Genomic DNA, 461,373 nt, shown 5'->3' on the forward strand with positions numbered 1-461,373 from the left:
TTATGCAACAACTGACCTAATTCAAGATTCACTTGGGCGTGGTATTGCACCTTCAACAACCTATGGTTTGCTGAAATTAGATATTGATGTTAATCCTTTAGCAACACCTCAACAATTACAACTACAGGGATTAGTAAACAGTTATGAAAAAGGTATGGCTGCAGCACACGGTGTTGATGCTGAAACCATTAGTTTCTCAGGTTTATTTACCACTCAATCGGTAAAAGATGTGTACGAAACGACCAAGCTACTTATGGCGGCTCGAGCACCGTATATGCCTTCGTTCGTTCAAACTCCTACTCCTATGCCTAATGGTGCTGGTGGTGTGGTGACAGTTGCACAGGCAGCAGGATTAACACCTGCAGACGGCGCAGCTTATGTTGTATCTAGTTTAGCGGATGTGTATACCGCGAGCATTAAGTTGCCAATGTACGGAAGCTGTTCATCAAGTGCTTGTTTAAGCCCACAAGGTGCGCCGTTAATTAATGGCCGTTGGTTTGCCCAAGGCGATAGCCCTGTATCGGTCTTACTAGCGGTTCAAGCTGGCAAGATGAGTCAGGCTAACTTTGCCCAGCAAGCTATTGGTTTTGGTATCGACCCAAGTGCTGCACTTGCTAATCCTGCTTTGCTAGCTGGCTACCCTTGGATGTTAGATGACGGTACCGTTGCCGACCCAACTAAACATTTAACTAAGTTCAATCCTATTCCGAAAATCATGAGTTATGAAACGGTACCAGTATTGATTGCAATGCCAAATGCAGCGAAAGTTGCAGCATTTCAAGCATCTCAAGGTTTGACCTTTATGCCGCCAACGAACGGCTGGCCAACTAACATAGCATTGCATGGTTTAGGTGGTGGTAAAGAGATGGCCTTAGCCTACGCAGGTTCTTACGCCGCAATGGGTATTGCTACAATTGCGATTGATATGCCGTTGCATGGTGCACGTTCATTCGATGCCAATGGTGACGGCAAGTATGAAGTGTCGGCAACTGACCCATCTTACGGTGCAGTAGTTGGTAAGCCTGATGCTTTTGAAAATGGTAGCCCATTAGTATTTGTTAATATTGGTAGTACATTAACCGTACGTGATAACTTCCGCCAAGCGACGATGGATCACTTAGCGCTGCGTTTACTGCTTACTGGTATGTACTCGCAAATTGCCCAAGCGGGTGGTCAGCAAGTGTTTGATATTAGTAAAATAAGTGCGCAAGGTTTAAGCCTTGGTGGCATTGTAGGAACAACATTCTCAACTTACGCAAGCACAGGCTTAGTTGACCCAGCATCGGGTACACAATTACCTAATGCATATGGCATAACAGCATCTTCACTTGTTGCTCCAGCAGGCGGTTTAGCAGGGGCTTTTGCAGGCTCAGCGGCTTTTGGTCCAGTATTGTTTAATAGCATTACCCAATCAGACACCTTTATGGCGTTGGTTAATGCTGCTAATAAAGTTCCTGGTTATGAAGTGGGCTCACCAGAATACGCCGCATTAGTTCAAGCGGTTTATGCTGAGTTTCTTCCGACTTTTGCATTTGCTGTTCAAACGGCTGTAGACAGTGCGGATCCAATTAACCATGGTGCTAAATTAGCTGCAACAGGGTTACCGGTTCATTTAATTGAAGTGGTTGGCGATGGTGCTGGTAATTTATCGGACCAAACTTTACCTAATGCGGTTGCTGGTTTCCCGCTTTCAGGTACAGAGCCATTAATTGCCTCTCTTGGTTTAGGTTGTGCTGATTCAACCGCTGCGGGGTCTGCTGCGGTTCGCTTCTCTAAAGGACATCACAGTTCGATAGTGAGCCCCCGTGAGACAGCGGCAACTGATGGCATGGCAGCTCAAGCTACTGCTGAAATGCAATCACAAGTAGCCATGTTTGCTCGTACTGCAGCATTAGGTTCTGCAACTGTATTAATTTCTAATTCTGATGTGATTCAGTCTTGTAATTAATCATGACAATTTAGTCTTTTGATTGTTTAAAAACCCAGCAGAAGCTGGGTTTTTTATTGTTTGTTTCTCAGTAGATGTTGGTAAACTAGGTTAATATTTTTTTTCGGAGTAAATTTTGAATTTTTTAATTGAGTACGGCATGTTTTTGGCTAAAGCGGTCACCATAGTGATTGCCATCGTGACTGTCGTCGTTGTTGTTATCGCCAGCGGAATGAAAAATAAAACCGATAAAGGCGAGCTAATACTGACAGATTTAAGCGATGAGTTATTGCAATTAAAACATGATTTGAAACACGAGTTATTGTCTAAGAAACAACTTAAAGCTTACGAGAAAAAGGTTAAAGCAGAAGATAAAGCAGCCGACAAAAACGAGCAACCAATTAAAAAGGTTTATGTTCTAGACTTTAAAGGCAGTATTGATGCCGGCGAAGTTGCGTCATTGCGTGAGGAAATTACTGCTATCTTGATCATTGCCGAAGAGGGTGATCAAGTATTAGTCAATGTAGAAAGTGGTGGTGGGATGGTTCATGGCTACGGCTTAGCATCAAGTCAATTAGACCGTTTACGCCAAGCCAATATCCCATTTACTGTTTGTATTGACAAGGTCGCCGCCAGCGGTGGTTATATGATGGCATGTGTAGCCAACAAAATAGTTGCTGCCCCATTTGCTATTGTGGGTTCTATTGGTGTGGTAGCGCAATTACCTAACTTTAGCCGTTTGCTTAAAAAACATGAAATTGATTATGAGCAACATACCGCAGGCAACTTCAAACGGACGTTAACAGTGTTTGGCGAGAATACCGATGAAGGACGAGAAAAGTTCCAACAAGAACTAGAAGAAACCCATGTGCTATTCAAACAGTTTGTTGGTCATTATCGTCCAGCGTTAGACTTAGATAAAGTGGCCACTGGCGAGCACTGGTATGGTAAACAGGCGATAGAGTTAGGCTTGGTTGACGAAATTGCTACCAGCGATGATATCGTGTTGCAGCTAGCCAAAGATCATCAAGTATACAAGCTTAAGTACCAAATGAAGAAAAAACTGGCTGATAAAATTGCCCACGGTGCATCGTTATCTGTTAACAGTGTAGTTAATAAGCTGACTGAGCTTAATCGGCCCATTTAGTTATCTACTAGAGAGCAAGGCTTAATGCTTAAACAAGGTGGTTATAACGCAAATTTAATGGTGGGTGACCAATGTTATCCCGCTTTTGAACTGCGTAATCTTTTACTGTTTATCCAACAAGAATTAGGTGATGAATTGGTGCAAACCGTTTGTCAGCAAATTGGGGTGGGAATGGTGGAGTTAGCTGCTAGTCAATTTGTTTATGTGTGGCAAGTCGATTTTGCGCTTGAAGCCTTGCGTCTCAATAGCACCCATAACATGGGGGCAAGGTTAGGCGCCAGTTATCAGGTTAACAGTTTAGATTTACTGTTACCTTATTTAAACCAGTTTGACTCTTTAGGCGACTGTTTACAGTTTGTGGTTAAAAACCCGCAATTGGTCGGCAGTTTTACTGATAGTTTAGTGCGGGTCGAGGATGGCAAAATTTGGGTTCGTTGGCTTAATACGGGTAAATCGAATAGAGAAAAATATTCGTTTCAGTTTCAGCACAGTATTTGTTCCCTTGTTGGTTTGGCTAGGCAGCTGGTGGGGCAAAGTATTATGATAAATGATATTCACTTAGCTGAAACCTGTGATCAAAGTGTTATTGATAACGGCTGTTTTTTATCTGAATTTACCGGTGCAAACATTTGCTATCAACAAAGTTATTTTGAGTGGAGCATCGAACTTAAGTGGTTAGCTTTACCTATCACCTACCTCTTTGACACTAAAGATAATCACCTACAAACGCCACAAGTACCGTCATTAATTGAAACCGTTTTACAGCAACTTCGTCAATCAATGCCTGCAATGTTAACCTTACAGGGTATGGCAGAAAAAATGCATATGAGTGATAGAAGTTTACGGCGTAAATTGGCATCAGCTGGCAGCAGTTATCAAAAACTGGTCGATCAAGTTCGATGTCAGATGGCCATTAAAATGATTCTATCTGATAAAATGCATGTCGAAGATATTGCCGAGTTAATGGGCTACAGTGATGTAAGCCATTTTCGGCAAAGCTTTAAACATTGGTTAGGCTACCCCCCAGGCTATTTTTTACGTTTAAATAAAGCTTAGTAAGCTTACTGACAATTGCCTAAACTCGGTGGCAATGAATCTATCCAGCGTTTAATTAACTCAGCCCCTTCGGTATGAATAACCTCTCTGCCAATAGGGGGCATACGGTCTTTAGCTGACGATAGGATTTGCCTATTGTGCACAATAGAGCGTTCACCATTTCCCGGCACAATATCATATGCAAGGCCATTAGGGCCGCCATCCCAGCCTGGAGGTTGTTTACATATGCCATATTGAGAAGATGTATGATCAATTTCAACACCGAGTCTGAGCCCTGAAATACTGGCAAATCCTTGCGAGTTATGACAATGGGCACAGTTGATATCTAAATAGCCTTTTGCCCGCGCGGTGAGATCTTTTGAATCGTCTCCTAATTCGAATGACTGTGGTGCATCATCTAATGAGGTTAACTCGTTAAGCCAACCCTTATTGCTCCAGTACTGTAATTGATTAATGCTTTGACCGTTAGCGAGTATTATTTGGCGGTTTAACACATGGGTTTTTAAGCCGATAGGCATGATTTTACTTGTTTGAACATCAATCATTTGATGGCAAATTTTACACTCTGCTTTACTGGGAATATGGTATTTAAATTGTAGCGTTTCACCTTGATTATTCATGGTGTGTGATACATCCGCCCCGGTAATGATTAATTTAGCTTGTTGATTTTGCCATTGGTATGTGAGTGCCGTCCAGCCAGCCTCACGATGAATTAATAGCCGCGTTTCTATTAATACTTCGTTTTCACGGCCTGTAAGGCTAGTGTCATAGGGAAGGGCAAAGGTTTTCACTAATACCGAACCAACGGGAGGCGTCATACGTGCATTGGCTTGGTAATTAAATGACAGCCCCTGTGGAATAAACAAAAAACGGTATTTACTGGCATAGTTAGAAAAAAGCTCAGTAGATAACTGGTATAAAAAACCAGGTGTTCTCGGTGAAGCTGTCGGGATGCTGGGGTCGATAAACAGACTATAGTCGGCTAAATCCTCACAATCTTTACTCATTAATGCTTGCCAGTTCACTACAGAGGTTTGGCTTTTACATTCATCATCTTTGTTGGGCTGATTGTTCTGGTCAACTCCAACCGGACACTTTTCTAAAAGAAATTTCAAAATCTATCGGTGACTGATCAGCATTTGCCGAGTGCAGTCGCTCTAGATTGTAATATTTCATATATTTAGCTACATCATCACACATATGGTGACGAGTTGGCTGTGGTATTTTTAATAGCCAATCATGCTTTAAACTACCAAAGAAACGCTCCACAACTGCATTGTCCCAACACGCACCGACATCACCCATACTCGCTCGACAGTTCAATTGTTTTAATAAACGTCGATACCCTTTACTCGTATACTGCGAACCTCTATCGCTATGAAATACTAAGCCTTTAGGTGGTTTTCGCAAGTTGTAAGCCTTCAAAAATGCTTTCTCCATTAAGCTTCTCGTCATACGCTTAGAGATATGCCAGCCGACGATTCTGCGAGAATACAAATCCATTACAACGGCAAGATATAGCCAACCTTCACCTGTTTTAAGATAGCTCACATCACCTGCCCATACTTGGTTTGGCCCAACAGGATTAAAATTCATATTAAGCAAATTATCAGCCACGCTATCACTGTGTTTACGCTTTGTGGTGACTTTATAAGCCAGACGTTGCGTTACCACCAGTTTCAATCGCGCCATTAACTTAATAGTGCGATAACGTGTAATGCTAACCCCTTCTTTGCGTAATGCTTTAGCTAACTCTCTGCTACCTAGGCTGTTTCTACTGGCCTTGAATAATGCTTTAGCTCGACGAAATAATTCTAGAGTGTCAGCAGTGATAAGCTCACCAGGCCTTTTAAGCCAAACGTAATACGCTGACGAACTGACTTGCATCACTTTACACGCCATCGAAATAGGAAATTTCGACTCAAGATTATTGATAAATGAATACCTTACTTCATTTCTTTCGCAAAGAAGGCGCTGGCCTTTTTTAGTATTTCGCGCTCCATCAATAAGCGTTTATTCTCTTTACGCAATAACATGAGCTCAGTGCGTTCATCTACAGATAATGCATCGCCTTGAGTTAGCTTTTTTTGTTTAGCCACCCAGTTATAAAGAATTTTATCTGTAATACCTAAAGACGCTGCTGCTTGGACTATCGTGTAATTTTGTTCAAGAACCAAAGCGACAGCTTCTTGTTTAAAATCATCTGGATATTGTTTATTTATTCGTTTAGTCATATTCACCTCAATAATGGCATTATTATATTCCTTTATTGAAGTGTCCGGCTAATTCAACCACAACAGATTTACCACCGGCGTAATCGTTACTGGTGGGATTTCTGTTTCACTATTTCCGTCACTGCAGCCGTATAAACAGGCCTGAGCAAGTATCAAAGTTGAGATAAGTCTGCCATTTTTTACTGACAAATTGGCTAAGTTGCGAAGATATTTTTGGGGCATCTTATGATCCTCCACATAATAAAGCCGGGTTTCCCCGGCCTTATTTTAGTGACAACGCGTTTATCTTATGAACAGCTAGCAGCGGGTAAGCGTTTAATCCACTCGCTGATTAACGCGACCCCTTCTGCATGGGATAAACTTCGACCAATCTCAGGCATACGGTCACCCGGGTTGTTGTTTTCCATCCGGAAGTGAAGAATAGATTCAGCAGGCTTACCTGGAACCACATCAAAGCCTAAGTTACCACCACCATAAGCAACAGGTGACTTACAGGTACCATGCGAGAAACCTGCATCGTCAGCATATGCACGCCAGTATTCAAGCTTTAAGCCTGTGTTTGATGCGTTGCCTTCAGGACGATGGCAATGGGCACAGTTAATGTCTAAATAGCCTTTAGCGGTTTGCATTAATTGGGTATCGGTCATGCTGGTAATATTAGTCTCATCACCATCTTGGTATTGAGGAACACTATCAACCTCAGTTAAATCAGGTACACCTTGTAAAATCCCTGCGGCTTGCCATTTTGTTAACTGATTCATAGTACCCTCAGCGTAAGCGTAATCACGATTTAAATGACGCGCTTTAGGGCCAATTGGTACGAACACTGCGTTGCTATCATCATCTGCTTTAAACTGATGACATTGTTTGCACTGGTTCATGCTAGGGACAACATAGTCAAAGTTTAAATCTTCTCCTTTATGAGTGATTTGTTTACCTTGAATAGCACCTGCTTTAGCAATAACCGCATCAGACTTGTCTGATTTCCACACATAGGGCAATGCGCTCCAGCCTGTTGCACGATGAATTAATAATCGTGTTTCGACTAAATCTTCATTGGCAAAACCACGATTATTGGTGTTATCAGGTAATGCGAAGGTTTTACTGATGACAGTGCCGACAGGGAAGTTAAATGACTCATTTGCTGTGTAATCAGCTTTTTTGCCCTCAGGCACATATACAAAGCGATACTTAGTCGCATGGTCAGTAAATAACGGGGTATTTAAATCATAGGGTAAGCCACCAGAATTAGGCTCGCTTGTTGGGTTTTTCATATCGGCGAATAAATTATAGTCCGATAGGTTGGGACAGTTTGCTTTAAGAAGCGCATCCCAATTAACATTGCTACCTTGTGCTTCACAAAGCGTTAAATCGCCATCGCCAACTAAACCGCCTTCACCTTCACCAATCGTACCGCCGCCACCAACTAAGGTGCCGCCATCGCATCCGGCAGTATCATCATCGACACCACAGCCGAAGATTTCATCGCCAAAGGTGACGGTATGAACCGGTAAGCTGACTTGTGAGCAAGCGAGTAAATCAGTTTGTGGCGCTTGGAAAAGCGTGTCAGGAATATTCATATCGGTATTAGAATTAGCAAATAAGCGACCGACACTCACATCACCGTTGTTTTGAACACAGACATTGTCGCTTCCGTCAGTGGCAAAGGGTAATTCTTTGAGACCCAAGTAAGCCGCAGTACCATTATTTGACAGCATTTCACCTAAGCCATCGTACAAAATCCCCGGTAATCTTCCATGGGTGAGTACATAGGCTTTGATAATATCATCAATCAGATACCCCTTAGGTTTTGAGCCATAGTCAGTGATGATGTTATCGTGAATATGAATATTACGCGGAGTAGGGCGCCAGCCATCGCTGATCGCTTGGCCAGGTTGACCATAATTACCAACAAAGCTACTGATATCAGGCTCAGCAATAAAGAAACTGGATACCGTTAATCCTACTGTATCGTGGTTGGTTATTTGGTTGTTAAAAATTTCAACATTGTCGGTCGACAGAATAATCACCCCAGTTCCAGGGGGGACAATATGCACACCAGCAGGGTTTGATGAGGCGTTAGCAAAATTTAAGGTATTGTTATCATAAACTTTGTTATTAAAGATACGCACACTAGAGCCATAACGATGGTTATTAATGGGTAAATCAAATACTAGAATACCGCCAGTATTACCCATTGCCTCATTGTCATAAACATCGGCGTATTTTGAGTTTTCAATTTCAATACCCGCGACGTTTTCTTTGGCAATGTTACGCCGAACCACAATGTATTCAGACTGACCGACATAAATACCCGCATCGGCGCTGCCTCGTACATAGGTATCTTCAATCAGAATGTTTTCACATTCAACCGGATATAAACCATAAGCGCCATTATCTTGGTCCAGCTCGCCTTCCCAAATAGTGGCTAATCGACGCAAAATAATGCCATTGGTGTTTTTAAGTTTTATGCCGTTATTTTTGGCTTCGTTTACAGACAAGTCTTGAATGATAATATTAACCGCGTTTTGAACGAATATACCATCTCCTGAATTAGCATCAGAAAAGTCCAAAACGGTTTCATTCATGCCGTAACCCATGATGGTGACATTTTTAGCGAAGGTACCATCACCATCAACATCACCATCAAATAATAATGTAGATTGAATTTTAAAATGACCTTTGGGCAGAACAATGACCGCATTCGATTGCGCGTTAATTAATGCTTCTTGAATACTCATGGTGAGATTTTCGCCAGCTTCAACCATAATTGCACCTTCAGGGAAGGTAGGGCTGGTTTCTGTTGGGGGTTGAACGACTGGTGGGGTGATGTTTACTGTTTTATCGTCATCAGAACCACAACCGGTAAGCCCGATACTTACAGCTGTAGCCACTATTGTTGGCATAAGCCAAGGCAATTTCTTGTTGAACATAGCATCTCCTGCTTTTTATTATGGATATTGGTTTGATTGAGCAAACCACTACGGTTTTTCCGTATGCTGTTCAACATGCCTTGTTTGGAGATCGTTAATCAATGTGAAATCTGGCCACAATTTTGTAACATATTTTTTTTTGTCTTAAAAACAAAAACGGCAGCCTAGGCTACCGTTTGAAACGCATGTATAACGTTATGATAAAAATATTATTATTTAAGCCTTGTAACTTAAATGCTGATGGAAACGTAAAATGACATCAATGTGTTCTTTATCGATATCAAATTCATTAGTGAAGTTGCGAACTGCGTCTTCCACTTGATTCATGAAACGACCAAAGCCTTCATCATTCGAGTCATTTTTACCGGCAACAATCACGAATCGAATCGCTTCAACTAATTTTTGATCATCCCAGTGCAATATCGGTGCAGGGGCGTCTGCATTAGGGTCAAAGCCGACCATTTGAAATTCTGCGGTGCTATTTAAACGCTCAAACTTACTATTACGTACTAGCGGCACTTTACCGTTTGCGACCATGGCCACACGAAATAGTTGGCTATTATTAGTTGCTGCAATAAATTTATCAGCGACATTTTGATAGCTAGGACCAAAATTAGTCATGTTCTCTGCAAGAAGTTGTTTCTTAATTCGGCGACCGATAGGTAAGCTAACGGTGACGTAATTCAGTGTGCTGACATCTTCTGGTAGATCACATTCACGGCGTTTATAGCGGTTATCTACTGCACGTAGTTTGTAACCGTAGGTTTCTTTAATGCCTTTATTTTTAGCAAAGAAATCATATGAAATATGCTGGTGGTCACGTACTTTAATTTTAATATCTTTAACTGGTAGCAAAGGTTTAATTTCAGCTAGAAACTTTTGCACGTTGGCATGGAAGGTTGCAGAGTTACTACGCAGTTCAGTGCCTGTTGCTAAAAATACAATTTTAAGTTTTTTGGCTCTATGACCGGCAATACTGTGCAAACGGTTTGCTTCATGGTGAGCAGGGTTATAGAAAAAGCGCAGCTGCTCTTCGGTTGACAGGCAATATGATTCGCTATGAAAACGCACCATTGGCAGTTTGTCTGTGGCAATCACATGAACATTAAACAACTCATGCTTTTCGGCTACCTGATAAACCAGTTTACTGAATTCGTGGTAGCAAGTGTCTACATCGGCATATTCAGCTAAGAAAGCATCAGTTAATGGAAAGCCTACCGAAATGTACTGGTTTTTGCGTGTTGCGGTAGGTAGGTATACTTTTTTTTGACGACTGACGGACATAATTTTTCCTTTTAGTCTTGTTAGGTCTTATTGTAAATATTGTTTGAATAATAATATTGATTTAATGTTTTAAACAAATCCTTGTAATTACATTCTAAAGATTAAATCTTAAAATAATATGACTTTTTGTTATTTTATGTTGAATATATTTAACTAGGATCACATTTTTAGCGCATCAATGATCCAAGGTTTCATCCATTGCGTAATAACAGGCTGAGCTTCTACATTAGGATGTATTCCGTCGCGTTGCATTAGTGCTGGGTTAGGGGCAATTTGTTGCATGAAAAATGGAATGAGCGCGATATCATGTTCTTTAGCGAGTTGGCTAAAAATATCGTTGAACATTTTGCTATAACGTGGTCCGTAATTGGGTGGCACCATCACTTCTGTTAGCAAAACTTTTGCGCCTGCTTGTTGTGACAGCTCAATGATTTTTGTAAGATTTGATTTCAGTTGTGCTGGTGGAAATCCACGTAATCCATCGTTACCACCCAGTTCAATGACAACCAGGTCAAATTGCATAGATTCCAGTAAACTCGGGAGCCGCCTTGCTCCTCCAGCGGAAGTTTCACCACTGACTGAACCATTAATGACAGTGTGTTCTGGGAGCTCACTACTTAACAATTGTACCCAACCTTGACCTTCTTCCATGCCATAACCTGCACTTAAGCTATCACCTAGTATCAAAATCGTGGCAGCATAGCTGGTAGAAGAAAGTGAAACAATAATAATTAGCGTCGTAAGACTGCGCTTAATAGCTAATTTTAAGAAGGATCCTATGTTGACAAATTTTGCTAAAGATTCTAGTGCCATTACAGTAACTAACCTCATAAAAACGGTGGTAACTCAAGAAGGTGAACTGACTATCCTCAAGGGCATCAACATGGATGTCAAGCAAGGAGACAGCGTTGCAATATTAGGACCCTCTGGCTCGGGAAAGTCAACATTACTTGGTTTGTTGGCCGCATTAGATACGCCAACATCTGGAGAAATATTACTCGATGGCGCGGCATTATCAGGTTTAAATGAAGAGCAAAAGGCTGCCCTAAGAAAGCGCAAAGTCAGTTTTGTTTTTCAGTCGTTTATGTTGGTCGATACTTTGACTGCGCTTGAAAACGTAATGTTACCCGCTGAGCTTGCAGGGGTAAAAGATGCCAGGCAAAAAGCACAAAACATGCTTGAGCGTGTAGGATTATCCCATAGATTAACCCATTTACCGAAACAGTTGTCTGGTGGTGAGCAGCAGCGCGTTGCCATTGCAAGGGCCTTTATCTGCGAACCTAAAGTCCTGTTTGCCGATGAACCAACCGGAAACTTAGACAGCGTTAACGGTGATAAAATTGCCGATATGTTGTTTGAACTCAATCAAGAAAGTGATACAACTTTAGTATTGGTTACCCATGACTTGCAGCTTGCAAAACGCTGTAAACGTCAATTTGTGATGGATAATGGCCTGTTGACCGAGCCTAATGCGACTGTCGCTAATACCAATGCACCTGACGCCAATGCATCTCAAACCAATACACCTCAATTTGAAGTAAACGGGGAGGCGCACTAATGGAATGGCAGTTAGCATGGCGTTTATTCAAACGTGAACTAGCGCAGGGGCAGTTGCTGCTTATCGTACTGGCTATCACCTTAGCCGTGTTATCCGTCAGTGGCCTTGCCCGAGTAAGTGAACGCTTACAAGTTGCTATCAATGGTGAAGCGGCGACGTTTATTGCAGCCGATAGAAGTATTGATTCACCGGTTGAGGTTGATCAAAAGGTATTGCTTATAGCTGATGAGTTAAAGCTGAATCATGTGACTAATATGCAGTTTAACTCCATGGTCTATGCGGGTGACAAGTTTCAGTTAGTCACTATAAAAGCGGTCGGAGAGGGTTATCCTTTAAAAGGGAAAGTGGAGTTATCTACCGGTGAAACTTCACTGTTACCGGCTAAAGGCCAGGCCTGGTTTGAAAACCGTTTAGGCGGACTGTTAGGTTATCCAAAGTCATTAGAATTAGGTAATAGTGATCTGCTGTTATCTGCCGAAATAAGTCGTTTACCCGATGGTGGCTTTAACCCATTTGCCTCTGCTCCTGTATTGTTAATGCGCCTTGATGATGTAGACGCTACCGGCATTATTCAACCCGGTAGCCGTGTGAGCTACATATACCAATTCACCGGTGATGCAGATGCATTAGTTGCCTTTGAAGAGCAAGCAAAGCCACTATTGAACAACAGCCAGCGCTGGATAGATGTACAATCCGGTGACTCACCAATTGCCTCCGCAGTTAAACGTGCGGAGCGTTTTTTACTGTTAGCCAGTTTACTCGGTATTGCTTTAGCGTGTGCCGCAATTGGTATTGCTGCGCAGCGTTATTGTCAGCGCCATTATGATGTCGTCGCCATGCTAAAAACCTTCGGCGCATCGGCAAAGCAAATTAGATTGTTATTTGGCTTTCACCTTATGTTGGTGACCTTGCTGGGTATAGCGTTAGGTTTATTCGGTGGAGTATTACTTGATTTAGCCATTACCCAGTTTTTACCTCCCGAGATAGCAGCGTATTCACCGCCTTATCTGCGGCCATTGCTGCTGGGAATGTCAACAGGATTGATCAGTGCCTTTATGTTCTCGGCTTATCCGTTAATGCGATTATTGGCAATTCCACCTTTACGAGTATTGCAACGTCAACTTGAAGGGCTGCAATTTGGCATGTGGTTGCATTTGTTACTCAGCTTAGGTGCTATGGCACTTTTAGGCTACTTATACTCTCGTAGTCTCGCCCTAACCATGACGGTGGTGCTCACGGTACTATTACTCGGTGCGCTACTTAGCATACTGGGTTTTGTGATGATCCGCATGGGCCATAGTGTGGGCATGAAAACCACTAATCCACTGCAATTAGCATTGGCTGGTCTTCGTCGCCGAGCTAGACAAAATGCAGTGCAACTGGTTGGTTTTAGTAGTGCCTTGGTATTATTGCTGACTATTTTAGCACTAAGACAAGATTTGCTTAATGAATGGCAAAAGCAGCTTCCAGAAGATGCGCCTAATTACTTTTTAGTCAATATTGCGCCGGAAGACAGCCAACCATTACAGCAGTTTTTAGATGATAATCGGATTCAGGCAACCGATATCTATCCTGTGATTCGTGGACGTTTAACCCACATTAATGAAGAAGAGTTGATTTCGGGTGAGCAAGAACGTGCCGGTATTACTGGGCGAGTGGGTATTTCTCGAGAATTGAATTTGACCTATCGTGACACCTTGCCGCCTAATAATCCAATAGTCGAAGGGGTGTTTAACCAGGCTGATGACGAAGTGTCTGTTGAATCCGGCGTGGCTGAGCGGTTAGGGCTCGCGTTGAATGACACCATGACATTTAATATTGATAACCAGTCGTTTACCGTAAAAGCGACCAGTATACGCAAGGTGCAATGGGAAACTTTACAGCCTAATTTCTTTATGATTTTTAGGCCTAAAGCCTTAGCGCCTTTTTCGTATACTTCAATGGCCAGCTTTCACTTAAACGACCAGGACTTAAAGGCTCAAGGCAGCGAATTAACCGCCAATGCTGTGGTGCTCCAGTTGATCCAGCAGTTTCCGACTATTTCAGTGATTGATGTTGGCGCTATGGTTGAACAATTGCGACAAATTATTGATCAAGTGTCGTTATCGCTAACCTTAGTATTGGTATTAGTCTTACTTGCCAGTGCGTTAGTGTTAATAGCACAAACCGAAGCGGGAATGGCAACAAGGCAGCGCGAACTAGCAGTATTAAGAACCTTTGGCGCATCGGGTTGGTTACTGCGCGCAGCAACGGGACTTGAGTTTGCTTTACTCGGTGCAATAGCGGGGTTCTTAGCTGTTATCGTTGCTGAGTTTGCCCTTTATATGCTTAAAACCCAGGTGTTTGAACTTGTGGTTTATATGCATTGGGAGTGGTGGGTTATTGCGCCAATATCGGGTGCGTTAGTGGTAGCATTATTGGGTGTCTGGCGTTGTCGTCAATTACTCAATCAATCATGCAGTGAACTATTGAAAGCGGGTTAGACATAAATAGGGAGAGGCTAACTTCTCCCTTTTTCATTAGGTAACGTATCTGTACTTTTTGATTAATTCACATTGCTGTTACTGATGTTAATCACTGACGTTAATGATGGGGTGAGTTATTGAATTAGCCATTTTGTTTACGGTGCATTAAGTGAGTTATAAATAGGGTATAAGCATGGATAAGTATCAAATTTCAGTGAATACCTTTGATAAGTTAGCGCAGCAATATCAAGATAAATACATGAATTTTGAATCTTATGCGGATACTTACGATACTTTATGTTCATTACTGAAATCGTTACCTCAATGCAGTACTAAAACGAGGGTGTTAGATGTGGCTTGTGGTCCAGGTAATATCACTCGTTTTTTACTGGATAAACTGCCTAATATAGATATATTAGCAACTGATTTAGCCCCCAATATGGTGATGCTGGCACAACAAAATAATCCGACGGCACGTTTTGCAGTAATGGACAGTCGCCAGCTTTCTAGGGTAAACACTTTGTTTAAAGTGCCGGGGCATGAATCGCGCCAGTTTGATGCCATTGTTTGTGGCTTTGGTTTACCTTATTTAGACAAAAATGATGTCACTAAACTGATTAAAGATATGGCTGGATTATTAAAGGCTGGAGGTTTGGTTTATATCAGTACGATGGAAGATGATGTCAATAAATCAGGTTTTCAAACGTCTAGTAGCGGCGATCAAGTTTACATTCATTATTACCAAGGTTCATTTCTTGTCGAGCTGTTAGAACAATATGGTTTTGATATTATTGAATTGCAGCGCAAACAGTTTCAACCTGAAGGCAGAGATCCCACTGTCGATTTGTTCATTTTTGCCAGATATTCACCGCAAAATTAATTTAAGTCTATTTAATGGATTTCAATGCCATTCATTTTTTGCAATCTGACGACACACAGTGAATAATCGGCGCTTTAGTGTTTATAGTATTTTTATTTGAAGGTTTTTTAATACGATGAAATTTAGTCCGTTGGTCGATGAACTGATCCAATCACTGCGCATCTTACCTGGTGTTGGCCCTAAATCGGCACAACGTATGGCATTTCAATTATTAGAACGTGAAAGAAAGGCCGGGATTAAACTGGCTGAGTCGTTACAAAAAGCTATGTCTGAAGTTGGTCATTGTCAGCGTTGCCGCACGTTTACCGAGCAAGCACTTTGCCCTATTTGCGCCAGTCATAAGCGGGGGAATGCGGAAATAATATGCGTAGTCGAAACTGCAGCAGATGTGCTAGCCATTGAAGCAGGCGGCCACTTTAACGGTCGATATTTTGTATTGTTAGGCCATTTATCACCTTTAGATGGTGTCGGCCCAGAAGAGCTAGGCTTAGCCTTACTTGAACAGCAATTATCCTCAGATGATGTACAAGAGCTTATTTTAGCCACCAACCCAACCGTCGAGGGCGATGCTACCGCACATTTTATCGCTGATATGGCCCGTCGTCATAATGTGATCATTAGTCGTATTGCCCACGGTGTACCGGTAGGTGGTGAATTAGAGTATGTAGATAGCACCACATTAGCCTTATCTTTTAATGGTCGTATTAAGTTATAAGCCTAATAAAAACGCCCTCATAATCCTGCTAACGCATTTGCCATCATTGACAGTCAGTTGATGATGGCTTAAAAAAACAGCAAAAAAATCATTGCCCCTTGAAAAGTGATCACCAAGCCCCATCTCTTGTATAACGAAACATTAAAGAGTGGTGACTTTTGCTGGGTGATATCAATCTTATCTGCCAAATGTCATCGTTTATGTAAAAAGTAATATCAAGGGAATTATTCATGTCACAACAAGAAACACATGGCTTTCAAACCGAAGTTAAACAATTACTGCATTTGATGATCCACTCTCTGTATTCAAACAAAGAGATTTTCTTACGTGAATTAGTTTCAAATGCGGCCGATGCAGCGGATAAATTACGCTATTTAGCGCTAAGCAATGATGATTTATATGAAGGTGACGGCGATCTTCGAGTTCGCGTCAGTACCGATAAAGAAAAAGGCACTGTCACTATTTCTGATAATGGTATCGGTATGACACGTGATGGTGTTATCGAACATTTAGGTACAATTGCTAAGTCAGGTACGAAAGAGTTTTTCAGCCATTTATCAGGTGAAGCGTCTAAAGATTCACAATTGATTGGTCAATTTGGTGTTGGTTTTTACTCTGCATTTATCGTCGCGAAAAAAGTGACCGTGCGGACTCGCGCTGCGGGCAAGCCAGCCAGTGAAGGCGTGTTGTGGGAATCGGCTGGTGAAGGCGATTTTACCGTAGATAACATCACTAAAAATACCCGTGGTACTGAAATCACCTTACATTTACGTGACGAAGAAAAAGAATTTGCTGACGATTATCGTCTGCGTTCAATCATCACCAAGTATTCTGATCATATCTCTGTACCTGTGCAAATGTTTGAAGCAGGTCAACCTGAATCAGACGGCCCAGACGGTGAGAAAATTCCCGCAACTGAAGGTGCTTGGAAACTGATGAACAAAGCGACTGCGCTTTGGACCCGTAATAAAGCGGATATTTCAGATGAAGAATACCAAGAGTTCTACAAGCATATTTCACACGATTACAGCGACGCACTAAAGTGGGCTCACAACCGTGTTGAAGGTAAGCAAGAGTACACTAGCTTATTATATATCCCGGCAAAAGCGCCGTTTGATATGTTTAACCGTGATCAAAAACATGGCTTAAAGTTATTTGTACAACGTGTATTCGTTATGGATGACGCTGAGCAGTTCATGCCGACCTACTTGCGCTTTGTAAAAGGGTTAATTGATTCAAATGACCTACCACTTAACGTGTCTCGTGAAATTTTACAAGACAACAAAGTGACCCAAACATTGCGTCAGGCACTAACGAAACGTGCTTTAGGCATGCTTGAAAAAATTGCTAAAGATGATGCTGAACAATATCAATCTTTCTGGGCTGAATTTGGTCAAGTATTAAAAGAAGGTCCAGCAGAAGATTATGCTAACCGTGAGCGTATTGCCGGTTTGCTACGCTTTGCGTCTACCAATGACAATAGTGCTGCAACCACTGTGTCATTAGAAGACTATATTGGCCGCATGAAAGAAGGCCAAGAAAAGATTTATTACATAGTGGCAGACAGCCATGACGCTGCGGTAAATAGCCCTCATCTTGAACTATTGCGCAAAAAAGGCATTGAAGTGTTACTGATGTCTGAGCGTATTGATGAATGGTTAATTAACCACTTAACTGAATTTAAAGGCAAGCAACTGCATTCAGTAACCAAAGGTGATTTAGAGCTAGGTTCATTAGAAGATGAAGCTGACAAAGAAGCACAAGAAAAAGTTGCCGAAGAAGCTAAAGGCCTAGTTGAGCGCATCAAAGCGGCGTTAGCCGGTAAAGTGTCTGATGTTAAAGTGACGTCACGCTTAACCGATACCCCAGCTTGTGTGGTCACCGGTGAAGGCGAAATGTCGACCCAAATGATTAAATTGATGCAAGCGGCAGGTCAACCTGTTCCTGATTCAAAGCCAACATTTGAGATTAACCCAAGCCATCCTTTAGTTGAGCGTTTGAGTAATGAACAAGACGAGCAATTGTTTGCAGATTGGTCTAACTTGTTACTACAACAAGCCCAGCTTTCAGAAAAGGGCAGCTTAGCCGACCCTTCAGCGTTCATTAAATTAATGAACCAAATGTTAATGTCGAGCTTTAAGTAATACTAAGCGGATAAAAAAGCGGACTTAGTGTCCGCTTTTGTATTTTAAGGGGACCTATGGAACACATCATTTCGTTAACCAAAGAAAATATCCAGCAAGTTGTTGATGCTTCAATGGAAAAAGTCGTGGTATTGACTTTTTTTGCTCAACAAAAGCCAGAAAGCATCCAAATGCTGCAAACTCTTGAGCAACTTGCCACTGTGCAAGCTGGTCGTTTTATATTGGCCAGTGTTGATTGCGAAGTGGAGATGGAAATCGCCCAGTATTTCCAAATTGAAAGCTTACCCACTACGTTAATTCTAGATAAAGGTCGCCCGATTGATGGTTTTGCAGGCGTTCAAGATGCTGCCAGTGTCGCAAGCTTGTTGGATAAGCATTTACCAGCACTTTGGTTGCAAGCTTTTGATGGCGTAAAAGCGCAGCTTGCGCAAGCTGAGCCCTTAACACAGGAGGCATTAACCTTACTGGTGGCGCAATTAAAAGAGATCGCGGTACAAGCTGATAACATGGCTGAAGTGCGTTTAGTCTTAGCTGATGTTTATTTACAGTTAGGTGCACTTGCAGATGCCAAGCCTTTAATTGAAGGGATAGGGCTTGCGGATCAAGACAGTTATTACCAAAACTTAAAAGCTAAGCTGGCGTTAGCAGAAGATGCTGCGGACACACCAGAAATTCGCCAGCTTCAACAACAGCTTGAAGAAACGCCGGGTGATATCATCTTATCTATCGACTTAGCTAAGGCACTGAATAAAGCCCAGCGTAATGAAGAAGCGTTAGCTTGCCTTTTTAGCTTTTTACAAAAAGATCTTAATGCTGGTGATGGAAAAGTTAAACAAATGTTTCTAGAGATCATGACCGCCATGGGGCAGGGGAATGCGTTAGCCAATCAATATCGCCGTAAGTTGTACACCTTGCTGTATTAAACACGGACGTCGTTACATTAGGTCAATCTTATTAGATATAGGTCTAATGCAGTGCTATTGCTACTATGAAAAGAGCGGTAGATATGCGAAAATCGCCGCCCTAAAAAGAATATAATCTTAAAAGAGGACTTTAGAGATGCGCATTATTTTATTAGGTGCCCCAGGCGCCGGTAAAGGTACTCAAGCTCAGTTTATTATGGAGCAATATGGTATCCCACAAATCTCTACGGGTGATATGTTACGCGCTGCGGTTAAAGCGGGAACGCCACTTGGTTTAGAAGCTAAGAAGGTGATGGATGCAGGCCAGTTAGTTTCAGATGACTTAATCATAGGGCTAGTTAAAGAACGTATCGCGCAAGATGATTGTGTTAAAGGCTTCTTACTTGATGGTTTCCCTCGCACAATTCCACAAGCTGATGCAATGACTGCCAATGGTATCGTTATTGATCACGTGATCGAAATTGACGTACCAGACGAAGAAATTGTTAAGCGCATGAGCGGTCGTCGCGTTCATTCAGGTTCAGGTCGTGTTTACCATGTTGTATTCAATCCACCTAAAGTGGAAGGTAAAGACGATGTTACTGGTGAAGAGCTCGCTATTCGTCCAGACGACGAAGAGTCTACAGTACGTAAACGTTTAGGTATTTACCATGAGCAAACTAAGCCATTGGTAGATTATTACGGTAAAGTGGCTGCTGAAGGCCGTACCGTATACAACAAGTTTGATGGCACTCAGAGTGTTACTGCCGTAAGTCAGCAATTAGCTGCAGTACTGAAGTAATAGCTTAATCAAATTGATCACAATGCCTTAGTTGGTATTGTTTAAAAGCCTGCATTGCAGGCTTTTTTATTTTTATTACAGCCTATCGCTATGATAGTTGCTGAACATTTAATTCAGAAATCACAAAAATCGTTGTTTTCGACGTCCTATGAGATAAGTATTAACACTATCTGCGGATTAGTTATTGGCCGGATTAACGAACAGTGGAGTGAGTTTAGTAGATTTAATATGTCCTGCCTTTATATCAGACTGTTAGAAACCCTAGTAGAAATCTCGATAGCGGTAAAACAAACCTCTGTTAATGCAGGAACTAAGTGTAATGGCTTTATGCCAGGTTTAAATGATGATGATATTCATAGCGATATGATTATTGACCTAGTTAAAGAACAGGTGTCGTTTAGCGGCAATGAAGCACTAAAAGTCATTTAATCTCATGAAGTTAATGTGATATCATGCGCCGCCTTTTGTCAAAGGCGGTTTTTATTTAATCATGGCTTACAGCAATAATAAGCTAAACTGATATTTATATTTGGTTGCACGGATGCAAACTCATGAGAATCGATTATGAAGTTTCCTGGTCAACGTAAGTCGAAACATTACTTTCCTGTCAGTAACCGCGATCCACTTCTGGCGCAGTTTACCCATCAACCTCAAGCATTTTCTACTTATATTTGTGGAGTTGATCAAACGTTAGTCGATATTGAAGCGAAAGTTGCCGATGATTTGCTTGAACGTTACGGCTTGCCTAAAGGTAACTCAACACTAATCGATGATGATGGCGCCCATGCGCTTTATAATGAACTTAAATCTAATGACATGATCAGCGACGAGTTTGCTGGTGGCACCATAGGCAACACGGTACATAACTATTCCATTTTAGCCGATGATCGCTCAGTGTTGTTTGGCGTGATGAGCCAGAATATTATGGTCGGTAGCTATGCTTATCGCTACCTTTGCAATACCTCTTCAAAAGTTGACTTAAATTATCTTCAACCTGTAGATGGCCCAATTGGTCGTTGCTTTACATTAATTTCAGAAGACGGTGAGCGCACTTTTGCTATCAGCAAAGGCTCGATGGATAAACTGACCCCACATTATATTAACCAACAGGTGATTCAAGAAAGCTCAGCATTAGTGATTACTGCCTATTTGATGCGTGCTAGCGAAGGTGACGGTATGACATCTGCTGCGATGAAAGCGATTGAATATGCAAAAGCTGCTGAAGTGCCTGTAGTATTAACACTAGGCACCCGTTTTTTAATTCAAGAAGACCCTGTTTGGTGGCAAAAGTTTATTAAAGAACATGTCACTATTTTGGCCATGAATGAAGATGAAGGTGAAGCGCTTACAGGGTTCAAAGACCCATTGTTAGCCAGTGAGGCTGCACTTGAGTGGTGTGATATGGTGTTGACCACGGCAGGCCCAATTGGTTTATATACAGCAGGATATGCCGAAGACAGTGCCAAGCGTGAAACGAGTCATACTTTATTACCTGGTGCTATTCCTGAGTTCAATCGTTATGAATTTTCTCGCCCTATGCTAAAAGCTGACTGTGAAGAACCCATTAAAGTCTATGCCCACATTGCGCCTTATATGGGTGGACCTGATTATATACGTAACACCAATGGTGCAGGAGATGGCGCTTTATCAGCCTTATTGCACGACTTGTCAGCCAATACCTTCCATAAAACCAATGTCCCTGGGTCAAGTAAACATAAACGCGATGGTTTATGTTATTCATCGTTTTCGCAAGTGTGTAAGTATGCTAACCGCGTTGCCTATGAAGTGTTAGCTCAACACAGTCCACGTCTATCGCGCGGTTTACCAGAGCGAGAAGACAGCCTAGAAGAGTCTTATTGGGAACGCTAATCAGTGGTTTAGTGAGCTAAACAAATAACAGTCTAAAAATAAACGATAATGTTTTGTCATTATCGTTTTTTTTTCATCAAATTTTAATAGAATAGGCCTAGGTTAATAATTGAAGGAGCTTAAAGTGAAAGGACAAATTTTACGTGAAATGCATGTACTCAAGGCCATTGAGCCAGATTTTGAAGTACAAAGACGTGTCGCCTTTATAAAATCGAAGCTCAAAGAGGCCCATTGTCATTCATTAGTGTTGGGGATCAGCGGTGGAGTGGACTCATCTTTAACCGGTCGTTTATGTCAGTTAGCGGTCGATAGCTTAAATCAGGAGTTAGCCGATAAACGTTATCAATTTATTGCCGTGCGCTTACCTTATCAAGTCCAAAAAGATGAAGATGAAGCACAATTAGCCTGCCAATTTATTCAACCGTCTAAACAAGTGACCGTTAACATTGCTGAAGGTGTTATTGGCGTGCATCAAGCCACCTTAGCTGGTTTGAGCAATGCGGGAGTATCTTTACCTGAAGAAGGTAAAGTCGACTTTGTTAAGGGTAATGTAAAAGCCAGAATGCGCATGATAGCGCAATATGAAATAGCCGGTATGGTAGGCGGTTTAGTGGTTGGCACCGATCATAGCGCAGAAAATATTACCGGCTTTTATACTAAATTTGGTGATGGCGCCTGCGATTTAGCGCCATTGTTTGGTTTAAATAAACGCCAGGTTCGTCAACTTGCTGCCTTTTTGGGTGCGCCAGATATTCTGGTAAAAAAAGCGCCTACAGCTGACTTAGAAGAAGACAAACCACAATTAGAAGATGAAGTGGCGCTAGGTATGAGCTACGATCAAATTGATGATTTTCTGGAAGGCAAACCGGTCGATGCAAGCGTTGAAACCAAGCTGATTAGCATTTATCAGCGGACCCAGCATAAGCGTAAAGCGATACCCACTATTTACGATTAATATCGCTATGATTACGGATTAAGCCGACAATATATGTGACACAAGTTAAGCTAATTCTAACCTGTGTCATTTGGTTTTATGTCATTCGACTTAATTTAGGGTGGCTAATAAGCTGATTCTCTATGTTAATATATTAAAAGCATTACTTTTAAGGAATTAACTTGTTAGCTAAGGTCCAATCTAGATTATCGCTTCAGGTCGGTCTGATTATTGCCATCACAGTTGCGTTTATCACTGTAACTGGTTGCAATCAAGTTGCTGTTAGCAAAAGTCCGGATAACGCTCTGAGACTGGTAAAAGAAACCCTTGTTGATGGCGTTTTGTCAGCAGATGCGAGTATAGCTGTGACACTAGGCAGAAGCCGCACATTATCGGTATGGGAAATTGCGACCAATAAATTATTACATCAATGGACTGATGATGACTTTGATGAGTCTAACTATCTGCTGGCTATGTCAGGTAATAACCAATATCTGGCTACTGCCGGTAAACACAAAATATCTATTTTCAACCTTGAAACCGGCAAACTAGATATACGCTGGCCTGCTCAAGGCTTTAACCCCGACGCAAGTGTTTCAAGCCTTTTTTTAAGCCAAACCGGCAGTACTATTTTGGTGGGCATGAATGATGGTTCTATTACTGTTATTCAACGAAGCAGCATGACGATGTCATTGTTCAAGCAACACAGTGGCGCAGTTAATCATATTGAACTATCTAATTTTGAACAGCAGGTATTATCAACAGGACTAGATGGTGACGTGCATATTTGGTCCACTTATAGTGGCGCGTTGATTAGTAGTTTTTCACGTCCGCAGCGGATCACCAGTGCTAGCTACGATGAAACTAATCGACGCTTGTTTATTGCCGATGCACTAGATAACAATGTCATTCTTGACTCTCAAACCGCTTTGCCTATTAGCCAACTAGATTACCTTGAGCGTTATCGCTATTTTAGACAGGCTCTATTTATCAATAATGCTAATAATTTAATTACCGCAACCTCAAAACAAACGGTTATCTACTGGGATGCAAACTCTGGAAAGGAGCTTTGTCACTGGGATATCAACGCCTACAGTGCAGGCACAACGGTATTTTCCATGAGGATTAAACCTAATGGAAAACTATTAACCTTAAGTTCTGATGGTGGTCTTGAAACCTGGAGTTTGTAAATGTGCCCAAATTTAGCTGGCAATAGGTATCAGATTCATTTATCTGTCCTGGTGTAGCTTGGGTCTCAATAGATCAATCAAGGCATTAGGAAACTGTCGATAATCTAAATATGGTGTGAGAAAAACCTGTTGGTGGTATCGAATCGTTTGCTGTTGATTCAATGAAAGAGTGCTAACAAGTAATGTACTTTCAATGGTAAAACGTGAAAAGGTATTTTTACCGCAAATGATATGGATGATTGAGCTATCAGGTTTTATGTCGATAGTTTTCTCAGTAGACTGATCCACAATCGCAATGGCCATTGGTAAATGAGCAATACTATTTTGTTGAAATAGTGTGTTTTGTATCGTTCTCCAACAAGATAATTCTTTACTCACAAGTTTGCAGATAATAATGATAATTTTTCGCCAATGATTACCATTAGCTTCGATTAGTCTTTTTGCTGCATTTGGGTCACTTTCGCTCCAATCTGTTGCAATGATAGGTGGTGTGGGCAAGTAAAAAATCACTTTAGGTAAAAGGGAACCAAAGTAGTGACTAATAATATTGTTTGAAAGTGTCTCATTGCTAGCGGTTTTCATGTTCTTTAGCTTTTAGCATACTTGCTATTATAATAACCTATTCTGTCAGGCTATTTTAGGCCTTTATTTGCATCGTTGTAATCATTTTTTAGTATAAGGGAAATCATGCGCGCTATTGTTATCGGATCCACTAAGCATATGTTATTTGCCCTATTCTATAGCACTATAGGCACGTCTATTGCGTTGATTATTATTGCTGTATGGTTATTGAATGCTAGGCCAGAACTGTCACTTTGGCATACCACACATCTTAAAAATGAATATCATCAACAATCAGGTTTAGATAATTTTAAGCAGTATTTAGCACTAGAAGATAAACTATTTGCTGAAGTCGAGCAGAAAATATACCAACAATACCAACCGGAGGTCGCCTCTCCGATAAATCGTTATGAAAAGGGCAGCTCATCGGATCCTGCTTTGTGGCATGAAGACTGGAATCGATCTTTTGAGTGGCCAAATGATGATGCAGAATTTGGTTTGTTATTGATCCACGGCATGTCTGACTCACCTTACTCGATGTCGCATATTGCTGAGCATTATCGACATCAAGCCCATATAGTCGGATTAAGATTACCAGGTCACGGCACCACGCCTTCAGGGCTAACAGATATTACCTGGCCTGATTTAGCAGGTGCTGTGGCGTTAGCTACCGCTCATTTATCTGATAAATTAAAAGGTAAACCCTTATATGTTGTAGGTTTTTCTACTGGTGCAGCACTCGCGCTAAACAACCAATTAGAAGCGATAAGTCTGAATAAGCCGACTCATTATGACAAGATGATTTTTATGTCACCAGCTATTGGCTTGGCTCCCATTGCCCAGGCGGCATATTGGCAGGCTAAACTAGGTGCATTACTTGGGCAGGAAAAACTGTTTTGGAATAGTATTGAAGTTGAGTACGATCCATTTAAATATATGTCATTTGCCGTTAATGCAGGTGATATTGTTTACCAGCTAACTCTGCGTAATAAACAATTATTAGACAGTTTATCCGCAGAGCAAAAACAGAAAATCGCGCCCATACAAACCTTTCAGTCAGTCATAGATGATACGGTTTCATCTGTGAATGTCGTCGATGAGCTTTACCGATATTTGCCTAAAAACGGTCATGAATTAGTGATGTTTGACTATAATCGCAGTACCGGGTTTAGGCTGTTAATGAATCTTGATCCAATCACGTTTTTTGAACCATTTTGGACAAAGAATGATATGGATTATCGCTTAACGCTAATTGAAAGTCAGGCACAACAATCTAGGGCCGTACAAGCTAGAGAGCTTGGTATATTGAATCAGCAAGCCCCACAAGAACTATTGCTCGAATGGCCTAAAGGTGTGTTCTCGCTTTCGCACATTGCGTTGCCATTTCCGATAGAAGACCCACTTTATGGCCCTTTGATAATAGAAAATACTGAAACGGTACAAATAGGCTTAGCGGTATTTCAAGCTGAAAAAGGATTGTTTTCTATGTCTGCCGCCAATATGTTGCGCCAAAAATGGAACCCATTCTACCCCTATATGATGGATAGAATGGACAAATTTATGATTCCACCTCAGGATTGATAATAGTGACAATAGTGCGATTACGACCTTGAGCTTTAGCTTGATACAGATTATCGTCGGCTATCTTTATCCATTTATCTAGCCTAGCATCAAAGTTCGCATCAGCCGTGATAGCCCCGATACTGACGGTGATATCAAATGCTTCAGTTCTGTCTGGCGTATTAATGGGAATTTGAGACAGTTTGACTTTAAATTCATTTAAGTGATGTTCAATGCTAAGCGCGTTCGACATAGGTAAAATTAAAATAAACTCCTCTCCACCATAACGGGCAATAATATCAATATCACGTTTAAAATGTTGAGACAGTTGTGCTGACACTTGACGTAAGCATTCATCCCCAGCTAAATGGCCGTAACTATCATTAACAGCTTTGAAAAAATCTAAATCAAGAATAGCCACAGTAATGGCTTGTTCACTTCGAAGACAAAACTCTCTCACTTCCTGGAACTTATGTTCAGCAAATCGGCGATTAAACAGTTGAGTTAATGGGTCTTTGTCGACTAATTCTTTGAGTTTTTTATTGGCTTTCTCTAATTCTTTAGTGCGGTTAACAACCGTTTCTTCCAGTTCTAATTGCTGAGTTATCAGCTGTTGCTTACTAATCAATAACCTTTGATAAAGGCTATACACTTCCTTAGGGGAACTTTCATCTAGTACTTGGTTATTTAAATCATGTTGGCTAAGGTGACCAAATTGGTTGGCTACCATTTCGAGGGGAATAGTTAGCAGTTGGCTAATTCTATTTGAAATAAAAAAGCTGATGAAAAGAGCACCTAGTAGCATAAAAAAACTGGCTTGCATTTGTTTTTCAGCGAGCTGCAATAATGGTGAAAAGGGCTCAATAATATAAATTTTCCAACCATTTTTTAGTTGCTTCTGAGCATAAATATATTCTGGAATTCTAGATTCTGTTTTGGTGATATTCATCAGGGGTAATTTGGTTAAATACAGTCCATTGTGGATACTGTATTTAAAAGGCGACAGAACGTTTAAATTTAGTTTTTCTGAGGCATAAATAATATTATTGGTTTCATCGGTCAAAATAATCGATTGGTTTTTCTGTTGATTGAAATCATAGTCGATTGCTGAAAAGTATTTTAGATCTAACGAACCTTCAATTATGCCCAATGGCTGTAATGTATTTTGCTTGTCATAATAGGGCGCACTAATCGCTACTATCGCGTCGTTACCAAAGCCCCTACCCAAAAATACTGAAGAAATAAACACCCTTTGATTATAAAATGACTCTATAAAATAATCTCGATCTTTGACAGTGACATTGTTATTCTTGGCATCATTTAATCGTATAGCAGGTGATGCGGCAATTATTTTTGCTTGATTATCGGTAATTAACATACTGATAAATCCAGGATAATTTTTATGTAAGTCACTCAGAAGAGGCTGTAACTCTTGTGGTGAGCCGTTGGTTATACTGAAGTAGCGTGCTGCATTCTCTATCACTTTTTGATGATTATCGATATATTGCTCGCCCGCATTGTTTAAATAAAAAACCGATTCTTGCTGATTTTTCACGATTAAGTTTTGCTGCTTATCCAATGAAATATAGTTGAAATAAAGCGTTGAAAATAATAAAGATAAGGTAATCATAAGAGTGACGAAATAAGTCATCTGCTTACTAAGACTTCTACGCTGTTTATCTTTAATCTTGGTTTCAAACATCCATAATTTAGGCACCATCAATACTAATATAGAGGCTATACTGGTATAAATTAAACTATTTATCGCCTGCTTTATGGTCACAAAGGGTAAGTGCTCAGTGGGCATATCAAAAAATAACTTGGCCATTAAATAGAAAATGGGCATGCCAATAACAAGCCAAAATATGATGTTGCCATATAGCGCATAGATATCTATTCTACGACAAAAACCTAAAAATAATGCCTCTAACCCAAAAATGAAGAAAACATGATAGCTGTCCCAGGTAAGCATTAAACTGGTTGAGGCTAATAATGACGCCACTAACGCATACCAGGGGCCACATAAAATGGCGACTATCACGGTCAGTGTGTTACCGAGTACAAATTGGACGTTTGCGAAGAAAGGGATAGGATAAAAGTTAATAATAAGTGCAATAACACCCATTACTATTGAAAACATCAGATTCTGTGGATTTAACGGCAATTTCTTCAATGAAATATCCTTTCTCATTATTATCAAAAAATTTTACCCCCCTTATACGATAATCACAAGCAATTGACTGTTAATTACAGCTTAAATCTAAGATAAGTAACGTTATTTAGATAGTTTACTTATATATTCTTAAATTATTTTCGCTTATTGTAGATAAATTTGAAGTGTTTAAATGACTATTGGCGTGTTGCTAACTATTTTTTATCGACAATTAGTGACGCTCTCTTATCCGAGGTTGCTGATAACATGTTATTTCTCGTTCGACCTTGGTCTAGTTTTTCAATAGTTATAGTGTTCACTAGGTTTGTTGTAAAATAAGTATCCTATTGTTTATAAATGGATAAATTCGGTTTTTAGGTTATTTTTCACTGTAGGTTAGACTAAGGTCTTGATTGTCGAACCCCTGTGAGTTGCTAAATTAACAATGACTTTACAATTCGACTTTAAAAAAACAATACAGGGGAAGTCGCAATGGCTTTTGAAAATAACGAAAAGGCAGCAGGGTATTGGCGTGAAAATTTACGTTTAGTACTTGTACTGCTAGCAATTTGGGCTGCAGTTTCATTTGGCTGCGGTATTTTATTAGTAGACGTGCTTAATGAGTTTTCCTTCATGGGATTCAAATTAGGCTTTTGGTTTGCGCAGCAGGGTGCAATGTATGTATTCGTGGCGCTGATTTTTGTTTATGTGGCAAAAGCAAATGCCCTAGACAAGAAATATGATGTTCACGAAGATTAAGGAGCACTGAAAAATGGATGTTCAAACATTAACATATATTATTGTTGGCGCGACATTTGCGCTATACATTGGCATCGCGATTTGGGCGAGAGCTGGTTCCACTCAAGAGTTTTATGTAGCCGGTGGTGGTGTGCATCCGGTAATGAACGGTATGGCTACCGCAGCAGATTGGATGTCAGCGGCATCATTTATCTCGCTAGCAGGTATTGTGTCATTTACAGGTTATGATGGTTCAGTATATTTAATGGGCTGGACTGGGGGTTATGTTTTATTAGCCTTGTGTATGGCGCCTTATTTACGCAAGTTTGGTAAATTTACGGTTCCTGATTTTATCGGTGATCGCTATTACTCACAAACTGCCCGTACTGTTGCGGTAATTTGTGCCATTTTCATCTGTTTTACTTATATAGCAGGTCAAATGCGCGGTGTCGGTGTGGTTTTCTCTCGCTTCCTAGAAGTCGAAGTTGAAACTGGCGTATACATTGGCATGGCAGTGGTGTTTTTCTATGCTGTTTTAGGTGGAATGAAAGGGATTACCTACACTCAGGTTGCACAATATTGTGTGTTGATATTTGCCTTTATGGTTCCAGCAATCTTTATCTCTGTGATGATGACAGGTCATATTCTGCCGCAAATCGGTTTTGGTGCTGAGCTAGTTGATGCTGCAGGTAATGGTACAGGAGTCTTCTTACTCGATAAGCTTGATGGTCTTTCTGCTGAATTGGGATTCTCCCAGTATACAGAAGGCTCTAAAGAAATGATTGATGTGTTCTTTATTACTGGTGCACTGATGTTTGGTACTGCAGGTTTGCCCCATGTTATTGTTCGTTTCTTTACTGTACCTAGAGTAAAAGATGCACGTTTATCAGCGGGTTGGGCGCTAGTGTTTATTGCTATTATGTACACTACAGTACCTGCTTTAGCTGCTTTCTCTCGTGTAAATATGATTGAGACAATTAATGGACCTGATTCTACAGGTGTCGCTTATGAAGCCGCGCCACAGTGGATTAAAAACTGGGAAAAAACTGGCTTAATTACTTGGGATGATAAAAACAGTGATGGCAAAATATCTTATGCTAATGGTGATTCGAATGAGATGACCATTGACCGTGATATTATCGTGCTAGCGACGCCTGAAATTGCCAGTCTACCTGCGTGGGTTATTGCCTTAGTTGCTGCTGGTGGTTTAGCTGCTGCACTATCAACGTCAGCGGGTTTACTGTTAGTTATCTCAACATCGGTGTCGCATGATTTACTTAAGAAAAATCTTATGCCGGATATCTCTGACAAGAAAGAGTTAATGTATGCGCGTATTGCAGCTGCATTGGGTGTTGTAATGGCTGGTTACTTTGGTATAAATCCGCCCGGATTTGTGGCCGCGGTGGTTGCAATAGCCTTCGGTTTAGCCGCTGCATCACTTTTCCCTGCAATTATCATGGGGATCTTCTCTAAAAAGGTAAATAGAGAGGGTGCAATTGCCGGTATGGTATTAGGCTTGCTATCTACAGCTGCTTATATTGTGTACTTTAAGTTTATTAACCCTGCTGCTAATACAAGTGATAATTGGTTCTTCGGTATTTCGCCTGAAGGGTTTGGTATGGTTGGCATGTTTATTAACTTCGGTGTCGCTTTTGCTGTCAGTAAAGTCACCAAGCCTGTACCTCAAGATGTTGTTGATATGGTTGAATCGATTCGTTTCCCACAAGGAGCAGGCGAAGCGCAAAACCACTAATTATTAATTCATTAATTAGTCCCCATTTAAAGGAGCGCCTCGGCGCTCTTTTTTATTGACCAAATATAGTGCAAGCTTGGGCTTAAGTCTTATAGCCAGTATTCAGTTGGCACAGGTATATTAAATAAAACCGCCAATGAGAAAATAATATGAATGCCAGTGAATTACAGCCAATTGAGCAGTTTTTACAATCCCATGCACCTTTTGATTTATTGTCTAAAGCGTTAGTTCAGCGTTGTGCTCGGGAAATTAATATTGGCTATTACGCAAAGGCATCGGCATTTGTTGAGTTTGATCCTAATAATCCTAAATTATATTTAGTCCGAAGTGGCGCATTTGAAGTCAGAGATCCACAGGGTGTATTAGTAGATAGAGTCGCAGAAGGAGAATGTTTTGGGTTTTCGACATTATTGTCAGGCGAAAAAGTGGTTAACAAGGTCGCTATTTTAGAAGATGGTTTGGTTTATCATATCCCCCAACTTTTATTCACCGAATTAAAAACCCATAATCGTCAGTTTGATACTTTTTTTACCCGCGCGTTTGCGCAGCGACTACGTAATGAACATAAGTTTAAAGCCAAAGATCTCACCACGACCAGTCGTATTACTAATATGATGTCTAAAAATCCAATTTGTATTGCAACCAATGCCAGTGTGCAAAATGCTGCAAAATTAATGCGCGATAATAGGGTTTCATCAGTGTTGGTGTTAAATGATCACGGCTTAGTCGGTATTGTTACTGATCGCGATTTACGAAATAGAGTATTAGCAGAAGGTTTTGATGGCAATATTTGTGTAGACCAAGTAATGACTGTTCAGCCCAAAACTGTGGCTTCTAATGCACTAGTATTTGAAGCTATGTTATTGATGAGTCAATATAATATCCATCATTTACCTGTAATAGACAATAATCAAGCCAAAGGTATGGTGACCAGTACTGATATTTTACGTGCCCAGAGTTCACAACCATTATTATTAATTGGTGAAATAGATCGCCAAGATTCAATTGATAAGTTGATCTTTGTCAGTAAGCAAATCCCAGTATTATTGCAAAACCTTATAAGTGCAGATGCACGGGCTGAAGAGATCGGTAGGGTGTTAACTTCGGTCACAGATGCATTAACCCGGCGCTTAATTGTACTAAATCAGCAATTATTGGGTAAAGCTCCGATGGCTTTTTGTTGGTTAGCTTTTGGCTCGCAAGGTAGGCAAGATCAAGTGGCTTGTTCAGATCAAGATAATGGTTTGTTATTAGCACATGAACCGGATGAGTTCGCAGCAGCTTACTTCGATAAATTAACCCATGCGGTTTGTAAGGGACTTGATCAATGCGGTTATATCTATTGTCCTGGCGATATTATGGCGCAAAATCCTAAGTGGCGGTTATCACTGCTCGAATGGCAGAATAAATTCAAAAAGTGGGTACTCACACCTGATCCTAAAGCCCTAATGCACGCCAGTATTTTCTTTGATATGCGCGCAGTGTATGGACCGCAAACCTTGTTTGATGAATTACAGAACTCAGTGATGTCGCATACCCAAAATAATGACATTTTTTTAGCCGGTATGGCGGGTAACTCATTACAGCAATCACCGCCTTTAGGTTTTTTCAGAAAATTTGTACTTGAACGAGATGGCAGTGAAGTCAAAGGCATGGATTTGAAGCACAAGGGCAGTGCGTTAATCAATGATATTGCCAGAGTCTATGCCCTAAGTGCTGGCATTAAAGAGGTCAATACCGCTAAACGTATTCGCGCGTTAATGGACGCCAATATCATTAATCGCAAAGATGCCCTTAATTTAGCGGACGCCCATGAGTTTATAGCGCATATGCGCTTAGCTAATCAGGGATATCAGGCGACTAATAATTTGGTTGTGAGTAATTTTTTAAAGCCACAGGATTTGTCATCTTTATTGCGCCATCAATTACGAGATGCCTTTAAAGTAGTTCATGATGCTCAATCTGGTTTGAAACTTAAGTTTACCCGGAGTTTTTAGTGGTCAATCATTTATGGCTTAAAGGTCGGTTTTGGTTAGATTCACTGGTTAATCAGCAGGGCGAAAAGTCGATATTAGCGGATTATCAGCGGGCATTAACAAACCAATTTAATCACACTATCTTTGATGCTAAATTGATGGCGATTGATTTGGAAATGACCGGCCTTAATGCCGAGAAGGATCAGATCATTAGTATTGGTATAGTGCCTATCATTCAAGGACAAATCCCCCTGTCTAAAGCTCAGCATTTGATGATTTCAATTGACGGTAGTGTAGGCCAAAGTGCAACTGTTCACGGTATTGTTGATCATCAATTAGATGATGCTTTACCCATTGATTTAGCAATGAATTGGTTACTAAAAGAAACCCAAGGATATATTTTGGTGGCACACCATGCGCCAATGGATATGGCATTTATTCAAAAAAACTTACACAGTGTATTTGGACAAAAAGCACTCTTGCCTTTTATTGACACCTTAGCAATTGAAAAAACACGATACCTGCGTCAGCATGACCACTTAGTTAAAGGGTGTGTTCGATTAGGGCAAAGTCGAGAACATTATCACTTGCCTGTATATGGCGGACATAATGCATTAATTGATGCCATTGCCTGTGCTGAGTTATTTTTAGCGCAAGTATCTGCATTAGGCGGAGCTAAAAACATCAAATGCTATGAGTTAATTGGGTTAACTAAATAGCTCTAATTAACAGCTTTAATTCAAACATAAAATAAGCCAGTCAATTGACTGGCTTATTTTATGAGTACGATAGAGTATCGATTTACATAACAGGTCTATCGACCTTCTTGCTCAGCTTTTTTGAAAAAGTAATCCACCGCAGGTTTAATTAATTCTAGTGCAGTTTGCTCACAATCTGGCACTTTGGCATCACTAGTATTAATAGGAGTAACGCGGTCAGTCCATTTGAACAGCAATGCTGCTGATGTCAATCCTGCACCAAAAGCACATGACAAAATAGTTTGTCCTGGCTTAATTAAGCCTTTATCTAAAGCATCACAAATCGCAATTGGGATGGTCGCAGCTGATGTATTGCCATAGTTTTCTATATTGACGATGGCTTTTTCTTTAGGAATTTTCATCCGACTGACCAAAGTATCAATGATACGTTCGTTAGCTTGATGAGGAATAACCCAATCGACATCATCTTTATCAACATTACATTTTTCCAGTACTTTAGTACTTAAAGAGCCCATACCTTGAATAGCACGCTTAAATATTTCTTGGCCATTAAATTGGATATAGAAATCTAAAGAACTGCTATCTAAGCGATCCATTTGGCTGCCAAAGTTCGATTTTAAAATCTCACGTCCATCGGGATCGTTATTTAGTTCGTAACCTAATACTCCGCCTTCTTCTTCGCGGGCTTCTAACACTACAGCACCAGCACCATCACCAAATAGCACAGCAGTTTCACGGCGAGACCAGTCTAAATAAAAAGATAAACGTTCAGCACCGATAATTAACACTTTCTTATTTTGGCCGCTTTTAATTAACGAGCTTGCTAATCCCACACCGTATAAAAAACCACTGCATGCCGCATTAATATCAAATGCGCCACATGTCGCACCGACATTTGCCTGCACGGTAGAGGCAATATTAGGTATTAAACTATCAGGGCTTGCGGTAGCCAAAATAATCAAATCCAACTCACTGCCATCAATCCCAGCAGCGGCTAAAGCATGTTTTGCTGCAACGCTAGCCAGTACAGAAGTATTAACATGGCTAATATTGCGTTTGCTAATTCCTGTACGAGATTTAATCCACTCATCGGACGTTTCCATAAAAGTGGCAAGGTCATCGTTGGTTAGCGATGCAGGAGGGACAGCTTTTCCCCATCCGGTGATATGTGCATACTGCATAAAACTTCTCTCAATGTATAAATAAAACAGGCGATTAAGGTAATATTTGACCCACTCAGTCTTGAATTAGTCTAGTCTAAATGCTTAACAACTAACTTTCTAATAGCTTCAGCAGCGTGAAGAATATGTTCACGCAGTAAGTGTGTCGCTTTTTCAATATCTTTTCTTTGGCACAACTCAAGTAATTCACGGTGCTCTCGCTCCGCAGTGGGGATCCCACCTGTTAACAATAGTTGTAAACGAATATAGCGATCACAATTAGTATTTAAGCCATGAACAACTTCGAGTGTATGGCTGCGGTTGGCGGCTTTATATAGGCAAGTATGAAATTGCGTATTAAGCTCGCTCCAACTGGCCACAGAATCCTGGCGCTTAAATGCGTTTTCTAGTGCATTTAATACTCTGTCCGCTTCTTCAAAATCAGCGTCTTGTAAATTAGGAATTGCCTTGGCAAGCAAGTCAGACTCAATCATTGCTCTGAGTTCAAATAACTCAGTGACCTGTTCAACAGATAAAACCGTTGCCGTGGCGCCTTTATGCGGCTCAAACTTAACTAACCCTTCAGCTTCTAATTGTACTAAAGCTTCTCGTACAGGAATGCGACTGACGTTCAATTGTTCAGCAATAGCAGTTTGACGTAAGGGTTCGCCACCTTTTATACCACCAGAAAGGATCTGTTCTCTGAGTACTTCAACTACAAGTTGAGTACGCGTCTTGTGAATGATAGGGGGTATATTACTCATTAGCTCTTTTGTTTTTCGCGAAATAACCGAGCAAGGTTACCGCTTCATGACGCCTTAATAAAGTGAAACATGGTCATTCGCTATAATTATCCTTTATTGGGCTGGCTCAAATGCCAAGACGGTGTGATAATTAGTGCAGAAAATTAATGAGGATTAATAAGTGAATAAAGCAGTTTTTCTTGACCGAGATGGTGTGATCAACAAAGATCATGGCTATGTATATCAAACGGATGACTTTGAATATATTGAAGGTGTATTTGATGCCTGCCTCGCCTTGAAGAAAATGGGCTATAAACTTGTTGTTGTGACTAATCAGTCTGGTATTGCCCGGGGTATGTACAGTGAAGATGACTTTCATTTCTTAACTGAATGGATGGATTGGAACTTTGCTGATAAAGGTATCGAACTAGATGGTATTTATTATTGCCCACATCATCCAGAAAAAGGCTTAGGTGAATACAAGCAAGATTGCGATTGCCGTAAACCAAAACCAGGTATGATGTTAGAGGCGGCTAAATTTTTAAAACTTGATTTAGCCAATTCAATTATGGTCGGTGACAAGGCTGATGATATCCGTGCTGCTAAAGCTGCGGGTATAGGTCACAGTATTTTAGTCAGAAGTGGTAAAAAGGTAGACGAAGCCGGAATTGATATAGCATCTATTGTAGTTGATAGCATTGCAGATGTGCCCGCTTTTGTAGAAACACTTAATTAGTCCAGCCTAAAAAGGCCTTTTAGGCCTTTTTTGATGGTTAAGTATACGCTTAGTTTAAAAAGTGTTCGGTTGGTTAGTTTTTTTGAAAGTTTTTGCAAAAAGGGGTTGCGGTAAAATCTACTATCCCTATAATGCGCACCACTGACACGGAACACGGCGTCTAACGCAAGTTACCAGGTCCGCTCTTTAACAATTTATCAAGTAATCTGTGTGGACATTCACAGGTATTGAGTTATTCGAAATTGTCTTCTGTTCTCCGGAATGTTGGCAATCAAAAAATTTAACTCGATGATGAGAATGTTCATAGTAATATGAAACTACAGCAATGTAGTAAATAACTCGTTAGCTCTTATGAGCGAAGCGAATTATGACAGTAGAATTCATTGAGCCGTTCGACGTAGTCGAACAAAAAAACTTTAATTGAAGAGTTTGATCATGGCTCAGATTGAACGCTGGCGGCAGGCCTAACACATGCAAGTCGAGCGGCAGCGGGAAGATAGCTTGCTATCTTTGCCGGCGAGCGGCGGACGGGTGAGTAATGCCTAGGGATCTGCCCAGTCGAGGGGGATAACAGTTGGAAACGACTGCTAATACCGCATACGCCCTACGGGGGAAAGGAGGGGACCTTCGGGCCTTTCGCGATTGGATGAACCTAGGTGGGATTAGCTAGTTGGTGAGGTAATGGCTCACCAAGGCGACGATCCCTAGCTGTTCTGAGAGGATGATCAGCCACACTGGGACTGAGACACGGCCCAGACTCCTACGGGAGGCAGCAGTGGGGAATATTGCACAATGGGCGAAAGCCTGATGCAGCCATGCCGCGTGTGTGAAGAAGGCCTTCGGGTTGTAAAGCACTTTCAGTAGGGAGGAAAGGCAGTAGTTTAATAAACTATTGCTGTGACGTTACCTACAGAAGAAGGACCGGCTAACTCCGTGCCAGCAGCCGCGGTAATACGGAGGGTCCGAGCGTTAATCGGAATTACTGGGCGTAAAGCGTGCGCAGGCGGTTTTTTAAGCCAGATGTGAAAGCCCTGGGCTCAACCTAGGAATTGCATTTGGAACTGGGGAACTAGAGTCTTGTAGAGGGAGGTAGAATTTCAGGTGTAGCGGTGAAATGCGTAGATATCTGAAGGAATACCGGTGGCGAAGGCGGCCTCCTGGACAAAGACTGACGCTCATGCACGAAAGCGTGGGGAGCAAACAGGATTAGATACCCTGGTAGTCCACGCCGTAAACGATGTCTACTCGGAGTTTGGTGACTTAGTCACTGGGCTCCCAAGCTAACGCATTAAGTAGACCGCCTGGGGAGTACGGCCGCAAGGTTAAAACTCAAATGAATTGACGGGGGCCCGCACAAGCGGTGGAGCATGTGGTTTAATTCGATGCAACGCGAAGAACCTTACCTACTCTTGACATCCAGAGAATTCGCTAGAGATAGCTTAGTGCCTTCGGGAACTCTGAGACAGGTGCTGCATGGCTGTCGTCAGCTCGTGTTGTGAAATGTTGGGTTAAGTCCCGCAACGAGCGCAACCCCTATCCTTATTTGCCAGCGAGTTATGTCGGGAACTTTAGGGAGACTGCCGGTGATAAACCGGAGGAAGGTGGGGACGACGTCAAGTCATCATGGCCCTTACGAGTAGGGCTACACACGTGCTACAATGGCGTATACAGAGGGTTGCAAAGCCGCGAGGTGGAGCTAATCTCACAAAGTACGTCGTAGTCCGGATTGGAGTCTGCAACTCGACTCCATGAAGTCGGAATCGCTAGTAATCGTGAATCAGAATGTCACGGTGAATACGTTCCCGGGCCTTGTACACACCGCCCGTCACACCATGGGAGTGGGCTGCAAAAGAAGTGGGTAGTTTAACCTTCGGGAGAACGCTCACCACTTTGTGGTTCATGACTGGGGTGAAGTCGTAACAAGGTAGCCCTAGGGGAACCTGGGGCTGGATCACCTCCTTACCTATACGACTAACTCAATACCTAAAAGTGCAGAGATGCATGTGAGTGTTCACACAGATTACTTGATAGAAAGAAAGAGAAATTACGTTGGGTCTGTAGCTCAGCTGGTTAGAGCGCACCCCTGATAAGGGTGAGGTCGGTGGTTCAAGTCCACTCTGACCCACCAAAATCTTTCCTTTCCTGCGTTGGAAAGTGACTCGTTTAGTGAGCTAAACGTCGCCACTTACCGCCTTGAATAGAAACGATTTGGTATAATGCCTTCGTTGAAGGTGAACGTAAATTCTCACTGTATGTAAAGGGGTTATAGCTCAGCTGGGAGAGCGCCTGCCTTGCACGCAGGAGGTCTGCGGTTCGATCCCGCATAGCTCCACCATTCTCTTTAATGAGAAACATACATATTGGTCCGAGATGCCAAAGATAAACGAAATTTTATCTTTGGCTTTTTTAAGCCCGCTCTTTAACAATTTGGAAAGCTGATAGTACTAACTAAAGGCGCATGGATGATGATTCGTTGTCGTTTGTGTGATTAGGTTAGTGCGAAAATAATATTGATGCGAAAGCATCAGTATCTTGAGTTCTCAAAACACTGTTTAAGTGTCTTGAATATTCTAAAAACTAAGGCGAGTCACACTTCCTGGTCGGGAGTGAGACAAGTAAAAACCAGCTAGTTGCGATACAGTCTGATTAGTTCATTCTCTTGTTTACAAGGGCAGTGAAACTCATTTGGGTTGTATGGTTAAGTGACTAAGCGTATACGGTGGATGCCTTGGCAGTCAGAGGCGATGAAGGACGTAATAACTTGCGAAAAGCGTTGGCGAGCTAGTAATAAGCATTTGAGCTAACGATATCCGAATGGGGAAACCCGGCCACATAAGTGGTCATCATACAGTGAATACATAGCTGTATGAGGCGAACCTGGGGAACTGAAACATCTAAGTACCCAGAGGAAAAGAAATCAACCGAGATTCCCCTAGTAGCGGCGAGCGAACGGGGATTAGCCCTTAAGTCTATGGGGTGTTAGTGGAATGAGTTGGAAAGCTCAGCGGCACAGGGTGATAGCCCCGTACATGAAAACTAACCATAGATGAAAACGAGTAAGGCGGGACACGTGACATCCTGTTTGAATATGGGGGGACCATCCTCCAAGGCTAAATACTCCTGACTGACCGATAGTGAACCAGTACCGTGAGGGAAAGGCGAAAAGAACCCCTGTGAGGGGAGTGAAATAGAACCTGAAACCGTATACGTACAAGCAGTGGGAGCGGTTCTTGAGACCGTGACTGCGTACCTTTTGTATAATGGGTCAGCGACTTACGTTTTGTAGCGAGGTTAAGCGAATAGCGGAGCCGTAGGGAAACCGAGTGTTAACTGCGCGTTTAGTTGCAAGGCGTAGACCCGAAACCGAGTGATCTAGCCATGGGCAGGTTGAAGGTTGAGTAACATCAACTGGAGGACCGAACCGACTTATGTTGAAAAATGAGCGGATGACTTGTGGCTGGGGGTGAAAGGCCAATCAAACTCGGAGATATCTGGTTCTCCTCGAAAGCTATTTAGGTAGCGCCTCGAGCGAATACCATTGGGGGTAGAGCACTGTTAAGGCTAGGGGGTCATCCCGACTTACCAACCCTTTGCAAACTCCGAATACCAATGAGTACTACTCGGGAGACAGACAGCGGGTGCTAACGTCCGTTGTCAAAAGGGAAACAACCCAGACCGTCAGCTAAGGTCCCAAAGTGTATGTTAAGTGGGAAACGATGTGGGAAGGCTTAGACAGCTAGGATGTTGGCTTAGAAGCAGCCATCATTTAAAGAAAGCGTAATAGCTCACTAGTCGAGTCGGCCTGCGCGGAAGATTTAACGGGGCTAAACATACCACCGAAGCTACGGGTTTGCAGTTTACTGCAAGCGGTAGAGGAGCGTTCTGTAAGCGGTTGAAGGTGAAGGGGTAACCCACACTGGACGTATCAGAAGTGCGAATGCTGACATGAGTAACGATAAAGGGAGTGAAAAACTCCCTCGCCGAAAGACCAAGGGTTCCTGTCCAACGTTAATCGGGGCAGGGTGAGTCGACCCCTAAGGTGAGGCCGAAAGGCGTAATCGATGGAAAACAGATTAATATTTCTGTACCTCTGCTAACTGCGATGGAGAGACGGAGAAGGCTAGGCTAGCGCGGCGTTGGTAGTCCGCGTTTAAGGTAGTAGGCGGTGTTCTTAGGCAAATCCGGGAACACGTACTTAAATGTACACGTTGAGAGCTGATGACGAGTCACTAAGGTGATGAAGTAGTTGATGCCATGCTTCCAGGAAAATCTTCTAAGCTTCAGGTTAGTAGGGATCGTACCCCAAACCGACACAGGTGGTCGGGTAGAGAATACCAAGGCGCTTGAGAGAACTCGGCTGAAGGAACTAGGCAAAATGGTACCGTAACTTCGGGAGAAGGTACGCTGCTGTTGGTGATGGGACTTGCTCCCTAAGCTGACGGCAGTCGCAGATACCAGGTGGCTGCAACTGTTTATCAAAAACACAGCACTGTGCAAAATCGCAAGATGACGTATACGGTGTGACGCCTGCCCGGTGCCGGAAGGTTAATTGATTGGGTTATCGCAAGAGAAGCTCATGATCGAAGCCCCGGTAAACGGCGGCCGTAACTATAACGGTCCTAAGGTAGCGAAATTCCTTGTCGGGTAAGTTCCGACCTGCACGAATGGCGTAATGATGGCCACGCTGTCTCCAGCCGAGACTCAGTGAAGTTGAAATTGCGGTGAAGATGCCGTATACCCGCGGCTAGACGGAAAGACCCCGTGAACCTTTACTATAGCTTGGCACTGAACATTGAACCTACATGTGTAGGATAGGTGGGAGACTTTGAAGCTTCGTCGCTAGATGGAGTGGAGTCAATCTTGAAATACCACCCTTGTAGTTTTGATGTTCTAACTCTGGCCCCTTATCGGGGTTGAGGACAGTGCCTGGTGGGTAGTTTGACTGGGGCGGTCTCCTCCCAAAGAGTAACGGAGGAGCACGAAGGTTGGCTAAGTACGGTCGGACATCGTACGGTTAGTGCAATGGCATAAGCCAGCTTAACTGCGAGACATACACGTCGAGCAGGTACGAAAGTAGGTCATAGTGATCCGGTGGTTCTGAATGGAAGGGCCATCGCTCAACGGATAAAAGGTACTCCGGGGATAACAGGCTGATACCGCCCAAGAGTTCATATCGACGGCGGTGTTTGGCACCTCGATGTCGGCTCATCACATCCTGGGGCTGAAGTCGGTCCCAAGGGTATGGCTGTTCGCCATTTAAAGTGGTACGCGAGCTGGGTTCAGAACGTCGTGAGACAGTTCGGTCCCTATCTGCCGTGGGCGTTGGATGATTGAGGGGAGCTGCTCCTAGTACGAGAGGACCGGAGTGGACGAACCGCTGGTGTTCGGGTTGTCATGCCAATGGCATTGCCCGGTAGCTACGTTCGGAATCGATAACCGCTGAAAGCATCTAAGCGGGAAGCGAGCCCCAAGATGAGTCATCCCTAGAGCTTTAAGCTCTCTAAAGGGCCGTAGGAGACTACTACGTTGATAGGCAAGGTGTGTAAGCGTTGTGAGGCGTTGAGCTAACTTGTACTAATGACCCGTGAGGCTTAACCATACAACCCAGATGGGTTTTACTGATACGACTTAGTATTAGAATGGGACGCTTAAATAGTGTGACGAGACTCAAACTCAGATAAAGTAATCAGCTTTCCGAATTATTATTTAATGCTAGTTAAATGGCGTTAGATAAACAAAATTTGTCTGGAAACCATAGAGCTGTGGCACCACCTGATCCCATTCCGAACTCAGAAGTGAAACACAGTATCGCCGATGGTAGTGTGGGGTCTCCCCATGTGAGAGTAGGTCATTTCCAGGCGCCAAATAAAACAGCAAGGCCACTCTAATTGAGTGGCCTTTTTGTTTTGTGTCGAAAAATTATTCTTGAGCATGAGTCAAACATAGTGTGGCCGATATGCCCATGTGAGAGTAGGTCACTTCCAGGCGCCTAATTTACTCGCAAGAGTAGTGATAAGCCCGTTGCTAATGCAACGGGCTTTTTACGTCTAAGATTTAAGCATGAAAGTCGTGTGGCCGATATGCCCATGTGAGAGTAGGTCATTTCCAGGCGCCTAATTTACTCGAAAGAGTAGTAATAAGCCCGTTGCTAACGTAACGGGCTTTTTTACGTCTAAGATTTAAGCATGAAAGTCGTGTGGCCGATATGCCCATGTGAGAGCAGGTCATTTCCAGGCGCCAAATTTACTCGCAAGAGTAGTGATAAGCCCGTTACTAACGTAACGGGCTTTTTTACGTTTGAGATTTGAGCATGTCATTTGAGCATAGTATTAGTGTGGCCGATATGCCCATGTGAGAGCAGGTCATTTCCAGGCGCCAAATAAAACAGCAAGGCCACTCAAATTGAGTGGCCTTGCTGTTTTGTGTCGAACAATTATTCTTAAGCATAAGTCATACAATTTACATTAAACATAGTGTGGCCGATATGCCCATGTGAGAGTAGATCATTTCCAGGCGCTAAAAAGTAAGGCTACCTTAATCGGGTAGCCTTACTTTTTTATCTGGTTGAAATGTTTTTTGAACTAATGTGGCTTAATGAAGTTATAAGTCAATATGTAGCTTAAGGCGCTAAAGGGTATTCTGCTGAGCTTCAATTTCACTGGCACGAGTGAATCCGCTGTGCGTGTTAAGTTGTTTATAGTAGCGATCGAGGTTTGGGTATTTAGCCAGTTCACCTCTTGCAGCTACCACTTCTATAACAAATGACATCATGATATCGGCGCCAGTAAGTTTATCGGCTACTAAATAGCGCTTACCTTCTAAAGATGCATTTAAGTAACCGATTACTTTTGCGACTTCTATATCGGCGTAACCCGCTATGAAATTGGTTTGGCAGCCATCTTTTTCAACAAACAATCGAAGTAACAGAGGTAACATTGCAGAGCTTTCAGCGAAATGCAGCCACTGTATATAACTAACGTAATCAGTGCTATTTGATTCAGGTGCTAAGTGACTTGCATATTGATTAATTAAATACTCGGTTATGGCGCCTGATTCAGCAATGACTAGGCCATTGTGCTCAATGACTGGTGATTTACCTAATGGGTGAATTGCAGTTAATTCAGGTGGTGCTAGAAAGGTGACTTTGTCTCTTTGATAAGCTTTAACTTGGTAGGCTTGCCCTAGTTCTTCTAACAACCATAAAATACGTTTCGAACGAGACTGATTGAGATGGTGTAGTGTGATCATAATAATCCCTTTACTGTCAGTTTGCCTTTAAAAGCGGGCAAGATAGAAGTTAATAAATCTATTAACCAGATTTAACTAAGCTGAATCAAGATTAACTTGGTTTGAACCTAGGGTTAATTAGATAGATTGCCGTGGTTAGTATATTTTATTAGCCATAATAATAACCCTAGCCATGTTTCAGTTTGGCTAGGGTTATTGATTGGGTCTTTACGCCTTAAATAGTTTGGCCATTATGCCGCTATTTATGATCAATTAAACCCAAAGGTGGCTTAAATATTTATGCTTTAAGTAAGATTAGCATGGCTTGAGCAACCGCTTCTGATGAAGCCGGGTTTTGGCCAGTAACTAAGTTGCCATCAACTTCAATATGGCTAGCCCAATCTGCACCTTTAGTGTAAATACCACCATTTTCTCTCAATATATCTTCAACTAAGTAGGGGACGATAGCCGTTAGTTGCACAGCATCTTCTTCGCTGTTAGTAAAACCTGTAACTTTTTTACCGTTAACTAAAAAGCTGCCATCGGCATTTTTTGCATGGCGTAATGCGCCTGATGCATGACACACGAGACCCAATGGTTTACCTTGCTGGTAAGTCTGTTCAATTAAGGCAATCGAGTGTTTGTCTTCAGTTAAGTCCCAAAGTGGACCATGGCCGCCAGGGTAAAAGACAGCATCAAAGTCAGCTAAATTTATACTGTCAAGGCGTACTGTATTTGCGAGCTGTTTTTGAGCATCAGTATCGCTTTTGAAGCGTGCAGTTGTTGCTGTTTGGAAGTCTGCACCATCACTACTTGGATCTAAAGGTGGCTGACCACCTAAAGGGGAAGCTAACACTATCACTGCGTCATTATCAGCAAAATGATAATACGGTGAGGTAAATTCCTCTAGCCAAAAGCCTGTTTTGTTACCTGTGTCACCTAGTTTATCGTGTGAGGTTAATACCATTAAAATTTTCATCTGCATTCCTAATTAATAGACTAGTCGTCTATTTTTTGGTTGTAAATATCCGCTCTAAAACGGTGAGGATGTACCTTAAATCGTATAGCATGTCGGTTTACATAAATCTTTTTGAATCAATTAATCATCGCTGACTATGGCTTTAAAAGTGATATAGTTATGTCCATTGCCTGCTTTAACCCTTTGTCATCTTTACTTAGTTTTGCCATTAAGCTTGCGCCGATCCACAAATTATAAAGCAGTTCAGCTGTCTCATCCGCACTGAGTTTTTTAATCGATTTATCTTCAATACCCGAGGTGATACAACCACTAATCGCCCCTTGTACCACTTGGGTGCCTTTTAATAATGCGACACGCATCGGCTCAGATAAATCAGCTACTTCGGCACTCAGTTTAACCACTAAGCACTTTTGCGATGAACAGCTATCTGCCTGTGACGTCATCCAACCTTGCCAATATGCCATTAAGCGTTTTAATCCAGATTGAGCTTGGTTTCCAAACAGGATGTGTAGACGTTGCTGATAATCATCAAAGTAATCTTCGATAAGCGCTTCACCAAATTGCTCTTTAGATTTGAAATAATGGTAAAATGAGCCTTTAGGGACTTCGGCATGTTTAAGGAGTTCAGACAATCCAACACTGACAAAGCCGCGTGCTGCGATCAATTGATAGCCGATATCTAAAATATGTTGGCGTGTATCTTGGGTGCTTGTTTTCATCCAGTGAGGATACACTCAAATAGACCAGTCGTCTAGTGGGTGTCTTATGACTTTCAATTCGTTCTTATTTCAAATCTGGCTATCCTTTTTTGTTATCAACTAATATTGGGCTGATGAGCATCTGAATTTATAGTATTTTCTTAATATTAATTTTTGCCTGTAAAAAATCTTCTAGGATTAATTTATTAATATCATCGCACGATCTATGCTTAAAAGGCATTCCGAATAATATTACAACTCAGTTTTTGATGGGTTAACTGCTAATGTCAAAGCACTGTCAAAAGGTGTTTAGTTGTCGGCTTTGCTCAGATTAACGACTTGGATCCCTCTCAACTGGGATTATATGACTTGCATTTGCGCTATAAAATTGTCAAAGCGAGTGACTTAAATGTCTAGATGGTCTTTATCTTGGCTAGTTTGAGGATGGCAATTGGGCTAATGCAAAAAATAAGCTGGTCATTTCTCTTGCAAATATAACTTCGATGTTGCGTGACACAACTTACCCCACTCTATATATGAGGTGGGTTATAAAATCGAGTCAGATTAATCGCTCTTTTCAGCGTTTTTTATCATATTTAAGATGTTTACTCGCTCATAGAGTGACTTTTGTTTAGAATGTTTGTCCTCATCATCCTTTGGCCATTTGCTAATTGGAACTGAATCACACTGAGGTGGACTGTTTTTCTGCCTAGGAGCTTTAATGCAACTGTTTGTAAAAGATTTAACCGTAATCGACTTCTCTTATCTTTGTCCTATACGCGGTATGATCGGCGAAAGCTGGATTGTTGATGTGCTGCTTGACGGCGGGCTAGACGAGCAAAATATGGTGCTTGATTTTTCTAAAGTCAAAAAAACCATTAAGAATACTATTGATGATGTTGCCGACCATCGTTTGCTGATCCCAACGGCATGTAGCCAAGTAAGATGGCAACAGCAGGGTGACAGAGTGTGGATGGATTTTGCTAGTCAAAAAGGCAATATTCATTTAGCTTGCCCATCACAAGCATTCGCGTTAATACCTACAGAAGTCATCGACTTTGAAAGTGTGAACGACTTTTTACAAAAAGCCCTTCGCGAAGCCTTACCTGACAATGTCCAAGATATTAGCATTACATTACGTAATGAAGTACTGACGACGCCTTATTATCATTACAGCCATGGCTTGCGTAAACATGATGGTAATTGTCAGCGCATTGCTCATGGTCATCGCAGCCCAGTAACCGTATTTGAAAATGGCATAGCAGCGCCCAAATGGGACGAGTATTGGGCCGAGCGTTGGCATGATGCTTATTTAGGCACAGAAGAGGATATAGTTCCTGTCGCGGATCTGCAATTATCTAAACAAGCTAATGTCAGTGATGATACCCATTATGGTTTTCACTATGTTGCTCCGCAGGGAGATTTCCAGCTAGCCATGCCTAAAAATTGCTGCGATATTATTCCCCATGACACTACAGTAGAGTTACTGGCTGATTATATGGCAGTCACTTTGGCGGCAAAAGTGCCTGAAAGCCATTTTAAAGTGATTGCCTATGAAGGCATTGGCAAAGGGGCTATTGCGGTAAGAGGATAGGGCTGAACAATAGTCTGAGTAATAGTCTGAACAAAATAGATAGAAACGAAAAAGTCATTGTCGTTTATTGAATTGCTATTAGTTATTGTGAGTTTTAGGGGAACAAGGAATTGAGTTATTTGAAATTGTCAGTGGTAGCTTACAGTGCTTTATTATCGAGTGTGCTTATATCTCCAGCTAGCGCTGAAATTACCTTCCAAGGTCAATTTGAACAGGGCGCATTAGTGCGCGGTACTGTGCCAGTGGGCAGCAGCATTAAACTTAATGGTGGCGCCGTAAAAGTCACCCCTAAAGGGCAATTTGCTATTGGATTTGACCGCGATGCTAAAACCGAGCAAATGTTGGAGGTAACCTACCCAACTGGGTTAACTGAGCTTAAGCCTATTAAGGTTACCAGTCGCGAATATAAAATTGATCGTGTGACTGGGATCAGTACCACAATTATGAAGCCTGATCCTGTTGCACAAAAACGAGCCGCTGAAGACAGTAAGCAAACCTATGCCGCGCGTGAGACATTTATTGAACAATACGCTTTTATGCAGGATTTTATTTGGCCAGTTACGGGGCGGATTTCTGGCGTATATGGCAGTCAGCGTGTGTATAACGATGTACCAGGTAACCCGCACTTTGGTGTCGATGTCGCTAGACCAACGGGTACGGTCGTCGTGTCTCCAGCTGACGGTGTGATTACCTTAGCGGTACCAGACATGTTTTACTCGGGTGGGACATTAATTATTGACCACGGTTATGGTGTTAGTTCGACATTTTTACATTTAAGTAAGTTATATCCAAAGGTTGGTGATAAAGTGACTCAAGGCCAAAAGCTGGCTGAAATAGGCGCAACAGGCCGTGTAACTGGGCCACATTTAGACTGGCGTTTGAACTGGTTTCAAATGCGTTTAGATCCTGTGTCTATCGTGCCATCTATGTCGAGTGTGTTAGCGGCGGAAAAAACCGCTAAAAAATAGCGGTTTGATTGCGTAGACTTCAAGAATTAGATTGATATAAAGGAGAACATAGATGTTCTCCTTTTTTATTCAATGTTAAACAATAATATTTGAAAGGATTCAATATATGATCAATAAAATTGGTAACACTGAGATTCTGCTAAAACACAAAGCCACATGTCATTGTGGGTCTGTCGAATTAGTACTGACATTACCCAATGGAATAGAAAAGCCAAGGCGTTGTGATTGTTCTATGTGCCGAAGGCGAGGGACGATAGTGGCTTCAGTTCAGCTTGATGGTATTGAGATAGTCAGCGGCCAAGAGGCACTTAAACTCTATCAATTTAATACCAATACAGCCAAACACTTCTTCTGCTCAAATTGTGGCATTTATACTCACCATCAACGACGTTCAAACCCATCTGAGTATGGTTATAACGTGGGATGTTTAGAGGGGGTTAATCCCTTTGAACTTGAGAATATTGTGACTCTTGATGGTATCAATCATCCTGCGGATAACAATACATAATTATTTATCAATGACCGTAAATCTTTATTACGCTTGCTCACTTTCGATAATGGTTTGAATATCGTGCGGATGCACTTTGACACAAATGCCATTCGCCTTGAACGCGATGGTCGGATTGGCTAAACGCTCGTTATCACCTTTAGGTGAGCTAAGTTTAACCTTCACGTCTGTTTTACCAGCAATGACAGCTGCAAGTTGCGGTACATGAGCTATTAACTGGGATACTAAATCATCACAGGTTTGCGCATTTGAAGGAAACACTAATTCTACATGCTCCCAACCTTCCATTGGATAAATTTTATCTGATGGAAAGGGGAGTTCAACGCATTCAATTGATGTCGTCCCCATCATCATAGGTTCAGATAATTTAATGATTAAAATTGGCCGACCATTAATTATATTATTTGAAATGACTTGACCTAGCTGAGCAAATTCATCAGCAAGTGCTTGGGCTGTTTGGCTATTATTGACGCGTAAAGCAGCGTGATCACAAGTTAACGACAGCGAGGTTAATCCAAGCTGTGTGATAAAAGCTTGGATTTGTAAGCTAAAGTCTGGCCAAGTGTGTTGCAAAACGCTGTAATTCATAAAAAGTCCAAATTTTTAGGCTGCTTAAATGGCCTGTTGATTATGGCCAAATCTCAATAGGCGTGCCTTCATCAATCATGCGCCACAATTCATCCATTTCTTTATTGGTGACGGCAATGCAACCGTTAGTCCAATTGTATCTTTGCGCTTCTTCCGGTGACATGGATGAACGAGGGTTTTGACCATGGATCATAATCATACCGCCAGGGCTGATGCCTAACGCCTGCGCACGCAGTTTGTCTTCATCATTGGGATATGAAATGTGAATAGATTTGTAAAACGCGCTGTCAGGTTTTTTATAATCAAGTACGTAACGTCCTTGCGGGGTACGTTGATCGCCTTCTTTTAATTTATGTCCCTGCGGAGCATCTCCCATCGCAATAACATAGGTTTTTAATACTTTACCGTCGCGCATCACTGACATACGAGATTCGGACTTATTGACCACCACTAAATCGATTTTAGCATGTGGCTGAGCTGAAGAAGCACTGGCAAATAAAGGGCAAGCAATACTGAGGGCGAAAAACCAATAACGCAAGTGCATGATATCTCCGTATAATGAATATTATTATTTTTACAATGCGGGTAAATTAGCCACTTTTACTCGGCTAATCAGTTAATTGAAATGATTTTAACGTTATCCGTTTGTAAATGGTATGGTTATGTTAGATATCTTTTTCAGGATTTGAGCTAAACGAGTATGAACGAAGCAAACTTAGACGACTCGCCGCTAAAACAGCGTTTACGGACCATCATTTTTGGTACAGATACCCCTGAGGGTAAAGCATTTGATATTGTGCTTTTGATATCGATTGTCGCCAGTATATTGCTGATAAGCTTAGACACAATTGGTAGTTTTCATGCGGATTATGGTGATTTTTTTCTGATCGGTGAATGGATATTTACCATTATATTTACCCTTGAATATGCACTCAGGCTTTATTGCTCGCAAAACCGCTTACTTTACGCTCGCAGTTTTTTTGGCATAGTGGATCTATTGTCCATTCTGCCAAGTTACCTCGCATTGATCTTCCCTGGGGCAAATTTTGCTCTTGCTATTAGGGTATTGAGATTATTTAGGGTATTCAGAGTACTGAAGTTATTACGCTTTCTTGCAGACGGTAATTTATTATTAAAAGCTATGCTGCAGTCAAGTCGAAAAGTGTTTATATTTTTCTTTTCAGTGAGCTTAATAATATTGGTATTAAGCGTCGTTATGTATGTGGTCGAAGGCCCTAATAATGGTTTCAGCTCAATTCCTAAATCTATGTATTGGACCATTGTGACTATCACCACTGTGGGGTACGGTGATATCACCCCACAAACGCCACTGGGTCAAGCTATAGCAGCATTAACGATGTTGATAGGTTATTCAATCATAGCCATTCCAACCGGTATTTTAACCGCTGAGATTTCTCAAGAAATGGTCAAGGTACGTGATCTGCGTAAATGCAGTAATTGTGGCAAGGCAGGCCATGATAATGACGCCCAATTTTGTAACCATTGCGGCAGCGAATTAGAGTCGTTGGCTTCTTTAACTCAGCCATAGTCTGTGGTCCTTTTTTATAAGCTAAATAATGCCCCATAAACCCAATAAAGTCGTATAAGTTAATCGCGATCATTTAAAAGGATAAGCATGACCACAGCCAAGTTTGTCGAAGGGCCGATTTTACGCCATATATTAGTGATGAGTTCTACTGCCGCAGTGGGGATCTCGGCATTATTTGTCGTCGATTTATTAGACATCTTCTTTTTAAGTTTACTGGGTGAGCAAGAGCTTGCTGCTGCTGTGGGCTATGCTGGGACTATTTCATTTTTTACCACTTCGATAGGGATTGGATTATCTATTGCACTGGGTGCTTTGGTTTCAAGATCCATCGGAGCCAAAAACAGCGATCAAGCAAAACGCTTATTTTTAAACTGTGCCGTGGTGACATTCATTATCAGTGTTCTGGTGGCATTGATCGTGATGAGCTTTATTCCCGAGTTACTTGCCCTTGTTGGTGCCAAAGGTTACACCGCTGAACTTGCACAAAGTTATTTATATATATTAGTGCCATCGTTACCGGTAATTTGTCTTGCAATGGCACTGGGCGGCGCACTTCGAGCGGTAGGCGATGCCAAGTTATCGATGATGTCGACATTAGCGGGTGGCGGTGTTAATGCGGTACTTGATCCGATTTTTATTTTTGTATTCGCTATGGGGATTGAAGGCGCCGCTATTGCATCAGTATTTTCGCGCTTTGCAGTGTTATTTATAGCAGGGCATGGGGTTTTGATTAAACATCAGCTGGTAGGCAAGTTTAACTTTGATGAGTTCAAACAGGATTTACCGATTATTTTTGCGATTGCAGGACCTGCAATGCTAACCAATATAGCCACACCGATAGGCAATGCGGTAGTCACCCGCGCTATTGCTGATTTTGGTGACAGTTATGTCGCTGGTTGGGCTATTTTAGGCCGGTTGATCCCGGTTAGTTTTGGGATGATTTTTGCGTTATCTGGCGCAGTAGGACCGATTGTAGGACAAAATTTTGGTGCTAATGAATTTGATCGAGTTAAGCAAAGTTTGAATAAAGCGATTCAGTTCTGTGTGATTTATGTTGTCAGCGTATCGCTCATTTTATTCTTACTTCGTCATCACATTGTGAGTGGTTTTGATATGAAAGGCGATGCTGCAGAGCTGATATTGTTCTTTTGTCAGTATATTGCGGTATTTTTCATTTTTTCGGGAATATTGTTTGTCGCCAATGCCTCTTTCAATAATTTGGGCAAAGCTAAATATTCAACCTTTTTCAATGTGGGCAAAGCCACCATAGGTACAATTCCATTTGTTTACTTTGGTGCGCAGTGGGGCGAGGTTTACGGCGTATTAATTGGCCAGATTATCGGTTCAATTATTTTTGGTCTTGCGGGTGTGATAGTGGCCTACCGATTAGTCGATAAATTATCACATACAGATGCTGCTGAATTGTCTGCGCAGGTCTTTACTAAGTCAGACGATTTACCTTTAAACACTACGACTGTTTCTTCACCATTGTCATCAGCATCTGCCCAAATGGCTCAGTTAGATGACGAACCCTTGTGTAAGCAGTTAGGTGAAGCAGGTGGTAAACCTAAACCTACTTCAGCCTCAACAAGTGCTCATAAGCTTGATGTAAAGTAATTCAATACCCTGCGGTTAATCCACATGTTGGGTATTGAATTAAATGATTATCAGTGCTTTCAGTCGTAATAAGTCACTGTAAGTAAATTATATTAGGATAAGTACTGTGATAAATCCGTGCCAGGCTCAATAGGCACTTCTTGCTGTTCACCCTGGAATAAATAGCCTGGCTTGTTACCCACTAATGTCAGCTTACTATCAGCGAGCTTAAGTGCAGTACCTTCTTGAATAGCAATAATGGGGGTGAGCGGATCCACTTGAGTAAACTCATACAAACGCTGGGCACGAGTTTCACCATTATGGCCCGGTGCTTGATAATTACTGTAATGTGGATTTATTTGAAATGGCACTAGGCCGATAGCGGTAAATGAAGGCGGCTCAATAATTGGCATATCGTTGGTGGTACGAATTGACAAGCCAGCAATGTTAGAGCCAGCGCTCCAGCCCACATAAGGCTTACCTTCACTGACCTGCTGTTTAATCAGGTGAACTAAATCATAACGATATAATTCATTGAGTAATTGGAAAGTATTACCGCCACCAATAAAAATACCATCGGCATCATTTATGGCTTGTTTTGGATCGCCGTATTCATCAATGCTACTAATATTGATGGGTAAATCAGCTAAGCCTTGGCGGACTTTTTCCAAATATTCACTGTAGCTCATACCAATACCAGCGTAAGGAATAAACAGCCATTTTTGTCCTGCTACACACAATGGTTTTATAAGCTCAACAGCATGCTGTAAATACGGGGTGTCACCCACTCTAGAAGCGCTCAATAATAAAGCATTAACTGACATAAAATATCCTTTTTTTCTTCAATAACCACAGTCGATTGTAGCCATATTAACAAAGTTAATCGCAGCAAGATAATAGAGATAACTTTCCGGTTTTTGTGTAGCGATATTTAAGTTTCAATTAAGTATCTGTACCTAAAATCTGCGCGTAATAATGTATCTTGGTTGATTAAATCATATTTAATCTTCAATACCTTGAAAATCATTTTACCGGACATATTATGTCTGTAGAATGTATTGATATCGGCAATCTTGCCAACACAGGAGCTAAAATGAAGCGTATCTTTTTGTTAATTGCGACCAACATGGCAATTTTGCTAGTGGCCTCAATTGTAATGTCTATTCTAGGAGTTAACACTTCTACGATGAGTGGATTATTAGTGTTTGCTGCCATTTTTGGTTTTGGTGGCGCCTTTATCAGTTTAGCCATTTCAAAATGGATGGCAAAGAAAACCATGGGTTGTGAAGTGATCACCAATCCACGTGATAATACTGAGCGCTGGTTAGTTGAAACCGTTGCTCGTCAAGCTGAGCAAGCAGGTATAAAAATGCCTGAAGTGGCAATTTACCAATCACCTGAAATGAATGCTTTTGCCACAGGTCCAAGTAAAAATAATTCATTAGTCGCGGTAAGCTCTGGTTTACTTTATGGCATGACACAGGATGAAATTGAAGGCGTACTTGCTCATGAAGTTAGTCACGTTGCTAACGGTGATATGGTAACCCTGACCTTAATCCAAGGTGTAGTAAATACCTTTGTTATTTTCGCGGCGCGTGTTGTTGCTGGCATTATTAATAATGTTGTCTCTAGCAATAGCGAAGAGGGTGAAGGCTTAGGTATGTTTGCCTATATGGCTGTGGTGTTTGTATTAGATATGTTGTTTGGTATCTTAGCTTCAATCATAGTCGCTTACTTCTCTCGTATACGTGAGTTTAGAGCGGATGAAGGTGCTGCACGTTTAGCGGGTAAGAATAAGATGATAGCTGCGCTTGAACGTTTAAAAATGGGTCCAGAAGCGGGTGCAATGCCAGCTCAAATGTCAGCGTTAGGTATTAGCGGTAAGCGTTCTATGGCTGAGTTTATGATGAGCCATCCGCCACTAGAAAAACGCATTGCGGCTTTAAAGAACAGCTAATATTGCCGGTAAAATAAACACCACTAAACTGGAGCCTTGTGCTCCAGTTTTTGTTTTATAGCTTGTATTATGGATGTATTGATATAACGCACGTTTCAAGTTCAGCCTCAATGCTAAAGTCTTGTTATAGCATGATAGTTGCTTAAGTACAGTAGTTCGACTAAATTGGATTTAAGCCAAAAAATCATCTACATAAAGTCTCAATCATGAATAATCATCTTTATTCAATACCATTGTGGCTAACGTGGATAAAAAGAGGTTGATATGAAAAATATTTTCTTATGTTCTCTATTCGCTGTTTGTTTTGCAGTGCTCACTTTTTCAATTGGCGCGTCTGCCGCAGAGGAAAACTTAGCTGATTTTCATGCCGGCATGAATGGATGTGAAAGCTGTCATGCTGATGAAGAGCCTTCTGCTGACGGTGGATATGAATTTGAACAATGTCAAAGTTGCCATGGTTCATTAGCTGAAATGGATGATAACCATAAACCGCATGATGGTATGCTAATGTGTGCAGATTGCCATGCTGTACATGAGGTTAATGTCGGCGAACAACCAGCTTGTGAAGCGTGCCACGATGATGGCCGTGTCGCTAAATAGAGTGTAGCGACGTCCAATAAAGTGTTGATGGCTCATTTACATCAACACTTTTAACAGCCATCAAATCAAATCATCCTCAGTGTTATCCACTTCAAATAACAAGCAAAAAAACCGGAATACCTCTAAAGAGGTATTTAAATCGCTTTGTTTTCAATTAGATGCGCAAACTTGGTGCGTATTGTTGCACTTTTGTTGCGCAAATTCGCATTGGTTTTCTCACTAAATTAATAAAACACCTTTAATTTCAATTCAATATAAATCTGGCACGCTAGTTGCGATGTGAAATGTAATTATTGTAGCGAGAAGATAGGTGTTGGAATGACGGATATTCAATCAAGTTGTGCATATTGTGGTGTCGGCTGTGGATTAACCATAAGACAACATCCAACAAAAACACTTGGTGAAACCGGCTTAGCGTTGACGTTACAAGGCGACAGAGCTCATCCCGCTAACTTTGGCCACTTGTGTGCTAAAGGTGAGCGTTTATTAGCAAGCCTAACTCAGCCCAATACGCTGCGCTACCCTAAATTGCGCTCAGGTAAACCACTTGAGTGGGATGTTGCAACGCAATTAATTGCAGATACCTTTCAGCAAACCATTGATCAATTTGGCCCTGATTCAGTGGCCTTGTATTTATCTGGTCAGTTGCTTACCGAAGACTACTATGTTGCCAACAAGTTTGCTAAAGGCTTCTTGAAAACCGCAAATATCGATACTAACTCACGCCTGTGTATGTCGTCAGCTGTGAGTGCAATGCAGCGAGCATTTGGTGAAGATGTGGTGCCTGGGTGTTATCAAGATTTTGAGCATGCACAAGTTATTGTATTAATTGGCGCGAATACTGCCTGGACCCATCCTGTTTTATTCCAACGTATTTTAGCGGCCAAAAAAGTCAATGGCTATAAATTGGTAGTTATCGACCCGTTATCAACCGCAACGGCTAAGCAAGCTGATTTACATTTAGCGATAAACCCAGGGGCAGATTTAGAGTTATTTGTTGGCTTGCTGGGCTTTATTGCAGATAACAGCACACTGAATCAAAGCTATATTAATGCTCACACAGAAGGTGTTGTTGAAGCCATTACCCACGCACAACAGTTCAGTGCAAATCTGCAAACACTTGCCGACTCTGTTGGGGTGACGTATTCGGACTTAGTACAGTTTTACCAACTTTTTAGTCAGCATGAGCAAGTGGTTACGGCCACCTGCCAAGGTGTTAATCAGTCAGTGAATGGCACTGATATCACTAATGCGATTATTAATTGTCATCTTGCGCTAGGTCAAATAGGCCAGGTTGGAGCAGGATTCTTTTCGCTGACCGGACAGCCTAATGCAATGGGTGGCCGAGAAGTAGGCGGTTTGGCTACTCAATTAGCCTGTCATATGGGATTTGCTGATAATGAGCGGGCGTTACTGGCAGACTTTTGGCAATGCGGAACAGTGGCTAAACAAAAAGGCTTAGCGGCTGTTGATATGTTTGATGCGTTAGCCGATGGTAAGATAAAAGCCATATGGATTATGGGCACTAATCCTGTGGTATCGCTACCTAATAGCGCCAAAATTGCCAAAGCACTAGCCGATTGTCCGTTTGTGGTGGTGTCTGAAGTGAGTCCTGATTCTGACACCGCTAAGCTAGCGGATATATTGTTACCCGCGCAAGGATGGTCCGAAAAGTGTGGCACAGTAACCAATAGTGAACGCACTATTACACGCCAGCGTGGTTTTATTACCGCCAAAGGTCAGGCAAAACCTGATTGGTGGGCGGTGAGCCAAGTGGCGATTAAAATGGGCTTTAACGGCTTTGATTTCGAACATAATGCCAGTGTATTTAGCGAATTTGCATTACTCAGTGCCAAAGTGAAACAAGCTTTTCCAGATAAACACTTTAATCTTGGCGGACTCGCTGGATTAACGAAAACTCAATATGATGATTTAGTGCCAACACAGTGGCCAGTTGCAACCATTGAGCAAATAGGCCAACAACATCAACGTGTTTTTTCCAATGGCCAGTTTGCAACTGTCAGCGGTAAAGCACAGTTTATGACGCCTGCGAACGTATCAGCTCACTTAGCCAAAGGTCAATCAGTAACTGGTGTTGCAAATAGTCGCCCAAACTTACCCGCTTTGTTGCTCAATAGTGGCCGCAGTCGAGATCAGTGGCACACCATGACCCGTACAGGCCATATTGCTAGCCTACGCGCCAGCGTGCCAGAACCTGTGATCCATTTACATCCCAAACAACTGGGTTTATTTAATCTAGTGGAAGGTGGGTTAGCCCGTATTCAAGCTGAACAAAAAACAAAATCAACCTCCCAATATTTTACAATGGCTCGTGTGGTCGCAGATAAAGACATGCCAGTCGATGTTGCGTCTATGTCTATGCACTGGTCAAAGCAGTTTTCACTGACCCAAGGGATTAATCAAGTCATTGATAGCCGAGTTGATCCCATTTCACTTCAGCCAGGATTTAAATGCCAAGCTGTCACTTTATCGCCGGTTATATTAGCTCTGCAAGGGGTGGTATTTGGAGATCATGATAAAGCGGCTATCGGTCTTTGCTGGCAAGTGGCTCAAACGTTAACCAATGGTATTTGTCATCATATTGGGTTTGAAAACCAACAAGATGGTTTTGCATATCAAGCCACACCCTATTCATTAAAGTGGACCTTAACGCGAGTTAGTCAATCTGGGCATCAGTTGTTGCACATTCAATGCAATGTGCATAAGGGGCAATTGATTGCGTTGAAAATATTATCGCGCAGCCCCGTTAATGTGGCATTAGAACCTATAGGCGCATTTATTGGTAAAACCTTAAATAGCCAGCTATTAGGCCAACTTCATCAACAGATTAAAGCAGGTAATAGTCCATTAATTTGTGCCTGTACTGGGGTAAGCGCTGCCAGTATTGGTGATCAAATCAATCAACAATTTAGCCAACAAGTGTTTAAACAAGGTGTAAAAAATATCAGCTTTGAACAGGCTTTAGATGCGACGCAATCCACATTAGGCTGTGGCCGACAATGTGGCAGTTGCCATAGTGAAGTTAAACAGTGCGCCGCAGCGCATTGGGCTGAGGCGCTTACCTATACTGATTCTAGTGATGAGTCAGATACCGAGCATCAACAAACCAATCCAGCAAAAGAGGATGTTGCCTAATGAATAATGTCGAAGCCATGATTAAAAATACCCATCAGACACTTAGTGCAGAACAAACTCTCAAAGGTGGAGACGTGGCTATTGTTGGCGCAGGATGTGGTCAATTAGACTTGATGACCATTAAAGCCGCACGCATTGTGGCACAAGCAGAGGCATTAGTGTTCGACAGTTTGGTCAGTAGCGATATTTTGACCTTAGTGAATGCCCAGTGCCAACGTCATTTTGTCGGTAAACGTTGCGGCCAGCCGAGTACTCAGCAGGATGATATTAATGCGTTATTGCTTAAATTAGCTCAGCAAGGGTTAAAAGTAGTCCGTTTAAAAGGTGGCGACCCACATATATTTGGCCGCGGCGCTGAGGAAGCACTTTATCTCGCTAATCATGGAGTGCGCTCGCAGTTTTTTGCCGGGGTTACCGCTGCTTTGGGCAGTGCTGCCAGCACAGGTATTCCACTGACATTTCGAGGTGTCGCCCGCAGTGTCACTTTAATTACTGGCACTAAAATGACTGATGCTGATAATGCCAATGCGCCAACACAATGGCAGGCGTTACTTGTGGCGCAATCTACCCTAGTGTTTTATATGGGAAAAGAGCAGGCAGCTAGTATTTCACATGGGTTAATAAACGCCATGTGCGCGGCAAATCTGCCTGTTGCTTTTGTCACTAATGGCGGTCGCCCCAATCAATTAGTCACTTATTCAACCGTGGGTAATATGGGACACGATGCATTAAGCATTAAAGATTCAGGGCCAACGCTAATTATTATCGGTGAAGTGGTCAGTGTCGGGTTGCAGTTGTCGCAGTTACTTGCAGACATTGGCGATAACACCCAGCATTCATTCCCCCAAAGCGAATCATTTGAGGTGTTATATGCCTAAAATTGGACAGCTTGAACTCACCTCTGTTGAAGACTTTGACTTTCGATTATTGATCAAAGCGCTTGGCAAGGGCGAAAAAGGCTCACGCAGTTTAACGTTTGCCGAAGCTAGTTTGTTAATTCAAGGTTTTGCCAAAGGCAAAGTGACTAAAGCCCAAATGGCCAGTGCAATGATGCTAATGCGGGTGCGAGGCGAAACCGTGGCAGAGGTAGCAGGTGTTGTTGCTGGGCTTAAACACACTATTAATCCTGCTTGGGGGGAATTAAACGTTGATATTGATTGGCCAGTTTATGCCGGAAAACGTGAGCAGTTACCTTGGCTACTGCTGGTGGCAAAGTTGTTAGCCCGCAAAGGTATGCGGATTATGTTACACGGTGATAGTCAGGCCTTGCCCCATCGTCGTCATGTTGAGTCTTGTATTCAAGCATTAGATATTGCGCTGTGTCAAACGGCAGAAAAAGCACAACAAGCATTGGATGATAGCGGCATAGTATATGTCCCTGCAGGTGATTTAGCCCCTGTGTTAGATGATTGCCGTTTGTTGCATCAAGAACTTGGCTTAAGAAGCATTATTCAAACCGCATCTCGCTGCATGAACCCTAGTAATGCGCCATTGAGCCTACGCAGTTTTTTTCATCCTGGGCTTGATGAATTGCATCAAAAAGTGGCAGAGAAATTATTTACTGAAGATGTCTACCAACAAGGTGTTGTCGGTATTTTTAAAGGCTTACAAGGCGAGACGGAAATAAATCCCCGTGTCACAACTGATGTTCAAGTCGTGAAATACTCTGGTGAGAATGTCCAGTTTAGTGCATTTGAGCTACCAACATTGTTGGAGGGCTTTTCTGGTGCAAAAGTGGGCCAGGCAGAACTGGCTATTGAAATACTTGCGCAGCTTTGGCGCACAGAATGGCACAATCAAGCAAATAATACTCTGTCCGTTGAGTTAACTGAACTCACCGCCACTATGCCTTGCTCCATGATTAAGCAGGCATTAAGCAGTGTTGAAGCGACATTATGTTTTGTGCTGAGTTTACTGGACGTTTTACAGTCTAACAGTATTGTTATACCTGAAAAATTGGCCTTAGCTCAGCAATGGTGGGCAGGTCGATTGGATTCCAATACCTTCCCTGAGCCGAATTCCCTTACCTTGTTTGAATCATTGAATACGTCATCAACATGCGCGAAGGATAAATTATGCACAGTATAATTTTATGTGATTCAACATTTTCACAATTAGACGATGCTGCAAAGCGTTTAGCTGACTATCAAGCCATTTTATTATTAATGGGTAAAGTCAGGGTTATGAACTCTATCAGTGAGGTTGAGGCCATGTCTCACTCTTACCCTGTTGATGTGATGTTAGTGCTAACCGATAAACTCGGCCTGCACACAGAGGGGTTTATTCAGCGAAATCTGCTGACTCAATCAACAGCGATTATCGTTAATGCTAATCAATGGCAACAGCAACAGTTAGCGGCTCTATTAACCTGTGGTCGTCTTACTTTTGTCCCCGATGTGTTGGTTGCCAGTCGCCTAGTCAGCTTAGTCAATCTGGCTAGAATACGTTTTGATGCCGCTAATAAGAGTATTGCAGAATTTAAAAAACTCGATGATGAAGTGAAAGGGCTAAAGCTACTGAGCCAAGCCAAACTTATTGTGATGCAACAAGGGTTTGATGAAGCAAAAGCACACAAGATTATTCAGCAACAAGCAATGCAAAAGGGCGTCAGCGTGGCTCAAATGTCAGCACAAATTATTGCGGTGATGACATCCGATCAGGCTGCAAAAAATGCAGGAATATCGGTTATGCCAGAAAACAGTGCGCCTCATTATGGTGCGGGTGCGCTTAATATGAAGGTGACAATAACAAACGTTAGCAATGTGTAGTAGATAAGTTATTGTTTTAATAGTTAAAATCGATATTGTAAATAACGTTGTTTTTGGCATGTAGTATGCAGTACCAGTAAAGATTTATATTAAAAATCGGGTTTTATTAAGGCAAAGGCGCCAACTTCTTAACTGAAGTTGGTGCCTTTTTTTTTAATAAACCAAGGCATGAAGGAGCCACATATGGCAGTCACAAAATCTAAGTTAGTTGTCGTGGGTAATGGCATGGTTGGCCATCATTTTATTGAACAATTGTGCAGCCTGGGGCTGAACAAACAATTTGACGTGCATGTCTTTGGTGAAGAGCCTCGCCCGGCATATGACCGGGTGCAATTATCCAAGTATTTTGAAACCGGCACAGCCGACTCTCTTATGCTAACCAGTGCGCAAGATTATGCTGATTGGGGGATTAATTTACACCTTAATACCCAAATTACCGCTATTGATATTGCCACTAAAACACTCACCAGCGCGAAAGGTGTTCAATATCAATATGACCGTTTAGTGCTGTCGACTGGCTCGTTTCCATTCGTGCCACCGATTAAAGGTAACGACCGTGAACACTGTCTGGTGTATCGCACCATTGAAGATCTACAAGATATTCAAGCTGCGGCAAATAATAGTAAAGTTGGCGTAGTTGTCGGTGGCGGTTTATTGGGGCTTGAAGCGGCTAATGCCATGATGCAGTTAGGAGTAAAAACCCATGTGGTTGAGTTTGCACCACAATTGATGCCGGTTCAGCTTAACGACAAAGCCGGCGATTTGTTATGCAGCAAAATTGAGCAACTCGGGGTGAGTGTTCATACCTCTAAAGCGACTACGGCAATTATTGATGGTGAAACCGCGTTGCATCGGATGACATTCAGTGATGAGTCATATTTAGAAGCGGATATGATCGTGTTTTCTGCCGGTATTCGTCCACAGGATGCATTGGCTAGAGTGTCCAACATTAACATTGGTGAGCGTGGCGGCATTGAAATTGACGATTACTGCTTAACCTCGGCGCCTGATGTTTATGCTATTGGTGAGTGCGCTTTATGGCAACAAAAAATATTTGGCTTAGTCGCGCCGGGGTATCAAATGGCCCGTGTTGCGGCATCTCATATCGCCGCATCGGTATCTATTTTAGAACCTAAAAATAAAGCTGCTAGCTTTACCGGCGCCGATATGAGCACCAAACTAAAATTGCTGGGTGTAGATGTTGCCGCAATTGGCGCTAGTCGTGGTTTTGATAATGCACAGTTTGTCGAGCTATCTGATAATCAAGCGGGTATTTACAAAAAACTCTGGTTAGATGAAACCGGCAAATTTTTAAAGGGCGCCGTGCTGGTGGGCGATAATAGCGACTACAGCCGTTTATTAGAGGCTTATTTATCGCAGGATGAAATTATCGGCTCAGCGGTTGAGTTGTTATTAGCGGGCGCAGAATCTGAAGCAGATTTAAAAGACACTTCAATAGTGTGTTCATGCCATCAGGTGACCAAAGGCGATATTGTCGATGCAGTGAAAGCCGGCAATCATAAAATGGCTGAAATCAAATCATGTACTCGCGCCGCATCGGGTTGTGGTGGCTGTGCACCTATGGTGCAAAAAATTATTGACCAAACATTACAAGCGCAAGGGCTAGATTTTAATGCCGGAATTTGTGCTCATTTTGATCATGACCGTCAAGCCTTGTATCACCTTTGTCAGGTAGAAGGCATTAATGATTTTGAGACATTAATGACCTTGCATGGCAAACCTTCACCCCAAGGTCACACCTATGGATGTGATATTTGTAAGCCGGCAGCAGCATCCATTTTTGCCAGTTTACAAAATCAATATGTACTAAACCAAGACAATAGCCATGTGCAATTACAAGACACTAATGATGCTTTTCTTGGCAACCTGCAAAAAAATGGCACTTACTCTATTGTGCCGCGCATTGCCGGAGGAGAAATTACCCCTGCCAAACTTATCGCTATGGGGCAAATCGCTCAAGATTATGACTTATATACCAAGATAACCGGCGGCCAACGTATCGATATGTTCGGTGCGCAGTTGTCACAATTACCCGAAATTTGGCAAAAACTGATTGATGCAGGTTTTGAAACCGGTCATGCGTACGGCAAATCTTTGCGCACGGTTAAATCTTGCGTTGGCAACACATGGTGTCGTTACGGCGTGCAAGACGCGATTGGCTTAGCGATTGATTTAGAAAATCGCTACAAAGGCTTACGCAGTCCTCATAAATTAAAATTTGCGGTATCAGGTTGTACCCGTGAATGTGCTGAAGCACAAAGTAAAGACATTGGTGTAATAGCAACTGACAAGGGTTGGAATTTATATGTTGCCGGTAATGGCGGTATGCGCCCGCGACATGGTGATTTATTTGCAACCGATTTAAGCACTGCAGAGCTATACCAATATATCGATCGAGTGTTGATGTTCTACGTTAAAACCGCCGATAAATTACAACGTACTTCAACGTGGATGGACTCGTTAGAAGGTGGTTTAGGCTACTTAAAGTCGGTGGTTATTGATGATGCACTCGGTCTTAATACTGAGCTTGAAAAACAAATGGACAGCATTGTCGCCTCTTACCAATGTGAGTGGAAAACCAGTCTTGAACAGCCATCATTCCTGAGCCGCTTCAATGAGTTTGTTAACCCGGCAGATGCCCCTAAAGCGGACACTTCAGCCTATCAACGCATACGTGAACAGCGTTTTCCAGCCATTAAAGATGCAGGGGCAGGCACTATCGCTATTCGCGACATTACTGACGAACAAATAAACAATACTGTTGAGGAGGTTGTAGCATGAGTTGGATAAATATTTGTGATGAAACCAGTCTGCCCCAAGGTTCTGGGGTCGCTGCATGGGTAGCCGGTAATGCGGTTGCCATTTTTAACCTAGGTAAAGATGGCTTATTCGCATTAGACAATATTGACCCTGCATCAGGCGTGAGTCTGCTGGCTAGAGGATTGATTTGCGAAATGGAAGGTGAACTCTGCGTGGCCTCGCCGCTTTATAAGCAGCATTACAACCTGGTGACAGGGGTTTGCTTTGAAGATGCAAATTTGGTGGCCAGTCCATTTGAAGTCAAAACCGAGCAGGGCAAAGTATTTGTTCTCGCCAAAGTATCAGGAGTTTAATATGAGCGCAGAAAAATTTAACCTATTTTCATTTACGGGCAAAATGAAAGTATTGCACTTGAGCTGGATGGCCTTCTTTATCACCTTTGTAGTGTGGTTTAACGCCGCGCCTTTAGTGAGCGTGATAGCGGATAGTTTGGGCTTAACGAAAGATCAAATCAAAACCCTATTAATTTTGAATGTGGCGTTAACTATTCCGGCGCGGATTATTATCGGCATGGTGACTGATAAATATGGTCCAAAGTTAACCTATTCAGCGTTATTAGCCATTTGTTCTATTCCGTGTTTTATGTTCGCGGTAGCAGATACTTTTGAGCAGCTAGCCTTAGCGCGCTTTTTAATCGGCTTTATCGGTGCAGGCTTTGTGATTGGTATTAGGGTAGTAAGTGAGTGGTTTCCCGCTAAAGAGCTGGGCACCGCTGAAGGCATATATGGCGGCTGGGGTAATTTTGGTTCAGCCGCGGCGGCCTTTACATTACCAGCTGTTGCGTTAGCTTTTGGTGGTGAAAATGGCTGGCGTTATGCTATCGCCTTTACCGGGTTAATGAGTTTGGCATTCTCTTTTGTGTATTATTTTAATATCACCGATACACCTAAAGGGTCAACGTATTTTAAACCCAAAAAAGGCGGCGGCTTAGAAGTCACCAGCAAAGGGGATTTTGTGTTATTGATTATCATGAAAATCCCTATGTATGCCACGCTTGCTTTACTGGGGTGGAAGTTATCTCCAGCAGGCGTCAGCATGTTTACCCAAGACATCACTAACCTCATTTATGGCGCATTAGTTGTAATATTTATTATTGACTATTACCAGACCTATCAAGTCAATAAGCATATTTTTAGCAGCGAAGTGCCAGAATTTGAACGTTATGAGTTCAAGCAAGTGGCGGTGCTGAATGTGTTGTACTTCACCACATTTGGCTCAGAGCTTGCGGTAGTGTCTATGTTGCCATTATTTTTTGCTGAAACCTTTGGTTTAGGTATGGCGCAAGCGGGTATGGTAGCGTCAAGTTATGCCTTTATGAACTTAATGTCTCGCCCAGGTGGCGGTTGGTTAAGTGATAAGTTTGGCCGTAAAGTCACCTTACTGATTTTAACTGCAGGACTAGCGATTGGATATTTCTCGGTGGCGCAAATTGATTCAAGCTGGAATTTGCCTGTGGCGGTAGTGGTGGTGATGGTTTGCTCGTTCTTTGTTCAGGGTGGTGAAGGTGCAGTGTTTGCCGCAGTGCCATTAATTAAGCGGCGTTTAACCGGACAAATTGCCGGGATGACAGGGGCTTATGGTAATGTCGGTGCAGTGTTTTTCTTAACCGTTTACTCTATGGTATCGACACAAATATTCTTTTATGTGATAGGCGTGAGTGCCATATTTGGCTTTATCACCTTACTATTTATGAGTGAGCCTAAGGGGCATATTGCCGAGGTGAATGAGCAAGGTGAAGTCACTTTAATCAGTGTTAGCTAATTGCCAAAAGTGTAGCGTGATTAACTCGCCGTAAGTCTATTTAAGATTAACGGCGAGTTTTGTGTTGAGATTTTATAATGCTTGGCTTTAAATAAGGTGCAGGGTAAGACGATATGATCAAACAAAGCGCTGAACAAACAAAGCAGCAGGCGTTAGTGTCGCCATTAGAAGTATTGGCAACATTAGAAACATCAGCAACATCAGCAACATCAGCAACAGCAAGCAATCAAGTGGCAGATAACACTGTGTTGATGTGTTCCGATACCGAGCAACTTCATATCCATGTAGGTCAAGCGTCAGACAAAGGGATTAAAGCGGCTAATGAAGATGCAATTGGCATTCGTATTCCCTCGGGATTAATGCTGACCACTAAAGGTATTGTCACGGTTATTAGTGATGGCGTAAGCACCGCAGAAGGCGGCGCACAGGCATCAGCCATCAGTGTCAGTAATTTTATTAGCGATTATTATTCCACACCTGACACCTGGAGTGTGCAAACCTCAAGTAATAAAGTGCTAACAGCATTAAACCGTTGGTTATATGGGTTAGGGCAAGATTATCGAGATGCTCGCCGAGGTTTTGTTTGCACTTTTTCTGCACTGGTTTTTAAATCGTGTACCGCCCATATGCTGCATGTCGGAGATTCTCGAGTGTATCGATTGCGAGCCGGTGAGCTAGTTAAACTTAGTCGCGATCACAGCACCAGCGTCAGTGATACACAGCATTATTTGACTCGAGCACTAGGGATGGACGTTAAGTTAGAGGTCGACTATAAAGCCATTTCGTTACAGGTTGGGGATGTGTTTTTACTGACCACAGACGGCATTCATGATGTACTCACTGACTATGAAATTAGCCAATACCTAAATAAACATATTAGCCTGCACCCGCAATTATTAGATGAACAATGTGAGCAGTTTTGTCTCCAGTTAATGGCAAAAGCACTCAGTGCTGGAAGCAAAGATAATGTCAGTGCGCAGCTGTTGTACATCGACCGTTTGCCCAATCAAGAAATCGATGACGTTTATCAACGGCTGGCCAGCAAACCTTTTCCACCGCCAATGGATATAGGGATGAAACTTGATGGATATCAAGTGACCCATATTATCCATCAGTCGCAACGCAGCCAGGTTTATCGGGTAATAAATAGCGAGGGTAAAGCTTTTTGCATGAAAACCCCTTCGGTTAATTACCTTGATGATGCCGCCTATATTGAGCGATTCATGTTAGAAAGCTGGGTGGGTAATCGCATCAATAATAACTATGTGGTTAAAATAGCCGAACAAAATAGACCCAAATCCGCACTGTACTATTTAACCGAATTTTTAGATGGTGTGAGTTTGTCACAGTGGTTAGTACAGCATAGAAAAGCCTCAGTAGAAGAGGTACTGCGGCTGGTTAAGCAGATGGAACTCGGCATCAGAGCTTTTCATCGACGTGAGACATTACACCAAGATTTAAAGCCAGATAATATCTTTATTACCCGCCAGAGTGGGGTAAAAATAATTGATTTTGGCTCATGCTTTATTAAAGGTATTGCTGAAATTAGCACGCCATTAGTGCGCGATAATATCTTGGGTACTGCAGATTACACAGCACCAGAAGTGATATTGGGTTATCAATCAGATGGCCGAGCAGACTTGTTTTCGTTAGCGGTAATCACCTTTGAAATGCTTGCCGGTGAATTGCCGTTTAAAGGTCAGCTATGCAAATGTCACAAGCGAAATGATTTTTTAAAACTAACTTATGTCAGTGTACATAAATTGAATCCTATGGTGCCAGAATGGATGGATTCGGTCCTCAAAAAAGCCATGAGTATTGAACCCAGCTTTAGACAAGCCGATACCTGTGAATTTATCCATCAACTACATACCCCTCAAATACATAAAATTACCAAAGCTAGGGTACCTTTTATCGAAAAAGATCCACTTAAGTTCTGGCAAATAGTATCAATTATGCTGTTTCTGTCATTACTTGCGTCTTTGTTTAGCAAATTTTTATAGTAATAAAGAGGGGTGAACCTATTTAAGTTAATGATAGCTCTAGCTGTTATTTGTTATTTTTTTAATCTTATTAATAGTTTACGATTTAGTTTGTTGGTTTTTTGATAGCGTTAGATGTTTAAATATAAACAAAAGTGACAACTCTACTCTTTTGGCTAATATTTAATGTAATACTAATTTGTTACTTTAGTGCTTTAGCGTTTCATCTAGACTGATGAAGCAGCACTGTATGTTAATCAGTTTACAAGGAGAGTTAAATAATGTTTAAAGTAGCCAACTGGATGCTGGTGTCTCGCTCGCATTTATTAATGGATTTATTGACAGTACGATGGCCACAAGAGTTTTTAGTTAAATTAACCTGTGCGCAGCCAGGTAACATGGCCGACTTTCTTGCGGTGCAGAAATGCAGTTTAGTTGTTTTTGATCTGTCGACAATAGATTTACAACAAACGTATCAATTACAGCGAGTGATTGAACGGGAGTTAGCTGAAACGAAAACCGTGTTTATCAATTTTCCTAAGCAAGTTGATGCAAGATTTTTAATAAACCCTAAGACCACATTAGGCGTTTTTTATACTGATGCAATGTTAACCACTCTAGGCAAAGGGCTTGAAAGTATTTTAAAAGGCCAAAGTGTTATTCCTGCTGATTTACGTGTTGATTCCGACAATCTAGACAATGAAAATGATATTGATAACCTCACCATTAGAGAGCGTGAAGTATTACAGGCATTATTATCTGGCAATACTAACCTTGATATCGCCAATAAACTATTTGTTAGTGAATCGACTATTAAGACTCATTTGTACCGCGCATTTAGAAAAATTGGGGTATCAAGCCGCGGTCAAGCAATTGCATGGGCTCAAACTCATGTTCATGAGGTGATGGTTTAGGGACCACTTGACTAATGACGGACTTAATTAGCTTAGAAGATATCGCACACAATACGATACCTTCTAGGGCTAAGCTTAAGCACTTTTTTTAATCAGTTCGCGCTAATATTTAAGCGCTAAGTTATTTTGTCTATTGAGATAACCAAAGTTTGACTAAATTTTTATCTTTAATCTTTAGCATCACTGTATCATTTACAGCAGCTTGAATTATTAAGTCACCTTGCATTAATTCATCGCGTCTAAACCAATGCAGTTTAATCGACTCATTAATAGGGTAGTGTTGCAGTTGTTGCTCAAATTGACCATTTACTTGTAAATTATCAGCGGCTATCAATAAGTCGCCAGCACTTAAACCTGCCTGATGAGCTGGACTATCCTGGGTGACGGCAAGTATTTTTAAGCCTAAGCTTTCTGCCTTAACGCGGGCACCAAATCCAATTTTGAAGCCCTTGGCTTTACTGCCGCCAGTATCACTGCTGCCTTCACTGCTTCGCAGGCTCATTTCAACGCCCACTTTAGCGAGTAAATCAGCTAACGGCAGATCATCTGTGTTATAGATAAAGCTGAAAAGGTCATCACAATTACGCTTTAATAATGATTCAACAATGCGTTGATGGCTTTTGTTATCGGTGCCTTTTTCGGTTAAACCGTACTCTTGCCATAAAATGCGCATCACATCGTCCAGGCTTATACTGCCCTGGGTTTCAAGTCTTAAGGTTAAGTCTAACAGTAACGCAAATAGCGCCCCTTTAGTGTAATAACTGACAATAGCATTGGCGGCATTTTCATCTTGTTTATAAAACTTTGTCCACGCATTAAAGCTTGATGAAGCTAAACTTTGTTTAAAGCGGCCTTGACCACGATAAACCCGAGTCATGGTTTCACTTAATAAGGTTAAATAGCTTTCTTGATCTATACAGCCACTGCGATAAGTGATTAAGTCATCAAAGTAAGAGGTAATACCTTCATAAGCCCATAATTGCTCAGTGTAGCTTTCTTGGGATAAATCAAACGGGGTAAACTTTGCCGGCTTGATGCGTTTTACATTCCAGCTATGGAAGTATTCATGACTGCAAAGGGATAAATAGGTGCGATAGCCTGTTTCGACTTCACCTTGTCCACTTTTAGGTAAATCATTGCGTGAACACATTAAGGCAGTAGAGGCTTTATGCTCCAAACCACCAAAGCCGTTATCTAATACTGTGGTCATAAACACATAGCGTTCAAACGGAGCAGGGGTGTCAAAAAAGTGAATTTGGTACTCGCAAATTGCTTTTAAGTCTTGCTTTAAGCGGGCCATATTCGCGCGATGCTTTCCACTTAACACGATATCGTGTGGTACGCCTGCAGCGACAAAAGTATCAATGGTTAAGTCGCCCATTTCAACCGGATGATCAATTAAGTCCTGGTAATTTTCAGCGGTAAACTCGCCAAAACCAAATTGTTCACCCGCTGCGCGTGTCATGCTGGTGGCCACTTTCCATTGGATTAAGTCATTTAATGCTGGTGGCGCTATCGTAACCTGTTGAGGGTGATGCTCTAATCCATTGGCAGCGAGAAAAACTGAGCTACCATTAAAAAAGCCATGATTAGTATCAAGGTGAGCTGTGCGCACCGATAAGTCCCAGGCATAAATTTGATAACGCAAGGTAATCGTGGTTGATTGATTATCCACTTGCCATGTTTGTTTATCGAGTTGCGTAAAGGCAATCGGCGCATCATTTTCATCAAAAAATTGAATGTCGATGATGTTCTTAGCAAAGTCACGGATCATATAACTGCCCGGTAACCAGGCAGGTAAGCTGAATATTTGATGCGGCTGAGCATTATTCAATGTGGCGGTTACGGCAAATAAATGGGCTTTGGGATCGATGGCATGAATGTGATGATGCATAAAAGGTCCAGTCGCTAGAAACGATAATAAACCCATGCTGCCAAAATTGCCGGGTTTACGCAAACGACTACAATGAAAAAGCATCATTAGCGGTTATATTTATTGAAAAATACTATAAACTTAAGCCTATCCACATTTTGTCATTCAACATGGCTATCGCAAAAAGGACAATCAAATGGCTGAAGAAACCATTTTTAGCAAAATTATTCGTCGTGAAATTCCTGCTGATATTCTTTATCAAGACGATTTGGTTACTGCATTTCGTGATATTTCACCGCAAGCACCGACGCATATTTTGATTATTCCTAACCATCTAATTGCGACTGCAAATGATGTTAAAGCATCGGACGAATTAGCCCTAGGTCGGATGATGACTGTCGCGGCCAAGCTTGCCGATGAAGCAGGCATTGCCGAAGATGGTTATCGGTTGATCATGAACTGCAATAAACATGGTGGCCAGGAAGTGTACCATATTCATCTGCATTTATTAGGTGGTAAGCCGCTTGGACCTATGTTGAGCCGCGGCTAATGAAAATTAATTCTGATTTTTTCCCGTTAACGGAAGTGGCAACCCGATTTGTTAATCAATTAGCCCAGTGTCGTCGATTAGGCTTGTCGGTTAAAGAAGCCAGCGAACACCATGTACTTATTGAACTACCTTACAGTCAAGATATTATCGGTTATCCAGATACCGGTGTTATTCATGGCGGCGTGATCACCACATTGATTGATACAACCTGCGGCACTGCGGTAGTGTGTGCAATTTTAAAAAAATATCAAACCTTAGAAATATCACCCACATTAGATCTACGTGTCGATTATATGAAACCGGCTGAGCCGCACAAAGCTGTGTATGCGTTTGCTGAATGTTATCGATTATCCTCTAGCGTAGCCTTTACCCGTGCAATCGCTTATCAGGACAGCATTGATGAGCCTATCGCCCATGCCGTTGGCACCTTTATGCGTATCAGTCCTGAAATGGTCGGCGAAGAGTTTCGCCAGGCATTAATGGGCAATTTACCGGAGGCCAAACATGACTGACTCTAAAACCTTAGCAACTCAAGGCGATACACCAGACACTTCAGCCTCACTGGATGTGAGAGATGTGGTAAAACGTGCGATTGAACTGAATGACTACAGTTATTTACTGGCTAAAGTACCGTATTCACAATTTATTGGTATGTCGGTAGAACGTTTTGGCGACGAAATGGTGTTTAAATTACCTGCTAAGGATGACAATATAGGCAACCCTATATTGCCCGCTATACACGGTGGTGTAATAGCAGGTTTTATGGAAATGTCGGCAATTGTGCAATTAATGGTGTTTATGCAAGCCAAGAAGGTGCCTAAAATTGTCGATTTCTCCATTGACTATTTACGCGCAGGTTTACACCAGGATACCTTTGCAGAATGTAAAATTACTCGCCAGGGACGTAGAGTGGCTAATGTGAGTATTAATTGCTGGCAAACCAATAGAAAGCAGTTAATTGCCACTGCTAGAGCACATTTTTTGATTGAATAAATGAAGAGGCTTTGCAATGAATATCAAAAAGTTAACGGGTTACTTCGTATTATCTGCAAGTTTATTGTTGTCAGCCTGTGCAAATCATACAGCGGGTATTTCAGTTAATTCCCAAGGCGAAGTACGAGTCGATAACAGTACTTTTGGCCGACAAGTGTCAGTGACTAATGTGAATGAGCGCCAGAGCGCAGATTTAATTCAAGCAGCGGCACAAATCAATAGTTTAGTGGCAACAGATTTACGCCTACAGTATAAATTCACCTGGTTTGATGCCACTGGTTTTACCATTGAAGATGAAGCCACTAGCTGGAAATCACTTAAGCTACACGGCAAACAACAAATGCAAGTTAATGCGGTTGCCCCTAATGCCACAGCCACTCGGTTTGAGGTGTATATTCGCCAGGCATTTTCAAATTAACCGATAACTTAGCTAAACCGCAGTTTAGCCTTTAAGATGAGTAAAAATCCACGTTTATCAAGCCAGCATTTGCTGGCTTTATTTTTAGTCAGAAAAAAGTATTAGTTTTGCCTGCTAGCGAGCTAAATTTAAGATATAATCCCCTCCGCCAAGGGGTGTTTTGCTGGTTAAATTTTATATTTAATTGGAAAACTGAGATATCAAATGATGAACCCTTAGAACCTGATCCGGCTAATACCGGCGTAGGAATGGGCCACTTCGATCTCATGGATGTGCACTTCTTTATCGCTACTTGCCGGATCTCAAACTTAATATTTGAGGTCCTATGCTTCCTGTAAAAAATATCTTCCCAGTAAAATCATCACTCGCATTAGCTGTTTTTACGGCACTTTATGCAACCAATGGTCTTGCAGCAACTGAATCTATTGAGCGTATCGCACCTGAATCTGAAAAGATGGAAGTGATTGTCGTAAATGCAGATTTCAGCAATATCAGTCTTGATAAAATGCCTTCAAGTGTCACGGTTATCGATGCCCAGCAATTAGAAGATGAAGGCGCGCAGCATTTTGAAGATGTATTAAACTCTATTGCTAACTTTAACTGGTCGGGTGGTAGCTCACGCCCAAAATACTTCCAAATACGCGGAATTGGCGAACAAGAGCAATATCAAGGCGCGCCCAACTCATCGGTTGGTTTTATTGTTGATGATATCGATTTGTCAGGTCTTGGCATGGTGTCAAGCATGTACGATATGCAACAGGTTGAAGTATTACGTGGTCCACAAGGCACACAATACGGCGCCAATGCATTAGCGGGTTTGATCTATCTTAAAAGTAATGACCCAACAGACACGTTTGAAAATGGCGCTAAAGTCAGTTTAGGTGATGATAATCTGCAAACTTTTTCAGGTTTTAGCTCTGGTCCTATCACGGATTCAGGAAAGCTACTTTATCGAGTGTCGCTTGAAAAGCATGATCAGAATGGTTATAGAAACAACAGCTATTTAGGCCGTGATGATACTAATCAACGTGATGAATTGACCACCCGAGCAAAATTACGTTGGTATGCCACCGATGATGTACAGGCAGACTTAACCTTGTTACACGCCAACTATAACAACGGTTATGATGCATGGACATTGGATAATAATGGTTTTGATACCCTAACGGATCAACCCGGTATTGATAATCAAAAAACCACTGGCGCAGGGCTAAAACTGTCGTTCACAGGGGCTAAATATTTTGAACTAACCTCATTAACCTCATTTGCACAAACTGATCATCAACATGGATACGACGGTGACTGGGCTAATCCTGCTTATTGGAGCAGTAAAACCTGTAATGAATATGATGATAACTGGAATGTCACAGGCTCAGCACCTTGTGTTTACGATTATACCTGGAACAAAAAGGGCGACCGTAACACTGTATCGCAGGAATTTCGCTTCACATCAAACCAGGCAAGCCGTATTTTTAATGACTCAACGGACTGGTTAGTTGGTTTGTACGCTATGAACCTTCAAGAAGACAATGACTTATATTCTGAATATAACACCTGGCCTGATGAAGTGTTGCAATCAAGCTATGATGCGACTAATTTCGCTGTATTTGCGCAACTTGATAGTCATTTAGGCGATGATTACATACTGTCTAGCGGATTACGCCTTGAGCGTCGTGAGAGTGAATACTCTGATACTAATAATGACAACTTCAAACCTTCTGAAGACATGTGGGGCGGCCATATAGCCTTGTCTAAAGCGCTTAATGTTGCACATAACGCTTATGCGAAAGTGGCTCGCGGCTACAAGGCGGGTGGTTTTAACATGACTCTACCTGCAGAGTTGGCTGATAAAAAACAATTCGATACTGAAATTTTATATAACTACGAATTAGGCGTTAAGTCTGTGTGGTTAGCGGGAGCAATTGATACTAACTTTGCGCTTTTCTTTATGGACAGAGAAGATCAACAAGTTGCAGCGTCATTACAAGATCCTGAAAATCCACAACGCTTTGTGTTATTCACTGAAAATGCAGGCAGCTCAAGTAACTACGGCGCCGAACTTGACTTGAATTGGTACGCGACTGAAAATCTGCAAATGTACGGTAGTTTTGGCTGGTTAGAAACAGAATATGGCGATTATAGCTACCAAGATAAAAATGGGACTATTGTTGATTTATCTGGACGCGAATTAGCTCACTCACCCAACTTTACTTACAGCGCTGGTGTGACTTATCTTGCTGACTCCGGTTGGTTTGCCAATATTAATACTAGTGGTAAAAGTGACTTCTATTATTCAGACAGCAATGACTCTCAATCTGACGCTTATAACATAGTCAATACTCGCCTAGGTTATGAAACACCAACCTGGTCGGCCTATTTGTGGGGTCGTAATGTGTTTGATGAAAACTATGGCGTGCGTGGATTCTACTTTGGTAACGAGCCCGATACAGATTGGGCTGATAAGCAATACATTCGTTACGGTGACCCACGTCAAATTGGCGTAACTTTCGACTATAAATTTATGTGATTTTTCGTGAAGCTCATTTGCATCATATGTTGATATTGGACGTTGTTAAATGAGCTCAACCATTGCGGCGGTTTGGTATTTCCAGGCGCCGCAAATACTATTTGAGGTGCAATAATGAAATTAACTGCAGAAATTAGCATGTATCCATTTAATGAAAATTACCTAGACCCTATTAAGTGGTTTATAGGCCGTGTTGACAGCTACAGCAATATTGAGCGAGTAACCAATGCTATGGCAACACAGATATGTGGAGAGTATGGTGATGTTATGTCGATGCTGGCGATTGAAATGCAAGCGGCACATGTTAAGTGGGGCAAGGCGGTATTTGTATGTAAGTTTATTGGTGGTGAACTTAATTTAGCCCACAGTGAGTAATGTTTATGTTTGAATTTAGCCAAACAATAAGCCAGGCCTTCAATGAAATGGGTGTCATGACCGCCTGGGAGGCCGTTGCAGTCATTTTAGCCGTGGTGTACCTGGCATTAGCCATGCGCACCAATATTTGGTGCTGGGCAGCGGCGTTTATCAGCACGGCAATTTATACGGTACTTTTCTGGAAAGTGTCTTTGTTAATGGAGTCAGTGCTTAATATTTATTATATGGCGATGGCTGTATACGGTTATTGGATGTGGATGCAACAGCCGAGTAATAGTCCAGAGCATGCTATTAATGACAGTGGTTCAGCCATTGTCAGTTGGTCGCTTAATACGCATTTCATGTTGATCACTGTGACATCAATAATATCAATTATTGTGGGTTATCTTATGGCAACCTACACCCAGGCATCATTTCCTTATTTAGATTCTGCCACTACCTGCTTTGCAGTAATGACGACTTTTTTAGTGGCCAAAAAGGTGCTTGAAAATTGGTTTTATTGGATTATTATCAATACGCTATCAATTTACTTGTACTTTAGTAAAGGCTTAATGCTGACAACCGCACTGTTTGTACTTTATGTCTTTATGGCTGTGGTGGGATACTTTATGTGGCGCAAAACATGGCTCGCAGAAACAGATTCAAATTCAGAGCCACTATCTCAAAATGGTTGAATTAGAAATATTGGTTGCTCAATCAGCGTTAAACTTACTTCCTAATGACGTGGTCAGCTTGCTGCTCAAGCTTGTACCTGCTAATCAACTGGAAAAACTGGCTAAGTATTGCATCAGCGTTGAACACTTGTCAGGGGGATTGAGTAACCAAAATTATCTGCTTAAATGCCAAATTGAACAGATGCAAAAATCACAAGTGTTAAGAGTGAATCAAGTTGATGCAGTATGGTGCTCTCGTCAAGATGAAGTCGCTAGCTGGCAACAAGCACAGCAGATAGCAATAGCACCTAAATTACACTTTTACAGTGATAATTATGAAATTTATCTCAGTGACTTTATTGTTGAAACTACACCTTGGAATAAGGCATATCACGAGTATGGTGTTAATACTCCTCGCCAGGGTGAGATACTCATAGGTAAATCAAACTCACAACCTGTAGTGCAACTTCTTGCTGTATTAAAAACGCTGTCAACCTTGCCTTTACCTAAAAAAAAGGTGAGTTTACTGCAACAATGGCACGAGTATCGGCAGCAGCTTATAGCCTCTTATCAGCAGGAAACCGCCGAATGGCAACACTATTTCAACCAACTCGACGACCAAAGCGACATGGTTAAGCAGTGGTTTAATGCATTAGAGGAATGTTTAATTGCACCGACTTTTTGCCACAGAGATTTAACCCCCTTTAACCTGCTATTGAACACTCACGGCTATCAAAATAAAGACTTAGCAAGATTAATGTGTATTGATTTTGAATATGCAGCCACCAGTCATCCTCTTTTTGATTTTGCGTCAATTTTGGCAACCCATAGTTTGTCAAAGCAACAAACTGATACTTTGTTACAAGCCTACTTTCAATGGCAAGCAGAAACAGCATCTCCTTCACTAAATAATAATGCCCCCAAATGCGTAGCATATGCGATAAATTGTTATTGGCTATTTTGTGCTATGTGGGCTTTATTGATGGCAAGAGATACCCGCCAAAACTCCTTCCCCTTGTATCATAGATACTTTTCATTAATTGATTTCAGCTATCCTTAAACCAAAATTTAGATAGTAACTAAATCAATATTCGTGGTGTGCATTGCCCAGCCGAGCTGAATTTGGTTTTAAATATCTCTGTGTTGAAATATTTTTGGCTTATACAGGGTCTTATTTAGCCATACCCATTTACATAATATTTCTGACATAGTTAAAGTAATAACAATGTTGTTTAATAAAGGAAGTTGGATGCAAACGTTATTTGTTTTATACCAAAAGATACTTCAAAAACTGTCTCATTTTGATGGTCTGGCCCCACTAGCATTAAGAATTTATCTTGCACCAGTGTTGATGCAAGCTGGATACAATAAATTGGCCCATTTCAAAGATACCGCGGCCTGGTTTGGTAATCCTGATTGGGGCCTTGGTCTGCCTATGCCTGAAGTGATGACCGCTTTGGCGGCTGGAACTGAACTTTTTGGTGGTTTTTTGTTACTCATAGGATTGGCAACAAGACTTATTTCATTACCTTTAATAGTGACAATGGCTGTGGCAGCTTTTGCGGTTCATTGGCAAAATGGCTGGTTAGCTATTGCTGACACTAACTCATGGCTTGCTAATAACAGTGTGTTAGAAGCGGGTGAAAAACTCGCCGCGGCTAAAGCTATTTTACAGCAACATGGTAATTATGAATGGCTAACCAGTTCAGGTAACTTTGTTATTTTGAATAACGGCATTGAGTTTGCTATTACCTATTTACTCATGCTTTTGGTGTTACTGTTTATGGGAGGAGGGCGTTACGTGAGCCTCGACTATTATATTCAGCGCTTTCTGGCTAAAACTGCATAAGCAGTATTCATGGCATTAGTATTAATGACACTAGGCTAATTTTATCCCGATTAAACCCAATGCAAATATCCCACCAAACAGGTGGGATATTTGTTATTATCAGCCTAAGTAAAGCCATCGCTAGGATAAAAACATTGAAAGCATCAGAACTATTATTAACTCGACAGTCTAGCCCAAGATTGACCACTCCAGCGCCAACGACAGAGCAGCTGGACTTCATTCTTAATGCAGCCGCTCGTGTACCTGATCATGGTGGGTTAACGCCATGGGAGTTTATTATTGCCCAAGATGATGGTCTGACTCGCCTTGCTGAGATTTTTGTCAGTGCCGCAAAAAAATCGCAAGCCGATGAAGCTTTTATCGAAAAAGCTGAAAAAATGCCATTTAGAGCGCCATTGGTTATCACTGTGGTGGCAAAAACACAAACTCATTCTAAAGTACCAATTATAGAACAACACATAGCAGCAGGGTGTGCAACAATGGCGATGCAACAGGCTGTCTTTTCTCTAGGTTTAGGGGCTGTGTGGCGTTCGGGAGACTTTGCTTTTGACAGAAACGTACATCAAGATTTAGGCTTGAATGACAATGATCAGATAGTAGGCTTTTTATATATAGGTACGCCAACGGTAACGGCACCAATAAAGTCACTCAAAGAGGGGCGCCAGTTTGCGCGTTCTTTGTAGTGGATACATTCTAGTGCCTGTTATCAAATAGGCACTAGGTATATAACAGTTTTATCTGTGTTGAATGTATGCGTTAAATACTAGCCTATGAGCACATACATTTCGGCGATAAAATTAAATGATATTGTTAAGCCGTTATAACTTCTCAAGCATCAAACTTAATTTAAAAACTTAATGTAAAAACATAACCAAAAACAAGTGAAGCTTTAAAATTTAAGCTTTAGAACTTAAGCTATAAAGATAAGGGCTATAAATAACAGTTATTCAAGAGACTCTAGCGGTAATGAGTTTTGAAACACATAATAACCTAATGGTCCCATCACTAAGCTAATTCCACTCCAAAACCAGCGTTTATTATTGCTTATATGCGCATGCGAGGTAATCGCACGGTAACAAAATAAAACATGTAATAGCATCAGTGTAACAAGCAGTATTGCTAGCGTAATATCCATATTGTCCATGTCATTTTCCTTTGCGTTATGCAATGACTTTTATTAAGCATAATTGTTAATTGTGAACTTGCTGCAAAATAGTTAAAAATCCATCTTAATACTTAGCTTTATTGTGCGGAGTAAGTTAATTTACCTGAAGTTTGCTCTAAATAAAAGAGGCTTAAGTTATTAAAATATAAATTATTTTTTATTATTACTTCGAATTAATACTTAATAACTATTTTATTGTGGTTTTAGTGGAATTGATTTCTTTTTATCTAGCCAAAGTGGGTATTTAATCATCACTTTTTTAAAAAGACCACAGCTAACGAGCGCTGATAACCATTGCTGTACTTTAGTATATTCACAAGACTCAAACCATTTATGATCAACCGCTGCAAACTGTCTAATAAAGGGAAAAATAGCGTAGTCAGCAAATGTTGGACTGTTAGCAAATAAAAATGTTTGTAGATTAAGTTTGTGTTCAAGCTCTTGTACAAATTTTTCAGCTTTATGTCGATAAGCCGATTGACTCATTTGTGGGTGTCTATCAGCATATTTATATTTATCTAACCAGGGTTTGAAGTGGTTATCATTTTTATAAACCAGTGCTTGTTGTTCTTCAGAGCGAATACTTTGAATAACTAATTGATATTGAGTTTCATCTAAATATGGACACGTATCTAGAGTATAATGCGTAATCGCAAATTGGAAAATGTCTAAACTTTCTGCAATGGTGTGCTGTTGATAAGCTAAAACAGGCACAGTTGCTTTTGCTGAAATAGCTAACATTTCAGCAGGCTTATTTTTAAGCTCAATTTCACGCACATCGGGATTAAGTGTACTGAGGTGTAGCCCTATTCTTGCACGCATAGCGTAAGGACAACGACGAAAAGTATACAAATAATTTATCATGCTAACCTGAGTAGGAATCATTAAATAGAGCAATATTCTACCGTAAAAGCTCCAGACTGAGGGGCAAATGACGCAGAAAATACGATTGATGGATTAATAACTGTTTTTTTAGTGTGATTTAGTTATAATTCCGGCCGTTTTTTGGCCTCGACACACAACTTTTTAATCACAATGCACTGGAAATGAAGTTCCAGCTAGCGGAGATCTTATGTCTACTACACCTACACCAGCAGCTACATCAGAATTTGTGGTGTGCGCTCTTTATAAGTTTGTTGCTTTACCTCACTTTGAAACCATCAGACAGCCATTGCTTAATGTCATGGAGCAACATGACGTAAGAGGAACATTGTTGTTAGCCAGTGAAGGCATTAACGGAACGGTAGCCAGCAATAAAGAGGGCATCAATGCTTTACTCACCTGGCTAGACTCACAGCCTGGCTTAGATAATATTGTCACTAAGGTCTCTTTCGATAATGAAATGCCTTTCTATCGCACCAAAGTTAAACTGAAGAAAGAAATTGTTACTATGGGAGTCGAAGGCATCGACCCACGTAAAGTTGTCGGAACCTATGTTAAGCCTAAAGATTGGAATGCACTTATTTCTGATCCTGATGTATTACTCGTTGATACTCGTAACGACTATGAAGTGCAAATTGGTACTTTTGAACATGCGGTTAATCCAGTAACAGAAACATTCCGTGAATTTCCAGCATACGTGAAGCAAAATCTTGATCCTGCTAAGCACAAGAAAGTGGCTATGTTCTGTACCGGTGGCATCCGCTGTGAAAAATCAACCGCCTATTTGAAAGAACAGGGCTTTGAAGAGGTTTATCATCTGGAAGGGGGCATTCTTAAGTATCTTGAAGAAGTTCAGCCAGAAGACAGCTTATGGAAAGGTGAATGTTTTGTTTTTGATAATCGTGTTGCTGTGAATCATGCGTTAGAGAAAGGTCAATATGACCAGTGCAACGCTTGTCGCATGCCTATTACTGAACAAGAAAAACTGTCTGCTGCGTATGAGCAAGGTGTTAGCTGTCCTCATTGTATTGACAAGGTGACAGACGAGCAACGTCAACGTTTTATTGAACGTGAACGCCAGGTACAGCTCGCTACGCAGCGTGGTGAGGTCCATATCGGCAGTGACGTAAATCAAGTCATTGAAAAGCGCAGACAAGACAAAGAAGCATTAAAGAAAGCACAAGAGAAACAAAAGCAAAAGTAGTGATTATCCAAAATCATAAAACAAAAAAGCCTCAGTAAATGAGGCTTTTTTGTTTTAATTAGATAGAAGCCGTTTTGGCGGTTATTCAGACAATAATACAGCCTGTTACCATTTTTTCTTCCGCTGGAATAACATATCTAAATCGTCTTCGTCATCACTCTTCTTCGGTTGCGGAACCGCAGGACCTGAGTTTTTCTGCGCACCCATAATTTCATCTAACAGCTGTTTTGCTTCATCTAATTTTCGGGTTATAAAGGGGTCGTTAGGTGTTTGGGCTTTAATGAGGTGCAATGTAGAAAGGGCTTTAGTCACCATTTGCTTACTCGAACCATATTGCTTCATGTAGCATGCCGCGCGTGCACGGGAAATCATAGACTCCACGTTAATACGTTGCTGTAAGCTGTCAATTCGCATTTCTTCTGCGTTGAACACAGATGGATCAACTTTTCCCTTATTATGCTCGGCACGTAATATAGCTTTAAGCTTTTTTAAGGTTTTTACTAGGTCTAATACTTGTCGATCATTATCAGGTAAGCGAAAGTTCTCAACCGGAGGTACTTGAGGGGTCGAACCAGAAATACTGCTGATTTGGCTGTTTATGTCGCTTAAACGACGCTGATAATCACTCAGTAATTGGCCTGACGCATGCGATATAGATTGTTCGAGTGCATCTTGTATCCGTTTATAAAGGACTAAGATGATATGGCTAGAACAAGATGCCGCTCCTGAGTTAGCTAAAACAGCTTCAGTTTCATCAATAATAGCGCGATGACGAGAGACTTCTAATCTTCGCTCTGCTTCAGCTCGCTCTTTTTGTTGTTGAATAATACTGAAGCCAATAATGAGTAGCAGTAGAGCGCCAATCAGCATTAATATTAGAATTAAAGACATAGGTTTTCCATGTTGTCATAGTTATTGCGTGTACAGCATCTAAAAACAGTTAGAGGCAACACGAGTCTATTTGTTGTTTTAATACTAGATGAATAGCAAAACCAAAATTAATATATATCTTAGCGTAAGTTATGCCTACTGTCGTTGAAAACCCAGTCATTTTGATGATAAAAGTTGTTGTTAGTTGTTGAATGATCATCAAAAGCACTATTTGTGTAGCTTGTTACACGTGTTAGTTTGCCGACTAACGCCTATTTCAGGGGGATTTTGCTGAGTTACAGTAGGCTATTTTCACTTGTCTTATATGCTAATTTGCATTACATTTGCTACTATCTATAACATTTAGTTATAGAAGGGTTGAGGTTAGTGGCGTCCTGTTGCGTCATTACTGCTAATGTTCCAATTAAATAGTAAGGAATGGTGCCATGAAGCTGCAACAATTAAGATATATTGCCGAAGTGGTCAAACACAATTTAAATGTATCAGCTACTGCTGAAAATTTATATACCTCACAACCGGGGATCAGCAAACAAGTTCGTATGCTAGAGGATGAGCTTGGGATCCAAATCTTTGGACGAAGTGGTAAACATTTAACGCATGTTACACCCGCTGGTTTGCAGGTTATCGAAATAGCGAATGATATTCTAGGCAAAGTAGAAAGCATTAAAAAAGTGTCAGAAGAATATACTAAGCCAAATCAAGGCGAGCTAAATATTGCCACAACTGATACCCAAGCCCGTTATGCTCTACCGCAAATAATTAAAGAATTTATTAAGCGTTACCCTAAAGTTAATTTACATATGCATCAAGGCACACCTAGCCAAATTAGTGAGCAAGCGGCTCGAGGTGAAGCTGATTTTGCTATTGCAACAGAGGCGATGCACCTTTATACCGATTTAATTATGCTACCTTGTTATCACTGGAATCGTTCAATAGTGGTCACCCGCGATCACCCTCTAGCCAGTATCACTAAACCTAGTATTGAAGATTTAGCCAAATATCCTTTAGTGACCTATGTATTTGGTTTTGATAAAGCCTCTGAAATTGAAAAGTCTTTTAATCGTGCTAATTTACACCCTAGAGTGGTGTTTAGTGCAACCAGTGCTGACGTATTAAAAACCTATGTCCGTCTTGGTTTAGGAGTAGGGGTTATTGCATCTATGGCAATTGATGCCAATATCGATAAAGATTTAATCGCGATAGATGCCAGTCATTTATTTGCTCACAGCACCACTAAAATTGGCTTTAGACGTGGCAGTTTCTTACGTGGTTACATGTACGACTTCATGTTGCATTTTGCTCCCCATTTAACCCGTACTGTGGTTGAAAATGCGGTGGCTTTGCGTGATCAACAACTTATTGATGAAATGTTTGCTGATATGACTTTGCCTGTGCGCTAAAGTGTCGATTAGCTAAGTTGATAATAAAAGAGTTTTTGAAAACAGCCCGTTAAAACATTGCTAGAATAAAAAATCACGCCGCAGCGTGATTTTTTTATGCAAACATAGTGGGCTAGGATTAATCCGGTGCGTAACCATTAGGGCCGATTAGCGCACCGTCCAGGTAAGCTTGATTTTGTTTCATTTCAAGTCTGCCCAAACTAAACCATTTAACCACAAGAGGGTAAATAGCGTGTTCCTGCTCATGCACTCGCTCTGCTAATATCTCAGCATCATCTTCAGCATAAATCGGTACTTTAGCTTGTAAAACAACCGGTCCTGCATCAAGTTCTGGAATAACAAAGTGCACACTAGTGCCATGCGCTTTGTCTTTGGCATCGATAGCGCGTTGATGAGTATTAAGGCCAGTATACTTAGGTAATAATGACGGATGAATATTGATCATCTTACCTAAATAACGACCGACAAAGTCATCGGATAAAATACGCATAAAACCGGCAAGTACAATCAAGTCAGGTTGATATTTTTCAATGCAAGCAGCAAGACGAATATCATACTCTTCACGTGCTTCACCTTTGCGAGCAATGACACAACTGGTATCAATTTCACTATGGTGAGCGCGTATCAAGCCATATGCGTCAGGTTTGTTACTGATAACACCCACTACTTCAGCGTTTAGGTTGTCATCACAACCGTCTAAAATAGCTTGTAAATTACTACCGTTACCTGAAATCAACACCACAACGCGACAGCTAGCAGGCATTATACAATCTCCACTTGCTCTTCATCGGCATTACGATTGGCAATTTCACCAATTAGCCAAGCGTTTTCACCTTCAGCAGTTAACAATGCTAATGCAGCGTCAACTTTATCAGTTGGCAGCGCAATGACCATACCCACACCACAGTTGAAGGTTAAGTACATTTCACGCTTAGCGATATTTCCATTAGTCATTAACCAGTCGAACACAACAGGCCATTGCCAAGAATCACCCTTAACAACCGCTTTGCAATCTGCTGGTAATACGCGTGGGATATTTTCCCAGAATCCACCACCAGTGATATGCGCCATCGCGTGAACTTCAGTTTGCTCAAGCAATTTAAGTAATGATTTTACATAAATCTTGGTTGGTTCAAGTAAATGATCAATTAACGGCTTACCGGCTAAGTCTTGCTTAGGGTCTGCTTTGCTTACTTCTAAGACTTTACGAATTAACGAATAACCATTTGAGTGAGGGCCGCTAGAACCTAAAGCGATAAGTGAATCACCGGCTTTAACTTTTGTGCCGTCAATAATGTCAGCTTTTTCAACAACGCCAACACAGAAACCGGCTAAGTCGTAATCTTCACCTTCGTACATACCTGGCATTTCAGCAGTTTCACCGCCAATTAACGCACAACCAGATTGAACACAGCCTTCAGCAATACCATTAACAACAGAGGTTGCAGTTTCAACGTCTAGTTTGCCAGTCGCATAGTAATCTAAAAAGAATAACGGCTCGGCACCCGATACAATTAAATCATTCACACACATGGCAACAAGATCGATTCCGACAGTGTCATGTTTCTTATGATCAATTGCCAGTCTCAGTTTAGTACCAACACCATCGGTGCCAGACACTAATACAGGGTGTTTATATTTAGTCGGTAATTCACATAATGCGCCAAAACCACCTAAGTTGCCCATAACTTCAGGGCGACGGGTGCGTTTAACCGCAGTTTTAATGTTACTAACTAATGCGTTACCTGCATCTATATCAACGCCGGCATCTTTGTAACTTAATGGTGTAGGAGTGCTCACGGAGGATCCTCTCGGGTACATCGTTTAAGGAATTTTATGCGGCCACATTCTACCAGCTTGTGCCGTTACTCGAAAGCCATCATTTAGCTTTATCCGCCAGATAAAACACCAAATTGTGTTATTTTTATTGGCTTAGCTCACGATTTACTGCATTTATAAAACTTTATGTTTTATAGAAGGGATAAATACACTAAAATTCGTTAAATTTGGCTGTAATTAGACAAAGCTGGGAGATCGAAGATGAAAGTTGTTGAAGTAAAACACCCTCTTATTCGCCACAAAGTAGGATTGATGCGTGAAGCAGATATCAGTACTAAGCGTTTTCGCGAATTGGCGACCGAAGTCGGCAGTTTGTTAACCTATGAAGCTACCGCAGACTTTGAAACTGAAAAAGTCACTATTAATGGTTGGAACGGCCCTGTTGAAGTCGATCAAATCAAAGGTAAAAAAGTTACTGTAGTGCCTATTTTACGCGCGGGCTTAGGTATGATGGATGGTGTACTTGAGCATATACCGAGTGCACGTATTTCTGTTGTCGGTATTTATCGTGATGAAAAAACGTTAGAACCGGTACCGTATTTTGAAAAAATAGTCAGTAATGTTGACGAGCGCATCGCGTTAGTCGTTGACCCTATGTTAGCGACTGGCGGCTCTATGATAGCCACTATTGACCTATTAAAGGCTCGCGGCTGTACGTCAATTAAAGCATTAGTGCTTGTTGCTGCACCTGAAGGCATTAAAGCACTTGGTTTAGCTCATCCTGATATTGAACTTTACACAGCAGCAATTGATGATTGTCTAAATGAGCAAGGGTATATTCTGCCTGGTTTAGGTGATGCTGGTGATAAGATATTCGGGACTAAATAATAAATAAGCTGATTTTATAAATCGGTTAGAAAAAAATGGGAACCACAAGGTTCCCATTTTTTATCCGTCATATTGCTTAATCTACCCAGTCAACGCTTAAAGCAGTATGTCTAAAAACTAAATGCTACTCACTACTCACTACTCACTACAACACCATGGCCGCTATCCAGCCAAAAATAATCAACGGAATATTATAATGAATAAAAGTCGGGATCACGCTGTCACGAATATGGTCGTGTTGTCCATCGGCATTCAAACCCGCTGTAGGGCCTAAAGTTGAATCCGAAGCAGGTGAGCCAGCATCACCTAATGCGGCAGCTGTGCCCACAAGGGCAATTGTCGCGGCCACAGAAAATCCAAAACTAAGCGCCAGTGGCACATAAATGGTTGCAATAATGGGTATCGTTGAAAAAGAAGACCCAATCCCCATGGTAATAAGTAAACCGACTAAAAGCATGAGTATTGCCGCCAGTGCTTTATTGTCACCAATAAAATCCCCTAGTGACGTCACTAAAGAGCTCACTTCGCCGGTTGACTTTACAACAGCAGCAAAACCAGCAGCAGCAATCATAATAAAACCAATGTTGGCCATCATATGCACCCCCTGGTTAAATAAGTCCTGGCCAACACTTTGTTTAATAATTCCCGAAAAGCGGAAAATGACAAATCCGGTTAAGGCACCAAATATCATCGAGTCTGTTTGAAGTTGCACTATTAGGGTGGCGACTATGGCGATTAAAGAAATGACAATACTTTTAGTGTTAATTGTCTGCTCTGCCTGTTCAGTAACCGTTTGCTGTGCGATAAATAGGTATTCACGCGGCTTGCGGTAACTAATAAACATCGCAAATAATAGCCCACATACCATGCCTAATGCGGGTAATAACATTGCCTGTGGTACTTGAGCATGAACCGCGTTTAAGCCATTACTGTTTAAATTTGCCAGTAGAATGTCATTTAAGAAAATACCGCCAAAACCGATAGGTAAAATCATATAGGTAGTCACTAAGCCAAATGTCAGTAAACAGGCAATAAGGCGGCGATCAATTTTTAATGCAGTTAATACATGTAATAGTGGTGGTATTAAAATAGGAATAAAGGCGATATGAATGGGCAAAATATTTTGCGAAGAAATAGCCATTGCCAGAATCGTCACCAACAGCATCCATCGCACAACCTGGGTATTACTACTATTAGGCTCTTTACCCAATTTTTTAATAATACTGTTAGAAATTAATGTAGTTAAACCAGAATGTGACAATGCCGCAGCAAACGCACCCAATAGGGCATAACTTAAGGCGATTTGAGCACCGCCACCTAAACCATCGTTAAAAGCGGAAATTGTTTGTTGTATATCAAGCCCACCGACAAGGCCGGCAACTAAAGCGCTTATTGTTAGCGCAATAACCACATTTACTCGAAAAAAACTCAATGCAAGCATCAAGCAAACAGATATCACCACAGCATTCATATTTTTTAATTCTATTTATTATAAGTATTAAGGCGTTTATTTATGCCGTTATTTACTTTGCTTGTCCAGTAAAGCCTTTATTTTATTAGTGTATAACGAGCATGCTATGCCTACCTTGTTCATCAATGTTAAATAATGAGGCCAAAATGTAATCTGTTGTAAGCCATTTTTAGTTATTTGTTTTTAAAACCTTAAAAATAGTAAGGCTGTGATGAGGGGTTTTTCAGCAGGTAAAACAAAATTCATTCGAAACCTCTTATCGGGGGCGCAAATAAAAGGTATGGTATAGCACATTGTGGAAGGGTGAACATTGCACCTTCTTTTAGAATTTTAACAAGCCATTAATGGAGATATAAAATGAGCGTATTAGTAGGCCGTCCAGCCCCAGACTTTACCGCAGCAGCAGTATTAGGTTCAGGCGAAATTGTTGACAACTTTAACCTTGCTTCGGCAACTAAAGGTAAGCCAACGGTTATCTTTTTCTATCCTTTAGATTTCACTTTCGTGTGTCCATCAGAGCTAATTGCTTTTGATCACCGCATGGAAGAGTTCACTAAGCGTGGTGTTGAAGTTATTGGTGTGTCTATTGACTCACAGTTCACTCACAACGCATGGCGTAACACTCCAGTAGACAAAGGTGGTATCGGCCAAGTTAAATACACTTTAGTTGCTGACGTTAAGCATGAAATTTGTAAAGCATACGATGTTGAACATCCAGAAGCAGGTGTTGCTTTCCGTGGTTCATTCCTTGTAGACAAAGAAGGTCAAGTACGTCACCAGGTGGTTAACGATTTACCATTAGGCCGTAACGTTGACGAAATGCTACGTATGATCGATGCACTTCAATTCCACGAAGAGCACGGTGAAGTATGTCCAGCAGGTTGGTCTAAAGGTGATAAAGGCATGACAGCGAGCACTGATGGTGTTGCTTCATACTTAAAAGATCACTCTGACAAGCTATAATCTTCGCTTGTTGAATATCAAAAAAGCTGCCCAGGCAGCTTTTTTTGTTTCTGTAACTTAAATAAAGTTAAGCTAAACCGCACATCTGCTATGTTCAGTCGTCGGTATCACTATTGTCAGCCTCGTCATCCGAGTCATCTAAAGTCGCTAACGGCCAACCGCCAAGGGTTTTCCAGCGATTAACGATATAACAAAAAAGTTCAGCGGTACGTTCAGTATCATACAGTGCTGAATGAGCTTCTTTATTATCAAAATCAATGCCAGCCATTTTACACGCTTTGGCTAATACCGTGTGGCCAATAGCTAATCCGGCAAGGGACGCTGTGTCAAAACTGGCAAAGGGATGAAACGGTGAGCGCTTTAAACTATTTCGCTCGATACATTGATTAATAAAACCAAGATCAAATGCGGCATTATGTGCCACAACAATACTGCGATGACAGCCAACCGCTTTTTGAGCTTTTTTAACTTCTTTAAATATTTCTAAAAAGGCAGCCTTTTCATCAACAGCTCCCCTAAGCGGGTTGGTAGGATCTATTCCATTGAAGGCTAATGCTGCGGGTTCAAGGTTTGCACCTTCAAATGGCTCAATGTGGTAATGAAGGGTTTTATCTAAGCTTATATAGCCGTCATCATCCATTTTTAGCATGGTAACTGCGATTTCAAGCAATGCATCTGTATTAGCATTAAATCCTGCTGTTTCAACATCAATCACCACAGGAAAATAACCGCGAAATCGATATTTAAATTTATTGCTGTTGCAGATGTCACTCATGTAATTTTATTACCCCATTAAACCTGAATATTATTGTCACCATTAAAGACCAGCCTGCGCTTATTGTGACAGATAGGCCGTGCATTATACCCAAACTGTCTTAATATGCTCGTTTCAGTGCTAATTTAAACTTAAGAAAAGGATTTAGCCGCCGATATATTAACAGGTAATAAAATCGACAGGTGACACCATGTGGCAAAAAATCATATTAGTATCCAGTTTGTGTATCAGTGCTACTGCAAGTGCTGATTTACGTCACTATGTTGCCTCCCTTGAAAACTCTGCCTGGCGTGTAGGTGAAAATACCCCTATTGAATGTCGACTAGAGCATGATATTCCAGATTACGGCAAAGCTATTTTTTCCAGTAAATCTGGAAAAGATCTTAACTTACTCTTTACGCTTGATATGTGGGCTAAGCCCGACGCGGTTACCAATGCTAAATTAATCAGCCGAGCACCGACCTGGCGCCCAGGTGATGCATCAAAAGAAATTATCGCATTAAAGTATCAAAAACAATTTAACGGTGAAGTCCCTAAAAAAGCTGCCTGGGCTATGCTAAATGAATTAAGCCAGGGCCGTCAGCCTACGTTTTATTATGCCGATTGGTATGATGCATCAAGTAAAGTTGCAGTGGGGATTTCAGCGGTGAACTTTGCCAGCAAGTATCGTGAGTTTCGCTCATGCTTAGCTAATTTATTACCATACAGTTTTGATGACATTGCATTCACGGTTTTAAATTATCAAGAGGGTGGAACCGAGTTAACTCGTTTTTCAAATTATCAGCTTAAAAAAGTACAAGAATACTTATCATACGATCCTAATATCGAGTTAGTGGTGGTTGATGCCTATACCGACAGCTACGGCGGCCGCTCAATTAACCAAAAAGTGTCAGAAAAACGTGCTGATTCAGTTAAAAGTTTATTAATTGCCAGTGGTATCTCACAAGACCGTATCACCACAGAAGGGCATGGTGAAAAACGTCACGTGGCTGGTAATGACTTAGCGTCAGAGCGACAAACAAACCGCAGAGTCGTGATTAGAATAACTAAACCTATATAGTGCTGTTAATTATTACTTTGAAAATACACAGACCTTAATTTGTTTCAAAGTAACCTTAGCCATTAATCTGTAGCATTAGCCTGAATCATGTTCAGGCTTTTTTGTTTGTGTTTGAAGGTAAATTTTAGACAAAAAAAACCCACTCAAACCGAGTGGGCTAAATAATTTGCAATCAACAAATTTAAGGAAGGAAGTCAAGCATAAGAACTGGGAATAAGTTAATGTTTCACAAACACTAACTTGAAGTTCATTGTTTTCTCATCAAATCGATGTGTCCTGAAAACAAGTTCATAATAGATTTATTACTCTAAATGCACAAGATAGATTTATTCTTCTTTCGCATTAGATTTTGTAATGGCAGGATGTACTGATTTTGAATTTAAAATGGCCTCTGAGTACCATAACAGTAGGTTTTGTTGAGATGATTCACATTTGAGTGAATAAATATTCGGATAAGTTGAATTGTTTTTTAAACGTAAATGTTAATAGCTTTAGTAAAGTGAGTGTTTACCTGAAAAAATAAGCTTTTATTGGGTTGTTTTTTTGTAATCTACAATCGTTTTTTATACTTTTGACCGGCAAAGCATAGCGATGTAGCGCTTTTTGAAATTAATATTTAACTAAGCTGCAATCTGTATCATCAAATGCACTTATTTTATCTAATTAAGATTCAATTTTTGGGTTGTTTGAAGGCCAGAAAACATTAAAAAATCTTCATCTAAGTTGGTTAAACCCCAGATAATGCAATTTAACACTGTTATGCTCGAAATAAAGTCTGTTTTCAGCGGGTGAGATGATTCACAACTGCCTTGCTACTCGGTATAGTATGCAAAATTTTGTAAGTAAAGAACGAGTCTTAAAATGACGTTTAATTGGCCTGTAACAGTGTACTATGAAGACACCGATGCTGGTGGCGTTGTTTATCATTCAAATTACTTAAACTTCTTTGAAAGAGCACGCACCGAATGGCTTAAATCAATGGGCGTTAGTCAAACTAAATTATTGGCTGATGACATTGCTTTTGTTGTTAAACGTGCAGAATTAGATTTTCGCCGCGCGGCAAAGTTTGAACAGGATTTTATAGTTGAATCCTCTATATCGTCATTAAAAAAAGCGTCGTTGGTGTTCCAACAGCGTTTAATTGATGAGCTAGGTGAATGCTATTGTGAGGCAACGGTGATAGTCGCTTGTGTGTCCTTATCAAAAATGCGTCCCATAGCCATCCCAGAATTTATCGTTCAGGAGTTTAAGAGTGCACGCTGATATGTCTTTTATTGGTTTGTTTTTACAAGCCAGTGTGTTGGTAAAGCTAGTTATGTTTACTTTGTTAGGTTTATCTATTGCATCTTGGGCGGTGATCATTCAACGCCGATCAATGCTGAATTCAGCACGGGTAAAATCCGCGCGTTTTGAAGATACCTTTTGGTCCGGTGTCGACTTAAACCGCTTATACAAAGAACTAACCGCCAGAGGCGAAAGCATTGCTGGCCTAGAAGCAATGTTTGTTGCAGGCTTTAAAGAATATTCAAGAGTGATCAAAGTTAACAGTAAGTCACCAGATGCTGTAATGGAAGGCACATCTAGAGCCATGCGCGTGAGTTTGTCACGTGAAATGGAAAAACTGGAAAACAATTTACCTATGCTAGCCACCATAGGTTCAACCAGTCCTTATATTGGATTGTTTGGTACCGTATGGGGAATTATGAACTCGTTTATCGCGTTAGGTACAGTAGAGAATGCCACATTGGCCATGGTTGCACCAGGTATTGCTGAAGCACTGATTGCAACCGCTATGGGTTTATTTGCCGCTATTCCTGCAGTTGTTGCCTACAACCGTTTTGCTACACAAGCTGAAAAGCTAGAGATGGCCTACGCAAACTTTATGGAAGAGTTTTCTAACATTTTACAGCGCCAAGCCTATAGTGAAAAGGAAGCGGTGTAATGTACCAACGTAAGCGTAAACGTCCTATTGCTGAAATTAACGTTGTACCGTATATCGACGTTATGTTGGTGCTATTGATCATTTTTATGGTCACGGCGCCAATTGTTTCTCAGGGTGTTAAAGTTGAATTGCCACAGGGCAAAGCTGAATCATTACCACCAGACAGTAAACCGCCTATCGTAGCCTCTATTGATGCAGCGGGTGAATACTTTTTAAATGTGGGTTCTGGTTCTAATAGTGACCCTTTAGACCTGGATGAAATTGCAATTCAGGTTGGCGCCATGATCCAGCTTGAACCCTTACGGCCTGTGGTTGTAAAGGCAGACAGAAGTATTGCCTATGAAAATGTTATTCAACTCATGGTGAGCTTGCAACAAGCGGGCGTGCCTGCGGTAGGGTTAATGACTGATTCACCGAAGGAGAAATAGGTGGCTAATCAATCTACTATTAAAATACCGGTAGCGATTTCTGCCGGTATCCACATTGGTGCGATTGTTATTTTAGTGATAGGCGTAAGTTTCGATGATAAGCCTAAAACAATGCCATCTGCACCTAGTGCACCTGCTATTCAAGCTGTTATGGTTGATCAACAAAAAATCACTCAGCATGTAGAAAAGTTAAAGCAACAAAAGCAAGACACTGAAAACAAAGAAAAGGCACGTCAAGCAGAGTTAGAGCGTAAAGCCAACGAAGCACGCCAACAACGTGAGCAAGAACAGCAAAAGATCAAGAATTTAGAAATCGAACGCAAACAGAAAGAAGTTGAAACACAAATAGCCAATGATGCCGCTAAAGCTGCTCAAATAAAAGTGCAGCAAGAAAAAGAGCGTGCGAATAAGGCCGAAGCCGTTCGTAAGCAAAAAGAGCAAGAACAGAAAGCTTCGGAACAAGCCGCACAAAAAGCGGCAGAAAAACGTAAGCAAGAAGAAGCCGCAGCGAAACAAGCCGCAGATGAACGTAAGCGTAAAGCTGAAGAAGATGAACGCAAACGTAAATTAGAGGAAGATCGCCAACGCAAAGCGAAAGCCGATGCCGATGCAAAAGCACGTCAAGAGCAAGAAATGACAGACGCACTCGCGGCAGAACAAGCAACGTTATCGCAAACGCGAAATAAGCAAGTTATGTCAGAAGTGGATCGATTTAAAGCGATGATCATTGCCACTATTCAGCGTAACCTTGTGGTTGACGAGTCGATGCGCGGAAAAAGTTGTCGCGTGTTTATCCGATTAGCACAAGATGGTTTTGTGACGTCAAGTCAGACATTAGATGGCGATCAGGTTGTGTGTCGTGCAGCAAAAGCAGCAATTAATAAAGCAGGTCGTTTACCCGTATCTACAGAAGCGGGTGTATACGATAAATTAAAAGAAATTAACTTAACGGTTTCACCGGAATTTAATTAGTATATTAATGTATTACCTATACAAAATAATGCATTAAAAATGCGAAGGGTATGAAGGAGTCTCATGAATAATTTGGTTAAATGGTTCGCATTGGCATGTGTTGTAATGATAACGCCAGCACGTGCAGCCTTGGATATTGTGATCACCGAAGGTGTTGATCAATCGCGTCCAATCGCTATCGTGCCTTTTGTATGGCAAGGTGAAGGTGCAGCGCCTGCATCTATTTCAGATGTAGTGATGTCTGACTTATCTAGAAGTGGTACTTTTTCACCACTTGATAAACGTGCATTACCACAGTCTAATATTAATACAGTAGCTCAGTTCAACGCTGCTAACTGGGGCAATGTGTCCGCAGATGCACTTGTTGTTGGTTCGGTTAAGCCCTACGGTACAGGTCAATTTTTAGTCACTTTTGAACTTATCGACCTGGTAAAAGCACAGCTTCAAGCTGGTAAAGGCCCAGTTAATACTAGCGAACTGTTATTAGAAAGCCGCGAAACAGTGATTAACGCCAACCAATTTAGACAATACGCCCATCGCATCAGTGATGTTGTATATGAAAAATTAACTGGAATAAGAGGCGCATTCTTAACTCGAATCGCTTATGTTGTCGTTAAGCAAGGTCAAAAAGCGCCGTATCATTTAATGATCGCCGACTATGATGGTTACAACGAGCAAATGTTATTACGCTCGCCAGAACCATTAATGTCACCAAGCTGGTCTCCAGATGGTCGTCGCTTAGCGTATGTGAGTTTTGAAAATCGCAAAGCTGAAATATTTGTTCAAGACATATACACTCAAACTCGTACGCTAGTGAGTAGTTTTGACGGTATAAATGGCGCGCCTTCTTTTTCACCAGACGGTAAAAAGTTAGCCGTGACCTTATCAAAAGATGGTCAGCCAGAAATTTACACAGTGGATATAGCCACTAAAGCAACCAAACGGGTTACAGATCACTACGCCATTGACACAGAGCCTTCATGGTTCCCCGATGGTAAGTCGCTTCTTTTCACGTCTGAGCGTGGTGGTAGACCGCAGCTTTACAAAGTGAATTTGGATACAAACAAAGTCAGTCGAATGACTTTTGAAGGCGAATGGAATTTAGGTGGTTCAATTACACCTGATGGTCGCAGCATGATTTTTGTGAATCGTACTAATGGACGTTTCAATATTGCCAGAATGGACTTAGCAACTCGCTTTATGCAGGTGTTATCATCTACTCGATTAGATGAATCTCCAAGTGTTGCACCTAATGGCACTATGGTGATTTATGGTACGACTCACGAAGGTAAACAAGTACTGGCTGCGGTTTCTACCGATGGCCGATTTAAGGCAAGATTGCCTGCTGGACAAGGTGAGGTGAAATCACCAGCCTGGTCCCCATTTCTTTAATATTAAGTATCGATAAGGATTTAACATGGATCTGAATAAGTTGTTCAAAGCTATGATGGTTGCAGTTCCGCTAATGGCACTGGGTGCTTGTAGCTCAACTTCAGACTCTGACACAGATGCTAGCGGTTCTACTTCTGGTTCATCTAGCGAGTATGGCAATGGTGGTCTTGAAACAGGTGGTGCTGGTGCAGTCTTAAGCCCAGCAGAACAACAACGTTTAAATGAGCAAGAATTACGTCGTCAAAACGTTATTTACTTCGACTTTGATCGCAGTGAATTACAAACTGACAATGCTGAAATTCTTATGGCGCACGGCAATTACTTAGTTGAACATCCAAATGTTCGCGTATTAATTGAAGGCCATGCTGACGAACGTGGTACACCAGAATACAACATCGCACTAGGCGAACGTCGCGCTAAAGCGATTGCTAAATACTTACAAGGCATGGGTGTACAACCTAGCCAAATGAGTATCGTAAGCTACGGTGAAGAAAAGCCTTTAGACTTTTCTCGCACTGACACCGGTTTTGCTCAAAACCGTCGCGGTGTGTTAGTTTACTAAGCGTTATTGAAAAAAGGTCAACCACCTTGGTTGACCCGTTAGGAGATTTACATGAAACATGCCGTATTAGTTGCGGCAATGTTCTTTGGTGCAGGGGCAGCAGTAGCTGCTCCCGCCCCTGTAGAGGATGTTGCTAATGGTTCAAGCGATGATCGTTTAGCACGTGTAGAACGCATCATAAAAGCAAAGCAACAGGGTGAATTTGACATGCAACGTCGACTAGACGCTTTGCAAAGAGAAGTGTTGGATTTACGTGGCATTACTGAGCAACAGAATTACCAGATCAATCAAATGTTGCAACGTCAACGCCAGCTTTACGAAGACATAGCAAACTTATCGACCAAAGCCGCACCAGTAGCAAATGCACCCGCTGCAACAGATGCAGTTAGCGTTGCCGCCTCAAGTTCGACATTAGGCGAAACAGGTAGCTATGAAGCTGCGGTTAACCTAGTGCTTAAAGATCGTAAGTATGATGATGCAATTCCTGCCTTTCGAAGTTTTATAAAACAATATCCACAATCAAGCTATGCTGCTAACGCAAATTACTGGTTAGGTCAGCTATTGTTTAATAAAGGTGAGCATGCAGATGCTAAAGGCGCCTTTAGTGCGGTTGTGAGTCAATTTGCTGATTCAAACAAACGTGGCGATAGTTTAGTTAAGTTAGGTATGATAGCTGAAAAAGAGAGTGACCTTGCCGGAGCAAAAGCACTCTATAATAAAGTATTAAAAGAATACCCTAACAGCGCTTCAGCACGCCTTGCACAGCAGCAGTTATCAGCACTTAATGGCTAATAAAGTCAAAAAGCAGCCTCTTAGTCTGTTTTTCATGCAAACAACCACAAATTAGAAATTTGCGCTTGCATGACAAAATGAAAACGGTATTATAGGCGCCCTCAGAACGGCATAGCCTTTTGGGGGATGTTTTAGAGTTATTTAGAACATTCTGGGTCGTTAGCTCAGTCGGTCTTGAAATATAGGCAGTTGGCTTTTGTTCCAGTTAACCATAACAGGTTAGCAAAACAAGATGGGTCGTTAGCTCAGTCGGTAGAGCAGTTGGCTTTTAACCAATTGGTCGAAGGTTCGAATCCTTCACGACCCACCACTTTATTTGAGAGTGGCTAAATAATTCACTTACCAGATGGGTCGTTAGCTCAGTCGTTTTGAAACATAGACAGTTGGCTTTTGTTCCAGTTAACCATAACAGGTTAGCAAAACAAGATGGGTCGTTAGCTCAGTCGGTAGAGCAGTTGGCTTTTAACCAATTGGTCGAAGGTTCAAATCCTTCACGACCCACCACTTTTTAAATAGTGGTTAAAGAATTTAAAGTAAAACCAAGATGGGTCGTTAGCTCAGTCACTCTTTCTCTAAGCGAAGAGCTACATCAAAAGCTGCAGTTAGCTTTTAACCAATTGGTCGAAGGTTTTAATCTTCACGTTATACCACTTTATTTGAGAGTGGCTAAATAATTCAGTTACCATATGGGTCGTTAGCTCAGTCGGTAGAGCAGTTGGCTTTTAACCAATTGGTCGAAGGTTCGAATCCTTCACGACCCACCACTTTATTTGAGAGTGGTTAAATAATTCACTTACCAGATGGGTCGTTAGCTCAGTCAGTCTTGAAACATAGACAGTTGGCTTTTGTTCCAGTTAACCATAACAGGTTAGCAAAACCAAGATGGGTCGTTAGCTCAGTCGGTAGAGCAGTTGGCTTTTAACCAATTGGTCGAAGGTTCGAATCCTTCACGACCCACCACTTTTTAAATAGTGGTTAAAGAATTTAAAGCAATACTAGATGGGTCGTTAGCTCAGTCGGTAGAGCAGTTGGCTTTTAACCAATTGGTCGAAGGTTCGAATCCTTCACGACCCACCACTTTTTAAATAGTGGTTAAAGAATTTAAAGTAGAATCAAGTTTAAAGTAATACCAGATGGGTCGTTAGCTCAGTCGGTCTTGAAACATAGACAGTTGGCTTTTGTTCCAGTTAACCAATAAGGTTGGCAAAACCAAGATGGGTCGTTAGCTCAGTCGGTAGAGCAGTTGGCTTTTAACCAATTGGTCGAAGGTTCGAATCCTTCACGACCCACCACTTCTTCAACTCTCCGTATTAAATTCCAGTTAACTACTTAAAGATCAGCAAAACTAAGATGGGTCGTTAGCTCAGTCACTCTTTATTTATATCAAAAGCTGCAGTTGGCTTTTAACCAATTGGTCGAAGGTTCGAATCCTTCACGACCCACCACTTTTCCTTCCCGATGTTGTAACTCCTAGTTGTAATCTCCAGTTAACCATATCGCTTAGTAAAACTAAGATGGGTCGTTAGCTCAGTCACTCTTTATTTATATCAAAAGCTGCAGTTGGCTTTTAACCCATTGGTCGAAGGTTCGAATCCTTCACGACCCACCACTTCTTCAACTCTTCGTACTAAATTCCAGTTAACTACTTAAAGATCAGCAAAACCAAGATGGTTCGTTAGCTCAGTCATTTCTTCTCTAAGTTAAGAGCTAGATCAAAAGCTGCAGTTGGCTTTTAACCCATTGGTCGAAGGTTCGAATCCTTCACGACCCACCACTTTTACTTCCCGATGTTGTAACCCCTAGTTGTAATCTCCAGTTAACCATATCGCTTAGTAAAACCAAGATGGGTCGTTAGATCAGTCACTTCTTCTCTAAGCTAAGAGCTAGATCAAAAGCTGCAGTTAGCTTTTAACCAATAGGTTAAAGCTTCGAATCCTTCACGACCCACCACTTTTCCTTCCTGATGTTGTAACTCCTAGTTGTAATCTCCAGTTAACCATATCGCTTAGCAAAACCAGGATGGGTCGTTACCTCAGTCACTGTTGCTCTTATGAAAGAATGAGATCAAAAGCTACAGTTGGCTTTTAACCCATTGGTCGAAGGTTCAAATTCTTCACAACCCAACACTTCTTTACTTCTTCCAATACGGCTTATCTATTTGTTTAAACAAAACGCTTTGCGCTATGCTATGCAATGCTTCTACAAGCAAATATAAACAGCTAGCAGCGTAGATCATTGAGTAGACTCACAAAGGGAGCTTAATTATAAATAAGCCATTTCAGGCTTGCTAACCCACTTTAAATCTATATGCAGAATCCGCACCTTTGTAATAGGTATTTAAAACACAAACCGTATCAATTAGCTCGGCACTTTAAAGCCTACAGATTAAGTCTTGAGGTGAGCAGGGTGATCTAAGAAGCAAAGATTAGAATTTGAAAACTTGGGCAATGTACTGCTGTATATCTTGATTAAATAACCTGAACTCGGGATAAGAGATAGAAGTAAAACAGTTAATTATTAAAATTCAGCCAATAAAAAAGCCCATATTAATGGGCTTTTTTAAAACAGCTATTAGCTAGTGAAATCGGTTTCTAGTTACCAGAAATACCGTTTCCGCCACCACCGCCGCCGCCACCGTTGCTTCCGCTAGAGCTTCCGCCAGATTGACCTGGGTTTAATCCAACTGAAGTGCCAGATGTTTGACCGCCAGTGGCAGTTGCTGTTTGAGTTGCTTGAGCAACAACGCTTGAAGAAACACCATTTGCAGCAGCAACTACAGCAATTACGTCTGATGATGCGCCAGCTTGTTGAGCAGCGGCAATAATTTGAGCTTGAGCAGCTTCATCGCCTGCAGCAGCTACAAGCGCAGCAGCTAAAATAGCTTCAGCTTCAGCAGCTGTTGAATTTGCTATCATGTCTGCAGTGTACTGGCCAACAGTACCTGCTGTAACAGCAGCTTCTAAGCCTGCATTATATTCTTCTAGGCTGACAGCTGAAACACCGGCAGACAATAGAAGAGAAAGTACAACTGCAGCAGTTTGTAACTTGCGCATCATTGTGTTCCTTACAATAGTTAAAAATCATTAAGTTTAAGTTCTGTTTCAATTGTATCAGCACTTACTCGTAAAAGTGTATTAAAATTACGTACAGAGTACAAGCCGTTTCCTTGCAGGCCATCAATGTTCAATTGCACACAATGCTGGCTTATTGCTAAGGTTTCTATCTGTGGTGCTATCATTTTAATGCCAATACCGTGACAAATCTGGGTAATGGTTTGAATAAAAAACTGTGTATCTGCTTGTTCTATATCACGTATATAGCTGCCATCAATTTTAATGTAGTCAACATTTAAATTTTTAATATATTGAAACGAGCTTAAGCTTGAGCCAAAACGCTCAATGGCGATTTCAATATTTAATGCTTTCGACTGACTAATAAATTGCTTAGTCGACTCCAGTGACAACATAGCCCCAGACTCATTAAATTCACACAACAGCGGCGGCAGTTTCGACTGCAATTGTTTATATGTGTCAAATAGCCATTCAGTAAAGCGAGTATTATGCAGTGCATGGTTACTAATGTTGATCGCCACACGAGTATTTTTAACATGATGCAGCTTGTAAAAAATAAAACAAATCACCGTTTGCTCTAATTCTTGCAGTAACCCTAAACGTTCGGCCATAGCAAATACATCAATGGTCGACAGCGTTTCATTGTTGTGCTTAAACCGCACAAAACACTCAACATAAAGCAGCTGGTTAGTTGTATCCACTACCGGTTGCAGCATTAAATCAAACAGCTTATCTAAAGGGATACACTTAATCGCAAAATCCTGCGGCTTAGTGTGAACAATCTCAGCGTTAAAATACTCAGTAAACTGCTTAAGTATTGCCACCCACTCTTCACGTGAATGGGTTGCTGTAGGTGTTGATGTGGTTAATCCCGTTACAGGGGAATCCAAATAACTGTTATGGGTTAACTGGCTATCTAAACGCTTCGCCGCATCAGAAAAGGTTTCACTATACTCAACACTGGTTAATGCATGTTTTGCAAAGCCCTGGGTAAAGCGGTTGGTATTGGCTACCGAAAACGCATCGCCCATTTTACCATCTAAAATAGACACCAGGTCATGGGTGGTTTGCGACAAAATAGCAAACTCAGACCCCGATACCCTATAAAGGCTTACATCGTTATAAACCGATACTTGGTCCGCTAAAATAGTTGCCCCTTCAGTAATATACGCATCACCGTGGGCATAACCTTCGGTATCGTTAATCAATTGCAGTGAGGTTAACGACACCATGCCAAAATACAAACGGTTACCGTTTTTTTCAGCCTCATGCTTTAACGAGTCAAACGCCTTCATTAAAGCGCGTCTATTAGGTAAGCCAGTATGGCTATCGATATACACTTCTTTTGATAACTTTTCCGCGTTCAGTGTTTGCTCTGAAAAAGAGCGCTGAATATTGGTCACCATTTTGTTAATGGCATTCACAACCGTATTTAACTCAGTAGTGAACGGCTTGATAGGGTTTAAATCAAAGCGCTTTTCAATGACCGCTTCAGCCTGTAACTCAATGCGTTTTAACGGCGCAAGTACCGACTTAATGATCAAATAGGCAAACAATAACGCGATAAAAAATTGTATTAGGGTGGTGGTTAACGCATTAACGCTATGGTCCCATAATGTTTTATAAGATGTGCCCGCATGGGACTGCACTTCAAGCGTACCGGCAATGTTCCAGCCGTTGCTCACTTCACTTACCATTAACGGTGGCGTAAGCGGCAATATCGCCATAAACCAGCCAGGTACATTAAAGTTACCTTGCTTATTAAGTCGCTCAAATTTAACGTCACCGTTAATATCCGTAAACGAAATACGTTGATAATAACCAGAGTCAAAAATGGCATTAGTCATGGTTGCCGCAATAACCATGCCTTCTTCATCCATATAAGGCGATATAGACAAACCTAAACTAATAGCCGCCCCCTGAGCATGGGATGCTAATTGCTCATTTAAATAACTGCGCATATTAGACACATTATTAAACAGCGACGCACCAAAGCTAAATAAAGACAAACACGCAATTAATAAATACAACTGCGCCCGTAAAGAGATTCCCTTTCTAAACATAATATTTGACCCTGTTAAAGTTATTCACCGTTTTCTATACGCTGCATTAAAACTGACCAATCAGTAGTGCCTTTACTGTCGGGTTTAGCTGAACTTAACCCATGTGCTTTAGCTAACCATAAACCTTGTCCATTAAAGGAATATATGGGTTTTAAATCTGGACGACGATTTGCCGATAACACCTTACGATTAAGATTATCTAACACTAACGGCAACGATGACGGTGTTTCAAAGTAAATTAGCACCATATGAGGTTCATTAAAGGTTAACGACCGCACATACATCAAACGCAGCTTATTCTCATCCATGCCCATACCAAGCAAAGTCATATACTTGAAAATGGCATAATCTTCACAGTCGCCAGCGCCAGTCCCTAAGGACTCTGTTGGCGTTGCCCAGTAATCTAAAGTATTCCAATGTTTCAAGTCAGACTTAAAATCAATATGCCTATTGGCAAACTCATTGGCCAATAGCAACCTATCGTAATCATCCTGGTCGCTACCTTCATCAATCACTTCACGCCAGTCATAAAAGTCGCTAAGTTTTTTATCACCGTAGCCTTGTTTTATGCCAGCAAAAAAGTCGTCGGTAAATAAACTGTCGCTTAAGGTGGCAAAACACACAGCCGAAAACACCACAGGTATGGCTAACCAATGGCGGTATTTATTCATATTAACAAGCACACTCTTAATACACGTCATTCCTGCTGTTTATCATTGAATCAATAGGGCGATAATCACCGCAAAATTACCCAATAATCTGTCTATTGAGATAAAGTGACACAAACCTGATGCACATCATAATCTAGTTAAGTTACAAACAACAATAAAATGACAACGGCACAGGCAAACAAAGTCTTTTATTTGAATGCGTTGCGCTTAACCTCGTCATTCAAAAGTGTTAGCCATTATGCAAGTTCAAAATCTGTTTAAGCTAGCTTAAGTCATTTAAATTTAGTCGCTGCATACCTGTAATGAGCCCAGTAGCATTAGCCAAGCACCTGAACCCAGCAGCCAAAAACAAAACATTGGCCAACATAGTATTGTCATAATACTCAAATAAGCTATATCCAACAGGCTAGCTAACATAATCGTTACCGTCGTTAGCGCAACGCAACATCGAAGTAAAAATGCAACTCAGAAACCAAAACGTAACTCAGAAACGAAAGCGCACTAGGGGTAAAGTGATAGTGAAGGTGAAAGGGAAAGTAATAAGGACGTTACAGTACAAGGTGTGGTTACTGACATGACAAAACGACAAACGACAAAACCAGCAAGCGCGGCTAGTTTCTGATTTTAAATAGAAAAAAATAACGTGAAAAATCAGACGAATAAAAAAACGTCAAAAAATAACAAAATGCGTCAAAAAACTGTCATTAACTTAGCATTTACTCTATAATCTCCGCGAAATAGAGTGCTGACATAGAAATTAGTAGTAGAAAAGGAAATTTTAAAACAAGGCATGACGCCACTGATTAGCTATTTTTGAATCAAAATCACCTGATTTTGTTCGTTAGTTTATCTCTGTAATCTCATCCTGTTTTAACTCCTACAATACCCAAACTATCCATTCAGGTGCAACAACTGTTGTTTCGTCACCTGTAAGCCAAAGTGAATTCTGGTCGGGTAAAATTGTGTCTACTATTTCTTAATAACATTATTGGCTCAAGCTTAGTCGTTCAAGCTTATTAGTATTAGTATTAGTTTATTAGCTTAAGTTGTTTAGTATTAGCGCTTAACACATAAAATATCAGCTGTAACAATCGGTTTGAATCGGTTAGCTTTTTTTAAGTCAGTTTTTAAATCAGTTACCAATGAGTTTTGTTTAGATCATCAGGAAGATCATCAACATGAAAATAGCCATCGCTGGTACAGGATATGTCGGTTTATCTAACGCTATGTTATTAGCGCAGCACAACGAAGTGGTTGCGGTAGACATAGTAGCAGAAAAAATAAGCCAACTTAATGATAAAGTCTCGCCTATTACCGACACTGAAATTGAAGATTTTTTAACAAACAAAAAACTCAACTTCACCGCCACCTTAAACAAGCAGGCAGCCTATACGGGCGCCGACTTTGTTATTATTGCCACACCAACAGACTACGACCCAACAACAAACTACTTTAATACCGCGTCAGTTGAATCTGTTATCAAAGATGTTATCAGCATTAACACTAATGCAGTAATGGTCATTAAATCAACCGTGCCAGTAGGCTATACCGAACGTATTAAACAAGAGTTTGCCTGTAACAATATTATATTTTCGCCAGAATTTCTGCGTGAAGGCAAAGCCCTGCACGACAACCTTTACCCGTCACGCATTATTGTTGGCGAGCAAAGCGAACGTGCTAACACCTTTGCCAACTTATTAGTGCAAGGCGCCATTAAGCAAGATATTGAAGTGCTATTTACCCACTCAACCGAAGCCGAAGCCGTTAAGCTGTTTTCAAATACCTATTTAGCTTTACGGGTAGCCTACTTTAACGAGCTAGACACCTATGCCGAGGCACATGGGTTAGACAGCAAACAAATTATCGACGGTGTGTGTTTAGACCCCCGCATAGGTAATCACTACAACAACCCATCATTTGGCTATGGTGGCTACTGCCTACCCAAAGACACTAAACAGCTGCGCGCCAACTACGCCGACGTGCCTAATAATCTAATTGGTGCCATTGTTGACTCTAATACCACTCGCAAAGACTTTATTGCCGACTCAATCATCAGGCGCAACCCTAAAACAGTCGGTATTTACCGCCTTATTATGAAGTCAGGCTCAGACAATTTTAGGTCGTCAAGCATTCAAGGCATTATGAAGCGCATCAAAGCTAAAGGCATTGAAGTGATCATATATGAACCTGTACTAGAGCAAGCCGAGTTTTTTCACTCAAAGGTTTATAACGATTTAGCCAAGTTTAAAGCGGCAGCTGATGTGATTATTTCAAATCGAGCCGCTGAAGAGTTAAGTGATGTTGCAGATAAAGTGTATACCCGTGATTTATTTGGTAATGACTAGCTGTAAACTGCCAGAAATTAAAGGACTAAAAGATTAATATGAAATACCTAGTAACCGGTGCTGCTGGCTTTATTGGTAACTTTGTCGCAGAACGTTTGTGTGAACAAGGTCATGACGTAGTAGGGCTTGATAACTTAAATGATTATTACGATCCCAATTTAAAGCTGGCCAGATTAAAACGCATCGAACATTTAAGTACCTTCAGATTCATTAAAATGGATATATCTGATCGCATCGCAATAGCTAGGCTATTTGAAGATGAAAAGTTCGATCGAGTCATTCATTTAGCTGCGCAAGCGGGTGTACGTTACTCCATTGAAAACCCAATGGCTTATATTGATTCAAATATGGTTGGCATGGCGACTATTCTTGAAGGTTGCCGACACAATAAAGTACAGCATTTGGTTTATGCATCATCAAGCTCAGTGTATGGCGCCAATAAAAAAATACCCTTTGCCGAGTCTGACAGAGTCGATCATCCAGTATCGCTTTATGCCGCAACTAAAAAATCTAACGAGTTAATGGCGCATACCTACAGCCACTTATATTCATTACCGACAACAGGTTTACGCTTTTTTACCGTTTATGGGCCCTGGGGCCGACCAGATATGGCGCCATTCTTATTTACTGACGCCATCGCCAACGATAGACCGATTAAAGTATTCAACAATGGCAAAATGCAGCGCGACTTTACTTATATCGACGACATTGTTGAAGGCATTATTCGCATTCAAGATGTTATTCCAATGCCTACTGATAAAGCTACTCTAGACGAATCATCTGAAGCCTCAGCTTTTTATAAACTTTATAATATTGGTAATAATCAACCGGTAGAATTAGAGCAGTTTATAACCTGCATTGAAAATGCTTTAGGTAAAAAAGCAAATAAGCAATACTTACCCATGCAAGATGGTGACGTTGTCAGAACATTTGCTGATGTAAGCGGTTTAGAAAACACAATTGATTTTAAACCTAATACACAGTTGCAAGATGGTATTAATGAATTTGTTGAATGGTATTTATTATTTTTAGGTGACGAAAGATGAAAGTTGGTTTAGTTGGACGAGCGGATCATGATAATTTTGGTGATTCCTTAATGTTTGCATTTTATGTAAAAGAATTTAAAAAAATGGGACATGAAGTATTTATAGTAGGCGCGACCTCAATTTTTATGCAAAGGCTATTGGAGCAAAATTTGGAGTGCCAATTAATATACCTTGGTTCACTAAATTGCTTAGATAAAGTTTTTTTTATAGGTGGCGGGTACTTTGGTCAACCAGATCTGAAGGTTAGTCAATGGAGCAAAAGATTTATCGACGATTCATTTTTTTATAAAATATCAACTGAATTATTTTTAAATAAAACTCCTTATGTTATTTATGGAGCAGAAGTTGGTCCGTTAGATAATCGTAAAGTTAAAGAGAATGTAAAAATAATCCTTGAAAGAGCTGAAAGTATTATCGTCAGAAATAATAGTTCTGCAAGTTTTATTGAAAACGAGTTTGATTTGAAGTGCGCTGTATATCGTGATGTTGTATTAGGTGAAACTTCACGATATGTTGAAAATGTTGAAAATGTTGAAAATGTTGAAAATGTTGAAAATGTTGAAAATGTTGAAAATGTTGAAAATGTTGAAAATGTTGAAAATGTTGAAAATGTTGAAAATGGGGGCGTATTAACGATACATGCAACTGGAAAAGTCTTAAAAAACAATTTACTATCTGCAATAATTAGAAAGAAAATATTAGCCTTTGTTAAATCAAATGAAATAATTAAAGTTAATATACTTTTTGACCAATCTAGTTTTCCTGAGTTAATACCAAATGCAAACTCTTTTAGTGAAAAGATAAATGAATTTTGTAGTTCAGAGGTCATTTTATATAATGGCTTGAGCACAGTTTTAGATACACTTAAAACTAGTACTCACGTAATCACTACAAAATTACATGTTGGAGTAGTTGCTTTAAGCTTCGAAAAATATGTATTTTGTATTTCAAGTATGCCAAAAAACATAAGATTTTATAAGGAAGTTTTTAATGGTGCAGGTACAATTAGATTGTTTAACATATTTAGTCCTTTTTACAAAATAAAATTTAGTTCATTTGTTAAAGGTACTCATAATAATGAAAATTACTTATCATCAAAGCAATATATAGATAAACTTAATGTTTTGGTAGGTGGTAATTGAATCTATTCTTTATAGCAGTAAGTGCTTATTTGTTTTATAGGATATATAAAAAAAATGGAACGCTTAGTGTTGCAACAATGCATTCATTTTATTGCTTAGGCTGCATGGTTGTTATTTACACAGTTTTTTTACTAGATCTTAACAAAAACGATCTTGGTTTTACCGCTATGCCAATGCCTTATTTTGGTGACGTTATAAAAGAAGTGTTATTTATTTATATGTTACTAATAATTTCAGCTTACTATGTTAGTTTTCCTGTAATAAAAAAACCTCTACTAAATCATAATGACTTTTCTTTAAAGTTAAATATAATGAGTAAAGTAATTGGGAGCGTAGAATTTTTTTATATAAGTTTATTAGTATCAATCTTGTTTGGGTTGAGTAACTTAATTCATTTCCTGTCAATTAATGAATCTTTTTTCTACAGTAATACTTATTATCTTCTTCTTAAGGAAAGTGATTTATTAGGTTTAACATCTTCTGTAGGTAAAATTTATCATATTTTTTTTAGATATATCGGTTTATGCTTTGCTCTAATGTTTTTTATATCTTTTTTTATGAAAAAATATATATTAGCAATTGTTTTTTTTATATCTTCAATATATCCATTTATATTTTTATTATCTGGTGATTCAAGGTGGGCTCCTATGTACCTAGCCTGGGGCTTTATATTTATTAAGTTAGCGAAAAACCCATTTCTATTCATTTTAAATGCAATTTGCTTTTTTATGGTTTTAGTTAAAGTTTTGATTGGTCGTGAACTTGATTATCATGGTTTTAATCATATTTTTGATTTTTATGATTATTTTTTTGTAAAAGATATACCAATCTATATATTTGGTATATTTGTTAATATATTTGAAGGTGCTATGAATTTAGCGAACACTTTATTACATGAACCTAGATTTGATATTAAATATAAACTCTTGTCTTATTCGCCATTTTTTTCATTCATGGATGGTTTCTCTTTAATTCGAGATGATCTGAAATACAAATGGGCACCGAATGTACCAATGTCGTCATTGAGTGAGTCAATAAGCTTTGGTTATCAATATGTAATTTTTTTATTGCTGCCTTATTTTTACATAATGAAAAACATTGATTTAAGACTTAAACATGAAATAAATATAGTTAATGTTTTAGTGTTAGTGGTTTTTACCTATGTAGCATTTGGTTTACATACATATTCCATTAGAACATTTTGGAAAATCATAGTGTTTTTTTTCTTGTATTACTTAATTGATAATATACGTGCTAGGAAGAATATTTATGATTAAAAAGTTTTTTAGTACCAGTATTATTTCAGGTTTGGGATTAGGGCTGCAAGTTGTATTTATGTTGTATGCCGCTGATCGAATTACTATTAGTGAGTTTACAAGTTTAGCTTCTATATTGGGTTACTCTGTATTGTTATCCCAATTAATACTCGTAGGTTACCCACAGATATTAACCAGAATAACTGCAATCAAGAGCGACGATGCAGCAGAACTTGAATCATCACTAAATGCAATATTGTGTTTGTTGTTTTTTGTTTTCTTGTTGATTTCATTGAGTGGATTTATTAGTTTATTCTCGATATTGTGTATCTATCTTTTTATATTAAAGTTCTACTTAAAAAGAGTTTCTATGGGCTTAAACTGCTCTGAAAAAATAATTTTCTATGATGATCTGTTATGGATTCTACCTCCTTTATTGTATCTTTTTTATGATAACAACTACTTTTATCTACAAGTGTTTTTATTGTCTGGATTAGTGATATCGACATTACTTATGTTTGTCGTGAATATTTCTAGAGGTTATAGGATTAAGGTTGGATTTTCTAAAAATGTTTTTTATAAATATTTTTCACCAGCTTTTTTTGTAATATTTTTTCTGTTAGGTCGTCTAGTTATGAACAGACTAGATGTATTATTTGTTCAGGATAATTTTAATGAGCAAGTTTTTTCAGCGTATACTTTGGCCCATCGTGTTAGTTATTTGATTACTTTTCCGACTTTAATATTTGGCGTTATTTTTTCAGCTAAGGTATCGATTCTTTATAGAGCTAATAATAAAATTGAGTTATATGATTTTATTAAGAAATCAACATTGTTAATATTTTTTGTAAGCTTTGTTATTAGTGCTTTTAGTATTCTTTTACTTAATAGTTTTCTTACTGTTTATTCTTCAGGTCTGTATTTACAATACGAAAATTTATTTCAGGTTTTACTATTTTCACAGTTTTTAATATCTCTTTCTGGAATAAATCAAATGGTCTTAATGATGACTGGTAATGAGAAGTATATATCGTTAGTTTCTTTTTTTGCGTGTTTCTTATCATTATTTTATTTAACGATTTCAGAAAAAAATATATATATCGTTGCATGTTTATTAGTTTTCTATTCTACAATTATAACAGTTGCAACTTGGTATAAGACATTTAGGATTTTAAAGGAAAAATAATGTATTGTTTTGTAATTGGTCCATTTCCTCCACCAGTGCATGGTATGGCAAAAAACTTGAAAATATTCGCTGCAGATCTGAGTAAAGCAGCTAAAGTTAAGGTTGTAGATATAAGTCCAGGCACAATTGTTCGTGGTAGTAGATATCATTTAGTGAAGCTAAAAAAAGTTTTTTTTGGTTTATGTTATTTATTAAAAAACTGTGTTTTTTGTCAGGTTAAATCTATTTATTTACCTCCGGATGCAGGTTTTGGGGCGTTTTATACTTTGCTATTTGTTGTTTTAGCTAAAGTGTTTTCTATTCCGATATTTATGCATCATAGAAGCTTTTTGTATATTAATAGAAAAACAATATCTATGAGTTTGATCACGAAAATTCAGCCTGTAAATTCAACACATATCTTTTTGTGTTCACTAATGAAATTGAAATTTGAAAAGTTATATGGAAACATGTCCGGGATTATCGTATCTAATGCGCAATATGTTCAACCAATATCACAACCTAAAAAGTTCCAAAAAAAAATTGTCTTAGGTCACTTAAGTAACTTAGGTTATGAAAAGGGATTAAAGGAAGTGTTTGAATTATGCCATTCATTAAATCGCGTGGATGTCGACTTCCAACTTGAATTGGCTGGTCCTGCAGAAAATGATGAGGTACAAAAGTATATTAGCCGCCAACTGCAGATTTTAGGTAGTAAAGTTAATTACTATGGTTCCGTCAATCAGCAGGAAAAGAATAAGTTTTATTCAAAAATAGATGTTTTCCTTTTCCCTACAGAATACCGAAATGAAGCCCAACCTAATGTTTTATTTGAGGCGATGGCTTATGGTTGCCCTGCATTGACAATTAATACAGGCTGTATAAGTACCGATATAGATTGTAATTCTGGTTTTGTATTTATCGATCAAAATGATTTTAATTTACAAACACCAAACATAGTAAGTCAATTAGTTCAAAAGCCAGAACAATTGGAAAAATTGAAGCATTCAACATTAGATGCAATTACGAAAGCTTCATCTTCTGCAAAAAATAATTACGAACAGTTGATTAACAGAGTATCAAGGGGCTACTGATGAAGCTATTTCTTAAGAGCCTTAATTACTCACCAGAACTAACGGGTATAGGTAAGTACAATGGTGAGATGTGCCCTGAGCTCGTTAAGCGTGGTTTGGATATTACCGCAATAGTTGCACCACCTTATTACCCAGAATGGCAAGTTCATAAGGGTTTTGAAGCTTTTAGCTATAAAAAACAAAATATACAGGGCGTTAGTGTTTTACGTTGCCCTTTATACGTCCCTAAAAATGTAACCACCTTAAAACGAATTATTCATTTGGCATCGTTTGCAGTTACGTCAGCACTTGCTTTAACAAGCCGAATTTTTAATAAACCAGATGTGATAATGCTGGTGCAACCAACACTTTTTTGTGCGCCCTTTACATTGTTATATGCAAAGTTAACTGGTGCTAAAGCGGTAATGCATATTCAAGATTATGAAATTGATGCATTATTTGGACTGGGTATGATGGGTGATGGTGTGGCTGCAAAGTCTGTTAAGGCTGTAGAGCGTTGGTTAATGCGTCGCTTTGATGCGATTTCGACCATCTCGTACTCGATGATTGAAAATGCTAAAGCGAAAGGCGTCGATGCTGCAAATATCATTCATTTCCCTAATTGGTCTGACACTGAATTTGTTACCCCTGATACAGATGGCTCAAGTTTAAAAGCCGAATGGGGCTTTAGCGCTGACGATAAAGTTATTTTGTATGCAGGCAATATTGGTAACAAGCAAGGGCTTGAAATTGTACTTGAGGCAGCAAAGCATTTTTCATTGCAGCCACATATTAAGTTTGTGTTGGTTGGTGCTGGCGCGTATGTCGATACACTTAAAGCTAATGCATCCAAACTGCAATTAAGTAATGTATTTTTTAAACCACTGCAAGCCTGGGCAAAAGTGCCACAAATGTTGGCGCTTGCTGATGTTCATTTGGTTGTGCAAAGAAAGGGCGCGGCTGATGCCGTGTTGCCGTCAAAGTTAACCAATATTTTATCTGCAGGCGGGCATGCCATTGTTACCGCTGAAGCTCATACAGAACTTGGACAAATCGCGGCGAAATACCCAAATATTTATGATTGTGTTGAGCCCGAAAATACCGATGCTTTTATTACCGGTTTAAATACTCTGTTAAGTAGAGACTTAACCCAACCCAATAGCGTTGCACGTGGTTTTGCTGTGCAATTTTTAAATAAAAACCAAATTATTGATCAATTTGTGTCTGATTTAACGGCACTTGTTAGATCTAAACCTTAAGCAAGATACAAATATTAATTTTATTATTCGTTTTACAAAGGACATGTTATGACAAGTAAAGTCGCATTAATTACCGGTGTAACCGGCCAGGACGGCTCATATTTAGCCGAGTTTTTATTAGAAAAAGGCTATGAGGTACACGGTATTAAACGTCGTGCATCAAGTTTTAACACTGAACGCATTGATCATATTTATCAAGACCGCCATGAAACTAGCCCTAAGTTCTTTTTACACTATGGCGACTTAACTGATACCTCAAACCTGACCCGTATTTTAAAAGAAGTACAGCCAGATGAAGTGTATAACCTGGGTGCACAAAGCCATGTAGCCGTGTCGTTTGAAGCGCCAGAATACACAGCCGATGTTGACGCTATTGGGACTTTACGTTTGCTTGAGGCTATTCGCTTTTTAGGGCTAGAGAAAAAGACTAAGTTTTACCAGGCGTCTACCTCTGAGCTATACGGTGAAGTACAGGAAATACCACAAAAAGAAACCACGCCGTTTCACCCGCGCTCACCTTATGCTGTTGCCAAAATGTATGCTTACTGGATTGTAGTTAACTACCGTGAATCATATGGCATGTATGCCTGTAATGGCATTTTGTTTAATCATGAGTCACCGCGCCGTGGTGAAACCTTTGTTACCCGTAAAATTACCCGTGCATTAGCCAATATTTCACAGGGTTTAGAGAAGTGTTTGTACCTGGGTAATATGGATGCGCTACGTGACTGGGGTCATGCTAAAGATTACGTCCGTATGCAGTGGATGATGTTACAACAAGATGTGGCTGATGACTTTGTTATTGCTACCGGCAAGCAAATATCTGTACGTGACTTTGTGCGCTTGTCAGCGAAAGAGTTAGGTATTGAGCTTGAGTTTACTGGCTCTGGTCTTGATGAAGTGGCCACAGTGGCATCGATTACCGGTGACAATGCGCACGCGCTAAAAATCGGTGATGTGGTAGTGCGCGTTGACCCTCGTTACTTTAGACCTGCTGAAGTTGAAACCTTATTAGGTGACCCATCAAAAGCCAAAGCTATTTTAGGCTGGGTGCCTGAAATTACCGTTGAGCAAATGTGCGCTGAAATGGTACTAAATGATTTAGGTAAGGCTAAGCAGCACGCTATTTTAAAAGCGCACGGTTATAACAATAGTGTGTCGGTAGAATAAGTATGACGACTAAAACCGTTTTTGTTGCAGGCCATCGCGGCATGGTGGGCTCTGCTATTGTACGTCAGTTAAGTGCTGATAATAGCGTTAAGTTAATCACTCGTAGCCGTGATGAGCTAAATTTGCTTGATCAACAAGCCGTGTTTAATTTTTTTACTGAACACAAGATTGATCAAGTGTATTTAGCCGCCGCAAAAGTGGGCGGCATTGTGGCTAATAACACTTACCCGGCTGAGTTTATTTATCAAAACTTAACCATACAAAACAATATCATTCATGGGGCGCATTTGGCGGGCGTGCAAGATTTATTGTTTTTAGGGTCATCTTGTATTTACCCCAAGCTTGCCGCGCAACCTATGGCCGAAACGGCTTTGCTGACAGACACATTAGAGCCAACTAACGAGCCTTATGCCATTGCTAAAATTGCTGGTATTAAGATGTGTGAATCTTATAACCGTCAATATGGCCGTAATTATCGCTCGGTGATGCCAACTAATTTATACGGTGAAAATGATAATTTTCACCCTGAAAATTCGCACGTTATTCCTGCGTTAATTCGCCGTTTTCACGAAGCTAAGTTAGCGCAAGCTGAAAACGTCGTCGCCTGGGGCTCTGGCAAACCTATGCGTGAGTTTTTACATGTGGATGATATGGCTGCGGCCTCTATTTATGTGATGAATCTCGAGCAACCTACCTATGACGCTAACACTCAACCTATGCTAAGCCACATTAATGTTGGCACAGGTATTGACTGTACTATTCGTGAGTTGGTTGAAACGGTTGCGCAGGTAGTAGGGTATAGCGGCAATATTGAGTTTGATGCGACTAAACCGGACGGCGCACCGCGTAAGTTGATGGATGTGTCGCGCCTAGCATCACTTGGTTGGACCGCCAGTATTGAGTTAGAGCAAGGCTTACAAACAACCTATGCCTGGTTTTTAGCTAATCAACACAGCTTTAGAAAGTAGGCCTGACTATGTTGCTTGATCAAGACACGTTTTCAACGGTTATCAAAAGCGCACCTTTGGTGTCTATTGATTTAGTGGTGATAAATGGTGCAGGGCAAGCATTATTGGGGCAACGTTTAAATCGCCCTGCTAAAGGTAGTTGGTTTGTACCCGGTGGCAGAGTATTAAAGGATGAGTCTTTAAGTGCAGCCTTTAAGCGGTTAACACTGGATGAGTTAGGGTGTGAGTTTGATATTTCGCAAGCATCACTTATAGGGCCTTTTGATCATTTTTATAACGACAATGTGTTTGGTAAAGAGTTTACAACACACTACGTTGCCCTAGGTTATGTGCTGCAACTTGATAGTGAATTAACGTTATTACCTTTAAATATTCAACATGGACAATATCAATGGTTTGATATTTCAACGCTATTGATTGATACCGCTGTGCACCTTCATACCCAATGGTATTTTGAGTCACAGCAGGTTGAGAATTTAATAAAGGCTTTAGTAAAGGATTAAGCATGATTTTACCTGTAATTATGGCGGGCGGTTCTGGGTCACGTTTGTGGCCTTTATCGCGTCAACAATTCCCTAAGCAGTTTCTTACCTTATTTGGTCATGATTCTATGCTGCAAAATACGGCAAACCGTTTGCAGGGTGTTGAGCATGCACCTGCAATGGTGATTTGTAATGAAGCCCATCGTTTTGCAGTAGCTGAACAGTTTAGAGTGAATAATATTGCTAATAGCGGGATTATTTTAGAGCCAGTTGGGCGTAATACCGCGCCCGCCATTGCGCTAGCCGCATTAACTGCCCTTAGCCGTGGTGATGACCCATTATTATTGGTGTTGGCAGCAGATCATGTGATAAAAGATGAAGCGGCGTTTTGTCGCTCAGTGGCACAGGCGACAGATTTAGCCTTGCAAAATAAGTTAGTCACCTTTGGCATAGTGCCAACGGCACCAGAAACAGGCTATGGCTACATAAAGCGCGGTCAGGCGCTAGCCGTCTCTAGCGCTGATGCTGATTCACAAAGTGCTGATATTGGCTTTGAGGTTGCTGAATTTGTTGAAAAGCCACAATTAGCTACGGCTAAGCAGTATGTTGAGTCGGGTCAGTATTATTGGAATAGTGGCATGTTTTTGTTTAAAGCCAGTCGCTATATTGAAGAATTAGCCCGTTTTAGCCCTGATATTTTAGCGGCATGCGAAAACGCCCTTAAACAAACCCATTATGACGCTGATTTTATTCGTATTGATCAGACTATTTTTGAAACCTGTCCAGATGATTCTATCGATTATGCTGTGATGGAAAAAACCGATCAGGCCGTGGTAGTGCCTATGGATTGTGGTTGGAGTGATGTGGGCAGTTGGTCTGCGTTATGGGAAGTGTCTGACAAAGATGAATACGGTAACGCCTGCCGTGGTGATGTGATTAACATTAATACCCGTAATAGTCTGGTGCATGCAACAGACAAACTGGTGACCACCATTGGTTTAGATGATGTGGTAATTGTTGAAACCAAAGACGCCATTTTGGTGGCAAAGCAATCTGAAGTGCAGCAAGTTAAACAGATAGTTGAGCAATTAAAAGACGAAAACCGCAGTGAATGGCAACATCATCGTGAAGTGTATCGCCCATGGGGTAAATACGACTCGATTGATAACGGCGGTCGTTTTCAGGTTAAGCGTATTACGGTTAAGCCTGGGGCAAAATTATCAGTGCAAATGCATCATCATCGCGCCGAGCATTGGATTGTGGTTTCAGGTACCGCCAAAGTGACTAACGGTGACAAAGAGATTTTATTGACTGAAAATCAATCGACCTACATTCCTGTTGGTGTGATCCATGCGCTAGAAAATCCAGGCAAACTGCCGCTAGAGCTTATTGAGGTTCAGTCTGGGTCATATTTAGGCGAAGACGATATTGTTAGGTTTGAAGACAGATACGGGCGTATTGATATTAAGGAGCCTGGCTCATGTTAATCAGCCATAACGTTGTTGCTAACAGCGGCATAGCATTTGGTACCAGTGGTGCCAGAGGCTTAGTAGAAGACTTTAGTGCTGATGTTTGTGCGGCGTTTACTGTGTCGTTTCTTGAGACTATGCGATTTTCATTTAGTTTTAATACGGTTGCAATAGCAATTGATAATCGCCCTAGTAGTGTTTTTATGGCTAAGGCCTGTGCTACGGCAGCGCAACAACTGGGTATACAGGTCATTTATTATGGCGTAGTGCCAACCCCTGCTTTGGCTGTTAAAGCCATGGCGTTAGCTATTCCAGCCATTATGGTGACGGGGAGTCATATCCCTTTTGACCGTAATGGACTTAAGTTTTATCGCCCAGACGGTGAAATTAGCAAAGCCGATGAATCATCAATAGTAAACGGTCAGTTTGCTTATGAGCCATTACAAACGTTAGTTGAACTTATTGAGGACGACTCAGCGGCTTACGCTTATGTTGCCCGTTACAGGAGTTTATTCGACACAAAGTGGCTTACCGGTAAGCGCATTGGTATTTATCAGCATTCGAGTGCGGGTCGTGATTTATATCCTGGTTTATTTGAACAATTAGGTGCTGAGGTTGTATTAATTGGCCGTAGCGATACCTTTGTTCCTATCGATACTGAAGCTGTCAGTGAAGCTGATTGTCAAAAAGCGATTGAGTGGACTGCGCAGTACCAGCTAGATGCGTTGTTTTCAACCGATGGCGATGGTGATCGGCCAATGCTTGCAGATGAACACGGTCAATGGTTACGTGGCGACATATTAGGCTTGTTATGTGCCCAGGCTTTAGCGATTAAGGCTTTGGTAATACCGGTAAGCTGTAATACCGCTGTTGAGTTGTCGCAATCATTTGATTTTGTGATGCGCACTAAAATTGGCTCACCCTATGTGATTGCTGGTTTTTCATCTCTGAATCAAGTTTATGATACCTATGCCGGTTTTGAGGCAAATGGGGGGTTTTTATTAGGCTCTGACGTTAGCTTTAATCAGCAACACTTAGCCGCATTGCCAACTCGTGATGCCATATTGCCAGTACTTATGGCGCTGTTTAGTGCCAGAAATAGCACAGTTTCATCTTTAATTTTAAATTTACCTAAACGTTTTACTCACAGCGATAGGTTAACCGACTTTGCTGTAGCCAAAAGCCAGCAGATTATTAAATTTGGAACGAGTTTTCCTAAGAAGTTGTTGAACCAACTTGGGCTGCTTGGCAATGATAGCGTTAAATTAAACGCGATAGATGGACTTAGATTTACCTTAGAAAATGGCAATGTTGTGCATTTAAGACCTTCAGGTAATGCACCTGAATTTCGTTGTTATGTTGAAAGTCATAGTGCAAAACAGGCTAAACAGTGTGTAGACGCAGTATTGTCACGTCTATCCGTTATTAATATAGATAATTTATTGGGTGAATTAAATGGATAGACCATCCCAGTTACAGTTCTCTCGCACTAATTCTAGTTTTATACTTAGAATGATTGATATGACCATTATTGTGTGTTCACTACTGTTGATTATGCAGGGTTATAAGGTGGCATTTAATAAAGATTATTTATTGGTGCTGGCAGGGGTATTACTGTTATTTAGTTATATTAGTGAATCATTTAGCTTATATCGCTCGTGGCGTTTAGGTAAGTTTTCTAATATGTGCCGAGTGTTGGTTGCGGTTATTGTTATTTGTTTTTTACTCACATTTACCACATTATTTTTATTTAAATATACCGAGCTATATTCGCGGGTGGTAATGACGGGCTGGTTTATATTATCGGTAGTATCATTAGTTGCCTGGCGCATGGTAGTGCGTGAAGTAAAGCGTGTGCGCCGCATACGGGGCTACAGTGTTCAAAAAGTCGCGATTATTGGCTTAACCGACACGGGCATGAACCTGTATGAAGAGATTTGGAAACATGATGAGCTTGGCTTTGATTGCGTCGGCTTTTTTGATGACAGAGACCCTAGCCGGATTGAAAAGCACGAGCCTAAGTTGATTGAGGGCAATATTAATCTTGCCATTGAATTAGCTAAAAGTGGCGACATTCAAAAATTATATATTTGCTTACCTTTATTAGCTGAGCAGCGCATTGCTGACATTATTGAGCAATTGGGTAATACCACGGTAGATGTGCTGATTACCCCTGACTTTTTAATGAAAAACCTGATGCATGCGCGTATTGGTAGTGTGGGTGATGTTGATACCATAAGTGTGTTTGAGTCACCGGTAAATGGCATGAAGCGTTTTTATAAGCGCAGTTTTGATGTGGCATTCAGCTTTTTCGCCATTATTGCCATATCGCCTGTGTTATTAGCTGTGTCTATTGCTGTGTATATCACCTCACCAGGGCCGGTGTTATTTAAGCAAGACAGATACGGCCTTGATGGTCGTAAAATTAAAGTGTGGAAGTTTAGGTCGATGACGGTAACTGAAAATGCTGGCATTGTTACCCAGGCCAGTAAAGGGGACGCGCGGGTAACTAAAGTGGGCGCGTTTATTCGCCGCACCTCATTAGATGAGTTACCGCAGTTTTTTAATGTGTTATTGGGTGATATGTCGGTGGTTGGCCCAAGGCCCCATGCGGTATCGCACAATGAACAATATCGTAAGTTGGTAAGCTATTATATGCTGCGCCATAAGGTGCTACCGGGCATTACCGGCTGGGCGCAAGTGAACGGTTGGCGCGGTGAAACCGACACATTAGATAAGATGGAAATGCGCATTGAATATGACCTAGCCTACATTCGTAACTGGACCCTGTGGTGGGATGTAAGAATTGTGTTTATGACCTTATTTAAAGGCTTTGTTGGCAAGAACGTGTATTAAAAGATTTAACCTTGTAAGTGAAGTTTGCTCAACCCTGAGATTAACCTTTGGCTTATTGATAACGGGCGTATAGACCTGATAATAACCTTAAGCCAATGTCATCAGTGACTCGATGACTGTTTATAAATAGATAGAGTGTTAGCAAAGGTGCAGTGAAGTTAACAGCTAACTTTTTAACACTGACTTATTAGCATTGGCTCAATTGATAGTTTGGTCATAGCTAATCAACAAGTTGTTAACAAAGTCGTTAGGTAAGTTGTTAACTAAATTGTCAAGTAGTAAGAAGGTATGATTTTTTGGGTTATGAGGCATTAAGTCCTTATAATTCAATTGGCATGCCGCTAAAAATTGATTAAAAGATTGATAGTTTAAAATGAAACCGATAGGCTGTCGTGAAAATTTCACTTCACCTGTTTTACATGCTTTTTATAAGGATATACAAGATGAACGGCCCATTTAAATACAGTTATTGTTGTGCAGCGTTGCTCAGCGTGTTTGCTTTGTCGCCAGCTTTTGCTGCAGATGAACAGCCTGGCGTGATTCAAACGTCTTCTGGCATTGATTTAATTCCGTATCTTAATACTGGTTTTAAATATGATGACAACATTGCCAGCACTAAAACCTTTAAAACAGACAGCTGGATTTTAGGTATTACCCCTGGTTTGCAAGGTCAATTATTGGATGGCAATAATGAATACACCTTCCAAACCAATATTGATTACGGTAACTTTTTAGACAGTTCTGACGATAACTTCTTAGATTTTAATCTAGGTGGTGCAGCAGATGTTGAACTAAACCAGTCAAATAAGTTTAACGTTAATGCAAACTATGATGCTGGCCATGAAGAACGTGGTAGCGGATTATTTGAAGGTAATGGTGATTTACAAAATGAACCTGCTACTTTTGACAGTTACAATGTAGGTGGTTTTTACGAGTACGGCGCACAAACAACCCCTGCGCGCGTGCAAGTGAATGCCAATTACTACGACAAAGAATTTACTAACTTTGAAGCCATTACTGTCTACCGTAATTATTCTGACACTGAGTATGGTGCCAGCTTTTATTACGACAGTGGCGCATCGGTTAGCTGGGTTTTTGATGCTAGCGTAGTGAACACTGATTACCAGATTGCTGACTTAAGTGGCGACCGTGACAGTACTAGTACCTTCTACCGTGTGGGTGTGGACTGGGAAGCAACCGCTGCTACCGCAGGTTCTATCCGTATTGGTAACCAGGAAAAAGACTTTGATAATTCAAGCCGTGATGACTTTAGTGGTTTATCGTGGGACGCCAGTGTGACATGGTCGCCATTAACGTATTCTGCATTGACATTCAATACCGGTAACAGCGCTAAAGACCCTAATGGTGCGGGTAACTATATTGAGTCAACCACCTATGGCGTAAGCTGGGACCACGGTTGGAATGACTTTGTATCAACTAACGTAAGCTATAACCAAACCGATGATGACTATAACGGCGTTGACCGTCAAGATGAGCTAAAAGTGTTCTCACTTTCAGCATCTTACGTGACCACTCGTTGGTTAACACTTGTAGCGGGTGTTGATGTGACCGATAGCTGGTCTAGCGATGAAAACTTTGGGTTTGATCGTAACGTTTATTATATCAATGCTCAGATGACATTATAGGTTTTAAGATGAAGTGGTTTTTTATTCCGTGTTTGTTTGCCTTGCTTGTACTGCTAAGCCCGATAACGTCTGCGGAAGCAATTGATGACAGTTATCGCTTAGGTGCAGGTGACACCATTGTGATTAAAGTGTTTGGTGAAGATGACCTGACACTTGAAACGCAAATCACCAATAGTGGCAAGGTAAATTACCCTTTTTTAGGTACTCTTTCGATTAAAGGCTTGTCGATAAAGCAAGTTGAAGAATTGGTATATAAAGGTTTAAAAGGGGATTATTTGGTTGAGCCTAATGTGTTTGTTGGCATTGTGCTATATCGACCATTTTATATTCACGGTGAAGTTAAAAAACCTGGTGGCTATCCCTACCAGCCAGGCATGACAGTCAATCAGGCTGTCGCCCTGGCAGGGGGGCTTACCGAACGTGCCTCGCAGGAGAAAATTTTTATCTCACGCGAAGGGACAAAGTCAGAATCAGTGAACGGTACTATTAATAGTCAAATTAGCGCTGGCGATACTATTACTATTGAACAGAGATTTTTTTAATGACGTCGCAAGCCCATTTGTTAATAAACGAGCCGAACACTGCTGAGCAAACCAGCGAGCAGGTGATTGATTTACGCAAGCTGATTAAGCCGGTATTGCAGTCAAAGTGGCGTATTTTATCGTTCGCGATGTTAATTACCGCATTAACCACCTTTGTGGTGTTTAGCTTACAACCTATTTTTAGCTCGACCGCCACCTTACTGATTGAGTCAGAGCAGGCGCGGGCGATTAAAATTGAGCAAGTTTATGGTATGAATTCTGGCCAACAGGAATACTATTTAACTCAGTTTGAAATTATTAAGTCGCGCTCTATTGCTGAGCGAGTATTTAACCAATTAGATTTAATTAATCACCCTAGTTTTGAAGCTAAGCCTTCAGCCTTGTCACAGGTAAAGTCGCAGGTGATATCCTGGTTAGATTTTTTACCGATGGACCTCAGCGAGGCTGAAGTTGATGATACGGCTAAAAAGCAAAAGTTAGTTGATGATTTTATGGCAGACATTAGCGTGTCGCCTGTGCGTAAAACCCAGTTAGTGAACATTAGCTATAACAGCCCTGATGCTAAATTAGCCGCGGCTGTGGCCAATGCCATAGGCGATGCTTACATTGTTAGCCAGTTAGAGGCTAAGTCAGGTATGACCCAAAAAGCCAACGTATGGCTGGGTGGGCGTTTAGAAGACTTACGCATTAAGTTAGATGTGTCTGAGCAAAAGCTTGAATTTTTTAAAACCCAAAACGGCCTGGTTGACGTTGAAGGCGTAACCGCGTTAGACGCTAAAGAGCTTGAGCGTTTAAGCGACGAAATTACCGTTGCCAGATCAACCAAAGCACAAGCAGAAAGCTTTTTAGCGGTAGTAAGACAATATGGTAAGTCAGACATTGGTCGCCTAGAAAGCTTGCCTGAAGTGACCTCGCACATGTCGGTGCAAAACGTTAAAAAAGACGTGATTTTAGTTGAGCGTAAAGTGTCTGAGCTATCACAGGTTTACGGCCCTAAGCACCCTAAAATGATTGGTGCCAATGCCGAGCTAGCCACAGTGCAGCAAAACCTACGCACTCAAATTGGCCGATTAGTGCAGGGCATTGAAGATGAAGCACAATCAGCTACCCAAAAACTAAAAGCCCTAGAAGCGCAATTTAGTCAGTCTAAAGGCTCGTTCCAAAACTTAAGTTCAGTGGACACTGACTACCGTAGACTGGTACGTGAAGTTGCCACTAACCGTCAGCTATTTGAAAGCTTTTTGTCACGCCAAAAAGAAACCGAAGTGACCGGTGACTTTGACTCGCCAGTGGCACGCTTTACCGATTACGCTGTGATGGCGTTAAAGCCGATAAAACCGAAGAAAAAACTTATTGTAATATTAGCCTTTGTGGCCAGTTTAGGCCTAGGTATTGTATTGGTATTAGTGTTTGATTCGATGAATGACACCATTAAGTCTACCGCTGAGGTTGAGCAAATACTGGGGCAGCGTGCATTAGGTTATTTACCTAAAGCCGGCAAAAAAGAGACCTTTGATCAAATTAACTTTGCCTTTTTTGACCCCGAAAAACGTCTGCATGCTGAAAGTGTGCGATCGATTCGTACTTCAATGTCATTGCTGGCCATTGGTGAGCCCTTGTCGGTGATTGAGGTGACGTCTTCGTTTCCTAACGAAGGTAAAACCACAGTGTCGATGAATATCGCATTTGCCTATTCAGCCATGGAAAAAGTGCTTATTATTGACGCCGATATGCGTAAACCGAATATGGGTATGCGTTTTGGTTTGCCTACGTTTCAGCATGGTTTGGCCAATTACCTTACCGGTACTGATGCACTAAGCCATTGTATTGTTGAAAACATCAAACCCAATGTTGATTTAATGCCAGCTGGGGCAATACCGTTAAACCCGCTAGAGCTGTTATCTTCGCCTAAGTTTGCTGAGTTGTTGGCCGAGTTAAAAGGCCAGTACAGCAAAATTATTATTGATACGCCTCCGGTGCATGCGGTAAGTGATGCTTTAGTGATGTCGTCACATGGTGATGCCGTGGTGGTCGTTGTTAAGGCAAATCATACTCGCACAGAAGCGATTAAACTGACACTAGCTAAGTTAACCCAGGCCCGCGCTAAGGTGTTTGGGGTGGTATTAAACCAATTTAATACTGATGAAGCGCGCCAGTATTATGGTCAATATGGTTACTATGAAGCCTATGGTCATGATGCTAACGCTAAAACTAATGGAAAGTCTGCATAGTGTTTGATTTACATTGCCATATTTTACCTGGCATAGATGATGGGGCTAATTCGATTGACGAGGCCCTGGCATTACTTGAATTAGCCGAACAGCAAGGTATTACCCATATGGTGGCCACGCCACATATTCATTTGGGGGTGTTTGATAATAATATCAGCACAATTACTGCAGCATTTGAGTTATTGCAGCAAGAGTATGCACTAAGCGGCGGTAAGCTAAACATTCGTGCCGCAGCTGAAGTGCGTATTTGCCCTGAGATTATGTTTTTTATTGAACGGCAACAATTGCCTTTTATTGGCAAGTTTGCCGATAAAGATGTGCTATTACTTGAGTTGCCTAGCAGCCACATTACCCCTGGCACAGATAAGTTAATCGGCTGGCTGTTGTCTAAAAATGTTTTACCTATGATTGCTCACCCTGAGCGAAACCGCGAGCTACAAGCCCACCCTGAACGGATTGAGTTATTTGCCAGGTTAGGCTGTTTATTTCAATTAACCGGGGCTTCGTTACTGGGCGATATGAGCGACGCGGCTAAAACCCTGGCTGAGAAATGGATTATAGAAAAGCGCTACACCATAGTGGCGTCTGATTGTCATAGTGTGAACAGGCGTCCGCCAAAGCTTGCCCAGGCATGGCAAAGAGTGTGTGAGTTAACAGATAAACAGTACGCTGATGATGTTACCCGCAATACGCCTGCGTTAATTTCTGCTTGTTTATTTAATGATTAATATTGTATGTCGATAAAGCGTTATTCCCGCCAGTTTTTTTTACTATTGCTTTTGCTAGGCTTAGTCAGTTTATTGCCTTTGGTGTTTAACCAGGGCGTATCGAGTGCTTACCATTTTAAATCTAATTTTTACCTTACTGCCTGGCAAGGTAAAACGGCTATTGATGAAACCCAATACCGTGATGCCTTAGCGGCCGCAACCAAAGCTTATGATTTAAATGATACTAGCCCGCATTATGCTATTACTTTGGCTAAAGTAATGGAGTGGGGCATTTATTCAGGTTTTGACGCGTTTACAAACGACGAGTTTAACCACTTATTTAACCAGGCCATTAAGCTGCGCCATAACTGGCCTGCGGCATATAGCGATTACGCGTTTAATTTGGCATTTTACCAGGCTAGACCCGATTTAGCCTTTAAGCAGCTGCGCCTTGGGCTAGATTATGGCGCTTTTGCCCCTGAGGTTGTGCAACAGTTACTAATGGTTGGTTTTGCCAATTGGGACAGTATCACTATAGAAGATAAGTATTTAGTGTTTGAAACCCTAAAAACTGCCGCCGGAATGGGTTATGACACCCGTCGTCATCTTGCTAGTGTTATGGGGTTGTTCCAGAAACAGTCTGTAGTGTGCAGCTATTTTAACCACCTGACAGAACCGCTAGCAGAAAACACTGCTAACTGGATAGAAAATACCTTGTGTAAAAAACGTTAGTGTGACGAGCAGCGAATCATCTGTCCCGTCACCTGTCGTCATCTCGGTAATGCTTCTGGGCCGGGATCTATGACGTCACCCGGGTATGTTTCTACTACGTCATCCGGGTAAGTTTCTACTACGTCATCCCGGTAATGCTTCTGGGCCGGGATCTAAATCCTTTAGCCGCAGTTCAGGCGCTTAAAGCCAAAAATGGATCCCCGATAAAAGCATTCGAGGATGACGGCAAAATAAGCATAGCAAACTGGCTTTTTTATTATAGCCTTGTGCATGTTACTGGTGTGGGATCTATGACGTCACTCGGGTATGTTTCTACTACGTCATCCCGGTATGTTTCTACTACGTCATCCGGGTAAGTTTCTACTACGTCATCCCGGTAATGCTTCTGGGCCGGGATCTAAATCCTTTAGCCGCAGTTCAGGCGCTTAAAGCCAAGAATGGATCCCCGATAAAAGCATTCGAGGATGACGGCAAAATAAGCATAGCAAACTGGCTTTTTTATTATAGCCTTGTGCATGTTACTGGTGTGGGATCTACTACGTCATCCGGGTATGTTTCTACTACGTCATCCGGGTAAGTTTCTACTACGTCATCCCGGTAATGCTTCTGGGCCGGGATCTAAATCCTTTAGCCGCAGTTCAGGCGCTTAAAGCCAGGAATGGATCCCCGATAAAAGCATTCGAGGATGACGGCAAAATAAGCATAGCAAACTGGCTTTTTTATTCGTTCAGCAAGAGGTTATTTAACGTTTTATGAAACCATCTTTATATGGCAGTTCTTTTTTTATTATTGCCCTGTGCATTTTACTGGTGTGGGTGCCTATTCCACTTGCCAGTAATCGTATTTGGGCCTGGTCTATTATTGAGTTTTACATTATTAGTTTGTCGTGTTTGCATTTGGTATTTTGTGTTGTGCGCAGCCAACCTTTATTTACCCAGAATTGGCAGAAGTATGCTTTGTTGCCGATAGGCTTATTATTGCTGTTTACTTTTTTACAATGGACTGGATTGGTGACGGGTATTGATACCGTTGATGGGTTTCAAACTTTTCAGCAGTTAATTAAAACCTTATGTTTTGGCTTATTTGTCTACCTTTTAGCAGTGCATTGCCAGTCAGCCAGGCTACTGCGTTGGGTGTGTGTTGCTATTATTGTGTCTGGCTGTATTCAAGCGTTTTACGGCAGTGTATTGAATTTACTGGATTTACCAAAGTCGCCAATATTTGGTATTAGTGATGGTGACAGGGCAAGGGGATCATTTGTCTATCAAAACCATTTTGCTAACTTTTTAGCCTTGTCGATTACCATTGCCTTTGGTTGGTTAATATCTGAGTTAAAAACAACCCGTTCAGGCCAATTTGATTTTAGAACCTTTATGTTAGGGGTATTTGAAACCCTGATAAGCAGTAAGATTATTTTACGGCTGGCGATTGTGATTATGATTATTGGCTTGATTTTAAGCCGCTCGCGTATGGGTAACGCTGGATTTTTTACCGCGTTAATTACAGTAGCCTTACTGGCCCTGGTTATTTATCGTAATCCGCCAAAAATGTTAAAGCCGCTGGTGATCAGCATTTTTATTTTAGATTTGATTATTGTTGGGTCTATATTTGGGGTCGAAAAGGTTAAGCAGCGTATTGAAGATACCTCATTTGCGGCAGAAACCCGTGATGATGTGGTGCGAGACAGTATTCCTATTATTGAACAAAATTGGTTAACCGGTAACGGCGCTGGCAGTTTTTACACTGTTTTTCCGCAGTATCAAACCGTGCCTTATTCCGGTTTTTATGACCATGCCCATAATGACTATATTCAATTTGCAGTAGAATATGGGGTTGTCATTACAGCGTCACTTGGGTTGTGGATAATTTATTGTTTGTGGTTAGCTTGCCGAACCATGTATTTACGTAATAATAAACTGTACAAGGGCATTGCATTTGGTTGTGCGATGGCAATTGTGCATATGTTGATTCATTGTACGGTTGATTTTAATTTGCAGTCTCCGGCAAACACTTTGCTGTTTTTAACTATATTAACCCTGTGTTGGTTGGTGCGTTATTTACCCACTGAACAGGGTTCCAGGCTGCAAAAAGCGCCATAAGCGCCAGATATACCATACTCGTTTTAGGCCTGGGTTAAGTTGCCTGGGTCAAATTATGTAAGCTGTTATAAATTATCAATTTTGTTTCATTTAGCGTTACGCTATATAAGGATATCTATGAAAGTTGTTATTCCCGTTGCAGGGCTAGGTACACGGATGCTGCCAGCGACTAAGGCTATTCCAAAAGAAATGCTGCCATTGGTGGATAAACCACTTATTCAGTATATTGTTGATGAATGTGTCAGCGCTGGGGTGAAAGAAATTGTATTGGTCACCCATGCCAGTAAAAACGCGATTGAAAACCATTTTGATAAATCCTACGAGCTTGAATCAACCCTGGAAAAACGGGTTAAGCGTCAGCTGTTGCATGAAGTGCAGTCAATTTGCCCTAAAAATGTGACTATTATGCATGTACGTCAAGGTGAAGCGAAAGGGCTAGGGCATGCCATTTTGTGTGCTAAGCCGTGTATTGGTGATAACCCGTTTGCGGTAGTGTTACCGGATGTTATTTTAGATTCTTATTCAGCTGACCAACGTACCGAAAACCTAGCGTCTATGCTAATTCGTTACCGCGAAACACTCGCCAGCCAAATTATGGTTGCGCCAGTGCCTGAAAATCAGGTTGATAAATACGGTATTGCCGATTGCGGTGGCCAGAGTATTAATCCTGGTGATTCCGCTAAGATTTTTAAAATGGTTGAAAAGCCTGAACTTGGCACTGCACCGTCAAATTTAGCTGTTGTTGGCCGTTATGTGTTGTCTGAAAAAATTTGGGATTTATTGGCCAAAACACCACCCGGTGCAGGCGATGAAATTCAACTTACCGATGCCATTGATATGCTAATTGCCACTGAAAGGGTTGAAGCATTCAATATGACAGGCAAGTCACATGACTGTGGCGATAAACTGGGCTACATGAAAGCGTTTGTTGAGTACGGTATACGCGACCCTAAACTGGGCGGCGAATTTAAAAAAGAGCTTGCTGGTTTATTAGAAGAATACCGCTAACACTGCTGATATTTAAGTCAAGACCCTAGGCTAATGCATCTGCAAAGGATGCATTGGCTTTTTTGTAGGTTTACATTAAATGCGTTCATTTCTAGGCTTGTTTTGTTTCCTTCCTTTTTTCCTTTCTTGTTAGTCGAATTACTCGCGTCATTAAGACTTGTGCTTAAGTAAAAGTAACTTGTTTTCATCAGTGCAACTGATTTACCCACAAATGGTACGGCCACATATCACTGGCAGTGAGTTTTCAATGCTCTACTTTTGTCTTATAGACCTATTGCTAATGTTTCGTTTTTGTTAATTGAGACATATTGCATAGGATTAAAACAATAATTTGGAGAGCATGGATGAAACATTTAACACTCGCTACATTGATTTCTGGGGCAATGTTAGCAATGACAGGTACGGCGCAAGCTAATACCGATATGACTTTTGGTGGCTATATTAAAGCCGATGTTATGTTTAGTGATTATGGTAATGGTGCACCTGAGTCGGGTAACTTGTCGCGCCAATTTTATGTGCCAGGTACTATTTATGGTAAAGAAGGCAGTGGCGAACAGGTTGTAGACTTTCAAGCCCGTGAAACTCGCTTTAATTTTAAAACTGTTACCGATATGGAAGGCGGTCATTCGTTAACTGGGTTTATTGAATTAGATTTTATGACCCATACCGACGGTAACGAGCGCGTATCAAACAGCTATTCACCGCGTATACGCCATGCATTTGTTACCTATGATAACTGGACTATTGGTCAAACCTGGACCACATTTCAAAACCCTGGTGCATTACCCGATAATTTAGATTTTGTGGGTGCAGCTGATGGTACGCCGTTTGTGCGTCAATCATTGATTAAATACACCAACGGTAGTTTTCAGTTTGCATTAGAAAACCCTGAAACCACTTTAACCCCAAATGGTGGTGGCGGTCGCATTACTAGCGGTAGTGGCGTGATTCCTGATGTGGTTGCACGTTACAACTTTACCTCAGAAGGTGGCTCTGCGTACTCACTAGCGGGTATTGTGCGTCAATTAAACATTGAAGAGACACAGGGCGGCACTCAGCTTGATGCCAGCGAAATGGGTTATGGTGTGAGCTTTGCGGGTGTTATTCCGGTGGGTAAAGATGATTTTAAATTCACTGCAACCTATGGTGAAGGTTTAGGCCGTTACATGGCATTAAACTATGCTAACGCGGGTGTATTGGATGCCAATGGCGACATTGAGACCATTACCTCTTATGGTGGTTTTGCAGCCTATCGTCACTGGTGGAATGATCAATGGCGCACTAGCGTGACATTGTCAGGATTTTCTGCAGACAATAACGCTACGTTAACGGGTGGCGGCGTAAACAAAGAAGCTTACTCAAGCTACATTAACTTACTGTATTCACCGTCTAAGCCTGTGACCTTTGGTGTTGAGTTTATGCGAGCATTGAACGAGAGAGAAAACGGCACAGATGGCGATTTAAATCGCATTATGTTCTCGGCTAAATACGTACTTTAAGTGATTTTAGCTCGAGTTAATCACTTAGATTACCGATAAAAAAAGGGCCATAACATTGTTATGGCCCTTTTTCTTATTTTGTAAAAAGCTTTATAAACAAAAGCTTAGTCTAGTAGACCATGTTGGCGAACATATTGATCATATTCGGTATAGCCACCGATTGGGGCTTCATCAACAAATACCTGTGGTACTGTTTCTACTGTTTTACCAACACTTTTTGATAAGTCAGCTTTAGAAATACCTTCAGCGTGAATATCTACATATTTAAATTTAAAATCTTCACGATGTGCGGCTAATTTTTCAGATAACTCAACAGCACGAACACAATACGGACAGCCTGGACGGCCAAAAATAACAACAAACATAGTAACTCCTACTTGGCTAGATGGTGTGTTTATAGTACAACTTTTTTGCAAATGATAACGTGATTAAATGAATTTAGCTTAACCCAAATAAATACCCCGAATAAAGCTAACTGAAATCTGTTTTATGTTTACCTTGATAGTCAAAAAATAGATCAATTAATTTCCAGTGATGTTTTTGTTTTTTTAGTAATAATAAGTCGGGTTTTCTAAAGCGGCTCTGGTCACTCAGTACCTGTTCTGCTTTGTCATATCGCGGATGTAACATACCAGGCGTTCGGGTGTGGCTAAGCACAAATACCGCGTAAAAGGCTTTTCTTTGTGCTGGGGTATCAAACTTAAAGCTTTGCTTAAAGTCATTGCCTTCAATATCTATGTAGCGCACCAGCAAACCCTGTTCATTTTGGGTGATGAGCATTTCCTGGCATTTGAATAAGTGGTGATGTTGCGACTGTAATACTTGTTTTAAGCGCTTATCAGGGTCGATGAGTGTTGAGTTACAGGTTTGGCAAATGCGCGCGGCGATATCGTTTTCTGCGCCGCAGTCTGGGCAGACTTTAGAGCGGAAGCGAAAGTCGCATTGTTGTTCGGTATTGGCTGTTTTAGCTTTTACCGCCGCGGTATTAGCAGCAACAAGTCCCTGACATCGGCGGCCAAAATGTTCGATGATGTCACCGTCATTATCGACTAATCCCCAAAATGTATTGGCAAATTGGCACACAGGGCAGTGCACTTGTACCGGCACTGACTTGCTGTTGGGTTTGGCCTGGCCAACTTCAGGATAATATAAGTCAAAACCATTGGCGGCGTAGTCAATCACCAAACAATCGGTTTTACCCGGCGCTAAACGCAGCCCACGCCCCACCATTTGTTGAAATAAGCTTACCGATGCCGTAGGCCTTAAAATAGCAATTAAGTCGACATGGGGCGCGTCAAAGCCCGTGGTGAGTACGGCCACATTGACAATGTATTTAATCTGCTGCGCTTTAAAGGCATCGATAATGGTGTCGCGTTCATTATGGGGCGTGGCGGCGGTGATTAATGCCGCTTTGGTTGGCGTGGCGGCATTGTCGATAAGCTTGTTTAATAAGCCAATAATTTCCTGTGCGTGACGTACGGTTGCGGCAAAAATAATTACCCCTTTACGAACATTTGCCAGTTGGACTATTTGTTTGACTATCGCTGTTGTGGCACGGCCTTGATGATTCAGTAAAGATTCGACTTCCTGCTGATTAAACTCGCCGCTTTCTGTCGGTTCAAGTTGACTAAAATCGTACTGGGCACTGAGGCCATCAAATAACTTAGGCGCAGTTAAAAAGCCTTGCTTGATAAGCGGGCGCATGGGTAATTCAAAAATACATTTATCGAACACTGCAGTGTCAGTATTGCCAATTTTACCGTGGTAATGGTGATGATATATCCAGCCAATGCCCAGACGATAAGGAGTTGCAGTGAGTCCTAAGATTTTAATGGCTGGATTTTGCTTTTTTAGGTGCTGTAGAATTTGCTGATATTGGCTGGTTTTTTCATTACTGACGCGATGGCATTCATCAATAATCACCAGCGAAAAAGGCTGGTTGAATCTATCTAATGCCCGCGCTGCTGACTGTACGCTGGCGACGACGGTTTTGCCGTTAGCTTTTTTCTGGTTTAATCCGGCAGAGTAAATATTGGCAGCCTGGGTGAGTAAGCCGACTTTTTCAGCATTTTGCGCAACTAACTCTTTTACATGGGTGAGCACTAATACATTGCCGTTGGCAATGCGTGCCAGTTCAGCAATTACAATGCTTTTACCTGCACCCGTTGGCAAAGCCAATACGGCAGATTGTTGGCTGCTGCGAAAGTGCTTGATGGCGGCGTTAACCGAATCCTGTTGGTAATCGCGCAGTTGCAAAGTAGGTGTGTCAGTAGAAGCTTTCAAATATTCGATTCAACATACATTGGGTTAGCTATGGTTGGATAATATCATGGTTATAGGGCTAGGTTAGCTTTAACTGCTTCAACAAAAGTTCGAGAAACCGGCACTTCAAGGTGATTGGTTAACAACAATGACATTTTTCTATTTTCTTTATTGACCGACACCACGGCCTGATTGGCTACCCACCAGGATCTATGTGTTTGCAGCCCAGGAAACCCTTCTAGCTGCATTAAGGCATCTTTTAAGCGCATTAACAGCATATGTTGGCCTTTATCTGTGTGTACTTTTAAATAGTGATCATCCATTTCTAAACACAGCAATTGTCCACGCTTTTCTAATGGTAATAAGCCCATAAACTGTTCAATTTGAATGGTATCTATATCACGACTTTGTTGATGCTGTTCAATGACCTTTTGCGATTGCTCAATGACGTGTTTTGATTGTTCAAGTTGCTGTTTTTGATGATTAACATGATTTTGTAACATGCTGACAAAGGTAATAATGCTGCCAATAACCAGGGTGTTAGGCAGCGCGAGTAGAAAATTATCAGCTAATTGTAATGTGTGGTCAAAAAACAGCCAGCCAATAAAAGGCACAATTAGGCTCATTATTAGGCTGGCTAATAGTGATGATATTGCTACCCGTTGCCAGAGCGTAGTGATGCTTTTTGCTAAGTATTTATGGCCTAAATTGATCAGTGGCATATAAATTAAATAGCCACAAATACAGGTAAACACCCAGTAACTCATCGACAATAATAGGGTGAATTGATCCATGCCGAAGGGGCGCATAAAGCCAATAAATAATCCAATAAACACCACAATAAGCAGTTGGCGCAGTAATTTGTTTTTAGTGGGTTCAGATTTTAGTTGTTGATTATTTAGGGGTATTTCACGATTCGTCAAAGGTACACATTCCTTTTTAGTTACATTTTACGAAGTTTTTGGGTCACTTTACGAAAAGCGACTTTAATTTTTTATCGCTCCATTCTATCGTCTTTTCAACACGAAGCAATGGCGAGATTGGCTCGGCTTATGTCGATGCGAACTGCCAATTAAGATAACCCCTTTATCACAGACGATAGGAACATAAAAATGACTAGATTAACGACTAAACTGACTGGCACATTGACACATAATGCCGCGACTCAATTCACTCAGACTAACAGTAGCAATATGAGTAAATCATCGTTATTAGCCGTTTCATTGCTGTTTGCATCAATGTGGGTTAATTCATCCACTTTTGCCGCGGATATTAAGCTTGAGATTACAGGGGTCAATGCCCAGCAAAGTAAGATTTATGTGCAGCTGTTTAATGGTGAAGATAATTACTTAAATGGCAATGCGCTAACAGCGACTTACATTCAGGCTAAAGCGGGGCTTAATTTTGTGTCTTTTACCGATGTTCCCGCAGGTGAGTATGCGGTGCGCTTTTTTCAGGACGAGAATAATAACGGCACGTTAGACACCAATTTATTTGGTTTGCCGTCTGAAGGGTATGGTTTTTCTAACAATGCTAAACCTAATTATGGTCCGGTTGCTTATAAGGACGCTGCTTTCACGGTCACTGAAGACGCATCAACCCAGATTAACCACACACAAATTATTTATTAAGCCACTCATTTGGGAGATGGCAATTCTAGAGATGGCAATTTTAAAGGTGACTATTTTGGAGATGAGCATGCAACGCAGACAGTTTTTAAAAGGCATGGGAATAATAGGCGCATCAAGCATGCTGCCCGGTGCAGTGAATGCGTTGGCATCTTCTGCTCCTACTGTGGTTAATATTAAGCAGCAATTTAATCAGGCGCTGGCACAGCACCCTGAGTTAATTGGTTTTGCCAATGTTGACGCTAACTTTGAGCCACAACCGCTGACGATTGAAGGGCGTATTCCTGCCGATTTACAAGGTGTTTTTTATCGTAACGGCCCTGGCAAATATGAACGTGGCGATATTCGTTATCTACATGCTTTTGAAGGCGATGGTATGTTGCAGCGTTTTGAGATTAGCGACCAAAAAATAGTCCACCGTGGCCAATTTATTAACACGCCTAAGTTTGCTAAAGAGCAACAGGCGCAGCAGTTTGTTTATTCAGGCCCTGATACTAAAATTGCCCATGCTTTGCCTGTGACCAGCGCTGATACGGTTAATACCGCTAATACTAATATTATTGCGGTGGGAGATGATCTTTGGGCGCTGTGGGAGGCGGGATCTCCTACCCAAATTGACCGGGATACCATGCAGTTTACTCAACAGGTTAATTTAGGCGCAGGGTCTAAATATGACAACAGTTTACAAGGACTGCCTTTTTCAGCGCACCCTAAAGTTGACCCTAATGGGGATATTTGGAATTTTGGTTTGCATCCATCAGGTCAGGTGGTGATTTATCAATTAGCGGCTAATGGCAAAGTTAAAAATGTGGGTCTAATTGATAGCCAATACCGTGGCGGTATGTTGCATGACTTTTTGATTACAGACAAAAGTGTGTTGATCATTTTACCGTCATTGTTTGTTGATAAGGCGATTGAAGGCAATTTTGCCCGTACTCAATATAATAGCGATATTCCAATGAGTGTATTGGTGATAAATAAGCAGTCTCTTAAGGTGACTAAACGCTTTGAATTACCCGCAGGTTTTGCGTTTCATTATGGTAATGCGTGGGAAGAAGCCAATGGCACCATTCATTTTGACGCCAGTTTGTATCCTAATGTTGATGTGCTGCATAAGTTGGCGAATGTGATGCAAGGTAAGATGTCGCAGGCAAGTGTCAAGGCGCAAACAGCCTTGTTTAGTTTATATATTGATGGCACTTATGACATGCAAACTGTAGGTGATAGCAGTGAGTTTCCGCGGGTATGCGACCATCTAGTGGGGCTTAAAAATCAGTATTTGTATCACTTATCAGCTAAATCTAGCAGCTTATGGAGCGATACCTTATCGTCTTTGCATATTGATACCGGTGCTACGCAGCATTATCATTTTGGTGATGATTATTTAGTAGAAGAGCATGTTAGTGTTTGCCCTAAAGGCGTTGAGGGCAGCGGCTACTTAATGGGTACTGCATTGCACGTGCCGACAAAACGCACTTGCTTGAATATTTTTGCGGCTAATGACTTAGCAGCAGGGCCATTAGCCAGAGCCTGGTTACCTTACCATTTACCGCTTGGGTTTCACGGTAATTTTATGGCGAGTTAGTGGCCATTTAAACAGTATTGGCAGTAAGATTAACACTTAGGTGCTTAACTGTTCCTCTTCGCTAAAAGCAGAGCAAAAAAAGCCCCTCGTTAAGAGGGGCGAAAAAGAGAAACTGGTTAGAATTCTCTTGGGTGGATGGAAATCAAGTAATGGAAATAAGCATTTGGGTATTAAATGAGTAAAAGAGTTGAGCAGTAGGGTTAACTGATCAACTCATGTTATTTTTACTCGGTTTTGTTCAAACGAGATTCTATCAAGGTGTCAATCACTGCTGGATCTGCCAGTGTTGAAGCGTCACCTAGGTTAGTCACTTCGTTAGCGGCAATCTTACGTAAGAAACGACGCATGATTTTGCCTGAGCGGGTTTTAGGTAAACCGGTTGCCCACTGAATTAAATCAGGTGTGGCTAAGGCGCCGATTTCTTTACGAACCCACTGACGTAACTCTTGACGCAACTCTTCTGTAGGTTCAACGTCGCGGGTTAAAGTAACGTAGGCATAAATACCTTGTCCTTTAATATCATGCGGATAACCTACAACAGCTGCCTCTGCGACCAGTTCATGTGCCACAAGTGCACTTTCAACTTCTGCGGTACCTAGGCGGTGACCAGATACGTTAATCACGTCATCCACTCGGCCAGTTATCCAGTAGTAACCGTCTTCATCACGGCGGGCACCGTCTCCGGTAAAGTACATACCGCGGAAGGTTTTAAAGTACGTTAATGCAAAACGGTCGTGGTCGCCAAAAATGGTGCGCATTTGTCCCGGCCATGAGTCAAGAATAACTAAGTTACCTTCAGCTGCACCTTCAACAATTTCACCCATGTTATCAACCAATGCTGGTTGAACACCAAAGAATGGTCGCGTTGCAGAACCTGGTTTAGTATCCGTTGCGCCTGGTAATGGGCTGATCAAAATACCACCGGTTTCGGTTTGCCACCAGGTGTCGACAATTGGACATTGCTCATTACCAATGACTTCGTGGTACCAGCGCCATGCTTCAGGGTTAATGGGTTCGCCGACCGAGCCCATAATGCGCAGTGAATCACCTTTGTAATCACTGAACTGTTCTTTACCTTCAGCCATTAATGCGCGGATTAATGTTGGCGCGGTATAAAGAATGTTCACTTTATGACGGTCAATCATTTCACCTATGCGTGAAGGTGTTGGCGCATTTGGGACCCCTTCATGAATTAACACGGTTGCACCGTTGGCTAATGGGCCATAAACCATGTAAGAGTGTCCGGTGATCCAACCTACGTCGGCGGTACACCAGTAAACTTCACCTGGTTTATAATCAAATACGTATTCGTGGGTCATTGATGCGTAAACCATGTAACCGCCTGTGGTGTGCAACACACCTTTAGGGTTACCGGTTGAGCCTGAGGTATACAGCAGAAATAATGGGTCTTCTGCACCCATTTCTTCATATGGGCAATGCTCAGATGCCACTTCCATTAATGAGTGCCACCACACATCGCGGCCTTCTACCCAATCAATGTTGCCGCCAGTACGTTTAAGTACAATGACTTTTTCGACGCAATCAACATCAGGATTAGCTATTGCTTCATCAACGCTGCGCTTAAGCGGAATTTTACGTCCACCGCGAACACCTTCATCAGAGGTAATAACGACTTTAGATTTGCCGTCAATCACACGTGATGCGATTGAGTCTGGTGAGAAGCCGCCAAAAACAACAGAATGAATTGCACCAATACGAGCACAGGCAAGCATAGCTACCGCAGCTTCTGGCACCATAGGCATATAAATAGTGACGACATCGCCTTTAACGACGCCTTGGCCTTTAAGGGCGTTAGCAAACTTACAGACATCGGCATGCAGTTCTGCGTAGGTGATTTTACGCTGTTCGTTAGCGTCATCGCCTTCCCAAATAATGGCAACAGTGTCGCCATTTTTTTCAAGGTGGCGGTCCAAACAGTTGGCTGAAGCATTTAGTGTGCCGTCATAAAACCAATTGATTGATAAGTTATGGTCATCAAACGAGGTTTGTTTTATCTTAGTGTAAGGCTTGATCCAGTCAATGCGTTTACCGTGTTCTCTCCAAAAACCTTCTGGATTAACAATAGATTCCTGGTACATTTTTTTGTATTGATCGTTATTGACCAGTGCATTTTCAGCGATAGCGCTAGGCACTTTGTAAAGAGACTGCGAGCTCATAGGGGCTTCCCTTTCTATAAATGGCGTGGTTAAAGTATCATCTGCAACAGGCTTGCAACACTATTAGACCTTGGTCTAGTTTGAGAAAGCCCTTATTATTTAACCTGTTGCACGTGCTAAACTGAGGTTCAATTGTACATATATGCCGCGAATTTAATAGGGCGGCATAATATTGATTGTTTAATCGACAAATATTGCAGGCTTTGAAAAAATAACCAGATAATAATAAGAATGATATCGAATGACTCATTCAATAATTCAAGGTAATGAATCGCGTTATGAATTTAACCCTTTTTGTGGCAATTATTGCCGTATGTTATGTGTCGCTATTATTCACTTTAGCGTGGGGCGCAGAGCGTTGGTATGGCAAAATTAGCCAAAAAGTTCAGTTATGGATTTATGGCTTAAGTCTGGGGGTATATTGTTCGTCGTGGAGTTTTTTGGGCACGGTAGGGCAGTCGGCTAATGACCTTTGGTCGTTCTTGCCTATTTTTGTTGGCCCGATCATCATTTTTACTTTTGGCTTTGGTTTATTGCGCAAAATGGTGGTGGTGTCTAAAGCGCAAAATATCACCTCAGTAGCTGACTTTATTGCCGCCCGCTATGGTAAGTCACAGCTATTAGCTGCGTTAGTCACATTGATTGCCTTATTTGGCATCATGCCTTATATCGCGCTGCAGCTTAAGGCTATGGTGTTTTCGCTTAACTTATTTCAACCTGAAAATTCGCCGCTTAATCCCCAGGGCGTACCATTACTGATCACCTTTATTCTGGCGGTGTTTGCCATTCTTTTTGGTACCCGAAAACTGGATGCTACTGAACATAACCCCGGCATGATGGTGGCCATTGCGTTTGAATCTCTGGTCAAGTTAACGGCTTTTATGCTGGTGGGCGTTGTGATTAGCTTTGGCTATTTTGATGGTTTTGGTGATATTTGGCGCCAAGCTAGTGAACGCGATTTGATTGAGTTTGGTGAGTTACGAGTTGGGGCGTTATTGCCGGAATTGATTGTTGGTATGGCGGCATTTTTGTGTATGCCAAGGCAATTTCATGTGATGGTGGTGGAGTGCGGTGGCGAGTCGGTGCTTAAGAAAGCCCGTTGGATTTTTCCGGTTTATTTAGCCTTATTTGGTATTTTTGTCGCGCCGTTAGCATTGGCGGGGAAAATTCTACTGGGTGACAGTGTTGCTGCTGACACTTATGTGATTAATCTGCCGTTGGCATTAGAGCAGCCCATTATTGCTGTTATTGCATTACTAGGCACTTTATCAGCCGCCACAGGAATGGTGATTGTAGCTGTGGTGACCATTAGCATTATGATTAGCAATGAGTGGTTAGTGCCGATTATGTTGCGTACCGGCCAGATAAGAAAAAAGAACTTTAGCCAGTTTTCACAGTTGTTACTGAATGCCAGACGTTTAGCCATAGTGCTCATTTTAGGGTTTGGTTATATCAGCTATTTAACCCTGGCTGATAGTGACTCGCTGTCGCATTTAGGCATGCTGTCTTTTGGCGCTTTTGCACAACTTGCCCCGGCATTAATTGGTGGCTTGTACTGGAAATACGGTAACCGTAGTGGGGTATTTTTAGGTTTGGGTGTGGGCTTTAGTTTATGGTGTTACATTTTGTTTTTTAGCACCAATGATGTTAGTGCGTTATCGCACTTTGGTGCTAATCAAGGTGTTTTAGAGTCGATTAAACCTAATGTTAGCGATACCCTCATTGCACTTTTAGCCAATATTATTTGTTATGTATTGGGCTCGTTATGGTTTAGAACTGGGGTTGCGGAGCGTATTCAAGCCAGTAATTTTGTTAAACCGTGGCATTTAAAACAAAATGACAATAAGCGCCAAGGCCCTATTGCACAACAAGACTTATTAATTCTTGCGAGTCGTTTTGTTAGCCCCACACGGGCATATGAAAGTTTTAGTCGATTTTCCCCCGATGCCGTTAAAAGTGATAGCTGGCATAAAGCCGCACCCGATGAGCTTATTGCCCACACAGAACACATGTTAGCGGGCATATTGGGGGCATCTAGTGCTAAGTTAGTGATGGACTCTGTCATGCAAGGGCGGGATCTTGCCTTGGATGAAGTATTCAGCTTAGTGGATGAGGCATCATCTAAAATTATGCTTAGCCAGGATATGCTACGTGGTGCGATTGAGCATGCCTATGAGGGCATGAGTGTGGTGGATAAAGACCTTAACTTAATGGCATGGAATTATAAGTATTCTGAGCTTTATCAGTATCCTGACGGTTTTTTAAAACAAGGCATGCCAATCAGTGAAGTGGTGCGATTTAATGCCGCCAGAGGTTTTTGTGGTACGGGTGATATTGAACAGCAAGTGAATGTGCGGGTACAGCATATGCGTAACGGTACACAGCATATTTCTGAGCGCGAAAGAAAGGACGGTAAAGTCATCAAAATTCAAGGTAACCCTATGCCTGACGGTGGTTTTGTGATGACGTTTACCGATATTACCCAATATCGTTTACAGGAAAAAGCCTTAAAAGAAGCCAATGAAACCCTTGAGGAGCGGGTTAAATCTCGTACCTATGAGTTGGCTATGCTTAATAGCGAATTACTGGAAGCTAAAGCCCTGGAAGAGCTGGCTAACGCGTCTAAAACGCGATTTTTAGCCGCCGTGGGGCATGATCTTATGCAGCCTTTGAATGCTGCCAGATTATTTACAGCGTCATTAGCGCAATACCCTAATTTAGATTTAGAGGCACAAACTACGCTTACCCATGTAAACAGCTCATTGAAAACTGCCGGCGAGTTATTGACTGATTTATTAGATATTTCCAAGCTGGATTCTGGCAATGTAGAGGTTAATCGCCGTGACTTTGCTATTGGAGAATTGCTTAATGCCCTGGCGATAGAGTTTGATGCGATGGCGCAAGACAGTCAGATTAATTTTAATATGGTGCGTTCAACATTAACGGTTAACTCAGACCCTGCGCTGTTAAGACGTATTTTGCAAAACTTTTTGACTAATGCCTATCGCTACGCCCGTGGCGGTAGAGTGTTAATGGGTTGTCGCCGACAAGGTCAGTATATCGAGATTCAAGTATTTGATACTGGCTGCGGCATTGCTAAAGACGATATACAAGAAATTTTCCGCGAGTTTAAACGCCTTAACCATCCAAGTAGTCGCAACATTAGCGGATTAGGCTTGGGATTGGCGATTGCGGATAGGATCAGTAAAGTGCTGGGGCATGAAATTAATGTCGCCTCTACACTGGGTGAAGGTTCTATGTTTTCTATCAAAGTACCGCTAGGACAAACCGTGCACCAGGTTGAAACCAAACCAACCGCAAGTTTATTACAACCTCTGGCTGGGGTGAAAGTATTGTGTATTGATAATGAAGAAGCCATTTTAGCGGGATTAGAATCATTATTAACCCGATGGCAGTGTGAAGTGGTGTGCGCCAAAGATTTAGCCGATGCACGGATTAAGTTAGGCCTAAAAGGCATAGCGCCAGATATTGTGTTAGCGGATTATCACCTTGATGATGATCAAAATGGTGTGGATGCGATGGATGGTATTCGTGCCCGATATGGGGAACATTTACCGGGTATTTTGATTACAGCCAACACCAACAAACAGTTAGTAGAGGATGTTGAGAGGCGCGGCTATCATTATATGGCGAAAATGATTAAACCTGCGGCGTTAAGGGCACTTATTTCAAGTTTAGTTAAGCAATGATTTAGTTACGGAATGCTTTTTTAAGGAAAACTATGTTAACTGTGTATGGCGACATTAAATCTGGCAATTGTTACAAAGTTAAATTAGTGCTGGCAATATTAGCCATTGGGCATCGCTGGCATGAGATGGATATTTTACAAGGTGATACCCAGGATGATTGGTATCTTGCAAAACACCCATCTGGCAAAATTCCATTAATTGAAACCGATGATGGCAAACTATTATCAGAATCGAATGCCATTATAGGGTATTTAGCTGAGGGTTCAGGATTGATCCCTGACGATCCATTTGCCAAAGCGCAAATGTACCAATGGATGTTTTTCGAGCAATACAGCCATGAACCTTATATTGCAGTAGCCCGTTTTATTCAGTTTTATTTAGGTATGCCAGACGACCGACTTGATGAATATAAAGCGATGCATAAAAAAGGCTATAAAGCGCTAGATTTAATGGAGCACACTCTGAAAAATTCATCATTTTTAGTGGGCGAGCAATTTACCTTAGCCGATATCGCCCTGTTTGCTTATACCCATGTCGCCCATCAAGGCGGATTTGATTTAAGCCATTACCCTGCTATTAAGCAATGGCTTGCGAATGTTGAGCAACAAATTGGATTTGTGGGAATGATGGATTAGTTTGAACTATCCAATAATTTCATCATCTGGCCAGCTCGTCAGCTCACCATCACGTCAGCTCACCATCTCGCCAGCTCGTCAGCTCATTAGCTCATTAGCTCATTAGCTCGTCAGCTCATTAGCTCGCCACCTCAACAGCTCACCATCACGTCATCCCCGAGATCTTTAATCGGGGATCTCGCTTTATAAGCCGTTTAAATAATAGGGCATTCACTATAGAACTTAGCTATCAGAACTACTGCGACACGCAGCAAGTTTGCCCCTGAAAGTAGGCTATGCCATTCATATCATAGATGGTCACCGCCGCGCTCACACCTGATACTCGTTTAACTTCGATTAGCCCTTAATAGTTTCATCACTTCATCACTTCATCATTTGGTCATCTCACCATCTCACCATCACGTCATCCCCGGGATCTTTAATCGGGGATCTCGCTTTTGTAAGCCGTTTAAATAATAGTGCATTCACTATAGAACTCAGCTGCTAGTAAAGCTTCGACAAGCAGCACTTAACCGAAAAAGTGTCTCATCTGCAGCATACTTACTTCTGTGGAGCTATCGTGCTTTTAGAAATAACATGCAAAAACATATAAAGACTCTCTGGTTGCGAATTCTTGTGAAACAAAGAGTGCTACCTGACGATTTTAAAATCGTTGAAATTATAAGGACACTTGTAAAATCAATTGCTGGTAATCTAGCTTAAAAACATTGCCAGAATTCAATACCAATACGTTGCATTACGCATTGATGCTGTCTACTCTTCGTACTTTAAAAATAATAATAGAAAAAGGTATCTCTATGCAGATTAAAATACCGTCAAAAATCTTCCAATCAATGATGTATAGCGTGCTGCTTATAACTATGGCCGGCTGTTCTCAGCAGTATGCTTCAGTCGAAAAAGCCGCTGTTGTTCAGCCGGCGCAAGAAAAGTTTAAAGTCATATTTGGTGGTACTGATGTTGGTGGCATGACAGTTAATCGTGATGGTCAAAACATCGACATTGATTTTTCATTCAGTAATAACGGTCGCGGTGCCAGTTCACAAGAGGTGTTACAGCTGTCTGATAAAGGTTTACCCATTGATTGGCAAATTAGTGGTAAAACGGTTTTCGGCAATGAAGTGAATGAGCAGTTTAGCCTTAAAGGTAATAGGGTGAACTGGCAGAGTTCATCTGAAAGTGGCAGTGCTGAGTTTAACCCTGATGCGTTATTCATTGCGCAAAACGCTAGTCCTTATGCGCTTTACATCTACGCCAAAGCCTTGCTTGGGCAACCGACATTGTCATTATCGGCATTGCCTGCTGGCGAGCTGACGATTAGTCAGGTTAGTAAAGTTGTGCTTACCGATGCGAATAACGCTAAGGTGAATGCGACGATTTATGCCGTTAAAGGAATTAATCTTGACCCAAGTTATATTGCCCTTGATGACAATCAGCTAATGCTTGGATATTTGTCGCCACGTGTGGTGATTATTCGTGAGGGATTAGAAGCACAAAGTAAGGTGTTAAGTGATTTAGCGGCTAACTTGAATGCTAGCCGATTTGAAATAATTGCCCAGAAAGCGATTCATCAATATGACAAGCCGATACGGATTAACAACGTTAGAATATTTGACCCTGTAAGCCTGCAGCTGACTGCGGCTAAATCTGTTTTGCTTGAAAACGATAAAATTAAGGCTATTGAAGCCATGGTTGATTCGGCAAAAGAGGGCGAAGTACTCATTGAGGGTAACGGTGGTACATTAATTCCTGGTTTGTATGAAATGCACGGCCACATGAGTGATAACGATGCCTTACTGAATGTATTGGCAGGCGTCACCTCTGTTAGAGATATGGGTAATGAAATTGACATTCTCGACCCATTAATCGACAAAATTGAAACTAATCAAATTATTGGCCCACGCATTACCAAAAGTGGTTTTATTGAGGGTAAAAGCGAGTTTTCCGCGGCGACCGGTGAGATAGCATCTACTGAGCAAGAAGCGGTTGACCTTGTGAATATGTACGGTGAAAAAGGCGGTTATTTTCAAATAAAAGTATACAGCTCGATTAATGGTGAGTGGGTACCTGCTATGGCTAAAGCCGCTAAAAAGCATGGTATGCGCATAACTGGGCATATTCCTGCTTTCTCAAACGCTGATGAAATGATTGCTGCAGGGTATGACGAAATTACCCATATCAACCAGGCAATGCTGAGTTGGGTGCTTGATAAAGATGAAGATACGCGCACGCTTTATCGCATTACTGGCATGAAACGTTTTGTCGATTTAGACCTCAATAGCGACAAAGTACAACATACCTTAAATACTATGGTGGCAAAAAATATTGCGGTTGATCCCACCATCGTTATTCATGAATTAGGTTTAACGGCTAGAAACGGTGAAACCCGTATTGGCGTTAAAGATTATATCGACCATATGCCGATTGGCGAGCAAAGAAGCGCGAAAGTGGCCTTATTAAATGTAGCCGATGAACAAGAGGATAAAGATTATCGCCTAGCGTTTGATAAAGTGATTGAAACACTGGCATTGATGCACAAAAAAGGCATTTTACTGGTTCCGGGTACCGACTTAGGTGGCGCTTTTGAACTGCATCGTGAGTTAGAGTTATTCAAAAAAATAGGTATGACTAATGCTGAAGTATTGCGCCGGGCTTCTTATGATATGGCGAATTATTTAGGCTATGGCGAGCAGCTTGGCAGTATTGAAGTGGGTAAGTATGCTGACTTTTTCTTAGTGCCTGGTGATCCTATTGCAGATCTTCGTGCCATTAAGACGGTGGCTATGGTGTCAAAAGGCGGGGTTATTTATTTTCCGAGTGAAGTTTACCCTGAATTTGGCATAAAGCCTTTTACCGCAATTCCGACCGTTGTTGAATAACTAACTTGAGTGTGTTTGCTAAATAATGTGAACACCCTTTAACGATAAAAAGCCTGTCGGCTCACATAGAGTTTTTAATGATCATTCAACCACATGTTTATTTTATACCGTTAAATAATCAGCTTAGTCGAATTCAGTTTGAACAGGGATTGGCATTAAGCTGGTTAACTGAGGATGAAATAAACAAGGTGCATCGTTATAAAGCTGAGCAGGCTCAACATAATGCATTACAGGTTCGGTTAGCATTGCGGGCGGTTTTATCCATGCACAGTGATGTGCTTCCACATCAATGGTTATTTGAATATGGTGATAAAGGTAAGCCAAGTTTATCTGCTGAGCTATTTGAGCAAACGGGGTTACATTTTAACTTAAGCCACAGTGGTGACTGGTTAATGATTGGAGTGTTGCTCTGTGCTGAAGCTAGCTCTGGTATTAGCTCTGGTGATAGTGAACGTCGCCATTATGGTGTGTTCAAGGCGATATTATTTGGTCTTGATATTGAACGTGTGCGTGCCAGTACCCATATTCAGCCTATTTTGAATCATTACTTTACTGACAATGAAGTGGCTGATTTAGTCGCCTTACCTGATGCGCTACAACGGCAACGTTTTTTTGATTTATGGACCTTAAAAGAAGCCTTTATTAAAGCGACGGGTAAGGGATTAGCACAATCATTAAGCTCATTTTCGTTTTCATTTAATGATAACAAGGTGTTTCAAGCAGACTGTTTTTCTGTATCTAAAAATGCGCCTGCTGTTGCGTTTGAATCTGCTGTTGTCAAGGCCGCTGAGCGCGCGCCATCACCGATATTATGCCGCCATGATGACGTGCATTTTACTGCTCCGGTTACCGATAACTCACAATGGACTTGCCGCTTTGGGCGCTTGACTGACAGCTATCGATTCAGTTTTTGTATCGGGACGGATGCTGTATTGAGTGGCAGTAATGAAAATGGTAGTGATGATTTAGCGGGTGGTGTAAAAATCACTGAGCCAATAATGGTATTAACATCATTGGCTCAGTTGTTGTCTTAATTATTGTGAACAACGATTGTGATCAAATACTGTTGTGATCAACTGTTGTCAACAGCTTAGTACTTAGCCGCTTGGTCTGGTTTTGGTAAACTAGAGAGAATAAATTCGCGTAAATCTTGATTAGATTGCTTTAAATCCTCATAACGTAAATACATCATATGGCCACTTCGATATCCTTTAAACGACAGTCTGTTTTTCATCAAGCCGCTGCGGTCTAACTGCCACATGGTGTACTTGGCATCAAAATAATTGGTTGCGCCATCATAATAACCTGATTGGATCATGACATTTAGGTAGGGGTTTTGTGCCATCGCTAAACGCAAGTCCTCACCAGAATGATCATTACTTCTATCCCACGGATGAACCGGGCCAAACATGTTGTATTTTATATCCGTTTTGTAATTTAATTCAGTGCGAAGATAATCATTAATTGCTGGGGTAAAGCTGTGCAACCATGAAGTAAGCTCTGCGTTGTAATCTGGGCGTGCGCCGACTGTTTTTTCATCAATACCTAAGTAGCGCGAGTCTAATCGTCCAACCGTTTGTTGACGTTCACGCAGTAAGGTTTTCCAAAAGTAGTCGGTGTCGATATCTAGATTACTTTGCAATACTTCAGTCACACTTAAGCCTGAATAATGCGCCACTTGCTTAGCAATACGTTGTTTTTCTTCATCATCAATAAAGCTTCCCTTGGCTAATGCTGGCAAGTACTGGTTAATGGTAAAGTTTTCAACCTCGGCAAGTAGCGGGGTTAAATCCTGCTGCTGTAGATCTTCTGCTAATACCTTATGATACCAGGCGGTTGCGGCAAAATAGGGCAGGCGATTAGCGGTTTTTACCGGCCCATTACGTTCTATACCTATGTCGGTAGGTGACACTAGGATGACGCCATTAGGATACATCCATTGGTTTTTTTGTAACTCTAGTGCTAATCCCGATACTCTTGTGGTGCCATAGCTTTCACCGATTAAATACTTAGGTGAGCGCCAACGCTCGTTTCGTGACACAAAGGTAGTGATCCATTCTGCTAAATAACTCACATCAGCATTGACACCGAAAAACATTTTCTGTTGCTCATCTTTAGAAGGCATTTTGCCTTCTGCATCGGGCAGGACACGTGAGTAACCGGTATTAACCGGGTTAACGAATACAATATCGGCCACATCTAAAATAGAGTAATCATTACTTTTTACCCCATATGGCTGTAATGGGTAGCCTTCATTATCAACATTGAGTACGCGCGGCCCTGTGTAGGCAACATGCATCCACACCGATGCTGAACCTGGACCGCCGTTAAAAGAGATAACCAGAGGGCGGCTACTATTATCTTTAATATCAGTGCGTTGGTAATAAGTATAAAATAGAGTGGCGGTAGGGTTACCTTGTTCGTCCCAAACGGGTTGCGTGCCGGTAGTCGCGCTATAGGCTATTTTTTTATCTAATATAGTCGTTTTGTGCTCAGTGATAACTGTCTGATCGATTGGTATTTGACGTTTTACCCTGTCAGCTGTGTTACTGCTGTTATTAGTACTGCTATTACTCGTACTATTGTCGGCTGCATAACTGGCTGAGGTGGATAAACTTAATTGCATGCAAAATAGTACAGTACAGGATGTGACCAGAAGTTTGCGCATGGTAAAGTCTCATTTTTTGTTAGGATTTAACTGCAGATTAACATGTAACTCGACAAACAGAGTTCAGTCAGCATTACCAATTTGTAACACTTTGTATAACAAAAAGCCGCCATCAATATAAATTGATGGCGGCTTTTTATTCGCTGCTGTGCTTATTTAGCTGATGTCGTTATTTAGCTAAAGGCACTATTTCAAATTGTTCGTCAAATTGAACCAAGGTTGATGCAATTTTGCCAAAGGCAGTTTGATCACCGGTTAACTTGGCTTGCTTAGTTTCAAGTAATGACTTTAAGTTTGTTTGCCCAAGTAAAATTTTAGTCACATCATGCTGGTTGATGGTTAATGTGGCGCTAGCCGTTTTCAGTGTGTCTACTTTCACGTTACTTAAGTTGCCGTTACTTAATTCAACATACAACTTATTGTCTGATTGCACGTCAGGGTTAACCACATTTAGGCTAACAAATCCGACTTCAGCCGCTTTTATGCTGTCGACTTTTACCGCTAAAAAGTCAAATAAGGTCGACATATCCATTTCACTTAATACATCCGCAGATGCCGATTTTGGTGCGCCGGGTTTAATACCCACCCGCAGCTCTTGGGCGCCTGTTAAGTATATATTTCTCCACCCAGCGCCCTCGGCTTGATAGCCTAATTGCTCATAAGTGTCTGCTAACATGTCTCTAGCCACTTTGTGGGTAGGCTCTGCAACCACGACCTTATTTAATACTGTGGCGACAAAACGATACTCACCCTGGCTGAAATCTTCTTTAGCATTGGCTATGATGTTATCAACTCCGCCCATATAGCGCACAAATTGAGTGGCTTCTGATTGTGTGGGTAATGGATTTAGGTTGGCTGGATTCATGTCAAAGTAGCCTAAATACATGTTGTATACCGCTTTGGCATTATGGCTGTAGGTGCCGTGATATCCGTTGGTATACCAAACATCTTTTACGTTTTGCGGTATGGTGTCCATAATCGCATCACCAATATCCTGTATCACTACGCCCTGGTTGGCTAAACGTAAAGATTGGTTGTGCACCAAGCCATAGTTGTCACGTTGCATACGTAGGTAATCATTCACTTCAGTGTTACCCCAAACCGGTGCTGAGTGAGAAGCAAAAGCCACTTGCACATCTTCACCAAATGCATTGATCATTTCATTAATGTCTTTTGACCATTTTAATGCGTCCCTGACTTTAGCGCCTCGAAGCGTGTACACATTATGCATGCCGTCATAGGTTAGCTCTGCGGTCCATAGGGCTTTCATTGATGGAATATAGGTGACCATCTCACTTGCACCTTCTGTACCTGATGCGTCCATAAACACCATTTCAATACCGTCGATTGTTAAGGTTTCCCATTTACCTTTTTGATTTAGCTCATAATCAGGTTTAACGTAGGTGACTTCACCTTTTGACAAGCCTTTGGCTAATGCAGCATCAACAATACCGTGAGCGTGCTTACCTAATGTTGCACCATATTGATAAGCGGCGCGACGACTCATTGCATTACCCGCCAAGACGTTTTCATCGACAATTTCAGTGGTGATGTTGTGCGATCCATATACCTTCACATCTGGAAACATCTGTTGTACGCCTCTTGCCCCGCCAAAATGGTCGGCATGGCTGTGCGAGTAAAGCATGGCAACAACGGGTAGATCATTGCCTTCAGGTAGGTTGGCTAAGGCAAATTTTAACGACTGGCTGGCAGCTTCTTTTGTCAGCAACACATCATATAAAATCCAGCCGGTTTTACCGCGAATAAGGGTTAAATTAGATAAGTCAGTCCCTCTCACTTGATAAATACCATCAGTGACCTTGTACAAACCATCTGACACCATATTAAGCTGAGCTTGACGGTATAAAGATGGGTTAACTGAGTCTGGGTATTGTTCACTTATAAAGCTAAATTCCGCCCGCAGAATGGCTTCTGTTTCTTTATCGAGTTTAGTGATGAGTTGATGATTAAAGCGCTTAAACGCGGTTTTATCTTCAAATTTCAATGTGCTTGCAACCGCTTTATTTGCGTCAATTGTCGCCTGGGTTGCTGGCTTACCTTGATAATCAACACTGATATGGTCGTGCTCATGTTGAGCTGCAAACGCATTAAGTGCGAAGGTGTTGATGATAACAAAAGCGATAGTCGTTTTTTTCATTTTCATTCTCACTGTATTGTAATGTTAAAATAAGCTGTTGTTTAAACTTGATGTACTTATAGTAACCAGCTAAATGCAAAAGATAACTATAGCTAACAATTGGTAATACATTTATTGTATAAATGTAATCGGGGTGAGAGAACGATAGGGTTTAAGGTGGAATGAGTGAAAGTCAAGCAAACGCGGGTATCTGAAAATATTGATATATTTAGTCAGTTAGATCTCAATTTAATTAGAGTTTTTTGCACTGTGTGTGAATTGAATTCTATAACCCTTGCCGCCGAGAAGCTTGACTTAACCCAGTCATCGGTAAGTAATGCCTTAATACGGCTTAAAAAAACCTTAGGATGTGAATTGTTTATTCGAGTCGGCAGGGGTATTTCACCTACATCAACCGGCTATTTTTTGTATGAAAGCCTGTCGCCTTTAATGACGCAGTTAGCGCAAACCCTTCAGTCGGTTCAAGATTTTGACCCTAAGTTATCTACTCGGGTATTTCAGGTTTATGCTAACGAGGTGTTAATCGATTTGCTGCAACCTGTCATTTATCAGGCTTTGCTAGACACTAATATTGAGATTATTTTTCGTGAAGCGCCATTAAGTGAAGATCAATTATATGAAGACTTATCACATAATAAAGTCGATTTAGCGTTAGATATTGCTTTGCCGTATTACCGCAATGTGAAGCATAAGCTAATCGCACAAGAGAGCTTGGCTTGTATTGTTAGACAAGATCACCCTGAGTTTTTAGACAGTATATCGTTTGAGCAATTTTTTAATGCTAAACATGTATTGTATAAAATGCGCCGTGAAAACCAGACAGTAATAGAGTTTTCTTCAATTGAGAAAATGCCTATGCGTAATGTCTATTCTGAGCAGTCTTCACTGTTGAGTATGATGTCGATGGTCAGTAAATCTGATGCGATTGGTATTTCTTCGCAAACTTATGCGAAAAGTTACGCTAAGTTATTTAATTTACGAATATTACCGCTGCCGTTTGACACTAAGCCAATCAATATATATAGCATTTGGCCGACTCGTTACCATAAAGATAAAGCCAGTCAGTGGTTAAGGGAGTTAATCAGCGTGAGTATGGCGGAATCATTTGGTTAATGGCTTATATCGCCACTAACCAATTATTGCCATTAACCGATTTTTCAATGCTTAAGACATTTGTGAATCTTTCAGGCAGTGCTTGTAGCGGTTTTCTACTGCGTTATTGTCTGTATTAAACGGCTACAAACTGCTGCAAAATTCATCTTGAAAGGTTAATAGCGCCTAGCTTACTGTCTTGCTAAACGATTTGATTCCGGTGGATTTTCAAAATCACTGCGATACGGGTTAATGTCTAGACCGCCTCGTCGTGTATAGCGTGCATAAACAGTTAATTTTGAACAGCCGCAATAGCGTTTTAAATCAACAAAAATCCGCTCGATACATTGCTCATGGAACTCATTATGCTGACGGAAAGATATCAAATAGCGTAACAGCTTTTCACGGTCTATTTTTGGCCCTTGATAACGGATCATCACGCTACCCCAATCTGGCTGAGACGTAATTAAGCAATTAGACTTCAGCAGGTTAGAGTTTAGGGTTTCAGCAACGTTTTTTTCTTCAGAGCCACTGCCCAACAACAAGTCAGAGTTAAAGTCATAATTGTCGACTTCAATGTCCAGATCATCAATACAGGTACCTGGCAGTTCAACGATTCGTTCTAGATTAAAGTGTTTAGGCTCAATCACTTTAACAACCACATCACCCTGGGCGCAGTTTGCTAAGTCTTTTTGTAATATTTGCTCAACGGTGGAAACACTGTCGAATTTTGTCTGATTAAAGCTGTTTAAGTACAACTTAAATGACTTTGATTCGATTAAATTAACACTGTTTATATCAAGGCTGACTTCAGCGATGGCAACCATTGGCTTACCTTTGCTGTTTAGCCAAGATAATTCATAAGCTGTCCAGATATCTGTGCCATGAAAGGGTAAATCATTGCTTAAATCAATAGCATTTCGGTTCAGTTTACGCGGGACCCCTTGCAGCAGTGATACATCGTACTCAGCTTGATACTCGGTTGTTTGGCCTAAAGTTAGGCCTTTGAGTGCTTCTGCATCACTATAAGGATCGTGATTGTGTGTCATCTAATCGGTTTCCATGTCAAAATATCGCTTTATTATAAACTACGAGAAGCACTAGTGTCTTGTTCAACCGCACTTGAAAATTTTATAAATAAGTATCTGCTCGCATATCAAGATGCACTGTCGGAATTACCGCGATATTACCCTATGGGTGAAGACTCTGCTTGTATTCAAGGTCAGTTCGAGCAAAACAGTGATCATGCAGTATATTTTAAACCTTTTAAACGTAAAACATCAGCAGACTTTAGTAATGTTGAGCATGCGTTAGAACTATCACTGCATGATGATATTAATCAATATTATGGTCAATTCTATAGCGCACCATTAATGTTTACCTCTTCCTGGGGCGAAGGGGAGTTACTGCAGACGTGGAATCAACAAGATTTTGAATATCTGCAGCAAAACATGATTGGCCATTTAATGATGAAAAAAAAGCTTAAACAAGAGCCAACCTGGTTTATTGGGGTGTTAGGCGATGGCGATCAAATGCTAACGGTTGATAATGAATCCGGTGGTGTTTGGATTGAAATACCTGGTGATAGGCCTAAACAAAGGTTAGCTGATTCATTGAGTGCTTTTATTGATCAACTTTCGCCAAGAATTACTCCGCCAATTAAACCCGATACCACGGAAGATACCGAGTGGCAGCATCCGGGTATTTGGCAACGTATTAAATTGATGTGGCAATATCTGTTACGTAAAAAATAAACAATTTATTGATGATCCCATGACAGGTTTGAGATGATGCGGCAGTTTTCACAGCGGAAGTGAAACATATCTAATAACGGCTCATCTAGTTTCCAATCAGCACTGTTACACTTAGGGCAAGTTCGGTTTTGCTCTGCGAGTAAGCTTTCACCACCGACTCGATACAAATAGTAGTAGGTTGGAATTTGGGTCAGGTATTCTATTCTGCCGCATAAATCACGGCCTCGCCTGAACAGGTCGCTAGTGACTGTGCTTATTTCTTCAAGTGCAGCAAATTCTGCTTTGGTTGCGGCAGCCATTTGTAACTCATCACATGCTTGCCATTCGCTTTGCCATTTTATGATGCGCTTATGATCACCATTAAAGGTAGCGGGGATCTGATAAAGCGGAATTGGCAGTAAGTTATCTCCGCTTCTTAATGGTGAACACATATGTACATAACTGGTGTAAAGCAGCTGCCAACTAGCCGGTTCAGTGTTACTGACCTCTGAATTAATGTCCTGACCAATAAACTTTTCCCTTGGTGCAAGCAATTTAGCTTCAGTTAATCCATTTATCGCTGATTTGACCCAGGGGCTGTTATGGCGTTTTGCTAAGCTGGTTTTTTCTGGCAGCATCAAACGCGCTTTAAATTCACCATCGTTAAACGCCACTGCAAATTCTCTGCCCAGTATTTGGCCGTTGGCACGTAGTGCTTCTAAATAATGATTAATGGCTTTTTCTGCACTGGAGATAGTGGTATCTGCAAAAGGTTCAAAGCGTAATTCAATAACAAACATTATGGTGCCTTTTGTGCTAAAGGTTGTTCAGCCTTTTGTTCCGCTTGCTGGTCGAGTTGTTGCTCAAGTTGTGTGATACGCGACATTAGTTGATTAATTTGTTGCTGCATCTTGTGTTGCTGTTCTGCCACTTCGGTCAAGCTGATGTTGTTTTGCAGTTTATTTTCTGATTCTTCCGTCGGCACAAAATCAGCAATACCTTGCCATTCAGATTTAGGTATTGCTTTAAATTGCTGAAGCCCTTGAACAATTAATGGCATAGGTACTTTGCCCACTCGGCCTTTAATTAAGGCAACGCTGGGAGTATGTCCATTGATGGCGATGGCTTTAGCAGCCGCGATAACGTGTTCAATTGGACTCATAAGTGGTGAAAATCCTTGTTTTTTAGTAGTGAGAAATACTACTTTATTATTATTACACTATTAATTTATATAAAATCAATAGCATACGTTTTGGCATGAAAATAGCATTAAGGAATGTTAATTGAACTGTAAGTGTTAACTTATTCAATAGCTATTTATTCTAACAAAAAGGAAATAACATGAAATCAAAATTAATGGGCGCAGCGCTAATTACCGCAATATCTTTAGGCTTAAGTGGCTGTGTATTAAATGTGGGTGATCATGAGTCTGGAAAAAGTCACGACTATTGGGAAGTACAACAAGAAAAAAACCGCGATAGTCTAACAAAACTGTCGTTAGGAATGACCTTAGATCAAGTGCAAGTGATTATGGGCACCTCAGACTTTAGTGAGGCATTTGTGAACCAGGCAGATAAAGAACAGGTTAAAGTATTATTTTATCGTACCCAGTGGGCGAAAGGCGATGGTAAAACAACCAAAGATGAATGCACACCTATTGTATTTAAAAATAGCGAGTTAGTAGGCTGGGGCGATACAGCCTACAAACAAATTTAAGTTTCATCTAGCCTAACCGCTAATGTCTAGCTAGTACGAGTCGATCTTAGCATAACGTCCAATTGGTCTATCACCTCTGACCATTGGGCGTCTTGATTTAGTGCTTCTTTGAAGAAGGTTTTTTGGGCCAAATTCCAAAATGGTGCATCAATCAATAATGTGTGGTCATCTATTTGATGACTAGCAATAAATGCCGCCACTTCATTTTCCCCATAAGCTAAGCCTAGTTGCATAAATAAATGATTCAAATCTGTTTTAGTGGTATCCATTTTAGCTCCTCTGGTTTTAACCAGTATTACTGCCGTAGCCGCTAATTGCAAACCCACTGTGGTTATAATTTATTATCCAGCTTTAATTGGTGATTGTTTCAAACTTGTTAACTTGCTAAGTTAATGTTGAACGTAAAATAGTCAAGGAACAATAATGGATAACAAAACCTTGGAACAATTTAAAGCAGTGTATCTAACGGCTGAAGACTTGCGTGTAGCAGCCTCTATTATTTATAACGCGTATCACGATGACCCATTCTTTTTAAAGGTATTTGGCAACCAAGATAATAGTATGTATGAACAAAAGTTACGTGCAGCTATTCGTGAAGAATTAAATGAGCTTTGGCAGCAAGAACAACCTTTAATTGGCTGGTTTGATGGTGAGCGACTCATTGGGGTGGCTTGTGTTATTACCCAGCAAATTCCGATTGGTCAATCACGCTACTGGCATTGGCGTTTGAAAATGGTGTTAGGCACTGGTTGGAAGTCTACTCAGGGATTAATGGAAAAAGAAACCTGTTTATTAACACACTTACCCTCTGATAAATGCGGAATATTGCAGTTTATTGCATTAGCACCTACTCAGCAGCGCAAAGGTAACGGTGCCAAGTTAATTCAAGCAGTATTGAGTTGGTGTGATGAACAACCCCAACTTGATGGCATTGGCGTATTTGTTAACAATCCAGTTCATAATAAGGTGTTTAGTCACCAGGGATTTAAAAGCATAGCCAGTGTAACGATTGGTGAGGTTGAAGGTGAAATCTTATTTTATGCAAAATGAATGGTAAGCGATGATGAGTAAACAATATAAAACGTTTAAAGAGTTTTACCCATTCTATTTATCTCAGCACCAAGACTTAGTATGTAGGCGACTGCATTACCTTGGCAGCACCATTATTATTGTTTGGCTAATCAATACTTTTATTAACCAGCAATGGTGGCAATTAGTTTGGTTGCCGGTGATTGGTTATGGTTTTGCTTGGATTGGACACTTTATGTTTGAGAAGAATCGTCCAGCTACTTTCACTTACCCTCTATATAGCTTACTTGGAGATTGGGTAATGTACGGGCAAATGTTAAAAAGAGTGTTATCAAAGTTGATTGCTAAGCTTTAAGTGCCCAGTATTTTGTAAGCCTTATCCTACAGTTGTGTAGGTGTTATTAGGTTTTGCTGTAGTACAAAATCAATCATTAATATTTATTTAAATATATATCAATACCTTACGATTTACCTTTGTTTTTTGTTGGGGATATCTTTTTAGTTGTGTTGGTGCGATGTGTTTTAATGCAGGCCGTTCGATATACAATAGTTACATCAAGTGAATGAGGTCACTAGGTTTGCTCAGGAAGAGCAATAATATGACCTCACCATTTTGAATTTCAGGGATGAAACAAGGACACGCTCAAGGATTATGGGCATGAGCTCGGTAAATGGATAGCCGAAACAAGGATGAGTGGAAGCGTAAGCTAACACAAGGAATCAAGGATAGGATTGCAGGATGCACAGGGACGATTCAACGGATTTGAATTTTCAGCCATGGATGACTGAACAATGGATTGAACTCAACTTACATTAGTAAAGGAATGTTGAGATAAAAGGAACAGGGAGCCGCTAGGATAGCGAATCGCAAGGATGGAGCAGGGAGCACAAATTTAGCAGGATGGCTAACGACAGTGTTAAATGGGCACAACCTTTTTAGGTTGTGCCTTTTTATTGGCTGTAAGTCATTTCCCTAAGCTATTGTTGATGGCTTAACTCTACAGTCTTTGTGAGATATATCTCACAAAGACTGTAAGCCTAATAGGTTATTAATAATAACAGACCACTTACATTTATAACCTTTTCAATTGATATTAAAGGTTTTTTTGTTTTATGTGTTTTGTAGTCTTGTTTGTTTTTTTGTTGCGGATATGTTTAAGCCTATTATGGTTTAAGGGTTTCCACTATTATTACTGCAGCTAAGGAAAGCGCGACATTGGAAATGTGATTAGGCAGGATGCTTATACAATGGATGTGTTGTTATGGAAGACAACGAAGCTGTAATAAAGGATAAAAAACTCGTTTTATGGATAAGGCGAGATAAGTGTCTAGGATTGACACTTAACATAGTAAAACCCATCAGGATGATGTGGATAAATAAAATGAATTTCAAGGATGATTCAAGGACACGCTCAGGATGGAGCAGGCTCGGTCAAAGGATAATCGAGTAAGAAGGACAGTACGTAAGTACAAGGATTTTCAAGGATAGAACACGGATAGGTGCAGGAGCAGCATATACGCATGGATGGTGCAGGGAGCAACCAAAATAGCGGGATAGCTTAACAAGAGATCAGAAGGCCGTGACTTTATGTCGCGGCCTTTCTTTCTGTGCAGATTAAAGCCTGCTACTAATGTAATCGGCATAGCCCACTAAAGCTGTCTAGGTGTTGACCTGTGCTTTTAAGTGATTTGATACTTTAAAGCTCGGCTGATTAAAGCCTGCAATTTCTATCTTTTCACCTGTTTGGGGATTACGCCCATTTTTAGGTAGATAAAACCGTAATTCAAATGTCCCAAACTGCGGAATATACACCTTTTCCCCTTCACAGAGTGCCTGGTGAATTGTTGCGAGAATATGTTCCAATTGAGTTTTGCACTGTGTTTGTGGAATATCGAGTTGCTGTGACATTTTACAAATTAACTGTTTTTTATTCATAGAGAAAGCGTATTTAATTGAGTGATTGGCATCGTTAGAGCTTTATAGCAATTATATAGCTTGAGTCCCAATTAACTCTTGTTTATTTAACTTATGCGGTTAATTTTAAAACGTTTTTTAACAAATTATTATCTTGCCTGTTATAATTGTTAACTAACAGCCTATTGAATAATAGACTGCATTATACTGCTTTAGGGCAGTGAGCTTGATTGCTGTTTTGCAGTATATTGAAGCAAATAAGGCTGCACACTGAAGCATACAAGATTTAAATTTAATTAACCTTGTTGGTTTGTCTGTGTGTGTGTTAACATTCGCGCGCTTTATTTTGAGTCGTCGTTGGTCGAGAACGGTGACGTCCTTTATTTTAATTATTAAGTGAGTATTAACATGTCTTACACTATTAACGCCGAAATCCGCACTGAAGTCGGGAAAGGTTCGAGCCGCCGCCTACGTCACGCTGATATGGTACCTGCTGTAATTTATGGTCCTGGTAAAGAGCCTATTTCAATTAAGTTCTTACACAAAGACATCATCAACATTCAAGAAAACAAAGATTTCTATGATGGTTTAACTATCGCCGTTGACGGTAAAGAAATCAAAGTTGTTCCAAAAGCAATGCAACGTCATGCTTTTAGACACCTTATCGAACATGTTGACTTCATATTTGCTTAATCGCATCTATGTGAAAAAAGCGCCTTAAGGCGCTTTTTTTGTGCTTGAAATTTACTTTTTACTCAGCAAGGCAAACTAGTCTTATACCAATATCACTCAAGGGACCAATATCACTTCAAGGCATATTGATGTAGAAATAGTTTACTAATCAAAATCGTAGTTATAATAAATATCTAATGATTGGCTAATCGTCCCAGATACTGTTTCAAGGTAAAGCTGTGATAATAGGTAATATCTTACTGTCATTTCATAGCCTGGGTTAAATACGCCAATACCATATTTAATCATTAAATCTTCACCAATGAATCCACTGATAGCCATTCTGCCATCATCATTTGCATCTAATTGTACATTAGAAAAACCAAACTTTTCTATAACGCCTCTGGCTGTTGATCCAATGTTGTTGATAGCACCACCATCCACTTGTGAGCCTAGGCTTAACGCTGCCCCCATCATTAATGAGTTACTTTGTTGATCATTAGTACTGCTAAATCCTTTGCCCGTTAAGATGTAAGAAAGAACCTCTGCTTGCTCTTTTGCTGGATTGGAGAAGACTGTAACCGTTGGACGCATAGGCGTGCCAGTTACTCGCACTCCTGCGGTTAAGTCCTCTTCTTTGATTTCTTTAATCGCTTCAATATTTAAGTTGGGAACCTCAATTGGCCCAACAAACTGCACTTCACCGGCATTAATTTTAAGGGTTTGGCCCATAAATTTGTAGTTACCATTGGTGACTCTAATATCACCAAATAATAATGGTGGCTTAAATGCCTGTTGCTGAAGTCTGAGACTACCGGCTAATTTTCCGGTTAATCCCATACCATCAATGGATAATTCATTACCAACATTGATATTGATGTCGGCCAAAATGGCATAGGGGCTAGTTTTCACCTCTAATTCAGATATTGAGTCATTAAATATCACATCATTTGATACGGCGACTCCGCCCTCGGAAAGCTGCATTATTTTAATTTGACCAGAAGGAATATCTAATGCGCCTTTAACTGAAACTTGCTGCATATCAAATTGAATATTAAGGTTTGGCGATACATTTAAAATAGCGATGGGCGGCTGAATAACCGCAAGATTATCCCCTTTAAAGCTTATGTCTCCGGACACTTGTCCATTAGGCCAATAGAGCGAACCATTAACTAAGGCTTGTCCATCACCAATATGAAGTTGACCATCCAATGTTGCCTGTTGACCATTAAGTTGCAAGCCAAGGTATATTTTTTCCAGCAAGGTTGGGTTAGATGAAAGCGCAAAAGCGCCTTCTGCTAGTTTTATGTTGCCTGTCAATTCAGGGGTGTCTAAACTGCCAGCTAATGCAATTCGGCTAGATAAGTCACCTTGAAGTGTTTGAATTCTTGGGAAAAACTCTCCAAAGGGTTCAAGGTTGAGTGAATTTATGTGAATAAATCCATCTAAACTTTTATCTGGGGTCACATTGACATTGATTTCAGCTTGTAAGCTGGCGATGCCCTCTGAATCAGCACTGATTGTGGTACGTAATTGCTTCTCATCTAAATTAGCTGTGAGCAATAGCTGTTGATAATCAATGCTGACGATGTTGTTAGTATTACGAATTAACTTAATATTACCCGGTAAAAGGGTGAAATTGATCGATGCTGTCGGCTTATGTTTAGGTTGCCAATTAATTTGACTGGTTAATGCAGCATTACCGTTCCAATCAATATTTTTTGACATTATTGGAGCAAAAAGTTGACCTGGATTACCACTGAAGTTTATCTCAGCCTGGCCTGTAGGCCCGAGGGTGACATTGTTGGTGAGGCAAAATTTATTACTGGGATGGCTGATACAAAAAGCCCCTATGTTGCCTCTATTTTTTAGTTGATCCCATGCTAATGAAAGAGGCGCATCTAATTGCCAGCTCCCCAGTATATTGTCAATATTCAACTGGTTAAGTTGGGCGCTAATCGTTTCTTTTTTAAGATCAGTTTGGCTGATTAATTCACTTTTAATGCTGGTATCACCGCTGGTGTTCATTGAACTTGTTTGTTGGCTTTCATCGCCCTTGCTGTCGAGTTGTAAACTAGTGAGTTTATAACCCTTATAATAAATATTCTGACTGCTTAGTGATAACGAATACTGATGCTTGTCAAATGGCAGATAATGCGCTTTTAAGCTCAGATTATCTAATTTTGCTCCCAGATAGCTTGTGCTTTGCATTTCGGCGCTGAGATCGACATTAGGATGACTATTTTCACCAGTGACATTCACTTTGGCATGCAAATTACCTCTAGCACCCGCTAGCCATTGGCTTAGATCGGGGACGTTCAGCTCTAGGTTGATATCCCACATTTCATCAACTCGACCATTAACAAATAAGTCAGCACCTAAAGCTGTAGCATGCAGGTTGTTAGCATTAACGGTAAAGTCTTGATCAACGATAACTTGTCCTTCGAGCGTCAAAGGGTAGCCATTCATGCGTCCTTGTAAGCTAGCGTCATCGATACCTATGTTCCATTTATTATTAGCAATGTTGCCATGGGTGGTGAACTGACCGCTAATTTTACTGCGCATTGGCAAATGTTGATTTAACCATTGGATATGCTGTAGCCGAAGATCTTGCATGTTGACATTAACTTGCCACGAGATGTTGTCCGCTAAGTTTATATCGCCAGCAATATTAAATTTACCTGCCTCGGAAACAATATCAAGGTTATTGAATGTTAGGGTTTGTTGCTGGTAAGCGAATGTGGAATCTAAGCTCAGTTCTGGTTGGTAAGGGCTGTTAAAGCTCCCTGATAATTGTCCTTTAATGGTGTCGATTGACCCTTTAGCATTCAGGGTTTTGATATCAGCAGTGTATAACTCATTTTCTAACGGCCAGATGAGTTTGCTGTTGGTTAATTCCACATTAAATGGCACTGAAGGGCGAGTTAAATCAATCACACCTTGTAAATTGATTTGAGTATTGCCAGCGACTTTTAACTCAATGCCTAAGTTACTTAGGTCATCTGTCATTTCAAGGTTTAGCGTTTGATCATGTAAATGCGGTATTTCAGTAATATTACTTATTTGAGCTTTGACTTTGATATCCATCGGATAATGGTCAACTAAATGAATATCACCGATTAAATCAATATTGCCATAGGTATGATTGACAAGCAGCTGGCTGATACTGACGTTGTAGCCAATATAATTACCCGAAAGATTAATGAGCTCGAATACGTCTTTTCTATCACCTAGCTGTAGCATGCTATCAACTGAGGTTAATTGTTTTACAAATAATCGAAACGGAAGATAAACCGCAGGTAATTGGGCTAACGGCCATTGTTTGTTGGCATCAGTTGCTACTTGAACATCATTTATTCCGTCACTTTGCGGAATAATCACTTCTAGCCCAACGCTGCTTAGGTGCTCGACCTTTAAGCCTGTTTCATTCCAAATTGCCTGAGCCTTGAGTCGCGCCGCATTATAATGCATGTCGTTTACAGTGATATTCACGTTGGTTAATTCAGCATGATTGAGGCTAATGTCAAATGGCAGTTGCAATAATGCATGTTCATCTAATGAAGCATCATCAGCACTGGCATTTTCATTTACTGTAGCGGCATTGCTAAACTGGTCAGTTTGAATATTGACCTTAACAGTAGATGCTTTTAGGTTATTGACGCAAAGCTGCTTGTTGATAAAACAGCGTGGTAACCAGTCCAGAGTCAGGCCTTCAATTTCAACACTCATTCCGTCCATCGACCAAGATGCATAGTGTAACTTTAGATCACTATTAATGGCGCCTGATTGATAATCTAAGGTTAAATTAGGCACTAACTGGCTGGCGACAAGAATGCCAATTTTACTGCCAAAGGAGGTGCCAAGCACTAATGCAGTAACAACAAGTAGAACAAGTGGAATATAAATTAATAATCGGGTGTAGAACTTAAAAGTTCGCCATAGCTGTTTAAGTAGACCTATGGCTACAGAATCTTTTGGCTTTATGTTTTCAGCTCTGTTTTGTTCTACACCATTTTGAGATGTGGCACTGTCTGAAACGGCATTCTCGCCTTGTTGCTCAGGCATTAGTGGGTTGGCTGTGCTATTGGCAGCGTTCGATGTGTTGTTATCAGACGTATTCATTATAACTCAGTCCCCATGGTTAAATGGAAACGGAACGAGCGATCAACGGTTTCAGTTTCTTTTAAGCCAAAACCAAGATCGAACTTAATTGGGCCGATAGGGGAAATCCAATGAACACCACCACCGACCGAGACCACTGATTCAAACTGGTCTGTGTCAAATGCATTACCGCCATCAATAAATGTCGCTAGACGCCACGTTGGGGTTAAATAATACTGATACTCAAGACTGCCGACGAGTAGGTAACGACCACCCACAACCTGCCGTGAGATACCACCTTCGGTATTAGTATAATCAATATATGGGCCTAACTCTTGATATCGATAGCCACGTATCGATTGATCACCACCGGCAAAATACCTCAGTGAAGGCGATATGAAGGGAATATCTTCTTTATCTGCGATATTAGCGCCTATGTCTAACCGGGCGACAAATCGATGTTTGTCATAAAAGGTATCTATCCATTTCAGTTTTGCCTGCAAACGCGCTAATTGAATGGCCGAGCCTAAATTTGGATCGGCATACTCAACACTGTAGGTTTGGCGAAAACCAGATTTAGGGTCGAGGGTGTTATCGCCACGGACAGTATTTGACATAGTTAAACCAAATAAATAAAAATTTGGCATATAGTCTGTATCTAACTGATTATAAAACTCCTTAATGGCTTCAAAAGAGTAACCCAATAACCAGTTGTCTTCGGTGCGACGTTGTCTAATAAAGCCTATTTGATATTTTTCGGACTCTAATTGGCCAGTATTGACGAACTTTCTATCATCGGCACTGTATTCCTGGGTGACGCCATATTTGTCGCGTAATAACCCAACTCTGATTTTTAGCTGGTCATCTAATGGATGTGTAAGAGGAATTGTATAGGTCGTTAACAGTTTAGGTCTGTCAGGTGCCCATTCAGCAGTGGTTTCTTGCTTATGACCAAAGCGGTTAACCTGCGGTGTCCGCAAGGTGAGCCGAATACGAGGCTCAACCCCGTTATCACTACTATTACCAATATCTACACCCGCGCCTATTTCTAGCGAATGACTTGCACGTGGGGTAAGTTCAACAAGCACGGGGACATTACCGTCTTTTATTTGGTCAATTTGTGGCAACACTTTAATATTGCTGAAGTAACCTGTATCAATTAGATTTCGGTTTAAGGTACCTAAGTCAGACGTGGCGTAAGGGGTATCAAGTTTAAACGGCACCAGTGCTTGTACTATGTTGTCGTTAAGAGTATGGCCTTCAAATGTTACGTCCCCTAAATGGTAACGTTGTCCAGATTGGAAATGAAGATTGATTTGGGCGGTATTATTATCTCGATTGATGACAATTTCAGAACGGGTAATTTTACCATCGAAATAACCGCGGGCTAACGCTAAAGTGACCAGTTGCGATTTTATGTCTTCGTACACACCGTGATGTAGCTTATCTCCAGGTTTAATGGTTAGCCCATCAAGCCAACGCATAAAAGTACGATCCTCTAACATTTCATCATCAAAGCCGATATCAATCCACTGAAGGATTACTGGTTCTCCTGGCTCAACCTTAATGTTGAGTTGCCAGGGGCCGGTTTCAGTTTCAACCACACTGACTTCAATTTTAGCACGATAAAAGCCCATGGATTCTAAGGCCTCGGTGGTATTGTCTTCTACACCGAATAAATATGCCCGACGTTGTATTTCATTTTGAGGGGCTTGCCCCAAGTGGGAGATAATATTTTTCTTCAGTGGGCTTTTAACGCCCGAAATTGAAACTGTTAACCAATCATCTGCCGCCATGATGCTGTTGCTGCAAAATACAGCAAATGTAATGATGAGAAAAAGGCTAAATTTTAGATATTTAATTAACAATATTAAGGTACTTACCGATTTAGGCGCATATTATGTATATTGTCGCTAGAAAGCGTTAAAGTCGCAAGGCAAACTATGGGTAGAATTAATCCTAAAGGAAAGAAATATAATGAAAAATAAACTTTTTAACCGTTTAAGTGTGGGGATGAGCTTAATGCCATTATTAATTGGCTTAAGTTTTAATCTACAGGCAGATGATAATAAACCCTTTGCAATAGCGATTCATGGCGGTGCAGGGACCATTAATGAAGCCGATTTAAGCGAAGTACAACAGCAAGCCTATCGTGATAAATTACAACAGGCTATTGATGCAGGTCATCAAATTTTGACTCAAGGTGGCGACAGTCTGGATGCTGTTCAAGCAGCAATTAACGTATTAGAGGACAGCCCGTTATTTAACGCTGGTGTTGGAGCGGTATATACCTTTGATGGCAAACATGAGTTAGACGCGTCTGTAATGGATGGGCGAAATATGGCAGCGGGCGCAGTTGCTGGCGTTAGCCACATTAAAAACCCAATTAACTTAGCGCGGGCAGTGATGGAAAAATCTCCCCATGTGATGTTATATGGCCAAGGTGCAGAAGAGTTTGCCATATCACAGGGAATGGACTTTGTGCCAAATCAACATTTTGATACCCCGCATAGATATAATCAATTACTTGATGCAAAGAAGAAAATAATGGAATCAGAATTGCTGGACAATGATTATCAAGCGTCGGTTAATAAATTAGACGACAACTATAAGTTTGGTACCGTTGGTGCAGTTGCCTTAGATAAACAGGGTAATTTAGCCGCAGGAACATCAACGGGTGGTATGACGGCAAAAAGGTTTGGTCGCATAGGTGATGCCCCAGTCATTGGCGCGGGTAATTATGCTGAAAATGGCACTTGTGCTATTTCTGCGACAGGACATGGTGAATTTTTTATTCGTTATAATGTGGCTGCCGATATTTGTGCGCGGGTTAAATATCAGCAAAAATCAATTATACAAGCAGCGGATGAAGTGATTAACCAAAGACTAGTAGAAGCCGGCGGGACTGGTGGTGTGATAGCCATTGATGCTAAAGGTAATATCGCAACACCGTTTAACACCTCGGGTATGTACCGTGCAACTAAAGTGGGTAATGAGCCTGCTAATATTATGATTTGGAGAGATAAATAAGCATAGGTTCTGAGAGGTTTTCATGTGTGAATGAGTTTTTACTTTGAAAACCAATCAATCGATTATGTCGATTAAAATGATTAGATTTATTTTAATGCTCTTTAATAATTTTTGACTAAACTTAAGTATGAAGTTGAGCCTTGTGTGCCAAGTTTATCTATTGTCAGCTTAGGTTGGGATCTAACAGGCAGTCAAACATCATTATGGGGATATTAAATGGATTCAATTAAAATTATCGATTATATGGACAAGCGTCCTGTGTTGCTTAAAGCAGATATGTCAATTGCGGTTGCTGTTGAAAAGTTAATTACCAGTAACAAACCCGGCGCACCAGTAGTGGGTGAATCTGGCGAGTTAGTGGGTTTTTTATCTCAACAAGACTGCCTTGCCGTCATGTTAAAAAGCAGTTATCACTGCGATTTAACTAGTATGGTAACAGATTGCATGAAAACCGATGTACTGAGTGTCGGCCCACAGGACAGTATGTTGCATTTAGCTGAACAAATGACAGGCGCTAAACCCAAAATTTATCCTGTGGTAGAAGATGGCAAAGTGATAGGTGCGATAACTCGTCAAGATGTACTAAAAGCGATGAACATCTACATGCAACAATGTTATTTAGCGCCAGCCTAGGGTTAAATTACTTTTAAAGTCATATATGCTTAAAAAGGCACCAAACTAACGCGCGAAAACATACCAATGTGTCAGCTTCCTTGCTAGGATCGATATTTTCGATTTCGATGCTAGCTAAGGAAACAAATTTGAACGCGGATCTTAAGCCACTCTCCAAAGCATTTTTACAGCGTTGTGTGCAAACTGACGCGGCCTACATTCGTCGTCGTTTGTTTCGGCTCAATAAACAAACATCGTCAGATCCTACAAATGCTGCTGCCAGAGAAAAAGCGATTGCAGAATTAGAAGCTAGAGCTATTGCATCGGTTGAAAAAGTACAGCTGCGTCTGCAAAATCGGCCTAAAATAAACTATCCTGACGACTTACCCATTTCGCAAAAACGTGACGAAATTGCCAGTGCAATAGCGACTAATCAAGTGGTGATTGTTGCAGGTGAAACTGGCTCGGGTAAAACCACCCAGTTGCCTAAAATTTGCCTTGATCTTGGTTTAGGTTGTCGTGGCATTATTGGCCACACCCAACCACGTCGTTTGGCTGCCCGCAGCGTTGCCAGCCGTATAGCGGATGAATTGAATAGTCCACTTGGTGATGTTGTTGGTTTTAAGGTGCGTTTTGCTGATGCCATCAGCGAGAACAGTTATGTGAAGTTAATGACCGACGGTATTTTATTGGCAGAATTAACCTCAGATAAATACCTAAATCAATATGACGCGATTATTATTGATGAAGCGCATGAGCGCAGTTTGAATATCGATTTTATTTTAGGTTACTTGAAGCAAGTCCTTAAAAAACGTCCTGAACTAAAAGTCATTATTACTTCAGCGACCATTGATGTTGAACGTTTTTCTCAGCATTTTGATAATGCTCCCGTTATCCAAGTATCAGGCCGTACTTATCCTGTTGACACCCGTTATCGTCCATTAGTGCAAGACAATGATCCCGATAGGGATGTGACTGATGGCATTTTTGCCGCAGTAGATGAGCTGATTGCTGAAGGCCCAGGCGATATTCTGATATTTATGAATGGTGAGCGGGAAATTCGCGACACCACAGATATGCTGCGTAAACAAAATTATCGTGATACCGAAATTTTGCCGTTATACGCGCGTCTTTCTTATGGTGAGCAGTCTAAAATATTTAAAAGCCACATAGGCCGCCGCATTGTATTAGCGACTAACGTGGCAGAAACCTCATTAACTGTGCCCGGTATTCGTTATGTTATCGACCCCGGTACGGCGCGAATGAGTCGTTATAGTTATCGCACCAAAGTGCAGCGCTTACCGATTGAGCCTATTTCTCAAGCCAGTGCCAATCAACGTCAAGGACGTTGTGGTCGTGTTGGCCCTGGTATTTGTATTCGTCTGTATGACGAAACTGATTTTATTCAACGTCCTGAATTTACCGATCCAGAAATTCTGCGCACTAATTTAGCCTCGGTTATTTTACAAATGCTGGCCATAGGTTTAGGTGATATAGCTGGGTTCCCGTTTATTCAGCCACCAGAGCAAAAGCATATTCGCGATGGTTTTTTATTGCTAGAAGAGCTGCAAGCGGTTAAAAAGCAAAAAGGCGATTTAGTGTTAACCCCGCTTGGGCGAAACTTAGCTAAAATTCCGCTAGATCCACGATTAGCCCGCATGGTGTTTGAAGCTAATCAACAGGGCTGCTTACATGAGACATTAGTAATAACCGCAGGATTATCGATTCAAGATCCCCGTGAGCGTCCCATTGATAAAAAACAAGCCGCTAACGAGTACCATAATCGCTTTGCCGATAAAGACTCTGATTTTAGTAGCTGGATTAAATTATGGGATCACATCAAGGATCAGAAACGCGAACTATCCGCTAGCCAATTTAGAAAACAGTGCCGTGATGAATACTTAGCCTATTTGCGGGTACGTGAGTGGCAAGACTTATACACTCAACTCAAACAAGCGGTTCATGAATTAAAATGGCGCTTAAATGATACTCCGGCTAGCTATGATAATTTGCATAAAGCTTTGCTGGCAGGGCTGTTAAGTCATATTGGTTTTAAAGATGTTAATAATGAATATCTAGGTGCCCGCAACCGTAAGTTTTTCGTGTTTCCGGGCTCTCCTCTGGCTAAAAAAGGTCCTAAGTGGATTATGGCGGCTGAATTAACGGAAACATCACGTTTGTTTGCCCGTTGCTGTGCCAAAATACAACCCGAATGGTTAGAGCCACTTGCAGGTCATTTGATAAAAATCAACCATGTAGAGCCGCATTTTGAAGCCAAAGCTGGCAGCGTCGTCGCACTAGAGAATCAAGTGCTTTATGGCTTAACTATCGTCAATCGACGTCGTGTGCAGTATGGTCCTATCGATGCTATTGAAGCCCGTGAGATATTTATTCGCAGCGCGCTAGCAGAAGGGCAGTTGCAAACCAAAGAAGCCTTCTTTATCAATAATCAAAAACTGCTAGATGACATCGAAAGCCTGGAACATAAATCTCGGCGCCGGGATATATTAGTGGATGAAGATGTGCTGGTGGACTTTTATGAGCCACGAATACCTGAAGGTATTTATAATGCGCCGCTATTTTTCAAGTGGTGGAAGCAAGCACGCATTGCACAGCCACAATTATTAGACTTTAACGCTGATTTATTAATGCAGCGAAGTGTTGAGCACATTTCAGCGTTAGATTTTCCTGAGGTTTGGCATAAAGGCAATTTAGCCCTGAAAGTCAGTTATCATTTTGAACCTGCGAATGCCGATGATGGTGTATCAGTTCACATACCTGTGGCGTTATTAAATCAAATAGATGAGCAAGATTTTGATTGGTTAGTGGCAGGGCTTCGTGAAGAAAAAGTGATTGGCTTAATTAGGTCTTTGCCTAAAACATTACGGCGTAATTTTGTGCCCGCACCTGATTATGCTAGGGCATGTGTGCAAGCCATGACGCCCTTTGAGCTGCCTTTAATCGACAGCTTATGCAAGCAATTACTGCGCATGAGCGGTACACGCATTACGGTTGATGATTTTGATTTTAACCAATTAACAGCCCATTTATTAATTAACTTTAAAATTGAAGATGATAAAGGCGAATTAATTGCTCAAGGCCGGCAAATCGAGCCGTTAAAAGAGCAACTACAGGGTGTGGTGTCTAAAGCTATTCGCCAGGTGGCTGATAAAGGCATTGAACAAGACAGTTTAACTAGCTGGTCATTTGGCCATTTGCCGGAGCAATATCAGCAGCGCAAAGGGAATTATGAGGTTAAAGCATTTCCTGCGTTAATTGATAATAAAACTGACGTGTCGATTAAACTTTTTGATGATGAGTTAGAGGCGGCCAAGCAGCATAGATTAGGCATTAGGCGGTTATTGTTGATCAATATTCCTTCACCGGTAAAGCATTTGCAAAAATCGCTGCCTAATAAAGCTAAGCTGGCAATGTACTTTAATCCATTTGGCCAGGTACAATTTCTGATAGACGATATTATTCAGGCATCTGTGCAGCAATTACTGGAAGAAAAAAATCTAGATGTGCGTAACGAACAACAATTTGAACAGGCTAAAGATTGGGTCAGGCAAGAATTAAACAGCACCGCTGAAAAAATTGCCTTAAAAGTCGAAAAAGTACTGACAATTTATCAAAAAATTAAGAAACGCCTAAAGGGTAAAATCAGTTTAGATATTGCCTTTGCAATGAGTGATATTCAAACACAGCTTGATAAATTGGTATACAGGGGTTTTGTGCAAGAATGTGGTTGGGATAAGTTGACCGATGTAGCACGTTACTTATCCGCTATTGAAACTCGATTAGATAAGTTACCTGTTGACCCTAGCAGAGACCGAATACACATGCACAGCATCAGTAAGGTAGAAGGGCTGCTGGCAGCGCAATTAGCGAAAGTCCCGCGACTGCAAGCAGTACCTGAAGCGTTACATGAAGCACGCTGGATGATTGAAGAATACCGGGTGTCGTGTTTTGCTCAAGTACTTGGCACAGCGTATCCAATTTCTGAAAAACGAATTTTAAATCACATCAGCCAGGTTTAAGGCGTGTTTTAATTCAATAGAATCTACACAGATAAAAACCTCAATTTATTGTATAAGTTGAGGTTTTTTTATGGGGATAACTGTAAACGATTGAAACTAATATTTACCGTAGTAAACGTTCTGACATCAAGCTTTGACCATAATGTTCAATAACTTCACCAACAGAATGTTGATCGAGTTGGCGCAAGGTTGAAATTTCATTAATCAGCAGATCTTGGACATCAACAGGAATACTCATATGTTCCATAAACATATGCATACCCAGATTATCACTTTGTCTAAAGAGAGCCACTAACTGGCTTGCTTCATATTCAACAAGTGCATTCATGTTTATTCCCTACAAACAGGTTGGGGTAATTAAAATATAGTTTAAAACAACGCGGTTTGTTATAACCATTAATTGTAACAGTTTCTAAATATCAGGTTTTAGGATATAAAAAGTGATTTTTGAGGTGAAAGTTTTTCATTATTTTGGCTGTTATATGGATTGTGCCACTATAAAAACATTCTATTCTGAAAGTTTTTGGTAAGTTTGTGGGTGTTAGACTAGTAATCATTAGCCCTAGGTTGATATACTCGCCAGCAGAAGAACGTGATTGGTACTCTTCTCTGTTACTAGGTAAATGTTACTGACAAGATAGCCTAAAAATAAACATGCCTAGACCCTAAACGACCTAAGAAATGATTGGAGTTATTATGGAAGTTCATGAATACGAAAACGCTTACTATCAAGTAAAAGACGACGTGTTAGAGTCTCTGCCTTCTGATGAAGAGTAGAGTTTGAACGAGGAATAATGGCCTATAGATTTAGGTTTACACTCCAAGCGACAATGCAAAAAACATTAAAATAGCAGCCTAGGCTGCTATTTTTTTGTTGTATTTTTTGGAGAGTAATCTAAAGGTTAACTGACCTTATCTGGCAAGTTTTTTGTAGGTAGTGATTAGTATGTTGTCGTTCATAATGATTGAACACGGATTAAGCGTACTTCGAACAACAATAATAAACTCAGGTTATTAGCCACTAATACGGCCTTTTTCTGGTAATACTTCTACAATAATCCACTTTTTACCTTTCTTCTTTAAATGCAGTGTTCTGTCGTCTACCCAAGGTCTACCGCCTTTAAGTCCTTCCATTTTGACAATAATAGTCACTTCATCAGTAAACTTACGAAAAAAATCGATATCGATTTCATCAATGCTCATATTGACTTCGGTCATTGATAATCCCATCACATGACGCTGTACTGATGAGGCAATGTGGTAGTGTTCTAATACTTCACGTAACTCAGGTGTTACGTAGGGTAACGCTTTACTTATGTCCCTTTCGTTATAGATAGCTTCTAAAAAACTTAATGTGACACTTTCTGGTGTTTGTGGGGCTTCGCCTTTTTCAATGACTTTTTCACAGCCTAATAAGGCTATCAAGCTAAAAATAAATACAAATCTAAACATAAAAATATGCTGTTCCTATAAAGACACTCATTAAGGGATGACCCCGTTAGAGTATTAAAATGCCGTTAAAGCCTACAGTTTGTGCAAAACCTAGCCAAATGAATGGGTAATAGTATCTATAATTAAATTATCACTGGCAAGGTAAGTCTATAAATTGCTATGGTGAATTGGTGTAAACAATGTATTCGCCTTTAATTGCAGTATTTATAACTGCGAGTAAATTTTTACATCTTAAAGGTTATCCACAGAATCTGTGGACAAGTATGTGAATGGATTAATGATGGCTGATTAAGTCATTGTTTTTTATTAGCTATATTTCGTGGTTAAAAAGTGCCTTTTACGTATTATTGAAAGATATTAAAAAGCACTGCTTATTAGCAGTGCTTTTTTGTTAGCTTGAATAATAGCTTTGAAGCAATAATATTGGTTGTTGGCTAAGATTTAGCCTTTGCTTCATTTTGTGCGGATTGAATAGCCGTCAATGCGATAGTGTAAACAATATCATCGACTAATGCGCCGCGAGATAAGTCATTTACAGGTTTACGCATGCCTTGCAACATTGGTCCAATACTGACTAGATCGGCACTACGCTGAACCGCTTTGTAGGTTGTGTTACCCGTATTCAAATCTGGGAAAATAAATACTGTGGCTTTACCCGCGACTGGACTATTAGGTGCTTTAGACATGGCGACATTAGGCATAACCGCGGCATCATATTGTAATGGACCGTCAATGATGAGGTCGGGACGTTTTTCTTTGGCAATACGAGTTGCTTCACGTACTTTATCCACATCTGATCCCGTACCTGAAGTACCTGTTGAATAACTTATCATAGCGACACGAGGTTCAATACCAAATGCAGCAGCAGATTCTGCAGATTGAATTGCAATGTCTGCCAACTGTTCAGGGTTGGGATCTGGATTAATGGCACAGTCGCCGTATACGAGCACCTGGTCTGGCATCAACATAAAGAATATCGAAGAGACTAAGCTTGAGCCTGGCGCTGTTTTGATCAGCTGCAATGGAGGGCGAATCGTATTCGCTGTGGTATTGATTGCACCAGATACAATGCCGTCAACTTCATTTTCAGCCAACATCATAGTACCGAGTACCATGTTATCTTCTAGCTGCTCTCTGGCTACGACTTCCGTTAAGCCTTTATGGCGACGAAGGTTTAGCATAGGTTCGACGTATTTCTCACGTGCGGTTTCAGGGTCGATAATTTCAACTCCTTCACCTAGCACCACATCTTGAACCGAAGCAATACGAAGAATCTCTTCTCTATTGCCTAACAATACACAACGGGCAATACCACGTTCAGCGCAAATAGCCGCAGCTTTAATGGTGCGTGGCTCTTCGCCTTCAGGTAGCACAATTTTCTTGCGCGCAGCACGAGCTAATTCGGTTAGTTTGTAACGGAAAGCGGGCGGTGATAAGCGATGTTCGCGAGTTGAATCCTGAGTGACACTTTCGATCCAGCTTTGATCGATATGGCTGGCGACATATTCTTGTACTTTCTCAACTCGAACCGCATCGTCTACAGGTACTTCATGATCAAAACGTTGAATGTTGAGTGAGGTTTGCCAGGTGTTACTGTCAATTAAGAATACCGGTAAACCTGTTTCGAATGCCTGTTCGCATAATTTCATAATTTCAGGTTCAGGCTCATAGCCACCGGTCAGCAGTAATGCACCAATTTTGACACCATTCATTGCCGCTAAACAGGCCGAGACGATAACATCAGATCGATCACCAGAGGTGACCAATAATGAGTTAGTCTTAATATGGGTTACCATATTAGGAATTGAACGAGCACAAAAAGTGACACGACGCATGCGTCGAATATGCATTTCACCCGCATTGATTATTCTGGCATTTAAATGTTTTGCTAAATCTGATGCACGAGGCGAAATCAAATCTAAATTAAATGGTACGCTGCCAAGAATGCGCAGTGGGCTTTTTCCTGGTAGCTGAAACATGCCTGCGGTATCACCGACTTTAACGTTGTTATGATCAAATACTTCAGACAAGTCTGGACGAGCACGACCTTCATTATCGGTAGGAGCGCCAATTTTGTTAATAATAGAACCAATTACGCGTTTATTTTTAGCCCCACCCCATGAGTTATAAGCAATTTCTAAGCGGTTCATTAAGCCATTAGGGGTGTCATTACCTGGTGTTGCAATGAAAATAACATCAGCATCAAGTGCTTTGGCTATTTCATAGTTAATATCATCGGCAAATGGGTGGCTGCGGGTAGGCACTAACCCTTCTACTACAATAATTTCAGTATTGGCGGCACACTCTGATGCCCGTGCAATAATTTGCTCCATTAGCACATCTGTTTGTTCAGAGCGGATTAACGCTTCAGCGTGCTCCATACCAAATGGCTCTAACGGATTAACGGTGGGCGATTTGCTTAAAATGGTGGTAGAGCGCTCAGGGCCTTTATCGCCAGAGCGTATTTGTGCAATTGGCTTGAAAAATTGTACTTTTACGCCCTTACGTTCAAGCGCGCGCACCATACCTAAACTGAGTGATGTTAAGCCCACGCCGATACCGATCGGAACGAGCATAATATTTCGAGACATATAAACCTCAATAAAATTTTAATGACTAAAGCCAAACCTCTAAAGCTGAGTTTGCTTAGTTTTTGTTAGGTGTGCTTATTTTAACCGAGTCTATTTAGCTGAGATTAATTTAACCGCATCTTCAGCAATAACCCACTCTTCATTAGTTGGAATAACCATAGCCACAGGGCTATTATCAGCGGTAATAATACCGTCGTGGCCGAAACGAGCAGCTTTGTTTTTAGTATCATCGACTTTGAAGTTAAATATAGCTAATAAATCTAATACCTTTGCACGAATTAAGTCAGAGTTTTCACCAATACCACCAGTGAAAATTATCGCATCTAATCGTCCTAGTGGCACTGTATATGATGCAATATACTTGGCTAAACGATAGCAGAAAATCTCTAGTGCTAATGTCGCGCCTTTGTGGCCATCTTGATAGCCTTCTTCAATGCCACGACAATCATTAGTCAGTTCTGAAATCCCCAGTAGTCCACTTTGCTTATTTAACAGGTTGTTGACTTCAGTTAGGGTGTATCCGAGTTGATTGACTAAATGAAAAATAATCGATGGGTCTAAGTCGCCACAACGTGTGCCCATCACTAGACCTTCAAGTGGGGTTAACCCCATTGAAGTATCAACACTTTTACCGCCTTTAATCGCAGTAACCGATGCGCCATTGCCCAAGTGTGCGACGATAACATTGGTATCGGCAATGTCTTTGTTTAATACTTTTGCCGCTTCACGGCTGACATAAAAATGACTGGTACCGTGCATGCCATAGCGACGAATGCCATGCTCGCGATACAATTTATATGGAAGAGCATAAATATAGGCTTTTTCAGGCATTGACTGGTGAAATGCGGTATCAAATACTGCTACTTGAGGCAGTGTTGGAAATGATGCCATTGCTGCACGAATACCAATTAAGTGAGCCGGGTTATGAAGCGGAGCAAGTGATGCGCAGTTTTCAATACCCTGAATGACATCAGGAGTGATAATCACTGAGCGGGTGAATTTCTCGCCACCATGAACAATACGATGACCAATGGCTTTGATCTGTGCGGCTAATTCTGGATGGCCCGCTAGAATAGTTTTAACAATATATTCAACGGCTTCACGATGTGCGGTAAATGCGCCTAACTTTGCTTCGTTTTTGCCGCCTTGAGCTTTCCATTTAATGCGCGAGTCCTCAAGGCCAAAGCATTCTGCTAAACCTGAAATGTGCTCTTCACCCGATTGGGCGCCAATAACGGCAAATTTTAGCGATGAACTGCCGCAGTTTAAAACTAATACTAAATCATCTGACTCTAGGTTATCTGACATAATTAGACCTTACTAAGCTTAATCAAAAATTTTAAAGAGTGCGCCGCATAATCGATGTTAGGCAGTGCATTGGTATCGTGTGTTAGCCAACATCATTTTGGCTGTTTATTTGGGACAAACTTACTCAATATGCTATTGTTTAAGTATGTTCCACCATGTTAGGTAATTCTCTTTGGTACTCAATGTTGTCACGCTAATTCGCGACGGTAAAAAATACATGTCCACTTGGCCCATGGTGCGCCAGTTAGGCTTTTATTTTCCTGAATATCGTGTCGTTAAAGCGACTCAAACTGCCTTTTGGGCAATGCCAGTTATTGCCTTATTTGTTGCATCTAGCCAAATTTATGTTTTAGGTTGGGGTCATTTCCCCCAAACTTTGGCGATGACCCTGTTTATTATTAGTTTACCTATTCAAGGCTTGCTCTGGCTTGGTTGGCGTTCACGTCATCCATTGCCATTAAGTTTGTTTGATTGGAGCAATCAGCTTAGTCAAAAACTCAACCAAATGGGCGTTAATTGCCAACCACTAGGTGCCAAAGCGTGTTACTTAGATTTTGCTAGCTTACTTAATATTGCCTTTAACCGATTGGATAAGCATTATTGGGATGAGCTATAAGTTACATGTGCTAACATTACCTAACTGTAAGCATCGGATTAAAAAATAGCTTCAATACCACGGTCAGTGAATACTTGTTTAATGGATAACATGGTTTGTTCACTTGGCGGTGATAAATTAGCAAGAGGCGATGCTTCGCCATAGGCTTGCCATTTATGCTCACCTAGCTGGTGAAACGGCAATAATTCTACTTTTTCCACATTGGTCATGGGCTTGATAAATTCAGCAAGCTTAATTGCCGATTCAATATCATCGGTAAAACCATTGACCACCACATAGCGTATCCAGGTTTTTTGCCCTCGAGTTGCCAGGTACTGAGCAAATTGCAATGTGCGTTGATTGCTGACTTTTGTGAGCAAAATATGAGTTGGGTCGTCCATTTGTTTAATATCGAGTAACACTAAATCAGTACTATCAAGTAACTCATCGATAACAGGATCGTATTTTCGGACAAAGCCATTGGTATCAAGACAAGTATGAATAGCTTGGTCTTTACAGGCTTTGAAAAGCTCAGCGACAAATTCGGCCTGTAAAATGGCTTCACCACCACTTGCAGTAACTCCGCCGCCACTGGCTTCTAAAAAGGGGCGATAGGTGATAATTTGCGACATCAACTCACCAACAGTGACTTCTTTACCGGCCTCTAAGTCCCAGGTATCACGGTTATGGCAGTATTGGCAGCGCATTAAGCAGCCTTGCATAAAAGCAATGTAGCGAATACCAGGACCATCAACGGTACCAAATGATTCGATGGAGTGGATGCGTCCCTTTGCCATATAACACCCTTTATAAATGAGAGTAATAAACCAATATTCAATAAAAAAGCTGCATCGAATATTCGATACAGCTAATTTTAGCAGAGTTTATAAACCTTTAGTGAAGGTTCTGGTGATAACGTCTTGCTGCTGCTCTGTGGTAAGAGCATTAAAACGCACAGCGTAGCCAGACACTCGAATGGTGAGTTGTGGATACTTGTCTGGATTAATAATCGCATCTTCAAGCATTTCACGGTTCATCACGTTAACGTTCAAATGTTGACCACCTTGTTGATGATCATTGTGCATGAAGTAACCATCCATCAATGCAGCAAGGTTATTGCGACGCGTACTATCTTCTTTACCTAGCGCATTGGGCACAATAGAGAAGGTATAAGAAATACCGTCTTGTGCGTGCTCAAAGGGTAGCTTGCCCACAGAGGTTAATGATGCAATAGCGCCATTTTCATCACGACCATGCATTGGGTTGGCACCTGGCGCAAAAGGCGCACCAGAGCGGCGGCCATCTGGCGTGTTACCGGTTTTCTTACCATAAACCACGTTAGAGGTAATGGTTAAGATTGATTGAGTAGGTATCGCATTGCGATACATTTTTTTATCGCGAATTTTCGCCATAAAACGCTCAACTAAGTCACAGGCGATATCATCTACACGTGAGTCATTATTACCAAACTTCGGATAATCACCTTCAATATCAAAATCAACGGCAATACCACTCTCATCACGAATAGGTTTTACTTTGGCATATTTAATCGCTGAAAGTGAGTCAGCTGCAATCGATAAACCGGCAATACCACAGGCCATAGTACGACGAACATCACGGTCGTGTAATGCCATTAACGCAGCTTCATAAGAATACTTATCGTGCATAAAGTGAATACTATTAAGTGCTGTGACATATTGGGTCGCTAACCAATCCATTTGCGAATCTAAACGCGTCATCACATCATCAAAATCTAGCACTGTGTCAGTAATTGCTGCGGTTTTTGGGGCAATTTGTTTTTTAAGCTTTTCGTCAACGCCACCATTAATAGCGTAAAGCATGGTTTTGGCTAAGTTAGCGCGAGCACCGAAAAACTGCATATGTTTGCCGACAATCATAGGGCTAACACAACAGGCAATCGCATAATCGTCCGATTGGAAGTCTGGGCGCATTAGGTCGTCATTTTCATACTGAATTGAGCTGGTATCGATAGTGACTTTTGCGCAATAACTTTTAAAGCCCTGTGGCAATTTTGTTGACCACAATACGGTGATATTTGGCTCAGGGCTTGGGCCCATATTGTATAGGGTATGTAAGAAACGGAAACTTGATTTAGTCACTAAAGTACGACCGTCTACACCCATACCTGCAATAGATTCTGTTGCCCAAATAGGGTCGCCAGAGAATAGTTCATCGTATTCAGGGGTGCGTAAAAAACGAACCATACGCAGTTTCATCACAAAATGGTCAACCATTTCCTGAGCCTGTTGTTCAGTAATGATGCCATTTTTAATATCACGTTCAATAAAGATATCTAGAAATGATGAGGTACGCCCTAAAGACATTGCCGCGCCATTTTGGCTTTTAACTGCCGCTAAATAACCAAAATAGGTCCACTGAATAGCTTCTTTCGCTGACGTGGCGGGTACTGAAATATCACAGCCATATTTAGCGGCCATCACTTTCATTTGCGTTAATGCACGGTATTGTTCAGATATTTCTTCGCGAAGCTGGATAACGTTATTGAGATCGTCACCCGCTTCCATTTGAGCCTGTAAAGAGGTGAACTGGGCAAGCTTGTCTTGCATTAAATAGTCGATACCGTATAAGGCAATACGACGGTAATCACCAATAATTCGACCACGGCCATAAGCATCAGGTAAGCCAGTTAATATCCCCGATTTACGACAAGCCATAATTTCAGGGGTGTAAACATCAAATACACCCTGATTGTGGGTTTTACGTAGCTCAGAATAAATGTAGTTAATATCACTGTCTAATTCGCGGTCGTAAGCTTTACACGAGCCTTCAACCATACGAATGCCACCATTAGGTAACATGGCACGTTTAAGTGGGGCATCTGTCTGTAAGCCAACTATGGTTTCAAGTTCTTGATTGATATAACCGGCATCGTGAGAGGTGATAGTCGACACCATTTTGGTGTCAAAATCTATCGGGGCATGGGTGGTGTTTTCTTGCTTGATGCCTTCCATCACTTTATCCCATAAAGATAAAGTTGCGTCAGTGGCATCGGCTAGAAAGGATTCGTCACCTTCATAAGGAGTATAATTATGCTGAATAAAATCTCGAACGTTGACCTGTGTTTTCCAGTCACCTGCGACAAAGTTATTCCACGCATTTGCAAAAACAGTTGTGTTATCAGTCATGTCATTTTTACCTTTAAACTTAATGAATCGGTATGTCAGTCTGTTTGGCATTACTGCGGCTTTAACATCAGTCACACTATCTTAGCTAACAGGCTGTAAAATTCTTTTCAGGTTATTTGGGCTATTTACTACAAGATAACCTGATTTATCTTGTCTTCTCTGTAACGTCAAATCCATGAAACGATATTGAACTGGATTATTATTTATCTACATAGACGTTAAAAGGATATTTGTAAGCTTAGTTTTACATGGTTTCTTGGTAAGACCAATTTACCAATATATAATACCACAGCATATTTACATTGGCATTAATTGACCTGGAATTCATAAGGTATTTGATCAAAACTGTTAGCTAGCTAACAGTTTTGGCACTATAATTCGCGACATTAGGCGGAATTAATTAATATCTCGCTATTGAATGTGCAATCATTCCTGTCATAAAGTTCATTTTAGCAGTTTTGTTGCGCACTAATTGTTATCAAAAAGCAACCTGTAATTGGTCTTACCAAAGCACCTTAATGGTTTTTGGTTTTAAATTGTAGGTGAAAAAGAATAAGCGAATGTGGCTTATAGATGGTAGTCCGTGTGCTCTAGCGAGTAATGTTTGCATCGAGAGTGATTAATGAAATCTGAAAATACCCAAACCACTTTAGTGGGCAATCAACATGCCATCATTAAAGCCGAAACATCCTTGTCTATTGCTGATGATTATGGAATGAAAAAAGTCCAAAAATCTTCTTGGCAATCATTCACTCTGGCGATATTTTCAGGGATGTTTATTGCAATCGCTTTTGTGTTCTATATCTCGGTTACGACTGGTAGTGAAGCCGGTTGGGGCATAACGCGCTTTATTGGTGGTATCGCGTTTAGTTTAGGCTTAATGCTGGTTATTGCCGCAGGTGGTGAGTTATTTACCAGTACGGTATTAACCAGTGTTACCTGGATTAATAAACGGATCACTATGAAGCAACAATTACATTGCTGGGCACGGGTTTATTTAGGCAACATGGTTGGCGCATTATTGATGGTGTTGCTTATTATGTTAGGCCGCTTATTTGAGTTAGCGGATAACCAGTGGGGCTTATCGGCACTCAATATTGCCCAGCACAAATTACATCATACTTGGCTGCAAGCATTTGTATTAGGTATTTTGTGTAATGTGTTGGTGTGTTTAGGCATTTGGATGACATTTGCCACTAAAGACTTATTAACGAAATGTTTTCTAGTGATATTGCCTGTTGCCATGTTTGTTGCCACAGGTTTTGAACACTGTATTGCTAACTTATTTATGTTGCCTTTTGGTATCGCAGTACAAAATTTTGCCCCAGACAGTTTTTTTATGGCGTTAGAAATTAGCCGAGATCAATTTAGCGACGTTAACTTAAGCAACGCTATTTTTAATAACTTAATTCCGGTGACATTAGGCAATATTGTTGGCGGGGCGGTCGCGATAGGTTTAGGTTACTGGTTAGTTGAAAACGGCAGTTTTTCAACTATTACCTCAACAAATAGCATAATTAAACCTGCGGTAAAAACAGAAGTAGATTAGTTATTTAGTTATCACACCAATACTTAACGTGTAAAACAGTGGGCTAGCGAATACCATTGAGGTTCCGCTAGCCCTCTTCTTTAGTTATGTGACTATCTGTTTTTTTAGCTACATTTTTATCTTCAATTTTCTTTGCAAAATAGAACCAAGCAATTTTTATACTCATTCCATTTTTTTCCTGAATCCTGCTTAAACATCGCTATCATCTTTGGGAATATTGATGACTGAGAGCTTGTTCAAAGATCAAAACCCTGAGTTTGGTAGCTTTAGAAATTCTATTTCATCTTTTGTTGATTGACGCCCTAGAATTGCGTTGCGATGCGGATAACGACCAAATCTATCAATAATCTCTTTATGTTTATATTCAAAATCTAGGTTACTTTGAATACCCACAGAGCTGAATAGCCTGACCGCTTCTGTGTGTATTAACTTCGACTCACTGTGCATAAAGGGTATATAAAGAAAAATACGCTGAATTTGCGATAACTCGCTATCCAAACCTTTTGATATGGTAAATTGAGCAAGTGCTAATGCCATTGAATCGCATGCAAATGACTCTGGTTTGTCACGATAAATATTTCGTGAAAATTGATCTATTACGATAACCTCAGCAAGACTACCTAAAGCTGTTTCACGCCAATGAAACAACTCACCGGCTTTAGCTTGATTGTGGACCGCGCCAAAACGAGTTTGAATCATTAAGTCGAAGGCAACATCTTTTTGCCACCATTGCTTAGGCTCAAGCTCTGTAAACCAAAAGTCTATAATTTTTTGATACATTTTAGTACTCCTTGTTTAATGTTTTATTGTAGCCGTGTTGCGGCATAGTGGATTAGGGGACTTTATGTTTAAGCGAACGATGATTTGATGGCGACAAATGAATTCGATGCATTCTTTTAAATAGCTTATTTGACTACAGAAGTCATCAAAAAAGTTATGCTTCGTTTGGATTGCATCGTTCTCATTGCCTGCAATTTTGCACGAAACTAAGCTAGGCGACTTAGACTCAGAGCTAGTCAAAGATTATTCAGTGAAACGATTAAACCAGCTTTGTATAATGAAGATTGCTCAACCATTTGGATATGTTGTGTGAGATTTTTTTTACGTCCCTATTTGCCACAGGAGCTTGAGCCAAACTAATATTTACGCTAGTTTTCAAAATTTCTCCTTAAAACACAACGTCTTTAACAGTGAATGATTTTTCCGGCTGCTTGCAATAGTGTTCGCCCTTTATGGGGATAGACTCATGAGGTGAAAGCCTCTGTATTCTGCCATTTAATCTGCTGGATATTTTCACTTAGCCTGAACTCGGGCTACTCACTCAGAATTTTATTTACATCCTCAGGGATAGGCATTGATTTCAATGGATTGACATTAGTTCCGCCTGTGTTTCCTGTCGGAACCCAAATTTTTGAAAACAATACCGACGCTATTATTCTGCTTATCTGACCAAATACTTCTCTGAAATTGTGTTTCTTGAAACCAATTTTAAGCATCCACCAATGGGATTTTGTATGAGGTAGAATATAACTTTGACCTAGAATATGCGCTCGTTCTAAGTGATAGAATGCTACATCAAATTTATTTAATGTATAAAAACGAATAGCTTGATCCATTTCTAAACCATAAGCATCTTTAAGTTTTTTTCGCACAGATCTACTCACTTAATTCTTATTAAAATTAGTGTTACTAATTTAGCAATTAAAATGAATGTATGTCAGTTAAATTAAGCTAATAAAAAACCCGACATTAGCCGGGTTTTTGATGATGAAGACGGATTATAACGAGTGTGTCGTTATAACAATCGCACCATTATTGTACGTTTTCGCTATCGCCAAACTCACCAGCAAATAACACTGATGATAAATAACGCTCAGCTGCTGATGGTAGAATAACAACAATTGTTTTGTCTGCAAATTCTGGCAGTGCAGCAATACGATTAGCTGCTACAACAGCTGCACCAGAAGATATGCCTACTAAAATACCTTCTTCTTTCATCAAGCGTAATGACATTTCAATAGCATCTTCATTGCTAACAGCTTCAACGCGGTCAACTAATGAAAGGTCTAGGTTTCCTGGGATGAAACCCGCGCCAATACCTTGGATTTTATGTGGTCCAGGTTGGATAGGTTGACCCGCTTTAGCTTGAGCGATAACGGGTGAGTCCACTGGCTCTACAGCAACAGAAATAACTTCTTTACCCTGTGCTTTTAAGAAACGGCTAGTACCTGTAATCGTGCCACCAGTACCTACACCGGCAACAAACACATCTACCTGGCCATCAGTATCATTCCAAATTTCAGGACCTGTGGTTTTCTCATGAATTTCAGGATTAGCAGGGTTGCTGAATTGACCTAAAACTAAATATTTAGACGGATCTGATAAACGAATTTCTTCTGCTTTATCAATTGCGCCTTTCATGCCTTTAGCGCCTTCTGTTAATACCACTTTAGCACCGAGTGCTTTTAACAGTTTACGACGCTCTAGGCTCATTGTGTTTGGCATAGTTAGGGTTAACTTATAACCACGAGCTGCGGCAACATAAGCAAGTGCAATACCTGTATTACCTGATGTTGGTTCTACTAGCTCTACATCTTTAGTTAGGGTGCCTTTCTTTTCCGCATCCCAAATCATGTTAGCGCCAATACGACACTTAACACTAAAGCTTGGGTTACGAGCTTCAATTTTGGCTAATACGTTACCGTTACTGACGCGGTTTAAGCGAACGAGTGGAGTATTACCTAAAGTATATGAATTATCTTCGAAAATTTTGCTCATGAATGTTTACTCCTATTTTTGCATTGTCTAATCATAAACTTCACTGGAGAATTTAGAAGTGAATATTTGTTATTCTTTATTCCTTTTGGTTATAAAAGGGTTCACTGTTATGCTTAATGTATGGTTTTGGCGGTCGTTTTGTATACAAAGAGATATCCTCTAGCCCCTGTATGGTCTGACCATCGAGTTATTTTGGACATATTAGTGAGACTATTTTTCTAGTTAGGACTAAAATGGCGCCAAGCGGCTAAATATATGAATTCTTTTTCACAGATACAATTTTTGTGGTGACTGTATAGCCTTATTTGGGATTTTAATGGTTTTTGTTATTCCAAATAATAGGCATTTAGCTCAATTAAATTAATAATGGTAATCATCATGATAAAAGTAGTTATTTCAGGTAGTGGTCTTTTTGTTCCTCCTTATGCGGTTTCTAATGATGAGCTAGTTGCTAGCTACAACAGCTATGTTGATTTGCATAATCAACAACACTCTCAGCAAATAGAAAGCAATGAACTTGAGCCCTTGGCATATTCATCTAGTGAATTTATCGAGAAAGCATCAGGGATAAAAAATCGATACGTAATGGTGAAAGAGGGGATCTTAAACCCTGAGATAATGATGCCATTAATTGCTGATCAAGCGTCTGATGAGCTGTCGCTGCAGGCTAGCATGGGTATTGCAGCTGCAAAGCAAGCGCTGACCCAGGCAAAAGTGAATGCTGAGGATATCGATTTAGTCATTGTGGCCTGTGCCTATACGCAGCGGGCGTATCCTGCAATTGCAATTGAAATTCAACAAGCTATTGGCACTAAAGGTTTTGCCTATGACATGCTAGTAGCTTGCTCGTCAGCGACCTTTGCTATAGTAAATGCGGTTAATGCTATTAAAGGCGGTACTGCAAATCGCGTATTAGTCATAAACCCTGAACTGACTTCGCCGCAAAGTAATTTCAGAGACCGAGACAGTCATTTTATTTTTGGTGATGTGGCAACTGCGGTTGTGGTCGAAAGGCAAGATTTAGCTCAAACAGAACATGCTTTCAATATTTTATCGACAAGTTGTATGACAGATTACTCTAACAATATTCGCAGCAATTTTGGTTTTGTGAATCGTTGTGATCCTGACAATGCGAGCACTGCCGATAAGTTATTTCATCAACAAGGACGTAAAGTATTTAAAGAGCTTTTGCCAATGATTTATCAGCATTTAGATAAGCAATTTGCAGATGAGCAAATCAAACCTGAAGAATTTAAACGTTTATGGTTACATCAAGCTAATATCAACATGAATATGTTTGTAGTTAAAAAATTATTAGGTGATGACGTTGACGAAACAACGGCACCAATAGTACTTGATGAGTTTGCTAATACCGCTTCTGCTGGTTCGGTTATTGCTTTTAACAAGTTTAATAGCGATTTTAAAACCGGCGATCTCGGTCTACTATGTTCATTTGGTGCTGGCTATTCTATTGGCAGTATCGTACTCGAAAAATGTTAGTTATTTAGGTAAAATTTTGAAGTTATTAATTGTTGAAGACAGCCGCACACTTTCCAAAGTACTAAAGCATCTAATCATACAAGAGATAGAGTGCGAGGTAGATATAGCCCCTGATCTTGCATCAGCTATTCATTTACTTGAGCACAATAAATATTTTTTAGTGGTGGCAGATTTAAATTTACCCGATGCGCCTAATGGGGAGATTGTTAGTTTAGTACTGAACTCTTACCATACAACCTGTATTGTATTGACCGCTAGTCTTGACTCTCAGCAGCGTAAAGAACTACTCAAATTAGGCATAGCGGATTATGTGCTTAAAGAGAATCGATATAGCTATGAATATGTAGTTAAGCTGATTTCTCGCCTGAAGCGTAACCAGCAAGTAAAAGTGTTGGTTGCCGATGACTCAGTAGTTAGTCGTAAGTTCGTGCGGGTATTATTAGAACAACATTTATTTCAGGTACTTGAAGCCCATGATGGGGCTCAAGCATTGACGGTATTGAAAGAACAGCCGGATATACAATTATTAATCACCGATTATAATATGCCTAATGTCGATGGTTTTGAGTTGATCTTACGAGTAAGAGAGAAATTCAGCCGTGAAAACCTCGCCATTATTGGGTTATCTAATGATAATGATGAAAGTTTATCAGCACGCTTTATCAAAAACGGTGCAAATGACTTTTTACAAAAACCCTTTGTTCATGAAGAGTTTCACTGCCGCGTACGAAACACCCTAGATTCATTAGATATGATCCGCAGTCTTTGGGAAACCGCTAATCGTGATTATCTAACCCAGTCTTTTACTCGACGATATTTCTTCAAAAAACATCAATATGAGCAGCAAGAAAACAATGTGTTTTCTGTGGCGCTTATTGATATCGACTTTTTCAAAAAAGTGAATGACAGCCATGGTCACGATGTTGGTGATCAGGTTTTGATTGAGTTTGCTAAACGTTTAGAAACGGCATTTGGGCAACTTTTTACCGTAGCAAGATTTGGCGGTGAAGAGTTTGTGGTGGCATTCAAAGGGTTAGACGGTGATAAAACTCATACCTTGATGGATAAATTTAGGCAACAATGCGCCAATAAAGTGATTGATACCTCTATAGGCCCAATCACGATGACATTTAGTTGTGGTGTGGCAACGCTTCGTAGTGAAACCATTGATAGTGTTCTGCACCGTGCAGATGAATATTTATATTTAGCAAAAGACGCAGGCAGAAACCAGGTAGTGTCAACTCGCTAAAAAGTAGGTATTAATCATTTTTAAGCAGGTTATACATTATCGCTTGTATTTGCTCTTTCGTTATTGACCCTAAGAAGAGACCTGTTTTTCCTGTTACGACCATAATCGATCTTGGAAACAAGCAGAAATAAATCATCGTAAGCGGTTAATAGACCCACATACCAACAAAAATTAGACTTTGACAAAGTACTTTCTAAATAACAAGACGCTATGAATTAATCGCAAAAACATAGCCTGTTACCTATTAAAAAATTTTTAAATGAATTGTTTATTACTTTGTAGGTATGTCACAGCGATTGTAAATAAATACCCGATTATTGGCCTATAGTAACCAAGCATAGCTGACTTTCATAAAATAGGTTCTGTCATTTTGGGTTAACGAATCAATCTCGTCATCGGCTTTAAATGCATCTGAGTAACCGATATAGAACACACTTTGTGGGTTGAGTTTGTAGCCATAGAGCAACTCGTTACCTAGGTCTTTATATTTGGTATTAGGTTGTTGATAAATATACAGGCTTGGGTCTCTTTCTATATTTGTATACACACTAGACAGGCGGATAAAGCTATTAAGAGTAATTTGCCAGTTTACTCGGATGTCGGTTAGGTTTGCGGTAAACAGTCTACCGCCATTAACATCAAGCGTTTGATATCTGTGGGATAAATCTAACACAATCGAGTCGGTCATTTTCCATTCAATTTCGGGGTTGAACATGGTTAATGTGCCTAAGCGATCGTTGGCAAAGTCGATGCTATCACCGTAATTGATGTCCAACTCTAGCTTGATTGATTGCAGCGGTACAAAGTTGGTATAAAACCAGCCTATAGTTTCATCAAACATTTGGGTGTTGTTGTCAATGTCGATATTGGATGGATTATGGCGTCTGCCTACACGTTCACGTTGGGTGATGCCTGAAGCAATATAGCTTTGATAGCCACCTTCAAGTTCAACAAACATTTCAGCTTCTTGTTCGAGCAACTCCCCTTTTTGGGTATGTGTAATATCCCAATCGCCACCTAATTGAATCTTATTAAAAAAGTTCTCAGATGGGTACCAGCGATAGCCACCACCGGCAACAAACTTGGCCGCATCGACTTTTTCAATAAAGCCTAAATCGGCTCTAAAGTCATCACCCACAGATTCATACTGTGTTGAGGCGTACCATTCGCGACGATTATGCTGGTAGGTTAGTTTGAACATATTGTCGCTAAATTGGTCCTGTTTATTCGTTCGCAGGACTCGTTCGTTATAGTCACAGTTACTTAAATCGCATTCTATTGGAGCAATAGTACAATCATCCCCTTTACAGAATTGATTAAAAAACTTATCAGGATATTCTGTTTGTGAAAATGCATACTGGGCGGTAAAGGTGTCTTGCTCTGTCGGCTGATATTTCATATCAGTACTATAAACATAGTTTTGATAATTATCAGATTGCTTGAGAGTCATGACCCCGCCAATAGATAATTGTTTGCTGGGGTCGTAACGATATCGCGCTGCTACGTTATAGCTTTCTTGATCAAGGGTGGCGATATCTGAGCTTAAATTACCAGGAACTAAAAATTGAGTCTGGATATCATTTGCAGCTAATACACCAATAGTATGATCATCGGTTTTACTGGTCAGTTTTACCCCGTAGTCAGGAGAACTGATATTACGGGTATGAAGCAATTCCATTTGGCTGTCAAAGTAGTCTTTGTTATCTAAAAAGAAAGCACGTTTTTCGGGGAAAAACAGTGCAAATGTATTGTTCACATCTAATTGACCCACATCTGATTCTACCTGGGAGAAGTCGGGGTTAATTGTTGCATTTAATAGTGTTGTTGGCGTTATGCCCCAACGTAAATCCAGTCCTGCTTCAACGTCTGACTCCGCTTCCCAGGGCGTACTAGGGGTTAAGTTGCGCTGGTTATTTTGGTTGGCAACAAGTGACGGCGTTATTTGAATATCTTTACCCTGTTTAGCACCTTCTAACCCTTGTAAAACCCCCAGCTGACATAATTTACATGACACATTGCGGTCTATTTTATGCGTTGAAAAACGCTGATTTTCATGTCGAGGGTAAAAGCGGATAAACTCTACGCCCCAGTTTTGAACTGCATTTGAATCATCAAAGTTGAATAATCTGAGCGGAAGTTGAACTTCTACTTGATAGCCAGTCTCAGTGATTTTACCTTTGCTGTACCAAATACCATCCCAAGCATCACTTTCTTGTCCTGTGAGCTCGTTTTCAATTGAATCACTTTGAACACCATAGGCATTGATAAAAAATTGATAGGCCAACCGGGCATTATTGAATGTATCTAGTTTAATACCCACCATGTCATCACCCCAAGACTTGTCTCGGTCACGCAAATTGGCTCGAATGGCTTGTGGATTAGGATCGTGAGCGGTAAATGCCACATATAAACTGGTTTGCGAAGCAAATATTCTGGCGGTTGTAACCACTGGTGCAGCAACGTTTTCCGCTGGTGATGTTTCAAACTTCAATTCAACTTCTTCAGCTTGCAGCCATTGAGGCTCATCGAAATCACCATCAATAATAATGTCATCGCTCAGTGTAGGCAGCGTGGCATGAAATTGATCACTACTGCCGGCAAAGGTGCTAAAGCTGATTAGGCCACTGAGTATTAATAGAGTTTTTGAGTAGTTATTCACTGGTTATCTTGAATATTGTTAGTTGTTTTATCCATTGTCGCAAACAAACGCAATAATTCCGACCTTTAATGCTATAAAAAGATTGTCAAAATGTTACAAAATTTGTGCTGGTGAAATTGTACGATGTGAATGTGGAATATCATTACAAAAAAGCGCCAAGAGTCAATCTTAGCGCTTTAGTTGGGGGCGATTTGAGTTCACTACTGTTTAGTCTGCGACTGTTTAATGAAATCGCTGCATAAAGGGTTCACTGTTTGTAAGCAAGTATGGTTAATCTGCTGCAACTGACGGGTTTTTATAGGCGTCACGGTAGCGTTCAACCCACATTGACGTTGCCCCGCAGATAGCCACTGGCATAACAATAAAATTCACAATTGGGATCATTGAAAATAGTGTTACCGATGCCCCGAAGCTAAAACTGGTTCCCTTAGTATTTCGCAAAGCAAACTTCATATCATCAAAGGGTACTTTATGGTTATCAAATGGGTAATCACAATATTGTATTGCCATCATCCATGCGGTAAACAAAAACCACAAAATAGGCGCAGCGGTTTGGCCTATAACAGGTACCCAGAATAAGATTAAAAAAATCAGTGCCCGGGGTAAATAGTATTTCAGCTTAATCCATTCGCGGCCCATTATCCGCGGTAAGTCTTTAATTAAATCTACCGCGCCACCGGTATTAAGATTTTTACCGGTTAAATGCTGTTCAACTTTTTCAGCTAGCAAACCATTGAAAGGTGCTGCTAGCCAGTTCATCACTGAGCTGAAGATAAACGACATCACCACTAGCATTGTTAATACGGCTAACGGCCACAGGAAGAAATTTAACCATGTAAGATAGTCCGGTATTTCACCGTTCATCCAGGTAAATAAATCGCCTAATTTTCCCACTGCAAAATACATTACCGCAGAAAATAACAGCAAATTTATCATTAAGGGGATAAACACGAATGTACGTAATCCGGGTTGCTTGATAAGTGCAAAGCCTTCCAAAAAGTAGTTAACGCCACTTTTACGGTTTGAAGGAGATGTTACTGCCATTGATGGCTCCTCGACGGGGTGATAAGTATTTCTTAAGGGGAGTGTGACAATCGATATGACAGAAAACAAGCGATAAACTGTATCTAAAAGCAAAAAATCGTTACAAAATGCGCCTCAATTGCTACAGTGAGCGGCTTAGAAGCAACGTTAACCAAACTATACCGGCATTAATGCGATTAAAACAAATAAAACTTGCTGGATTTAAGTCGTTTGTAGACCCAACAAAAATCCCCTTTGATCATCCCTTGACCGCCATTATAGGTCCAAACGGCTGCGGAAAATCTAACGTAATTGATGCTGTGCGTTGGGTGCTGGGCGAAAGTAGCGCTAAAAACCTGCGCGGCGACTCGATGACAGACGTCATTTTCAATGGTTCCACCTCCAGAAAGCCTATTTCTGTAGCGGGTGTTGAACTGATATTTGAAAATATTCAAGGTCGACTAGCAGGGCAATATGCTAGCTATCAAGAAATTTCTGTTAAGCGGCAGGTTAACCGTGACAGTGAATCATTCTACTTTTTAAATGGCCAAAAGTGTCGTCGCAAAGATATCACCGATTTATTTATGGGCACCGGCCTGGGACCGCGCAGCTATGCCATTATTGAACAAGGCACCATTTCGCGCTTAATAGAGTCTAAGCCGCAAGAGTTACGAGTATTTATTGAAGAAGCTGCGGGGATTTCTCGCTATAAAGAACGCCGCCGTGAAACGGAAAACCGCATTCGCCATACCCGTGAAAATCTTGAACGGTTAAACGATATTCGTCAAGAATTGGGTAATCAAATTGAACGTTTAGCCCAACAAGCTCAAGAAGCAAAACAATATCGAGCGTTAAAGTCACAAGAACGTCAGTTGCACACCAATTTATTAGCCGGACGCTACCAAGATTTGTCGGAGCAGTCGGCAGAAATGCACAGCCAGTTAAATGAGCTTGACCGCCAACAAAGTGAATTTGCCGCGAGTCAGCAATCATCTGAAAATTTAGTGCTGCAGTTACAGCTACAAATTAACGGCTTAACAGATGTCGAACAAAAACTGGTTGAGCAATATTATCAAGCCGGCAATCAAGTCGCTAAGTTTGAGCAGCAATTAAAACATCAACAACAACAAGATTCGCAGCGCGAACAAGAACTGTTACTTATTCAGCAGCGTCTTGATGAGGCCGTTCTTAAGCAACAACAATATGAGTTAGAGCTTGCTGCAGGATTAAATCAACAGTCAGCGTTAATGCCTGCGCTTGAAGAAGCTAAAATTCAATTCGAGATGTTAGATGAACAAGTCCATCAGGTTGATGAATCTAGCGATGATCTATGGCATCAGTTTAATGATGCTGCAAATGCGTTAAACCAGGTTAAAACTGAGCTTGCCGTGTATCAATCGCGAAATGAGCACCAGCAACAATTGCTTAATAAGCATGAGCAAACAATTCCTTTATTACAGCAAAAATTACAACAGTTAACCCATGCAGATATCGAGCAAGATATTCTAGAACAGCAAGCTAAATTAAGCCGTTTAAATGAGCAAACAATCGCGGAGCAAGCGGCTAAACAACAACTTGATCTACATTTAGTTGAAGCTGAACAACATCTATTACAGGCACAGAATGGTTATCATCTCATAAAAGATTCACTCGCCAGCACCAAGGCGCGGCTGCAATTAATTAATGAGTGGCTAGATAACCAAGTTGGCGATACCGATTTTCAGCAGTTATGGCAAGTAATCAATGTTACCCCAGGTTATGAGAAAGCTGTTGACGTATTGCTACAATCTGTTAGCAAGGCTGCAGTGCTAACGACAAAAAATGCGCTTACTCATTCTGATTCTATCTCAGATTCTATTAGTAATGGCTTTATGCTTTTAAGTGATACTTTTTCACATATGGCTTTGACCAGCCCAGTTAATCTTGCACCTTGGTTGGAGCAGGTTGTGTTTGCTGAGACGCTTGTAGAAGCAAAAGCAAAAATTGCCAGTTTATCAGCCTCATCGGTTGTGGTATCAAAAGAAGGTTATTTAGTTGGTCACGGTTTTATACTAGCGCAGTCTAGTCATCAATCAGTGTTTAGCTTAGTCACCGAGCAACAAAGCTTAATTGAAAGCGTGGCAGAGCTTGAAGCTCAAAGTACCAGTGCATTGCTGTTACAAACGACTCAAGTTACTCAGTTAGCTCAAGTGAATGTCCTATTAGGGCAATCTCAGCAAATGTTACAACAGCTGTTGGTGGCACAAACCCAAGCGCAGTCTAAGTATGAAGGATTAGTTGATCAGCAGCATAATCGTCAAATTACCCAGCAGCAATTGGTTCAAGAATTACACTTGGCCAAGGAACATCAGCAACAACAATTGATTGAAGCTGAAGCTTTATCAATGCAAGTTGAAACTTTAGAGACACAAACTCATCAGTGCCAATTGAGGCTAGAGCAAGCACAGCAAAAGTTTGAGCATACCAGCGTGCAGTTACGCGACTTGAAAACCCAGCGTGCGGAGCTTGAAAGAAACAAGGCCAATATCAACCAGACCTTGCAACAAATTAATACCCAGGTGGCCGTCAGCCGTCAGCAGTTAGCTCAGCAGTTTGAAAAAATAGCCGAGCTATCAGAGCGTTATGTAAATATTGAGCAGCATAGTCAGGTAAAGCAAGCGTCACTTGAACAGGTTGAGCGGGATAATATTAAGCTACAGCTAGAGCAACAGCTTGATATTCAGCACCACAATCAGATTAAGCTTAATGCTAACCGTCAACAACAAGCTGATTTGCAACAAAGCCTAGATGCATCACTAATGATGCAAAAACAACAGCTTGTCACGCTACAAAGCTTGACTCAAAAAATAAGCGCGTTAAAGTTACGTCGTGAGGGTATAAAAGGCCAAGCGGATGTGCAATTGCAGGTTTTGCAGGAAGAGCATATTAACCTTCAAAACGCGTTAGCCAATATTGATGATGATTTTGATATAAAGGCATGTTCAAAAGCATTAGAAACAGTCCGTGACGAGATTAATGGCTTGGGTGCCATCAATCTCGCGGCTATTGAAGAATATGATACCCAAAGTGAACGTAAACAATATTTGGATAGTCAGGATAGCGATTTAAATCAAGGTCTAATGACATTGGAAGACGCTATTCGTAAAATTGATAAAGAAACGCGAATACGATTTAAAGCTACTTTTGACTCGGTAAACAATGGCTTAATGCAATTGTTCCCTAAGGTTTTTGGTGGTGGGAAAGCATACCTTGCACTGACCGATGATGACTTACTCGAAACCGGTGTGACCATCATGGCGCAGCCTCCGGGTAAAAAGAATAGTACCATCCACTTACTTAGTGGTGGAGAAAAAGCGTTAACCGCTTTATCATTAGTATTTGCCATATTTAGATTAAACCCAGCACCATTTTGTATGCTGGATGAAGTAGATGCACCTCTGGACGACGCTAACGTAGAACGATTTTGTCGTTTGCTACAAGAGATGTCGCAAAGTGTGCAATTTGTATATATCAGCCACAATAAAATAACCATGGAAATGGCTGACCAACTCATTGGTGTCACTATGCATGAACCGGGTGTTTCACGTATAGTCGCGGTAGATATAGAAGCCGCTGTAGCGCTTGCTGACGCAATATAAATAGGAATTAAGTATACAATGGAAGATTTACAGCTAGTGTTGTTAGTTTTAGGTGCAATCGCAATTATTGCGGTTCTTGTGCACGGTTTTTGGTCAATTAGAAAACAGCAACCCAAGTCGATGAAAGAAAGCCCTATGGCAAACTTTTATAAAGAGCAAGCCGATCGACGCGATTCAAATGGTTTTGACAATGATGGTATTGGCACTATTAGGGTGCGTAAATCAACAGAAGTTGAACCTCCAGTGCTTAAATCTGCCCTTAATAAAAGCAGTACGATATTTAAAGCGGCGCAAGACAAAGATGTTAAACCTGTTGAGATGGGTTTGTATAAAGCGGCTGAGAAAGCACAACAACAAACATTAACCAGCCTGCAGTCATCAACTGATAAAAAGCAAGCGCCATTAAACGCGGCTAATAGAGATGTTGAAAGCACAGATATTGAAAGCACAGATATTGAAAGTAGAGATGTTAAGAATAGAAACCTTGAAGAAATAAAGCTGCCGACTTATGCAGAATCTAAAAAACAGTTGTTACAAGCTAAACCCGATAAACAACAAGTGTCATTTTCTGAAACGCAAATTACACAAGATAGTCAACCATTGCCGTCAGCGGTTGCAAAAGCGGCTGTTGATGTTGCTGACTCGAAACCAGAACAGCCACTAGGCGATCCAACAGATGTATTAGTATTGCATGTTGTGTCTAAAGCCGGTGAATTATTGCAAGGTGCTGAATTATTGCCTGCGCTGTTGTCGTTAAATTTTAAGTTTGGTGACATGGAAATTTTTCACCGTCATATTGATAATACTGGAACAGGCAAGGTACTGTTTTCGCTAGCTAATATGGTAAAGCCAGGGGTGTTTAATCCTGATGATATGGAACAATTTGTCACCGAAGGTGTGGTGTTATTTATGACATTACCTTGTTATGGCGACCCTAAAATGAACTTTACCATTATGCTTAACTCCGCCATGCAATTGGCCGAAGACTTAGACGCTGAATTGTTAGATGGTAAGCGTCAGCCCTGGAATGATGCCGCCAAAGAAGATTATAAGCGCCGGATCGCAACCGCTTAGTATCGAATTATTATTTGTTGTTTATTAGTATTATAAGGCCGCTAATGCGGCCTTATTTATTGTATTACGGATTAATATTATGCAAGAAATTCAAACTGAAATCGCTCAATTATCTCAAGCCTTAAATCAACATAATATCAATTACTATGTAGATGATGCACCTACTATTCCTGATGCTGAATACGACCGCTTAATGCAGCGTTTAATTCAACTTGAGCGAGACTTCCCACAGTTTAAATCTTCTGAATCACCGAGCCAGCGAGTGGGTGGTTTAGCGTTAGCAAAGTTTGATCAGATCACCCATTTAAAACCTATGCTAAGTTTAGATAATGCATTTGAACAGGCTGATTTTGAAGCATTTAACAAGCGTATTACTGATAAAGTCGGGCAGCTGGAGTATGTGTGTGAGCCTAAATTAGATGGTTTAGCGGTATCGATTACTTATCGTCATGGCGTACTTGAACGTGCAGCAACCCGCGGTGATGGCGCTGTTGGTGAAGATATTACTGAAAACGTGCGCACTATTAAGTCAATCCCATTAAAACTGCGGGGTGAAGGTTACCCTGAATTAGTTGAGGTGCGCGGTGAAGTGTTTATGCCCAAAGCCGCCTTTGACGCTTTAAACCAACGTCAAATGGCGAAAGATGAAAAAGCTTTTGTTAATCCCCGCAATGCCGCCGCCGGCAGTTTACGCCAGCTTGATAGTAAAATTACTGCTTCACGGGCGCTGGGGTTTTATGCTTACGCTTTGGGTGTGGTTGAGGGTGAATCACTGCCTATGGCACAAAGCCATTTTGGTCAGTTAATGCAACTTAAAGTTTGGGGCTTGCCAGTTAGCGCTGAAGTTAAAGTGTGTAATGATTTAGATAAAGTTTATGCCTATTACCAGGATATTTTAACCCGTAGAAGCGCACTTGCCTTTGAAATTGATGGGGTGGTGATTAAAGTTAATTCGATTCCGCAACAGCTTGATTTAGGTTTTGTGGCTAAAGCGCCACGTTGGGCTATAGCCTATAAATTTCCTGCTCAAGAAGAAATGACAGTATTAGAGGCGGTTGATTTTCAAGTTGGCCGCACGGGTGCTATTACCCCAGTTGCTCGATTACAGCCAGTTTTTGTTGGTGGCGTGACAGTATCAAATGCCACATTACATAATGCCGATGAAATAGCCCGTCTTGGGGTGAAAATTGGCGATACCGTGATTATTCGACGTGCGGGAGATGTGATCCCTAAAGTCGTCGCTGTGGTGTTAGAACAGCGTGCCGACAGTGCCACGGATATTGTTTTTCCGCTATGTTGCCCTATTTGTCAAAGCGATGTTGAACGTATTGAGGGTGAGGCTGTTACTCGTTGTACTGGTGGATTATTTTGTGAAGCACAGCGCAAAGAAGCGATTAAGCATTTCGCCTCACGTAAAGCATTAAATATTGATGGTATGGGCGATAAAATTGTCGAGCAACTGATTGACAAAGAACTGGTAAAAAGTCCCGCGGACTTATTCGGTTTATCTGCGTCAGCGATAACTATGCTTGATCGCATGGCAATGAAATCAGCCACAAAATTAGTCGCAGCAATTAAAGATGCTAAATCAACGACCTTAGCGCGCTTTTTATATAGCTTGGGTATCCGTGAAGTTGGCGAGGCGACTGCAGCAAATCTAGCGGCACATTTTAAAACTATTGAGGCAATTCGTATTGCTTCAATTGAACAGCTATTAGACGTTGATGATGTTGGCCAAATTGTTGCTCAACATATCAGCCATTTCTTCGCCCAGGAGCATAATTTAGAGGTGGTTAGTAAATTGCTCGAAAGCGGTATTAGCTGGCCACCCATCGAGCAAGCAGATGAAAGTGGATTAAGTTTAAAAGGTCAAACCTGGGTAATAACAGGTACCTTAACCCAATTGAATCGCAATGACGCTAAAGCACAACTACAGGCGTTAGGTGCCAAAGTTGCAGGTAGTGTGTCAAAAAATACCGATTGTCTAGTGGCGGGAGAGGCAGCAGGCTCTAAACTCGCTAAAGCACAAGAGTTAGGTGTAAAAGTGATTGATGAAGATAGTTTAATCGCTATTCTACAGGCTTAATATGGGTAGTATGGCGAACGACTCTACTCATATATTTGTTAAAAAGGTCATTGCGTAGTATGGATTTTAGCAACATTACCTGGCTTGATGATAAAGGTCATATAAAGCCACCTTACTTTTTGTATATTATATTGGTATTTTTAGCCCGTGGTTGGTGTGTTTTTATTGCCTCTTTGACGCAGTTTAATGATCAGTCTGGGCTAGTAAGATTATTTTACCCGCACAAACAAGATTTTATTTTGGCATTATTTGCTGGGCTAGGCGCGGTATTTTTGTATGGGCTGATTATTGCTGAGCGTAAAAGGCAATGGCACTGGTTCATACCCTGGTTTAAGCGAGGGAAAACCATACTGTGGTTGTTATTGATGCTTGATGCAGGCATGTTGATACAACGTTTAATACATGCTGATTTTTTATTTAGTTTGACCTATGCGCTGGATGCTTTATTTCTATTTTGGACCAGTATTTACCTGTTAAAATCGAAACGTTTACATCATTATTTTAATGACTGGCATGTCATTGATGAACAAGATGATAAAAAAGCAACTTAAATTCAACATTTATTCTATAGTATAAGTATTCGAACGATATTTTGTTCCATGGCTTCGACCATAATAATAATTCAGTATGGAAGACATATTCATTGGCTAAACAAGAATCTATCCAAATACCACTGTCTGAGCTTATATTAGGGCTGACGATAAAGCTGCCTTTGCCGTGGACAAAAAACCCTTTTTTTATTAATAAAATTAAGCTTGAGCAACAATCTCAAATCGAAATTATTAAAGGACTGGATATTGATTTCGTATTCGTGTTGGCCGGCCATGATTTACTGCCCGCTGTTAGCGAAGTTGAGGAAGTTGAAGAAGAAACTGAAGAGGAGGTTGTTGAAACTGATTATAAAGCGTTAGCCAAAAAGTCGATGCGTATCGGGCAGAAACGATTTATTAAAGCGATTAATGATAGCCATAATATGTTCGGTCAAGTCATAAGTGATCCTGAAGGCATGTACCGTGAATCAGCCACCTTAGTTGAAGATTTATTAGAACACTTACTCGAAAGTGAAACTGTGTATTTATCCCTGGTTGATCACGGTAAAAAAGAGACCAGTCTGACTTCACACGGTGTTTCAATTGCCGTACTTTCAATGGCTATTGCGCACTTAAATAATATGGATAAATCAAAGCTAAGGGATATTGCTTTAGGCAGTGTGTTGCACGATATAGGTAAGCTTAAAGTACCTGAGGCTATTCGGCGTAAGCATGGAGAATTAACTGCCCACGAAGTTAATTTCATGAAGATGCACCCCAATTTAGGCTATGACCTGGTTAATCGCTGTGGGCTGTTTCCTGAAGCGGTAGTCGATATTATTTTACATCACCACGAATTTATAGATGGGTCAGGTTATCCTGATCATCTCACTGAAAAAAATATTGCCGAAACTACACAAATTGTGTCTCTGGCCAATGATTATCAAAAGCTGATGCATCAGTACCATTCGCCTCAATTAGCGTTAGGCATATTGTTTAAGCAACGGGCTGGTCAGCATTCAGCAAATTTAGTGTCACTATTGGTCAAAGTGTTGGGTATTTATCCACCTGGTACATTAGTTAAATTGTCAGATGATCAAGTCGCTAAGGTGATGATAACCACCCGTGAAGTTAAAAAGCCCCATGTTTGGTCGTGTAATATCAGTGGTGGTAATCCCAGTCTGCGTTTTTTAATTGACGGTGAAGTGGAAATTGTTGAAGTGGTCAAAAAAGACAGTTTGAGTGATGGCGCGATAAAGACCTTGCAAGCAGATAATCTTATCAACTTCTATTTTAATCATTTTTCCTACTAAGGTATTTTATGGCATCTGTTACCATCATTGGTTGTGGTTGGTTCGGCTTTCCGTTGGCTCAATCACTTATATCACAAGGGCACCATGTTAAATCTAATAAGCGCAAACAAGCAGATTTAATTGCCTTATCACAAGCTGGCATCACGGCATATCAATTAGATCTTAGTACTGAAATCGATTTGGCTTCCGCTACCGAGTTACTTGATAGTGACATGCTTGTGGTTAATATACCGCCGGGTCTTAGACGTGGTGAAACAGACTATATGGCAAACCTTAATTCGCTAAAATCAGTAATAGGGGATAAACAATACCAACGAGTCATTTTTATCAGTACTTCAGGTGTTTACCCTAGTGAAGATAAGATTATGACGGAACAAGACGCCATATCACATAGTCCAGTCAGTGACATTTTGTTACAAGCTGAATCACTTTTTTCTTGTATGGACAATGCTTGTATCGTCAGATTTTCAGGGCTTGTCGGGCCGAAACGACATCCTGGACGTTTTTTGGCTGGCAAAGAAAATGTTAGTGGCGGTAATGTGGCGGTTAATCTGGTTCATCTCGATGATTGTGTGGCGGCAATAAGCCTTATTCTTAATTCATCTTCAATCGGCGCTGTTTATAATCTGTGCGCGCCAGACCATCCAACAAAACAAATTTTTTATAGCCAGGCTGCTATCCATGCTGGAATGAGTGCACCGACTTTTGATCAACAAATTTCGCCAAGTAAAGTTATTGATGGCAATCTTATATGCCAACAGCTGGGCTTTACCTATCAGCAACCACATCTGTTAAAAATGCTTGATGCTTGCTAAGCTGCCATAGGGTATAATTTTCGTTTGATCTTATGAATTAGATAATCAAGGTGAAATCCCCATGGTAGATTTTCCATTATTACCCGGCGATGAATTCGTTGAACTTTATAAAGTGCTAAAAGTACAAGGTTTAGTGAACGGTGGTGGTGAGGCAAAACATGTTATCACTGAAGGTCAAGTTACCGTTAATGGTGATGTTGACACCCGCAAACGTAAAAAGTGTGTCGTTGATGATGTTATTTCATTCAACGGTCAAATGATTAAAATAGTGCCAACAGTTTAAGGAATATTCCATGCAATTCCCTGATGATGATAACGGACAAATGTTGGCTGCGATGGCTGAGTCTGGTATTGATTTAACCCTTGAATTAGAAGTCGATTTTTTCCTTGTGTTTGATGACAAGCGCGATGCTGAATCAGCACTTGAAGTGTTAAGCAAACAAGATGAAGAAGGTGAGTTAGAACTCAACTTTGATGAAGATAGCAGTAAATGGGAAGTCATTGTGTGTACCAATATGGTGCCAGATTATGATGCATTAGTTGCTAAAGAAATCCAATTAAATGATTTCGCTAAAGAGTTTGATGGTGTTTCAGATGGCTGGGGTGTGATGCAGCATCAAGATGGTGACGGTGATTTTGCCGATGAAGACCATGTTCATGATGAGCACTGTCATCACTAAAGCTAAAGTAATTCTCGTTACTATAAGTGTTGGCCAGTCTAGATATGACTAACGACTAGAAGCCACCTTAAATAGGTGGTTTTTTATGCCAAATAAAATGACAAGGTTAAATTAATCAATATTAGCGCAATAAGCCTGTAAACGATATGAACAACATTCTATTAAGGTGGTGTTTGTTTAATCGTAAATAAGCCTCTTTATTAAGGTTATAGTATTTTCTAGCTTTGATACTTTGTAATTCTGTTTTAAAGCAGGTTTAATACCTCTCTTTGCCTGTCCTGGTTGCGATACATGTTTGAACTCACTTTACACATTGGCCTGATTTTATTTGCCGTTGCACTGCTTGCTGGTTTTATTGATTCTATCGCCGGAGGTGGAGGCTTAATTACTATTCCTGCATTGATGTGGGCTGGTTTACCGCCAGCTGCGGCATTGGGTACCAATAAGCTACAAGCTTGTGGTGGCAGCTTTTTTGCGAGTTTATATTTTATTCGCAAAGGCATGGTTAACCTTAAAGCCATTAAACTCTCATTAATATGTGCTTTTTTAGGTGCCGCTGTAGGTACCATTTTAGTTCAAATGATTGATGTTGAGGTGTTACAGCTTGTATTGCCATTCTTAATTTTAGCCATTGGCTGTTATTTTCTATTTTCTAAAAAAATTGCAGAAGATGATCGTCACCAAGTGCTCACCCCGACCGTATTTGCCTTTACCGCTGCACTGAGTGTCGGTTTTTATGATGGTTTTTTTGGCCCAGGTACCGGAAGTTTTTTTGCACTCGCTTTTGTGTCATTAATGGGCTTTGGTTTAGCTAAAGCCACTGCGCATGCGAAAGTACTGAATTTTTCAACCAATATAGCGTCGTTAATATTCTTTGTAATTGGTGGCCATGTCGTTGTGGTGCTTGGGCTTATTATGTTAGTTGGCCAGGCTATAGGCGCCACCTTCGGTTCACGGCTAGTGATGACCAAAGGCGTGAAAATCATCAAACCCTTGGTGGTGGTCATGTCTTTTGCTATGAGTATAAAACTCTTGTGGTCACAATATATGTAATGTCGAACATCCGCACCCAGTATTTATTTCAGTGGGTCGTATTGAAAACGAATTAGAGTAAAGGTCATTATGCGCATTATTCATACTTCAGATTGGCATTTAGGTCAGCATTTTTTTGGAAAAAACCGCGCCGCAGAACATCAAGCTTTTATGGCTTGGTTACTGCTGCAAATTGAGCAACATCAGGTTGATGCCTTAATTATTGCCGGCGATATTTTTGATACCGGTACGCCGCCAAGTTATGCCAGAACCCTTTACAATCAATTTATTGTACAAATGCAGCAATCTGGTTGCCAGTTGATTATTTTAGGTGGCAACCATGATTCAGTTTCCATGCTGGGCGAGTCTAAAGAACTACTTGCTTGCCTAAATACCCTAGTGATCCCTGGCGCATTATCCTCACCTGAAGAGCATGTTTTTGTGATTAACAACCGTCAAGGTCTGCCGGGTGCCATTATGTGTGGTCTTCCTTTTTTGCGTCCCAGAGAGTTAATTCAAAGCCAGGTAGATGAAAGTGCGAAAGACAAGCAATTAAAGCTTGGCAATGCCATAGCCCAATATTATCAAGCAAGCTTTGAACAAGCACAGAGCCTACAAGCGCAGCATGAAGAGCTGACAAATGAAGATTTACCGATTATTGCCACTGGGCATCTAACGACTGTTGGCGCGAGCACGTCTGAATCGGTGCGCGAGATTTATATTGGCAGCTTAGATGCTTTTAATGCCAACTTATTTCCACCTGCGGACTACATCGCTTTAGGGCATATTCATCGGCCTCAAAAAGTCGCTAAAACTGAGCATATTCGTTATTCAGGCTCGCCATTAGCATTAAGTTTTGATGAGTTATCAAAAGATAACCAGTCTAATAAAAGTGTGTTTTTAGTGCAGTGGCAGGCAGAAGGCCCTATGCAGGTTGAGGCACTTAATATTCCTATGTTCCAACCTATGCAGTTTATTCGTGGCAACCTTGCTCAAATTCAGCAACAAATAGCATTATTTGCTGACAGTAATGACGATAACGTGTCTAGCGCTTTTGATGTTTCTGGCTCATTCAAACAAACTTGGCTAAGTATCGAGGTCACTGAACAAGATTATTTATCTGACTTACAGTCAAGAATTGTCGAAATGACTCAACATAAAGCTGTCGAAGTACTGCAACTTAAACGTGCTCGTGCTAACCGTAAAGCGGCAATGCAAATTAATCAAAATGAAACCCTGTCAGAATTATCAGTAAAAGAGGTTTTTCAACGCCGACTAATGCAGGAACAGTTTGATGATGAAGCATTTAAACAAAGGATAATGACCAAGTTTGACCAATTACAGCAAGAAGTTGAATTGGCGCAACAAGCGGAGAATAAATAATGAAAATACTGTCTCTGCGATTTAAAAATATCAACTCACTTAAAGATGAGTGGAAAATTGATTTTACCGCCAGCCCATTTGCTGAAAACGGTCTGTTTGCCATTATCGGCCCAACGGGATCGGGTAAAACGACTATTTTAGATGCGATTTGTTTAGCGCTTTACCACAGAACACCGCGCTTAGCTGTGATATCAAAGTCAACTAACGAGCTAATGACCCGTGGCACCAGTGAGTGTTTAGCTGAGGTTGAATTTGAAGTAAAAGGGGTCGGTTATCGGGCATTTTGGAGCCAGCGTCGTGCCAGAGATAATGCCGATGGTAACCTACAGGATGCGCAAGTTGAGTTAGCACAAATGGCAGACGGTAAAATTATAGCCAGCCAAATAAAATTAAAATCTGATGCCATGGAAAAAATAACCGGTTTAGATTTCGCGCGTTTCACTAAGTCCATGATGTTATCTCAGGGCGAGTTTGCGGCATTTCTGAATGCCGATGCTAATGTCAGAGCAGAGTTACTTGAAGAATTAACGGGCACGGAAATTTATGGTTTGATATCTGAGCGAGTGCACCAGGAATTTAGCCAATCTAAGCAGCAATTACAGTTACTCGAAAGCCAAATTAACCATGTTCAGGTATTAAGTACCGATCAAGTGTTAGAAAATAAAGCGTTGCAGCAAACGTTAACCCGCGAATTGGAAACATTACATCAACAGATCGAACATAAAAATATGTTCTTGCAGTGGCACAAGCAACTGACTCAATCCACTCAACACCATTTAGCTTGCCAAAAAGCGTTTGAACAGGCAAAAGTAGCTATTAATGAGCAACAAAGTGCATTGCAAAGGTTAGCGGATAGTGAGCCAGCGCAGCAGCTTAAACCGATATTTGAACAGCAAGCTTATTTAGCCAAAAAGCTGGTTGATTTAACCACGCAAATCGAACGCATTGGTCAGCAGTTACAACAATCAAGCATTAAGGTAGGCCAAAATGAACAGGCTTATATTGCTCAGCAACTCACAGTCGATGCGGCGAAAACCTTACATAAACAATTATTACTATTAATTGATCAGCAAATTATACCCTTAGATCATGATATTAAAGTGTTAAAGCAGCATGTTGAGCGTGAGCAGCAAACTCTTGCCAAACAACAGCAAGACCACCAGACTGTTAGTAAACGCCTTATCGATAGCCAAAACGCCATCGCGAATATCAACCAAAACCAGCATCATTTAACTGATTTGGTGAGCCAGTTTCCCTTGGGGCAGGTTATTGGCCAACATATTGCTTCTTGGAAAACTCAGTATCAGCAATGGTTGTCTCTGGCTAAAAACCAACGGGAGTATCGCGCCGAGATTGATGTTCATACGCGCACATCGGCAATGCAGCAACAGCTAATTGATAGGGTACAAAAAAGTATTTCTGCCAATAGCGAGCAAGTAGTGCTTTTGAGTAGCGAACAGCAAAACCTAAAAGCCAATATAAGCCAATTGTTAGCGGGTAAAACCGAAGGCGACTTACAAAATGAGCATCAACAGATACTAGAACAGCAAGGTTTTCGAGAGAAATTGACACAACTTGCACAGGATTACACTCTCGGGCGTCAAGTTTTAGCTGATGGGCAACAGGCTATTCATCTGCGCCAACAGGAAATGGTTGATAAAGATAAGACGCTTACCCAAACAAGGGGGCTGTGGAGCGATAAAAATCTGCAATTAAAAGATGTACAGCAACTACTCAAGCAAGAACAGCGCATTGCTGATTTAACCAGTGAGCGAGCAAAATTGATTGAGGGTGAGCCATGTGCATTATGTGGTTCAATTGAACATCCTTTAGTGACTGAATACCAAGAACTGGATTTATCGCACACCGAGCGCCGAGAAGCCGTGTTACTCGATGAACTGGAACAATTGAAAAAACAAGGCGAGCAGCAAAAGCAAGCGCTAGCCGAGTTGACTTATATTCAACAAAACCAACAAATCGCTATCCAAGAGTGGCAAGGAAAACTGCTGCAATACCAGCAGCAAGCAATAGATTGCTGTCAGGCTTTGGGCGTGAGCTTTGATTTGATTGATGTGCAAAGTCAGCAAGCCATTGCTGATTATAATGCCCAAATAGATGGATATAAAAAGCAGTTGTCAGATGTATTGTTGCAGCTTAAAGCCCTTAATGAATCAGCCAGCCAATTGGGTGAGCACATGATTCAATTGGAACAGCGACAAAACGCTGAAAATAGCCAGTTGCAGTTGGCACAACTTGAGCTGAAAACGGCACAGCAGCATATCGATAAGCACACCCATCAAATTAACGTAATTGAGTCGAGTTTAAGTGAGATTAAACAGCAGTTAACCCAACACATCAACGAGTGTGATCTAACATTACCCGATTGGGCTGAGGCCGCTTCATGGTTAGACTCACTTGAGGCCGATATTCAACAATGGCTAGATGCTCGTCAAACGCTGGATAATAATCGTCAGCAATTGGCATTGCTGGGGCAGGAATCACAGCAATATCAGCATCAAGCAATGCAAATCGCCGAACAAATTGAGCTGGCTCAAGTGGTATTAGTTCAAACCCAAGAGGATTTACAGTTAAAGCAGCAGCAAAGAGCTGATTTATTTGCCGATAAGCAAGTCGATGAGGTCAAGCATCAAAGTGAACATGATCTGATGCTGCAAGAAAGCGGTTTGCAGGACAAATTCACTCAACTGCAAGATAGTAAAACTCACATTCAAGCCCTAGCCACCCAAAAACAGGGATTAACTCGTCAGCTTGAGTCAGAGCATCAAGACCATCAACAGGTTGCAGAACGTTGGCACCTGGCATTAATAGCCAGTCCATTTGAAAATGCAGCTGCATATCACCAAGCATTGCTGGCGCCAGAGGAACATCAAAGATTAACAGTATTGAAACGCCAGCTTGATAATCAATTACAAGAGTCGCAGGTGTTATTCACTCAAGCTGCTAAAAATAATAATGATTTAATACAGCAAGGCGTGTTGCATGCTTTTGATGTATTGCAAATAGAAGAGGTCACGCTAGAGCAGCAAACGCTGCTTGAACGCCAGCATCTTCAGCAACAAACATTATGGCAGTGCCAGCATGCCTTAAAACAAGATCTTGAGTTAAAAGATCAACAACAAACTTTACTTGAACAGTTGACGCTGGCAAAGCAAGACTATGATGACATTGCCTATTTACATTCATTAATTGGCTCACAAAAAGGCGATAAATTCCGCCGTTTTGCACAAGGTTTAACGCTAGACCATTTGGTCGCCTTGGCTAATAAACAGTTAGATAGATTGCATGGCCGCTATCAACTTGAGCGCAAAGATAGCGAAGCACTAGAACTGCAGGTACTGGATACATGGCAAGGTGATGCAATCAGAGATACGCGAACCTTGTCAGGGGGCGAAAGTTTTTTAGTCAGTTTAGCATTAGCACTGGCCTTGTCCGATTTGGTCAGCCATAAAACCAGCATTGATTCATTATTTCTTGATGAAGGCTTTGGCACGTTAGACAGTCAAACATTAGATACAGCGTTAGATGCGTTAGATAATCTTAATGCATCAGGCAAAATGATCGGTGTGATCAGCCATATAGAAGCCATGAAAGAGCGCATAGCTGTACAAATTAAAGTCAACAAAATGAATGGACTTGGTGTAAGCAAACTACAAAGCCAGTTTGCAATAGCTTGAAACAATTCAGGGCTTGATCTGGCTCAAGCTACTGTAGAGAGTGGAATCTAGCGCAAAAAATATATGAAAACTCATCAATATATATTTGTAATATGACAAATATTTGATATAACAGTGCACACGAAAATTTATTCTTGCTTGAAAATGCATCACTTGATGCAAGCAAGTTACAAATGTTTAAAGCATTAGTCTCGGCTTAACATATTGATAACGCGCGATTAAAGTTTACGATAAAAGTAAAAATATTAATAACGACAAATAATAACTAAAAACTTTTAGGTGGATTAAAGATTGCTAACGAGTAAAATTATGGGCTTCGAAAAGCCATCTGCAAGTTTATCAAACTTGCCAAACTTGCATAAGAAAGTGTTATTGGCGAGTGTTTTTATGGTTGGTGCGGCTTTATTATGGCCAACACAGCAAGAATTTTCATCACAACGAATTCCTGTCACATTAGACCTAGATGCACTTATTCCCCATATTAACCAGCCTATTAAAGCCGGTCAGGTTTTTGAAGAACCGACTCCAATACTTGAACATGTGATCACTAATGGTGACACGTTGAGTAAATTGTTTGAAATGGCCGGTATCGACCAAAAAACCATGTATAAAGTACTAGAGGCTGATTTAGACGTACTAGCTTTAGATACGTTAATGCCAGGTAACCGTATTCAATTTTGGGATGATAACCAAGGTAATTTGGCGAAGATGGAGTTGTACTTTAACCCAGCCCACCAAGTGGTATTCACCCGTTATGATGACGGTACCTATGAAGTCAAAGACATTAATCTTGAAGGGATTTGGCAAAATAGAATTGTCGGTGGCGAAATTAACGGCTCGTTTTATGTGTCAGCAAAAGCCGCTGGTTTAAGTGCTGCTGAAATTGCCAAGGTTGAGAGTTTATTAACAAGTAAATTAAATTTTTCGCGTGAGTTACGTGCAGGAGATAGATTTTCAGTATTAATGAATGATCAATTTATTGCGGGTGAAACCACTGGTAATAGTAATTTAGAAGGGATACAAATTCACACCGGTCGCCGTGATATTACCGCATTTCAACATTTAGACGGCAATTATTACGATGAAAAAGGCCAAAGTTTAGCGCCAGCTTTTCAGCGTGTTCCCCTGAGTAAAAACTATCGCATGACTTCGCGCTTTAATCCAAACCGTAAACACCCTATTACCGGTCGAGTACGTCCACATAACGGGACAGATTATGCGACTCCTGTTGGTACGCCAGTGCTTGCTCCTGGTGAAGGTGTTGTAAGCTTAGTGACTAACCATGCGTTTGCAGGTAAATATATCGTTATCGAACATGATAATAAAGTGCGTACTCGATATTTACATTTATCGGCTTTTAAGGTCAAAAAAGGTCAACGTGTTAAGCGAGGTCAAGTTATTGCTTTGTCGGGTAATACAGGCGCGTCTACGGGACCACATTTACACTATGAATTTCATGTCAAAGGTCGCCCAATTGACTCGATGAAAGCTAATATTGCCGAAGCGAAAGTATTACCTAAGAAAGATTTATCTGAGTTCCAGTCAATCGTTCGCAGTCGAAAGATGATGATGGAATTGGGTTAACTCAGTTAATATCAATGCCCGCTTTACACAACTTAACACTGCAGCCTAATGGCTGCAGTTTTGTTTTGGGCTGTCATTAGTTGCATTCTCGAACTCAACAAAGTCATCGATATCGAGTTAATAACCTAACGGCTAGCGGTTGTTTAAGTTGGCGCTAGCCTTTAAAATGTCAGCAAATTATAGTTTTATTGCAGTTCACAAGTTAGCTGCGGCCAATGGAAAATTCACATGATCCGCTCTTCAAACGTAAAGCGAACCTTCAAGCCGTTAGCTTTTACTTTTTTTAGCTATTTAGTTAGTACCAATGTCGCTGCGCAAACGCCAGCAGAACAACAAAATGTGCAAAATCAATTTACTCCCATGCAGGTTAATGTACCAGTGGGAGACAAGTATGATTGGTTACAGTTAAGCAGTAATGAGTTGCTGAAAGGTAAAATTAGAAACCTTTATGGCGATAAGCTTGAATTTAAAAGCGACCAATTGAATACTCTTACGGTGGACTGGGAAGATGTTATCGTGTTGCAAAGCCGTGGCGAGGTGAGTATAGGTTTTACTGATTTGTCGACCAGAACCGGGCGTCTACTTATCCAACATGGACGAGGTTATCTTGATGGTGTGCAATTTGATGTCAATGACATAATGACTATTATTTCAGGTAAGCAACAGGAAGCTAATTACTGGTCTAGCAATGCGTCATTGGGGGCAAATTTGCGTTCAGGCAATAATGAACAAATCGATTATTCAGCCAAAGCAAGAATGAGTCGAAGAACAACTGAGTCCCGTTTTAGAACTGATTACCTGGGTAATTACAGTAAATCTGGCGGAGAAAACACCACTAACAATCACCGTGTAAACAGTTTTTTTGATTGGTTTTTTTCGAATCAATTCTTCTTAAGGCCAGTATTTGGTGAGTATTATACCGATACTTTTATGAATATTTCATCGCGTTTGACCTTAGGTTCTGGTGTCGGTTATAGCATCATAGATAACTCTAGAACAGAGTGGAATGTCAGTGGCGGTCCTGCATACAATATTACACGCTTCAATGAGGTTGAACTGGGTGAAGATGATTCCGATAAAAGTGGCACAATAGTGTTAGGCAGTACTTTTACCACTGAACTAACTGACTCAGTTGATTTTAACGCTGACTATAGAATGCAGTTTGGTAACCAAAACTCTGGTGGGTATACTCATCATGCTGTGGCGGGAGTATCAGTAGAGTTGACGGATTTGTTTGATCTTGATCTCTCGTTAGTTTGGGATAGAATAAGCATTCCTCGAGCCGAAACCGATGGCACTATCCCTGAAAAAAATGACTTTCAGTTAATTATCGGTTTTGGTGTGGATATTTAAGTGTTGTAGGATCAAAATGTTAGTAATTGCCAATGAGCCGTTAAGCATAGGGTAATTGTCCCACTTCTTCGGCAACCAGCCATACCCGCATATCAAATTCCAGTTGGTGATAATCTGCCAACATAAAAGTACATAACTGATAAAAGGCTTTGTTATGTTCTTTTTCACGTAAATGGGCTAATTCATGCACCACTACCATTTGCAGTAATTCAAAAGGAGTGTGTTTTAAGCGAGATGAAATACGAATTTCATTTTTTGCTTTAACTTTATGTCCTTGGCGACGATTAACATAGGAATGTAATCCAAGTGCATGATGACTTAGGTTAATTTTTTCGTCAAAAATGACTTTCGATAGCGGGTCTGATTGGCGCATATGAGTATTTTTCAACGCAATTGCCATGTCATATAGTGCTTTATCTGTACGAATATCATGCTTTTTAGGGTAGCGGCTTAAAAAATGTTCGCCAAGTTTATTATTATCAACTAATTCAGCTATTTGGCTGATAATTTGAGGATTATAACCAGACAGATAGCGCATCGCACTGCGCTCACTTTGTTGCTTTTTAACGTCATCGCTGGTGATGAGTGTGCTTATGTCTATTTTGGGCTTTAATGCTTGGCTAGTAGACTTTAATTGCATTTTAGGTGGAGCAGTTAGTTTTTTTGATTTAGAGTTTGTCATAAGTGTTTTTAAGCGCTGCTTTTAGCGTTATCTCCATTGAGTGTGATGACAGATAACGCTAAAAGCTCAGCCCTGAAAATGTCAACTCGGAATTAAACTTTACCGAATATCAATCGGTTATGATGCACATAAGCGACATCGAATGCATTTAGCTGAACGCGTTTTAAATCTAAAGAATCAAAGTCAACTTGCGGTGGATTACGCTTTAGCTGCTCTTTAATAGTTAATGGTGAAATCATCACCACTGGCAGTTCGGTAATTTGAATCGCCGCTTCTAATTTAAAGCTTGTTGCGCTGCCAGCAAACTTACCTTTTTGTTCACGTTCAATAATCGCGATTTGGTCAATCTTGTAGTCTTCCATTAGCTTATGAAAAGCAAAATGAAACTCACGCAGAGACTCTGTCGATGCCGAATCTGACACCGCAAATGATACTTTACGACAACTCGGCACATTGAAGGTTTCACCTTCATAGCTAAGTAAACTGATGATGGCCTCGCCACCTTTTAACTCTACACCACAAACTTTCATGTTTATCCTTTCCGCATTTCAATGAGTGACCGCATGATACTTTAACCGGCGTGTCACTTAATAATTAGTCTTCACTGTCACTGATTTTTTGTTCAATAATCACAATGGGTTTCGCTTTACGGCGCATTGGCGCATCGCCAACGTCTATGCCGGTAATAAATGTTTTGTCGCGCTTAGGCACAGCTTTAGCTTTTTGCTTAGCTTTAGCCTTAGCTGCGACTTTGGTTTCAGGTTTGTCTTTGGCGGCTTTAGTTCCCGCTTGCTGACTTAAGCCTGAAAACTTTGCTGGTAAACCGTCAACCGAGGTAAATTCAAAGTTTTTGCGTAAAAATGACTGCACTTGTAAAAAGCTTTGCCAGTCTTTTGGCCCCACTAATGAAACTGCAATACCTTTAGCGCCAGCACGACCAGTACGGCCAATACGATGGACATATTCTTCAGCAAATTTTGGCATATCAAAGTTAACAACTAATGACACGTTAACTAAATCTAGCCCTCTAGAGGCCACATCAGTAGTGATAAGAATTTGCTGCTGGCCACGACTAAATTGATCCATAATTTGGTTACGGGCATTTTGTTTTAGCTCACCGCTTAATGCTGCGGTAGAAAAACCCTGTTCAGCTAACAGCGTGGCTAAACGGTCTGTGTCTGAGCGAGTTGCGGTAAATACAATGGTTTGCTTGTGTTCTGGCTGCTTCAATAAGTGGCTTAACAGTGCTTGTTTGTGATCTAAATGATCTGCAAACAGCATTTTTTGTTCAATATCTTTGTGTTCAGCATAACTGGTGCCAATGGCCACATGGCTTGGATTCTTCAATAATGTGGCGGCAATATCGTTAATGCTTTGATGATCTAAGGTGGCAGAAAACATCAAGGTTTGACGACGTTTATGATCAGCTGCTTCATTAATGGCTTTCAGTTGTGGTGCAAAACCTAGGTCCAACATGCGGTCAGCTTCATCAAGAACAAGTAATTCAAGGCCATTTAAAAATAAGTGACGTTGCTCAAGATGATCAACAATTCGACCCGGAGTTGCCACAATAAAGTGTGGGTCACGGGACAAGCCTTTGGCTTGGTCGTTAAAGTTTTCACCGCCCAAAATACTGATAGCTTTGTATTGGGTATTGGCAACCAGTAATCTGAGTTGACCATATACTTGCTGAGCAAGCTCTCGAGTCGGCAATAAAATCAGCACGCGAGGATCTTTTTTCGACAGCGCTCTGCTGGAAATAATCCGCTGCATCGCAGGCAGTAAAAACGCTAAGGTTTTCCCTGAGCCAGTTTTCGATGATGCCATCAAATCTTTACCCGCTAGGGCAATAGGTAAGGCTTGTTCTTGGATCTCGGTTGGGTCAGTAATACCCATATGCTTCAAACTATCTAACAAGCGTTTATCAAGCGAAAAATCAGAAAACTGCAAAGGTGGATCCCCTAAAAAATAATAGCCCAATATTATAGCTGGATAAGCTTGCTATAGCCAATAATGACTTGCTTGTTTATGCTAATAAAGCACTTGGCTAATAAAGCCTGATTATTAACGTTTAAAAGTGACCCTATGGAGTATATAAATGGCACCAGTTCAAGCCTCACCACAGAAAAAACCGATTATCGGATTGGCATTGGGCAGCGGTGCAGCTAAAGGTTGGGCGCATATTGGTGTGCTTGAAGGCTTAGCTGAATTAGGCATTTATCCGGATAAAATTGCTGGCTGCTCTGCTGGCGCACTGGTTGGAGCGGCATATGCCAATGACAGTCTAGCAGAACTTAAAAGTTGGGTGTGCGGCTTTTCAAGTTGGGATGTTATTGGATTAATGGACATTAGTTGGCGTAAAGGTGGGCTGATTAGCGGTGAAAAAGTATTTGACGTTATGTCTACTCATATTGGCGCTGTTGATATTGAAAACTTGAAACGTCCCTTTGCAGCAGTTGCAACGGATTTGTATTCTGGCCAGGAAATTTGGTTTAAAGAAGGCTTACTGCGCAATGCCGTCAGAGCATCTTGTTCGATGCCAGGCTTTTTGCCGCCAGTACAACAAAATGGCCGTTGGTTAGTTGATGGTGCTGTGGTTAACCCTGTGCCAGTCTCATTATGCCGCTCACTTGGTGTCGATATTGTCATCGCTGTTGATTTGAACGGTTATTTACGCAAGCAAATGCAAGTTTTACCTCAGCAAGTCAGTAGCTCTGAGCCTGTGTCAGATAAACAGCTTGATTCAGATGAAGAGCAGCCTGACTTAGGCTTTATGGATTTATTGGGTAAGGGCAAAGACTATATCACTAGTTTGAGTGACAAACTGTCGCTTGGCACTAAGTCACACCCTGGAATGCTAGCGGTAATGTCACAGTCAATGGATATTTTAGAGCAGCGTCACAAGCGCTCTCGGTTAATGGGCGACCCACCGGATATTTGCATTATCCCCAATGTTTCCGATATTGGTACCATGGAGTTTCATCGTGCAGATGAAGCGATTGCAGCAGGCAAAAAAGCAGTTGAAGATATCGCGCATTTAATTCAAGCATCGCTTAAAAACTAATCTGAAAATGTTGCCCCTAAGCTAGCTTGATTCCTTTGAACAAGCGCTAATAAGTGGATTGTTGGAGTTCACAACATAAATTTTATTTGCTTCCCCTTAGCGTGAAAAATGATGATCTAGATCAACACGGTCAGTGACAATTTAACGCTTAATACACTACATATAGTGTTTTGTATTTTTCGTATACCGATATATAGATTTGGTAGCGTTAAGGGAGAGGCTGGTTATGTTGGTTGTTATTAAGCGCGATGGATGTCGCACTGCATTTGATTCAAGTCGAATAAAAGATGCCGTTATTGCCGCAATGGAGTCTGCCGGACAATCAGATCATGACTATGCCTGTGCTTTGGCATTGTCTGTTAAACAAGATTTTCAGCAACAAGCAGAAGTGGATATTCATCAACTACAAGATGTAGTTGAAAACAGGTTAATGTCAGGTCCTTTTAAGTCGGTTGCTCGTCATTACATTGAATACCGACATGATCGCGATGTGAGCCGCGAGAGCAAAAGTAAGTTAAATCGTCAAATTCGCGGTTTAGTAGAACAAAGCGATAGTAGCCTATTAAATGAAAATGCCAATAAAGACGCGAAGGTTATACCCACGCAACGCGATTTATTAGCGGGTATTGTGGCAAAACATTATGCTAAAACTCATTTGCTACCCAAAGACGTGGTGGCCGCTCACGAGCGGGGAGAACTGCATTATCACGATTTAGATTACGCGCCTTTTTTTCCGATGTTTAATTGTATGTTGATTGATTTGGCTGGCATGTTAACCCACGGATTTAAAATGGGTAACGCGGAAATTGAAACCCCAAAATCTATTTCGACTGCAACTGCAGTAACGGCACAAATTATTGCCCAGGTGGCGAGTCATATTTATGGTGGCACCACGATTAATCGTATTGATGAAGTGTTGGCAATCTTTGTTCAAAAAAGCTATCAAAAGCATCTTGCGACGGGGATTAAGTGGCAAATTGCCGACGCTGAAGCCTTTGCAAAAGCGCAAACAGAAAAAGAATGCCACGATGCATTTCAATCACTTGAATATGAAGTGAATACCTTGCATACCGCCAATGGGCAAACGCCCTTTGTCACCTTTGGCTTTGGTTTGGGTGTTAGCTGGGAGTCCCGTTTAATTCAAAAGTCAATATTAACTGTGCGCAAGTCGGGATTAGGTAAAAACCGTAAAACTGCGGTGTTCCCAAAACTGGTTTTTGCAATTAAAGATGGCGTTAACCATAAGGCAGCAGATATAAACTATGATATCAAACGCCAAGCGTTGGAGTGTGCTAGCCTGCGGATGTATCCCGACATTTTGAATTACGAACAAGTCGTTAAAGTCACCGGTTCTTTTAAAACACCTATGGGGTGTCGATCATTCTTGGGCACATTCGAGCAAGATGGTCAGTTGATGCATGAAGGCCGCAACAATCTCGGGGTGGTGAGCTTAAACCTGCCACGTATCGCCATAGAAGCCCAAGGCGATGAAGCCAAGTTCTATGCTTTATTAGATAAACGCCTCGTGGTAGCAAAAAAAGCTTTAGACACTCGTATAGCAAGATTAGTGGGAGTTAAAGCCCGCGTTGCGCCAATACTTTATATGGAAGGGGCGTGCGGTGTACGCCTTAAAGCAGATGATGACATTAGTGAAATATTTAAACATGGTCGCGCATCAATTTCATTAGGTTACATCGGCTTACATGAATCCATTAATGCTTTATATGGTAATGCGCAACATGTATTTGATGATAGGGTTTTACGTCAAAAAGCGCTTGAAATAGTGGCTTATCTTAAGAAAAACACAGAGCAATGGAAACAAGAATCTGGCTATGGCTTTAGTTTATATAGCACCCCAAGTGAAAATCTGTGCTGTCGTTTTTGCAGTTTAGACGCAAAAGAGTTCGGAGTATTACCTGGGGTAACAGACAAAGGTTATTACACCAATAGTTTTCATTTAGATGTTGAAAAGCAAGTGAACCCATACGATAAAATAGACTTTGAACAGCCGTATCCTGAGATAAGTAATGGCGGTTTTATTTGTTACGGTGAATATCCGAACATGCAAAATAACATTGAAGCTTTAGAAGACGTATGGGACTACAGCTACAGCAGAGTACCTTATTACGGCACTAATACTCCCATTGATGAGTGCTATGACTGCGGATTTATCGGTGAGTTTAATTGCACTAGTAAAGGCTTTGTATGCCCTAAATGTGGTAACCACGAGCCCAGTCGAGTGTCGGTTACCCGCCGAGTATGCGGTTATTTAGGCAGCCCAGATGCTAGACCGTTTAATCATGGCAAACAGCAGGAAGTAAAACGACGGGTGAAACACATTTAATGTTTTATAGCGCATATTACAGTGTTGATGTGATTAACGGCGAGGGCACTCGCTGTACCTTGTTTGTCAGTGGCTGTGAGCATGCCTGTAAAGGCTGCTATAACCAACTAACCTGGCGAACAGATGCCGGACATGTATTTACCCAAGCCCTAGAAAACGTCATTATTGCTGATTTGAATGACACCCGCATTCGTCGTAAAGGCTTATCCTTAAGCGGTGGCGACCCTTTGCATCCTGGTAATATTACTGCTGTGCTTAAGTTGGTGAGGCGAGTGAAAACTGAGTGTGTTGGCAAAGATATTTGGTTGTGGACTGGCTATAAGCTAGCAAATTTAACCCTTGAGCAACAAGCTGTTACCGCATTGGTAGATGTATTGATTGATGGTAAGTTTGAACAGTCTTTGGCAGATCCAGCTCTAAAATGGCGCGGCAGTTCAAATCAGGTTATATATCGATTAAATAGCGCCACTTAAATAAAAGCATTTAATAAAGGTACTATTTAGCACTGTTTACTGTGGTTTTTACGCTATTTCCTCCGGTGCTTTTGGCTTGATACATAGCTTGATCAGCATGTTGTATTAGTTGTTGCTCATTATCACCATTTTCAGGGTAACGTGCTAAGCCAATGCTAGGGGATAACTGTAAAACCAACTCATCAAACTGATAAGGTTTATCGAGTTCGGAGCGAATATTTTCTGCAATAACAAGCACTTTATCAAATGACTCAATATCATTTAATATCACCAAAAACTCATCGCCACCAAAACGCCCAACGGTGTCAGATTTTCGCACACAATTGTGTAAACGCTGAGCAATACTCTTTAACATTTTGTCGCCGACAAGGTGTCCATAGTTATCATTTACATGTTTAAAACCATCAATATCAATGAACAATAAGGATAAATGTGTTCCACCTCGGCGTGCTAATCCTAGCGAAGCCTGTAAGCGTTCAAATAATAATGCTCTATTGGGTAATTGTGTTAAAGGATCATGTCCAGCAATATAATGAAGCTGTTGTTCCATTTGTTTACGTTCGGTAATGTCATGGGCAATTGCGATTCTAAATTGATGCTCTTCTGACCAGCGTGCAGACCAAAGAATATCAATAACTTTGCCGTCTTTACGCACCCAACGATTTTCAAAACGACGTTGATTCTCACCACTGATAAGTGTTTCAACAACTTGAAGCGTTTTGGCTTCATCTTCAGGGTAAACAAAGTCAATAATTGGCTTATTGATAACTTCATTTGGCGAATATCCAAATATATCTTCAAACGCAGCGCTTACAAATACAAAACAGCCACTTTTATTCACAATACAAACAGCATCGAGCATTAAATCCATCACATCTTTAAGTGCAGCTAGGTCAATGGTCTTCATAATATCTATCTCAATAATGTCGTTCTGTTTTTTGTAGATTTTGAGTTGCTGGGGTCAAAATTTTAAATGCAAACTGTTTACTAGAACCCTTGTAAGTATGCACTGACTTTCTACTGCGTCATTACATATTCATGTATAGCTAGCCGTTATTCGAAACATCTTGCATAAACTAAAGCAAAATGGATATTTAAATGCCAATCAGCCTTAATGAGAAAGTGTATGATATAGTGAATAGAGTTAGCTATGTTATTGATTTTAATGAATTTTATATTATAAACATAAGAAGTAAAGCTATATTATTAAAGTATAGTGTACGAATTGGTGTTTCTTATCATGTTGTATGTAAAATGTCGATTATATAATAATTTGAGCTAAAAATCTGTTGTCGACTCGCCGATATTGCTATTTGATTAATAATAATTTACGACACGCTTATGAAGTATTTATCAGGTTTATTTTTGTCACTTTCATTGCTGATTTTAGGGGGCGGTCTTTCATTTTATGGCATTACCTATGGCAATGAAATTATGGGAGAGGTTGCAGAGATGCCTCCGCATTTTGGCGTTGGAGTTAATCTTGTTTTTTTAGGATTAATATGCGGCGCGATCCGAGCTTTGCTAACTTGGCTACAAAAGCGCAAGAGTACATAAAAAATCATTATTTGATAAGTTATAGTTAATGATCGGAAATAGCCTGTTTAAGACAGGCTATTCCTATTACTAACGTTGTTGGTTTTTATATGAACATATACGATAAAATAATCAGTACAGTTACAAGTTCGTTAATATTATCGACCATGGCATTTTCAATTAATGCAGAACAAAGTGTGCTAAATATAAGTGAAAAAAGTTTCACCAATATCAGAAAAATGACTCCAGTACGTCACTTTTATGTTGATAATTTACTCGGCAATATAGATGACACATTAGCGGCAGCAAATGCGCCCTAAGGGGCTATTTAACCCGTTGGTTCTATAGTGCAATTGGTACCTACTGAAGCTATGGTAAAGCGAGAAGCCGGTACCTTTTCTGCTACAGGTGATTGGGAGTTTTTTAATTAGTCGTTGAGGATCAAGGGTCTACTATTGCAAAGCTGGGCTTGTCGATGTAAACAATCGTTTCGGGGATAATTGCTTTATTTGTCACTTACCCGCACGCGATAAATGGGACTTTATTTGTGAGTCTAATCATGGCTGCGAACCTATTTCAATCGACCATAGTATGACAGGAGCATTGCAGTGTTCCGATCGCCCGTTGGGCGAAAGCGAACCTGAGCAGGGTGATACTGTTGCGCTGCTAAAATTAAACGCTATGGTCACAATGGGTATTGTTATTAAATGGGTAAAGACCTTTTTTAACTTTAACATTATGATATCTTTATTTAAATATACTTAGTCGTTAATACCGAAAGTCTCTTTCGTGAGGGGGAGATGACATTAATACCGTTAGTAATACTTCATCCTTCTATTAATCTCAGCTTCATTTTAAGCTTATTTCATTTGTACCTACTTTCTCAACACGATTGGTACAAATCATATTCATGTCATTGGGTTAGTTATTTTTAGTTCATTTTTGGTATATATTAGTGCTTAATGATATATTAGGTGGGTAAAAGTCTTGCTTGTTTCACTAAATATCTCGCGATCTTCAATGTTATTCACTCTTAATCTTCTGTTTTAGTTAATAAAATAAATTACTACCATAACTTTCTCATCATCCGTTTTTTTGTGTGTTAATTGCTTTTATTGAGTCAATTATATTTTAGCTATTGTTTGGGTTTTTACCTCAGCAATCCATAGTGCATCCACATATGGAGCCTTATATCAGTCTAAAAACACTATTTTGAATAAATATTGTGCAATTTAAAGTTTGTGTTATTTTAAAATTAGACACAACAAATAATTAACAATACTGTGATAAGGGTGTGGACATGGAAAATAAAGTTATTTTAAAACCCGCTGTGAATATTGGTGTGTTATCGCTAATATTTTTAGGCTGTTCAGTACAGGGAGCTGTTATTGATTGCAATGCCCTTACTCAATGGCAAGCGGGATCTACTTATACCGCAGGGCAGAAAGTCAAAACCCAGCAACAGGTATTTGAAGCTAAATGGTGGAATCAGACCGATCCGATACAGCATTCTGGATCCTGGCAAGAGTGGAAGAAACTGGGCGACTGTCAAAGTGGAGATAACAATCTTGCCCCAACAGTGAGTTGGATTTCGCCAGTAAACAATACTTCTTTGACTGAAAATGACAGCGTTGTCATATCTTTTTTGGCACAAGATAGTGATGGCAGTATCGATCATAGCGATGTATTTCTTGACGGTATTTTACTGACCACCTTGGCTGCGACCGCAAATCAAGTGACATGGTCTGCTGTCAAAGGGCTGCATTATTTTTCAGTTACGACTTATGACGATAAACAAAAGGCTACAAGTTCGAGCCTATTGAATTTGACAGTACAGCAAAAAGATACTCCACCGGATAATCAAGCACCTAATGCAAACTTAACTATTATCGACTCAACTTTAGAAGTTCATATTGGCGATCAAGTTCAATTTGCATTAACGGCCACTGATGTTGATGGTTCTGTTGCTGGGCTTGAGTTATTTGCCAATGACAGCTCAGTATTTTCTTCGGTAACTGCTAGTGAGAGTTTTACTTGGCAAGCCACTGAGTTAGGGCAGGTAACATTTACCCTACAAGCTACAGATGATGATAATGCGATTGGCACTAGTGCTGCCGTTATTGTCAATATTGTTGCAGTGGATGACGTTGGTAACGATAGAGACGCTTGTAAACCGAGCGGCTTATATCAAACCCCTGAAACTAATACCCCTTATTGTACCGTTTATGATGTGAATGGCCGTGAAAAAATGGGCGCGGATCATCCACGTCGAGTTATTGGCTATTTTACCAGTTGGCGTAATGGTGCCAATAACCAACCTAGTTATTTAGTTAACGATATTCCGTGGGATAAGATTACTCATATTAATTACGCATTCGCTCATATTGATGCCAATAATAAAGTGTCAATTGGCGATCCTAATAGTGTAAATAATCCTGCCACCAATATGGAATGGCCCGATGCTGTTGGCGCAGAGCTAGACACAAGTTTGAATTATAAAGGCCACTTTAATTTATTAACCAAATATAAAAAGCAATATCCACATGTTAAAACCCTGATATCTGTTGGTGGCTGGGCGGAAACCGGTGGCTTTTTTGATGAAACGGGTCGGGTTGCCAATGGTGGTTTTTACACCCTGACCACAAATGCTGACGGTAGTGTTAATCATGCAGCGATAAAAACCTTTAGTGACAGTGCGGTTAGCTTTATCAAACAGTACGGTTTTGATGGTATTGATATCGATTATGAATATCCGTCTTCAATGTCTGACTCAGGTCATCCTGATGATTTCGACTTTTCCAATCCTCGCCGTGCAGCCTTAAACAAATCTTATCTGGTGTTAATGAAATCATTGCGTGAAGCATTGGATAAAGCGGGGCAGAGTGATGGGCAACATTATCTATTAACCATAGCGTCACCTTCTTCAGGTTATTTATTACGTGGCATGGAAACCTTCCAAGCAACCCAATATTTAGATTACGTCAACATTATGTCCTATGACTTACACGGAGCGTGGAATTCTCATGTTGGACCTAATGCGGCGCTATTTGATAGTGGCGAAGACTCTGAGCTTGCTGCGTGGGGAGTTTATGGCACGGCTGAGTTTGAAGGTATTGGCTACCTAAATACCGATTGGGCAGTACGATATTTCCGTGGTGCCTTGTCGGCAGGACGGATAAATATTGGTATTCCTTATTATACCCGCGGCTTTAAAGATGTAACTGGCGGCACTAATGGTTTATGGGGCCAAGCGGCCTTGGCAGATCAAGCTACTTGTCCAAAAGGCACGGGTAAAGGGGATAAAAACTCCTGTGGCAATGGTGCTGTAGGTATCGATAACTTATGGCATGACATTGAAAATGATAATGAAATTGCCGCTGGTAGTAATCCACTATGGCATACAAAAAATCTGGCACAAGGCAAGTATGGTAGCTACATCAGTGCCTACGGTTTAAATCCAGAAACGGATCCTGAGGATAAATTAGTCGGCAGCTATCAACGTTACTATGATGCTGTTGCTGCCACGCCTTGGCTGTGGAATGACCAAAAGAAAGTTTTCCTGTCAATTGAAGATGAAGAGTCTATGGCTCGTAAAGTGGATTATGTCATCAATAATGGATTAGGCGGGGTAATGTTTTGGGAACTGGCAGGTGACTTTGACTATGACCAAGTCAAGCAAGAGTATTATATGGGTTCAACCATGACGACTATTGCTTATGATAAATTCCGTCAAAGCGGCATAGCTTACGACATTCACAAAGGAAACGCTGCTTTTGTGGTACCAGAGAAAATGGTTGATATTGATTTTGTTGCCAAAGACTTTCCTGTTGGCGATGACAATTATCCTATCAGTGCAAGCTTTTCTTTTACCAATCAATCACAACTGGATTTATCAGGCGCAAAAATTGCTTTTGATGTTCCAGTATCAACATCAGCAATTTTTAAATCTAACTGGAATTCGCAGAAGAAATTAAAAATGGCCATTGAGATGAATGCATCAAATGCCGCAGGTAATAACATTGGCGGGTTCGAAAATGAGTTTCACCGTTTTTCAATCACGCTTCTTAATGAGTTTGGTGGTGTTGTTGAATCATTTAAACCAGGTGAAACCGTTATCGCACAAGTGATGTATTACATGCCAATTACAGGGCCAGCAAACTTTACCATAGAAAAAGGTGATAAAAGCTACGCTTTTAAAGCAGAGTACCCAGGTTTACCTGAAGCTAAAAAAGATGAGGGCGGTGGCACTGGTCAAAGCTGTGACGGCGTTAATGTGACGGATATTCCTGTTTATCCTAATTTCCCTCAAAAGGACTGGCAAGGAAATCCAGATCATGCAAATGCTGGTGACATGATGCTCAGTAACCAAGTGGTTTGGAAAGCCAAGTGGTGGACTCGCGCTGAACCTAGTAGTGCTGATTGGCAGCAAGTGTGTAGTTTGTAACTGTATTCCCCCCAAACTTTCTGGGGGAATAATTTACTCACATTACATTTAGTTATTAAGGACGATACATTATGAATAATACATCTGTGCAAACTCTATTTACTTCCTCGTTAATTGCCAGTGGGGTGTTTTTATCGATAACCAGTATGTTATTACCTGCGACAAGCCATGCCCATGGCTTTATGGAAAGCCCAAAAGCACGTCAGTCAATTTGTCAGGCTCAAGGCGGTTATTGGTGGCCAGCTGATGGCTCGAATATTCCTAATTTTGCCTGTCGAGCTGCTTTTATAGCATCTGGATATGTGCAGTTTGTTCAAGAGCATGAAATTTCAGTCAACGTAGCAGACTATCATAATCAACAAGCTGTTGAGTCAGCGATACCGGACGGTAGCTTGTGTTCTGCGGGAGTATTTGAGAAACGAGGATTAAACCTTGCTTCACCTGATTGGCAAAAAACCAAGGTTACTCCCAATGGGCAAGGGAATATTCAAATTCGTTTTAATGCCAAAACACCCCATAACCCAAGCTTTTGGAAGTTATATTTGTCTAAGCCTGGATTTAATGCCAGTACTGATGTGCTGCGCTGGCAAGATCTTGAGCTTATACAAGAATATGACAACATCGATTTTATTAAAACTCCAGATGGCAGTCGCTATTATGATATGGAAGTCAATATTCCTGCCGACCGCCAGGGTGATGCCTTGTTATACAGCCGTTGGCAACGTGATGATGTCGTTGGCGAAGGTTTTTATAACTGTAGTGACATTAATATCGTCCGTGATGATATTGTGCCAGATCAATGGCAGCCTCTTGATTACTTTGTCAAACAAGGACAAGTTGCAAATGCCGGAGATCAAGTGTGGTTAAGGTTGTTTAATGCCTCAGGTCAGGAGCTGATTAATCAACACTTTGAGGTGACAGCTAACAATGTTAAACATTGGCAAGCTGATTTCGGCGCATTACTCAATACCTTGTATGACCAATTAGTAAAAATTGGTATTAAAACCGCCACGGGCGATATTAGCTTTGATGCTGATAACCTGCTTTCCAATAAAGTCTGGACTCTAGATAACGACTATAGCTTTGCGTTATCTGTTATGCCGAGCCCTGAGAATACCGCGCCAATTGTTCATGAATTACCATCGCTGAACATGGATGAGAACACCAGCACCGATGTCCATGTGCATGCCTTTGATGATCAAAACAATCCACTTACATACCAATGGCAAGTGACAACCCCCTTAAGTTTTACAGGCAGTGGTGCTGATATTAGTTTACTCGCTGGAGAGGTTGAACGTGATCAATTAGTAACAGTTTCAGTAGCTGTTTCAGATGGAAAACTCACTACCAGTCAATCCTTTAACGTCAACATTATTAATCATCCTGGTCTACCGAATATACCGTTATGGCTTGAAACTCAAGCATATAGCGCCGGTGACAAGGTCACTTATCAAGGTAAGGTTTATCAAGCTAAGTGGTGGAATAAAAATCAAATACCCGCAACAAGCGATGCCTGGAAACTGGCAATGCCTGATAACGGTCAAACACCGAGTTGGAATAATCAAACGGCTTATCAAGGAGGAACACAAGTTATGCATAGTGGTAGTAAATATAGTGCTAAGTGGTGGACACAGGGCGATGAGCCTGGTGTTGCCAGTGTATGGCAAAAGAGTGAGTAACAAATCTGAACAATCAAAATAACCCTAATAAGAATGAGAAGAGAATTATTATGAAAAATACATTATTAACCGTTTTTGCCCTAAGTGCGGCAGCGGCCTCTTGGCAAGCTGCAGCCGCAGCATCAAAACCTAGCATAGACTGGCAACCGCAAGATTATTCATTTGTACAAGTTAACCTAGATGGTCAGGGTTCTTATAAAGATTTAGTGACGGTAAAAAATCAAGTCGGCATCAATATAAAATGGAATGCATGGAGCGGTACCGGGGGCAATAGCTACAAAGTTTACTTTGATGACATGCTAGTCAATGAAGGCAATTTAGCCGCGGGCACCAAAAGTGGTGTGATTAATTTTGCTTACCATAAATCAGGACGTCATAATTTAACGGTTGCTCTGTGTGACAATGACGGTTGTAGTGTGAGTGACGGTAAAGCGATTGTTATTGCCGATACCGACGGCGGCCATTTACCACCTTTAGCTATGGATGTTAATCCTAACAATAAAGACTATCAACATCAGCAAGATACCGTAGTGGGCGCTTATTTTGTTGAGTGGGGGATTTATGGTCGAGACTTTGATGTATCGAATATTCCCGCAAAAAACTTAACCCATATACTCTATGGTTTTATTCCTATTTGTGGCGCTAATGAATCATTAAAAGAGATTGAAAACGGCAATAGCTGGCGTGCTTTACAAAAAGCCTGTGAAGGCAGCGCAGATTATGAGGTGGTTATTCATGACCCTTGGGCAGCCATTCAAAAAACGTTACCAGGCATAAGCAACACAGATCCTATTCGTGGTACCTACGCCCAATTAATGGCGTTAAAGCAACGTTATCCTGATCTGAAAATTTTGCCTTCTGTTGGTGGTTGGACTTTGTCTGATCCATTTCATTCTTTTACCAATAAAGCTAATCGTGACACTTTTGTTGCCTCAATGAAGACATTTCTGCAAACGTGGAAATTTTATGATGGCGTCGATATCGATTGGGAATATCCAGGTGGAAGTGGACCAAATCCTAACTTAGGCGACCCAATTAATGATGGCCCAGCTTATGTCGCATTAATGCAAGAGTTAAGAGCCATGCTTGATGGTTTAGAGGCAGATACTGGACGTGAATATCAACTGACATCAGCCATTGGGGTTGGATTTGATAAAATTGAGGATGTGGATTATGGCCAAGCTGCACAATACATGGATTATATCTTTGCCATGAGTTATGACTTTTATGGTGGCTGGAACAATGTCACCGGACATCAAACCGGTATTTACTGTGGTGAACATTTAACCGCTGGAGAATGTGATGGTACTGGGTTAGATGATGAAGGTAAACCGCGTAAAGGCCCTGCTTATACTACTGATAACGGTATACAAAAGCTGCTTGCTCAAGGGGTTTCTGCATCTAAAATTGTAGTCGGTGCAGCTATGTATGGTAGAGGTTGGGAGGGTGTGATGCCTGCTAACGCCATAGGTAATAATCCAATGACCGCAATGGGCACAGGCAAACTGACCGGCACGATTGCCAATGGTGTTTGGGAGCCGGGTATTCAAGACTATAAAGGCATGAAAAATGCCATGATTGGTGCATCGGGTAACGGTGTTAATGGTTTTGAAACCTTTTATGACGAACAAGCACAGGCAGCGTATGTTTGGAATAAAAGCAGTGGTACTTTGGCTACCTATGATAGCCCTCGTTCTGTTAATGCCAAAGGTCAATATGTTCGTAGTTTAGGTTTGGCAGGACTATTTGCCTGGGAAATCGATGCTGATAACGGTGATATCCTCAATGCTATGCATGAAGGTTTAGCGGGTGGTACGCCTGTTAATAGTAAGCCTGTGATTCAGCTAATGGCTAGCTATAGCGTTCAAACCGGTAATTCACTTACTGTAGCTGCAACCGCAACTGACGCAGATAATGATCCATTAACCTATAGCTGGGCAGTTGATGCTGCATTTACCGCAACAGGTGTCAATACTAATACTCTAGTGCTCAATGCCCCTAATGTAAGTCAAAACACAGATTATATTGCCACTCTAAGTGTATCTGATGGTACGACTACTGTGACTAAGTCAACCACAGTCACAGTCATTGCAAATGCTGCTGTTAATCAACCTCCTGTGATAGCGGATATTGCCAATCTGAGTATCGATGAAAATAAAACAGCGACAGTCAGTGTAAATGCAACGGATGCCGATAACGACACGTTAACCTATAACTGGACTGTTCCAGCAGGATTAGCCTTACAAGGCAGTGGTGCGAATATTAGCTTGCTGGCGGGCGAGGTTAGCCAGAACACCGTTTATACTGTTAGCGTTAGCGTGTCTGATGGCACAAGTAATGTCACTAAAAGCTTTACAGTAGCTGTTAACAATATCGATGCTGGCGGTGACACCACATGGCTTGCCACAAAAGTATATAACACAGGTGATAAGGTTAAATATCAAGGTGTTGAATATAAAGCCAAATGGTGGACTCAGGGCGATAGACCTGACGCAGGTGGAGCTTGGGAGGTCGTAATTACAGATGGTAGCCCGATAGGTAGCTGGAATACGGGTTCGACTTACAATGGTGGTGATAAAGTTATCCATAACAATGCGCAATACCAGGCAAAATGGTGGACAAAAGGCGATGAGCCCGGCGTGAATAATGTTTGGCAAAAGCTATAGTCTTTGAAATGGGTGAATAGCATTTGCTTATAAACGGCAAGGAAAAGTCCTCATGCTGTTAAACACTATTTAGCCCATATCAAACGACTTTCTAGTTTTTATAAAAGGCTTCTGAAAACATTCAGAAGCCTTTTTTATCACAGTGGAAAAGCATACTAAATTATAAATTGGCCAACACTGTCGGATTGAAACTCTTGTGCGGCTCAAAGGAAGCAAATACCTAATAGTCGGCCAATAGCCCTGTGCGTTATATTGCTTACTTGTAACACATCCCCACAGTTTTCTGGCATCACAAAACGATATTTACCCTAATCATTAATAAAACAGCGGTTTCATTTGAATCACTATTCAAACTCAGTTAGTGTTCGTGACATTATTAAATCACCACAAATGAGCCATTCCACAGGCTCGTTATGTGAACATACTAAAAGACAAAACATGGTTGCCATTTCTCGAAAAATTCAGTTGTTAATTTTTTTCTTCATATTAACAGGGTGTACTTCGCTACAGCCAGATGCTGGTGGAAAGATAATAAACTTCACTGAATCCGGTCAAGCCTCATACTATTCTGACAGACATCAAAACAAGAAAACGGCAAGCGGTGATTTATATATTCACAGTCAAAATACAGCAGCACATAAAAGTTTACCTTTTGGCTCAAATGTCAAAGTGACCAATATCAACAATGGCAAAAGTATTATCGTGAAAATCAATGATCGTGGTCCTTTTGTTAAGGGCCGTATCATTGACCTTTCTAAGTCAGCCTTCAACAGCATCGCTAATATATCTAATGGTTTGATTAACGTTAAAATTGAAGTAGTTGATTAGTATTTGTTTGTTTTTATAGCTCGTTGTTAAGGTATTTAGTATCTTGAGGATTCACCATAACCATAACAACTGCCGCAAACAGATAAGGCAACAAAAATTGTAACTTGAATGGGTGCTAAATTTCTCTGGTTAATGTTCATTCGAACTCCTTGTGTATCATAGTTACTTACTTTATCGAGAGCGCTACTCACCTTTACTATCAAAGATATCGATGCACTTGCGGATCTATTTGGTTAACAATTTGATAGTCAATAAAAATATTAAAAGGTGTATGGGAAGCACATTATTAATGATGAGGAGCGCTGAAAGAGGTCTAGCTAGAATCGTAGCTGCACTTGAGTTTTAACAAGTTTGACCAGATGTTATGTTGATTTTAGCGAGTGAATTATCGAACTCGCGTTGGATTAACCTCAGCTTGCTTGCAAGTACCAAATTAATTTAAAACTCGGATTCTATTTTTAAGCTTGAATAGCAATTAATGCTATCGTATTAAAAGTAGATAGACGTGATATTAATTGATTATAAAAATAGGTGGCTCTGGTACTATTAGCCAGAGCCAGCAGGAGAGTTAGGCCTTAAATTGATTAGTCAATTTCTTCAAATTCCTTGATGTCGACTCTAAATCTTCAGAGTTTTTATTCATTTCACTTAGCTGTATAAGATTTTCTTGACCCGATGTGACAATACGGTTGATGTTATGGGTTAAGTCTTCCGCTACCGTACTTTGTTGTTCTACTGCTGTTGCAATATGAGTTGCCATATCGGTAATTTTTTCTGTAGAAATTAAAATTCTATTGATGGCTGTTCCCGAACTTTGAGCATTGACCACTGAAGCCTCACTTTTGCTTTGACTTTCAAGCATCACCTTTACTGCTGACTTAGCGCCGGATTGTAACTTAGTAATACCTGTTTGAATTTCAGCAGTACTTTGTTGGGTTCGGCTAGCAAGGGCGCGGACTTCATCCGCCACGACAGCAAAACCGCGACCTTGCTCTCCCGCTCGAGCTGCTTCAATAGCTGCATTTAACGCCAATAAGTTCGTTTGCTCTGCAATACTGCGGATCACATCTAATATGGACACTATCGCCGTGACATCTTTATCTAGCGAATTTACCACAGTGGCAGCTTCTGTTAATTGACTAGATAAATCATTAATAGAATCAATAGAGTCATTTATAATGTTGGATACTTCTTTGGTATCCATATTAGCTTGCAACGCCGATTCTGCTGAAAGCTTCACGCTTGTAGCGATTTCTTTTGCTGAGGCTGACATTTGGGTGATTGCAGCCGCGACCTGATCGGTTTCTAATTGCTGGTCGTGTACATGCCCACGACTGAGTTCAGCTCCGGTGTGTACATTTCTTGCTGCACGAAATACATCATCAACAGAAACCTGTATAGATTGTACAAGCACTTGAATTTTTTCTACAAAGAGATTAAATGAACTTGATACCTTGCCAATTTCATCTTCGCGACTTACATGAAGCCTACGGGTCAAATTGCCTTCGCCACTGGCTATGTTTTCTAAGGCATTAGCAACATGGGTGAGTGGGCGAGTAATCAGTCGACTAAATAGAAAAAAGAGTGCTGTAACTAAAAAAACATCCAGTAACAACCCTTTTAAAATAGCCCTAAAAGCGAGTTCTGCTAGCTCTTCTTTGATGCTAGTATCATCAATGTATAATCTTACTGTACCGATATCTGAGGCTGTATCATTTTCTACATATTGTAGTGGTATTGTACGAAAGTTAGTACTTTTCTCACCTTTGGATTGGGCAATTTGGTCACCGTTGTCATTATGAAAACTTAAAAAAGCAACGTCATCAGATTGTTGTTCTGAATCAAGTAATCGAGCCATTTGAGACTCTTCATAATTCCAAACTGCGCTAGGTAGGCTTAACTGTAATCTTGAAGCAACTAAATCAAGTTGAACATTTTGTTTCTGTTGTAGTTTTGCACTTTGTGCCAGATAGTCATACACCCCAAATATTACAACTAAAAAGGTTACAGTGACTAGCGCTGCCATGATTAACTTAAAAGAAATTGATTTCATTAGCGTCATAAAAAGTACTCATTTTAACTTGAGTGTATAAAGCAACGTAATCCATTTTATTGCGATACTTAAATGTTACTTATGCCGATAAAGCAGTCCGAAATCTGTTGGAACATGTCGGCACTTGTTATTGACTATTTAATTATTACTTTAAATGCTCTGTCATCAGAGCATCTATATCAATTTTAGCTAAGCCTTGGTTGTAAATTTCTTGCCATTTTTTTCCATCAGCATCATTTCGAAATGCAACATAAAGCTCTTTGTTCATTAATAACTTAGCGTTCATCTGTACCTTATCTGTATTCTTTACCAGCTTACTGCTGTTAGCGAGCATATAATTGAATACGTTCGCGTCAATCACAGCTGCGTCGATACGACCTCCTGCAACTTTTTGAACATTAATCTCATCAGATGTGACAACCTGAGGTTTAATTACATTACTGGCGATGAGTGCATCAAGTTCTTCTGTGTTGACATAATCCTGGACTACGCCCAATTTATATTTAGCGAGATCGCTTACCTCAGCCCAGCTTATAGGCGATGCTACGTTTTCAACCAAACCTAGCGGACCTTGTCCCATGGGTGCTGAAAAAGTAAACTCATTTGATTCATATAAGTATTCTGGAAAATATCCTGCATATTTAGACCCCGGCTCTGAAGCCAGCTTTACTGCTCGGCTCCATGGGAAGAAATCGACAACAAGTTCATGACCCATAGCTTTAAATGCCGCTTGAGCTACCACAACACTAGCTCCTCTATTTTCTAAACTTTTGCCTGAATAGGGTGCCCAATCTAATGAAGTAAGGTTTACGGTTTCGGCGTGAGTTGTAACGCTGCTGACAGCGAATAGTAATCCCAAAATGGCATAGTTAAATTTCATAATATCTCCTAGAAATGAAAAATTGAACCCGAGTAAACAACATGTTGGAGCTGTTATTGATATCAAGGGTAATCTCTTACCTGTTTGTCTGAGGCTTACATTGTTATTATTAAACAATTAGTTAAGTTTATTTTATCTTTAGTAATCCTATTTTTATTATGTGTGTAATAACATTGCCCGGTATTGCAACGCTTAGGTTAACCTAATAATCTGCCTAAAAAGAGTTAGCATCAATTACACATATGCGCTTAGATACAAACAATTGCTGAATAAGTATAGACTTAAATTTTACAACAAGAGTAAATAAAGCTATTTATATCTATTATTTTGCTCGTCTATTAACGATCAAAGTGATCGTAATTAGGTGAATAGTGTGATGTTAATTGATTGTTAGAGTTGCTTTATTGATGTTAGATAGCGTTTGTTTTTTGAGCTTATAGCAGGGAATGTGGCTTGTTGTGCTAAACTTAATGAGCTTAAAAGGTTTAATGGTTCAATATTTGATAGATTGAGCCATTCTGATACAGCTAAAAACTGCTTTGTGAAGTATAATTATCTGTTTTGTGCACAGGCTACAAAGCACTCAAGAGGGAAAATTTACAGTTGGCTGTTTTCACTCTGTTCAACACTTTTGCCAACAATAAATTATCCCATTTATTGGGGCGTTAACTTTCTAGGAATGACATTTTAATGCAGGATAAAATTAACATCATACAAGACTACCTAAACGAAGCTAGGATCCGCTGTACATATAATGCCGCGGCCAAAGCAATAGGTATCAAACCAGCGGAATTAAAAAAACTACTCGGTGATCGCACACCTGCAAGCTCTTGGTTTGTAAACACAGGTGCAGGCGAACCAGTAGGGTACGCTGATAGTGAAAAACATCCTGAACTTTACCGTACAAAGCGCATCATTACATCTGCAGAAGTGCTAACCCGAAATCTTGAGCTTTAAAAGCAAACCAGTTTTTTGAATACTGTTTACTTTATGGCTGGTCCGCAGCAATGCGGCCCATTTTTATTTTAATCAGTTATGGATATTTTGATTATAATACGTTGGTTTTTACTGAGGTGATCATATCCAGAAGCAGACAGAAATTGATAATGAATTGATTTTTAGTATTCGAAGTACTGCTATACTTTACCTATACAAAGGGAACGTAAACATAAGTAATATTCACTGCTAGTTAGTTGCATCGCTTCTTAGAGAATACTGCTTTAATCACAACTTTATGATTGTTCCGCCATATCAGCTACCATAACAAATGTCTCGATTTTTATTGTTTTAGCAGTGTTATTAGCGTTAGTTATTTTTTGCTAAAGCGCCTCGATTGATTTCATAAGAGTCTCACTCTATTGAGGCGCTAATTGCGTAAAATCACTTAAAATATTTATATTCTTAAGCTTATATCAAAAAATATCATTCAGGTCTTCTACAGCATCTATCACCATACCAGTGCCTATGCTAATCAAAAGTAAATCGGTACCTATACGGACAATCTTCTGCCCTTCAGGAGTGCGACCTAGCTGATTAGTAAGTCCAATAGGCACATCATAGTAAATAACATCTTTAGGCAGATGTTGGCCTTTGTGCCATTTTTTAGCTTGTCCCGGAGGTTGGCAACCATTGTTTTTCTTGCTTAGCCCAGGTGGACAATGCTTATCACTTCGAATTGTATTGTAGTAATTCTTAATAACTATCTGGCGGTCATTACTAAAATAGCTCAGCGAGCTCTGTTCATTATCATTGTTATGCTTTGTTTGATGTTTCTCTGATTTTTGTTTGCCGTTATTACCTTTTGAATCTTTGTCTTTAGCAACACTATGACCTATCGAGAACACTATTAAAGTGCTAAAAATGATAAGTGGTAGAATTTTCTTGTTCATAGAATGGGCTCCTTGACAATGAAATAACCGCTTTCAAGCTATAATGCTTTACCGTTAAAACCCAAATATTATTAATAAGGGTAGTGTGTTTACCAAAGTAGTCGTATTAATCATTGCTGTCGAGACAAAAATTTTATAAACACTTGGAGTCATAATGAATAAAAAAATTCTTGGTATCGTAATCATTGCAGTAGGTGCAGCGTTATTTATTTGGGGGTACAACATTTATGATTCAGCAAGTGCTCAAGTAACTCGCGCCATAAATGGTGACACACCGATTGAAGCTTGGTTAGGCATGGTGGGAGGGGCTATTACGGTTTTGATTGGTCTTAGCAAGGTAAAGTAAAAGTCGTAACATTAGATTGCTACTAAACGAAGGCGTTAATCTTTTGATTATCGCCTTCGTTTAGTTAATTTCAATTTACTCAGCTACTAGCTTTAATACTGCCCCTTTTGTAGCTTCGCTAGCCACTCAGCAGTACTTCGTATTATATATTGCGCTATTTATCTTGGTATGGGGTGCCATAAAAGCTGTCTAGTAAGACTTGTTTAAGTTCACTGATTAACGGGAAACGTGGATTCGCGCCAGTACACTGATCATCAAATGCATGTTCAGCTAACTCATCCAATTTAGCTAAAAAGTCAGCTTCGTTGACTCCGGCAGCTTGTATAGATACCGGTATGCCGATAACTGATTTAAGTTGATCAATTTTAGCAATTAACAGATCAACTTTTTGCTTATCCGTTTTTGCTTTCGTGACACCATCTAGTTTTAAGTGTTCTGCAATGGCTGCATAACGACATAATGCTTTAGGACGGTCGTATTGGCTGAATGAGGCCTGTTTAGTCGGCATGTCAGTAGCGTTGAAACGAATAACGTTACTGATTAATAAAGCATTGGCTAAGCCATGTGCTAAGTGGAATTCTGCCCCGAGTTTATGCGCCATTGAGTGGCAGATACCTAAAAATGCATTGGCAAAGGCAATACCCGCAATGGTTGCACCATTATGCACTTTTTCCCTTGCAACCGGTGCGTTTGCACCTAGCTCATAGGCTGCTGGAAGATGTTCGCATAGTAAGTCTAATGCTTGTAGGGCCTGGCCATCACTGAACTCGTTGGCCATCACACTGACGTATGCTTCAAGTGCATGAGTAATCGCGTCAATTCCGCCATACGCTGTTAGTGATTTTGGCATGTTCATCACAAGATTAGGGTCAACAATGGCCATATTGGGCGTGAGTTGATAATCTGCAATAGGGTATTTCATGCCTGTCACTTCGTCAGTCACTACTGCAAATGGTGTCACTTCTGATCCTGTACCTGAGGTCGTAGGGATAGCGACCATTTGTGCTTTTACGCCAAGTTTTGGGAATTTATAAATACGTTTACGAATATCCATAAAGCGCAGAGCTAAATCGGCGAAATCGACATCAGGATGTTCATACAATACCCAAATGATTTTCGCAGCATCCATAGGTGAACCGCCGCCTAAGGCAATGATGACATCAGGTTGAAAGCTTTGCGCTACTTTAGCGCCTTGTTTTACTATCGCCAGTGTCGGATCGGCTTCTACTTCATAGAATACTTCAGTTTCTAGTCCTTGGGCTTTTAGAATCTTAATAGTTTCATCGCAGTAACCGTTATTGAATAAGTATTTATCTGTGATGATAAGCGCGCGTTTCTTGGTTTCTAACTCTTCAAGTGCAATCGGTAAGCAACCACGGCGGAAATAAATAGATGAAGGAAGTTTATGCCACAACATATTTTCAGCCCTTTTTGCGACTATTTTCTTATTAATTAAATGACTTGGCCCGACGTTTTCTGAGATAGAGTTACCGCCCCAAGAACCACACCCCAAAGTGAGCGAAGGCGCCAGTTTAAAGTTATATAAGTCACCAATGCCACCTTGGGAAGCAGGGGTGTTGATCAAAATGCGTGCTGTTTTCATTCTAAAACCAAAGGTTTTCACGCGATCGCTTTGACTGTCTTGGTCTGTATATAAACCTGATGTATGACCAATACCGCCTAGAGTGACAAGTGCCTCAGCTTTATCCATAGCATCATTAAAATCTACAGCACGGTACATACCTAATAGAGGCGATAGTTTTTCATGGGCAAAAGCTTCTGTATCATTTATTTCAGTGACTTCGCCAATCAATACCTTAGTCCAGTTTGGAACTTTAAAACCTGCCATGGCGGCAATTTTTTCTGCACTTTGGCCTACTATATCGGCATTTAAATTGCCATTTTTAAGTATGACGTCTTGCATCAATTTAGTTTCAGCCACTGACAGGATGTAACCACCATGAGAGGCAAAGCGTTCTTTGACTTGATCATAGATGCTATCAACTACAACAACAGCTTGCTCTGATGCACATACCACACCATAGTCGAAGGTTTTAGACATTAATATAGAACTCACAGCACGTTTTATGTCTGCGGTTTCATCAATCACAATCGGTGTATTACCTGCTCCTACACCAATAGCAGGCTTGCCAGATGAATAGGCTGCTTTTACCATGCCAGGGCCACCAGTGGCTAAAATGAGATTAACTTTCTCATGGGTCATTAGCTGATTAGATAATGCAACTGAAGGCTCATCAATCCAGCCAATAATATCTTTAGGCGCACCAGCGGCAATGGCCGCATTTAATACAATTCTAGCCGCTGTTGTGGTGGATTTTTTTGCTCGTGGATGGGGTGAGAAAATAATACCATTGCGAGTTTTAAGATTAATAAGCGCTTTAAATATTGCGGTAGAGGTTGGGTTAGTGGTTGGCACAATGCCACAGATTATACCAACGGGTTCGGCAATCGTAATGGTGCCGAAGGTAATATCTTCTGCAATGATACCGCAGGTTTTATCGTCTTTATATTTATTATAAATGTATTCAGAGGCAAAATGGTTTTTAATCACTTTATCTTCAAGTAAGCCCATTTGAGTTTCAGTTGCTGCCATTTTAGCTAACAAAATACGTGAATCTGATGCGGCAAGTGCAGCGGCTCTAAATATTTTATCGACTTGTTGTTGGCTAAAATTAGCATATTCTTTTTGCGCTTTAGCAACCTTGTCGACTAATTGGTTAAGTTGCTCTGTGTTGGTGACGGTCATAATCACTTCCTTTAAAAAATAGTTAAATAAATCAGTTTTAGTTAACCATTCTCTATGTAATATCTACCTGGCTGATGTTATAAAATTACCTTTTTATCAGTACTTTTATCGTGATCAAGTCCACACATAAGTAGCAATTGTAATTTTATTACGATTTTTAGTGGTGAAATGAAGTTTAAATACGACTTATTATGAGCTGAGTTAGATGAAGCTTCCCTTAAATCAGCAGAGTTTCCGCAAAAAAGCAGGTTAAAAGTTTAATGTATTAGCCTGCCTCAATTTTCTCAGTTAGCCAAGGTGACTAAAGTTGATTTTTTGTGGCTAAATAGTGAGCCTGTAAATATTTCTTATATTTAGCCATTCTACGTTTAGTTTTAATTTGATCTAATATTAAACTCCACAGTGGCGAATCGTTCATTTTTGGCTTATTGCCTCGACTCATTCGACGTAACTGACGCTTAATAATCGCCATTGTAGCAAGTGCTGCGAAGGTTTTATTTTCCCAACTGATTTGTTTAGTGGAAACAGACATATTTGGATTGGTTTGCCACTTATTGATAATGTTAGGCTTATAGGCAAGGGTAGTTGCTAGACCGCATAAACTAAAGCCTGCATCAATGACTTTTTGGGCAATGGGTAGCCTTTGAATACCACCGGTTAACATTAATGGAATAGGTGATCGTTTAACCAGTGACTCTGTAAAACTTAAGAAATAGGCCTCGCGTGCTAATGTTCTATCATCTGCGCTTCGCCCCTGCATTGCAGGAGCTTCATAACTTCCGCCCGATAACTCTACTAGGTTTACGTTATACTCTGCTAACCAGTTAATGACTTGTTCAGCATCATCAATATCAAAACCACCCCGCTGAAAATCTGCTGAATTAAGCTTTACCGCCACATCAAAATCAGTACCACAGCATTGCCTTACTTGTTTTATTACTTCAATTAATAACTTGGCGCGATTGAGTAAACTTCCACCCCATTCATCACTGCGTTGGTTGGTTAATGGCGATAAAAACTGCGCTAATAAATAACCATGAGCGGCGTGGATTTCTACTCCATTAAAGCCAGCTTGTTTAGCTTTATAAGCACTTTGGCCAAACCGTTTAATTACATCTTGTATTTCATTTTCAATCATTGCCTGTGGTATTGAAAATAAATTGGAATGCTTACCCAAATTGAGGGTGATAGCTGATGGTGCAATATTTTTACCTCCCATGGCCTTAAATACTTGTCTACCAGGGTGATTTAATTGCATCCACACTTTAGTATTATTAGCTTTGGCTATATTTGCCCATTTAACAAATGGCGCTAAGGGTGTGTCATGTTCAAGTGCGACACCACCGGGGCCTGTCATTGCCATTCTGTCTATCATTACATTACCCGTAATGATTAACCCAACGCCGCCTTGGGCCCATTGTTGGTATAGGCGAAACAGTTTTTCATCGGGTAGTTGTTGATTACTGGCTAAGTTCTCTTCCATAGCGGCTTTGACAAAACGGTTTTTAAGTGTTGTTTGAGGTGTGATTTGAACCGCGCTAAAGAGATCTTGCAACATGATTAAACTCGCCGTTATGTGATTATTAAAATCAGCATAGCGGTAAAGTAGGCTTTTAAGCCACTACCACTTGATATTTTATGTTGAAATTATTCACAAACCTGTGATTGATGTTCGCAAATTAACAAGGTTTGGGTATATAATTCCCTCCTTAAATTATGATGTGGTTTTATATTGAATAGTGTCTATTCAATCCTCATTGTAATTGTCTGAATAGTTTAAAGGTAAAGTAATGAATTTAAAGCAAGAACTGCAAACTCTTAATGGTAAATTAGATACGTTTCGTCGTAAATTAGCGGCGGCTGAACAGCGCGGTGACGCGGCTATTATTTTGCAGTTCAAAAAAGAAATCACCGCAATGACTAAACGTATTGCTAACGTTAAAGGCCAACAAACTCGCCAGCTTAATAAAGAAGGCAGTGAAGTGAAGGGTTTAACCTTTAAACGAGAGCTAACCAAAGCCGAGCAAGCGGACATGGGTCAATTGAAAAAGTCTGTTAAAGGGTTAGTGGTTGTTCACCCTATGACTGCATTAGGTCGTGAAATGGGCATTAAGACAGTGACGGGCTTTGCCCCAAGCGAGTTCTAATACAGTTTCAATTTTTTGTGTAGTTGATTGCAGCTTTACTTGGTGCCGTCAACGACCATTCTTAGGCAAGTAAGTCTCTGGAAATACGGTCTCATATTAGGTCTCAGGGAATGAGTGTTGTTGTAAGGTCTATTTCATGTCGATAAAATATATCGCTACGTCTAAATTACCTACCCCTTGGGGTATATTTGCCATGCACGGTTTTGAAGATACTGAAACTGGCAAAGAGCATGTTGCATTAACTTTCGGTGAATTAAATGCTGACTCAGCGATTTTAGGGCGTATTCATTCAGAATGTTTAACCGGCGATGCGTTATTTAGTTTACGCTGTGATTGTGGTTTTCAATTGCAAACCGCGATGCAAAATATTGCTGAATTAGGGCAAGGATTTATTTTATATCTGCGTCAAGAAGGACGCGGTATTGGGTTATTAAATAAAATTCGAGCCTATGAGCTACAAGATGGCGGTGCTAACACAGTAGAAGCTAATGAGCGTTTAGGCTTTGCAGCTGATATGCGTCAATACGATATGATTAAGCCGATGCTTGAGCAAATCAATGTATCTAAAGTCAGGTTAATGACCAATAATCCACGCAAAGTAAAAGCTATGGAAAATGAAGGCATTGAAGTGGTTGAAAGAGTGCCATTACAAGTAGGCAAAAATCGTTACAATGAAGGCTACTTAAAGACTAAATCCACCGAGCTTGGGCACATGATGTCTGAATATCACTTCAATGATAAGCAAGACTAATCAAGCTTTAGTGAAGCAGCCATATTTGGCAAAATATTGCAAAATCATTGCGACTGTTATGGCTTTGCAATACTCAATTCTGTCTATCGCACAGGATATACCCGAAACACCTATATCCTCTCCTGATGCCTCACACTATGCTTTTGCAAACTATCTTGGCAGTGGTGTTTATCGCACTTCAGGTCAAAGTGCTGCCGTGGCCAATATACCTATTTCAGTTGTTATCGACCAAGCGGAAGATCATTTAGTTAAGTTACGCTTACCTATATCCTTGGGTTTTTTCGACTATTCATTTAATGATTTACCTGGCGGGCAATTACCTAAAAGCGTCGGTACAATAACCTTTACACCTGGAGTTGAGTACCATTGGTTTGTTGATGAACAATTGACAATCGAAAGCTATTTAGATATGGGTTATGGCTATAACTTTTCAAATGAAAGTAATGTTGGGATCATGTCATTTGGTATATCATCAGTGTATCAAATTGATATGCCTATCTATTCACCTACCTGGATAAACCGACTGTATTATGCAGGCTATCGCAGCAGTTTAAATGATAGCGCTGAAAGTTATTCTGTTTTACAAAGCGGTCTAGATTTCGGACTGGGCACGAACTGGCTTTGGAATGATATTGAGGTGGAGCCTAGATTGTTCTTTGCTGGTCGCTGGTTTTTCGACAAATTGACCTTCGTTAACCCTGTAGGTGCTGATGTAGTCACCAATCACACCTATGAAGTAGGTGCTACTTGGAAGTTCTCTAAACCGATAGGTCATGATGTTTTTGGCTGGGATGGCCTAAAAATAGACCGGTTGGGTGTGAGTTATCAGGTTGGAGGTGGGCTACAAGTGTGGCGACTCATTTTCGAATTCCCGTTGTAACCCTTTCTATAAAGATTTTATTATCCCAAGTTGAGCTTACTTACCCCAAATATTTGCATTTATAGGTTTATCATCATGAGTGTTATCAGGCGAAGTAACAGGCTTTACCTTTGTGGTGATTTTTTGATGAGTTGATTTTTGGGTCGATGATCTTGAAGGAGCCTCTTGTTCTTTTTTTATCGGCAATGGCAGCTTATTACACCTTAAATATAGGTATTCTACTTTATCACGCGCCCATGGAGTTTTACGTAAGAACGTTAAACTGGATTTAACACTCGGATTGTCTTTAAAACAGCGAATGTTGATCCGAAGGGCTAAATCTTCCCAGCCATACTTTTCGACTAAATAAGTAATGATTGTTTCTAATTTAATGCCGTGAAGCGGATTATTTTGCTGAGTCATAATAAAAGTAAGGCCGATAATAAAATGATAGAGCAAGATTATACGCTAAAATAGTATCCTACAGGGAGTCTCAATATTACTTTAACTGCTTTTGTCGATCTGTTGTTGATAAATGATAAAAATCGTCAATTAGGATACGCAGCAGTTTTGATTTAGCCACATTATTATTTTTAGACAGTTCGTCTAATTGGGTAATGCTTCTCTCTGTGAGTGTAAAAGTCGCATGACGATAAATTTTGACACTTTTTTTATCTAGGCCACTTAAAAATGCTTTAGTCGATTGTTGCATCTGTGGATTTTCACCCACAACAGTCTGTTTGCCCAACGCATAGTTATTGGCATCTTCGATAAAGTCGTCAACCGAAACAGACTTTTTGTTTTGCTTCGGTTTTTTACGCTTAAGGTCAGTTAAACTCATAACTATTTTCTGGTGGTATAGCAAATAATTCATCAGCAATTGCACGGATTTCAATTGCGGCTTTACCATCAGGCTCTATTTCCATAACCGATGAGCCGCTTTCTTCACTATCGTCATAAATATTACGGCTAAAAGTAACTGAGTTTAAGGCGCGAAGGTTAAATGACTCGACAACTTCTTTGGCTTCTAAAATACGTTTAAATTGCGTAGGTAAAGAAGGGCACTGGGTCATTACAATTGCTGCTACCATCTTAGGATTGACCATTTTACAGGTGCTTAACATATCTTCCATATGTGGAAGAGTTTTTAAGTCACGACGTTTTGGTCTTAAAGGGATGACCACATAAGTTGCAACGGACATGGCTGCGCGCATAGCAAGGTTATCTTGACCACCACAATCAACAATGACGTAGTCAAAGCGCTCATCTAGACTCAGTAAATCATTACGAATTTTACCGTAGAGTTGAATACAGTTAATGGGTGCAAGGCTAGGATCTGTATTACGAGCTTGGATCCAATCGGATGTGGTGCGTTGCGGGTCACAATCTACCATCAACACATTAGCAGCGAATTTTTGAGTAATATAAACGGCAAGGTTCTGTGCTAAACAGCTTTTGCCACTGCCTCCTTTTTCACCGCCTACGAGCAGTATCATACCCTTCTCCCATTGTGGTTTTTTATCAATATAAGTTTCATCTATTTAACTTAATAATTTGAGTATAGAACATGTTTTTCACTCTGGGTAAATATGTATAATACTTTGACCTAATTGAACACGACTGGAAGGTCGTTGTTAAAGTAATTGCAACGCAATGTGATAGCTGTGCGGTGAACTTTGATTACAGCGACATACTTGCCCCTTGATGGTATTTTGTTTATCGGTTCCGGGATTGAATGTAAGTGCGATTAATTGTCCTAATTCAAAAGCCTGACGGTAATCAAATAATACGCCTTTGCGAGCCAGGTCAATACAAACACCATCGTCTTCATTACTTTCACCAGCTTTATTGATCCAATGTAACTTGATCCGCTCAGCTTCCATATCTACGCGCAATGAAGTACGTTTTTCATCAAAACCTGTCGGCTCTTGGTCCATTTTTATTTCCCCTTAAGTGGATTCGATACTTTAGTTTTAGCATATTGGTTTTTTTAAGCAATACCAAACGGTTATTAAAAACAAAAACGCCAAACAAAATGCTTGGCGTTTTAGTGTTAAGTGACTTAACGTTAATTGTCGTAGTCTTGATTTCTGGGATAAGGCATTTTTAATTGTCCCCAGCGGATCACAATCACCGTAGCTGCTAATAATATGGTTGAAAATGATATAGCTAAAATTCGCCAGTCATCCATGCCTTTCATGTCTAAAATAAGATATCGTGCTAAGGCAACAATGGCAATATACAGTGGCATGCGAATAGGTAACTTACCTGACTCTATGTAATTGACCACCATGGCTAATACTTCAAGATAGATAAATAATAATAACAGATCGGCAAGTTCTACGGTTTTAATGGCGAACATATGCATTATCTCTTCGCCAATAGCAAAAGTAGTGGCCAAAGCAATAATGAAAAGGACTACATATTCAATCGACTTTAAAGATTGTATGCTGGCATGTTTTATTCTATGCATGTTTAGCTCTGTTATTTTGTAGTGAAACCTTAATGGTATTATTCAGTAAAGTAAGTCGCTTGCCCAGAGATCTTAATCACAGACATAAAAAAACCGCTAATTAAATTAGCGGTTTCAATATTTTAGCGACCATTTTGACGAGTATGAGTAATCGTTTCTATTATTACTCGCAGTCAATGACTAACGCTTTAACGCTTCATTAAGTAAAGGGCGCATAATTTTAACTAATTGAGTGGTTACTTTTGGAGTACCAGCAACAATGTTACCTGAAATCAGGTAATTATGCCCGCCAGTGAAATCTGTAACCGTACCGCCAGCTTCACGACAAATTAGGTCGCCTGCTGCGATATCCCAAGGCTTTAAACCAATTTCGAAAAATCCGTCTAAACGGCCTGCAGCAACATAAGCTAAATCTAAAGCTGCTGAACCTGTACGACGTAAGTCAGCACATTGCGGAAATACATCCGCTAAAATTTTCATATAGGTTTCTGTATGCTGGCGTGCTTTGAATGGGAAACCTGTACCTATTATGGTACTGTCCAATTCACCGACACTGGTAACACGCATGCGGAAATCGTTAACTTTTGCGCCTTTACCGCGAACAGCTGAAAACAGCTCTTCACGAACCGGATCATAAATAACCGCGACTTCTGTCACGCCTTTATATTGAAGGGCAATTGAAACAGCAAAATGAGGAATACCACGAACGAAATTGTTGGTGCCATCCAAAGGATCTACTATCCAGACATAATCTTTACTTTCGCCACGGTTTTCACCGTCTTCTTCACCAATGATCGTGTGATCAGGGTAAGATTTACGAATTTGATATGTAATAGTTGCTTCTGCTTCCTTGTCTACACTCGTAACAAAGTCATTAATTCCTTTGGTACTTACCTCAACACGGTCGAGTTCAGTATAGGCGCGCATAATTGTTTGGCCAGCAGCGCGGGCAGCGCGTGTGGCAATAGTCATCATCGGATGCATAGCAATCCCCTGGATTTTAAAGAACGAATAAAACAGCGGCCGCATTATACCTTATTCAATAGTTATATCAAATGCAGATTTTCATATAACGTTATAAACAGGGCTTGTGGTAACATATGTCCAATATTTTTTGAATTAAAGTGGTGTCATGTTAAGTAATATTCGTGTTGTGCTTGTGGGCACGTCTCACCCTGGAAACATTGGTTCGACTGCCCGTGCAATGAAAACCATGGGCTTATCTAATTTATATCTTGCTGAACCAAGAGTAGAGCCGGATGGACAATCTATCGCACTGGCGGCAGGTGCATCAGATATTTTAAAAAATCTCACAACAGTTGACTCATTAGATGAGGCTATTGCTGGTTGTAGTTTAGTTATTGCGACAAGTGCACGTAGCCGTACATTAGATTGGCCGATGCTCGACCCACGCCAAGCTGGCGAAAAATTATCGCTTGAAAGTATTAAAGGTCCGGTTGCTATTGTATTTGGCCGCGAAAATCATGGTTTAAGTAATGAAGAACTGCAAAAGTGTACTTACCATGTTGCTATTCCGGCAAACCCAGAATATAGCTCACTTAATTTAGCCCAAGCTGTGCAAATTATTTGTTATGAAACTCGTGTGGCGCATTTAGCCTTGGGTGAGCAGCCCGCACCAGAGGAAGAATATCCTCTGGCTGAAGATTTAGAACGTTTCTTTGTACATCTAGAGTCTACCTTGTCGGAGACTGGCTTTGTTATTAAGAATCATCCCGGTAATGTGATGACGAAACTCCGCCGTTTATATAGCCGTGCTCGAATTGAAGCACAAGAAATGAATATTTTACGGGGTATTTTAACCTCGATAGATAAAAAGATAGATAAAAAATAGTGGTGATAAGGGAGTTCACATGGGCGTGAGATCAAGATTAAAAGAAGATATTGAATCTATTTATCACCGTGATCCTGCAGCAAACAGTACGATTGAAATTTTACTCAATTACCCTGGTATGCATGCAATTTGGTTGCATAGGATTAGTCATAAGTTTTGGCGAAAAAATTGGCGATTAACAGCGCGTTGCTTGTCGACGTTTTCCCGCTGGTTAACTGGGGTTGAAATTCACCCAGGAGCGACCTTAGGAAGACGTTTTTTTATCGATCATGGCATGGGGGTTGTGATTGGTGAAACGGCTGAAATTGGTGACGATTGTACCTTATATCATTCAGTTACTCTCGGTGGAACAACCTGGCAGGCGGGGAAACGTCACCCTACATTAGGTAACAATGTGGTCATTGGTGCAGGGGCTAAAATATTAGGTCCAATTACTATGCACGATGGTGCACGAGTCGGGTCTAACTCAGTTGTGGTTAAAGATGTTGAGGCCGATAATACTGTTGTGGGTATTCCGGGACGAGTTGTCTCTTCACCAAGTACGCAGTCAAAAGAGAAAGCTGAACGTCGTACTGAGATGGCTAAAAAATATGGCTTTGATGCATATGCCGTGTCGCCGGACAATCCTGATCCTGTCGCCAATGCGATTGGCCAGATGCTTGACCATATGCATCTAATGGATTCTAAAGTACAGGAACTTTGTCAAGCCGTTCAAACTATGGGTGGAGAAGTGTGCACTGAAAAGTTACCTCAATTGAATGTAGGTGACTTTGACGAAGCTGAAAAAGCGGCAGCTAAAAACCGAAAACGTGAACTGACTGAGTTTGATCCAAGTATATAACTTGTACTGGTTGGCTCATTAGCCAGTCAATATAAAGCTTAAAAAGTGTTAAATGCCTATCTTGGTCAAAAAATAATGCCCATAGGGGAATAAATCCCCTATGGGCATTGAATTTTAAGCTATAAAAAGGTTAAATACCTCGGCTAAAATGAAGCTGTTTTTGTGTTCTCTTACTTTAATACCTGAGTAAATTAGTAGGATTAATACTTGACTAATTTACTCGGGTATGATGAAATTACTGCATACTTTTTGGGAGCAGTAGCAAGTTATGAAACTTACATCAAAAGGTCGCTACGCAGTCACAGCTATGCTGGATGTTGCGATTCATTCTGGTACAGGGCCTGTACCTTTAGCAGATATATCTGAAAGACAGGGCATTTCGTTGTCTTATCTTGAACAACTCTTTGCTAAATTAAGAAAGCACGGTCTGGTGTCCAGTGTACGCGGACCCGGTGGCGGATACCGTTTAGGCTTAGAGGCTGATGCCATTTCCGTGGGCATGGTTGTCCATGCAGTTGATGAATCTGTTGATGCCACTCGCTGCCAAGGACAAGGGAATTGCCAAAGTGGCACCCGCTGTCTTACCCACTCTTTATGGGGTGATTTAAGCAAACAAATTTCAGAGTTTTTAAATGGTATTTCACTTGCTGGTCTGATGAACAAAAGAGATGTGCAGTTTATCTCTATTAAGCAAGATAAAATCCAGAAGGAACACCGTGTTTTATAACTGGTAGTTATTAAACACAGTGTTGATTTAAATATAATTATTATTTGTACGTTGTATGTAGACTCAACTGAGACTACTAAGTACGGAGTGTGTTATGAAACTTCCTATCTATCTAGATTATGCCGCAACAACCCCTGTCGATAAGCGTGTCGCAGAGAAAATGGTTCAACATATGACTATGGACGGAGTGTTTGGTAATCCAGCATCTCGATCTCATCGTTATGGTTGGCAAGCTGAAGAGGCGATTGATATTGCCCGTAATCAAGTTGCTGATCTGATTAATGCTGACCATCGTGAAATCGTATTCACATCGGGTGCAACAGAATCATCTAACCTTGCGATTAAAGGTATTGCTCACTTCTATCATAAGAAGGGTAAGCATATTATTACCAGTAAAACTGAGCATAAAGCCACGTTAGACACGTGTCGCCAGTTAGAACGTGAAGGCTATGAAGTCACTTATTTAGAGCCTGAAGCCAATGGGATTATTCCTTTGACTCGTCTTGAGGCTGCAATGCGCGATGACACTATTCTTGTCAGCATTATGCACATTAATAATGAGATCGGCGTGATACAAGATATCAACGCAATCGGTGAACTTTGTCGTGCTAAAGGTATTTTCTTCCACATGGATGCTGCACAAAGTGCAGGTAAAATACCGCTTGATGTACAGCAAACAAAAGTGGATTTGATTTCAATATCAGGCCATAAAATGTATGGGCCTAAAGGTATCGGTGCGTTGTACGTTCGCCGTAAACCTCGTATCCGTTTAGAGTCTCAAATGCACGGTGGCGGCCATGAACGTGGTATGCGTAGTGGCACATTAGCAACTCACCAAATTGTAGGATTAGGTGAAGCGTCTGTTATTGCAAAGCAAGACATGCAAGAAGATACAGCGCGCATTCGTCGTCTACGTGACAAGCTTTGGGCTGGCATTAATCACATTGAAGAAACCTATATCAATGGCGATGCTGAGCAAGGCTTCTGTGGTATTTTTAACGTGAGCTTTAACTTTGTTGAAGGTGAATCGTTAATGATGGCACTAAAAGATTTAGCGGTTTCTTCCGGTTCAGCTTGTACATCCGCAAGTTTAGAGCCTAGCTATGTGCTTCGTGCACTGGGCTTAAATGATGAAATGGCGCACAGTTCAATTCGTTTCTCTATTGGTCGTTTTACTACCGATGAAGAAATTGATCATGCAATTAATGTAATCACTGAATCTATCGATAAGTTACGTGAAATGTCTCCACTTTGGGAGATGTTTAAAGATGGTATCGATTTGAACCAAGTTCAATGGGCACATCACTAATTGGTTATCTCACCAATTAGTACCAACTGATAAATGACAGAGATTTTGGAGCAGTATCATGGCTTATAGCGAAAAAGTAATCGACCATTATGAAAATCCACGTAACGTGGGTTCATTTGACAAGAACGACCCTTCAGTAGTAACCGGTATGGTTGGCGCACCAGCTTGTGGTGACGTGATGAAGCTGCAACTTAAAATTAATGCCGATGGCATTATTGAAGATGCTAAATTCAAAACCTACGGTTGTGGCAGCGCTATCGCTTCTAGCTCGCTGGTGACAGAGTGGGTTAAAGGTAAAACGGTTGACCAGGCTGGTAGCATCAAAAATGCTGATATTGCGGCTGAATTAGCGTTACCACCAGTGAAAATTCATTGCTCTATTTTAGCAGAAGATGCTATTAAAGCGGCAATTGAAGAGTACAAGTCGAAGCAGTCTAAGTAATACCTGGAGTTAAAGATGGCAATTTCAATGACCCCAGCTGCGGCTGACAGAGTAAGATCATTTCTTGTTAATCGCGGCAATGGCCTTGGCTTACGCCTTGGGTTGAGAACATCTGGTTGTTCAGGAATGGCTTATGTGCTTGAGTTTGTAGATGAGCTTAATGACGATGATGAGTTATACACTATTGACGGTGTTAATATTATCATCGACGCCAAAAGCTTTATCTATTTGCAAGGCATCGAGTTAGACTTTATTAAAGAGGGCCTCAATGAGGGGTTCCAATTTAATAATCCTAACGCCAAAGGTGAGTGTGGTTGCGGTGAAAGCTTTACCGTGTAAATGATCACTTCACTGTGTTTTAAACATGCAAGTATGAATGTTATTAAATGAATTACTTCGAATTGTTTGACCTCGCTCCATCCTTCGATATTGACACCGCTTCACTTGCAGAGCGCTACCGCGATCTGCAACGGGCGGTGCACCCCGATAAGTTTGCCAATGATACTGAACAACAAAAACTATTGTCTGTTCAGCGTACTGCGCAAGTCAATGATGGTTATCAAACCCTAAAGAGTCCACTCAGACGAGCAGAGCACATATTAAGCTTGCGCGGCATTGAGCTTAGTCATGAAACGACGACCATTAAAGATACGGGTTTTTTAATGCAGCAAATGGAATGGCGAGAAATGTTGGAAGACATTACCGACTCAGCCGATCCACAAGGTATAATTGATGCCTTATACGATTCTTTTGCCTCTTACGAAAAGTCATTGTTTACTTTATTGAGCCAGCAGCTCATAAGCGCTGATGAAAATGATAATAAGCAAGCGGCAGATCAAATTCGTAAGTTAAAATTCATGGCAAAATTACACGATGAGCTTGCACGTATCGAAGATGCGTTACTTGATTAATCTAAAGCAATATTTTTCCTTAGATTACAAGCAGTCACTTATCGACTTCGCCCCGTTTTTTTTTGATAAGCCCTGTGGCTTATCTACAACAAAGTTGGAACACTATGGCACTGTTGCAAATAGCAGAACCTGGACAAAGCGCCGCGCCGCATCAACATCGCTTAGCTGTCGGTATTGATCTAGGTACCACTAATTCACTGGTCGCGGCAGTCAGAAGCGGCCAAGCAAGCACATTACTCGATGAGCAAGGTCAGCATTCTTTGCCATCTGTGGTTCATTACGGTAAAGATACTATTTTAGTGGGGCATGAGGCTCAAGCACAGTCAGCGATTGACCCACAAAATACTATTGTGTCGGTTAAGCGCTTTATGGGCCGCAGCCTACAAGATATTCAAAATCGTGATGCTCTACATGCTTATCAGTTTGAAGCAAGTGAGAATGGGTTACCTGTGTTTGTTACTCAGCAAGCCAAGGTTAATCCAATTCAAGTATCCGCAGAAATTTTAAAACCCTTGATAGAACGAGCTGAAAAAACCTTAGGTGGCGAATTACAGGGCGTAGTGGTTACGGTTCCGGCGTATTTTGACGATGCACAACGTCAAGGGACCAAAGATGCCGCAGAGCTGTTAGGGGTAAAGGTACTGCGTTTACTTAATGAACCTACAGCAGCCGCTATCGCTTACGGTTTAGACTCTAAACAAGAAGGTGTGATTGCCATATATGATTTAGGTGGCGGCACATTCGATATTTCTATTCTGCGCTTAAATCGTGGTGTATTTGAAGTACTCGCTACCGGTGGTGACTCTGCATTAGGAGGTGATGATTTTGATCACCTTTTATTTGAACACTTTAAGCAAGCCTGGCAATTAACCACATTGACAGCACAAGAGTCTCGTCGACTATTGATTGAAGCTCGCCGAGTCAAAGAAGCGCTAACAGATAATCAAAACGTGACCGCGAATTTGTCGTACGATGATAAACAACTTGATTTAATTGTTACTAAAGCTGAATTTGACTCTTTAATTGCTTCATTAGTTAAAAAAACTATTGGTAGTTGTCGCCGCACATTACGTGATGCGGGTGTGACTACCGATGAAGTGATTGAAACCGTTATGGTTGGCGGTTCTACACGTGTCCCTTTGGTTCGTGAGCAGGTTGAAGCCTTCTTCAATAAACTACCATTAACCACAATCGATCCTGATCGGGTTGTCGCTATTGGCGCCGCAATTCAAGCTGACATTTTAGTCGGTAACAAGCCTGAGTCAGACTTATTATTGTTAGATGTTATTCCGTTATCCCTAGGTATTGAAACCATGGGCGGCCTGGTAGAAAAAGTGGTTACCCGAAATACCACAATTCCTGTTGCGCGAGCTCAAGAGTTCACTACCTTTAAAGATGGTCAGACTGCAATGGCATTTCATGTTGTGCAGGGTGAACGCGAGTTAGTCGATGATTGCCGCTCTCTAGCGCGTTTTACCTTGCAAGGTATACCCGCTTTAGCCGCCGGTGCTGCGCATATTCGAGTGACATTTCAAGTCGATGCAGATGGCTTGCTGAATGTCACCGCAATGGAAAAGTCGAGCGGAGTACAAACTAGCATTCAGGTTAAGCCATCATTTGGTTTATCTGATACAGAAATTGCTACAATGCTTAAAGATTCTATGAAGCATGCAAAAGAGGATATTACTCGCCGTATGCTTGCAGAACAAAAAGTTGAAGCTGCTAGAGTTATTGAATCGTTAAATGCTGCATTACAAAAAGACGGTGATTTACTCGAAGCCAATGTGCGTTTACAGCTACAAACTGCTATTGAGTTACTAGCTGCTACCGCAGAAAAAGATGATGTTGATGCGATTGAAAAAGCCATCAACGATTTAGATGCCCAAACCCAAGATTTTGCGGCAAGACGTATGGATAACTCGATAAAAGCGGCGTTTAAGGGCCGTTCTGTCGACAATATATAGGTGAGAACATGCCACAATTAGTTTTTTTACCCCATAGTGAGTTATGTCCTGATGGTGCAGTGCTTGAAGCTGAAGTCGGTGAGACCATTTTAAACGTAGCTTTACGCAATGGTATTCATATTGAGCATGCTTGCGAAAAGTCATGTGCATGTACTACATGTCATGTGGTTGTGCGTGAAGGCTTTAATCAGCTTGAAGCAAGTGATGAGCTTGAGGATGACATGTTAGACAAAGCTTGGGGATTAGAGCCTGAGAGCCGTTTATCTTGCCAGGCTAAAGTGGTTGCATGTGACATGGTGATTGATATCCCTAAATACACCGTTAATATGGTGAGTGAAGGCTAAGCCAGTCATTGACTATTTTAGCCATATTTAAAAGGCAATAACCTAGAGGGTTATTGCCTTTTTTGTGTTTGATTAATACCGCTAGTTTTTACCACTAGATATTCACGCCTTGTTATCGCCGCTGTATGGTTAAAAATGCGTCCGTAAAGAAGCAATTTTCACCTAAAACACCACTTATGCTATGCATACAATATTAAATTACGTATAATCCGCGCGAATTTTATAAACTTGCTCACATTAAGGAAGCTAGTTATGGCGATCGAACGCACATTTTCTATAATCAAACCAGATGCAGTTGCTAACAACCACATCGGTGCTATTTATAATCGTTTTGAATCAGCAGGTCTTAAGATCGTTGCTTCTAAAATGGTTCATTTATCTAAAGAACAAGCAGAAGGTTTCTACGCTGAACATAGCGCACGTCCTTTCTTTGGTGCTTTAGTTTCTTTCATGACTTCTGGCCCAGTAATGGTTCAAGTGTTAGAAGGCGAAAACGCTGTTCTAGCTAACCGTGAAATCATGGGTGCTACTAACCCGGCTGAAGCTGCTCGTGGCACGCTACGTGGCGACTATGCTGCTAGCATTGATGAAAACGCAGTTCATGGTTCTGATGCACTTGAATCAGCAGCTCGTGAAATTGCTTACTTCTTTAGCGCTGATCAAGTGTGCCCACGCACTCGTTAATCTTTGCTAAGAAATGAGAAGGCGCCTAGGCGCCTTTTTTTTTTGCCCTAAATTTGAGATTCAACCTATTAACGCTATCCATTGTACTGTGACCGAAGTCATTACATTTAGTATTTTATAGCAGTAAAAATATCGTATTTTACTAGCTTATTAATTGTATCTTTAGCTTATTGTTTGCATGTAGATTCCCTAAGGGTACAGAATTGTCACGATATAAGCTGTTATATGAGCAGTGGAATTGTTAACGAATTTAGCAAACTAATAATGTTAATTTATTTGAGTGTATTTTATATACAATATTTTCAATAGATAAACTTTTAATTACAACTATATTAAAGTGAGTTTTATCACAGCGTTGGCAATAAAAAAGTAATTATCTATCAGTTTATGTATTTATTTCATTAATTCAGTCTATTTAATAATCACTTGAATTGTGTAGTTATTGATGCATTTGTTTTTATATTGTTTCCCTGTTAATTTTTGTGAATTAATGTGTTTTAAATTTGTTTTTTATTTTGGTAAATTTTGTTTAATATAAATTAAAATAAATAATTGATATATTTAATTTACTTTAAAATCAGAAGCTTACTTTTATCTTTGTTCGTGTGAATAAATTGTCACCCCTATTGTGTTTGATATGTTGCCGTTGTTGACTAATCGTTTTTTATTTATTAATAATGCTTCCCTGTAATTAGCGCTTGGCTAATTGCATTATAAAAAATATAACAACTTGATGTTTTTAAAACTAAGTTGCAGGGAGTTTTATTATGAGTTCAGTTTCATTAACTGCGAAAGCTATTCGTAGTAGTTTATTAGCAGTTGCAGCAACAAGTGTTGCATCTGTCAGTGTATTTTCAGCTTCTGCTATTGCAGCAGAAGAACAGGCTCAAAAAGTTGAGCGTATTGCTGTTACCGGTTCACGTATTAAACGTACCGACATGGAAACAGCAAGCCCAGTCAGTGTTATCGATGCGTCTGCTATTCTTTCATCTGGCGCGACTTCAATTGATGATGTTTTGCAAAAAATGACATCGTCAGGCGGCGCAATGACTAACGCTGCAGTTAATAATGGTTCTGGTGGTAATGCATCAATGAACCTACGTGGTTTAGGTTCAAACCGTACTCTAATATTGGTAAACGGTCGTCGTATGATCGCATCAGGTACTGGTGCAGCTTCAACGGTTGATTTAAACACGATTCCAGTTTCAATGATCCAACGTGTCGAAGTATTAAAAGATGGCGCTTCAGCTGTTTACGGTACAGATGCTATTGCGGGTGTTGTGAACGTTATTCTAAAACGTGATTTTGACGGTTTAGAATTAAATACACAAACCGGTATTTCTGGCCAAGGTGATGCTGATGAAACAAGCATCGACTTTACTTTAGGTAACACGTTTGATAAAGGTAACGTAGTTATCAATGCTCAGTACACTAAACGCGGTGAAGCTAGCCAAGCTGATCGTGGTTTCTCTGAGTGTCCAATCGCTGAGAAAGGTGCTGCAGGTGCTAAAACAACTTACTGTGCAGGTAGCTCTTATTCTGAAGGTGGTCACGTTTGGGGTGATAACGGTGCAGATTTAAGCGGTCTTGGTGGTGAATACCACGAGTTTACAGATGCTGACCGTTTTAATTATTCAAAAGACAGCTTCCTTTCAACGCCAATGGAGCGTTTAAACTTAAGCTTCGCGGGTACATATGACCTGACTGATTCAACAATGTTCTTCTCTGAAGCCATGTATAGCAAGCGTTGGTCTGACCAACAAATGGCGCCTCAACCAATTTGGAACAAAGGCCCTTGGGTTTATCAGCCAAAAGCTGCTGGCGGTTGGATGACTGATGATCTACTTCCATGGGTTGCTAATGGTGAAGGTGTCAGTTATGGTCGTCGTATGGTTGAGTCTGGTACACGCCAGTCTAGCCAAACAGTTGATACAATTCGTATTGTACTTGGTCTTGAAGGCGAGTTTGACAATGGCTGGACATGGGATGCATCTTACAACAAAGGTAAGAATGACTCTGTTGATACCTTAGCCAACCTACATAACTTAGGCTCTATCAATGATGCTGTATTAGAAGGTACATTTGATCCTTTCTTACAAGAATCTTGGCAAGCCGATAATATCGCTCCGTACATTTACACTGAGTTGAACAGTGGTGGTAGTGAGTTAGACATTATTGCTGCTACTTTATCGGGTGGTATTGTTGATTTACCAGCGGGTGAATTAGGTTTTGCAGCAGGTTATGAGAACCGTAAAGAGTCAGCACATTATACACCTGACTCATTAACGGCTCAGGGCTTAGCTAACGACCCACGTGTTGAAGGTACAGCTGGTGAGTTCAGTGTTGATGAGTTGTATGCTGAATTAGCGATTCCATTGTTAGCCGACTTACCAATGGCACAGCAAGTTGATATGAGCGCAGCAGTGCGTTACTTCAACTACAGCACATTTGGCGAAGATACAACTTGGAAGTTAGGTCTAACATGGCGTTTATATGACGATCTAATGGTTCGTGGTGGTCGCTCGACAGCGTTCCGTGCACCAACAGTAAGTGAGTTATTTGGTGGTAAGTCGCCATCGTTTAACCAAGTTGTTCACCCAGCAACTACTCAAACGCAAGCTGAAGTAACTGTAGGTGGTAACCAACTACTGACTCCAGAAGAAGCTGATATTACTACTATTGGCTTAGTTTACTCTCCAAGCTATGTTGAAGGTTTATCGTTCACTGTAGATTATTTCGATATCGGTATTACCAACACGATTACTGCTGTTGATTCTAACTATGTGGCTAACCAGTGTTTAGGTGCTGATGGCTCGTTAATCAATACCGGTACTGCATTGTGTCAGTCTTCTAATATTTCGTTGGATAACACTGGCCGTATTAAGTTTGACAATGGTTTACAAAACATTGGCGCAACCAATACTTCAGGTTATGACATTAACGTAGCTTATGTGTTTGATGCGTTAGATTTAAGCTGGAAAGCGGGTTTAGACTCTTCAATTCTTTCTTCATATGAAGAGTTTGATCCAGATGGTAAAGCTGTTGACTACCGTGGTTATATCACTGGCGGTGTCGGTGCTTACGCTAAGTTTAAGTCAAACTTTAACATCACAGCAACTGGTGATGATTGGAGCGCAACTTATGAAGCGCGTTATATCGATGGTATGGACTCCTTTGCATGTAAAGCTGACACCACTAAGTGTTATGCACCTACTGTAAGCAGCATTGTTTACCACGATTTATCAGGTTCTTATGACGTGACAAACACTGTTCGCATGTCAGCTGGTGTGAATAACATTTTTGATGAAGAGCCTCCATATTTCACTGGTAACAACGATTCAAATACCGACCCGTTCACTTATGATGTGTTAGGTCGTTACTTCTTCGTTCGTGCTAACGTGAAGTTCTAATATCGAGTATTTGTTAACGCTAATCCTATGACTAGCTGAAACGAAATAAAAAAGCCCTAGACAATGTTCTAGGGCTTTTTTTGTGTTTTTAGTTGTTAAAATTGATGTTTTTTTCTTAGCAGACAACAGACAACAGACAACAGACAACAGACTACAGGTTACTGACTTCAACTTCGTATGAGCTAAATTTACGGATATTTATCACCCCGGTATCAAATATCAAATATTGCCCTTTAATACCCTGTAATATACCTGTTACTTCTGCCACTTTATCAAAGTTATGTGATTTTACTTTTAGTGGAAATTGCTCAATAGGGTATTGAATTGCTTGAATGTTAGCGTCTAATCGCTCAATAATTATATTGCTATGTTCAGCGGCTATTTGTTGTAATTTATCAGCGATTAAAGGTATTAACTCAGCCGCTTGAGACACTAAATCAATATCATCATTATGACCCTTAAGCATGGCCTGCCAATGGGTTTTATCATTGATGAATTTTGCTAATTCTATCTCAATTAACCCTGACATTTTACGGGTCGACACTTTAAAAATAGGCAATCCCTGGGTGGCGCCTTGGTCAATCCAGCGTGTCGGTATTTGGTTGTGACGAGTAATGCCGACTTTTATTCCTGAGGTATTTGATAAATAGACATAATGAGGAACAAAACAATGGCTTTGCGCCCATTCTGGCTCACGGCAAGTACCTTGGTCAAAATGGCATGTTTCGGGCTTCATGATGCACATGTCGCAACTAGCCAGTTTTTGCATACAAACATAACAGTGGCCCTGGGAATAACTTTTTTTAGTTTTCTTGCCACAATTACAACAAAAAATATTACCAGTATGCGTTAACGTCAGTGATTTACCGATTAGGGGATTTAATGCAATAAGTGAGTTACCCACAGGTAATTGATATTGCACTTCATCCACTGAGTTAAGTGAAGTGTTGAGTTTTGATAATGTGCCTAACATGCGTGTTCCATTTATGAGCTTTTGCAACAGAGTTTAACAGATGTGATGGCTAAACCATGCCGTAATTTAGTTCAATTGCACTTTTACATTCGTCTTTAGGGCTGCTTAATCGAAATATAGTCGTGCTTTGTTAAGCACATTGCCTTGCTAGGTAGACTTTATTTTTACCCGAAAACTTTGCTTGATATAGGGCTTTATCTGCTTCTATCATTAAGTCTTGCAGTGAGGTGGTTGATGAATGTAATTCAGCAAGACCTAAACTAATGGTAAAGTTTATTGTGATGCCATCAAAGATGAAGTCTTTTTCGGCAATGCTGTTTCTAAGGCGTTCTGAAATAGCCCAAGCATCCTGCTCGCTCGTTTTTGGTAACACGATTAAAAACTCTTCCCCCCCGATACGGCCTACAAGATCTTGCTTTTTAATACAAGTTTGCGCTCTTTGTGCGAGTGCTTTAATCGCTAAGTCACCAATGTGATGGCCGTATTTATCATTGATTTCCTTAAAATTGTCTATGTCAAAAATGATCAATGAGGCAGATTGTTGTAATTTTATAGCACGTTTGATTAACTGCTCACCTTTTATAAACGTAAATCCTCGATTGGCAATTTTCGTTAAAAAGTCTGTTTGTGAGCGTTTTTTGTAAGTGTTTAGTGCAAAAAGTAGAAACAAGCCCAATGTGATAGTTAATAAAGCCACAATGGTTAATGTAAGCTCATTAATTCTTTCTTTATCTTGAATTGCGGTGAGCTTTAGTTCATTGATAGCCAGTTTGTTGGCGAGGAGAATATTTTCAAACTCAGCGACTTTGGCATGGTGATTTAAAGCCGAGTTGATGACTTCTGGATTTAACATGTTGAGGTTATTTTTACGTTCATCATCAATTAATTGAAACAGTAAATTGACTGAAGTTAAGTAATCTTGTTTTGCAAATGCAATAATTGCATCCGCTTTAAGTGTCATCTGTTGTTTGTCTGTTCTGAAATCTTGATCTTGTTTAAATAGCGTCGCCATCTCATCAGCTTCTGCAGTCTGCCCATTACGCATGTAAGCGATTGCAAGAAATAAATAACCACTAGTGACAAAATATTGCTCTTGGGTGGTGTGACGCAACTGAATGGCATTATTTAGGTTTGCTATCGCTTTTGGATAATCATTCATACCCAATGCGACGCGTCCAGCATTTAAGTGTGCGAAAAAAGTAAAATCTTTGAATGCTAGGTTTGATTTAGCGAGCTCAAATTGTGCCTCAACATTGGTTTTTGCTTCAGGCCAATGACCTAGCTTAATACTTTGGCTCAACATGTTGTGCAACATATTAAACATGTCTTGTTTATCATCAATTGTCGCCCAGGTTTGATAGGCTTTTTCAAAATTGTCATAGCTACGCTGATGCAAGCCGACATTTCGATAAAGGCTGCCTGTTGCATTATAAATTAACGCTTTTCGATTGGTGTTGAGATTTTCACTTTTATCGACAATATTCATTGCTTCATCTAGTAAAGCAATGCCTATATGTATGGTATTTGCTCCTTCATAACAAAATGCATTTTGGGTCAATGTTTTGGTTAATAGCTCGGTATTATTTTGCTGTCTTGCATATTCAAGCGCTTTATAACGATCGACACAGTAAATAGCAGGGTCATTTGTTTGCAGATAGAGGGCAAAAGAGCGTTCAAGATGGCTGTCAATTAAGGTATCAGATATGGCCAATGTGTTAACCAAATTGATACTGTTATCATAACTGCTAATTGCTAAATCAAGCTGGCGGTTTTTCTCATACAGTTGACCGTATAAAAAATACAACTTTGCTTTATCTTCACTAGCTAAAATGCTCGTTTCGATATTGAATTGATCTAAGTGTTTCAGCGTTTCTTCTACAGAATGAGATCCTGCATAGTTTTCAAAATATTCAACCGACTCGTTTGCAAGTCCATTTGAGCTATAAATATTAACTAGAAAGCAAATCAACAGCACACAAGCTTTTGAAGAGGTCATATTCATCGGTGTCACAGTACTAATTATCCCTTTAGTCTTATAAATGAAGATTATCATAATCTAGCATTATGTATACACCTTATTAACTAATAGACCATATATAATCAGATACTTAACTTCGATATTAAGTGAGATGTCCAAGTGTAATGATGACAAACTGTTGTAAAAGCCTTGTCGAAAAATCAACAATTCCTAGCTTATAGAAACTGAGGCATGACAGTATTTCTATGCTAGTGGAAGTCTATAATTTCGATGGCATAATTTGAATGCACTATATAATAGTGCATTTAAATCTTTGCTTCAGGTTGGCTGGATACTTATTGCTAGTTGGTTTTAGTGACTTTATCTAAAACAACATCATCGCCTAATTTATAAAATTGCTCGACGATTTGTTCTTCTTGAATCAGTTCGGTTAAGCCTAAGCTCATATTTGCTCTAAATAAGGCCACGCCAGTATGACTTGCGGTTTCATATTGGCTGCTAAAGTGCTCAATATTGACCCCAAGCGCATTGAGACTATTTGAAATATGTAACACCAGTCCTGGGCGATCGTAAGCGACAAGTTGATAACTTACATGTTTGATAGGTGGTGCCGTTTGACTTGCTTGTGAATAAGTTAATGATAGGCCATCAATACATTCTAGTGCATCGACAAATGCATCCCATTTATCGACGGGCATTTCTAATTGTAATATTGCAGCAAAAATTCCGTCCAGGTGGCGCATCTCTGAATCTAACCAATTACCATCTTGACGGCTTACTGCATTAGCGATCTGTTCAACTAAGCCTTTTCTATCAGGAGCTTGAAGGGTAACCAAATAACGCATCATAAAAATCCTCTCCTACATGAAACTAAAATTCTGACTGTAACACTACTGTCATCTTTACGTCATATAATGCCAACCACTTTAAGTTGGGTTAATAATGAAAGACATTTATTGTCATCAGCATTTATTGTTAACACAGTAAATTACACAATCAAAGCGCTATTTTAGTGAATGATTAAATATAGAGGTTCTTAATGGAAAGTCAGGTAAGTCAACCTGGTTCTGCGGCTAAAAATCTACTTGTAGATCGCTATGCAACACGCAGAGCATTTAAGGATAAAGCAGCACAAGTTGCCGTCACTGTCGGTGGCACCATGGTGTTTGTTGCGTTATTACTGATATTTTTCTATCTGCTATACGTGATTAAACCTATTTTCGACGGTGCTGATATTCAGCCTAGCACCAAGGTGAGCATGTTGCACACTGATGTGCCTACCTTAATGGTTGGTAGTGATGAACAGAATGAAGTGTTATTTCGCGTGGCAAACGATGGCCAAGTGGATTTTTATTCTTCGGTAACAAACCAACTTATCACCTCGCATATTGTTAAGCTTCCAATCGGAACTACCGTGACTAGTAGTGCGAAATCAAGTCCGAATGAGCAACGCTTTGCATTGGGATTAAGTAATGGTCAGGTGCTGGTACTGGGAATCGATTTCGAGGTCACTTATCCTGACAATCAACGCTTGATTACCCCTAAAGTTCGTTATTTGAACGAAGAGCCATTAACGATTAATGCTAATGGTTCAGTTCATCATTTAGCATTTGATTTTTCAGACAACCGCATGAGCTTTGTGTTTCAAGACCAACAGGGTGTGTGGAATATCAATCGCCTTGATGGTGAAGAAAATATGATGACCGAAGAGGTTGAGTGGGTTTCATATCATTCTATTATTGAAGAAGCGCCGTCTAAATCATTAATGCCACTAATGACCCCTGATCATCGCCAACTTATTCTACCATCAGCCAATAAGCTGTATGTTTATGATATCAGTGATGCAGAAGCCGTTGAGTTGATGCAAGTGATTGATGTGACAAAAGGCGATGCTCATATTAAACAGGTGAATTTACTTGCCGGTGCTAGTTCAATATTGGTCAGTTATGACACAGGTATTGTTAGTCAGTTTTTTCAAGTGAATAGTGATAACGGCCGTTTATATCAGTACATTCGTGAGTTTGACGAGTTAGCTCCAATTGGCACAATGGCGACAGAGTTTTATCGTAAAAGCTTTGCAGTATTAAGCCCTGAAGGAGAGTTAACCCTATTATATGCTACCAGCCAACGTAATTTGTTTGATGAGAAATTTGACCTAGCTGACCCTGGGTTGATGTCATTTAGTCCACGTTCAAATGCGCTTATCATTGAAGCTGACAAACAGTTACATTTACTAGCCGTTGAAAATAGTCATCCTGAAGTTTCGTGGAGCGCTATGTGGCAAAAAGTGTGGTATGAAGGGTATCCTGAACCACAGTATGTATGGCAGTCAACCTCTGGTTCAGATGATTTTGAAGCAAAACTCAGCTTGATGCCGTTAGCGTTTGGTACTATGAAAGCCGCATTTTATGCCATGCTATTTGCTGTGCCATTGGCCATTGCTGGTGCTATCTACACGGCATACTTTATGACACCTAAAGTGCGCAATGTGGTTAAACCTACCATTGAAATTATGGAAGCACTGCCGACAGTTATTTTGGGATTTTTAGCCGGTTTATGGTTAGCTCCGCTGATTGAAGATCATTTACCCGGCATTTTAGCCTTGTTGATACTATTACCTACCTCTATTTTAACCAGCGCATTTTGTTGGAGTAAGTTGCCACAAAAATGGAAGCAACGTTTGCCTGAAACTTATCAGGAAATAATGTTAATTCCGGTGATTATTTTTGTTGGCTGGTTTTCATTTGCTATTAGCCCAACAATCGAAATCATGTTTTTTGATGGCAACACGCGTCAGTTTATTACTAATGATTTAGGTATTACCTTTGACCAACGCAACGCGTTAGTAGTCGGTATTGCCATGGGGTTTGCGGTTATTCCAACCATTTTCTCTATTGCTGAAGATGCTATTTTCTCAGTACCGCGCCATTTATCTAATGGTAGCCTAGCGTTAGGTGCGACAAACTGGCAAACCCTCACGCGAGTTGTATTACTGACTGCAAGTCCAGGTATTTTCTCTGCGATTATGATGGGGTTAGGTCGTGCTGTTGGTGAGACCATGATTGTACTTATGGCAACAGGTAATACCGCCATAATGGAGTGGAGTGTGTTTGAAGGTATGAGAACACTTGCGGCAAATATTGCAGTAGAAATGCCAGAATCTGCTATTGGTTCATCTCATTATCGCGTGTTGTTCTTAGCTGCATTCGTGCTGTTTATATTCACCTTCGTATTCAACACCATTGCAGAGGTAGTTCGTCAACGTTTACGTGACCGCTACAGTTCGCTTTAAGGAATAATGATGACTTTTATATACACAATTACCGCGGTCGTCTTGAGAGGTTTATATAATGGGTAAGTGGTTTAAATCAGGCTCACCATGGATTTGGATGACAGGTGGCGCAGTAAGTATCAGTTTGATTGCCGTGATAGGCTTATTACTATTGATTGCTTGGCGTGGCTTAAGTTACTTTTGGCCTGCTGAAGTTTATCAGTGGGAATTACAGAATCAAAAAGGCATTAAAAGTACCCTTATTGGCGAAATTTATGACCGGGAAGAAGTACCCACTGAACGCTTAATATCAGCTGGGCACCAATTTAACCAACATCCTGGAGAGTTTGTGACGCGCTACTTGGTGAAAACCGGTAACCGTGAATTTGTTGGTTTAGATTTTAGATGGATATTAGCGACAGACATAGTGAGTCGTAGCACGCCATCAGATGTCGCAAAATTTGAGCGTACCAAAAATGGTAACTTTTACGGTTATCCCATTGCAGTTATCGAAGATGGTAAGCGCTTAGCGCTTGAAGGTGGCGCGCTTGAAACGTCATTGATTGATCATATCAACCGTGCGGTTGATATTGGTGACGAAGCGTTAACGTTACAGAAAAGTGATATAGGTACAATTAACTATGAAATTGAACGTCTACGCTTAAAAGAGCGTAAGTACGAGTTAGAAGGTAAGTTAACCGCAGCAACCAAAGCAGAAATTGAAGCTGGCATTTATCAACTTAACCAAGATTACTTAGTGCTTGAAAAGTCACTTTTTGCATTACGTGACAAAGCGGCACGGGACTCGGTAATTATTCGCGATATGCGCGGCGAAGAGGTGACCTTAAAGCTAGACAGTATTCTTGATGTTAACTATGTTAATCACATGAGTTTTATCAGTAAAATTGGCCACTGGTTTATTGGTATGGGGCGGTTTGTTAGTGACGACCCTCGCGAAGCAAATACCGAGGGCGGGGTGTTTCCAGCCATATTTGGTACCGTGTTTATGGTCATGCTAATGGCAGTTATCGTGACCCCATTTGGTGTAGTTGCAGCGATATACTTACACGAATACGCTAAAAAAGGCCCGATTACTAAGATGATACGCATAGCGGTGATTAACTTAGCTGGCGTGCCATCTATTGTTTACGGTGTGTTCGGTTTAGGCTTCTTTGTGTACATGCTAGGTGGTTCACTTGACCAATTGTTCTACCCTGAGGCGTTACCCGCGCCAACATTTGGTTCGCCAGGGGTAATTTGGTCTGCACTCACTTTAGCTATCTTAACCTTACCCGTAGTGATTGTATCGACTGAAGAAGGTTTAAGCCGTATTCCAAGTGCTGTGCGTCAAGGCAGTTTAGCGTTAGGGGCGACGAAAGCCGAAACTCTATGGCGGATTGTTATTCCAATGGCGAGTCCAGCTATTATGACCGGGTTAATTTTAGCCGTTGCGCGCGCCGCCGGTGAGGTTGCTCCTTTAATGTTAGTGGGTGTGGTGAAACTTGCCCCAACACTGCCAATAGATATGAACTTTCCATTTGTGCATTTAGAGCGAAAGTTTATGCACTTAGGCTTCCATATTTATGACGTAGGCTTCCAAAGCCCTAACGTTGAGGCAGCGCGTCCTTTGGTTTACGCTACCTCGTTTTTATTAGTCTCGGTAATTGTCGCGTTAAATTTAACCGCCATTAGCGTGCGTAACCATTTACGTGAAAAATTCCGTTCGCTAGAACACTAATAGCGATATCCAGAGGGAAAATTAAAATGATTTCGATTGATCGTACAAACATGCAAACTGAAACTGTAGATTTAGCTAACTTACCTGCAGAGGATACCGCTTTAGAAATCCGTAACCTAGATTTACGTTACGCAGAAAAGCAGGCGCTATTTAATGTGTCGATGAAAATACCTAAAAAGCAGGTCACTGCCTTTATTGGCCCAAGTGGCTGCGGTAAATCAACCTTATTGCGTTGTATTAATCGCATGAATGACTTGGTGGACATCTGTAAAATAGAAGGTGAAATTTTACTTCACGGTCAGAATATTTATGATAAAAAAGTTGATGTGGCAGCGCTAAGACGTAATGTCGGTATGGTGTTCCAGCGTCCGAACCCGTTTCCTAAGTCAATTTATGAAAACGTAGTTTACGGTTTACGTTTGCAAGGGTTAAATAATCGTCGTGAACTTGATGAAGCGGCAGAGCGTTCATTACGTGGCGCAGCCATTTGGGATGAAGTAAAAGATCGTTTGCATGATAATGCCTTTGGTTTATCAGGTGGTCAGCAGCAACGTCTAGTTATTGCCCGTGCCATTGCCATTGAGCCAGAAGTGTTGTTACTCGATGAGCCAACATCGGCACTTGACCCTATTTCAACCTTAACGATTGAAGAATTGATCACTGAGCTGAAGCAAAAATATACCGTAGTCATTGTGACACACAATATGCAACAGGCTGCCCGAGTATCTGATAACACAGCGTTTATGTATATGGGCGAGTTAGTTGAGTATGCTGATACTAACACCATATTTACTACGCCCAAAAAACGTAAAACAGAAGATTATATCACCGGCCGTTACGGTTAATTGTTACTCAATAATGATACTGTCAAGCCAAATGCTCGGTATGGTAGGCTTAGGGTACAATTGAAAAGATTGGCGTAAAGTTCAAAAATTAGCTTAGGGTTGAATAAAATGGAAAAAGTAAATTTAAACAAGCATATCTCAGGTCAATTTAACGCAGAACTTGATGATATTCGTAATCGCGTGCTGGCAATGGGTGGCTTGGTAGAGCGCCAGCTAGAACAGGCATTAGATGCATTAGCTGGCCTAGATGCTGAATTGGCTAAAACGGTTATCGAAGGCGATCATAAAGTTAACGGTATGGAAGTGGCGATTGACGAGGAATGTACTCGTATCATTGCCAAGCGTCAGCCTGCAGCTAGCGATTTGCGTTTAATACTTGCTATTTCTAAAACCATTACTGATTTAGAACGCATTGGCGATGCCTGTGTACGTATTGCTAAAGCGGCAGTAGACAAACGGGCTAAAAGCCAAGAGCCATTATTGGTTAGCATTGAAAGTATGGGGCGTCATGCAACGCGTACGTTACACGCTACATTGGATGCATTAGCACGTATGGATGCCGAGCAAGCCTTAGAGTTGCATAAAGAAGATGCTAAATTAGACAAAGAATATGAAGGTATTATTCGTCAATTAATGACATACATGATGGAAGACCCGCGTTCAATACCGGGTGTACTTGATGTGTTATGGGCCGCGCGTGCTGTAGAGCGAGTTGGCGACCGTTGTAAAAATATCTGTGAGTACATTATTTACTACGTTAAGGGTAAAGATGTTCGTCACACCTCATATGAAGATATGGAAAAAGACTTAAAACTGTAAACCATTTTGTTTGATGGCCTGCATATGTAAATAAACCCTACCTATAATAAAACGCCTTAAGTCATCGCTTAAGGCGTTTTTATTTGCTTTAATAGCCAGAATATTGGCAACGAAAATTAATTATTCACACTATGAAAAACACATTAGCACGCGGACTGACCAACTTATTACCTATGGTGTTATCTATATGGTTATTCTGGTCATTATTTATCTCACTGGATGGGCTTGGCAAGTTATTACTCAGCCTGCTAGGTATTGAAGATTTGTTTGTCGGTGCGGGATTTATCTTAGTGGCGATCATTGTGTTTATTGCCGGTCTGTTATTTTCGGTCAGCCCAATAGTGCTACTTTATGGCTGGTTAGAGCGCCAATTAATGAGGTTCCCTTTATTCAAGTCAGTTTATGGCAGTATTAGGGACTTAGCGGGTTTAATGAACCGTGATAGTAATCATAAGGCGCAACAAACTGTGTTAATCAAACAAGCTAATGGTAGCTATATCGTCGGCTCTATTATGAGCGATAAACCGCCTCAACCTTTAGCTGATGCTTTGCCCGAAGGCGATTGGGTGCCGGTATTGTTTCAATTAAGTTATCAAATGGCTGGGGTAACCACACTGGTTAGGCGTGAAGATTTAATTGAAGTGGATTGGTCATTTGAAGATGCTATGCGGTTTAATTTGACAGCAGGTATTACAGCGACTAAAGCTAATGATGTCGCAAAACAACAAGAGAGCTCCCAATGAAGGATGAGCTGGTTAGATTATTTATTTCATTTCAAGCGTATAGAGGTTGTCAAAAAAAGCTAAAGTCGCTTTTATGCCTGTTTATTCTGGGTTTTACTCCCCAAGTATTTAGTGACGATAGTGCTACTCATTTTGTGGGTGTTGCTGATTCATCAATTCAAAATATTGGTAGAGTAGTATTAGGTGAGATTTGTTTTATCCAGAAGTTACATTGTAATATTGAAATGTTACCCGCTCCGCGTGCTGAACGGAATATGCGTGAGGGGTTAGTCAGCGGTGAAATTATGCGAGTTTGGCGTTATGGTGAAGATAACCCCGATTTTATTAGGGTACCAACGTCATATTATGAAATAAAAACTGCTTTTTTTACCCGTAAAGATACTCAGTATAAAATCGCATCTGTTGCCGATATTATTAATTTAAATGTAGGGGTATTAACCGGGGTAAAGCATACACAAAACTTAGGGCTTGATCCTAAAAAGGTATTCTACTCGACTACAACTGAAAAAATGATGGATTTATTGGACAAGAAAAGAGTTGATGTGGTCATTGCCAGTTATATGGATGGCATGGCTACTATCAATAAAATGCACGCAAAGAATTTAATCGTGCAATCAGCAACTATAAAAACGCAACCTGTTTATGTATATATTCATCCGAACAAAAAAGAGCTTGTGCCTATTATCGATAACGGCATTAAGGACTTAGTTAAGTCGGGTAAGTTACACGCGATAATTGCCGATGCTGAGAAAAACGTATTAGATTAATATTAAATACGCCGTGATTAAGTTAAAAAGGCGACTAGGCCTTTTTAACATTCAGCCAGATTTAAAAATTAGTTCCTGCCTGCCATTACGCCGCCGTCAATATCCCATATGGCACCGGTTACCCAAGTTGATTGATCCCCAAGTAAGAAGCAAACCGTGTTGGCAATATCTGTCGCAGTGCCAATTCTACCGATAGGATGAAATGCATCGAAAGAAGCCAGCACGCTGTCCATGTCTTTTTCGTCGATAAATGCGCCATATATTGGGGTGTTAACCACAGCAGGCGCTACCGCATTAACCCGGATGTTATAGTCGGCTAATTCCATTGCCATATGCTGAGTAAGTGAATGAAGCCCAGCTTTAGCCATCGAATATGCAGATGATGGCGTCGCCTTAATCGCCTGATGTGCCCACATAGAACCAATATTGACCACAGAGCCTCCACCATGATGACGCATATTATTGGCAACCGCCTGGGAGATAAAAAAGGTCGCACGATTTAAATCAGCATAAATATCAAAATCTTCCACTTTGTGGTCTAAAAATGGGGTAGGGTTAAAATAACCTGCAGCATTAACAAGATATTTAATGTGGCGAGTCGATTGATTAATCGTGCTAATTAGCCGTTCTACATCTGTAGCTGAGTAAAGGTCCGCTTCAATTGATTCAACCTTCGCCGCGCCCGCTAACATCTGTTTTGCTTGGGCTAACTTATCGGTATCACGGCCAATAATAATAACATCAACACCTTGTTGGTGAAGTTGCTTTGCTGTCTCCAGCCCCATGCCGCTTGAACCGCCTATAATCATTGCCACTTGTGTTGGTATCATCATTTTCTCAACTTGTTTGTAAGGTGTGGACACATATTACAAAAGCCGTTAGCCTATTGAAAAGTAGGCACAATCAAGTGTAGTAGGTACATATTGGTACGTTTTAATGAAAACTAACGAAAAAAAATATTTAAAGAAGTCAGCTCCCGAGCGAAGTGCCCGAATGGTAGAGACTATTTATGGCTGTAAATGGTCATTAACCGTGTATCAATTATTGTCTGATGGTATTAATCGGCCTGGGGCAATGGTGCGGTCGGTGGATGGATTAACCACTAAAGTGCTGAACACTTGCCTGCAGAAAAACACCAAATTTGGTATTTTAAAAAGAGTCACCTTTAACGAAGTGCCACCTAGGGTGGAATATAACGTCACCGAATTTGGTGAGAAATTTATTCGCATACTCGACGAGCTTGAAAAACTGCAAGTCGAAATATCCAATGATTTTGATACAACAATTGAGATTGATGATAACGATAACGAAATAGCTAACGACTAATCACTTTGCATAACAAATAGACATTTAAAATAGGACTAAACACGGACGTTAATGTATTTAACAGGATGCAAATCACAGAAAATAAAGACATTGTCGATAGGGCGGTGAAGTGTAACTGATAAATGATTGAGGGATGTTGTACATAAATGGATTTTTATAGGGATATATTCAATGAAACATAATGCACTTTGGTTAGCGATGTTGTTAACAGTAGGATCCACCTTGGTCAGTACTAGTAGTGACTTAGCAGCCAAACAAGCTAAACAGCCATTAGGCACCTGGGAAAATAAAGATGAAGACGGCGATGGTGTGCCGGATGTGCAAGACGATTATCCATTTGATGCGAGCCAATCAAAATATAAGCTTGTGCATGAACAAGAATTTAATAATAACCAAGATGTTGCCACGATTGTTAGTGAAGTACCCGCAAGATTATCAGGTGTTATTCAACAAATTAATGATTTAGATTTCTATAAATTGCAACTTGAGTCCGGTCAGCAACTGACATTTTTACTCTCCTCTATAAGTGACAAGCTAAATCCTGGAATGGCAGTGCTTGGAAGTGATGGAATCGCTATCAATACTTGGGTGCCTAACTATCATCCTGTTGGTCAGTTTAAACGTGCAATCCAAATTAAACCTCGGCAGTCTGGTGTTTATTATTTAGTGATTAATGATAAGCGATTTCAAGGCAATGCTGATTACACATACACCATAGATGTATTTTTTGATCATGATGTTGATGCGATTAATGATTCACACGAAAGCGCTTTTGGGTTTGCACTTTATTCACAAGATTCTGACTCTGATGGCGCCTTTGATGGTGACGAATTTCATGTCAATAATCATGATATGGATAATGACGGTATACCTAATTGGCTTGATAAAGATGCTGATGGTGATGGAATTAAAGATCAGTATGAAGGTTCATCTGATTTAGACCAAGATGGTCTTGCAGCGTTAGTTGATTTAGATTCTGACGGTAATGGCATATCAGATGCAGTGGATGTCGGGGGCAGTAGTTCAGCGCCAATCGATTCAGATGCTGATTCAGTGGCCGATTTTATTGACCTTGATGATGATAATGATCTTATTCTAGATGTTCATGATCAAGAGCCTCTAGTTAAGGTGAAGTCAGCACCTTATGGCACTGATAGTTATAAAGATATAGCCAGTATCTATTACCTGCTTGATGGGGAAACACCGATAAAAAATATAATGATTTCAAATAAAATGCATCGATTAACCGGTGAGGGCTTAACCGACGGCCTGTTGGTTTTTAATCGAAATACCCGTGTGCCGATTAATATGTCTGTTAGTGCTAACGCAGATGGCAGTATAGATTTTGTATTACCTGCTAATGCGAGCAACATAAGGTTTGTTACTTTAAACACAATTACATCAAATGAAGTCATTATTGAATATCGAAATCAATATATTCCAATACTGCTAGGCCAAGAAAAGCTACACACTTCTCCTAATGCGCACCTGGTTATTACAGGTCAAAAATTCAATGAACAAACGACGGTATTTGTTTCAGGTATTGAAATTATACCGACCAAAATTACCCCTACCGAACTATCTATTACTATCCCTAACACCATTAAATCTGGTGAGCTTTATGTCAAAAATACATACGGGAAAAGTAATACGCTAACACTGATTATCAATAACGCTGCTTTTTGAGTTTGAGTTTGAGTTTGAATATGGGGGATTATATCAAATGCAATCGCTTGGTAAGCAAATAGCAGATATCTGCAAAAATACCGTTTATCAATCAGATAGATTAACAATACAAATGAACTCAAACCGCTAGCCGCTTCATTTTATTGATAAGCGAGTACAAGCACATAATGGACAATGGATGATGTTTTATAAGGATGTACACAATGAACCAAACACTTTTTAAGCTGGTAGTTTTAATAGTTACCAGTATGAGCGTTGCCAGTTATAGCCCTGAAGTCGCAGCTAAAACTGCAGTTAACACCGCAGCTAAAACTACAGGGCAACAAACAGGTACCTGGGAAAACAAGGATGAAGACGGCGATGGCGTGCCAGATGAGCAAGACGATTATCCATTTGATGCCACCAAGTCTGAATACGAATTAGTGTATGAAAAAGAGTTTAACAATCATTTAGCGGTTGCAAACTCAATTAAAGATGGCGTGCCTTTCAGGGTTAATGGTGCCATCCAGCATAAACTGGATATTGATCTATTCAAGTTTAATTCGGTTGGTCGTAAAGCGGAAACCGTTATTCTAAAGTCAGAAAATTCAGATTTTGCGCCTTATGTCACCATACTCAACAAAAGCGGTGAATCACTGACTCCAGTGCCAACAAATTTCTCTCCAGTAGGACGGGTTCGTTATGCGGTTACTTTTACCTTAGCGATAGATGGGATTTATTATTTAGTTGTCAATGATCAGCAAAGACGCGGTGCACCTGAGTACAGTTATCAAGTACACGTTTTTGAAGATATTGATGTTGATGGTCTTGATGACTCATTGGAGTCCGCTTATGGGTTTTCAAACTTCTCCATTGACACTGACAGAGACAGAATATTTGATGCAAATGAATTTTATGTCTATGAGTATGATGATGTATTGGCACATGACATAGATAAAGACGGAGTACCCAACTGGCTTGATAATGATAGTGATGACGATGGCATCCTTGATCGAGTTGAAGGTATTTTCGATTTCGATCACGACGGTTTTGCCAGCTTTGTAGACCTTGACTCCGACGGTAATGGCATAAATGACGATGTTGAAGTTAAAGACACAAGTATGGCTCCAAGAGATTTAGATAATGATCGCCTGTATGATTTCTTGGACGTGGATGATGACAATGATGGATGGTTGGATATTCATGATAACGACCCATTGAATGCACTGCGCGTTGCCATGCCAGGAGACACGGGTTATAAAAACATCGTTTATTTGTCATATATTTATAGTGGCGACGAGATACATGGGGTTCAAATTGCGGGCGAAGCGCACAGCATTAGTGGCCATGGACTCACCGGCAGTGGATTTTTGGTATTTGATATGGGTAAAGCGGTTCCGCCCATAAACATGCCTGTAACGTCAAATAGCGCCGATAAAGTAAATTTCGTTATGCCAAGAGGCGCCGTTAACCTGTTTTTTGTTGCCGATGATTTTCGTTCAAATAAAGTGTTAATAAGTTATTCAGATGAAGACATTCCAATTTTCAACTCGCTGAATAATCCGTATGTTAGCGAAGGTGAACTTGTAGAGTTATCTGGAAAGCATTTTTTCGACGATACCAAGGTGATAATTGGTGAGTTAATAATTGATCCCACTATACATTCATCATCAAAGCTGACATTTATTTTACCTTCAGGCCTGCCTTCAGAAATTGAAATTACGTTAAAAAACAGTTATGGAAAAGGCAATAGCCGAATGATTAACGTTGGAAAAAGCGTCGTTGCAGATATCAATGCTGAAGTCATTAATAATGTTGATTTTATTAAGCTTTTTGTTGTTTCACTTCATTCACCAGCGACAGAGCCTAGCATGTTTAATTCGCAGGGAGTGACAGAGGTTATTGTTGGTTCTGGGCATGACGTTATCATCGTGATGTATCAAAACGAACAAGGTAAAAAATTGCCTTACTTTTATCGGACAGCATTTGGTGAGCAGGCGGGAGTGAGTCTCTCTCCGCTCGACAGAGCCATTTCAGCCGCGTGGTATAAGTCTAGAATAAGAAAACGCGTTCCAGCCTCTAAATGGCTAGATATTTATGATGACATTGGTGATCTGCCTGAAGTAAAAAAATTATCCAATTATATTTCTGGGCACTTGAGCAACCTTGAGTACACCGCTGACAGTCAATACTTAGCATTGGAGCAGGCGGCGGTAGTCGCTGTAACAGCATTTGGTAAGACACTATCAGAAAAAAGATAAACTAGGTTCACTTATGGCAACTTAAGGACAACGTTGGGCGGCGATGAATAAACTTATTGATCACGCCTTTTAGGGAAGAAAAAGCCACACAATGATATGTGTCACCCTTCTCCTAGAAAGTTTACCCTGACAAAACTAATTAAAACTAATTAAAACTATTCAACTGATTAGGGTTAGGTGAACTTTAGGCGGAAATACAGAAAAATCGCAAATTAATGCATTCATCTATTTTTATCGATTAAAGGAGAGACAGTTCATGCTTAAAAATACACTCATTTTGGGACTCATAGGTCTGTTACCTGTTTTTACCGTACAGGCGGAAAGCTATGAGGCGCTCAACCAAAAATGCATTGCGCTGCAAAAAGAGATTATTGCTGGCGATTTAGAGGCCGTGCTTACCTATTATCCTCCAGTGGCGAAAGAAGATGAAAAGCAATTTGCGTTTTTCAAAAAATATATGGGCAAAAGAATGAAGAGTCGTGGACGTTACAGAACAGAAGAGATTTCATCCGTGGAGATATTAAGCTCCGAGGAGGTAGCCATTATTGAAAGCGATCGTGAACTGCCCTTTGATATTGTCAAAAAAGTGCTGGTATTGCCCAAGATTGAGTTTGAAGATGGTCCCATCTTTAAGCCTGCCTGCCACTTTGTGCAAGAGAAAGCTTCCGGAAATTGGTACATGACCAATATATAAGCTAACACTTCAGCCTGAATCGGCCTTAGTTTCAGCTGGGGATACTGAAACTAAATATCCAAAAGTGAATAAATAATATGTAAAGTGGCCTGCGCGCCGCTTTTGACCAAGCACATAATGGACAATGGATGATGTTTTATAAGGATGTAAACAATGAACCAAACACTTTTTAAGCTGGTAGTTTTAATGCTAATCAGTCTGAGTCTTACCAGTTATAGCCCTGAAGTCGCAGCTAAAACTACAGGACAACAAACAGGCACCTGGGAAAATAAAGATGAAGACGGCGATGGCGTGCCAGATGAGCAAGACGATTATCCGTTCGATGCGGCTAAAAGTGAATTTTTCACACTGCAAGAAAGTGAGCAAAATAACCTTGTTGAAACCGCTGATGACGTAGCGGGACATTTCCCTTTTCGTATTTTAGGCACATTGCCCAACTCAGGTGATACCGATGTGTTTAAAATTACATTCCCAACAGAGCTAATTTCGCCAGAAGATAGGTTAAGTATTATTATTTTATCGAGTAATAATAACTTTAATCCTACGGCAAATTTATTCGATAAAAATGGCTCTCAACTCGTTACATACCGTGAAGACAATATTAAACCTGTTAATGGCTTTAAATATCATTTTATCTATTTCCCCAACGGTAATACCACTGCGTATTTAAGTATTTCTTCATTAAGGCAAGTGGGGGATGCGTCATATACAGCGCAAGTGTCGATAGATAGTGACTCTGATGGTGTGTCAGACATAACAGAAATAGCGTTAGGTATGAACCTACATGCCGCCGATACTGATAATGACGGTATTAAGGATAGTTACGAGTATTATGTTTACAGAAATGGTCAATTAAATACTGACGTCGATAACGACGGAATTGCTAACTTTTTAGATGATGACTCCGATAACGATGGCTTGCCAGATTGGCTTGAGTCATTCACTGATGCTGATAAAGATAGCCTGGGTAATTTTGTTGATACAGACAGTGATGGTAATAATATTATCGATGCTGTTGAAGCAATTAACATGGGCATACCGGTAGACACCGATGCCGATAATACACCTGATTATATTGATTTAGATGATGATGCAGACGACATTTTTGATATTTATGATAGTAACAGGCTTGTTCAAGTTGCTGAGTCAGATTCTAATGCTACAAAATTTAAGTTATATGGCGTAAGTACCATTTTAACTGAGCAGACGCAGCTTTCGGGGCAATCAATACAAGGGCAAACTATTTCACTATCGGGTACATTTGCAAACAATACCGAATATACCCTTGTATTACGTATTGGTGATGAGCTGTTTAATCAAAAAGTGGTGAGTGATAACCATGGAAAACTGAGGTTAAAAATACCGCCACTGAGTATTCTTCAAACGAGTAGTCTTGCAAGCAGTGTGTTTGTCTATTCATCTATGGATACACAGACTAATACCAGTCAATTCGAGTTATTAGCGCCTGAAGTGCCCATTATCACTGAATTTGATAATCGAACCTATGCTAAAGGAGAGGTGATTAGATTCAAAGGTTGGAACTTTAACTACAATACTTCGGCATGGTTCGGTGATATCAATGTTAAAAGTCATTCCCTTTCTAACAGCAAAGAAATTGAATTTAAAATTCCACATGAGATAAGCCAGTTTTCTGTTCAGTTACAAAATGGATGGGGTAAGGGCAATAGTCATCGACTAAAAATAAAAAATGAATTTTCAATACGCTTATCTGTACCCAAAGCTTTGTCAAGTCAGTATGACCGTTTGTACTATCGTGATGCTGGCGGCAATGTGAAAGATCTCAATGCCTCTGGGGTAACGGTAGTGGATCTTCCAGCGCTAAACGACCCATTGCTAACCCTGTATGTAAAGAAAGACGCTGAATACATAAAGTTGTATGCATTACCTATTCAAGGTAATGATATTCAGACCGTTTCTTTGGATACGACACTGTTTGCATGGTTGACATATGGCCACCCTAAACTGACGCTTGAGTCGATGAAAACAAACCCGTCATACCCTGCGCTATATGATTATGTGTATAGCCAATTACAACAAGATATCTACTTCTTTAGTTTTGCTGATGCAAACGCACAAAATGCGTTTTTCGAAAAGCTACGGGCTTTTGGCAATGATATTAAATAACAGCATGGTTTACTTTGCTTTTTTAAAAAATAGATACCGGAGTATATAAGTTAAATGGAGATTAATATGAGATCAGTAGCAAGCCTTATAACACTAAGTAGCATGATGCTATTCAGTACTTCAGCGAGTGCCTTGGAGCGCTTCGCGGGGATTGAAGATGGCTCAGATGCGAACCTAAAGGCCGTCTGCCAAGACTATATGGTTAATAGTTATTTGAAAAATGATCCTGAGATTTTTTTCCATTTATTGCCTAAATCAATGGTGAGCCGTGCAGAAAGATTGGAGAAAAAATGGTATGAAGGCCATTTAAAACGCTTTGGTGCTGAGTCGTTAACTGAGTATGAACTTTTTGATATGAAGGATGAAGTTGAAAAATCAGAATATAAAGGTCATCCAGTTAAAAGCATAAGCATAAAATATCAAGCGGGTGTTATGAAGCGTTATAGACGTAGTTCGTGCTCTTTTGAACAATTTGAAGATAATCGCTGGTACCTTGCCCAAAAACCTTAGCTAAGTAAACAAGCCCTATTGTTAAATCAATAGGGCTTTGCTTTTTTAATGCCTAAAGCATATTAAAGGGATTTATGAGTTATAAAATTTGTAAGCAGACAGATGATTGCATTGTGCTGCAAGATACTGGTGGCATCATCGATTTTATTTTTGGAATAGTGTTGGCGTCACTTGGCGCAGGGGTTATATATTTAGGTTGGTTTGGTTATCAAGATACGGGCGAGCTACTCATGCCACTTATTATTGCCCTTGTCGGTTGTTGTTTTTTCTTCCCCGTATTTAAAGTTAACCGATTAGTTATTGATGCTGTAAATAAAAAAATCATTAAAACCAAGTCTTGGTTTGGCATTACCACCAATAAGGAGGTTGTCACTAATCGCAGTTTATCTTTACTGGAAATGTCAGGTTTCACCAGCGGTGAAGTTGAGGCGTTTTTTGATAGCACTGAGCGGGCTAGACATCATTACAGCCTTAAATTCTACAGCTACCCAGAGTGGAACCTTTTGATTAGAAGTTTTCCAACTATGCTCGATATTGCGTTGTTTATTGAGCAACATTTTGATACCGAATTAGCCTTGGTCGTGCAGCATAAAAGACATAAGTTTAGCGCCAAAGGGCTATTGAAAAACCATCAAAAAACGCCATTACCTAATGACTCAATCATTAAAGAAACGGGGTTTCAACAGTTAACCATATCAGCTGCAAAGGGAGGAGTAATTGGACAGAGAATTGTGGCTGTTAGTATTATCTTTTGGGCAGTAATGACCAGCGTATTTTTGTTGTATTTGTCTGAGATGGAAGGTTTTATATACATCCCTTTTGCCGTTCAGCAGTTAATAGCATTCATCATTGTGAGTGGTCTTAGTTATATTAGTATTAATAGCAGCGTATCGACTCGCTTGAAGATTGACCATGGTAATTTGATTGTGAAAACAAGCGTATTTGGTGTAAGAAAATACCCATTATCTGAAGTGATTGGTGTGGTTAATGTGGCTAAAATAACTTATTTGATAACACGTCAAGGCTCAGAGCAACTCGCTTATAAAATACCGACAAAATATAGTTATGCCATTCACAGCTGGTTAATGTCATACCTTAAACGCTAAACAAAGGGTCTAAGTTTGGCGATATTAAACAAGCCGTAATTGATTAACATAAAAAGGACATTAGGTTGAATAAATTATTTTTTATAGTGGTATTTGTATTGCTCAATAGCAGTGTTGCAGAAGCTCAGTTTGATGAAGATTTACAGAAAAGATGCGTTAACATTGTCAATGATAAGCTGGTAGGGGATGTAGAGTCATTAATTCAATATTATTATCCTAAAACCAGAAGTAATCCTAAATTTGTTGATTTCTATATAAAAAGACAAGCCAAACACGCTAGAAGAATTGCGGAAAAAGGAGTTGCAGATAGTGTGACTGTCGTCGAGATGAACGAGCTGCCTAATCCAGCAAGCGACAGTAAGCATGCTGGATTTAATATTGTTGAACAACGCTCAATTCTAACTCATGTTAAGTTTTCTAAACAGGAGCGACCTGTAAGCTATGAATGTCAATTTGGTCGTGAAAAAGAGTCTAATGAATGGTTTATGTTTAATTAGATTTAGTTTTTAGATGATAAAAACAAACTAAAACGACTAACTTGTTAACCGTTTTTATATTTTTAACGACAAGACTACAGTGATTTTTTATGCCTTGGATAGCAAACAAGCTCCGAAAATTTAACAACACTTCCTCTTTATCAGACCAATTGGCACAACAGCATAAGGTTGTTTTAACATCAAATAGAATAGTGTGGCCCTTATCTAACTTCACTTGGACGCTATTTTTGCTGTGTTTAGTGGGTATTCCATTGGGGTTATTAGCATTGGATTATTATCAATATGTATTAGAGGCGACCTTTACTGCATTAGCCATCATTCTGGTTAGCCATTTTATGCTTCATTTTATTCTTTATTCTAACAAAGGTTTGAAAGCAACCTTAACAAAAGAGGCCATTGAATTACCGACGGCATTAATGGGGCGGCATTCGACAGGATATGTGCCATTTAGTCGAATTGAAGAAATTTGTATTCAACGTTTTTATCATATTTACCGCTATGTCAAACCCAGCGCCATTTTTAACTCGTCCGCCAAGGGCGAGATATACACCCACGCGCGTCTAATATTAAACAATGGCGAAGTGGTTAATTTATCTCGGGTAAACGTAATAGCATTACCTGAGCTTATCGAATACATACAGCAGCGTTATTCTCCAAAAATCAGTTATCGTTATCCAATACCTCTGACATTTCTAGGTGGGATGTTCCTGTTATATATCGTATTGCTTACCTCACATATTATGATGACTTAAGTGTTTGACTGGGCAAAATCTCTGCTTGGTATTGTTATGCCAGAACCGCTCGTTTGTAATGCACTGTAGTCAACGGTAGTCAATAGCGGGGGAGAGTGATTTAACTCAGGTTTGGTAAGGTGAACTGTGCGGATGCAAGCACCTTTTAGATTGTTATTAAGGTAAAGATGAGCTTGGAATAACATCAGTAAAAATTGAAAAAATGGATTTATATAGGGATATAGGCAATGAAACTTAATGCACTTTGGTTAGCAATATTGTTAGCTGCAAACTTAGGAATGAGTGGTTGTAATCGTGATTTAGCTGAGGGTGTGCAGCAACCGGAAACTCCTACTACTGCAATTGATTCTATAGAGGCAGTTGTTTCACCAAATCAAGTGGTTCAATCAGATCTAGGTAGGCTTATTGGTAGCTGGGAAAACAAGGATGAAGACGGTGATGGCGTGCTCGATGAACAAGATGACTATCCATTTGATGCGAGTAAGAGTAAATATCCGCTATTCATCGAACAGGAACCGAACGATTACCCTGGCATCGCTACGCGGATAGAAATTGATCAAGGGGTTAGAGTACAAGGGGTCATAAGTTCTGAATTGGACAAAGGTGATCTGTTTAAGTTTGTAACAACTGAGCTTAAACAATACACAGCTGTTTTCAAAACTTCATCAGCGAGATTTAAACCACAAGTGTACGTTTCAAACGCTGACGGACTAGTGATTGGTGCAATATTCTTATATAAGTACACTAAACCGAATGTGTACGTGGTTAATTTTCCTATTTACGACGCAGGTACTTATCAACTGAGTTTAATCGATGACAATTTTGCTGGGGGGCCTGACCTCTCGTACGAAATTGTATTTTTTAATGACACTGATGTTGATTCATTCGATGACATGAAAGAGCGTGCATTAGGTTCTGATTTACTTGAAAACGATATGGATCAAGACAAGATACTTGATGGTTTAGAGTTCATTTTTGGTATGCAGAATTCAACGATTGATCAAGATAATGATGAACAGCCCAATTGGCTTGACTCAGACTCTGACGGCGATGGTATTTCAGATTTGATTGAAGGCAGTGTTCTGGTCAACTCCAACCGGACACTTTTCTAAAAGAAATTTCAAAATCTATCGGTGACTGATCAGCATTTGCCGAGTGCAGTCGCTCTAGATTGTAATATTTCATATATTTAGCTACATCATCACACATATGGTGACGAGTTGGCTGTGGTATTTTTAATAGCCAATCATGCTTTAAACTACCAAAGAAACGCTCCACAACTGCATTGTCCCAACACGCACCGACATCACCCATACTCGCTCGACAGTTCAATTGTTTTAATAAACGTCGATACCCTTTACTCGTATACTGCGAACCTCTATCGCTATGAAATACTAAGCCTTTAGGTGGTTTTCGCAAGTTGTAAGCCTTCAAAAATGCTTTCTCCACTAAGCTTCTCGTCATACGCTTAGAGATATGCCAGCCGACGATTCTGCGAGAATACAAATCCATTACAACGGCAAGATATAGCCAACCTTCACCTGTTTTAAGATAGCTCACATCACCTGCCCATACTTGGTTTGGCCCAACAGGATTAAAATTCATATTAAGCAAATTATCAGCCACGCTATCACTGTGTTTACGCTTTGTGGTGACTTTATAAGCCAGACGTTGCGTTACCACCAGTTTCAATCGCGCCATTAACTTAATAGTGCGATAACGTGTAATGCTAACCCCTTCTTTGCGTAATGCTTTAGCTAACTCTCTGCTACCTAGGCTGTTTCTACTGGCCTTGAATAATGCTTTAGCTCGACGAAATAATTCTAGAGTGTCAGCAGTGATAAGCTCACCAGGCCTTTTAAGCCAAACGTAATACGCTGACGAACTGACTTGCATCACTTTACACGCCATCGAAATAGGAAATTTCGACTCAAGATTATTGATAAATGAATACCTTACTTCATTTCTTTCGCAAAGAAGGCGCTGGCCTTTTTTAGTATTTCGCGCTCCATCAATAAGCGTTTATTCTCTTTACGCAATAACATGAGCTCAGTGCGTTCATCTACAGATAATGCATCGCCTTGAGTTAGCTTTTTTTGTTTAGCCACCCAGTTATAAAGAATTTTATCTGTAATACCTAAAGACGCTGCTGCTTGGACTATCGTGTAATTTTGTTCAAGAACCAAAGCGACAGCTTCTTGTTTAAAATCATCTGGATATTGTTTATTTATTCGTTTAGTCATATTCACCTCAATAATGGCATTATTATATTCCTTTATTGAAGTGTCCGGCTAATTCAACCACAACACAGTGACGATATTAATCAAGACGGAATGGTTGATTTTTTAGCGCCTCAACGTTGATATAAATGGTCTATAAATCAATATCAACCCTCGAATCTATATAACCGTTTCAGCCCGATATTGGTCTTTTACATTTTTTAGAAGATATGTTTGATGATCTGGTTATTAATGTTTTTTCGGTTTTTTTAGTGTGATGAAGTGAAGGGGATATGGCCAAAAAAATAGAGTTAGGTGATAAATCTTGGTTTTATAATTTGCACATTAAAGGGACACGTAACTTTAACGCACAGAGTGATGTGAGTTTATATGTCGCTAATATAGGTTACCCGCTGTCTTCAGGTGTTTCGCCGTTATTGCTTATTTTGATGGTCGGTTTGGCTATTTTGCCTGTTAACTTGCCTAATACTGGCTTGCTCGTGTATTAGTATTAATCTACGTTGCTTTATCCCGCGCTGTCAAAGATGTTAATACTGGTATATAAAAAATTAATAGAGCTTCCACTTTGCAAAAATGAGCATTAAAAATAGTGTTAATGCTCATATCAAAGCCAGTTAGCCTTTTGATTTACAATATTGATCTAAATATTGCTTATGAGTTGGTAACGACTGAACGGTTTGTGAAATAGAATTTTTGATCCCATTCATAAACATATCTTGTTCTTTATCAGACATCATATCCGCTATAGGGTGGTGCATTTGAGGGGATAAACCTTGACCTTGCATTACTTGAATCCAAGAGTTTTCTGCAAATAAGTCCCAAGGAGCCTTGAATACATAGCCATGGTCTTTGAATAGTTCAAGTCGATGTGTTAATGAACTTGGAACCTCCATTTTGCTGCAATAACGCCAGAAGTTTGAATCATTTCTGTTGGTGAGATGATAATGCAGAATGATAAAATCCCGAATATATTGAACTTCTTCTTTGGCTTGGAAATTATATTCATTTATTACACTGTCAGTAATGCCTGTTTTTGGGAACATTTGCATCAATCTAATGATACCGCGTTGAATTAAATGAATACTTGTTGATTCTAAGGGCTCAATAAACCCACTAGATAAACCTAATGCAACACAGTTTTTATTCCAATGCTTTCTACGTTGGCCTGGGGAAAATTTAATAAAAAGTGGTTTTTTTAATATTTTCCCTTCAACATTGTTACGTAATAATTGTTCGGCATCTTCATCATTTAAATACTTGCTACAGTAAACAAGCCCATTACCCGTTCTATGTTGTAACGGTATACGCCATTGCCATCCAGACTCATGAGCAATGCAACGAGTATAAGGTTTAGGGTCTTCAATACTTTCTGTTTGAACGGCTACAGCACGGTCGCAGGGTAACCAATGTGACCAATCTTCGTAGCCGGTATGCAAAGCCTGCTCAATCAAAACACCTCTGAAGCCGGTACAATCAATAAATAAATCACCTTCTATAATGTGTCCTGAAGTCAATCTTAACGAGGTGATAAAGCCAGATTCTTCATCGATATTAACTTTATCAATAGTACCTTCTATTCTTGTTACACCGTGCTGTTCCGATATAGTGCGTAAAAACCGTGCGTACAAAGTCGAATCTATATGGTAGGCATACTTCAAACCACTATCAGGTAAATGGGCAAATTTTTGATTCATTCCCGCCTGAAGCTCTAAACAGTAGTCTTCATAGTTTGCCTGATAACCTTCCTGCTTGCTGCGATTATAAAATTGTAAAAAAGTCGTTGCCCAGCAATCTCTGCCAGTGGTACCGAAAGAATGGAAATATTCGCTGCTAGTGTCTTTCCAGTTTTCAAAATTGATACCCAGTTTAAATGTGGCGTTGACACTACTCATAAATTCCGCTTCATTAATTTTTAACATCTTATGAAACGTGACTAGGGGCGGAATTGTTGCTTCACCAACACCAACAGTAGAAATTTCATCTGATTCTACTAGTGTAATATTCAGTTTATTACCAATAAGTTTTGCTAGTGCTGTTGCTGCCATCCAACCTGCGGTTCCTCCGCCTGCAATTACAACATTTTTTACAGCTGATAAATTATTCATTTATTCATTATCCTTTCTAATATCGTAAACGTTTAATTAGGTAGTCTTTAAAATTTCTAAGTGTTGTTTCACTTTGCGGATTAAGCATACCTTTAGCATGTTCTGGAATATGGTCGAGAGGCTGAGCATCGAAAATATAATGGTTAAACAGGTTTAACCACATTCGCTTCTTTTCTTCCGGTAAATGTCTTAATGCCATTACCGCATAAAGCAAAGCATTACCTGACTCGTCGGTAGCATAATCGGTTGCTGACCACCAAAAGGTCGCTAATAAATTTAAATGGGATAAGCCTTCTACATGATGCCACCACATGCTGGGTAAGAATAATGCATCCCCAGCTTCTAGTTCTGCCACCTGAGCATGTTGCAGAGCATCTTGAAATTTAGGGTATTTTTTAAAGTCTGGCTTTGTTATATCTACTAGACTAATCGATTGTCCCGCGGGGGTGAAATCAAGCGGTCCAATATAAAGATTTTCAAGTTGTTCTGGCGGAAATAAAGTAAATCGTCTCTTACCGTATACGTTACATGCAATATTATGAGGTACATCATAATGAGCCGGTATAGTACTTTGATTGCCCATCCAGAAGTTCATTGTTGGAGATTTGCCCTCTATATGGATATCATTTTCATTTCTTAAGCTCGAAAAATAGTTATCAACAGATGTTGTGCCCATATAATATAACGGCGGTTTTTCATTCCCCTTAGACTGAGCAATATGCTTAAACAATTCGGTTAATGACATTTTGTACGCTTTGCAATTTAACGCGGTAAACTCATCATTGTAAAAAATCCGACCATTGATATCTGGGGATCCATGACCAACGGTGAGTGCTAAATTGTTAGCATACTTTAATAAATAGTCTTTTAAAGCATCTTCAGACTCATGCCCTTTTTTGACTATAGGCCATTGGTTAATGAAGCCCTTGAGTATCAGAGGTTGTTTAGAATTAACTACAAAAGAAGGGACATCAGAAGCAGATATGCCCTCTACAGTGACCACTTTTTTCAGCGTATCTAACATGTCTATCCTCTATTTTATTTGCAATCTCTGGTTTTTTCTTTTTATCAACTCGCTCATATTTAGCATAGACGCACTAGCCATATAAAGAGGTTTTAAAAAACCTTTCTGGTTTAGTTCAAAAAGTTGCTGGGAAGATAAATTGCTTAAATTATCTTCATTTACGGTATAGAAACCAGACAATCTATTGCTACTTTGGTCATTCAATTTGATATCGAAAACAAACTTCTCAATTAAATTAAATTGGCTTAATAAATTGAAAAATTGTTTACTATCTTCGAATCCTTGGTCTATTTCCCCTAAAATATTACCTATATCTTCTATAAATGGTGTGTTTTGACCATATTGAGTAAATATACTTTCACCTTCGTGTTCATTTAATCTTGGGCTATCAGCATCAAGGTGGATGACTTTTTGTTTTTGAATCTGACCATTTATTTCTTGATTTTGATAACCAATTAAAAATGGTTGCGCCTTAATAGTATGTGGAACATAGCCGCAATCCCAACGTTCATCTGGTGAAAGAAATAGATTTTCTTTTTTCTCTAAACCGAATAATGCGAACGCTTGAAACTCTTCGGTTGATTCGTTCTTATAAAAGACAATGGGATAGTAAGACTGAATAGCGTAAAACTCACTAGGGAAAGTGAGTGTAAGCATTACATTATCACCTAAATCTGAACTTCTTTTGGTGTGAACCTTTAAGTTTTTATGTTGCTCATTATTTAACATTTGGTGGTTTGACATAATTTATCTCTTATAATTTAAATTCATTAATATGAAATAATGTAAAATTTTGCACTTGTTTTTATTATTAAAAAACCGCCAGAAGGCGGTTTTTTAAATATAGCTCACTTTTAGAAAGTGTAGCGTGCGCCAATGTTGTAACGAGCACCTGACTGAATAGCATTCAGTAATTCACTGCTGTGACGGCTATACATACGCTGTGTTTCATCAGTAATGTTTATGCCTTCAGCAAAAATGATGAAGTTTTCAGTTATGTTATAACTAGCATTGATATCGATTTGCGAATAAGCCTCACTAATACGTGGATTATTAAGGTTGTTATTGGTTGAGACTAAGAACTCGTCTCGCCAGTTATAAGCGACACGAAGTGAAAACCCATAGTTTTCATAGAAAGCCACAACGTTTGCAGTATCACTTAAACCAGGTAGTGCAAACTGGCTATCAAATACATTAGGGTCATACTCTGCATCACTGGATACAAAAGTATAGTTGGCTTGCATACCAAAACCCATTTCTAATGTATGTTGGAAAGCAAGTTCAATACCATCAATTGAAGCATCACGTTCGTTAAATGGTTTAGTAATATCGAAATCTATTAGGCTATCTTCAGCCGTTGAGTGGATATTACCCGTTGGATTTCCGTTTGAGTCTGCACCTGTGACTGTACTAGATTCTGGATAGTTTTCGAAAATGTATTGTCTAATTGCTGCGTTATCACTGCTTCCAACCGCAGCAAGGGCTTCTGCATAACGAGGTCCGTTAGTTGGATTTCTTAAATCAAACAAATTACCCTTGGTTGTACGAGTACCAATAAAGTTTTCAATGTCTTTTTTGAAGTATCCAGCAGATGCGTAGCTCGCAGGAGCAAAATACCATTCTAGGGAAAAGTCAAAGTTGGTAGATTCATAAGGCACTAACCCTGGATCACCACTGTTTGCGGTAGCAAATCCTTGTCTTACTTCACCAATACCTACGCCACCACGAATGTGATTGTAAGTTGGTCTTGAAAGGGTTTTTCCGATTGATGCTCTTGCAATTAAATCATCAGTAATACCTAAGCTAGCATCAATGTTAGGTAAAAAGTTGTCGTAACTACCGTTGAAATCGGTAAACGCACTTTCACCAGTATCTATGGTTGCAAATTCATTATTAGAAACCCAATCAATGCCTGTATATGCTGGCACCATAGCACTTGCATTAACATCTGTATCTTCATATCGGAAACCGACAGAGACATTTAACGGCATATTTGAAATATCAAATTCCATGTTAACTTGAGCAAAAATAGCCTGATATTGTTCAGCTATCATCTCATCTCTTGTCCAGTTGTCATTGACACAGAAACGATCGCTACAAGGCCATATACCAGGTGATACTTGATTACCGCTATTATCAGGCGCTGCATAAGAAGCGATTTCGCGTGCTGCGTCTGCAAAACTAAATTTGTAGAATAGGTCGAAAAGATTTATCTGGTCACCAGCAGCATTTTGGCCCGTTGTCGGTAGGTCACTTAATTGACCTGAGCTACTGCCTGGTGTAAATAGGCTATCACTAACATCATCAACACTGCCTTCGCCGCCCCAAGTATCACGTTGAGCCGTCATAATAGATGCTCTGACATCATTATCAGTTTTCGATACACCAAAATCGACACTAGTAATGAAGCCATCATCAAATACGTATTTACCACGTAGCTGGATTTGGTCTAAATCATTAGTAAACTGACTGTTTCTTAATGAGCTACCGGTAGCAATTAGTTCAGATGGAGCACCAGTTAAGCCATCTAATTGCGCGATAGACATAACAGGGAAGTCTGATCTGAAGTCAATTGTGGTACTTTGACGAGAGTTAACAGCATATTCGATTACAGAGCTGTTGCCGTATGGGCTATCTGCTTTTGAGGTGGCTGAAGAGTTATGGTAATCCAGTTCTAGGGTTAGATTATCGTTAACATCCCACGCTAAATTAACACCGATTGAATCATTTTTGTTCTTTTGGCCAGATTCAGAAGTAGAAAAAGATAAATCAGGACCCGCACCAGAATGCCATACAAGTGGTGAATGATTTGGGCCATCGGTAAATTTATTTAAATTACCGTCAATCGTTTCGCCTTCCCAGAACCATGCACCGATACCGTTTGAGGTCGATGAAACGGTTTGCTGTGACATTGTATAATCAGCTGTAAGTGTTAGGTCATCTGTTGGTGCGTATTGAAAAACAACCTGACCGTTATCTCTTTTGCGTTCAAATTCGGTAAAGTTATAACGGAACTGTTGTGGGCGGTTAAAGGTATCACCCTCATCCCAATCAGTATTATTGACACCACCGTTCCAACCATCAACTGGAGCGATGGCTTGAGTGTGCCATTGAGGAACAACGGCTTCTTTTGTGGCACCATTTCTGTCTTGGTGACTAAATGAAATGCCAATACCAATGGTGTCATCAGCAAAGGTATTACTGTAGATACCAGACAGTTCAGGGGTAATGTTATCACCTTCATCAGTCGACTGGTCCATTACTCCTTTAACACCAAAAGAAGCTTGTTGCCCTGGATTATCTAATGGTTTTGCTGTTTGGATATTAACGGTAGCGCCAATACCACCGCTTGAAACATCGGCTTTTGCTGTTTTATAAACTTCAACACCACTGATTGCTTCTGAAGCAATATTAGCAAAGTCAAATGAACGTGAGCTGCTTGTTGTGGTTGCTTCTAAGTTGGACGACGGCATTTGACGTCCATTTAATGTCACTAGGTTGAAATCTGGCCCTAAACCACGAACGGTAATCTTAGACCCTTCGCCGTTTGAACGGTCGATTGATACACCTGATATACGCTGTAATGATTCGGCTAAGTTAGTGTCTGGGAATTTACCCATGTCTTCAGCACTAATGGCATCCACTACACCCTGAGAGCTTCGTTTAATGTCCATTGACTTAATTAAGCTACCACGTATGCCTTTAACCTGAACCACTTCAATATTTTCTTCAGCGGCTTCATCTACAGCGTGAGCTGGCATCATTGAACCGAGACCAAGCACAAGTGATAGGCTTGTTGCTAGCTTAGTTTTGGTAAATGTTCTTGTTTTCATCTAGGAAATCCCCATTGACTAGATTTTACTATTTTATAGTTTGCCCTTGAATAAAGTGCAAATCGATTTGTAATTCTCTATTAGCGTCACAGTGTTGTTAATAGCTATGTAAGCGCTTACATAAAACTAGATTAATTTGTGACCTGAGTCAATATAAATGGTAATTAAAATCAACATTTCATTAACTTTTGTGAGGTGTTATGTAGGTTTTTCTATAGGTTGCTGTATTTAATAGTAAATAATTGGTGTTGCTTTAATGTTGTTTTGTAAGCGCTTTCTTTGTGGTGTTGAGGATATGTTCCAAGTAGTAGTAAGCAGAGTTGACTCAGCTGATATGCAAATGGCCATTTACACAAGTTTTCGTTACGTTTAGGATTTTATGAGGACAAAGATTACGTTGCCGTTATTGCTGAGTCTCTAACGAAAAGTGCTGGTGAAAATGAACAATCGACAGTGACCTTGTCATTTTTATAGACATTTTTTAATACCCAAAATGCTGCCATTTTACCCATTTCATCAATCGGGTTACTGACTGTGGTGAGTTTGGGTGATATGTATTGAGGGAAGGGGGTATTGTCGTAACCGATAAATGAGATATCAGCAGGCACGCGAATACCTTTATCTAAACAGATAGCAATCGCACCTGATGCCATTTGGTCACTGGCACACACTACAGCGGTAAATTTTTTATTTAAGCTGAGCAAATGCCTCATCCCATCGCTACCGCCAAATTCACGGAAGTTTCCCTCAAAGCACAAAGCAGGGTCAAACATGACTTTATGCTCTGCTAATGCTCTTTGGTGACCTTGGAGTCTGTCTCTGGCGTCTCGTTTGTACATAGGCCCAGAAATGTAGGCGATATCTTTATGACCTAAAGATAAAATGTATTCCGTTGCCAGATAGCCACCACGTTCATTTTCAAGATAAATACAATTGTCTTTTAACGCTTCTATGTAACGGTTGATCAACACAATAGGGGTTTTTTGTTTATGCAGTTCGATCAGGTATTCATCAGAAACCGCTTCGACATCTAAAATGAGTGCATCGCAGCCTCGACTCAATAAAAACTCGACACTGTCTTTTTCTTGCGCCTCATCAGCGTGCCCTGCGGCAATGATGACGTGTTTATTGGCTGTGCGAAGTGCCGTTTCGATTTCGGTCATCATTGGGCCATAAAATGGACCGTCCAATTGAGACACCAAAACCCCGATACTATTTGAACAACTAGAAGCAAGCGATTGTGCAATAGTATTAGGGCGATAACCTAATGATGCCATAGCATCTAGCACTTTTTGTCGAGTTTTATCACTGACTTTGGTGTTGTTATTCATCACCCGCGATACGGTCGCGAGTGAAACACCTGCCAGTATTGAAACATCGTAAATTGTCGCCATATTTTTGCTTGCTTCTTGTATAAATTAAAATCGGCAGAAGGTTAACATGGTTTCTATTACATTTGGAAATCAAACAAATAAAAACCAAAAATATTGAAAGTATTTGTGATTAAACTTAACGATAATCACTAGGTTTGCTTATTCAGTTGCAAATGAATTTCATCTACCTTGGCAGAGTCTAATTTATACCAACTCATCACAACGGCAACAAGAATTGAGCCAATAGCAGGAAATAGGGTAAACGACATTAATATACCCTTTAAGGTTTCTGGTGTTTGAGCGGTATCGGCTTGATAGCCATAACCAGACAATAACCAACCAGCAGCAGCGCCGCCAACAGCAACGCCCAACTTAATAAAGAAAATTATCGATGAATAAATCATCCCAGTAATTCTTACGCCGGTTTTATATTGCCCATAATCAACGGCATCTGCCATTTTTGCCCATAAAAGGGGAGTGGCCATGTTGAAGGTAAAACCCCAAGCAATAAACATAATAAAGGCAAGTGTCGTTTGGTCTGCGGTAACAAAGTAACTGGCAATACATAACCCAGCGGCAATAACTTGTAAGCTTATATAGGCTTTAACTTTACAGACTTTTTTGGCTAACGGCTCTGCTAGCATACAACCAAAAATGTTACCTAACATACCTAAGGTAATAAATAAGGTAATAGAATCAGGCATGTTCAAAAAGTATTTAACGTAGTAAATCGCCAAGCTGGTTCTGAGTACCATACCAGAAAGCAAACACACTGAAGCTATTGACAGTATTCGCCATTGATCATTTTTTAACAAATTAGCTAAATCCTGTTTAAAGCTAGATTGCTGATCAATAGGTGGATGTAAACGCTCTTTAGTGCCCCAAAAGCAAGTTAGGAACATCGCTACGCCTAAAATACTCATCGCAGCAATCGTCAGTTGATACCCTTTGGCTTGATCGCCTTGGCCTAAAAACTCGACCAGTGGGAGAGTTAATCCAGATACAAGTAGACCGCCTAGCATAGCAAACACAAAGCGATATGATTGCACCGATACGCGCTCTTTAGGATCGGCAGTTAACACGCCACCTAAGGCACAATAAGGTATGTTAATGGCGGTATAAACCATCATTAATGCGGTGTAAGTGACGAAGGCGTAAATCATTTTGCCATCTTCAGACAAATCAGGCGTGGTGAATGCCAGTACACTGATTACCCCAAATGGCAGCGCAAACCAGAGTAAATAAGGACGGAATTTTCCCCACTTAGTATTGGTTCTATCGGCTAACGCCCCCATTAAGGGGTCGGTTATCGCATCAATTAAACGAACAGCTAAAAACATCGTGCCCACAAATGCGGGCGATATACCAAAAATGTCGGTATAAAAAAATGTGAGAAATAACATCACAGTTTGAAACACAATATTACTGGCAGTATCACCTAATCCGTAGGCAATTTTCTCTTTTATGCTGATCATCCTAGCCTCTTGATTTTATGATGCTTCTAACGAGAACGAATTAAGTCACGGTAGGCTTTACCGCTGGCTTTTATGGTACGTTGTTGGGTGTGATAATCAACATATACAATACCGAATCGTTTTAAATATCCTTCCGCCCACTCGAAATTATCCATCAAGCTCCAGGCGAAATAACCCGCCACATAAACGCCCTGGGTTATAGCATTGTTTACTGCATTTAAGTGCGATTGATAATAGTCGATACGATCGACATCATCCACCTGACCGCCAATTAACTGATCAGGCATTGCTGCACCATTTTCGGTAATGTAGATAGGCGGTAAAGGGTAAGTTTGACTAAGCGATACTAATAAATCGGTAAAGGCTTGTGGGTATATTTCCCAGCCCATATCCGTTTTCGGAGCATTGACCATGTCCACTTGAGCGTAAATGGTTTCTGTATGGGCTTGATATACTGCACGAGTATAGAAATTAATCCCTAAAAAATCGATTTTATGCGCAATGATATCAAAGTCGCCAGCTTCAACCACCGGGCGGACATCCTCAGATAAGTCATTAATGATATCCGGATAGCATTTATCAAAAAGAGGCTTGATATACCATTGATTCATATATTCATCGGCTTTTTTGGCTGCGTTAATATCAGCGATGTTATATGAGTGTGGGTAGCAAGGGGTAAAATTAAGCACAATGCCATTAAGAGTATTAGGACTTTGTTTTTGTAGCACTTGCATACCTAAGCCATGCGCTAACAATATATGGTGCGCAGCTTGACGACCATAAGCGACCTTGGCTTTACCTGGTGCATGGATACCAATTTCGTAGCCTAAAAATGCGCTGCAAAAAGGTTCATTAAAGGTAGCGTAAGAATGCACTCTGTCACCCAATGCAGCCACTATTTTGCTAGCATAGTCTTGAAATAAATATGCTGTGCTGCGATTAAGCCAGCCACCGTTGTCTTCAATATGCTGCGGCAAATCCCAGTGGTATAAAGTGACATAAGGTTTTATGCCCTTAGCAAGTAAGCTATCTAATAATTGGATATAAAAGTTAACACCCTCTGAGTTAAGGCTGCCGTCTTGCTTTATTACTCGAGGCCATGAAATAGATAAACGATAAGCATCAACCCCCAGTGATTCAATGAGCTCAACATCCTGTTGCCATAGCTTCACATGCTCACATGCTTGCTTTCCATCAGAACCGTCACTAATTTTCCCCGGGGTTGCACAAAATGTATCCCAAATAGACGGTAAGCGATTGTGTGCGCTGCCTTCAATTTGAAATGAGGCGGTAGCCACTCCAAATGTAAAATCCTTAGAAAGCATAGGTGATGTAGCGGGTAAGGTTATTTTCATATTTCTATTCACTTAGTTTTGTTTGAATTGACCCATGTTATGTCGAAACGAAATTGGCTGAGTAAAGTCTTTAAGTGCGCGTTTGCATCACTTCACGGTTTGTCTTCGTTGTTGACCAATCACGTCAAAAAATGTTTAGTTTGAATCAAAAATCGTTGACATCGGTTATCGTTATGTTAAAAATGAAAGCGCTTACATTGAGACTAGTGATTAATTATCAAAAGGTCAATACAAGTTTTAAGCGTAAAAACGCGATAACTTGTTTTACACACGCTTTTAAACAAACATATAACTATAACAGGTGGAAACATATGGCCGGGGCAACTTCTGATGCATCAATTCAAACTACCGTGGCACAAGATGCACCGCATCAGTCAGGGAATTACCGTTTTGCGTTAATTGCATTAACGTCGTTATTTTTTATGTGGGGATTTTTGACTTGTCTGAATGACATCCTCATTCCATATTTAAAAAACATGTTTGATTTAAGTTATACCCAGGCCATGTTGGTGCAGTTTTGTTTCTTCGGTGCATACTTCATTGTGTCTATTCCTGCAGGTAATCTAGTCGGTAAAATCGGCTACCAAAAAGGTATTATTACCGGTTTAGTTATTGCCTGCATTGGGTGCTTATTGTTTTATCCTTCAGCGAGTTTAGCTTCTTACAATATGTTTTTATTTGCTTTTTTTGTGTTGGCATCTGGGATTACTATTTTACAGGTATCAGCAAATCCTTACGTCAGTACTTTAGGACCGGCCAATACCGCTTCATCACGTTTAACTATGACCCAAGCATTTAATTCATTGGGTACCACTGTGGCACCATTTTTTGGCAGTTGGTTAATTCTATCAACGATTGAACATCCTGATTCGGTTACCGAGCTAGATCAAGCTATCGCGACCTTAACGGTTGCAGAGCAAGCCAGTACGGTTCAAGTACCTTATTTAATTCTAGCGGCAGCGTTATTCCTACTTGCGATTATCTTCTTATTTTTAAAATTACCCTTGTTAGGTAAAAAAGATCCAAGCGAAAGTCTTCAAACCGGCTCTGGTAGTGCATGGCAATATCCACATTTAGTGTTAGGCGCGGTCGGTATTTTTGTCTATGTGGGTGCTGAAGTGGGTATTGGTAGCTTTTTGATTAACTTCCTAACCCAAGATGAAATTGGTGGGTTAACAGAATCACAAGCGGCCAAATACATTGCTTATTATTTTGGTGGTGCCATGGTTGGACGCTTTATTGGTGCGCTGGTTATGCAGAAGGTTAACGCTGGCAAGGTGTTGGCATTCAACGCTATTTTTGCCTGTGTGCTGGTGGCGATAGCGATATTTTCCGAAGGCACAACTGCTATGTGGGCATTATTGTTAGTCGGGTTATGTAACTCAATTATGTTTCCAACGATATTCAGTTTAGCGTTACAAGATTTAAAACAATATACCAGTCAAGGCTCAGGTATTTTATGTTTGGCTATTGTCGGTGGTGCCGTGGTGCCATTATTACAAGGCATGCTCGCCGATTCATTTGGCATTCAATTAGCGTTTGTGTTGCCACTGCTTTGTTATGGTTTTATTTGTTATTACGGATTAATAGGCTGTCATGCTAAACGTCCTAGTAAGTCAGTTTAAGGGATATGATGATGTTATTTAATATACCAAAATATGATTCTGCATTACGTTACAGCTTATCTGATCTGATGCCGTTTAGCCTTACTATGCTGGCCGTATCGACTTTAATAGGTTTAGGATTAATGGGGTGTCAGCCTCAGGGGGGATCGACTCCAGTAAAGAGTGCTGATAAGGCACTTGAGGTTGTAGTCGATACCTCTGCAGCAAATATGCAGGCTGTGCCAGCTAAAGATATTAGCCTTTGGCCTGAGCAAGCACCGGCTATAGCGGTTGATCCTGTGTTAGAGGATAAAATTGCCAAATTATTAATGTCCATGACACTTGAGCAAAAAGTGGCGCAAATGATCCAACCTGAAATTCGTGATATTACGGTTGAAGATATGCGCAAATATGGTTTTGGATCATATCTAAATGGCGGTGGTGCTTATCCCAATAATGATAAGCACGCTACGCCTGCTGATTGGATAAAACTGGCTGAGGATTTTTATCAAGCATCGATAGATGATTCTGTTGACGGGATAGCGATTCCGACTATGTGGGGCACTGATGCGGTTCATGGCCATAACAATGTGATTGGCGCGACTTTGTTTCCGCACAACATTGGTTTAGGTGCAGCAGACAATCCAGTGTTAATCGAGAAAATTGCCGCTATTACTGCCAAAGAAGTTATGGTCACCGGTATTGACTGGGTGTTTGCACCTACAGTTGCCGTGGTTCGTGATGACCGATGGGGCCGCACTTATGAGGGATATTCAGAAGACCCTCGTATTGTAAGGGATTATGCCTTTGCGATAGTTGAAGGCCTGCAAGGTGCTGTCAATGGTGACTTTTTAAGTGATCAACATGTGCTGTCAACGGTAAAGCATTTTATCGGTGACGGCGGCACAGAAAAGGGCATAGATCAGGGGGACAATACGGCCTCTGAACAAGATTTATATGCTATTCATGCCCAAGGCTATGTCGGTGGTTTATCTGCAGGCGCTCAATCTGTTATGGCTTCATTTAACAGCTGGCACGGCGATAAAATTCACGGCAATCAATACTTACTAACGGATGTACTAAAAGGTCGCTTTGGCTTTGATGGTTTTGTTGTGGGTGATTGGAACGGCCATGGACAAGTGCCTGGTTGTACTAATGAATCATGTGCGCAAGCGGTCAATGCTGGATTAGATATCTTTATGGTGCCAACCGCTGCGTGGAAACCTCTGTATTACAATACAATTGAGCAAGTTAACAGTGGTGAAATTGCCCAGTCTAGAATTGATGATGCAGTGACGCGTATTTTACGGGTTAAATTTCGTGCTGGATTATTTGATAAACCTAGTCCTGCTAAGCGACCACTTTCGGGTAAAACTGAGTTAATTGGTCAAGCCAGTCATCGTGAAGTAGCAAGACAAGCAGTACGTGAATCACTCGTGCTGTTAAAAAACAATCAAAATTTATTGCCATTATCGCCTAAGTTGACCGTATTAGTGGCAGGTGACGCTGCAGATAATATCGGTAAGCAATCAGGTGGTTGGACAATTACTTGGCAAGGTACTGACAATAAAAACAGTGATTTTCCTGGGGCAACGTCTATTTTCGCTGGCATTGATAATGTCATTACCCAAGCTGGCGGCAAAGCGATATTAAGTGCCAATGGTGAGTTTGAATTGGTGAAAAAGCCGGATGTGGCCATAGTGGTGTTTGGTGAAGAACCTTATGCCGAAGGTAATGGCGACATTGATAATGTAGAATATCAACGCGGTGATAAACGTGATTTAGCATTACTTAAAAAACTTAAAGCACAGGGCATACCTGTGGTGTCGGTGTTTATCAGCGGCCGACCAATGTGGGTTAATGCAGAGCTTAATCAGTCGGATGCTTTTGTTGCAGCCTGGTTACCCGGTTCGGAAGGTAATGGGATTGCAGATGTGTTGTTTACTGATGCAGAGGGTAAGGTTAACCATGATTTTGTCGGTAAGTTATCATTTTCATGGCCGGCTAACCCGCAACAAACTTCAGTCAATGTGCCTTTAGAAACGGAAGCATTAGTTGCGTTAAACAGTAATTATCAACCGCTTATTCCCTATGGTTACGGTTTAAACTATCAATCTGCACCAACAGATGTCATCACCTTAGATAACTTATTAGAAGATAATTTGTCATCAACTCAATCTCTTGAAGATTTAGCGTTATTTGAACGTGCGGTTAAATCGCCCTGGTCAATGTTTATTGCTACAGCAACGCAGCGAGAAGGACTCAGCAGCAGTGTGGCTAAAAATAGTGCGCTTAAAATTCGCACCATGGACAGAGTTGTGCAAGAAGATGCCCGTTTAGTGACATTTAATGGTACTGAATTAGGTACAGTGGGTTTGCAGAGTAATTTCCCAAGAGATTTTCGTGCCTATAGTAATACTGATTCGGCGTTGTCGTTTAGTATTAAGGTTGACACTGCATTAACTCAACCTTTGTGGCTGGGTATGGCGTGTGAAGGCGATTGCCGTCCTCAGTACGACATTAGCAAGCAAGTGACTGTTGGCGAGTGGAACAATGTCAGTGTGGCATTGAATTGTTTTGCATCTGAGTCAATGGATTTTGGCAAAATTGTATCGCCTTTTTTCCTTGCAACAGACGCTATGGTTGAACTGAGCTTTAGCGATGTCATTATTCAAGCAAACCATCAACCAAACACTATTCAATGTAATTAATCATTAAGCCACAGTGCGGCTAAGCTTTGCTGATGTCAGTAAAGCTTAGCTAAGTGCATGCAAAAATGTGCCGAGTGAAAGCAGTTGACGGGCCCTGAGTTGGGCGCCGTTATTGACAAAGCGCGATTAAATTTCGTTTAGGAGCAAAAATGAATCAGCAAATAAATGGGCTACCTTTTAAGCTTAATATCACCGCGATTGCCTTGTCAGGACTGTTTTTATTAGGGTGTGGTTCAGACAACTCCACCGGTATTGACGAAGTTGAAGCAACACCTCCCACAAGCATTACGGGTTGGCAAATGGTGTGGCAAGATGAATTTGACGGTACTGAAGTTGATAGCAGCAAGTGGAGTTTTGCAGTTGATTGTTTTGGTGGTGGTAATGATGAAGCCCAGTGTTATACCGCAAGGGCTGAAAACTCGCAGGTGGCGGAAGGGTTATTAACCATCACCGCCCTAAGAGAGACATTCTCTGGGCCTGCAGTGAATGACTCTGATCCAAATTATGATCCTTTAGATACGTCTAAAACTTTGGACTATACCTCGGCAAGGTTAGTCTCCAAAAATAAAGGTGACTGGAAATATGGTCGTTTTGAAATTCGCGCTAAATTACCGCAAGGCCAGGGCACATGGCCTGCTATTTGGATGTTGCCAACTGACTGGGTATATGGCCCTTGGGCGGGATCGGGTGAAATAGATATTATGGAAGCCGTTAACTTAAAAACGGTGACCAATGGAGGCGAACCTGAATCAGCGGTTCACGGCACACTACATTTTGGCAAAACCTGGCCGAATAATGTTTACAGTGGGCAAGATTACGCTTTACCTAACGCACAAAATCCTTCTGATGATTTTCATGTTTACGCCCTAGAATGGCAAGAAGATGAGATCCGTTGGTATGTTGATGATGTTCATTATGCGACGCAACGCTCATCTGGTTGGTATAGCCAATACATTGATGAAAATGGCAATACTGTCAATGCACCCAATGATGCACCTTTTAATCAACAATTTCATATGTTATTGAATCTTGCTGTTGGCGGGTCTTGGGCGGCGAATGTCAATAATACGGGTATTGATGAAAGTGTGTTCCCACAGGCAATGCAAATTGATTATGTGCGTGTGTATGAATGCGCCGACTCTCCAAATACGGGAGCAGGTTGCGCCACTATTGATGATGCGGCGATTATTGTGCCGGGTCACAGCGCCCCAGAGATTGTGATACCGGATACGCAATTTGGTCAAGGGCCCACTTTTAGCCTATTTAGTTATGCCGATACCATTGCTCTTAACACAGATTTATCTTTTGGAAGTTATAATCCTGATGGTGCGATAACCTATCAGGTTGGTAGCGATGATGTGCGCGGTGAGGTCCTAGAAATCACCAAAACAGCAGCGGTAGGTAATCTATTTTTTGAATATTCTCCTCGAGTTGATTTATCCCATTGGCAAGAGCTTGGTGAGTTAGTGTTTGATATCAATGTGACCTCAATTGTAGAGGGAACAGAAGTATTGGTTAAAGTGGATAGTGGTTGGCCAAATACTGGCGATATCAGTATTTCACTGCCGGATAACCTCAATCAATGGCAAGAAGTCAGAATATCATTTGCCAGTCTTGTGGCCGGTGGTAATCGATTTTCACCCGGCAGTACGGTCAATTTTACCGATGTTGTTAATCCATTTGTTATCGAACCAACAGGCCCTGTGGTATTAAAACTGGATAATATTCGTTATGAATACCAAGTGGCTCAGCAGACTGAATTGGTGGTATATGATGATGCCGCTGTGGCGCCCTATGCTTTTGGTTTGTTTGCAGCATCTGGACAATTACTAGAGGAGCAAGTTGATGTTGGAGGCGAACATAAAATAGTGACCCAATTAACCTTTAACACCAATGAAGCTGTAGGATTTTATCAAAGCAGTGGCACTGTGATGGATTTTAGCGGGTTTAACTTCTTATCATTCGATTTGAATGTGGTGACAGATCTGCGTGAAGTGCGAAGTATGAAGATTAAAATGGACTGTCAAACCCCGTGTAGTTCTGGAGATTTTGACATAATGCCTCCCGACTTAGGTGTATGGACCCATTATGATATTGCATTAACTGATCTGGTGGCTAACAACGGCTCAAGTCTGGATTTGGCCAAAGTTGATACCCCGATTGTTATTTTTCCTAAGTGGGGCGACCAACAAGGTGTGGTGTTGCAAATTGATAATATTAAGCTGACCCAATAAGCTCAGGGCTACACTGATTTAAGTGCATCTTATTGTAAGTGTTTTTATTGAATACGAATGCAAAAACGCACTGTTTTCTTTGCCTGACTCAGTGCTTAGCATAGTATCAAGTCCAAGTTAGTTGTTTTTGATAGAAGTACAATCAAATAGTTATAAATCAATGATCTTAATAATGGCATAATATGCCATTATTAAGTGTTTTAATGAACCAAGCGTTTTGCTAAGGAATTGATTTGTCTAATTTTGTACTTTCTCAAGCTGAGCTGCAGCAAATAGTGACTATTGCCAAGCAAGCGGGTAATGCCATTATGGATGTTTATGCCCAAACCGACCTGCAGGTAGAGATTAAACAGGATGATAGTCCGGTTACCGCGGCCGATATTGCTAGCCACAATGTGATTATTAAAGGGTTAACAAGTCATTTTGCTGATATCCCTGTCATGAGCGAAGAAGATGCCAACATTTCCTGGGCGACGCGTAAGCAGTGGCAGACTTATTGGTTAATCGACCCGTTAGATGGCACTAAAGAATTTATAAAGCGTAATGGTGAGTTCACCGTCAACATCGCCCTGATACATCAAGGGCAAGCAATAGCGGGTGTGGTTTATGCGCCCGTTTTAGGTAAATGTTATAGCGGTATTGTGGGGAATGGTGCCTGGCTTGAACATAATGGCCAAATTAGTCGTTTGGATATTAGCCAGCGCAGTATTTTGCCTATACCTGTTGTTGTCGGTAGTCGCTCACATATAAGCCCTGATGTTGCTGCATATTTACACACTGTGGGCGAGCATCAAATGCTCAGCGTCGGCAGTTCGTTAAAATTTTGTATGGTGGCCGAAGGTCAAGCTGATGTGTATCCAAGACTTGGATTAACCAGTGAGTGGGATACCGCAGCGGCACAAGCGGTTTTAGAAAGTGCTGGTGGTGTTGTGGTTGAATATCCGGCATTAACGCCTTTACAGTACAACCAAAAAGAAAATATTTTAAATCCGTATTTTATTGCTGCATCAGCGGCATGGTTTGAGCGTTAGTCTAATAAATCATTTGTTTACGTCAGCCAAATACGACACCAGAATGAATAATAATTAAATGGAGAGACAAGTTATGATGCGCATGGGCGTTGACCTTGGTGGGACTAAAATTGAATTAGTGGCGTTGGCTGACAATGGTGATGAGTTATTTCGAAAACGTATACCGACACCACGAAATTATCCTGACACCTTAGATGCGATTATCAACCTAGTGAATGAAGCCGAAACCACACTGGGCCAGAAAGGCTCGGTAGGTGTAGGTATTCCTGGGGTTATTTCGCCATTTACAGGCCTAGTCAAAAACTCCAATTCGACCTGGATTAATGGCCATCCTTTAGACAAAGATTTAGGCGCTCGTTTAGAACGCGAAATCCGAGTAGCTAATGATGCAAATTGTTTTGCGGTATCAGAGGCCGTAGATGGTGCGGCATCAGGTAAAGGTGTGGTATTTGGTGGCATAATAGGCACCGGCTGTGGCGCTGGCATTGCTATTAATGGCCGAGTGCATGCAGGTGGTAATGGTATTGGCGGTGAATGGGGTCATAATCCACTCCCTTGGATGACGGCAGAAGAGCATCATTCAACCGAGTGTTTTTGTGGTAATAAAGATTGTATTGAGACCTTTATTTCGGGTACTGGGTTTGTGCGTGATTTCCGTGCGGCTGGCGGCGAAGCAACTAGCGGTATTCAAATTGCAGAAATGATGGCTGAAGGTGATGAGTTTGCTAAGCAGGCTTTTGATCGTTTTATTGACCGTTTAGCCCGTTCACTAGCGCATGTGATCAATATGATGGACCCTGACGTGATTGTGTTAGGTGGTGGAGTATCTAATATCGACGCCATTTACACTGAGTTACCAAAAGTGTTACCTCAATATGTCGTTGGTCGTGAGTGTCGCACGCCTGTGGTTAAAAACCTCTTTGGTGCTTCATCGGGTGTTCGTGGTGCGGCGTGGTTATGGGGTAAGTAAGTTCGAAGCCCAATGCTGGTCAGCCTAAAAATGCCATTGATGATTCAATGGCATTTTTGTTTTTGTGGCCCAGCTAAATAATTGTAAAACCACTCAAATTGCTTTCGCTAATTTGAGGGTGAGTCGTTACACTATTGCGATTATTGTCAATTGGATAGCTATTGAATGTTTTGGCTTAAAAAAATCATCTCACAATTATTTATGCCTATTCCGCTAACGGTGTTATTCATTTTACTCTCTTTGTTATTAATGACATTTGCGGCATCAAAATTAAAGTCTATTGCAAAGTTAAGCTTACTCGCAGCACTGGCAATACTGGTTGGTTTAAGCCAATCTGATAGCAGCTATTATTTAGCCAACTCTTTAGAATCCCAATATCCGGTTAACTCAACACCCATAGCCCCTAGTGAGCAATGTGTAGTGATGGTATTAGGCTCAGGTCACAATGAAATAGCAGGCCTAACCGCGGTGCATAAATTGTCGGCTGTTGCCTTGGGGAGATTAACCGAAGGTGTGCGTCAGTTATCACTGGGACAAAATTGTCAGTTAATCGTCAGTGGCTGGAATGGCGGTTATATGTCCACTGCGCACGCGACCATAATGAAGCAAGCTGCAATAGAGTTAGGGGTTAATCCTGGCACTATTGTTAGCTTTCCTGAAGCAAAAGACACTATTGAAGAAGCAATTTTTTTATATAGACTTATTGGACAACAGCCGTTTAGATTAGTCACATCTGCAACCCATATGCCGCGCTCTATGATGATATTTAGCGCATTAGGAATGAGCCCCCAAGCCGCACCAGCAGATTTTATTGCGCAAAAAAGTGTGTGGTGGCGTATTGATGCTAGTAATTTGTTGACATCCCAAAGAAGTATTCATGAGTACGTTGGGATGTTGTGGCTGAGTATTAGAGGTGTGTCGGCTGATCAAATGGTAAATCAACTGTCACTTGATAAGGAATTGAATTAAATGACTGAAGCTTTAGCGATATACCCAAATACAAAACGTAATGGGCTGACGTTTACATTAGCGGGCGCGACAGGATTGTTGATTAGCTTTGTGCTATTTATTCAATACAGTAGCTTATTTCCATTTTCATTGGTGCTGTTTGGGTTATCAAGTGTAAGCGTGTTGCTGGGCGCCGCTAAACTAAATGAACCTTTGATAAGCCTTGAATTAAATGAAACAGGAGTGACGTATTTTCACCGTCGTGGCCAAGTGACGCTTGAGTGGCTCAATTTACAGCGAATCGATAATGTCAGAGTAACCCAAAATATGGAGTTAATAGAGCTACCCTATATTGGCTTTAAAGTGAAAAAAATGAACCCTGTGTTAGATTCTATTTCACCTAGACTTGCAACGGGTTTATTGACTGAGCAGCGGCCGCTATTAATGACAGCGGCGACTCATGATGAAGATTTACACAGTTTAGAACAATACTTAAGTGCAGAGTTTAGCCCGTTTGTGAGCCATGGTGAACGTTACCGTGGAGTATTAGCTATGTTTGGCCGCAGAAGTGAAACCTTAGCAGAAAATTTGGGTTTTCATTTATACGTATCCCATGATGCACTAGACCGAGACTCAAAAGAGATGCTCACTGTATTGCGTGAGTGGCAGCAAAAAGCGATGCGAGGAATGTAAATGAGTGATGACATCATTTCTCAAGGAGGCTGTCTATGTGGCGCGATACGTTACCAGATAGTTGGTCAGCCGTTTGATGCGGATTATTGTCATTGTCGTCAATGCCAACGTTCATCTGGTGCTGTCGTCATGTCATGGATGGATTTTAAGGTTAACAAAGTCACTTGGCTTATCGGCACAGTAACAGAGTTTGCTTCTTCAGAAAAAATTAAGCGTGGCTTTTGCCAACAGTGTGGCTGTAGTTTGAGTTATCGGCATCAAGATTATGCTGAATATATCACTCTATCGATTGCCAGCTTAGATAATCCTAACTTAGTTTCACCTAATTACCATATTTACACCGACAGCCAAGTAAAGTGGTTAAAGATTGACGACAATTGTAAAAGGTACCCGCAGGCGAGAAATGATAGCGTTTCAAAAACATTATAAAACGCATTTACGGTTAGTTAAATGGGATGATGATACCTAGTAGTTAGTTTTTTGTATGCTTTGATTCTCGGTGGCGCTGGCCTAAAAACTGCCCACCATCAATCACTTCTAATTTTTCACTGTAAGCATCACCGTCAAATAAGCCCGTTGATGAAATGAGTAACTTTTGACATTGCACAGTGCCTTTTACTAGGCCTGTAATGCTGACATCCTGACATTGAATATCGCCATTTACCTCACCACCTGCTTCGACGACAACGTTACCTTGGGTAATAATATCCCCGAGTATTTTACCGCTTATCATCACGTCGCCATTAAATTGAAAATCTCCGGTGAGCTCGCAGCCTTGGGCAATAAAACTTAATTGGGGTGTGTCTTTTTTGGGATTAAACATCAGTTGCTCTTATTGTTTTTTTAACATCATTATTTGCAATGGATATTAATATAATCATTTTGACTGACATGTAAATTAAAAATCAGTATTAAGGTGAGTTCGAATATTACTTTAAGGTGCAGTTAATGCAATGGCATTTGAGGGGCAGGGCGACACACATGCTCCGCAACCAGTACATGCACTGATATCAATAATCGGTTTTGGGACTTGCCCTACCGCCATGACAAAACTTATCGCGCGCGGATCGCAAGCATCCTTACAGCTTTGGCACCATACGCCATTGTAAGTTAGGCAGGTTTGTTTGATATTGGCTACAATCAGCCAAGGTACGTGTTGTTCTGTGTCGAACAAAGGTTCCTCACATGCTGTGACGCACTTTTGACAAAAAGTACACTCGCCAAGGGTAAAGTCAACCTCAGGAAAACCGCCATCCCCTCGCTTGATAATACTGGTTTCACAGGCTTTAATGCAGTTATCACAACGAGTACAAATATCAGTAAATTCAATATCTGTTTTTACCCAAGGCGGCCTTAATGCATTACTCTTTCGACGGCTAAATAAACTGCGGCGACCTTGGTTGACAGATTGACTCATTGTGACTCCTAGATTGTCCTGATTTTTAACGTCTAATAAATCAGGCTTTATAACCATTAGGGTTATGTGACTGCCATTTCCAGCTACTATTGGCCATATCTTCAATAGTATGAGTAGCATGCCAATTAAGCTCGCTGGCAGCATAACTTGGGTCTGCGTAGCAAGAGGCTATATCGCCAGCGCGGCGGTCGACTATTTGATAAGCTAATGTTTTATTTGATGCTTTTTCAAATGCCTTAACCATTTCTAACACACTGTAACCAATCCCTGTTCCTAGGTTATAAGTGACTAATCCAGGGCTAGTTGAGAGTTTATCTAAGGCTTTTAAATGTCCCATGGCTAAATCAACAACATGGATGTAATCTCTTACTCCAGTGCCGTCAGGGGTATTGTAATCACCGCCAAAAACGCTCAATTTATCACGTTTACCCACGGCAACCTGTGCGATAAATGGCATAAGATTATTAGGAATATCATTAGGGTCTTCGCCAATTAAACCCGACTCATGCGCACCTACAGGATTAAAGTAGCGTAAACAGGCAATATTCCAGCTGTTATCTGAGTGATATAAATCAGTTAAAATATGTTCGACCATTAGCTTTGATTGACCATAAGGGTTAGTTGCACCTGTCGGGAAGTCTTCCTTAATGGGCAAACTGGCCGGATCGCCGTACACAGTTGCAGATGAACTGAAAACAAGATTTTTAACATTATATTCAGCCATTACTTGGCATAAAATGATGCTGCCAGTGACATTGTTTTCATAATATTTAAGGGGTAAGGCGACTGACTCTCCCACAGCTTTTAGTCCAGCAAAGTGGATCACTGAGTCAATTTCATGATCGGAGAATATTTTTTGCAGCAAGGCTTTGTTTAGTACATCACCTTGGTAGAAAGTTACCGTTTTATGGCTAATACGTTCTACACGCTTTAACGCTTCAACGCTGGAGTTAGACAAGTTATCTACAATAATGACTTCCTGTCCTATAGCCAATAATTCTATAACTGTATGGGTACCAATATAACCTGCGCCACCGGTCACTAAAATTGCCATGTTTATATCCTAAATTATCTAAAGTATTGAACTTGCCTTTAATGCTTATTGTAAATCAGTTGCTTAGAATTACTATAAAAAAACCGATTTAACGGGTAATAATGATGGTTTATTTCGAGTCGTAGCCAAGTTTGTCAAAATTCCTATCCATTATATTGGTCTGATATTATTAGGTATTTTTTTAGAGTATACGCCAACGTATGCTTATGTTTACAAAAAGCTAACATTGTTAATCCTACTATAAAGTGTGAGGGAGTTAACAAAATCGATGGCATAGCACAATATGAAGGGAGTGAAGTTGACGTAAAGTGGAATTAATGAGCAACGTGACAAAGTATATTTCTCATCAACCTGATAGCCAAGGGTATATTAATTATTCTGAACAAGAGGATAATTTATGGCAACAATTGTATCAGCGCCAAATTACTAACTTGCCAGGGCGAGCATGTGATGCCTATTTACAAGGTATTCAGACATTAAATATGTCAGTTGATAGAATACCTCAACTGCCTGATCTCGATAATGTCTTAACTGAATTAACAGGCTGGAAAACCGCCGCAGTTCCGGCATTAATCCCTTTTGGTAAATTTTTTGAATTACTGGCCAGTAAGCAATTTCCGGTAGCAACCTTTATTCGCACCAAAGAAGAATTTGATTATTTACAAGAACCTGATGTATTCCATGAGGTTTTTGGTCACTGCCCTTTATTAACTAATCCTGCATTTGCTAATTTTTCACATATTTACGGTCAATTAGGGTTAGCCGCATCAAAAGAAGATCGCGTTTTTCTTGCTCGTTTATATTGGTTTACCGTTGAATTTGGTCTAGTGCAAGCTAAAGATGGTCCATTAAACATCTATGGTGGAGGCATTTTAAGTTCCCCTGGTGAAACCTTGTATGCATTAAGCGACAAGCCAGAGCTTAGACCTTTTGATTTATTAGATGTATTGAGAACGCCATATCGCATCGATATCATGCAACCGATATATTATGTTATCGAAGATATTGAATATTTGGATGAAATTTCCAAGATGGATATTATGGCTTATGTGAAAAAAGCCCGTGAACTGGGGATGTTTGAACCTAAGTTTGCCCCCAAAGTAAAAGCAAGTTAAGCCATTTGTGGCGAACTTTTTAGTGTTATTTTTAATTCTTATTCATAAATTAGCCGTATTTAGGAGTCCCAATGACTGCACTATCTGAAATGAAATGTGAAGCTTGCCAAGCTGATGCCCCAAAAGTAACCGATGCCGAGTTAGGTGAATTAGTACGAATGATCCCAGATTGGGGTGTTGAAGTGCGTGATGGCGTAATGCAATTAGAGCGAGTGTATAAATTTAAAAACTTCAAATTAGCCATGGCATTTAGTAACAAGCTTGCTGATTTGGCAGAAGAAGAATTTCATCACCCAGGTATTTTTACCGAATGGGGTAAGGTTACTGTAACCTGGTGGTCGCACTCAATTAAGGGTTTGCACAAAAATGACTTTATCATGGCAGCCAAGACCGACCAGTTGTTAGATTAAAAACATAACTCAATAATTCAGCATGTTACGTAAGCGTAATGTGCTGAATTGTTTCTCTGTTACAATTCTGCTGTAAACTTCACTTGCCACCTCTATCATAACACTCTACCGTATGCGCAGTTTCCAAAGAAAACACCAATAATTAGGGAATCACAGCATTATGCGTTTGGAAGTGAGTTGTAACGATCGCGTCGGCCTCGCGAAAGACATCCTCGTCGTACTTGAAAAATATGGTATTAATTTAATTGCCATCGATGCTAGCAACAAAGGCTTTTTGTATCTGCAATTTGCCGAAATCAGTTTTGAAATGTTGCGCGAGTTAATGCCCCTTATCCGTAAGGTAGAAAGTGTGCACGATGTGCGTACCGTATCTTTCATGCCTTCAGAGCAAGAGCATTACGCCTTAAAAACCTTATTAAAAACCCTACCAGATTCGGTATTTTCCCTTGATGCTAAGGGACGTATTCGTATTGTCAACGAGTCGGCTTTATTGACCCTAAATATGGCCGAACATGAAGTTGTAGCTGAGTCTTTGAACCATTGGGTGCAGGGATTTAACTTTGTACGTTGGTTAAGCGAGTCTCAAGTACCTGCCGTTGCATCGCGAGTTACCATTAATGCCAGTGAATACTTAGCCGAAATGCTGCCCATTTATTTACCTGACGATAATGACAAAACCATTCTTGCTGGCGCCGTAGTATCACTTAAATCGCCAGCCCGGGTAGGCAAGCAGTTTAACGCATTACAGAATCAAACCACGGGTTTTGATAATGTGCTTGCGGTCAGTGACAAAATGAAAGATGTGCTTAAGCAAGCTAAGCGAATGGCGCAATTAGATGCACCGTTACTTATCACGGGCGAAACCGGTACAGGTAAAGAGTTAATGGCGCGAGCCAGTCATGACGCCAGTATGCGCCGTGAGCATCCATTTATAGCCATTAACTGCGCCGCATTACCTGATAGTGTTGCAGAAGAAGAATTATTTGGTTTTGTCAGCAATGGTCACATAGTCAAGCGTGGTTTTTTTGCTGAAGCAAAAGGTGGCACGATATTTTTAGATGAAATTGCCGAAATGTCTAAAGCGGCTCAGGTTAAGTTACTGCGATTATTACAAGATGGTGCGTTTAGGCGCATGGGGGGGACGAAGAAGTACGTGCGGATGTGCGAATTATTTGTTCTACTCAAAAAAATCTCGCCGAGCTATGCCAATCTGGTGAGTTTAGAGAAGATCTTTATTATCGCATTCATGTGCTGAGTTATCATATGCCATCATTACGTGAGCGTAAGGTTGATGTCATTCCGTTAACTGAAATGTTTTTAGAGCATTACAGTCATCAATTATCCAGCCCGCTGCGCAGAATATCAGCCTCGTGCCGTGATTATTTATTTACCTATGCATGGCCAGGTAACGTGCGTCAGTTGAAAAATGCTATTTTCCGTGCAGTGTCTATGTGGGATGGTTCGGCTGAATTAACGGTTGAGCAACTTAAATTGCCATCATATGCCGAAGGTTTTGGCTACTTTGATGAAGAGTTTGAAGGCACATTAGATGAAGCGATGAAAGAATATGAGGCGAATTTATTACGTCGTTTATATCCTGCTTATCCAAGTACCCGTCAATTAGCTAAAAAGCTTGGCGTATCACATACAGCTATTGCGAATAAATTACGTGATTACAGTATTTCAAAGAAACGATAGCCAGTCAGTGAAAAATACACTGTAACGTTTTTATGCCACCGTTTTGTTGGCTATTTAGCCAATGTATAGCCTGAAAATCATCATTTTCAGGCTATGTTTATAACTGTATATAAATATTTACAAAATTAGGGTTGATACTAGGATATGTGATTCAGCTCACAAGCTGTTTATTGCACGGTTTATCGGTTATTTCTATCATCAATCAAGCTGTAATTGTCTGATTGGCTCGCATTCTTATACGGCCGACAGACTTTTCGAATATTAGGAGCAATAATGAAACTTGCAAGTTATAACAACGGTCGTCGTGATGGCCAACTTATGTTAGTAAGCAAAGATTTAACTAAAGCTGTCGCGGTACCTGCTATTGCTCACACTATGCAGCAACTACTTGACGCGTGGGATTTATTAAACCCGCAATTACAAGAATTATATGAAGCGTTGAATGCTGGCCAAATGGACAATGCGATTGCATTTGACGAAAGCAAATGTTTATCACCATTACCACGCGCTTATCAGTGGGCTGATGGCAGTGCTTACGTGAATCATGTTGAGTTAGTGCGTAAAGCACGCGGCGCTGAAATGCCAGAAACATTCTGGACAGATCCATTAGTCTACCAAGGTGGTTCAGACAGCTTTATCGCTCCTAAAGCCGATATCGAAATGGCCAGTGAAGAGTATGGTATCGATTTCGAGTCAGAAGTTGCTATCATCACTGATGATGTTGCCATGGGTGTAAGCAGTGAAAACGCCGCTAAGCATATTAAATTATTGATGTTAGTTAACGACGTATCTTTACGTAACCTTATTCCTGGTGAGCTAGCTAAAGGCTTTGGCTTCTTCCAGTCTAAACCGTCAAGTGCTTTTTCTCCTGTGGCCATTACTCCTGATGAATTAGGTGATAAATGGCAAGACAGCAAGGTTCATTTGCCATTAGTGACGCATTTAAACAGTGAATTATTTGGTCGCCCAAATGCTGGCGTGGACATGACATTTGATTTTAGTCAGCTAGTGTCTCATGTTGCGAAAACACGTCCTTTGGGAGCAGGTGCTATTATCGGTTCAGGTACTATTTCTAATTATGACCGTAGTGCCGGTTCAAGCTGTTTAGCTGAAAAACGTATGCTTGAAATTATTGCCGATGGCAAAGCAAGCACGCCGTTTATGCGTTTTGGTGACACTGTTCGTATCGAGATGTTTGACGATAACAATGTCAGCATTTTTGGTTCAATTGACCAAAAAGTTGTTGAGTACAAAGGTTAATTCATTATCAATTAAGATGATATTTAGGCAATAACAGACCATGTTATTGCCTTTTTTATAGGGAAAATAAGATGAAATTGTATGGATATTGGCGTTCTAGTGCCGCATACCGAGTTCGCATAGCACTTAATCTTAAGCAATTAAGCGCAGAACATATTTCAGTGCATTTAGTTAATAATGGTGGTGAGCAACATTCAGAGGCATTTCATCAACTCAATCCCCAACACTTAGTACCTGCGTTAGTTGATAGCAACGAACAAGGCGAGTTTAGCCTGACCCAGTCTTTGGCGATTATTGAATACCTTGACGAAAAATACCCACAAATTAATTTACTACCGACTAATTTAGAAGATAAGGCGGTGGTGCGCGCTATGTCGCAAGCTATTGCCTGTGAAATCCATCCACTCGACAACCTGCGGGTATTACAATATCTAGTCAAAGAAATGGGCGTAGATGAAACCCAGAAAATGACCTGGTATCATCATTGGGTTCATGTTGGTTTTAGCGCATTAGAAGCACAACTTGAACGTTTTTCTGGCCAATTTTGTTTTGGCGACAAGGTCACTCTGGCTGACATTTGTCTGGTGCCACAGGTTTATAATGCCGAGCGCTTTAAGGTGCCTATGGATGCTTACCCAAACATTGTGCGTGTATGGCAGAACTGCAATCAACTTGATGCCTTTATTCAAGCTGCGCCAGAACAACAAGCTGACGCGAGTTAATGCCTAATGCCTTCGCCACACAGTATTGTAAAACTAGCCGTTGATAATCCCAGTCTAGAACACTCAGTACCGTTATCTGAGCTAGCTAAATTAAATCAGTGGTTTGAGCAAGATGCAATGCGAATGCAGGCTTTAACTGTTTGTGCGCAAGTGTTTGCCAAACTCAATATAGCCGACTGGGCTATTGCCGCTGGTTTTGTACGTGACTTTGTTTGGGATAAACTGCACGGTTGTTCAATCAGTGAGTTAAGCGAGTTAAATGATATCGATGTCATTTACTATTGCGAAAAAAACATCACCCAAGCTCAAGACAAGCACATTCAGCAAATACTGTTAAGCTTGATGCCGCTAAATTGGTCGGTTAAAAATCAAGCCAGAATGCATATTCGTAATCAAGACCCACAATATCATTCATGTCTCGATGCAATGGGGTATTGGCCTGAAAAACAAACTGCGATAGCGGTTAAGCTGAATGGGGTTAAAGTGAACCCGCAGCATGCCAGTTATAGCGTTAATGTGAAAACTGGCTCTTGCATTAGCGCCAACACATTGGAATTTATCCATGCCTTTGAATTAGCATGTTTATTTAATTTTAGTCTGAGCCATAACCCAAAGCGCTCATCAAGTATATTTGAACAGCGTGTCATCCAGAAAAAGTGGCTTGAACGCTATCCAAAATTAATACTGCAGCCAACGGCTAAAACCAACGGCTAAAACATAGAACATCACGCCATAAGTACTCAGAAATAGCATTGAGCCATTTACATATCTCAAGTAATGGCGTGTATCTTTAATGGCTGATAACTTGCTAAACACGGATCAATCCGCTATTTTACTGTTAATATATACAGTGTTTTGAGTGTTGAATGATTTTATACATTGCAGAAAAACCCAGTCTAGGCCGAGCCATTGCTGATGTATTGCCTAAACCGCATAAAAAAGGTGAGGGCTTTATTACCGCAGCCAACGGCGATTGTGTGTCCTGGTGTATTGGTCATTTGCTCGAGCAAGCTGAACCTGATGCCTATGATGCAGCGTTTAAATCATGGAAACTCGAGCATTTACCGATTATTCCGCAAACCTGGCAATTAAAACCCAAACCTAAAACTCGCAGCCAATTAACCGTGTTACGTAAATTGGTTAAGCAAGCATCGTCGATAATCAATGCTGGCGATCCCGACCGCGAGGGTCAGCTTTTAGTCGATGAAGTGATTTCTTACCTGGGCGTAAAGGGTGACAAGCTTATTCAAGTTCAGCGACTATTAATTAGCGACTTAAACCCGCAAGCGGTTAAAAGGGCATTAGGGCAATTGCGCAGTAATCGAGACTTTATTCCATTATCCACCTCAGCATTAGCCCGCAGCCGTGCAGATTGGTTATATGGCATGAACATGACACGAGCTTATACCATTCAAGGTAAAAAGGTCGGTTATCAAGGTGTGTTGTCAGTGGGCAGGGTGCAAACCCCCTTACTTGGGTTAGTGGTGCGCCGTGATGATGAGATTGCCGATTTTAAGCCCAAGTCTTTTTATGAGGTGGTGGCACATTTAGTTACCGATCAACAACAAACCTTTAGTGCTAAATGGCAACCTAGCGAAGCTTGCCAGCCTTATATGGATGAAGACGGCCGGGTATTAGCCAAAGGCTTGGCCGAAAATGTGGTTAAGCGTATTCATGGTCAACCCGCAGAAGTCACCAAACTTGAGGCGAAAGATAAACGCCAAAACCCGCCATTACCTTACAGTTTATCGGCACTGCAAATCGATGCAGCAAAGCGCTTTGGGCTATCGGCAAAAGAGGTGTTAGATACCTGTCAAAGCTTGTACGAGCGGCATAAATTGATTACTTATCCACGTTCAGACAGCCGCTATTTACCCAAAGATCAACATAGCTTGGCTCCTAAAGTATTGGATGCGGTACTTAATGGTGCGGCCGGATTAGTTGACGGTTGCGACGTGCCTAATGCCAAGCTTAAATCTAAGGCGTGGGACGACAGTAAAGTCGATGCTCACCATGCCATAGTGCCTACAGAGAAAGTGGCTAATTTATCATCGTTATCCAGTAATGAGGCCAAGTTATATCAGCATATTGCGCGCCAATATCTAGCCCAGTTTTACCCAGCTTATATTTATGCAGAAACCACAGTTGAAGTCACTATTGCTGGTGGTCTGTTTGCCACTAAAGCACGTCAAGACAAAAACTTAGGTTGGAAGCAACTGTTTAAACGGGTAGCTACAGCAAGTCATACCCATACTCATTCAAACAACAGTGAAGACGATAACGACGATGCGGTGCAGTCGTTGCCACCATTGGTTAAAGGGCAAATACTGCAATGTGAGCGCGGCGAGTTATTAGAAAAAATGACTCAGGCACCAAAGCATTTTACCGACGCCACCTTATTAGGTGCTATGACCGGAATTAGTCGTTATGTCACCAATAGCGACATTAAGAAAATCCTCAAGGAAACCGATGGTCTTGGCACCGAAGCGACTCGCGCTGGGATTATTGAATTGTTATTTAAGCGTGGTTACTTAGTTCGCCAGGGTAAGTCGATATTGGCTACGCCTGTGGGAACGGGCTTAATCCGCAGTTTACCAGAATCAGCAACTACTCCAGATATGACCGCATTATGGGAAAATAGCTTGGATGCCATAAGTCAAAAACGGCTTAAGTACGATGCGTTTATGCAGCCATTATTGAGTCAATTAGAAGGTTTAATCAGCCAAGCATCTAGTCAATTACCATCAGCGTTGCAAGGCGTTGCTAGCCCTCATAAGGGCGCGAAAAGGCCCTTTAAGAAAAAAGCTATTGCAAGTACTAGATCAAGCTTCAAATCAACCACTACACCAAGGACTAAAGCACAAACTAAGCGCTAAATTACTCACAGGATTGAATTTCCCTCAAGATAAATGGCTCAAGCTCACTACAGAGTTTACCCATTTAATGGGTTGGATATGGTGGATGGAAATCACTTTTTCTGAATGAAATCAGTTAATTTAGCCAATCAGCTTACATAAATTCATGTCATATTGCCTTTCAGGCAGTGATCTCATCTTGCTTGAGTGTCCGCGAAAGTGGACTATCTTATTGTTTTATAATGATGGATCTGATTTATTGGTCCTATACATTGGGTAATTATAAACTTTCAACTTAAATGCCTACGTATAAAGCGTAAAAGGTTTAAAATAATCAGGCTTATCTTCACCAAGCTCCTACACGTTTAGGTCTTCCATAAATGTAAAAATATCATCATTGTCATTAAGTTTTAAATACACATTTAATTCATTATCTTTCGCATACGATTGAACGCTTAGCAAAACAGAATTAAACTCATTTTCGTGTAATTTATTACTACAATTTACATTATTTTTCAGTGTGGCTGGTTGCAAGATTCTGTATATAAAGAATTTTGTATAAAAAGTGCTGTAAAGATAATGCTTTGATGTGCGCTTGGTGCTTTCCCCTGCGTTAGTTGATTGATGCACTAACGCTGGGGCTTCTGTAATGTATTAGTTAAGGGGGGTTAGTTAAGCTGCTTAGCTTCAATGATGGCGGTAAGCTCTGTGGGCCAGAGGGGGACTTGCTGAGCCAGTTGGTCTTTACCCGCTTGTGTTATTTGCTCTTGAGTCTGTTCAACTTTGGTGTTGACTGTGTCTTTCACCAGTTTCTCAGCAAAAATCTGCGGTGAACCGCCAGTGAGTAGCATCACCGCCATCTGGTTATTCTCAGCATTCCACACAAAGCCAGCTTTGTCGGCAATATCAGGAATTGGGCTGTGGTTAGAAATCACATAATACAAGGGGCCTTGTTGTTGGATTTCATCTGCCGTTGCCAGTATTTTCATGGCATTGCCATATTGTGGCCCTAAAATCGCCTGCATTCTGTCTTTGACCATGGGCTGCTCAAACAGGCCGACATCGTTAGGGTCTAATCCAACTAAAGGCTTCATTAATGCCCACATCATTTGCCCTTGTGGTGACAACAGCAGCAGTGGCATTGCACAGGCATTTAATAAAAAAACTAACCATATAAGGTGGAGCTTGTTGCGGATTAAGCGTGTGTTACCCAAGATGGCAACTCCTAGTTATTACCCGCAAATTCGGGCAAAGGAGTGTAGTCATTTTTTGTACAAAAAACGAGTGCTTCATAGCAAAAATATCACTATTTTTAGTGTAATGGGGCATTTTACTCAATGAATAGGTAGTTTCGTTTCGCGGACCAAAATTTCTATTATTTGATACGAGGCGGTGCAGTCGTTGCCACTATTAGTAAAAGGTCAAATACAGCAATGTGATCGCGGCGAGTTATTAGAAAAAATGACCCAGGCGCCAAAGAATTTTACTGATGCCACCTTATTATTGGTTGCTATGACAGGTATTAGTCACTATTTATTAAACGGTGAAATTAACAAAATTCTTAAAGAAACTGATGGCCTTGGCACCGAAGCGACTCGAGCAGGGATTATTGAATTGTTGTTTAAGCGTGGTTATTTAGTTTGCCAGGGTAAATCGATATTGGCCACCCGAGTGGGAACTGGTTTAATCCGCAATTTGCCAGAATCAGCAACTACTTCTGATATGACCGCATTATGGGAAAACAGCTTGGATGCCATCAGTCAAAAACGGCTTAGGTATGATTCGTTTATGCAGCCATTATTGAGCCAATTAGATAACCTCAATAGCCAACATCTAGCCAGCTTCCATCAGTACTAAAAGGCTTAGCTAGCAGTGCACCGAAACGCAGCTTTAAAAAAACGTATAAAAAGAAAGCTAAAACGAAAGGCTAATAAGAAGGCGGCAAGCTGTGGCAGGGGAACTTTGGTCTGACGATAAGGTGCTGTTTACTGTCAGGCGTATGTACCCCCATTGCTTACTTGATAGTTATCAAGCTGTTCTGCTGTGTTGAATTGAACTTATGTCTCATGCTGTGGCTATTGAGACCATATTTGTAAAGCTATAGGTTGAATCTGTTCGTTTGGAAAATAATAATAGGTGTTGATAATTCAAAACGAAAGGGGTTATGTTGTTATTTCAAAAAAGGTGACGAGTTAATTTTGTCGCATGTTAATTTTTGGGAATTAAAAAATTTTTCTGATCGCTTTAAATGTTAAAAGCCATTTGGTAAACACTTTATATAATCCTTGTCAGCTATTTTTGTACTTTCGTACTGGTAATTACCACTTCTCTACTATGCTATACCTACAGGATAGGATTTCTATTCGATTTCATTATTTAAGTAAAAGATACTTTCTCTAAGTGCATCAAAATTTGTATTATTAATGTTGAAATGCTTCAACATCAGGTGGTAGTTAGATGTCTAATACGTATAAAAAAATGGGTTGTTTTATTATATTTCTGGCATCTATTTGTTTTAGTCTTGCTGCCTATTCTCAGGATACGTTAAGTGTATTGGCATGGCCTGGGTATGCAGATCCAGATTTAGTTAACATTTTTGAACAGCGTCATCAGGTTAAGGTCGATGTCACCTTGGTCGAATCTGATGACATTATGTGGAAGCGGTTAAATGAAAGTAATGGGGATAAATTTGATGTGTTTGCTGTCAATACTGCCCAATTGCAACGCTATATTGATAAGGGCATTAGCATCCCCTTAACATTATCTAATATCCCAAATAGTCAAAAACAATTACCCCGTTTTAGTGATCTTTCTTCAATACCGGGTCTGATCCGAAACGGCAAAGTATACGCCATTCCCTACACTTATTCAGAAATGGGCCTTATTTATGATCTAAATGAGTTTAGCCAGCCTCCTGATTCTTTTTCGGTAATGTGGGATAAGCGTTATCAAGGTCGAGTATTGATGTATGCGGGCAGTGAGCATAATTTTTCATTTGCCGCGTTATCGCTTGGTTTAAAAAATCCTTTTCAGATCCCCAATTCAGAGTTTGGCTTAGTCACCAAACAAGTTATTGCTTTGCGTCGAAATATTTTGACTTATTATGAGAAGCCGGAAGACGCGACGCTGCTATTCAACGAAAATCATATTGCATTAATGTTCGCAAATTATGGTTCTCAACAAGTCAAAATGCTCAAAGAAACTCGAGCTAATATTGGCTATGTGATCCCCAAGGAAGGTGCTTTAGCCTGGTTGGATTGTTGGTCTGTTACTCGTGATGCCAAAAATAAAAAATTAGCGGAAGATTGGATTAATTTCCTATTGGAACAAAAGGTGAGTCATGCTCTATCAGAAAGACAAGGCTTAGCAAATACGCTTGAAGAACCTGAAGGGTTAACAGGATCAGATAAACTCATCTGGTTGGAGCGGGTCGAAAATATGGATAAACGTAAATTGCTATGGGATAGAATTATCTCTGGCGACGTGCAGGAAGAATTTTAATGGCTGCGGTGTCATCAAATAATCAGCCTGTTAAGTTTGGTATTGCGATTAAACTTACCATCCTGCTGTCACTGTTTGGGATTTTAGCCAGTGCTTCTACAGGATATTTCACCTTTAATGCCACCCGCGACATCCTATCGGACAAAGCGACGCAAGGAATGATTGATGCCACAAAACTTCTTGGCCGACGTTTTTATTCGATGGCTAATGAGGCCGCTAACCAAACAAGAGTTCTGGCAAACACAAAGTTAGTAAACGACTCTTTTGGTCATGATAACGCCTCGGTGATAGCCCGAGAATCTTTGTCAGATAATTTCAAAAGTTTGTTGTCGGTTTACCCTGAATATTTTCAAGTTAGATTAATTGGCGCGCAAGAGTATGGACGCGAAATGGTTAGGGTTGATAGGGATGAAGGCCAACTAGTTGTGATCCCTCAAACCCATCTACAAGAAAAACAACATTATCCTTATGTCTATAAAACCTTAAAACTGAATAAAAGCGAAGTTTTCTTTTCGAAAATATTCATTAACCATGAACAGGGCGCTCATGCTGGATTAGGCCAACCTACATTGCAGGTCGCATCGCCTGTTATTGATAACAAAGGTAAAGCCATGGGGGTGATTGTTATTAATGTCGACTTGAATTTGATGTTTAGTATATTGAAATCAGATATGTCTGAAGAGTATCAACTGTATTTGACTAATGAGACAGGCGATTTTCTTATTCATCCAAATAGACTAAAAACCTTTGGTTTTGATCGTGGACGACAATTTTTAGTGCAAGAGACCTTTGAGCCGGTTGATCAAATTATTAGTTCTGGCTCACAAGCCGTCACGGTTCGCCAAACGCTAGGTGTTGATAATATTGAAAGTATCGGTGGGTTCACCAGTATTCCTTTTGGTCAATATTCCGGTAATCGTTTCGTTATTATTGGTTTAACTGTGCCGATTGATTTTGCTTTATCTGAAACGAACATTTTGACAGAAACGGTTCTGCGGGTTGTTCTAGGATTGAGTTTTCTTGGTATTCTTATTTCGCTTATAGTGGCGAGAATATTTGTGCGTCCCTTGAAGAATTTGGTGTCGGTTGTGCGTCGTTTTAGTCAGACAAATCAGGTGACTCGACTCACCAATTATAAGCAAGATGAACTAGGGCTGCTCGCAAATACTATCGTCAGTATGCAAGAAGGTATTTTAACCCATTTAAATAGTCTTAATGACCAAAATACGCAACTAAATCATGAAATTCACGAGCGAGAAAAAATTGAAGCTTATGATAAATTCCATACACGTACATTAGAGTTATTGGCCCAGAATAAAAATTTAGATGATATTCTGGAATCGATCGTATTAGGTTTCGAGGATCTAAAAGGAAAATTTATTTGCAGCATTCTGTTGATTGATAAAAACGGCAAAAAATTTGTTAGGGGGATTGCACCAAATTTGCCTGATTTTTATAACAAAGCGCTTGAAGGGCTTGAAATTGGCATAGGTGTTGGCTCTTGTGGTACAGCAGCGTTCACTAAAGAACGGGTTATTGTTGAAGACATTCAGACACACCCTTTTTGGAATGATTATAAAGTATTAGCAGCGCAGGCAAACTTAGCTTCATGCTGGTCTCAGCCTATCATCTCTTCAACAGGCTTAATATTGGGTACTTTTGCAATGTATTGTCGTGAAGTGGCAACACCTTCTGCAGATGATATCGAACTCATTAAGAGAACGGCTCGATTAACCAGTGTGTCAATTGAACGAAAGTATGCAGAAGATGAAGTTCATAATCTTGCTTTTTTTGACTCATTGACCCTGCTTCCTAATCGGCGCTTATTACTCGACCGTTTAAATCAGGAACTCGTGGCAAGAGTCAATAGCAAAAAGCAAGCCGCTCTTTTATTTATTGATTTGGATAAATTCAAGGCGCTCAATGACTCATTAGGCCATGATATGGGTGACCTATTATTACAACAGGTCGCGAGTCGAATCAAAGCTTGTGTAAGAGAGAGTGATACAGTGTCTCGTTTAGGTGGTGATGAGTTTGTTGTCATGCTTAAAGGGCTCAGCGAACAAGTGATAACCGCTGTCGCAGAAGCGGACCTTGTCGGCAAAAAAATTCTACATTCATTGTCTGAAACCTACCAACTGGCTTCTCATCAATACCTTATAACCCCTAGTATTGGTGTTACATTATTGGGTGCAGACCATCAAAATGCTGATGAAGTATTTAAGCAAGCTGATATTGCTATGTATCAGTCTAAAAAAACAGGTGGCTGTGCGCTATTTTTCTATGACCCCGACATGCAAGCCCAGCTTATTTTGCGTATTCGTATTGAAACCGAATTACGCGAAGCCATTAGCAAGGGAAAACAATTTGAACTTTATTATCAACCTCAGATTAACTCATTAGGTATTGTAACGGGAGCTGAAGCGCTAATTCGTTGGAATACTGTGGACCGAGGTATTGTGTCACCTTTCGAGTTTATTGCTATTGCGGAAGAGTCAGGTTTGATTTTACCCTTGGGGAATTGGGTTTTAGAAACAGCCTGCCAGCAACTTGCAAGTTGGGCGTTAGAACCGAAATCAGCTCATTTGACCTTGGCTGTAAATATTAGTGCAAGACAAATGGGCGTTCCTGCATTTGTTGAGAATGTATTAACTATCGTGAGTCATGCGAATATTAACCCTGAGAAACTTAAGCTAGAGATTACAGAAAGCATCTTATTGGAAAATATGGAAGATACCATTACAAAAATGACAGCCCTTAAGGCACGGGGTATCAAATTTTCTATCGACGATTTTGGTACCGGATATTCGTCTTTGCAATACTTAAAACGCTTACCTTTGGATCAGCTTAAGATTGACCAATCATTTATTCAAGATATTGAAAATGATCCCAATGATAGGGCAATTGTGCGGACGATTATAGCTATGGCAAATAGTCTAAATTTAGAGGTGATCGCTGAAGGCGTTGAAACAGAAAAACAGAAAGAACTACTGACTAATACGGGGTGCTTAAACTACCAAGGATATTTATTTAGTAAACCTTTGCCTTTGAAAATGTTTAACCAGTATCTGACAAAGCATTAAGTCTATTCTACAAACCCATGGGGCCAGAATCTTACAGCATGGCCTGCTACTGTTATTTGCTTTATTGACATCACGTCGTTCCGCTTTACTTAAATAGCATTTTTCATAATGGTGATAGAGAGCAGTCATCGCTTCATTAGCCACATCATTGACGATCCTGTTAGCTTCTCTTTTTAAGAGTATCTCGTTAGACGCTCAGCCGGGTACTTTTGAATATGCGTTTGTGCATATTATTGATCACCATCTTGATTTTTCTGGCTTTGATGCAGGGTCTCAAAGGTGAGGAATCTATAAATAAGTCAGTCGAAAAGTAAAAAAAAAGGTAAACCAATGGGGGTTTACCTGTATACTGGAAGGGTTTAAAACTTAATATGATGGGTTAAATATCAATTATTAAACGGAATAAAAGTACAAAGAGTGTGTAGAACGAGGTCATCTTACCCATTGATACTTAACTCATACTTAACTCATACTTAATTAGAAATGAAGTGCGTGTTAATCAGTATTTAATGGCTAATAGTATAATCACTCTTGTATTTATGACTATCAGTCGGGTAATGTTATCAGCGTAAGCAATGGCCACGATTAAGGCTAATCAACTTATCTAAAATATGTTCACCATCAATACGAATACCGTTGTGCTCAAATTCAGACGTTAACCAATACTTTAAATTACCGACTTGTTTGGCTGTTTCTAAGCTGTATTGCATTTCTACATACATGTCTTCGCTATAAATAGCAGCAGCAATAGGAACCGAGTTATTTGCAAGTTGATGTAAATCATATAGCTTAGACCAATCATTTTTGCTGGCGATTATTTCTGCAGCAGCAGCTAGTGGCTTTAACGCATCAAATTGATTGAACATCCACGGGTAAATCATCTCGCCAGTAAACAGTAGTGGTTTATTCGGCTGATACTGGAACTCAGGATAATTATCACGCACCCTATGTGCTGCCCATTTTGATGCGGTTTGTTGGCAATAAATAGATTCATGCAATAGGGCAAATATCGGGTTGGTGTTGTAATCTAAAAACTGACTAAATTGATGTAAAAAGAGTGGATTAACATCAATGCCATGGCTGGTTTCAATTAAGGCTTGTTCTAGCAAATAATAAACCGCTTCAGGGCCTTGTTCCATGCCGAAATTAATCCCCAGTAGCTGGAACATTTCTACGGTGAGCTGCTCACCCGTTGCTAAGTAGACTTTATGCTCATACAAATATTGGGCGATATGGTCTACTAAGGTTCTAGCGTCAGTAAAACGGGTGAAGAAGTCAGCATTTTTAGCCAACACACGTTGATAAGTGGCTTGGTAAACTTCATCTGCACTGCGTGTTAGGGAGGGAATACCGCCTGTGATATAGGCTTCTTTAACGCCCTGTGGTGCTGCCGATAAGTAATGCAGCACGCAAAAACCGCCAAAGCTTTGGCCTAAAATGCTCCATGGCTGGTTTGCCGATAATTTAGTGCGGATAAACTCTGCGTCACGAATGATATTGTCGGCGCGAAAATGACTTAAATACTCTGCTAGTTGGTTAGCCGTTAAATGACTTAACGATACGGCACTAACAGGTGTAGAAAGTCCAGTACCACGTTGATCGAGTAACAATACACGGTATTCTTGTAATGCGCGTTTTATCCAACCACTATTGGTGACAGGCCGAGCGGCACCGAAACCTGGACCACCCTGAAAAAATACTAAATAAGGGAGCGCTTTATGTTGATTTGCGACACTGACGATTTCACGGGCAAAGACTGAAATTTGCTGGCTTGAGCTGGACAGATAGTCCAAAGGCACTGAAAAGGTGTGTTTTTGAACAACAATGTCTTTTAAGGTTTGTGAAATAATCATATGAGCTTATCGTTATTAATTTGAGTGTGATTGTATGTGCCTGCTTGTTTTATCACAATCAATCCGACTAATTAAATTTAAGTAAATTGCTATCAAGATCAAGTTAGCAAAAGCAAAATTAAACAATAATGATACCTTAGAATAGGCATTTTGGAGAGTTTAGATGAAATATCAAATCATACCGGTTACCCCGTTTCAGCAAAATTGTAGTGTGATTTGGTGTGAAATTAGCTTAAAAGCCGCGGTTGTAGATCCCGGTGGCGATATTGAACGAATTTTAATGGCAGTGAACAAGCTGGGACTAACAATTGAAAAAGTGCTGTTAACCCATGGTCATATCGATCATGTTGGCGGCGCAAAGAAACTTGCCAGCCAATTAAACGTGCCCATTATTGGCCCACATATAGCTGACCAGTTTTGGTTGCAAGGACTTGTTAAACAAAGTCAAAATTTTGGTTTTCCGCTTGTTGAAGCCTTTGAGCCGGATCAGTATCTGAATCACGCAGATGTGGTTCGCGTCGGTGAACAGTCTTTATCGGTATTACATTGCCCTGGGCATACTCCGGGACATATAGTGTTTTATTCCAAAGTTTCAGGATTGGCTTGGGTTGGGGATGTGCTCTTTAGACGATCGATTGGCCGTACAGACTTTCCGCAATCTAATCATCAAGATTTAGTCAGCTCAATTACCCAAAAACTATGGCCTTTGGGTAGCCATGTTAGTTTTATTCCTGGCCACGGCCCTATGTCTACCTTTGCAGAAGAACGTGAACATAATCCATTTGTTGCCGATCAATTACTCAGTTAGTTTTCACTAGTACAGGCTAAGTTAGTCGCTTGGCTAAAGGCTCAGTTATAGATCCAGCTATAGGTGTTCATAACGCATTCTCCAAACTAGATAAAACGACATTACATACTTTTATACATCTTCATGCTTTTCATACTTAGCGTACAGTGTTAGGTTTAATGTACATAGCACTGTAGTTCGAGTTCTGAATGCGCCAACACTTGGTTGATTTATTAGATGTTTGGCAAGCTGATTATCAAGATGATTGGGTTGTTGCCATCCTTACACATGTACAAGGTTCTTCGTATCGAAAACCCGGAGCTATCATGTTTTTTCACCCGCTAGGGAAAACATTAGGAATGCTCAGTGGGGGCTGCTTAGAAGCCGATTTACGCCGACATGCACAGCGCGCTATTCAAACCCAGCAAGTTGTGCAATTAACCTATGATGCCACTGACGAGTCAGACACTAGCTATCAATTAGGTTGCGGTGGAATTGTCAATATTATGATGTTACCGATCAATTCATCAAATCAGTATTTAGGCCTGCAAAAGCTCTATTTTGATTTAAATAGCGGTAAAGCAGGTGAGTTTCAAATCGATATAGCCAAACAGGACACACCTTCAAATAAGGTCAGTGGTAAATGGCAGATTAAATCTAAAAATCTACAGGTTGAAAAAACGACTTTTATCCGATCCGTTAAGGGAAGCGAAAGCGTCAGCTCAGACGATGCTCAAACTCATCATATAGAAGGGCAGTTGATTATTCCTATTACTCCGCCAATTCATCTTGGTATTTTTGGCGGCGGATTAGATGCACAACCTATTGCACAAATGGCCGCTATTTTAGGCTGGCAAGTGACTATTTTTGATGAACGCACTGCCTATGCTCGTCAATACGATTTTCCCAGCGCCAACATAATGAAAATGCCGTTTGATGGTGTTAATGATGAGGTGTATCAAACTTTGGACGCCGCCTTTGTAATGACCCACAACCTTACTCTTGATGCTAAGGCGCTTAACCAACTGGTTAAGTTTAATTTAGGGTACATTTCCTTATTGGGGCCAAACCATAGGCGTGATAAAACGCTTAATATAGCCCAATTGAATATTAATGATTTTAGTGGCTATTTTTCAGCCCCAGCAGGGCTAGCATTGGGCGGTGAGTTACCTAGTTCGGTAGGATTAAGTATGTTGGCACAATGCCATGGGATATTACATAACAGCCAGTTAATTAGCTTAGACAAAGTGATGCGTTAATGTCACTCATCAAAATACCCAATCCAAACCAACAGGATGACAAATCACTCGTTGCGGTCATTTTAGCCGCAGGTAGCAGCAGTCGATTTGAAGGTGTTAAACAAATCGCGCAAATTAATGCGAGTCATTCCATACTGGTCTCGACAATTGAGGCCGTTAACGCCGCGCAGCAGGCATTTAATCATGTCGACGTTAATAGAAACAGTGCAGAGCAAGCCAATATTATCCGTCAAAGTGCATTTACACTGGCGAAAGTGGCAGTGGTATTGGGCGCAAATCAACAGCAAATATTGGACGATAAATTATCGTCTATTATGCTTAACCAGGTGGAAGTGGTGGTTAATCAACAGTGGCAACAAGGTTTGTCCACCTCGATACACAGTGCGGTTCATTATGCGCTTGAACAACAAGCTTGCGGATTAATGTTGATATTAGCTGACCAGGTCGCATTAACTCGTCAACACTACCTGACCTTATTGCAATCTTTTGCCATGCATAATCAGACAGTCTGTGCTTTTTATCAGCAAAGTGTGGGCGTGCCAGCTATATTTTTACCAGATGATTTTGAACTATTGTTAGGGCTAACTGGTGACAGTGGCGCTAAAAAAATATTAAAAAAACGACAACAATCACATCGCTTAGTGGCAATAGATTTACCGCAAGCGAGCATAGATATTGATACCCGAGCCGATCTATCAAGATTTTTGGCAAACAAGGAGTGAGTGATGACAATTCCAACCCAAACCCTATTAGTTAATGGTAAAAACTTTACCATAGAAGCAGACCCTAATATGCCAGTTCTGTGGGCATTACGCGATATTATAGGCTTAACCGGCACCAAATTTGGATGTGGTTCAGGGCTTTGTGGTGCATGCACCATTCATGTTGATGGTGCGCCAATGCGTGGTTGTTTAACTAGTCTTAAACAAGTTAGCGGTAAGCAAGTGACGACTATTGAAGGTGTCGAAGCTGACAAGCTAAAAGCCAAATGGGCTGAACATAATGTGCCACAATGTGGCTACTGCCAAGCGGGGCAAATTATGTCTGCTGCCGCATTAATTGCACAAAATCCTAAACCAACAGATAGCCAAATTGATCAAGCTATGTCAGGCAATTTATGCCGTTGTGGTACATATCCACGTATTAAAGCTGCCATAAAAGCGACTACAACTGACAGTGCGGGGGCGTAATCATGACAACATTTACCGCAGTAGAAAATATTAGTCGCCGCGATGTATTAAAGCTTTTTGGTGCAGCAGGTGGTGGATTAGCATTAGGTGCGACAGGCTTAGCCTGGAGCCCAATGGCATTAGCACAAGATAAGCTGGCGATGATGAATATGTTCATCGCTATTGGCGAAGATAATAAAGTCTATTTAACCTGTCATCGTTCAGAAATGGGACAGGGGATCCGTACCGGAATTCCACAAGTCTTAGCCGATGAGTTAGAAGCGGATTGGGACAATATTGTTGTCGTGCAAGGTTTAGCTGATAAACGTTATGGCAGCCAAAATACCGATGGTAGTCGCAGTATTCGTAAACATTACACCCGTATGCGCCAGATGGGTGCGATGGCCAGAACCATGTTAGAAATGGCAGCGGCTGAAAGATGGCAAGTAGCCCTTACTGAAGTTTATGCAAAAGCGAATAAAGTACACCATAAAGGATCAAATAAAAGCTTATCATTTGGCGAACTCGCCCTTGATGCAGCCAAGCAAAAAGTGCCTGAAATCGAGTCATTAACCTTAAAGCCTGCAAGTGAATTTACCCATATTGGTCAATCTAAAACCATTGTTGATATGCAAGCGATGCTTGATGGCAAAGCGATATATGGCTACGACATTAAGCTCGACGGTATGGTGTATGCCAGTATTAGTCGCCCGCCAGTTTTGGGCAGTGATGTAGCCAGTTTAGATGACACTGAGGCCAGAAAAGTGGCTGGGGTTATCGATGTTATTCAGTTGCCAGTACCAAAAGGTGCGCCGCTGTTTCATGCGTTAGGTGGTGTGGCTGTTATTGCCACTAATACCTGGAGCGCGATGCAAGGTCGTAAAGCATTAAAAGTGACCTGGACTGCGTCAGTAAATGACAGTCATGATACTGATAAATATATGGCTGAACTGGTCGTAAACGTTCAAAAACCTGGCAAGGTGATGCGCCAATTAGGCGACAGTGTCCAAGACTGGCCAGAAAAATCAACGCTAAATGCAGTTTATACAGTACCTTATTTAACCCATGCCATGATGGAACCTCCGGTTGCCACCGCGCATGTTACTAGTGAGGGGTGTGAGCTGTGGTCATCAACCCAGACCCCGCAAAGTACTCAGCAAAATGTGGCCGGCGCTTTGGGCATAGCAGAAGATAAAGTCAAAGTGAATGTCACTTTATTAGGCGGTGGTTTTGGGCGTAAATCTAAGCCGGATTTCAGTGTAGAAGCGGCGATTATTTCTAAGCGATTAAATAAACCCGTAAAGGTATCATGGACCCGCGAAGATGAAATTCAGCACGGTTATTACCATGCTATTAGTGCTCAATTTTATCAAGCAAGGTTTGATGGTAACAATAAAGTTGATGCTTTTTTAGCGCGAACAGGTTTTCCGTCAATCAGTTCAACGTTTGCCGAAGGTGTTGATATGCCATCAGCCGGTGAACTCGATTTAGGTTTTTCAGATGTGCCGCTTGCGTTACCCCACATTCAGTTAGAAGCCGTTAAGGCAACAGCGCACACACGCATTGGCTGGATGCGATCAGTTTGTAATATTCAACATGCTTTTGGTATTGGCAGTTTTGTTGATGAATTAGCGGTTAAAGCCAATCAGTCTTGTATTCAAATGTGGCGTGATATACTTGGGGCTTCACGGAAAGAAACCTTTGCTAATCAAGGTTTTGAATACGGTAATTATGGTGAAGAATTAGCTGCCCATCCCGTTGATGTTGGCCGTTATCATCATTTGCTCGATATCATGGAAGACAAGTTAGCCAAGCTGCCTAAAGCAGCGAAAAACCAAGGCTGGGGTTTTGCTATTCACCGCAGTTTTGTCAGTTACGTTGCAGTGGCAACGTTAGTTGAAGTAATAGATGGCAAGCTTAGGGTATTAAAAACCATTGCCGCGATTGACGCGGGTTTAGTGGTTAATCCTGATAGGGTTAAATCACAAACTGAAGGCGCGGTTATCTTTGGTTTAAGTTTAGCTATGATGGGTGAAATTACCTTTAAAGAGGGTAAAGTGGAACAATCAAACTTCCATGATTATCTACTTCTACGGTTACCACAATGTCCGGATATTGAAGTGATACTAGTGCCCTCAAATGCCAACCCTGCAGGAGTAGGAGAACCAGGTGTTCCACCCGTAGCGCCAAGTTTAACTAATGCTATTTATGCCGCGACAGGAAAAAGATATCGAGATTTACCTCTAAATCGTGATTTATCGCTCTAAACAGATCATTTAATTAAAGTATAAATAGATCTATGCCGACATAGATATAAGCCTAAGTGTTGGGTCAACACTTAGGCTTTTTATTGGTCTTGTGGTTAGGCTTTATCTCAACATATTTATCTGAGCAAAATTAAATTAAAAAATTAATACACTATACTTTGGTTCAGATTACTTTTTTGTGTACTTAAAGATTACTAGGGAAATCTTATGAAGGCTATTCAGTTTCGTAAAGTCGATGCTATGCTTATTAAGCTCAGTTTAAACGGTAAGTTTTGGGTTGTTTGCTCACTTGTTACCGTGATTACACTTGCCATAGCAGTGTTAAATCATCAGCACAATCAAGCAATGATACAAGCCAGTTCAATGGCTCAGGTCAGTGCGAGCGTGCAGGCGTTTGCAGATGTCGCAGCAAACCAGCAACTGTCTGCGGAACAACTAAATCAGTTTGCTGAAGCTAATCAGTTATCTGTGGTGACACAATCGTCTGCAACTAGACGAGGTGATTCCATCACGGTAACGGCACCAGTGGCTGGTCAATTTTTATCATTAACAAGAAATGTTGCCCAATGGGAGCAAGTGCAATCTGATAGCAGCTTATTTTGGTATGCTTTACTGGGTTTATTGCCGTTATTTCAATTATGCTATTGGATCTCTACCTCGTTAGGTGGCGGATTATGGGATATGTATGTCGCGATTAAACGTTTAGCTGATGGCGATTTAAGCAAAAGGCTTAACTTTTTTGGTACCGATGATTTTAGTTTAATTGCCACTGAAATTGATCGCTGCGCAGATAATATGAGTGAAATGGTCACCGCCATTGGTGAAAATGCTAAAACCTTAGCTATGGCTGCAAGCACTTTCAGCCAACAAGCCAGTACCAATGAAGACTTAATAAAACATCAACATCATTTTTTAGATTCGGTTTCACATTCTATGGAACAAATGACAGCAGCCATTGCAGATGTATCACATCACGCATCAACAACCTCAGGTCATACTAAAGAAAACTCAATCCAAGTGAATCATAGTCGTAAAGGAATTAAAGATGCTGAAGAGCGTATTAATTTTTTAACTGCGCGTATTTCTGACGCCTTCGCTTCAGTAGAGAAACTGTCTAAAGATGCGACCCAAATTAATGTTGTGGTGACAACCATTAACTCTATTTCAGAGCAAACTAACTTATTGGCATTAAATGCGGCCATTGAGGCTGCTCGAGCCGGTGAGCAAGGCCGCGGCTTCGCAGTAGTTGCCGATGAAGTCAGAACCCTTGCAGGTCGGACGCAGAAAGCGACTGTTGAAATTCAAACTATGATTGAGGGGTTACAAACAGGTACCACCAAGTTAACTCAAATCACCAATGAAATAGTTGCGCAGGCAGACGAGGGAAGCGTCAGCATTAAAGCCGTAGGGGAAGAAATTAGTCATATGGCAGAGTCGATTAATGTCGTATTTGATATGAGTAGCCAGATTGCTGCGTCAGCAGAAGAGCAAAGTGTGGCATCCGCTGACATTGTTTCACAAGTTAATGAAGTCAGAAGTCAATCCGATACTATTCTGGCTAATGCCAATCAGGCATTGGTTATTGCCAAAGACTTAAATGTGTCCTCAAAAGGGCTAAGCCAAATTTTGGCACAATATCGCACGAGTTAACCCACAGTAAGATTAACAACAACTGGCTCATGAATTGTTCTTGATTGAGCCATTTTGTTGTTAATTTACTGCTCATAAATTGACAGCATTATGGAGTCATAAATGAATGGAATTGTTAATTTATCGACATTATTAGCGACAATGAAGCCTGAAATTATGCCCGGAGATTGGGTGTTTTGTTCGGTTAAAGGGACATTAGTGGATTACGTACAGCTTAATCCGCTAGCCACCTTTATAGAGGCAGAAGGGTTAACGTTACTGCTTAGTCAAATCCAAGCTGACCAGAATAATATTCAGTATAGTGTTGTTTTCAAACAAATTACCCTCACGGTTCATTCAAGTCTAGAGGCTGTTGGGTTAACGGCTGCTATTGCCAATCAATTAACCGAACATAATATTAGTGCCAATGTGGTGGCTGCTTATTATCATGATCATATTTTTATCCCAATAGATAAAGCGCAGCTAGCTCTAGCGGCTATTAATACTCTAAGTGCAGAACATAAATAGAAAGAGTAAAGTCAGTTTGCGATAATATTGAAGGTTAGGTGCGGCGGTGAAGGTTTTCTGTATAGTGAAACTGGCGCATTGATGTGCAAGTGTAATTTAACCTCAACTCGGGTTAAGAGATGGGCTCAATAAGCTGAATTCAAGAGATTTAGCTTATTTTGTAGCAAACTTGTCATTTGTTTTGAAAACAAGGCACATTAACACGTCAATAGCTGGCCTATTGCACGTTAATGAAACGTAGTTAGCAAGACAAAGAGCTGTTTGGTAAGCATTTATTATCCCGAGCTGAGGTTAATTTAGTATTTAAACATTAAATCTTACGGCAAATTTTGTATAAAAAAATGGGGTTGGTTAGGGTGAATGTTGATAAAAAGTTTATCTATCGGTCAGCTTCCGTTTGTTTTGGAGGGAATGGCATTTCACAAACTGTATTTCGACCACTGTGTTTCGCTTTATATAAACCAATATCGGCAAGTTTTATAAGATCCTCTAATTCATTCATTTGATTATTAAAGTCAGCCACACCTATACTTGCGGTGATAGATAGCGAGCCTCCATCATGTAAAACGACCATTTCTGCTATCTTGTTACGGATTACATTCGCCAGTGCCACCGCAGCCTGTTTATTGGTATTGGGTAAAAAAATAATAAATTCTTCACTGCCCCAACGGGCTAAAATATCATTATCTCTTATGTGCTGGTTTAACGTATCTGCAATACCTTTAAGCACAGCATCTCCCGCTGCATGACCATGTTCATCATTTATTTTCTTAAACCAATCAATATCGAGTAAGATCATCGAAAAGTCTGTGTTATCCCTAATACCTAAATCCCACAATAGGCTAGCAGTGGCGGTAAACGCACGCCGATTATATAGCGCCGTTAAGTGATCGACTTGTGCGGTGACCTCAGCAGTGATACGGGCTTTATCGACTTCATTTAAATTAAACGCCAATGCTAAAGCCAAAATTGACATTTCAATTAACATACCGATTTCAATGCTATGGAATAATAATGTGTTATACGGAATTACCCCACCAGTAGTTGCCGCCGAAATAGCAGCCCCTCCGGCGCCCATAAAGACCGCTGGGATAAAAAACTTCACCATTTTATGACCATTATTCAAGGCTAAAAAACCCAGAGATACAAAAATAATGACTAATAACGACGTGAGTGCGACAGCCACCTTCACTGCGAGTAATTGATCTGCATTAATCAATAGACAGACAATGAGTAAAACCAGGCTGGTGTATATCCAGTTATTGAGTTTGTATATTTTGGGTGAAAACACTTTTAATTTAAGAAATTCAAAACAAAAAGCGATACCAAAAATAATGTAAAAATACAAAAATAGGGTCATGAGCCATTGTTGTAATAAAACATTGTTAGGCCAAATAAATTTAAAGCCATGACCAGTGTAAGCAATATTCAAACTTAAAAATGACAGTAAATACAAAGCATAAAAAACGTAACTGACATCTTTTAGGCTGATGAAAAGTGCAATGTTATAGACAAATAAGATAAAAAATGCACCGTATAGAAATCCATAAAAGTAGCTTGAGGACACGAGGTTGTTTTGGATGGTTTCTTCGGTCGATAAGTAAAGTGGAATTAGCAGCGGGTCATTGGACTTAAATCGCATCAGCACCTGAGTCATACCCGGTTTAAATGTGTGTGGTTGCGATAACATGCGGGTTTGTTTTTTTCTGGCATGGTAGGGTAGCGCATCCCCTATAGAGGCTTTATCTGTCAGCTTATTTTGATGAATGAAATAAAAATCCGCATGATCTAACCATGCTGTATCGAGATAAAATACTCTTTTTACCTCCTCTGCTGACGCATTATTTATTAACACAGACGCCCATAACACATCATGGGTAAAGCCGAAGCTGACTTTTTTATCTCTGTTTTCAGTAAACAGTCCTTGCTTATACTGCGTTAAAGCATTTTGGTACGACAAATTCGCACTACTATCTTGTAGAATACTTAAGTGTTCGTTAATGAATAATTCACTAGAAACGTTAGATAATTCAATAGCTTTGCTTGTAGCACAAAGACTATAAAATAATAGCAACAACCATAGAAAGCGGATGACGAATACTCTAAATAGTAAGGGGTTAAAGTTAGATTAGCCTTTAGAATATCTTTTGTCTAACGGGGAAACTCATAATTGTTGCGGAATATTCAATTATTTGGGCTACTTGTGTTAAAAGAGATTTTAGGCGCTTAGGTCGGTTAACGGTATAAGTCAGTTTCATGCTATTTGCTTGTTAATTCTCCTGCTGATTAAGGTGCATTGTCGCTATCTGAATGCATTATCATATTATTTAAAATAAAGCGTTATTAGCAGCATGGCACGTTTTCAGTGTTTATTGGTATCAGCAAAAAGAGCAGCCATACGGCTGCTCTTTTTATGGTAATTGTGCCCAGTACTCAGATAATCTTTTTAAGATAACTTTCTGGAGATAAGTTGGCACATAATGGTAAAGCTTAAGTGCTAGCTAGATTGTTTGCCATCTGTTTTATCATGTTTAATGCCACAGCTTCAGCAATACTAATACCATCAATACCTGCAGATAAAATGCCGCCAGCATATCCGGCACCTTCACCTGCAGGATACAAGCCTTTGGTGTTGATACTTTGATAATCAGCACCACGTTTAATTTGTAATGGTGAAGAGGTACGAGTTTCAACCCCTGTTAACATGGCATCTTTGCTGTCAAAGCCGCGTATTTTCTTGCCAAATGCAGGTATTGCTTCGCGAATAGCATCAATGGCAAATTGCGGTAACGCGTCACTTAAATCGGTCATTTTGACATTAGGCTTATATGATGGCTCAACATTTTCAAATGGCTTACCAGAACCTGCAGCTAAAAAGTCACCTACCATTTGCGCCGGGGCATCGTAATTACTGCCACCCATAATATAGGCGTGACGCTCTAATTTACGCTGTAATGCGATTCCTTGAAGTGGGTCATTATTAAAGTCGCTTGGATCAATACCGACTACGATAGCGCTGTTAGCATTACGTTCACTGCGCGAGTATTGGCTCATACCGTTAGTGACTACCGCGTGTTCTTCTGAGGTTGCTGCTACAACCACGCCGCCAGGACACATACAAAAACTGTAAACGCTGCGACCACTTTTACAATGATGCACTAGTTTATAATCAGCCGCGCCTAACAAAGGGTGACCTGCATTAATGCCAAAACGGTCTTTGTCGATCATTTCTTGTTTGTGCTCTATACGAAAGCCAATCGAAAATGACTGAGCTTGCATAAATACACCTTTATCATGCAGCATTTGGAAGGTATCGCGGGCACTGTGGCCTATTGCCGCTATAACATGTTTAGAGTGTAAAACTTCACCATTTCTCAGGGTGACACCGGTGACTTGTCGATCGCTAATATTGATTTCATCAACCCGTGTTTCAAAACGTATTTCACCGCCAAGTCGGGTAATCTCACGGCGCATTTTTTCCACCATGGTAACCAACTTGAAGGTACCAATGTGAGGTTTGCTGACATAAATTATTTCAGCCGGCGCACCAGCAGCAACAAACTCTTGTTTTACTTTTAAGCCTTTAAATCCAGGGTCTTTAACTTGGCTATATAACTTACCATCTGAGAATGTACCTGCGCCACCTTCACCAAACTGTACATTCGATTCGGTGTTTAGTTCACTGGTACGCCAAAAGCGAAAGGTATCTTTAGCACGTTCATGAACAGATTTACCGCGTTCTAAAATAATAGGTTTGAAGCCCATCTGTGCCAATATTAGGCCAACAAATAAACCGCAAGGTCCCATGCCTATTACTATCGGCCGCTCGGTTAATCCTGTTGGCGCAGTGGCAACATATTTATAATCAGTGTCTGGTGACACGCGAATATTGTGATCATCGGCAAGGGATGCCAATAACGCTGCTTCGTCAACATCTGTTAAGGCGACATCTAGGGTATAAATTAAGAAAATTGCGTTCTTTTTGCGGGCATCATAACCACGTTTAAATACATGTATATCAATTAGCTGATCCGCTGTAATAGAGAGCCTTTGCAATACGACTTGTTGCAATGCATCTTCACTATGGTCTAGAGGCAATTGTATTTGGTTTAAACGGATCATTATTTACCTAAAAAGAGACTTAAAAAAACAGCGCGTAGTTTACGTGATTTTGACTGAAAATGAAATTAACTATTGAGGTTATATACAAGTAAAACTTCGTCTTTTTTACTGATAGTATATTTATATCAAGGGGGGCTTTAATATTTAGCAATTAATAATTGCTGCAGGGTTTAAGATGCCTCAGGTAGAATGGCCGCCTATTACTTTTTTATTTTTTTGGATCTATTTTAAATGCAAATCAATCGTGTACTTCTAACGGCTATTGGCAGTGTTTTGCTGGCTATGGTGACTATTCAGTCTGGTGCTTCTTTAGCTAAACAACTTTTTCCTATAGTTGGCCCAGAAGGAACAACGGCACTGCGTTTGGGCTTTGCCGCTGCGGTGCTTTGGTTGGTATTTCGTCCGTGGCGTGCCCTACCTCAGGGTAGAGATTGGCAAAGCATTATTATTTATGGTTTGTGTTTAGGTGGAATGAATATTTTGTTCTATTTGTCTATTGCACGAATTCCATTGGGTATAGCAGTAGCGCTTGAATTTACAGGGCCTTTAGCGCTAGCGCTTTTGGGGTCAAAAAGAAAAACTGACCTGCTATGGGTGGGATGCGCTATTGCAGGTATTTTATTGCTGTTACCTGATTCATCCAGTGCACAAGCACTTGATCTTACCGGTGTGTTAATGGCTTTAGGTGCAGGGGCATGCTGGGCTGGATATATTTTGTTTGGTACTCGCACAGGCAAGCAAGCATCGGGTGGTATTACAGTGGCATTGGGTATGACGGTTGCTGCGATTGTGCTGGTTCCTGTTGGCGCCGTGAGTCAGGGGTTAGCGTTAATTAGCTGGGAAGTATTACCATTAGGATTGTTAGTTGGCATATTATCGAGTGCGCTACCTTATTCTTTGGAAATGGTGGCATTAAGAAATATGCCTACTCAAACATTTAGTGTATTGATGAGTCTAGAGCCCGCAATTGCTGCATTGGCTGGTTTTATCATTTTAAGTGAGCTACTGAGTTTACTGCAGTGGTGCGCGATTGGTTTAGTTATTATCGCTTCTGTAGGCAGTAGTTTTACCCCAAAAAAAGTGATTGAGATGGGTGTGTAAAGCTGTATTTTTGATTGCTAGTGGACTACTAATCGTGCCCTATTGTTAGTGGCTATGTTCATCCCTGTTAACTTTTTATAATTGATTTTAGCCGATCAATAAGATCAGAATTTGTAATATGTATATTGGTGAAATATCAAAAAAAGGGTTTATCTATAAAGCGATTTGTTTTTATGAAGAGCGGGGATTGATCCGACAACCTGAAAGAAAAGGTCGTTACAGGTTGTATCTATAAAAAGATATAGGACTGCAGGTGCTAATTAACTAAGCTAAAGCGTTAGGTGTCAGTTTACATCAACTTGAAGGCGTTGTTGTTTATAAAAATGGTCAAGTAGACTGGGTAAATATAAAACTATCTCTATCTGATGTTAGATAGCTATTAGTGAATCAAATTAATAACATCAACAATAAAATAGTCAGTATTGACCGATGTCATGCTCAAATAATATATTAAGAAATACTTGAATATCCCCTAATAGGAAGACGGTAAGCGACATCTTAAATACCCTTAACTTATTTTTCGCGTAAGCGTTGTCCTTTTAGGTGTCTTTAGCACTGGTGGCTGTTATGTAGTAACTCAGCCACCAGTGAGTCTTTTAATCTGCTAAATAATAAGCAATCGTTGAAACAACTCTAACTTGTTTAATGTGCGGATTATTCTTGTCGCGATCATTAATTGAAAATTGTCCCTGTGAAGCCTGTTTAATCTTACCTAGCTGGCTGTTTGAGTCAGTAGCAAACTTCTCTGCAACCATACGGGCATTGGTGGTTGATTGCTCAATCATTTGTGGTTTGATTTCATTTAGTCGAGTAAAGATATACTCAACCTGCGCCTTGTAATCATTTTGGCTAAATACAATGCCCCTTTTACCAAGATCTGTGAGTTTAGGCATGGCATCGCGCACTAACTGGATACTTTTAGAGTAAACGGTAATGGTTTGCAGTGCAGTGTAACGGAACTCAAAGTCTTGCTGCCCACCATATTGTTGTGCCAACTTGTCATTGATAGTGGGTGCTGAAAAACTGACTTCATCAGCAGCGATATTTTGTGATGTCAGAAAGCTAATAACTTGCTGTGCCTGTGTATCAACCTGATTATACAAACCTTCAATGTCATTACTGGCAGCGGTAAATTGAATCGGCCATATAACAATGTCCGCAGGATATTCAGCTTCAGCTAAGCCTTTTACTGTGACGCTGCGGTCATAGGTTTTTACTTCAATTAAGGCCTGTTTTACCAACATGCCAAAAACGGTGAAGCTGATAACCAGCATTATCCCCAGAATTGTTGCACTTGATTTTTGCATTGATCTTCCTTAATGACGGTTGACAAAATTGTGATTGTTAAATTAATCGTACGCAATATACTCAATTGGCTAATTGAATATATCTAGCTAAGATAAGTTGATGCCATTCCAAAGGACTGACAATGCCCGCCACGCTATTGAATCAAGATTCAGAACAGATCAAATTAGCCTTACCGTCTGCTGTTATTGCCTGGCGTAAAACAGTCTTTGAACGCATTTTTAGCATTTTATCCCTCATTTGTATCCCCGTTTATATTACCAGTGTTTATTTGTGTATTACGATGAGTTACTGGGAATTAGTGATATTTGATACGTTTGCCTATGCTGCTTTTTTGACTGTGACCTTTGGCTCCTTTATCCCACTCAAGATTCGATTTTTTATCGGTTGTGTAATGACTTATTTCATTGGGGTCGCCTTTCTGCTTGCTATCGGTCCTTCTGGAGCAGGTTTTTTTTGGTTGTTTATTTACCCTCTAATCAGCTTTTCTTTATTGGGTAACAAAGCAGGTTATATTGCTCAAATTATTAATTTTTTTACCTTAGCCGTGATAGGTTTATTTTTTTACCACCAGATGTTGTTGTGGCCAGAAATAGAAGGCTACACATTTTTTATTTGGTGCGTAGTATCTATTAACTTCATGGCGACCAATATTTTTGTGATGTCGATTAGTGGTTATTTATTATCTGTAACAGAGAAGAACTTGCAACAAACCCAGTCATCTCGTTACGCCTTCGTTGTTGGCTTAGCCACATTGTCAGAATCATATAATCCAGACATTAAATCACATATTCACCGTGTGGCGATGTATGTTCAAATTTTAGCCACGCAACTGGCGAAGACTGCATCTAGTCATAATGAAATGGTTGAAAAAATAGATGATCTCATGCTGGCTAGTATGCTTCATGATGTTGGAATGCGTGAGGTCCCAGAGCGATTATTGTGCTACAAAGGCAAAATATCTCTAGATGATTTTGAAGAGATAAAACGGCATTGTGTCAGCGGTTCCTCTTTACTAAAAGGCTTACAAAATTACCACTCTAATGGTGAGTTGTTATTAATGGCGAGGGATATGGCTTTGTATCACCATGAAAATTGGGATGGGTCAGGATATCCACAAAATATGATGGGTACTCTTATTCCGCTAGGTGCCCGTCTTATGCGATTAATTGATGTGTATGATGGCATGACGAGTGAACGAAGCTATCAGCAAGTAATGGGTCATAATGCTGCAATTGAGTTTATTAAGCAGCAGTCAGGTATATTGTTTGATCCTAGTGTTGTTAACGCCTTTTTACATGTAACTGAAGATTTTGCCACACTTAACCCAGAGTAAGCCCGGGGTATAGACATAAAAAAAACCAGCGTTAAACACTGGTTTTTTATGATTACAATCGCGATGACAATTTACAAACGATAAAGCAGATTACGGTTAAGCAAGTTTTGCTTTACGGTCGCGAGAAGCTTGAGCTAAGTCACGCAGTAATTTTTCAGAGTCGTCCCAATGTAAACATGCATCGGTAATACTTTGACCGTATGTTAGCGGTTGGTCTTCAATCACTTTCTGATTACCTTCAATCATAAAGCTTTCTGCCATTATTCCAGCTATGGCGGTTGAGCCTTCGCGTAGTTGTGCGATAATGCTTTCGGCAACATTTAATTGATTTTTATGATTTTTCTGGCTATTACCATGACTAAAATCAATCACTATACGTTGGCTAATACCAACATCTTCAAGTTGCTTACGCACGGCTTCTATATCAGCTGCTTGATAGTTAGGCTGTTTACCACCACGTAAAATAATGTGGCCATAAGGGTTTCCATGGGTGCGGTAAACCGCCATTGCGCCATCTTTATCTGGTGAATAAAATATATGCGGCACTTGGGCTGCACGAACGGCATCAACGGCTATGTTGATATTGCCGTCAGTGCCATTTTTAAAGCCTACAGGACACGATAAAGCCGATGCCATTTCACGGTGAATTTGGCTTTCTGTGGTGCGTGCACCAATAGCGCCCCAGGTGATAAGGTCGGCAATGTACTGACCATTTACCATGTCTAAAAATTCAGTGGCTATAGGTAGCTTTAATTCAGTGATTTGTTGTAGCAGTTGACGTGCCATACGTAAGCCTTTATTAGGGCTGAAGCTGCCGTCTAAGTCAGGATCTGAAATCAGACCTTTCCAACCTACAATGGTTCGAGGCTTTTCAAAATAGACTCGCATAACAATGCATAAGTCATCTTTTAATTCATGGTGTAATGTCGATAAACGCTGGGCATAATCTAGTGCGGCTTTAGTGTCATGAATCGAGCAAGGTCCAATAATCACCAACAAGCGTTGGTCTTCACCAGAAATAATAGCTTCTACTTCTCTACGCTGCTGAACAAGGTAGTCAGCGGCATTTTGAGTAAGCGGGTATTCAGACGCAAGTTGTGCGGGTGAAATTACTTTGCATAATAGGGATGTGCGTAGTTCATCTGTTTTAATCGTCATTCATCTTACCGCTAAATCGTGAGATGCTTATTTGCACCATAATGGAGGCGATTATAACCTCAAATGTGCTGACGATGCGAGTTTCAGAGGTCAACTAATGCTTGAAAAATATCAATGATCTTCAACGGTAAATCCGATTAGGCCCTTTTCACATGCTTTCGAATAAATTCCGGTCAACTTTTGGGATAGCTTTAACGAATACTTCTTCATTATATAGATGAAATATTCGTCAAATCAGCCGTGTTAGAGATTGTTCTATATTAAAGACAACCTAGAACATGTGGCGCTCTAATCCTGTAATATCAAGAATTTTAGTCGCTATCTCTTCTACTGAATGATTAGTGGTATTCACAAAGGGAATACGCTCTCTTTTATACAGCATTTCAACTTCTTTGACTTCTAAACGGCATTGTCTAAGCGATGAATAGCGGCTATTTTCCATGCGACTTTGACGAATTTCATGTAAACGGTTGGGATCAATGGTTAAACCAAATAATTTAGACTTATTACGTTTAAGGGCATCGGGTAGTTTAAGGTTATCCATATCATCTTCAGTAAAAGGATAATTCGCTGCTTTTATACCAAATTGCATTGATAAGTAGAGACTTGAAGGAGTTTTTCCACATCGCGATACCCCTAAAAGAATGATGTCTGCTTTATCCATATGTTTCATGGTTTGGCCGTCATCGTTTTCCATTGAAAAGTTAATCGCTTCAATTCGAGCTTCATAACTGTGGTTAGCTTTACCATGAGTTCGATGTAAAGCGGGCTTAGCTTCAACACCTAAATGTTGTTCTAATGGCGCAACAAAGGTGTTCAAAAAATCATAATCCATCCCTTCTGACGAGAATATGACATTCCTGATGTCGGGGTTAACGATAGAATGGAACACCAAGGGTCTTTCTCCTGTGGTAATAAAACTATCATTTATTTGAATCTTCACTTTTTCTGCTTTTTGGAGCGTTTCGACAAACGGAATGGTAAGTGCTTCAAATTGAATAGGAAATTGCGATAGTACCGCATGACCAAAAACCTCAGCTGTGATCGCCGTCCCATCTGAGATGTAGAATACTTTAGGTGCCATAATGACCTCTTGTAGTAATAAAATTACAAATAAAATTAATTATTTACGCGTCTTATAGGGGAGTGTAAAATGCTGCTGCCCTTATGTGAAGTGGCCACTGAAATAAAAACTTGCGGAGATAAAACTGTGCAGCAATACGTACTCTGGTATCAAGAATTAGGCATGGGTGATGTGAACAAGGTCGGCGGTAAAAACGCATCCCTTGGAGAAATGATCAGTAATTTAGCCAATGCAGGCGTTCAAGTACCTGGTGGTTTTGCAACTACCTCTCATGCGTTTAATGAGTTCCTTGAGCAAAGTGGTGTTAATCAAAAGATTTACGACCTACTCGAAACCTTAGATGTAGACGATGTAACCGCGCTAGCTAAAGCCGGTGCACAGATTAGACAGTGGGTTATTGAAACTCCATTCCATCCAGAATTTGAAGCCGCCGTTCGTGAAGCTTACGAGCAGTTAGCTAGCGAAACTTCAGAGGCTTCATTTGCCGTGCGTTCATCGGCAACCGCTGAAGATATGCCAGACGCTTCATTCGCTGGTCAGCAAGAAACCTTCCTAAACGTCAAAGGCTACGATGCGGTCATTCTTGCTATTAAGCATGTGTTTGCTTCGCTCTTTAACGACCGTGCAATTTCATACCGAGTTCACCAAGGTTATGAGCACCAAGGTGTGGCATTGTCAGCCGGTATTCAACGTATGGTTCGCTCAGACAAAGCGGCGTCAGGTGTGATGTTTACCATGGACACTGAATCAGGTAACAACGACGTTGTCTTTATCACTTCATCATTTGGTTTAGGTGAAATGGTTGTGCAGGGCGCGGTTAACCCAGACGAATTTTACGTTCACAAACCAATTTTAGCGCAAGGGCATCAAGCCGTTGTGCGCCGTAATATCGGCAGCAAGTTAATTCAAATGGTTTACTCTGATGAAACATCTCACGGTAAACAAGTTAAAATTGAAGATGTTGCTGCTGATCAGCGCCGTATATTTTCAATCAATGATGCTGAAGTGATGGAACTGGCGAAACAAGCCGTTATTATCGAAAAGCATTATGGCCGTGCAATGGATATTGAATGGGCAAAAGATGGAAACGACGGTAAGTTATATATCGTTCAAGCCCGTCCTGAAACCGTGCGTAGCCGTGAAGATGTTCAACTGATTGAGCGTTACCATTTAAAAACCAAAGGCGATGTGATCTGTGAAGGTCGCGCGATTGGTCATAAAATTGGTTCAGGTGTAGCAAAAGTATTAACATCAATTGCTGACATGGATCAGATTCAACCAGGTGATGTGTTAGTTACCGACATGACAGACCCTGATTGGGAACCTATCATGAAGCGTGCTAGTGCGATCGTCACTAACCGTGGTGGCCGTACGTGTCACGCAGCAATTATTGCGCGTGAGCTAGGCGTTCCTGCTGTTGTAGGTTGTGGCAACGTCACTGATTTAATTAAAAACGGCGAACTCGTTACCGTTTCTTGTTCTGAAGGTGATACCGGCTTTATTTACTCAGGTAAGCAAGAGTTTGAAATCGTCACCAACCGTGTAGATACATTGCCAGATTTACCAATGAAAATCATGATGAACGTTGGTAACCCTGACCGTGCATTTGATTTTGCTCGTTTACCTAACGAAGGTGTAGGTCTTGCGCGCTTAGAGTTTATTATCAACCGTATGATTGGTATTCACCCTAAAGCTTTGCTTGAGTTTAATCAGCAAAGTGCTGAGTTGCAGACCGAAATCAACGAGATGATTGCTGGTTATGACTCTCCTGTTGAGTTCTATATCGCACGTTTAGTTGAAGGTATAGCGACTATCGCTTCGGCTTTCTACCCGAAAAAAGTGATTGTACGCATGTCAGACTTTAAGTCTAACGAGTACGCTAACTTAGTCGGTGGTGAACATTATGAGCCAGAAGAAGAAAACCCAATGTTGGGCTTCCGTGGTGCGAGTCGTTATATCTCTGAATCATTCCGCGATTGTTTCGCGTTAGAGTGTGAAGCGATTAAACGCGTGCGTAATCAAATGGGCTTAACTAACGTTGAAGTGATGATTCCATTTGTACGAACCCTAGGCGAAGCAGCTCAAGTTATCGACTTGCTTAAAGAAGAAGGCTTAGAGCGCGGTAAAGATGGATTACGCGTTATTATGATGTGTGAATTACCCTCTAACGCATTACTTGCTGAACAGTTCTTAGAGTACTTTGATGGCTTCTCAATCGGCTCTAATGATTTAACGCAGTTAACCTTAGGTCTTGATCGTGACTCTGGCATTATCAGCCATCTATTCGACGAGCGTAATCCAGCCGTGAAAGCACTATTAGCTATGGCAATTAAAGCGGCTAAAGACAAAGGTGCTTACGTGGGTATTTGTGGCCAAGGCCCATCTGACCATGCTGACTTTGCACAATGGTTAGTCGAGCAAGGTATCGATAGTGTATCACTTAACCCGGATACTGTGATTGACACTTGGTTGTACTTAGCAAAAGAACACGCTTAATCAATTAAACTTATCAAAATAGCTGATTTGTATTCGATTTAGCATTTAGCTTCGAAGCCAATAACAGCTATTTTTATCAAGTTGATACAAAAGCCGCTATTTAGCGGCTTTTTTTTGTTTATAATGGCTGCAACTAATAATAAATAATAAGTCTGCCATGTTACCTCTACTTTCACACAAACAAACTTTAGAACCGATTTATCTAGCGTATTTAGACGTGCTGGAACAAAGTGATTTTAATGGTGAAATCGACAAACGATATAGCGCCAGACTTATTCAAGCCACCGATAATTCTGTTTATCAATTTTTGCCTCAAGCTGTTATTTATCCTGCCAGTCAAAAAGACGTTGAGCTGGTGTTACGCTTGGCTGCAAAACCTGAATTTAGTGCGGTGACATTCAGCGCCCGTGGTGGTGGAACCGGCACCAATGGTCAATCATTAACTCATGGGCTTATTTTAGACGTATCCCGTCATATGAACCAAGTGATCGAGGTTAACGCCAAAGAGGGATGGGTGAAGGTACAGGCGGGGGTGGTAAAAGATGCGTTGAATGATGCACTCAGACCCCATGGCTACTTTTTCAGTCCTGACTTATCCACATCAAACCGTGCAACCATTGGCGGAATGGTTAACACAGATGCTTCAGGTGCCGGGTCGTTAGTATATGGTAAAACCTCTGATCATATTTTAGGTCTTACCAGTGTATTAATCGACGGTAGTGTTTTAACGACTCAACCTATTAATCAAGATTCAACCCATTCTTCACCGACAGAAAATGCACTAGCAGATAGTATTATTGGCAAAGTAGCTGATATTTGTCGTGATAAGCGTGAATTAATCGATAACCGTTTTCCTAAATTAAATCGCTTTTTAACTGGTTATGATTTAAAGCATGTCTGGGACGATACCTTAAGTCAATTTGATTTATCACGTATTCTTGCTGGGTCAGAAGGCACACTTGCGGTGATCACCGAAGCTAAATTAAATATCACACCACTGCCCACCACGCGGATGATGGTCAATATAAAGTATGATTCGTTTGAGTCCGCGTTACGCCATGCTCCGTCATTAGTTCAAGCCAAAGCCACAGTAGTTGAAACCGTTGACTCCAAGGTATTAAACCTAGCAAAAAAAGATATTATTTGGCATTCGGTGGCAGATTTAATTCAAGATGTGCCTAACAAGGTTATTGAAGGATTAAATATGGTTGAGTTTGCCGGGGATGATGCTGACGTTCGTGCCAAAGTGGCCAGTTTAGAAGCGGTATTAACCCAGCAACTTAGTGGCGAGTTATATGGGCTTGTTGGTTTTCAAATAACCAGCGATAAACCCAGTATCGAGCAAATATATGGTATGCGTAAAAAAGCGGTAGGTTTACTTGGCGCCACTAAAGGTCGCCGTAAACCTATTGCTTTTGCCGAGGACACCGCGGTGCCACCTGAAAATTTGGCCGACTTTATTATGGAGTTCCGAGCTCTGTTAGATGGCCATAAATTGCAATATGGCATGTTTGGCCATGTAGATGCTGGTGTTCTGCACGTTCGCCCAGCCCTTGATATGTGTGATGAGGCCGATGAAAAGCTATTAAAGGTTATTTCTGATCAAGTGGCTGCATTGACCCTTAAGTACGGCGGCTTGATGTGGGGCGAGCACGGAAAAGGTGTACGCGGCGAGTATGGTCCTGCGGTTTTTGGTGACGAGTTATATGGCGTACTTCAATATATAAAAGGCTTATTTGATCCAGATAATCGTTTAAACCCTGGTAAGTTAGTTGCCCCAGCACAATCTGGTCCATTGATGTTTAATGTTGATAGCGCCAAACGAGGCAGTTTTGACAGACAAATTCCAGTGGTAGTGCGTGACGCTTTTCCCGATGTGATGAATTGTAACGGCAATGGCTTGTGCTTTAACTACAGTGCTTATTCGCCTATGTGCCCATCTTTTAAAGTCACAGGTGACAGAATTCAATCGCCTAAAGGGCGTGCGGGATTAATGCGAGAGTGGTTAAGGTTACTTGAAGCTGAAGGTGTTGATGTCAAAGCGTTAGCCGCATCAAAGTCATTAAGCTTATTGCAACGGGTGCAAAATACCATTAATGCTAAACGTGATTATGACTATTCACATGAGGTGATGGAGTCTTTAAAAGGGTGTTTAGGCTGTAAAGCGTGTTCTAGTCAGTGTCCGGTAAAAGTCGATGTGCCGAAATTTAGGGCACAATTTTTTGACATTTATTACAAACGTTATTTACGTCCGGCTAAAGATTATTTAGTTGCCGGCATTGAAGACTCGCTGCCATTAATGGCCTCAATGCCAAAAGTGACCAACCTTGCGTCACAAAATCCATTAAGCCAATGGATCATTAAGAAAACGATTGGTTATGTCGATTCACCCCAGTTGTCAGTCCCGACATTAAAGCAACGTTTAGATGGTCACCCAAGTAGGGGTTATGACCTAGATGCTTTATACAGTATCCCTGAAGCTGATCGCGCCCAATACGTACTTGTTGTACAAGATCCGTTTAACTCTTTTTATGATGCCGATATTGTGTATCGTTTTATTCAGTTAATCGAAAAGCTAGGCTTTAAACCAGTTTTATTACCCTTTAAACCTAATGGTAAGCCTAGCCATATCAAGGGCTTTTTGTCTAAGTTTGCTAAAACTGCTCAAGACAGTGCTGACTTTTTGAATAAGGTGCATTCCCTTGGAATGCCGATGGTCGGTTTAGATCCCGCTTTAGTATTGTGTTACCGAGACGAATACCATGAAGCTTTGGGGAAAAAGCGTGGCGACTTTGAAGTAAAACTCGCTAATGAGTGGTTAGTTACCGCAATTGAACATTTACCTAAAATCATTAAGCAGACACCAGCAGAGTTTACCTGGTTTAGCCACTGTACCGAATCAACGGCTAAACCCAATACAGGTAAGGAATGGCAAACTATTTTTAGTCACTTTGGTGCTAAGGTAAGTAGTTTAAATCTAGGCTGCTGTGGTATGGCGGGCACATACGGTCATGAATTAGAAAATCTTGAGCGGTCTAAAGCGTTATTTGACATGTCTTGGCAATCAAGTATTGATAAAGTGGCTCAAAAGAGCCAGGTTTTAGTGTCAGGTTATTCATGCCGAAGCCAGGTTAAACGGTTTGCCAAATTTAATCCAAAGCACCCAATAGAAGCATTGCTAGCTTTGCTTGATAATAACTAGGTAGTGATGAAATGATAGATAACGAGACTGAAACAATGCCATCTATTGAGCAATTCACCCATAAAGACGGGGCGAAGTTATGCAGTGATGAGGTGTTATTCAGTATTTTATCTGATGGTAGTTGGCTGTATCTTAACAGTCCGCTACCGACTAAATTTGCGCGAATGTTTAGTCATATTTTACATTGCATCGATACTGAGTACTTCTTAATTACTCCTGTCGAAAAGGTGAAAGTATCTGTTGAAACCTGGCCACTGTTAATGGTTGATGTCGATAAAACAGAGCAAGGTTTTTGCTTTAAATCTAACCTTGATACTGACTTTAACGTGATACCATCAGATATTGAATTGGAACAGCAGGGAATTTTTGTAAGCCTTCCTAGGGGATTAACAGCAATATTAAACCGCGCTTGCTATTACCGATACATTAATGAACATGTCGATTTTGACTAAAATACTGTTTTGTAGCGTATGCTTTAACGTAAGTTTATACGATATGTTTTATGAGTGAAAATTGATCTTGGGAGTATCTGCAGTACAAACGCAGCGAGGAGGCATTAATTGAAACGATTCGAAAGTTTAAATTACTTGGTATCTCATTTAAATTTGACGTTGCAGCAAGCGTTAGATGCGCGCCTCAAGCGATATGAGTTAGATATTAAGCTATGGCCAGTATTGTTTACCCTGTGGCAAGAAGAAGGCTTGAGTCAAACAGAACTGTCTAAACGATGTGATGTAGCTAATTACACCATGACGCGGTTACTTGATCAGTTGCAAGTGCAAGGGTTCGTCACTCGCCACCAAGAAGCCGATAATCGGCGCGCATTTCAAATTTATTTAACCGACAACGGTAAAGCCTTAGAGCATGACCTCATCCATGAAGCAGAATGGGTCAATGAGCAATTTTTGGAGCAACTGACCTATACTGAGCAACAAGAGTTAATGCGTTTGTTAAATAAAATCAACAAAACATGCTAAAATCTCAACGTTTTCAATTATAATAATACATTAATAATCAATAAATATTGAAAATGGAATAGCCAATCATGGTTGATGAAAATAGTATTATTGCTGAAACAGAACGTTTAATTTTGCGTCCTTTTACAATTTCTGATGTGCCTAGCCTTTTTTTACTGAATAGTATTCCAGAAATTCTTACCTATATTCCTGCAGAGCCAATGACTCAAGAGTCGCAAGCGGTAGATATTTTTGAAAATGTGATTACTGCAGACTATCAACTACATGGGTTTGGCCGCTGGGCGGTACATCATAAAGCAGATAATAAGGTCATTGGTTTTTGTGGGCCTAAATATTTACCTGAGTTTGATAAGGTAGAATTGGGTTACCGTTACTTACCAGAGTATTGGAAAAAGGGAATTGGTTATGAAGCGGCACAAGCTGCAATTAACACATTCAAGCCATCATATGGAATTGAACTTGCTATAGCATTAATTTTGCACGGAAATGTTGGCTCAGAAGCGGTAGCTAAAAAGGTGGGAATGTCAGTCTTTGAACAGAGCGAGTATTATGGTCATAAAGTGCATGTTTATCAGCGCGATTTATAAATACCATTGATGATAATTTTAGATACAAAAAAACCAGCTATGTTAGCTGGTTTTTATTTTGCTTGATGCAATAGTGTACTAATCTTAATATTCTAGCTTTCTGAGCAATAGCATTAACTATTCGTCTGCGTGGTCGCAAGTATCATTGGTACAATGGCCGTAAAGGTACAAGCTGTGGTGAGTTAATTTAATATTATGACGCATCGCAATTTCATCCTGGCGACGTTCAATAACATCATCAGAGAACTCGATAACTTTGTCACAGGTTAAGCACACTAAATGGTCGTGGTGCTTTTGAGTCGACATTTCAAATACCGCTTTACCCGACTCAAAATGGTGACGGTTAAGAATACCCGCATCATCAAATTGGTTAAGCACGCGGTAAACAGTGGCTAAACCTATTTCTTCACCAACTTCGAGTAATCGCTTGTACAAGTCTTCTGCACTGATGTGTTGATTTTCAGGGTTTTGCATTAGCTCTAGAATTTTAACTCTTGGCAGGGTAATTTTTAAACCGGCTTTTTTAAGCGCTTGATTTCCATCTGTCATTGCTAATCTCTTGATTGCAGAACCAATCGGTTCATCCGTGGGTAATTAATTCATTATATGTGTTGAATCGGAAAACTTAAACCTCTTAAACTGCTTAATCGACTTATTAGCCCAAAAATCGTCGTTATTAACGACGCTTAGTAAATAATTAGCTTATTTGTGACAGTAGGCTTACTTATACTAAGGGATTATTGCCATTAATGGTCTTTGGATTAACATTAGAAAATATGTTTTATTTAGTCTATTGAAATAAATAAAGCTAAAAATGATTGAAGTTAGTTGCAGGTTAAACCCTGCTATTGATAGTGTAAGCTTGATTATTTAGCCTGCTATTTGGCTGGCAGCGGCAGAGCTAATTCATTATATAACCTAAAAATACACCCTAATAATAAAAAGGAACCACCATGTACCGGAATATTGTCGTGTTAACCGGCGCAGGCATTTCTGCAGAGTCAGGTATTCGCACTTTTCGTGATCAAGATGGTTTATGGGAGCAGCATCACATAGAAGACGTGGCGACACCTGAAGGCTATGCGAAAGATATTGCATTAGTTGAGCGATTTTATAATAACCGTTGGACACAATTACACTCAGGTGAAGTATGTGAAAATTTGGCTCATATTGCCTTGGCCAAGTTAGAGGCTGAGTTTAAGGGCAATCTACTGGTCATCACCCAAAATGTAGACGACTTGCATGAACGTGCTGGTTCAAGACGTTTATTGCATATGCACGGGGAATTATCCAAAGGTCGATGCCCTAAATCACTGCAAACATTTATTTTGCGCGAACCCTTTGGTCCCGACAATTGCTGTACCTGCTGTATTCCTGCAATGCGTTTACGGCCACATATTGTCTGGTTTGGTGAAATGCCTTTCGGAATGGACCGAATACATGATGCACTCGACCGCTGCGACCTATTTATCGCTATCGGCACTTCCGGTACGGTTTATCCTGCAGCAGGTTTTGTTGATAGCGCTAATCATCATGGCGCGCAAACCGTTGAGGTTAATCTTGTTGCCCCCGACAGACATAGTCAATTCCAATACCATTTTACCGGTAAAGCAGGGGACATTATGCCCCAGCTAGTGGACAATATTTTACAGGGTAAAACCATTGGTAGTGAGTCAACATAGTCATGTGTACCAATTCCGTAGATATTAAGTCAATAGATTCTGAAACAATAGATAATGAGTCCGTGAGCACTGAGCACACATGCATTGATGGTGAGTTATCCCATAGGCTAGCTATCATTATGCGTGGCTTACCCGGAAGTGGTAAATCCCATTGGATAGAACAATTCATTCAATCGCAACCTTTATCTGTTGCGTTGCAAATTAAGCAATATGGTTATTTCTCAACCGATAGTTTATTTGTTGTTGAGGGGCTGTATCAATTTGATATCAGTAAATTATCTGAATATCATCAAATTAATTTAAGCTTATTCATTGAGGCCTTATCAAGAGGTGAACCCATAGTGATATGTGATAATACCAATGTGTGTCATTGGGAATATATCGCTTATAAAACTGCTGCTGTCGCTTTAGGGTATAAGGTGAAAATTGTTATAGCTGGTGACCCAAAATCAGAGTCGCATCAACTCCTGTGCGCACAGCGAAACAAGCATAATGTTCCTTTGAAGCATATTCAAAGAATGGGAAGAATATTTGAAATATAGTAACAACAGATTATATTAGCCAGACTAACCTGTTGTTATTGTATTATAAATTGTGTTGTTTTTGTGATTTAGATATTATTTAAAAATACATCTGACGTATTTGTGCATTGAAAATTTAATCGTTTTACATTTTCTTCTCAAGAATGTGTACACTTGATTGTAGTTGATTCCACATTCTACATCGAAGTGAAACACTCCATCAATTAAGCCGGAATCCAGCTGGAAAATAACATTGCTACCAAATACGCAATTTATATTGGTCAGGGTAAAGCGCTATATTATTATCTAAAACAGATAGTAATATTTTACCAATACATCCTTTGTAATTACTTGTTTAGCAATTGCATCCTTTTGGGGGTGTGGTTTTGTGTCTATTCTCATGTTTATGTTCTGAAACTTTTTTAGATGTTGTTTTTTATTATTTGTTGCTGCAACATATTGGGGTAAATTTATTTTACTAGGTAGTTAGTTTACATACCTATTGATAATATTAAGGGATTAACCTGCACTTATGGATAAGAGTAAAGTACCAAATCAACCAATTGATGATAAAACTTTTGTTGCTGGAATAACCCAACCGAAAAAGGTTAATAATGAAGTAAAGTTAATTGGAAAGTGTTTTAAACAACGCTACCTAATCGAGACTAAAATTGGTCATGGTGGTATGAGTGACATATATCGTGCTAAAGATCTTTATCTGGAATCACTCAAGATCCCTGAGCCTTATGTGGCAATTAAGGTATTGTTATCACAATTTTCTAATGTTGAGGAAGCCCAACAAGTCTTAATTAAAGAGTCAGTCCAGACTCAGCAGCTCTCGCATCCTAATATTATTCGTGTCTATGATGTTGATACCGATGATGGTTATCATTTTATGGTAATGGAATGGTTAGATGGTGAAACATTAGAGCAAGTTATTAAACGGTCTAAACCATTAGGCATTAACTTTAACGGTACAATAAAATTAGTTGAACAAATTGCTTCAGCTCTCTCATATGCCCATCAGCAAGGTATTGTTCATACAGATTTAAAACCTTCAAATGTATTTTTAACTCGTCAAGGTAATATCAAAATATTTGACTTTGGAGTTGCCAAAAGTTTTCAACACAATGTAGACCAATATGCACTTGCTGAAACAGACCATGACTCATCTTTAACTGGATACACTCCTGCGTATGCTAGTTTTGAACAGTTAGCTGGCGAAGACGCTTGTGCCGCAGATGATATTTTTGCTTTTTCATGTATTGTTTATGAGCTGCTAACAAGTAAACATCCTTACCAAAGAGTCGCTGCTAACGAAATCGAATTAACTAAAACTAAGCTGATTAAACCAAAACATATCAGTTTAGGCTTATGGTTGACTTTGAAAAAAGGTCTGGCTATTAAAAAAGCGCAAAGAGTGGATTCGGTAAAGAATATAATTGATAAATTTCAAAGCAAAAGCTGGCCTATCACCACAGCTGTTGCTTCGGTATTAGCGCTCACGATAATTGGAGTACTTGTTCAGCTTAGTCATAAACAAGAAATTTTAGCTTTACAAAGCAGACTAGTGCAGAGCACTCAAGCGCAAAACGATATACAAGCCTATGAATTCTTACCAGCATCTTCAGTTTTAGCCCGCATTGAAGAGATCCCTTCCGACAAACTATTAATTCGAAATGGCTTATTGAGAAAGCATCAGAAATCAATATTAGATACTCTTGAACAACAAATTGAATCACTCCCTAAGAGCAGTAATGGATTATATCAAGACTACAAAAAAATAGAATCAATGATAAGTAATGTGTCTAGTTATTACCCTGATTCGGTTCGTTTATTACAAATTAGTAATCAAGCGCAACGTAGTAAGCAATCTGTTATAGATTCATTGTCAGAACGATTAACCGTGTTGTTATCACAGTCTCGATATAATGAAGAGGGTGATAATAATATTCAAACTATTATAGAAGGCTTAGCGTTTATTGAACCTGAATATCAATATAGCCCAAGTGAAGCTGATTTTAATTTATATTCACAAGCATTTGCTACAGCTTTAAAGTCTCATAATGTTAAACAACTAAATACATTAATTATTACCGGTGAGGTTATATTTTCGAATCAACCTTTAGCTAAACCTCTTATTGAATATGGATCGGAGTTACGGGTAGCTGTTAGAAAACTAAGTGATTACAACGATGCTAAAGCCAAGGGGCTTGTTGTTGATTATCCTTACTCTGCTGCTGAAGTTTATTATCGCGATACTTTTAATAAACTCACCATACGATTAGATAGCATCAATGAACCAAAAACCTTACATGCTTTTGATCAAGAAGTGCGAGATTTAGCGACTAATTTACCTGAGGATTTTGAACCATTATTAACACTTGATAAGCGTTTAGCAGCCTCGTTTTTACGCCAAGCAAACATATTTTTAGATAAACAATATTTGAAAACCGCTCGTGAATTATTTGCCAGAGGTAATGAAATGTACGAACGCTTGAATGGTGTACAGCGGTTATAAATGTCAACAGATGGTAAGTTTAACCTTGTAGAGTATGGGTGACGTAGAAAAAATGGAATTAACTTTAGAAATTGTCAGTTATCACCGATTATCTCCCGAACAGATAACAACCAAAAATGTTATGCAATCTTTAACTATGGGGCGAGCAGAAACCTGTGATTGGTATTTACCTGATCCTGAAAAAGTTGTGTCAGGAACACATGCTCGCATTTCTAGGCGTGAAGATGGTTTTTATATTGAAGATTTATCGACCAATGGACTGTTTGTAAATAGAGCTGTCGATGCTCTTGGTGCAAAAGCATTACACAGAATTGACCATCAAGATTTATTCACTTTTGGTGACTATGAGGTTAGCGCTGCTCTTGTTTCTAATAATAAAATAATCAGTAAGCCATTAAATAACGCTGACATGAACCAGATAAACAATTTGGCCGTTTCGTCGAATAATTTGCAGGCGAATTTAAATGTAACTCAAAAGCAGCAATCTCCGAGCATTAATGAACCCTCGGGCAACGGAGTGACAGGTTTTGATGCACACAGGCTTTTGAATCAATCAAGTCAAAAAACAGCACTTTTCTCAGATATTAATGCAGACTTACAGGACCATTTTCAACCGCCTAGCTCAAGCATACCGGAAGAATGGGATAAAGATTTTTTTGGGCCGTCAGATGCAAATGTTATTGAGTCGCCGAAAGGACAAGCTCAAACACAACCTGTGAGAGAGTCTGTTCCAGCCTATGATTTTAACTCTTCAGCGAATCAGCCTTCGCAAAACAATACCACTCAAGCCGCTTTACAGGCGAATTCTTTGACTCAAGCTTTTTTTAAAGGGCTGGGTGTTGATGAGCAAAATTATACCAAATTCTTGAATGAAACATTGATGTTGGAGCTAGGGCAAAGCATGCACCTAATGTTAACTGGTTTAATGGATTCATTGCGACAACGCTCTCAATTAAAAATGGAGTTTAGAATTAACCACACTACTTTTCAGCAAAGAGAAAATAATCCGTTAAAGTTTTCGGCCAACATCGATGATGTTTTTCGAAATTTATTTCTTAGTAAAAGTGCAAGTTTTTTGTCCTCACAGCAAGCAATTATTGAAGCCTTTAATGATGCCAGAAAACACGATATAGCACTGACATCAGGCACTATAGGTGCACTTCAAGGTTTATTAAACCAATTAGCACCAGAGCTTATTGAGCAAAAAAGTCAAAGCCAGTCTTTTGCCGATATGTTGCCAGGACAGAAGCAAAGTCGACAGTGGAAAGTATATAAAAGCTTACATCAAGATTTGAAAAATGAATTTATGCAAGACAAACATGCTGCATTGTCAGATGATTTTGTTAAAGCCTATGACAATAAACTTAAGTTATTATAAATAGTTGGAGACGACTCAATGAACCTTAAATCAAGTATTTATCACATTTTCATCGTTAGCTTGTTGCTTGTTAATACTGGCTGTAAAACCATCAATGCAGTAGTGCCAGCCTCTACAGATATTACTTTTCAAGCCAGTGCAGATATTAATCCTGACATTAATCTTCGTCCGTCGCCTGTAGTGGTAAAAATATTCGAGTTATCTTCCAGAACAATCTTTGATACTCAAGACTTTTTTACCTTATATGAAGATGCAGAAGCAGTGTTGGGACCCGACTTAATCCGTAAAGATGAATTGGAGTTGCAGCCTTCAGAAATCAGAGAGTACCCAATGAGTTTGGGTCATAACACTCGCTATGTTGGTGTGGTTGTCGCTTATAGAGATATTGATTCCTCGCGTTGGCGATCTGTTGTTGCTGTAGATCCGACAGGGTATGATAATTTCATCATTAATATTGAGCAAATAGCTGTATATAGCAAAGAAGATTAGTCACTTAAGCAAGCATATTCAAAGTTTGAATATCAGTAGTAGACGTTAATAATAGGGAAGTTATGAGCGATTTTAGCCCAATAGCATGGACCGAAGGGATGTTTTTACGCCCTCAACATATGCAGCAACAAGAGCGTTTTTTACAGTATCAACAAACACGTGTTGTTAATAAACTGAATCCATTTGCCTGGGGGGTGACAAGTGTAGACATTAACTACAGTTTGTTGCCTTTAGGGCAGTTTGGCTTAGACCGTATTGAATGTATGTTTCAAGATCATTCGTTAGCGCTTATGCCTGAACAAAGCCCATTACCTAAAGTGATTACTGTGCCAGCGGGTACCCTTGATCAACTTATTTATATTGTACTGCCTGTCACAAAAAGCAATGGTTTAAATATTTCATCAATTGAGCAAAATCAAATCACCCGTTATATTTTTGATGATCATAATATTGTCGACACCAGCGCGGGTTCTGATGCGATGGAGGTATTACAAGTAGCAAAGCTCGATTGTAGACTTAAATTACAAAGTGAAGATCGCTCCGGATATGTTTCTATTGCCGTTGCCAGAGTAGTTGACGTGTCTGATGAAGGTGTCGTCAGGCTCGATAAGAAGTTTATTCCTGCCTGTACGGGCATTGAGCACATTAAAGCACTAAAGAATATTAATTCTGAAGTGAATGGAATGATCCATCAGCGTGCAGATGCAATAGCGGCTAGGTTAAACCAATCTCAGGGTACATCAAGTTCCATAGCTGACTTTTTAATGCTGCAATTGCTAAATCGATATCAACCTATTTTTGAACATTATTCTGTTGCTAGCTATATCCATCCTGAAAAATTATTTTGTGCATTAATCGCCTTTGCCGGTGAGTTATCCACCTTTAGTAGCGCAGATAAACGGTCACCGAAATTCCCTATATATCAACATGATAATTTAACTTATGTATTTAGTAATACTATGGTTATCGTCAATCATGGGTTAAGCAGTGTATTAGAGCAAAGTGCGACTGAATTAAGTTTAGAAAAGACTAAGTTTGGTGTTTATTTCTCGATGATTGCTGATAAAGGTATGTTGGATAATTCTGAGTTCATTTTGGCAGTTAAAGCCAATGTACCAAATGATGAGTTACGTCAGCGTTTACCTTCACAGATTAAAATTGGCTCGGTAGAAAGTATTCGTGAATTAGTTAACAACCAGCTTCCCGGGATCGGAATTACCAACCTTCCTGTTGCACCAAGACAAGTACCTTACCATGCTGGTTATCATTATTTCCAACTTGATAAAAATAATAGTCATTGGATAAAACTTAAATCAAGTGGTGGCGTAGCCATACATATCTCAGGTGCTTATCCTGATTTACAAATTGAGCTATGGGCAGTTAGCTTATAACAAACACAATATAAAAGGACGTTAGTTGTGAACGATAAAACGATTGTTAAGCCTCGGCCAGGGAAAAGGGCGGGGATGGCAAGCAGCAAACCAAAAATTGATGATGATAATCAAAAAACCTTAATTCAAGAGCAAAGGTTTGAGAATCGAGGTCAACGTGCCGTGCTTAGTCTTGCTCAAAATCCAATTGTTGATTTTGCAGGTACACTGCTGTCTATTTGTACTCAATTAAAAGCCAGTACACAGCATGATGATGTCGATACTTTACGAGTGCATTGCGTTGAATTAATTAAAAATTATGAACAACAGTTACGTAATGCTGACGTCGCGTCAGACGACATTAAGTCTGCTCGCTATTGCATATGTTGCTTTATTGATGAAGTGGTACTGAATACTCCTTGGGGAGAACAAAGTTACTGGGCATCAGATAGTTTATTGTCAACGTTTCATAATGAAACTTTAGGAGGGGAGTATTTCTTTACTCTTTTAGATACTTCATTAGTTCACTCAAATGAAAAGTCCAACCTACTTGAATTGATGTATCTATGTCTGACTCTTGGTTTTGTTGGCAAAATGCGTGTTGAGCATCAGGGTGATCAAAAATTAGAAGCATTTCGCGAACGTATATACCTAGCGATTCAATCAACAAAGGATGAAGTTCACCGCGAACTTTCTCCCAGTTGGCGTCAAAATATAGCGTCTCATCTTACCTTTCAACATCCTTTTCCATTATGGGTTATAGGGGTATTATTTGGTGTTTTGTTACTGTTTATCTATATGGGATTCAGTTACAGCATTAATGATTATTCTTCGCAAGCATACAAGCAGCTAACATCGGTAGTACCTTGGCAACAAGCTGAGGAAGAGCAGCAAATAAGCCGTGATGAGGCTCTCCTATTGCAGCAACTATTACAAACAGAGATCTCCAAAAATATACTTGAAGTTGAGCAACTAAATGATCGGGTGCGGATCAGGATTAGTGCTGGTGAGTTGTTCTCCTCAGGCAATACCCAGCCACGTTCAGATTTTGAAGCGATTTTAGCCAAAATTGCGCGCACGCTCGAAAGTACCTCAGGTAAGATTTTAATTACCGGACACACTGATGATGAAGCGATTTTTACTTCTAAATATCCTTCAAATTGGCACTTGTCACTTGCCAGAGCAACTTCTATCGGTGACGTACTTGCTCAGAGTGCATCATTGCGTGGTCGTATTTGGCCTGAAGGACGAGGTGAGTCTGAACCTAGAGTTGCTAACGATAGTGATTTGAACCGCACTCTTAATCGACGTATCGAAATAGACTTATTATTCTAGCATTACACGAAGGAATGTATTGATGTCTTTAAAATCAATTGGCAAAAGGATTGTTGATGTACTCAAGTCCAAATGGGTTATCACAATTATTGGCTTTACATGTTTAGCATTATTAATTTGGTTTGGTGGTCCATTAGTCGCCATAGCAGGATATGAACCTTTAGCATCAGCGGCAGTAAGGGTCATAGTTTTACTTATTATTATCATTATTTGGGGTGTTTTACATTTTTCAAAGCAAATAAACAGTAAAAAGCAAAGTGAGAAAATGGTCGATAGTCTTATTAATGGTGACGAAGGCAGTTCGGTAACAGGGGATGATTTAGTTAAAAGCGAAATCGAAGTGTTACAGAATAAAATGACCCAAGCGTTAGATATTTTAAAGCACACTAAATTAACTAAAAATAAAAGTATTTACGAATTACCCTGGTACATCATGATTGGCCCACCAGGTAGCGGGAAAACCACAGCAATCCAACATTCAGGTTTGGAATATCCCTTAAAAGATAAAATGGGGGTAGATATGATTGAGGGAGTCGGTGGAACTCGGCACTGCGACTGGTGGTTCACTAATAAAGCGGTATTGATAGATACAGCAGGCCGCTATACCACTCAAGATAGTCATATCAAGCAAGATTCTCGTGCTTGGCAAGGTTTTCTAGGGCTACTCAAAAAGTATCGACCTATTCGCCCTATCAATGGGGTGATTATTAGCATGGGAATGTCTGATTTATTAAATCAAACAAAAACTGAGAGAAATTTACATGCTAGAGCGATTAAGCAGCGACTGCAAGAATTACAAAACCAATTAGGCATGACTTTTCCTGTTTATGTACTGCTGTCTAAATCAGATTTAGTTGCTGGTTTCAATGAGTTTTTTGATGATTTAACCAAAGATGAATGTGAACAAATATGGGGTGTAACATTCCCACTAAATATGGATGATGGTAGTGATGTTGTGAGCACTTTTAATAAAGAGTTCCATCACCTGCTATTACATTTAAATGCCAGACTTAATAGCCGTCTAAGGCATGAACGAGATTTAGATCGTAGAGCGGCAATTTATGAGTTTCCAAAACAGTTAAGGCTATTACAAAGTTCAGCGGATGATTTTTTAAAAGAAATCTTTGCTCCTAATGCATATGAAGAAGCGCCATTATTACGAGGGGTATATCTAACGAGTGCCACACAAGAAGGGACCCCTATAGATCATTTATCAACCCATTTATCCAGTGGGTTAAAAAGTAAAACCAGAGTAAATACTACCTATAAAGTACGCAGTTACTTTATAAAACGCTTGCTTGAAGATGTTATTTTTCCAGAAAAAAACTTAGCGTCAACCAATAGGAAACATGTAAACCATAACAAGCTATTGCGTAAGATTTCTGTAGGTATCGCAGCCTCCGTAACCTTGTTGTCAAGTTACCTTTGGTGGCAAAGTTATGACTGGAATAAACAACTTATTGATAATACTTATGCCGATCTAGCTAAATATGAAGCAATCACAAATGGCGGTTTATCTTCAAAATCAGACATTGTTACCTTAACAAAAGGTTTGACTATCATTCGAAATTTGCCTGTCGGTTTTGGAACAGATAAGGCGAATGATGCACAGACTTTTGGCCTCTATCAAGGAGACAAATTAAAACAACCGGCGACAGCTGCATATATTAGGGCGTTAGAAACTCATTTAAGACCTTTTATGCTTGCGGTTCTCAGTGAGGAAATGGACGCCAATGGTGGCCACTTAAATTATCTTTATGAGACATTAAAAACCTACTTGATGCTATATCAATCAGAATACTACAAAGAGGACAATATTAAAGTTTGGTTCTCTGCTTATGCTGACCGCAACATTCAAGGCAGCGTTAATACTGAAGTGCGTCAACAACTCAACACTCATATAGAAACCCTATTAAGCATAGGTATACGCGGAAATAAATATGATGAAGTAGTCGTAGACAGTGCTCGGGCAAATTTGACTATGTTGCCCTTAGTAGAACGTGCTTATCAGCGATTAAAAAGTGATTTTTCCCAAAGCAGTATTCCTGACTTTGAGTTAGTTGATATATTGAGTTTAGATAGCTTAGATGGTTTAGTTTTTACCAGTGGACGGCCGTTTAATCGAGGTATTCCAGGTTTATATACCTTTAATGGTTTTCATGGCATTTTTAATATTGAAAAAAACAAGATCATCAAAAATTTAACTGCAGATAGCTGGGTTTATGGTGATGACTTAACTCACTTAGATGAACAAGCTCGTAAACGTTTAACTGCTGATTTAGAAACTAAGTATATTCGAGATTATATTTTCTACTGGGAGGATTTATTAAGTGATGTTGCTATTAAATCATATTCAACTCTTGAAGAGGCTGAACGTGTCACGGCAGCGTTAGCTAGTCCTGATCAACCTATAAAAACGATTTTAGCCGCAGTACAAAAAAATGTCGAATTAACAAAGTTGCCGATGGAGTCGAATAACTTAAAAGCCGCAGGTGAAGTTGCAAGCAACATTTCAGATGTCGCATTTAGGTCTAAAAAAGCACAATTAAATCGTCTACTACCTGAAACTGCAATTGATCTTAATATGGACTTACCGGGTAAAGAAGTAGAGGTTGCATTTGCTGATATTTTAAAAATAGATCTAACCGAAATCGATCAAATTCAAACCACTCTCAGGGCATTAAATCGAAGTTACAATAAGTTGTTACTTCAGTCTGAAGGCCCTGGGAGCGTAATGAATCAAGCGGTAGAAGAAAGTTTTGCCCAAATGGGATCCAATTTATCCGAGCAACTTATTGATTTACCTTACCCGGTTAAAGGTTGGTTAAGTAATGTTGCTATTCAAACACGTTCATTTGCAAAGTCGAATCAAAGCCAGCGGTTTAATGGAATTTGGCGATCACAAGTGCTTGCTGAATTTGAGCAGGCTATTGCTGGTCGATATCCTTTTAATCGAAGTGCCACAGAAGATGTCAGGCTGAAAGATTTTAGTAAATTCTTTGGTTACGGTGGCACCTTAGATAAGTTTTGGGACCAATACTTAGCCATGCATGTAGATACGAGCAAAAAGCCTTGGCGATTCAAGCGTAATATTGGTATTCGAAATGATGTGTTAACCATGTATCAACGAGCCGAGATTATCAAAGAAGCCTTTTTTGAACCGGGCACTAATCATCCTAGAATCAATTTCTCTCTAGAGCCGCAGCTATTAGATAGCAGTGTGAGCTTATTTCTATTGGAAATGGACTCTCAGCAACTTAAATATCGCCATGGCCCAACAAGGAAAGAAATGTTTATTTGGCCTGGGCCTAGTGCGAATAATGAAACCCGGATCGCCTTTTCTCCGCCTAATGGTGGTCGTTCAATTAATATGAAATATGAAGGGGAGTGGTCTTTTTTCAAGCTGCTTGATGAGTTAAGTAATAAGCGTCCTCAAACCAAAAAGGATGGAAAATTACTCATTAGTTTGAGTGGTTATAATGCTGAATTGATATTGAGTGCTAATAGTGTAAACAATCCATTTTGGATGGCAAATATGGAGAAGTTTACATGTCCAGCCAATCTTTAAAACATATTGGATATTGTGGCAAAGTCCCCGCAAAAGGTGATTTTATTCAACAAGGATTGAATGAGGATTTCTTTAAAAATTGGAATGACTGGCTTAGAGCTGTTATCGCTGTTAGTAAGGAACAGGCAGGGAATAATTGGCTGGAATACTACTTAACAAGTCCAATTTGGCATTTTTCTCTTTCTGCAGGAGTGTGCTGTGATCAAGCCGTTGTTGGAACAGTTATCCCCAGTGTTGATCAGATTGGGAGGCACTATCCATTTACCTTAGCGGGATTTCACACTCAATCAGCATTAAGGGGATGGCGTGACAATACTTGCTCGACAGTATTTGAACAAAATATATTAGCTGTGCTTGAAGATGACATCGCTATGGAAGATTGGTTTAACGCCCTCGCTCAGCATAAATTTACTGTTGGAATAGATACATGTCATTTTTTTGAACATGAATCGATGGATCAAACTAAAAAGGCCTGGGTTTTCCAAGGAGCTGATAATTTAGATCTACTGTCGTTACTTGATTTGCAATATATGCGGCGATTTAAACGATACAGTATTTGGTGGACGGAAGGTTCAGAAGAAGTTGAATCATGTGTGATTGTGACTGAGGGATTACCACCAGTGAGTCAATTTATATCGATGCTGAATGGGCAGTGGATACAACGTGATTGGAATACCGCCAGGATAATTAAGGAAGAAAATACGTGCACTTAAGTCATGCATTAACCCATAGGGGTACAGTAAGGGAAATAAATGAAGACGCTTTTTTAGAATTACCTCACTTAGGGGTTTGGGTTGTTGCTGACGGTATGGGCGGACATGCAGCCGGTGATGTTGCCAGCCAGTTAGTAATTGATGGCATTCAGCAATCATTAGAGTGCTTAACCCCTGAAGAAATTACCGTTGGCATTTTAAAGTCTTCTTTGCAGAACAGTAACCGATTACTTCAGCAGATGAGCCAATCTGATTTTGATGGCAAGGTTGCGGGAAGTACAGTAGTTGTTCTGTGGTTATATGCAGGGCAATACCACTTGCTTTGGGTTGGAGATAGTCGAATATATCGCTCAAGAGATAAATTCTTAGTTCAACTCACTAAAGATCATAGCCAAGTGAATGATATGGTTGATGAAGGTATTCTCGCGCCAGAAGATGCAGAGTCACATCCTTTAGCAAATATTATTACCCGCGCTGTAGGCGTTGATAAAGATTTAGATATTGATTATCAGGTCGGGCCCCTGAAAGAAGGTGATATTTTTCTTTTATGTAGTGATGGGCTTAATAAAGAGTTAAGTGACATAGAAATAGAGCGGACTATTAAAGCAGGAAATATTATTGATTCAGGTTTAGCTCTATTACATTCATCATTAGTACGTAATGCTAGAGATAATGTTACTTGTATTCTCGTTAAAAATGTTCAAGTTACAGCCGTCAAAACTGATGAGTGTGATAAAACCATTCCTGTTTTTATATAACATAATTTATTTATATTTTTTTGAGTATGACTTGTGTTGATATAAATATTTAGTTTAGTATATTGGTTGCTTTATTAATTTTAATAAAACTAAGTTATTAGTAATGTAATATAAGTAAAAATAATTACTTTAGGTGTATTTTTAGGTGTTTGTGTAATTAACGTATGTAATAAATAGTGATTACTATTACATAAAAAACATAAAAAACATTAAAAAGTATTATATCATTTTATTTGTCATAGTTTTAGAATCAAAGTTCATTAAATTCAGGGATTGAATTCAGTTGAGAAAGTTAAAAAATTTATTAATTGATGATTTAATATTGCCTATTACTGATGAAGCGGTAACAGGCAAGGATCCGCGTGAAGATATTAGCCCTACCTCTGCATATTACTTATTAAAAGACGTTCGAAATAATGCACGCGCAAAAGAGCGCAAAGCCCTTACTAACGATGAAGATGTTCTTTCCGTTGCGATAGATTGGCGTCCCATTTTCGAGCAAGTTCCCAGTATGCTTAAAGCCCAAACTAAAGACATTGAATATGTCGCTTGGTTTATTGAGGCCTCATGTCGCTTATATGGTTTTAAAGGACTAAGTTTTGGTTTTTCACTTGCGACATCATTAATTGAAAAGTACTGGGATGATCTTTATCCAACACCTGAGCCAGATGATCTCTCAGAAAGACTCGCACCACTTATCGGCCTTAACGGAATTGATAGTGAAGGCTCGTTAATTCAGCCTATTAAGACAATTCCAATTACAGAAGGTAATTTTGTATTTTCTACTTGGCAGTATGAGCAAGCATTAGATGTTGACCGTTTAGATAACGATAAGCAAGAAAAACGTTTTGAAGCAGGTGCAGTATCACTTGAAGAAGTACAGCTTAGTATTAAAGAAACCTCAGATAATTTCTATATCGAACTCAGTCAAGATATTGATGATGCGATTGAAGCATTTTTGAGATTATCAGATGTGATGGACGAGGTTATGTCTGGTCAACCGCAACCGACTAGTTATATCCGTAAAGCCCTTGAAGCATGCGCTTTACAAATCCGCTCTATATCTGAACCTATATTGGCTAAAAACAATAAAAGTGTTGATGTGCCAACGGAAATTGACGGTAATGAAGGTCCTGCTGCGCATTATACGGGGATAATAGGCGTAGAAAAGCAACTCCATTCACGAGCACAAGCAATTAACCATCTGGAGTCGATAGCGCAATTTTTTAAGCAAACAGAGCCACATTCTCCAATGTCATATGCCATAGAGCAAGTCATACGTTGGAGCGATTTAAGTTTACCTGAGTTATTACAAGAATTAATCCAAGATGGTGAAGCGAGGAATGGCTTCTTCAAGTTATCTGGAATAAAAACTGAAGAATAATCCCTAGTTGATTACTCACAATATTATTGAAAGGAGTTCAAATGAGTGTACATGATCGATTAAAGCGAGTAAGAAAACCCCGCGTCCATATTACCTATGATATCGAAACTGAAGGTGCAGTCGTCAAAAAAGAATTGCCTTTTGTTATTGGTATTACGGGAGACTTTACTGGTCACAATACCGAAAACATTAAACCATTGAAAGACCGCCGTTTTGTACAGATTGACCGTGACAACTTTAACGATGTTCTTAAGCGTATGAGTCCTCAACTAAATATTTCAGTGCCTAATACCTTGGTAGATGATGATTCAGAAATGAATGTCTCCTTACAGTTTAATAGCTTAGAGGATTTCGAACCCGCTGCGATAGTCAACCAAGTTGAACCATTAAAGAAATTAATGGAAACACGTAATAAGCTACGTGATTTAATGACTAAGGTTGACCGTTCAGAGAATCTAGAGAATATTTTAGAAGAAGTATTAAATAACACCACGAGTTTAGACAAACTAGCAGGTGAACTGAATCTTAAAGGAGCTGAGTAATGAGCATGGAAGCCGCTACATTAGATGCTGTATCTGAAGAAAAAACATTAGGTGTGTCAATTCTGGAGCAAGCGATTGGTGCGACAAAGCAAACCGATTCATCACGTGCCGAAGAATTAATTCGTTCATTAACAGAAGAAGCATTAAAAGGTACCGTTCAATGGGATAAAAACCTTACGGTTACATTCAATAAAGCGATTAGCCGCTTAGATGATGTCATTTCTAAGCAGTTATCTGCCATTATGCATAATCGCGAATTGCAAAAACTTGAAGGTAGCTGGCGTGGTCTTCACCACACAGTCAAAAACTCTGAAACGAATGCCACACTTAAAATTCGTATCATGAGTTTATCAAAGAAAGAGCTGCATAAAGATTTAAGCAAAGCCGTTGAGTTTGACCAAAGCCAAATGTTTAAAAAATCTATGAAGCAGAATTTGGCACACCTGGTGGCGAGCCATATGGTTGTTTAGTCGGTGATTACGAATTTAGTAATCATCCAGAAGATGTAGAATCATTATCATTAATGTCCAATGTTGCAGCCGCAGGATTTTGTCCGTTTATTTCTGCAGCAGGATCGTCTTTATTTGGCTTTGATGATTGGACTGAACTCAGCAAGCCACGTGATTTAGAGAAAGTATTTGAATCATTAGAATATACCCAGTGGCGCTCATTTCGTGAAAGCGATGACTCACGCTTTGTTACATTGACAATGCCACGAGTATTGGCTCGTCTACCTTACGGTTCGGCCACCAAACCTGTCGAAGAGTTTTGCTATGAAGAATTTGAGTTAGACGACGGAGGTGGTCGTTCTAAAGTGGCTGGTCATGATGATTATTGCTGGATGAATGCCTCTTATGTTATGGCAACTAATATGGGCCAAGCATTTAGTAAGTACGGTTTCTGTACTGCTATTCGAGGCGCGGAAGGTGGCGGAAAAGTCGAAGGTTTACCTGCGCACGTATTTACCAGTGATGATGGTGACCCAGATCTTAAGTGTCCAACAGAAATTGGGATTACAGACCGTCGTGAAGCCGAACTTAGTAAGTTAGGTTTCTTGCCTTTATGTCACTACAAACATACAGACTATGCTGTTTTCTTTGGCTCTCAGTCGTGTCAAAAACCGAAGATTTTTTCAAACCATGATGCTACAGCTAATGCTGCTATTTCTGCCCGCCTGCCATATTTGATGGCCACATCACGTTTTGCCCATTACTTAAAAGTAATGGCGCGAGATAAGATTGGTAGCTTTATGGAGGCTGATGATGTTGAAGCATGGCTTAACCGTTGGATCTTATCCTTTGTGAATGCTTCTGAAGGTGGTGGTCAGGATATCCGTGCTAAATATCCCCTTGCAGACGCTAAGGTTGAAGTGAAAGAAATTCCTGGTCAACCGGGATCTTATAATGCAGTCGCCTGGCTTCGCCCTTGGTTGCAGATGGAAGAGTTAACCGCTTCTTTACGCTTAGTCGCGAAAATTCCGAAAGTAGGCTAATCACCGTTAGGTGAGCCTCATTTGTTTTCAAGGATAGAAACAAACGATGACGCAAGAAGCTATTTCATTTGTGACAAGTAAAATTTTTAACGAAGACACTGGTGTGAAAACATCAGTGTCTTCGACGCCGCAAAAGCTTAAAAACAAGCATTTGGTTGAACGCTTCCTTAGGGAATCTGATTCAACTCGATCCTTGTTACTGTGGCTAGAGAATTCACATCATTCGTTGACTCTATTTGATAAAACCTCCGTTTTACCATTTCTGCTTAAAGCCATCGATCAAATCGATAAGCAATTAGAGCAACAAATAAACGCCATCATTCATCATGCATCTTTTCAAGCCTTAGAAGCTAGCTGGCGCGGGGTACTTTATCTTGTTGAACAGCAAAACATGCACGATAAAGATCAAAAAGTAAAAGTTAAAATGTTGGACTGCTGTTGGCAAACGTTATCAAAAGATATAAATAAAGCGATTGAATTCGACCAAAGTGAATTTTTTAAACTTATTTATAATAATGAATACGATATGTCAGGAGGTGAACCTTTTGGTGCGCTAATTGGCGATTATCAGATTAGCCATAAAAATCGTCCTGGTGTATCGATGAGTGACATTGATGTTTTAAAAGATATATCACGCACCGCAGCAGCCGCTTTTGCTCCTTTCATTGCCTCAGCAAGTCCATCGTTATTTGGTGCGGACGATTTCTCCGATCTTTCTGCACATATGAATATTGGTAAAATTTTTGAGCAACAAGAATATATAAAGTGGAACTCACTACGCAAAATGGATGATGCGAGATTTATTGGACTTACATTACCCAATATCTTGATGCGTTCACCTTATCTAATTGATGGAACTCGCAGTGAAGGTTTTAAGTTTAAAGAGTCGATTAAAAATCCTAAGAAAGATCATTTGTGGGGAAATGCCGCTTATGCTTTTGGCGGGGTCATTATTCGTGCATTTAGTGAATCAGGTTGGTTTGGTCAAATAAGAGGTCTTGAGCCTGGGGCGCGCAAAAAGGGTTTAGTGTGTGATTTGGCGGTATGCCAATATGAAACGGATTTATACCGAAAGCGCAATAAACCATCAATTGATTTATTAATCAGTGATAAGGCAGAAAAAGCCCTGTCAGACTTAGGCTTTATTCCTCTGTCGCCTGTATCAGGCTGTGAACATTTAGTTTTTTATAGTAATGCCTCAGTACAACAACCGCCTAAATACGAACTACTAGAAGACAGTATCAATGCAAAGTTGTCCTCAATGTTGCAATACATCCTATGTGTTTCTCGTTTTGCACATTACATCAAAGTTATTGGGCGCGAAAAAATAGGGTCTTTACAGTCAGCAGAAGCTTGTCAGCGAGATCTGCAATTATGGTTACATAAATATACCACGGCATCTGAAGTGTCGTCAGAAGATGTGAGAAGCCAATACCCATTACGTAACGCACAAGTTCAAGTTAGAGAAATGCGGGGTAAACCTGGGCATTATTACTCAATTATCCAACTTCAACCTCACTTTCAATTGGACCAGATGGTATCTAGCATAAAGCTGGTTACTGAACTTACGTCAAGAAACTAATTTTAAAAAAGGTATGCAATGAATAAGATCCAACAAATGCTTAACAATGGTCAGCTACAAGAAGCAATTTCATATGTTGAAAGTAAGCTAAGAGATGATCCTATAAATGTAGATTTTAAAAGTGCTCATATTGAGCTCTTGTGCATTAATGGGTCACTTGAACGGGCTGATAAGCAGTTAAATTTTTTGGTGCAAAAGCATCCTGACTTCTTAATAGGAGCCGCCAATTTACGTCAATTAATTCGCGCAGAACAGGCACGTCAGGATTTTATGAAAGGCCAAGCTGTGCCTAAATTATTTGCTGATGCAGATCCACATGGCAAGGCTTTAATGAAGTTAAGGCTGGCATTGGCAGATGGGCAAGATGATGTTGTCCAATGTGCACTAAATTTAGAGCAACAGCGTCCTCAAGTTAATCTCGAGCTAGATGGAAGAATAAGTGAGGAAATACGAGATCTGGATGACACTTTAGGAGGATTTATTGAGGTTTTTGGCACCGATGGACACTATTATTTAGCGCAATTATCAGAGATCGATTACATCAATTTCAAGCCTGTTTCATCATTGATTGAAAATGTTTGGCGTCGTGTTGAACTGGCAATTAAAAATGGTCCAAGTGGTGAAGCTCACATACCCATGGTTTATGGGGGGAGCGAAACAGATGCTCAAAAGTTGGGGCGTGAAACCGATTGGCAAGAAATTGCTACGGACATCATGGTCGGTAAAGGATTAAAAATGTGGTTTGTTGATGATAAGGCAAGCCCATTAAGCCAGTTCAAAAAAATAAACACACCAGTGATCCAATAGGCTTAATAAGTGAAAAAAGCTCAGCCAATAATGGCATCTGTGTTAGATAGGCTTATTGACGATGCTCCTGATGAACAAGATATCAAAGACAGTCATCGCGGCCTTAATTTACGTCAATTAAGGGCCAATGTACGCCGTGATCTTGAAAATTTGTTAAATGCAAAATTGCAGTGGCAGACTTGGCCTGAACATTTAGTAGAGCTAGATAAGTCACTCATGAATTATGGTTTACGTGACTTTTCCTCCATGCCTGTCGCAAGTCTAGATGGTCGTCAGTTGTTATGTCAGCAAGTAGCAGAGACCATAAAACGCTTTGAGCCAAGATTTGTAGAAGTGATGGTTGAAACGGTTGATAAAGAACAACCATTAGACAGAGTGCTTAGATTAAAAATCAATGCGCTGCTATATGCAGATCCTGAACCAGAATTTATTACTTTTGACTCAGAAGTAGAACCAGTGCATTTAGCCATGATAGTGAATGAGGCGTCATTGTGAACCAAGAATTACTAGAATATTACAATCGTGAACTTGCGTTTATTCGTCATATGGGGTCTGAGTTTGCAGAGCAGTACCCCAAGGTTGCAGGACGGCTTAGATTGAGTGATGAGCATGTAGAGGATCCACATGTATCAAGACTCATTGAGGCATTTTCATTACTCACGGCACAAATAAGACAAAAGTTGGATGATAGTTTTCCTGAATTAACCGAAGCACTATTAGGTCAACTATACCCTGATTATCAAGCGCCTATTCCCTCTATGTCAGTTATTCAGCTTACAACTGAAAATCTATCAACAACCGGAGTGCAATTGCCAAAAGGTACTCAGGTTGAAACACAGGTTGAAGGGATGAAGTCATGCCAATTTAAAACATGTTATGACATGAAACTGTGGCCAATTAAAGTAAAAAAGGCGCAATTTCAAAATGCTCCTTTTAATGCTCCCGAGCCTCAATGGCCTGAACGTGCACAGGCTATTATTAAGCTTGATATTACGTGTGAGTTTGAAGAAATCAATATGCCTAGCTTAGGCGTAGACAAACTGCGTTTCTTTCTTAATGGACAAGACCATCAAACATTTCAGCTATACCAATTACTGTTCGAGCATAGCTTAGGTTTTGCATTGGTAAATGAAAGCCAATCAGTCTGTAAGTTCTTAACAAAACGCCATTTACAATCTGTTGGATTTGATGATGCGGAGCAAGTTATTCCCTATAGTCAGCGCAGTAGTGCAGGTTATCGATTATTACTAGAAAACTTTATTTTTCCTGAGAAATTTCTTTTTTTTGATATTGATGATTTATCAGATAGTTGGCAAGGCCTTGATAGTAAGTTTTCGTTATATATTTATCTTCAGGAAGGTTCATCCGATCTTGAGAAACAAGTAACAGCAAGCCATTTTTTATTAGGTTGTACACCAATCATTAACCTATTTGAGCAGAAATTAGAATCAGTAAGCATCGATGGTGCACAGTATGAGTATAAGTTAGCCGCGCGTTATGCTGATGCCGAAGTGACAGAAATCATCAATGTGCAAGAGGTTACTGCATTTGATCCCAAAGATAACAAAGTAGCCGTTACGCCATTTTATGGTGAGTCTCATCCACAATATCTTGGTCACAGTAACTTGTTTTGGCATGTTAGACGGGAATCTGCGAGTTGGGCTGGTGGCTATAGTGAGCAGGGGACCGAGTCCTATTTATCATTGGTCGATCATCATTTTAAAGGGTTTACCGCAGAGGAAGGCTATGGCTCGTGGGTGCTCAGTATTAACGCGCTTTGCAGTAACCGAAATCTACCCGCGCATTTACCATTTAGTACCGATGAACCTAAAATGTTTGTCCCTGAACGGGCTGATATTATTAAACAAGTTAAATGCTTATTAGCGCCGACATTACCAGTAAGGGCTGCACTAAGCGATGCTTCCCGTTGGCAATTAGTCAGCCACCTCTCAATTGATAGCTTTAGTGGTCCTAATGCTCTTAATAATTTAAAACAGACACTTAAGTTGTATGACTTTAAATGCTCGCCTGAAAATAAGAAATTGATTGAAAATATTTACCAAGTGAATGTGACTACTGACACAGCAAGAGTTAACCAAAGTGGACGTATAAGTTTTTGCAGTGGCAGTCATATAGAAATTACCTTTATTAATGATCATTATTCAGGCAGTGGAGTATTTTTCTTTTGTTGTATTTTAGACCATTTTTTTGCGCAGTTTTCCGTTGTTAATAGCTTTACTCGGCTGAGTATGCGATTTAAAGACCAAGATGCTATTTACCATACTTGGCCTGCTCGAGCAGGGAAGATACCGCTGCTATGAATTTACAAGCCATATTTGATGCGCCTACAGAGTATGATTTTTACCAAGCGGTATATCAATTTCAGCAGCAGCTTTCAAAACAGCAACAAGGTTTTAAGGTGGGGTATGATTCTATTCCGTCTTCAGAACTATTGCGGTTTAAGTCGGATCAGCACCTAGGATTCCCAGGCCAGGCCATCAGTCGTATTAATCCCAAAGAGAGCAAGCAAACAACAAAAAAATCTGCTGAAATTCATGTGTCATTTATGGGTTTAACAGGTCCAAGTGGTGTGTTACCACAGCATTATACCGAACTCGTATTAGAGCGGTTGCGCTTGAAAGACAGCGGTATGCGCGATTTTTATGATCTTTTTAATCATCGTCTTATATCGCTTTTTTATCGTGCTTGGGAGAAATATCGGTTTGCAGTTAATTATGAGTCAGCGGATAAGGGGCCAAAAGATACTTTTACCCATGTCTTAAGCCAATTAAGTGGTGAGCATTCTTACCACCGATATTACAGCGGTTTTTATCAGCGAAAATCACCCAGTGCAGAGTCGTTAAGAATGATGCTAGAAGACTTCACTGGTTGTGATGTTGAAGTATTATCTTTTCAGGGGCGGTGGCAATATTTAGCGGCCACAGAGCAAACACGATTGGCGAGTCGAATGCAACCTGAAGGTCAGTATGCTCGTTTGGGCGTTGATGCCAGCATAGGTGACAGAGTATGGGATATTAACTCAAGCATTACTATCAATATTAAGCCGAATAAACAGTCGACTGTAGCTGCATTTATGCCGGGTGAACCAGGTTATGCCCCTTTGAAGGACCTAGTCATTAGCTATTTAGGTCTGTCTGTTAAGCATAAGATTTATTTAGAAATAAAACAACAAGATGCCCCTAAAGCACAGCTGTCAAAGTCAGCAGTCCCGTTAGGGTTAGGGTGTGGATTATTAAACCGTGCAGAGCATGGTCAACACTTAAAACGATTAATGATATAACAAATAAGGGACTATATATGTCAGCAATGACTCTGAGTAAATTGGTCGAAAAACTTAATCCTGTTTGCCGAAAATCTTTAGAATCTGCCGCCAGTATTTGCCATAGCCGTAGTCAATTTACAGTTGAAATTGAACATTGGTTAATAGCGTTATTAGAAAGCGAATCAGGTGACTTTGATATAATTAATGCCAGCTTCTCTGTCCATAAAGATCAGCTTATTGCTGAAGTTCGTCAAGGACTTGAAAAGTTTAAAACAGGAAACAGTGCCGCGCCAAGCTTGTCGCCGCATATTGTAAACTTACTTCGACAGTCTTGGTTAAATACCAGTATAGAGTTTAATGATAGCGAAGTTCGAGTTGCTTATATAATTTATACTCTTCTTGCAGATGATTCTCTTAATTCATTAATTTCTCGCTCTGCCAAACAATTAATGAAAATTGATCCTGCACAATTAAAACACGCTTGGCCGCAACTAGCCCGTCAATCATCGGAGCATAGAGTATCAAGTGCTGATATTGAAGAAACCCAAGCAGCACCAAGCAAAACACCTAATCTAGACCAGTTTACCCAAGATCTTACTGCGCAAGCGTGTTTAGGTAAAATTGACCCTATTCTAGGTCGCGACAATGAAATCAGACAGATGATTGATATTTTGACTCGACGTCGGCAAAACAATCCAATCCTAACGGGAGAGGCGGGAGTTGGGAAAACCGCGGTTGTTGAAGGTTTAGCACTTAAAATTGCTCAAAAAGAAGTACCTGATGCATTACTTAATTTGAGAATTCATGTACTTGACTTAGCTTTGTTACAAGCTGGAGCCGGTGTCAAAGGTGAATTTGAAAATAGACTCAAAGCATTAATCAATGAAGTTAAAAATGCTGTAAAGCCGATTATATTATTTATCGATGAAGCGCACACTATGATCGGAAGTGGTGGACAAGCTGGACAAAACGATGCCGCAAACTTACTTAAGCCAGCTTTAGCAAGAGGAGAGTTAAGGACTATAGCCGCCACAACATGGGCAGAATATAAGAAGTTTTTTGAAAAAGATGCAGCACTAGCCCGGCGTTTTCAAGTCGTAAAAATAGAAGAACCAAGCCCTGAACAGGCTATAGATATGATGCGCGGTTTATTACCTGTTATGGAAAGTCATCATAAGATCCTCGTATCAGATCAAGCACTTTGTGCTGCGGTAAATCTATCCCATCGTTATATAACAGGGCGCCAGTTACCAGATAAAGCGGTGAGCTTATTGGATACAGCCTGTGCCAGAGTAGCAATGAGCCAGGCTTCAACTCCGGGTGCTGTTGAGGTAATACAACGCAAAATTCAACAATTAGAAACACAAATAATGATCTTGAATAGAGAGCAGAAAAATGGCTCAGATCACAATAAAGTACTATCCGAATTAGTCAAAAAACAGAAGTTGTTTGAAAAAGACCTTAGACCGCTTGTAGAACAATGGCAATCAGAGCTAGAAACGGTAAAAAGTATTGCCGCTTTAGTAACACAAATTCAAAATGAGCCAAAGGAATTTGCTAATTTAGTCACCCAACTATCAGAATACAAGCAAAAACTTACGAGTAATAAACAGCCAATGGTGCATTGGCAAGTTGATGATCAACTCGTGGCTGAAGTTATTTCGGATTGGACAGGTATTCCTGCTGGTAAAATGCAAGATGATGAAATAAAAACAATTTTAAATCTAAAAGATGTCATGGCAAAGCGAGTAATAGGTCAAGATCACGCATTAGATTTAATTGCTAAAACGGTGCAAACATCACGTGCTCAACTAGGTGATGAAAAACGTCCAATTGGTGTGTTTTTATTAGCAGGCCCAAGTGGCGTTGGTAAGACAGAAACAGCATTAACTTTAGCCGAACAAGTCTATGGCAGTGAAGATAATGTGACCATAATCAATATGTCTGAATTTAAAGAAGAGCATAAAGTGTCGCTCTTATTAGGCTCGCCTCCGGGTTATGTTGGGTATGGTGAAGGTGGAGTATTAACTGAAGCAGTACGACGTAAACCTTACAGTGTAATTTTACTTGATGAAATGGAGAAGGCACACCCAGGAGTGCAGGATATTTTTTATCAAGTATTTGATAAAGGGACAATAAAAGACGGTGAAGGGCGTGATGTCGATTTTAAAAACACCATTATTATTATGACATCTAATGCGGGAACTGATACTACAATGGCGCTATTTGAAGATGAAGATATCGCACCGTCAATAAGTGGACTACGAAAAGCCCTTCAAGATGACTTATTAGCGTACTTTAAACCAGCATTTTTAGGCCGCCTTAATGTTATTCCTTATATACCACTAACTCAGCAGATGCTTAATGAAATAACTAGACTGCAATTACAGCGAGTTGGACAACGTTTAGTTACCCATTACCAGGCTAAATTTAGTTACAGCGATGATGTTGTCACCAAGATTGTGTCTATGTGCCAAGATGCCGGTTCTGGCGCTCGTAATGTGCACAATATTTTACAAAACACCATGCTGCCAGATTTATCCATTAAGATTTTACAGAATATGGCAGTAAATAAAAAAACAGTAAATGTAAAAGTAAATATCGAAAAGGAAGAGTTTACTTATAAGGTATAAATATAATTATTAAATCAGATGTTATTAAAAAGTATTAGATTTAGTATTTTCTAATCCTTATTAAATTTCAAATTAATAAGTTTTAAGGGCGATATATTCTGCAAGCGTTTGTTTTTTAAGGTTTGAGTTGTTTATTTAATATTTTTACATTCCTTTCGTAAGGATAATTGATTATGAATCTACCTTTGATATAATATTTTTGCTTTAGACGTAATTCTACTTTTTAAATAATTGGTAACTTAAGGTCAATTTTTTTCAAAGTGCATTTTTAATAAATTGAAATATTAAGTTTGATTGTGAACTTATATAAACCTGTCCATTAATGGATGACATATACGCAAAAGGAGCATTAATAATGCAAGCGAACACATATCTAGATTATGAAGGAATTAAAGGCGAAACTACCGCTGAAGAATTTAAAGACATGATCACTGTACTTTCTGTCGATTGGAATGTAAGCCGTGAAATTTCTTCTTTCACAGGTACAGCAAAAGATCGTGAAGCAAGTTCTACTCGCTTAGGTGACGTGACTATTACTAAATTACAAGATAATGCTTCTACTGATATCTTTAAAGAAGCGACTATTGGTAAAGGTAAAAAAGCTGTTTTTCATATCACTAAACAAGGTGATAAAATTGAAGAAATCATGCAAATTGAATTAACAGATGCAATGATTTCTAGCTATAGCGTTTCTGTACATGGTGATCGTCCAGTTGAGACTATTACCATCAGCTACACTGAAATGATGATGGCTGTTACTCCTACTGATGATAAAAATAACATTACTGCAGCGCTACGTTATGGCTATAGCGGTGTTAAAGGTCAACAAATGTAATTTGTTTGTGATCTTGAATCCTGGGGAACGTGTTTCCCCGGGTTCTTTATCTTAAAAGACTGAGGCAAGGAATGCTTAAGGCCACTCAAAAAAATAATATTATCAGTATTACCACTCCTCTTGGTAAGGATATCCTTTACCTCACACATTTTACTGCCACTGAAGCTATATCACAGCTATTCTCTATCAGTGTGTCAATGTTTACCGTTGGTAAGCAAATCAACCTTGAAAGTTTGGTCGGTAAGAATGTGTGCATTACTTTGCGAAATGCACAAAGTGCAGGAGCTGTTCGATACTTCCATGGAGTGGTAAGCCATATTGAATCCGCAGGAATGCGTACAGCGGCATCTGATGTAGCTGAAGATTATATTGATTATCATGCTGTCATTGTACCGCGTGCAGCATTAATGAAAAAACGCACCAACTGTCGTATTTTTCAAAACAAGTCCGTCATTGATATTCTTACTGATTTATTTGGTCAGCACGGTGTTAGCTTTCAAAATAAAACCACCCGGACCTATCCTAAATATGAGTACTGTGTTCAGTACCTAGAGTCAGATTTAGATTTCATTAATCGCTTATTGCAGCAAGAAGGTATTTTTTACTTTTTTGACCATAGTTTAAGTGATCACAAGTTGGTATTAGCAGATGATATTACTGCCTATAATACCTGTGATGAAGCCCAGGTTCGTTGTTTTTCTGGTCATTTAGCTGAGTCACATGTGTCCCATTGGCAAGGGGGGATGAGCATGGTTAGCGGTGGCTTCATGAATAAGGGGTATGATTATACTCAGCCGAAAAAGTTTCCTTCTGGTAGTAACGCCAAAGCTAGTCTACCAGAGCAGAAGCCACTTGAAGTCTTTGAGTACCTAGGTGAGTCCGAATTCAATAAACGCTCACAGCCTGTAGCTAATAACCAGCTTGAAGCCTGTCAAAAAGACATGAATAAATGCAGTGGCCAAAGCGACTGTCGCAGTTTTACTGTGGGTAAATTCTTTACTTTTAAAGATCATGAAAACAGCAGTTATAAAGGGAAGAGTTTTCTTGTTAGCGCATTGAGAACATCTGCCACCCAACCGAACCAGTCTGGTGCAAGTCAGAGTGGCTCCGGCTCTGTCTACCAAAATGATTTTGAATGTGTTCCTAATACCATAGCTTATCGCAGCACCTCTTTACTTAGAAAACCATTAATTAATGGTGTTCAAACTGCGGTTGTCACGGGGGAACCAGGCGATGAACAACATATTGATAAGTTTGGTCGGGTAAAAGTTCAGTTTCATTGGGATAGAGAAGGTGAGTTTAATTCTAAGAGTTCATGTTGGATCCGTGTGGCTCAAAGCTGGGCGGGTAATAAATGGGGTGCATTTTTCTTCCCTAGAGTGGGACAAGAAGTTCTAGTTGAATTTATTAATGGCGATCCTGATCAACCTATCATTAGTGGCGCTGTGTATAATGCTGACTTAATGCCGCCGTACGCATTACCATCTAAGAAAACACAATCGGGTATTAAATCTCATAGCACAAAAGATGGTGGCGCTGATAACTACAACGAGTTACGTTTTGATGATGAAAAAGGTAAGGAATTATTATTCTTCCAAGCCGAGAAGGATCATCAGCTTAATGTCAAAAATGACCAGAAAGATAAAGTGGGTAATGATCGTTTTACAGAAGTCATTAATAATGACAATGGCAAAGTTGGCAATGATCGTAAAATTGAAATTAGCAATAATGACACAGTTAAAGTGGGTAAAGTGTTAAATATTGAAGCCGGCAACGAAATTGTCATTAAAACCGGTAGTGCAAGTATCAAGATGAGTAGTGATGGCTCTATTTCAATTGAAGGAACCAATATCAAAATCAAAGGTACTGATATTAAAGTCAATGGGACGAGTATTGCACTTAAAGCTGCTCAAATTAAGTTAAATTAATCATGTCTATTATTGCCTATTCTGGGGGTGGTCATTTAGGTACATTTTGCCGTGGGCATGAATTAGTGTGCCAATTTGGTTACTCTCATTTGATTTGTAAACCAGTTGATAAGCCACAAGATCCATTATTAAATCTTCCTGATATGTCCGTTGTAGTCAGTGCAACATTTGGCGAGCAGTTCTTATTAAGTCGCCATAGTTGGAAAAATGAGACAGATATATTGAGTCGTATTTATCATTATCTTATAGCAGATGATTATGCTGGGGTTCCGTTATCTGAAAGCGAATTAGTGTCGGCTATATCGATTGCATTTGAGCAACGATTACTATTGGTTATTCCAATAGATAAAGACTGATATATTCAATTGACTTAATCCGTTTTTAAAACACAAATAAAGGAATATTTGATGGGAATGCCCGCTGCAACGTTATCTTGTATGCATATTTGCCCCAAAGTTAACCCAGGTCCTGTCCCGCATGTCGGAGGCCCAATTATTATGGGGTCTGGCAATGTACTAATCGGTTCTCTGCCCGCTGCACGCAAAGGCGATAAGCTAATTTGTGTCGGGCCGCCAGATACGATCAATGCTGGGTCTAGCTCTGTAATGATCAACGGTAAACCTGCTGCACGATTAGGTGATGGTACCGCTCATGGTGGAAAAATCATTGTAGGAAATCCTACCGTGATGATCGGCTAACTATACAAGGATAGTATTAATGAGCTTGCTTGAGAGCTTTAATTTTCTATTAGCACAACGACAAATTATTTTGTCGTCATTTCAGTGTGAGCCTAAAAATCTAGCAGATAATACTCAATCATTATTAATTACATTAAAAATGCTACTTCAGGAGGGAGGTGTTTCTCATCCTTTGCTTAATGCAAAAACATCAACCGATTTTATCTCAGCATTAGAGAGTGAAGCTGAATACAGTATCGAAAATCAACTTGTGATAATGCAGTTACTTTTACATCTTCATTACAAGCATGCTCCAGATAAACAGGTTGATGTTTTTCAAAAGTTATTTGAAAGTTCAACTGTTAACTCCGATAAATATCTACCTTACCTTGCGCTTATCGCAAGCCAACAAAATATAGACAAAATCCCTTTTAGAACAACAAATAAAATGTCGGTTCAAATACATCAATATTTATTATTTTGTCTTTATAGGGGGAAGCGATTAAAACGTAAAGGTGCGGCTGAAGTGCTAGAGGTTTCAATGACGCCAATGACGACGTTATACATTGAGATGCTTATGGAAACACCAAAGGAGCCGCTAGCTTTGTATACAGACTTTGTAGAACTAGCACTTTGTAATAATGTATTGTTTGACATATTTATCACTTCACTAGAAGAACCTATCTTCACTCAACTTGTTAATCTGATGAGCCAAGATAATTCAATGAGAGCTAGAGTCATTGAATTAATGGGTTATTCAGGTTTTAGTAAGTTTGTTCCCTTTCTAGCTCGGGCTATGCAGCAACCGGCACAAACATTGGCGGCCTTTAAAGCATTAAGAACCATCTTGGGTCCAGAACTTGATCATGCCGTTCCATATCAGTGGCAGTTTGAAGATGATCAATCAAAAAGGTGCGAATACTTGCAGTTTTACAGTGCGAAATTGCTTAATCGGTGGCTACTGTTAGCGCCGAAAATGTTAAATGTTCGCATGATAAATGGTATTGAAGTTAACATTGAAACGATTGATAAAATCATTAGTCATTCAAGTCCTGTGCATCAACAAGTCGCTAGGTTACATAAGCTGCGGTTACAAGGTGTGATCAGCCAACCTGCTTCAAAACAGTTTAAGTTAGCATCATGATTGTTAGTGCACGTGAGACTCGTGTCGCAATAGGCTCTAGTAGCGATCCATTGCGACTACTCAACTTTCCTTACAGTGAGCCGCTGGATTTTAATTATCAAGTGGTCGGTGAAAATCACTATGTCGCTGCGATGGACTATGGGCTTGCAACCGATAGCAAAATTAATCGACTAGTGGGTTTATTAGAGAAAATTGAGTTACACGATGAACTTATTTGGCAAGCCTATAAAGACAAGCCAGTATTGTGGTTACTGCCAAACTTGGATACTGCTGAGCTAACGCAGTGGGTAAGCATTCTTCATCAACGCTTTCCCCATTGTTTTAGCCATCCGCAGTGTCGTTTTTTTCCTCAAGGTAGCGCCTCATTATTTTTTGCGCTGAATGCATGTGAATTAATGCAAGAGCAAGAAAATAGTGTTGTAGTCATATCCGTTGACAGCCTTTATTTTATGTTAACTGAGTTAGAAAGCAGTAATGTACTAGTAAACGATACTCAAGATGTCGGTCAAAAACCTGCTGAAGCGGCGATTATAACCATACTTGATAGTACTGAGACCGGAATAAATATTGCAGGATTGTTTCTCGAAAATAGTAGCCTAGTTCAGCAGACTCAAGCGATACAAAATCTATTTTTTCAAGCAAGTCAGATAAATAAGCATGTTTTAAAGCAGCTTTATTTACCGAGTTTTGATCAAACGGTTACTGATAATTGGCTAAATGCTTATGAAAAATTAGCAGGTCACATTGACGAAGACAGTCAAATAAATCAAACCACAAATTTTACCGGACACATAGGTAGCGCTGCGGGTTTATATAACTTTTTACATTTATTTAATCGTTATCAGCAGCATGACTTGTCAGGGAGCAGCCTACAGCTTGAAGTGTCGCAAACACTGCATTTAGGATTGGCAATGTACTCATGGATAGAGAAGGCATAAACACGGATGACAATGAGTAACTTTCGTTTTAAAGGCCATAATCGTCATATCATTATTGCGCCTGTTAGTGCTTCGACGCCATCAGGTTTTCAACTGTTGACCTTTGAACAACCGCATAAACTAGTTGAGTTAATTGAAGAGATTTCACCTCATTTAGTCCGTGATAGAAATGCCTTAATGCAATGCCGGGAACTGGTCACTCATGCAGGACTGACTGCTCAGTTACAGCCTCGTCAGATTGTTGGTAAATTAAATGAAGCAATAACAAGATCATTATTACGTGTTTATAGTGAAATCCCAAAACAGCAGATCCAGCATTCAACAGACACAGCAACCTTAGCGGCAAGTTCCAGTGCCAATAATACAAAAGCGGCTAGAAATAATAAAAGTGGACAAACTACATCCCCTGTACAATCTGGAGTTATCACAAATAACACCCCAACAGAAGTGGCCATAGATCAGCAAGAATGCCGCAGCGACCCGGTTTCAATGCTCAGCGGTGAAGAAATTCTACCTTTAATTGATTTCGAGCTGAATGGTCTGATGCCACTTACCTGGCGCCGATTATACCGTTCAAGTAAAACCCGTGTTAATGTCGGTCTGGGGTTCGGTTGGCGACATAACTTTTGTGTTCAGCTAGAACATCAGTATCAAGCACCTGCCAAAGTAGGCCCTAAAAAGCCAGGTAAATATTGGTTTGAATTAACCGATGACGAAGGCCGTGTGCATGTGTTTGACTCGGTTAAACGTGGGCAAACCAGTATTCAACTTTCAACAGGTTGGTCGTTAGTGCATCAAGTTGATGGCCGCCATGTTCTCATTAAACCCGATGACACTCATTGGGCGTTTGTCAAAAAACAGTTTGCCGGTAAAGACATATGGCAATTAGAGACCATTAGTAATCACCAAGGGCAGTATTTTCAACTTTATTATGATCACTATGGCCGTCTAGACCAAATTACTACAGGGCCCAAACGCGGCGTCTTGTTATTTTACAATGCCCAGGGCAATTTATTAAAAATTGCTTCGTACATGTTAGATAACCAAGGTAAGAAACAGATTCATCAAAATTTGTTAGCCAGTTATCAATATGACGACGCTCAAGCACTTATTGCCGCCACTGACATCAATGGCCGAGTAGAGCGCTACAGTTATGTCAAGGTCAAGTCAGCCGATATCACATCTGACAGTGATCATCAATATAACCCTAAAAATACCACTTATTTATTACATCGCCGAACACGCGCATCTGGCTTTAGCCATCACTTTGCATGGGACGGACAAGATCACCAAGCCAAGTGCATTGAGCAATGGGGTGATGATGATATCTATCATTATCATTTTGAATATACAGCACTTGTTCACGGCGTAAAAAGCCGTTGTACTGACTCTTTAGGTCATAGCGAAACTTTTATTCACAATACACAAGGGCTGTTGACTGAACACCACAACCCGAATGGCAGCATAATACGTCATCAATATGATGCAGTTGGTCGTAAAGTGGCTACCATTGATGCCTGTGATAACAAAATACAATATAACTATAACCATCAAGGACAGTTACTGGCTGTTATTCAAGCCGATGGCGGCACTACGCGGTTTGAATATAATCGTTTAGGTCAAAGAATTGTCACCCGAGATGCCATCGGCCGAACAGCTAAAAGACATTATGATGCCACTGGGCGATTACTATCTGAAACAGGTTTCGATGGTCGTCCAAGTCATTATCAATACAATGATGCTGGGCAGTTAACTCAAAAAGTCGATGTTACTGGTGTAACACATCGCTACCATTGGGACCGCGACGGTGAGTTACTTGCTACACAAGTCGGTGATGCGCTTACCCGTTTTAGTCATGACAGACTGGGGCGTGTTAACGCCACGATTAATCCGCAAGATCTGGTCACTGAATTTATTCGTGACAACAAAGGTCAGATTATCGAAAGTAAATCTTACCCACAAGATCATCAAGACAAGCCTGAAGAAGCCATTAGTCATTATTATCAGTACGATGATGCCGGACGCATTATTCGCCAGCGTCAACAGGCAGATGTGGCTGGCGAGCAAGAGCTCAGTAACGATAGTGAGTATATTGATAACATTATCGACTATGACGGTTTAGCCCAAGCGCGCCAACAAACCTTTGCCGATGGCAGCTGGCTGAAGTTTTTTTACGATAAAGAACGTAACTTAAACCGCATCGAACGCAACGATGGTGCTCAGTACCGTATTGAATACACAGCAACAGAGCAACCTAAAACCTTAATTGGTTTTGATGGCCGTGAACAACATTATCAATATGACGCCAATGATAACTTAGTGGCCGTGAATGACAGTGATATTCGGTTTGTTGAGCTCAAACGTGATGCCATGGGGCGCATTTGTCAGCAAAGTAGCCATGTAAAACTTGAGCCAAGTGCTACATCAGCGCTACTGAATACTCAGAACTTTTATCAATATAACCCGATAGGGCAAATAACTCGCGCCCACAACCAACACCGTACAGTGCAACAACACATTAACGCTCAAGGGCGTATAAATAAGGTATTACAAAGCCAGTGGCAACTTGACTATCAATATGACAACTCTGGCAATCGCAGTGGTTTAACGTTACCTGACGGGCAACAAATTGATTATCAATACAATAAAAACAGTCAACTAAGTGGCATTAGCGTTACAGACAACGGATTTACAGTCAATAGCTCATCGAAACAGCGTATACAGCTGGCTCATTATCACTATTTGCCATCAGGATTATTGCATAAAACGATACAGGGTAATCAACTTGAACTCAGTCATGCCTATGATAGCCATTCAAGATTAATTGAGCAGACATGGCGACATGCTCGCTCAGATAGCGCAGCACCAGAGCTTATATTAGAAGAGCTTGCCTCATCAGAGTCAGCACTATTTGCATCAAGACATTATCAATACGATAAACAACATCAATTACTTCGTTGTGATAGCGAAGTAGTAGAGCAGAGCGCAACGAGTGAGGTTCAAACCTTCCAAGGGCCTGAAACCAAAAGCGCACCCGATGTTAAACAATTTCGCTATAACAACATCAGCCAGCTTGTCAGTGACAGTCATACTCGCGTATCGGCTAACCCTACTGGTAGTGAATCGAGTGTTCAGCAGCAATACCAATGGGATGGATTTGGTAATCCTACCCATTCACTTCGTACTGACAATAACAGTGCAGATGCCAGTGTTAACAGCCCAACAGCTGAATTAGAGCGTGCAGAACACATTCAACACTCATCGTCATCGACTTTATCATCCGATACGGTAAGGCCCAATAAAAACAATCACGATGTAGTGGTAAACAACGACCGCTTAATGAGCATGGCTGGGGTCGATTACCGTTACGACGCCAGTGGCAACCAGATCAGCCAAATTGGCACTAGCGATAAACAACAGCGCAGCTTTAATGGCTTAAACCAACTGGTGCAAATCAACGTAAATGGCAAGCTGACGCAATATGAATATGATGCCTTAGGCCGTCGCAGCGCAAAAATCACTGATCTTGGTCGTACCGACTTTATTTGGGATAATCACCAGCTGATTGGTGAATGCACCTTAGGTGAATACACCTGGTATATTTATCAGCCTGAGACCTTTATACCCGTCGCACTAATTAAGTCCGGGCAGGTTTATTATTACCACCTAGACCAACTCGGCACACCCATTGGCTTGACCGATGAAAACACCCAAATCGTCTGGCGCAGCCAACAAGACGTGTTTGGCCAAACGATTGAAAGCACATCTATTAAAGATAGAGACATTGAAAATGCTGATTATGCTGGTCTGCAAGATAAGATTACTAACCCAATCCGTTTTCAAGGCCAATACTTTGATGACGAATCAGGGTTACACTACAATCGTTTTAGGTACTATAGTCCTCAGCAAGCACGATTTATACATCAAGACCCTATTGGCTTAGTAGGCGGCATAAACCATTATCAATATGCGCCTAATCCAGTTAATTGGGTGGATCCGTTTGGATTGTGTGCGAAGGAAGATGGTGATATTGATGCTATTGATGCGGCTATTGGAGGTGTTGATTTAATCGTGACGGGTATAGTTAATTCTGCACTTGATATAGTAGCGGGTGGTGCAGGTTTAGTTACTTTGGCTTTTTCTGGCGGTGATATTGATGCCGCAACGCATACTATTGCTAGTGTGCAAAATAAACAGATAGGACCATTAACAGGTGCTGGCAATGAGGTCGCTCAGGCTATTGCACCTGTTGTGCAAGAGTATTATGAAGATAAGATGACAGCCTTAGGTGAGGCTGCACTTGATGCGACAGGCTCACCGTTACTTGCTACTATGGCGCATAAGTCTGTTGAAATCGCTGGCACATTAATTGGTGGCAAAGCAGTATTAAATAGTGCTAAAAGTAATTTAATAAAAGGTAAGTTAGCTAAAGGAATAACAGCAGATGAAATTGAGTTAGCTAAAACTAAAGGTACTAGTTTAGAGCAGCTCCAAGCACGAAAGAAGCTCACATTTGATTATATGAATAAAAATGGCTTTACTCAAGACCAAATTTTTGATGCTTTAGGTTCGCCTGATGGCACAAAAGATGGTGGCTTTGATTTAACAAAACCAGTTGAAGTTATGACATTTCCTCCGCCAGACTCAATGACTCAATATGTAGCTCCACATGGATATCCAGGTAATTGGTTTGATCCCTTATCCAATCAAAGCCCAGATTTATTGGGTATTAGTGGCGAAGGCCGAACTTTGAAATCTTTCAAAGTTGTGGATGGAACAGGCTTAAAGTCTACAGCGAAACCAGTTATGGATACTTGGACTACACCAGACAAACCATTATTCACTAATGGTGGTGGCACTCAATTATTAGTAAGTGACAGTGTAAAGGCTGCAATTTCAAAAATTAACTTTATAGGTATTTAAATGAATTTTATGTTGTTAACAAAAAAAGCAAGAGTAGCTAAAAATAGAATTATAGCCAGTGATGTTATCGATCAAAATAGCACATTAATACTTTCAATATTGCAACAGTTAGAATTTATTATTAAATATTCAGAAAAAAAAATTGACCCAAGATCTCAGTTAAAAACAGGGCAAACATTTACGTATAGTGTACTTGCATCTAGAGAGTTTTGCAGCCCAGAGGAATTAGCCATTAAAAACTTACTAGATGAGGTATCACGAGAAATGTATAGTGAAGATTATTGAAATTATGCATTTTTGTAATATTAAAAATTTAACCAATTAATATTGGCATTCTAACAATGGATAAAACTAAATTTTCTCAAGAACAAATAGATAAAAATAAACTTTTCAAAGAGCATCTTGATAGACGACTAATTGAGAAAGAGGAAAAATTTCAAAGAAGCAAAACCGAGGCTCCATTAATTGGTAAAGAATTATTTGACTTGAATGAGCTTCAGAAATACTAGAGCTACCGCTATGAAAAAAACTCTACACCAGAAGAGATAAAAGATGCGATGAATGAAATTGAAAGGGATTATTATTTGGCTGGTAAGTAGTTTTTGACAATGAGAGCATATGGGGAACATCTCATGGAAATGGAATTATATCGCTAAATTGTCAAAAATCAGTTCCTGAAAATTAAAGAATTACAGATTTTATCTCTTATTAAAATCAACAATGACAAGGATAATACGATGTCATCAATAAAAATAACTCAAGCTGTCGGGCTGGGTGGCGCTAACAATGTAAACGATGTAAAAACAGTTCAAAGCGGTTTAAACAAACTACTTAAATTCATTCCTCCTACAAAATCATTAATTGTTGATGGCCGTTTAGGCACTAGGCCTGAAAGCTCTAAAACTGTTGCAGCGATTAAGTTATTTCAAAGCAAAGTACTTAATATGGTACGTCCAGATGGCAAAATTGACGCGAATGGTCGAACTTATCGAAAGATGAATGAAATATTGATAGCAAAGAGCATTCAGATCGCAGGCATGCAAGACCCTAAATTTTTCATGGCAAATGTAATAAAGCCGGCTCTTTTGAAAATAGGTTTAGCCTCCAGAAAAGCAGAAATGTTACTACTAGGAACCGCCATCCAAGAGAGCCGTTTAAAATACCAACAACAATTAGGTGGCGGGCCTGCTTTAAGTTATTTTCAAATAGAACCAGCCCCACACGATGATATTTGGGATAATTATCTAGCGTATAGACCTGAGCTTGCAAAGAAAGTCAGCGAATTGTTGAACAATGATGACAAATTACAAGAGCTAAAAGATAATGATCTATATGCATGTGCTATGGCAAGAGTGCATTATTTAAGGGCTCCAGCAGGGTTACCATCAGAGGATGATCTTCATGGTCAGGCAGCGTATTGGAAATCCTATTACAATACGCCGTTAGGTAAGGGAACGATTCAAGAGTATGTTCATAATTGGCAAACCTATGGGGTTAAGTAATGACGTTATATAAATCTATTTTTGCAGTCTTATTATTGACCGCTAGCCATTTTGCTGCAGCGTCAGATTGTATTCAAATAAAAGTGATAAAGCCGATAGTAGTGCAATTTACTAGTGATGATGTTAAGTCAAAAAGATTTGATCAAGTTAAACTTTTACATGAAGATAAATTGGGCATTTGTTTACCGACTCTTGACACCTATGTTTTAGCATATAATGAAGGTGTTCCATTTATTGCTGCTCGTTTGAAGGGACACACGCCAAATATCACATTGATAAAAAAAGATGAGATTGAGTATGCCTTGATTAAATATCATACGGGGAACAAGCTTCAGGTATTGAAAGGGTACCAATATGTAGACTCTGATTTAATTGAACTTCCAAACTTTACCTTAAGTAGTAATTTAAGCCAAATCAATATCGTTAATGGAAGTATTGAAGTTAACAATACCGAATTAGTTAATGATAAGGTAATAAACCAATTGGCATACTATGATTTTGACCTAACGGGTATACATAAAAAGCGTTAAAATAATATCATTGGCATTCATCTCAGTTGCTGTGCTGTCAGCTGATAAGGCTACTGAATTAAATGGCACTGCCAGGCCAAGAGACACTATCGTTAGCGTAGAATATATTCCTTATTATCACCGTTTTTCGCGAGTGGTGGTTAACGCTTTTCTGTGTGGCATTTAACTCGAAGAATAACGTTTACACACATAGGGTTCTATAAAAAATGGTAAAATTAACAAAGATTATCTTTTATCCTTTCAACTATTAATTATTTCATTGTCTTGGTGATTAGTGGTCTCATACCCACATTAAATAAACTTATCACCATAATATCTGATGCCTAGTTTCCTACAGAAATTAGGTGGAATTAACATCATTAACAAAGTAAAGGAATACTATGCACGATATATTTGGCGAAATTAGACGCGAATTTTACACTCAAACAATCAAGGAGTGGTTAGGTTGGATTGTGGGGACATTTTTGCTGGTGGTATTGATTAAATGGTTTGCTCAGCAATATGACGTCCCAGAATTTGAATTTCATGTCTGGGTTTCAGCCACTCTTTATCTCTGGTATGTATCTACCATTAGCTTATTAATCGGTAGCACTTACTTTATAGCCCGTAATGCTCAAACCATGCTAGAGAGACGTGCGTCACATCCGCAAAAGCCTGACAGTATTGATTTAACCAATGACTTAATCCGAGTTAAAAAATCAAGATTAAAGCCGGAGTAATTGCAGTTGTTGCGCATATTATCAATGCTGGCGTTGTTTACTTTGTTACCGGTCACGTTCCTGGCATGACGTCAGAATATCAATTGTATGCTGTGATTGGGGTGTTTGCGATTGCCGCCATTAAACCTGCGATGTTAGCGGTAAACGCTATTCGTATGGAGATTTTTGGCATGATTGAAGAGGCGGATTATCCGCAGAAATCGGTTTCTGATTTATGGCGAGTGGTGAATGACTTTAACTACTATGAAGAACGATTAGAAAAAGTATTCGAGCGTATAGATGACGCTAAGCAGGAGTTCAGCCGTGAAAAAGAGTTGACTATTGCTGATATTGTTGAAAAATTAACACTATATAAAGCAGAATTACACTCTGCATTTGATGAAAAAATAACACTTTTCTCATCATCAGACAGCGCAAGGGAAGCGGCTTATAACGCGTTAAAAGAAGCACAAGCACCATTAAGTAAAGAAGTCAGTAAAATATTGGCTGAACTGCAAAATTTACAAAGCTTTGTGATTGATTTACGTGATAAAAATATCAAGGGAGAGCAATTGATGTCAGCATTAAAAGAATTTGGCATTGAGTCATTAGCTGATTTAAATGTGAGTTTTCAAAAATCGATTGTGACGCATAATCCACCCTTACGAAGTGTGCTACCGCCAATTGTAGATGAAGAAATACGCAGCTAAATGTCGTTTGGGGTCAAGATTATCAATTTAGTGATTGATGAACCCACGGCACTTTACTTTAAAGATTGAATCATTCCTTTAGTGCGAAACCCTGTTTAGTTCTTTAAAAATGGATAGCCAAAATATAGGTACATTACTGGTTAACGCACCTGCTTTTAATTGGGGGTAAAGTCTTGGCTATACCTTAGATGACACGCCTGTCGAAGGTTGTTGTTTAGTCGTTAAAGAGGGCAATATTCTACCTCATGCCTATGGTTTATGTATGAAAGTTCATAGTTACTGGTAGTAGTATTTCAACAACATAACTGTCAATTAAGTGGCATTACATTAATAGACAGTAGCTTTACAGGCCATGGCCCATCGAAGCCGATTGTGCAGCTGGCTCATTATCACTATCTGTCATCAGGATTATTGCATAAAACGATACAGGGTAATCAGCTTGAACTCACTCATGCGTATGATAGCCATTCAAGATTAATTGAGCAGACATGGCGACATACGAGCTCAAATAACGTAGCACCAGAGCTTATATTAGAAGAGCTTGCCTCATCAGAGTCAGCACTATTTGCATCAAGACATTATCAATACGATAAACAACATCAATTACTTCGTTGTGATAGCGAAGTAGTAGAGCAGGGCGCAACGAGTGAGGTTCAAACCTCCCAAGGGTCTGAAACCAAAAGCGCGCCCGATGTTAAGCAATTTTGCTATAACAACATCGGCCAACTCGTCAGTGACAGTCATACTCGTGTATCGGCTAACCCTACTGGCAACAAAATCCGTGTTCAGCAACAATACCAATGGGATGGATTTGGTAATCCTACTCATTCACTTCGTGCTGACAATAACAGTGCAGATGCCAGTGTTAACAGCCCGGCAGCTGAATTAGAGCGTGCATAACACATTCAACACTCATCGTCATCGACTTTATCATCCGATACGGTAAGGCCCAATAAAAACAATCACGATGTAGTGGTAAACAACGACCGCTTAATGAGCATGGCTGGGGTCGATTACCGTTACGACGCCAGTGGCAACCAGATCAGCCAAATTGGCACTAGCGATAAACAACAGCGCAGCTTTAATGGCTTAAACCAACTGGTGCAAATCAACGTAAATGGCAAGCTGACGCAATATGAATATGATGCCTTAGGCCGTCGCAGCGCAAAAATCACTGATCTTGGTCGTACCGACTTTATTTGGGATAATCACCAGCTGATTGGTGAATGCACCTTAGGTGAATACAGCTGGTATATTTATCAGCCTGATACTTTTACACCTGTAGCACTCATTAAAGCAGGGCAAGTATATTATTATCACCTAGACCAACTCGGCACACCGATTTGCTTAACGGATGAAAATGCTAAAATTGTCTGGCGCAGTCAGCAAGACGTGTTCGGCCAGACAATTGAAAGCACATCTATTAAAGATAGAGATTTTAAAGATGCGGATAATGAGCATGCTGATGTTGATTATGCAGGCCAGCAAAAAAACATTGCTAACCCAATTCGTTTTCAAGGCCAATACTTTGATGCTGAATCTGGTTTACACTACAATCGTTTTAGGTACTACAGCCCCGATCAAGCTCGATTTATACATCAAGACCCTATTGGCTTAGTGGGTGGCATAAACCATTATCAATATGCTCCTAATCCAGTTAACTGGGTGGATCCGTTTGGGTTGTGTAAAGAAGACTCGCAGACTTATGCTGCTCGTAAAAAAATGCTAGCAAATAGCAATGGCACCATGACCACATTAGATGCATTTACAGATGAAAGTGCAATGGGAGAAGCTTGGGATAAAGCTGCAATAGATGAAAATTGGCTTGATGAAAGAAGGTTATTACATGTTGACATCCTAAATAGAGTAACAGTAAATGCTTTATCTAAAACACAAACACTTCTAGGTGTTGTGGTTGAATTAGCCGGACACTTCAATAAAGGAATATAATAATGCCATTATTGAGGTGAATATGACTAAACGAATAAATAAACAATATCCAGATGATTTTAAACAAGAAGCTGTCGCTTTGGTTCTTGAACAAAATTACACGATAGTCCAAGCAGCAGCGTCTTTAGGTATTACAGATAAAATTCTTTATAACTGGGTGGCTAAACAAAAAAAGCTAACTCAAGGCGATGCATTATCTGTAGATGAACGCACTGAGCTCATGTTATTGCGTAAAGAGAATAAACGCTTATTGATGGAGCGCGAAATACTAAAAAAGGCCAGCGCCTTCTTTGCGAAAGAAATGAAGTAAGGTATTCATTTATCAATAATCTTGAGTCGAAATTTCCTATTTCGATGGCGTGTAAAGTGATGCAAGTCAGTTCGTCAGCGTATTACGTTTGGCTTAAAAGGCCTGGTGAGCTTATCACTGCTGACACTCTAGAATTATTTCGTCGAGCTAAAGCATTATTCAAGGCCAGTAGAAACAGCCTAGGTAGCAGAGAGTTAGCTAAAGCATTACGCAAAGAAGGGGTTAGCATTACACGTTATCGCACTATTAAGTTAATGGCGCGATTGAAACTGGTGGTAACGCAACGTCTGGCTTATAAAGTCACCACAAAGCGTAAACACAGTGATAGCGTGGCTGATAATTTGCTTAATATGAATTTTAATCCTGTTGGGCCAAACCAAGTATGGGCAGGTGATGTGAGCTATCTTAAAACAGGTGAAGGTTGGCTATATCTTGCCGTTGTAATGGATTTGTATTCTCGCAGAATCGTCGGCTGGCATATCTCTAAGCGTATGACGAGAAGCTTAGTGGAGAAAGCATTTTTGAAGGCTTACAACTTGCGAAAACCACCTAAAGGCTTAGTATTTCATAGCGATAGAGGTTCGCAGTATACGAGTAAAGGGTATCGACGTTTATTAAAACAATTGAACTGTCGAGCGAGTATGGGTGATGTCGGTGCGTGTTGGGACAATGCAGTTGTGGAGCGTTTCTTTGGTAGTTTAAAGCATGATTGGCTATTAAAAATACCACAGCCAACTCGTCACCATATGTGTGATGATGTAGCTAAATATATGAAATATTACAATCTAGAGCGACTGCACTCGGCAAATGCTGATCAGTCACCGATAGATTTTGAAATTTCTTTTAGAAAAGTGTCCGGTTGGAGTTGACCAGAACAGAGTAACCCATCTGTATCCAGCAGAACTTGGAATCGAAGCTTATATAACGGTAGCTCCCAGGAGTATGCAAGGCTTGAAGTTGCCATGACGTTAGATTCTTCAGAGGCTTTGAAGTCGACTTCATGGGGGCGTTTTCAAATTATGGGCTTTAATTATAGTGAGTCAGGTTTTACTAGCGTAGAAGCATTTGTTAAAGCAATGTTCAGCTCAGAAAGAAAACAGCTTGATGCTTTCGTTAGCTTTGTAAAGAATAAAGGGCTAGAAAAGTACCTAATAACGCTAGACTGGGCTTCATTTGCCAAAGGTTATAACGGGTCGCAGTACGAACAGAATAAGTATGATGTTAAATTACAGAAGGCATTTGAAAAATATGACAAAAAGTAAACTCTCTAACGCTTTGTGGGTTTTACCCTTATTTTTAGTTGCATCGTGTAGTGCCTCTCAGCGTGATGAGGCAGAGATTATATTTAAATGCCACGCTGAGCAGCCCAAATCGATTGATGTTGTTATTAATAAAATGGATAACACGTTTAAATTAGAGCAATTTAACATTGCAAGTTCAAAGCTTGCTAATACAACGCTAATTAGTGATGTGAGTAAATCGAGCTTCCACCGCTCTTTAGCCACTGAGCACAGTATTACTTTTACACACGGCGATAGTGAAGTTATCGTGAGTGACTACTACAGCGAAGAACTTAATATGATTACTAAAGAAACATCAGTAACAATACAAAAAAATGGTAAAAAAGAATATTGGCTTTGTGATGATTCAGGTTTTAGTAAGTTGGGCTCTATTGAAGATTTCTAGTGAATTAAAAATGTTCATTATCTTGCTAAAATCAAAGTGATTAAAGTAGAATAAATGTACCAAGATGATGAATTAGAAAAGCAGGTCTATTTTGCTGAACAGGCTCATTCATACCTTCGCCTATGTTTTCTTTTACAGTTTATATTTCTCAAAAAAGAGTTTCTTCAGAAGAGACTTTGACACGGGGAAAACATTTTTGTTTACTTTGTCATTGTTATATCTTTCACCAACGCAGCAGGTCCGAGGTGGAATCATTCAATTGATATAGATGATCACAACTTAACAATTAATGTTGCCGCGGAGCGGTGCCAAAAAAGCTTAATTAATGCTCCTAAAAGCTGGAACTATGGTGTAAAAAAGCCATTAATATGGGTTCTTGGAGAGGTTTAGTACCTCTTAACTTGCACACCGGTAATGGTGATCCGGATTATAATAGAGTCATCAGCAAAGACTAATTTGAGTGTAACTACCACCAACTCAAAATTGATTTACTGTAAACGACTTTAATCTGTTAAAGTTTTTAATATTAAATGTTCCAAAAAACATGCTTTTAACCGATTATAAATCATCAAAGATGTTTAGGGTTGGTTTATACACTACGTTTAATAGTCACCGACATCTAAATTTAAATAACAAAAAAGCGCCTTTCGGCGCTTTTTTAGTTTGGTTAATCAATAGATTAACGTTTGTCTAAACTCACAAATTCACGGGCTGACTCACCAGTATATAACTGACGAGGGCGGCTGATTTTGTGACCTGGTTGATCTAACATTTCTTTCCAATGTGAAATCCAGCCAACGGTACGTGACAATGCAAATAGCACTGTAAACATATCATTAGGAATACCAATGGCTTTCATGATAAGACCAGAGTAGAAGTCAACGTTCGGGTATAGCTTCTTAGAGATGAAGTACTCATCTTCAAGTGCAATACGCTCAAGTTCCATTGCTACGTCGAGTAATGGATCGACTACTTTAAGCTCTTCTAAGACTTCATGACAGGTTTCACGCATCACTTTTGCGCGAGGGTCGAAGTTCTTATAAACGCGGTGTCCGAAGCCCATTAAGCGGAATGGGTCATTCTTGTCTTTCGCTTTGGCGATAAACTCAGGGATACGATCCACAGAACCAATCTCTTCAAGCATAGCAAGACAAGCTTCGTTTGCGCCGCCGTGAGCAGGGCCCCATAGTGATGCGATACCCGCTGCGATACACGCAAATGGGTTAGCACCAGAAGAACCAGCTAAACGCACAGTAGATGTCGAAGCATTTTGTTCATGATCAGCATGGAGTACAAAAATACGGTCCATTGCTTTTTCTACAACAGGGTTAACTTTATATTCTTCGCAAGGTGTTGCGAACATCATTGATAAGAAGTTACCCGCATAGCTTAAGTCATTACGTGGATACACAAATGGTTGACCCATTGAGTATTTGAAACACATTGCAGCAATCGTAGGCATTTTTGACACCAAACGATAAGCTGCTATTTCACGATGCTTAGAATTGTTTACATCAAGAGAGTCTTGATAGAAAGCAGACAGTGCACCTGTCACACCACATAGCATTGCCATTGGGTGTGCGTCACGACGGAAACCGCGGAAGAAGAAAGCGATTTGCTCGTGAACCATAGTGTGTTCTTTCACTGTAGCTTCAAACTTGTCGAAATCAGCCTTAGACGGTAGCTCTCCGTATAAAAGCAAGTAGCATAAATCTAAATAAGTTGATTCAGTTGCAAGTTGATCAATCGGATAACCACGGTGTAATAAAATACCTTGATCACCATCGATATATGTAATTGCAGACTCACAAGAAGCTGTTGCTAGAAAGCCTGGATCGAAAGTGAAATAACCTTTCTTCCCTAATGTACTGATGTCGATTACATCAAACCCTTCAGTACCTTTCTTGATTGGTAAGTCGATTGAATCGTTACCTGGTAACTCTAATTTGGCTATATTATCAGCCATACCCCGTTCTCCTTACGTCATTCTATATCTATGAGTGCGGCATGTTAAGCGGACATTACTTTACAGTGAATAGGGATGACAGATCAATTTAAATAAGCGTTTAAATTTGTTAGACCAAGGTATATATCTAGCTGAAAGCCTTGTGGTATAGGCTTTAGAATAAAAAAATCATAAAAAAACAGAATTTGCATAATGTGATGTTTGTATTTGACAATTCTCACGAGTATACTTGCCTACGTCCCTAAGGGCGACAAACATCACACTTTAGAAATAATTACTTTACAAACTAAACTAGTGATTTCTCAATTGCTTAGATGTTTGATAGTAATTTCTTTTTTGCTCAAATAATGTAATAAACATTTTTTGACCTTGATGCGTTTAAAGCAAAAAAGAGATACATAAAAAAATAATGCTCAATGGAGCTGAGTGAGCAGAACGTGAAAAAGCAAAGACCTGTCCATCTAGACCTGCAGACGATAAGCTTCCCTGCGACAGCTATCGCATCTATCCTACACCGCATTTCCGGTGTCATCATGCTATTCGCTATTGGTATTCTTTTGTGGTTGTTAAATTCTACTTTAACCTCTGCAGAAGGCTTCGCTAGCGTACAAACCTTGTTTGATGGTTTCGTAATGAAGTTCATCCTTTGGGGCATTCTAACCGCGCTTGGATATCACTTATTAGGTGGCATACGTCATTTGATTATGGATACTGGTCGTTGGGAAGAGCTAGCTTCAGGTATAGCTTCAGCTAAAGTGATGTTTGCTTTAGCAGCAACCTTTTCTATCATAGCGGGGATTTGGGTATGGTAACTAACGCAGCAAGTTTTGGACGTAGTGGTGTCCATGACTATATTTTACTACGCGCCAGTGCGGTAATCCTAGCTTGTTATACTATTTTCTTGGTGGGATTTATTGCGTGTAGTTCTCCACTGACTTTCGAAATTTGGCATGGCTTGTTTAGCGCATTGCCGATGAAAGTATTTACTCTGTTAGCCTTAGTTGCTTTACTCGTCCACGCTTGGATTGGTGTATGGCAAGTATTGACTGACTATGTAAAAAGCACATCGTTACGTGGTGTATTACAATTTACCTTCGTTGTGACCGCATTCAGTTATTTAGCGGCCGGCATCGTGATAGTGTGGGGTGTATAAGTGAGTATTCCAGTACGCGAATTTGATGCAATCGTGATTGGCGCCGGTGGCGCTGGTATGCGAGCAGCATTACAGATTTCTAAAGAAGGTAAAAGCTGTGCGCTTTTATCAAAAGTGTTTCCTACTCGTTCTCATACCGTGTCTGCGCAAGGTGGTATCACTGTTGCGTTAGGTAATGCGCATGAAGATCACTGGGAACAACACATGTACGATACGGTGAAAGGTTCTGATTTTATCGGCGACCAAGAAGCCATTGAGTTTATGTGTAAAACCGGTCCAGAAGCGATTATCGAACTTGAGCAAATGGGTTTACCATTCTCTCGTTTCGAAAATGGCACTATCTACCAACGACCTTTTGGTGGCCAATCAAGAAACTTTGGTGGTGAGCAAGCTGCGCGTACCGCTGCTGCCGCAGACCGAACAGGTCATGCACTATTGCATTGTTTGTATCAACAAAACGTCAAGCATAAAACAGATGTTTATTCTGAATGGTATGCTTTAGATCTTGTTAAAAATGAAGATGACGTTGTTGTTGGTTGTACTGCGATTGAAATTGAAACCGGCAACATTGTTTATTTCAAAGCAAAAGCAACTATTTTAGCAACTGGCGGAGCAGGGCGTATTTATGCGTCAACCACTAATGCGCACATCAATACTGGTGATGGCGTTGGTATTGCGGCTCGTGCTGGTGTTCAGTTACAAGACATGGAAATGTGGCAGTTCCACCCTACGGGTATTGCTGGCGCAGGTACATTGGTGACTGAAGGTTGTCGCGGCGAAGGTGGATATCTTTTAAATAAAGATGGCGAACGTTTCATGGAACGTTATGCACCCAATGCCAAAGATTTAGCATCGCGTGACGTGGTAGCACGTTCAATGATGACTGAAATTCGTGAAGGTCGTGGTTTAGATGGTCCTTTAGGTCCACACTTATTACTTAAGCTTGATCATTTAGGCAAAGAGACCCTTGAAGCCCGTCTTCCCGGTGTGTGTGAATTATCACGTACTTTTGCTCACATTGATCCGGCTGATGGTCCAATTCCTGTTATTCCAACTTGTCATTATATGATGGGTGGTTTACCGACTAAAGTCAGTGGTCAAGTTATTCGTCAGAATGTTGATGGTACTGAGCAAGACGTACTAGGTTTATTTGCTGTAGGTGAAATAGCTTGTGTTTCAGTACACGGTGCCAATCGCTTAGGTGGTAACTCTCTTCTTGATTTAGTGGTATTTGGTCGTGCAGCAGGTCAGCACTTAGGTAAAGCTTTAGACGCTACACCTGATCCAAAACCGGCCACAGACGTAGAAATTAGTGCATCACTTGCTCGTCTTAATCGTTGGGAAAGCAACAAAGACGGTGAAGACCCTTCGGTTATCCGTAAAGAGCTTCAATTGTGTATGCAGTTAAATTTCTCTGTTTTCCGCAGTGGTGATTCCATGGCAGAAGGTCTAGAACAGCTACAAGCAATCCAAAAGCGTCTTGAGAAGGCTAAGCTATCTGATAATTCTGATGAATTTAATACTCAACGTATTGAATGTTTAGAATTAGATAACTTAATGTCAACAGCGCTGGCAACTGCTTATGCAGCTAACTTCCGTACTGAAAGCCGTGGTGCACATTCTCGTGAAGATTATTTAGAGCGTGATGATGATAACTGGTTATGCCACAGCTTGTATGATCCAAAAACACAAGCTATGACAAAACGTGATGTCAATATGACACCTAAATTACGTGATGCGTTTCCACCGGTAAAACGTACCTATTAGGCAGGAGTTGCAAAGATGAAATTAACATTTGCATTGTATCGTTATAATTCTGATGTAGATACCAAGCCTTATATGAAGGACTACACCTTAGAAGTGCCTGATGGCTCTGATATGATGGTGTTAGATGCATTAATTAAGCTGAAAGAACAAGACCCAACAATTGCGTTTCGTCGTTCATGCCGTGAAGGCGTGTGTGGTTCTGACGGTGTTAACATGAATGGTAAAAACGGCTTAGCGTGTATTACGCCAATTTCGACCTTTAAAGGGAAAAAAATTGTAGTTCGTCCTTTGCCAGGCATGCCAGTAGTGCGAGATTTGGTCGTTGATCTAACTCAGTTCTATAAGCAATACGAAAAAATTAAGCCTTATCTTATCAACGATGAAAAGGCCCCTGCGCGTGAGCATTTACAATCACCTGAAGAGCGCGAGCATTTAGATGGTTTATACGAATGTATCATGTGTGCATGTTGTTCTACGGCTTGTCCTTCTTTCTGGTGGAATCCAGATAAGTTTATCGGACCAAGTGGTTTATTACATGCGTATCGTTTCTTAATTGACAGCCGTGATACCGCTACTGAAGAGCGTTTATCTGAGCTTGACGATGCTTACAGTGTGTTCCGTTGTCACGGAATTATGAACTGTGTTGATGTTTGTCCTAAAGGACTCAACCCAACTAAAGCCATCGGTCATATCAAGTCAATGTTATTGAAACGAGCTGTTTAATGAACACAGAAGAGCCTTTAAATTCGTTTAATTAGCTCTTTATGAGAGTCATCTTCATATTGGAGATGGCTCTTTTGTGTGTTTACGGATTACCTTTGTCATTAATTTGTTAGATCCGTTATTTAGTACAAGTCTTTGGCAGAGATAGAAGTTAAGCATGACGATTGTGTTAATTGTTATGCATTATGGCTAGCACGTGTATCAAGTTTGAAAGGAATAACAATGCACCAAGGCATCATGAAAGCCTGGCTCGAGTCGTCTCACTTAAGTGGTTCGAATGCGACCTATGTAGAAGAGATGTATGAAGCCTATCAAGAAGATCCGCAATCAGTTTCCGCTGATTGGCAGGTCGTTTTTGATAATCTCCCACCTGTTAATGGTAGTTCTGTTGAAGTACCAGAGGTTTCCCACTCTAAAGTTCGTGACTATTTTCGTAGTTTAGCCTTAGAAAGCCGTGCGAAAGGGGCTGCTCGTGTCAGTGACCCAGAGTTAGATGCAAAGCAGGTTAAAGTACTGCAATTAATTAACGCTCATCGTTTCCGTGGTCATCAAAATGCTAACCTAGATCCATTAGGTATGTGGAAGCGTGACTTGGTTCAAGAGCTAGATCCTGCTTACCACGGCTTAACCGCTGAAGATATGCAGCGTGAGTTCAACACGGGTTCATTCGCATTAGGCGGTGAGACCATGAAACTTGCGGATATTATTTTTGCCCTTAAGAGTAGCTACTGTGGCTCGATTGGTGCGGAATATATGCACATCACTGATACCGACGAAAAACGTTGGATCCAGCAACGTCTAGAGCCAACCTTAGGTAAGGCTAATTACGACAATGCGGTTAAAAAACGTATTCTTGAAGGCCTAAATGCTGCTGAAGGTATTGAAAAATACTTAGGTGCAAAATTTCCAGGCGCTAAACGTTTCTCTTTAGAAGGTGGTGATTCGCTTGTTCCAATGATGCGCGAAATCATTTACCGTGCAGGTGAAGCGGGAACTAAAGAAATCGTCGTAGGTATGGCTCACCGTGGCCGTTTAAACTTACTCATTAACGTGCTCGGTAAACGTCCTAGTGAATTATTTGACGAGTTTGCTGGCAAGCATGCAGACACGCATGGTTCAGGTGACGTTAAATATCACCAAGGGTTCTCATCAGATTTTGAAACGCCAGGTGGCAATGTTCACTTAGCGTTAGCTTTTAATCCATCACACCTTGAGATCGTTAACCCAGTGGTTATCGGTTCCGTACGCGCTCGTCAAGATCGTCGCGGCTGTAAAGATGGCTTACAAGTTATGCCCATTACCATTCATGGTGACTCAGCTATTACTGGGCAGGGTATCGTACAAGAGACATTTAACATGTCTCAAACCCGTGGTTTTACAGTGGGTGGTAGTATCCGCATCGTGGTTAATAACCAGGTTGGTTTTACCACATCTAACCATGCAGATGTCCGGTCAACAGAATACTGTACTGATATTGCTAAGATGGTTCAGGCACCGATTTTCCACGTTAACTCAGATGACCCTGAAGCTGTTGCGTTTATTTCGCAGCTGGCTGTGGATTACCGTAATGAGTTTAAGCGTGATGTGGTGATTGATTTAGTTTGTTATCGTCGTCATGGCCATAACGAGGCTGATGAACCTAGTGCAACACAGCCGTTGATGTACGCAAAAATTAAAAAACACCCAACGCCGCGTAAAATTTATGCTGATAAGTTAATTGCTGAAAACAGCATTGCTGCTGATGAAGTTACTGGCTTAATTAATCATTACCGTGATGCGCTTGATGCCGGTGACTGTGTGGTCAAAGAGTGGCGTCCAATGACGTTACATACCGTTGACTGGACACCTTATCTGAATCGCGAATGGGATGAAGATTACGCAGGTTCTATGTCAATGGAACGTCTACAAAACTTAGCGAATAAGTTAGTCGATATTCCTGAAAATCATACGTTGCAATCACGTGTTGCCAAAATTTGTGCTGACCGCCTCTCAATGGCAAAAGGTGAGAAGTTACTCGACTGGGGTTTCGCAGAAACTTTAGCCTATGCTTCTATCCTTGAAGACAAAAAACGTGTGCGTATTACTGGCCAAGACTCTGGCCGTGGTACTTTCTTCCATCGTCATGCGGTATTACATAATCAAAAAGACGGTACAACCTATTTACCTTTGCGTAATGTAGCAGAAGAGCAAGCACCGATTGATATTACTGATTCAGTATTATCTGAAGCGTCTGTATTAGCATTTGAGTACGGCTATGCCACAGCAGAACCAGGTGGATTAACCATTTGGGAAGCACAGTTTGGTGACTTTGTTAACTGTGCTCAAGTGGTTATTGACCAATTCTTATCGTCTGGTGAACAAAAGTGGGGCCGCTTATGTGGCTTAACAATGTTATTACCACATGGTTATGAAGGTCAGGGGCCTGAGCATTCCAGTGCTCGTTTAGAACGTTTCTTACAGTTATGTGCTAACCATAATATGCAGGTATGTGTTCCATCAACACCGGCGCAGGTTTATCACATGTTACGTCGCCAAGTGGTACGGCCAATGCGTCGTCCACTAGTGGTGATGTCACCAAAATCTTTGCTACGTCACCCATTAGCTGTGTCTAGCCTAGAAGAGCTTGCTGAAGGTACTTTCCAAAATATCATTGGTGAAATTGATACTTTAGAGGCAAGTAAAGTTGACAGAGTTGTGTTCTGTAGCGGTAAGGTGTATTTCGAGTTACTTGAAAAACGTCGTAAAGAAAATATCACTAACATAGCCATTATTCGTGTTGAGCAGCTGTATCCTTTCCCTGATGTGGAAATGCGTGCGGCATTAGAGAAATATCAACATGTTACTGATTTTGTTTGGTGTCAGGAGGAGCCTCAAAACCAAGGTGCGTGGTACTGTAGTCAGCATCACTTCTGGGCTAACATTCCTGCAGGCGCTCAATTAACGTATGCTGGTCGTGAAGCGTCAGCTGCGCCAGCGTGTGGTTATCCAGGGTTGCATGTACATCAGCAAGAATCATTAGTTAATAGCGCATTAAAACTGTCGTAAAGATAATTTATATAAAGGGAAGCTTTCCATGAGTATCGAAATTAAGGTACCCGTATTACCAGAGTCTGTTGCTGATGCAACAATTGCTACTTGGCACGTTAAGCCTGGTGAACAGGTGTCTCGCGATCAAAACTTAGTTGATATCGAGACCGACAAAGTTGTTCTAGAAGTTGTTGCACCAGAAGACGGTTCAATTTCTGAATTATTATTTGAAGAAGGCGACACCGTTTTAGGTGAGCAAGTTATTGCAAGATTTATTGCAGGTGCCGTGTCTGGACAAGAAGTGACTAAAGCTGAGGCGACAGCGCCTGCTGCTGAAGTTGCATCAGAGCCAAGTTCTGACGAATCAAACGATGCATTAAGCCCATCAGTGCGTCGTTTAATTGCTGAGCATAATCTTGATGCTGCAAAAATTAAAGGTACAGGTGTTGGCGGACGTATCACTAAAGAAGATGTTGAAGCGTTCGCTAAATCAGCACCAGCGGCAAAGTCAGCAGCTGTGTCTGCACCAGTTGCACCGTTAGAAGGTCGTAGCGAGAAACGTGTTCCTATGACTCGTTTGCGTAAAACGATTGCAAAACGTTTGTTAGAAGCTAAAAATTCTACCGCTATGTTAACTACGTTTAACGAAGTGAACATGAAGCCAATCATGGATATCCGTAAGCAATATCAAGATATTTTTGAAAAGCGTCACGGCATTCGTTTAGGCTTTATGTCTTTCTACATCAAAGCGGTAACTGAAGCGCTAAAACGTTTCCCTGAAGTTAATGCTTCAATTGATGGCGATGATATTATTTATCACAACTATTTTGATATCAGCATTGCAGTATCAACTCCTCGTGGCCTGGTAACACCAGTATTACGTGACACCGATACCATGAACTTAGCTGAAATTGAAAAAGCGGTACGTGAACTCGCAATCAAAGGCCGTGACGGTAAGTTGTCTGTTGCAGACATGACCGGCGGTAACTTCACCGTAACTAACGGTGGCGTGTTTGGCTCGTTAATGTCTACGCCGATTTTAAATCTGCCACAAAGTGCAATCTTAGGCATGCATGCTATTAAAGATCGCCCAATGGCAGTCAATGGTCAGGTTGAAATCTTGCCAATGATGTACCTAGCACTCTCTTACGATCATCGTATTGTTGATGGTCGTGAGTCAGTTGGCTTCTTAGTCGCAATTAAAGACTTCTTAGAAGATCCAACTCGTCTACTACTTGATTTATAAGTAGTTAGATAAACCCCTCGTCGCTGGCTCATATTGAGCCAGTTGGATTTGATTAGAAGTATATGGATAGATCATCATGAATTTGCATGAGTATCAGGCAAAATCTTTATTTGCCGAATATGGTTTACCAGTCTCTGAAGGCTTTGCATGTGATACAGCTCAAGAAGCAGTAGAAGCAGCAGGCCACATTGGCGGAAACTTATGGGTTGTTAAGTGTCAAGTACACGCAGGCGGCCGTGGTAAAGCAGGTGGCGTTAAAGTTACCGGTAATAAAGACGAAATCAGAGCCTTCGCTGAAAACTGGTTAGGCAAGAACTTAGTAACGTACCAGACTGACGCTAAAGGTCAGCCAGTTGCTAAAATTCTAGTTGAAAGCTGTACTGACATCGCTAACGAATTGTACCTAGGTGCAGTAGTTGATCGTAGCACTCGTCGCGTTGTGTTTATGGCGTCTACTGAAGGTGGTGTTGATATCGAGACTGTGGCTGAACATACGCCAGAGCTAATCCACACAGCTATCATTGATCCGTTAACAGGTCCTCAAGCTTTCCAAGCTCGTGATCTTGGCTTCAAGTTAGGTTTAAACCCAACTCAAATGAAGCAGTTCACTAAGATCTTTATGGGTCTTGCGAACATGTTTAACGACCATGATTTTGCGTTATTAGAAATCAACCCGCTTGTTATCACTACTGAAGGCAACCTTCACTGTTTAGATGGCAAAATCGGTATTGATGGCAACGCATTATATCGTCAGCCAAAAATCAAAGCGATGCACGATCCATCACAAGATGATGCTCGTGAAGCACATGCTGCTAAATTTGAATTAAACTATGTTGCTTTAGACGGTAACGTAGGTTGTATGGTTAACGGTGCCGGCCTAGCAATGGGTACAATGGACATCGTAAACTTACATGGCGGCAAGCCAGCTAACTTCTTAGACGTTGGCGGTGGAGCAACTAAAGAACGTGTTGCTGAAGCATTTAAAATCATTCTTTCTGACAGCAATGTTAAAGCAGTATTAGTTAACATCTTCGGTGGTATCGTACGTTGCGATATGATCGCTGAAGGTATTATCGGTGCAGTTAAAGAAGTTGGCGTTAAAGTGCCAGTAGTTGTTCGTCTTGAAGGTACTAACGCCGAATTAGGTCGTGAAGTATTGGCTAAGTCTGGTCTTGATATCATCGCGGCAACAAGTCTAACTGACGCGGCTGAGCAAGTTGTTAAAGCTGCGGAGGGCAAATAATGTCTGTTTTAATTAACAAAGATACCAAGGTAATCTGTCAAGGTTTCACTGGTGGTCAGGGTACTTTCCACTCTGAGCAGGCGATTGCTTATGGCACGCAAATGGTTGGTGGTGTTTCTCCTGGTAAAGGTGGTCAAATCCATTTAGGTCTTCCAGTGTTTAACACTGTCAAAGACGCAGTAGCAGAAACAGGTGCAACAGCATCTGTTATCTACGTACCTGCACCATTTTGTAAAGATGCAATTCTTGAAGCAATCGATGCAGGCATTGAGTTGATCGTTTGTATCACTGAAGGCATTCCTACACTTGATATGCTTCAAGTGAAAGTTAAGCTTGAAGAAACTGGTGTTCGCATGATCGGTCCTAACTGCCCAGGTGTTATCACTCCTGGTGAATGTAAGATTGGTATTATGCCTGGTCACATCCATTTACCTGGAAAAGTGGGTATTGTTTCTCGTTCTGGTACATTAACGTACGAAGCGGTTAAGCAAACTACTGATGAAGGTTTCGGCCAATCTACTTGTGTAGGTATCGGTGGCGATCCAATTCCTGGCACTAACTTCATCGACGTATTGGAAATGTTCCAAAACGATCCACAGACTGAAGCTATTGTAATGATCGGTGAAATCGGTGGTAATGCTGAAGAAGAAGCTGCTGCTTATATCAAAGCACACGTTACTAAGCCTGTTGTATCTTACATTGCTGGTGTTACTGCACCAGAAGGTAAGCGCATGGGCCATGCTGGCGCAATTATCGCTGGCGGTAAAGGTACGGCTGAAGATAAGTTTGCGGCTCTTGAAGCAGCAGGCGTAACTACTGTTCGCTCTTTAGCTGACATTGGTAAAGCACTGCGTACTCGTACTGGTTGGTAATATCATTACCTCACTAGTTTAAAAGGCGCTTAGGCGCCTTTTTTGTTTTTAATTTGTACCTTTATTGATATTTATTAAATCAATAAGCATGGTTTGAGATAAGTCGTTATGTCGATTTTTGGGATCATTTTTCCGTTAATATTTATGGTAGCTTTGGGTTACCTATTGACACGCTTTGAGTTTTTCACTAAAGAGCATATAAGCGGCATTAGTAAATTTACCTTTTATGTCAGTATTCCAGCCTTTTTGTTTATCAATATGCTGGCAGCACCTTTATCTGAAAGTATCGACATCTATACATTATTGTCTTTCTATATTCCCGTACTGATCATTTTCACTTTGGGTTATCGTATTAATCGCCGCTTTAATCCGATTCAATTTAGAAGCCGAGACGCCAGTGCTGTTTTTGCCTTAGGCTCAAGCTACTCCAATACCGTACTAGTTGGTTTACCGATAATTATTGCCGCATTAGGTCAGGCGATGATAGGGCAAGTATTTATGATTATTACATTTCATAGCGCTTGTTTGTTTGCGTTAACTTTTATTCTGGCAGCAAGAGCACACGAACAGGGTTTCTCTTGGAGAAAATTTACTCGTTCTATGGTGTTAAACCCGGTTGTGATGAGTATTAGTTTAGGGATTGCAGCCAACGCTGTTGGTCTCAATTTAGGCACACATTTACAGGAAAGCCTTACGTTACTTTCAAAACCAGCCTTAGCGTGTGCTTTATTTGTACTTGGTGCTAATTTAAGTTTTTATAAAATAGGCGACAGTTGGCGGTTAGCGTTATTGGCGAGTGGGTTAAAAATTCTGTTGCTTCCAGCACTTGTTTACCTGATGTCGGTGATGGTATTTAATTTAGAAAGCCAAAAAACGACCATGCTTGTGTTGCTCAGCGCTTCACCTTTAGGGGTTAATGCCTACTTAATTGCCACTGAACTTAAACAACATGAGTCGACTTTAGGCAGTACGGTAGTGCTATCGACATTGCTCTCGGTATTCAGCTTTAGCTTGTGGTTATTTTTTTTGTTATAAATTTTAACGTTTTTTTGTTAACCGTTATTTGGCTTGTATGGGGTGTAAGTGCTGCGTATATTGCTGATATATAAAGTTAGATTAAGGCTGTTTTTTTTATAAGACAAGGAATGAGTCATGCAACTAATAAACACCTATGAAACATATTTTAAGACCAATTTATTGCTTAAATTATTGGTGCTTATACTCGTGAATATAAGTTTTGCCATTCAAGCAAATGAATTTGTTTCGGGAAGGGATTATGTTGAATTAGAGAGCCCTCCAAGTGTTGAAAAAGAAGTCAGAGAATATTTTTCTTTTTATGCTAATCGATAATGTGTTTAATGATCAAATATTCAGCTAGTTCAACGTTAATTTGATGCTAATTAGTCATTTATTAGCCGCCCATTAAGCGCTAGAACAGTGCTTATTAAGTCTTCGCTAGGTTATTTGAACTCGATGTATGACTGCGACTTATCCTCAACTTAAGGTAAGGCACTTTTATACATCGAATTTTTTATAGTGCAGCGCTATAAAATCATCATTGAATGGCAGATAACGGCTGTTACAGTCGATCTCTGGTTAGAGCGTGTTATTCATAAGCTTTTATTAATTGAGTGATGACAATATTAAAAGGAATGCAGATGGCGTTTAATGATATGTTTCGGCTGAGTGCCCATGCGGTAATAACTAATGATGAAGGGCAGGTATTACAACTTAAAGCGACCTATGGCGCTAAACATTGGGGCTTGCCTGGTGGCGCGTTAGAGTTAGGTGAAACCATACATCAAGCCGTTATACGTGAGTGTTTAGAAGAGTTAGGTTGCGATATTGCAATTGACTATCTGTCGGGCGTTTATTATCACGGTGCTTATCAATCACAGGTGTTTATTTTTAAATGCAATATTATGGATGTAACCATGATTGCATTAAGTTCAGAACACAGCGAGTACCAATATTTCGATATTGCTGATCTATCTACAGTGCAGCAAATTCGGGTCAAAGCTTGCTTAGATTTTTCTGGGAAAGTTGATAGCAAAGTTTTCTAAAAGTAGTGCTATGTACTGGTAAAACAATGCGTCTGCTAATAAACTCAGACTTTGACAATCTTTGTTAATCCAGACGCATATAACAATTGATGTTCCGACCCATTTACTTGTCAATCATGCCTTTTAATACAATATCGTCATAGGTTACAAATCCTTTGATGTCGTTGTCTTCTAATACTGGTGCTTTGTTAATGCCAAAACGCTCAAATAATCTGGCTGTATAGCGCACATCCATATCAGCTGAAACAGAAAACACCGGTTTAATCATAATTTCATATACATTGGTGCGATCCGGAGACTTGTCTTTGGCCAAAACTTTGCGCGCAATATCACTCATCAATACCAAGCCATACTCGTCATGTTCAGTGCGTTTATTGACTACTAACACTTTGACATTATTGGCAACAGCGGTGGCAATTGCTTCTGAAACTGTAATTGTGCCATCTACCATGGCATAGTCTTGATTTAACACATCACGGTTTCTTACAGGGGTCCTAACGTTCATATTTGATCCTCAATCTCTTTGGTCAGCTGTTGTACTTGATGCGCCACACCCACGGCGTCTTCAACATCTATTTGAATGGCGATGCCGCGGCCTTTATTGGTATCAAATTTACCCACTTTAGAAATTGTCTCCAAAATATGACGTGACATGTGTTCTTCAACTAACCAGAAAATAACATCACGCTGTACATCTAAGCCTAAGCCCATAAAGGTTTTTTTCTTTACCAGACCTTCACCTCTTGCATGATTAATGACTGTGGCTCCAGTTGCGCCGGCTTCGCGAGCAGCATCTAGGATCTCATCTGTGCAATCATCATCCACAAAGGCAACAATTAATTTAAAGCGCATCTGTATGTTCCTCTTGCTGCTCAGTGGCAGCTTTACGTTTAGAGATGTATTCGACTATTTGGGCATAGGCCATCACGGAAATAATCGGAAATAAACTGGCAAAAGCGATCAGGCCAAAGCCATCAATTAAAGGGTTACGACCTTCCACATTAGTCGCTAAACCTAATCCTAATGCGGCAACGAGAGGCACGGTAACGGTTGAGGTGGTGACTCCGCCAGAGTCATATGCCAATGGAATAATCATTTTAGGGGCGTAAAAGGTTTGAATGACCACTATGATGTAACCCCCCATGATGTAGTAATGAATGGGATCGCCAACTACGATACGAAAACAGCCTAATGCGATACCAAAGGCAACACCAATAGCAACCGATATGCGCAGGCCTTGGATGCCAACAGTACCACCAGATACTTCATTGGCTTTAATTGCCACCGCAATCAGTGAAGGTTCTGCAATTGTGGTACTAAAGCCAATGGCCGCAGCAAATATGTATACCCATAAATAATCTTGCCAAATAAACGGTGTTGGCGCGCCGTCAGGATGCAAAAATTCTGCTGTGGTGAGCTGATTGGCCATGCTTTCGCCTATAGGGAATAACGCCATCTCTAATCCGACTAAGAAAAAAGTCAAACCCACAATGACATAAATGAAACCTAAGGCCACTTTACGCCAGTTAGGAATAGGGCGTTTTAGTACGCCTAATTGAAAGCCAAATAAGATAACCGCAATGGGCACCACATCTCTGGCTGTCAGTAATAAGGTTTCCAATAGCAGATAAAACATGTTGGCTCCTTATAGAAAGACCATGCCGTAAAGCATGACAAAAATCATTGGTGTTAAGCTAGCAAAAGCAATTAAACCAAAGCCATCCAGCATAGGATTTCTGCCTTTAATAACGGTTGCTAACCCTACGCCTAAAGCCGTCACTAATGGAACGGTTATGGTCGATGTAGTGACACCTCCAGAGTCGTAGGCAATACCAATAATACTTGCAGGGGCAAAAAAGGTCAGTATCATCACTATGGAGTAACCGCCGATGATCATGTAATGGATAGGCCAGCCTTTTAAAATACGAATAACACCGAGTAAAATGGCCAAACCAACGGATATTGCTACAGTTAAGCGCAAGCCCATAGCATAGTCATTTAAAGCCGCTTCATTGTTAGTAATGGCGCCTGCTTCTGCGGCAACTTTAGCGGCTTCATTGGCTACGGCTGTCAATGCAGGTTCTGCCAGTGTGGTACCAAACCCCAGAGAAAAAGAGAAAATAACTAGCCAAAACAGACTGCCTTTTCTGGCTAAGGCTTCAGCTAAAGATTCACCTATAGGGAATAAGCCCATTTCTAGGCCAAAAACGAAGAATGTTAAACCTAGTACAATAAATACTAGCCCAACAAGAATTGAACCTAATTGATCGGGTGCTTGTTTTAGAATAAAAATTTCGAAAAATCCCACAACGACAATAATGGGAACTAAGTCTTTAAAACTACTGAACATAGAGGTTAATAGCTTGAGCAGTGCTGACATCCATCCTCCATTAAAATCAACAATCTAGCCAATTTGTTAGTTTATGTAATCAGTGTGCCTTAGATGTTATAAATAACAACAATATGAATACAATAGTTATGGTTTTTTTGATGTAAATCAAAAAAGAGTCAATTGATGTGAGCTAGGTGGAATAGATTAACGATTAACATTTTTTCAATACAGAGTATTATCATTACATTGCTACATTTTTAGATATGCACTATTTGGAGATATGCACTATGTAGAAGTTATTGGGTATTTTTAGTCTTTTTGTTGTGTTAGTTTTTAAATCATTTTATGCGAATGCCAATGAGTCCTTCATTAATCCTACTGAAAATTTGCTGCAATCGCACTCTGCTGACGGCTATTTTCAGGTGTTCAGTTTAACTAAAGGCATGTCTCTAATCGTTGAGGAAGGACGATTAGAGCCTCGTTCTATTGGCAGTATCAGCGTTAAATTATATCGCAATTTTGATGTAGGGGACTTTGCCGCGGGAATAACTTTTCCCCGTGATGGCACTATATCTAAAGTCTCGATTTCAAATGATGCCGAGGGTGAACAGCAGGTAACCATTACGACTGTTACCGCAGGCAGTGGACGCTATCGGTTGGAGCAAAATGTATGCATTACCAATGTCACACTAGAGATGTGTGGAGCCAGCCATGAGTAGCATTGTTATTGCTGGCGTAGGTATGACGCCTTTTTGTAAGCCAGGACAGCATCAGCCTTATCGTGTGATGGCTGCCAATGCAATTAAGTTAGCTTTGGCCGATGCCGGTATTAATGCTAAGCAAATACAACAGGCATTTGGTGCATATATTTATGGTGATAGTACCTGTGCGCAACATGCTTTTTATGATGTTATTCAAAGTGGTATCCCTGTTATTAACGTCAATAATAATTGCTCTAGTGGTTCTACCGCGTTGTACTTAGCCAGGCAGGCTGTGATGTCTGGCGAAGTTGAGTGTGCATTAGCCTTTGGGTTCGAAGAAATGCAGCCAGGTGCCCTAGGGTCAAATTGGCAAGACAGAGAAAGCCCATTTACTCGAATAGCACCGGTGTTAAATCAGTTTAATGCACCCGATGGTCCAATCGCATTACGGGCTTTTGGAGCTGCGGGCCGCCATTACATGGATAAATATAATGTCACTGCTGAATTATTTGCCAAGGTTGCAGTAAAGTCCCGTCGCCATGCGATGAACAACCCTTATGCTTTATTGAAAATGCCATTATGTGCGGAGCAAGTATTGGCTGATAAGGTGATTTACGATGGCTATTTAACTCGCCTTATGGCGTGTCCTCCCACTTGTGGTGCGGCAGCTGTCATTGTATGCAGTGATAAATTTGCTAAACAGCATGGTATAAGCTCCAAGGTTAAAATTCTTGCTCAAGCTATGGCAACCGATACCCAAGATTCTTGGCAAGATCCTATTAATGCAGTGGGCCAGAGCATGACTCAAATGGCGGCGAAAAAAGTGTATAACGCTGCAGGTATATCGCCACAGGATTTAGATGTGATTGAGCTACATGACTGCTTTACGCCTAATGAAGTCATCACCTATGAGGCTTTGGGGTTATGCGCAGAGGGGGAGGCTGAAAAATTTATTAAGCAGGGAAACAATACCTATGGTGGCCAGTTTGTTATTGGCCCTTCAGGTGGCTTAATGTCTAAAGGTCATCCGATTGGTGCTACAGGATTAGCGCAATGCGCAGAACTTGTTTGGCATTTACGCGATCAAGCAGGTGATCGTCAGGTGCAAGGAGCTCGCTTAGCATTACAACATAATGTGGGTTTAGGTGGTGCTGTTGTGGTGACTTTATACGGTAAATGATGTACCGTTATTGTTGCTAAATTATGTCTTTTTAGTGCCCAGTTTAGGTACTTTACTCAGATAAATAGAGAATGGAATCTTCATGAAATATACACCCTTCCAGTTTAATTCGAATATTATTGCTGCAAAAATCAGAATGTGTGTTTACGGCAGTCTTTTAGTGGCGAGCATCGTTTCGCCTATGGTGCAAGCGGCTGATTTTTCTTCAAGTTATCAAGCTTATCAACAAGCCGTTGCATCAAAAGATGTAGAGCAAACATTAGTGTATGCTCAGCAAGCTTATGATTTCGGAAAAGTCAGCTTTGGTGAAAACCACATCGATACGGCGATGTTACTGATGAACCTTGCCAATGCGCAACGTGATAGTGGTGATAACGTTTCAGCAAGCCAGAATTATGACAACGTATTGGCCAGCTACATTACACATTATGGAAACAATAGCATTGAAGTGTTAGATCCTATGTTGTTAGTTGCAGAGTCAACAACCAATGACAAAAAGGCCCAAGCACTTTTTGAAGATACCATTGGTGTGGCAAAGTCACTCAAAGATCCATTAGTGTTAGCTGAAGTTTATACTGCGGCGTTTAAGCACTTATATAAAACCTCAAAATATAATCACACCATAAAAAACTATGGTTTAAAGGCATATGACATTTACAGCCAACATCTTCCCGAGGATGCTATTGTGCGTGTTGATGCCACTCATCTGGCGGCATCCATCCAGTTTGCTGAAAAACACTATGACACTGCAAAGCGCTTATTTCTTGAGGTAATCAAACAGTATCAAGCCCTTGATTATAGCCATCCATCAGAGTTGCATGCTCACGCTGTGTTGGTTGAGTTGTATGAGAAACAAAATAATAGCCAACAAGCGACGGCACACTGTATTGCGATTGGTAAAATGAAACCTTGGTCGGATGATCAGGATCAAGTGCCCTTATTTAGACATCATCCAAATTATCCAAAATCCTATGCAAAAGACAGAAAAGAGGGATGGGTTGATATGGCGTTTATCATTGATAAAAATGGCTTTGTTAAGTCGGCATCGGTATTAGATTCTAAGGGCGGAAAACGTTTTGAAATAGAATCGTTAGAGGCCATTCAAAAATGGCGCTATGCACCTAAGTTTGTTGATGGTAATCCGGTTCAGGCAGAAGCAAAAGTGCGTCTTGATTTCACCATTGCTAATAGCTAAAACACCATGTAAACAGTGAGTAGCAAGAACAGTATACAAACTAAGCCAGCCTCAATGAGTCGCTGGCTTTTTTGTAGTTGATTCTTGCCTTGTTTCAATACGGTGACTAAATTTTGTTGGTTGTAAATTCTGCATGTGAGCAGATCGGTTTGAGGATCGACCAATAATTTACATTGATATTTATGCCCGTCATTTAACAAGATGTCGTGACAACTTAAAATGCCGAAATTGAATTTTTTCGACACAACTTTACCATTCAATATCACCTTTTCTAGTCCACACCAATCGCTTGCTTGCAGTTCAAAATTGTCTTGGTTTAAAAGATAATTAAACTTGATCATAGCATCACCCCTGTTGTGCTTTAACTGTTGCGACTAGTAATAAGCTAAGCAGAGTAATATGACATTTTCCAGTGTCAAAATATGAAGGTTTAAAGAAAACAGGCTAATTGATTGGTGGCTAAATGAATTTTTATTTTCACTATATTTTCTTGCCTAAATGGCGGTTATACACTTATTTACGTTTGCGGTGGAGGACTGAGTTTTAATCGTTATCACTGTAGCTCTTGAGTAAGTCTTTCCAAGTAATAATGCCAATTAATGTGCCATTGTCCAAGACAGGCAAACTGCCAATATTATATTTTAGAATAATTTCACAAGCATGTTTAAGACGCGTATCTGGTGATACGGTAATAGGGTTGTGGCTCATTACTTGGTGGACGCGCTTATTGAGTGTTTCTGTGTCACGAATAAGTTCTGCAGCTGTACCTAGGTTAGGACTAAGGGCTTTTAAAAAGTCTCTGTGTGATAAAATGCCTTGCAGTTTGTCATTTTCATCAATGGCCAATAAATGGTGAAAACTGACATTGTCGAAAATGTGTTTTGCCACCGACAATCTATCATCAATTGAAACGGTGACAATACGTGTTGTCATAATGTCGCGAACTAATATCATTGCAGCAGGCATATTTATCTCCTATAACACGGCGAATAATAGAGGCGTTAACCGTATTATTTATATATATCAGATAAACTATAGTACAACAATGAGTTAGCTACATAATCTTAATCAGTAAAAAGGCTAAACGCTACCTTGTTAAGCCAAGATATTTTTGTGCTTTAATCGGTTTGAGCTGATGAACATCAACCAAGACCAGGCCATCGATACAATCACCAAACTCTGCATCAATGCCAAAGTCGATGAATTGCACGCCCTGATCTTCACACAATTCACCATATTGTTTAAATAAAGTCGGTACTGAAACACCCATATTAGCTAATGTCCTTTTCAGAATTTTAAAATTGTCAGCGTATGTCTCACCATTGAATTGACGACATAATTGGTGTGTCCGTTCATCGGTAAACTGGTAAGAATTAAATGAGGTTGCCAGTGTAGACTGCGTTGGAAATTGATTTTTATAAAAATAAATAAGTAATTCTTTAGCGGGCTCAGGATAGCTGTTACTAATCGAAACCGGGCCAAATAAGTAGCGATACTGAGGGTTTTTGAGAAGAAATGCGCCAATACCTTGCCACAAATACTCAAGGCTTCTTCTGCCCCAATATTTAGGTTGCACAAAGCTTCGGCCTAACTCTAACCCTTGTTCAAAATAAGGACTAAAATCTGGCTGATATTGAAATAAAGTTTGGCTATATAGCCCTGTGGTAGATATTTCATTATGAATACGCTTTGCACTAGCAAAACGATAAGCACCGACGATTTCTAAATCATCTTTATCCCATAATACGAGGTGCCAATAGTCATTATCATATTTGTCGGTATCTCTGCGTTTGCCAGTGCCTTCACCGACAGCTCTAAAGGCAATTTCACGTAGTCTGCCGATTTCACGCATGATGGCACTGCTGTCATCATGCTGATAAAGATAAATGACTTTATTGTCTGATGTGAGTCCAAGCTGTTCACATTGTTGTAATTCATGTTGCAAAGTGGCGCGAGACTCTGGGTGAGCAATGGCATTTTGAGTACTAAACAGCGGTGGCCTATTTTTACCTATACGGTAAAGATGATTTTTTAGCAGATTAACCTGAGTTTTTAACGGAAAGTCATTATTCGACACGGTTTCTTTAGCAATCAGTTTGCCAATACGAACCGGCATCACTTGATTGATTTGGCGAAACATTTCCTTAACGAGTAACAGTGTTGCTAATGGCTTATAAATCATTGATGCGCCATAAAAAGTTGCAGAATTTTTCGCATCGACAAACATAGGTAACAATGGCGCATTACAGGCTTTGGCCATTTTAACAAACCCGCTTTGCCATAATAAATCCGTCACACCGCTTGGGCGTATTCGAGACACTTCACCCGATGGAAATATTAATATTGCTCCTTCACGTTTTAGATGTTGATGGATATTATCTAAATTTTGCTTTGGGGTGCCGCCAGTCATGTTTCTGACGGGTAATAAAATCGAGTGCAGCGGTTTAATAGCCATTAGTAACTCATTGGCGACGACTTTAATGTCTGGGCGGACTTTGCTAATTAACTTGATTAATGCAAGGGCGTCAAGTGAGCCGATAGGGTGATTAGCATAGATAACCACACGGCCGTCAATCGGAATATTTTCAATTTCATTATTGGGTACGCTGTAACTAAAATTAAAGCTAGCCAGTACCTGTTCAACAAAGTCTACCCCGGTTAAATGCTTATACTGCATCGCAATATCATTGCATTGCTGCTCGTGCAAAAGATAACGTAGCATGGCTTTGGTTGGCTTGGATAACCAAGGGAATTTAGCCAATTGAGGTAAATTTTTGTCAACCATTTGATCGACAGTAAACATCATTTCTGCGGACTTCATTATGCTACCTTCTTATTAGGTTGTTTTTGGGTTGAGGCTGTATGAAGAGGTAAAGGACTAGCGGTGCCAATATTGTCGATAATTTGAGGCGTTTTAGTCAGTTCATTCCATTTTAATAATTGAAAGTCACCGGATAGGGTTTCAGCGATTAAGGTACAGTTTTCAACCCAATCACCATCGTTAGCATAGATAATCCTGTGTTTACCCTTATGGTGAATAGAGAGTTCTGGTTGATGAATATGGCCACAAATGACCATATCGACTTGTTGTTTTAAGGCAAATCGTAGCACTGCATCTTTAAAACTATTAATGGCTTGTTGGGCTTTGTTTACTCTGAGTTTTATATAGCTGGCAAGTGACCAATAAGGGTAGCCAAGTTGGCTGCGTACACTATGAAGATGCCGATTTAGCCATAACAAAACATCGTATAAATGATCCCCTAGTTTGGCGTAGGTGCGGCTGACACAAACTTCAGAGTCAAATTGATCGCCATGTAACATCAGGCAGCGTTTGCCCAGAATAGATTGATGAATATAACTTGGTGCGATTGTGATACCACGAAAATGACTATCTACGTAAGGTTTGAACATCTCATCGTGATTACCAGGGATATAAAATACTTGGGTGCCATTTTGGGCTAATGCTAGTATTTTTGTTAATACAGCTTGATGGCTATCTGGCCAGTAAACCCGTTTTTTTAATGCCCAAATATCGATGATGTCACCGACTAAATACAGGTATTGGCATGGGTTACTATTTAAAAAATCTAATAAAAAATCAGCTTTGCAGTCAATACTGCCTAAATGAACATCCGACAGCCAAACGGCATAAAACGACTGTTGCTCGGATGTTGCCTCATCCCAACTATCATTTTCTTGATGAAGGTGTTTAGTCGATATATGAGATGAGAATACAGAGTGAGCAGATGCTTGCGAGACTTGTTTAAATAACGCACTGATTTTATCCATTCGCTTAATCTCTACAAATAGTATTGCATTAAGATAATGAAAGCTTACTGGGGATTATTGACTAATTCGTGACGGATATATTGCATTTAGATGAAGTTTACAAATTGCTGCTGAGTTAATTGACTTGAACAAGTAACAAAAAGGGAAGCCTATGCTTCCCTTGTTTGATCTTGCTTGGGTAATGAATATTTAACCATCATTACTTTGAACTGATTTAACGGCCTGCATTAATAATGGCACGAGCCATTTCATCGGCGACTGAACCTGTTGTGCGGTTTTCAGCATCTGCGCGAGTAAACACAGTTAATAATGTTTGATAAATTTGCTCAACCTTAGCGGTTGCAGCTGCTTTATCATAGTTATTTTCAAAAGAGACATTAATAATACCACCGGCATTAATCACATAATCAGGTGCGTATAAAATGCCCATTTCTTTAAGCTTTTCACCGTGGCGCACTTCAGCTAGTTGATTGTTGGCACAACCCGCTACAATAGTGGCTTTTAATAAAGGCAATGTAATGTCATTTAACGTTGCCCCTAATGCACAAGGTGCATATACATCAACATCTTGATTGTAGATATCTTGCGGCTCTACTAGGGTTGCACCAAACTCGGTTGCGACACGGTCAAGAGACGCTTGATGAATATCTGTGACAATGAGTTTTGCACCGGCTTCATGTAAATGTTTGCACAAATAGTATCCGACATGGCCAACACCTTGTACTGACACTTTAATGCCTTCTAAACTATCAATTCCACGTTGGTGTTTAACGGCCGCTTTAATGCCTAAATACGTGCCTAGAGCTGTTAACGGCGACGGATCACCTGACTTGCCTTCAAGTCCAGCTACATAAGGGGTTTCACGGTTGGCTATCATCATATCTGATGTGGATACGCCGACATCTTCCGCAGAGTAGTATTTTCCGCCTAAGCTATTAACAAAACGACCAAAAGCGAGGAACAGTTTTTCACGGTCTGTCGTTTTAGGATCAGCTATGATAACGGCTTTACCACCACCCATAGTTAAACCAGCAAGGGCATTTTTATATGTCATCCCTCTAGAAAGACGCAATACGTCTGTCAATGCTTCATCATCAGATTGATAATTCCACATTCTACAGCCACCCACAGCGGGGCCTTTATTGGTATTGTGCACCGCAATAATGGCTTTTAAGCCACTTTCTTTATCATGACAAAATACTACTTGTTCGTGCTCATCAAACGAGACATGATTAAATACAGACACGGAAAATCTCCACTTGCTTTTGGGGTCGTGTGCTAGTTTTGACTAACACTTAATTATTACCATTCTGGCAATACTTGATAACAGGCTATGACAAGTTTAAAAGCAATAACCACGAGGGTAGATTGAGCTACACCATTCGTTATGCACTACTTTCGCATGTTCAACACTGAGGATATCAAATATGCATCAAATTCGGTATTTGGTTTTTGGTATTGCAGCAAGATAGCATTTAGCGATACTCTCAACAAAGCCTGATTTAGTAAATTTTGTGATTAAGCTGGCAATTTTGCTTGCCACTTTACGTAAACGTAAAGTATTTTAGGGGTGCGTGTTAAATTGAGTGTCGTTGGTGCTTAAATTATGTCCGGCGAATGCGTGATAACAATAAGATAGGAAGTGTTATGACTGATGAAGTAGTTGAGCAGGTTGCAACACCCGCTGTAGATCAAGAAGCATTAAGACAAGATTGGGTAAAAACACAATTTCAAAAAGCCAATCGTTTTTTAGCTGAAAAGGGTGTGCTACCAAATAAAGTGTATACAGAAGAAAGTCGTTACCTTGCACCTTATTTAGCGATCTGGAAGATGGATTCTAAACAACCGACTAAACAAACCTTTTGGGTGATGTCTGGTGATTTACCTACAGATTATGTCGATGTGAAAGTGGCTAAAACAGCCCGTGAAGCAATGCGTCACTTTTCAATGATGTGGCAGCTCAAAGCTGAAAATTTACATAAATCTGGTGCAACGCGTGATCAGACCCAGCTTAAATTTGCTAATTTATTGGTAACTCGTGCAGAAAGTCTATACAGAATGCATGAAGATGAAAAGCTTTGGTCTTAAGCTCTGAACGTAAGCAATGCTCGTAAATTTTAGTCGCTTATATTGACTGGATTCATAGATTAAAAAAGGCACATTGAGTGCCTTTTTTTATTTTATTCAAATGAGATAAAACATTACTCAGCTAGGTAATACAGACCCTGATTTATCAGCTCAACTAATAGTTCTGCAATCGCTAAATTGTCGAACATTATTGCAGCAAGTTCATTGTCTAAATTAACAGTATTAGCAAAGCTGACAAGTTCTGCTTCGGTAACATTTTCAAGTGCAAACACTTCACCATTAATAAACAAGCGGCTAATATTATCATTTTCTAAACGTAATACTTTTAAGCCGCCAATGCGCAATATGCTGGCGCCATCTTCAATGACTTGTTGTAATTCTTCTAAATCAAGCGGCTCTTCACCTTCACAAATATCAAGCTCAAAACGATTTTGACTTAATAGCTTACCTAACATGGTTTGATACTTTTCTGGTTGGGTAGCCAGCTCAGCTAATAGCTGCATAATCCCTTGTTGTTGTTCTTGACTCACTATTCCTGGTTCTAGGGCTTCTGAGTCTGAGGTGAAACGCTGGTGGCCACTGTTGTTATCAATCAGTGAATCCGCTAGCTGAGTTAGCAACTCTTGTTGGCTTGGTGCCCTGAAACCTATTGAATAGCTTATGGCTAAAGATAAGGTTTCACCGCAATGTGGGTATCCAGGTGGGATATATAACACATCACCTTTTTTCAATACCACGTCGATAATCGGCTCAAAATCTTCTACTAATGGTGAGTTTTCGTCACCACCGCGACGTCTATGATCGCCTTTATTACCGACTTTCCAGCGACGTTCACCTTCACCTTGAATAATAAACACATCATAATTATCTATGTGTGGTCCGACTCCGCCTAATGGGGTCGCAAAGGACACCATTAAATCATCAAAACGCCAATCAGGTAAAAAGCGGAAAGCATCAACTAATGGTTGCGAGTCTGGATACCAATGGTTAACGGCCTGAACTAACAGTTGCCAGTGTGTCTCACCATAAGCATCATAATCTTCAAATGGACCTTGAATAACGTTCCATTGATTCTGGTTTGCTTCAGTGACCACAATACGTGATGAAATTTCTTCTTCACAAGCAAGACCAGCTAATTCATCTGCGGCAATAGGGTCAACAAAGTCCTCGAAGGCTTGTGTTAATACCACTGGGGTTTGTTGCCAGTGCTTTTTTATGAATGCTTGGGTGTCAAAAGTTAATTGATACATGGTCTTACTCTCTGTTCGGTGTGAAAGCATTATAAAAGAAAAGCGGCAACTCGAATATCGAACTGCCGCTAGATTCAGTGAGGTTAATACACCTCAGCTGACGTCTTATTTTAGTTCGTCAACAAAGGCTTCTGCACGGCCAATGTAATTAGCTGGGGTCATTTTCTTAAGTTCGATTTTTACTTCAGCGGGAAGCTCAAGTCCATCGATAAATACCGCTAATTGTTGTGCATCTATGCGTTTACCGCGGGTTAATTCTTTTAGCTTCTCATATGGCTTTTCAATGCCATAACGACGCATAACGGTTTGCACTGGCTCAGCAAGTACTTCCCAGTTAACATCTAATTCTGCACGAAGATGCGCTTCGTTTACTTCTAGCTTGCTAATGCCTTTTAACGTGGCTTGATATGCAATCAATGAATGTGCAATACCCACACCTAAGTTACGTAATACCGTTGAGTCGGTAAGGTCGCGCTGCCAGCGAGAAACCGGTAATTTGGCCGCTAAGTGTTGCATTAATGCATTGGCGATGCCTAAGTTACCTTCAGAGTTTTCAAAGTCGATAGGGTTAACTTTATGTGGCATGGTTGAAGAACCAATTTCACCAGCAATGGTACGTTGTTTGAAGTGGCCTAATGCCACATAGCCCCAAATGTCACGATCGAAATCGATTAAAATGGTGTTAAATCGCGCGATAGCGTCAAATAGCTCTGCGATATAATCATGTGGTTCAATTTGAGTGGTGTAAGCATTCCAGTGAATGCCTAAACTGGTCACAAAACGTTGTGACAATGCATGCCAATCTACTTCTGGGTATGCTGATAGGTGGGCGTTATAGTTACCTACCGCGCCATTAATCTTACCCATAATTTCTACGGCTTTAATTTGCTTCAATTGACGCTCTAAACGGACAACCACGTTAGCCATTTCTTTACCTAAGGTAGAAGGTGAGGCTGGTTGTCCATGGGTACGCGACATTAAAGGCACGGTTTTATTGTCATGGGCTAACTTTTTAATCGCATCGATAATTTGCTGGCACTGTGGCACAAGGACTAATTCACGTGCTTCTTTTAACATTAACCCATGTGACAGGTTGTTGATGTCTTCAGATGTACAAGCAAAGTGAACAAATTCATCTATTGCGACTAATTCAGCATTGTCAGCAATTTGTTCTTTAATGAAGTATTCAACGGCTTTGACATCATGGTTAGTGGTGCTTTCGATAGCTTTAACACGTAATGCATCTTGCTCACTGAAGTTATCTTTGATGCTGTCTAATAAAGCCAGTGCTGTTTCACTGAACGGTGGCACTTCTTCAATGTCAGGACAGCTAGATAACAATTTTAACCAGTTGATCTCAACTTGTACGCGGTACTTAGTAAGACCGAACTCGCTGAAAATCCCTCTTAATGAGGCGGTTTTACTACCATAACGACCGTCTACCGGCGAGATTGCAGTCAGTGCAGAAAGATCCATTTGAAGCTCCTTGATGAACTTTTATATTGTAGGGTGATTCGAATTATTTATTTTGCTGGCTGCTGACAGCCATATCAAATATTGCTTTACGAGCAAACACTAAGTGGCGACGTTTGCCGCCTAATTGACGCCACAGTACCGCGCTGCGCATAGCTGATAATAATAGTGAGCGAATTTTATGCTGCACATGTGTTTGCTTTAAAAATGCAGGATTACCCGAAATTTGTAATTTAGGGCCAAGGGCGCTAATCACATCGCTGTAAATACTGGCAAAATTAGCCAATACTTGTTCATCGGTAATCGCAAAATGGTGAAGTTGGCGATGCACTTGACTTATACGTTCAGCAAGCATGCCTAAGCCGTTAGGTGAGCGAGATAGCTTACGCTCTAATGCCAATACACCAACCAGATAACGCGTAGTTTCAACGTCTTTATTGCTGCCGTCACCTAGTTGGTTTTGAATAAGCTGATAGCCTTTATCCAATAAATCCTTATCAGGATACACATCGGTAATGCCATCAGGATTAGTCACCAAAATAGTATTAAGGCTTGCCGCTAGGGCTTGCTCGTCACTCTCACCATGGCGGGCGATATATTGTACTTGCCCGATGGCCTGTAAAATGCCTGCAAAAGCCATAGTGCGTTCATATAATATATTGTCAGTCACTGTGCGGCTTACCTATCCCTTAATTAAATTATCAATGATGCCGCCGCCTAAGCATACTTCACCATCATAAAATACTGCTGATTGCCCAGGTGTAACAGCGGCAACAGGTTCATCAAAAATGACTTCGATAGTGTCATTGTTGATGTGTTTGATTTTGCAGTTAACATCACGTTGACGATAACGAGTTTTTACGCTGATACTGCTTGCATCAGCAGGACCTTTACGATCTACCCAATCTAACTGATTCACTATCATGCCAACAGACATTAACCGTGGATGATGACCACCTTGGCCAACCACAAGCACATTGCGGTCTAAGTCTTTATCAACCACATACCAAGGGTCGTCATTGCTATTTTTTAAGCCGCCAATCCCCAAACCTTTACGTTGACCTAAAGTGTGGTACATCAAGCCCTGGTGAGTACCAATGACTTCACCTTCAGCTGTTTCAATGCTACCTGGTAATGCAGGAAGATAAGTGGCTAAAAAGTCAGTGAATTTACGTTCGCCGATAAAACAAATACCTGTACTGTCTTTTTTGTCATGGGTGATTAAGCCCATTTCTTTAGCAATATCACGTACCTGGTGTTTTTCTAGCTCGCCGACAGGGAATAAGCTGCGTGCGACTTGCTCATGGCTGAGCGTGTATAAAAAATAGCTTTGATCTTTATTACCATCAACACCACGTAGCATTTGGGTAGTACCGTCGGCATTGTCACGTCGGCGGACATAATGACCCATAGCGATGTAATCAGCGTCTAAAATTTCATCAGCGAATTCTAAAAACGCTTTGAATTTGATTTCTTTGTTGCACATGATATCGGGGTTAGGTGTACGGCCAGCCTTATACTCGGCTAAAAAGTACTCAAAAACATTATCCCAATATTCAGCGGCAAAGTTGACAGTATGTAATTTAATACCTAGCTTGTCGCAAACCGATTGTGCATCTTTAAGATCATCACTGGCAGCACAATATTCATCGGTGTCATCTTCTTCCCAGTTTTTCATAAATAGACCTTCAACCTCATAGCCTTGCTGCATAAGCAGATAAGCTGAAACTGAAGAGTCCACACCGCCGGACATGCCAACGATGACTTTTTTACCATTAGTGGGTGTGATTGATGTCATAGATCCTATAAACCGTTCAGTGTATCAATGAAACGCCCTTTTAGGGCATTGCAAAAAGGGAAATTGTGTAAATTCTGCGGCGCATATTCTATCACGCATTAGCCTTTGGGGCTATCTTGAAGCTGGTTTTGTGTGTTTCATGTATACCGCGTTCAAAAGTAGTCTGCATTCAGCACATCTAGCGGGTAATGTTGGCCTTGTTGGTCTAAAAAATCATCGATAGATTTAAGCACCAATGGGCTGCGCATTTGCGTCGATTTTGAATTTATTTCATCGCGTGTAAACCAGTGGGTAGCAGTAATTGCGCTGTCTTGTGGAATAGCAGTGACCTGCACAGGTAGCTCAACGCAAAAACTAAATCTAACAAATGCGACATCATTGGCGGCGGTAAATTGATAAATGCCGACTAACCCAGATGGGGTGATATTAAGGCCTGTTTCTTCCAGTACTTCACGTTTGCAGGCGGCTATAATGGTCTCGTTAGCTTCTAGATGTCCAGCAGGCTGGTTATAACGTATTTGTCCATCAATCCATTCTTCAACCAATAAAAACTTACCACTACAATGAATGACTGTAGCCACTGTGGTGTTAGGTTTATATCGCTGGCTCATAAATTTCTCTTAAATTTCTCTTAAATTGATCACGACTGTAATAACAATAAGCCTAGTTTATACGCCGCTTTATTGCCGTTCTTTACTGCTTGCTGGCAGTACCGAAAATTCACCACTTTGAAGATCATCCAAACACCATTGACCTATTTTATAACGGATTAATCTAAGTGTAGGGTGACCGACATGTGCCGTCATACGCCTTACCTGGCGATTTTTTCCTTCGCATATTTGAATTTCTAACCAGCTGGTCTGGATAGCTTTGCGCTCTCTTACTGGAGGTGTGCGTGGCCAAACATCAGGTGTTGGCATTAAACGTACCTTGGCAGGTAAGGTCTTACCGTCTTTTAATTCAACGCCTAATTGAAGCGCGGTTATCGCATCTTGGGTAGGCTCGCCTTCAACTTGTACCCAATAGGTTTTAAATGTTTTCTGGTTTGGCTGGGTAATTTTTGCCTGTAATTGGCCATCATTAGTGAGTAGTAATAATCCTTCACTGTCTCTATCTAAGCGTCCCGCGGCATAAACATCGGCTATGGGGATAAAATCTTTTAAGGTCTGCCTGCCCGCTTCGTCGGTAAACTGGCAAAGTACATCAAAGGGTTTATTAAACAACACAATGACTGGGTTTGACGGCCTTGGCTTTACTTTACCCGAGTGAGGTGAAGTAGGAGATGGTTTTTTATATGTTTGTTTTTTATCAGCAAAAAAATTTGAAGCAGATTTAGATGCTTTACTGTTAAACGGTTTTTTAGTCGATTGTTTATTTGCGGGAAGCGCCATAATGGGAACTGAAAGCCTTTGTGTGTTTATGCAATTGTCTCAATTTAGCCCAAAGTAAAGTCGGCTATTGAAAACCAAGGGTTAACTTAAGTTTAATCAGCATTAAAACAGTAAAATAAAATGAACAGCAACAAGTTTACTGCTTATTCGCCATAAGTGGAATTTGAATATTATTCAGAATGCTCTATGATGTTGGCCTGAAAATTGTGATCTGCACCTAATTTTTTTAAAAAATGGGTTTACTGTACCAGTGACAATTGATTTTTCGATATGATTTTTGACGATGAAAGCTCAACGTTTGCTAGAAGCAGGAAACTGATTTTTCATTGCTTGTTATCTAAAGCAATGCAGCAAGTACTAATAATAATAAAAAATGGGATAGGGGATTTCGCCAGCGTTGGAACAAAAACACAGGTTAGCGATGCACATTTAATGGGTACTCACTAATAGGGTGTATTGGCTCAACTTCATTTCATCAATGTATACAGATTATACTTGCATGATGACATAAGCGTGAAATCGACTTTATATCCGCACCAAAATATTCTAATAAATTATTAATTTACAATAATGTAGGAAAAACCATGAAAGATAACTCTCCAACGATTATTTATACTGAAACCGATGAAGCACCAGCATTAGCGACACTTTCTCTGTTACCTATTATTCGTACCTTTACTAATGCCGCAGGCGTTAAAGTTGAAACACGTGACATTTCCTTATCTGGTCGTGTGCTTGCTAACTTCCCTGAAAATTTAACAGCAGATCAGAAAATTGCTGATGCATTAACGGAGTTAGGTGAATTAGCTAACCAACCTGAAGCTAACATCATTAAATTACCTAACGTCAGCGCGTCAGTGCCACAGTTAAAAGCCTGTATTGCAGAGCTTCAAGCTAAAGGGTATGACATCCCAAATTATCCGGATGAGCCTAAAACGGCTGCTGAGAAAGACATTCAGACACGTTATGACAAAATTAAAGGTAGTGCAGTAAACCCTGTATTACGTGAAGGCAATTCTGATCGTCGTGCGCCAACGTCTGTGAAAAACTACGCCAAGAAAAACCCACATTCAATGGGTAAATGGGCGAGTGATTCTAAGTCACACGTTGCTCATATGAACGAAGGCGATTTTTACGGTAGCGAATTATCAGTGACATTAACCGCTGCGGATAAAGTGAGTATCGTATTAGCTAAAGCCGATGGCAGCGAGCAAGTATTAAAATCAGGTTTAGCATTATTAGCTGACGAAGTGATTGATACTGCAGTAATGAGTAAGAAAGCGTTAATTGAATTCTATACCCATGAAATTGAAGCAGCTAAATCAGAAGATATTTTATTATCGCTTCATTTGAAAGCGACAATGATGAAAGTATCTGACCCAATTTTATTTGGTCACGCCGTTAAAGTATTCTTTAAAGCGGTATTTGATAAGCACAGTGCTTTATTTGCTGAGTTAGGCGTTGATGTTAACAATGGTTTTGGCGACGTATATGCCAAAATTAAATCTTTACCAGATGCACAACGTGCCGAAGTAGAAGCGGATATTGCAGCAGTTTATGCAGTACGTCCAGCATTAGCTATGGTTGATTCTGATAAAGGTATCACCAACCTACATGTGCCAAGTGACATCATTATTGATGCTTCTATGCCTGCTGCTATTCGCTCTTCTGGTCAAATGTGGGGCCCAGATGGTCAATTGAAAGACACTAAAGCGATGATCCCAGATCGTTGTTATGCAGGTGTTTATCAAGAGACTATCGCATTCTGTAAAGCCAATGGGGCATTCAATCCAACGACAATGGGTAGCGTACCTAACGTAGGTTTGATGGCACAAAAAGCAGAAGAATACGGTAGCCACGACAAAACATTTGAAATCACTGCTGCTGGTACCGTTAAGGTTATCAATCAAGCGGGTGAGGTAATAATGAGCCACGCGGTTGAAGCGGGCGATATTTACCGTATGTGCCAAGTGAAAGATGCCCCAATCCGTGACTGGGTAAAACTTGCTGTTAAGCGTTCACGTTTAAGTAATACACCAGCGGTATTTTGGCTAGACAGCAACCGTGCTCACGATGCTGAGATCATCAAAAAAGTGAATACCTATTTAGCTGACAGTGACACTGCTGGGTTAGATATCCGTATTATGTCACCAGTTGATGCTACACGTTTCACATTAGATCGCATCATTAAAGGTGAAGATACTATTTCTGTTACCGGTAACGTATTACGTGACTACTTAACAGATTTGTTCCCAATTCTTGAATTAGGCACAAGTGCAAAAATGCTATCTATCGTGCCATTAATGAACGGTGGTGGCTTATTCGAAACCGGTGCAGGTGGTTCAGCGCCTAAGCACGTGCAACAAGTTGAAAAAGAAAACCACTTACGTTGGGATTCTTTAGGTGAGTTCTTAGCACTTGCAGCTTCACTTGAGCACCTAAGTCAAACAACGGGTAATGCAGAAGCACAGGTACTTGCTGATGCGTTAGATGTTGCTATTGGTCAGTTCCTTGATTGTAATAAGTCTCCTTCACGTAGAGTGGGCGAGTTAGACAACCGCGGTTCTCATTTCTATTTAGCAATGTATTGGGCACAAGCCCTTGCAGCGCAAACGACCAATACAGTACTTGCGGCTAAGTTTACTCAATTAGCGGCAGACTTACTGTCAAATGAGGCGGTTATTGTTGCTGAACTTAATGAAGCTCAAGGTCCTGCGGTAGATTTAGGCGGATATTACCGTTTAGACGCAGCTAAAGCAGAACAAGCAATGCGTCCAAGTAAAACATTAAATAGTTTAATTTTGGCGTAAGCCCTTATTTAAACTTATAAAAAACGCGCCTAATTGGGCGCGTTTTTGTTTTATTAAATTTATTTACTATAAATAAAAAAGACAGGGATTAAAATCCCTGTCTTTTTGCTTTATAGTTCCATCCAACTAATTAGTTGGTGAAATGGCTGAAGCATGCATCCCTTTTGGGCCTGCTTCTATTTCAAAAGAAACTGGTTGCCCCGCTTTAAGCGTTCGGTAACCTTCCATTTCTATAGTTGAATAATGCGCAAATACATCTTCGCCACCCTGATCTGGGCAAATAAACCCGAATCCTTTGGCGTTGTTGAACCATTTAACAGTTCCGCTTGCCATACTTCCACTTCCTTCTTATGTCTACTTACCAGTAAGATAGTAAAACTTATTATTCAGCGGTCTTTAAACGCCGCCTGATAAACAGAATGAAATTTGTACGAAAAGAAGTCAAGCAGAAATTAACAAAAAGACAACATTAAATTAATTTATTATTATCATGTGGTCGGTATTGAAATGAGAGGCTAGTATTAAAGCATGGCTAAAATAGGCAGCATTGAAAAAGTTGAAGAAAAAGTTGAATCAGACATTCAAAGACCCAATCTCTATAAGGTAGTCTTAAATAATGATGATTACACGCCAATGGATTTTGTCGTTGAAGTGTTACAACGTTTCTTTGATAAGAATGAACAGCAGGCAGTTGATATCATGTTAGCTATTCATCACCAAGGAAAAGGGCTCTGTGGTGTTTTTCCATTCGGCATTGCTGAAACTAAAGTGTTACAAGTAAATCAGTTTGCAAGAGAAAACCAACATCCGTTACTGTGTAGTTTAGAGAAAGAATAGTGTAGCTTAAGACATAATAATCTTACTCTGCAGTTTGTGGTTAATTTGAGGGGGTGCTTATGCTGAACAAAGACTTAGAAGTCACCTTGAACCTAGCGTTTCAGCAAGCTAGAGATTCGCGTCATGAGTACATGACGGTAGAACATTTATTATTAGCGCTATTAGACAACCCCGCAGCTTATGAGGCGTTGATTGCTTGTGGGGCTGACATTAATAAACTCCGTGAAGAAGTGCATAATTTTATTCAACAAACCACGCCAATTATTGCAGATAGTGCAGATGAAAAAGAAACCCAACCAACATTGGGTTTTCAGCGTGTTTTGCAACGAGCGGTATTTCATGTGCAATCATCTGGGCGTAATGAAGTCACCGGAGCCAATGTTTTGGTTGCCATTTTTAGTGAGCAAGAGTCACAGGCGGTGTATTTATTACGTCGTTGTGAAATTACTCGCCTAGATGTGGTTAATTACATTTCCCACGGTTTTTCAAAAGATGAAGAAAAAGCCGATGATGGCGGCAGTGAACATTCAGAAGATCAATCTGATTCAACTGAAGATCGCAGCATGTTGTCGCAATTTGCGGCCAACCTAAATCAGTTATCAATAGACGGGGTTATTGACCCACTCATTGGCCGCGATGCAGAAGTTGAACGTGCGGTACAAACTTTATGTCGTCGCCGCAAAAACAATCCCTTGTTAGTGGGTGAGGCTGGTGTCGGTAAAACTGCTATTGCCGAAGGGTTAGCCTACCGTATTGTCAATAAGCAAGTGCCTGAAGTGATGGCAAATGCCACTGTGTATTCATTAGACATGGGCTCATTGTTAGCGGGTACCAAATACCGTGGTGATTTTGAGAAACGTTTTAAAAGCTTGCTCAAAGAGCTAGCCGCAGATGAACATGCCATTTTATTTATCGATGAAATTCATACCATTATTGGCGCTGGTGCAGCCTCTGGTGGCGTCATGGATGCCTCTAATTTACTGAAGCCACTATTGTCTAGTGGCAAATTACGTTGCATGGGCTCAACCACGTTCCAGGAATATCAAAGTATTTTTGAGAAAGACCGTGCATTGGCGCGTCGTTTCCAAAAAATTGACGTTAATGAGCCTTCCGTTGCTGAAACCACCAAAATTTTGATGGGATTAAAGTCTAAATACGAAGAATATCATGGTGTGCGTTATACCCATGCGGCGATCAGCAGCGCGGCTATTTTGTCAGCAAAGCACATCAATGATCGTCACTTGCCAGATAAAGCGATTGACGTGATTGATGAAGCGGGTGCGCGGATGGTTATGATGCCTCCAAGCAAACGCAAAAAAACAATCGGCCAAGCTGAAATTGAAGCTATTATCGCAAAACTTGCGCGAATTCCTGAAAAGTCTGTATCGTCGTCTGACAAGGACTTGCTTAAAAACCTTGAGCGCAACCTCAAGATGGTAGTTTTCGGCCAAGATAAGGCAATTGAGAGCTTATCAGCGGCGATCCGCCTCTCACGCAGCGGTTTAGGCAGTGATAAAAAGCCTGTGGGTAGTTTCTTATTTGCTGGTCCTACCGGGGTGGGTAAAACCGAAGTGACTAATCAATTAGCCGCTGCGTTAAGCTTAAAGCTAATTCGCTTTGACATGTCTGAATACATGGAACGTCACGCGGTCTCACGCTTGATAGGCGCACCTCCAGGCTATGTCGGTTATGATCAAGGTGGTCAATTGACCGATGCCGTGATTAAAAACCCACATTGTGTGGTGTTATTAGACGAAATTGAAAAAGCGCATCCTGAAGTATATAACTTGTTACTACAGGTTATGGATCACGGTACCTTAACCGATAACAATGGCCGTAAAGCTGATTTTCGCAATGTCACATTAGTGATGACAACCAACGCGGGCGTGCAAGAAACCATTCGTAAATCGATTGGTTTTCAGCAGCAAGATCATACCCAAGATGCGCTTGCTGAAATCAATAAAGTGTTTACACCGGAGTTTCGTAACCGTTTAGATTCGATTGTGTGGTTTAACCATTTAGACTTAACAGTTATTGCAAAAGTGGTGGACAAGTTCTTAGTCGAACTTCAAGCTCAGCTAGATGATAAGCGTGTTACGTTAGAGGTCAGTGATGAAGCGCGTACTTTACTTGCCGAGAAAGGTTACGATAGAGACATGGGAGCTCGTCCAATGAGCCGTGTGGTCACTGAATTGATTAAACGTCCTTTAGCGGATGAAATCCTATTTGGCAAGCTTGAAGCTGGTGGCATTGCGCATGTTGATGTTAAAGACGGTGAGATCTATATTGAATGTGAAACACTTGAAAAAGTATCTTAATATGTCGATATAATGAGTTTTATAAAAAGATGGCAACTGCCATCTTTTTTTATGGCTTTATAATGATACGAGCTTGCTGATTTGGTTTTTGTTAAGTAAAAATTGCACCAGAATACCAATCAGCTTTATCCCTACACTATCGTAAAAGTGACTATAAAAAAACCGACACAAGAGTCGGTTTTTTTCATACGAAAACTATAATCATTAACGTGCGCGGAAGACGATACGTCCTTTAGATAAATCATAAGGAGTCAACTGAACAGTGACTTTATCACCCGTTAAAATACGGATGTAGTTTTTGCGCATTTTGCCAGAAATGTGGGCTATCACCACATGTCCATTTTCAAGCTCTACGCGGAACATTGTGTTGGGCAAGGTCTCAAGGATAGTCCCTTGCATTTCAATGTTGTCTTCTTTCGCCATTAATAAATTATCCCATTAGCCTTCAAATATGAAAATCGGGCGTATCATGCCGCAAAAACGCCTTGCTGTAAAGGCCGTTAACAAGATAACGGCTTAACTTGCTCTTCATTTTGCCAACCGTCAGCAGTTAATATTTGGTAAGGGCGATATTGGCGCTTATAAGACATTTTACGATTTTCATCGATTTGATAACCCAAATAGATGAAGTGTTTACCTAGGGATTTTGCCAGCTGGCACTGGATTAAAATCATCAAAGAACCTAATGAATTTTTTTCATAGTCTGGATCAAAATAACTGTAAATTGCCGATAAGCTGTGGGCAAGATTATCTGTGACAGCAACGCCAATCAATTTATCTTGATCGTAGAGTTCTATAAAGGTTGATGGTAGCCAATCACACAATAAAAAATCATCAAATTGAGCCTGTGAAGGTGGGTACATCGGCCCGTCGTGATGACGTGCACTTATGTAGCGGTCATACAATGCATAATGAGCAGGAGTGCTGCTTTCAACCACTTTCCAATGCAGGTGTTGATTTGTTTTCAAGGTGCGTTTTTGACGTTTTGACAACATAAATGTTTGCACGGGTACACGGATAGACTGACATGCCTGGCAGGCAGGACAACGCGGTTTATAAATCGCATTCCCATTACGTCTAAAGCCCATTGCGAGTAATTGTTCAAACAATTGCCCATCAAGATGAGACTCTTGAATAACCAGTAGTTGCTCTTGATTACCAACGATATAGCTGCAATCAAAAGGTTTACTAATTCCTACTGTGACAGATTTAGAATTCAAATTTTACCTCTTGCTTGAGCCATATGTTAGGTGAAACATCTTGTTCTCTATTTTGTCTTAAAGTCGTCAAAAATGACGTTCTATTAACTGCCTCTGCGCCTAAATTAATCAAGTGTGGGTTAACTAATTGAGCGTCAATAAGCGCAAAATCATGCTTTGCCAAATGTTGATTTAACATGGTAAATGCTGCTTTTGATGCATTGGTTTGCCGATGAAACATCGATTCACCGCAAAACACCTTACCTATTGGGATACCATATAGGCCACCAATTAGCCGATCTTCCTCCCATACTTCAAACGAATGGGCGAACCCTTGCAAGTGTAACTCGTAATAAGCCATTTGGATTTCTGGGGTGATCCAGGTGCCATTTTGATCGGCTCGAGGCTGCGCGCATCCAGCCATCACATCCAAAAAAGCATGATTGATGGTGTATCGCCAAGGTACTTTTTTAAGATATTTTTTTAAACTTTTACTGCCAAAATTCATTTTAGGAGTAAATACTGCTCTTGGATTAGGTGACCACCATAATATTGGATCATTTACGTTAAACCAGGGGAAAATACCATGATAATACGCCTCCAATAATCTTGCTGGAGATAAATCACCCCCTACAGCTAATAAGCCGTTAGGTTCAGCTAAGGCCTGTTCTGGAGGGGGAAAATTAATTAACTCATTTAAATAAGACAGTGATTTCACAATTGATTATAGTTAGCATATAGACCTTACTTATTAAGTTAACGGAAAAAGCGTATGTTGAACATCTCAGCGAGTAAATTATCTAGTTTTTTACTGTTAATATTTCTGTTCGGCAGCGTAAATTCGCCAGTATTGGCAGCTTACGACAGAAACCAAGCTGTACCCGTAGAAAAAGTACTCTATGGTTATATCGAATCGGTTAAAAATATTACCGAGAAACAACTGGTCGCCGATAAAAACCAAGGGTGGCGAACTTTTGGTGGTGCGCTTATTGGCGGGGTTATTGGTCATCAATTTGGTGGTGGATCCGGACAAGATGTTGCCACAGTACTTGGGGCACTATTAGGTGGTGGAATTGCGAACCAATATGGTAGTCAAGAATATTATCTTGAGTACAAGTTAGTTGAAATGATGATTAAACAAGAAGACGGTACTCAAGTGATGATCATTCAAGACTTAGATCCTGGAATGGTGTTTAAAGCCGGAGATGAAGTCAGAGTGGTTTACTTACAGGGTTATGTTCGAGTTGATGTGGCGATGTAACTTTAGCAATGTAATCTATTTAAACATATCACGTTTAGAAATAACAAAGGCGCATAAAGCGCCTTTATTGTTGGAATTTAAATCAATTTAAAAACCACGCGGTAAGGTATTTTTACCTTTGGCATTTTCAAGTTTTGCACGCCATAGCTCTTTTGGGCTTAAGCCTGAACCTTCACTCGCTTGGGCTGATTTAACTGTCGTAGAAGAGGTTTTTTTAGCGGCAGCTGGTTTTGCTTTTGTCACGGTGGCTTTTTTAGCTGCGGATTTTGTTGCCGCCTTCGTGACGATTTGTGAACCACTATCCATTGCTGTTAGCATTGATTCTAGCTCACTAAAACGAACTGATTTTCCGCCATCAATTTTATACCAACTTCCAGATTGTTCGATGTTAACTGCAGTACCTGACTGTTTTTCTAATGCAGCCTGCAATGAACTAATAACGTCTTCCTTTGATAATGTTGTCATAATTTAACCTATTTTTAGCTAACTTACTTTTTTGGTTTCAGCTAATTTTATAGGTTAAATGACACAAAAGTCCAATTTAGGGTATTTTTTATGTTAAACAGTATTTGTTATTGTTGGTACTTTAGGTGTTGTTTTGTCTGTTTGAACCACGACTTTTAACAATGATAAGTCCCCAAAATAACACCTCGAATAATATTCCTAAACCTATAAAAGCGGCAATGCCAGATGAAAATCCCATTACATAACAGGCTAACGTAGCCAAAATGCAGAGCATTAATATCCAAAATCGTGATAAATGTTTCATATACCGTCCCTGACACCATTGAAAAATATTAATTCATCTTAGTCTTAAGCATTAAGGTACTCAAATGAATCATTTTTCATGCTTTTTACAGGGTGTCACTTGATTAGCAGATACTGTAAAATAATATGATTAACCCAGCATCAATAATGGATTACTACCATGAGTCATAACGAAATAGATCGTCATTCTTTGTCAACTTACTTAAATGAGTTTTTGAATGTCGCAAAATTTAAAGATTATGCGCCAAACGGATTACAAGTACAGGGCAAAAATGCTATTCGCACAATTGTGACTGGGGTGACAGCCTGCCAACCGTTAATAGAACAAGCCATTGCTTTGAACGCCGATGCTATTTTGGTTCACCATGGCTTTTTTTGGAAAAATGAGCCTGAAGTATTAACTGGAATGAAATACAAACGCATTAAAGCACTCATGGATAATAACATTAACTTATTTGGCTATCATCTTCCGCTAGATGCTCATCATGGTGTCGGTAATAATGTGCAACTTGCACAGCAACTAGGTATTTTAAATCCAACTGTTTATGAAGATGTTCCGCAAGATTTATTATGGCATGGTCATTTAATGCAAACCATGAGTGCCAGCGAGTTCAATGCTCACATAAGTCAGGTGTTGAAAAGACCAGCGCTACATATTGGCGATAGCAGTAAACCTATTAATACCCTTGCCTGGTGTACTGGTGGGGCGCAAGACTATATTGATTATGCCGTTAAGATGGGTGTAGATGCATTTATCAGTGGTGAGGTGTCAGAGCGAACTTACCACAGTGCAATGGAGCAAAATATTCATTATTTTGCAGCAGGCCACCACGCAACTGAGCGTTATGGTATTCAGGCTTTAGGTCAGCATTTAGCGGATAAGTTTGGCTTAACTCATCATTTTGTCGATGTGGTTAATCCGGTTTGATTGAGGATGTTTCAAGCAAAAGCCCAGAAGTTTCTGGGCTTTTTTATTGAAAAATTTGATCCGTTAATTTGATTCGGTAGTTAAATTAAAAATTATCTCAGTGGTTATGGCAAAGTATTTGTGTCTTTACTTGGTTTGCCACATGCCTTTTTTATCCTGATAGATATGGCCTGTATTAGCCGCTTCAATGGCTTTTTCTGCGGCGAGTTTGGCTACGCTGGCAGTACTGAGACCATTCTTTTGAGCTATACGTTGATAATGTTGTAAACGCTTAGCATTAATATCAGTGACTAATGCCTCAACCTCGGCAGAGCTTGTTATTACCGCCAGGTAACCGTTAATTTGTTCACCCACAAGTGCATTATTTTTAGCATCCTGTAACGTCATCGCCGATGCATTGAAACTGAGCAGTAAGCTAACTAATAGGGCGGGTAAGGTATATTTCATATTAAATTCCTATTAAAATAGCTGCTCGTTTTCTAATAAATTATCGAGTTCTTTATCCACTTTTATTCTAATATCATGCTCAATTTTAACGTTTAAATTGATCACAATAGGCTTATCTGATGGCTCAATTCTAACCGTGGGCGTACAGGCTGAAACTAAGCTGATTAACATCAAAGTTGAAGCAAACAGGGCGGCAAGTTTCACAGTGTCTTCCTTATTTAACGGACTTCTCTATATTCGATTGTAGCTGATTACCAATTTGGGTGCTGCGGTACAATTGAATCAAATTTTCTTCATGGGTGTAGTTAAGATGAATTGGCCGAGCAATATCCAGGCTTTTACCTTTAATGGCAACATTAATTTGTGCATCGCCATTAGAGCGCATTGCAAATTTACCCGATAACTGACGATAGTTTAAATGTTCTAAAGCACCGAAGACTAAGTTCAGATAAGGCTGCGATTGTTTTAATTGTTCAATGGCTTCATTATTATCCACTTTAATTAGGCCACCAGGTTGTCGTGCGGCTATATGTCCATCTGAGATAGTCAGTTCACCGTTGATAAATTCGGCGGGTAAAACGCCATCAAACAAGCCATCAGCATACACACCCACTTGCGGTTGCTGCTCAAGCAATTGTTCAAGGCTTAAGCCTTGTAACAGTAAATAGCCATGGGATTTATCATGCAGTTTGAATACAAACTCTGGCACAAGAAATTGGCCCCCCAAAGCATCACCTCTAAGGGTCATTTTGATATCTGTTTCACTCAGTCCTGTTAGCTTTTGTAACCAATTATTCAGTGGCTTAGTAGGATCCATGTTGAGTTCAATATTAGCTTGTAAATTCAAATTGCTAAACAGTAATCCTGCACGGCCTTTTGCGATATTAATGTTGGTTTCAGGGCATGTTAGCTGACTTGTTGATATTGAATCTTCAATGTGTTGTTGCCAATTAAATTGGCATTGAGTATTGATCCAAGAGTCTGAAATATAATAGTCGATATAATCAAGGTTTAAATCGGTCAGCTGAGGTTGAATTAACATTTCAAAATATTGGATTCCATCCTGCTCTCTCATTGAATAGCTGCTCGCTACCTTAACCCGACCTGCGATGTTTAAACCTGGTGCAATAGGCTGATTTTTACCTATGGTAGGTAATGCTTGGCTAATATCGGTTTCTAGCAGCCATTGTCCTGCTAGCGATTGAGATTTAGGCTGAAAGAAGTGTTGGCTGGTGGCATTGATATTATCAAATTGCCATTGTTCTTGGCTTTGAATTAAGCCTTTATCTACAGATGTTTGCTGTTTTAAACTGACATTATCTAAATTAAGTAACGTCTGTTTTCGCTGTTTTGGGAGTGTCTGGCTGAGTTTGATATGATCTAATTGACTACTAATTTGATATTGACTGCTTTGCGCAAGGAATTGATCAATAAGGCTGTTTGTTGTGTTTACTTGCCATGTAAAATGAGTTGATGGCAGCCAATCAAATTGAGCACTCTTAGCAGAAAATGATTGCCTTTTACCCATGGAATCGACTGCTACAGCGTTAACTTTTTGCAGTTCAAGCTGCAATGGGGCTAACGTTAGCTGAGTATAACCTGCTGTCCATTCAAGCGTACTTTGTTGTTGAAATTGAATACTCATTTCTGTGCTAGTTAAGCTTTTTGAGCTCGTTTGGGCGATGGTCGATTCTAATGCTGAGTTATTTTTATTCACATATAACTGAGACATTAAAATTTGGCTTGAAGGCATAATAATGAGCTTATCAGTAAAGTCTTTATTTAGCGTATGTTGTTCACTGTTATTATGCCTATTTAATAAACGTTCAAATTCTGCTTCTAAGGTTACGCGTGCTTTTGATAAGGCGAATTCATTAAAGGGTAATGTTAGCGCTAAGGGTGACTCGGTTAATGGCGTAAATAGCTTTACCATATCAACTGCTTGAGTGATGTCTAATTCAACAGAAGGGGTGATATGGATTTCGCCTAAATCATTGACCAGAACATCAGTTAGGCGAAAGGTGTTGTCGATAATACCGCCTGAGACACTGGCAATAATTTCAGGTGTGAAAAAACTGACTGGCACTACAGTGCTAGTATTATCATTTGAATCTTCATTTGAATCTTCATTTGTTTCTAATGCCGCTAAAGGTAACCACAATAAACTTGGTTTGGGCACTGATACCAATAAACCAATCTGGCTAGTGGCGTCGTGCGAGTCAACTTTTAGACCTTCAATAAACACATTAAGTTGAGACGCGATATCAAGGGGAAATAATTTACTCAGAAGTTGATTCAGTTGGGGCTTATTAAGACTGAACTGTTGTTCAAATGGTGCTATATCGATTTTGGCTGCAAAAATATTTTGCACACTTTGGTTTATACCAGCAGGAACAGGTTGTTGTTTAACATCCACTTCTATTTTAAAGTCATCAGGTACATTAAATGCTAAGTGTTCAAATTTTTGTGACTCAACTTTGAGTGCGCTGAAATGATTAACCGAATAAATTTCATTATTGGTTAAGTTAATTTGGGTATCGGCATGCCAATTACCATCAATATCAATTTGATATTGATTAAGAGGAGCTAAAATAGTGGCTAATTGTTGTTGGGTTTCAACAATCATACTGTATTTTTCCTGCTCACTTCTCTTAGCTTTAAGCGTGGTAATAGCGGCCGTTAGATAGTCTGATAATGCATTTAATCCCAGCTGACTTTGTTTGAGATTCAATTTGGTGGATAACTGTAATTGTGTGGGCATTATTTGCGCATTAACGTTAAATAATTCATTGTCATCGAATCGCCACAGGGTAGATAAAGCGCCTTGTGGGTTAAGAGTAAATGTATCCATTTTTAAACTGTGGCGAAAATGAGTCACAACACCATTAGCCATGGTTAATTCAGGTCCGGCAGCGGGCAAAGCGGGTAAGCGAATTATCGTTTCACCTAAATCAATGTCGGGGATGTGGTTAAATACTAATTGCCATGCTGCACTGGACTCGGTTTGTTGCTGAGTTTGACGGTTAAAAAAGCTAGCGCCTAAATCAACATAAACGCTTTTACTACTCAACTTAACAATGTCACTGGGATCGAGTTGTTGTTTTTTTGCTATGGCAAGGGTATCTGTTAGGGTGAGTTCAAAACCTTGTATGGAAATGTAACTGTCTTCTATTTGTAAGATAAGCCGAGGAATGCGCAGTTGGTTTATCGATACTAACTGTGTGTCTAAGTTCAGTACTTGAATATCATAGGGTGATAACAGTTTGTTGAGCACCTTGACACTGATAGGGTGAATATTTTGGCTGACATACCAAGTTGCACCGATAATCATCAGCAGTAAAAGTAGTAATATTCGCTTAACGGTGAATATGCCTTTAATCATTAACACTTCAAGAAGTTAAATAAAAAGCCAGCGTATCAAACTCTGGCTTAAAAGTAATGTTATCTATTGTTGAATTAATGCAGAATTAACCGTTTAAACCCAGCGAATATGAGTTGTTAGGGTATGGGTTTCGCCGGGAGATAAGGTCACCTTGTCATCTAATACATTGGCGGCTTCTAAACATACCATAGTGAGGTAGTCATCTGCTTTAAAACGAGAAAGGCGAGTCGACTTTTCTATCCACGGATTCCACAATACTGCCGATTGGCTGTTCTCTCGGCTAACTTCGATAATCCCAGTTGGCGTGTGTAAGTGCTGAACTGGCGATAAATCCGTGTACACTCGATCTGTTTCTTTATCAAAGTTCACTTTATCATTGGGTTGTTGATAAGGACCTTCACCAAATTCAATATACTTGGAACCGTCAAAACCTGTGGCTGACAGTTGATGAATATCATTAATAGGTAAATAGGTATGGAGTGCTTGGGTTAAACTGACAGGATAGTTAGCATTATTTTTATTAACGATACTGACGGATAAAGTATCACTTAGAGTAAATAGCACTTTAACTTCGGTATCATGTGGCCAATATTGGCGGTCTTGTTCTGTGAGCTTTAGGCTAAATATCAAATCCACTATTTCATCGTGCATATTGATAGAGTCAAGACTCCAAAGCCGAGTACGGGCAAAACCGTGTTGAGGAAATCCGCCATTGCCACTCATACCAAACCATGGCCAACAAACGGGTATACCGCCGCGGATCCCATTACCTACTTGATAATCGTCTGCTGCTGATACCCATAATAATGGTGCTTTGCCAGTCGGGGTGAACTGGTCAATTTGTGCCCCTTGAAGAAAGATCCGTGCTTGGCATAAATCGGTACTGACCTCGACATAATCAAGACCATTTTGATGTTTTTTGGTGGTCACTGAACCCATAATACATTTCCTTGTGTTCAACTTCGTGGTGTTTTAAGGCTGTGTAGTAAGTTAACGTTTTTTATTCAAAAAAGTAAGTTATTCAACTGTGGAAATTATCGCTTGATAAAATGCAATAAACGGTTGTTGGCAGGCATACTAAAGTCGTCAATTAAGATTAATTGCTGTGCTTTGGCTAATTCGAGTATCCATTCAATATCTCGTATTCCACTTGAGGGATCATTTTGTTTAAGCCACTGTTCAAAATTGGCATTACTGTCGCTGGTGAAATGGCCGTTATAGTTAAATGGCCCGTATATAAATACTTGGCTATTTACTTTAGTTACTTGTCCGACACCGACAAAAAAAGCTTCAACTAGCTTGCTACTCATAATGTGCAAGGTATTGGCAGTATAAATAGCATCAAATATTTGCTTAGGCCACTGCTGACTAACATCTAAGGCAATTGCTGCGGGTAAATTAATGATATTAGCGTGCGCAATACGGGCATTGATATGATTTAAGTTAACGACTTGGTCGCTGGCTTGCCAACAAATATGTGGTAATTGACGGGCAAAAAATACCGCATGTTGACCTGTGCCAGTTCCCACTTCCAATAAATGAAGTGGCTTAATTAACCGTGGCGCAATAATATCTAAAATGGGTTGTTTGTTGTTTTCACACGCTTGAGAAAAGGGTAAAAGCGCTAACTCAATCAAGATAAATTAACCTTATCCATAAGCAGTTGCTGCAACGCTATAACCGCTTGCGTGCGATTACGAACCCCGAGTTTACGAAAAATAGCCGTAGCATGGGCCTTAATGGTCGCTTCTGACACACCAAAGTCATAGGCAATCTGCTTATTTAATAATCCTTCGGCAAACATTTGTAATACTTTGTACTGCTGCGGGGTTAAATCAGATAAACGGCTGGCCATTTGGTCTGTCGGATCATCACTTACTGGTAAAATTTGGGTGCCAGCGGGCAACCAAATATCGCCATATAAAACGGCATTTAGGGCTTCTGCCAAGGTTTCCATTGATGACGATTTCGGGATAAAACCACTGCTACCATAATGTATGGCACGGCTAATGGTATTGATGTCTTCATGTGCGGAAATGACCACAACAGGAATATTAGGGTAATGACTGCGCAAATGGATAAGCGTCGAATACCCATGTGATCCCGGCATTTGTAAATCTAACAAAATAAGGTCAACAGGGACTTCGGTTGAGTCCATCAATTTTTGTAATGCTTCTGCGCTGTCAGCTTCAAACCATTGAGTGTTATTAAAAGCTAAGCTTAAAGCTTGTCGCAAGGCATTACGAAATAAGGGGTGGTCGTCGGCAATAATGATACTTAAATTTTCTAGCTTCATGGCTTTTATATTCGTTGTTGCGCTTGAAGATTAAATCAATGTAACAGAAAAGTTATCTGGTATTCCATTGCTTTGTGTCTAAATGAACCTACAACAGTGCAAAATTACAACAAAAGTAGACTTTGGTCTAATTAAATTGGCTATCTTAATCGGTTGAATGGTCTATAAATGGTGGTTGAGTGGAGAAATATTGAAATTCATAATGCATTAACTAAGCTTAATACTTGATAAAGGTTGGTTTTTTTGATCCTAACCCCATGTTATTAAGTATAAAGCTGCTAAGTTAGTGCGTGAGTTAAAGTAAGTGATTTAAAAAGAAGAGTTTCAATGTTACTGACGCAGCACAATTAAATGCCTTTTCAAGTAACTAATAGGAGACACACAATGTCAGCAGGTAAATGCCCAGTTATGCACGGTGGCGCGACACAGAGTGATATGTCACATATGGAGTGGTGGCCTAAAGCGCTAAATCTAGACATACTTCATCAACACGACAACAAAACCAATCCGATGGGACTTGATTTCAATTATCAAGACCAAGTTAAAAAGCTCGATGTTGAGTCTCTTAAAAAAGATCTTCACTTACTCATGACTGACAGCCAATTATGGTGGCCAGCGGATTGGGGCCATTACGGTGGACTAATGATCCGTATGACTTGGCACGCTGCAGGAACATACCGAATTGCCGATGGTCGAGGCGGAGCCAGTACGGGAAATCAACGTTTTGCCCCAATAAATTCATGGCCAGATAACGGTAACTTGGATAAAGCACGCCGTCTACTTTGGCCGATCAAGAAAAAATACGGTAATAAGCTAAGTTGGGCCGATTTAATTGCCTATGCAGGCACAATAGCTTATGAATCTATGGGATTGAAAACATTTGGTTTTGCGTTTGGTCGTCAAGACGTTTGGCATCCAGAGAAAGATATCTACTGGGGCGCTGAAAAAGAGTGGTTAGCACCTTCTGATAACGCGAATAGCCGATACTCAGGAGACCGTGAGTTAGCCAATCCGTTAGCTGCTGTGATGATGGGGCTTATTTATGTTAACCCTGAGGGCGTAGACGGCAATCCTGATCCACTTAAAACAGCTAAAGATGTGCGTGAAACCTTTGCCCGCATGGCAATGAATGATGAAGAAACCGTAGCACTAACTGCTGGCGGTCATACTGTAGGTAAAGCCCATGGTAATGGCGATGCCTCGTTATTAGGCGCTGAGCCTGAAGGTGCTGAAATTGAAGACCAAGGCTTTGGCTGGTTAAATAAAACCAAACGCGGCATAGGCCGTGATACTGTCACCAGCGGTATAGAAGGTGCATGGACAACTCATCCAACCCAATGGGATAATGGCTATTTTGACATGCTACTCAATTATGATTGGCAGCTTAAGAAAAGCCCCGCAGGCGCCTGGCAGTGGGAACCTGTAGACATAAAAGACGAGCACAAACCTGCTGACGTTGAAGATGCATCGATTAAATGTAATCCAATTATGACAGATGCCGATATGGCCATGAAAATGGATCCTGAGTATCGTAAAATCACCGAACGATTTGCCAAAGACCCTGCATATTTCTCTGATGTGTTTGCTAGAGCCTGGTTTAAATTAACCCACCGTGATTTAGGGCCTAAAGCTCGCTACATTGGCCCTGATGTGCCAGAAGAGACCTTAATTTGGCAAGATCCTGTACCAGCAGGTAAAACTGACTACAATATTCAGGCGATTAAAGACAAGATTGCCGCCAGTAATTTAACGATCAGCGAAATGGTCGCCACAGCATGGGACAGTGCGCGAACCTTTAGGTCATCTGATCTTCGTGGTGGTGCTAATGGTGCTCGCATTTGTTTAGCACCACAAAATGAATGGCAGGGTAATGAGCCTGCACGCTTATCTAAAGTGATAGCGGTATTGCAGCCAATAGCAAAACAAAGCGGTGCAAGCTTGGCTGATGTTATTGTTTTGGCTGGTAATGTCGGTATTGAAAAGGCGGCTAAGCTTGCAGGTAGTGATGTATCAGTACCATTCACGCCAGGTCGGGGTGATGCTACAGCTGAAATGACCGATACTGAGTCATTTGATGTGCTAGAGCCCATTCACGATGCTTATCGTAACTGGCTTAAAAACGATTATGCCGTGAGCGCGGAAGAGTTAATGCTAGACCGTACTCAATTGATGGGGCTAAACGCCCACGAAATGACAGTATTAGTTGGCGGCATGCGGGTACTTGGTACTAACCATGATAATACCAAACACGGAGTATTTACTGAGCAAGAGGGCGCGTTAACTAACGACTTCTTTGTCAATTTAACTGATATGAATTATTCCTGGAAACCGGCAGGCAAAAATCTGTATCAAATATGTGAGCGAGATAGCGGCAAAGTCAAATGGACTGCAACACGGGTTGATCTGGTATTCGGATCTAACTCGATTCTTCGAGGTTATGCAGAAGTGTATGCTCAAGATGACAACAAACAAAAGTTTGTTGACGACTTTATCGCCGCGTGGTCTAAAGTCATGAATGCAGACCGTTTTGATATAGCGTAAACATAAATAGCTGCTTAGATTGCAAATCTAAAGGCAATATTTGAATGTAAACCATTGTGTTGCGCATTAAGGTGCGCGGCACAGTGGTTTTTTTATATACTGTTTACGGTCAATGAATCATTTAACCTCACACTTGATCATCAGCTTGAAGCTCACCAGAACCAAGATCAACTTCTAATGTGGTATGTATGCCACTATAATAACGACAAATTATAGAATATTAGGCCGTTATGAATAATAACCGAGAGATAGTTGACCATTTACGCGATCGTATTCCGACGTTTGAATGTAAACCAGGTTGCCACGATTGCTGCGGGCCTGTCACCACCTCCTCAGAAGAAATGTCACGTTTACCAGTGAAATCAGATGCTGAGCATGACGCGGCATTAAATGAGTTTAACTGCGTACATTTAGGGCCAAATGGTTGTACGGTTTACGATGAAAGACCATTAATATGCCGGTTATTTGGTACTACACCTAATATGCCATGCCCAAATAGCTGTCGTCCCCAAGAGATGATTGATATTAAAGTTGAAAATCAAATTCATCATTTCATCAAAAATACCCGCCAGGTATTAGTGTAAATGTGATGTGGTTGGAAAATAGCTGACGTTAACTTGACCGACATCCTTGTGGTCATTGATAAAGTTGATGTTTCTATTATTGGAGTGCTATGTGCGTTAGCCTAATGGCCAAACCTTGGTAGGATTGCGTTGTTCATCCACTGCAACAAAAGTAAATACACCTCTAATCGCATGTTCGCGATGGTCGTCATACATATTTTCGACGAAAATATTCACTTCAACTTTAAGCGAGGTATTACCCACATGAATAACCCTAGCGACTAATTCGGCTAAACTGCCTGCTGGAATGGCTTTTTTAAAATCAATTCTGTCGGAGCTAACAGTAACTAAAGACTTTCTGCAAAAACGAGTCGCAGCAATGAAAGCGGTTTCGTCCATCCATGCTAATGCATCGCCACCAAATAAAGTGTTGTGATGATTGGTGTTAGACGGAAAAATAGCTTTAATGACGCGAGCTTCAGATTGGTCAATGCGGGTGAGCATTTCGTCTGACATTAGGTTTGCTTTAGGTGAATTTGTTGTCGTTGTTGTACTTGATTTATGGGTTGTGTTTGAGCTGGTATCAGTGGCGGTAAGGGGCATATTACTCCTAAGGATTATGCGAAACTAAGGTTGAATACTGAATTTTTAGAGGGTATTAACCTAATTTAAAAACAATTACTCAAAATCATTTAAGGCTTCATTTCATTAAAATGAGAAGCCTTAAATGTGAGTAACAACATTGGTTTTAAAGATTTAACAACAGCCAGTGAGCATTAATCTGCTTTTGTTGATGGGTTATCTTTTTTGCTTGTATCAGTACTATTTATACCAGCATTATCGCCTGTATTGTCATTCTGATGTTCATCGGCATTTTTATCTGCGCTTTCACCTGGAGCAATGCTTTTATCTTTGTGATCACCTAAATGTGGCATTTTAAATTTAGCGCTGTACTTTAATACGGCTAAATTACTGGCAATCACACCAAGTACTAACCCAATGATGATCCACACTTCAAAACCTGATAAATCCATAATGATGCTCCAAGGTTTAGTTAATCAACCGCTAAGCGTAATTCACATTTACGAATATCATCAGGGGTATCAACTTCTGGTGAATCGAATGCGCTAATCGCGATTTTTATTTTATAGCCGTATTCTAATGCACGCAGTTGCTCTAATTTTTCTAGGTCTTCTAACTTACCTAGTGGTAATTGGGCAAAGGCATTAACAAAACGACGGGTGTAAGCATAAACACCTAAGTGTTTGTAGACAGGGTAGTCGTTAGTGTCACGGCCAAACGGAATGCGTGCGCGTGAGAAATACAATGCGTTGAAGTCATTATCGAACACCATTTTAACGTGCATTGGGTCGTCTAATTCTTTCTTATCGGTGATTTCAAACCCTAAGGTCGCCATTTCAAATTCACCAGGATGGCGTTCAAATAAGCTAATGATTTGTTCAATCGAAATAGGGTCAATTAAGGGTTGATCGCCCTGTAGGTTAATCACTAAATCATCATCGGCTAAGCCTAACTGGCTGATAGCATCATTAATACGGTCTGTACCCGATGCGGCATCAGCGCTAGTCATAACCACTTTACCACCAAAACCTTCAACGGCATCTTTAATGCGGACATCATCAGTAGCAACGTAAATATTGTCTAATCCTCTGGCTAATGAGGCACGTTCGTAAACGTGTTGGATCATCGGTTTACCATTAATCGGCGCTAATGGCTTTCCAGGAAAACGGCTTGAACCATAACGAGCTGGAATTAATAGAGTAACATTCATTAATAAAAACCTATTTTAATGGTAAACAAAAGGGCTCATCTGAGCCCTTATGACAAAATGACTTAGACGTATTATATACGACGGAACAGCTTAGTCAGCATTTCATCGGTAACTTTTTCTTCCCAGCCTTTACCGTAAACATTGTCCCATAATGGGCCCATGCTCTTAGTGACAGCAACCATCTTAGCAATAGTCTCGTCTGGTAAGTCTTTACAGATGTTTTTCGGTAATGTGATGTTATGAATTTCCATCATTTTACGGAATTCTTTCACACCTTCTGGGTAAAACTCTTCAAGCACATCAAATGCTAAACAGTTACCAATACCGTGATGGTAGCCTAATACATAGCCTAAACCGTAAGATACAGCGTGACATGCACCCACCTGGCTATAAGCAATGCTCATTCCGCCCATGTAAGATGCCATCATTAGCTTGTCATCTTTTTCTGGATGATCGTCTAGGTAAACTTGGCGGCATAAATCCATCGATTTTTCAGCGAAGGCCTTAGCAAATTCGTTGAGGTATGTCCCTTGTAAAGACTCAACACAGTGAATGAAGCAATCCATACCAGTGTAGAACCATTGATCAGTTGGAACACCTGCGATTAACTCAGAATCCATAATGATTTGATCAAACACAGTGTAGTCAGAATTTAAGCCTAACTTACGCACAGGGCCACACAGTACCGCAGTACGTGATGCTTCAGCGCCGGTACCGGATACTGTAGGAATACCAATGTGGTGAATTGCAGGGTTTTTAATTAAATCCCAACCTTGGTATTCAGATGAGCTACCTGGGTTAGTCAGCATAAGCGATACCGCTTTGGCTAAATCCATTGTAGAGCCGCCGCCTAAACCAACAACACTGACTGGTTGTTTAGTGTTAAACGCTTTAACTTGTGTTGTTAATGCATCAACTTGCACCGTTGTTGGTTCGTCATCTACGTTAACGTAAATGACTAAGTCTTGGCTTTTGTTGGGAACTCGGCCTGCTAATGGTTTTTCTTGATGTACGTCGTCAACCAGAAATACCACAAAATCATCGGCTTCTTTGCGCTCTTGCTCTAATACCACGTCCAATTGCAGGAAGGAGCCACGACCAAAAATCATTTTTGGTACACATTTAAAATTTTTAAAACTCATTACAACACTCTCCAGTTGAGATATTTACTGTAAAAAGTACTATCACCTCAAATGAGGTGATAGAAGATAAGTTATTTAAGCAAAAGCACGTTTGATGTTTTCAATACGCTCTGCAATTTGCTCATCTGTCCAAGACAGTTTAATTAACATCGAAATCGTACGGCTCATAATGGCATCTGATTTTGGTGTTTTAATTTGTGTATAGTCAGGGCGGTCAGCAATTAACATAATTGGTAACGCAGCAGGGGCTTTAAGCTCCTGAATATGTTTCCAATTTTTGAGGTAATGCCAGTTGTTGATATACCAGTAAAAACAACCATCGACCTTGTTTGCCGCAAGTTTCTTGTTTATCTCAATTGTGCGCTCTTCTGTTGGTAAGAAGAAGCTTAAGAAACCTGCTGAGTCACCTTCTGGATCAGGTAGTTCACGGAAAGTCACTTCTGGAATTTGTGCCATCGCATCTTTAATGGTCTTTTTGTTTTTACGTTGAATCGCAATAATTTTGTCTAGCTTACGTAACTGGGCTAAACCCATCGCGGCGTTCATTTCAGATATACGGAAGTTCAATCCCATTATTGGGTGACCTTCAGCGCCCCGGTCACTGCCAACGTGGTCATGGCCATGATCAGAGAACATATGGCTGTGGTTGTAGATATCTGAATTGTTAGTGACAATAGCGCCACCTTCACCACAAGTGATGGTTTTAACTGAGTCAAAAGAGTAACAACCGACATCACCGATAGTGCCTAGTGCTTGACCTTTGTAACTTGCACCTATGGCCTGGCAAGCATCTTCAAGAATAATCAAGTTGTGCTTCTTACAGACGGCTTTGATTTCATCCATTTTTGCCATAGAGCCACACATTTGCACTAGATTTACTGCTTTGGTGCGTGGGGTAATAACGGCCTCAATGCCTTCTGGCGATAAACACAAGGTTTCATCAATTTCAGCAAAAATGGGGATGGCACCAGCCATAAATACCGCTTCTACAGAAGCCACAAAAGTAAACGGCGGTACAATAACTTCATCACCTGCGCCAACACCCGCAGCAGCCATAGCCGTTTGAAGTGCAGCAGTACCACTTGATACAAGATGAGCGTGCTGAACGTTCATCTTCTCACAGAGTAATTGCTCCATGTCGCGAGTTTTCCAGCGATCATTTCGCATATGGTCAAAGTTGTAACGGAAGGTAAAACCGTTCTCCATTACGTCAGCGACTTCCTGCTTTTCTTCTGGACCGAATAATTCAAAACCTGGCATGGAAATTATCTCCTAAAATTCTACGCATCTTTGCGTTTACATAAACCCGCTAATTATAACTAGGTTAGTGGGGAGACTGCGACAGTTATTGAAAAATAATTCATTTTTCTTTATTGCTTAGCTTAGGAGGTTAAATAACATCTTGAAAATATATGCAGGTATTACATCTTGTTATTAAGGCTTATTTCTGATTATACTGCTGCACATCTTGTCGGAGTGCCTTTAAAGGCTGAGACCGTTAATTCGGGATCCGTTGAACCTGATCAGGCTAAAACCTGCGTAGGTAACAAGCATAATAATCTTGTGTGATTATTCATGCGTAAAACTTAAGTGGTTTTACCATATCCACTTAGTTTTACCCGTGTTTACCTCTTTGATTATTGACAGCAATTGAATTTGACCATTATTTGAATTGGGTCAATGACATTGCTCGCTCTCAACACATTTTCCTCCAGACAAGCAACTTTCTCTCATTTTATTCGAGGTTGCTCATGTCAAATTTAACTCGTCGCGAAACCCGTGCTAGCGCACAAGCTTTTATTGATAACTTAAAACCATTACAACACCCCAATTCTGAAAAAATTTATCTGCAAGGTAGCCGCGCTGATTTACACGTAGCCATGCGCCAAATTCATCAAACCGATACCATCTTGGGTGGTGATGACACCAATCCCCTTACAGAGCAAAATCCTCCGTTAAAGGTTTACGATTGTGCTGGTGCGTATTCTGATCCCAATGCTGAAATTAATGTGCGCTTGGGTTTAGCCAAGCTTCGTCAAACTTGGATTGAAGAGCGTGACGATACCGAAGCACTTGATGGTGCTAGCTCTCATTTTACCCAACAACGTTTAGCTGACGATGGTTTGGACCATCTACGCTTTGATGCGCTAGTGCCACCGCGCCGCGCTAAAGTGGGTAAGCGAGTGACGCAAATGCATTATGCTCGCCAAGGAATTATTACCCCAGAAATGGAATACATTGCCATTCGCGAGAATATGGCAAGGCAAGAGGTTAGCGATCCTGTGCTAACAAAAAAAGCTAAGGGTGAAGCTTTTGGTGCTGTGATTGGTGAGTTAATCACTCCTGAATTTGTCCGCAGTGAAGTGGCAAGAGGACGCGCTATTATTCCGCTTAATATTAATCATCCAGAGTCAGAGCCTATGATTATTGGGCGTAACTTTTTGGTTAAAGTGAACGCCAATATTGGTAACTCAGCGGTGACATCATCGATTGAAGAAGAAGTTGAGAAGTTGGTGTGGTCGACACGTTGGGGCGCTGACACGGTAATGGATTTATCGACTGGCAGATATATTCACGAAACCCGCGAATGGATAATTCGTAATTCACCTGTTCCTATTGGCACAGTCCCTATTTATCAAGCGCTAGAGAAAGTAAACGGCGTGGCAGAAGATCTTAATTGGGAAGTATTTAGAGATACCTTGATTGAACAAGCCGAGCAGGGCGTAGATTACTTTACCATTCATGCTGGCGTGTTATTACGCTATGTCCCTATGACGGCAAAACGCTTAACCGGCATGGTGTCTCGTGGTGGGTCGATAATGGCAAAATGGTGTTTAAGTCATCATAAAGAAAGCTTTTTGTATGAGCACTTTCGAGATATTTGTGAGATTTGTGCCGCCTATGATGTGTCCTTGTCACTCGGTGATGGTATGCGTCCAGGCTCGATTGCCGATGCCAATGATGAGGCGCAATTTGCCGAATTAGAAACCTTAGGCGAGCTGGTTAAAATTGCCTGGGAATATGATGTACAAACCATTATTGAAGGCCCTGGCCATGTGCCAATGCAGTTGATTAAAATCAATATGGAAAAACAACTAGAACTTTGTGATGAGGCGCCATTTTATACCTTAGGGCCACAAACAACGGACATTGCACCGGGTTATGATCATTTTACCTCTGGCATAGGTGCGGCCATGATGGCCTGGTATGGCGTCGCTATGCTGTGTTATGTCACACCCAAGGAGCATTTAGGTTTACCGAATAAAGAAGATGTCAAACAAGGGCTAATTGCTTACAAGATAGCAGCGCATGCAGCTGATGTCGCCAAAGGACATCCTGGGGCACAGGTACGTGATAACGCATTATCAAAGGCCCGTTTTGAATTTCGCTGGGAAGATCAATACAACCTAGGGCTTGATCCTGACACAGCCAGAGCCTATCACGATGAGTCATTGCCGCAGGAGTCGGCCAAAGTCGCCCATTTTTGCTCCATGTGTGGGCCTAAATTTTGCTCGATGAAAATTACTCAAGACGTGCGTGAATATGCCGCCAACCTTGAAAAACAAGCGCTGCAAAATGTTGAAGTGATTTCGCCGGCTGATTATCAGTCTTATCAAGCACAAGGTGATCTGCTGCCTAGTCAGTCAAAAGACACAATAGCTGCAAAAATGGCACAAAAGTCAGCGGAATTTAAAGCGACAGGCTCAAATCTGTATCATCAAAAATCGGTGGCAGAGGTTGCTGAGTAATGGCGCCAGTAATTCAATCTGTCCAATCAGCAGTTAAAAAGTCAGCAGGGCTTAAGCCGATAGTGTGGACTATTGCAGGATCAGACAGTGGTGGCGGAGCCGGTATTCAAGCCGACTTAGCCACTATTGCTGACTTGCAATGCCATGGTTGCAGTGTCATCACCACGCTTACAGCCCAAAACTCAGTACAGGTGAGTTTAGTTGAGGCTGTGTCAGAAAAAATGTTACTGGCACAGCTCAATACGTTAGTCACCGACATGCCGCCTAAAGCGATTAAAATCGGTTTGCTTGCCAATCAGCATCAGCTTAATCAGCTGGCTAATTGGTTGCGAAATTTTAGCACTAGTACTAATAACGAGCTCGATGGTAGGGCAAGCATAGCGGTTATCCTTGACCCTGTAATGGTCGCAAGCAGTGGTGATAAGCTTAACCAGCACAGGCTAGATTTTAGTCCATTTAAAGGAGTGATTAATATGATCACCCCAAACCAGATGGAGTTAATCAGCCTTGTTGAAGCGATAAACACTAACGTGACAGATGATAGTGGCGGTCAGCATAAGTTAACTGATACTCAAAATATGACGCTTGATTGCATGGTTAATATGGCCAAGCGGGTGAGTGATTATTTTGAGTGTGCTGTTGTCGCCAAAGGTGGCGATGCGCCATGGCAAACTGATAAAGCCCATGATGTCTATATTTGCCATCATGTTGAAGGTGGCAGCGCCGAGCATAATAACAGCGTGTTTATATTAAGCTCAGATCGCGTGGATACGGTTAACAACCATGGCAGTGGCTGCACCTTGTCATCTGCAATGGCCAGTTTTATCGCACAGGATTTTGTGCAGCACGATGCCATAGTATTAGCTAAAGCCTATGTCACTAACGGTCTTAAACACAGTATTAAGCTTGGTCAAGGGCCTGGATGTTTAGCCAGAACCGGTTGGCCAACATCGCTTGAGTTAATGCCACATATTTTACAGTTAGCTGTAGATGTTAAAGCTACCGATACAGCGCCAAAGGAGGTTGCTTTAGCGGTAAAACCATCCCTTGGAATTGATCAACAAGTTAATAACTCGCTATTAAGAACAGCTACTATTAATTTCACAAAACTGTCGACACCACTAGGTATTTATCCTGTGGTGTCATCGGTAGATATGTTAGAGAAGCTATTGAAAGCGGGCTGTAAAACAGTGCAACTGCGGATTAAGCAAGATGTGGAAGATATGCAAGTAGTGTCCTATGACAAGGTGCACAGTTTTGTTGATGAACAGCACAAAGCGATGTGGTTAGCAAAATACGGTTCAGGGCAGTTAAGTTCAGAACCGAAAGCCTCAGCGCCTATTGCCGCTAAATACCTTTTAGATCAACACCAGTCAGAACAACAGCAGTTAGAACAACAGCAGTTAGAACAACAAATACAACGTGCTATTCAGCTCGGTCGAGACTTTAATGCCCAATTGTTTATTAATGACCACTGGCAACTTGCACTTAAGCACGGTGCATTTGGGGTACATTTAGGTCAAGAAGATGCCTTAGTTGCAGATTTATCGGCCCTTGCAGCAAATAATATCGCGCTTGGGTTATCTAGCCATAGTTACTTTGAAATACTACTCGCGACTCAGTTAAAACTATCCTATATCGCCCTAGGGCATATATTCGCCACCACAACTAAACAGATGCCATCCAAGCCACAGGGGTTAACAAAACTAGCCTGTTATGTGTCGTTACTAAATGGTCATTATCCCACCGTTGCTATTGGGGGAATTGATGGTGATTGCTTAAAAGAGGTTGCCGAAACTGGTGTAGATGATGTTGCAGTGGTGCGGGCAATAACTCAGGCCAAAGATGCGGCTGTTGCCTATAAAAACTTGAGTCAGCAATGGCAACAGTTAACCGAGTCGTCATTTCAAACAGAACCAACACAGCAAACGGGATCTAGTTCTCAAACTAGATCGACTCCGCCTAATCGACAAACCCAATACCAAGATAGTGATATTACCGCTAGCCAAACGCATTTGGAGGGCATATGAAAACTAGCTTAAATGATCATGAATACATTCAGTACTCCAAACAAATGCTACTAACTGATGTGTCAGAAAAAGGCCAGTTAGCTTTGATGAATGCCACCGCTATTATCGTCGGCGTTGGAGGTTTAGGGCAGCTGGTGGCGCAATACTTAGCCGCATCTGGGGTGAGTATAATTCATCTTATTGATGGTGATGATGTCGAGTTGTCTAACCTGCCTCGGCAAATATTGTTTAATGCTAATGATATAGGGAGTAATAAAGCCAGTATTGCTATGAAAAAATTACATCAAAGGAATGTGGTTTGTGATTTAAGCGCCCATCAGGTGTTTATTAATCCTGGTAACTATCAGGCATTATTTGACAGCCTTGTACCCAAATCTTCATTAGCTAGCGGCCTTTCATCAGCCGTATTGTTTGATTGCTGCGACAATTTTACTACCCGGCAATTAGTTAATCGGATCGCGATTGAATATAAAATGCCGCTGATAAGTGCATCAATTTCTGCTGATCAAGGCCAATGGTTCGTCTATTTACCTCAGTCAAATTCATCTGAGACGCAAGCATTAAGCATTAACTCTCACGGTTGTTATCACTGTGTTTATCCGTCCGACAGTATTTTAAGCCAAAATTGTAGCCAAGCAGGGGTGTTAGGCCCAGCAGTTGGGGTTATGGCATCGATGCAGGCGTTAGCAGGTATGAACCAGATGATTGGCCGGCCAATAGAGTACGGGGTCTTACATCGTTTTGATGCTAAAAGGCTGTCTTGGTCAAAAGCCAAAATGAATATTGATAAGCATTGCCATGTTTGCCAGTAACGTATCTGTCAGTGATGGCAAAAGTGGATGACCTAAATGATGAGCAAGGTTGTTGAACACTAACAGTAACAAACACAATAGTTAAGGTGCAGTGATGATTGAAATCAACATCAATGGAGAACTACAGCGTCTTCAGCCCAATACCTCATTAGCCCAAGTGCTAGTGCTAAAACAGATAGAGCCTAGAAGTGTCGCGCTGGTGGTTAATCAGCAAATCATTCCACGCAGCGAGTGGCATCAATATCAATGCCAAGCTAATGATCAACTTGAATTTTTTTCCGCCGTAGCGGGAGGGTAATATGTTAACGATAGCCGATCATCAATTTGAATCCCGCTTATTCACTGGTACAGGTAAGTTTGCTAATTCGGCCACTATGTTGGCCTCTATCGAAGCGTCAAAGTCACAGTTAGTGACGCTAGCGATGAAGCGAATCGATTTTAAAAACGGCTTAGATGATTTACTGAGTCCGTTACAGCAATTAGGGGTAAAACTACTGCCTAATACCGCAGGGGCCAGAAATGCTAAAGAAGCCATTTTTGCCGCCGAACTAGCCTTTGAAATGTTAGGCACTAAATGGATTAAGCTAGAAATTCATCCTGATCCAAAATACTTAATGCCCGATCCAATAGAGACATTAATCGCTGCCCAAACGCTATGTGAGAGAGGCTTTATTGTATTGCCCTATATCCATGCTGATCCTGTGTTATGTCGTCGTTTAGAAGAAGTTGGCTGCGCTGCAGTTATGCCACTGGGAAGCCCTATTGGCAGTAATCAAGGCTTAGCCACCGAAGCTTTTTTAAAAATAATTATTGAGCAATCAAGCGTGCCAGTGATTGTTGATGCCGGTATCGGTGCACCTTCACAGGCATGCCGTGCAATGGAGATGGGAGCTGATGCTGTGTTAGTCAATACTGCCATTGCCAGCAGCGCTAATCCTGTTTTAATGGCCGATTGTTTTAAAAAAGCAGTCCAAAGTGGTCGACAAGCTTATCAAGCAGGCCTGGGTGTAGTTAGTGCTAATGCCCATAATACCAGTCCGTTAACGGGGTTTTTAACCTCGAGTATGGTGGGCTAATGCGCTACTCAGAAACATTTAGCCAGCTCAACATTGATGATTTATCAATGAAGCTGTATGCCAGTTCAGCTGCTGATGTTGAGCGAGCATTGCAACATGCTAGTGGCAATCTAAACAGTTTAATGGCGCTGTTATCGCCTGCTGCACAGCCGTATATTGAGCAAATGGCACAGGAGTCGGCTCGTTTAACTCGACAGCGTTTTGGGGCTAACTTAGGGTTGTACTTACCCTTATATTTGTCAAATTTGTGCGCCAATGAATGTGATTACTGTGGTTTTACCATGAGTAATAAAATCAAACGTAAAACCTTAAATGATGATGAGATTTTAGCTGAAGTGGACATCATTAAATCCCGTGGATTTGACTCTGTTTTGTTAGTTTCCGGTGAACATGAAACTAAAGTTGGTATTGAATATTTTGCTCATGTTTTACCACAAATAAAGCAACATTTTAGTTATGTGGCAATGGAAGTACAGCCGCTTGAAACAGATGAATACCGTCGTCTCGTTTCCCAAGGGTTAGATGCTGTAATGGTTTATCAAGAAACCTATCGGGCGCACACTTATGCAAAACATCATACCCGCGGTAAAAAACAAGATTTTAATTATCGTCTCGATACTCCTGACAGGGTCGCTAAGTCTGGGGTGGATAAAATCGGATTAGGGGTGCTGTTAGGGTTAGATGACTGGCGTATAGATGCGTTATTAATGGGGTATCATCTTGATTATCTTGAGCGACAATATTGGCGAACCCGCTACAGTATTTCACTGCCAAGGTTACGGCCATGCACCGGCGGAATTGAACCTAAAGTCGTGTTAACCGATATAGGCTTAGTGCAAATGATTTGTGCATTTAGACTGTTTAATCATCAGCTTGATATTAGTTTGTCTACCCGTGAAACCCCTGAATTTAGAGATAACATATTGCCACTTGGGATCACCAATATCAGTGCGGGCAGTTCAACCCAACCAGGGGGTTATCAGCAGCCAAATAGTCAGTTGGATCAGTTTGAAATAAGCGACCAGCGCAATGTTGGACAGGTGATAGCAGCCATGCAACAAAAGGGCTTTAATCCAGTGTTTAAAGATTGGGAAAATAGCTGGATAAAATGATAATCGAAACGGTTAAATACTGTACATTTTAGCCAGTATGAGCGATACTGAGTTAAGTTTTATTGGTTATCAGAGGACGTATTATGCAAATTCAATCCGCGTATTCATCGGGCGTTCAAGGTTTACAAAATTCTCAACAAGGTCTGGCGCAGGCAACTACCGCAGTTGCAGCTCCCGATCCTAAGCCGACAGCACCTGCGGCTCAACAGGATACGGTAACATTAAGTAGCCAAGCTGTTGAACAGTCAGATAAAACCAGTGCATTAGTCTCTGCCGTTGAATCAGAACAGCAAGGCGAAGCTTCAGTTAAAGTGATAGAAGCCGCTACCGAAACGGTTGGCAGCATTATCAATATTGAGGCCTAATGAGTTAAGTGAGCGGTGAGCGTTTAATGAATCTTTAGCGCCACAGCACCACTTATCTCACTTGTGATGAAAAATGGACATTCGTCAATCAAGCTTACCAAGCAATAATTTTCAACCTGCGACGAGTCAATCTAAGCAGGTTGACGTTGTTTCTGCTTCAAACCTAGCTTCAGCAAATTTAGCTTCAATAAGTTCGGTATCAACCATTCCGTCTTCAAGTGCGGCTTCAAGCACAAGTTTAGCGGCCAATGTGGCACTTACAACAGCTAAGCCAATTGCTAAATCAACCGTTACCCCAACGGCAGCAGCTGTTAGCCAAAATGTATCGCCTGTGGTATCTCCCGCTGCCGTCAAAACAGCAAGTTTTGCTACTGTATCGCCGATCAACACCAGTAGCGCTGCAGCTAATCAAAACCCGAGTGTTACCCCAACTAACAGTCCCAGCACTATTTCATCTAATGGGTTTAATTTGCGCACTGGTGCAAGTCATATTGCGGCTATTAATCCTGCACAAATAGCTAAACCTGAAGTGAGTCAAACAAGTGCTGTTAGTGTTGATGCAATACAAGCAGTCAATATTTTTGCCACAGCAGAACCTAGCGAAACAGAGCCTAGTGAAACAGAACCGACTAATACCAAAACCGATTATCAGCAGTTGTTTCAACAGCAAACACAAACCGAGCCTAATGTAGACGTTGAAAAAGAGCGCATTAATCCTTTTGAAGATAAAACACCACCAAGTAAGGCGAATACCGGGCTTAGTCAAAGTGCTGTTAGTCAGAGCGCGGTTGATCAGGATACCGATAATCGTCAGCAAGACGCTCAAGTAAACGGTCAAGCAGAACAAGCTTCAACATCAGAACAAGCCATTGCTGCTGAGCAACAAAAACAGCAGCAACAAGCGCAAGAACAACAGCAACAGCAGGCTAGTGATCAAGTTGAGCAGCAGCAACAAAAAATTGTCCAAGCCGAACAACAAATAATCAGTGAATTATCAAGGCGTGATATTGAGGTAAAAACCCACGAACAAGCCCACAAAGCCGTGGGTGGAATGTTTGCGCAAAGTCCTTCTTTTTCTTATGAAAAAGGCCCCGATGGTAAACGTTATGCGGTTGATGGTGAAGTTCAAATTGATGTGGGTGCTGTCTCTGGCGATCCACAAGCGACATTTAATAAAATGCAAAAGGTATATGCCGCTGCAATGGCGCCTAATCAGCCATCTAGTGCCGATATTCGTGTCGCAGCTGAAGCGGTACAAAAAATGAATCAAGCTAAAGCTGAAATGGCTGAATTGCGTCAGGAAAAAATTATTCCCGCTGAAGATATTCAGCATATCAATGAATTAGCTAATACCTACAAGCAGGCTGATGCTCAACAAAATGGATTTCAGCAGTCACAGTTAGCGCCTTTCACATTGGCTGAAAACAATACAGCAACAGCAGATGCAAAAAGTCGATTTAGTCAAAAGATGGCTGAGTCACAAGATACGCGAACACCTCAAGTACCACTAGCAACTTTAGCTTACCTACAAAATCAAGCGGCTCCCAACACATACTCAACCAATTCATTTATGTATGATAAATCTGATCAGGCGTTAGCTTTTTCAGTATAAGGCTGACTGGTTTCGATTTCGTGCTGCAATAAAATTAAACTTTCTAGTAAACGACATGCTGGGCCTTGTCGGTCTCTATTCGGCACAACTAAATTTAAGGTTATTCTGCGCTGATAACTGCCATGCAGTTTCAGTTTGTGTAACTTACCTTGCTTCACATCATTTTCAACCAAAAAGTTGGGTATCCAACAAAATCCTAGCTGGCGGCCTAGAATAACTTTGGCTTCATGAAAATTTGATACAGTAATACGCTGCTCTGCTTTTAACCAACCAATATCATTGATTGAGTTTGACCCAGTATCTTTAATCACTATCTGCAAATGCTGCGCAAGCTGCTTTTCATCTTCAATACTGTCTAACTGAGCCAATGGATGGTTAGGATGACACACTAATTCAAAATCACATTCACATAATGGTTGTGCTAAATGGGCACGCGGTGGAGTGGCACAAATGGCAATATTAACCATTTGCTGGTTAATTAAGTCATGGGTGCCGGATATTACTGAATCAAGCACTGTCACTCGGGTACCGCGGCTGAGGGGAATAAATGCTTCAAGTGCATCGACTAACTTTTCAGTAGGATAAATGATCTCTTTGGCTATGGTGATACTGGGCTCCCACCCCTGGCCAAGGTTGGTGGCAAGCTGTTCAAGTTCATCTACTGACTGTGTCAGATGGCGAGATCGGCGCAGTAGTACTTCACCTTGCTCGGTAAGATAGGCTTTGCGGCCTTTGACTTCTAATAACTGAATGCCTAACTGATGCTGTAATTTTGCTACTGCATGATTTAGTGATGACTGGCTTTTATTGAGTTGTTCGGCCGCCTGTGAATAGCCACCATGATCAACCACAGCTTGTAAAATTCGCCATTGCTCTAGGGTTGATTTAGCACGATTCATATAAAAGCCTTTATTTTCAAGTTCAGGTAGTTGGATGGGGTTAACCAATATTCAGATAGTAGCATTTTGCAGGGGAAAGCATAGTCGCAAGGGCGCTTTTAAGATCTGTTATGGGTATGGCATCACTTTATCGTTATGCTTTAGTTGTACAATTTTTGCGTAGAATGGCTTGTTAGTGCCTAATGTTAAAATTGAGCTAAGCCCCAAGCAAAGGTAAATGTTTGATACTTTTGTATTGCAGTGACAGCGTTATGCAGTGTTGAATCACTTTAGTTGGAAGCGGAAAATTAACCTTTAATACTATGGCTCTATTCCCCTGATATTGAATAACATCTGGATACAGCTCTCTAAATGTATCAACCAGTTTAGTGTTGCAGTTGAAAAAAATAAAATACTGCTCGGGGTATTTAGGTTTCCAGTCAATTCTTATCGGGCTACCATTTTTAACCGCGTAACTCGGTTCACCCCATTTCAGCGTTTCTTCAACTTCGCCTAAATGATGTTGACTGGCAATATCTAAAATAAGCTGCCGCAGATGAACTAATAACGGCTTTATCTTTTCAGGGTAGCTTTCAAATTTGTGTTGAACTTCCATTTTCATGATCCGACACTCCCTTTAAATAATGATTGTTATGACTAATTTGACAGAAGCTGTAATTACGAAGGTAAGATGTTTATAAAATAACCTGACTTCACTGTTAGCATCTTATCGTCTGTTGAACCAAAGTAAACGTATGGTAATCATCATGATCACTTTCAAACTGGCGTAGAGCCCACATGGATGTGCTTGCGGCGTGTAGCAGAAGTGTTTGCACATAGGCTACTTCCAGTATTTGAAATAAGAACTAAACGATTAGCAACCTAACAGATATGAACTAGCAAAATAAAAAAACGCCCGTGACATAAGTCGCGGGCGTTTAGGCATTGTTAAAGTTCAAATCAAGAATCAAGAATCAAGAATCCAGATAGCAGATTACTGGTAGCTGCTGGCGTGTACGTTACGCACTGCGCGTCCCGATGGGTCGATAATGCCGCGCAAACTTTCATCCCAAGCCAGTGCTTCTGGGGTAGAGCAGGCAACTGATTTGCCACCTGGTACGGTTTCAGCTGCACTTGGTAACGGGTAGAACTCTTCAAAGAAACAACGGTAAAAATAAGCTTCTTTGGTTTCTGGTGTGTTGTAAGGGAAACGGAATTTTGCGTTTGCCAATTGCACATCATCAACATGTTTACCCGCATGTTCTTTCAAGCCATCAATCCAAGAGTAGCCTACGCCATCACTGAACTGTTCTTTTTGGCGCCACGCGACTTCTTTTGGCAGTTTGTGTTCAAATGCCTGACGCAGAATGTGTTTCTCGATACGACCATCTTTAGACATTTTCGCTTCTGGATTGATGCGCATTGCCACATCCATAAACTCTTTATCTAAGAAAGGCACGCGGGCTTCAAGTCCCCAGGCGGCCATCGCTTTGTTGGCGCGAAGACAATCAAACAAATGCAGTTTATCTAACTTACGCACTAATTCTTCGTGGAATGCCTGCGCGTTAGGGGCTTTATGGAAGTATAAGTAACCACCAAATAATTCATCAGCACCTTCACCAGACAACACCATTTTAATACCCATGGCTTTAATTTTTCGTGCCATTAGATACATAGGCGTCGCTGAGCGAATTGTGGTGACATCGTATGTTTCTAAGTGATAAATCACTTCTTTAATAGCATCTAACCCTTCTTGGAATGTATACACAATCGGGTGATGAATGGTGCCAATGGCATCGGCCACTTTTTGCGCTGCGACTAAATCGGGTGATTCCGCTAAGCCAACCGCAAATGAGTGAAGCTGTGGCCACCAGGCGCCAGTTTCACCATCGTTTTCAATACGATGTTTTGCATAGGTTTGGGTAATCGCTGACACAACCGATGAATCTAAGCCACCAGATAACAATACGCCGTAAGGTACGTCTGACATTAATTGACGTTTAACCGCCGCTTCTAAGGCCTCACGTAACTCATCAATACTGGCTGGGTTATCTTTTACCGCATCATATTCCATCCAGTCACGGACATAATATTGCGTTGGTTGACCATCGGCTGAATATAAGTACTGGCCTGGTAAAAACTCTGCCACGGTTTTACACACAGGCATAAGTGCTTTCATTTCTGAGGCTATGTAGAAGTTACCCGCAGTATCAAAGCCAGTGTAAAGCGGGATAATACCCATGTGATCACGGCCGATTAAATAAGTTTGCTTGGCTTTGTCATACAAGACAAACGCAAAGATGCCGTTAAGTTTATCTAAAAAGTCACAACCGTATTCCTGGTATAAAGATAAAATCACTTCACAGTCAGAGTTGGTTTGGTATTGATATTTATCACCTAAATCAGCTTTAAGTTGCTTGTGGTTATAAATTTCACCATTGACGGCTAATATGATGTTGCCATCCTGGCTAATAAGCGGCTGGGCACCATGGTCAACATCAACAATCGCTAAACGCTCGTGGGCAAGAATCGCATGTTCATCTGCATAAATGCCTGACCAGTCCGGGCCACGGTGACGTAACAGCTTTGACATTTCAAGTGCCACTTGGCGAAGTTCACTTGCATCTGATTTGATATCTAAAATTGAGAATATTGAACACATAATACGACTCCAACAACATTATTTAATCTTTATCTGTTTGGTACTTTGACAGCATTTTATTCACTAGCCAAGTCTTATTTTTGATTAAAGCTCATTAAATTGGCTATTTTAATGATTATGTAGCTATCTAGTTGAGTTTGTTTTGAGGATTATTTATAAAAATTCAATATCTATTGATGAATCTTTGATTTTAGCGGCTAAGGTGCGCCATTTTTGAGGAATTGTTAATGATATTGCTGAAGATTATTAAGTGATAAAAATTGATTTTTTTACCCAATTTTGTATCAAGGTTTGAGGTCGGCTTAAAAAAAGAGCCTATTAATTAATAGGCTCTTCATCAATTTTGCAAATGATTACTTGGCTGGACGTAAGCTATTAAACTCTGAGCCAGCTAGGTAACCTGGCCAATCTTGGTTGTTGCCTAGGGTCTCTGCCGCTTGGTAATACACCTGTAAATCTTGTAATGCGCCCGATAAATCCCATGACGCATGATAATGATCGCACACATTGTGATAACAGCCTTTCATGGTTTTTTCCATTTCAGTTTTATAGGCTGCGGTTGCATCATCAAGTGGGTCACTGCCGCCACCAGCAAATACTGCTGGTACGCCGTATTTAGCAAAGCTGAAGTGATCTGAGCGGAAAAAGCCGCCTGATGCAGGGTTACGTTCTGACTTAACTTCACGGTTTTGCAGTTTTGCTGCATCGGCAAGGTAGTTTTCTAATTCAGACTGACCCTTACCAACTATAGTGTAATCTTTAGTTTTGCCATACACATTGGTGCTGTCTAGGTTAAATACGGCAACGGTTTTATCCAGTGGATAAATTGGATTTGCCGCATAAAAGCGCGAGCCTAATAAACCTTGCTCTTCACCCGTTGTTGCTACAAAGGTTAATGAACGTTTTAAACCATTGCCTTGTTTTGCTTGCACCGCAAACTGACGGGCAATTTCCATAATACCCGCAGTACCCGACGCATTATCTAGGGCACCGTTATAGATTTGATCGCCTTCTTTAGTTTCATCTTTGCCTATGTGATCCCAATGTGCAGTAAACAATAACTGTTCATCAGCCTGACTAGTACCTTTTATGGTAGCGACAATATTATAACTGTCGGCATATTTGGCTTTATTGGCAAACTTAATCGACGCGGTTTGGGCAAGTTCAACATTGACAGGCTCATCAGCGGCACGTTCCATTAAGGTTGGTAATGAAAAGCCTGATTTAGTAAAGAGTTGATTGGCCGCATCTAAGGTCATCCAGCCTTCTACTTGAATGCGATTATTAGTTTCGTCTGTATCGAGTACTAAATCCTGTTGAGGGCCTGTCCAGCTATTTTCTACCACAGACCAGGGATAAGAAGCGGGTTTAGTGTCGTGAATGATAATGGCACCTAATGCGCCCTGGCGACTGGCTTCTTCAAATTTATAACTCCAACGACCATAGTAGGTCATGGCTAAGCCATTAAACTTCGTCCCTTCAGGATTCGCAAAACCTGGGTCATTCACCAAAATAACCGCTATTTTGCCTGTCATATCGATGCCGCTGTAATCATTCCATTGTGATTCAGGTGCATTAATACCGTATCCCACAAATACCAATGGCGCTTTGTCGATAGTGATTTGCTCGTTAGCGTGACGGCTACTTAGTACTATGTCTTTGCGATACTGCATTGGCAAATCGGCCAAGGTAATCGTTTGCTGCTCACTTGGGGTGTAGGTCACCATAGGCACAGCTTGTAAAAAGCTACCTTGGTTGGCGCCGGTTAATCCCATGTTGGTAAACTGTTTAGTTAAATAGTCTAAGGTCAGTTTCTCGCCTTTAGTGGTCGGTGCTCTGCCTTCAAATTCATCAGAAGACAGTACTTTTATATCTTGACGAAAACGTTGTTCGTCAAACGTCACTAATGCCGTTGTTGAACTGGCTAGAACATCATTGCTAGCCGGTGATACTTGCGAGTTATCTTTAGTGTCGCCATTACAGGCGCTCACTAACAGCGCAATCGCGCAAAGGGGAAATAAATGCTTCATCAGTATTCCAATTATTAGCTTTAACATCTTGCAGATTATAATGAAGCAAGCCAGCATCTTATAAAAGCGTACTGGCTTGATAATGTGTTACCTAATGTAAATCTAGTCGTTCTTGCTAACGTTTAATTAGCCAAATTAGCTAGGCACTTAAAGCCTAGACTACGTCAATATCGCCGGCACAGGCGAATACATGATTGGGTCTGAACGGTTCTTTATCTATATCGCCCATCTGGCTAACACCACTGGTGACCAGAATGGTTTCTAGACCTGCTTGGAATCCTGCCAAAATATCGGTACGCATATTATCGCCGATGATCACGGTATTTTCAGAGTGGCCCTGAATATGATTGAGGGCAGAGCGAATGATCCAACTTGAAGGTTTACCAATATAAAATGGCATTTTGCCGGTAATGCGCTCAATGGGGGCGCATAGTGCACCACAGGCTGGACTAAATTGTGGCCCATGGGTATCAGGATTGGTGGCAATAAAGCGTGCACCGCCAGCAACAAAGCGCGCGGCTTTATGGATCATTTCCCAGTTGTACGAGCGGGTTTCGCCAATAATTACAAAGTCTGGATTAATGTCAGTGATGGTAAAACCTGCGTTATATAATTCATGGGTGAGGGCGCCTTCGCCAATCACAAAGGCTTTAGTGCCTTGTTGGTGCTTTAAAAAATCAGCGGTAGCCATGGCTGAGGTATAAAAGCAGGTTTCGGGCACATTAATGCCGGCAGCACCAAGACGATTTTGTAAGTCTTTACCGGTTTGCACTGGGTAGTTAGTCAGTAATACCAGTGGGTTACCTTGTTCAATAATGCGATGAATAAACTTATCACTGCCGGGGATTAACTTGTTATCGTGCAGTAATACGCCATCAATATCGCAGATAATATTCTTCATCAATTCAATCTCATCTTTTTAGCTAAAATGCGTTGTTCTATACTTTATATAACGCTAAATACTCGGTAAAAACAATGTGTTTTAAATGAAAATGCCAACCTCAGTAGGTTGGCATTGATTTGACGTAAAAACTCAGCAGTCTAGCTAAAAGTCATTAACACTCGACAATATTGACCGCTAAACCACCTTTGGCGGTTTCTTTGTATTTACTGCGCATGTCACGACCGGTATCCATCATGGTTTTAATCACTTTATCTAGTGACACCTTATGGTTACCATCACCACGTAACGCCATACGTGAGGCATTAATCGCTTTAACGGCGCCCATGGCATTACGTTCAATACACGGCACTTGTACCAGGCCGCCAACAGGGTCACAGGTTAAGCCTAGGTTATGTTCCATGCCAATTTCAGCCGCGTTTTCAACATGTTCTACTGTGCCGCCCATAATTTCAGTCAGTGCGCCAGCCGCCATAGAACACGCTACGCCGACTTCGCCCTGACAACCCACTTCTGCACCTGAAATAGAGGCATTTTTCTTATACAAAATACCAATAGCAGCAGCGGTTAATAAATATCGACTACACACGTCTATATCGACTTCTTGCACAAACATGTCGTAGTAGCACAGTACCGCAGGAATAATACCAGCAGCGCCATTTGTTGGCGCGGTCACTACGCGATCGCCTGCTGCATTTTGCTCGTTTACCGATAAGGCGAATAAATCTACCCAGTCCATTGCGGTTAACGGATCTGTGTTATTGCGCCCCTCAGCTTTGAGTCGACGGTATAAAGAGGGCGCACGGCGGCGAAGTTTAAGGCCACCAGGTAATATGCCTTCTTTTTGATATCCACGGTCAACACAGGTTTTCATGGTTTGCCAAATTTTCCATAAACCTTGTTTAATTTCTTCTTCACTGGCAATACTGAGCTCGTTATACATCATTAAAGATGAAATGCTTAAGCCGTTTTCACAACATAATTCTAATAATTGCGCTGCGCTGTTAAAGTCATATGGGGCTTCTTTTATAGGCGTTGCGGGTGATGCATTGCGTTGGGTGATTTCATCTTCATCAAGAATAAAACCGCCACCTACGGAATAGTAAGTACGCTGATAAGTGATTTCGCCTTGGGTTAACGCATATAAAGTCATCGCGTTTGCATGGGCTGGTAGCGTTTTACGGCGATGGTAAGTTACGCCATTTTCACGGGTAAATTTAACAAATCTACCATCAGCTAGTTTAAGCTTTTGATCGTTCGATACGGCTTCTAAAATGCCGTCAATCGCGTCGGTATCAACGGTTTCTGGGTCTTCGCCCATTAACCCCAAAATCACCGCTTTGCCTGTACCGTGGCCTTTACCTGTTTGGCCTAATGAGCCAAACAATTCTGACTGCAATTCATCAATACCCGATAGCAAATCTTGGTCTATTAAGTTCTGCATAAAGATTTTGCCGGCTTTCATTGGGCCTACGGTATGGGAGCTAGACGGGCCAATACCGATTTTAAACATGTCAAATACGCTAATCATAATTTTTAGCCTTTATGTGGTCGTTTATTGTTTTAGTTATTTGAGAGTATTATCATCGCGCTATTAAAATCATCACGTCACGATCGTTCACATCAATATAGTAAAAGTCACTATAGTCGAAGTGACTTAATTATAGCTGATTCACTATAGTTGAGTGTGACGTGATCTGTTTCGCAACTTAGATAACAAAACAGTTAGCAAAACACTGAACACTTGTTTGATGGCATACTCGTATTTTTTAACACGCGTTAAATTGGCTGAAGTATCCCATATTTTTGATTAGACAGTTCATTAGTTTTTTTTATGCATTATTTTCAGATTAGCCTAACTTATACATTAAGCTTATTAGGTTAAATTATACGAGGTATACGATTGAGCTATTTAATGATGGATCTAGCCGGACTGACAGTGTCAGCGCTAGAAGCAGAGCAACTACAACATCCTCAAGTGGGCGGTATTATTCTATTTACCCGCAATTACGCGAGTAAATCTCAACTCATTGAGCTAGTTAAGCAAGTCAGAAATATTCGGCCTGAACTATTAATTGCCGTTGATCACGAAGGTGGTCGAGTGCAACGCTTTAAGCAGGACTTTACTCATATTCCTGCTATGGGCGATATTTTACCCGCTGCAAAAGGTGATTTAGCATTAGCAAAATTGTGGGCTAAAGAGTGCGGTTTTTTAATGGCGGTTGAACTGTTAGCCTGTGATATTGATTTAAGTTTTGCGCCTGTGTTAGATGTTAATGGCATAAGTGAAGTGATTGGTAAGCGAAGTTTTAGTGCTAATCCTGATGAGGTGACTAACTTAGCGGCAGAATTTATTATTGGTATGGAACAAGCGGGCATGGCTGCTGTGGGTAAGCATTTCCCCGGTCATGGCAGCGTTGCCGCAGATTCCCATGTGGCTATGCCTGTAGACAGTCGCAGCCTGGCACAAATTGAAGCCTTTGATATGCAGCCTTTTGTTAGCTTAATGGCTAAAGGGCAATTAAATGGTGTTATGCCTGCACATGTTATTTATGATCAAGTTGACCCCAATCCTGCGGGATTCTCTACTTACTGGCTACAGAATGTATTGCGCCAACGTTTAGGGTTTACAGGGGTTATTTTCTCTGATGACTTAGGCATGAAAGGAGCCAGCTTTGCCGGTGACTATTTAGGTCGAGCGCAAGCGGCGTTAGATGCGGGTTGTGACATGATTTTAGTTTGTAATGACCCAACCGGTGTAGCGGCATTATTAAGCGAGTTTACCTGGCCAGCAAATCCTCCGATAGCCAATGCATTAAGTTTAAAACCTGACACACTCAATGTGGTTAATGCGTTAGAGCAAGATGCGCGCTGGTTAGCGGCAATTGCAACGGCTAAACAAATCCATGCAGCAGTGTAAGTTTTCGCAGTAACAATAAAAAAGCGGCTATCAATAGATAGCCATTTTTTAGATATTATTTACACCGTAAGAGTGCGTTTATATTATAGTTTGATATTTTTTGGGACTTTTGGTGAGGAAACGGGTTAAGGACTAACACATTTCTGCCCCAAAATCGTTTAGAGTAAATACTCACTCATCACCTGTTAATATGACTTTGCCTTATAAAAAGTTATCTGAAGGTGTGTAGTGGTTTTCTGTCGAACTAAATGGCTTTACTGCATTCTAATACATGAACTTTTGATTCAAATGATGGGCTGATTGTAAATTGCAAGTGCATGAAATATATCGCATTATGTGTGGATAAGGTGGCACATAGGTAGGCTTACACGACTGGAGAGTACTAATGCTTGTAAAGTATTATGGTTTGGTTTTCGATAATAGAACCAATAGTTGGCTGCCAAGAGTAGAATTTATATCAAACGGTTTATTTCGTATGACTCAGCCTAAATACCTAAATGATAAAGGAAGTGAGGCTAGGCTATGGCCATATTTTAATGAATTTTCACCAGCGGATTACATAATGACCTGCCGTGCCAATGATTTGAATCCCTACTACTATTTCCGTCATCTCTTTACGGAATTACCCAAGCGTGCACCATCAGATGAACTGTCTGATTTGCTGCCATGGAATGTTGATTTAGGTGAAGCAGAATAACCTTCACCGGTTCATTGAGCGCTTACGTCGCGCAAGGAAAACCCAAAGTCGGTAAAGCGGATATGGCTCTAAGATATAAGGTATGAGATTAAAGTAATATCATTGGTATAGGTTCTATATTATTATCGTTGTTTATTTATATTACTTCTGTGAATCTTTTATGTTAAGAATTAGCCGCATGGCAGATTATGCATTGTTAATGGTATTCAATATGCTTAGTCGCGATGAGCTTATTACTTTAGACAGCTTGCACGAGGTAACAAATTTATCTCTGCCAACCATGCGAAAACTAATGCGATCTCTTATCAGTAGCAATTTAGTGGAATCTGCAAGGGGCTCCAAAGGTGGTTTTAGACTGAGTCGTCCTCACGATCAAATATCAATTGCAGAAGTTATTGAAGCTATAGATGGACCGATTGCATTAACAGAATGTGCTAAGTTAGATGGCGGTCTTTGTGAATTCCAAGATAAATGTGGATTGAAAGAAAATTGGAATATGGTCAATCGTATTATTTCAAATACTTTGCACAGCGTAAAACTTGATACTATGGCAAAAGTGCCAATAGATATCAAACGTATGAAGTCAAAACTAATAAAGATATTAAAGTGATCTAATTCAAACTAGCAAAGCTAGCCATAGATAGCACTTCGCTAATACTTTACATCGCCATAACCAAGAGTCTAGCTGAGCACACAAATGATTAGATAGGCAAACAGGAATAGGAATGAACAGTATACCTTCCTATTTAACGTTGCCTAAATCCCAACGTAATAACACCTTCAGACGCTTAGCCTGCTTTTCGGCTAATGCACGCGGCACTATTTATGTCTGCGATTATCACTAACGGTGTTTTTCAAGACAGTTGTCGCCTAAATTGTTAAGCAGCTTCTTTATGTTGCTCTGGATTTAACTCCACAGCGCCTATTGGCTGCCAGTTTAGCTCTTCTTTTGACCATCGCTCTGGATGTTCATTTCTTTTTGTCTGATACAACGCTTTTCGCTTCGCCAGTATTCCAACATCAAGACCATCATGCCTTTGGTTTGGTGTCACAAACTTAATCCTGCTATGGCGATGCTCGTTGTTGTACCAATAAACAAATTCATTGACCCATTTACGCGCTGCTTCTAACGATTTAAAACCTTCACTAGGCCAGCGTGGATGATACTTTACCGTTCTAAACAGCGATTCTGAGTATGGATTATCATTACTTACCCTTGGACGACTTCGTGAGGTCACAACACCTAAATCGTACATCTTAGCATGCATCGTTAGGCTCTTCATGGGCGCGCCATTATCTGAGTGCAACACAACGTCTTTCTTTAAGCATTTCTCTGCCCAAACGCTACGCTCTAGTAGTGCTGCAGCTTGCTCACCGGTTTCACTGTCGTGAACTTCCCAACCAACGATTTTTCGACTGTAAATATCTTCAATCATATACAGATAATAGTGTTTTCCTATCAGCGTTGTAGGCAGGTAACTGATATCCCAACTCCACACTTCGTTCGCTTTTTTAGCCGTATAACTGGTTGGCTTTTTATGAACATTTCTCGGCTTAGCTTTGCCTCGGTGGTGCAGCATGTTTTCAGTATGTAATACACGGTAAAAACTCAACTCCGAAGCAATATACTCACCTCTATCGGCGAGTATCGGGACAATTTGGCTTGGTGGTAATGAGGCAAACTCTTCACTATTACACACATCAATCACGGCTTGTCTTTCTGCTTGACTCAGTTTATTTCCAGGCTCCGGCCTCGTTGCCGTTGGCCTTTTATCTGCGCTAATGTCACCGTCTATTCGCCAACGCTGCAAGGTCCTACTTGATAATCCAATCATGTCACAGGCCTTATCTTGTCTCGCACCTGATGCGACAGCGGTACTGACCCACTGCGCGTGCTTCTGCCTATCGGTCAGCGAAATCAGTCTTCCTCTTTTTCTTTCCAATAGGCATCGAACTTTTTTCCGAGGACGAGTAAAGCTGCCGCTTCCGCTAACGCTTTATCCTTTCTACGTAACTCACGTTCTAGCTCGTTAATGCGTTTTTTATCGGTCTTCTGCTCAGGTGTTATCTTGGCTTTTCTCGTCAGTGTTGTACTTGGATTACCGGCAATACAAGCTTGCTTCCATGCGTTAACTTGCTCAGGGTATAACCCCTTAGCTCGGCAATATTCACTTAACTCAACTACCGACAGAGAGGCGGTTTCCAATACCACTGAAAACTTTTCCTCACTTGACCACTTATCCGATGAACTG

General features: G+C 40.5%; 379 protein-coding genes, 11 tRNA genes, 3 rRNA genes, 4 pseudogenes and 2 riboswitches (2 of these 399 cut by a window edge). Of the genes and pseudogenes, 269 read left to right on the forward strand and 128 right to left on the reverse strand.

The window, feature by feature from the left end; genetic code table 11:
• The 3 genes from FJ709_RS06475 to FJ709_RS06485 all read left to right on the forward strand — a co-directional run.
• Positions 1-1,948: the 3' portion of a VolA/Pla-1 family phospholipase gene (locus tag FJ709_RS06475; RefSeq protein ID WP_226414595.1), read on the forward strand. The gene continues 551 nt to the left of window position 1, outside the view; 1,948 of the gene's 2,499 nt are visible here — the last part of the coding sequence; its start codon lies off the left edge, out of view; its stop codon occupies positions 1,946-1,948.
• A gap of 115 nt (positions 1,949-2,063) precedes the next feature.
• On the forward strand, positions 2,064-3,074 hold the full coding sequence (gene sohB, locus FJ709_RS06480) for a protease SohB (protein ID WP_226414597.1): 1,011 nt from the start codon (positions 2,064-2,066) through the stop codon (positions 3,072-3,074).
• Positions 3,075-3,098: 24 nt separating this feature from the next.
• Positions 3,099-4,130: an AraC family transcriptional regulator gene (locus FJ709_RS06485; RefSeq protein WP_226414600.1), complete on the forward strand. Its 1,032-nt coding sequence runs from the start codon at positions 3,099-3,101 to the stop codon at positions 4,128-4,130.
• A gap of 5 nt (positions 4,131-4,135) precedes the next feature.
• Here FJ709_RS06485 and FJ709_RS06490 read toward each other — a convergent pair whose 3' ends face one another.
• The 5 genes from FJ709_RS06490 to FJ709_RS06510 all read right to left on the reverse strand — a co-directional run bounded on the left by FJ709_RS06490 (position 4,136) and on the right by FJ709_RS06510 (position 11,394).
• A complete protein-coding gene (locus tag FJ709_RS06490; RefSeq protein ID WP_226414603.1) occupies positions 4,136-5,245 on the reverse strand; it encodes an SO2930 family diheme c-type cytochrome in 1,110 nt (369 codons plus the stop codon).
• A protein-coding gene (locus FJ709_RS06495; protein WP_226414606.1) for an IS3 family transposase occupies positions 5,208-6,364 on the reverse strand; the annotation gives its coding sequence in 2 pieces (ribosomal slippage) (positions 5,208-6,118 and positions 6,118-6,364; 1,158 coding nt in all). The genes FJ709_RS06490 and FJ709_RS06495 overlap by 38 nt, the downstream gene beginning before the upstream one ends.
• Positions 6,365-6,651: 287 nt before the next feature.
• Positions 6,652-9,297 (reverse strand): parallel beta-helix domain-containing protein, encoded by a 2,646-nt coding sequence (locus tag FJ709_RS06500; protein ID WP_226414609.1) that lies wholly within the window; start codon positions 9,295-9,297, stop codon positions 6,652-6,654.
• A 216-nt stretch (positions 9,298-9,513) separates the two neighbouring features.
• Positions 9,514-10,581 (reverse strand): DUF3083 family protein, encoded by a 1,068-nt coding sequence (locus FJ709_RS06505; RefSeq protein WP_226414612.1) that lies wholly within the window; start codon positions 10,579-10,581, stop codon positions 9,514-9,516.
• 159 nt (positions 10,582-10,740) lie between these two features.
• Positions 10,741-11,394, reverse strand: a complete 654-nt coding sequence (locus FJ709_RS06510) for an arylesterase (protein WP_404830018.1) — start codon at positions 11,392-11,394, stop codon at positions 10,741-10,743.
• Between FJ709_RS06510 and FJ709_RS06515 the strand changes: the two genes are divergently transcribed.
• From FJ709_RS06515 to FJ709_RS06565, 11 genes are all read left to right on the forward strand, one after another.
• Positions 11,360-12,139: an ABC transporter ATP-binding protein gene (locus tag FJ709_RS06515; RefSeq protein WP_226414615.1), complete on the forward strand. Its 780-nt coding sequence runs from the start codon at positions 11,360-11,362 to the stop codon at positions 12,137-12,139. The genes FJ709_RS06510 and FJ709_RS06515 overlap by 35 nt on opposite strands.
• Complete coding sequence (locus FJ709_RS06520; RefSeq protein ID WP_226414618.1) at positions 12,139-14,622, forward strand: ABC transporter permease; 2,484 nt, start codon at positions 12,139-12,141, stop codon at positions 14,620-14,622. Before FJ709_RS06515 ends, FJ709_RS06520 begins: the two co-directional genes overlap by 1 nt.
• Positions 14,623-14,797: 175 nt before the next feature.
• Positions 14,798-15,484, forward strand: a complete 687-nt coding sequence (locus FJ709_RS06525; protein WP_226414621.1) for a class I SAM-dependent methyltransferase — start codon at positions 14,798-14,800, stop codon at positions 15,482-15,484.
• A 115-nt stretch (positions 15,485-15,599) separates the two neighbouring features.
• On the forward strand, positions 15,600-16,199 hold the full coding sequence (recR, locus tag FJ709_RS06530) for a recombination mediator RecR (protein WP_226414623.1): 600 nt from the start codon (positions 15,600-15,602) through the stop codon (positions 16,197-16,199).
• Between the two features lie 230 nt (positions 16,200-16,429).
• A complete protein-coding gene (gene htpG, locus FJ709_RS06535; protein WP_226414625.1) occupies positions 16,430-18,343 on the forward strand; it encodes a molecular chaperone HtpG in 1,914 nt (637 codons plus the stop codon).
• 56 nt (positions 18,344-18,399) lie between these two features.
• Entirely contained in the window at positions 18,400-19,266 is an 867-nt protein-coding gene (locus FJ709_RS06540) for a co-chaperone YbbN (protein ID WP_226414627.1), read from the forward strand.
• 136 nt (positions 19,267-19,402) lie between these two features.
• Positions 19,403-20,047 (forward strand): adenylate kinase, encoded by a 645-nt coding sequence (adk, locus tag FJ709_RS06545; protein ID WP_226414629.1) that lies wholly within the window; start codon positions 19,403-19,405, stop codon positions 20,045-20,047.
• A gap of 54 nt (positions 20,048-20,101) precedes the next feature.
• Complete coding sequence (locus FJ709_RS06550; protein WP_226414631.1) at positions 20,102-20,476, forward strand: hypothetical protein; 375 nt, start codon at positions 20,102-20,104, stop codon at positions 20,474-20,476.
• 135 nt (positions 20,477-20,611) lie between these two features.
• Positions 20,612-21,916 carry an inosine/guanosine kinase gene (locus FJ709_RS06555; RefSeq protein ID WP_226414633.1) on the forward strand — a complete coding sequence of 435 codons (1,305 nt, stop codon included), beginning with the start codon at positions 20,612-20,614 and terminating at the stop codon, positions 21,914-21,916.
• Positions 21,917-22,040: 124 nt separating this feature from the next.
• On the forward strand, positions 22,041-22,871 hold the full coding sequence (gene nadE, locus FJ709_RS06560; protein WP_226414635.1) for an ammonia-dependent NAD(+) synthetase: 831 nt from the start codon (positions 22,041-22,043) through the stop codon (positions 22,869-22,871).
• A gap of 161 nt (positions 22,872-23,032) precedes the next feature.
• A complete protein-coding gene (locus FJ709_RS06565; protein ID WP_226414637.1) occupies positions 23,033-24,040 on the forward strand; it encodes a WD40 repeat domain-containing protein in 1,008 nt (335 codons plus the stop codon).
• A gap of 39 nt (positions 24,041-24,079) precedes the next feature.
• Here the strand turns inward: FJ709_RS06565 and FJ709_RS06570 are convergent, their stop codons facing one another.
• Positions 24,080-24,622, reverse strand: coding sequence for a DUF6942 family protein (locus tag FJ709_RS06570; protein WP_226414639.1), 543 nt, complete (start codon positions 24,620-24,622; stop codon positions 24,080-24,082).
• Positions 24,623-24,727: 105 nt separating this feature from the next.
• Here FJ709_RS06570 and FJ709_RS06575 point away from each other — a divergent pair, with 105 nt between their 5' ends.
• Positions 24,728-26,182: an alpha/beta hydrolase gene (locus FJ709_RS06575; protein WP_226414641.1), complete on the forward strand. Its 1,455-nt coding sequence runs from the start codon at positions 24,728-24,730 to the stop codon at positions 26,180-26,182.
• On the opposite strand, the gene FJ709_RS06580 is transcribed toward FJ709_RS06575, so the two are convergent.
• Positions 26,160-28,334 (reverse strand): sensor domain-containing diguanylate cyclase, encoded by a 2,175-nt coding sequence (locus FJ709_RS06580; protein WP_226414643.1) that lies wholly within the window; start codon positions 28,332-28,334, stop codon positions 26,160-26,162. The genes FJ709_RS06575 and FJ709_RS06580 overlap by 23 nt on opposite strands.
• A gap of 471 nt (positions 28,335-28,805) precedes the next feature.
• On the opposite strand from FJ709_RS06580, the gene FJ709_RS06585 reads away from it, so the two are divergent.
• The 4 genes from FJ709_RS06585 to FJ709_RS06600 all read left to right on the forward strand — a co-directional run bounded on the left by FJ709_RS06585 (position 28,806) and on the right by FJ709_RS06600 (position 33,499).
• Positions 28,806-29,072, forward strand: a complete 267-nt coding sequence (locus FJ709_RS06585; protein WP_226414645.1) for a DUF4212 domain-containing protein — start codon at positions 28,806-28,808, stop codon at positions 29,070-29,072.
• 13 nt (positions 29,073-29,085) lie between these two features.
• A complete protein-coding gene (locus FJ709_RS06590) occupies positions 29,086-30,804 on the forward strand; it encodes a sodium:solute symporter family protein (protein WP_226414648.1) in 1,719 nt (572 codons plus the stop codon).
• A 149-nt stretch (positions 30,805-30,953) separates the two neighbouring features.
• A complete protein-coding gene (locus FJ709_RS06595) occupies positions 30,954-32,801 on the forward strand; it encodes a DUF294 nucleotidyltransferase-like domain-containing protein (protein WP_226414651.1) in 1,848 nt (615 codons plus the stop codon).
• Entirely contained in the window at positions 32,801-33,499 is a 699-nt protein-coding gene (locus FJ709_RS06600) for an exonuclease domain-containing protein (RefSeq protein WP_226414654.1), read from the forward strand. Before FJ709_RS06595 ends, FJ709_RS06600 begins: the two co-directional genes overlap by 1 nt.
• A 95-nt stretch (positions 33,500-33,594) precedes the next feature.
• Here the strand turns inward: FJ709_RS06600 and FJ709_RS06605 are convergent, their stop codons facing one another.
• Complete coding sequence (locus FJ709_RS06605; protein ID WP_226414656.1) at positions 33,595-34,680, reverse strand: ketoacyl-ACP synthase III; 1,086 nt, start codon at positions 34,678-34,680, stop codon at positions 33,595-33,597.
• Positions 34,681-34,751: 71 nt separating this feature from the next.
• Positions 34,752-35,423, reverse strand: coding sequence for a GntR family transcriptional regulator (locus FJ709_RS06610; protein WP_226414659.1), 672 nt, complete (start codon positions 35,421-35,423; stop codon positions 34,752-34,754).
• Between the two features lie 160 nt (positions 35,424-35,583).
• Between FJ709_RS06610 and gmhB the strand changes: the two genes are divergently transcribed.
• The 6 genes from gmhB (at position 35,584) to rrf (ending at position 41,998) form a co-directional block, all read left to right on the forward strand.
• Positions 35,584-36,138, forward strand: coding sequence for a D-glycero-beta-D-manno-heptose 1,7-bisphosphate 7-phosphatase (gene gmhB, locus FJ709_RS06615; protein WP_226414661.1), 555 nt, complete (start codon positions 35,584-35,586; stop codon positions 36,136-36,138).
• A 417-nt stretch (positions 36,139-36,555) separates the two neighbouring features.
• A 16S ribosomal RNA gene (locus tag FJ709_RS06620) occupies positions 36,556-38,100 on the forward strand.
• A gap of 89 nt (positions 38,101-38,189) precedes the next feature.
• Positions 38,190-38,266, forward strand: a tRNA-Ile gene (locus tag FJ709_RS06625).
• Between the two features lie 131 nt (positions 38,267-38,397).
• A tRNA-Ala gene (locus FJ709_RS06630) sits at positions 38,398-38,473 on the forward strand.
• Between the two features lie 361 nt (positions 38,474-38,834).
• Positions 38,835-41,737 (forward strand): 23S ribosomal RNA (locus tag FJ709_RS06635).
• 145 nt (positions 41,738-41,882) lie between these two features.
• A 5S ribosomal RNA gene (gene rrf, locus FJ709_RS06640) occupies positions 41,883-41,998 on the forward strand.
• The 16S, 23S and 5S rRNA genes sit together here with 2 tRNA genes alongside, the layout of an rRNA operon.
• A gap of 767 nt (positions 41,999-42,765) precedes the next feature.
• On the opposite strand, the gene FJ709_RS06645 is transcribed toward rrf, so the two are convergent.
• From FJ709_RS06645 to FJ709_RS06655, 3 genes are all read right to left on the reverse strand, one after another.
• A complete protein-coding gene (locus tag FJ709_RS06645; RefSeq protein ID WP_226414664.1) occupies positions 42,766-43,386 on the reverse strand; it encodes a glutathione S-transferase family protein in 621 nt (206 codons plus the stop codon).
• A gap of 277 nt (positions 43,387-43,663) precedes the next feature.
• On the reverse strand, positions 43,664-44,350 hold the full coding sequence (locus FJ709_RS06650; RefSeq protein WP_226414667.1) for a type 1 glutamine amidotransferase domain-containing protein: 687 nt from the start codon (positions 44,348-44,350) through the stop codon (positions 43,664-43,666).
• 128 nt (positions 44,351-44,478) lie between these two features.
• On the reverse strand, positions 44,479-45,063 hold the full coding sequence (locus FJ709_RS06655) for a TetR/AcrR family transcriptional regulator (RefSeq protein WP_226414669.1): 585 nt from the start codon (positions 45,061-45,063) through the stop codon (positions 44,479-44,481).
• A gap of 700 nt (positions 45,064-45,763) precedes the next feature.
• Between FJ709_RS06655 and FJ709_RS06660 the strand changes: the two genes are divergently transcribed.
• The 3 genes from FJ709_RS06660 (at position 45,764) to FJ709_RS06670 (ending at position 48,112) form a co-directional block, all read left to right on the forward strand.
• Positions 45,764-46,636, forward strand: a complete 873-nt coding sequence (locus FJ709_RS06660; RefSeq protein ID WP_226414672.1) for a 6-carboxytetrahydropterin synthase — start codon at positions 45,764-45,766, stop codon at positions 46,634-46,636.
• Between the two features lie 161 nt (positions 46,637-46,797).
• Positions 46,798-47,604, forward strand: a complete 807-nt coding sequence (locus tag FJ709_RS06665; protein WP_404830047.1) for a M23 family metallopeptidase — start codon at positions 46,798-46,800, stop codon at positions 47,602-47,604.
• Between the two features lie 106 nt (positions 47,605-47,710).
• A complete protein-coding gene (locus FJ709_RS06670; protein WP_226414675.1) occupies positions 47,711-48,112 on the forward strand; it encodes a GFA family protein in 402 nt (133 codons plus the stop codon).
• A 27-nt stretch (positions 48,113-48,139) separates the two neighbouring features.
• Here the strand turns inward: FJ709_RS06670 and FJ709_RS06675 are convergent, their stop codons facing one another.
• On the reverse strand, positions 48,140-48,700 hold the full coding sequence (locus tag FJ709_RS06675) for a VOC family protein (protein WP_226414678.1): 561 nt from the start codon (positions 48,698-48,700) through the stop codon (positions 48,140-48,142).
• Between the two features lie 40 nt (positions 48,701-48,740).
• Positions 48,741-49,244 carry a L,D-transpeptidase family protein gene (locus FJ709_RS06680; protein ID WP_226414681.1) on the reverse strand — a complete coding sequence of 168 codons (504 nt, stop codon included), beginning with the start codon at positions 49,242-49,244 and terminating at the stop codon, positions 48,741-48,743.
• Positions 49,245-49,400: 156 nt separating this feature from the next.
• Here FJ709_RS06680 and FJ709_RS06685 point away from each other — a divergent pair, with 156 nt between their 5' ends.
• Together FJ709_RS06685 and FJ709_RS06690 are read left to right on the forward strand one after the other, a co-directional pair.
• On the forward strand, positions 49,401-50,249 hold the full coding sequence (locus FJ709_RS06685) for an ion transporter (protein ID WP_226414684.1): 849 nt from the start codon (positions 49,401-49,403) through the stop codon (positions 50,247-50,249).
• 87 nt (positions 50,250-50,336) lie between these two features.
• Positions 50,337-51,866, forward strand: coding sequence for an MATE family efflux transporter (locus FJ709_RS06690; protein ID WP_226414686.1), 1,530 nt, complete (start codon positions 50,337-50,339; stop codon positions 51,864-51,866).
• A gap of 92 nt (positions 51,867-51,958) precedes the next feature.
• On the opposite strand, the gene pepE is transcribed toward FJ709_RS06690, so the two are convergent.
• Complete coding sequence (gene pepE / locus FJ709_RS06695) at positions 51,959-52,669, reverse strand: dipeptidase PepE (RefSeq protein ID WP_226414689.1); 711 nt, start codon at positions 52,667-52,669, stop codon at positions 51,959-51,961.
• 269 nt (positions 52,670-52,938) lie between these two features.
• Here pepE and htpX point away from each other — a divergent pair, with 269 nt between their 5' ends.
• The 11 genes from htpX (at position 52,939) to FJ709_RS06750 (ending at position 67,824) form a co-directional block, all read left to right on the forward strand.
• Positions 52,939-53,802: a protease HtpX gene (htpX, locus tag FJ709_RS06700; protein WP_226415884.1), complete on the forward strand. Its 864-nt coding sequence runs from the start codon at positions 52,939-52,941 to the stop codon at positions 53,800-53,802.
• 264 nt (positions 53,803-54,066) lie between these two features.
• A complete protein-coding gene (locus FJ709_RS06705) occupies positions 54,067-54,402 on the forward strand; it encodes a cytochrome c3 family protein (RefSeq protein ID WP_226414692.1) in 336 nt (111 codons plus the stop codon).
• Between the two features lie 318 nt (positions 54,403-54,720).
• Positions 54,721-57,558: a nitrate reductase gene (locus tag FJ709_RS06710; RefSeq protein ID WP_226414694.1), complete on the forward strand. Its 2,838-nt coding sequence runs from the start codon at positions 54,721-54,723 to the stop codon at positions 57,556-57,558.
• On the forward strand, positions 57,558-58,436 hold the full coding sequence (cobA, locus tag FJ709_RS06715) for a uroporphyrinogen-III C-methyltransferase (protein ID WP_226414696.1): 879 nt from the start codon (positions 57,558-57,560) through the stop codon (positions 58,434-58,436). Before FJ709_RS06710 ends, cobA begins: the two co-directional genes overlap by 1 nt.
• Entirely contained in the window at positions 58,429-59,646 is a 1,218-nt protein-coding gene (locus FJ709_RS06720) for a glycosyl transferase (RefSeq protein ID WP_226414698.1), read from the forward strand. Before cobA ends, FJ709_RS06720 begins: the two co-directional genes overlap by 8 nt.
• Positions 59,634-60,326, forward strand: a complete 693-nt coding sequence (locus FJ709_RS06725; RefSeq protein WP_226414700.1) for an ANTAR domain-containing protein — start codon at positions 59,634-59,636, stop codon at positions 60,324-60,326. The genes FJ709_RS06720 and FJ709_RS06725 overlap by 13 nt, the downstream gene beginning before the upstream one ends.
• A gap of 183 nt (positions 60,327-60,509) precedes the next feature.
• Positions 60,510-63,128 (forward strand): nitrite reductase large subunit NirB, encoded by a 2,619-nt coding sequence (gene nirB, locus FJ709_RS06730; protein ID WP_226414702.1) that lies wholly within the window; start codon positions 60,510-60,512, stop codon positions 63,126-63,128.
• On the forward strand, positions 63,125-63,460 hold the full coding sequence (nirD, locus tag FJ709_RS06735) for a nitrite reductase small subunit NirD (protein ID WP_226414704.1): 336 nt from the start codon (positions 63,125-63,127) through the stop codon (positions 63,458-63,460). Before nirB ends, nirD begins: the two co-directional genes overlap by 4 nt.
• Before the next feature lies 1 nt (position 63,461).
• Positions 63,462-64,928 (forward strand): NarK family nitrate/nitrite MFS transporter, encoded by a 1,467-nt coding sequence (locus tag FJ709_RS06740; protein WP_226414706.1) that lies wholly within the window; start codon positions 63,462-63,464, stop codon positions 64,926-64,928.
• A 251-nt stretch (positions 64,929-65,179) separates the two neighbouring features.
• Positions 65,180-66,931: a bifunctional protein-serine/threonine kinase/phosphatase gene (locus FJ709_RS06745; protein ID WP_226415886.1), complete on the forward strand. Its 1,752-nt coding sequence runs from the start codon at positions 65,180-65,182 to the stop codon at positions 66,929-66,931.
• Positions 66,932-67,191: 260 nt separating this feature from the next.
• Positions 67,192-67,824, forward strand: a complete 633-nt coding sequence (locus tag FJ709_RS06750) for a LuxR C-terminal-related transcriptional regulator (protein ID WP_226414708.1) — start codon at positions 67,192-67,194, stop codon at positions 67,822-67,824.
• A gap of 130 nt (positions 67,825-67,954) precedes the next feature.
• Here the strand turns inward: FJ709_RS06750 and FJ709_RS06755 are convergent, their stop codons facing one another.
• Positions 67,955-69,718, reverse strand: a complete 1,764-nt coding sequence (locus tag FJ709_RS06755) for a M61 family metallopeptidase (RefSeq protein ID WP_226414709.1) — start codon at positions 69,716-69,718, stop codon at positions 67,955-67,957.
• 175 nt (positions 69,719-69,893) lie between these two features.
• Between FJ709_RS06755 and hinT the strand changes: the two genes are divergently transcribed.
• The 10 genes from hinT (at position 69,894) to FJ709_RS06805 (ending at position 77,745) form a co-directional block, all read left to right on the forward strand.
• Positions 69,894-70,247 carry a purine nucleoside phosphoramidase gene (hinT, locus tag FJ709_RS06760; protein ID WP_226414711.1) on the forward strand — a complete coding sequence of 118 codons (354 nt, stop codon included), beginning with the start codon at positions 69,894-69,896 and terminating at the stop codon, positions 70,245-70,247.
• Positions 70,247-70,759: a PaaI family thioesterase gene (locus FJ709_RS06765; RefSeq protein WP_226414713.1), complete on the forward strand. Its 513-nt coding sequence runs from the start codon at positions 70,247-70,249 to the stop codon at positions 70,757-70,759. Before hinT ends, FJ709_RS06765 begins: the two co-directional genes overlap by 1 nt.
• A complete protein-coding gene (locus FJ709_RS06770; protein ID WP_226414715.1) occupies positions 70,752-71,240 on the forward strand; it encodes a PaaI family thioesterase in 489 nt (162 codons plus the stop codon). The genes FJ709_RS06765 and FJ709_RS06770 overlap by 8 nt, the downstream gene beginning before the upstream one ends.
• A gap of 22 nt (positions 71,241-71,262) precedes the next feature.
• Positions 71,263-71,658 (forward strand): YcfL family protein, encoded by a 396-nt coding sequence (locus FJ709_RS06775; protein WP_404830048.1) that lies wholly within the window; start codon positions 71,263-71,265, stop codon positions 71,656-71,658.
• Between the two features lie 141 nt (positions 71,659-71,799).
• A riboswitch (TPP riboswitch) is annotated at positions 71,800-71,924 on the forward strand.
• A gap of 59 nt (positions 71,925-71,983) precedes the next feature.
• Positions 71,984-74,185: a TonB-dependent receptor gene (locus FJ709_RS06780; protein WP_226414721.1), complete on the forward strand. Its 2,202-nt coding sequence runs from the start codon at positions 71,984-71,986 to the stop codon at positions 74,183-74,185.
• Positions 74,186-74,299: 114 nt separating this feature from the next.
• A complete protein-coding gene (locus tag FJ709_RS06785) occupies positions 74,300-74,560 on the forward strand; it encodes a hypothetical protein (protein WP_226414723.1) in 261 nt (86 codons plus the stop codon).
• A gap of 5 nt (positions 74,561-74,565) precedes the next feature.
• Positions 74,566-75,234: a nicotinamide riboside transporter PnuC gene (pnuC, locus tag FJ709_RS06790; protein WP_226414725.1), complete on the forward strand. Its 669-nt coding sequence runs from the start codon at positions 74,566-74,568 to the stop codon at positions 75,232-75,234.
• Positions 75,227-76,273 carry a phosphotransferase gene (locus FJ709_RS06795; protein ID WP_226414728.1) on the forward strand — a complete coding sequence of 349 codons (1,047 nt, stop codon included), beginning with the start codon at positions 75,227-75,229 and terminating at the stop codon, positions 76,271-76,273. Before pnuC ends, FJ709_RS06795 begins: the two co-directional genes overlap by 8 nt.
• A gap of 189 nt (positions 76,274-76,462) precedes the next feature.
• On the forward strand, positions 76,463-77,062 hold the full coding sequence (locus FJ709_RS06800) for an HvfX family Cu-binding RiPP maturation protein (protein WP_226414730.1): 600 nt from the start codon (positions 76,463-76,465) through the stop codon (positions 77,060-77,062).
• A gap of 134 nt (positions 77,063-77,196) precedes the next feature.
• Positions 77,197-77,745 (forward strand): NAD(P)H nitroreductase, encoded by a 549-nt coding sequence (locus FJ709_RS06805; protein ID WP_226414732.1) that lies wholly within the window; start codon positions 77,197-77,199, stop codon positions 77,743-77,745.
• A 260-nt stretch (positions 77,746-78,005) separates the two neighbouring features.
• On the opposite strand, the gene FJ709_RS06810 is transcribed toward FJ709_RS06805, so the two are convergent.
• Positions 78,006-78,206 carry a hypothetical protein gene (locus FJ709_RS06810; RefSeq protein WP_226414734.1) on the reverse strand — a complete coding sequence of 67 codons (201 nt, stop codon included), beginning with the start codon at positions 78,204-78,206 and terminating at the stop codon, positions 78,006-78,008.
• A 213-nt stretch (positions 78,207-78,419) separates the two neighbouring features.
• Positions 78,420-79,091 (reverse strand): glutathione S-transferase, encoded by a 672-nt coding sequence (locus FJ709_RS06815; RefSeq protein WP_226414736.1) that lies wholly within the window; start codon positions 79,089-79,091, stop codon positions 78,420-78,422.
• 208 nt (positions 79,092-79,299) lie between these two features.
• Here FJ709_RS06815 and trhO point away from each other — a divergent pair, with 208 nt between their 5' ends.
• Complete coding sequence (gene trhO, locus FJ709_RS06820) at positions 79,300-80,313, forward strand: oxygen-dependent tRNA uridine(34) hydroxylase TrhO (protein WP_226414738.1); 1,014 nt, start codon at positions 79,300-79,302, stop codon at positions 80,311-80,313.
• A gap of 105 nt (positions 80,314-80,418) precedes the next feature.
• Here trhO and FJ709_RS06825 read toward each other — a convergent pair whose 3' ends face one another.
• Complete coding sequence (locus FJ709_RS06825; protein ID WP_226414740.1) at positions 80,419-81,204, reverse strand: hypothetical protein; 786 nt, start codon at positions 81,202-81,204, stop codon at positions 80,419-80,421.
• 425 nt (positions 81,205-81,629) lie between these two features.
• Here FJ709_RS06825 and cysB point away from each other — a divergent pair, with 425 nt between their 5' ends.
• A complete protein-coding gene (cysB, locus tag FJ709_RS06830; protein ID WP_226414742.1) occupies positions 81,630-82,604 on the forward strand; it encodes an HTH-type transcriptional regulator CysB in 975 nt (324 codons plus the stop codon).
• A gap of 118 nt (positions 82,605-82,722) precedes the next feature.
• On the opposite strand, the gene purN is transcribed toward cysB, so the two are convergent.
• Complete coding sequence (purN, locus tag FJ709_RS06835; protein WP_226414744.1) at positions 82,723-83,367, reverse strand: phosphoribosylglycinamide formyltransferase; 645 nt, start codon at positions 83,365-83,367, stop codon at positions 82,723-82,725.
• Complete coding sequence (gene purM / locus FJ709_RS06840) at positions 83,367-84,404, reverse strand: phosphoribosylformylglycinamidine cyclo-ligase (RefSeq protein WP_226414746.1); 1,038 nt, start codon at positions 84,402-84,404, stop codon at positions 83,367-83,369. The genes purN and purM overlap by 1 nt, the downstream gene beginning before the upstream one ends.
• A gap of 240 nt (positions 84,405-84,644) precedes the next feature.
• On the opposite strand from purM, the gene upp reads away from it, so the two are divergent.
• Positions 84,645-85,271: a uracil phosphoribosyltransferase gene (gene upp, locus FJ709_RS06845; RefSeq protein WP_226414748.1), complete on the forward strand. Its 627-nt coding sequence runs from the start codon at positions 84,645-84,647 to the stop codon at positions 85,269-85,271.
• A 145-nt stretch (positions 85,272-85,416) separates the two neighbouring features.
• On the opposite strand, the gene FJ709_RS06850 is transcribed toward upp, so the two are convergent.
• Entirely contained in the window at positions 85,417-86,742 is a 1,326-nt protein-coding gene (locus tag FJ709_RS06850) for a Na+/H+ antiporter family protein (protein WP_226414751.1), read from the reverse strand.
• Positions 86,743-87,099: 357 nt separating this feature from the next.
• On the opposite strand from FJ709_RS06850, the gene FJ709_RS06855 reads away from it, so the two are divergent.
• Positions 87,100-87,705, forward strand: a complete 606-nt coding sequence (locus FJ709_RS06855) for a peroxiredoxin (protein ID WP_226414754.1) — start codon at positions 87,100-87,102, stop codon at positions 87,703-87,705.
• Positions 87,706-87,799: 94 nt separating this feature from the next.
• On the opposite strand, the gene rnt is transcribed toward FJ709_RS06855, so the two are convergent.
• Positions 87,800-88,480 (reverse strand): ribonuclease T, encoded by a 681-nt coding sequence (rnt, locus tag FJ709_RS06860; RefSeq protein ID WP_226414757.1) that lies wholly within the window; start codon positions 88,478-88,480, stop codon positions 87,800-87,802.
• A 190-nt stretch (positions 88,481-88,670) separates the two neighbouring features.
• Here rnt and FJ709_RS06865 point away from each other — a divergent pair, with 190 nt between their 5' ends.
• The 17 genes from FJ709_RS06865 (at position 88,671) to FJ709_RS06945 (ending at position 97,402) form a co-directional block, all read left to right on the forward strand.
• Positions 88,671-89,540, forward strand: coding sequence for a flagellar protein MotY (locus tag FJ709_RS06865; RefSeq protein ID WP_226414760.1), 870 nt, complete (start codon positions 88,671-88,673; stop codon positions 89,538-89,540).
• Positions 89,541-90,401: 861 nt separating this feature from the next.
• On the forward strand, positions 90,402-90,803 hold the full coding sequence (ybgC, locus tag FJ709_RS06870; protein WP_226414763.1) for a tol-pal system-associated acyl-CoA thioesterase: 402 nt from the start codon (positions 90,402-90,404) through the stop codon (positions 90,801-90,803).
• On the forward strand, positions 90,793-91,482 hold the full coding sequence (gene tolQ / locus FJ709_RS06875; protein ID WP_226414766.1) for a protein TolQ: 690 nt from the start codon (positions 90,793-90,795) through the stop codon (positions 91,480-91,482). The genes ybgC and tolQ overlap by 11 nt, the downstream gene beginning before the upstream one ends.
• Positions 91,482-91,910 (forward strand): protein TolR, encoded by a 429-nt coding sequence (gene tolR / locus FJ709_RS06880; RefSeq protein WP_226414769.1) that lies wholly within the window; start codon positions 91,482-91,484, stop codon positions 91,908-91,910. The genes tolQ and tolR overlap by 1 nt, the downstream gene beginning before the upstream one ends.
• Positions 91,911-92,882: a cell envelope integrity protein TolA gene (gene tolA / locus FJ709_RS06885; protein ID WP_226414772.1), complete on the forward strand. Its 972-nt coding sequence runs from the start codon at positions 91,911-91,913 to the stop codon at positions 92,880-92,882.
• A gap of 63 nt (positions 92,883-92,945) precedes the next feature.
• On the forward strand, positions 92,946-94,274 hold the full coding sequence (gene tolB / locus FJ709_RS06890) for a Tol-Pal system beta propeller repeat protein TolB (protein ID WP_226414775.1): 1,329 nt from the start codon (positions 92,946-92,948) through the stop codon (positions 94,272-94,274).
• 25 nt (positions 94,275-94,299) lie between these two features.
• On the forward strand, positions 94,300-94,836 hold the full coding sequence (pal, locus tag FJ709_RS06895) for a peptidoglycan-associated lipoprotein Pal (RefSeq protein WP_226414778.1): 537 nt from the start codon (positions 94,300-94,302) through the stop codon (positions 94,834-94,836).
• Between the two features lie 51 nt (positions 94,837-94,887).
• Positions 94,888-95,628, forward strand: coding sequence for a tol-pal system protein YbgF (gene ybgF, locus FJ709_RS06900; protein ID WP_226414781.1), 741 nt, complete (start codon positions 94,888-94,890; stop codon positions 95,626-95,628).
• 234 nt (positions 95,629-95,862) lie between these two features.
• Positions 95,863-95,938: transfer RNA gene (locus FJ709_RS06905), tRNA-Lys, on the forward strand.
• Positions 95,939-96,056: 118 nt separating this feature from the next.
• A tRNA-Lys gene (locus FJ709_RS06910) sits at positions 96,057-96,132 on the forward strand.
• Positions 96,133-96,316: 184 nt separating this feature from the next.
• Positions 96,317-96,392: transfer RNA gene (locus FJ709_RS06915), tRNA-Lys, on the forward strand.
• A 120-nt stretch (positions 96,393-96,512) separates the two neighbouring features.
• Positions 96,513-96,588, forward strand: a tRNA-Lys gene (locus FJ709_RS06920).
• A 41-nt stretch (positions 96,589-96,629) separates the two neighbouring features.
• Positions 96,630-96,705, forward strand: a tRNA-Lys gene (locus FJ709_RS06925).
• Between the two features lie 139 nt (positions 96,706-96,844).
• Positions 96,845-96,920 (forward strand) — tRNA-Lys (locus FJ709_RS06930).
• A 60-nt stretch (positions 96,921-96,980) separates the two neighbouring features.
• A tRNA-Lys gene (locus FJ709_RS06935) sits at positions 96,981-97,073 on the forward strand.
• 71 nt (positions 97,074-97,144) lie between these two features.
• A tRNA-Lys gene (locus FJ709_RS06940) sits at positions 97,145-97,237 on the forward strand.
• A 60-nt stretch (positions 97,238-97,297) separates the two neighbouring features.
• Positions 97,298-97,402: transfer RNA gene (locus FJ709_RS06945), tRNA-Lys, on the forward strand.
• 817 nt (positions 97,403-98,219) lie between these two features.
• On the opposite strand, the gene FJ709_RS06950 is transcribed toward FJ709_RS06945, so the two are convergent.
• Genes FJ709_RS06950 through FJ709_RS06960 form a run of 3 tightly spaced genes read right to left on the reverse strand, consistent with a single transcriptional unit; the run spans position 98,220 to position 101,433 of the window.
• Positions 98,220-98,684 carry a hypothetical protein gene (locus FJ709_RS06950; protein WP_226414784.1) on the reverse strand — a complete coding sequence of 155 codons (465 nt, stop codon included), beginning with the start codon at positions 98,682-98,684 and terminating at the stop codon, positions 98,220-98,222.
• Between the two features lie 17 nt (positions 98,685-98,701).
• Positions 98,702-100,762: a bifunctional diguanylate cyclase/phosphodiesterase gene (locus FJ709_RS06955; RefSeq protein WP_226414787.1), complete on the reverse strand. Its 2,061-nt coding sequence runs from the start codon at positions 100,760-100,762 to the stop codon at positions 98,702-98,704.
• A gap of 20 nt (positions 100,763-100,782) precedes the next feature.
• Positions 100,783-101,433 carry a transglutaminase-like cysteine peptidase gene (locus tag FJ709_RS06960; RefSeq protein WP_226414790.1) on the reverse strand — a complete coding sequence of 217 codons (651 nt, stop codon included), beginning with the start codon at positions 101,431-101,433 and terminating at the stop codon, positions 100,783-100,785.
• Between the two features lie 1,178 nt (positions 101,434-102,611).
• Between FJ709_RS06960 and FJ709_RS06965 the strand changes: the two genes are divergently transcribed.
• The 21 genes from FJ709_RS06965 to FJ709_RS07065 all read left to right on the forward strand — a co-directional run bounded on the left by FJ709_RS06965 (position 102,612) and on the right by FJ709_RS07065 (position 128,128).
• Positions 102,612-103,778 carry a nucleotide sugar dehydrogenase gene (locus tag FJ709_RS06965; RefSeq protein WP_226414793.1) on the forward strand — a complete coding sequence of 389 codons (1,167 nt, stop codon included), beginning with the start codon at positions 102,612-102,614 and terminating at the stop codon, positions 103,776-103,778.
• 38 nt (positions 103,779-103,816) lie between these two features.
• On the forward strand, positions 103,817-104,824 hold the full coding sequence (locus FJ709_RS06970; RefSeq protein ID WP_226414796.1) for an NAD-dependent epimerase: 1,008 nt from the start codon (positions 103,817-103,819) through the stop codon (positions 104,822-104,824).
• A complete protein-coding gene (locus FJ709_RS06975) occupies positions 104,821-105,966 on the forward strand; it encodes a polysaccharide pyruvyl transferase family protein (protein ID WP_226414799.1) in 1,146 nt (381 codons plus the stop codon). The genes FJ709_RS06970 and FJ709_RS06975 overlap by 4 nt, the downstream gene beginning before the upstream one ends.
• Complete coding sequence (locus tag FJ709_RS06980; protein ID WP_226414802.1) at positions 105,963-107,243, forward strand: hypothetical protein; 1,281 nt, start codon at positions 105,963-105,965, stop codon at positions 107,241-107,243. The genes FJ709_RS06975 and FJ709_RS06980 overlap by 4 nt, the downstream gene beginning before the upstream one ends.
• Entirely contained in the window at positions 107,236-108,408 is a 1,173-nt protein-coding gene (locus FJ709_RS06985) for a lipopolysaccharide biosynthesis protein (protein WP_226414804.1), read from the forward strand. The genes FJ709_RS06980 and FJ709_RS06985 overlap by 8 nt, the downstream gene beginning before the upstream one ends.
• Positions 108,408-109,481, forward strand: coding sequence for a glycosyltransferase family 4 protein (locus FJ709_RS06990; protein ID WP_226414807.1), 1,074 nt, complete (start codon positions 108,408-108,410; stop codon positions 109,479-109,481). Before FJ709_RS06985 ends, FJ709_RS06990 begins: the two co-directional genes overlap by 1 nt.
• The gene (locus FJ709_RS06995; RefSeq protein ID WP_226414809.1) at positions 109,481-110,719 is read left to right on the forward strand and encodes a WcaI family glycosyltransferase; all 1,239 of its coding nucleotides are present in this window, start codon (positions 109,481-109,483) and stop codon (positions 110,717-110,719) included. The genes FJ709_RS06990 and FJ709_RS06995 overlap by 1 nt, the downstream gene beginning before the upstream one ends.
• Before the next feature lie 48 nt (positions 110,720-110,767).
• Positions 110,768-111,889, forward strand: coding sequence for a GDP-mannose 4,6-dehydratase (gene gmd / locus FJ709_RS07000; protein ID WP_226414811.1), 1,122 nt, complete (start codon positions 110,768-110,770; stop codon positions 111,887-111,889).
• Positions 111,890-111,891: 2 nt separating this feature from the next.
• Positions 111,892-112,857: a GDP-L-fucose synthase gene (gene fcl, locus FJ709_RS07005; protein ID WP_226414813.1), complete on the forward strand. Its 966-nt coding sequence runs from the start codon at positions 111,892-111,894 to the stop codon at positions 112,855-112,857.
• Positions 112,858-112,865: 8 nt separating this feature from the next.
• On the forward strand, positions 112,866-113,360 hold the full coding sequence (locus FJ709_RS07010; RefSeq protein WP_226414815.1) for a GDP-mannose mannosyl hydrolase: 495 nt from the start codon (positions 112,866-112,868) through the stop codon (positions 113,358-113,360).
• Positions 113,361-113,362: 2 nt separating this feature from the next.
• Positions 113,363-114,826: a mannose-1-phosphate guanylyltransferase/mannose-6-phosphate isomerase gene (locus FJ709_RS07015; RefSeq protein WP_226414817.1), complete on the forward strand. Its 1,464-nt coding sequence runs from the start codon at positions 113,363-113,365 to the stop codon at positions 114,824-114,826.
• Positions 114,820-116,271 (forward strand): phosphomannomutase, encoded by a 1,452-nt coding sequence (locus FJ709_RS07020; RefSeq protein WP_226414819.1) that lies wholly within the window; start codon positions 114,820-114,822, stop codon positions 116,269-116,271. The genes FJ709_RS07015 and FJ709_RS07020 overlap by 7 nt, the downstream gene beginning before the upstream one ends.
• Positions 116,264-117,664: an undecaprenyl-phosphate glucose phosphotransferase gene (locus FJ709_RS07025; RefSeq protein ID WP_226414821.1), complete on the forward strand. Its 1,401-nt coding sequence runs from the start codon at positions 116,264-116,266 to the stop codon at positions 117,662-117,664. The genes FJ709_RS07020 and FJ709_RS07025 overlap by 8 nt, the downstream gene beginning before the upstream one ends.
• A 443-nt stretch (positions 117,665-118,107) precedes the next feature.
• Positions 118,108-119,310: an outer membrane beta-barrel protein gene (locus tag FJ709_RS07030; protein ID WP_226414823.1), complete on the forward strand. Its 1,203-nt coding sequence runs from the start codon at positions 118,108-118,110 to the stop codon at positions 119,308-119,310.
• A gap of 8 nt (positions 119,311-119,318) precedes the next feature.
• A complete protein-coding gene (locus FJ709_RS07035) occupies positions 119,319-119,852 on the forward strand; it encodes a polysaccharide biosynthesis/export family protein (RefSeq protein WP_226414825.1) in 534 nt (177 codons plus the stop codon).
• Positions 119,852-122,083, forward strand: coding sequence for a GumC family protein (locus FJ709_RS07040; protein WP_226414827.1), 2,232 nt, complete (start codon positions 119,852-119,854; stop codon positions 122,081-122,083). Before FJ709_RS07035 ends, FJ709_RS07040 begins: the two co-directional genes overlap by 1 nt.
• On the forward strand, positions 122,083-122,811 hold the full coding sequence (locus FJ709_RS07045; protein WP_226414829.1) for a tyrosine-protein phosphatase: 729 nt from the start codon (positions 122,083-122,085) through the stop codon (positions 122,809-122,811). Before FJ709_RS07040 ends, FJ709_RS07045 begins: the two co-directional genes overlap by 1 nt.
• A gap of 6 nt (positions 122,812-122,817) precedes the next feature.
• Positions 122,818-123,522, forward strand: coding sequence for a hypothetical protein (locus tag FJ709_RS07050; RefSeq protein ID WP_226414831.1), 705 nt, complete (start codon positions 122,818-122,820; stop codon positions 123,520-123,522).
• Between the two features lie 752 nt (positions 123,523-124,274).
• Entirely contained in the window at positions 124,275-125,621 is a 1,347-nt protein-coding gene (locus tag FJ709_RS07055) for an O-antigen ligase family protein (protein ID WP_226414833.1), read from the forward strand.
• A 117-nt stretch (positions 125,622-125,738) separates the two neighbouring features.
• A complete protein-coding gene (gene galU, locus FJ709_RS07060) occupies positions 125,739-126,629 on the forward strand; it encodes a UTP--glucose-1-phosphate uridylyltransferase GalU (RefSeq protein WP_226414835.1) in 891 nt (296 codons plus the stop codon).
• A 344-nt stretch (positions 126,630-126,973) separates the two neighbouring features.
• A complete protein-coding gene (locus tag FJ709_RS07065) occupies positions 126,974-128,128 on the forward strand; it encodes a DcaP family trimeric outer membrane transporter (protein ID WP_226414838.1) in 1,155 nt (384 codons plus the stop codon).
• 104 nt (positions 128,129-128,232) lie between these two features.
• On the opposite strand, the gene FJ709_RS07070 is transcribed toward FJ709_RS07065, so the two are convergent.
• The 3 genes from FJ709_RS07070 to FJ709_RS07080 all read right to left on the reverse strand — a co-directional run bounded on the left by FJ709_RS07070 (position 128,233) and on the right by FJ709_RS07080 (position 131,313).
• On the reverse strand, positions 128,233-128,493 hold the full coding sequence (locus FJ709_RS07070) for a GrxA family glutaredoxin (protein WP_226414840.1): 261 nt from the start codon (positions 128,491-128,493) through the stop codon (positions 128,233-128,235).
• Between the two features lie 106 nt (positions 128,494-128,599).
• Positions 128,600-130,411, reverse strand: coding sequence for a DEAD/DEAH box helicase (locus FJ709_RS07075; RefSeq protein WP_226414843.1), 1,812 nt, complete (start codon positions 130,409-130,411; stop codon positions 128,600-128,602).
• 50 nt (positions 130,412-130,461) lie between these two features.
• Entirely contained in the window at positions 130,462-131,313 is an 852-nt protein-coding gene (locus tag FJ709_RS07080; RefSeq protein ID WP_226414845.1) for a LytTR family DNA-binding domain-containing protein, read from the reverse strand.
• A gap of 189 nt (positions 131,314-131,502) precedes the next feature.
• Here FJ709_RS07080 and FJ709_RS07085 point away from each other — a divergent pair, with 189 nt between their 5' ends.
• Positions 131,503-132,021, forward strand: coding sequence for a DUF2141 domain-containing protein (locus FJ709_RS07085; RefSeq protein WP_226414847.1), 519 nt, complete (start codon positions 131,503-131,505; stop codon positions 132,019-132,021).
• 67 nt (positions 132,022-132,088) lie between these two features.
• The gene (locus FJ709_RS07090) at positions 132,089-133,603 is read left to right on the forward strand and encodes a carotenoid oxygenase family protein (RefSeq protein ID WP_226414849.1); all 1,515 of its coding nucleotides are present in this window, start codon (positions 132,089-132,091) and stop codon (positions 133,601-133,603) included.
• A 224-nt stretch (positions 133,604-133,827) separates the two neighbouring features.
• Here FJ709_RS07090 and acs read toward each other — a convergent pair whose 3' ends face one another.
• Positions 133,828-135,780 (reverse strand): acetate--CoA ligase, encoded by a 1,953-nt coding sequence (gene acs, locus FJ709_RS07095; protein WP_226414851.1) that lies wholly within the window; start codon positions 135,778-135,780, stop codon positions 133,828-133,830.
• A 278-nt stretch (positions 135,781-136,058) separates the two neighbouring features.
• Between acs and FJ709_RS07100 the strand changes: the two genes are divergently transcribed.
• From FJ709_RS07100 to FJ709_RS07115, 4 genes are all read left to right on the forward strand, one after another.
• A complete protein-coding gene (locus FJ709_RS07100) occupies positions 136,059-139,490 on the forward strand; it encodes a hybrid sensor histidine kinase/response regulator (protein ID WP_226414853.1) in 3,432 nt (1,143 codons plus the stop codon).
• 32 nt (positions 139,491-139,522) lie between these two features.
• Complete coding sequence (locus FJ709_RS07105; protein ID WP_226414855.1) at positions 139,523-140,125, forward strand: glutathione S-transferase family protein; 603 nt, start codon at positions 139,523-139,525, stop codon at positions 140,123-140,125.
• A gap of 797 nt (positions 140,126-140,922) precedes the next feature.
• Positions 140,923-143,001, forward strand: coding sequence for an amidohydrolase family protein (locus FJ709_RS07110; RefSeq protein WP_226414857.1), 2,079 nt, complete (start codon positions 140,923-140,925; stop codon positions 142,999-143,001).
• 77 nt (positions 143,002-143,078) lie between these two features.
• Positions 143,079-144,035: a 4'-phosphopantetheinyl transferase family protein gene (locus FJ709_RS07115; RefSeq protein WP_226414859.1), complete on the forward strand. Its 957-nt coding sequence runs from the start codon at positions 143,079-143,081 to the stop codon at positions 144,033-144,035.
• A gap of 56 nt (positions 144,036-144,091) precedes the next feature.
• On the opposite strand, the gene FJ709_RS07120 is transcribed toward FJ709_RS07115, so the two are convergent.
• The gene (locus tag FJ709_RS07120; protein WP_226414861.1) at positions 144,092-145,669 is read right to left on the reverse strand and encodes a S10 family peptidase; all 1,578 of its coding nucleotides are present in this window, start codon (positions 145,667-145,669) and stop codon (positions 144,092-144,094) included.
• A gap of 169 nt (positions 145,670-145,838) precedes the next feature.
• Positions 145,839-147,827, reverse strand: coding sequence for an alkyl/aryl-sulfatase (locus tag FJ709_RS07125; protein ID WP_226414862.1), 1,989 nt, complete (start codon positions 147,825-147,827; stop codon positions 145,839-145,841).
• 165 nt (positions 147,828-147,992) lie between these two features.
• Between FJ709_RS07125 and FJ709_RS07130 the strand changes: the two genes are divergently transcribed.
• On the forward strand, positions 147,993-148,940 hold the full coding sequence (locus FJ709_RS07130) for a LysR family transcriptional regulator (protein WP_226414864.1): 948 nt from the start codon (positions 147,993-147,995) through the stop codon (positions 148,938-148,940).
• Positions 148,941-149,110: 170 nt separating this feature from the next.
• Here the strand turns inward: FJ709_RS07130 and queF are convergent, their stop codons facing one another.
• Positions 149,111-149,968 (reverse strand): NADPH-dependent 7-cyano-7-deazaguanine reductase QueF, encoded by an 858-nt coding sequence (queF, locus tag FJ709_RS07135; protein ID WP_226414866.1) that lies wholly within the window; start codon positions 149,966-149,968, stop codon positions 149,111-149,113.
• A gap of 54 nt (positions 149,969-150,022) precedes the next feature.
• Here queF and syd point away from each other — a divergent pair, with 54 nt between their 5' ends.
• A complete protein-coding gene (gene syd / locus FJ709_RS07140) occupies positions 150,023-150,673 on the forward strand; it encodes a SecY-interacting protein (RefSeq protein WP_226414868.1) in 651 nt (216 codons plus the stop codon).
• A gap of 5 nt (positions 150,674-150,678) precedes the next feature.
• Here the strand turns inward: syd and FJ709_RS07145 are convergent, their stop codons facing one another.
• Together FJ709_RS07145 and FJ709_RS07150 are read right to left on the reverse strand one after the other, a co-directional pair.
• A complete protein-coding gene (locus FJ709_RS07145) occupies positions 150,679-151,452 on the reverse strand; it encodes a Zn-ribbon-containing protein (protein WP_226414870.1) in 774 nt (257 codons plus the stop codon).
• Positions 151,452-151,814, reverse strand: coding sequence for a hypothetical protein (locus FJ709_RS07150; RefSeq protein WP_226414872.1), 363 nt, complete (start codon positions 151,812-151,814; stop codon positions 151,452-151,454). Before FJ709_RS07150 ends, FJ709_RS07145 begins: the two co-directional genes overlap by 1 nt.
• Before the next feature lie 179 nt (positions 151,815-151,993).
• On the opposite strand from FJ709_RS07150, the gene FJ709_RS07155 reads away from it, so the two are divergent.
• Positions 151,994-152,368 carry a DUF3192 domain-containing protein gene (locus FJ709_RS07155; protein WP_226414874.1) on the forward strand — a complete coding sequence of 125 codons (375 nt, stop codon included), beginning with the start codon at positions 151,994-151,996 and terminating at the stop codon, positions 152,366-152,368.
• 26 nt (positions 152,369-152,394) lie between these two features.
• On the opposite strand, the gene FJ709_RS07160 is transcribed toward FJ709_RS07155, so the two are convergent.
• Positions 152,395-152,637 (reverse strand): DUF2789 domain-containing protein, encoded by a 243-nt coding sequence (locus FJ709_RS07160; RefSeq protein WP_226414876.1) that lies wholly within the window; start codon positions 152,635-152,637, stop codon positions 152,395-152,397.
• Positions 152,638-152,791: 154 nt separating this feature from the next.
• On the opposite strand from FJ709_RS07160, the gene FJ709_RS07165 reads away from it, so the two are divergent.
• Both FJ709_RS07165 and FJ709_RS07170 read left to right on the forward strand, forming a co-directional pair.
• The gene (locus tag FJ709_RS07165; RefSeq protein WP_226414878.1) at positions 152,792-153,418 is read left to right on the forward strand and encodes a GNAT family N-acetyltransferase; all 627 of its coding nucleotides are present in this window, start codon (positions 152,792-152,794) and stop codon (positions 153,416-153,418) included.
• A 13-nt stretch (positions 153,419-153,431) separates the two neighbouring features.
• Positions 153,432-153,752, forward strand: coding sequence for a DUF962 domain-containing protein (locus FJ709_RS07170; protein ID WP_226414880.1), 321 nt, complete (start codon positions 153,432-153,434; stop codon positions 153,750-153,752).
• 1,305 nt (positions 153,753-155,057) lie between these two features.
• Here the strand turns inward: FJ709_RS07170 and FJ709_RS07175 are convergent.
• Positions 155,058-155,333, reverse strand: a complete 276-nt coding sequence (locus FJ709_RS07175) for an HU family DNA-binding protein (RefSeq protein WP_226414882.1) — start codon at positions 155,331-155,333, stop codon at positions 155,058-155,060.
• Positions 155,334-155,720: 387 nt separating this feature from the next.
• On the opposite strand from FJ709_RS07175, the gene rplY reads away from it, so the two are divergent.
• Complete coding sequence (rplY, locus tag FJ709_RS07180) at positions 155,721-156,005, forward strand: 50S ribosomal protein L25 (protein WP_226414884.1); 285 nt, start codon at positions 155,721-155,723, stop codon at positions 156,003-156,005.
• 144 nt (positions 156,006-156,149) lie between these two features.
• Here the strand turns inward: rplY and tamB are convergent, their stop codons facing one another.
• A complete protein-coding gene (tamB, locus tag FJ709_RS07185; protein ID WP_226414886.1) occupies positions 156,150-160,106 on the reverse strand; it encodes an autotransporter assembly complex protein TamB in 3,957 nt (1,318 codons plus the stop codon).
• Positions 160,106-161,881, reverse strand: a complete 1,776-nt coding sequence (locus FJ709_RS07190; protein WP_226414889.1) for an autotransporter assembly complex protein TamA — start codon at positions 161,879-161,881, stop codon at positions 160,106-160,108. Before FJ709_RS07190 ends, tamB begins: the two co-directional genes overlap by 1 nt.
• A 217-nt stretch (positions 161,882-162,098) precedes the next feature.
• On the opposite strand from FJ709_RS07190, the gene FJ709_RS07195 reads away from it, so the two are divergent.
• The 3 genes from FJ709_RS07195 (at position 162,099) to hrpA (ending at position 167,767) form a co-directional block, all read left to right on the forward strand.
• A complete protein-coding gene (locus FJ709_RS07195; protein WP_404830049.1) occupies positions 162,099-163,115 on the forward strand; it encodes an isoaspartyl peptidase/L-asparaginase family protein in 1,017 nt (338 codons plus the stop codon).
• Between the two features lie 216 nt (positions 163,116-163,331).
• Positions 163,332-163,748 carry a CBS domain-containing protein gene (locus FJ709_RS07200; RefSeq protein WP_226414895.1) on the forward strand — a complete coding sequence of 139 codons (417 nt, stop codon included), beginning with the start codon at positions 163,332-163,334 and terminating at the stop codon, positions 163,746-163,748.
• A gap of 128 nt (positions 163,749-163,876) precedes the next feature.
• On the forward strand, positions 163,877-167,767 hold the full coding sequence (hrpA, locus tag FJ709_RS07205; protein WP_226414897.1) for an ATP-dependent RNA helicase HrpA: 3,891 nt from the start codon (positions 163,877-163,879) through the stop codon (positions 167,765-167,767).
• A gap of 103 nt (positions 167,768-167,870) precedes the next feature.
• Here the strand turns inward: hrpA and FJ709_RS07210 are convergent, their stop codons facing one another.
• From FJ709_RS07210 to ackA, 4 genes are all read right to left on the reverse strand, one after another.
• Entirely contained in the window at positions 167,871-168,095 is a 225-nt protein-coding gene (locus FJ709_RS07210; RefSeq protein WP_226414899.1) for a hypothetical protein, read from the reverse strand.
• Between the two features lie 686 nt (positions 168,096-168,781).
• Entirely contained in the window at positions 168,782-169,219 is a 438-nt protein-coding gene (locus FJ709_RS07215; RefSeq protein ID WP_226414901.1) for a nuclear transport factor 2 family protein, read from the reverse strand.
• A 434-nt stretch (positions 169,220-169,653) separates the two neighbouring features.
• Positions 169,654-171,810, reverse strand: a complete 2,157-nt coding sequence (gene pta / locus FJ709_RS07220) for a phosphate acetyltransferase (protein WP_226414903.1) — start codon at positions 171,808-171,810, stop codon at positions 169,654-169,656.
• Between the two features lie 90 nt (positions 171,811-171,900).
• The gene (ackA, locus tag FJ709_RS07225) at positions 171,901-173,118 is read right to left on the reverse strand and encodes an acetate kinase (RefSeq protein ID WP_226414905.1); all 1,218 of its coding nucleotides are present in this window, start codon (positions 173,116-173,118) and stop codon (positions 171,901-171,903) included.
• Between the two features lie 172 nt (positions 173,119-173,290).
• Between ackA and yfbV the strand changes: the two genes are divergently transcribed.
• Positions 173,291-173,734 carry a terminus macrodomain insulation protein YfbV gene (gene yfbV, locus FJ709_RS07230; protein WP_226414907.1) on the forward strand — a complete coding sequence of 148 codons (444 nt, stop codon included), beginning with the start codon at positions 173,291-173,293 and terminating at the stop codon, positions 173,732-173,734.
• Between the two features lie 38 nt (positions 173,735-173,772).
• Here the strand turns inward: yfbV and pflA are convergent, their stop codons facing one another.
• Positions 173,773-174,510: a pyruvate formate lyase 1-activating protein gene (gene pflA, locus FJ709_RS07235; RefSeq protein ID WP_226414909.1), complete on the reverse strand. Its 738-nt coding sequence runs from the start codon at positions 174,508-174,510 to the stop codon at positions 173,773-173,775.
• Between the two features lie 87 nt (positions 174,511-174,597).
• Positions 174,598-176,880 (reverse strand): formate C-acetyltransferase, encoded by a 2,283-nt coding sequence (gene pflB, locus FJ709_RS07240; RefSeq protein WP_226414911.1) that lies wholly within the window; start codon positions 176,878-176,880, stop codon positions 174,598-174,600.
• Positions 176,881-177,502: 622 nt separating this feature from the next.
• Between pflB and focA the strand changes: the two genes are divergently transcribed.
• Positions 177,503-178,429 (forward strand): formate transporter FocA, encoded by a 927-nt coding sequence (gene focA, locus FJ709_RS07245; RefSeq protein WP_226414913.1) that lies wholly within the window; start codon positions 177,503-177,505, stop codon positions 178,427-178,429.
• Positions 178,430-178,672: 243 nt separating this feature from the next.
• Here the strand turns inward: focA and FJ709_RS07250 are convergent, their stop codons facing one another.
• The 3 genes from FJ709_RS07250 to cysK all read right to left on the reverse strand — a co-directional run bounded on the left by FJ709_RS07250 (position 178,673) and on the right by cysK (position 181,207).
• A complete protein-coding gene (locus FJ709_RS07250) occupies positions 178,673-179,209 on the reverse strand; it encodes a DUF924 family protein (protein WP_226414915.1) in 537 nt (178 codons plus the stop codon).
• A 533-nt stretch (positions 179,210-179,742) separates the two neighbouring features.
• Positions 179,743-180,081 carry a DUF3703 domain-containing protein gene (locus FJ709_RS07255; protein WP_226414917.1) on the reverse strand — a complete coding sequence of 113 codons (339 nt, stop codon included), beginning with the start codon at positions 180,079-180,081 and terminating at the stop codon, positions 179,743-179,745.
• Positions 180,082-180,241: 160 nt separating this feature from the next.
• Positions 180,242-181,207 carry a cysteine synthase A gene (cysK, locus tag FJ709_RS07260; RefSeq protein ID WP_226414920.1) on the reverse strand — a complete coding sequence of 322 codons (966 nt, stop codon included), beginning with the start codon at positions 181,205-181,207 and terminating at the stop codon, positions 180,242-180,244.
• Positions 181,208-181,585: 378 nt separating this feature from the next.
• Here cysK and FJ709_RS07265 point away from each other — a divergent pair, with 378 nt between their 5' ends.
• Together FJ709_RS07265 and FJ709_RS07270 are read left to right on the forward strand one after the other, a co-directional pair.
• Positions 181,586-182,707 carry a beta-ketoacyl-ACP synthase III gene (locus FJ709_RS07265; protein ID WP_226414923.1) on the forward strand — a complete coding sequence of 374 codons (1,122 nt, stop codon included), beginning with the start codon at positions 181,586-181,588 and terminating at the stop codon, positions 182,705-182,707.
• Positions 182,708-182,723: 16 nt separating this feature from the next.
• Positions 182,724-183,956, forward strand: a complete 1,233-nt coding sequence (locus FJ709_RS07270; protein ID WP_226414925.1) for a response regulator — start codon at positions 182,724-182,726, stop codon at positions 183,954-183,956.
• Between the two features lie 322 nt (positions 183,957-184,278).
• Here the strand turns inward: FJ709_RS07270 and FJ709_RS07275 are convergent, their stop codons facing one another.
• Both FJ709_RS07275 and cysZ read right to left on the reverse strand, forming a co-directional pair.
• The gene (locus tag FJ709_RS07275) at positions 184,279-186,615 is read right to left on the reverse strand and encodes a carbohydrate binding family 9 domain-containing protein (RefSeq protein ID WP_226414928.1); all 2,337 of its coding nucleotides are present in this window, start codon (positions 186,613-186,615) and stop codon (positions 184,279-184,281) included.
• A gap of 270 nt (positions 186,616-186,885) precedes the next feature.
• Entirely contained in the window at positions 186,886-187,659 is a 774-nt protein-coding gene (cysZ, locus tag FJ709_RS07280) for a sulfate transporter CysZ (protein WP_226414931.1), read from the reverse strand.
• A 170-nt stretch (positions 187,660-187,829) separates the two neighbouring features.
• Between cysZ and smc the strand changes: the two genes are divergently transcribed.
• The 13 genes from smc (at position 187,830) to FJ709_RS07345 (ending at position 206,821) form a co-directional block, all read left to right on the forward strand.
• Positions 187,830-191,276 (forward strand): chromosome segregation protein SMC, encoded by a 3,447-nt coding sequence (smc, locus tag FJ709_RS07285; protein WP_226414933.1) that lies wholly within the window; start codon positions 187,830-187,832, stop codon positions 191,274-191,276.
• 18 nt (positions 191,277-191,294) lie between these two features.
• Positions 191,295-192,350, forward strand: coding sequence for a cell division protein ZipA (gene zipA / locus FJ709_RS07290; protein WP_226414935.1), 1,056 nt, complete (start codon positions 191,295-191,297; stop codon positions 192,348-192,350).
• Positions 192,351-192,429: 79 nt separating this feature from the next.
• A complete protein-coding gene (ligA, locus tag FJ709_RS07295) occupies positions 192,430-194,436 on the forward strand; it encodes an NAD-dependent DNA ligase LigA (RefSeq protein WP_226414937.1) in 2,007 nt (668 codons plus the stop codon).
• Positions 194,437-194,495: 59 nt separating this feature from the next.
• Entirely contained in the window at positions 194,496-194,987 is a 492-nt protein-coding gene (locus FJ709_RS07300) for a DUF2919 domain-containing protein (protein ID WP_226414939.1), read from the forward strand.
• A gap of 92 nt (positions 194,988-195,079) precedes the next feature.
• Entirely contained in the window at positions 195,080-196,279 is a 1,200-nt protein-coding gene (locus FJ709_RS07305; RefSeq protein WP_226414941.1) for an HD-GYP domain-containing protein, read from the forward strand.
• An 8-nt stretch (positions 196,280-196,287) separates the two neighbouring features.
• Positions 196,288-197,094 (forward strand): NAD-dependent epimerase/dehydratase family protein, encoded by an 807-nt coding sequence (locus FJ709_RS07310; RefSeq protein ID WP_226414943.1) that lies wholly within the window; start codon positions 196,288-196,290, stop codon positions 197,092-197,094.
• A gap of 61 nt (positions 197,095-197,155) precedes the next feature.
• Positions 197,156-197,377, forward strand: a complete 222-nt coding sequence (locus tag FJ709_RS07315) for an RNA-binding S4 domain-containing protein (RefSeq protein WP_226414945.1) — start codon at positions 197,156-197,158, stop codon at positions 197,375-197,377.
• Positions 197,378-197,387: 10 nt separating this feature from the next.
• Positions 197,388-197,774, forward strand: coding sequence for a ribonuclease E inhibitor RraB (locus tag FJ709_RS07320; RefSeq protein ID WP_226414947.1), 387 nt, complete (start codon positions 197,388-197,390; stop codon positions 197,772-197,774).
• 291 nt (positions 197,775-198,065) lie between these two features.
• Positions 198,066-198,827 (forward strand): TSUP family transporter, encoded by a 762-nt coding sequence (locus tag FJ709_RS07325; protein ID WP_226414949.1) that lies wholly within the window; start codon positions 198,066-198,068, stop codon positions 198,825-198,827.
• A 69-nt stretch (positions 198,828-198,896) separates the two neighbouring features.
• A complete protein-coding gene (gene sbcD / locus FJ709_RS07330; RefSeq protein WP_226414951.1) occupies positions 198,897-200,189 on the forward strand; it encodes an exonuclease subunit SbcD in 1,293 nt (430 codons plus the stop codon).
• The gene (locus FJ709_RS07335; RefSeq protein WP_226414953.1) at positions 200,189-203,884 is read left to right on the forward strand and encodes an AAA family ATPase; all 3,696 of its coding nucleotides are present in this window, start codon (positions 200,189-200,191) and stop codon (positions 203,882-203,884) included. Before sbcD ends, FJ709_RS07335 begins: the two co-directional genes overlap by 1 nt.
• A gap of 291 nt (positions 203,885-204,175) precedes the next feature.
• Positions 204,176-205,468 (forward strand): peptidoglycan DD-metalloendopeptidase family protein, encoded by a 1,293-nt coding sequence (locus tag FJ709_RS07340; RefSeq protein WP_404830020.1) that lies wholly within the window; start codon positions 204,176-204,178, stop codon positions 205,466-205,468.
• A 228-nt stretch (positions 205,469-205,696) separates the two neighbouring features.
• Positions 205,697-206,821: a DUF481 domain-containing protein gene (locus tag FJ709_RS07345; protein ID WP_226414957.1), complete on the forward strand. Its 1,125-nt coding sequence runs from the start codon at positions 205,697-205,699 to the stop codon at positions 206,819-206,821.
• Between the two features lie 40 nt (positions 206,822-206,861).
• On the opposite strand, the gene FJ709_RS07350 is transcribed toward FJ709_RS07345, so the two are convergent.
• The 3 genes from FJ709_RS07350 to FJ709_RS07360 all read right to left on the reverse strand — a co-directional run bounded on the left by FJ709_RS07350 (position 206,862) and on the right by FJ709_RS07360 (position 209,453).
• Positions 206,862-207,359, reverse strand: coding sequence for a YgjP-like metallopeptidase domain-containing protein (locus FJ709_RS07350; protein WP_226415887.1), 498 nt, complete (start codon positions 207,357-207,359; stop codon positions 206,862-206,864).
• Between the two features lie 236 nt (positions 207,360-207,595).
• Positions 207,596-208,033, reverse strand: a complete 438-nt coding sequence (locus FJ709_RS07355; RefSeq protein ID WP_226414960.1) for a DUF3010 family protein — start codon at positions 208,031-208,033, stop codon at positions 207,596-207,598.
• A gap of 64 nt (positions 208,034-208,097) precedes the next feature.
• On the reverse strand, positions 208,098-209,453 hold the full coding sequence (locus FJ709_RS07360) for a DEAD/DEAH box helicase (RefSeq protein WP_226414963.1): 1,356 nt from the start codon (positions 209,451-209,453) through the stop codon (positions 208,098-208,100).
• 148 nt (positions 209,454-209,601) lie between these two features.
• Here FJ709_RS07360 and rssA point away from each other — a divergent pair, with 148 nt between their 5' ends.
• The 3 genes from rssA (at position 209,602) to nrdG (ending at position 213,384) form a co-directional block, all read left to right on the forward strand.
• On the forward strand, positions 209,602-210,567 hold the full coding sequence (rssA, locus tag FJ709_RS07365) for a patatin-like phospholipase RssA (protein ID WP_226414965.1): 966 nt from the start codon (positions 209,602-209,604) through the stop codon (positions 210,565-210,567).
• Positions 210,568-210,793: 226 nt separating this feature from the next.
• Positions 210,794-212,911 carry an anaerobic ribonucleoside-triphosphate reductase gene (gene nrdD / locus FJ709_RS07370; RefSeq protein ID WP_226414968.1) on the forward strand — a complete coding sequence of 706 codons (2,118 nt, stop codon included), beginning with the start codon at positions 210,794-210,796 and terminating at the stop codon, positions 212,909-212,911.
• Positions 212,911-213,384, forward strand: a complete 474-nt coding sequence (nrdG, locus tag FJ709_RS07375; protein ID WP_226414970.1) for an anaerobic ribonucleoside-triphosphate reductase-activating protein — start codon at positions 212,911-212,913, stop codon at positions 213,382-213,384. The genes nrdD and nrdG overlap by 1 nt, the downstream gene beginning before the upstream one ends.
• 22 nt (positions 213,385-213,406) lie before the next feature.
• Here nrdG and FJ709_RS07380 read toward each other — a convergent pair whose 3' ends face one another.
• Positions 213,407-214,291 carry a diguanylate cyclase domain-containing protein gene (locus tag FJ709_RS07380; protein ID WP_226414973.1) on the reverse strand — a complete coding sequence of 295 codons (885 nt, stop codon included), beginning with the start codon at positions 214,289-214,291 and terminating at the stop codon, positions 213,407-213,409.
• 434 nt (positions 214,292-214,725) lie between these two features.
• Between FJ709_RS07380 and FJ709_RS07385 the strand changes: the two genes are divergently transcribed.
• The 6 genes from FJ709_RS07385 (at position 214,726) to FJ709_RS07410 (ending at position 224,537) form a co-directional block, all read left to right on the forward strand.
• On the forward strand, positions 214,726-214,941 hold the full coding sequence (locus FJ709_RS07385; RefSeq protein WP_226414976.1) for a hypothetical protein: 216 nt from the start codon (positions 214,726-214,728) through the stop codon (positions 214,939-214,941).
• Positions 214,942-215,030: 89 nt separating this feature from the next.
• The gene (locus FJ709_RS07390) at positions 215,031-215,240 is read left to right on the forward strand and encodes a hypothetical protein (RefSeq protein ID WP_226414978.1); all 210 of its coding nucleotides are present in this window, start codon (positions 215,031-215,033) and stop codon (positions 215,238-215,240) included.
• A 980-nt stretch (positions 215,241-216,220) separates the two neighbouring features.
• Positions 216,221-219,364, forward strand: a complete 3,144-nt coding sequence (locus FJ709_RS07395; RefSeq protein ID WP_226414981.1) for a glycosyl hydrolase family 18 protein — start codon at positions 216,221-216,223, stop codon at positions 219,362-219,364.
• Positions 219,365-219,435: 71 nt separating this feature from the next.
• Positions 219,436-221,043 carry a lytic polysaccharide monooxygenase gene (locus FJ709_RS07400; protein ID WP_226414984.1) on the forward strand — a complete coding sequence of 536 codons (1,608 nt, stop codon included), beginning with the start codon at positions 219,436-219,438 and terminating at the stop codon, positions 221,041-221,043.
• A 50-nt stretch (positions 221,044-221,093) separates the two neighbouring features.
• Positions 221,094-223,709 carry a glycosyl hydrolase family 18 protein gene (locus tag FJ709_RS07405; protein WP_226414985.1) on the forward strand — a complete coding sequence of 872 codons (2,616 nt, stop codon included), beginning with the start codon at positions 221,094-221,096 and terminating at the stop codon, positions 223,707-223,709.
• Positions 223,710-224,147: 438 nt separating this feature from the next.
• Complete coding sequence (locus FJ709_RS07410) at positions 224,148-224,537, forward strand: septal ring lytic transglycosylase RlpA family protein (RefSeq protein ID WP_226414988.1); 390 nt, start codon at positions 224,148-224,150, stop codon at positions 224,535-224,537.
• 568 nt (positions 224,538-225,105) lie between these two features.
• Here FJ709_RS07410 and FJ709_RS07415 read toward each other — a convergent pair.
• Positions 225,106-226,590 (reverse strand): methyl-accepting chemotaxis protein, encoded by a 1,485-nt coding sequence (locus tag FJ709_RS07415; RefSeq protein ID WP_226414991.1) that lies wholly within the window; start codon positions 226,588-226,590, stop codon positions 225,106-225,108.
• Between the two features lie 145 nt (positions 226,591-226,735).
• Positions 226,736-227,470 carry a substrate-binding periplasmic protein gene (locus FJ709_RS07420; RefSeq protein ID WP_226414993.1) on the reverse strand — a complete coding sequence of 245 codons (735 nt, stop codon included), beginning with the start codon at positions 227,468-227,470 and terminating at the stop codon, positions 226,736-226,738.
• Positions 227,471-228,160: 690 nt separating this feature from the next.
• On the opposite strand from FJ709_RS07420, the gene FJ709_RS07425 reads away from it, so the two are divergent.
• Positions 228,161-228,427, forward strand: coding sequence for a hypothetical protein (locus tag FJ709_RS07425; protein WP_226414996.1), 267 nt, complete (start codon positions 228,161-228,163; stop codon positions 228,425-228,427).
• A 455-nt stretch (positions 228,428-228,882) separates the two neighbouring features.
• Here FJ709_RS07425 and FJ709_RS07430 read toward each other — a convergent pair whose 3' ends face one another.
• Positions 228,883-229,359, reverse strand: coding sequence for a hypothetical protein (locus FJ709_RS07430; RefSeq protein ID WP_226414998.1), 477 nt, complete (start codon positions 229,357-229,359; stop codon positions 228,883-228,885).
• A gap of 154 nt (positions 229,360-229,513) precedes the next feature.
• On the opposite strand from FJ709_RS07430, the gene FJ709_RS07435 reads away from it, so the two are divergent.
• Complete coding sequence (locus tag FJ709_RS07435; protein WP_226415000.1) at positions 229,514-229,705, forward strand: DUF3185 family protein; 192 nt, start codon at positions 229,514-229,516, stop codon at positions 229,703-229,705.
• Positions 229,706-229,859: 154 nt separating this feature from the next.
• Here the strand turns inward: FJ709_RS07435 and adhE are convergent, their stop codons facing one another.
• Entirely contained in the window at positions 229,860-232,535 is a 2,676-nt protein-coding gene (gene adhE, locus FJ709_RS07440) for a bifunctional acetaldehyde-CoA/alcohol dehydrogenase (protein ID WP_226415888.1), read from the reverse strand.
• A 238-nt stretch (positions 232,536-232,773) separates the two neighbouring features.
• The gene (locus tag FJ709_RS07445) at positions 232,774-234,030 is read right to left on the reverse strand and encodes an NADH:flavin oxidoreductase/NADH oxidase family protein (protein ID WP_226415003.1); all 1,257 of its coding nucleotides are present in this window, start codon (positions 234,028-234,030) and stop codon (positions 232,774-232,776) included.
• A gap of 232 nt (positions 234,031-234,262) precedes the next feature.
• On the opposite strand from FJ709_RS07445, the gene FJ709_RS07450 reads away from it, so the two are divergent.
• From FJ709_RS07450 to FJ709_RS07460, 3 genes are all read left to right on the forward strand, one after another.
• Positions 234,263-234,619, forward strand: coding sequence for a YibL family ribosome-associated protein (locus FJ709_RS07450; protein WP_226415006.1), 357 nt, complete (start codon positions 234,263-234,265; stop codon positions 234,617-234,619).
• Between the two features lie 136 nt (positions 234,620-234,755).
• The gene (ribA, locus tag FJ709_RS07455) at positions 234,756-235,370 is read left to right on the forward strand and encodes a GTP cyclohydrolase II (RefSeq protein WP_226415009.1); all 615 of its coding nucleotides are present in this window, start codon (positions 234,756-234,758) and stop codon (positions 235,368-235,370) included.
• A gap of 58 nt (positions 235,371-235,428) precedes the next feature.
• A complete protein-coding gene (locus FJ709_RS07460) occupies positions 235,429-236,250 on the forward strand; it encodes a hypothetical protein (RefSeq protein ID WP_226415011.1) in 822 nt (273 codons plus the stop codon).
• A 36-nt stretch (positions 236,251-236,286) separates the two neighbouring features.
• On the opposite strand, the gene FJ709_RS07465 is transcribed toward FJ709_RS07460, so the two are convergent.
• From FJ709_RS07465 to suhB, 6 genes are all read right to left on the reverse strand, one after another.
• Positions 236,287-236,652: a VF530 family protein gene (locus tag FJ709_RS07465; RefSeq protein ID WP_226415014.1), complete on the reverse strand. Its 366-nt coding sequence runs from the start codon at positions 236,650-236,652 to the stop codon at positions 236,287-236,289.
• A gap of 76 nt (positions 236,653-236,728) precedes the next feature.
• Entirely contained in the window at positions 236,729-237,070 is a 342-nt protein-coding gene (locus FJ709_RS07470; RefSeq protein WP_226415017.1) for a replication protein RepA, read from the reverse strand.
• A complete protein-coding gene (locus FJ709_RS07475; RefSeq protein ID WP_226415019.1) occupies positions 237,057-237,725 on the reverse strand; it encodes an AAA family ATPase in 669 nt (222 codons plus the stop codon). The genes FJ709_RS07470 and FJ709_RS07475 overlap by 14 nt, the downstream gene beginning before the upstream one ends.
• 138 nt (positions 237,726-237,863) lie before the next feature.
• Positions 237,864-238,166, reverse strand: a complete 303-nt coding sequence (locus tag FJ709_RS07480; protein WP_226415022.1) for a PilZ domain-containing protein — start codon at positions 238,164-238,166, stop codon at positions 237,864-237,866.
• A gap of 131 nt (positions 238,167-238,297) precedes the next feature.
• On the reverse strand, positions 238,298-238,702 hold the full coding sequence (locus FJ709_RS07485; protein ID WP_226415024.1) for a phosphate-starvation-inducible protein PsiE: 405 nt from the start codon (positions 238,700-238,702) through the stop codon (positions 238,298-238,300).
• Positions 238,703-238,882: 180 nt separating this feature from the next.
• On the reverse strand, positions 238,883-239,686 hold the full coding sequence (gene suhB / locus FJ709_RS07490) for an inositol-1-monophosphatase (RefSeq protein ID WP_226415026.1): 804 nt from the start codon (positions 239,684-239,686) through the stop codon (positions 238,883-238,885).
• 148 nt (positions 239,687-239,834) lie between these two features.
• Between suhB and trmJ the strand changes: the two genes are divergently transcribed.
• The 11 genes from trmJ to FJ709_RS07545 all read left to right on the forward strand — a co-directional run bounded on the left by trmJ (position 239,835) and on the right by FJ709_RS07545 (position 251,186).
• Positions 239,835-240,554, forward strand: a complete 720-nt coding sequence (trmJ, locus tag FJ709_RS07495; RefSeq protein WP_226415028.1) for a tRNA (cytosine(32)/uridine(32)-2'-O)-methyltransferase TrmJ — start codon at positions 239,835-239,837, stop codon at positions 240,552-240,554.
• Positions 240,555-240,573: 19 nt separating this feature from the next.
• The gene (cysE, locus tag FJ709_RS07500) at positions 240,574-241,395 is read left to right on the forward strand and encodes a serine O-acetyltransferase (RefSeq protein ID WP_226415030.1); all 822 of its coding nucleotides are present in this window, start codon (positions 240,574-240,576) and stop codon (positions 241,393-241,395) included.
• Between the two features lie 268 nt (positions 241,396-241,663).
• Positions 241,664-242,122 carry a Fe-S cluster assembly transcriptional regulator IscR gene (gene iscR, locus FJ709_RS07505; protein WP_226415032.1) on the forward strand — a complete coding sequence of 153 codons (459 nt, stop codon included), beginning with the start codon at positions 241,664-241,666 and terminating at the stop codon, positions 242,120-242,122.
• Between the two features lie 94 nt (positions 242,123-242,216).
• Entirely contained in the window at positions 242,217-243,431 is a 1,215-nt protein-coding gene (locus tag FJ709_RS07510; protein WP_226415034.1) for an IscS subfamily cysteine desulfurase, read from the forward strand.
• A gap of 58 nt (positions 243,432-243,489) precedes the next feature.
• Positions 243,490-243,873, forward strand: a complete 384-nt coding sequence (gene iscU, locus FJ709_RS07515; protein ID WP_226415036.1) for a Fe-S cluster assembly scaffold IscU — start codon at positions 243,490-243,492, stop codon at positions 243,871-243,873.
• 15 nt (positions 243,874-243,888) lie between these two features.
• On the forward strand, positions 243,889-244,212 hold the full coding sequence (gene iscA / locus FJ709_RS07520) for an iron-sulfur cluster assembly protein IscA (protein WP_226415038.1): 324 nt from the start codon (positions 243,889-243,891) through the stop codon (positions 244,210-244,212).
• Between the two features lie 47 nt (positions 244,213-244,259).
• Positions 244,260-244,784: a co-chaperone HscB gene (gene hscB / locus FJ709_RS07525; protein ID WP_226415040.1), complete on the forward strand. Its 525-nt coding sequence runs from the start codon at positions 244,260-244,262 to the stop codon at positions 244,782-244,784.
• A gap of 104 nt (positions 244,785-244,888) precedes the next feature.
• On the forward strand, positions 244,889-246,748 hold the full coding sequence (hscA, locus tag FJ709_RS07530) for a Fe-S protein assembly chaperone HscA (RefSeq protein WP_226415042.1): 1,860 nt from the start codon (positions 244,889-244,891) through the stop codon (positions 246,746-246,748).
• Positions 246,749-246,756: 8 nt separating this feature from the next.
• Positions 246,757-247,092, forward strand: coding sequence for an ISC system 2Fe-2S type ferredoxin (gene fdx, locus FJ709_RS07535; RefSeq protein ID WP_226415044.1), 336 nt, complete (start codon positions 246,757-246,759; stop codon positions 247,090-247,092).
• 252 nt (positions 247,093-247,344) lie between these two features.
• Complete coding sequence (gene ndk, locus FJ709_RS07540) at positions 247,345-247,776, forward strand: nucleoside-diphosphate kinase (RefSeq protein ID WP_226415046.1); 432 nt, start codon at positions 247,345-247,347, stop codon at positions 247,774-247,776.
• A 767-nt stretch (positions 247,777-248,543) separates the two neighbouring features.
• Entirely contained in the window at positions 248,544-251,186 is a 2,643-nt protein-coding gene (locus FJ709_RS07545) for a TonB-dependent receptor (protein ID WP_226415049.1), read from the forward strand.
• 151 nt (positions 251,187-251,337) lie between these two features.
• Here FJ709_RS07545 and FJ709_RS07550 read toward each other — a convergent pair whose 3' ends face one another.
• The 3 genes from FJ709_RS07550 to FJ709_RS07560 form a co-directional block, all read right to left on the reverse strand.
• Positions 251,338-252,159, reverse strand: coding sequence for a DUF2797 domain-containing protein (locus FJ709_RS07550; RefSeq protein WP_226415052.1), 822 nt, complete (start codon positions 252,157-252,159; stop codon positions 251,338-251,340).
• A gap of 130 nt (positions 252,160-252,289) precedes the next feature.
• The gene (locus tag FJ709_RS07555) at positions 252,290-254,161 is read right to left on the reverse strand and encodes a GGDEF domain-containing protein (protein WP_226415889.1); all 1,872 of its coding nucleotides are present in this window, start codon (positions 254,159-254,161) and stop codon (positions 252,290-252,292) included.
• Between the two features lie 317 nt (positions 254,162-254,478).
• On the reverse strand, positions 254,479-254,985 hold the full coding sequence (locus tag FJ709_RS07560; protein WP_226415055.1) for a glycine cleavage system protein R: 507 nt from the start codon (positions 254,983-254,985) through the stop codon (positions 254,479-254,481).
• Between the two features lie 191 nt (positions 254,986-255,176).
• Between FJ709_RS07560 and FJ709_RS07565 the strand changes: the two genes are divergently transcribed.
• The 6 genes from FJ709_RS07565 to FJ709_RS07590 all read left to right on the forward strand — a co-directional run bounded on the left by FJ709_RS07565 (position 255,177) and on the right by FJ709_RS07590 (position 262,320).
• Entirely contained in the window at positions 255,177-257,429 is a 2,253-nt protein-coding gene (locus FJ709_RS07565; protein ID WP_226415057.1) for an ABC transporter permease subunit, read from the forward strand.
• A gap of 58 nt (positions 257,430-257,487) precedes the next feature.
• Entirely contained in the window at positions 257,488-259,146 is a 1,659-nt protein-coding gene (gene pstA / locus FJ709_RS07570; RefSeq protein WP_226415060.1) for a phosphate ABC transporter permease PstA, read from the forward strand.
• 26 nt (positions 259,147-259,172) lie between these two features.
• Positions 259,173-259,991, forward strand: a complete 819-nt coding sequence (gene pstB, locus FJ709_RS07575; RefSeq protein ID WP_226415063.1) for a phosphate ABC transporter ATP-binding protein PstB — start codon at positions 259,173-259,175, stop codon at positions 259,989-259,991.
• 108 nt (positions 259,992-260,099) lie between these two features.
• Positions 260,100-260,810 carry a phosphate signaling complex protein PhoU gene (phoU, locus tag FJ709_RS07580; protein WP_226415065.1) on the forward strand — a complete coding sequence of 237 codons (711 nt, stop codon included), beginning with the start codon at positions 260,100-260,102 and terminating at the stop codon, positions 260,808-260,810.
• A gap of 131 nt (positions 260,811-260,941) precedes the next feature.
• The gene (locus FJ709_RS07585; RefSeq protein WP_226415068.1) at positions 260,942-261,553 is read left to right on the forward strand and encodes a DUF502 domain-containing protein; all 612 of its coding nucleotides are present in this window, start codon (positions 260,942-260,944) and stop codon (positions 261,551-261,553) included.
• The gene (locus FJ709_RS07590; RefSeq protein ID WP_226415071.1) at positions 261,550-262,320 is read left to right on the forward strand and encodes a substrate-binding periplasmic protein; all 771 of its coding nucleotides are present in this window, start codon (positions 261,550-261,552) and stop codon (positions 262,318-262,320) included. The genes FJ709_RS07585 and FJ709_RS07590 overlap by 4 nt, the downstream gene beginning before the upstream one ends.
• A gap of 68 nt (positions 262,321-262,388) precedes the next feature.
• Here the strand turns inward: FJ709_RS07590 and FJ709_RS07595 are convergent, their stop codons facing one another.
• Positions 262,389-263,150: an SDR family NAD(P)-dependent oxidoreductase gene (locus FJ709_RS07595; protein WP_226415890.1), complete on the reverse strand. Its 762-nt coding sequence runs from the start codon at positions 263,148-263,150 to the stop codon at positions 262,389-262,391.
• Positions 263,151-263,256: 106 nt separating this feature from the next.
• Between FJ709_RS07595 and FJ709_RS07600 the strand changes: the two genes are divergently transcribed.
• The 10 genes from FJ709_RS07600 (at position 263,257) to FJ709_RS07645 (ending at position 274,388) form a co-directional block, all read left to right on the forward strand.
• On the forward strand, positions 263,257-263,646 hold the full coding sequence (locus FJ709_RS07600) for a winged helix-turn-helix transcriptional regulator (RefSeq protein ID WP_226415073.1): 390 nt from the start codon (positions 263,257-263,259) through the stop codon (positions 263,644-263,646).
• Between the two features lie 171 nt (positions 263,647-263,817).
• Complete coding sequence (locus FJ709_RS07605; protein ID WP_226415076.1) at positions 263,818-265,332, forward strand: MSCRAMM family adhesin SdrC; 1,515 nt, start codon at positions 263,818-263,820, stop codon at positions 265,330-265,332.
• Between the two features lie 203 nt (positions 265,333-265,535).
• On the forward strand, positions 265,536-267,572 hold the full coding sequence (locus tag FJ709_RS07610) for a hypothetical protein (protein ID WP_226415078.1): 2,037 nt from the start codon (positions 265,536-265,538) through the stop codon (positions 267,570-267,572).
• 256 nt (positions 267,573-267,828) lie between these two features.
• The gene (locus FJ709_RS07615) at positions 267,829-268,266 is read left to right on the forward strand and encodes a hypothetical protein (protein ID WP_226415080.1); all 438 of its coding nucleotides are present in this window, start codon (positions 267,829-267,831) and stop codon (positions 268,264-268,266) included.
• A 153-nt stretch (positions 268,267-268,419) separates the two neighbouring features.
• Positions 268,420-270,411, forward strand: a complete 1,992-nt coding sequence (locus FJ709_RS07620; protein ID WP_226415083.1) for an IPT/TIG domain-containing protein — start codon at positions 268,420-268,422, stop codon at positions 270,409-270,411.
• Between the two features lie 66 nt (positions 270,412-270,477).
• Positions 270,478-270,921, forward strand: coding sequence for a hypothetical protein (locus tag FJ709_RS07625; RefSeq protein WP_226415086.1), 444 nt, complete (start codon positions 270,478-270,480; stop codon positions 270,919-270,921).
• Positions 270,922-270,995: 74 nt separating this feature from the next.
• The gene (locus FJ709_RS07630) at positions 270,996-272,027 is read left to right on the forward strand and encodes a hypothetical protein (RefSeq protein ID WP_226415089.1); all 1,032 of its coding nucleotides are present in this window, start codon (positions 270,996-270,998) and stop codon (positions 272,025-272,027) included.
• 65 nt (positions 272,028-272,092) lie between these two features.
• Positions 272,093-272,524, forward strand: coding sequence for a hypothetical protein (locus FJ709_RS07635; RefSeq protein ID WP_226415091.1), 432 nt, complete (start codon positions 272,093-272,095; stop codon positions 272,522-272,524).
• Between the two features lie 89 nt (positions 272,525-272,613).
• The gene (locus FJ709_RS07640) at positions 272,614-273,276 is read left to right on the forward strand and encodes a hypothetical protein (RefSeq protein WP_226415093.1); all 663 of its coding nucleotides are present in this window, start codon (positions 272,614-272,616) and stop codon (positions 273,274-273,276) included.
• A gap of 227 nt (positions 273,277-273,503) precedes the next feature.
• The gene (locus FJ709_RS07645; protein WP_226415096.1) at positions 273,504-274,388 is read left to right on the forward strand and encodes a hypothetical protein; all 885 of its coding nucleotides are present in this window, start codon (positions 273,504-273,506) and stop codon (positions 274,386-274,388) included.
• Here the strand turns inward: FJ709_RS07645 and FJ709_RS07650 are convergent.
• Positions 274,363-275,519, reverse strand: a protein-coding gene (locus tag FJ709_RS07650) for an IS3 family transposase (RefSeq protein WP_226410792.1) whose coding sequence is annotated in 2 segments (ribosomal slippage) — positions 274,363-275,273 and positions 275,273-275,519 — 1,158 coding nt in all. Because the reading frame shifts where the segments join, the coding sequence is not laid out codon by codon here. The genes FJ709_RS07645 and FJ709_RS07650 overlap by 26 nt on opposite strands.
• Positions 275,520-275,788: 269 nt before the next feature.
• On the opposite strand from FJ709_RS07650, the gene FJ709_RS07655 reads away from it, so the two are divergent.
• Positions 275,789-276,004 (forward strand): hypothetical protein, encoded by a 216-nt coding sequence (locus tag FJ709_RS07655; protein WP_226415098.1) that lies wholly within the window; start codon positions 275,789-275,791, stop codon positions 276,002-276,004.
• Between the two features lie 126 nt (positions 276,005-276,130).
• Here FJ709_RS07655 and FJ709_RS07660 read toward each other — a convergent pair whose 3' ends face one another.
• The 7 genes from FJ709_RS07660 to FJ709_RS07690 all read right to left on the reverse strand — a co-directional run bounded on the left by FJ709_RS07660 (position 276,131) and on the right by FJ709_RS07690 (position 286,681).
• Complete coding sequence (locus tag FJ709_RS07660) at positions 276,131-277,621, reverse strand: tryptophan halogenase family protein (protein WP_226415101.1); 1,491 nt, start codon at positions 277,619-277,621, stop codon at positions 276,131-276,133.
• A 16-nt stretch (positions 277,622-277,637) separates the two neighbouring features.
• Entirely contained in the window at positions 277,638-278,645 is a 1,008-nt protein-coding gene (locus FJ709_RS07665) for a cupin-like domain-containing protein (protein WP_226415104.1), read from the reverse strand.
• Positions 278,646-278,654: 9 nt separating this feature from the next.
• On the reverse strand, positions 278,655-279,389 hold the full coding sequence (locus FJ709_RS07670; protein ID WP_226415106.1) for a SapC family protein: 735 nt from the start codon (positions 279,387-279,389) through the stop codon (positions 278,655-278,657).
• Between the two features lie 110 nt (positions 279,390-279,499).
• Entirely contained in the window at positions 279,500-282,478 is a 2,979-nt protein-coding gene (locus FJ709_RS07675) for a TonB-dependent receptor (protein WP_226415109.1), read from the reverse strand.
• A 392-nt stretch (positions 282,479-282,870) separates the two neighbouring features.
• Positions 282,871-283,872: a LacI family DNA-binding transcriptional regulator gene (locus FJ709_RS07680; RefSeq protein WP_226415112.1), complete on the reverse strand. Its 1,002-nt coding sequence runs from the start codon at positions 283,870-283,872 to the stop codon at positions 282,871-282,873.
• A 128-nt stretch (positions 283,873-284,000) separates the two neighbouring features.
• Positions 284,001-285,326, reverse strand: coding sequence for a glycoside-pentoside-hexuronide (GPH):cation symporter (locus FJ709_RS07685; protein WP_226415114.1), 1,326 nt, complete (start codon positions 285,324-285,326; stop codon positions 284,001-284,003).
• A 26-nt stretch (positions 285,327-285,352) separates the two neighbouring features.
• Positions 285,353-286,681: a GH1 family beta-glucosidase gene (locus FJ709_RS07690; protein ID WP_226415117.1), complete on the reverse strand. Its 1,329-nt coding sequence runs from the start codon at positions 286,679-286,681 to the stop codon at positions 285,353-285,355.
• A 311-nt stretch (positions 286,682-286,992) separates the two neighbouring features.
• On the opposite strand from FJ709_RS07690, the gene fucP reads away from it, so the two are divergent.
• From fucP to FJ709_RS07730, 8 genes are all read left to right on the forward strand, one after another.
• Complete coding sequence (fucP, locus tag FJ709_RS07695; protein ID WP_226415120.1) at positions 286,993-288,306, forward strand: L-fucose:H+ symporter permease; 1,314 nt, start codon at positions 286,993-286,995, stop codon at positions 288,304-288,306.
• 68 nt (positions 288,307-288,374) lie between these two features.
• Positions 288,375-290,996: a glycoside hydrolase family 3 protein gene (locus tag FJ709_RS07700; protein WP_404830050.1), complete on the forward strand. Its 2,622-nt coding sequence runs from the start codon at positions 288,375-288,377 to the stop codon at positions 290,994-290,996.
• Positions 290,997-291,145: 149 nt separating this feature from the next.
• Positions 291,146-293,230 carry a glycoside hydrolase family 16 protein gene (locus FJ709_RS07705; protein WP_226415122.1) on the forward strand — a complete coding sequence of 695 codons (2,085 nt, stop codon included), beginning with the start codon at positions 291,146-291,148 and terminating at the stop codon, positions 293,228-293,230.
• A 233-nt stretch (positions 293,231-293,463) separates the two neighbouring features.
• Entirely contained in the window at positions 293,464-294,261 is a 798-nt protein-coding gene (cysQ, locus tag FJ709_RS07710; protein WP_226415125.1) for a 3'(2'),5'-bisphosphate nucleotidase CysQ, read from the forward strand.
• A gap of 73 nt (positions 294,262-294,334) precedes the next feature.
• On the forward strand, positions 294,335-295,231 hold the full coding sequence (gene mak, locus FJ709_RS07715; protein ID WP_226415128.1) for a fructokinase: 897 nt from the start codon (positions 294,335-294,337) through the stop codon (positions 295,229-295,231).
• A 165-nt stretch (positions 295,232-295,396) separates the two neighbouring features.
• Complete coding sequence (locus tag FJ709_RS07720) at positions 295,397-296,200, forward strand: YdcF family protein (RefSeq protein ID WP_226415131.1); 804 nt, start codon at positions 295,397-295,399, stop codon at positions 296,198-296,200.
• On the forward strand, positions 296,201-296,872 hold the full coding sequence (locus tag FJ709_RS07725; RefSeq protein WP_226415133.1) for a DUF2982 domain-containing protein: 672 nt from the start codon (positions 296,201-296,203) through the stop codon (positions 296,870-296,872). It abuts the gene before it with no gap.
• A complete protein-coding gene (locus FJ709_RS07730; protein WP_226415136.1) occupies positions 296,873-297,301 on the forward strand; it encodes a GFA family protein in 429 nt (142 codons plus the stop codon).
• A gap of 43 nt (positions 297,302-297,344) precedes the next feature.
• Here FJ709_RS07730 and FJ709_RS07735 read toward each other — a convergent pair whose 3' ends face one another.
• The 3 genes from FJ709_RS07735 to galE all read right to left on the reverse strand — a co-directional run bounded on the left by FJ709_RS07735 (position 297,345) and on the right by galE (position 299,343).
• A complete protein-coding gene (locus tag FJ709_RS07735; protein ID WP_226415139.1) occupies positions 297,345-297,695 on the reverse strand; it encodes a bactofilin family protein in 351 nt (116 codons plus the stop codon).
• Positions 297,696-297,806: 111 nt separating this feature from the next.
• Positions 297,807-298,289 carry a ferredoxin-type protein NapF gene (gene napF / locus FJ709_RS07740; protein WP_226415142.1) on the reverse strand — a complete coding sequence of 161 codons (483 nt, stop codon included), beginning with the start codon at positions 298,287-298,289 and terminating at the stop codon, positions 297,807-297,809.
• A 40-nt stretch (positions 298,290-298,329) separates the two neighbouring features.
• A complete protein-coding gene (gene galE, locus FJ709_RS07745; RefSeq protein ID WP_226415145.1) occupies positions 298,330-299,343 on the reverse strand; it encodes a UDP-glucose 4-epimerase GalE in 1,014 nt (337 codons plus the stop codon).
• Positions 299,344-299,660: 317 nt separating this feature from the next.
• Here galE and phhA point away from each other — a divergent pair, with 317 nt between their 5' ends.
• From phhA to FJ709_RS07780, 7 genes and pseudogenes are all read left to right on the forward strand, one after another.
• On the forward strand, positions 299,661-300,458 hold the full coding sequence (gene phhA / locus FJ709_RS07750; protein WP_226415148.1) for a phenylalanine 4-monooxygenase: 798 nt from the start codon (positions 299,661-299,663) through the stop codon (positions 300,456-300,458).
• Between the two features lie 71 nt (positions 300,459-300,529).
• Positions 300,530-300,868, forward strand: coding sequence for a 4a-hydroxytetrahydrobiopterin dehydratase (locus FJ709_RS07755; RefSeq protein ID WP_226415150.1), 339 nt, complete (start codon positions 300,530-300,532; stop codon positions 300,866-300,868).
• A 160-nt stretch (positions 300,869-301,028) separates the two neighbouring features.
• Positions 301,029-302,566, forward strand: a pseudogene (gene tyrR / locus FJ709_RS07760) (transcriptional regulator TyrR).
• A gap of 273 nt (positions 302,567-302,839) precedes the next feature.
• Positions 302,840-303,826, forward strand: a complete 987-nt coding sequence (locus FJ709_RS07765) for a fumarylacetoacetate hydrolase family protein (RefSeq protein WP_226415152.1) — start codon at positions 302,840-302,842, stop codon at positions 303,824-303,826.
• A gap of 71 nt (positions 303,827-303,897) precedes the next feature.
• A complete protein-coding gene (maiA, locus tag FJ709_RS07770) occupies positions 303,898-304,548 on the forward strand; it encodes a maleylacetoacetate isomerase (protein ID WP_226415154.1) in 651 nt (216 codons plus the stop codon).
• A gap of 6 nt (positions 304,549-304,554) precedes the next feature.
• Positions 304,555-305,262: a nucleotidyltransferase family protein gene (locus tag FJ709_RS07775; protein ID WP_226415156.1), complete on the forward strand. Its 708-nt coding sequence runs from the start codon at positions 304,555-304,557 to the stop codon at positions 305,260-305,262.
• A 152-nt stretch (positions 305,263-305,414) separates the two neighbouring features.
• The gene (locus FJ709_RS07780; RefSeq protein WP_226415158.1) at positions 305,415-307,424 is read left to right on the forward strand and encodes a DNA topoisomerase III; all 2,010 of its coding nucleotides are present in this window, start codon (positions 305,415-305,417) and stop codon (positions 307,422-307,424) included.
• Between the two features lie 647 nt (positions 307,425-308,071).
• Here the strand turns inward: FJ709_RS07780 and FJ709_RS07785 are convergent.
• Entirely contained in the window at positions 308,072-308,617 is a 546-nt protein-coding gene (locus tag FJ709_RS07785) for a hypothetical protein (protein WP_226415160.1), read from the reverse strand.
• Between the two features lie 187 nt (positions 308,618-308,804).
• Between FJ709_RS07785 and FJ709_RS07790 the strand changes: the two genes are divergently transcribed.
• The 3 genes from FJ709_RS07790 to FJ709_RS07800 all read left to right on the forward strand — a co-directional run bounded on the left by FJ709_RS07790 (position 308,805) and on the right by FJ709_RS07800 (position 313,987).
• Entirely contained in the window at positions 308,805-309,260 is a 456-nt protein-coding gene (locus FJ709_RS07790) for a DNA topoisomerase (protein ID WP_404830021.1), read from the forward strand.
• A gap of 600 nt (positions 309,261-309,860) precedes the next feature.
• Positions 309,861-310,904: an extracellular solute-binding protein gene (locus FJ709_RS07795; RefSeq protein ID WP_226415162.1), complete on the forward strand. Its 1,044-nt coding sequence runs from the start codon at positions 309,861-309,863 to the stop codon at positions 310,902-310,904.
• On the forward strand, positions 310,904-313,987 hold the full coding sequence (locus FJ709_RS07800; protein WP_226415164.1) for an EAL domain-containing protein: 3,084 nt from the start codon (positions 310,904-310,906) through the stop codon (positions 313,985-313,987). The genes FJ709_RS07795 and FJ709_RS07800 overlap by 1 nt, the downstream gene beginning before the upstream one ends.
• Before the next feature lie 563 nt (positions 313,988-314,550).
• Here FJ709_RS07800 and FJ709_RS07805 read toward each other — a convergent pair.
• Positions 314,551-315,840 carry an alpha/beta fold hydrolase gene (locus FJ709_RS07805; protein ID WP_226415166.1) on the reverse strand — a complete coding sequence of 430 codons (1,290 nt, stop codon included), beginning with the start codon at positions 315,838-315,840 and terminating at the stop codon, positions 314,551-314,553.
• Between the two features lie 163 nt (positions 315,841-316,003).
• Here FJ709_RS07805 and FJ709_RS07810 point away from each other — a divergent pair, with 163 nt between their 5' ends.
• From FJ709_RS07810 to FJ709_RS07840, 7 genes are all read left to right on the forward strand, one after another.
• Entirely contained in the window at positions 316,004-316,648 is a 645-nt protein-coding gene (locus tag FJ709_RS07810) for an MBL fold metallo-hydrolase (protein ID WP_226415168.1), read from the forward strand.
• Between the two features lie 188 nt (positions 316,649-316,836).
• A complete protein-coding gene (locus FJ709_RS07815; protein ID WP_226415170.1) occupies positions 316,837-317,886 on the forward strand; it encodes an XdhC family protein in 1,050 nt (349 codons plus the stop codon).
• Positions 317,886-318,608 (forward strand): nucleotidyltransferase family protein, encoded by a 723-nt coding sequence (locus tag FJ709_RS07820; protein WP_226415173.1) that lies wholly within the window; start codon positions 317,886-317,888, stop codon positions 318,606-318,608. Before FJ709_RS07815 ends, FJ709_RS07820 begins: the two co-directional genes overlap by 1 nt.
• A gap of 3 nt (positions 318,609-318,611) precedes the next feature.
• Complete coding sequence (locus FJ709_RS07825) at positions 318,612-319,076, forward strand: (2Fe-2S)-binding protein (RefSeq protein ID WP_226415175.1); 465 nt, start codon at positions 318,612-318,614, stop codon at positions 319,074-319,076.
• A gap of 2 nt (positions 319,077-319,078) precedes the next feature.
• Complete coding sequence (locus FJ709_RS07830; RefSeq protein WP_226415177.1) at positions 319,079-321,322, forward strand: xanthine dehydrogenase family protein molybdopterin-binding subunit; 2,244 nt, start codon at positions 319,079-319,081, stop codon at positions 321,320-321,322.
• Between the two features lie 207 nt (positions 321,323-321,529).
• Positions 321,530-322,972, forward strand: coding sequence for a methyl-accepting chemotaxis protein (locus FJ709_RS07835; protein WP_226415179.1), 1,443 nt, complete (start codon positions 321,530-321,532; stop codon positions 322,970-322,972).
• A gap of 102 nt (positions 322,973-323,074) precedes the next feature.
• Positions 323,075-323,479 carry an ACT domain-containing protein gene (locus FJ709_RS07840; RefSeq protein WP_226415181.1) on the forward strand — a complete coding sequence of 135 codons (405 nt, stop codon included), beginning with the start codon at positions 323,075-323,077 and terminating at the stop codon, positions 323,477-323,479.
• Between the two features lie 379 nt (positions 323,480-323,858).
• Here FJ709_RS07840 and FJ709_RS07845 read toward each other — a convergent pair whose 3' ends face one another.
• Positions 323,859-325,556 (reverse strand): sensor domain-containing diguanylate cyclase, encoded by a 1,698-nt coding sequence (locus FJ709_RS07845; RefSeq protein WP_319002901.1) that lies wholly within the window; start codon positions 325,554-325,556, stop codon positions 323,859-323,861.
• Between the two features lie 413 nt (positions 325,557-325,969).
• Positions 325,970-327,601, reverse strand: a complete 1,632-nt coding sequence (locus FJ709_RS07850; RefSeq protein ID WP_226415185.1) for an NAD(P)/FAD-dependent oxidoreductase — start codon at positions 327,599-327,601, stop codon at positions 325,970-325,972.
• 231 nt (positions 327,602-327,832) lie between these two features.
• Between FJ709_RS07850 and FJ709_RS07855 the strand changes: the two genes are divergently transcribed.
• Complete coding sequence (locus FJ709_RS07855; RefSeq protein ID WP_226415187.1) at positions 327,833-328,702, forward strand: EamA family transporter; 870 nt, start codon at positions 327,833-327,835, stop codon at positions 328,700-328,702.
• 596 nt (positions 328,703-329,298) lie between these two features.
• On the opposite strand, the gene FJ709_RS07860 is transcribed toward FJ709_RS07855, so the two are convergent.
• Positions 329,299-330,009: an SIMPL domain-containing protein gene (locus tag FJ709_RS07860; protein WP_226415189.1), complete on the reverse strand. Its 711-nt coding sequence runs from the start codon at positions 330,007-330,009 to the stop codon at positions 329,299-329,301.
• A 122-nt stretch (positions 330,010-330,131) separates the two neighbouring features.
• On the opposite strand from FJ709_RS07860, the gene FJ709_RS07865 reads away from it, so the two are divergent.
• Positions 330,132-331,343, forward strand: coding sequence for an HD-GYP domain-containing protein (locus tag FJ709_RS07865; protein WP_226415191.1), 1,212 nt, complete (start codon positions 330,132-330,134; stop codon positions 331,341-331,343).
• Positions 331,344-331,439: 96 nt separating this feature from the next.
• On the opposite strand, the gene FJ709_RS07870 is transcribed toward FJ709_RS07865, so the two are convergent.
• Both FJ709_RS07870 and ppsR read right to left on the reverse strand, forming a co-directional pair.
• A complete protein-coding gene (locus tag FJ709_RS07870) occupies positions 331,440-332,501 on the reverse strand; it encodes a 3-deoxy-7-phosphoheptulonate synthase (RefSeq protein WP_226415193.1) in 1,062 nt (353 codons plus the stop codon).
• A 271-nt stretch (positions 332,502-332,772) separates the two neighbouring features.
• Positions 332,773-333,585: a posphoenolpyruvate synthetase regulatory kinase/phosphorylase PpsR gene (ppsR, locus tag FJ709_RS07875; protein ID WP_226415195.1), complete on the reverse strand. Its 813-nt coding sequence runs from the start codon at positions 333,583-333,585 to the stop codon at positions 332,773-332,775.
• A gap of 126 nt (positions 333,586-333,711) precedes the next feature.
• Between ppsR and ppsA the strand changes: the two genes are divergently transcribed.
• The 5 genes from ppsA (at position 333,712) to FJ709_RS07900 (ending at position 340,847) form a co-directional block, all read left to right on the forward strand.
• The gene (ppsA, locus tag FJ709_RS07880; protein ID WP_226415892.1) at positions 333,712-336,081 is read left to right on the forward strand and encodes a phosphoenolpyruvate synthase; all 2,370 of its coding nucleotides are present in this window, start codon (positions 333,712-333,714) and stop codon (positions 336,079-336,081) included.
• Positions 336,082-336,238: 157 nt separating this feature from the next.
• Complete coding sequence (ydiJ, locus tag FJ709_RS07885) at positions 336,239-339,283, forward strand: D-2-hydroxyglutarate dehydrogenase YdiJ (RefSeq protein ID WP_226415197.1); 3,045 nt, start codon at positions 336,239-336,241, stop codon at positions 339,281-339,283.
• A gap of 11 nt (positions 339,284-339,294) precedes the next feature.
• Complete coding sequence (locus FJ709_RS07890; RefSeq protein WP_226415200.1) at positions 339,295-339,735, forward strand: DUF1285 domain-containing protein; 441 nt, start codon at positions 339,295-339,297, stop codon at positions 339,733-339,735.
• A 108-nt stretch (positions 339,736-339,843) separates the two neighbouring features.
• On the forward strand, positions 339,844-340,260 hold the full coding sequence (locus tag FJ709_RS07895; RefSeq protein ID WP_226415202.1) for a MarR family winged helix-turn-helix transcriptional regulator: 417 nt from the start codon (positions 339,844-339,846) through the stop codon (positions 340,258-340,260).
• A gap of 86 nt (positions 340,261-340,346) precedes the next feature.
• Positions 340,347-340,847 (forward strand): GNAT family N-acetyltransferase, encoded by a 501-nt coding sequence (locus FJ709_RS07900; protein WP_226415893.1) that lies wholly within the window; start codon positions 340,347-340,349, stop codon positions 340,845-340,847.
• A 117-nt stretch (positions 340,848-340,964) separates the two neighbouring features.
• Here the strand turns inward: FJ709_RS07900 and fur are convergent, their stop codons facing one another.
• Positions 340,965-341,396: a ferric iron uptake transcriptional regulator gene (gene fur / locus FJ709_RS07905; protein WP_226415204.1), complete on the reverse strand. Its 432-nt coding sequence runs from the start codon at positions 341,394-341,396 to the stop codon at positions 340,965-340,967.
• Positions 341,397-341,800: 404 nt separating this feature from the next.
• Between fur and cobB the strand changes: the two genes are divergently transcribed.
• The 37 genes and pseudogenes from cobB (at position 341,801) to FJ709_RS08090 (ending at position 384,736) form a co-directional block, all read left to right on the forward strand.
• On the forward strand, positions 341,801-342,529 hold the full coding sequence (gene cobB, locus FJ709_RS07910) for a Sir2 family NAD+-dependent deacetylase (RefSeq protein ID WP_226415206.1): 729 nt from the start codon (positions 341,801-341,803) through the stop codon (positions 342,527-342,529).
• Between the two features lie 119 nt (positions 342,530-342,648).
• The gene (locus FJ709_RS07915) at positions 342,649-343,071 is read left to right on the forward strand and encodes an AAA family ATPase (protein ID WP_226415894.1); all 423 of its coding nucleotides are present in this window, start codon (positions 342,649-342,651) and stop codon (positions 343,069-343,071) included.
• A gap of 511 nt (positions 343,072-343,582) precedes the next feature.
• Positions 343,583-345,571, forward strand: coding sequence for a serine/threonine-protein kinase (locus FJ709_RS07920; RefSeq protein ID WP_226415208.1), 1,989 nt, complete (start codon positions 343,583-343,585; stop codon positions 345,569-345,571).
• 52 nt (positions 345,572-345,623) lie between these two features.
• Entirely contained in the window at positions 345,624-346,949 is a 1,326-nt protein-coding gene (gene tagH / locus FJ709_RS07925) for a type VI secretion system-associated FHA domain protein TagH (protein WP_226415210.1), read from the forward strand.
• Positions 346,950-346,967: 18 nt separating this feature from the next.
• Positions 346,968-347,438 (forward strand): type VI secretion system lipoprotein TssJ, encoded by a 471-nt coding sequence (tssJ, locus tag FJ709_RS07930; RefSeq protein ID WP_226415212.1) that lies wholly within the window; start codon positions 346,968-346,970, stop codon positions 347,436-347,438.
• A 62-nt stretch (positions 347,439-347,500) separates the two neighbouring features.
• A complete protein-coding gene (gene tssK / locus FJ709_RS07935; protein ID WP_226415214.1) occupies positions 347,501-348,829 on the forward strand; it encodes a type VI secretion system baseplate subunit TssK in 1,329 nt (442 codons plus the stop codon).
• Positions 348,830-348,904: 75 nt separating this feature from the next.
• Positions 348,905-350,143, forward strand: coding sequence for a type VI secretion system protein TssL, long form (gene tssL / locus FJ709_RS07940; protein WP_226415216.1), 1,239 nt, complete (start codon positions 348,905-348,907; stop codon positions 350,141-350,143).
• A gap of 22 nt (positions 350,144-350,165) precedes the next feature.
• Positions 350,166-353,711 carry a type VI secretion system membrane subunit TssM gene (gene tssM, locus FJ709_RS07945; protein ID WP_226415218.1) on the forward strand — a complete coding sequence of 1,182 codons (3,546 nt, stop codon included), beginning with the start codon at positions 350,166-350,168 and terminating at the stop codon, positions 353,709-353,711.
• Complete coding sequence (tagF, locus tag FJ709_RS07950) at positions 353,693-354,424, forward strand: type VI secretion system-associated protein TagF (protein ID WP_226415220.1); 732 nt, start codon at positions 353,693-353,695, stop codon at positions 354,422-354,424. Before tssM ends, tagF begins: the two co-directional genes overlap by 19 nt.
• Positions 354,415-355,182 carry a PP2C family protein-serine/threonine phosphatase gene (locus tag FJ709_RS07955; RefSeq protein ID WP_226415222.1) on the forward strand — a complete coding sequence of 256 codons (768 nt, stop codon included), beginning with the start codon at positions 354,415-354,417 and terminating at the stop codon, positions 355,180-355,182. Before tagF ends, FJ709_RS07955 begins: the two co-directional genes overlap by 10 nt.
• Positions 355,183-355,465: 283 nt before the next feature.
• On the forward strand, positions 355,466-356,566 hold the full coding sequence (gene tssA, locus FJ709_RS07960) for a type VI secretion system protein TssA (protein WP_226415225.1): 1,101 nt from the start codon (positions 355,466-355,468) through the stop codon (positions 356,564-356,566).
• 41 nt (positions 356,567-356,607) lie between these two features.
• The gene (tssB, locus tag FJ709_RS07965; protein WP_226415228.1) at positions 356,608-357,108 is read left to right on the forward strand and encodes a type VI secretion system contractile sheath small subunit; all 501 of its coding nucleotides are present in this window, start codon (positions 356,608-356,610) and stop codon (positions 357,106-357,108) included.
• Positions 357,108-358,600 (forward strand): annotated as a pseudogene (tssC, locus tag FJ709_RS07970) (type VI secretion system contractile sheath large subunit). Before tssB ends, tssC (FJ709_RS07970) begins: the two are co-directional and overlap by 1 nt.
• 46 nt (positions 358,601-358,646) lie before the next feature.
• Positions 358,647-360,182, forward strand: coding sequence for a type VI secretion system contractile sheath large subunit (gene tssC / locus FJ709_RS07975; RefSeq protein WP_226415230.1), 1,536 nt, complete (start codon positions 358,647-358,649; stop codon positions 360,180-360,182).
• Between the two features lie 18 nt (positions 360,183-360,200).
• Positions 360,201-360,989: a type VI secretion system accessory protein TagJ gene (locus tag FJ709_RS07980; protein WP_226415233.1), complete on the forward strand. Its 789-nt coding sequence runs from the start codon at positions 360,201-360,203 to the stop codon at positions 360,987-360,989.
• Positions 360,990-361,019: 30 nt separating this feature from the next.
• Positions 361,020-361,484 (forward strand): type VI secretion system baseplate subunit TssE, encoded by a 465-nt coding sequence (gene tssE / locus FJ709_RS07985; protein ID WP_226415895.1) that lies wholly within the window; start codon positions 361,020-361,022, stop codon positions 361,482-361,484.
• Positions 361,481-363,310, forward strand: a complete 1,830-nt coding sequence (gene tssF / locus FJ709_RS07990; RefSeq protein WP_226415236.1) for a type VI secretion system baseplate subunit TssF — start codon at positions 361,481-361,483, stop codon at positions 363,308-363,310. The genes tssE and tssF overlap by 4 nt, the downstream gene beginning before the upstream one ends.
• On the forward strand, positions 363,307-364,290 hold the full coding sequence (tssG, locus tag FJ709_RS07995) for a type VI secretion system baseplate subunit TssG (protein ID WP_226415239.1): 984 nt from the start codon (positions 363,307-363,309) through the stop codon (positions 364,288-364,290). Before tssF ends, tssG begins: the two co-directional genes overlap by 4 nt.
• Positions 364,291-364,307: 17 nt before the next feature.
• Positions 364,308-366,905 carry a type VI secretion system ATPase TssH gene (gene tssH / locus FJ709_RS08000; RefSeq protein ID WP_226415242.1) on the forward strand — a complete coding sequence of 866 codons (2,598 nt, stop codon included), beginning with the start codon at positions 364,308-364,310 and terminating at the stop codon, positions 366,903-366,905.
• Between the two features lie 355 nt (positions 366,906-367,260).
• Positions 367,261-367,740 carry an Hcp family type VI secretion system effector gene (locus tag FJ709_RS08005; RefSeq protein WP_226415244.1) on the forward strand — a complete coding sequence of 160 codons (480 nt, stop codon included), beginning with the start codon at positions 367,261-367,263 and terminating at the stop codon, positions 367,738-367,740.
• Positions 367,741-367,811: 71 nt separating this feature from the next.
• The gene (gene tssI, locus FJ709_RS08010; RefSeq protein ID WP_226415247.1) at positions 367,812-369,668 is read left to right on the forward strand and encodes a type VI secretion system tip protein TssI/VgrG; all 1,857 of its coding nucleotides are present in this window, start codon (positions 367,812-367,814) and stop codon (positions 369,666-369,668) included.
• Between the two features lie 2 nt (positions 369,669-369,670).
• Positions 369,671-370,024, forward strand: a complete 354-nt coding sequence (locus FJ709_RS08015; RefSeq protein ID WP_226415250.1) for a hypothetical protein — start codon at positions 369,671-369,673, stop codon at positions 370,022-370,024.
• A 51-nt stretch (positions 370,025-370,075) separates the two neighbouring features.
• The gene (locus tag FJ709_RS08020; RefSeq protein WP_226415252.1) at positions 370,076-370,366 is read left to right on the forward strand and encodes a PAAR domain-containing protein; all 291 of its coding nucleotides are present in this window, start codon (positions 370,076-370,078) and stop codon (positions 370,364-370,366) included.
• Between the two features lie 19 nt (positions 370,367-370,385).
• Positions 370,386-371,489, forward strand: coding sequence for a hypothetical protein (locus FJ709_RS08025; RefSeq protein WP_226415254.1), 1,104 nt, complete (start codon positions 370,386-370,388; stop codon positions 371,487-371,489).
• On the forward strand, positions 371,486-372,427 hold the full coding sequence (locus FJ709_RS08030) for a hypothetical protein (protein ID WP_226415256.1): 942 nt from the start codon (positions 371,486-371,488) through the stop codon (positions 372,425-372,427). The genes FJ709_RS08025 and FJ709_RS08030 overlap by 4 nt, the downstream gene beginning before the upstream one ends.
• 12 nt (positions 372,428-372,439) lie before the next feature.
• Positions 372,440-377,350 (forward strand): RHS repeat-associated core domain-containing protein, encoded by a 4,911-nt coding sequence (locus tag FJ709_RS08035; protein WP_226415258.1) that lies wholly within the window; start codon positions 372,440-372,442, stop codon positions 377,348-377,350.
• Positions 377,351-377,635 (forward strand): hypothetical protein, encoded by a 285-nt coding sequence (locus FJ709_RS08040; protein ID WP_226415260.1) that lies wholly within the window; start codon positions 377,351-377,353, stop codon positions 377,633-377,635.
• Positions 377,636-377,691: 56 nt separating this feature from the next.
• Complete coding sequence (locus FJ709_RS08045; protein ID WP_226415262.1) at positions 377,692-377,859, forward strand: hypothetical protein; 168 nt, start codon at positions 377,692-377,694, stop codon at positions 377,857-377,859.
• Between the two features lie 228 nt (positions 377,860-378,087).
• Positions 378,088-378,852 (forward strand): peptidoglycan-binding domain-containing protein, encoded by a 765-nt coding sequence (locus tag FJ709_RS08050; protein WP_226415264.1) that lies wholly within the window; start codon positions 378,088-378,090, stop codon positions 378,850-378,852.
• The gene (locus FJ709_RS08055; protein ID WP_226415266.1) at positions 378,852-379,382 is read left to right on the forward strand and encodes a hypothetical protein; all 531 of its coding nucleotides are present in this window, start codon (positions 378,852-378,854) and stop codon (positions 379,380-379,382) included. Before FJ709_RS08050 ends, FJ709_RS08055 begins: the two co-directional genes overlap by 1 nt.
• Before the next feature lie 380 nt (positions 379,383-379,762).
• On the forward strand, positions 379,763-380,101 hold the full coding sequence (locus FJ709_RS08060; protein WP_226415268.1) for a hypothetical protein: 339 nt from the start codon (positions 379,763-379,765) through the stop codon (positions 380,099-380,101).
• Positions 380,102-380,166: 65 nt separating this feature from the next.
• Positions 380,167-380,790, forward strand: coding sequence for a hypothetical protein (locus FJ709_RS08065; protein ID WP_226415270.1), 624 nt, complete (start codon positions 380,167-380,169; stop codon positions 380,788-380,790).
• Between the two features lie 372 nt (positions 380,791-381,162).
• Positions 381,163-381,690, forward strand: a complete 528-nt coding sequence (locus FJ709_RS08070; RefSeq protein WP_226415272.1) for a hypothetical protein — start codon at positions 381,163-381,165, stop codon at positions 381,688-381,690.
• Between the two features lie 93 nt (positions 381,691-381,783).
• The gene (locus FJ709_RS08075; protein WP_226415274.1) at positions 381,784-382,740 is read left to right on the forward strand and encodes an RHS repeat domain-containing protein; all 957 of its coding nucleotides are present in this window, start codon (positions 381,784-381,786) and stop codon (positions 382,738-382,740) included.
• 22 nt (positions 382,741-382,762) lie between these two features.
• Positions 382,763-383,919, forward strand: a protein-coding gene (locus FJ709_RS08080) for an IS3 family transposase (RefSeq protein ID WP_226410792.1) whose coding sequence is annotated in 2 segments (ribosomal slippage) — positions 382,763-383,009 and positions 383,009-383,919 — 1,158 coding nt in all. Because the reading frame shifts where the segments join, the coding sequence is not laid out codon by codon here.
• A gap of 66 nt (positions 383,920-383,985) precedes the next feature.
• Positions 383,986-384,312, forward strand: a pseudogene (locus FJ709_RS08085) (N-acetylmuramidase family protein); the annotation flags it as partial.
• Positions 384,290-384,736, forward strand: a complete 447-nt coding sequence (locus FJ709_RS08090; RefSeq protein WP_226415277.1) for a hypothetical protein — start codon at positions 384,290-384,292, stop codon at positions 384,734-384,736. The pseudogene FJ709_RS08085 and the gene FJ709_RS08090, both read left to right, overlap by 23 nt.
• Before the next feature lie 679 nt (positions 384,737-385,415).
• Here FJ709_RS08090 and FJ709_RS08095 read toward each other — a convergent pair.
• Complete coding sequence (locus FJ709_RS08095) at positions 385,416-386,702, reverse strand: citrate synthase (protein ID WP_226415279.1); 1,287 nt, start codon at positions 386,700-386,702, stop codon at positions 385,416-385,418.
• A gap of 416 nt (positions 386,703-387,118) precedes the next feature.
• On the opposite strand from FJ709_RS08095, the gene sdhC reads away from it, so the two are divergent.
• The 11 genes from sdhC to FJ709_RS08150 all read left to right on the forward strand — a co-directional run bounded on the left by sdhC (position 387,119) and on the right by FJ709_RS08150 (position 398,796).
• Positions 387,119-387,514 (forward strand): succinate dehydrogenase cytochrome b556 subunit, encoded by a 396-nt coding sequence (gene sdhC, locus FJ709_RS08100; protein ID WP_226415282.1) that lies wholly within the window; start codon positions 387,119-387,121, stop codon positions 387,512-387,514.
• Positions 387,508-387,855, forward strand: a complete 348-nt coding sequence (sdhD, locus tag FJ709_RS08105) for a succinate dehydrogenase, hydrophobic membrane anchor protein (protein ID WP_226415285.1) — start codon at positions 387,508-387,510, stop codon at positions 387,853-387,855. The genes sdhC and sdhD overlap by 7 nt, the downstream gene beginning before the upstream one ends.
• Positions 387,856-389,622, forward strand: coding sequence for a succinate dehydrogenase flavoprotein subunit (gene sdhA, locus FJ709_RS08110; RefSeq protein WP_226415288.1), 1,767 nt, complete (start codon positions 387,856-387,858; stop codon positions 389,620-389,622). It abuts the gene before it with no gap.
• Between the two features lie 15 nt (positions 389,623-389,637).
• A complete protein-coding gene (locus FJ709_RS08115) occupies positions 389,638-390,345 on the forward strand; it encodes a succinate dehydrogenase iron-sulfur subunit (RefSeq protein WP_226415291.1) in 708 nt (235 codons plus the stop codon).
• Positions 390,346-390,567: 222 nt separating this feature from the next.
• Positions 390,568-393,390, forward strand: coding sequence for a 2-oxoglutarate dehydrogenase E1 component (sucA, locus tag FJ709_RS08120; RefSeq protein ID WP_226415294.1), 2,823 nt, complete (start codon positions 390,568-390,570; stop codon positions 393,388-393,390).
• 28 nt (positions 393,391-393,418) lie between these two features.
• On the forward strand, positions 393,419-394,618 hold the full coding sequence (gene odhB / locus FJ709_RS08125; protein WP_226415296.1) for a 2-oxoglutarate dehydrogenase complex dihydrolipoyllysine-residue succinyltransferase: 1,200 nt from the start codon (positions 393,419-393,421) through the stop codon (positions 394,616-394,618).
• Between the two features lie 76 nt (positions 394,619-394,694).
• Complete coding sequence (sucC, locus tag FJ709_RS08130; RefSeq protein ID WP_226415298.1) at positions 394,695-395,861, forward strand: ADP-forming succinate--CoA ligase subunit beta; 1,167 nt, start codon at positions 394,695-394,697, stop codon at positions 395,859-395,861.
• Positions 395,861-396,733: a succinate--CoA ligase subunit alpha gene (gene sucD, locus FJ709_RS08135; protein WP_226415300.1), complete on the forward strand. Its 873-nt coding sequence runs from the start codon at positions 395,861-395,863 to the stop codon at positions 396,731-396,733. The genes sucC and sucD overlap by 1 nt, the downstream gene beginning before the upstream one ends.
• A gap of 108 nt (positions 396,734-396,841) precedes the next feature.
• Positions 396,842-397,768 carry an AEC family transporter gene (locus FJ709_RS08140; protein WP_226415302.1) on the forward strand — a complete coding sequence of 309 codons (927 nt, stop codon included), beginning with the start codon at positions 396,842-396,844 and terminating at the stop codon, positions 397,766-397,768.
• 117 nt (positions 397,769-397,885) lie between these two features.
• Positions 397,886-398,083, forward strand: coding sequence for a hypothetical protein (locus tag FJ709_RS08145; RefSeq protein ID WP_226415304.1), 198 nt, complete (start codon positions 397,886-397,888; stop codon positions 398,081-398,083).
• 308 nt (positions 398,084-398,391) lie between these two features.
• A complete protein-coding gene (locus FJ709_RS08150; RefSeq protein WP_226415306.1) occupies positions 398,392-398,796 on the forward strand; it encodes an NUDIX hydrolase in 405 nt (134 codons plus the stop codon).
• Between the two features lie 103 nt (positions 398,797-398,899).
• Here FJ709_RS08150 and FJ709_RS08155 read toward each other — a convergent pair whose 3' ends face one another.
• Genes FJ709_RS08155 through FJ709_RS08170 form a run of 4 tightly spaced genes read right to left on the reverse strand, consistent with a single transcriptional unit; the run spans position 398,900 to position 401,176 of the window.
• Positions 398,900-399,301 (reverse strand): CBS domain-containing protein, encoded by a 402-nt coding sequence (locus FJ709_RS08155; RefSeq protein ID WP_226415308.1) that lies wholly within the window; start codon positions 399,299-399,301, stop codon positions 398,900-398,902.
• Complete coding sequence (locus FJ709_RS08160; protein ID WP_226415310.1) at positions 399,298-399,648, reverse strand: P-II family nitrogen regulator; 351 nt, start codon at positions 399,646-399,648, stop codon at positions 399,298-399,300. The genes FJ709_RS08155 and FJ709_RS08160 overlap by 4 nt, the downstream gene beginning before the upstream one ends.
• Positions 399,638-400,432: a DUF1538 domain-containing protein gene (locus tag FJ709_RS08165; RefSeq protein WP_226415312.1), complete on the reverse strand. Its 795-nt coding sequence runs from the start codon at positions 400,430-400,432 to the stop codon at positions 399,638-399,640. Before FJ709_RS08165 ends, FJ709_RS08160 begins: the two co-directional genes overlap by 11 nt.
• 9 nt (positions 400,433-400,441) lie before the next feature.
• Entirely contained in the window at positions 400,442-401,176 is a 735-nt protein-coding gene (locus FJ709_RS08170) for a DUF1538 domain-containing protein (RefSeq protein ID WP_226415314.1), read from the reverse strand.
• A gap of 251 nt (positions 401,177-401,427) precedes the next feature.
• On the opposite strand from FJ709_RS08170, the gene FJ709_RS08175 reads away from it, so the two are divergent.
• From FJ709_RS08175 to FJ709_RS08185, 3 genes are all read left to right on the forward strand, one after another.
• Positions 401,428-401,847: a PliI family lysozyme inhibitor of I-type lysozyme gene (locus FJ709_RS08175; protein ID WP_226415316.1), complete on the forward strand. Its 420-nt coding sequence runs from the start codon at positions 401,428-401,430 to the stop codon at positions 401,845-401,847.
• Positions 401,840-403,009, forward strand: a complete 1,170-nt coding sequence (locus FJ709_RS08180; RefSeq protein WP_226415319.1) for a lipid-transfer protein — start codon at positions 401,840-401,842, stop codon at positions 403,007-403,009. The genes FJ709_RS08175 and FJ709_RS08180 overlap by 8 nt, the downstream gene beginning before the upstream one ends.
• Before the next feature lie 82 nt (positions 403,010-403,091).
• Positions 403,092-404,204, forward strand: coding sequence for an energy transducer TonB (locus tag FJ709_RS08185; protein WP_226415321.1), 1,113 nt, complete (start codon positions 403,092-403,094; stop codon positions 404,202-404,204).
• Here FJ709_RS08185 and FJ709_RS08190 read toward each other — a convergent pair.
• The 5 genes from FJ709_RS08190 to FJ709_RS08210 all read right to left on the reverse strand — a co-directional run bounded on the left by FJ709_RS08190 (position 404,201) and on the right by FJ709_RS08210 (position 409,239).
• Positions 404,201-404,545, reverse strand: coding sequence for a hypothetical protein (locus FJ709_RS08190; RefSeq protein ID WP_226415323.1), 345 nt, complete (start codon positions 404,543-404,545; stop codon positions 404,201-404,203). The genes FJ709_RS08185 and FJ709_RS08190 overlap by 4 nt on opposite strands.
• A 202-nt stretch (positions 404,546-404,747) precedes the next feature.
• Entirely contained in the window at positions 404,748-405,170 is a 423-nt protein-coding gene (locus FJ709_RS08195) for a CBS domain-containing protein (protein ID WP_226415325.1), read from the reverse strand.
• A 121-nt stretch (positions 405,171-405,291) separates the two neighbouring features.
• Positions 405,292-407,025 (reverse strand): GNAT family N-acyltransferase, encoded by a 1,734-nt coding sequence (locus FJ709_RS08200; protein WP_226415327.1) that lies wholly within the window; start codon positions 407,023-407,025, stop codon positions 405,292-405,294.
• Entirely contained in the window at positions 407,025-407,993 is a 969-nt protein-coding gene (locus FJ709_RS08205) for a UDP-2,3-diacylglucosamine diphosphatase (RefSeq protein WP_226415329.1), read from the reverse strand. The genes FJ709_RS08200 and FJ709_RS08205 overlap by 1 nt, the downstream gene beginning before the upstream one ends.
• A gap of 214 nt (positions 407,994-408,207) precedes the next feature.
• Positions 408,208-409,239 (reverse strand): Glu/Leu/Phe/Val dehydrogenase dimerization domain-containing protein, encoded by a 1,032-nt coding sequence (locus FJ709_RS08210; protein WP_226415331.1) that lies wholly within the window; start codon positions 409,237-409,239, stop codon positions 408,208-408,210.
• Positions 409,240-409,640: 401 nt separating this feature from the next.
• On the opposite strand from FJ709_RS08210, the gene FJ709_RS08215 reads away from it, so the two are divergent.
• The gene (locus FJ709_RS08215; RefSeq protein WP_226415333.1) at positions 409,641-410,081 is read left to right on the forward strand and encodes a DUF4826 family protein; all 441 of its coding nucleotides are present in this window, start codon (positions 409,641-409,643) and stop codon (positions 410,079-410,081) included.
• A gap of 113 nt (positions 410,082-410,194) precedes the next feature.
• On the opposite strand, the gene FJ709_RS08220 is transcribed toward FJ709_RS08215, so the two are convergent.
• The 6 genes from FJ709_RS08220 to FJ709_RS08245 all read right to left on the reverse strand — a co-directional run bounded on the left by FJ709_RS08220 (position 410,195) and on the right by FJ709_RS08245 (position 415,993).
• The gene (locus FJ709_RS08220) at positions 410,195-411,331 is read right to left on the reverse strand and encodes a ribosomal protein uL16 3-hydroxylase (RefSeq protein WP_226415335.1); all 1,137 of its coding nucleotides are present in this window, start codon (positions 411,329-411,331) and stop codon (positions 410,195-410,197) included.
• 105 nt (positions 411,332-411,436) lie between these two features.
• A complete protein-coding gene (gene purB, locus FJ709_RS08225; RefSeq protein WP_226415337.1) occupies positions 411,437-412,807 on the reverse strand; it encodes an adenylosuccinate lyase in 1,371 nt (456 codons plus the stop codon).
• A 43-nt stretch (positions 412,808-412,850) separates the two neighbouring features.
• Positions 412,851-413,474 (reverse strand): high frequency lysogenization protein HflD, encoded by a 624-nt coding sequence (hflD, locus tag FJ709_RS08230; RefSeq protein ID WP_264177966.1) that lies wholly within the window; start codon positions 413,472-413,474, stop codon positions 412,851-412,853.
• A gap of 12 nt (positions 413,475-413,486) precedes the next feature.
• Positions 413,487-414,602 carry a tRNA 2-thiouridine(34) synthase MnmA gene (gene mnmA, locus FJ709_RS08235; RefSeq protein ID WP_226415339.1) on the reverse strand — a complete coding sequence of 372 codons (1,116 nt, stop codon included), beginning with the start codon at positions 414,600-414,602 and terminating at the stop codon, positions 413,487-413,489.
• A 152-nt stretch (positions 414,603-414,754) separates the two neighbouring features.
• On the reverse strand, positions 414,755-415,213 hold the full coding sequence (locus FJ709_RS08240) for an NUDIX hydrolase (RefSeq protein ID WP_226415341.1): 459 nt from the start codon (positions 415,211-415,213) through the stop codon (positions 414,755-414,757).
• A 69-nt stretch (positions 415,214-415,282) separates the two neighbouring features.
• Positions 415,283-415,993 (reverse strand): rRNA large subunit pseudouridine synthase E, encoded by a 711-nt coding sequence (locus FJ709_RS08245; protein WP_226415344.1) that lies wholly within the window; start codon positions 415,991-415,993, stop codon positions 415,283-415,285.
• 584 nt (positions 415,994-416,577) lie between these two features.
• On the opposite strand from FJ709_RS08245, the gene FJ709_RS08250 reads away from it, so the two are divergent.
• A complete protein-coding gene (locus FJ709_RS08250) occupies positions 416,578-418,803 on the forward strand; it encodes an NADP-dependent isocitrate dehydrogenase (RefSeq protein ID WP_226415346.1) in 2,226 nt (741 codons plus the stop codon).
• Positions 418,804-418,929: 126 nt separating this feature from the next.
• Here FJ709_RS08250 and cspD read toward each other — a convergent pair whose 3' ends face one another.
• Positions 418,930-419,136: a cold shock domain-containing protein CspD gene (cspD, locus tag FJ709_RS08255; RefSeq protein ID WP_226415349.1), complete on the reverse strand. Its 207-nt coding sequence runs from the start codon at positions 419,134-419,136 to the stop codon at positions 418,930-418,932.
• A gap of 195 nt (positions 419,137-419,331) precedes the next feature.
• On the opposite strand from cspD, the gene clpS reads away from it, so the two are divergent.
• Both clpS and clpA read left to right on the forward strand, forming a co-directional pair.
• On the forward strand, positions 419,332-419,640 hold the full coding sequence (gene clpS, locus FJ709_RS08260) for an ATP-dependent Clp protease adapter ClpS (RefSeq protein ID WP_226415351.1): 309 nt from the start codon (positions 419,332-419,334) through the stop codon (positions 419,638-419,640).
• Positions 419,641-419,699: 59 nt separating this feature from the next.
• Complete coding sequence (gene clpA, locus FJ709_RS08265; RefSeq protein ID WP_226415354.1) at positions 419,700-421,958, forward strand: ATP-dependent Clp protease ATP-binding subunit ClpA; 2,259 nt, start codon at positions 419,700-419,702, stop codon at positions 421,956-421,958.
• 204 nt (positions 421,959-422,162) lie between these two features.
• Here clpA and infA read toward each other — a convergent pair whose 3' ends face one another.
• From infA to aat, 3 genes are all read right to left on the reverse strand, one after another.
• Positions 422,163-422,381, reverse strand: a complete 219-nt coding sequence (gene infA / locus FJ709_RS08270) for a translation initiation factor IF-1 (RefSeq protein ID WP_011496276.1) — start codon at positions 422,379-422,381, stop codon at positions 422,163-422,165.
• A gap of 77 nt (positions 422,382-422,458) precedes the next feature.
• Positions 422,459-423,178 carry an arginyltransferase gene (locus FJ709_RS08275; RefSeq protein WP_226415357.1) on the reverse strand — a complete coding sequence of 240 codons (720 nt, stop codon included), beginning with the start codon at positions 423,176-423,178 and terminating at the stop codon, positions 422,459-422,461.
• Positions 423,168-423,875: a leucyl/phenylalanyl-tRNA--protein transferase gene (gene aat / locus FJ709_RS08280; RefSeq protein WP_226415360.1), complete on the reverse strand. Its 708-nt coding sequence runs from the start codon at positions 423,873-423,875 to the stop codon at positions 423,168-423,170. Before aat ends, FJ709_RS08275 begins: the two co-directional genes overlap by 11 nt.
• A 54-nt stretch (positions 423,876-423,929) precedes the next feature.
• On the opposite strand from aat, the gene FJ709_RS08285 reads away from it, so the two are divergent.
• Positions 423,930-424,418, forward strand: coding sequence for an outer membrane lipoprotein (locus FJ709_RS08285; RefSeq protein ID WP_226415363.1), 489 nt, complete (start codon positions 423,930-423,932; stop codon positions 424,416-424,418).
• A gap of 87 nt (positions 424,419-424,505) precedes the next feature.
• Here the strand turns inward: FJ709_RS08285 and FJ709_RS08290 are convergent, their stop codons facing one another.
• Both FJ709_RS08290 and FJ709_RS08295 read right to left on the reverse strand, forming a co-directional pair.
• The gene (locus tag FJ709_RS08290; RefSeq protein WP_226415365.1) at positions 424,506-424,883 is read right to left on the reverse strand and encodes a hypothetical protein; all 378 of its coding nucleotides are present in this window, start codon (positions 424,881-424,883) and stop codon (positions 424,506-424,508) included.
• A 121-nt stretch (positions 424,884-425,004) separates the two neighbouring features.
• On the reverse strand, positions 425,005-425,187 hold the full coding sequence (locus FJ709_RS08295) for a DUF4407 domain-containing protein (protein WP_226415367.1): 183 nt from the start codon (positions 425,185-425,187) through the stop codon (positions 425,005-425,007).
• Positions 425,188-425,361: 174 nt separating this feature from the next.
• On the opposite strand from FJ709_RS08295, the gene FJ709_RS08300 reads away from it, so the two are divergent.
• Complete coding sequence (locus tag FJ709_RS08300) at positions 425,362-426,114, forward strand: Nif3-like dinuclear metal center hexameric protein (protein WP_319002919.1); 753 nt, start codon at positions 425,362-425,364, stop codon at positions 426,112-426,114.
• Positions 426,115-426,240: 126 nt separating this feature from the next.
• Here the strand turns inward: FJ709_RS08300 and FJ709_RS08305 are convergent, their stop codons facing one another.
• The 6 genes from FJ709_RS08305 to FJ709_RS08330 form a co-directional block, all read right to left on the reverse strand.
• Complete coding sequence (locus FJ709_RS08305; RefSeq protein ID WP_226415371.1) at positions 426,241-426,561, reverse strand: YdbL family protein; 321 nt, start codon at positions 426,559-426,561, stop codon at positions 426,241-426,243.
• A gap of 12 nt (positions 426,562-426,573) precedes the next feature.
• Positions 426,574-426,732 carry a YnbE family lipoprotein gene (locus FJ709_RS08310; protein ID WP_226415897.1) on the reverse strand — a complete coding sequence of 53 codons (159 nt, stop codon included), beginning with the start codon at positions 426,730-426,732 and terminating at the stop codon, positions 426,574-426,576.
• A gap of 43 nt (positions 426,733-426,775) precedes the next feature.
• Complete coding sequence (locus FJ709_RS08315) at positions 426,776-429,943, reverse strand: YdbH domain-containing protein (RefSeq protein ID WP_226415373.1); 3,168 nt, start codon at positions 429,941-429,943, stop codon at positions 426,776-426,778.
• Positions 429,944-430,036: 93 nt separating this feature from the next.
• Positions 430,037-430,882, reverse strand: a complete 846-nt coding sequence (locus FJ709_RS08320) for a D-hexose-6-phosphate mutarotase (RefSeq protein WP_226415375.1) — start codon at positions 430,880-430,882, stop codon at positions 430,037-430,039.
• A 95-nt stretch (positions 430,883-430,977) separates the two neighbouring features.
• Entirely contained in the window at positions 430,978-431,580 is a 603-nt protein-coding gene (locus FJ709_RS08325; protein ID WP_319002907.1) for a DUF938 domain-containing protein, read from the reverse strand.
• Positions 431,577-432,239: a response regulator transcription factor gene (locus FJ709_RS08330; RefSeq protein ID WP_226415377.1), complete on the reverse strand. Its 663-nt coding sequence runs from the start codon at positions 432,237-432,239 to the stop codon at positions 431,577-431,579. The genes FJ709_RS08325 and FJ709_RS08330 overlap by 4 nt, the downstream gene beginning before the upstream one ends.
• A gap of 384 nt (positions 432,240-432,623) precedes the next feature.
• Between FJ709_RS08330 and katG the strand changes: the two genes are divergently transcribed.
• Positions 432,624-434,780, forward strand: coding sequence for a catalase/peroxidase HPI (gene katG, locus FJ709_RS08335; RefSeq protein WP_226415379.1), 2,157 nt, complete (start codon positions 432,624-432,626; stop codon positions 434,778-434,780).
• Positions 434,781-435,010: 230 nt separating this feature from the next.
• Positions 435,011-435,364 carry a YkgJ family cysteine cluster protein gene (locus FJ709_RS08340; RefSeq protein ID WP_226415381.1) on the forward strand — a complete coding sequence of 118 codons (354 nt, stop codon included), beginning with the start codon at positions 435,011-435,013 and terminating at the stop codon, positions 435,362-435,364.
• 96 nt (positions 435,365-435,460) lie between these two features.
• Here FJ709_RS08340 and FJ709_RS08345 read toward each other — a convergent pair whose 3' ends face one another.
• The 5 genes from FJ709_RS08345 to kdnA all read right to left on the reverse strand — a co-directional run bounded on the left by FJ709_RS08345 (position 435,461) and on the right by kdnA (position 439,537).
• The gene (locus FJ709_RS08345; protein ID WP_404830023.1) at positions 435,461-435,946 is read right to left on the reverse strand and encodes an acyl-CoA thioesterase; all 486 of its coding nucleotides are present in this window, start codon (positions 435,944-435,946) and stop codon (positions 435,461-435,463) included.
• A 173-nt stretch (positions 435,947-436,119) separates the two neighbouring features.
• Positions 436,120-436,377, reverse strand: a complete 258-nt coding sequence (locus tag FJ709_RS08350; RefSeq protein WP_226415383.1) for a DUF2897 family protein — start codon at positions 436,375-436,377, stop codon at positions 436,120-436,122.
• Positions 436,378-436,397: 20 nt separating this feature from the next.
• The gene (kdsB, locus tag FJ709_RS08355) at positions 436,398-437,135 is read right to left on the reverse strand and encodes an 8-amino-3,8-dideoxy-manno-octulosonate cytidylyltransferase KdsB (protein WP_226415386.1); all 738 of its coding nucleotides are present in this window, start codon (positions 437,133-437,135) and stop codon (positions 436,398-436,400) included.
• Between the two features lie 71 nt (positions 437,136-437,206).
• Entirely contained in the window at positions 437,207-438,277 is a 1,071-nt protein-coding gene (gene kdnB, locus FJ709_RS08360; protein WP_226415388.1) for a 3-deoxy-alpha-D-manno-octulosonate 8-oxidase KdnB, read from the reverse strand.
• 75 nt (positions 438,278-438,352) lie between these two features.
• A complete protein-coding gene (kdnA, locus tag FJ709_RS08365; protein WP_226415390.1) occupies positions 438,353-439,537 on the reverse strand; it encodes an 8-amino-3,8-dideoxy-alpha-D-manno-octulosonate transaminase KdnA in 1,185 nt (394 codons plus the stop codon).
• 202 nt (positions 439,538-439,739) lie between these two features.
• Positions 439,740-439,840, forward strand: a riboswitch (TPP riboswitch).
• Positions 439,841-440,028: 188 nt separating this feature from the next.
• Between kdnA and thiC the strand changes: the two genes are divergently transcribed.
• From thiC to FJ709_RS08405, 8 genes are all read left to right on the forward strand, one after another.
• Positions 440,029-442,026: a phosphomethylpyrimidine synthase ThiC gene (gene thiC / locus FJ709_RS08370; protein ID WP_226415392.1), complete on the forward strand. Its 1,998-nt coding sequence runs from the start codon at positions 440,029-440,031 to the stop codon at positions 442,024-442,026.
• The gene (locus FJ709_RS08375; RefSeq protein WP_226415394.1) at positions 442,026-444,056 is read left to right on the forward strand and encodes a bifunctional hydroxymethylpyrimidine kinase/phosphomethylpyrimidine kinase; all 2,031 of its coding nucleotides are present in this window, start codon (positions 442,026-442,028) and stop codon (positions 444,054-444,056) included. The genes thiC and FJ709_RS08375 overlap by 1 nt, the downstream gene beginning before the upstream one ends.
• Positions 444,053-444,868 carry a HesA/MoeB/ThiF family protein gene (locus tag FJ709_RS08380; protein WP_226415396.1) on the forward strand — a complete coding sequence of 272 codons (816 nt, stop codon included), beginning with the start codon at positions 444,053-444,055 and terminating at the stop codon, positions 444,866-444,868. Before FJ709_RS08375 ends, FJ709_RS08380 begins: the two co-directional genes overlap by 4 nt.
• 94 nt (positions 444,869-444,962) lie before the next feature.
• Complete coding sequence (gene thiS / locus FJ709_RS08385; RefSeq protein WP_226415398.1) at positions 444,963-445,166, forward strand: sulfur carrier protein ThiS; 204 nt, start codon at positions 444,963-444,965, stop codon at positions 445,164-445,166.
• 1 nt (position 445,167) lies between these two features.
• Positions 445,168-445,944, forward strand: a complete 777-nt coding sequence (locus FJ709_RS08390; protein WP_226415400.1) for a thiazole synthase — start codon at positions 445,168-445,170, stop codon at positions 445,942-445,944.
• The gene (thiH, locus tag FJ709_RS08395) at positions 445,944-447,056 is read left to right on the forward strand and encodes a 2-iminoacetate synthase ThiH (RefSeq protein WP_226415402.1); all 1,113 of its coding nucleotides are present in this window, start codon (positions 445,944-445,946) and stop codon (positions 447,054-447,056) included. The genes FJ709_RS08390 and thiH overlap by 1 nt, the downstream gene beginning before the upstream one ends.
• An 83-nt stretch (positions 447,057-447,139) precedes the next feature.
• Positions 447,140-447,421 carry a chemotaxis protein gene (locus FJ709_RS08400; protein ID WP_226415404.1) on the forward strand — a complete coding sequence of 94 codons (282 nt, stop codon included), beginning with the start codon at positions 447,140-447,142 and terminating at the stop codon, positions 447,419-447,421.
• A 73-nt stretch (positions 447,422-447,494) separates the two neighbouring features.
• Positions 447,495-449,033: a putative metalloprotease CJM1_0395 family protein gene (locus FJ709_RS08405; protein ID WP_226415406.1), complete on the forward strand. Its 1,539-nt coding sequence runs from the start codon at positions 447,495-447,497 to the stop codon at positions 449,031-449,033.
• Here FJ709_RS08405 and FJ709_RS08410 read toward each other — a convergent pair.
• From FJ709_RS08410 to FJ709_RS08435, 6 genes are all read right to left on the reverse strand, one after another.
• The gene (locus tag FJ709_RS08410) at positions 449,009-449,932 is read right to left on the reverse strand and encodes a LysR family transcriptional regulator (RefSeq protein WP_226415408.1); all 924 of its coding nucleotides are present in this window, start codon (positions 449,930-449,932) and stop codon (positions 449,009-449,011) included. The two genes, FJ709_RS08405 and FJ709_RS08410, sit on opposite strands and share 25 nt — an antisense overlap.
• 196 nt (positions 449,933-450,128) lie before the next feature.
• Positions 450,129-450,533 carry a DUF1801 domain-containing protein gene (locus tag FJ709_RS08415; protein ID WP_226415410.1) on the reverse strand — a complete coding sequence of 135 codons (405 nt, stop codon included), beginning with the start codon at positions 450,531-450,533 and terminating at the stop codon, positions 450,129-450,131.
• Between the two features lie 372 nt (positions 450,534-450,905).
• Positions 450,906-452,573, reverse strand: coding sequence for an asparagine synthase B (gene asnB, locus FJ709_RS08420; protein ID WP_226415412.1), 1,668 nt, complete (start codon positions 452,571-452,573; stop codon positions 450,906-450,908).
• 353 nt (positions 452,574-452,926) lie between these two features.
• Positions 452,927-454,603, reverse strand: coding sequence for a M28 family metallopeptidase (locus FJ709_RS08425; RefSeq protein ID WP_226415414.1), 1,677 nt, complete (start codon positions 454,601-454,603; stop codon positions 452,927-452,929).
• Between the two features lie 154 nt (positions 454,604-454,757).
• Positions 454,758-455,504: an HAD-IIA family hydrolase gene (locus FJ709_RS08430; protein ID WP_226415416.1), complete on the reverse strand. Its 747-nt coding sequence runs from the start codon at positions 455,502-455,504 to the stop codon at positions 454,758-454,760.
• A 154-nt stretch (positions 455,505-455,658) separates the two neighbouring features.
• A complete protein-coding gene (locus tag FJ709_RS08435) occupies positions 455,659-457,035 on the reverse strand; it encodes an L-serine ammonia-lyase (protein ID WP_226415418.1) in 1,377 nt (458 codons plus the stop codon).
• Positions 457,036-457,407: 372 nt separating this feature from the next.
• Between FJ709_RS08435 and nagZ the strand changes: the two genes are divergently transcribed.
• From nagZ to FJ709_RS08450, 3 genes and pseudogenes are all read left to right on the forward strand, one after another.
• On the forward strand, positions 457,408-458,424 hold the full coding sequence (gene nagZ / locus FJ709_RS08440) for a beta-N-acetylhexosaminidase (protein ID WP_226415420.1): 1,017 nt from the start codon (positions 457,408-457,410) through the stop codon (positions 458,422-458,424).
• Positions 458,425-458,983: 559 nt separating this feature from the next.
• Positions 458,984-459,121: pseudogene (locus FJ709_RS08445) on the forward strand (transposase domain-containing protein); the annotation flags it as partial.
• A gap of 160 nt (positions 459,122-459,281) precedes the next feature.
• Positions 459,282-459,731, forward strand: a complete 450-nt coding sequence (locus tag FJ709_RS08450) for an SUF system Fe-S cluster assembly regulator (RefSeq protein WP_226415422.1) — start codon at positions 459,282-459,284, stop codon at positions 459,729-459,731.
• A gap of 268 nt (positions 459,732-459,999) precedes the next feature.
• Here the strand turns inward: FJ709_RS08450 and FJ709_RS08455 are convergent.
• Positions 460,000-461,373 (reverse strand): IS3 family transposase gene (locus FJ709_RS08455; protein ID WP_226415424.1). Its coding sequence is split into 2 segments (ribosomal slippage): positions 460,000-461,075 and positions 461,075-461,373, totalling 1,542 coding nucleotides (it continues 167 nt past the right edge of the window); the frame shifts between segments, so codons are not numbered across the junction.

This window comes from Shewanella glacialimarina (assembly GCF_020511155.1).
In the GTDB taxonomy this organism is placed as follows: Bacteria; Pseudomonadota; Gammaproteobacteria; order Enterobacterales; family Shewanellaceae; genus Shewanella; species Shewanella glacialimarina.

Coding starts and splice junctions, on each gene's coding strand:
- FJ709_RS06485 (WP_226414600.1), top strand. CDS start 3,099: ATGCTTAAACAAGGTGGTTATAACGCAAATTTAATGGTGGGTGACCAA.
- FJ709_RS06500 (WP_226414609.1), bottom strand. CDS start 9,297: ATGTTCAACAAGAAATTGCCTTGGCTTATGCCAACAATAGTGGCTACA.
- FJ709_RS06505 (WP_226414612.1), bottom strand. CDS start 10,581: ATGTCCGTCAGTCGTCAAAAAAAAGTATACCTACCTACCGCAACACGC.
- FJ709_RS06515 (WP_226414615.1), top strand. CDS start 11,360: ATGTTGACAAATTTTGCTAAAGATTCTAGTGCCATTACAGTAACTAAC.
- FJ709_RS06510 (WP_404830018.1), bottom strand. CDS start 11,394: ATGGCACTAGAATCTTTAGCAAAATTTGTCAACATAGGATCCTTCTTA.
- FJ709_RS06520 (WP_226414618.1), top strand. CDS start 12,139: ATGGAATGGCAGTTAGCATGGCGTTTATTCAAACGTGAACTAGCGCAG.
- FJ709_RS06525 (WP_226414621.1), top strand. CDS start 14,798: ATGGATAAGTATCAAATTTCAGTGAATACCTTTGATAAGTTAGCGCAG.
- recR (WP_226414623.1), top strand. CDS start 15,600: ATGAAATTTAGTCCGTTGGTCGATGAACTGATCCAATCACTGCGCATC.
- htpG (WP_226414625.1), top strand. CDS start 16,430: ATGTCACAACAAGAAACACATGGCTTTCAAACCGAAGTTAAACAATTA.
- FJ709_RS06540 (WP_226414627.1), top strand. CDS start 18,400: ATGGAACACATCATTTCGTTAACCAAAGAAAATATCCAGCAAGTTGTT.
- adk (WP_226414629.1), top strand. CDS start 19,403: ATGCGCATTATTTTATTAGGTGCCCCAGGCGCCGGTAAAGGTACTCAA.
- FJ709_RS06555 (WP_226414633.1), top strand. CDS start 20,612: ATGAAGTTTCCTGGTCAACGTAAGTCGAAACATTACTTTCCTGTCAGT.
- FJ709_RS06570 (WP_226414639.1), bottom strand. CDS start 24,622: ATGAAAACCGCTAGCAATGAGACACTTTCAAACAATATTATTAGTCAC.
- FJ709_RS06575 (WP_226414641.1), top strand. CDS start 24,728: ATGCGCGCTATTGTTATCGGATCCACTAAGCATATGTTATTTGCCCTA.
- FJ709_RS06585 (WP_226414645.1), top strand. CDS start 28,806: ATGGCTTTTGAAAATAACGAAAAGGCAGCAGGGTATTGGCGTGAAAAT.
- FJ709_RS06590 (WP_226414648.1), top strand. CDS start 29,086: ATGGATGTTCAAACATTAACATATATTATTGTTGGCGCGACATTTGCG.
- FJ709_RS06595 (WP_226414651.1), top strand. CDS start 30,954: ATGAATGCCAGTGAATTACAGCCAATTGAGCAGTTTTTACAATCCCAT.
- FJ709_RS06605 (WP_226414656.1), bottom strand. CDS start 34,680: ATGCAGTATGCACATATCACCGGATGGGGAAAAGCTGTCCCTCCTGCA.
- FJ709_RS06610 (WP_226414659.1), bottom strand. CDS start 35,423: ATGAGTAATATACCCCCTATCATTCACAAGACGCGTACTCAACTTGTA.
- FJ709_RS06645 (WP_226414664.1), bottom strand. CDS start 43,386: ATGATCACACTACACCATCTCAATCAGTCTCGTTCGAAACGTATTTTA.
- FJ709_RS06650 (WP_226414667.1), bottom strand. CDS start 44,350: ATGCAGATGAAAATTTTAATGGTATTAACCTCACACGATAAACTAGGT.
- FJ709_RS06655 (WP_226414669.1), bottom strand. CDS start 45,063: ATGAAAACAAGCACCCAAGATACACGCCAACATATTTTAGATATCGGC.
- FJ709_RS06660 (WP_226414672.1), top strand. CDS start 45,764: ATGCAACTGTTTGTAAAAGATTTAACCGTAATCGACTTCTCTTATCTT.
- FJ709_RS06670 (WP_226414675.1), top strand. CDS start 47,711: ATGATCAATAAAATTGGTAACACTGAGATTCTGCTAAAACACAAAGCC.
- FJ709_RS06675 (WP_226414678.1), bottom strand. CDS start 48,700: ATGAATTACAGCGTTTTGCAACACACTTGGCCAGACTTTAGCTTACAA.
- FJ709_RS06680 (WP_226414681.1), bottom strand. CDS start 49,244: ATGCACTTGCGTTATTGGTTTTTCGCCCTCAGTATTGCTTGCCCTTTA.
- FJ709_RS06685 (WP_226414684.1), top strand. CDS start 49,401: ATGAACGAAGCAAACTTAGACGACTCGCCGCTAAAACAGCGTTTACGG.
- FJ709_RS06690 (WP_226414686.1), top strand. CDS start 50,337: ATGACCACAGCCAAGTTTGTCGAAGGGCCGATTTTACGCCATATATTA.
- pepE (WP_226414689.1), bottom strand. CDS start 52,669: ATGTCAGTTAATGCTTTATTATTGAGCGCTTCTAGAGTGGGTGACACC.
- htpX (WP_226415884.1), top strand. CDS start 52,939: ATGAAGCGTATCTTTTTGTTAATTGCGACCAACATGGCAATTTTGCTA.
- FJ709_RS06705 (WP_226414692.1), top strand. CDS start 54,067: ATGAAAAATATTTTCTTATGTTCTCTATTCGCTGTTTGTTTTGCAGTG.
- FJ709_RS06710 (WP_226414694.1), top strand. CDS start 54,721: ATGACGGATATTCAATCAAGTTGTGCATATTGTGGTGTCGGCTGTGGA.
- cobA (WP_226414696.1), top strand. CDS start 57,558: ATGAATAATGTCGAAGCCATGATTAAAAATACCCATCAGACACTTAGT.
- FJ709_RS06720 (WP_226414698.1), top strand. CDS start 58,429: ATGCCTAAAATTGGACAGCTTGAACTCACCTCTGTTGAAGACTTTGAC.
- FJ709_RS06725 (WP_226414700.1), top strand. CDS start 59,634: ATGCACAGTATAATTTTATGTGATTCAACATTTTCACAATTAGACGAT.
- nirB (WP_226414702.1), top strand. CDS start 60,510: ATGGCAGTCACAAAATCTAAGTTAGTTGTCGTGGGTAATGGCATGGTT.
- nirD (WP_226414704.1), top strand. CDS start 63,125: ATGAGTTGGATAAATATTTGTGATGAAACCAGTCTGCCCCAAGGTTCT.
- FJ709_RS06740 (WP_226414706.1), top strand. CDS start 63,462: ATGAGCGCAGAAAAATTTAACCTATTTTCATTTACGGGCAAAATGAAA.
- FJ709_RS06745 (WP_226415886.1), top strand. CDS start 65,180: ATGTGTTCCGATACCGAGCAACTTCATATCCATGTAGGTCAAGCGTCA.
- FJ709_RS06750 (WP_226414708.1), top strand. CDS start 67,192: ATGTTTAAAGTAGCCAACTGGATGCTGGTGTCTCGCTCGCATTTATTA.
- FJ709_RS06755 (WP_226414709.1), bottom strand. CDS start 69,718: ATGCATCATCACATTCATGCCATCGATCCCAAAGCCCATTTATTTGCC.
- hinT (WP_226414711.1), top strand. CDS start 69,894: ATGGCTGAAGAAACCATTTTTAGCAAAATTATTCGTCGTGAAATTCCT.
- FJ709_RS06765 (WP_226414713.1), top strand. CDS start 70,247: ATGAAAATTAATTCTGATTTTTTCCCGTTAACGGAAGTGGCAACCCGA.
- FJ709_RS06770 (WP_226414715.1), top strand. CDS start 70,752: ATGACTGACTCTAAAACCTTAGCAACTCAAGGCGATACACCAGACACT.
- FJ709_RS06780 (WP_226414721.1), top strand. CDS start 71,984: ATGCTTCCTGTAAAAAATATCTTCCCAGTAAAATCATCACTCGCATTA.
- FJ709_RS06785 (WP_226414723.1), top strand. CDS start 74,300: ATGAAATTAACTGCAGAAATTAGCATGTATCCATTTAATGAAAATTAC.
- pnuC (WP_226414725.1), top strand. CDS start 74,566: ATGTTTGAATTTAGCCAAACAATAAGCCAGGCCTTCAATGAAATGGGT.
- FJ709_RS06795 (WP_226414728.1), top strand. CDS start 75,227: ATGGTTGAATTAGAAATATTGGTTGCTCAATCAGCGTTAAACTTACTT.
- FJ709_RS06800 (WP_226414730.1), top strand. CDS start 76,463: ATGCAAACGTTATTTGTTTTATACCAAAAGATACTTCAAAAACTGTCT.
- FJ709_RS06810 (WP_226414734.1), bottom strand. CDS start 78,206: ATGGACAATATGGATATTACGCTAGCAATACTGCTTGTTACACTGATG.
- FJ709_RS06815 (WP_226414736.1), bottom strand. CDS start 79,091: ATGATAAATTATTTGTATACTTTTCGTCGTTGTCCTTACGCTATGCGT.
- trhO (WP_226414738.1), top strand. CDS start 79,300: ATGTCTACTACACCTACACCAGCAGCTACATCAGAATTTGTGGTGTGC.
- FJ709_RS06825 (WP_226414740.1), bottom strand. CDS start 81,204: ATGTCTTTAATTCTAATATTAATGCTGATTGGCGCTCTACTGCTACTC.
- cysB (WP_226414742.1), top strand. CDS start 81,630: ATGAAGCTGCAACAATTAAGATATATTGCCGAAGTGGTCAAACACAAT.
- purN (WP_226414744.1), bottom strand. CDS start 83,367: ATGCCTGCTAGCTGTCGCGTTGTGGTGTTGATTTCAGGTAACGGTAGT.
- upp (WP_226414748.1), top strand. CDS start 84,645: ATGAAAGTTGTTGAAGTAAAACACCCTCTTATTCGCCACAAAGTAGGA.
- FJ709_RS06850 (WP_226414751.1), bottom strand. CDS start 86,742: ATGAATGCTGTGGTGATATCTGTTTGCTTGATGCTTGCATTGAGTTTT.
- FJ709_RS06855 (WP_226414754.1), top strand. CDS start 87,100: ATGAGCGTATTAGTAGGCCGTCCAGCCCCAGACTTTACCGCAGCAGCA.
- rnt (WP_226414757.1), bottom strand. CDS start 88,480: ATGAGTGACATCTGCAACAGCAATAAATTTAAATATCGATTTCGCGGT.
- FJ709_RS06865 (WP_226414760.1), top strand. CDS start 88,671: ATGTGGCAAAAAATCATATTAGTATCCAGTTTGTGTATCAGTGCTACT.
- ybgC (WP_226414763.1), top strand. CDS start 90,402: ATGACGTTTAATTGGCCTGTAACAGTGTACTATGAAGACACCGATGCT.
- tolR (WP_226414769.1), top strand. CDS start 91,482: ATGTACCAACGTAAGCGTAAACGTCCTATTGCTGAAATTAACGTTGTA.
- tolB (WP_226414775.1), top strand. CDS start 92,946: ATGAATAATTTGGTTAAATGGTTCGCATTGGCATGTGTTGTAATGATA.
- pal (WP_226414778.1), top strand. CDS start 94,300: ATGGATCTGAATAAGTTGTTCAAAGCTATGATGGTTGCAGTTCCGCTA.
- ybgF (WP_226414781.1), top strand. CDS start 94,888: ATGAAACATGCCGTATTAGTTGCGGCAATGTTCTTTGGTGCAGGGGCA.
- FJ709_RS06950 (WP_226414784.1), bottom strand. CDS start 98,684: ATGATGCGCAAGTTACAAACTGCTGCAGTTGTACTTTCTCTTCTATTG.
- FJ709_RS06955 (WP_226414787.1), bottom strand. CDS start 100,762: ATGTTTAGAAAGGGAATCTCTTTACGGGCGCAGTTGTATTTATTAATT.
- FJ709_RS06960 (WP_226414790.1), bottom strand. CDS start 101,433: ATGAATAAATACCGCCATTGGTTAGCCATACCTGTGGTGTTTTCGGCT.
- FJ709_RS06965 (WP_226414793.1), top strand. CDS start 102,612: ATGAAAATAGCCATCGCTGGTACAGGATATGTCGGTTTATCTAACGCT.
- FJ709_RS06970 (WP_226414796.1), top strand. CDS start 103,817: ATGAAATACCTAGTAACCGGTGCTGCTGGCTTTATTGGTAACTTTGTC.
- FJ709_RS06975 (WP_226414799.1), top strand. CDS start 104,821: ATGAAAGTTGGTTTAGTTGGACGAGCGGATCATGATAATTTTGGTGAT.
- FJ709_RS06985 (WP_226414804.1), top strand. CDS start 107,236: ATGATTAAAAAGTTTTTTAGTACCAGTATTATTTCAGGTTTGGGATTA.
- FJ709_RS06990 (WP_226414807.1), top strand. CDS start 108,408: ATGTATTGTTTTGTAATTGGTCCATTTCCTCCACCAGTGCATGGTATG.
- FJ709_RS06995 (WP_226414809.1), top strand. CDS start 109,481: ATGAAGCTATTTCTTAAGAGCCTTAATTACTCACCAGAACTAACGGGT.
- gmd (WP_226414811.1), top strand. CDS start 110,768: ATGACAAGTAAAGTCGCATTAATTACCGGTGTAACCGGCCAGGACGGC.
- fcl (WP_226414813.1), top strand. CDS start 111,892: ATGACGACTAAAACCGTTTTTGTTGCAGGCCATCGCGGCATGGTGGGC.
- FJ709_RS07010 (WP_226414815.1), top strand. CDS start 112,866: ATGTTGCTTGATCAAGACACGTTTTCAACGGTTATCAAAAGCGCACCT.
- FJ709_RS07015 (WP_226414817.1), top strand. CDS start 113,363: ATGATTTTACCTGTAATTATGGCGGGCGGTTCTGGGTCACGTTTGTGG.
- FJ709_RS07020 (WP_226414819.1), top strand. CDS start 114,820: ATGTTAATCAGCCATAACGTTGTTGCTAACAGCGGCATAGCATTTGGT.
- FJ709_RS07025 (WP_226414821.1), top strand. CDS start 116,264: ATGGATAGACCATCCCAGTTACAGTTCTCTCGCACTAATTCTAGTTTT.
- FJ709_RS07030 (WP_226414823.1), top strand. CDS start 118,108: ATGAACGGCCCATTTAAATACAGTTATTGTTGTGCAGCGTTGCTCAGC.
- FJ709_RS07035 (WP_226414825.1), top strand. CDS start 119,319: ATGAAGTGGTTTTTTATTCCGTGTTTGTTTGCCTTGCTTGTACTGCTA.
- FJ709_RS07040 (WP_226414827.1), top strand. CDS start 119,852: ATGACGTCGCAAGCCCATTTGTTAATAAACGAGCCGAACACTGCTGAG.
- FJ709_RS07050 (WP_226414831.1), top strand. CDS start 122,818: ATGTCGATAAAGCGTTATTCCCGCCAGTTTTTTTTACTATTGCTTTTG.
- FJ709_RS07055 (WP_226414833.1), top strand. CDS start 124,275: ATGAAACCATCTTTATATGGCAGTTCTTTTTTTATTATTGCCCTGTGC.
- galU (WP_226414835.1), top strand. CDS start 125,739: ATGAAAGTTGTTATTCCCGTTGCAGGGCTAGGTACACGGATGCTGCCA.
- FJ709_RS07065 (WP_226414838.1), top strand. CDS start 126,974: ATGAAACATTTAACACTCGCTACATTGATTTCTGGGGCAATGTTAGCA.
- FJ709_RS07070 (WP_226414840.1), bottom strand. CDS start 128,493: ATGTTTGTTGTTATTTTTGGCCGTCCAGGCTGTCCGTATTGTGTTCGT.
- FJ709_RS07085 (WP_226414847.1), top strand. CDS start 131,503: ATGACTAGATTAACGACTAAACTGACTGGCACATTGACACATAATGCC.
- FJ709_RS07090 (WP_226414849.1), top strand. CDS start 132,089: ATGCAACGCAGACAGTTTTTAAAAGGCATGGGAATAATAGGCGCATCA.
- acs (WP_226414851.1), bottom strand. CDS start 135,780: ATGAGCTCGCAGTCTCTTTACAAAGTGCCTAGCGCTATCGCTGAAAAT.
- FJ709_RS07100 (WP_226414853.1), top strand. CDS start 136,059: ATGAATTTAACCCTTTTTGTGGCAATTATTGCCGTATGTTATGTGTCG.
- FJ709_RS07105 (WP_226414855.1), top strand. CDS start 139,523: ATGTTAACTGTGTATGGCGACATTAAATCTGGCAATTGTTACAAAGTT.
- FJ709_RS07110 (WP_226414857.1), top strand. CDS start 140,923: ATGCAGATTAAAATACCGTCAAAAATCTTCCAATCAATGATGTATAGC.
- FJ709_RS07115 (WP_226414859.1), top strand. CDS start 143,079: ATGATCATTCAACCACATGTTTATTTTATACCGTTAAATAATCAGCTT.
- FJ709_RS07120 (WP_226414861.1), bottom strand. CDS start 145,669: ATGCGCAAACTTCTGGTCACATCCTGTACTGTACTATTTTGCATGCAA.
- FJ709_RS07125 (WP_226414862.1), bottom strand. CDS start 147,827: ATGAAAAAAACGACTATCGCTTTTGTTATCATCAACACCTTCGCACTT.
- queF (WP_226414866.1), bottom strand. CDS start 149,968: ATGACACACAATCACGATCCTTATAGTGATGCAGAAGCACTCAAAGGC.
- FJ709_RS07145 (WP_226414870.1), bottom strand. CDS start 151,452: ATGTTTGTTATTGAATTACGCTTTGAACCTTTTGCAGATACCACTATC.
- FJ709_RS07150 (WP_226414872.1), bottom strand. CDS start 151,814: ATGAGTCCAATTGAACACGTTATCGCGGCTGCTAAAGCCATCGCCATC.
- FJ709_RS07155 (WP_226414874.1), top strand. CDS start 151,994: ATGAAATCAAAATTAATGGGCGCAGCGCTAATTACCGCAATATCTTTA.
- FJ709_RS07160 (WP_226414876.1), bottom strand. CDS start 152,637: ATGGATACCACTAAAACAGATTTGAATCATTTATTTATGCAACTAGGC.
- FJ709_RS07165 (WP_226414878.1), top strand. CDS start 152,792: ATGGATAACAAAACCTTGGAACAATTTAAAGCAGTGTATCTAACGGCT.
- FJ709_RS07170 (WP_226414880.1), top strand. CDS start 153,432: ATGAGTAAACAATATAAAACGTTTAAAGAGTTTTACCCATTCTATTTA.
- FJ709_RS07175 (WP_226414882.1), bottom strand. CDS start 155,333: ATGAATAAAAAACAGTTAATTTGTAAAATGTCACAGCAACTCGATATT.
- rplY (WP_226414884.1), top strand. CDS start 155,721: ATGTCTTACACTATTAACGCCGAAATCCGCACTGAAGTCGGGAAAGGT.
- tamB (WP_226414886.1), bottom strand. CDS start 160,106: ATGAATACGTCTGATAACAACACATCGAACGCTGCCAATAGCACAGCC.
- FJ709_RS07190 (WP_226414889.1), bottom strand. CDS start 161,881: ATGGCGGCAGATGATTGGTTAACAGTTTCAATTTCGGGCGTTAAAAGC.
- FJ709_RS07195 (WP_404830049.1), top strand. CDS start 162,099: ATGAGCTTAATGCCATTATTAATTGGCTTAAGTTTTAATCTACAGGCA.
- FJ709_RS07200 (WP_226414895.1), top strand. CDS start 163,332: ATGGATTCAATTAAAATTATCGATTATATGGACAAGCGTCCTGTGTTG.
- FJ709_RS07210 (WP_226414899.1), bottom strand. CDS start 168,095: ATGAATGCACTTGTTGAATATGAAGCAAGCCAGTTAGTGGCTCTCTTT.
- FJ709_RS07215 (WP_226414901.1), bottom strand. CDS start 169,219: ATGTTTAGATTTGTATTTATTTTTAGCTTGATAGCCTTATTAGGCTGT.
- pta (WP_226414903.1), bottom strand. CDS start 171,810: ATGTCTCGAAATATTATGCTCGTTCCGATCGGTATCGGCGTGGGCTTA.
- ackA (WP_226414905.1), bottom strand. CDS start 173,118: ATGTCAGATAACCTAGAGTCAGATGATTTAGTATTAGTTTTAAACTGC.
- pflA (WP_226414909.1), bottom strand. CDS start 174,510: ATGGCAAAGGGACGCATCCACTCCATCGAATCATTTGGTACCGTTGAT.
- pflB (WP_226414911.1), bottom strand. CDS start 176,880: ATGACTGATAACACAACTGTTTTTGCAAATGCGTGGAATAACTTTGTC.
- focA (WP_226414913.1), top strand. CDS start 177,503: ATGAAATCTGAAAATACCCAAACCACTTTAGTGGGCAATCAACATGCC.
- FJ709_RS07250 (WP_226414915.1), bottom strand. CDS start 179,209: ATGTATCAAAAAATTATAGACTTTTGGTTTACAGAGCTTGAGCCTAAG.
- cysK (WP_226414920.1), bottom strand. CDS start 181,207: ATGAGCAAAATTTTCGAAGATAATTCATATACTTTAGGTAATACTCCA.
- FJ709_RS07265 (WP_226414923.1), top strand. CDS start 181,586: ATGATAAAAGTAGTTATTTCAGGTAGTGGTCTTTTTGTTCCTCCTTAT.
- cysZ (WP_226414931.1), bottom strand. CDS start 187,659: ATGGCAGTAACATCTCCTTCAAACCGTAAAAGTGGCGTTAACTACTTT.
- smc (WP_226414933.1), top strand. CDS start 187,830: ATGCGATTAAAACAAATAAAACTTGCTGGATTTAAGTCGTTTGTAGAC.
- zipA (WP_226414935.1), top strand. CDS start 191,295: ATGGAAGATTTACAGCTAGTGTTGTTAGTTTTAGGTGCAATCGCAATT.
- ligA (WP_226414937.1), top strand. CDS start 192,430: ATGCAAGAAATTCAAACTGAAATCGCTCAATTATCTCAAGCCTTAAAT.
- FJ709_RS07300 (WP_226414939.1), top strand. CDS start 194,496: ATGGATTTTAGCAACATTACCTGGCTTGATGATAAAGGTCATATAAAG.
- FJ709_RS07310 (WP_226414943.1), top strand. CDS start 196,288: ATGGCATCTGTTACCATCATTGGTTGTGGTTGGTTCGGCTTTCCGTTG.
- FJ709_RS07315 (WP_226414945.1), top strand. CDS start 197,156: ATGGTAGATTTTCCATTATTACCCGGCGATGAATTCGTTGAACTTTAT.
- FJ709_RS07320 (WP_226414947.1), top strand. CDS start 197,388: ATGCAATTCCCTGATGATGATAACGGACAAATGTTGGCTGCGATGGCT.
- FJ709_RS07325 (WP_226414949.1), top strand. CDS start 198,066: ATGTTTGAACTCACTTTACACATTGGCCTGATTTTATTTGCCGTTGCA.
- sbcD (WP_226414951.1), top strand. CDS start 198,897: ATGCGCATTATTCATACTTCAGATTGGCATTTAGGTCAGCATTTTTTT.
- FJ709_RS07335 (WP_226414953.1), top strand. CDS start 200,189: ATGAAAATACTGTCTCTGCGATTTAAAAATATCAACTCACTTAAAGAT.
- FJ709_RS07345 (WP_226414957.1), top strand. CDS start 205,697: ATGATCCGCTCTTCAAACGTAAAGCGAACCTTCAAGCCGTTAGCTTTT.
- FJ709_RS07350 (WP_226415887.1), bottom strand. CDS start 207,359: ATGCGCTATCTGTCTGGTTATAATCCTCAAATTATCAGCCAAATAGCT.
- FJ709_RS07355 (WP_226414960.1), bottom strand. CDS start 208,033: ATGAAAGTTTGTGGTGTAGAGTTAAAAGGTGGCGAGGCCATCATCAGT.
- rssA (WP_226414965.1), top strand. CDS start 209,602: ATGGCACCAGTTCAAGCCTCACCACAGAAAAAACCGATTATCGGATTG.
- nrdD (WP_226414968.1), top strand. CDS start 210,794: ATGTTGGTTGTTATTAAGCGCGATGGATGTCGCACTGCATTTGATTCA.
- nrdG (WP_226414970.1), top strand. CDS start 212,911: ATGTTTTATAGCGCATATTACAGTGTTGATGTGATTAACGGCGAGGGC.
- FJ709_RS07380 (WP_226414973.1), bottom strand. CDS start 214,291: ATGAAGACCATTGACCTAGCTGCACTTAAAGATGTGATGGATTTAATG.
- FJ709_RS07385 (WP_226414976.1), top strand. CDS start 214,726: ATGAAGTATTTATCAGGTTTATTTTTGTCACTTTCATTGCTGATTTTA.
- FJ709_RS07390 (WP_226414978.1), top strand. CDS start 215,031: ATGAACATATACGATAAAATAATCAGTACAGTTACAAGTTCGTTAATA.
- FJ709_RS07395 (WP_226414981.1), top strand. CDS start 216,221: ATGGAAAATAAAGTTATTTTAAAACCCGCTGTGAATATTGGTGTGTTA.
- FJ709_RS07400 (WP_226414984.1), top strand. CDS start 219,436: ATGAATAATACATCTGTGCAAACTCTATTTACTTCCTCGTTAATTGCC.
- FJ709_RS07405 (WP_226414985.1), top strand. CDS start 221,094: ATGAAAAATACATTATTAACCGTTTTTGCCCTAAGTGCGGCAGCGGCC.
- FJ709_RS07410 (WP_226414988.1), top strand. CDS start 224,148: ATGGTTGCCATTTCTCGAAAAATTCAGTTGTTAATTTTTTTCTTCATA.
- FJ709_RS07415 (WP_226414991.1), bottom strand. CDS start 226,590: ATGAAATCAATTTCTTTTAAGTTAATCATGGCAGCGCTAGTCACTGTA.
- FJ709_RS07420 (WP_226414993.1), bottom strand. CDS start 227,470: ATGAAATTTAACTATGCCATTTTGGGATTACTATTCGCTGTCAGCAGC.
- FJ709_RS07425 (WP_226414996.1), top strand. CDS start 228,161: ATGCAGGATAAAATTAACATCATACAAGACTACCTAAACGAAGCTAGG.
- FJ709_RS07430 (WP_226414998.1), bottom strand. CDS start 229,359: ATGAACAAGAAAATTCTACCACTTATCATTTTTAGCACTTTAATAGTG.
- FJ709_RS07435 (WP_226415000.1), top strand. CDS start 229,514: ATGAATAAAAAAATTCTTGGTATCGTAATCATTGCAGTAGGTGCAGCG.
- FJ709_RS07445 (WP_226415003.1), bottom strand. CDS start 234,030: ATGTTGCAAGATCTCTTTAGCGCGGTTCAAATCACACCTCAAACAACA.
- FJ709_RS07450 (WP_226415006.1), top strand. CDS start 234,263: ATGAATTTAAAGCAAGAACTGCAAACTCTTAATGGTAAATTAGATACG.
- ribA (WP_226415009.1), top strand. CDS start 234,756: ATGTCGATAAAATATATCGCTACGTCTAAATTACCTACCCCTTGGGGT.
- FJ709_RS07460 (WP_226415011.1), top strand. CDS start 235,429: ATGGCTTTGCAATACTCAATTCTGTCTATCGCACAGGATATACCCGAA.
- FJ709_RS07465 (WP_226415014.1), bottom strand. CDS start 236,652: ATGACTCAGCAAAATAATCCGCTTCACGGCATTAAATTAGAAACAATC.
- FJ709_RS07470 (WP_226415017.1), bottom strand. CDS start 237,070: ATGAGTTTAACTGACCTTAAGCGTAAAAAACCGAAGCAAAACAAAAAG.
- FJ709_RS07475 (WP_226415019.1), bottom strand. CDS start 237,725: ATGATACTGCTCGTAGGCGGTGAAAAAGGAGGCAGTGGCAAAAGCTGT.
- FJ709_RS07480 (WP_226415022.1), bottom strand. CDS start 238,166: ATGGACCAAGAGCCGACAGGTTTTGATGAAAAACGTACTTCATTGCGC.
- FJ709_RS07485 (WP_226415024.1), bottom strand. CDS start 238,702: ATGCATAGAATAAAACATGCCAGCATACAATCTTTAAAGTCGATTGAA.
- suhB (WP_226415026.1), bottom strand. CDS start 239,686: ATGCATCCGATGATGACTATTGCCACACGCGCTGCCCGCGCTGCTGGC.
- trmJ (WP_226415028.1), top strand. CDS start 239,835: ATGTTAAGTAATATTCGTGTTGTGCTTGTGGGCACGTCTCACCCTGGA.
- cysE (WP_226415030.1), top strand. CDS start 240,574: ATGGGCGTGAGATCAAGATTAAAAGAAGATATTGAATCTATTTATCAC.
- iscR (WP_226415032.1), top strand. CDS start 241,664: ATGAAACTTACATCAAAAGGTCGCTACGCAGTCACAGCTATGCTGGAT.
- FJ709_RS07510 (WP_226415034.1), top strand. CDS start 242,217: ATGAAACTTCCTATCTATCTAGATTATGCCGCAACAACCCCTGTCGAT.
- iscU (WP_226415036.1), top strand. CDS start 243,490: ATGGCTTATAGCGAAAAAGTAATCGACCATTATGAAAATCCACGTAAC.
- iscA (WP_226415038.1), top strand. CDS start 243,889: ATGGCAATTTCAATGACCCCAGCTGCGGCTGACAGAGTAAGATCATTT.
- hscB (WP_226415040.1), top strand. CDS start 244,260: ATGAATTACTTCGAATTGTTTGACCTCGCTCCATCCTTCGATATTGAC.
- hscA (WP_226415042.1), top strand. CDS start 244,889: ATGGCACTGTTGCAAATAGCAGAACCTGGACAAAGCGCCGCGCCGCAT.
- fdx (WP_226415044.1), top strand. CDS start 246,757: ATGCCACAATTAGTTTTTTTACCCCATAGTGAGTTATGTCCTGATGGT.
- ndk (WP_226415046.1), top strand. CDS start 247,345: ATGGCGATCGAACGCACATTTTCTATAATCAAACCAGATGCAGTTGCT.
- FJ709_RS07545 (WP_226415049.1), top strand. CDS start 248,544: ATGAGTTCAGTTTCATTAACTGCGAAAGCTATTCGTAGTAGTTTATTA.
- FJ709_RS07550 (WP_226415052.1), bottom strand. CDS start 252,159: ATGTTAGGCACATTATCAAAACTCAACACTTCACTTAACTCAGTGGAT.
- FJ709_RS07555 (WP_226415889.1), bottom strand. CDS start 254,161: ATGAATATGACCTCTTCAAAAGCTTGTGTGCTGTTGATTTGCTTTCTA.
- FJ709_RS07560 (WP_226415055.1), bottom strand. CDS start 254,985: ATGATGCGTTATTTGGTTACCCTTCAAGCTCCTGATAGAAAAGGCTTA.
- FJ709_RS07565 (WP_226415057.1), top strand. CDS start 255,177: ATGGAAAGTCAGGTAAGTCAACCTGGTTCTGCGGCTAAAAATCTACTT.
- pstA (WP_226415060.1), top strand. CDS start 257,488: ATGGGTAAGTGGTTTAAATCAGGCTCACCATGGATTTGGATGACAGGT.
- pstB (WP_226415063.1), top strand. CDS start 259,173: ATGATTTCGATTGATCGTACAAACATGCAAACTGAAACTGTAGATTTA.
- phoU (WP_226415065.1), top strand. CDS start 260,100: ATGGAAAAAGTAAATTTAAACAAGCATATCTCAGGTCAATTTAACGCA.
- FJ709_RS07585 (WP_226415068.1), top strand. CDS start 260,942: ATGAAAAACACATTAGCACGCGGACTGACCAACTTATTACCTATGGTG.
- FJ709_RS07590 (WP_226415071.1), top strand. CDS start 261,550: ATGAAGGATGAGCTGGTTAGATTATTTATTTCATTTCAAGCGTATAGA.
- FJ709_RS07595 (WP_226415890.1), bottom strand. CDS start 263,150: ATGATACCAACACAAGTGGCAATGATTATAGGCGGTTCAAGCGGCATG.
- FJ709_RS07600 (WP_226415073.1), top strand. CDS start 263,257: ATGAAAACTAACGAAAAAAAATATTTAAAGAAGTCAGCTCCCGAGCGA.
- FJ709_RS07605 (WP_226415076.1), top strand. CDS start 263,818: ATGAAACATAATGCACTTTGGTTAGCGATGTTGTTAACAGTAGGATCC.
- FJ709_RS07610 (WP_226415078.1), top strand. CDS start 265,536: ATGAACCAAACACTTTTTAAGCTGGTAGTTTTAATAGTTACCAGTATG.
- FJ709_RS07615 (WP_226415080.1), top strand. CDS start 267,829: ATGCTTAAAAATACACTCATTTTGGGACTCATAGGTCTGTTACCTGTT.
- FJ709_RS07620 (WP_226415083.1), top strand. CDS start 268,420: ATGAACCAAACACTTTTTAAGCTGGTAGTTTTAATGCTAATCAGTCTG.
- FJ709_RS07625 (WP_226415086.1), top strand. CDS start 270,478: ATGAGATCAGTAGCAAGCCTTATAACACTAAGTAGCATGATGCTATTC.
- FJ709_RS07630 (WP_226415089.1), top strand. CDS start 270,996: ATGAGTTATAAAATTTGTAAGCAGACAGATGATTGCATTGTGCTGCAA.
- FJ709_RS07640 (WP_226415093.1), top strand. CDS start 272,614: ATGCCTTGGATAGCAAACAAGCTCCGAAAATTTAACAACACTTCCTCT.
- FJ709_RS07645 (WP_226415096.1), top strand. CDS start 273,504: ATGAAACTTAATGCACTTTGGTTAGCAATATTGTTAGCTGCAAACTTA.
- FJ709_RS07655 (WP_226415098.1), top strand. CDS start 275,789: ATGGCCAAAAAAATAGAGTTAGGTGATAAATCTTGGTTTTATAATTTG.
- FJ709_RS07660 (WP_226415101.1), bottom strand. CDS start 277,621: ATGAATAATTTATCAGCTGTAAAAAATGTTGTAATTGCAGGCGGAGGA.
- FJ709_RS07665 (WP_226415104.1), bottom strand. CDS start 278,645: ATGTTAGATACGCTGAAAAAAGTGGTCACTGTAGAGGGCATATCTGCT.
- FJ709_RS07670 (WP_226415106.1), bottom strand. CDS start 279,389: ATGTCAAACCACCAAATGTTAAATAATGAGCAACATAAAAACTTAAAG.
- FJ709_RS07675 (WP_226415109.1), bottom strand. CDS start 282,478: ATGAAAACAAGAACATTTACCAAAACTAAGCTAGCAACAAGCCTATCA.
- FJ709_RS07680 (WP_226415112.1), bottom strand. CDS start 283,872: ATGGCGACAATTTACGATGTTTCAATACTGGCAGGTGTTTCACTCGCG.
- FJ709_RS07685 (WP_226415114.1), bottom strand. CDS start 285,326: ATGATCAGCATAAAAGAGAAAATTGCCTACGGATTAGGTGATACTGCC.
- FJ709_RS07690 (WP_226415117.1), bottom strand. CDS start 286,681: ATGAAAATAACCTTACCCGCTACATCACCTATGCTTTCTAAGGATTTT.
- fucP (WP_226415120.1), top strand. CDS start 286,993: ATGGCCGGGGCAACTTCTGATGCATCAATTCAAACTACCGTGGCACAA.
- FJ709_RS07700 (WP_404830050.1), top strand. CDS start 288,375: ATGCCGTTTAGCCTTACTATGCTGGCCGTATCGACTTTAATAGGTTTA.
- FJ709_RS07705 (WP_226415122.1), top strand. CDS start 291,146: ATGAATCAGCAAATAAATGGGCTACCTTTTAAGCTTAATATCACCGCG.
- mak (WP_226415128.1), top strand. CDS start 294,335: ATGATGCGCATGGGCGTTGACCTTGGTGGGACTAAAATTGAATTAGTG.
- FJ709_RS07720 (WP_226415131.1), top strand. CDS start 295,397: ATGTTTTGGCTTAAAAAAATCATCTCACAATTATTTATGCCTATTCCG.
- FJ709_RS07725 (WP_226415133.1), top strand. CDS start 296,201: ATGACTGAAGCTTTAGCGATATACCCAAATACAAAACGTAATGGGCTG.
- FJ709_RS07730 (WP_226415136.1), top strand. CDS start 296,873: ATGAGTGATGACATCATTTCTCAAGGAGGCTGTCTATGTGGCGCGATA.
- FJ709_RS07735 (WP_226415139.1), bottom strand. CDS start 297,695: ATGTTTAATCCCAAAAAAGACACACCCCAATTAAGTTTTATTGCCCAA.
- napF (WP_226415142.1), bottom strand. CDS start 298,289: ATGAGTCAATCTGTCAACCAAGGTCGCCGCAGTTTATTTAGCCGTCGA.
- galE (WP_226415145.1), bottom strand. CDS start 299,343: ATGGCAATTTTAGTGACCGGTGGCGCAGGTTATATTGGTACCCATACA.
- phhA (WP_226415148.1), top strand. CDS start 299,661: ATGAGCAACGTGACAAAGTATATTTCTCATCAACCTGATAGCCAAGGG.
- FJ709_RS07755 (WP_226415150.1), top strand. CDS start 300,530: ATGACTGCACTATCTGAAATGAAATGTGAAGCTTGCCAAGCTGATGCC.
- FJ709_RS07765 (WP_226415152.1), top strand. CDS start 302,840: ATGAAACTTGCAAGTTATAACAACGGTCGTCGTGATGGCCAACTTATG.
- maiA (WP_226415154.1), top strand. CDS start 303,898: ATGAAATTGTATGGATATTGGCGTTCTAGTGCCGCATACCGAGTTCGC.
- FJ709_RS07775 (WP_226415156.1), top strand. CDS start 304,555: ATGCCTTCGCCACACAGTATTGTAAAACTAGCCGTTGATAATCCCAGT.
- FJ709_RS07780 (WP_226415158.1), top strand. CDS start 305,415: ATGATTTTATACATTGCAGAAAAACCCAGTCTAGGCCGAGCCATTGCT.
- FJ709_RS07795 (WP_226415162.1), top strand. CDS start 309,861: ATGTCTAATACGTATAAAAAAATGGGTTGTTTTATTATATTTCTGGCA.
- FJ709_RS07800 (WP_226415164.1), top strand. CDS start 310,904: ATGGCTGCGGTGTCATCAAATAATCAGCCTGTTAAGTTTGGTATTGCG.
- FJ709_RS07805 (WP_226415166.1), bottom strand. CDS start 315,840: ATGATTATTTCACAAACCTTAAAAGACATTGTTGTTCAAAAACACACC.
- FJ709_RS07810 (WP_226415168.1), top strand. CDS start 316,004: ATGAAATATCAAATCATACCGGTTACCCCGTTTCAGCAAAATTGTAGT.
- FJ709_RS07815 (WP_226415170.1), top strand. CDS start 316,837: ATGCGCCAACACTTGGTTGATTTATTAGATGTTTGGCAAGCTGATTAT.
- FJ709_RS07820 (WP_226415173.1), top strand. CDS start 317,886: ATGTCACTCATCAAAATACCCAATCCAAACCAACAGGATGACAAATCA.
- FJ709_RS07825 (WP_226415175.1), top strand. CDS start 318,612: ATGACAATTCCAACCCAAACCCTATTAGTTAATGGTAAAAACTTTACC.
- FJ709_RS07830 (WP_226415177.1), top strand. CDS start 319,079: ATGACAACATTTACCGCAGTAGAAAATATTAGTCGCCGCGATGTATTA.
- FJ709_RS07835 (WP_226415179.1), top strand. CDS start 321,530: ATGAAGGCTATTCAGTTTCGTAAAGTCGATGCTATGCTTATTAAGCTC.
- FJ709_RS07840 (WP_226415181.1), top strand. CDS start 323,075: ATGAATGGAATTGTTAATTTATCGACATTATTAGCGACAATGAAGCCT.
- FJ709_RS07850 (WP_226415185.1), bottom strand. CDS start 327,601: ATGATCCGTTTAAACCAAATACAATTGCCTCTAGACCATAGTGAAGAT.
- FJ709_RS07855 (WP_226415187.1), top strand. CDS start 327,833: ATGCAAATCAATCGTGTACTTCTAACGGCTATTGGCAGTGTTTTGCTG.
- FJ709_RS07860 (WP_226415189.1), bottom strand. CDS start 330,009: ATGCAAAAATCAAGTGCAACAATTCTGGGGATAATGCTGGTTATCAGC.
- FJ709_RS07865 (WP_226415191.1), top strand. CDS start 330,132: ATGCCCGCCACGCTATTGAATCAAGATTCAGAACAGATCAAATTAGCC.
- FJ709_RS07870 (WP_226415193.1), bottom strand. CDS start 332,501: ATGACGATTAAAACAGATGAACTACGCACATCCCTATTATGCAAAGTA.
- ppsR (WP_226415195.1), bottom strand. CDS start 333,585: ATGGCACCTAAAGTATTCTACATCTCAGATGGGACGGCGATCACAGCT.
- ydiJ (WP_226415197.1), top strand. CDS start 336,239: ATGTTACCTCTACTTTCACACAAACAAACTTTAGAACCGATTTATCTA.
- FJ709_RS07890 (WP_226415200.1), top strand. CDS start 339,295: ATGATAGATAACGAGACTGAAACAATGCCATCTATTGAGCAATTCACC.
- fur (WP_226415204.1), bottom strand. CDS start 341,396: ATGACAGATGGAAATCAAGCGCTTAAAAAAGCCGGTTTAAAAATTACC.
- cobB (WP_226415206.1), top strand. CDS start 341,801: ATGTACCGGAATATTGTCGTGTTAACCGGCGCAGGCATTTCTGCAGAG.
- FJ709_RS07915 (WP_226415894.1), top strand. CDS start 342,649: ATGCGTGGCTTACCCGGAAGTGGTAAATCCCATTGGATAGAACAATTC.
- FJ709_RS07920 (WP_226415208.1), top strand. CDS start 343,583: ATGGATAAGAGTAAAGTACCAAATCAACCAATTGATGATAAAACTTTT.
- tagH (WP_226415210.1), top strand. CDS start 345,624: ATGGAATTAACTTTAGAAATTGTCAGTTATCACCGATTATCTCCCGAA.
- tssJ (WP_226415212.1), top strand. CDS start 346,968: ATGAACCTTAAATCAAGTATTTATCACATTTTCATCGTTAGCTTGTTG.
- tssK (WP_226415214.1), top strand. CDS start 347,501: ATGAGCGATTTTAGCCCAATAGCATGGACCGAAGGGATGTTTTTACGC.
- tssL (WP_226415216.1), top strand. CDS start 348,905: ATGGCAAGCAGCAAACCAAAAATTGATGATGATAATCAAAAAACCTTA.
- tssM (WP_226415218.1), top strand. CDS start 350,166: ATGTCTTTAAAATCAATTGGCAAAAGGATTGTTGATGTACTCAAGTCC.
- tagF (WP_226415220.1), top strand. CDS start 353,693: ATGTCCAGCCAATCTTTAAAACATATTGGATATTGTGGCAAAGTCCCC.
- tssB (WP_226415228.1), top strand. CDS start 356,608: ATGAGTGTACATGATCGATTAAAGCGAGTAAGAAAACCCCGCGTCCAT.
- tssC (WP_226415230.1), top strand. CDS start 358,647: ATGACGCAAGAAGCTATTTCATTTGTGACAAGTAAAATTTTTAACGAA.
- FJ709_RS07980 (WP_226415233.1), top strand. CDS start 360,201: ATGAATAAGATCCAACAAATGCTTAACAATGGTCAGCTACAAGAAGCA.
- tssE (WP_226415895.1), top strand. CDS start 361,020: ATGGCATCTGTGTTAGATAGGCTTATTGACGATGCTCCTGATGAACAA.
- tssG (WP_226415239.1), top strand. CDS start 363,307: ATGAATTTACAAGCCATATTTGATGCGCCTACAGAGTATGATTTTTAC.
- tssH (WP_226415242.1), top strand. CDS start 364,308: ATGTCAGCAATGACTCTGAGTAAATTGGTCGAAAAACTTAATCCTGTT.
- FJ709_RS08005 (WP_226415244.1), top strand. CDS start 367,261: ATGCAAGCGAACACATATCTAGATTATGAAGGAATTAAAGGCGAAACT.
- tssI (WP_226415247.1), top strand. CDS start 367,812: ATGCTTAAGGCCACTCAAAAAAATAATATTATCAGTATTACCACTCCT.
- FJ709_RS08015 (WP_226415250.1), top strand. CDS start 369,671: ATGTCTATTATTGCCTATTCTGGGGGTGGTCATTTAGGTACATTTTGC.
- FJ709_RS08020 (WP_226415252.1), top strand. CDS start 370,076: ATGGGAATGCCCGCTGCAACGTTATCTTGTATGCATATTTGCCCCAAA.
- FJ709_RS08025 (WP_226415254.1), top strand. CDS start 370,386: ATGAGCTTGCTTGAGAGCTTTAATTTTCTATTAGCACAACGACAAATT.
- FJ709_RS08030 (WP_226415256.1), top strand. CDS start 371,486: ATGATTGTTAGTGCACGTGAGACTCGTGTCGCAATAGGCTCTAGTAGC.
- FJ709_RS08035 (WP_226415258.1), top strand. CDS start 372,440: ATGAGTAACTTTCGTTTTAAAGGCCATAATCGTCATATCATTATTGCG.
- FJ709_RS08040 (WP_226415260.1), top strand. CDS start 377,351: ATGAATTTTATGTTGTTAACAAAAAAAGCAAGAGTAGCTAAAAATAGA.
- FJ709_RS08045 (WP_226415262.1), top strand. CDS start 377,692: ATGGATAAAACTAAATTTTCTCAAGAACAAATAGATAAAAATAAACTT.
- FJ709_RS08050 (WP_226415264.1), top strand. CDS start 378,088: ATGTCATCAATAAAAATAACTCAAGCTGTCGGGCTGGGTGGCGCTAAC.
- FJ709_RS08055 (WP_226415266.1), top strand. CDS start 378,852: ATGACGTTATATAAATCTATTTTTGCAGTCTTATTATTGACCGCTAGC.
- FJ709_RS08060 (WP_226415268.1), top strand. CDS start 379,763: ATGCACGATATATTTGGCGAAATTAGACGCGAATTTTACACTCAAACA.
- FJ709_RS08065 (WP_226415270.1), top strand. CDS start 380,167: ATGACGTCAGAATATCAATTGTATGCTGTGATTGGGGTGTTTGCGATT.
- FJ709_RS08075 (WP_226415274.1), top strand. CDS start 381,784: ATGAGCATGGCTGGGGTCGATTACCGTTACGACGCCAGTGGCAACCAG.
- FJ709_RS08095 (WP_226415279.1), bottom strand. CDS start 386,702: ATGGCTGATAATATAGCCAAATTAGAGTTACCAGGTAACGATTCAATC.
- sdhC (WP_226415282.1), top strand. CDS start 387,119: ATGGAGCTGAGTGAGCAGAACGTGAAAAAGCAAAGACCTGTCCATCTA.
- sdhD (WP_226415285.1), top strand. CDS start 387,508: ATGGTAACTAACGCAGCAAGTTTTGGACGTAGTGGTGTCCATGACTAT.
- FJ709_RS08115 (WP_226415291.1), top strand. CDS start 389,638: ATGAAATTAACATTTGCATTGTATCGTTATAATTCTGATGTAGATACC.
- sucA (WP_226415294.1), top strand. CDS start 390,568: ATGCACCAAGGCATCATGAAAGCCTGGCTCGAGTCGTCTCACTTAAGT.
- odhB (WP_226415296.1), top strand. CDS start 393,419: ATGAGTATCGAAATTAAGGTACCCGTATTACCAGAGTCTGTTGCTGAT.
- sucC (WP_226415298.1), top strand. CDS start 394,695: ATGAATTTGCATGAGTATCAGGCAAAATCTTTATTTGCCGAATATGGT.
- sucD (WP_226415300.1), top strand. CDS start 395,861: ATGTCTGTTTTAATTAACAAAGATACCAAGGTAATCTGTCAAGGTTTC.
- FJ709_RS08140 (WP_226415302.1), top strand. CDS start 396,842: ATGTCGATTTTTGGGATCATTTTTCCGTTAATATTTATGGTAGCTTTG.
- FJ709_RS08145 (WP_226415304.1), top strand. CDS start 397,886: ATGCAACTAATAAACACCTATGAAACATATTTTAAGACCAATTTATTG.
- FJ709_RS08150 (WP_226415306.1), top strand. CDS start 398,392: ATGGCGTTTAATGATATGTTTCGGCTGAGTGCCCATGCGGTAATAACT.
- FJ709_RS08155 (WP_226415308.1), bottom strand. CDS start 399,301: ATGAACGTTAGGACCCCTGTAAGAAACCGTGATGTGTTAAATCAAGAC.
- FJ709_RS08160 (WP_226415310.1), bottom strand. CDS start 399,648: ATGCGCTTTAAATTAATTGTTGCCTTTGTGGATGATGATTGCACAGAT.
- FJ709_RS08165 (WP_226415312.1), bottom strand. CDS start 400,432: ATGTTTTATCTGCTATTGGAAACCTTATTACTGACAGCCAGAGATGTG.
- FJ709_RS08170 (WP_226415314.1), bottom strand. CDS start 401,176: ATGTCAGCACTGCTCAAGCTATTAACCTCTATGTTCAGTAGTTTTAAA.
- FJ709_RS08180 (WP_226415319.1), top strand. CDS start 401,840: ATGAGTAGCATTGTTATTGCTGGCGTAGGTATGACGCCTTTTTGTAAG.
- FJ709_RS08185 (WP_226415321.1), top strand. CDS start 403,092: ATGAAATATACACCCTTCCAGTTTAATTCGAATATTATTGCTGCAAAA.
- FJ709_RS08190 (WP_226415323.1), bottom strand. CDS start 404,545: ATGATCAAGTTTAATTATCTTTTAAACCAAGACAATTTTGAACTGCAA.
- FJ709_RS08195 (WP_226415325.1), bottom strand. CDS start 405,170: ATGCCTGCTGCAATGATATTAGTTCGCGACATTATGACAACACGTATT.
- FJ709_RS08200 (WP_226415327.1), bottom strand. CDS start 407,025: ATGAAGTCCGCAGAAATGATGTTTACTGTCGATCAAATGGTTGACAAA.
- FJ709_RS08205 (WP_226415329.1), bottom strand. CDS start 407,993: ATGGATAAAATCAGTGCGTTATTTAAACAAGTCTCGCAAGCATCTGCT.
- FJ709_RS08215 (WP_226415333.1), top strand. CDS start 409,641: ATGACTGATGAAGTAGTTGAGCAGGTTGCAACACCCGCTGTAGATCAA.
- FJ709_RS08220 (WP_226415335.1), bottom strand. CDS start 411,331: ATGTATCAATTAACTTTTGACACCCAAGCATTCATAAAAAAGCACTGG.
- purB (WP_226415337.1), bottom strand. CDS start 412,807: ATGGATCTTTCTGCACTGACTGCAATCTCGCCGGTAGACGGTCGTTAT.
- mnmA (WP_226415339.1), bottom strand. CDS start 414,602: ATGACATCAATCACACCCACTAATGGTAAAAAAGTCATCGTTGGCATG.
- FJ709_RS08240 (WP_226415341.1), bottom strand. CDS start 415,213: ATGAGCCAGCGATATAAACCTAACACCACAGTGGCTACAGTCATTCAT.
- FJ709_RS08245 (WP_226415344.1), bottom strand. CDS start 415,993: ATGGCGCTTCCCGCAAATAAACAATCGACTAAAAAACCGTTTAACAGT.
- FJ709_RS08250 (WP_226415346.1), top strand. CDS start 416,578: ATGAAAGATAACTCTCCAACGATTATTTATACTGAAACCGATGAAGCA.
- cspD (WP_226415349.1), bottom strand. CDS start 419,136: ATGGCAAGCGGAACTGTTAAATGGTTCAACAACGCCAAAGGATTCGGG.
- clpS (WP_226415351.1), top strand. CDS start 419,332: ATGGCTAAAATAGGCAGCATTGAAAAAGTTGAAGAAAAAGTTGAATCA.
- clpA (WP_226415354.1), top strand. CDS start 419,700: ATGCTGAACAAAGACTTAGAAGTCACCTTGAACCTAGCGTTTCAGCAA.
- infA (WP_011496276.1), bottom strand. CDS start 422,381: ATGGCGAAAGAAGACAACATTGAAATGCAAGGGACTATCCTTGAGACC.
- FJ709_RS08285 (WP_226415363.1), top strand. CDS start 423,930: ATGTTGAACATCTCAGCGAGTAAATTATCTAGTTTTTTACTGTTAATA.
- FJ709_RS08290 (WP_226415365.1), bottom strand. CDS start 424,883: ATGACAACATTATCAAAGGAAGACGTTATTAGTTCATTGCAGGCTGCA.
- FJ709_RS08295 (WP_226415367.1), bottom strand. CDS start 425,187: ATGAAACATTTATCACGATTTTGGATATTAATGCTCTGCATTTTGGCT.
- FJ709_RS08305 (WP_226415371.1), bottom strand. CDS start 426,561: ATGAAATATACCTTACCCGCCCTATTAGTTAGCTTACTGCTCAGTTTC.
- FJ709_RS08310 (WP_226415897.1), bottom strand. CDS start 426,732: ATGTTAATCAGCTTAGTTTCAGCCTGTACGCCCACGGTTAGAATTGAG.
- FJ709_RS08315 (WP_226415373.1), bottom strand. CDS start 429,943: ATGATTAAAGGCATATTCACCGTTAAGCGAATATTACTACTTTTACTG.
- FJ709_RS08320 (WP_226415375.1), bottom strand. CDS start 430,882: ATGGGTTCAGTGACCACCAAAAAACATCAAAATGGTCTTGATTATGTC.
- FJ709_RS08330 (WP_226415377.1), bottom strand. CDS start 432,239: ATGAAGCTAGAAAATTTAAGTATCATTATTGCCGACGACCACCCCTTA.
- katG (WP_226415379.1), top strand. CDS start 432,624: ATGTCAGCAGGTAAATGCCCAGTTATGCACGGTGGCGCGACACAGAGT.
- FJ709_RS08340 (WP_226415381.1), top strand. CDS start 435,011: ATGAATAATAACCGAGAGATAGTTGACCATTTACGCGATCGTATTCCG.
- FJ709_RS08345 (WP_404830023.1), bottom strand. CDS start 435,946: ATGCCCCTTACCGCCACTGATACCAGCTCAAACACAACCCATAAATCA.
- FJ709_RS08350 (WP_226415383.1), bottom strand. CDS start 436,377: ATGGATTTATCAGGTTTTGAAGTGTGGATCATCATTGGGTTAGTACTT.
- kdsB (WP_226415386.1), bottom strand. CDS start 437,135: ATGAATGTTACTCTATTAATTCCAGCTCGTTATGGTTCAAGCCGTTTT.
- kdnB (WP_226415388.1), bottom strand. CDS start 438,277: ATGAGTTTTAAAAATTTTAAATGTGTACCAAAAATGATTTTTGGTCGT.
- kdnA (WP_226415390.1), bottom strand. CDS start 439,537: ATGCCAGGTTTTGAATTATTCGGTCCAGAAGAAAAGCAGGAAGTCGCT.
- thiC (WP_226415392.1), top strand. CDS start 440,029: ATGTCAAATTTAACTCGTCGCGAAACCCGTGCTAGCGCACAAGCTTTT.
- FJ709_RS08375 (WP_226415394.1), top strand. CDS start 442,026: ATGGCGCCAGTAATTCAATCTGTCCAATCAGCAGTTAAAAAGTCAGCA.
- FJ709_RS08380 (WP_226415396.1), top strand. CDS start 444,053: ATGAAAACTAGCTTAAATGATCATGAATACATTCAGTACTCCAAACAA.
- thiS (WP_226415398.1), top strand. CDS start 444,963: ATGATTGAAATCAACATCAATGGAGAACTACAGCGTCTTCAGCCCAAT.
- FJ709_RS08390 (WP_226415400.1), top strand. CDS start 445,168: ATGTTAACGATAGCCGATCATCAATTTGAATCCCGCTTATTCACTGGT.
- thiH (WP_226415402.1), top strand. CDS start 445,944: ATGCGCTACTCAGAAACATTTAGCCAGCTCAACATTGATGATTTATCA.
- FJ709_RS08400 (WP_226415404.1), top strand. CDS start 447,140: ATGCAAATTCAATCCGCGTATTCATCGGGCGTTCAAGGTTTACAAAAT.
- FJ709_RS08405 (WP_226415406.1), top strand. CDS start 447,495: ATGGACATTCGTCAATCAAGCTTACCAAGCAATAATTTTCAACCTGCG.
- FJ709_RS08410 (WP_226415408.1), bottom strand. CDS start 449,932: ATGAATCGTGCTAAATCAACCCTAGAGCAATGGCGAATTTTACAAGCT.
- FJ709_RS08415 (WP_226415410.1), bottom strand. CDS start 450,533: ATGAAAATGGAAGTTCAACACAAATTTGAAAGCTACCCTGAAAAGATA.
- asnB (WP_226415412.1), bottom strand. CDS start 452,573: ATGTGTTCAATATTCTCAATTTTAGATATCAAATCAGATGCAAGTGAA.
- FJ709_RS08425 (WP_226415414.1), bottom strand. CDS start 454,603: ATGAAGCATTTATTTCCCCTTTGCGCGATTGCGCTGTTAGTGAGCGCC.
- FJ709_RS08430 (WP_226415416.1), bottom strand. CDS start 455,504: ATGAAGAATATTATCTGCGATATTGATGGCGTATTACTGCACGATAAC.
- FJ709_RS08435 (WP_226415418.1), bottom strand. CDS start 457,035: ATGATTAGCGTATTTGACATGTTTAAAATCGGTATTGGCCCGTCTAGC.
- FJ709_RS08450 (WP_226415422.1), top strand. CDS start 459,282: ATGTTAAGAATTAGCCGCATGGCAGATTATGCATTGTTAATGGTATTC.